300 protein-coding genes, 4 pseudogenes and 1 riboswitch (1 of these 305 running past the window's edge) are annotated in these 350,339 nt (G+C 74.5%); of the genes and pseudogenes, 162 read left to right on the top strand and 142 right to left on the bottom strand.

What is annotated here, in order from left to right:
- Positions 1–145: 145 nt before the first annotated feature.
- A complete protein-coding gene (locus tag ACIQUR_RS23010) occupies positions 146–1,552 on the bottom strand; it encodes an SH3 domain-containing protein (protein ID WP_403667163.1) in 1,407 nt (468 codons plus the stop codon).
- A 155-nt stretch (positions 1,553–1,707) separates the two neighbouring features.
- Entirely contained in the window at positions 1,708–2,868 is a 1,161-nt protein-coding gene (locus ACIQUR_RS23005) for an FAD-dependent monooxygenase (protein WP_403667160.1), read from the bottom strand.
- Between the two features lie 90 nt (positions 2,869–2,958).
- Between ACIQUR_RS23005 and ACIQUR_RS23000 the strand changes: the two genes are divergently transcribed.
- Positions 2,959–3,603 carry a TetR/AcrR family transcriptional regulator gene (locus ACIQUR_RS23000; protein ID WP_403667157.1) on the top strand — a complete coding sequence of 215 codons (645 nt, stop codon included), beginning with the start codon at positions 2,959–2,961 and terminating at the stop codon, positions 3,601–3,603.
- Positions 3,604–3,631: 28 nt separating this feature from the next.
- On the opposite strand, the gene ACIQUR_RS22995 is transcribed toward ACIQUR_RS23000, so the two are convergent.
- On the bottom strand, positions 3,632–3,943 hold the full coding sequence (locus ACIQUR_RS22995; protein WP_403667154.1) for a DUF6191 domain-containing protein: 312 nt from the start codon (positions 3,941–3,943) through the stop codon (positions 3,632–3,634).
- 426 nt (positions 3,944–4,369) lie between these two features.
- Positions 4,370–5,662: a GNAT family N-acetyltransferase gene (locus ACIQUR_RS22990; protein WP_403667151.1), complete on the bottom strand. Its 1,293-nt coding sequence runs from the start codon at positions 5,660–5,662 to the stop codon at positions 4,370–4,372.
- 221 nt (positions 5,663–5,883) lie between these two features.
- Between ACIQUR_RS22990 and ACIQUR_RS22985 the strand changes: the two genes are divergently transcribed.
- Positions 5,884–6,642 carry a trypsin-like serine peptidase gene (locus tag ACIQUR_RS22985; protein ID WP_403667148.1) on the top strand — a complete coding sequence of 253 codons (759 nt, stop codon included), beginning with the start codon at positions 5,884–5,886 and terminating at the stop codon, positions 6,640–6,642.
- A gap of 448 nt (positions 6,643–7,090) precedes the next feature.
- Here ACIQUR_RS22985 and ACIQUR_RS22980 read toward each other — a convergent pair whose 3' ends face one another.
- The 4 genes from ACIQUR_RS22980 to ACIQUR_RS22965 all read right to left on the bottom strand — a co-directional run bounded on the left by ACIQUR_RS22980 (position 7,091) and on the right by ACIQUR_RS22965 (position 10,453).
- Positions 7,091–7,567 carry an NUDIX hydrolase gene (locus ACIQUR_RS22980; protein WP_403667146.1) on the bottom strand — a complete coding sequence of 159 codons (477 nt, stop codon included), beginning with the start codon at positions 7,565–7,567 and terminating at the stop codon, positions 7,091–7,093.
- A gap of 148 nt (positions 7,568–7,715) precedes the next feature.
- Positions 7,716–9,293: an apolipoprotein N-acyltransferase gene (lnt, locus tag ACIQUR_RS22975; RefSeq protein WP_403667143.1), complete on the bottom strand. Its 1,578-nt coding sequence runs from the start codon at positions 9,291–9,293 to the stop codon at positions 7,716–7,718.
- A gap of 139 nt (positions 9,294–9,432) precedes the next feature.
- Entirely contained in the window at positions 9,433–9,945 is a 513-nt protein-coding gene (locus ACIQUR_RS22970; protein ID WP_403667140.1) for a hypothetical protein, read from the bottom strand.
- Between the two features lie 130 nt (positions 9,946–10,075).
- Positions 10,076–10,453, bottom strand: coding sequence for a VOC family protein (locus ACIQUR_RS22965; protein WP_403667137.1), 378 nt, complete (start codon positions 10,451–10,453; stop codon positions 10,076–10,078).
- 112 nt (positions 10,454–10,565) lie between these two features.
- Here ACIQUR_RS22965 and ACIQUR_RS22960 point away from each other — a divergent pair, with 112 nt between their 5' ends.
- Positions 10,566–11,570, top strand: coding sequence for an ADP-ribosylglycohydrolase family protein (locus ACIQUR_RS22960; RefSeq protein WP_403667134.1), 1,005 nt, complete (start codon positions 10,566–10,568; stop codon positions 11,568–11,570).
- On the opposite strand, the gene ACIQUR_RS22955 is transcribed toward ACIQUR_RS22960, so the two are convergent.
- Positions 11,518–12,309 carry a glutamate racemase gene (locus ACIQUR_RS22955; protein ID WP_403667131.1) on the bottom strand — a complete coding sequence of 264 codons (792 nt, stop codon included), beginning with the start codon at positions 12,307–12,309 and terminating at the stop codon, positions 11,518–11,520. The two genes, ACIQUR_RS22960 and ACIQUR_RS22955, sit on opposite strands and share 53 nt — an antisense overlap.
- Positions 12,310–12,634: 325 nt before the next feature.
- On the opposite strand from ACIQUR_RS22955, the gene ACIQUR_RS22950 reads away from it, so the two are divergent.
- The 5 genes from ACIQUR_RS22950 (at position 12,635) to ACIQUR_RS22930 (ending at position 19,038) form a co-directional block, all read left to right on the top strand.
- Entirely contained in the window at positions 12,635–13,738 is a 1,104-nt protein-coding gene (locus ACIQUR_RS22950) for a glycosyltransferase (protein ID WP_403667249.1), read from the top strand.
- 322 nt (positions 13,739–14,060) lie between these two features.
- Positions 14,061–14,534, top strand: coding sequence for a DUF6643 family protein (locus ACIQUR_RS22945; protein ID WP_403667128.1), 474 nt, complete (start codon positions 14,061–14,063; stop codon positions 14,532–14,534).
- Between the two features lie 81 nt (positions 14,535–14,615).
- Entirely contained in the window at positions 14,616–15,449 is an 834-nt protein-coding gene (locus ACIQUR_RS22940) for an MOSC domain-containing protein (RefSeq protein WP_403667126.1), read from the top strand.
- Between the two features lie 281 nt (positions 15,450–15,730).
- Positions 15,731–16,360, top strand: a complete 630-nt coding sequence (locus tag ACIQUR_RS22935; protein ID WP_403667124.1) for a hypothetical protein — start codon at positions 15,731–15,733, stop codon at positions 16,358–16,360.
- 149 nt (positions 16,361–16,509) lie between these two features.
- Positions 16,510–19,038, top strand: coding sequence for a right-handed parallel beta-helix repeat-containing protein (locus tag ACIQUR_RS22930; protein WP_403667121.1), 2,529 nt, complete (start codon positions 16,510–16,512; stop codon positions 19,036–19,038).
- On the opposite strand, the gene ACIQUR_RS22925 is transcribed toward ACIQUR_RS22930, so the two are convergent.
- Positions 18,998–21,658: a hypothetical protein gene (locus ACIQUR_RS22925; RefSeq protein ID WP_403667118.1), complete on the bottom strand. Its 2,661-nt coding sequence runs from the start codon at positions 21,656–21,658 to the stop codon at positions 18,998–19,000. The two genes, ACIQUR_RS22930 and ACIQUR_RS22925, sit on opposite strands and share 41 nt — an antisense overlap.
- A 60-nt stretch (positions 21,659–21,718) precedes the next feature.
- Here ACIQUR_RS22925 and ACIQUR_RS22920 point away from each other — a divergent pair, with 60 nt between their 5' ends.
- Positions 21,719–22,201: an SRPBCC family protein gene (locus tag ACIQUR_RS22920; protein ID WP_403667115.1), complete on the top strand. Its 483-nt coding sequence runs from the start codon at positions 21,719–21,721 to the stop codon at positions 22,199–22,201.
- Between the two features lie 432 nt (positions 22,202–22,633).
- On the top strand, positions 22,634–25,897 hold the full coding sequence (locus ACIQUR_RS22915) for an ATP-binding protein (protein WP_403667112.1): 3,264 nt from the start codon (positions 22,634–22,636) through the stop codon (positions 25,895–25,897).
- Between the two features lie 17 nt (positions 25,898–25,914).
- Here the strand turns inward: ACIQUR_RS22915 and ACIQUR_RS22910 are convergent, their stop codons facing one another.
- Positions 25,915–27,057: a PLP-dependent cysteine synthase family protein gene (locus ACIQUR_RS22910; protein WP_403667109.1), complete on the bottom strand. Its 1,143-nt coding sequence runs from the start codon at positions 27,055–27,057 to the stop codon at positions 25,915–25,917.
- A gap of 193 nt (positions 27,058–27,250) precedes the next feature.
- Between ACIQUR_RS22910 and ACIQUR_RS22905 the strand changes: the two genes are divergently transcribed.
- Positions 27,251–27,535: a hypothetical protein gene (locus tag ACIQUR_RS22905; protein ID WP_403667106.1), complete on the top strand. Its 285-nt coding sequence runs from the start codon at positions 27,251–27,253 to the stop codon at positions 27,533–27,535.
- A 217-nt stretch (positions 27,536–27,752) separates the two neighbouring features.
- Positions 27,753–28,313 carry an ATP-binding protein gene (locus tag ACIQUR_RS22900; protein WP_403667103.1) on the top strand — a complete coding sequence of 187 codons (561 nt, stop codon included), beginning with the start codon at positions 27,753–27,755 and terminating at the stop codon, positions 28,311–28,313.
- Between the two features lie 19 nt (positions 28,314–28,332).
- Here the strand turns inward: ACIQUR_RS22900 and ACIQUR_RS22895 are convergent, their stop codons facing one another.
- Positions 28,333–29,577, bottom strand: a complete 1,245-nt coding sequence (locus ACIQUR_RS22895; protein WP_403667100.1) for an ROK family protein — start codon at positions 29,575–29,577, stop codon at positions 28,333–28,335.
- 92 nt (positions 29,578–29,669) lie between these two features.
- Here ACIQUR_RS22895 and ACIQUR_RS22890 point away from each other — a divergent pair, with 92 nt between their 5' ends.
- Genes ACIQUR_RS22890 through ACIQUR_RS22880 form a run of 3 tightly spaced genes read left to right on the top strand, consistent with a single transcriptional unit; the run spans position 29,670 to position 31,481 of the window.
- Positions 29,670–30,335, top strand: coding sequence for an alpha-ketoglutarate-dependent dioxygenase AlkB family protein (locus ACIQUR_RS22890; RefSeq protein ID WP_403667098.1), 666 nt, complete (start codon positions 29,670–29,672; stop codon positions 30,333–30,335).
- 24 nt (positions 30,336–30,359) lie between these two features.
- Positions 30,360–31,097 carry a maleylpyruvate isomerase family mycothiol-dependent enzyme gene (locus ACIQUR_RS22885; RefSeq protein ID WP_403667095.1) on the top strand — a complete coding sequence of 246 codons (738 nt, stop codon included), beginning with the start codon at positions 30,360–30,362 and terminating at the stop codon, positions 31,095–31,097.
- A gap of 24 nt (positions 31,098–31,121) precedes the next feature.
- Positions 31,122–31,481, top strand: a complete 360-nt coding sequence (locus tag ACIQUR_RS22880; protein ID WP_403667092.1) for a DUF6332 family protein — start codon at positions 31,122–31,124, stop codon at positions 31,479–31,481.
- Between the two features lie 149 nt (positions 31,482–31,630).
- Here the strand turns inward: ACIQUR_RS22880 and ACIQUR_RS22875 are convergent, their stop codons facing one another.
- Positions 31,631–32,332, bottom strand: coding sequence for a TetR/AcrR family transcriptional regulator (locus ACIQUR_RS22875; RefSeq protein WP_403667089.1), 702 nt, complete (start codon positions 32,330–32,332; stop codon positions 31,631–31,633).
- A gap of 166 nt (positions 32,333–32,498) precedes the next feature.
- On the opposite strand from ACIQUR_RS22875, the gene ACIQUR_RS22870 reads away from it, so the two are divergent.
- Positions 32,499–32,957 carry a nitroreductase family deazaflavin-dependent oxidoreductase gene (locus ACIQUR_RS22870; RefSeq protein WP_403667087.1) on the top strand — a complete coding sequence of 153 codons (459 nt, stop codon included), beginning with the start codon at positions 32,499–32,501 and terminating at the stop codon, positions 32,955–32,957.
- Positions 32,958–32,967: 10 nt separating this feature from the next.
- Here the strand turns inward: ACIQUR_RS22870 and ACIQUR_RS22865 are convergent, their stop codons facing one another.
- Positions 32,968–34,200, bottom strand: coding sequence for a geranylgeranyl reductase family protein (locus ACIQUR_RS22865; protein ID WP_403667246.1), 1,233 nt, complete (start codon positions 34,198–34,200; stop codon positions 32,968–32,970).
- A 440-nt stretch (positions 34,201–34,640) separates the two neighbouring features.
- Here ACIQUR_RS22865 and ACIQUR_RS22860 point away from each other — a divergent pair, with 440 nt between their 5' ends.
- Both ACIQUR_RS22860 and ACIQUR_RS22855 read left to right on the top strand, forming a co-directional pair.
- The gene (locus tag ACIQUR_RS22860) at positions 34,641–36,005 is read left to right on the top strand and encodes a dipeptidase (protein ID WP_403667085.1); all 1,365 of its coding nucleotides are present in this window, start codon (positions 34,641–34,643) and stop codon (positions 36,003–36,005) included.
- A 28-nt stretch (positions 36,006–36,033) separates the two neighbouring features.
- Positions 36,034–36,692, top strand: a pseudogene (locus ACIQUR_RS22855) (MBL fold metallo-hydrolase).
- Positions 36,693–36,730: 38 nt separating this feature from the next.
- Here the strand turns inward: ACIQUR_RS22855 and ACIQUR_RS22850 are convergent.
- Entirely contained in the window at positions 36,731–37,774 is a 1,044-nt protein-coding gene (locus ACIQUR_RS22850; RefSeq protein ID WP_403667082.1) for an NUDIX domain-containing protein, read from the bottom strand.
- A gap of 211 nt (positions 37,775–37,985) precedes the next feature.
- Here ACIQUR_RS22850 and ACIQUR_RS22845 point away from each other — a divergent pair, with 211 nt between their 5' ends.
- Positions 37,986–38,972 carry a LacI family DNA-binding transcriptional regulator gene (locus ACIQUR_RS22845; RefSeq protein ID WP_403667243.1) on the top strand — a complete coding sequence of 329 codons (987 nt, stop codon included), beginning with the start codon at positions 37,986–37,988 and terminating at the stop codon, positions 38,970–38,972.
- Between the two features lie 166 nt (positions 38,973–39,138).
- On the opposite strand, the gene ACIQUR_RS22840 is transcribed toward ACIQUR_RS22845, so the two are convergent.
- From ACIQUR_RS22840 to ACIQUR_RS22815, 6 genes are all read right to left on the bottom strand, one after another.
- Entirely contained in the window at positions 39,139–40,428 is a 1,290-nt protein-coding gene (locus ACIQUR_RS22840; RefSeq protein ID WP_403667080.1) for a DUF6986 family protein, read from the bottom strand.
- 225 nt (positions 40,429–40,653) lie between these two features.
- Positions 40,654–41,616 (bottom strand): electron transfer flavoprotein subunit alpha/FixB family protein, encoded by a 963-nt coding sequence (locus tag ACIQUR_RS22835; RefSeq protein ID WP_403667077.1) that lies wholly within the window; start codon positions 41,614–41,616, stop codon positions 40,654–40,656.
- A gap of 57 nt (positions 41,617–41,673) precedes the next feature.
- Positions 41,674–42,462, bottom strand: a complete 789-nt coding sequence (locus tag ACIQUR_RS22830; protein ID WP_403667075.1) for an electron transfer flavoprotein subunit beta/FixA family protein — start codon at positions 42,460–42,462, stop codon at positions 41,674–41,676.
- A 214-nt stretch (positions 42,463–42,676) separates the two neighbouring features.
- Positions 42,677–43,213: a flavin reductase family protein gene (locus ACIQUR_RS22825; RefSeq protein ID WP_403667072.1), complete on the bottom strand. Its 537-nt coding sequence runs from the start codon at positions 43,211–43,213 to the stop codon at positions 42,677–42,679.
- A gap of 44 nt (positions 43,214–43,257) precedes the next feature.
- Positions 43,258–43,338 (bottom strand): putative leader peptide, encoded by an 81-nt coding sequence (locus tag ACIQUR_RS22820; RefSeq protein ID WP_403667240.1) that lies wholly within the window; start codon positions 43,336–43,338, stop codon positions 43,258–43,260.
- Positions 43,339–43,493: 155 nt separating this feature from the next.
- Complete coding sequence (locus ACIQUR_RS22815) at positions 43,494–43,853, bottom strand: thioredoxin family protein (protein WP_403667237.1); 360 nt, start codon at positions 43,851–43,853, stop codon at positions 43,494–43,496.
- A 237-nt stretch (positions 43,854–44,090) separates the two neighbouring features.
- On the opposite strand from ACIQUR_RS22815, the gene ACIQUR_RS22810 reads away from it, so the two are divergent.
- Complete coding sequence (locus tag ACIQUR_RS22810) at positions 44,091–44,813, top strand: lysophospholipid acyltransferase family protein (protein WP_403667069.1); 723 nt, start codon at positions 44,091–44,093, stop codon at positions 44,811–44,813.
- A 63-nt stretch (positions 44,814–44,876) separates the two neighbouring features.
- On the opposite strand, the gene ACIQUR_RS22805 is transcribed toward ACIQUR_RS22810, so the two are convergent.
- Entirely contained in the window at positions 44,877–45,416 is a 540-nt protein-coding gene (locus tag ACIQUR_RS22805; RefSeq protein WP_403667066.1) for a CGNR zinc finger domain-containing protein, read from the bottom strand.
- A gap of 84 nt (positions 45,417–45,500) precedes the next feature.
- Between ACIQUR_RS22805 and ACIQUR_RS22800 the strand changes: the two genes are divergently transcribed.
- On the top strand, positions 45,501–47,054 hold the full coding sequence (locus ACIQUR_RS22800; RefSeq protein ID WP_403667062.1) for an MFS transporter: 1,554 nt from the start codon (positions 45,501–45,503) through the stop codon (positions 47,052–47,054).
- Positions 47,055–47,175: 121 nt separating this feature from the next.
- Here the strand turns inward: ACIQUR_RS22800 and ACIQUR_RS22795 are convergent, their stop codons facing one another.
- On the bottom strand, positions 47,176–47,817 hold the full coding sequence (locus ACIQUR_RS22795) for a GAP family protein (RefSeq protein WP_403667060.1): 642 nt from the start codon (positions 47,815–47,817) through the stop codon (positions 47,176–47,178).
- A gap of 210 nt (positions 47,818–48,027) precedes the next feature.
- Here ACIQUR_RS22795 and ACIQUR_RS22790 point away from each other — a divergent pair, with 210 nt between their 5' ends.
- Together ACIQUR_RS22790 and ACIQUR_RS22785 are read left to right on the top strand one after the other, a co-directional pair.
- Positions 48,028–48,660, top strand: a complete 633-nt coding sequence (locus tag ACIQUR_RS22790; RefSeq protein WP_403667057.1) for a GNAT family N-acetyltransferase — start codon at positions 48,028–48,030, stop codon at positions 48,658–48,660.
- Positions 48,661–48,758: 98 nt separating this feature from the next.
- Positions 48,759–49,610 (top strand): MBL fold metallo-hydrolase, encoded by an 852-nt coding sequence (locus ACIQUR_RS22785; RefSeq protein ID WP_403667055.1) that lies wholly within the window; start codon positions 48,759–48,761, stop codon positions 49,608–49,610.
- Here the strand turns inward: ACIQUR_RS22785 and ACIQUR_RS22780 are convergent.
- From ACIQUR_RS22780 to ACIQUR_RS22755, 6 genes are all read right to left on the bottom strand, one after another.
- Positions 49,603–50,223: a transglutaminase family protein gene (locus ACIQUR_RS22780; protein ID WP_403667052.1), complete on the bottom strand. Its 621-nt coding sequence runs from the start codon at positions 50,221–50,223 to the stop codon at positions 49,603–49,605. The two genes, ACIQUR_RS22785 and ACIQUR_RS22780, sit on opposite strands and share 8 nt — an antisense overlap.
- An 89-nt stretch (positions 50,224–50,312) precedes the next feature.
- A complete protein-coding gene (locus ACIQUR_RS22775) occupies positions 50,313–51,374 on the bottom strand; it encodes a threonine aldolase family protein (protein WP_399948371.1) in 1,062 nt (353 codons plus the stop codon).
- Positions 51,371–52,129: an SDR family NAD(P)-dependent oxidoreductase gene (locus ACIQUR_RS22770; RefSeq protein ID WP_403667049.1), complete on the bottom strand. Its 759-nt coding sequence runs from the start codon at positions 52,127–52,129 to the stop codon at positions 51,371–51,373. The genes ACIQUR_RS22775 and ACIQUR_RS22770 overlap by 4 nt, the downstream gene beginning before the upstream one ends.
- Before the next feature lie 23 nt (positions 52,130–52,152).
- On the bottom strand, positions 52,153–53,550 hold the full coding sequence (locus tag ACIQUR_RS22765; RefSeq protein WP_403667047.1) for a DUF6421 family protein: 1,398 nt from the start codon (positions 53,548–53,550) through the stop codon (positions 52,153–52,155).
- An 81-nt stretch (positions 53,551–53,631) separates the two neighbouring features.
- Positions 53,632–54,678 carry an alpha/beta hydrolase gene (locus tag ACIQUR_RS22760; RefSeq protein WP_403667045.1) on the bottom strand — a complete coding sequence of 349 codons (1,047 nt, stop codon included), beginning with the start codon at positions 54,676–54,678 and terminating at the stop codon, positions 53,632–53,634.
- A gap of 4 nt (positions 54,679–54,682) precedes the next feature.
- The gene (locus ACIQUR_RS22755) at positions 54,683–55,804 is read right to left on the bottom strand and encodes an LLM class flavin-dependent oxidoreductase (RefSeq protein ID WP_403667042.1); all 1,122 of its coding nucleotides are present in this window, start codon (positions 55,802–55,804) and stop codon (positions 54,683–54,685) included.
- Between the two features lie 67 nt (positions 55,805–55,871).
- On the opposite strand from ACIQUR_RS22755, the gene ACIQUR_RS22750 reads away from it, so the two are divergent.
- Together ACIQUR_RS22750 and ACIQUR_RS22745 are read left to right on the top strand one after the other, a co-directional pair.
- Complete coding sequence (locus ACIQUR_RS22750) at positions 55,872–56,510, top strand: PadR family transcriptional regulator (RefSeq protein ID WP_403667039.1); 639 nt, start codon at positions 55,872–55,874, stop codon at positions 56,508–56,510.
- Positions 56,511–56,692: 182 nt separating this feature from the next.
- Positions 56,693–57,376 (top strand): glycerophosphodiester phosphodiesterase, encoded by a 684-nt coding sequence (locus ACIQUR_RS22745; RefSeq protein WP_403667036.1) that lies wholly within the window; start codon positions 56,693–56,695, stop codon positions 57,374–57,376.
- A 25-nt stretch (positions 57,377–57,401) separates the two neighbouring features.
- Here the strand turns inward: ACIQUR_RS22745 and ACIQUR_RS22740 are convergent, their stop codons facing one another.
- Positions 57,402–57,950: a GNAT family N-acetyltransferase gene (locus ACIQUR_RS22740; RefSeq protein WP_403667033.1), complete on the bottom strand. Its 549-nt coding sequence runs from the start codon at positions 57,948–57,950 to the stop codon at positions 57,402–57,404.
- A 253-nt stretch (positions 57,951–58,203) separates the two neighbouring features.
- On the opposite strand from ACIQUR_RS22740, the gene ACIQUR_RS22735 reads away from it, so the two are divergent.
- From ACIQUR_RS22735 to ACIQUR_RS22720, 4 genes are all read left to right on the top strand, one after another.
- On the top strand, positions 58,204–58,827 hold the full coding sequence (locus ACIQUR_RS22735) for a DUF5134 domain-containing protein (protein ID WP_403667031.1): 624 nt from the start codon (positions 58,204–58,206) through the stop codon (positions 58,825–58,827).
- 92 nt (positions 58,828–58,919) lie between these two features.
- Positions 58,920–59,855, top strand: coding sequence for a M56 family metallopeptidase (locus ACIQUR_RS22730; protein WP_403667028.1), 936 nt, complete (start codon positions 58,920–58,922; stop codon positions 59,853–59,855).
- A 202-nt stretch (positions 59,856–60,057) separates the two neighbouring features.
- Positions 60,058–60,678 (top strand): phosphatase PAP2 family protein, encoded by a 621-nt coding sequence (locus tag ACIQUR_RS22725; RefSeq protein ID WP_403667025.1) that lies wholly within the window; start codon positions 60,058–60,060, stop codon positions 60,676–60,678.
- A gap of 198 nt (positions 60,679–60,876) precedes the next feature.
- Positions 60,877–61,512 carry a TetR/AcrR family transcriptional regulator gene (locus ACIQUR_RS22720; protein ID WP_403667023.1) on the top strand — a complete coding sequence of 212 codons (636 nt, stop codon included), beginning with the start codon at positions 60,877–60,879 and terminating at the stop codon, positions 61,510–61,512.
- Positions 61,513–61,540: 28 nt separating this feature from the next.
- Here the strand turns inward: ACIQUR_RS22720 and ACIQUR_RS22715 are convergent, their stop codons facing one another.
- Complete coding sequence (locus tag ACIQUR_RS22715) at positions 61,541–63,025, bottom strand: LVIVD repeat-containing protein (RefSeq protein ID WP_403667020.1); 1,485 nt, start codon at positions 63,023–63,025, stop codon at positions 61,541–61,543.
- A gap of 189 nt (positions 63,026–63,214) precedes the next feature.
- Between ACIQUR_RS22715 and ACIQUR_RS22710 the strand changes: the two genes are divergently transcribed.
- Both ACIQUR_RS22710 and ACIQUR_RS22705 read left to right on the top strand, forming a co-directional pair.
- Complete coding sequence (locus ACIQUR_RS22710; RefSeq protein WP_403667018.1) at positions 63,215–63,862, top strand: DUF305 domain-containing protein; 648 nt, start codon at positions 63,215–63,217, stop codon at positions 63,860–63,862.
- A gap of 111 nt (positions 63,863–63,973) precedes the next feature.
- The gene (locus ACIQUR_RS22705; RefSeq protein WP_403667015.1) at positions 63,974–65,326 is read left to right on the top strand and encodes an FAD-dependent oxidoreductase; all 1,353 of its coding nucleotides are present in this window, start codon (positions 63,974–63,976) and stop codon (positions 65,324–65,326) included.
- Positions 65,327–65,395: 69 nt separating this feature from the next.
- Here ACIQUR_RS22705 and ACIQUR_RS22700 read toward each other — a convergent pair whose 3' ends face one another.
- Complete coding sequence (locus tag ACIQUR_RS22700) at positions 65,396–65,749, bottom strand: ArsR/SmtB family transcription factor (protein ID WP_403667012.1); 354 nt, start codon at positions 65,747–65,749, stop codon at positions 65,396–65,398.
- 129 nt (positions 65,750–65,878) lie between these two features.
- On the opposite strand from ACIQUR_RS22700, the gene ACIQUR_RS22695 reads away from it, so the two are divergent.
- Complete coding sequence (locus ACIQUR_RS22695; protein ID WP_403667010.1) at positions 65,879–66,955, top strand: NADH:flavin oxidoreductase/NADH oxidase; 1,077 nt, start codon at positions 65,879–65,881, stop codon at positions 66,953–66,955.
- A 43-nt stretch (positions 66,956–66,998) separates the two neighbouring features.
- Here the strand turns inward: ACIQUR_RS22695 and ACIQUR_RS22690 are convergent, their stop codons facing one another.
- Both ACIQUR_RS22690 and ACIQUR_RS22685 read right to left on the bottom strand, forming a co-directional pair.
- Positions 66,999–67,934, bottom strand: a complete 936-nt coding sequence (locus ACIQUR_RS22690; RefSeq protein WP_403667007.1) for a hypothetical protein — start codon at positions 67,932–67,934, stop codon at positions 66,999–67,001.
- 4 nt (positions 67,935–67,938) lie between these two features.
- Entirely contained in the window at positions 67,939–71,556 is a 3,618-nt protein-coding gene (locus tag ACIQUR_RS22685) for a hypothetical protein (RefSeq protein ID WP_403667005.1), read from the bottom strand.
- A 242-nt stretch (positions 71,557–71,798) separates the two neighbouring features.
- Between ACIQUR_RS22685 and ACIQUR_RS22680 the strand changes: the two genes are divergently transcribed.
- Positions 71,799–72,887, top strand: a complete 1,089-nt coding sequence (locus tag ACIQUR_RS22680) for a WD40/YVTN/BNR-like repeat-containing protein (RefSeq protein ID WP_403667002.1) — start codon at positions 71,799–71,801, stop codon at positions 72,885–72,887.
- A gap of 55 nt (positions 72,888–72,942) precedes the next feature.
- Here the strand turns inward: ACIQUR_RS22680 and ACIQUR_RS22675 are convergent, their stop codons facing one another.
- Positions 72,943–73,620: a uracil-DNA glycosylase gene (locus ACIQUR_RS22675; protein ID WP_403666999.1), complete on the bottom strand. Its 678-nt coding sequence runs from the start codon at positions 73,618–73,620 to the stop codon at positions 72,943–72,945.
- 137 nt (positions 73,621–73,757) lie between these two features.
- On the opposite strand from ACIQUR_RS22675, the gene ACIQUR_RS22670 reads away from it, so the two are divergent.
- Positions 73,758–74,684 carry a sirohydrochlorin chelatase gene (locus ACIQUR_RS22670; RefSeq protein ID WP_403666996.1) on the top strand — a complete coding sequence of 309 codons (927 nt, stop codon included), beginning with the start codon at positions 73,758–73,760 and terminating at the stop codon, positions 74,682–74,684.
- A gap of 253 nt (positions 74,685–74,937) precedes the next feature.
- Here ACIQUR_RS22670 and ACIQUR_RS22665 read toward each other — a convergent pair whose 3' ends face one another.
- The 3 genes from ACIQUR_RS22665 to ACIQUR_RS22655 form a co-directional block, all read right to left on the bottom strand.
- On the bottom strand, positions 74,938–76,029 hold the full coding sequence (locus ACIQUR_RS22665; protein WP_403666993.1) for a lactonase family protein: 1,092 nt from the start codon (positions 76,027–76,029) through the stop codon (positions 74,938–74,940).
- 55 nt (positions 76,030–76,084) lie between these two features.
- Positions 76,085–77,218, bottom strand: a complete 1,134-nt coding sequence (locus tag ACIQUR_RS22660; protein ID WP_403666991.1) for a nitric oxide synthase oxygenase — start codon at positions 77,216–77,218, stop codon at positions 76,085–76,087.
- A 208-nt stretch (positions 77,219–77,426) separates the two neighbouring features.
- Positions 77,427–78,929, bottom strand: coding sequence for an FUSC family protein (locus ACIQUR_RS22655; RefSeq protein WP_403667234.1), 1,503 nt, complete (start codon positions 78,927–78,929; stop codon positions 77,427–77,429).
- Between the two features lie 384 nt (positions 78,930–79,313).
- Between ACIQUR_RS22655 and ACIQUR_RS22650 the strand changes: the two genes are divergently transcribed.
- The gene (locus ACIQUR_RS22650) at positions 79,314–80,543 is read left to right on the top strand and encodes a nitrate/nitrite transporter (RefSeq protein ID WP_403666988.1); all 1,230 of its coding nucleotides are present in this window, start codon (positions 79,314–79,316) and stop codon (positions 80,541–80,543) included.
- Between the two features lie 22 nt (positions 80,544–80,565).
- Here ACIQUR_RS22650 and ACIQUR_RS22645 read toward each other — a convergent pair whose 3' ends face one another.
- Positions 80,566–80,946 (bottom strand): VOC family protein, encoded by a 381-nt coding sequence (locus ACIQUR_RS22645; RefSeq protein ID WP_403666985.1) that lies wholly within the window; start codon positions 80,944–80,946, stop codon positions 80,566–80,568.
- A 263-nt stretch (positions 80,947–81,209) separates the two neighbouring features.
- On the opposite strand from ACIQUR_RS22645, the gene ACIQUR_RS22640 reads away from it, so the two are divergent.
- The 3 genes from ACIQUR_RS22640 to ACIQUR_RS22630 are packed head-to-tail and all read left to right on the top strand — an operon-like array spanning position 81,210 to position 84,027.
- Complete coding sequence (locus tag ACIQUR_RS22640; RefSeq protein ID WP_403667232.1) at positions 81,210–82,772, top strand: beta-N-acetylhexosaminidase; 1,563 nt, start codon at positions 81,210–81,212, stop codon at positions 82,770–82,772.
- Between the two features lie 45 nt (positions 82,773–82,817).
- Complete coding sequence (locus ACIQUR_RS22635) at positions 82,818–83,297, top strand: Lrp/AsnC family transcriptional regulator (RefSeq protein ID WP_399948181.1); 480 nt, start codon at positions 82,818–82,820, stop codon at positions 83,295–83,297.
- A 46-nt stretch (positions 83,298–83,343) separates the two neighbouring features.
- Positions 83,344–84,027: an HAD family hydrolase gene (locus ACIQUR_RS22630; RefSeq protein WP_403666982.1), complete on the top strand. Its 684-nt coding sequence runs from the start codon at positions 83,344–83,346 to the stop codon at positions 84,025–84,027.
- Between the two features lie 61 nt (positions 84,028–84,088).
- Here ACIQUR_RS22630 and ACIQUR_RS22625 read toward each other — a convergent pair whose 3' ends face one another.
- Positions 84,089–84,808, bottom strand: a complete 720-nt coding sequence (locus tag ACIQUR_RS22625; RefSeq protein ID WP_403666979.1) for a MerR family transcriptional regulator — start codon at positions 84,806–84,808, stop codon at positions 84,089–84,091.
- Positions 84,809–84,925: 117 nt separating this feature from the next.
- Between ACIQUR_RS22625 and ACIQUR_RS22620 the strand changes: the two genes are divergently transcribed.
- The 3 genes from ACIQUR_RS22620 (at position 84,926) to ACIQUR_RS22610 (ending at position 87,631) form a co-directional block, all read left to right on the top strand.
- Positions 84,926–85,873: a hypothetical protein gene (locus ACIQUR_RS22620; protein WP_403666976.1), complete on the top strand. Its 948-nt coding sequence runs from the start codon at positions 84,926–84,928 to the stop codon at positions 85,871–85,873.
- A gap of 4 nt (positions 85,874–85,877) precedes the next feature.
- On the top strand, positions 85,878–86,864 hold the full coding sequence (locus ACIQUR_RS22615; protein WP_403666973.1) for an NAD-dependent epimerase/dehydratase family protein: 987 nt from the start codon (positions 85,878–85,880) through the stop codon (positions 86,862–86,864).
- A gap of 224 nt (positions 86,865–87,088) precedes the next feature.
- Positions 87,089–87,631 (top strand): DapH/DapD/GlmU-related protein, encoded by a 543-nt coding sequence (locus tag ACIQUR_RS22610; protein ID WP_403666970.1) that lies wholly within the window; start codon positions 87,089–87,091, stop codon positions 87,629–87,631.
- A gap of 85 nt (positions 87,632–87,716) precedes the next feature.
- Here ACIQUR_RS22610 and ACIQUR_RS22605 read toward each other — a convergent pair whose 3' ends face one another.
- Entirely contained in the window at positions 87,717–88,508 is a 792-nt protein-coding gene (locus ACIQUR_RS22605; protein ID WP_403666967.1) for a hypothetical protein, read from the bottom strand.
- A 218-nt stretch (positions 88,509–88,726) separates the two neighbouring features.
- Between ACIQUR_RS22605 and ACIQUR_RS22600 the strand changes: the two genes are divergently transcribed.
- The 3 genes from ACIQUR_RS22600 to ACIQUR_RS22590 are packed head-to-tail and all read left to right on the top strand — an operon-like array spanning position 88,727 to position 89,724.
- Complete coding sequence (locus ACIQUR_RS22600; RefSeq protein WP_403666965.1) at positions 88,727–88,972, top strand: hypothetical protein; 246 nt, start codon at positions 88,727–88,729, stop codon at positions 88,970–88,972.
- A 16-nt stretch (positions 88,973–88,988) separates the two neighbouring features.
- On the top strand, positions 88,989–89,462 hold the full coding sequence (locus tag ACIQUR_RS22595) for a hypothetical protein (protein ID WP_403666962.1): 474 nt from the start codon (positions 88,989–88,991) through the stop codon (positions 89,460–89,462).
- 37 nt (positions 89,463–89,499) lie between these two features.
- The gene (locus ACIQUR_RS22590; protein ID WP_403666959.1) at positions 89,500–89,724 is read left to right on the top strand and encodes a hypothetical protein; all 225 of its coding nucleotides are present in this window, start codon (positions 89,500–89,502) and stop codon (positions 89,722–89,724) included.
- A 66-nt stretch (positions 89,725–89,790) separates the two neighbouring features.
- On the opposite strand, the gene ACIQUR_RS22585 is transcribed toward ACIQUR_RS22590, so the two are convergent.
- The 3 genes from ACIQUR_RS22585 to ACIQUR_RS22575 form a co-directional block, all read right to left on the bottom strand.
- Entirely contained in the window at positions 89,791–90,210 is a 420-nt protein-coding gene (locus ACIQUR_RS22585) for a hypothetical protein (protein ID WP_403666956.1), read from the bottom strand.
- 89 nt (positions 90,211–90,299) lie between these two features.
- Complete coding sequence (locus ACIQUR_RS22580; RefSeq protein WP_403666953.1) at positions 90,300–92,075, bottom strand: hypothetical protein; 1,776 nt, start codon at positions 92,073–92,075, stop codon at positions 90,300–90,302.
- A 165-nt stretch (positions 92,076–92,240) separates the two neighbouring features.
- The gene (locus ACIQUR_RS22575) at positions 92,241–92,810 is read right to left on the bottom strand and encodes a helix-turn-helix domain-containing protein (RefSeq protein WP_403666950.1); all 570 of its coding nucleotides are present in this window, start codon (positions 92,808–92,810) and stop codon (positions 92,241–92,243) included.
- Between the two features lie 153 nt (positions 92,811–92,963).
- Between ACIQUR_RS22575 and ACIQUR_RS22570 the strand changes: the two genes are divergently transcribed.
- The 4 genes from ACIQUR_RS22570 to ACIQUR_RS22555 all read left to right on the top strand — a co-directional run bounded on the left by ACIQUR_RS22570 (position 92,964) and on the right by ACIQUR_RS22555 (position 96,919).
- Positions 92,964–93,725: an ABC transporter permease gene (locus tag ACIQUR_RS22570; RefSeq protein ID WP_403666948.1), complete on the top strand. Its 762-nt coding sequence runs from the start codon at positions 92,964–92,966 to the stop codon at positions 93,723–93,725.
- Positions 93,722–94,447, top strand: a complete 726-nt coding sequence (locus ACIQUR_RS22565) for an ABC transporter ATP-binding protein (RefSeq protein WP_403666945.1) — start codon at positions 93,722–93,724, stop codon at positions 94,445–94,447. Before ACIQUR_RS22570 ends, ACIQUR_RS22565 begins: the two co-directional genes overlap by 4 nt.
- Before the next feature lie 319 nt (positions 94,448–94,766).
- Positions 94,767–95,759 (top strand): ABC transporter substrate-binding protein, encoded by a 993-nt coding sequence (locus tag ACIQUR_RS22560; RefSeq protein ID WP_403666942.1) that lies wholly within the window; start codon positions 94,767–94,769, stop codon positions 95,757–95,759.
- Between the two features lie 50 nt (positions 95,760–95,809).
- The gene (locus tag ACIQUR_RS22555; protein WP_403666939.1) at positions 95,810–96,919 is read left to right on the top strand and encodes an aryl-sulfate sulfotransferase; all 1,110 of its coding nucleotides are present in this window, start codon (positions 95,810–95,812) and stop codon (positions 96,917–96,919) included.
- Here ACIQUR_RS22555 and ACIQUR_RS22550 read toward each other — a convergent pair.
- Positions 96,889–97,863 (bottom strand): tellurite resistance/C4-dicarboxylate transporter family protein, encoded by a 975-nt coding sequence (locus ACIQUR_RS22550; protein WP_403666936.1) that lies wholly within the window; start codon positions 97,861–97,863, stop codon positions 96,889–96,891. The genes ACIQUR_RS22555 and ACIQUR_RS22550 overlap by 31 nt on opposite strands.
- 209 nt (positions 97,864–98,072) lie before the next feature.
- Here ACIQUR_RS22550 and ACIQUR_RS22545 point away from each other — a divergent pair, with 209 nt between their 5' ends.
- The 4 genes from ACIQUR_RS22545 (at position 98,073) to ACIQUR_RS22530 (ending at position 101,538) form a co-directional block, all read left to right on the top strand.
- A complete protein-coding gene (locus ACIQUR_RS22545; RefSeq protein ID WP_403666932.1) occupies positions 98,073–99,044 on the top strand; it encodes a DUF1996 domain-containing protein in 972 nt (323 codons plus the stop codon).
- Positions 99,045–99,100: 56 nt separating this feature from the next.
- Positions 99,101–99,682: a sigma-70 family RNA polymerase sigma factor gene (locus ACIQUR_RS22540; protein ID WP_403666929.1), complete on the top strand. Its 582-nt coding sequence runs from the start codon at positions 99,101–99,103 to the stop codon at positions 99,680–99,682.
- Entirely contained in the window at positions 99,679–100,404 is a 726-nt protein-coding gene (locus tag ACIQUR_RS22535) for an anti-sigma factor family protein (RefSeq protein ID WP_403666927.1), read from the top strand. The genes ACIQUR_RS22540 and ACIQUR_RS22535 overlap by 4 nt, the downstream gene beginning before the upstream one ends.
- A gap of 138 nt (positions 100,405–100,542) precedes the next feature.
- Positions 100,543–101,538: an SCO0930 family lipoprotein gene (locus ACIQUR_RS22530; protein WP_403666924.1), complete on the top strand. Its 996-nt coding sequence runs from the start codon at positions 100,543–100,545 to the stop codon at positions 101,536–101,538.
- On the opposite strand, the gene ACIQUR_RS22525 is transcribed toward ACIQUR_RS22530, so the two are convergent.
- The 6 genes and pseudogenes from ACIQUR_RS22525 to ACIQUR_RS22500 form a co-directional block, all read right to left on the bottom strand.
- The gene (locus ACIQUR_RS22525; RefSeq protein ID WP_403666921.1) at positions 101,510–102,850 is read right to left on the bottom strand and encodes an LLM class flavin-dependent oxidoreductase; all 1,341 of its coding nucleotides are present in this window, start codon (positions 102,848–102,850) and stop codon (positions 101,510–101,512) included. The genes ACIQUR_RS22530 and ACIQUR_RS22525 overlap by 29 nt on opposite strands.
- Before the next feature lie 128 nt (positions 102,851–102,978).
- Positions 102,979–104,025 carry an ABC transporter permease gene (locus tag ACIQUR_RS22520; RefSeq protein ID WP_403666919.1) on the bottom strand — a complete coding sequence of 349 codons (1,047 nt, stop codon included), beginning with the start codon at positions 104,023–104,025 and terminating at the stop codon, positions 102,979–102,981.
- A complete protein-coding gene (locus ACIQUR_RS22515) occupies positions 104,022–104,843 on the bottom strand; it encodes an ABC transporter ATP-binding protein (protein ID WP_403666917.1) in 822 nt (273 codons plus the stop codon). Before ACIQUR_RS22515 ends, ACIQUR_RS22520 begins: the two co-directional genes overlap by 4 nt.
- Positions 104,844–104,846: 3 nt before the next feature.
- A complete protein-coding gene (locus ACIQUR_RS22510) occupies positions 104,847–105,878 on the bottom strand; it encodes an ABC transporter substrate-binding protein (protein ID WP_403666914.1) in 1,032 nt (343 codons plus the stop codon).
- An 86-nt stretch (positions 105,879–105,964) separates the two neighbouring features.
- Positions 105,965–106,518 (bottom strand): annotated as a pseudogene (ssuE, locus tag ACIQUR_RS22505) (NADPH-dependent FMN reductase).
- A gap of 217 nt (positions 106,519–106,735) precedes the next feature.
- Positions 106,736–107,692 carry a TauD/TfdA dioxygenase family protein gene (locus ACIQUR_RS22500; RefSeq protein WP_403666911.1) on the bottom strand — a complete coding sequence of 319 codons (957 nt, stop codon included), beginning with the start codon at positions 107,690–107,692 and terminating at the stop codon, positions 106,736–106,738.
- Between the two features lie 339 nt (positions 107,693–108,031).
- Here ACIQUR_RS22500 and ACIQUR_RS22495 point away from each other — a divergent pair, with 339 nt between their 5' ends.
- Positions 108,032–109,261 carry an ROK family protein gene (locus ACIQUR_RS22495; protein ID WP_403666909.1) on the top strand — a complete coding sequence of 410 codons (1,230 nt, stop codon included), beginning with the start codon at positions 108,032–108,034 and terminating at the stop codon, positions 109,259–109,261.
- A gap of 412 nt (positions 109,262–109,673) precedes the next feature.
- The gene (locus ACIQUR_RS22490) at positions 109,674–110,291 is read left to right on the top strand and encodes a LysE family translocator (protein WP_403666906.1); all 618 of its coding nucleotides are present in this window, start codon (positions 109,674–109,676) and stop codon (positions 110,289–110,291) included.
- 94 nt (positions 110,292–110,385) lie between these two features.
- Here the strand turns inward: ACIQUR_RS22490 and ACIQUR_RS22485 are convergent, their stop codons facing one another.
- Positions 110,386–111,765, bottom strand: a complete 1,380-nt coding sequence (locus tag ACIQUR_RS22485; RefSeq protein WP_403666903.1) for a glutamate decarboxylase — start codon at positions 111,763–111,765, stop codon at positions 110,386–110,388.
- Positions 111,766–111,957: 192 nt separating this feature from the next.
- Between ACIQUR_RS22485 and ACIQUR_RS22480 the strand changes: the two genes are divergently transcribed.
- Positions 111,958–112,518 carry a hypothetical protein gene (locus tag ACIQUR_RS22480; protein ID WP_403666901.1) on the top strand — a complete coding sequence of 187 codons (561 nt, stop codon included), beginning with the start codon at positions 111,958–111,960 and terminating at the stop codon, positions 112,516–112,518.
- A gap of 37 nt (positions 112,519–112,555) precedes the next feature.
- Here the strand turns inward: ACIQUR_RS22480 and ACIQUR_RS22475 are convergent, their stop codons facing one another.
- The 3 genes from ACIQUR_RS22475 to ACIQUR_RS22465 all read right to left on the bottom strand — a co-directional run bounded on the left by ACIQUR_RS22475 (position 112,556) and on the right by ACIQUR_RS22465 (position 115,600).
- Positions 112,556–113,866, bottom strand: a complete 1,311-nt coding sequence (locus tag ACIQUR_RS22475) for a hypothetical protein (protein WP_403666898.1) — start codon at positions 113,864–113,866, stop codon at positions 112,556–112,558.
- Positions 113,867–113,922: 56 nt separating this feature from the next.
- On the bottom strand, positions 113,923–114,342 hold the full coding sequence (locus tag ACIQUR_RS22470) for a secondary thiamine-phosphate synthase enzyme YjbQ (RefSeq protein ID WP_403666895.1): 420 nt from the start codon (positions 114,340–114,342) through the stop codon (positions 113,923–113,925).
- A gap of 79 nt (positions 114,343–114,421) precedes the next feature.
- Positions 114,422–115,600 (bottom strand): class I SAM-dependent methyltransferase, encoded by a 1,179-nt coding sequence (locus tag ACIQUR_RS22465; RefSeq protein ID WP_403666893.1) that lies wholly within the window; start codon positions 115,598–115,600, stop codon positions 114,422–114,424.
- Positions 115,601–115,678: 78 nt separating this feature from the next.
- On the opposite strand from ACIQUR_RS22465, the gene ACIQUR_RS22460 reads away from it, so the two are divergent.
- Both ACIQUR_RS22460 and ACIQUR_RS22455 read left to right on the top strand, forming a co-directional pair.
- Entirely contained in the window at positions 115,679–116,302 is a 624-nt protein-coding gene (locus tag ACIQUR_RS22460; protein ID WP_403666891.1) for a helix-turn-helix domain-containing protein, read from the top strand.
- 7 nt (positions 116,303–116,309) lie between these two features.
- Positions 116,310–117,428 (top strand): NAD(P)-binding domain-containing protein, encoded by a 1,119-nt coding sequence (locus tag ACIQUR_RS22455; RefSeq protein WP_403666888.1) that lies wholly within the window; start codon positions 116,310–116,312, stop codon positions 117,426–117,428.
- A 582-nt stretch (positions 117,429–118,010) separates the two neighbouring features.
- Here the strand turns inward: ACIQUR_RS22455 and mltG are convergent.
- Positions 118,011–118,784 carry an endolytic transglycosylase MltG gene (gene mltG / locus ACIQUR_RS22450; RefSeq protein WP_403667230.1) on the bottom strand — a complete coding sequence of 258 codons (774 nt, stop codon included), beginning with the start codon at positions 118,782–118,784 and terminating at the stop codon, positions 118,011–118,013.
- Positions 118,785–118,985: 201 nt separating this feature from the next.
- Complete coding sequence (locus ACIQUR_RS22445; RefSeq protein ID WP_403666885.1) at positions 118,986–120,833, bottom strand: ABC transporter ATP-binding protein; 1,848 nt, start codon at positions 120,831–120,833, stop codon at positions 118,986–118,988.
- Between the two features lie 339 nt (positions 120,834–121,172).
- Between ACIQUR_RS22445 and ACIQUR_RS22440 the strand changes: the two genes are divergently transcribed.
- The 4 genes from ACIQUR_RS22440 to ACIQUR_RS22425 all read left to right on the top strand — a co-directional run bounded on the left by ACIQUR_RS22440 (position 121,173) and on the right by ACIQUR_RS22425 (position 128,253).
- Positions 121,173–121,589, top strand: a complete 417-nt coding sequence (locus tag ACIQUR_RS22440; RefSeq protein WP_403667227.1) for a MarR family winged helix-turn-helix transcriptional regulator — start codon at positions 121,173–121,175, stop codon at positions 121,587–121,589.
- A 19-nt stretch (positions 121,590–121,608) separates the two neighbouring features.
- Complete coding sequence (locus ACIQUR_RS22435) at positions 121,609–124,548, top strand: FAD-binding and (Fe-S)-binding domain-containing protein (RefSeq protein WP_403666882.1); 2,940 nt, start codon at positions 121,609–121,611, stop codon at positions 124,546–124,548.
- Between the two features lie 79 nt (positions 124,549–124,627).
- Positions 124,628–126,475 (top strand): ABC transporter transmembrane domain-containing protein, encoded by a 1,848-nt coding sequence (locus tag ACIQUR_RS22430; RefSeq protein WP_403666880.1) that lies wholly within the window; start codon positions 124,628–124,630, stop codon positions 126,473–126,475.
- A complete protein-coding gene (locus ACIQUR_RS22425) occupies positions 126,472–128,253 on the top strand; it encodes an ABC transporter ATP-binding protein (RefSeq protein ID WP_403666877.1) in 1,782 nt (593 codons plus the stop codon). The genes ACIQUR_RS22430 and ACIQUR_RS22425 overlap by 4 nt, the downstream gene beginning before the upstream one ends.
- 102 nt (positions 128,254–128,355) lie before the next feature.
- Here ACIQUR_RS22425 and ACIQUR_RS22420 read toward each other — a convergent pair whose 3' ends face one another.
- Entirely contained in the window at positions 128,356–129,579 is a 1,224-nt protein-coding gene (locus ACIQUR_RS22420; protein WP_403666874.1) for a hypothetical protein, read from the bottom strand.
- A 134-nt stretch (positions 129,580–129,713) separates the two neighbouring features.
- Positions 129,714–130,505, bottom strand: a complete 792-nt coding sequence (locus ACIQUR_RS22415) for a metal-dependent hydrolase (protein WP_403666871.1) — start codon at positions 130,503–130,505, stop codon at positions 129,714–129,716.
- Between the two features lie 145 nt (positions 130,506–130,650).
- On the opposite strand from ACIQUR_RS22415, the gene ACIQUR_RS22410 reads away from it, so the two are divergent.
- The 3 genes from ACIQUR_RS22410 to ACIQUR_RS22400 all read left to right on the top strand — a co-directional run bounded on the left by ACIQUR_RS22410 (position 130,651) and on the right by ACIQUR_RS22400 (position 134,537).
- Positions 130,651–133,164: a DEAD/DEAH box helicase gene (locus tag ACIQUR_RS22410; protein WP_403666868.1), complete on the top strand. Its 2,514-nt coding sequence runs from the start codon at positions 130,651–130,653 to the stop codon at positions 133,162–133,164.
- 81 nt (positions 133,165–133,245) lie between these two features.
- The gene (locus ACIQUR_RS22405) at positions 133,246–134,124 is read left to right on the top strand and encodes an acyl-CoA thioesterase (RefSeq protein ID WP_399948093.1); all 879 of its coding nucleotides are present in this window, start codon (positions 133,246–133,248) and stop codon (positions 134,122–134,124) included.
- A gap of 5 nt (positions 134,125–134,129) precedes the next feature.
- Positions 134,130–134,537, top strand: coding sequence for a YchJ family protein (locus ACIQUR_RS22400; RefSeq protein ID WP_403666866.1), 408 nt, complete (start codon positions 134,130–134,132; stop codon positions 134,535–134,537).
- On the opposite strand, the gene ACIQUR_RS22395 is transcribed toward ACIQUR_RS22400, so the two are convergent.
- From ACIQUR_RS22395 to ACIQUR_RS22365, 7 genes are all read right to left on the bottom strand, one after another.
- The gene (locus ACIQUR_RS22395) at positions 134,454–135,392 is read right to left on the bottom strand and encodes a DUF6397 family protein (protein ID WP_403666863.1); all 939 of its coding nucleotides are present in this window, start codon (positions 135,390–135,392) and stop codon (positions 134,454–134,456) included. The genes ACIQUR_RS22400 and ACIQUR_RS22395 overlap by 84 nt on opposite strands.
- Positions 135,393–135,477: 85 nt before the next feature.
- Positions 135,478–135,873, bottom strand: coding sequence for a roadblock/LC7 domain-containing protein (locus ACIQUR_RS22390; RefSeq protein ID WP_399948087.1), 396 nt, complete (start codon positions 135,871–135,873; stop codon positions 135,478–135,480).
- Between the two features lie 349 nt (positions 135,874–136,222).
- The gene (locus ACIQUR_RS22385) at positions 136,223–136,840 is read right to left on the bottom strand and encodes a GTP-binding protein (RefSeq protein ID WP_403666860.1); all 618 of its coding nucleotides are present in this window, start codon (positions 136,838–136,840) and stop codon (positions 136,223–136,225) included.
- A complete protein-coding gene (locus ACIQUR_RS22380) occupies positions 136,840–137,223 on the bottom strand; it encodes a DUF742 domain-containing protein (protein WP_403666858.1) in 384 nt (127 codons plus the stop codon). The genes ACIQUR_RS22385 and ACIQUR_RS22380 overlap by 1 nt, the downstream gene beginning before the upstream one ends.
- 17 nt (positions 137,224–137,240) lie before the next feature.
- Positions 137,241–137,684, bottom strand: coding sequence for a roadblock/LC7 domain-containing protein (locus tag ACIQUR_RS22375; protein ID WP_403666855.1), 444 nt, complete (start codon positions 137,682–137,684; stop codon positions 137,241–137,243).
- Positions 137,681–140,272 (bottom strand): nitrate- and nitrite sensing domain-containing protein, encoded by a 2,592-nt coding sequence (locus tag ACIQUR_RS22370; RefSeq protein WP_403666852.1) that lies wholly within the window; start codon positions 140,270–140,272, stop codon positions 137,681–137,683. Before ACIQUR_RS22370 ends, ACIQUR_RS22375 begins: the two co-directional genes overlap by 4 nt.
- A gap of 136 nt (positions 140,273–140,408) precedes the next feature.
- Positions 140,409–141,185, bottom strand: a complete 777-nt coding sequence (locus ACIQUR_RS22365; protein WP_403666849.1) for an MHYT domain-containing protein — start codon at positions 141,183–141,185, stop codon at positions 140,409–140,411.
- Between the two features lie 159 nt (positions 141,186–141,344).
- Between ACIQUR_RS22365 and ACIQUR_RS22360 the strand changes: the two genes are divergently transcribed.
- A complete protein-coding gene (locus tag ACIQUR_RS22360; protein WP_403666845.1) occupies positions 141,345–141,944 on the top strand; it encodes a class I SAM-dependent methyltransferase in 600 nt (199 codons plus the stop codon).
- On the opposite strand, the gene ACIQUR_RS22355 is transcribed toward ACIQUR_RS22360, so the two are convergent.
- Positions 141,935–142,852 carry an oxygenase MpaB family protein gene (locus ACIQUR_RS22355; protein ID WP_403666842.1) on the bottom strand — a complete coding sequence of 306 codons (918 nt, stop codon included), beginning with the start codon at positions 142,850–142,852 and terminating at the stop codon, positions 141,935–141,937. The two genes, ACIQUR_RS22360 and ACIQUR_RS22355, sit on opposite strands and share 10 nt — an antisense overlap.
- Positions 142,853–143,156: 304 nt before the next feature.
- Here ACIQUR_RS22355 and ACIQUR_RS22350 point away from each other — a divergent pair, with 304 nt between their 5' ends.
- Positions 143,157–144,068: a hypothetical protein gene (locus tag ACIQUR_RS22350; RefSeq protein ID WP_403666839.1), complete on the top strand. Its 912-nt coding sequence runs from the start codon at positions 143,157–143,159 to the stop codon at positions 144,066–144,068.
- Positions 144,069–144,139: 71 nt separating this feature from the next.
- Complete coding sequence (locus ACIQUR_RS22345) at positions 144,140–144,628, top strand: SAM-dependent methyltransferase (protein WP_403666837.1); 489 nt, start codon at positions 144,140–144,142, stop codon at positions 144,626–144,628.
- 47 nt (positions 144,629–144,675) lie between these two features.
- On the opposite strand, the gene ACIQUR_RS22340 is transcribed toward ACIQUR_RS22345, so the two are convergent.
- Positions 144,676–145,218, bottom strand: a complete 543-nt coding sequence (locus ACIQUR_RS22340; RefSeq protein WP_403666834.1) for an MOSC domain-containing protein — start codon at positions 145,216–145,218, stop codon at positions 144,676–144,678.
- A 39-nt stretch (positions 145,219–145,257) separates the two neighbouring features.
- Positions 145,258–145,440, bottom strand: a complete 183-nt coding sequence (locus ACIQUR_RS22335) for a hypothetical protein (protein ID WP_403666833.1) — start codon at positions 145,438–145,440, stop codon at positions 145,258–145,260.
- Between the two features lie 164 nt (positions 145,441–145,604).
- Here ACIQUR_RS22335 and ACIQUR_RS22330 point away from each other — a divergent pair, with 164 nt between their 5' ends.
- Both ACIQUR_RS22330 and ACIQUR_RS22325 read left to right on the top strand, forming a co-directional pair.
- On the top strand, positions 145,605–148,595 hold the full coding sequence (locus ACIQUR_RS22330; RefSeq protein ID WP_403666832.1) for a DEAD/DEAH box helicase: 2,991 nt from the start codon (positions 145,605–145,607) through the stop codon (positions 148,593–148,595).
- On the top strand, positions 148,592–150,028 hold the full coding sequence (locus tag ACIQUR_RS22325; protein WP_403666829.1) for an SWF or SNF family helicase: 1,437 nt from the start codon (positions 148,592–148,594) through the stop codon (positions 150,026–150,028). Before ACIQUR_RS22330 ends, ACIQUR_RS22325 begins: the two co-directional genes overlap by 4 nt.
- Positions 150,029–150,146: 118 nt before the next feature.
- Here ACIQUR_RS22325 and ACIQUR_RS22320 read toward each other — a convergent pair whose 3' ends face one another.
- Both ACIQUR_RS22320 and ACIQUR_RS22315 read right to left on the bottom strand, forming a co-directional pair.
- Entirely contained in the window at positions 150,147–150,845 is a 699-nt protein-coding gene (locus ACIQUR_RS22320) for an alpha/beta fold hydrolase (RefSeq protein ID WP_403666826.1), read from the bottom strand.
- 102 nt (positions 150,846–150,947) lie between these two features.
- Positions 150,948–151,484 (bottom strand): MarR family winged helix-turn-helix transcriptional regulator, encoded by a 537-nt coding sequence (locus tag ACIQUR_RS22315; RefSeq protein WP_403666823.1) that lies wholly within the window; start codon positions 151,482–151,484, stop codon positions 150,948–150,950.
- A gap of 247 nt (positions 151,485–151,731) precedes the next feature.
- Between ACIQUR_RS22315 and ACIQUR_RS22310 the strand changes: the two genes are divergently transcribed.
- Positions 151,732–153,027: a GAF domain-containing protein gene (locus ACIQUR_RS22310; protein WP_403666821.1), complete on the top strand. Its 1,296-nt coding sequence runs from the start codon at positions 151,732–151,734 to the stop codon at positions 153,025–153,027.
- A gap of 55 nt (positions 153,028–153,082) precedes the next feature.
- On the top strand, positions 153,083–154,606 hold the full coding sequence (locus ACIQUR_RS22305; RefSeq protein ID WP_403666818.1) for an aldehyde dehydrogenase family protein: 1,524 nt from the start codon (positions 153,083–153,085) through the stop codon (positions 154,604–154,606).
- Between the two features lie 106 nt (positions 154,607–154,712).
- Here ACIQUR_RS22305 and ACIQUR_RS22300 read toward each other — a convergent pair whose 3' ends face one another.
- Both ACIQUR_RS22300 and ACIQUR_RS22295 read right to left on the bottom strand, forming a co-directional pair.
- Positions 154,713–156,110: a DUF5685 family protein gene (locus ACIQUR_RS22300; RefSeq protein WP_403666815.1), complete on the bottom strand. Its 1,398-nt coding sequence runs from the start codon at positions 156,108–156,110 to the stop codon at positions 154,713–154,715.
- Positions 156,111–156,187: 77 nt separating this feature from the next.
- The gene (locus tag ACIQUR_RS22295; protein WP_403666812.1) at positions 156,188–158,683 is read right to left on the bottom strand and encodes a SpoIIE family protein phosphatase; all 2,496 of its coding nucleotides are present in this window, start codon (positions 158,681–158,683) and stop codon (positions 156,188–156,190) included.
- Between the two features lie 359 nt (positions 158,684–159,042).
- On the opposite strand from ACIQUR_RS22295, the gene ACIQUR_RS22290 reads away from it, so the two are divergent.
- Complete coding sequence (locus ACIQUR_RS22290; RefSeq protein WP_403666810.1) at positions 159,043–159,657, top strand: hypothetical protein; 615 nt, start codon at positions 159,043–159,045, stop codon at positions 159,655–159,657.
- 124 nt (positions 159,658–159,781) lie between these two features.
- On the opposite strand, the gene metE is transcribed toward ACIQUR_RS22290, so the two are convergent.
- Positions 159,782–162,106, bottom strand: a complete 2,325-nt coding sequence (gene metE, locus ACIQUR_RS22285) for a 5-methyltetrahydropteroyltriglutamate--homocysteine S-methyltransferase (protein ID WP_403666808.1) — start codon at positions 162,104–162,106, stop codon at positions 159,782–159,784.
- A 184-nt stretch (positions 162,107–162,290) separates the two neighbouring features.
- Positions 162,291–162,442: riboswitch (cobalamin riboswitch) on the bottom strand.
- Between the two features lie 198 nt (positions 162,443–162,640).
- Here metE and ACIQUR_RS22280 point away from each other — a divergent pair.
- Together ACIQUR_RS22280 and ACIQUR_RS22275 are read left to right on the top strand one after the other, a co-directional pair.
- Positions 162,641–163,576 carry a 5'-nucleotidase gene (locus ACIQUR_RS22280; RefSeq protein WP_403666805.1) on the top strand — a complete coding sequence of 312 codons (936 nt, stop codon included), beginning with the start codon at positions 162,641–162,643 and terminating at the stop codon, positions 163,574–163,576.
- Positions 163,577–163,651: 75 nt separating this feature from the next.
- Positions 163,652–164,059, top strand: coding sequence for an FKBP-type peptidyl-prolyl cis-trans isomerase (locus ACIQUR_RS22275; RefSeq protein WP_403666803.1), 408 nt, complete (start codon positions 163,652–163,654; stop codon positions 164,057–164,059).
- 49 nt (positions 164,060–164,108) lie between these two features.
- On the opposite strand, the gene ACIQUR_RS22270 is transcribed toward ACIQUR_RS22275, so the two are convergent.
- From ACIQUR_RS22270 to ACIQUR_RS22255, 4 genes are all read right to left on the bottom strand, one after another.
- Positions 164,109–165,173, bottom strand: coding sequence for an NAD-dependent epimerase/dehydratase family protein (locus tag ACIQUR_RS22270; protein ID WP_403666800.1), 1,065 nt, complete (start codon positions 165,171–165,173; stop codon positions 164,109–164,111).
- Positions 165,174–165,343: 170 nt separating this feature from the next.
- The gene (locus ACIQUR_RS22265) at positions 165,344–166,432 is read right to left on the bottom strand and encodes an acyltransferase family protein (protein WP_403666797.1); all 1,089 of its coding nucleotides are present in this window, start codon (positions 166,430–166,432) and stop codon (positions 165,344–165,346) included.
- Between the two features lie 338 nt (positions 166,433–166,770).
- A complete protein-coding gene (locus ACIQUR_RS22260; RefSeq protein WP_403667224.1) occupies positions 166,771–168,867 on the bottom strand; it encodes a bifunctional polysaccharide deacetylase/glycosyltransferase family 2 protein in 2,097 nt (698 codons plus the stop codon).
- Positions 168,868–169,047: 180 nt separating this feature from the next.
- Complete coding sequence (locus ACIQUR_RS22255; protein ID WP_403666794.1) at positions 169,048–169,410, bottom strand: hypothetical protein; 363 nt, start codon at positions 169,408–169,410, stop codon at positions 169,048–169,050.
- A 322-nt stretch (positions 169,411–169,732) separates the two neighbouring features.
- Here ACIQUR_RS22255 and ACIQUR_RS22250 point away from each other — a divergent pair, with 322 nt between their 5' ends.
- Positions 169,733–170,671 (top strand): glycoside hydrolase family 16 protein, encoded by a 939-nt coding sequence (locus tag ACIQUR_RS22250; RefSeq protein WP_403666792.1) that lies wholly within the window; start codon positions 169,733–169,735, stop codon positions 170,669–170,671.
- Positions 170,672–170,776: 105 nt separating this feature from the next.
- Here the strand turns inward: ACIQUR_RS22250 and ACIQUR_RS22245 are convergent, their stop codons facing one another.
- The 3 genes and pseudogenes from ACIQUR_RS22245 to ACIQUR_RS22235 all read right to left on the bottom strand — a co-directional run bounded on the left by ACIQUR_RS22245 (position 170,777) and on the right by ACIQUR_RS22235 (position 173,773).
- On the bottom strand, positions 170,777–171,862 hold the full coding sequence (locus tag ACIQUR_RS22245; RefSeq protein WP_403667221.1) for a M20 family metallopeptidase: 1,086 nt from the start codon (positions 171,860–171,862) through the stop codon (positions 170,777–170,779).
- 172 nt (positions 171,863–172,034) lie between these two features.
- Positions 172,035–172,508 (bottom strand): annotated as a pseudogene (locus ACIQUR_RS22240) (universal stress protein); the annotation flags it as partial.
- A 5-nt stretch (positions 172,509–172,513) separates the two neighbouring features.
- Positions 172,514–173,773 carry an SLC13 family permease gene (locus ACIQUR_RS22235; RefSeq protein ID WP_403667218.1) on the bottom strand — a complete coding sequence of 420 codons (1,260 nt, stop codon included), beginning with the start codon at positions 173,771–173,773 and terminating at the stop codon, positions 172,514–172,516.
- Between the two features lie 194 nt (positions 173,774–173,967).
- Here ACIQUR_RS22235 and ACIQUR_RS22230 point away from each other — a divergent pair, with 194 nt between their 5' ends.
- Complete coding sequence (locus ACIQUR_RS22230) at positions 173,968–176,718, top strand: cation-translocating P-type ATPase (protein WP_403666789.1); 2,751 nt, start codon at positions 173,968–173,970, stop codon at positions 176,716–176,718.
- A complete protein-coding gene (locus ACIQUR_RS22225) occupies positions 176,715–178,538 on the top strand; it encodes an alpha/beta hydrolase (protein ID WP_403666786.1) in 1,824 nt (607 codons plus the stop codon). The genes ACIQUR_RS22230 and ACIQUR_RS22225 overlap by 4 nt, the downstream gene beginning before the upstream one ends.
- Positions 178,539–178,568: 30 nt before the next feature.
- Here the strand turns inward: ACIQUR_RS22225 and ACIQUR_RS22220 are convergent, their stop codons facing one another.
- The gene (locus tag ACIQUR_RS22220) at positions 178,569–179,324 is read right to left on the bottom strand and encodes a lysostaphin resistance A-like protein (protein ID WP_403666784.1); all 756 of its coding nucleotides are present in this window, start codon (positions 179,322–179,324) and stop codon (positions 178,569–178,571) included.
- 473 nt (positions 179,325–179,797) lie between these two features.
- On the opposite strand from ACIQUR_RS22220, the gene ACIQUR_RS22215 reads away from it, so the two are divergent.
- The 6 genes from ACIQUR_RS22215 (at position 179,798) to ACIQUR_RS22190 (ending at position 187,749) form a co-directional block, all read left to right on the top strand.
- Positions 179,798–181,333: a xanthine dehydrogenase small subunit gene (locus tag ACIQUR_RS22215; protein ID WP_403666781.1), complete on the top strand. Its 1,536-nt coding sequence runs from the start codon at positions 179,798–179,800 to the stop codon at positions 181,331–181,333.
- The gene (xdhB, locus tag ACIQUR_RS22210; RefSeq protein ID WP_403666779.1) at positions 181,330–183,738 is read left to right on the top strand and encodes a xanthine dehydrogenase molybdopterin binding subunit; all 2,409 of its coding nucleotides are present in this window, start codon (positions 181,330–181,332) and stop codon (positions 183,736–183,738) included. Before ACIQUR_RS22215 ends, xdhB begins: the two co-directional genes overlap by 4 nt.
- Entirely contained in the window at positions 183,731–184,549 is an 819-nt protein-coding gene (gene xdhC / locus ACIQUR_RS22205; RefSeq protein ID WP_403666776.1) for a xanthine dehydrogenase accessory protein XdhC, read from the top strand. The genes xdhB and xdhC overlap by 8 nt, the downstream gene beginning before the upstream one ends.
- Before the next feature lie 177 nt (positions 184,550–184,726).
- Entirely contained in the window at positions 184,727–185,176 is a 450-nt protein-coding gene (locus tag ACIQUR_RS22200; protein ID WP_403666773.1) for a hypothetical protein, read from the top strand.
- Between the two features lie 81 nt (positions 185,177–185,257).
- Positions 185,258–185,962 (top strand): DUF6766 family protein, encoded by a 705-nt coding sequence (locus tag ACIQUR_RS22195; RefSeq protein WP_403666770.1) that lies wholly within the window; start codon positions 185,258–185,260, stop codon positions 185,960–185,962.
- A 368-nt stretch (positions 185,963–186,330) separates the two neighbouring features.
- Complete coding sequence (locus tag ACIQUR_RS22190; protein ID WP_403666767.1) at positions 186,331–187,749, top strand: hypothetical protein; 1,419 nt, start codon at positions 186,331–186,333, stop codon at positions 187,747–187,749.
- Between the two features lie 73 nt (positions 187,750–187,822).
- Here ACIQUR_RS22190 and ACIQUR_RS22185 read toward each other — a convergent pair whose 3' ends face one another.
- Complete coding sequence (locus tag ACIQUR_RS22185) at positions 187,823–189,454, bottom strand: MFS transporter (protein WP_403666764.1); 1,632 nt, start codon at positions 189,452–189,454, stop codon at positions 187,823–187,825.
- Between the two features lie 160 nt (positions 189,455–189,614).
- Here ACIQUR_RS22185 and ACIQUR_RS22180 point away from each other — a divergent pair, with 160 nt between their 5' ends.
- Both ACIQUR_RS22180 and ACIQUR_RS22175 read left to right on the top strand, forming a co-directional pair.
- Positions 189,615–190,088 carry a DUF6325 family protein gene (locus ACIQUR_RS22180; protein ID WP_403666761.1) on the top strand — a complete coding sequence of 158 codons (474 nt, stop codon included), beginning with the start codon at positions 189,615–189,617 and terminating at the stop codon, positions 190,086–190,088.
- 28 nt (positions 190,089–190,116) lie between these two features.
- Positions 190,117–190,416 (top strand): SHOCT domain-containing protein, encoded by a 300-nt coding sequence (locus tag ACIQUR_RS22175; RefSeq protein ID WP_403666759.1) that lies wholly within the window; start codon positions 190,117–190,119, stop codon positions 190,414–190,416.
- A gap of 58 nt (positions 190,417–190,474) precedes the next feature.
- Here the strand turns inward: ACIQUR_RS22175 and ACIQUR_RS22170 are convergent, their stop codons facing one another.
- Positions 190,475–191,314: a class II glutamine amidotransferase gene (locus ACIQUR_RS22170; protein WP_403666756.1), complete on the bottom strand. Its 840-nt coding sequence runs from the start codon at positions 191,312–191,314 to the stop codon at positions 190,475–190,477.
- A gap of 169 nt (positions 191,315–191,483) precedes the next feature.
- On the opposite strand from ACIQUR_RS22170, the gene ACIQUR_RS22165 reads away from it, so the two are divergent.
- Complete coding sequence (locus ACIQUR_RS22165) at positions 191,484–192,962, top strand: glutamate-cysteine ligase family protein (protein WP_403666753.1); 1,479 nt, start codon at positions 191,484–191,486, stop codon at positions 192,960–192,962.
- A gap of 33 nt (positions 192,963–192,995) precedes the next feature.
- Here the strand turns inward: ACIQUR_RS22165 and ACIQUR_RS22160 are convergent, their stop codons facing one another.
- Positions 192,996–194,411: an amidase gene (locus ACIQUR_RS22160; RefSeq protein ID WP_403666750.1), complete on the bottom strand. Its 1,416-nt coding sequence runs from the start codon at positions 194,409–194,411 to the stop codon at positions 192,996–192,998.
- A gap of 209 nt (positions 194,412–194,620) precedes the next feature.
- On the opposite strand from ACIQUR_RS22160, the gene ACIQUR_RS22155 reads away from it, so the two are divergent.
- Positions 194,621–195,175, top strand: coding sequence for a GNAT family N-acetyltransferase (locus ACIQUR_RS22155; RefSeq protein WP_403666747.1), 555 nt, complete (start codon positions 194,621–194,623; stop codon positions 195,173–195,175).
- 114 nt (positions 195,176–195,289) lie between these two features.
- A complete protein-coding gene (locus ACIQUR_RS22150; RefSeq protein WP_403666744.1) occupies positions 195,290–196,498 on the top strand; it encodes an alpha/beta hydrolase family protein in 1,209 nt (402 codons plus the stop codon).
- Positions 196,499–196,585: 87 nt separating this feature from the next.
- Here ACIQUR_RS22150 and ACIQUR_RS22145 read toward each other — a convergent pair whose 3' ends face one another.
- The 3 genes from ACIQUR_RS22145 to ACIQUR_RS22135 form a co-directional block, all read right to left on the bottom strand.
- The gene (locus ACIQUR_RS22145) at positions 196,586–198,028 is read right to left on the bottom strand and encodes an AI-2E family transporter (RefSeq protein WP_403666741.1); all 1,443 of its coding nucleotides are present in this window, start codon (positions 198,026–198,028) and stop codon (positions 196,586–196,588) included.
- Positions 198,029–198,049: 21 nt separating this feature from the next.
- Entirely contained in the window at positions 198,050–198,205 is a 156-nt protein-coding gene (locus ACIQUR_RS22140) for a DUF6131 family protein (protein WP_403666738.1), read from the bottom strand.
- 471 nt (positions 198,206–198,676) lie between these two features.
- Positions 198,677–199,546, bottom strand: a complete 870-nt coding sequence (locus ACIQUR_RS22135; RefSeq protein ID WP_403666736.1) for an N-formylglutamate amidohydrolase — start codon at positions 199,544–199,546, stop codon at positions 198,677–198,679.
- Between the two features lie 129 nt (positions 199,547–199,675).
- Between ACIQUR_RS22135 and ACIQUR_RS22130 the strand changes: the two genes are divergently transcribed.
- From ACIQUR_RS22130 to argG, 6 genes are all read left to right on the top strand, one after another.
- A complete protein-coding gene (locus ACIQUR_RS22130; RefSeq protein WP_403666733.1) occupies positions 199,676–200,119 on the top strand; it encodes a GntR family transcriptional regulator in 444 nt (147 codons plus the stop codon).
- Complete coding sequence (locus tag ACIQUR_RS22125) at positions 200,116–201,069, top strand: ATP-binding cassette domain-containing protein (RefSeq protein ID WP_403666731.1); 954 nt, start codon at positions 200,116–200,118, stop codon at positions 201,067–201,069. Before ACIQUR_RS22130 ends, ACIQUR_RS22125 begins: the two co-directional genes overlap by 4 nt.
- Positions 201,066–202,019, top strand: a complete 954-nt coding sequence (locus tag ACIQUR_RS22120; protein WP_403666729.1) for a transporter — start codon at positions 201,066–201,068, stop codon at positions 202,017–202,019. Before ACIQUR_RS22125 ends, ACIQUR_RS22120 begins: the two co-directional genes overlap by 4 nt.
- 85 nt (positions 202,020–202,104) lie before the next feature.
- Positions 202,105–202,914, top strand: a complete 810-nt coding sequence (locus tag ACIQUR_RS22115; RefSeq protein ID WP_403666727.1) for a class I SAM-dependent methyltransferase — start codon at positions 202,105–202,107, stop codon at positions 202,912–202,914.
- A gap of 470 nt (positions 202,915–203,384) precedes the next feature.
- Positions 203,385–204,677: a glycosyltransferase family 39 protein gene (locus ACIQUR_RS22110; protein ID WP_403666724.1), complete on the top strand. Its 1,293-nt coding sequence runs from the start codon at positions 203,385–203,387 to the stop codon at positions 204,675–204,677.
- 93 nt (positions 204,678–204,770) lie between these two features.
- The gene (argG, locus tag ACIQUR_RS22105; RefSeq protein WP_403666721.1) at positions 204,771–206,225 is read left to right on the top strand and encodes an argininosuccinate synthase; all 1,455 of its coding nucleotides are present in this window, start codon (positions 204,771–204,773) and stop codon (positions 206,223–206,225) included.
- 236 nt (positions 206,226–206,461) lie between these two features.
- Here argG and recQ read toward each other — a convergent pair whose 3' ends face one another.
- From recQ to ACIQUR_RS22065, 8 genes are all read right to left on the bottom strand, one after another.
- Complete coding sequence (recQ, locus tag ACIQUR_RS22100) at positions 206,462–208,516, bottom strand: DNA helicase RecQ (RefSeq protein WP_403666718.1); 2,055 nt, start codon at positions 208,514–208,516, stop codon at positions 206,462–206,464.
- Positions 208,517–208,603: 87 nt separating this feature from the next.
- Positions 208,604–210,007, bottom strand: coding sequence for an aminobutyraldehyde dehydrogenase (locus ACIQUR_RS22095; protein ID WP_403666716.1), 1,404 nt, complete (start codon positions 210,005–210,007; stop codon positions 208,604–208,606).
- Positions 210,000–211,316 carry a flavin monoamine oxidase family protein gene (locus ACIQUR_RS22090; protein ID WP_403666714.1) on the bottom strand — a complete coding sequence of 439 codons (1,317 nt, stop codon included), beginning with the start codon at positions 211,314–211,316 and terminating at the stop codon, positions 210,000–210,002. The genes ACIQUR_RS22095 and ACIQUR_RS22090 overlap by 8 nt, the downstream gene beginning before the upstream one ends.
- A 77-nt stretch (positions 211,317–211,393) precedes the next feature.
- Complete coding sequence (locus tag ACIQUR_RS22085; RefSeq protein WP_403666712.1) at positions 211,394–212,494, bottom strand: ABC transporter ATP-binding protein; 1,101 nt, start codon at positions 212,492–212,494, stop codon at positions 211,394–211,396.
- 5 nt (positions 212,495–212,499) lie between these two features.
- Positions 212,500–213,384 carry an ABC transporter permease gene (locus ACIQUR_RS22080; protein WP_403666710.1) on the bottom strand — a complete coding sequence of 295 codons (885 nt, stop codon included), beginning with the start codon at positions 213,382–213,384 and terminating at the stop codon, positions 212,500–212,502.
- The gene (locus tag ACIQUR_RS22075) at positions 213,381–214,262 is read right to left on the bottom strand and encodes an ABC transporter permease (RefSeq protein ID WP_403666707.1); all 882 of its coding nucleotides are present in this window, start codon (positions 214,260–214,262) and stop codon (positions 213,381–213,383) included. Before ACIQUR_RS22075 ends, ACIQUR_RS22080 begins: the two co-directional genes overlap by 4 nt.
- A gap of 1 nt (position 214,263) precedes the next feature.
- Complete coding sequence (locus ACIQUR_RS22070) at positions 214,264–215,403, bottom strand: spermidine/putrescine ABC transporter substrate-binding protein (protein WP_403666704.1); 1,140 nt, start codon at positions 215,401–215,403, stop codon at positions 214,264–214,266.
- A gap of 88 nt (positions 215,404–215,491) precedes the next feature.
- Positions 215,492–217,000 carry an SRPBCC family protein gene (locus ACIQUR_RS22065; RefSeq protein WP_403666702.1) on the bottom strand — a complete coding sequence of 503 codons (1,509 nt, stop codon included), beginning with the start codon at positions 216,998–217,000 and terminating at the stop codon, positions 215,492–215,494.
- Positions 217,001–217,351: 351 nt separating this feature from the next.
- Here ACIQUR_RS22065 and ACIQUR_RS22060 point away from each other — a divergent pair, with 351 nt between their 5' ends.
- The 7 genes and pseudogenes from ACIQUR_RS22060 (at position 217,352) to ACIQUR_RS22030 (ending at position 225,784) form a co-directional block, all read left to right on the top strand.
- Positions 217,352–217,924 (top strand): hypothetical protein, encoded by a 573-nt coding sequence (locus tag ACIQUR_RS22060; RefSeq protein WP_403666699.1) that lies wholly within the window; start codon positions 217,352–217,354, stop codon positions 217,922–217,924.
- Entirely contained in the window at positions 217,921–219,468 is a 1,548-nt protein-coding gene (locus ACIQUR_RS22055) for an NADH-ubiquinone oxidoreductase-F iron-sulfur binding region domain-containing protein (RefSeq protein WP_403666697.1), read from the top strand. The genes ACIQUR_RS22060 and ACIQUR_RS22055 overlap by 4 nt, the downstream gene beginning before the upstream one ends.
- A gap of 454 nt (positions 219,469–219,922) precedes the next feature.
- A complete protein-coding gene (locus ACIQUR_RS22050) occupies positions 219,923–220,114 on the top strand; it encodes a ferredoxin (RefSeq protein WP_403666695.1) in 192 nt (63 codons plus the stop codon).
- 1 nt (position 220,115) lies between these two features.
- Positions 220,116–222,239, top strand: coding sequence for an acetate--CoA ligase family protein (locus tag ACIQUR_RS22045; protein ID WP_403666692.1), 2,124 nt, complete (start codon positions 220,116–220,118; stop codon positions 222,237–222,239).
- 157 nt (positions 222,240–222,396) lie between these two features.
- Positions 222,397–223,590, top strand: coding sequence for an acyl-CoA dehydrogenase family protein (locus tag ACIQUR_RS22040; RefSeq protein ID WP_403666689.1), 1,194 nt, complete (start codon positions 222,397–222,399; stop codon positions 223,588–223,590).
- 76 nt (positions 223,591–223,666) lie between these two features.
- The gene (locus ACIQUR_RS22035; RefSeq protein ID WP_403666686.1) at positions 223,667–224,839 is read left to right on the top strand and encodes an acyl-CoA dehydrogenase family protein; all 1,173 of its coding nucleotides are present in this window, start codon (positions 223,667–223,669) and stop codon (positions 224,837–224,839) included.
- Between the two features lie 85 nt (positions 224,840–224,924).
- Positions 224,925–225,784 (top strand): annotated as a pseudogene (locus ACIQUR_RS22030) (3-hydroxybutyryl-CoA dehydrogenase).
- A gap of 24 nt (positions 225,785–225,808) precedes the next feature.
- Here the strand turns inward: ACIQUR_RS22030 and ACIQUR_RS22025 are convergent.
- Complete coding sequence (locus ACIQUR_RS22025) at positions 225,809–226,426, bottom strand: hypothetical protein (RefSeq protein WP_403666683.1); 618 nt, start codon at positions 226,424–226,426, stop codon at positions 225,809–225,811.
- Positions 226,427–226,455: 29 nt separating this feature from the next.
- Between ACIQUR_RS22025 and ACIQUR_RS22020 the strand changes: the two genes are divergently transcribed.
- From ACIQUR_RS22020 to ACIQUR_RS22010, 3 genes are all read left to right on the top strand, one after another.
- Positions 226,456–226,614, top strand: coding sequence for an Arc family DNA-binding protein (locus tag ACIQUR_RS22020; protein ID WP_403666681.1), 159 nt, complete (start codon positions 226,456–226,458; stop codon positions 226,612–226,614).
- Positions 226,615–226,698: 84 nt separating this feature from the next.
- Entirely contained in the window at positions 226,699–227,310 is a 612-nt protein-coding gene (locus tag ACIQUR_RS22015; RefSeq protein WP_403666678.1) for a TetR/AcrR family transcriptional regulator, read from the top strand.
- Positions 227,311–227,364: 54 nt separating this feature from the next.
- On the top strand, positions 227,365–227,763 hold the full coding sequence (locus ACIQUR_RS22010) for a DUF4440 domain-containing protein (protein ID WP_403666675.1): 399 nt from the start codon (positions 227,365–227,367) through the stop codon (positions 227,761–227,763).
- A gap of 83 nt (positions 227,764–227,846) precedes the next feature.
- On the opposite strand, the gene ACIQUR_RS22005 is transcribed toward ACIQUR_RS22010, so the two are convergent.
- Complete coding sequence (locus ACIQUR_RS22005; protein WP_403666672.1) at positions 227,847–229,040, bottom strand: MFS transporter; 1,194 nt, start codon at positions 229,038–229,040, stop codon at positions 227,847–227,849.
- 180 nt (positions 229,041–229,220) lie between these two features.
- Here ACIQUR_RS22005 and ACIQUR_RS22000 point away from each other — a divergent pair, with 180 nt between their 5' ends.
- A complete protein-coding gene (locus tag ACIQUR_RS22000) occupies positions 229,221–230,891 on the top strand; it encodes an FAD-dependent monooxygenase (protein WP_403666669.1) in 1,671 nt (556 codons plus the stop codon).
- A gap of 87 nt (positions 230,892–230,978) precedes the next feature.
- On the opposite strand, the gene ACIQUR_RS21995 is transcribed toward ACIQUR_RS22000, so the two are convergent.
- The gene (locus ACIQUR_RS21995; RefSeq protein WP_403666666.1) at positions 230,979–232,424 is read right to left on the bottom strand and encodes a glyceraldehyde-3-phosphate dehydrogenase; all 1,446 of its coding nucleotides are present in this window, start codon (positions 232,422–232,424) and stop codon (positions 230,979–230,981) included.
- Positions 232,425–232,550: 126 nt separating this feature from the next.
- Positions 232,551–234,854 carry an MMPL family transporter gene (locus ACIQUR_RS21990; protein ID WP_403666664.1) on the bottom strand — a complete coding sequence of 768 codons (2,304 nt, stop codon included), beginning with the start codon at positions 234,852–234,854 and terminating at the stop codon, positions 232,551–232,553.
- A 179-nt stretch (positions 234,855–235,033) separates the two neighbouring features.
- On the opposite strand from ACIQUR_RS21990, the gene ACIQUR_RS21985 reads away from it, so the two are divergent.
- Positions 235,034–236,896, top strand: coding sequence for a glycoside hydrolase family 15 protein (locus tag ACIQUR_RS21985; RefSeq protein ID WP_403666662.1), 1,863 nt, complete (start codon positions 235,034–235,036; stop codon positions 236,894–236,896).
- A gap of 131 nt (positions 236,897–237,027) precedes the next feature.
- Here ACIQUR_RS21985 and ACIQUR_RS21980 read toward each other — a convergent pair whose 3' ends face one another.
- Positions 237,028–237,522, bottom strand: a complete 495-nt coding sequence (locus tag ACIQUR_RS21980; RefSeq protein WP_403666659.1) for a hypothetical protein — start codon at positions 237,520–237,522, stop codon at positions 237,028–237,030.
- 335 nt (positions 237,523–237,857) lie between these two features.
- Here ACIQUR_RS21980 and ACIQUR_RS21975 point away from each other — a divergent pair, with 335 nt between their 5' ends.
- Together ACIQUR_RS21975 and ACIQUR_RS21970 are read left to right on the top strand one after the other, a co-directional pair.
- Positions 237,858–239,522, top strand: a complete 1,665-nt coding sequence (locus ACIQUR_RS21975) for a carbohydrate binding domain-containing protein (protein ID WP_403666657.1) — start codon at positions 237,858–237,860, stop codon at positions 239,520–239,522.
- Between the two features lie 104 nt (positions 239,523–239,626).
- Positions 239,627–240,595 carry a serine hydrolase gene (locus ACIQUR_RS21970; RefSeq protein ID WP_403666655.1) on the top strand — a complete coding sequence of 323 codons (969 nt, stop codon included), beginning with the start codon at positions 239,627–239,629 and terminating at the stop codon, positions 240,593–240,595.
- Positions 240,596–240,703: 108 nt separating this feature from the next.
- Here the strand turns inward: ACIQUR_RS21970 and ACIQUR_RS21965 are convergent, their stop codons facing one another.
- Together ACIQUR_RS21965 and ACIQUR_RS21960 are read right to left on the bottom strand one after the other, a co-directional pair.
- A complete protein-coding gene (locus ACIQUR_RS21965; RefSeq protein ID WP_403666652.1) occupies positions 240,704–243,487 on the bottom strand; it encodes a hypothetical protein in 2,784 nt (927 codons plus the stop codon).
- Between the two features lie 222 nt (positions 243,488–243,709).
- Positions 243,710–244,642 carry a GNAT family N-acetyltransferase gene (locus ACIQUR_RS21960; protein ID WP_403666649.1) on the bottom strand — a complete coding sequence of 311 codons (933 nt, stop codon included), beginning with the start codon at positions 244,640–244,642 and terminating at the stop codon, positions 243,710–243,712.
- Positions 244,643–244,939: 297 nt separating this feature from the next.
- Between ACIQUR_RS21960 and ACIQUR_RS21955 the strand changes: the two genes are divergently transcribed.
- From ACIQUR_RS21955 to ACIQUR_RS21935, 5 genes are all read left to right on the top strand, one after another.
- Complete coding sequence (locus ACIQUR_RS21955; protein ID WP_403666646.1) at positions 244,940–247,021, top strand: discoidin domain-containing protein; 2,082 nt, start codon at positions 244,940–244,942, stop codon at positions 247,019–247,021.
- 76 nt (positions 247,022–247,097) lie between these two features.
- Entirely contained in the window at positions 247,098–247,691 is a 594-nt protein-coding gene (locus ACIQUR_RS21950) for a TetR/AcrR family transcriptional regulator (protein WP_403666643.1), read from the top strand.
- 124 nt (positions 247,692–247,815) lie between these two features.
- Entirely contained in the window at positions 247,816–248,016 is a 201-nt protein-coding gene (locus ACIQUR_RS21945) for a DUF5988 family protein (protein ID WP_399947964.1), read from the top strand.
- A gap of 72 nt (positions 248,017–248,088) precedes the next feature.
- The gene (locus ACIQUR_RS21940; RefSeq protein WP_403667215.1) at positions 248,089–250,101 is read left to right on the top strand and encodes a SpoIIE family protein phosphatase; all 2,013 of its coding nucleotides are present in this window, start codon (positions 248,089–248,091) and stop codon (positions 250,099–250,101) included.
- Positions 250,098–252,785: a SpoIIE family protein phosphatase gene (locus ACIQUR_RS21935; protein ID WP_403666640.1), complete on the top strand. Its 2,688-nt coding sequence runs from the start codon at positions 250,098–250,100 to the stop codon at positions 252,783–252,785. The genes ACIQUR_RS21940 and ACIQUR_RS21935 overlap by 4 nt, the downstream gene beginning before the upstream one ends.
- 138 nt (positions 252,786–252,923) lie before the next feature.
- Here the strand turns inward: ACIQUR_RS21935 and ACIQUR_RS21930 are convergent, their stop codons facing one another.
- The 3 genes from ACIQUR_RS21930 to ACIQUR_RS21920 form a co-directional block, all read right to left on the bottom strand.
- Positions 252,924–254,492, bottom strand: a complete 1,569-nt coding sequence (locus ACIQUR_RS21930) for a hypothetical protein (RefSeq protein ID WP_403666637.1) — start codon at positions 254,490–254,492, stop codon at positions 252,924–252,926.
- 166 nt (positions 254,493–254,658) lie between these two features.
- On the bottom strand, positions 254,659–254,853 hold the full coding sequence (locus tag ACIQUR_RS21925) for a hypothetical protein (RefSeq protein ID WP_403666634.1): 195 nt from the start codon (positions 254,851–254,853) through the stop codon (positions 254,659–254,661).
- Between the two features lie 303 nt (positions 254,854–255,156).
- Positions 255,157–258,354, bottom strand: coding sequence for a DNRLRE domain-containing protein (locus tag ACIQUR_RS21920; RefSeq protein WP_403666631.1), 3,198 nt, complete (start codon positions 258,352–258,354; stop codon positions 255,157–255,159).
- 475 nt (positions 258,355–258,829) lie between these two features.
- On the opposite strand from ACIQUR_RS21920, the gene ACIQUR_RS21915 reads away from it, so the two are divergent.
- The 3 genes from ACIQUR_RS21915 to ACIQUR_RS21905 all read left to right on the top strand — a co-directional run bounded on the left by ACIQUR_RS21915 (position 258,830) and on the right by ACIQUR_RS21905 (position 266,401).
- Positions 258,830–265,636 (top strand): ricin-type beta-trefoil lectin domain protein, encoded by a 6,807-nt coding sequence (locus tag ACIQUR_RS21915; protein ID WP_403666629.1) that lies wholly within the window; start codon positions 258,830–258,832, stop codon positions 265,634–265,636.
- 143 nt (positions 265,637–265,779) lie between these two features.
- On the top strand, positions 265,780–266,013 hold the full coding sequence (locus ACIQUR_RS21910; RefSeq protein WP_403666626.1) for a hypothetical protein: 234 nt from the start codon (positions 265,780–265,782) through the stop codon (positions 266,011–266,013).
- 1 nt (position 266,014) lies between these two features.
- A complete protein-coding gene (locus ACIQUR_RS21905; protein WP_403666623.1) occupies positions 266,015–266,401 on the top strand; it encodes a hypothetical protein in 387 nt (128 codons plus the stop codon).
- Between the two features lie 102 nt (positions 266,402–266,503).
- On the opposite strand, the gene ACIQUR_RS21900 is transcribed toward ACIQUR_RS21905, so the two are convergent.
- The 5 genes from ACIQUR_RS21900 to ACIQUR_RS21880 are packed head-to-tail and all read right to left on the bottom strand — an operon-like array spanning position 266,504 to position 271,678.
- Complete coding sequence (locus tag ACIQUR_RS21900; RefSeq protein WP_403666621.1) at positions 266,504–267,238, bottom strand: ABC transporter ATP-binding protein; 735 nt, start codon at positions 267,236–267,238, stop codon at positions 266,504–266,506.
- A complete protein-coding gene (locus ACIQUR_RS21895; RefSeq protein ID WP_403666618.1) occupies positions 267,231–268,274 on the bottom strand; it encodes an ABC transporter ATP-binding protein in 1,044 nt (347 codons plus the stop codon). The genes ACIQUR_RS21900 and ACIQUR_RS21895 overlap by 8 nt, the downstream gene beginning before the upstream one ends.
- The gene (locus tag ACIQUR_RS21890; RefSeq protein WP_403666615.1) at positions 268,271–269,095 is read right to left on the bottom strand and encodes an ABC transporter permease; all 825 of its coding nucleotides are present in this window, start codon (positions 269,093–269,095) and stop codon (positions 268,271–268,273) included. Before ACIQUR_RS21890 ends, ACIQUR_RS21895 begins: the two co-directional genes overlap by 4 nt.
- On the bottom strand, positions 269,088–270,053 hold the full coding sequence (locus ACIQUR_RS21885) for an ABC transporter permease (RefSeq protein ID WP_403666611.1): 966 nt from the start codon (positions 270,051–270,053) through the stop codon (positions 269,088–269,090). The genes ACIQUR_RS21890 and ACIQUR_RS21885 overlap by 8 nt, the downstream gene beginning before the upstream one ends.
- A gap of 23 nt (positions 270,054–270,076) precedes the next feature.
- Positions 270,077–271,678: an ABC transporter substrate-binding protein gene (locus tag ACIQUR_RS21880; protein ID WP_403666608.1), complete on the bottom strand. Its 1,602-nt coding sequence runs from the start codon at positions 271,676–271,678 to the stop codon at positions 270,077–270,079.
- A gap of 158 nt (positions 271,679–271,836) precedes the next feature.
- On the opposite strand from ACIQUR_RS21880, the gene ACIQUR_RS21875 reads away from it, so the two are divergent.
- Both ACIQUR_RS21875 and ACIQUR_RS21870 read left to right on the top strand, forming a co-directional pair.
- The gene (locus ACIQUR_RS21875) at positions 271,837–272,793 is read left to right on the top strand and encodes a fibronectin type III domain-containing protein (RefSeq protein ID WP_403666605.1); all 957 of its coding nucleotides are present in this window, start codon (positions 271,837–271,839) and stop codon (positions 272,791–272,793) included.
- Between the two features lie 159 nt (positions 272,794–272,952).
- A complete protein-coding gene (locus ACIQUR_RS21870; RefSeq protein WP_403666602.1) occupies positions 272,953–274,977 on the top strand; it encodes an ATP-binding protein in 2,025 nt (674 codons plus the stop codon).
- Positions 274,978–275,203: 226 nt separating this feature from the next.
- Here ACIQUR_RS21870 and ACIQUR_RS21865 read toward each other — a convergent pair whose 3' ends face one another.
- On the bottom strand, positions 275,204–275,389 hold the full coding sequence (locus tag ACIQUR_RS21865) for a DUF5999 family protein (RefSeq protein WP_403666600.1): 186 nt from the start codon (positions 275,387–275,389) through the stop codon (positions 275,204–275,206).
- 157 nt (positions 275,390–275,546) lie between these two features.
- On the opposite strand from ACIQUR_RS21865, the gene ACIQUR_RS21860 reads away from it, so the two are divergent.
- Positions 275,547–276,005, top strand: a complete 459-nt coding sequence (locus ACIQUR_RS21860) for an SRPBCC family protein (protein ID WP_403666597.1) — start codon at positions 275,547–275,549, stop codon at positions 276,003–276,005.
- 64 nt (positions 276,006–276,069) lie between these two features.
- Here ACIQUR_RS21860 and ACIQUR_RS21855 read toward each other — a convergent pair whose 3' ends face one another.
- The gene (locus ACIQUR_RS21855) at positions 276,070–277,323 is read right to left on the bottom strand and encodes an acyl-CoA dehydrogenase family protein (protein WP_403666594.1); all 1,254 of its coding nucleotides are present in this window, start codon (positions 277,321–277,323) and stop codon (positions 276,070–276,072) included.
- A gap of 208 nt (positions 277,324–277,531) precedes the next feature.
- Between ACIQUR_RS21855 and ACIQUR_RS21850 the strand changes: the two genes are divergently transcribed.
- On the top strand, positions 277,532–278,185 hold the full coding sequence (locus tag ACIQUR_RS21850) for a TetR family transcriptional regulator (protein ID WP_403666591.1): 654 nt from the start codon (positions 277,532–277,534) through the stop codon (positions 278,183–278,185).
- Positions 278,186–278,194: 9 nt separating this feature from the next.
- Here the strand turns inward: ACIQUR_RS21850 and def are convergent, their stop codons facing one another.
- Positions 278,195–278,737 (bottom strand): peptide deformylase, encoded by a 543-nt coding sequence (def, locus tag ACIQUR_RS21845; RefSeq protein WP_403666587.1) that lies wholly within the window; start codon positions 278,735–278,737, stop codon positions 278,195–278,197.
- A 114-nt stretch (positions 278,738–278,851) separates the two neighbouring features.
- Here def and ACIQUR_RS21840 point away from each other — a divergent pair, with 114 nt between their 5' ends.
- From ACIQUR_RS21840 to ACIQUR_RS21815, 6 genes are all read left to right on the top strand, one after another.
- Complete coding sequence (locus ACIQUR_RS21840; protein WP_403666585.1) at positions 278,852–280,090, top strand: MurT ligase domain-containing protein; 1,239 nt, start codon at positions 278,852–278,854, stop codon at positions 280,088–280,090.
- A 21-nt stretch (positions 280,091–280,111) separates the two neighbouring features.
- A complete protein-coding gene (locus tag ACIQUR_RS21835; protein ID WP_403666582.1) occupies positions 280,112–280,840 on the top strand; it encodes a type 1 glutamine amidotransferase in 729 nt (242 codons plus the stop codon).
- 260 nt (positions 280,841–281,100) lie between these two features.
- Positions 281,101–282,126: a 6-phosphofructokinase gene (locus tag ACIQUR_RS21830; RefSeq protein ID WP_403666579.1), complete on the top strand. Its 1,026-nt coding sequence runs from the start codon at positions 281,101–281,103 to the stop codon at positions 282,124–282,126.
- A 123-nt stretch (positions 282,127–282,249) separates the two neighbouring features.
- A complete protein-coding gene (locus tag ACIQUR_RS21825) occupies positions 282,250–283,209 on the top strand; it encodes a cytochrome c oxidase assembly protein (protein ID WP_403666576.1) in 960 nt (319 codons plus the stop codon).
- An 81-nt stretch (positions 283,210–283,290) separates the two neighbouring features.
- Positions 283,291–283,449, top strand: a complete 159-nt coding sequence (locus ACIQUR_RS21820) for a hypothetical protein (RefSeq protein WP_403666574.1) — start codon at positions 283,291–283,293, stop codon at positions 283,447–283,449.
- A gap of 117 nt (positions 283,450–283,566) precedes the next feature.
- Positions 283,567–284,274 carry a lysophospholipid acyltransferase family protein gene (locus tag ACIQUR_RS21815; protein WP_403666571.1) on the top strand — a complete coding sequence of 236 codons (708 nt, stop codon included), beginning with the start codon at positions 283,567–283,569 and terminating at the stop codon, positions 284,272–284,274.
- 57 nt (positions 284,275–284,331) lie between these two features.
- Here ACIQUR_RS21815 and ACIQUR_RS21810 read toward each other — a convergent pair whose 3' ends face one another.
- The 7 genes from ACIQUR_RS21810 to ACIQUR_RS21780 form a co-directional block, all read right to left on the bottom strand.
- Positions 284,332–285,945, bottom strand: coding sequence for an alpha/beta hydrolase (locus ACIQUR_RS21810; protein WP_403667212.1), 1,614 nt, complete (start codon positions 285,943–285,945; stop codon positions 284,332–284,334).
- A gap of 236 nt (positions 285,946–286,181) precedes the next feature.
- Positions 286,182–286,952, bottom strand: a complete 771-nt coding sequence (locus tag ACIQUR_RS21805) for an urease accessory protein UreD (RefSeq protein ID WP_403666569.1) — start codon at positions 286,950–286,952, stop codon at positions 286,182–286,184.
- Positions 286,949–287,638 (bottom strand): urease accessory protein UreG, encoded by a 690-nt coding sequence (ureG, locus tag ACIQUR_RS21800; RefSeq protein ID WP_403666566.1) that lies wholly within the window; start codon positions 287,636–287,638, stop codon positions 286,949–286,951. Before ureG ends, ACIQUR_RS21805 begins: the two co-directional genes overlap by 4 nt.
- 60 nt (positions 287,639–287,698) lie before the next feature.
- The gene (locus ACIQUR_RS21795) at positions 287,699–288,445 is read right to left on the bottom strand and encodes an urease accessory protein UreF (protein WP_403666563.1); all 747 of its coding nucleotides are present in this window, start codon (positions 288,443–288,445) and stop codon (positions 287,699–287,701) included.
- A 20-nt stretch (positions 288,446–288,465) separates the two neighbouring features.
- Entirely contained in the window at positions 288,466–290,187 is a 1,722-nt protein-coding gene (locus tag ACIQUR_RS21790; protein ID WP_403666560.1) for an urease subunit alpha, read from the bottom strand.
- Positions 290,180–290,491 (bottom strand): urease subunit beta, encoded by a 312-nt coding sequence (locus tag ACIQUR_RS21785; RefSeq protein ID WP_403666558.1) that lies wholly within the window; start codon positions 290,489–290,491, stop codon positions 290,180–290,182. Before ACIQUR_RS21785 ends, ACIQUR_RS21790 begins: the two co-directional genes overlap by 8 nt.
- Positions 290,492–290,499: 8 nt before the next feature.
- Complete coding sequence (locus tag ACIQUR_RS21780; protein ID WP_403666555.1) at positions 290,500–290,802, bottom strand: urease subunit gamma; 303 nt, start codon at positions 290,800–290,802, stop codon at positions 290,500–290,502.
- A gap of 687 nt (positions 290,803–291,489) precedes the next feature.
- Between ACIQUR_RS21780 and ACIQUR_RS21775 the strand changes: the two genes are divergently transcribed.
- Together ACIQUR_RS21775 and ACIQUR_RS21770 are read left to right on the top strand one after the other, a co-directional pair.
- The gene (locus ACIQUR_RS21775) at positions 291,490–291,999 is read left to right on the top strand and encodes a C40 family peptidase (protein WP_403666552.1); all 510 of its coding nucleotides are present in this window, start codon (positions 291,490–291,492) and stop codon (positions 291,997–291,999) included.
- Between the two features lie 91 nt (positions 292,000–292,090).
- Complete coding sequence (locus ACIQUR_RS21770; protein WP_403666549.1) at positions 292,091–292,483, top strand: VOC family protein; 393 nt, start codon at positions 292,091–292,093, stop codon at positions 292,481–292,483.
- 107 nt (positions 292,484–292,590) lie between these two features.
- On the opposite strand, the gene ACIQUR_RS21765 is transcribed toward ACIQUR_RS21770, so the two are convergent.
- On the bottom strand, positions 292,591–293,043 hold the full coding sequence (locus tag ACIQUR_RS21765) for an ATP-binding protein (RefSeq protein ID WP_403666547.1): 453 nt from the start codon (positions 293,041–293,043) through the stop codon (positions 292,591–292,593).
- A 226-nt stretch (positions 293,044–293,269) separates the two neighbouring features.
- On the opposite strand from ACIQUR_RS21765, the gene ACIQUR_RS21760 reads away from it, so the two are divergent.
- Both ACIQUR_RS21760 and ACIQUR_RS21755 read left to right on the top strand, forming a co-directional pair.
- A complete protein-coding gene (locus ACIQUR_RS21760) occupies positions 293,270–294,133 on the top strand; it encodes a helix-turn-helix domain-containing protein (RefSeq protein WP_403666544.1) in 864 nt (287 codons plus the stop codon).
- A gap of 14 nt (positions 294,134–294,147) precedes the next feature.
- Positions 294,148–294,378: a DUF397 domain-containing protein gene (locus ACIQUR_RS21755; RefSeq protein WP_403666541.1), complete on the top strand. Its 231-nt coding sequence runs from the start codon at positions 294,148–294,150 to the stop codon at positions 294,376–294,378.
- Positions 294,379–294,405: 27 nt separating this feature from the next.
- On the opposite strand, the gene ACIQUR_RS21750 is transcribed toward ACIQUR_RS21755, so the two are convergent.
- Positions 294,406–295,596: an 8-amino-7-oxononanoate synthase gene (locus ACIQUR_RS21750; RefSeq protein WP_403666539.1), complete on the bottom strand. Its 1,191-nt coding sequence runs from the start codon at positions 295,594–295,596 to the stop codon at positions 294,406–294,408.
- Between the two features lie 148 nt (positions 295,597–295,744).
- On the opposite strand from ACIQUR_RS21750, the gene bioB reads away from it, so the two are divergent.
- From bioB to mug, 12 genes are all read left to right on the top strand, one after another.
- On the top strand, positions 295,745–296,998 hold the full coding sequence (bioB, locus tag ACIQUR_RS21745; protein ID WP_403666536.1) for a biotin synthase BioB: 1,254 nt from the start codon (positions 295,745–295,747) through the stop codon (positions 296,996–296,998).
- Positions 296,991–298,295: an adenosylmethionine--8-amino-7-oxononanoate transaminase gene (locus ACIQUR_RS21740; RefSeq protein ID WP_403666533.1), complete on the top strand. Its 1,305-nt coding sequence runs from the start codon at positions 296,991–296,993 to the stop codon at positions 298,293–298,295. The genes bioB and ACIQUR_RS21740 overlap by 8 nt, the downstream gene beginning before the upstream one ends.
- Before the next feature lies 1 nt (position 298,296).
- On the top strand, positions 298,297–299,013 hold the full coding sequence (bioD, locus tag ACIQUR_RS21735) for a dethiobiotin synthase (protein ID WP_403666531.1): 717 nt from the start codon (positions 298,297–298,299) through the stop codon (positions 299,011–299,013).
- Between the two features lie 226 nt (positions 299,014–299,239).
- Positions 299,240–299,911 carry a class I SAM-dependent methyltransferase gene (locus ACIQUR_RS21730; RefSeq protein ID WP_403666528.1) on the top strand — a complete coding sequence of 224 codons (672 nt, stop codon included), beginning with the start codon at positions 299,240–299,242 and terminating at the stop codon, positions 299,909–299,911.
- Between the two features lie 4 nt (positions 299,912–299,915).
- A complete protein-coding gene (locus ACIQUR_RS21725; protein ID WP_403666525.1) occupies positions 299,916–300,740 on the top strand; it encodes an ABC transporter ATP-binding protein in 825 nt (274 codons plus the stop codon).
- A gap of 3 nt (positions 300,741–300,743) precedes the next feature.
- Positions 300,744–303,308: an FtsX-like permease family protein gene (locus ACIQUR_RS21720; protein WP_403666522.1), complete on the top strand. Its 2,565-nt coding sequence runs from the start codon at positions 300,744–300,746 to the stop codon at positions 303,306–303,308.
- 75 nt (positions 303,309–303,383) lie between these two features.
- The gene (locus ACIQUR_RS21715) at positions 303,384–303,809 is read left to right on the top strand and encodes a GNAT family N-acetyltransferase (RefSeq protein ID WP_403666520.1); all 426 of its coding nucleotides are present in this window, start codon (positions 303,384–303,386) and stop codon (positions 303,807–303,809) included.
- Between the two features lie 152 nt (positions 303,810–303,961).
- Complete coding sequence (locus ACIQUR_RS21710; RefSeq protein WP_403666517.1) at positions 303,962–305,311, top strand: hemolysin family protein; 1,350 nt, start codon at positions 303,962–303,964, stop codon at positions 305,309–305,311.
- Positions 305,308–306,327 (top strand): hemolysin family protein, encoded by a 1,020-nt coding sequence (locus ACIQUR_RS21705; protein WP_403666514.1) that lies wholly within the window; start codon positions 305,308–305,310, stop codon positions 306,325–306,327. Before ACIQUR_RS21710 ends, ACIQUR_RS21705 begins: the two co-directional genes overlap by 4 nt.
- An 84-nt stretch (positions 306,328–306,411) precedes the next feature.
- Positions 306,412–307,191, top strand: a complete 780-nt coding sequence (locus ACIQUR_RS21700) for an SGNH/GDSL hydrolase family protein (protein ID WP_403666510.1) — start codon at positions 306,412–306,414, stop codon at positions 307,189–307,191.
- Between the two features lie 138 nt (positions 307,192–307,329).
- Positions 307,330–308,763: an adenylosuccinate lyase gene (gene purB / locus ACIQUR_RS21695; RefSeq protein ID WP_403666507.1), complete on the top strand. Its 1,434-nt coding sequence runs from the start codon at positions 307,330–307,332 to the stop codon at positions 308,761–308,763.
- The gene (gene mug, locus ACIQUR_RS21690; protein ID WP_403667209.1) at positions 308,760–309,308 is read left to right on the top strand and encodes a G/U mismatch-specific DNA glycosylase; all 549 of its coding nucleotides are present in this window, start codon (positions 308,760–308,762) and stop codon (positions 309,306–309,308) included. Before purB ends, mug begins: the two co-directional genes overlap by 4 nt.
- 43 nt (positions 309,309–309,351) lie before the next feature.
- On the opposite strand, the gene ACIQUR_RS21685 is transcribed toward mug, so the two are convergent.
- Genes ACIQUR_RS21685 through ACIQUR_RS21675 form a run of 3 tightly spaced genes read right to left on the bottom strand, consistent with a single transcriptional unit; the run spans position 309,352 to position 311,521 of the window.
- A complete protein-coding gene (locus tag ACIQUR_RS21685) occupies positions 309,352–309,789 on the bottom strand; it encodes a hypothetical protein (RefSeq protein ID WP_403666505.1) in 438 nt (145 codons plus the stop codon).
- Between the two features lie 40 nt (positions 309,790–309,829).
- Positions 309,830–310,582 (bottom strand): ABC transporter permease subunit, encoded by a 753-nt coding sequence (locus ACIQUR_RS21680; protein ID WP_403666503.1) that lies wholly within the window; start codon positions 310,580–310,582, stop codon positions 309,830–309,832.
- Positions 310,583–310,585: 3 nt separating this feature from the next.
- Entirely contained in the window at positions 310,586–311,521 is a 936-nt protein-coding gene (locus tag ACIQUR_RS21675) for an ABC transporter ATP-binding protein (RefSeq protein WP_403666500.1), read from the bottom strand.
- Between the two features lie 108 nt (positions 311,522–311,629).
- On the opposite strand from ACIQUR_RS21675, the gene ACIQUR_RS21670 reads away from it, so the two are divergent.
- The 6 genes from ACIQUR_RS21670 (at position 311,630) to ACIQUR_RS21645 (ending at position 317,075) form a co-directional block, all read left to right on the top strand.
- Positions 311,630–312,808: a sensor histidine kinase gene (locus ACIQUR_RS21670; protein WP_403666498.1), complete on the top strand. Its 1,179-nt coding sequence runs from the start codon at positions 311,630–311,632 to the stop codon at positions 312,806–312,808.
- A gap of 4 nt (positions 312,809–312,812) precedes the next feature.
- Entirely contained in the window at positions 312,813–313,463 is a 651-nt protein-coding gene (locus ACIQUR_RS21665) for a response regulator (protein WP_399947872.1), read from the top strand.
- Positions 313,464–313,562: 99 nt separating this feature from the next.
- Positions 313,563–314,717, top strand: coding sequence for an ROK family transcriptional regulator (locus ACIQUR_RS21660; protein ID WP_403666494.1), 1,155 nt, complete (start codon positions 313,563–313,565; stop codon positions 314,715–314,717).
- A 129-nt stretch (positions 314,718–314,846) separates the two neighbouring features.
- On the top strand, positions 314,847–315,899 hold the full coding sequence (locus ACIQUR_RS21655; protein ID WP_403666491.1) for an aldo/keto reductase: 1,053 nt from the start codon (positions 314,847–314,849) through the stop codon (positions 315,897–315,899).
- A 223-nt stretch (positions 315,900–316,122) separates the two neighbouring features.
- On the top strand, positions 316,123–316,719 hold the full coding sequence (locus ACIQUR_RS21650) for an RNA polymerase sigma factor (protein WP_403666490.1): 597 nt from the start codon (positions 316,123–316,125) through the stop codon (positions 316,717–316,719).
- Positions 316,716–317,075 (top strand): hypothetical protein, encoded by a 360-nt coding sequence (locus ACIQUR_RS21645; RefSeq protein ID WP_403666487.1) that lies wholly within the window; start codon positions 316,716–316,718, stop codon positions 317,073–317,075. The genes ACIQUR_RS21650 and ACIQUR_RS21645 overlap by 4 nt, the downstream gene beginning before the upstream one ends.
- Before the next feature lie 276 nt (positions 317,076–317,351).
- Here ACIQUR_RS21645 and ACIQUR_RS21640 read toward each other — a convergent pair whose 3' ends face one another.
- A complete protein-coding gene (locus ACIQUR_RS21640; protein WP_403666485.1) occupies positions 317,352–318,113 on the bottom strand; it encodes a GntR family transcriptional regulator in 762 nt (253 codons plus the stop codon).
- Positions 318,114–318,525: 412 nt separating this feature from the next.
- Here ACIQUR_RS21640 and ACIQUR_RS21635 point away from each other — a divergent pair, with 412 nt between their 5' ends.
- The 4 genes from ACIQUR_RS21635 (at position 318,526) to ACIQUR_RS21620 (ending at position 324,800) form a co-directional block, all read left to right on the top strand.
- Entirely contained in the window at positions 318,526–319,401 is an 876-nt protein-coding gene (locus tag ACIQUR_RS21635) for an alpha/beta fold hydrolase (protein WP_403666483.1), read from the top strand.
- 126 nt (positions 319,402–319,527) lie between these two features.
- Positions 319,528–321,159 (top strand): alkaline phosphatase D family protein, encoded by a 1,632-nt coding sequence (locus ACIQUR_RS21630; protein WP_403666480.1) that lies wholly within the window; start codon positions 319,528–319,530, stop codon positions 321,157–321,159.
- A gap of 212 nt (positions 321,160–321,371) precedes the next feature.
- The gene (locus tag ACIQUR_RS21625; RefSeq protein ID WP_403666477.1) at positions 321,372–322,790 is read left to right on the top strand and encodes a GNAT family N-acetyltransferase; all 1,419 of its coding nucleotides are present in this window, start codon (positions 321,372–321,374) and stop codon (positions 322,788–322,790) included.
- A 312-nt stretch (positions 322,791–323,102) separates the two neighbouring features.
- A complete protein-coding gene (locus tag ACIQUR_RS21620) occupies positions 323,103–324,800 on the top strand; it encodes a DUF885 domain-containing protein (protein WP_403666474.1) in 1,698 nt (565 codons plus the stop codon).
- Between the two features lie 137 nt (positions 324,801–324,937).
- Here ACIQUR_RS21620 and ACIQUR_RS21615 read toward each other — a convergent pair whose 3' ends face one another.
- On the bottom strand, positions 324,938–325,441 hold the full coding sequence (locus tag ACIQUR_RS21615) for a rhodanese-like domain-containing protein (protein WP_403666471.1): 504 nt from the start codon (positions 325,439–325,441) through the stop codon (positions 324,938–324,940).
- 94 nt (positions 325,442–325,535) lie between these two features.
- Between ACIQUR_RS21615 and ACIQUR_RS21610 the strand changes: the two genes are divergently transcribed.
- Positions 325,536–325,982, top strand: coding sequence for an Lrp/AsnC family transcriptional regulator (locus tag ACIQUR_RS21610; protein ID WP_403666469.1), 447 nt, complete (start codon positions 325,536–325,538; stop codon positions 325,980–325,982).
- A gap of 59 nt (positions 325,983–326,041) precedes the next feature.
- Here the strand turns inward: ACIQUR_RS21610 and ACIQUR_RS21605 are convergent, their stop codons facing one another.
- Together ACIQUR_RS21605 and ACIQUR_RS21600 are read right to left on the bottom strand one after the other, a co-directional pair.
- Complete coding sequence (locus tag ACIQUR_RS21605) at positions 326,042–329,056, bottom strand: AAA family ATPase (protein ID WP_403666466.1); 3,015 nt, start codon at positions 329,054–329,056, stop codon at positions 326,042–326,044.
- Entirely contained in the window at positions 329,053–330,219 is a 1,167-nt protein-coding gene (locus ACIQUR_RS21600) for an exonuclease SbcCD subunit D (protein WP_403666463.1), read from the bottom strand. Before ACIQUR_RS21600 ends, ACIQUR_RS21605 begins: the two co-directional genes overlap by 4 nt.
- A 124-nt stretch (positions 330,220–330,343) precedes the next feature.
- On the opposite strand from ACIQUR_RS21600, the gene ACIQUR_RS21595 reads away from it, so the two are divergent.
- Both ACIQUR_RS21595 and ACIQUR_RS21590 read left to right on the top strand, forming a co-directional pair.
- Positions 330,344–331,366, top strand: a complete 1,023-nt coding sequence (locus tag ACIQUR_RS21595) for an enoyl-CoA hydratase/isomerase family protein (RefSeq protein ID WP_403666460.1) — start codon at positions 330,344–330,346, stop codon at positions 331,364–331,366.
- 262 nt (positions 331,367–331,628) lie between these two features.
- Positions 331,629–332,858, top strand: coding sequence for a vanadium-dependent haloperoxidase (locus ACIQUR_RS21590; RefSeq protein WP_403666458.1), 1,230 nt, complete (start codon positions 331,629–331,631; stop codon positions 332,856–332,858).
- 26 nt (positions 332,859–332,884) lie between these two features.
- Here ACIQUR_RS21590 and ACIQUR_RS21585 read toward each other — a convergent pair whose 3' ends face one another.
- Positions 332,885–333,514 (bottom strand): YigZ family protein, encoded by a 630-nt coding sequence (locus tag ACIQUR_RS21585; RefSeq protein ID WP_403666455.1) that lies wholly within the window; start codon positions 333,512–333,514, stop codon positions 332,885–332,887.
- Positions 333,515–333,624: 110 nt separating this feature from the next.
- Between ACIQUR_RS21585 and ACIQUR_RS21580 the strand changes: the two genes are divergently transcribed.
- Complete coding sequence (locus tag ACIQUR_RS21580; protein ID WP_403666452.1) at positions 333,625–334,032, top strand: CoA-binding protein; 408 nt, start codon at positions 333,625–333,627, stop codon at positions 334,030–334,032.
- A gap of 21 nt (positions 334,033–334,053) precedes the next feature.
- Here ACIQUR_RS21580 and ACIQUR_RS21575 read toward each other — a convergent pair whose 3' ends face one another.
- Entirely contained in the window at positions 334,054–334,626 is a 573-nt protein-coding gene (locus ACIQUR_RS21575) for a helix-turn-helix domain-containing protein (RefSeq protein WP_403667206.1), read from the bottom strand.
- 109 nt (positions 334,627–334,735) lie between these two features.
- Here ACIQUR_RS21575 and ACIQUR_RS21570 point away from each other — a divergent pair, with 109 nt between their 5' ends.
- Entirely contained in the window at positions 334,736–335,602 is an 867-nt protein-coding gene (locus ACIQUR_RS21570; RefSeq protein ID WP_403666449.1) for an EamA family transporter, read from the top strand.
- 34 nt (positions 335,603–335,636) lie between these two features.
- Here ACIQUR_RS21570 and ACIQUR_RS21565 read toward each other — a convergent pair whose 3' ends face one another.
- From ACIQUR_RS21565 to ACIQUR_RS21550, 4 genes are all read right to left on the bottom strand, one after another.
- Complete coding sequence (locus ACIQUR_RS21565; protein WP_403666446.1) at positions 335,637–336,389, bottom strand: acyltransferase; 753 nt, start codon at positions 336,387–336,389, stop codon at positions 335,637–335,639.
- Positions 336,390–336,468: 79 nt separating this feature from the next.
- Positions 336,469–337,002, bottom strand: a complete 534-nt coding sequence (locus ACIQUR_RS21560) for a gamma carbonic anhydrase family protein (protein WP_403666443.1) — start codon at positions 337,000–337,002, stop codon at positions 336,469–336,471.
- Positions 337,003–337,085: 83 nt separating this feature from the next.
- The gene (locus ACIQUR_RS21555; RefSeq protein WP_403666441.1) at positions 337,086–337,748 is read right to left on the bottom strand and encodes a DedA family protein; all 663 of its coding nucleotides are present in this window, start codon (positions 337,746–337,748) and stop codon (positions 337,086–337,088) included.
- 77 nt (positions 337,749–337,825) lie between these two features.
- On the bottom strand, positions 337,826–340,372 hold the full coding sequence (locus ACIQUR_RS21550; protein WP_403666438.1) for a beta-glucosidase: 2,547 nt from the start codon (positions 340,370–340,372) through the stop codon (positions 337,826–337,828).
- Positions 340,373–340,608: 236 nt separating this feature from the next.
- Between ACIQUR_RS21550 and ACIQUR_RS21545 the strand changes: the two genes are divergently transcribed.
- Positions 340,609–341,103, top strand: coding sequence for an NUDIX domain-containing protein (locus ACIQUR_RS21545; RefSeq protein ID WP_403666436.1), 495 nt, complete (start codon positions 340,609–340,611; stop codon positions 341,101–341,103).
- Between the two features lie 59 nt (positions 341,104–341,162).
- Here ACIQUR_RS21545 and ACIQUR_RS21540 read toward each other — a convergent pair whose 3' ends face one another.
- Positions 341,163–341,615, bottom strand: a complete 453-nt coding sequence (locus ACIQUR_RS21540; RefSeq protein WP_399957048.1) for a DUF4442 domain-containing protein — start codon at positions 341,613–341,615, stop codon at positions 341,163–341,165.
- A 96-nt stretch (positions 341,616–341,711) separates the two neighbouring features.
- Between ACIQUR_RS21540 and ACIQUR_RS21535 the strand changes: the two genes are divergently transcribed.
- Entirely contained in the window at positions 341,712–342,884 is a 1,173-nt protein-coding gene (locus tag ACIQUR_RS21535; RefSeq protein ID WP_403666433.1) for a hypothetical protein, read from the top strand.
- Positions 342,881–344,167 carry an MFS transporter gene (locus ACIQUR_RS21530; RefSeq protein ID WP_403666430.1) on the top strand — a complete coding sequence of 429 codons (1,287 nt, stop codon included), beginning with the start codon at positions 342,881–342,883 and terminating at the stop codon, positions 344,165–344,167. The genes ACIQUR_RS21535 and ACIQUR_RS21530 overlap by 4 nt, the downstream gene beginning before the upstream one ends.
- Here the strand turns inward: ACIQUR_RS21530 and ACIQUR_RS21525 are convergent.
- The 5 genes from ACIQUR_RS21525 to ACIQUR_RS21505 all read right to left on the bottom strand — a co-directional run bounded on the left by ACIQUR_RS21525 (position 344,129) and on the right by ACIQUR_RS21505 (position 348,847).
- Positions 344,129–344,911, bottom strand: a complete 783-nt coding sequence (locus tag ACIQUR_RS21525; protein WP_403666427.1) for a spermidine synthase — start codon at positions 344,909–344,911, stop codon at positions 344,129–344,131. The two genes, ACIQUR_RS21530 and ACIQUR_RS21525, sit on opposite strands and share 39 nt — an antisense overlap.
- A gap of 473 nt (positions 344,912–345,384) precedes the next feature.
- On the bottom strand, positions 345,385–346,239 hold the full coding sequence (locus ACIQUR_RS21520; protein WP_403666424.1) for a patatin-like phospholipase family protein: 855 nt from the start codon (positions 346,237–346,239) through the stop codon (positions 345,385–345,387).
- Between the two features lie 111 nt (positions 346,240–346,350).
- The gene (tuf, locus tag ACIQUR_RS21515; protein WP_403666421.1) at positions 346,351–347,532 is read right to left on the bottom strand and encodes an elongation factor Tu; all 1,182 of its coding nucleotides are present in this window, start codon (positions 347,530–347,532) and stop codon (positions 346,351–346,353) included.
- 153 nt (positions 347,533–347,685) lie between these two features.
- Entirely contained in the window at positions 347,686–347,850 is a 165-nt protein-coding gene (locus ACIQUR_RS21510) for a hypothetical protein (protein ID WP_403666419.1), read from the bottom strand.
- Positions 347,851–348,067: 217 nt separating this feature from the next.
- The gene (locus tag ACIQUR_RS21505; protein WP_403667203.1) at positions 348,068–348,847 is read right to left on the bottom strand and encodes a DNA alkylation repair protein; all 780 of its coding nucleotides are present in this window, start codon (positions 348,845–348,847) and stop codon (positions 348,068–348,070) included.
- 205 nt (positions 348,848–349,052) lie between these two features.
- Here ACIQUR_RS21505 and ACIQUR_RS21500 point away from each other — a divergent pair, with 205 nt between their 5' ends.
- The gene (locus tag ACIQUR_RS21500; protein WP_403666416.1) at positions 349,053–349,766 is read left to right on the top strand and encodes a TVP38/TMEM64 family protein; all 714 of its coding nucleotides are present in this window, start codon (positions 349,053–349,055) and stop codon (positions 349,764–349,766) included.
- Between the two features lie 95 nt (positions 349,767–349,861).
- Positions 349,862–350,339 carry the 5' portion of an undecaprenyl-diphosphate phosphatase gene (locus ACIQUR_RS21495; protein WP_403666413.1) on the top strand. 395 nt of this gene lie beyond the right edge of the window, so 478 of the gene's 873 nt are visible here — the first part of the coding sequence; the start codon lies at positions 349,862–349,864; its stop codon lies off the right edge, out of view.

Below are 350,339 nucleotides of genomic sequence, written 5' to 3'. Positions count from 1 at the left end.
CGGGGGGGGGGGGGCGCGGGGGGGGCGCACGCCGGACCCCGGCCCGGGGGCGGGTGTGGGCTCAGCCCGGGGCGGGGGGGGGGGGGGGGGCGGGGGGGGCCGGCCCGGGGGCGCGGGGGGGCGCCCCGGGGCCGGGTGCGGGGACTCAGCAGACGGGGATGCTGTTGAGGTTCTCCGCGTACCGGGCCGAGATCCAGCCACGGCCGTCGGCGAGCTTGTACCAGACCTTGTTGCCGTCCACGCTCTGACCGTTCTTGGTCTTGCACTGGACGCCGACCGTCGTGCCGTTGGCGATCCGCCCGTTCTTGGCGTGGGCGGTGCTCGGGCCGGAGCGGATGTTCAGCGAGCCGTCGGAGGACACGATCCGGGCCGAGAGCTTGTTGGTCTTGGGCGTCTTGCCCTTGTCCTTGCCCTTGTGGTCCTTGCCCTTGCCGTGCTTGCCCTTGCACTTGCAGTCGCCCTTGGGGCCCTGCGGACCGGGCTTGCCCTGCGGACCCGCCGGACCCGGCCTGCCCTGCGGACCGGGCTTGCCCTGCGGACCCGCCGGACCCGGCCTGCCCTGCGGACCGGGCTTGCCGTTGTCGCCCTTGGGGCCCTGCGCTCCGGTCTCGCCCTTCGGCCCGGCCGGACCCTGCGGACCCGCCGGGCCCTGAGGACCGGCCGGACCCTGCGGACCACCCGCCGGACCCGACGGACCCTGCGGCCCCTGCGGGCCGGCCGGGCCGGCGGGACCCTGCGGACCCTGGACGCCGGTCTCGCCCTTCGGCCCCGCCGGGCCCTGCGGACCGGCCGGTCCGGCCGGACCCTGCGGACCACCCGCGGGACCCTGCGGCCCCTGCGGACCGGCCGGGCCCTGCGGACCCTGGGGTCCACCGGGACCCTGGGGGCCGGCCGGACCCTGGTCGCCCTTGTCACCCTTGTCGCCCTTGGGGCCCTGCGGTCCGGGCGGGCCGGGCTTGCCCTTCTCCCCGTGCTTGCCGTGCTTGCCGTCCTTGCCCGGCTTGCCGTGCTCGCCCTTGTCACCCTTCTCGCCCTTGTCACCCTTGTCGCCCTTCGGCCCCTCGGGGCCGGTGACCGGGGTGGCGACCGCGTACGGCACCTCGTCGCCGGAGTCGACGGACCACTGCCCGCCGTCGAGCGTCGTACCCTCCGGGGCGTCCGCGTCGACCTTCACCGCCACCGCGAGGCGGGTCTGCTCGCGCTCGGGGAACACGAACCCGGCACGGGTGACCGCGTTGCAGAGGAGCTGGCGGAGGTCCGCCGAGCGGTCGCACGGCACCGCCGCGCGCTGCCCGCCCCAGGTGATGCCCGACTCGGGGAAGGTCACGTGCTCGGGGGCGATGAGCCGGAAGGAGGAGCTGTACGCGGGGTCGGCCCCGTTCGAGGCCACGATGACGACCCGGCCGGTCTTGCCCGGGGCGATCGAGGGCACGTAGGGCTGGGAGAAGCGGATGTTCTCGGAATCGGCGAGGGCCGGCGCGGCCGGCAGCAGACACGTCGCGGTCACGGCCGCGACGACCAGCGCGGCGGACGTGGAGCGGGCAGCAGACAAGAGCGTTCCTCTGCGTGCGTGAGGGAAACCGGCGCGCAGCCGTCTGGCGCGGTCGGCCGGTTGGGCGGGAAGCCACCCCTAGTTAAGGACGCCGGGTTCCGCAACTCACGCGCGGCACGGGTGTGATCACTCGGAAGCCGCAGCGGGACCGCCGGTCAGGCGAAGGTGACCCCGGTGAACAGGTCGTCGAGCGCGCGCCGTGCCACGCGTACGGGCGTCACGCGCACCAGCAGGTCGCGGGCGGCGGCCGCCACCGGGTGGGTGAGCTGCACGGCCCGGCCGGCACGCCGGGCGCGCAGGGCGATGGCGTTGGTGCGCCGGTGGCGGGCCCTGGTGTACGCGGCCAGCGCGGCCGGCACGTCGGAGTGCGCGGCGCCGTCGCCGACCAGCCGGGCGAGCACCACGGCGTCCTCGATGGCCTGGCAGCCGCCCTGGCCGAGGTTGGGGGTCATGGCGTGGGCGGCGTCGCCGAGCCAGGCCAGCCGTCCCTCGTGGAAGCGGGGCAGCGGTGCGGCCAGGTCGTACAGGTCGTGGTGGAGCACCTTCGCCGGGTCGATCCGGTCCAGGAGGGCGGGAATCGGGTCGTGCCAGGTGCCGAAGCGGCGGAGCAGTTCGGCGCGGTGGTCGGCGTACGCCCTGCCCTCGGGGGCGAGCGCCGTGCCGTACACGTACACCTGGCCGTCGGCGAGCGGGACGACGCCGAACCGCTCTCCGCGGCCCCAGGTCTCGGCGACGGCCAGGCCGGGCAGGCCGGTGCCGGGCACGACGGTCCGCCAGGCGGCCTCACCGCTGTGGCGGAGCCCCGGGTGACCGGGGAAGTGCCGGCGGCGCAGCGCGCTGTGGATGCCGTCGGCGGCCAGGACCAGGTCGGCGGGGAGGTCCCCCTCCGCGGTGCGGACCAGGGGCTGTGCGGTGCCGGTCCCGGCGACCTCGGTGACTGCGGCGCCGAACCGGACGGTGCCGGCGGGCAGGGCTCCGGCCAGGGCCTCGGCGAGGGCGGGACGGTGCACGGCGAGGGGCGCGCAGCCGTAGCGGGCGGTGAGCGCGGCGGAGTCGCCGCGGTTCAGCCAGCGGCCGTCGGGGCGCCGGATGCCCAGGTCGGCGACCGCCGCCTCGCCGGCCCAGTCCGCGGCCGGCGCGCCGATGGCCTCCAGGGCGCGCAGGCCGTTGGGGGCGAGGACGATGCCGGCCCCGGCGGCGGAGAGCTCCGCCGCCCGCTCCAGGACGGTGACCCGCCAGCCCCTGCGGGACAGGGCCACCGCGGCCGTCAGCCCCCCGATGCCCGCTCCCGCCACCACCGCGTGCCGCTGGGTCATGGCCGTTCCTCTCTCGTTCCACGGATGCCCGCCGGATCCTCTACATCCGTAGAGGCCGTTGCCGTCACTCTACAGCTGTAGAGTGACGGCATGTCCAGCACTCCCGCCCGGGGCTCCGCCGACGGCCCCGCCCCCGCCGCCCGGTCGGGCACCGACCGCCGCACGCTCATCGCCGACGCCGCGATCGCCACGGTGGCGGCCGCGGGGCTGCGGGGGCTGACGCACCGCGCGGTGGACACCGCCGCGGGGCTGCCGGCCGGGAGCACCTCGTACTACTTCAGGACGCGGACGGCACTGCTGGGCGCCTGCTTCGAGCGGCTGGCGGAGCTGGACCTCTCGGACTTCGACGCCCGGGACGGCGCACCGTCCCCGCCCGTGCCGACGGGGCCGGCGGAGGCCGCCGACCTGATGGCGGACGTGCTGCACCGGTGGCTGACGACGGGCCGCGAACGGCAGCTGGCCCGCTACGAGCTGAGCCTGGAGGCGGCCCGGAACCCGGAGCTGGGGGCGCGGCTCCACGAGGCGGGCCGGGGCGCGCGGGACGGCGCGGCGGCGCTGCTGGCCGCGCTGGGCGCGGAGCGGCCGCGGGAGGCGGCGGAGGCGCTGGTCGCGTGGACGGACGGGGTGCTGTACGACCGGCTGGCCGGCGCCCTGGCCCACACCCGCCCGGCCCCCACCCGGGAGGAACTGCGGGCGCTGGCGGACGTGATGGTACGGGCGGCCCTGACGGTCTGAGGGGACCTACCGCGCGAGGGGCCGGGGGTCAGGCCCGCGGGAGGCGGATGACGGCCGTGCCGCCGTCGAGGTCGACCCGGGTGCGGGGCGGAGCGCCGTCCTCTTCGTCGTCGCGCATCAGCAACGCGCTCTGACGTTCCCTGAGTTCATTCTGCTTGCCCGGCGAGAAGCCGGCGTGCAGCTGCTCGAAGCCGGTGGACGCCACCTGCCCCTGCCGCCCGTTCCACCGCCAGGGCAGCAGCCCGGCGCGGCCGGCGCGCACGAGCGCCAGGTCCAGGAAGGCCATGGCGGTGAGCAGCACGGCGAGCCCCGGCAGCGTCATGAAGACGACGAACCCCATCCCGCTCCTCCACCCGTGTCCCGGCCCCGGCGGCACGCCCACGCGGCACGCCCCGGACCGACCGTAACCCATACCCCGGGGCGGCTGGCAGGGCTGCGGGCTCGTCCTTTCGGCCGGGGCGCTCTGCCCGGACGACCGAGGCGGCAAGCAAGCCCCCGCTGGTTGACTCGAAGACGCACGGGACGCCGGCCCGTCCCGCGGAACACCTCCTTCCGCGGGCTGCCGGAACCGTCCCGTGGGCACCACGCGTGCCGCGTTCCAGCCGGCGACACACCCCCAACGGAACGCGGCCGTTCCGCGCGCACCACGCGCGGAAGGCCCGCAGTGCTTTGGGGAGTGCTGCGGGCCACAACGGGTCGTCGCCGCACCCACGCCCGCGAGTCGGGGCCTCCTCCTCAGGAGCGGGCGTGGGCGGTGATGTCCCGCTCAGAACCGCGCGTGGGCGGTGATGTCCGCCTCGAACTCCCCCGTCATGGCAGGGGTCACCGTCGGCCGGCACTGCGCCACGGCCGCCAGGTAGTCCTCGGTGCTCGCGCCGGGCGGCGGCAGCAGCGCGCCGGAGCGGCTCCCGACCGCCTCCAGGTCCCGCTCGAACGACACCTGCGCCGCGATCCGCGCCGCGTGCTCGATGTCCGCGGGCGTGAACAGCTCCGTCTCCGCCACCAGCGCCGCCACGTCGACGTCCGGCCGCCCGGCCGTGTAGCGGGACCAGATCGCGGCCCGCGCCCCGGCGTCCGGGGTGCCGATCGGGATCAGGTAGTCGAAGCGGCCCGGCCGCAGGAACGCCGGGTCCAGCGAGCGGATGGAGTTGGTGGCGCACACCAGCAGCCGCTCGTCGCCCTCGCGGAAGCCCGGGATGAGCTTGAGCAGCTCGTTCGTCACCCCGTGCATGCCGCCCGGCTGGACCGGCTCGGTGCGCACCGGGGCGATCTCCTCGACCTCGTCGATGAAGACCAGCACCCGCTCCAGCTCGGCGACCCGGGCGAACGCGTCGCGCAGGGCGGTCGCCAGGTTGCCCTCGTCGGCCAGCCGGGACGGGAAGAGCTCGACGAAGGGCCAGCCGAGCCGGGAGGCGATGGCGCGGGCGAAGGTGGTCTTGCCGGTGCCGGGCGGGCCGAAGAGCGTGATCGCGCGGGGCGGCCGTACGCCGTGCTGGGCGGCCCGCTCGGGCTCGGCCAGGGGCAGGACGACCCGGCGCTCGATGAGGTCCTTCTCCTTCTCCATCCCGGCGACCCCGGTCCACAGGTCGTTCGGCAGGAAGCGGCCCCCGAGGTCGTCGAGGAGTCCCGCGGCGGGCCCGTGCAGGGGTTCGGTCTTCTCGAAGTACGCGACCGCCGGCTGCCGGGTGTAGCCGGCGTTGAGCAGGCCCTCGCCGAGCAGGTCCTCCTCGGGCAGGACGTACGCGATCCGGCCCACCCGGGCGGCGATCAGGCGCCGCTCCAGCTCGACGAGGAGGGCGCTGGCCAGGCCCCGGCCGCGCCAGCCGGAGTTGATGGCGATCCGCATCACCCAGGCACGCTCCCCCGCCACGCAGGCGAGGGCGGCACCGATGGGGACGCCCTGGTGGACGGCGACGACGGCGGGCTGCCGGTCGGTCAGCGCGCTGATGCACTCGGCGAGCGAGAAGACGGACTCCTGCCCGAGCTCGGCCGTGGTGTCGATGAGATGGACCACCGCGGCGAGATCGCTCTCGCGGTAGTCGTGGATCAGCCAGTTCACCGGTACCGCCCCTCGTTCGTGCTCCTGCGGCGAGGCTAGGCGGGCGCGGGCGGCGGGCTCGTCCGACAGGTTGCACAAAGCGGAGCCGGGCATCCCGCCGTCGCGTCGATAGACGCGGGGGCAGTCCGTACGGCCGGCCGGCCGAATTCACAGCCGATTCTCATGGAATACCAGCCTCCGGTCATAGCCTTCCGGCGCAGGCTCGGGGCATGATCCGCCGCATGCTCCTCCGTCAGGCCGGGCACGCCCGCACCGCCGTGCGCGTGCTCGCGGCGATGACCCCGCTCGTCGCGCTGCTCACCACGGGAGGTGCCGCGCACGGCACGCACCTCCCGCCGGGCACGACCGTGCGGGCGGCGGCGACGGAGGCCGGCGACCGGGTCGGCGCCCTGTTCACCGGAGGCCTCGACGGCGGCCACTTCTGCACGGCGTCGGTGGTGCGCAGCGCCGACCGGAACCTGATCGCCACCGCCGCGCACTGCCTGGGCGGGGACGTGGCCGACACCGTCTTCGTGCCCGGCTACCGCGAGGGCGAGGCGCCGTACGGGGTCTGGCGGCTGACCGCGGCGTACGTGGCCGACAGCTGGACCGAGGAAGAGGACCCGGACGCGGACGTGGCGTTCGCGACCGTGGCCCCGCTCGACGGCCGGCAGGTCGAGGAGGTGCTGGGCGGCTTCCCGGTCGCCCCCGAGCAGCCGGGCGACGTGGCGGTCACGGTGATCGGCTACCCGCGCACGGACGCGGTGCCGCTGCGCTGCACCAACACGACCACGCTGTTCGGCGACACCCAGCGGCGCGTCGAGTGCCCCGACTACAGCGGCGGCACCAGCGGCAGCCCCTGGCTGACCGCACGGGGCGCCCTGGCGGGCGTCCTGGGCGGGTACGAGGGAGGCGGGACCGTGCCGGACGTCTCGTACAGCGCCGTCCTGGGCGAGACCGCCCGCGCCCTGTACCGCGAAGCGGCGATGCCGGGCGGGTAAGCGGCGCCCCGGTGCCTCCAGCCCCCACCGGGACGAGGCCCACGCCTGGTACTCCGCACCCCGCACCCCACTCCCCCGCACAACCCTTGGCCGCCCAGGTGGGTCGTGTGGTGTGTGGGGAAGGTGCTTGACGCGTCGTGGCAGGCTGGTCCGGAGGCAGGCCCGGGCCGGGGGTGGCCGAAGGCCAGGGCGAAGCCCCAAAGCCCCAGGGGTGGGCCTGCCGTAGGGCCTGCAGGCCACGACGGGTCAAGCACCGAGGGGACCCACACACCACACGACCCACCCCCCGAAGCTCCGGCGACCGGCAGCACCCCGAAGCGGGCTCAGGCGACCGGCACCCGCAGCCCGCCGCCCCGCCAACCCCCGCAACCCCCGAACCCCTGAACCCCCGCAACCCCCGAACCCCTGAACCCCCGCAACCCCCGAACTCCCGAACCCCCCGCACCCCTCACATCCCGGCGGGCTCGAACCAGGTCGGCTCGTCCTTGACCGCTCGGTGGATGCGGTCCAGCGCGAACTGCTCCAGCGGCGGCAGCCCGTCCACCTCGAACCAGCCCACCTCCAGCGACTCGTCGTCGTTGACCCGCGCCTCGCCGCCGACCGCGCGGCAGCGGAAGGTGATGTCCATGTACTGGCACTCGTCGCCGTTGGCGTACGTGACCGGCTGGAGCCCCTGGACGAGCACCACGCGCTCGGCGACGCAGCGTACGGCGGTCTCCTCGTACACCTCGCGCACGGCGGTCTCGGCGGGCTGCTCGCCCGGCTCCGCGATGCCGCCGATCACCGACCAGCCCCCGGTGTCCGCGCGGCGCCCGAGCAGCACGCGGCCCTCGTCGTCGAAGACGACCGCCGTGACGCCCGGCAGGAACAGCAGCTGGTGGCCGGCGGAGGCCCGGATCCGGCGGATGAACTCAGGGGTGCTCATCCTCCGACCCTAACGGCGCGCGCGGCCACTCAGGCGGCACGCCGCCGGCGGGACCACTCAGACGGTACGCCGCCGACACACCCGCTCACACAGCACGCCACCGACACAGCCACCCAGACGGCAAGCCGCCGGCACTCCCGCTCGGACCTCAGACGGTACGCCCGCGGCCCCGTACCGCCAGGGTGAGCGCGCCACCCAGGCCGCCGGCCGCCAGGGCGAGCAGCGCGTACTCGGGCCAGGCTCCGAGCCGGGTGGCGGGCGTCTGCGTGGAGCGGAGCGGCACCTCCGCGACGAGCGCGGCCGGCGTGAACATCTCGGTCCGCTCCGCCACCGTGCCGTCCGGGCGGATCACCGCGCTGACGCCGCTCGTCACGGGCACGAGCACGGCCCGGCCGTGCTCCACCGCCCGCACCCGGGACATCGCCAGCTGCTGGTAGGTCATCTCGGTGCGGCCGAACGTCGCGTTGTTGCTGGGCACCGAGATCAGCTGGGCCCCGGCCCGCACGGTGTCGCGGACCGCGTCGTCGAAGGCGGCCTCGTAGCAGGTCACCAGGCCCACCCGGGAGCCCGACATGGTGAACACGCCGGGCACCTTGCCGGGCCCGAAGTCACGGCGCACCCGGTCCACGTCGGAGCTGAAGAGGCGGGCGACGCCGCGCATCGGGATGTACTCGCCGAAGGGCTGGATGTGCCGCTTGTCGTACGTGGCCGTGGGGCCGTGCACCGGGTCCCAGAGGATCTGGGTGTTGCGCAGCGGACCGGTGGCCGGGGCCAGCACCGAGCCGATGGAGACGGGCACGCCGACTGCCTTCACCGCGTCGTCGATCACGGCGTAGGCGTCGGCCTCGGCGTAGGGGTCGAGGTCGGAGGAGTTCTCCGGCCAGAGCACGAAGTCGGGGCGCGGCTCCCGGCCCGCCTTGACGTCCTCGGCGAGTTGCACGGTGCGGCGGGCGTGGTTGTCGAGCACGGCCCGCCGCTGGGAGTTGAAGTCCAGGCCGGCGCGGGGCACGTTGCCCTGGATGACGGCGGCGGTGGCCGTGCCGTCCTCCGGGGCGTCGTCGACGAGCGGGCGGGCGGCCAGGGCGCCGGTCACCGGGACCAGTACGGTCAGGGCCGCGACCAGCGGCCTGCGCCGCCCCTCGCGCAGCTGGCGCAGGACGGCGTACAGCCCGAAGCCGCACAGGGCGACGGCGAAGCCGAGCAGCGGGGTGCCGCCGACCGCGGCCAGCGGGAGGAAGACACCGTCCGCCTGGCCGAAGGCGATCTTGCCCCAGGGGAAGCCGCCGAAGGGCGCCCGGGCGCGTACGGCCTCGGCGGCGACCCACACCGCGGCGGCCCAGACGGGCCACAGCGGGAGGCGGGTGACGACGGCGATGCCGAGGCAGCCGAGGGCCAGGATCAGCGCCTCCGCCAGGGCCAGGGCCAGCCACGGGACCGGGCCGACCTCCTCGCCGGTCCACACCAGCAGGGGCAGCATGAAGCCGAGCCCGGCGGCCAGGCCCAGGCCGAAGCCGGCCCGGGGGCGGCGCCGGTACAGGCAGTGGCCCAGAAGGGCGAAGGCGGGCAGCGCCAGCCACCAGAGGGGCCGGGGCGGGAAGCTCAGGTAGAGCAGCGCTCCGGACGCGGCGGCCAGCCCCGTGTCGATCAGCCAGGCGCCGCGGCGGCGGGCGCCGGAGGGCGCGGCGGGGGCCGGCGCGGTGTCGGTGGTGCGGGTGGCGCTGCTCATTGCCGGAGTGTACGACGCCCGCCTGAGGGACGGGGCCGGCCCCCCGGCCCGGGGCGGAGCGGCGGGGCCGGGCCCCCGGCGCGAAGCGGAGACAACACGTCCGGCCCCCGGCCCGGGGCGGAGGGGACGCGTCCGGGGGTCAGCCGGGGGTGTGGAGGCGGGAGCGGATGATCCGTACCGCGGTCTCGGCGTCGTCCACGGTGACGGTGAAGAGCCGGCCGTCGCCCAGTCTCAGGACGACGCCCTCGCCGCGGCGGACCACGACGGCGGTGCCCTTCTCGGGGCGCCAGCGGTAGCCCCAGCCGCCCCACTGGCGTGGGGTGACGCGGGGCGCGAACTCCGCGGACGTGATCTCGGCGAGGCGGATGCGGCGGCGCGGTACGCCGATGTGGCCGCAGCGCACCTCCAGGCCCTCGTCGTCGACGGTGACGGCGACGTGGACGAAGGCCAGCGTGCCGCCGAGGATGAGCAGCCCGGCGGCCACGCAGCCGACGACGGACATGACGAGCGGGGCGAGGCCGCTGGTCCAGGCGGATTCGACGGCCAGCTCGATGCCGAGGGCCAGGAAGGCGGCCCCGGCCGCGGCGAGCAGCCACTGCACGCGGTTGGTCGCGCGGCCGGTCCACAGCGGCCCGGTGGGGTGGTCCCTCATGGTGGCAGCGTACTCACGTTCCGCACACCCGGCAGTGGCCACGCGGCCGTCCGTGGCTCGCGGCCGTCCGATGCCCCGCCCTGGCGGTCCGTGGCCCCGCCCCGGCCGTCCCTGGCCCCGCCCCCGCCGCTCAGCCCGCCGCGGTGCGGGGCGTGGTCTGCTGCACGGCCCAGCGGTTGCCGTCGGGGTCGGCGAAGTAGACGAAGGAGCCCCAGGCCTGGTCGTCGATCGGGCTGACGTCGATCCCCCGGGCGGTCAGGTCGGCGTGCGCGGCCTCGATGTCCGCGACGACCACCTGCATGTTGTCGAGGGAGCCCGGGGCCATCCCCGTGAGCCCCTTGCCGACCGCGATGGAACAGGCCGATCCGGGCGGGGTGAGCTGGACGAAACGGACGTCGTCGCTCACGGTGTGGTCGTGGTCGGTCCGGAAGCCGACCTGTTCGTAGAAGGCCTTGGCCCGGTCCACATCGCTGACGGGCACGGCCACGAGCTCCAGCTTGATGTCCATGGGGGCCATCATGCGCCGTCCGTCCCCGCTCGGCCCCCCGTACCCGGATTCCGGCCGCCACCCGGGGTACGGTGCGACGGACCCCCGCGCGCGGGGTCGGGGGAGGGACACGATGGCGGTGCCGGAACGGTCGGACCGGGCCGCGGGAGCGGTACTGGGCTCAGCGGTGGGCGACGCGCTGGGCGCGCCCTTCGAGTTCGGGCCGCCGGGGGTGCTGGCGGCGGGCGCCCCGGAAATGGCCGCGGGCGGCGGCTGGGAGCCCGGCGAGGCGACGGACGACACCCAGATGGCCGTGCTGGTCGGCGAATCACTGCTGGAACGCGGCGGGCTCGACCTGCCCGACGTCTTCGCCCGCTTCCAGCGCTGGGCGTCGGGCGAGCCCAAGGACATCGGGCTCCAGACCGAGGACGTCCTGACGAACGGCGCGCCGTGGGACCTGGCCGCGGCCCTGCACTTCCAGGTGAACCTGCGCGCCGCGGGCAACGGCTCGCTGATGCGCGCCGCGACCTCGGCCGTGTACTTCGCGGCGGCGGGGCGCGGGGCCACGATGGACGCGGCCCGGCGGATCGCGGCCCTCACCCACGGGGACCGGGCCGCCTGGGAGGGCACGGCGATCCTGCACGAGCTGGTGCGGCTCGCGCTCGGCGGGGCGGACCCGCTGGCCGCGCTGCCCGAGGTGCTGGCCCAGGTCCACCCGGCCCACCGTGTGCGGTACGCGGTGGTACTGGCCCCGGACTGGCACCCGGAGCTGGCCACGGAGTTCAACGGGGCGGTCTGGCCGTGCCTGGGTTCGGCGGTGTGGGCCCTGCGCACCACCGGGGACTTCGCCTCGGCGGTCCGTGCGGCCGTGGACGTGGGCGGGGACACGGACACGGTCGCCGCGGTGACCGGCACGCTGGCCGGGGCGGTGTACGGGTCGGGGGCCGTGCCCGAACAGTGGAGCCGTGCCCTGCACGTCCCGCTGCCGGGCTGGCCGGGGCGGGTGCTGCGGGCCGCGGACGTGGCGGGGCTCGGGAGGCGGCTGGATGAGGCGGGCGCGGGGCCGGGCCCGGGTCCGGGTCCGGTCAGGCGGTGCGGGCCGGCTGGGGGGTCAGGAAGCGGCCTTCCGCGTACGTGAGGGCTTCCGCCGGGAGGCCGGACGGACGGGAGCTGAGCAGGACCGTCAGCGTGCCGGTCGGCGGGGCCTCCGGGTCGGCCTGGATGCCGAGGCGGCGCAGGGCCTGGGTGGCCACCGCGTCGGCGGAGCCGTGGAAGGTGAGCGGCGCGCCACCGGTACGGGGGCGCAGGGCGTCCCGTACGGCGTCCTCGACCAGCTCGTAGTGGGTACAGCCGAGGACCACGTCCGTGACGTCGGCCGGGGTCAGCGCCGCCGCCGCGGCGACGGTGCGGGCGACGGCCTCCTCGTCGGCCCACTGGACCGCGTCGGCGAGGCCGGGGCAGGGCACCTCGGTCACGTCGACCCCCGCGGCGAAGTCGCGGATGAGGGCCCGCTGGTAGGGGCTGCCGGTGGTGGCGGGGGTGGCCCAGATGGCGACCTTGCCGCCGCGGGCGGCGGCCGGCTTGATCGCCGGTACGGTGCCGATGACCGGGATGGCGGGCTCCAGCGCGGCGCGGAGGGCCGGCAGCGCGTGGACCGTGGCGGTGTTGCAGCCCACGATCAGCGCTTCCGGTGCGTGGGCGGCGGCGGCCCGGGCCACCTGGAGGGCGCGCTCCGTGAGGTCCTCGGGGGTACGGGGCCCCCAGGGCATGCCGTCCGGGTCGGACGAGAGGACCAGATCCGCGTCGGGCCGCAGCCGGCGTACGGCGGCGGCGGCCGGCAGCAGGCCGATTCCGGAGTCCATGAGCGCGATCTTCACCCGGTCACTTTAATGGACGGTGTCCTCCGTCCCGTGTCGACGGCCCGGTCCCGCACGAGGCCCGCCCGGGGCCGGCGCAAGGCCCCAACCGGGCCCGCCCCGGTCCTGCCCGACGCCTGCCCGGTCCCGCACGACGCCCGCCCCGGACCGGCACGACGCCCGCCCCGGACCGGCACGACGCCCGCCCGGCGCTCGCGCGCGGCGGGACGGCCTGTCCTGCGGTGCGGTCGGGGTGCGGTGCGGCAGACTGCGGCGGGTGAGCGTCCTCTCCGTGACCGCGCTGCTCTCCCTGGCCGCCTGGGTGTGGCTGCTGCTGTGCCAGGGGATGTTCTGGCGCACGGACGTCCGGCTGCCGCCGCGCAGCGATCCCGCGCGCTGGCCGTCCGTCGCGGTGGTCGTGCCCGCCCGCGACGAGGCCGCCGTGCTGCCGGAGAGCCTGCCGTCGCTCCTCGCCCAGTGCTATCCGGGCGAGGCCGAGGTGGTGCTGGTGGACGACGGGAGCACGGACGGTACGGGTTCCCTCGCCCGGCAGCTCGCGGAGCGCGCCCCGGGGCTGCCGCTCACCGTCACCTCCCCCGGCGAGCCGGAGCCGGGCTGGACGGGCAAGCTGTGGGCCCTGCGCCACGGCATCGCGCTGGTGGGGAGCCGTCCGGCGGGCGCGCCCGAGTACCTGCTGCTCACCGACGCCGACATCGCGCACGAGCCGGACAGCCTGCGGCAGCTGGTGGCGGCCGCCGTCTCCGCCGACCTCGACCTGGTCTCCCAGATGGCCCGGCTGCGGGTGGCCACCGCCTGGGAGCGCCTCGTCGTCCCGGCGTTCGTCTACTTCTTCGCCCAGCTCTACCCGTTCCGCCGGATCAACCGCCCGGGCGCCCGGACCGCGGCGGCGGCCGGCGGCTGCGTGCTGCTGCGGACGGAGGCGGCCGTGCGCGCCGGGGTGCCGGACGCGATCCGGCAGGCCGTCATCGACGACGTGTCCCTCGCCCGTGCGGTGAAGCGCGGCGGCGGGCGGATCTGGCTGGGGCTCGCGGAGCGGGTGGACAGCGTGCGCCCGTACCCGGCCCTGGGCGATCTGTGGCGGATGGTCTCGCGCAGCGCGTACGCGCAGCTCCGCCACAGTCCGCTGCTGCTGGCCGGTACGGTCGCCGGGCTGGCGGTGGTCTACCTGGTGCCGCCGGTCGCGGCGGTGGCCGGGCTGCTCACCGGGGACGCGGCGGCCGCGTACGCCGGCGGCCTGGCCTGGCTGCTGATGGCCGGCACCTACGTGCCGATGCTCCGGTACTACCGCCGGTCCCCCGGGCTGGCCCCGCTGCTGCCCTTCACGGCCCTGCTGTACCTGGGGATGACGGTCGACTCCGCCGTGCAGCACTACCGCGGCCGGGGGGCCGCGTGGAAGGGGCGGACCTACCCGCGGCCGAGCGACGCCTGAGCCGGGCCGCCCGGAGGCGCCGGCGCGCGCCGGGGGGGCTCGCGCCCCTTCGCCCGCCCCTGCGCGATGACGGGTCGGTGAAGAACCGGTGACGCGTGGCCCGGCCACGTACATCACCGACGGCGACCCCGATTTGACAATCTGTCAAAATCATGTCCCGAACAGGGGGTACGAGATCGGACAGAAGGGTCCGCAGGTGACGAATCGAGCCCCCGCGCAGGGCGTGAACGGCGTGCTGGTTACCAGCGGATATGCAGGTCAGAGCGGTGTTCCCGGCGTCAGCCTATGGACCGGGTGAACCAGTGGGCTTAACTTATGTCCCATGACCTCCCCCCGCGCCTCTTACGGCGGCGGTTACTACTCCGCGCCGTCCTTCCCGGACACCCCCATCTACGACTCCCTCGTCGCAGAGCGGGGCACTCCCCAGATCGCTCCGATCCGGGTTCCCGCCGCCTACGACCAGCCGAGCAGCAGCAGTTACCTGCCCGCGCTGCCCTCGGCCCTGCCGGCGCTCCCGGCCGCCCCGTCCGCCCACCAGGGCACCGGCGGGTACGGCTACCCCTACCAGCAGCAGGCTCCGCAGCCGGTGCCGCTCCAGCACGCCCCGGCCCCCTACATCCCGCAGCAGGCGCCGGCGCCCCGTGCCTACGCCCCGCAGCAGCCGCCCCGCCCGGTGGCCACCACGGGGTACGAGGCGATGCGTCCCGCGGCGCCCCGCCCGATGCAGGCCCCGGTGCCCGCGCAGGGTGCGTACGAGGACCCGTACGGGCGCCCGTACCAGTCGCGCGGCTACTAGACCGTCCCGCGCGGAACGACGGTCGAGGGTCATACGCGGGGTGCGGTCCTGCCGGGCACGACCACCTGGCAGGATGCACCCATGCCCAACGATTCGGTCATGAAGGTCCAGGCGCTGCACGTCCATCCCGTCAAATCGGTTGCGGGGACTGCCCCCGACGAGGTGGCCGTGGAGCCCTGGGGCCTGTCCGGGGACCGACGGTGGGCCCTGATCGACGACGACGCCAAGGTCATCACCCAACGCGAGCAGCCGCGGCTGGCGTTGGCGCACGCGACGCCGCTGGGGGGCGGCGGATTCAGCGTGTCGGCACCCGGCCGCGGGACGCTCGCGGTCGAGGTGCCGGAAGCGGACGGCGTGACGCCCTTCACGCTCTTCGGCAAGAAGGTCGAGGGCGTGCTCGGCCCCGCCGCGGCCCATGCCTGGTTCAGCGACCACCTCGGCGTGCCCGCCCGGCTGGTGCACCTCGACGAACCGTCCCACCGGCGGCCGGTGGACCCCGAGTTCGCCCTGCCCGGCGAGACGGTCAGCCTCGCGGACGGCTACCCGCTGCTGATCGCGACGCTCGCCTCGCTGGAGGCGCTGAACGAGCTGATAGCCGCCGGCGACCGGCCCGAGGAGGGCCCGCTGCCGATGGACCGCTTCCGTCCCAACGTCGTGGTCTCCGGCGCCGAGCCGTGGGCCGAGGACTCCTGGGGCCGCCTCACCATCGGCGACACCGAGTTCCGGGTGGCCAGGAACTGCGGACGGTGCGTGGTCACCACCACCGACCAGCGGACGGCCGAGCGCGGCAAGGAGCCGCTGCGCACCCTGGGCCGGCACCGCCGCGACGGCAAGCGGCTGATCTTCGGCCAGCTGCTGGTCCCGGTCACGCTGGGCACGCTGCGCGTGGGCGACGAGGTACGGGTGACGGGCTAGCGCCCTCCGGGCTCCGGGCGGGCCTGCCCGCCTGCATGTCTGCCCGGCTTCACCCACCCGTTCAGCCGCCCCGCCCGGCCGCCCGGCCGGGGCGGGTTCCGTACCGCCCGCCGGGCCCCGTCCGCTCCCGTCCCGCCCGTCCGGGCTTCCCGTGCCGCGGCGGGAACCCCGTGGCCCGCGGGGACGTTGGGACCCGTGACGTGCCGCCCGCCCGGCCCGGATGCGCGAGCGCCCGGGGTGCGGGAGGCTGGGACGACGGAGGGCGAAGGGGGTGCTGGACCGTGCGGACCGCAATGGGCGTCTGGCGCTGGCGGCACAATCCGCTGCGCAGGACGACCGACCTGATCGAGGCCTGGGTCGCGCTCGCCGCCCTCGCCTGCTTCTTCCTCCTCGTGCCCGCCGTGGGCACCCTGGCCGGCACCCGCGTGGACGACGTGCTCCAGCAGGCCGTGCGCCGGCAGCACGCGGAACGCACGCTGATCAACGCGGTGGTGACCGCGGGCAGCTCCGCCGCCGGCGCCGCCACCTCCGGCCGCGCGGCGGACTCCGCCGACCCCGGCGCCCGGCGCCACGCCCCCGCCGACCCGCACGTGGTCGCCTCCTGGACCGGCCCCGACGGCAGCCACCACACCGGCACCGTCGCGACCGGCACGAGCGTGCCCGGACCCGGGCAGGCGGTGCCCGTCTGGACGGACGACCGGGGCCGCCTCGTCGGCCGCCCGCTCGACACCACGACCGCCGCGACGCACTCCGCGCTGGCCGGCCTCGCGGCCGCGGCGACGGCGGCCGCACTGATCGCCACCGTGCGGCGGCTGATCGTACGCAGGCTCACGCACCGGCGGTACGCGCGCCTGGACCGGGCGTGGGCCGCCGCGGGGCCCGACTGGGGCCGGACGGACGCAGGCGGCTGACCTGTCAACTCCCCGGCCCCGCGCGCGCTACCGTGGACCGGCCGACGTGTTCGCGCGGGCGGACGGGACGCGGGTGAACACCGCGGCGGTCCCGCCGCCCAGGGCGCGCACGGCATCGAACGACAACCAGGTGGGGGCACAGCATCGCCATGGCACAGGGCACGGTCCAGGTCACGCACGGCGGTACCTCTCGGTGGCGGCGCCGCACCGGTGAGTACCCGACTCTGGCCGCGGCCCTCGACGCCGCGGGCGACGGCGACGTCCTGACCGTCGCACCCGGCACGTACCGGGAGAACCTGGTGCTGCGCCACGCCGTCACCCTGCGCGGGCCCGAAGGGGCGGTCGGCTCGGTGCGGATCGCGCCCGTGGACGGGGTCGCGCTCACCATCCGGGCCTCCGCGGTCGTCCAGGACCTGCGCCTGGAGGGCCAGGACACGGCGGCACCCGCCCTGCTGGTCGAGGACGGCGCGCCGGAGCTGACGGACCTGCGGGTGACGACCAGGTCGGCGGCCGGCATCGAGGTGCGGGGCGGTGCCCGCCCGGTGGCACGCCGCTGCACGGTCGAGAACCCGGCCGGTGTGGGGATCGCCGTACTCGACGGCGGGGGCGGGGTGTTCGAGGACTGCGAGGTGGTCTCCGCCGGCCAGGCCGGGGTCTCCGTGCGCGGGGGCCGGCCGCGCCTGGAGCGCGTCCGGGTGCACCACGCCGCCGGTGCGGGCCTGAGCGTGACCGGCGACGGCTCGGCGCTGGAGGCGCTGGGCTGCGAGGTGTACGAGATCAAGGGCACCGGCGTCCAGGTCGCCGCCCGCGCGACGGCCCGGCTCACCGACTGCTCGGTGCACCGGACCACCGGGGACGGGGTCACCCTGGACACGGACGCGGTGCTGGCGCTGGCCGGGTGCGACATCCACGACGTGCCCGAGAACGCGGTGGACCTGCGCTCGCGCTCGGTCCTCACGCTCAGCCGCACCACCGTGCGCCGCTTCGGCCGCAACGGCCTGTCGGTGTGGGACCCGGGCACCCGGGCCGACGCCGAGCACTGCGAGATCCACGACAGCACGGGCGACTACCCCGCGGTGTGGATCAGCGACGGGGCCACCGCCTCGCTCACCTCCTGCCGGGTGCACGACGTGCCGGACGCCGTGTTCGTCCTGGACCGCGGCTCGCGCGCGGACGTGGTGGACAGCGACCTGTGGCAGGTGCGCAACACCGCCGTCTCGGTCAGCGACGGCGCCACCGCCCAGCTCGACGACTGCCGGATCCGGGAGGCCACCACCGGCGCCTGGTTCCGCGACCACGGCAGCGGCGGCACCCTCGCCGGCTGCACCGTCGACACCGTGCAGACCGGCGTCATCGTCACGAAGGGCGCCGACCCGGCGGTCGAGCGGTGCACCGTCACCTCCCCCGCCGAGGCCGGCTTCTACGTGTCCGCCGGGGGCCGGGGCACCTTCCACGCCTGCAGGGTCACGGACAGCGGCGGCTTCGGCTTCCACGTGCTCGACGGCTGCCGCACCCTGCTCACCCGGTGCCGTACGGAGCGCTGCGGACGCGGCGGCTACGAGTTCGCGGAGGAGGGGCCCCGGGCCGAGGAGTGCACCAGCGACGAGAGCGGGCTGCGGACGGGCGGCGCGGCGGGGGTGGCCGGGGTCTCCGGGGTGACCGGCGTGACCGGGGCCGCTGGAGGGGCCGGTGCGGCTGGGATCGCGGGGTCCGGGACCTCCGGGGCCTCCGGGGTCTCCGGGGTCTCCGGGGTCGAGCGGACCGCGGGGCCGGGCGGTGCCGTGCGGGCGCCGGCCGCGCGGGCCGTCGTACCGGAGGCCGTGGCCGGCGTACCCGCGCCGCGGGCCGAGCCGGCCGGGCCCGCGGGCCGCGGCTCCGGCGAGGTGCTGGGCGCGCTGGACGCCCTGGTGGGGCTGGACAGCGTCAAGAAGGAGGTGCGCGCGCTCACCGACATGATCGAGGTGGGCCGGCGCCGGCAGCAGGCCGGGCTGAAGGCCGCCTCGGTCCGCCGCCACCTCGTCTTCACCGGCTCCCCCGGCACGGGCAAGACCACCGTGGCCCGCCTGTACGGGGAGATCCTGGCCTCGCTCGGGGTGCTGGAGCGCGGACACCTGGTGGAGGTGTCCCGGGTGGACCTGGTCGGCGAGCACATCGGCTCGACGGCGATCCGTACCCAGGAGGCCTTCGACCGGGCCCGCGGCGGGGTGCTCTTCATCGACGAGGCGTACGCGCTGGCGCCGGAGGACTCCGGGCGGGACTTCGGCCGCGAGGCCATCGACACGCTGGTGAAGCTGATGGAGGACCACCGCGACGAGGTGGTGGTGATCGTCGCCGGGTACACGGCGGAGATGGAGCGGTTCCTGACGGTCAACCCCGGTGTGGCGTCGCGTTTCTCACGGACCATCACCTTCGGTGACTACGAGCCCGCGGAGCTGCTCCGGATCGTGGAGCAGCAGGCCGACGAGCACGAGTACCGGCTCGGCGGCGGCACACCGGAGGCGCTGCTCGGCTACTTCACCCGGCTGCCGAAGGGGCCGGCCTTCGGCAACGGGCGGACCGCCCGGCAGACGTTCGAGGCGATGGTGGAGCGGCACGCCGGGCGGGTGGCGCAGCTGGCCGAGCCGAGCACCGACGAGCTCACCCTGCTCTTCCCGGAGGATCTGCCGGGGGCTCCGTGAGGGGTTCCCTGGCCGTGGGCACGGTGCCGGGCGGAGTCGTGGACACGGTGACGACGAGCGCGGCCGGCACGGCCACGGTGGCGGTGCCGTCGGCCGGGGCGGGCGGGACCGGGCCGATCCGGGCGAGCAGCGCGTCGCGTTCGGCGGCGAAGACGGGGTCGGCCTGGTAGTCGGAGTGGCCCAGGAGCGGTGCGGGGAGCGGGTGGTCCGCCGTACGCCCGTACGCCAGCGGGTCCTTGAGCGGCCCCCGGTCCACGCGTTCGGGCCCCGATGCCTCGTATCCGACCGGGCCGCCGATGGGGTCGGTGGCCCGCCAGAGGTTGCGCCAGCGGCCGATCGCGCCGTGCAGGTCGGTGAGGGGGCCGGGGCCGAAGTGGGCGGGGAACCAGCGCCCGTACAGCCTGCGCAGCGGTGACCCGTACGTGAGGAGGGCGACCCGGTCCCGGACGGCGGGCGGCAGCTGCCAGACGGCGGCGGCCGCGAGGACGCTGCCCTGCGAGTGCCCGGAGACCACCAGGCGGCCCCCGGCCTCCCGGGTGCGGTCGGTCCACGCGGTCATCCGCCAGACCAGGTCGGGGACGGCGCGCTCGGCGTAGCAGGGCGGGGCGAAGGGGTGCGCGGCACGCGGCCAGAAGGTCCCGACGTCCCAGAGGATGCCGATGGTGCGGCGGGCGGAGGCGTCGCGGTACGCGCGGCGGCCCCAGGTGACGAAGAGCAGGAAACCGAAGCCGATCAGCCAGGAGCCGAGCGCCTGCGCCCCCTCGACGGCGGCCGCGAGCGGCGGGTACGCGCCCTGGGCGGCCTCCCCCGGCACCGCTCGGCTGAGCCAGGCCCCGGCGAGGGCCGCGGCGCCCAGCACGAGGGTGACGCCGGAGACGGCGGCGATGAACCACGGCGTCGTGTCGGTGAGCGAGGCGGCGGCCCGGGCTCCGGCGATGGCCCTGCTGCGGGCGGTGTCGGGGCGTTCGCCGGGGTACTCGGCGGCGACGGTGGCGGCCAGCCGGCGGCGCAGGAGCGCGCCGCGGGCGCCGAACCAGCAGGCGAGGAGGAGCAGGACGAGGAGGAGCGGCGGCAGCACGGCGGCCTGCCAGGAGAGCAGGACGGGCGGTCCGGGGAGCGGGGCGCCGGGGGCGCCCGGGGTGGCGCCGCCGTCGAGCCAGTCGGCGACGCGCTGGGCGACGCCGCCGGACATCACCCCGCCGAGCGCGCAGGCGAGCATGGCCACGGCGGGTCCGCCGAGGCCGCGCAGGGCGGACCCGGGGACGGGGTGGCGGCGGTGCAGCCGGTGGGCGACGCAGGCGAGGGCGAGGACGAGCAGGCCCTGGGCGAGCATCAGCAGGCCGAAGGTGAGGTCGCCCGGCAGCCGGCCGTGCGACCGCCAGCCGGGCCGGGACCAGGCCGCATAGCCGAGGCCGAGGACCAGCAGGGCCACCGCGCAGCCGGGCAGCAGGGAGATCACGGCGCGGTCGAGGCGCTCGTCGGCGTGGCCCTCGGCACGGCCCCTGCGGCAGACCACCGCGACCACGACGAGGGCGCCGAGCGCGACCAGCGCCTCCAGGACGGTGCCGGCCACGGCCAGGGGCAGCTCCCCGCGGGCGCGGTCGTGGCGGGCGGCGGCGCCGGTGACGGCCGCGGCGACGGTGAGGAGGCCGGCGGCGGTGTGCGCGGCGCGCAGCCGGGCGACGAGGCGGCGGCCGAACCAGAACCCGGGGCGGGCGAGGGCGGGGCGGTCCGCCGGGGACGGGGGTGCGGGTCGGGGTCGGGGTGGGGCCGTGGCGGGGGCCCTGCCTCCGGGGGACGGCTCGTGGCGGGGCTCGTGGCCGGGTACGTGGCCAGGCTCGTGGCGGGGCTCGCGGCCGGGCTCGCGGCCGGGCTCGTGGTCCGGCGGGCGCTGGGACTCGTACGCGCTCCAGGTCCGGTTGGAGAGGTACCACAGCAGGCCGGTCAGGGCGGCGGGCACGAGGGCGCCGAGGGCCACCCGGCGGCCGGGCTGGGACCACCAGCCGTGCCCTTCGGCGGCGAGGGGGCCGAGCCAGGAGTGTTCCGAGGCGCAGGCGGCGGTTCCCGCGCACTGCCAGGCGAGCAGGTCGAGGGCCACCTCGCAGGCGGCCGCGACCAGCAGCACGGTGAGGGTGAGGGCGACCAGGCGGACCAGGACGCCGTACGTCCGGACCGCGCGGCCGCCGCCGGGCGTCCCGGGGCGGGCCCAGTGCGCCAGGTTGACCACCATGAACGGCACGAGGAGCAGCCAGAGGGCGCGGGCGCCGTTGCCGGAGGTGAGCCGGGACCAGACGTACGCCTCGGTCACCGGGCGGCCGGCGTGGCGCTCGGGGTGGTCCTCGGCATCGGCGTCCTCGGCACGGCGGAACACGGCGGCGGTGGCGTCGCCGGTGACCCGGACCGTGCGCGGGTCGGCGAGCAGGCCCTCGGGGTCGGCGCCGCCGACGCCGTGCACGAGCAGTTCGAGCGAGGGGCTGGCGGGGCCGGCGGGGCGGGCGGGTTCCTGGGGCACGGCGGCGCCTCCTGTTCCGGCGCGGTCGGGGCGGTGGTCCCGTGTGGTGGGGGGGACCAGGATCCCGGTCCGGTCCGGTGATGCCCGCTTCCGGGGGCGCGCAGACATCTGACGCTCCGACAGCTAGGGTGCGGGCGAACCGTTTCTCTTTCCTGGGGTGTGGGACTCATGGCACGCAGACTGCGGCCCGTCGGGGTCGACTTCATCGAGACCGCGCCGGTGCGGCTGGTCTTCTCGGCCGGAACGGCCGCCCCGCCCGAGGCGGTGTACCGCGCGCTGGCAGAGGACGTGACGGGCTGGCCCCGCTGGTTCCGGGCGGTGACGCTGGCCCGGCCGACCCACGGCGGGGCGGGCCGGGAGGTCCGCCTGATGGGCGGCGTCCGCTTCCAGGAGACGATCATGGCCGCCGACCCCGAACTCCGGTACGCGTACCGGGTGGACGAGACGAACGTGCCCGGCGTGCACGCCCTGCTGGAGGAGTGGCGGTTGGCCCCCGAGGGTGCGGGCACCCGGGTCCAGTGGACCTTCGCCGCGGCGGGCCCGACCCCGTTCCGCCTCGCCCTCACCGCCGCCCGTCCGGGACTCGGCCACAGCTTCCGCGACGCCCTCCGCACCCTGGACCGCCGCCTCACCGCGTCCCCGACGCCGTAACCCCTGCCGCTCCGCGCCGCCTGCCCGCGGGCTCGGTCGTCCCCGCCCTGCCACGCGGTCACGCGGGCCTCGTTCCCCTCCGCGTCGGCGGGCACCAGGAACGCGGGGCGCGGGCCTCGGACACCGGCCGGCTCCCTGCGGCCGGCACGGCGGCGATCCGCCGGGGTGCCACGTCCTGGGCCACGTCGTGTGGCAACTCGGCTCATATGCCTGCGCGTCGGGCCTCCGCTGACGCAGGATGTCCGGTGTCAGGTGCGAGGGGGGCCGCGCGCGGTCCCGGGGGCGTGGGGGCGTGTTGGTGGGACAGCTCGCAACGATGACCCGTGGCGGCACGGGAGCCGTGGGCCGGCCGGACCGGGGCGGCGCGGCGGACCGGGGCGGCGCGGCGGACCGGGGTCCGGGAGCGGGTCGCCGCGCCCGGTGCGGCGGGAAGTGCGTCTGAGCCGCGTGGCCGCCCGTCGCGAGGGGTTCATCGTCAAGGTGCGCCACGGCGCCACCGGCGCCGCCGTCGGCGTCGGCTTCGTCGTGGGCGAGAAGCACATCGTGACCTGTGCCCACGTCGTCAACGTGGCGCTCGACCGCCCCAAGGCGCACCCGTCCCGGCCCGCCGAAGAGGCCCGGGTCCAGGTCGAGTTCGTCCTGCTCGGCGACGCCGAGGGCGCACCGCTGCGCAACTGCCGGGTCGCCGCGTGGGACCCGCCGCCCGGCGAGCACGGTCCCGGCCGCGACGTGGCCGGCCTGGTGCTGGTCGGCGGGGACACGCTGCCCGTCGGCGCGGGCCCGGCCCGGCTGGTCGACGCCCGGGGCGGCCTGGACGGCGCGGGCGTCGCCGTCTTCGGCTACCCCGGCAACCCGCCCCGCACCCTCAACGGCGCGTGGAGCCACCACGTCCTCCGCGGCGCCGTCGGCGGGGGCCTCGTACAGCTCGACACCGCCGGCGAGTCGGCGCTGCGCGCCCAGCCCGGCTACAGCGGCTCGCCCGCGATCACCACGGACCGGTGGGGCGACGCGGTCATCGGGATGCTGGCCGTCGCCGGCCGCGGCGGCGAGTTCGAGGACGCGTACGCCGTGCCCGCGTCCGAGGTCGCCGCGGTCTGGCCCGAGGTGCTGGAACGGAGCGTGCTGCCGCCCTGCCCGTACCGCGGGCTCCAGGCCTTCACCGCGGCCGACGCCCGCGACGGGGTGTTCGTCGGCCGCGAGCGGGAGGTCGAACGGCTCAGGGAGATGGTCAAGAGCCAGCCGTTCATCCTGGTCACCGGCCCTTCCGGGGTCGGCAAGTCCTCGCTGGTCGCGGCCGGACTCCAGCCCGCGCTGGCGGCCGACGGGTGGTCGGTGGCGGCCTTCCGGCCGGGCCCGGCGCCGTACGAGGCGGTCGCGCGCGCCCTCCTCGAACTCGAGGACCCCGGCGGCGACCACTCGCTGGAGCGGCTCGACCGCCGCACCCGCACGCTCAAGGAAGAGGGTTTCTGGCCGGTCGCCACCCGCATCGCCGTGCTGACCGGCCGCCGGCTGGCCCTGATCGGCGACCAGTTCGAGGAGGTGCTGAGCGGCGGCGGGCCGGAGCGGCGCGCGGCCTTCCTGGAGCGCATGCTGCCCCACCCGGACACCCTGGAGGACTCGCCCGTACGTCTGGTCTGCACCCTCCGCGCCGACTTCCTGCCCGACCTGCTGGAGCTGCCCGCCGTCGGCCCGCGCCTCCAGGACCGGCAGCTGAACGTCTCGCCGCTGGACGAGGCGGCGCTCACCCGGGTGATCGTGGAGCCGGCGGAGCTGGCCGGGGTGGCGTACAGCCCCGGCGTGGCCGAGGCCATCGCGGCGGAGGCGACCAAGGCGCCGGGCAGCCTGCCGCTGCTGGAGTTCGCGCTGACCGAACTGTGGCCGATGCAGCAGGACCGGCGGATCACCTTCGACGGATACCACGCGCTCGGCGGGGTCTCGGGCGCCCTCAACCGGCATGCGGAGAAGGCCTACCAGTTCCTGGGCCGACAGCTGGACGAGGCCCGGATCCGCCGGGTGCTGCTGGCGATGGTACGGGCCCGGGGCGGGTCCAGAAGCGCGGTGCGCGTGACCGCCCTGAGGGAGCACATCGACCGCGACTGGCACATCGCCCGGTTGCTCGCCGAGCCCGACCGCCGACTCGTGGTCCTCGGCACCACCGGCCCCGACACCGCCGAGATCGCCCACGAGGCCCTGATCCGCGAGTGGGGCAGGCTGGCCGAATGGGTCGACGAGGACGCCGACTTCCAGCAATGGCTCACCGTGATGGAGGAGCGGGCGGCCGAAGGCGACATGCTCTCCGCCACCCGCGTCCAGGAGGCCATGCGCTGGCTGGGCGAGCGGGGACCGGACGTCCCGGCGGCCGTCGCCGAGTTCGTCGACCGCAGCGCGACGGCCATCCTCATGCAGCAGCGCACCGAGGTCGAGCTGACCAAGTCCCAGGAGATGGCCGAGCAGTTGCGCGAGCGGTCCGCGATGCTGGAGGAGCACCTGGAGCTGCTGTCCGTCTCCATCCGGGACAAGAGCGACTTCCTGACCACGATGTCGCACGAGCTGCGCAGCCCGCTCAGCTCCCTGCTGATGTACGCGCGGCTGCTGGAGGACAACCCCGAACAGAACCTCACCGACCGCCAGGTGGGCTACGCCCGGGAGATCCACACGGCCGGCTCCGGGCTGCTCTCACTGCTCAACGACATCCTCGACTTCTCCCACGCCGAGACGGGACAGCTGGAGATCGTGCCCGGACCGGTTCCGCTGCTCCAGGTCGCGGACCACCTGGAAGCCCTGTACCTGCCGTCCGCCCAGGCCGCGGGGCTGGACTTCGCGGTCCGGATCGCCCCCGCGCTGCCGGAGACGCTGATCGCGGACGAGCGGCGTCTGCTCCAGATCCTGCGCAGCCTCCTGGCCAACGCCATACGGTTCACCGAGCACGGATCGGTACGGCTCGACGCGTACCCGGCGGGCCCCGAGGTGCCACAACCAGTGCGGGAGCGGCTCGCGGAGGGCGGCGGGGACGGCGACACCGAGCTGATCGCCTTCGCGGTGACCGACACCGGGGTCGGCATCCCGGACGGCAGGCTCCAGCTGGTGTTCGAGGCCTTCCAGCAGGCGTCGCCGGGCCCTTCGCACGCGCCCTCCGGTTCGGGGCTCGGCCTCGCGGTCAGCCGGGAGATCGCGCGGCTGATGGGCGGCGAGATCCACGCGGCGAGCGAGAAGGGCCGGGGTTCGGTGTTCACCCTCTACCTGCCGTTGGTGCCGGGCGGGCCGGCGGCGGGCGCGGAGACCCGTACCGAGGAGGAGGCGCCCGGGGCGGGCGACGACGGGATCTCCGGGGAGCGGGTACTGGTCGTCGGCGCCGACACGCAGCGGGTGCCCGCGCTCATCGACCACCTGGAACGGCACGGCCTGACGGCGCGGTGGGCGGTGGACGGGCCGGAGGCTCGGGACACGCTGGCGCAGGACGACCGGATCTCACTGGTGCTGTGGATGCCGGCGGACGACGGCACGAAGCCCTGGCGCGAGACCGTCAGGATCGTCCGGCTCATGGGGTCGACCCGGACCCCCGTACTCGTCGTCTCGCCCGTCCCGTCCTCCGGGGGCGACTGGACGGCGTTGGAGGCCGCTGCCGCCGGGCAGCGGCCGGAGGGCCCGCTGCTGTCGGAGGTGCGCCGCCTCCTCGGGCGGCCGGAGCCGGCCTGAGGGGCGGGCCCGCCCCCTCAGGCGGTCGGTTCGCGCCAGACGCCCGTCGTCAGCAGCGTGTCGATGGTCTCCGCGTACGGCGCGAGGTCCAGGCCCTGACCGGCCACCCAGGCGTCCGAGTAGTACTTGTCCAGGTAGCGGTCGCCCGGGTCGCAGAGCAGCGTGACCACGCTGCCCCGGCGGCCCTCGGCAACCATCTCCGAGACGATCCGCAGCGCGCTCCACAGGCCGGTGCCCGTCGAGCCGCCCGCCTTGCGGCCGATGACCTGCTCCAGGGCGCGGCAGGCGGCCACGCTCGCCGCGTCCGGCACCTTCATCATCCGGTCGATCGCGCCCGGTACGAAGCTCGGCTCCATGCGCGGCCGGCCGATGCCCTCGATCCGGGAGCCGCAGTCGCTGTGCGCGAGCGGGTCGTTGTGGGTCCAGCCGTCGAAGAAGCAGGAGTTCTCCGGGTCGGGCACGCAGATGCGGGTGTCGTACTGCATGTAGTGCACGTACCGGGCGATGGTCGCCGAGGTGCCGCCGGTGCCCGCGGTCGCGACGATCCAGGCCGGCTCCGGGAAGCGTTCCAGGCGGAGTTGCTGGAACATCGACTCGGCGATGTTGTTGTTGCCGCGCCAGTCGGTGGCCCGCTCGGCGTAGGTGAACTGGTCCATGTAGTGGCCGCCGGTCTCCGCGGCCAGGGAGGCGGACTCGTCGTACATCTTCATCGGGTCGTCGACGAAGTGGCACCGGCCGCCGTGGAATTCGATCAGCCGGCACTTCTCCGGGCTGGTCGTGCGCGGCATCACCGCGATGAACGGGACGCCGATCAGCTTGGCGAAGTACGCCTCGGACACGGCGGTCGAGCCGCTGGAGGCCTCGATGACCGGACGGCCCGGCCGGATCCAGCCGTTGCACAGGGCGTACAGGAAGAGCGAGCGGGCCAGCCGGTGCTTGAGCGAGCCGGTCGGGTGGGTCGACTCGTCCTTCAGGTACAGGTCGATCCCCCACTCCTCGGGGAGCGGGAAGCGCAGCAGGTGGGTGTCGGCGGAGCGGTTGGCGTCGGCCTGGACCTTGCGGACGGCCTCCTTGAGCCACGCCCGGTAGTCGGCGTCGCTGCGGTCCACGTCCACGGTCGCGCGAGGGGTGCTGACCCCGGGCCGTCCGGTCGTACTCATGTGCCCTGCTCCTCCGTTTGTTCGGTCCCCCTGCTTCGCAATGTACCTCTCCCACCTGCGCAAACGCTTACTTTGGGGATCCATCGGGATCGCTTTGGGTACGGCCGGACGGGGTTCGGAAGAGGACTGTCCGCCCCCTGGTGCCCGAGCCCGGACGGGGGCAGACTGCCTGTGTCGAAGGGGGAGACCGACCATGGGAGAACCCGAGTTCACCGCGACCGGTGTGCGGATCGAGCGGTGGCCGCGCGCCCTGACCCGGGCCGGCAAGGTGCTCATCCGCGACGGCCGGCTGCAGTTGCTGACCAGCCGGGACCGTGAGATCGACAGCGCGCCGCTCGGCGCCGTGAGCGCCGCGCGCTCGTGGCTGCCGGGGCGGGGCGACGCGGTGGCGCGCGTCAACGGCAGGCGGTACCGGCTGCGGATGCCCGCGGGCCGGTTCGTGGAGGCCGTGCGCCGGGCCCGGGCCGCCCGCGGCTGACCGTACCGCCGGTGGGCCGGCGTCGCGCCGCGGCCGCCCGCGAGTTGCGGGGGCGGCGGGGGTGGGTGACGCTGGACGGGTGTCACTCAGGGTGCACTCTCGGTGACAACGCGGTACGGGCGGACGCCCGCGCCGCGCGCCGGACCCGCTGGGCCGTCAGCACGTGCTGGATCGCATCGCCGTCCTCTTCCGGACCTCATTTCGGGGAGTCGCAGCCGTGATCAGTCATCGAAGCAGGCACTGCACGGTGGAGCTCCAGGCTCTGCCGGCACGCATAGGCCAGGTGCGCAGAATCGTTTCTGCACAACTGCGCTACTGGCAGCTGGACCCGTTGATCGAGCGTGCCGCGCTCGGCGTCACGGAGCTGCTGAGCAACGTCCACCGGCACGCCGAGCCGGACAAGACGTGCACCGTCGAGATCGAGCTCCGCTTGGAGCGGCTGACCGTCTCGGTGCACGACGGCGACCCCCGTCTCCCGGTGGTGCGCGCCGCCGACCCGCTGGAGACGTGCGGGCGCGGGCTGGCGCTGGTGGAGGCGGTCAGCGAGAGCTGGGGCGCCCGGCCGCTGGACGGTACGGCCGACGGCCGCTCCGGCAAGGTGGTCTGGTTCACCCTCCCCGCCGCCGAGCAGGCCCCCGTACCGCTGCGCCCGGTCCGCATCCTGCGCCCGGTGCCGCTGGGGGTCCCGCTGCTGGACCTGCCGGTCCGGACCACCGCCCCCGCCGCCGCGCCCGCGGCGCTGCCGGTGCCGGCCGAGCCGGTGACCGTGGGCGGCTAGGTCACGCCGCGGCGGCCGGCTAGACCGGCGCGCCCAGGGTGCCCAGGGGGTCGTCGAGGACCGGCTGCCAGGCCAGTTCCGCGGCGCCGACCAGGCTGTTGTGGTCCAGGGTGCAGGGCAGGATCGGGACGCCGCCGCTGCGGCCCCACAGGCTGCGGTCGGCGACCACCGCGCGCAGCCGTTCCGGGTCGGCGTTCAGCAGTTCCCGGTGCAGGCCGCCGAGGATGATGCGGTCCGGATTGAGGATGTTGACCAGCCCGGCGAGGCCCAGGCCCAGGCGGTCGATCAGCTCCTCGGTGGCGTTCCGCACCGCCGGGTCGGCGTACTCGTCCCGGAGCAGCTCCCTGGCCTGCTGGAGCAGGGAGACCTCCGGGCCGGGGGTCCGGCCGGCCGCCGTGAGGAAGGCCAGCGGGTCGGCCTCCACGTCCAGGCAGCCGCGCCCGCCGCAGTGGCAGGCCCGTCCCTCGGGGTTCACGGTCAGGTGGCCGACCTCCAGGGCCAGGCCGGAACTGCCGGAGTGCAGGCGGCCGTCCAGGACGAGGGCGCCGCCGACGCCGCGGTGCCCGGTGGCCACGCACAGCAGGTGCTGGGCGCTGCGCCCCGCGCCGTGCCGGTGCTCGGCGAGGGCGGCGAGGTTGACGTCGTTGCCGGTGAGGACCGGGCCCTCGATGCCGGCGGCCCGTACGCACCGGGTGAAGATCTCCCGTACCGGGGCGCCGGCCTGCCAGGCCAGGTGCAGCGGGTTGAGGGCCGTGCCCTCGGGCTCGGCGACGGCGGACGGCACGGCCAGGCCCGCGCCGACGCAGCGGCGGCCGCTCTTGGCGAGCAGCGCGGCGCCCGCGTCCACGACCGCCCCCAGCACCTGGGCCGGGTCCTCGGACACCGTGATGCAGCCCGGCGCGGTGTCGACGATGCGGCCGCCGAGGCCGACCAGGGCGGCACGGAAGCCGTCGGGGTGGACCTGGGCGGCGAGCGCCACGGGGCCGTTCTCGTCCACGGAGAGCCGGTGCGAGGGGCGGCCCTGGGAGCCGCCGGCGACGCCGGGCCGGGAGTCGACGCGGATCAGGCCGAGGGCCTCCAGCTCGGCGGCCACGGCGCCCGCGGTGGCCCGGGTGACGCCCAGCTCCGCGGTGAGCACGGCCCGCGTGGGGGCGCGTCCGGTGTGGACGAGCTCCAGGGCGGGCCCGAGGGCGCCGCGCCCCCTCTCCAGCTTGGTACGCGTGGACACGTCTCCCGCTCGCCGCCCGTCCGCTTCGCCGTTCATGACGCCGATCCTCGCATGATCCACGGCCCGGGTCGGCACCCGCTCCGTTCGGCGGCCGCCCGTACTACCGTCGTCGGTGGAGGTGTGGCTGGATGTCGGCGCTGTTTCCCCGGCCGCGGCTGACGCCCGCCCCGGGCGCGGTCCACGTGCCGGGCTGGCTGGACGAGGAGCGGCAGCGGGAGCTGGTCGCGGCGTGCCGGGAGTGGGCCCGCGGCCCGGTCCCGATGCGGCACACCCGGCTGCCCGGGGGCGGGGTGATGTCGGTGCGTACGGTCTGCGTGGGCTGGCACTGGCTCCCGTACCGGTACTCCCGCACGGCGGACGACGTGAACGGCGCGCGGGTGGCCGCCTTCCCCGGCTGGCTGGCGGAGCTGGGGCGCGAGGCGCTGCGGGACGCGTACGAGGACCCGGCGGCCGGGGACGGGTACGACCCGGACACGGCGCTGGTGAACTTCTACGACGGGGCCGCCCGGATGGGCATGCACCAGGACAAGGACGAGCGGTCGTCGGCGCCGGTGGTCTCGCTGAGCGTGGGCGACACGTGCGTGTTCCGGTTCGGCAACCCGGAGGGGCGCGGGCGCCCGTACACGGACGTCGAGCTGTCCTCGGGCGACCTGTTCGTCTTCGGCGGCCCCTCGCGCTTCGCCTACCACGGGGTGGTGCGGGTGCTGCCGGGCACGGGCGACCCGTCGGTGACCGGGATGGCCTGCGGGCGGATCAACGTGACGCTGCGCATGACGGGGCTGGCGGGCGGGTGAGGCCGGGATGGCAGACTCGGGCGCATGGAGATCGCTGAGCACATCAAGCACCTTGAGCGGGACGGGCGTTCGCTCGCCGACGCCGCCGAGCGGGCCGGCACCGGCGCCCCCGTCCCCACCTGTCCTGAGTGGCAGGTCGCCGACCTGCTGCGGCACACGGGTGCCGTGCACCGGTGGGCGGCGCGGATCGTGTCCGAGCCGGTGCGGCAGCCGCTGCGGACGGAGGAGGCCCCGGAGCTGTCGGGCGCGGAGCTGATCGCGTGGTTCCGCGAGGGTCACGCTCGGCTGGTGGAGGTGCTGTCCGCGGCCCCCGCGGACCTGGAGTGCTGGGCCTTCCTGGAGGGCGACGCGCCGCTGGCATTCTGGGCGCGGCGGCAGGCGCACGAGACCGCGATCCACCGCATGGACGCGGAGTCGGCGCTGGGCGAGGCGTTCTCGCCGGCCGGGGCCGCGCTGGCCGAGGACGGGGTGGACGAGCTGCTGACGCGCTTCCACGTGCGGCCGTGGTCGCGGGTGCGGACGGAGGGCGCGCCGCGGGTGCTGCGGGTCCGGGCCACGGACACGGGCGCGGTGTGGACGGCCACGGTGTCGTCCGGTCCGCTGGCGGTGACGCGTACGGACGAGGGCCCGGCCGACTGCGAACTCGCGGCCCCTGCCGAGTGGTTGTACCCGGCCCTGTGGAACCGGCTGCCGCTGGAGGAGGCCGTGGTCACCGGCGACGCGTCACTGGCGCGGTTGTGGGTGGAGACCGCCGTGATCTGACGTCCGGCTGCGACACTGGACGGCATGGAGCACCAGGGGGCGGCGGGGCAGGGGCCGGAGTGGGGTCCCGAGGGTGCGGAGCGGTATCCCGCACCGGGGTCCGGGCAGGGCCGCAGGCGGACGCAGGCGGACCGGGACGCGATCACGGTGGAGATCGGGTACGCGCTCTTCAGCGGCGTCTTCGCCGCTGCGCTGGTCTTCGGCGCGGTGGCGGGCCCCGCGTTCTTCTTCGCGCTGCCGGAGTGGGCGGAGCGCGCCCTGCCGCTCGCGGGCGGAACCCTGGCCGCGGCCGTCTTCGTCCTGCGGATCACGCACGTGCTGTGGCGGTTCGGCCGGCGCGGGCCGGACCGGGCCGGCTCGGACGGCACCGCGGCGGACGGCTGACACGGCCCGCGGTCGTGCCGGGCGCCCCGGGGCGTCCGCCTGTGCCGCCGCTGCCACGCCGGCCGGCCCGTGAGAGACCGTCACCCTGCCCGGTCCGTCCCCGACGGAAATGCCGTCCACGACCGTGCCGGTGCCGGGGTCGACGACCGTCAGGCGCCGGGGGCGGGGAGCAGGCCCACCGAGTCGGCCAGGCGGCGGACCGCGTGGGCGAAGAAGGTGTCCCGGTCCTCCACCACGCGGTTGAACTGGCCGAAGAGTTCGAAGGAGACCAGGCCGACGAGCTGGGCCCAGGCCGCGACCAGTGCGGCGACCACCTCCGGCGGCAGGCCCTCGGCGAAGTCCGCGGTCATCCGGTCCGCCTCGGGGCGCAGGGCGGCGGGCAGCGGGGGCAGGGCCAGGCCCCGGGTGCCGTGGGCCTCCCTCAGGATGGCGATCATCGCGTTGCCCACCCGGGAGGCGGGGGCGACGGTGTCCTGGGGCGCCTCGTAGCCGGGTACGGGCGAGCCGTAGATCAGGGCGTACTCGTGCGGGTGCGCCAGCGCCCAGTCGCGTACCGCCGCGCAGACCCGGACCCAGCGCTCGACCGGGTCCGCCCCGGCGGAGCCGGCGGCCGCGGCCTCCGCGGCGGCGCCCACGGCGTCGTACGCGTCCACGATCAGTGCCGTGAGCAGGTCGTCCCGGCTGGGGAAGTACCGGTACAGGGCCGACGAGACCATGCCCAGTTCGCGGGCGACCGCGCGCAGGGAGAGTTTCGCGGCGCCCTCGGCCGCGAGCTGCCCGCGCGCCTCGTCCTTGATCGCGGCGGTGAGTTCGATGCGGGCCCGTTCCCTGACCCCTCGCGCTGTGCTCATACGGGCAGTCTGCCATGCGCGAGAGCAGTGCTCAACGAAACGTACGGCGTTCTCGAAGGAGACCCCCGATCACTTCAGAGAGCAGTGCTCTTGCTTCCGCGCACCGATGCGTGCACACTGATCTCAAGCGAGAGCACCGCTCTCCAAACTGGCCAGGGAGGCCCCGATGAGCGCTCAGCCTCAGCCGTACTACGTGCCCGCCCGGGGCCTGGAGGCCCGCCTCAACCGCCTGATCGGCCGGCTCGCCCGGCTCGGCCTCAGCCTGGCCGGCACCGCCGAGCTCAGCGTCCGCGGCCGGGTCTCCGGCAAGCTCCAGCGCATCCCCGTCAACCCCCACACCCACGAGGGCGTGAAGTACCTCGTCTCCGCCCGCGGCCACTCGCAGTGGGTGCGCAACATGCGGGCCGCGGGCGGCGGCGAACTGCGGGTCGGCCGCAGGGTCCGCCCCTTCACGGCCGTCGAGGTCCCCCCGGCCGAGCGCCCGGCGGTGCTCCGCAGCTACCTCCGGCGCTGGGGCTGGGAGGTCGACCGGTTCTTCCAGGGGGTGACCGCCGGGTCCACCGACGAGGAGCTCCTCGCGGCCGCCGGCGACCACCCCGTCTTCCGCATCACGGTGTCGGACTGACCCGCCGCCCCTACTCCGGCAGCTTCTCCTGCTTCCGGTCCTGCTCCTGCTCCTGCTTCTCCTGCTGCGTCTGCTGCCGGCGGTCCAGCGCGTGCAGCGCCTTCCGCGCCAGCGGGTACGTACGGACCATCTCGCCCAGCGACGTCGAGCCGCGGGTGATCCGCGCGAACGCCCGCCACGCGGGCCGGAAGCCGGTGATGGCCGCGTGCAGCAGCCCCGGCCGCGACTCGAAGACGGCCAGCATCCGCCGCCCCACCGCCATCTCCACGCCGAGCCCGGCCTTGACCGCGAAGGCGTAGTTGAGCGCCTGGCGGCGGGCGTCGACGGCGTCCTGCGACTCCGCGATCCGCACCGCCCACTCCCCCGCCAGCCGGCCCGAACGCAGCGCGAAGGAAATGCCCTCGCGCGTCCACGGCTCCAGCAGGCCCGCCGCGTCACCGGCCACCAGCACCCGCCCACGCGACAGCGGGGAATCGTCCGCACGGCAGCGCGTCAGGTGCCCGGACGAGATCTCGGGCTCGAAACCGGCGAGCCCCAGCCGGGCGACGAAGTCCTCCAGGTACCGCTTGGTGGCGGCGCCGTCGCCCCGCGCCGAGATCACGCCGACCGTGAGGGTGTCGCCCTTGGGGAAGACCCAGCCGTAACTGCCCGGCAGCGGACCCCAGTCGATCAGCACCCGGCCCTTCCAGTCCTCGGCCACCGTCGGCGGCACCGGGATCTCCGCCTCCAGGCCCAGGTCCACCTGCACGGTCTTGACGCCCACGTGGGCGCCGATCCGGCTGGCGCTGCCATCCGCGCCGACCACCGACCGGGCCAGCACGATCTCGCCGTCGGCGAGGTGCACGGCGACGGTGCGGCGGTCCGGTACGTCGGGACCGTGCTGCTCCACCCGGGCCACCGCGCACCCGGTGCGCACCTGGGCGCCGGCCTTCTCGGCGGCGGCCACCAGGCCGGCGTCGAACTCGGGTCGGTTGACCAGTCCGAAGAGCATGTGCCGGGAGCGGCGGGTACGGGTCAGCTTCCCGTTCAGCGAGAACGTCACCGCGTTGACGCGGTCCTTGAAGGGCAGCACGAAGCCGGGCGGCAGCGCGTCGCGCGAGGGCCCGATGATGCCGCCGCCGCAGGTCTTGTAGCGCGGCAGCTCGGCCTTCTCCAGCAGCAGCACCCGCCGTCCGGCCGCCGCAGCGGCGTGCGCCGCCGAGGCGCCGGCCGGGCCGGCCCCGACGACCACCACGTCCCACACCTCGCGGCCCCCCTCCGGCGCACCCGCGTCCGGGACGGCCGCATCGGCCGGGTTGGTCTCCCCGGCAGGCTCGGCAGGGTTGGTCTCCCCGGCAGGGCCCGCGTCCCCGGCGCCCGCCTCGGCCGCCTCCGGGTCCGCGTCCGCGATCCCGTCCCCGGCTCCGGGGCGCTCCACTCCCGGTCCGCCCGCTCCCGGACCCCCCGTACCCGGGGCCTCCGCCCCCGGACTCCCCGCGCCCGAACCCTCCGCGTCCACGTGCTCCGCGCCGCCGTTGTCCCCGTGCTCGCTGCTCACGATGTGTTGCTGCTCCCGATCCCTGAGGTTGCTCCGGTGCCGAGGGAATCCTACGGCGGGGCTGGTCCGAGCCCCTCTGTGGGAAGATCGGCTGTGCCCATCCGGCATACACGAACTACAACGTCGCACCCACGAGGAGCGTGCCCATGCCGTCCCATCCGATCGCCGAGACCGTCGCCTCCCTGATGCCGCGCGCGCAGCGGGAGCTGGCGGAGCTGGTGAGGTTCCAGTCGGTGGCGGACTGGGCGCAGTTCCCGAAGAGCGAGAGCGAGGGCGCCGCGAACTGGGTCGCGGACGCGCTGCGCGCCGAGGGCTTCGAGGACGTCGCGCTGCTGGACACCCCGGACGGCACCCAGTCCGTGTACGGCCACCTGCCCGGCCCCGAGGGCGCGCCGACGGTGCTGCTGTACGCGCACTACGACGTGCAGCCGCCGCTGGACGACGCGGCCTGGATCTCGCCGGCCTTCGAGCTGACCGAGCGCGACGGCCGCTGGTACGGCCGCGGTGCCGCGGACTGCAAGGGCGGGTTCATCATGCACCTGCTGGCGCTGCGGGCGCTGAAGGCCAACGGCGGCGTGCCGGTGGGCGTGAAGGTGATCGTCGAGGGCTCGGAGGAGCAGGGCACCGGCGGCCTCCAGATGTACGCCGAGGCGCACCCGGAACTGCTGGCCTCGGACGCGATCGTGATCGGCGACGCGGGCAACTTCCGCCTGGGCCTGCCGACCGTGACGGCCACGCTGCGCGGCATGACGCTGGTGCGCGTGCAGGTGGACACGCTGGAGGGCAACCTGCACTCCGGCATGTTCGGCGGTGCCGCGCCGGACGCGCTGGCCGCGCTGATCCGCGTCCTGGACTCGCTGCGCGCCGAGGACGGTTCGACCACGGTGGACGGGCTGGACGCGGCGGGCGTCTGGGAGGGCCTGCAGTACCCGGAGGGCGACTTCCGTGCCGACGCGAAGGTGCTGGACGGCGTGGACCTCATCGGTGACGGCTCGGTCTCCGACCGGCTGTGGGCGCGGCCCGCGGTGACGGTGCTGGGCATCGACTGCCCGCCGGTCGTCGGCGCGACGCCGTCGGTGCACGCGAGCGCCCGTGCGCTGATCAGCCTGCGGGTGCCGCCGGGCATGGACACCGGCGCGGCGAACAAGCTGCTGATGGCCCACCTGGAGGCCCGTACGCCGTGGAACGCGCGGGTGCAGGTGGAGCAGGTCGGCTCCGGCCAGGCGTTCCAGGCGGACACGGCGAGCCCGGCGTACGCGTCGATGGCCGAGGCGCTGCGGGCGGCGTACCCGGGCCAGGAGATGCAGGCGGCGGGCATGGGCGGATCGATTCCGCTGTGCAACACCCTGCAGAACCTGTACCCGGAGGCCGAGATCCTGCTGATCGGCCTGAGCGAGCCGGAGGCGCAGATCCACGCGGTCAACGAGAGCGTCTCGCCGGAGGAGCTGGAGCGGCTGTCGGTGGCCGAGGCCCTGTTCCTGGTGAACTACGCGGAGTCGAAGAAGGCCTGAACCCGCCGCGCCGGGGCGGGCCGCCACCGTGCGGAGTTCGTTCCCGGTCGGCCAGGCGTACCTGTGGCGCGACGGGACCGACCTCACCCTGATCGACTCCCCGGCAACGTCACGTCGGCGGCGGAGATCGAGGAGGGGATACGTTCCCTCGGCCTGGATCCCGCCGGCCTGCGGCGCATCGTGCTGACCCACTGCCACCGCGACCACGTCGGCTCGGCCGGCGAGCTGGCCGGGCGGTACGGCGCGGAGGTGGTGGCCCACCGGCTGGAGGCTCCGGTGAGGGGCGAGCGGCCGGTGCCGGAGCCGGTGCTGCTCGACTGGGAGGTGCCGCTGTACGCGCACGGGCTGTCGGTGCCGGAGGCGCCGCCCACGCCGGTGCACCGGGAGGTGGAGGACGGCGCGGAGCTGGGCTTCGGCGACGGCGCGTACGCCGTCCACTCCCCCGGGCACACCGACGGCAGCATCGGCGTCCATCTCCCGCGGCACGGGGTGCTGTTCACCGGCGACTCGGTGGCGGGTGTGGGGCGGGTGATGCTCGGGGTGTTCAACACGGACCGGGAGCGGGCGCTGGCCTCGTTCCGCGGGCTGGCCGCGCTGGCTCCGGACACGGTGTGCTTCGGCCACGGTGACCCGGTGACGGGAGGGGCCGCCCTCGCGCTGGGGGAGGCGGCGGAGGCCGCGGTGTAGCGGGCGGCGGGCCCGGGCCGCGCGGGCGGGCGGGCCGGTCAGCCGACCGGGACGCCCGCCTCCAGGTTGAGCACGGTGGCGCGCTCGCGGGCGCGCAGGGCCCAGCGCAGCCGGTCGAAACGGTTCTGCGGGAGCAGCCCGGCCGCTTCGCTCTCGGTGACGAACCGCCAGGCGCGCAGCTCCGGGCCGGGCAGCCGTACCGCGCGGGCCTGTTCGGCCGGGAGGCGGCCCCCGTCGAAGAGCATGCGCAGGCCGCCGTAGGCCGGGGGCCGCGGCGGCTCCCAGTCGACGACCAGCAGCCGGGGCGGCCGGTCGAGGGTGATGCCGACCTCCTCGGCGACCTCCCGGATGCCGGCGCGGGCCGGGGCCTCGCCCGGCTCGACGATCCCGCCGGGGAACTCCCAGCCCGGCTTGTACGTGGGGTCGACCAGCAGCACGCGGTCCTGGTCGTCGAAGAGCAGCACCCCGGCGGCGACGGTCTCGCCGGTCGGTTCGGGGGTCTGGACGATCTCGCAGCAGCCGGAGGTGCCGCCGCGGACGGCGGCGGCGATGGTCTCGGCCGTCTCGCGGGGGCTCAGCGTGCTGTTGTCGACGGCGTGGGCGTCGGCGCGGAGCCAGCCCCCGAGCGCCTCGCGGTAGGCCGGGATGTGGTCGTACGCCCACTGGCGGATGCGGAGTTGCCGGTCGGCGTCGGGGACCTCCGGATCGTCCCGGTGGGCGATCCGCTCCCGAAGGATCGTTTCCTCTGGGGTGAGCAGGAAGTGCCGGACCTCGATCCGGCGGGCGGCGAGGCCGCCGAAGATCTCGTCGCGGTACTCCTGGCGCAGCAGGGTCATCGGGACGACGAGGGTGCCGCCCACCTCGGCGAGCACGGCCGCGGCGCCGTCGACGACCAGCCGCCGCCAGATGGCCAGGTCCTGGTAGTCCGTCACCTCGTCGAGGTGTTTGGGCGGCAGCAGGTGTTTCAGGACACCGCCGATCACCTCGGGGTCGTACAGGGTGCTGTCCGGGAGCAGCCCGGTCAGTTCGCGGGCGGTGCTGGTCTTCCCGGCGCTGAACGTGCCGTTGATCCAGACGATCACGAGTCCCCCTCATCCGAAGCCCCCTGTGGCTTGCCCGCAACACCCTGTCACGGAAACCCGGGACCGGGCCGGGGCTCACGGCACCGACGGTATCCGGGCACGCGCGGGGCGTGTCGGCCGGGCACTATCCTCGAAGATCGGCGCCAGTATCGACCGGAGGACGCGCGTGCCCCAGAACCCTCAGGACTCCCGCTACGGGAACCGGCCGACGATGAAGGACGTCGCGGCCCGGGCCGGGGTCGGGCTCAAGACCGTCTCGCGGGTGGTCAACGAGGAGCCGGGGGTCACCCAGGACACCGAGCGGCGGGTCCGGGAGGCCATCGAGGAGCTGGGCTTCCGGCGCAACGACAGCGCCCGGGTGCTGCGCAAAGGGCGGACCGCCACGGTGGGCCTGGTCCTGGAGGACCTGGCGGACCCGTTCTACGGGCCGCTGAACCGCGCGGTGGAGGAGGTGGCCCGGGCCCACGGCGCGCTGCTCATCAACGGGTCCAGCGCCGAGGACCCCGACCGGGAGCGGGAGTTGGCGCTGGCGCTGTGCGCGCGCCGGGTGGACGGGCTGGTGGTGATCCCGGCCGGGGACGACCACCGGTACCTGGAGCCGGAGATGCGGGCCGGGGTGGCGACGGTGTTCGTGGACCGGCCGGCGGGCCGGATCGACGCGGACGTGGTGCTGTCGGACAGCTTCGGCGGCGCCCGGGACGGTGTGGCCCACCTGATCGCGCACGGCCACCGGAGGATCGGGTTCGTCGGCGACCAGCCGCACATCCACACCGCCCAGGAGCGGTTGCGGGGGTACCGGGCGGCGATGGCGGACGCCGGGCTGCCGGTGCCGGCGGGGCTGGTGGCGCTGGGTCCGACCGATCCGCGGACGGTGACGGAGGCGGCCCGCGCCATGCTGGCCGGAACGCAGCCGGTCACCGCCCTGTTCGCGGGCAACAACCGGGTGACCGTGACGCTGGTTCGGGTCCTGGCGGGCCTGGACCGGGCCGTGGCGCTGGTGGGCTTCGACGACTTCGAGCTGGCCGACCTGCTGCGCCCGGGCGTGACGGTGGTGGCCCAGGATCCGGCGGCCCTGGGCCGGGTGGCGACCGACCGCCTCTTCCGCCGCCTCGCCGGCACCCGCCTCCCGGTGGAACGCATCGAACTCCCGACCCGCCTCGTCCCCCGCGGCTCGGGCGAACTCCCGCCGGCCGCCTGATCGCCGACCGTCCGGGCACGTGCCGGCGGGGCGGGCCGTGCGCCGGCGGGCGTGCCCTTGCGCGGGCCGGCGCGGACCGACCGTACGACGGCGGGGCCGGGCGGTGTTCGTGCACCGCCCGGCCCCGCCGGGTTCCGGGTGTCCCGGGCGGGCCCCGGGCGGAGGGCTACTTCAGGGTGGCCGAGCGGCGCGGGATGGCGAAGGCGTCCAGTTCCGCGCGGGTCAGGCCGGTGCGGGCGGTGACCTCGTCGGCGCCGACGGCGCCGCAGTCCAGGCCGCGGACCAGGTAGCCGGCGAGGGCCTTGGCGGTGGCCGGCTCGTCCATCACGTCGCCCTCGATCTTCGCGACGTACGCCTTGAGGCGCGCGGCGGCGGCGTCGAGGCCCTCGCGGTAGAAGGCGAAGACGGCGGCGTAGCGGGTGGGGAGGTGGCCCGGGTGCATGTCCCAGCCCTGGTAGTAGGCGCGGGCCAGGGCGCGGCGGGTCAGGCCGTAGTGCAGCTTCCAGGCCTCGTGGACGTGCTCGGTGGTGCCGATGGGCAGCACGTTGGTCGAGCCGTCGGAGACGCGTACGCCGGTGCCGGCGGCCGCCACCTGCATGATGGCCTTCGCGTGGTCGGCGGCCGGGTGGTCGCTGGACTGGTAGGCGGCGGAGACGCCGACGCAGGCGCTGTAGTCGAAGGTGCCGTAGTGCAGGCCGGTGGCGCGGCCCTTGGCGGCGTCGATCATGCGGGCGACGGTGGCGGTGCCGTCGGAGGCCAGGATGGACTGGCTGGTCTCGATCTGGATCTCGAAGCCGATGCGGCCCGGCCGCAGGCCGCGGGCGGTCTCGAAGGCCTCCAGCAGCTCGACGAAGGCGGAGACCTGCTCGGCGTAGGTGACCTTGGGGAGGGTGAGCACCAGGCCCTCGGGGAGGCCGCCGTGCTCCAGCAGGCCGGAGAGGAAGACGTCGGTGGTGCGGATGCCGCGGTCCCGGACGTTGGACTCCATGCACTTCATGCGGATGCCCATGTACGGGGCGTTGGTGCCGTTCGCGAAGGCCTCGGACACCAGGCGGGCGGCGCGGGCCGCGGCCTGGTCCTCCTCCTCGTCGGAGCGGACGCCGAAGCCGTCCTCGAAGTCCACGCGGAGGTCCTCGATGGGCTCGCGCAGGAGCTTGGCCCGGACGCGCTCGTAGACCGGGCCGGCGAGTTCGTCGGAGATGCCGAGGACGCGTGCGAAGGTGGAGGCGTCCGGGGCGTGCTCGTCGAGGGCGGCGAGGGCCTGGTCGCCCCAGGAGCGGATGGTGTCGGCGGTGAAGACGTCGCCGGGTACGTAGACGGTGTGGATGGGCTGGCGGGTGCCGGGGTCCCCGGGGTAGCGGCGCGCGAGCTCCGCGTCCACCGGCGCGAGCGAGGCGCTGACGCGCTCGCTGACCGCGCCTGCGAGGCTCGTTGCCACCTTCTCCTGCTGACCCATCCTACACACTCCTATTTTCCGCTTCACGGAAGCATTGATCCGCATAGCAGAATTTAGTCAGGGCGTTCCGCTCCGTCAATGCTTGCCCCCGGGTGGTCCGGGCGTACCGCGCAAAAGCCGCGGGGCCGCGCGGTGATGTTCACCACGCGGCCCCGGGGCTCAGCGTCTGCGCAGGTCAGGCGGCGCAGGTCAGGCAGGTCGCGCAGCTCGGCGCGAGCCGGCGGATCAGCCCTTGCGGGACTGGATCTCGTCGGTCAGCTGCGGGACGACCTGGAAGAGGTCGCCGACCACGCCGTAGTCGACGAGGTCGAAGATCGGGGCCTCGGCGTCCTTGTTGATGGCCACGATGGTCTTCGAGGTCTGCATGCCGGCGCGGTGCTGGATGGCACCGGAGATGCCGGACGCGATGTACAGCTGCGGCGAGACGGACTTGCCGGTCTGGCCGACCTGGTTGGAGTGCGGGTACCAGCCGGCGTCGACGGCGGCGCGGGAGGCGCCGACGGCGGCACCGAGCGAGTCGGCCAGCGCCTCGATGACCGAGAAGTTCTCGGCACCGTTGACGCCGCGGCCGCCGGAGACCACGATCGCGGCCTCGGTCAGCTCGGGGCGGCCGGTGGACTCGCGCGGGGTGCGGGAGACGACCTTGGTGCCGGTGGCCAGGGCGCCGAAGGAGACGGCGAGCGCCTCGACGGTGCCGGCGGCCGGGGCGGCCTCGACCGGAGCCGAGTTCGGCTTGACGGTGATGACCGGGGTGCCCTTGGAGACCCGGGACTTGGTGGTGAAGGACGCGGCGAACGCGGACTGCGTGGCGACCGGACCCTCGTCACCCGCCTCCAGGTCGACGGCGTCGGTGATGATGCCGGAGCCGATGCGGACCGCGAGGCGGGCCGCGATCTCCTTGCCCTCGGCGGAGGACGGGACGAGCACGGCGGCCGGGGAGACGGCCTCGTACGCGGCCTGGAGCGCGTCGACCTTCGGGACGACGAGGTAGTCGGCGAACTCGGGGGCGTCGGCGGTCAGGACCTTGACGGCACCGTGCTCGGCCAGGGCCGGGGCGGTGGCCTCGGCGCCGGCACCCAGCGCGACGGCGACGGGCTCGCCGATGCGGCGGGCAAGCGTCAGCAGCTCGAGGGTGGGCTTGCGGACGGCACCGTCCACGTGGTCGACGTAGACGAGAACTTCAGCCATGGGACTGCTCTCCTGCGATTGCGAAGTATGAGGGGGCGGTTGGGGTGACCGAAGTCCTTAGATGAACTTCTGGCCCGCGAGGAACTCCGCGAGCTGCTTGCCGCCCTCGCCCTCGTCCTTGACGATCGTGCCGGCGGTGCGCGCCGGACGCTGGGCCGCCGAGTCGACCGCGGTCCAGGAGCCCTCGAGGCCGACCTCGTCCGCCTCGATCTCCAGGTCGGACAGGTCCCAGGACTCGACCGGCTTCTTCTTCGCGGCCATGATGCCCTTGAAGGACGGGTAGCGGGCCTCGCCCGACTGGTCCGTCACGGAGACGAGCGCCGGGAGGGAGGCCTCCAGCTGCTCGCTCGCGGCGTCGCCGTCGCGGCGGCCGGTGACGGTGCCGTCCTCGACCTTGACCTCGGAGAGCAGGGTGACCTGCGGGACGCCCAGGCGCTCGGCCAGGATCGCCGGGAGGACGCCCATGGTGCCGTCGGTGGAGGCCATGCCGGTGACGACCAGGTCGTAGCCGGCCTTCTCGATCGCCTTGGCGAGCACCAGCGAGGTGCCCATGACGTCGGTGCCGTGCAGGTCGTCGTCCTCGACGTGGACGGCCTTGTCGGCACCCATCGACAGCGCCTTGCGGAGCGCGTCCTTGGCGTCCTCGGGGCCGACCGTCAGGACGGTGATCTCCACGTCGTCGTCGGACTCCTCGGAGATCTGCAGCGCCTGCTCGACGGCGTACTCGTCGAGCTCCGACAGCAGGCCGTCGACGTCGTCGCGGTCGACGGTCAGGTCATCGGCGAAGTGCCGGTCGCCGGTGGCGTCGGGCACGTACTTCACACAGACAACGATCCTCAAGCTCACGCCGGCTCTCCTACTGCATCGTCTTTTCTGGCTGCTGCCCTGTGCAGGCAGCATAGGCGCCTTACTGGGCGGATCCCGGTCGGGGCGGCCCGCGCTCCGATCGAAATGTTACTCGTCAGTACACCCTGGCTTCCACCAGGAAGCAAGCTCACCGAACTGTGACCTTGCCAACGCCGCCCGGCACCCCGGAAAACCGGCCCTGTGCTGGGACGACTCAGTCGCGCAGGCCGTTGAAACGGCCCTGGTGGTACAGCAGCGGACGGCCCTCCCCCGCCGGGTCGCCCGCGACGACCTCGGCGAGTACGACCCGGTGCGCGCCGGCCGGCACCCGGGCCACCACCCGGCACACCAGCCAGGCCAGCACCCCGTCGAGCAGCGGCACGCCCTCCGGTCCGGTGCGCCAGGCCGTGCCCGGACCGAACCGGTCGGCTCCGCTCGTGGCGAAGGTGGCGGCCAGCTCGCGCTGGTGCTCGCCGAGTATGTGGACGCCGACGTGACCGGCCCCGGCTATCGCCGGCCAGCTGGAGGAGCCGGTCCCGACCGAGAAGGAGAGGAGGGGCGGCTCGGCGGCCACGGAGCTGAGCGAGGTGGCCGTGAAGCCGAACGGGCGCTCCCCGTCGGCCGCCGTGATCACCGCGACGCCGGCGGCGTGCCGGCGGAAGACGGAGCGCAGCAGCTCGGGCGAGCCGGGCAGGCCGGCGTCGGCGGCCGGGCCGCCTGCGGTGGTGGCGAGTACGGACGGAGCGGTCATGGCGGGGTCCTTCTGCTGGTGGCGGCGAGCGGGTCCGGGGGCGTTCAGCGGCCCGGACAGCAGGCGCTCGCGTACCGGCGCAGGTCGATGTGGACCCGTCGGTGGAGAAGGAGTTCTGGCCGCATGCGGTCAGCCTGTCGATCGTTGGCAGGTGCAGTCAAGCCGCTTCGGCGAGATGCGAGCGGCGTCACGGAGCGTCCAGGAGTGAGCACCGGTTTCCCGTACGAACGTACGAGCGTTCGCCGGGCGGAGCGGCCGGCCGCGCGGGGGTGCGGGCGGGTCAGAGGACGGCGCCCAGCGCGGCGATGACGTCGGCCTTGCGCGGCATCCCCGCGGCCCGCCGCACCTCGGCCCCGGACGCGTCGAGGACCAGTACGGTCGGCGTCCTGGCGATCCCCAGCTCGCGGACCAGCGGGAGGCGCGCCTCGGCGTCGATCTCGACGTGGGCGACGCCGGGGACCAGGCCGGCGACCTCGGCGAGGATCCGCCGGGTGGCCCGGCAGGGCTGGCAGAAGGCACTGGAGAATTGCACGAGCGTGGCGCGTTCGCCCGGCTCCGCGCCGAGTTCGGCCGCTCCCAGCCGTCGCGCACCGTCCGCGGTCGTCGCGTCCACGCGCACCGTGCTCCTTCGCTCGTTCAGGGGCCGTGAGGGCCTTCCGCAGGGACGATTGTCCCCCGTTCCGTACGGTGGGGTCAGCGCGCCCGGTGACCGCGTGATTCCCGGCAGGTTTCGCAGCGTGACGAGAATCTCGCCGACCGGGGGCGTCTGGACTGGTCAGCGGCGCTCCCATGGGGCACGATCCCCTTGCCGGTACCTACGCTGGCGTAACTTCCCGCCGGGAGCACCGCCCCAGGCAGAAAGAGGGGTCTCCCCACGATGGCAGAGCTGGTCTACCCCCCGGTGATCGGTGCGGCGCACACCCTGTTCCGCGCGCTGGACATCCGGATCGACATGAAGGGCACCGAGAACATCCCGCGCAAGGGCGGTGCGGTGCTGGTGTCGAACCACATCGGTTATCTGGACTTCATCTTCACCGGGCTGACCGCACGTCCGTCGAAGCGGCTGGTGCGCTTCATGGCGAAGGAGTCGGTGTTCCGGCACAAGGTGTCCGGGCCGCTGATGCGGGCGATGAAGCACATCCCGGTGGACCGCAAGCAGGGCGAGGCGGCGTACCAGCAGGCCCTCGCGGCGCTGCGGTCCGGCGAGATCATCGGGGTCTTCCCCGAGGCGACGATCTCGCAGTCGTTCACGCTGAAGAGCTTCAAGTCCGGTGCCGTGCGCATGGCGCAGGAGGCCGGCGTGCCGGTGATCCCGGTGGCGCTGTGGGGCACGCAGCGGCTGTGGACCAAGGGCCGCCCCAAGGACCTGAAGCGCAGTCACATCCCGGTGACGATGCGGGTGGGCGAGCCGATGGAGGCGCCCACGGACCAGTTCGCGGGCGCGCTGACGCGCCGCCTGCGCGAGCGCGTGCAGGAGCTGCTGGACGCCGCGCAGCGGGCGTACCCGGTGCGTCCGGCGGACGCGCAGGGCGCCTGGTGGCTCCCGGCCCACCTGGGCGGCTCCGCGCCCACGCCGGCCGAGGTGCGCGAGGCGGGCTGACGGTCCCGCCGGGCGGACCTCCCGGCCGGAGCCGGGATGCCCGGCAGCACGAACGTACGCGGCTCACTGCCCGGCGCGCAGGCGCCGGCGGTGGGCCGCGACGCGTTCCCGGGAGGCGCAGGCGGCGGAGCAGTAGCGGCGGGCGCTGCCCGGGCCGGTGCCGAGGAAGTACGCGCCGCACCGGGCGGCCGCGCAGGCGCCCCAGGCGACCCGGCCGTACGCGGTGAGGACCGAGGCGAGCGCGAGTGCGCCGGCGGCGAGGAACCAGTCGCCCCACCCCGCGTCCTCGCGGTCCGCGTGCAGGTGCCAGGCGTGGCCGTCGTGGCGGGTGAGGCGGGGGCGGGCCCCGCACGCCGCGAAGAGGGCGTTGAGGGCCGCCGCGGCGCGGTCCGCGTCCGTCTCGGCGAGGACGTCGCCCATCCTGCGGGCGGCGGCCCGGAGTTCGGCCGCGTCGGCCGCCGAGAAGGCCTCGGGCGTCAGGTCGTCGGCGCGCTCGCCGTGCCGGGCGAGGAGCGCGGCGAGTGCCTCACGGGAGGCGTCCGGTCTGACGCGGACCTCGTTGGCGAGGTCGACGAGGCGCTGGGCGGGGTCGAATCCCTTCACACCGCCGAGTGTAATGTCTTGTTGTATCAAGGCGTTACGCCGGCGGGGAGCCGGGGGCGCCGCCGGCGCGGGGAGGGGATGCGGATGCGCGGTCCTGCGGTGCTGAGGGGGTATCTGGCGACGGCGCTGGCCGCCCGGTTCGCGGGCGAGGGGGTCGGGCTGGCGCTGGTGCTGCTGGCGGTGGAGCGCACGGGCGGGGCGGCACACGGTGCGTTCGTGCTCACCGCGTGGACCGCGCCGCACGCGCTGGCCGCGCCGCTGGCCGGAGCGGTGGCCGCCCGGGCCCGGCGGCCGCGGCTCTTCTACACCGGGGCGCTGGTGGGCTTCGGGTCGGCGCTCGCGGGGCTGGCGCTGCTGGTCGGGCGGGCTCCGGCCGCGGTGGTGGCCGCGGTGGCGGTGGCGGGCGGGGCGTGCGGGCCCGTGGTGACCGGGGCGCTGTCGAGCCTGGTGGCGCGGCTGATCCCGGCGGGCCCGGTGCGGGACCGGGCGTACGCGTGGGACGCGGCGACGTACAACGCGGCCTCGGTCACGGCTCCGGCGGTGGTCGGGGCGCTGGCCGCCGCCCGCTCGGGCGCGTGGTCGATGGCGGCCCTGGCGTCCGCCGCCGCCGTGGGCGCGGCCCTGGCGGCCCTCCTGCCGTACGGCCGCCGGGACGGCGCGGGCCCGTCGGCGGCGCAGGGTACGGGGACCCCGGCCGCATCCCGGACGGCAGACGTGGCCACGTCCCCGACGACCGCCGAACCGGGCGAGGCCGGCGGGCCGGGCGGCGCCGGCAGCTCGGCGGACACCGCCGGCGACGTGAACGGGCCGGTCCGGTCGGACGGACCCGCTCGGGCGGGAGGACGGCGCGCAGCTCGCCACCCCGGAGAACCCGGCCACCCCGGCGGACCCGGAAGCCCCGTCGGGCGGGGCGGCGCGGACGCGTCGGGGAGTCCGGACGGGCCGGCAGGCGGGCCGGGCGAGCAGAAGGGCCGGGGCGGGGTCGTGGGCGCGGGGGTGGGCGCGATCTGGCGGGTGCGGGAGCTGCGGGCCATCACGTCCGCCACCTCGGTGGCCTTCCTCGGGCTGGGGGCGCTGACCACCACCGCGGTGCTGCTCGCCGGCCGGCTGGGCGGCGGCAGCGGCTCCGGCAGCGTGCTCATGACCGCGTTCGCGGTGGGCGCCCTGGCGGGTGCGCTGGGGCTGACCCGCCTGTCGCTGCCCGCGGGGCGGCTGGCGGAGTACGCCATGACCGGCACCGGTCTGGCGCTGGTGGCCGCGTCGTGGGCGCCGTCGGTGCCGGTGGCGGCCGCCCTGTTCGCGGTGGCGGGCGTGTGCGACGGGCCGCTGCTGGCCGCGACCCTGCGGATCCGGGCCGACCACGCCCCGGAGGGGACCCGGGAGCAGGTGTTCACCCTCGGTGCCGGCCTGAAGATGACCGCGGCCTCGGCGGGCGCCGCCGCCGTGGGCTTCGGCGCGGCGCTTCCCCCGGCCCGGCTGCTGGCGGTGATCGGCGCGGTGCAGCTGGCGGCCGCCGCCCTCCACCGGACCCTCGCCCGCACCCCCGCCCCACCGGCCGGTTCCGCCCCCGCCCTCCGGCCCGCGCCCGCGAGCCCCGCGACGCCACGGGCCGTCCCGGGGCCGCAGGACCGGCCTTAGGCCCTGTCTCTCGGATCACGCCGGGCTCGCGGGGCGTGATTCGAAAGACAGGGCCTTGGCCGGGCGAGCCCGGCGTGCTCCGGAGGCAGGGCCTGGACCGGCCGCCCCGCCTCCCGGACCCTCACACCAGCGCGAGGATGCCGCCGGCGGTCAGCCAGAGTCCGGCCAGCAGCGAGAGGGTGACGACCAGCTGTTCCTGGTGCTGTTCGAGCCAGGTCCGCAGCGCGCTGAGCCGGGTCCGCGCGGCGGCCGGCGCCCAGACGGTGTACAGCTCCATGGCCAGGAGGCTGAGCGTGGCCAGCACGCAGTAGCCGGTCAGGGCGAGCCAGTCGGAGACGGAGGAGAGGTCCGCGTTGACCACCGTGGCGGCGCCGGCGGCGACCAGGCCCCACGGCTGGAGCAGCCAGGCGAGCGCTGCGGCGGTGCCCAGGGAGGCCCGGTCGATCCGGGCGGCCCAGCGCGGTGGTCCGTGCGGGCGGGGCGGCCTCCGGAGCCGGTAGCCGCCGAACAGCACCAGGCCCACCCCGATCGCCAGCTTGGCGGCGTCCGCCGCGGTCGACGGCGTGCTGTGGCGCTCGGGCGGCGTCCCGCCGGTCAGCAGCAGCACGCAGGCGATCACCACGACCAGGTTGGCCAGCCAGGACAGCAGGAAGGCGAGACCCTTGTGCACGCCGCGGGCCGACGTGAGCAGCAGCATGCAGGCGCTGTTGTGCAGCGGTCCGAAGGTGATGGCCGTGCCGATCACGACCAGATCGACGACCATCGGCACAGCAGCTCCCTGGGATCGAGGCCGGCACGGTACGCATCCCGACTCTGCGGCCGACTCTCCGGCGGGTCAAGCGGACCACGCCGACGCCACGAACGCCTCGGCCCCGTCGGCGGCACCGGGCGGGCGCGGGGGTCAGGACAGCCGCCGGCCCCCTTATGTAACATCCCACTTCCAGGCTCGGCCATTACTCGGAGGGGTGTCCGGATGTGGGACGCAGCGCGCTCGTGGGTGGAGGGGTGGGCCGTCTCGCGGCGGACGCCGAAGCCGGTGGACAGGCCGTGGGGGCTGAGCATCCGGGTCGGGCAGCCGGCCCAGCCGGTACGCCACGTGCTGCTGGACACCGACGCGGAGACCGCCCGGGGGCTGGTCGACTCGGTCACCGAACCGGCCACCTGGATCAAGGCGTTCCTGGCACCGGACGTGATGCGGCCCTGGTTCCCGCCCGCCTGGGAGCCGACGGACCCCGGCTTCCTGATGGCCGCCGACCTGCGCCCGGCCGCCGCGCACGCGCCCGACGGCTACACGGCCACCACCGAGACCGCCGACGGCGTCACGCGCGTGCGGGTGCTGGCCGCCGACGGGACGCTCGCCGCGAGCGGCCGTATCGGCCTCACGGCCGGCGCCTGCGTCTTCGACCAGATCGTCACGGAGCGGGCACACCGGCGCCGCGGCCTGGGAACACTGGTGATGGGCACCCTCACCAACGCGGCCGCCGAGCACGGCGCGACCACCGCCACCCTCGGCGCCACCGTCCAGGACCGGGCCCTCTACGAAACCCTCGGCTGGCGGACCCTGGCCCCCCTGACCGGCTTCGTCCGCCGGCCCTCCGTCCCGTGACCCGCACGCGGCGCGGCTTGCGCGTTTGACGGGGGGTCGGGGTGGGGCTGGACTGGACTCACGGGTGTTTGCCGCGAGTCCGGTCTAGGAGGGCGGCCATGACGACCCTGGAGAGTTTCGACCTTCTGCAGCCTTACAAGATCGCCGAGGAGACGTTCGTCATCCCATGGGCCCTGGAGGCCCCGCCGGTCGGCCACTTCCCGATGAACTCGATGGTGATCCGGGGCAGTGAACCGGTCCTGGTGGACACCGGGGCGCCCGCGGTGCGCTCCCAGTGGCTGGAGGCGGCCTGGTCCGTCGTGGATCCCCTGGACGTACGGTGGATCTTCCTCACCCACGACGACCGCGACCACGCCGGCAACCTCCTGGCGGTCCTCGCGGAGTGCCCGAACGCGACCCTGCTGACCACGTGGTTCTCCATCGGCCGGATGGCCGAGGAGTGGGAGACCCCGGTCAACCGCTGCCGCTTCATGACCGACGGCGACACCATCGACGCGGGCGACCGCACGCTGGTCGCCAAGCGGCCGCCGCTGTACGACAACCCCACGACCCGCGCCCTCTTCGACACGAAGTCCCGCGTGCTGTGGGCCGTGGACACCTTCGCCACGAACGTGGCGTCCCCCATGGCCGAGACCGCGGCGATGTCGCCCGACGAGTTCCGCGACGGGCAGTTCTTCGGCGGAACCCTGGTCTCCCCCTGGACCGCCCTGGTGGACCAGCAGAAGTTCGGGGCGGTCGTCGGCGACTTCCAGCGGCTGGACCCCGAGGTCGTCGCCGGCTGCCACTGCCCGGTCATCCGGGGAGCCCGGATCCCCGAGGCCTACGACCTGCTCCGCCGGCTGCCGGAGGTGCCGCCGTGGACGGAGTTCACCCAGGCCGACCTGGACCGGTGGATGGCGCTCGCCGAGAGCTCGGTCCCGCCGGAGCAGCCCCGGCCGTCCGCTACGTGACCGCCGCGCCCCGGTCCAGCGAGGCCGGCAGCAGGCGCCGGAGGTGGGTGCGGTCCGTCGCCTGCCGGAGGGCCGTCAGCACCGGCGCCGGGGCGGTGGCGTGGAGCTCGGGGTAGTCGGCCTCGCCGAGGTGCGGGCGGACCGGGAAGGCCAGGCGCTCCTCGGTCAGGCTGAAGCGGGCGTCCAGGCCCGGTGCGTTGCCGCGGGGGTCCTGGCGGGCCCAGCGGGTGCGTCCCGGCAGCCGGAGGGCGACCAGCCCGTGTACGACCGGGCCGGAGCCGTCGTCCTCCGTCAAACGCTGGTAGCACAGGGCGGTGGGGAGGCCCCGGTGCCGCAGCAGGGCCGCGAGGGCGATGGACTTCGCGTAGCAGATCCCGGTTCGGTGGGCGAGGACGTCGGAGGCGCGCCAGGTGACCCGGAGGTCTCCGCTGTCGGCGGAGTGCGGAATGGCGTCGCGGACGAAGTCGAAGGCCGCTTCCGCGTATGAGTATGCGTCACCGGTACCGGCCCAGAGGGCGGCCGAGGTGTCGCGTACCAGCGGGTGCTGGTGGTCGATCGCCTCGTCGGCCGCCACGTACGCCTTGATGTCCGGGTTGAGCTGGATGAGTTCCATGGGCGCGAGCATAGGTACGCCCCACACCGGTGATCAATACATTTCCGGTGCGGGGCATATCTATTCAAGCCTTGGGGTGACGGCTCGCGTCAGCGGGCCATCTCCTCCTTGAGCGCCTGGAGGAAGCCGTCGACGTCCTCCTCCGTGGTGTCGAAGCCGCACATCCAGCGGACGTGGCCGGCGGCCTCGTCCCAGAAGTAGAAGCGGTAACGCTTCTGCAGGCGACGGGTGACCTCGTGCGGCAGCTTCGCGAAGACCGCGTTGGCCTGTACCGGGTAGAGGATCTCCACCCCGTCGACCTGGCGGACGCCGGCGGCCAGCCGCTGGGCCATCTCGTTGCCGTGGCGGGCGTTGCGCAGCCACAGGTCCTTGGCGAGCAGCGCCTCCAGCTGGACGGAGACGAACCGCATCTTGGACGCCAGCTGCATCGACATCTTGCGGATGTGCTTCATCTGCCGGACGGAGTCCGGGTTGAGCACGACCACCGCCTCGCCGAAGAGCATGCCGTTCTTCGTGCCGCCGTACGACAGCACGTCGACGCCCACCGTGTTGGTGAACGTGCGCATCGGCACGTCGAGCGAGGCCGCGGCGTTGGCTATCCGCGCCCCGTCCAGGTGGACCTTCATCCCGAGGGAGTGGGCGTGGTCGCAGATGGCCTTGATCTCGTCCGGCGTGTAGACCGTGCCCAGCTCGGTGTTCTGGGTGATCGACACGACCTGCGGCATCGCCCGGTGCTCGTCCTCGAAGCCCCAGGCCTCCTGGTCGATCAGCTCGGGGGTGAGCTTGCCGTCCGGGGTGGGGACGGCCAGCAGCTTGATGCCGGCCATCCGCTCCGGAGCGCCGCCCTCGTCCACGTTGATGTGGGCGGTCTTGGCGCAGATCACCGCACCCCAGCGGTCGGTCATCGCCTGGAGGGCGACGACGTTGGCGCCCGTGCCGTTGAAGACCGGGAACGCCTCGGCGTAGGGGCCGAAGTGGCTGCGGATGACCTTCTGCAGGTGCTCGGTGTACTCGTCCTCGCCGTAGGAGACCTGGTGGCCCCCGTTGGCGAGGGCTATCGCCTCGAGGACCTCCGGGTGTGCTCCCGCGTAGTTGTCGCTGGCGAAACCTCGCACCGCCGGATCATGGTGCCGGCGGGCGTCGGTCCTCAGGGTTGCGGGGTGAGCCACAGACGCTGTCCGTTCACTTCCGAGGCGGGCCGGTCCCAGACGCCGACAACGGCCTCAGCCAGTTCCTTGACGTCCGTGAAGCCCGCGAACTTCGCATTGGGGCGCTCGGCGCGCATGGCGTCGTGCACCAGTGCCTTGATGACCATGATCGCAGCAGCGGCACCCGGGCCGTCCTCGCCCCCCGCCTTGCGGAAGGAGTCGGCCATCGCCAGGGTCCACGCCTCGGCCGCGGCCTTGCCCGCGTTGTACGCGGCGTTGTTGGCCACCGGCTTGTGCGCGCCGACCTGGCTGACCAGGACGTAGCGGCCCTTGTCGCTGCGCAGCAGGCCGTCGTGGAAGGCCATCGAGGTGTGCTGGACGGTGCGGATCAGGAGCTTCTCCAGGAAGTTCCAGTCCTCGGGGTCCGACTCGGTGAACGAGTTGGCGCCGCGCCAGCCGCCGACGAGGTGGATCAGGCCGTCGATCCGCCCGAACTCCTTCTCGGTGCGGGCGGCCCACTCGCGGGTGGCCTCCAGGTCCAGCAGGTCCACGGTGTCGCCGATGACGGTGGCGCCGCCGTGCGCGTAGCGCGCCGCGTCGACGGCCTCCGCCAGGCGGGCCGGGTCGGCGTCCGACGCCACCACGGTGGCGCCCGCCTCGGCGAGCCTGAGCAGCGCCGCCCGGCCGGCGGGTCCGGCGGCACCGGCCACCGCGATCACCGCTCCGGCGAGGGAGCCGTTGTTGCCGTTGCCGTCCATCCCAGCCTCCTCCGCGCGAGCGCTCATGCGGCGGCCCGCTCGGCGCTCTGCGCCGTGATGCCCTTGGTCGAGGCGATCACGTCCTTGAGCTTCTTCGAGAGCGCCTCAAAGAACATGCTGAGCGGAAACTCGTCGGGAAGCACGTCGTCCACGAGCTTCCGCGGCGGCTGCGTCAGGTCGAGCGCGTCGGGGCCCTTGGCCCACTTGGAGCCCGGGTGCGGGGCGAGGTAGGTGGAGACCAGCTCGTACGCCTTGAACCAGTGGACCAGCTTCGGGCGGTCGATGCCGTCGCGGTAGAGCTTCTCGATCTCGGCGCAGAGCTGGTTGGTGATCTGCGGGGCGCGCTGCCAGTCGATCTTCAGCTTGTTGTCGGTCCAGCGGATCACGTCGTGCTGGTGCAGGTACGCGAAGAGCAGCTGGCCGCCGAGACCGTCGTAGTTGCGGTTGCGGTCACCGGAGAGCGGGAAGCGGAACATCCGGTCGAACAGGACGGCGTACTGGACGTCCCGGCCGTGCTCGTTGCCCTCGGCCTCCAGCTTCACGGCCTCCTTGAAGGCGGTGAGGTCGCAGCGCAGCTCCTCCAGGCCGTACATCCAGAACGGCTGGCGCTGCTTGATCATGAAGGGGTCGAACGGCAGGTCGCCGTGGCTGTGGGTGCGGTCGTGGACCATGTCCCACAGGACGAAGGCCTTCTCGCAGCGGTCCTGGTCGCCCAGCATCGACGCGATGTCGGCCGGCAGCTCCAGGCCGAGGGTGTCGACGGCCGCCTCGGTGACGCGGCGGAAGCGGGCGGCCTCGCGGTCGCAGAAGATGCCGCCCCAGCTGAAGCGCTCGGGGGCCTCGCGGACGGCGATGGTCTCGGGGAAGAGCACCGCGGAGTTCGTGTCGTAGCCCGCGGTGAAGTCCTGGAAGGTGATGCCGAGGAAGAGCGGGTTGTCGTAGCGCGTGCGCTCCAGCTCGGCCAGCCACTCGGGCCACACCATGGTGAGGGCGACGGCCTCCAGGTTGCGGTCCGGGTTGCCGTTCTGCGTGTACATCGGGAAGACCACGAGGTGCTGCAGGCCGTCGGCGCGCTCGGCGGCCGGCTGGAAGGCCAGCAGGGAGTCGAGGAAGTCCGGCACCCCGAAGCCGCCCGCGACCCACTTGCGCAGGTCGGAGACGAGCGCCCGGTGGTAGTCGGCGGTGTGCGGCAGCAGCGGCGAGATCTCCTCGACGGCGCCGATCACGCGGTCCACCGTGGCCTCGGCGGTGGCGCGGCTGGGGGCGCCCTCCGCCTCGAAGTCGATCGAGCCGTCCTTGGACTGCCAAGGGCGGATCTCTTCCACGGCGGCCTTGAGCACGGGCCATGCGGGGTGGTCCACCACCCGCATACCGGCGGTTATCACGCCACCGCCCGCACCCTGCACAAGAGTTTCCGTCATGTCACTTCCTCCACAGGAGAACCTCACGTCAATGCAGCGTATGCATATGAGGCTCTTCCGCTCAAGAGGAGGATCAATAAATTATCCTGCGCCACCCCCCGCTCCGGTGAAATTCTTCCCGTCGGCCACCGTCCCGGCGATGGCTTCGCCGATGCGGTCGAGGGCTGCCCGGGCCTCGGGAAGGACCCCGGCCAGGGCGAGGAAGCCGTGGAACATCCCCGGGTACGCGTCCTCCGTGGCCGGCGTCCCGGCCGCGCGCAGGGCCCGTACGTACGCCGCCCCGTCGTCCCGCAGCGGATCACAGCCGGCGGTGACCACGTGGGCGGGCGGCAGCCCCTCGGTTCCGGCCACGAGCGGGGAGGCGAGGGGGTGGCCGCCGTCCCCGCCGGGCCCGAGGTACTGCTCCCAGAACCAGCGCACGTGGGCGGCGGTGAGGAAGTAGCCCGTCGCGTTCCGCTCGTACGAGCCCCCGCGCCCGGCGGCGTCCAGCACCGGGTAGGCGAGCACCTGCAGCGCCACCCGGGGCCCGCCGCGCTCCCGGGCGAGCAGCAGGGAGGCCGCGGCCAGGTTCCCCCCGGCACTGTCCCCGGCGACGACCAGGGCGTCCGGGTGGCCGCCCAGCGAGCCGAGCCGGCGGCCCGCCCAGCACAGGGCGGCGTGGGCGTCGTGCACGGCCGCGGGGAACCGGTGCTCGGGCGCGCGGCGGTAGCCCACCGAGACGACCACCGCACCGGAGGCCCGGCACAGCTCGCGGACGGTGGTGTCGTGGCTGTCCAGGTCGCACAGCACCCAGCCCCCGCCGTGGCAGAACACCACGGTCGGCCGGGGGCCGGGCCACCGCACGGGGTCGGGGCGGTAGATCCGTACCGGCAGGGGCGGCCTGTCCGGGCCGGGGCCCGGGATCAGGGCGTCCCGGACGGAGCCGACCGCCGGGGGGACGGCGGGCGGACGGGGCGCGGCGGCCAGGATCCGGCGGGCCTCGGCGGCGTCGGTGACGGTGCCGCCGAGGTCGGGGAAGGCGGCGGTGAGCGCGTCGGCACAGGCCCGGGCAAGCGGGGACAGGCGGTCGTCACCGGCCGGGCCCGTACCGGCGGCCGGGCCCGTGGCGGTCTCCTCGTGGTCCTGCACGCGCTCACGCGCCCCGGAAGTGCGGGATGACCTTCTCGCCCCACTGCCGGAGCGTCTCCAGGCACGCCTCCTGCGGCACGGTGCCCATCTGGACCAGGCACATGATCTCGTCGGCGCCCGCGTCCCTGAGCCGCTCGACGTACGCGATGGCGTCGTCGGCGCTGCCGTAGGCGTGGTCGGCGTTGAAGGTGGCCGTGGAGGTCGGGCGCACCGGGATGTCCAGCTCGTGCAGCCGGGCCACCACCTGCTCGGCGGCCCTGCGCATCTCCGCGGCCTCGTCGCTCCCCTCGACCACCGCCTCGTCGGGGACGCCCGCCCCGCCGTACCAGTGCCCGATCGCCTGGGCGAAGAAGCGCTGCCCGCGGATGCCGATCCGGCGGGCCTCCGCCGGGTCGTCCAGCACGATGGTCGGACAGAGCACGGAGAAGTGGTCGTTGACGACGGTGGAGACCGTGCGCGAGCCGTCCCGGGCCGCGAGCGCCCCGTCGTACACGGCCCGCATGGCGGCGATGGACTCGGGACCCGCGAAGCCCATCACCAGTGCCCCGACGCCCAGTTCGGCGGCCTGCACCAGGGTGTCGTTGCGGCTGCACGCGAGGAAGAGCGGCGGGTGGGGGGTCTGGCGCGGCCGCGGGAGGATCGGGTGCGGATCGATGTCGATCAGCTCGCCGTGGTACTCCAGCTCCTCCTCCTGCCAGGCCCGGCCGATGATCCGCAGGGCCTCCTCGACCTCCTGGGCGGTGCGTTCCCGGTCGACGCCGCACAGCGAGGTCTCCTGCTCGGTGCCGCCGCGTCCCGCGCCCAGGTCGAGCCGTCCGCCGGAGAGCAGGTCGAGCATCGCGGCGCGTTCGGCGACCCGTACGGGGTGGTTGAAGTTGAACGGCATGCAGACCACGCCGTGGCCGATGCGGATGGTGCTGGTCTTCGCGGCCACCCAGGTGAGGAACACCTCCGGGGCCGACAGGTGGGCGTACCACTTGAGGGAGTGGTGCTCGACGGCCCAGATCCGGTCGAATCCCATCCGCTCGGCGAGCACGGCCTGTTCCACGCAGTCGCGGATGACCTGGTGCTCACGCTCGACCGTCGGATCGGCCAGCTGCGCTTCGAAGATGACGGAGAATTTCACGGCGCCCTCCAGGGGGTTGCGTCCCGTGCCCGGCCTTACTTCAATTCGCCATATGACTAGTAGTCAGATGCGAAGGAAGCAAGACCCGGGACGCCCCGAACTGCCGCCGACCGCCTGGGCCGTGCTCGGCCTGCTGTCCTTCCCGGGCGAGCGGACCGGGTACGAGCTGAAGAAGTGGGCGGACTCCTCGCTGCGCTTCTTCTACTGGTCCCCGGCGATCAGCCAGATCTACGCCGAGCTGCGCCGCCTGGAGGGGCTCGGGTACGCGGCCTCCGAGCGCTCGGGGCCCGAGGAGCCGCGGACCAAGCGCCGGTACGCCATCACGCCCGAGGGCCGTGCGGCGCTGGCGGAATGGGCCGCGGACACCGCGGAGGCCGGCCCCCCGGTGCTCAAGCACGGGGTGCTGCTGCGGGTGTGGCTCGGCCATCTGGCCGATCCGGCGCGGCTGCGCGCGATGGTCGAGGAGCACGTCGGGCGGACCCGGGAGGGGCTGGCGGAGGTGCGCGAGGCGCGCGCCCGGGCGGCCGGCGCCTCCGAATGGGCCTTTCCGGAGCTGGCGCTGCGCTGGAGCGAGCGTCAGCATCTGGCCGAACTGGAGCTGGCCGAGGCCCTGCTGGCCGATCTCGACGGCCTGGGCGCGGCGGGGCGTACGGGCCGGGCGGCCGTCCCGCGTCAAGGCGGCGGGGACGCGCCCACGCCCGGGTGACGCGGCGGGGGCCCGGCGTGGTCCGGCGGACGGAAGGGGGCAGGCGGGTACTGGCCAAAGGGCATGGGAACGGTGCGTGCACGGACGGTCTCAACCCGCGCACGGCCCATTACGCTGCCTCCTTACCGCGCGGGCGGTCAGGGCCGCGCGCGGGAGCCGCCGTCGACGGAAGCGAGAGAACCTTGACTTTCCTCACCATCGGTCACCGCGGGGTCATGGGCGCCGAACCCGAGAACACCCTCCGGTCGTTCGTCCGCGCCGAACGCTCGGGCATGGACCTCGTCCAACTGGATCTGCAGCTGAGCAAGGACGGTGCCCTCGTCGTCATGCACGACGCCGAGGTGGACCGCACCACGGACGGCTCCGGCGCCGTCGTCGACCTGACCCTCGCCGAGCTGCGGGAGCTCGACGCCGGCCAGGGCGAACGCGTCCCGGTCTTCGAGGAGGTGCTGGACGCGGTCCGCGCGCCGCTCCTGGCCGAGATCGGGGACCTCCCCGTGGCCGAGGCGCTGGCCGAGGTGATGCTGCGGCGCGACCTGACCTCGCGGGTGGAGGTGTCGTCCTTCCACGACGCGGTCCTCGGGGAGATGGCCCGGCTGGTGCCGGGCGTACGCCTCACCCTCACCGCGATCCGGTACGGCGAGGACATCGTGGACCGGGCCCTGGCGGCCGGTGCCGAGACCGTCGCGCTGAACATCCGCCGGCTGACGCTGGAGACCGTGGAGTCGGCGCACGCGGCGGGCCTGCGGGTGGTCGGCTGGACGGTGAACACCCAGGAGCAGCTGCGGCTGGTGCGCGCCCTCGAACTCGACGGCGCGGTGACCGACTTCCCCGAGATCCGGCTCACCGGCCGGTTCACGGCCTAGCCGGGGGGCCGCTCGGCGGTCCCGGTCAGAGGGCCTTCACGAGCAGCTCGAACTCCAGGTCGTCACGCTGGGGGATGCCGAAGCGCTCGTCCCCGTACGGGAAGGGGCTGGTCTTCCCGGTGCGCCGGTAACCCCGGCGCTCGTACCAGGCGATCAGCTCCTCGCGGGCGGAGATGACGGTCATCTGCATCTCCCCCACCCCCCAGGCGTCCCGCACCCGGCGCTCGGCCTCGGCGATGATCAGCTTGCCGAGGCCCGCGCCCTGCAGTTCGGGGCGCACCGCGAACATGCCGAAGTAGGCGCTGTCCCCGCGGTGTTCCAGCTGGCAGCAGGCGATGATCCGGCCCTCGCGCTCGACGACGAGCAGCGTGCTGTCGGTGGCGTCCACGATCGCCCGGACGCCCTCGGGATCGGTGCGCTGGCCCTCCAGGATGTCGGCCTCGGTGGTCCAGCCGGCCCGGCTGGCGTCCCCGCGGTAGGCCGACTCGACCAGGGCCACCAGGTCCGCCACGTCGGCGGGGACCGCGTCCCGGAAGGTGGGGGCGGCCTCGGTGCGGGTGGCGCTGGCGTCCATGGTGGATCTCCGTTCGCGTGCGGTGGTGCCGGGCTCCGTGCAGCCTAACCCGGTGGCGTGGCAGGCCGGACGGGGCCATCCGGCCGTTCCCGCCCGCCCCTCCGGTCCCTCCTGTCCGTCCCGCCCCTCTCCCGCCCCTTCTCACTCCCCGGCGCTCCCGCGCGCCCGCGTGCGCCCCCGGCCGGAGGGGCATCCCTCTCCTTGTGGATCGGGTGTCTCGTACGACACCGCCGACCGGGGAGGGGGCCGCGCCGTGCACGGGACGACCACGACCGCCTGGCTGCTCGTGCTGCTGTGCGCGGCGAGCGGCGGCTACTGCCTGCTGCGGCTGCGCACCGGGGCCGCAGAGGAGCGTGCGGGGGCCGGGGCGGAGGCCTTGATGGCCTTCGGCATGGCGGCGATGGCGGTGCCCGCGGCGGCCCTGTGGTCCACGGAGTGGAGCCGGCTGCTGCTGGGCGGGGTGTTCCTGGGCGCGGGCGCGTGGGCCCTGTGGGGGCTGCGCCGCCCGGACTGCCGGCGGAGCCACCACGTGCACCACGCGGTGGGATCGCTGGCGATGGTGTACATGGTCGCGGCGATGGCGGCGGTGCCCGGAGCCGGCGGCGCCCACCACGCGGTGCCGGGGGCGGGCGGGGTGCCGCTGCTCACCGGCGTACTGCTCCTCTATTACGCGGGGTACGTGCTGCGCGGCGGGGTGCGGCTGCTGCCGGTGGCCGCGCAGGGCGGGGCGGGCACGGGCCCGGCCGCCGGTGCGGGCGGGGGCGCGGGGAGCGGGCCCGCGGCGGGCCGGGCGTCGGGAGCGGCGCGGGGCGAGGTCGTGGAGGCCTGCCGACTGGCCATGGGAATCGGGATGTTCGCGATGCTGGTGGGCCTGTGAGGGCCTGCCCGCCGGTACGGGCGGCGTGGCGTCCGTCACTTGGGGGCCGCGGCCATACCCGGGGGTAGGGTCCCGCTCATAGGCTGACGGACATGATGGTCCCCGCCGTTCTCCTCGTGCTCGGCGTCCTGACCGCTCTCGTCGCTCCCCGGCTGCTGGCCCGCGCCGACTGGACCGATCGCGAACCGGTGGTGGCGCTCTGGGTGTGGCAGTGCGTCGTGGCCGCGGTGCTGCTGTGCTTCGGACTGTCGATGGTGCTGAGCGCGGCCGCCGCGTGGCAGGCGGTGCGCGGCCGGGTGTTCGCCGTCGCGCCGCACGGAGTGGTGGACGCCTACGCGCTGGGCGCGGGCGGCCCGTGGGCCGCCGGTACGGCGCTGCTGCTGGCCCTGGGCGGGCTGTGGACCGGTGCGATGCTCGCCGTCGAGGTGCTGCGGGCCCGGGCCAGGCGGCGGGCGCGACGCGCCGAACTGCTGGTCCGGGCGCCGCTGCTGCCCGGCGAGGAGGCGGGCGCGGGGCGCCTGGTGGTGCTGGAGGCCCCGCGGCCCGAGGCGTGGTGGCTGCCGGGTGCGGCCCCGCAGCTGGTGGTGACCACGACGGCGCTGAACCGGCTCAAGGGGCGCCAGCTGGACGCCGTACTGGCGCACGAGCAGGGCCACGCGGCGGCGCGGCACGACTGGCTGCTGCACTGCGGGCAGGCGCTGGCCGGCGGGTTCCCGCAGGTCCCGGTGTTCGCGGCGTTCCGTGCCGAGATACACCGGCTGGTCGAGCTGGCGGCGGACGACGTCGCCTCGCGGCGGTACGGGCGGCTGACGATCGCGCTGGCGCTGGTCGAACTCAACGAGGACAAGGGCGTCTTCGGGCCCTGCCCGACGCCGCAGGCGCACGTGCCCCAGCGGGTGAACCGGCTGCTGTCCGCCGCGCCCCGGCTCACCGCCCTGCACCGTCTGCGGCTCACCGCGGCCGCGGCGCTGGTGCCGGTGGTGCCGCTGCTGGTCGCGTTCGTGCCGGGACTCACCGCGCTGGGGTAGCCGGGCGGGCGTTCCGCCGCTCCCCCGCCGCCGACCGCTTCCCGTGTCGCGGCGGCCGCCTCGCGTCCGCTGGGTCTGCCGCCGCCCGCCCGCGGCCTGCCCCTCCCGGTGGCCCGCCCGTCGCTCCTCCGCCCCTCCTGATCCGGTCGCGTGTCCCGCCGGTGCCGCCCCCGGCGCTCCGGATGGGCCAGGATGTGGAGGCATGCGCGTGTTCCTGCGGACGGGTCTGGCGGTTCTCGGTCTCGCGGTGCTGCTGACGGTCCTGGTGGCCGTCCGCTGGCGGCCGTTGGTCTCCTTCGACGTGCGGCTGGCCGGTGCCCTGCACCGGCACGCCGTCGCGCACCCCGGCTTCACCCGGGTGAACCGGGTGCTCAGCGACTGGCTGTGGGACCCCTGGACCATGCGCCTGCTCGCCGCCGCGGCCGTGCTGTGGCTGCTGCGGCGCGGCGCCCGCCGGCGGGCGCTGTACTTGGCCGCGGTCACCCTGCTCGCCGCCGGGGTCCAGCACGCGCTGAAGGCGCTGGTCGGCCGGGCCCGGCCGCGCTGGCCCGACCCGGTGGCCTCGGCGGAGTTCGCCGCGTACCCGTCCGGGCACGCGATGACGGCGGCGGTGGTGTGCGGGCTGCTGCTGTGGGCCCTGGGGCGGCCCCCGTGGGCGGTGGTGCTCGCGGCGGTGTCCGTGCTGGGCGTCGGGTTCACCAGGGTCTACCTGGGCGTCCACTGGCCGTCCGACGTGCTGGGCGGCTGGCTGCTGGGCGCGGCCCTGGTCTGCCTGGCGGCTGCCGCGTACGAGCGCCCGCCCGCCCGGCGGACGGGGCCCTGACCTGCGGCCGGGGCGGGCGCGTGGCCGCTGTTTCGTGGGCCGCGCGTGCGGGGGCGGGAGGCTCTCCGGCGCCGGTTCTGGACGATCCCCCGCGTCGCCCAGAACCGGCCCCCGCCCACGGCACAGGGCACCGGCAAGTGCCCCGGCGTGGTGTGCGCTGAGTATATTGGCTGCGAGCCAGTCAACGCAGGAGTAAGCATGTCCCCGCGCAGCCCGTCGGTCAATGAAGAGTTGCGCAGACGTTCCCGCGAGCGGCTGCTGCAGGCGACGGTCGAGCTCGTGGCCGAACGCGGGTACGAGGCGACGACGCTCGCCGACATCGCCGACCGGGCCGGCGCGGCGCGCGGCCTGGTCTCGTACTACTTCCCGGGGAAGCGGCAGCTGCTGCAGTCCGCGGTGCACCGGCTGATGCACCGGACGCTGTCGGCGGCGCTGGAGCGGGAGCCCCGCACCGAGGACGGGCGGGAGCTGCTGGCCCGGGCGATCGACGCGATCCTCGGTCTGGCCCTGGACCAGCCGGTGCTGATGCGCACGCACATGGCCGGGATCCTGTCGGCCGACGGTTTCGTGCGGTGCCCCGAGCAGCAGCGGCTCGCCGAGCTGCTGCGGGGGACGGTGGCGGCGTACGGCTCGCCCGCCGTGGACAGCGACTACCCGCTGCTGCGCGCCCTGCTGATGGGGGCGGTGTTCGCCGTGCTGCTGCCGGGGGCTCCGATGCCGGTGGAGCGGCTGCGGGCGGAGCTGTTCCAGCGGTACGGGCTGGAGTGGGAGCGGGGGGTGCCCCCGGGGCCGGAACCGGCCGGTGGCACCCCCCTGCGCGGCGCGGCGGACTGATCCGGTCCGCGGGCGCCCCGCCTCGGCGTCAGTACTGGTACTGCGGCTGGGTCTGGACGTTGAGGCGGTCCAGCCAGATGTCCGCGGCGGGCTCGGTGAGCTCGTCGTTGATCTTCAGGACGTCGAAGCCCTTGGCGATGTCGTTCGAGTAGATGTGGCCGTTGTAGTAGTACGCGGACCAGGAGCCGCCGGTGGTGATGGCGGTGGTGGAGAGGGGGCCGCGCTCGAACCAGCCGATCTCGCGCGGGTTCGCGGAGTCGGTGAAGTCCCAGATGGAGACGCCGCCCTGGTACCAGGCCTGGACCATGATGTCGCGGCCGGGCACCGGGATCAGCGAGCCGTTGTGGGCGACGCAGTTCTCGGTGTCCGCCTGGTGGCGGGCGATCTTGAAGTAGCTGCGGAACACCAGCTTGCGGGCGTCGCCCTTGCCGGTGATGTCGTAGATGCCGTCGGCGCCGCGGGTGGGGCCGGTGGCCGCGTTGCAGGTGGCACCCACGCCGCCGCCCAGCTCGTCGGTGAAGACGACCTTGTCGGCGCGCTCGTTGAACGTGGCGGAGTGCCAGAACGCGAAGTTGACGTTGTCCTGGACCCGGTCGATCACCTTCGGCTGCTCGGGCTTGCTGATGTCGAAGAGGATGCCGTCACCCATGCAGGCACCGGCGGCGAGCTTCTTCGAGGGCAGCACGGTGATGTCGTGGCAGCCGGTGGTCTTGGAGACGCCGGGGTTGGTGGGCGCGCCCGGGTTGCCGCCGTCCGGGAACAGCACGGGGAAGGCCACGACCCTGGCCTGGGTGGGCGCCTGCTTGGGGACCTTGATGACGGAGATGCCGTCGTGCGGGGGCTGGCAGTCCGGGAACGCCTCGTTGGGCGAGTACGAGGAGACGTAGACGTAGATGTCGCGGCCGGTGGGCACCAGGGTGTGCGTGTGCGAGCCGCAGTTGGTCTCGACGGACTTGATGTAGCGGGGGTTCTTCTTGTCCTTGATGTCGAAGATCTTGATGCCCTCCCACGAGGACTTCTCCGACGCGGGCTGCGAGACGCTGTTGCAGGAGTCGTCGCTGCGGGAGGAGTCCGTGGAGAGGAAGAGCAGGTCGCCCTGGACCGAGATGTCGTTCTGGCCGCCGGGGCACAGCACCTGGCTGACGACCTTGGGCGCGTGCGGGCGGCTGACGTCGTAGATGACGAAGCCGTCGTAGTTGCCGGCGTACGCGTACTTGCCCTGGAAGGCCAGGTCGCTGTTCGTGCCCTTGAGCTGGTCCTTGGGCAGGTTGACGAGGTGCTCGACGTTGTCGCTGTGGACGATCTCGTCCTGGCCGGGTATCTCCCCGCTCGCGATGGCCGCGCGGGCCGCGGCGGCGGCCTCCCGGGAGACCGGCTCCCTGGCGGGCGCGTCCCCCGGGTCGGGGGTGGCGGCCGCGGGGCCGGCCACCAGGAACGTGGCCAGGAGTCCGGCCGCCGCTGCGGCCACACCCAGCCGTCTGCGCCTCGGTCGGTCGAGGTGCAACGAGGTCACTGCTTCCTCCCTGGATTCCGCTGTTGCAGAGATGGGAACGGAACACGGACCCCGGCAGTATGTTCCTTATCATGCCCATGGCAACAGATGGCGCATGACAGTGTTTACACGAGTGATGCACGAGTGACGTACGAGAGACGCACGACCGGACCAGGCTCGTAGTGACGCCGACTCGCCCAGGAGGAAGCTGTGCTGATCCACCCTCACGTCCGCCTCGGGTTGGCGGCGGCGGTGCTGGCCCTGGCCCTGACGGCCTGTGACGCGGCCGGCGGGGACGGGCCCGCCGAGGGGAAGGGCGCCGGAGCGGTGGTCGTCGCCCCGGGGAAGCCCGGTGAGCCGAACCGAAAGCTCACGGCGGAGGAGGCCGCCAAGGCCCGGCCCGACGACTCGCCCAACGCGGCCGACTTCGCCTACGTCCAGGGGATGATCGAGCACCACCGGCAGGCCCTGGTGATGAGCGCGCTGGCGCCGGAACGCGCCTCCGCCCCCGGCGTCAAGCGGCTCGCGGAGCGGATCTCCGCCGCCCAGCAGCCCGAGATCGGCGCGATGCAGGGATGGCTGGCCGCCCACCCGGCCGGACGGCCCGCCGGGGGCCACCACGCGCACGGCGGCATGCCCGGCATGGCCACGCCCGAGCAGCTCGCCGGGCTGCGGGCGGCGCGCGGGGCCGACTTCGACCGCCGGTTCCTGGAGTTGATGATCGCGCACCACAGCGGTGCCCTCACCATGGCCGGCGAGGCCCTCCAGGGCGGGAACAACGTGACGGTCGAGGAGATGGCGACGGAAGTGATCGCCCAGCAGAGCGCCGAGATCAACCGGATGCGGGCGATGGGCTGAGGCCCGTCCGGACGCGCCGGGGGCGGGGATCAGCCGGATGCGGGCGCACGGGCTGACGCGCCCCCGGCCCGGTGGCATGCTGAAGGCACCCCTGCGGGAAGGAGCGCCGCCGTGCTTCGTGTCGCTGTCGTCGGTTCGGGCCCGAGCGGGGTCTACACGGCACAGACGCTCGTACAGCAGCGGGACGTGCCGGACGTCCGGGTCGACGTACTGGACCGGCTGCCCTGCCCGTACGGACTGGTCAGGTACGGCGTGGCCCCCGACCACGAGAAGATCAAGTCCCTGCAGGGCAGCCTGCGCACGGTGCTGGAGGACGAGCGGATCCGCTTCCTCGGGAACGTCGAGGTCGGAGGAGCCGAGCTGACCCCCGGGCGGCTGCTGGGGATGTACCACGCGGTGGTGTACTGCGTCGGCGCGGCGCGGGACCGGCACCTGGAGATCCCCGGCGAGGAGCTGCCCGGTTCCTACGCGGCGACCGACTTCGTGTCCTGGTACAGCGCCCATCCCGATGCCGCGGACGACGGCTTCGGGCTGGGGGCGGTGCGGTCGGCGGTGGTGATCGGCGCCGGCAACGTCGCGGTGGACGTGACGCGCATCCTGGCCCGGGGCGAGGCGGAGCTGCGGATCACGGACATGCCCCAGCCGGCTCTCGGCGAGCTGGCCCGGAGCGGGGTGCGCGAGGTGGCCATGGTGGCCCGCCGGGGGCCGTCCCAGGGGAAGTTCACCACCAAGGAGCTGCGGGAGCTGGGCACGCTGCCCGGGGTGGACACCGTGGTCGACGCGGCGGAGCTGGCGCTGGACCCGGACTACGCCGACCCCGGCGCCCTGCCCGCGGCGAACCGGCGGAACGTGGAGGTGCTGCGGGGGTGGGCCGAGGCGTCTCCCGGGGGCGGGTCGCGCCGGGTCGCCCTCCGGTTCTACCTGCGGCCGGTGGAGGTGCTGGCCGGGTCCGACGGGCGGGTGGCGGGGGTGCGCTTCGAGCGGACGCTGCCCGACGGGCGGGGCGGGGTGCGGGGCACCGGCACGTACGAGGAGATCGAGGCCCAGCTCGTGCTGCGGTCGGTCGGGTACCGGGGGCGGGAGCTGCCCGGGCTGCCCTTCGACGCCCGCACCGGGACGGTGCCGCACGCGGCGGGACGGGTGCTGCGGGAGGGCGCGCCCTCGCCCGGCGAGTACGTGGCCGGCTGGATCAAGCGGGGGCCGACCGGGGTGATCGGCACCAACCGGCCCTGCGCCAAGGAGACGGCGGGCTCGCTGTTGGCGGACGCGGCGGAGCTGGCCCTGCGGGAGGTCACGGGCGATCCGCTGGACGCGCTGCGCGCGGCCGGTCTGCGGCCCGTGGAGTGGCGGGGGTGGCTGGCGATCGAGCGGGCGGAGGAGGACCTCGGGCGCTCGCTGGGACGGCGGTCGGTGAAGATTCCCGATTGGGGCGGATTGTTGGGGGCCGCCGCCGAGGGGCGGTGACGGGCCCGTCGTGCGCGTCCCCGGAGCTGCGGGTGGTGCGCGCGTCCGCCGGCCGCGGGTTCTCCGGGATCAGCCGCCCAGGCGGGCGGCCTCGGCCTCGGCGGCCTTGAGGACCGTGCTCAGGAGGCCCGGGAAGAGGGCGTCCAGGTCCTCCTCGCGCAGGGTGTTGAGCTTCGCGGTGCCGCGGTACTGCTGGCAGATCACGCCGCTCTCGCGGAGGACGCGGAAGTGGTGCGTGCTCGTCGACTTCGTGACGGGCAGGGCGAAGGCCGAGCAGGCGAGTTCGTCGTTCGCCTCGGCCAGTCTGCGGACCACGAGCAGTCGCATCGGGTCGGACAGGGCGTGCAGGACCGCGTCGAGGCGGATGTCCGCCCGTCCGGGGTGGGCCAGCGCGCGGCCGGGGGTCGTCTCGGTCTCGGTCACGCGTCCCATGGTACGAGAACCGTCGTAGTTGGGGAGATCGCAGGGCTGGTAGTCCGATGGATGCCGTAGTACGGTGAACCTCGTAGTACGGTGATCCACGTACCAGTCGTGTGAAACGGAGCTGCCCCCATGAGTGCCCTCTTCGAGCCCCTCACCCTGCGGTCCCTGACCTTCCCCCACCGTGCCTGGATGGCGCCCATGTGCCAGTACTCGGCCGCGCCCGAGGGGCCGCTCGCGGGTGTCGCGACCGACTGGCACTTCGCCCACTACGCCGCCCGGGCCGCCGGCGGCACCGCCCTGGTGATCCAGGAGGCCACCGCCGTGTCGCCGGAGGGCCGGATCTCCCCGTACGACCTCGGCCTCTGGAACGACACCCAGGCCGAGGCGCTGCGGAGGATCACCGGGTTCGTGGACGCCCAGGGCGGAATTCCGGGGGTGCAGCTCGCGCATGCCGGGCGGAAGGCCTCGACCGAGCGGCCCTGGAAGGGCGGGGCGCCGGTCGGTCCGGAGGCGCACGGCTGGCGGCCGAGCGCGCCGAGCCCGGTGGCCTTCGCCGAGGGGCACCCCGTGCCGCACGAACTGACGGCCGATGAGATCCGGGAGGTCGTGGGGCAGTTCGGTGCCGCCGCGCGGCGGGCGCTGGCCGCGGGCTTCAAGGTCGTCGAGGTGCACGGGGCGCACGGCTACCTGATCGGCGAGTTCCTCTCGCCCCACAGCAACCACCGCACCGACGGGTACGGCGGTTCCTTCGAGAACCGGGTGCGCTTCGCCCTGGAGGTCGTGGACGCGGTCCGGGCCGAGTGGCCCGAGGACCTGCCGGTGCTGTTCCGGATCTCGGCCACCGACTGGCTGGAGGAGGGCGGCTGGACCGGCGACGACACGGTCCGCTTCGCCGCACTGCTCAAGGAGCACGGTGTCGACCTGCTCGACGTCTCCACCGGCGGGAACGCCGCGGGGGTGCGGATCCCCGTGGCCCCCGGCTACCAGGTGCCCTTCGCGGCCCGGGTGCGTGCCGAGACCGGCCTGCCGGTGGCCGCCGTGGGTCTGATCACCGACCCGGCCCAGGCCGAGAAGATCGTCGCCAACGGGGAGGCGGACGCCGTCCTGCTCGGCCGCGAGCTGCTGCGCGACCCCTACTGGGCGCGCCGGGCCGCCCGCGAGCTGGGGGCGGAGATCCGTACGCCGGGTCAGTACGCACGCGCCTGACGCGTGGCCCGGCCACCCCTGCGCGGGGTGACCGGGGTGGTGGTCAGTCGTCCGGTTCCATGCGGCTCCAGTGGCGGACGATGGCGTCGAGCAGGGTGGTCCTGTCCTGGTCCGGGTTGAGCGCGTACAGCACCTGGCCCAGCCGGAGGGCGGCGGCCACCCGCTCGCCCGGTTTCAGCTCCAGCTTGGCCATCACCTGGCTCGCGGTGACGGGCAGCACCCGGCCCGTCTCCGCCAGCAGGGCGTGCTCCATGTGCCGCTGGGTCACCGTCTCGATGTCCGAGCGCGCCGAGGCGACGGACAGGGTGCGGTCCCAGCGGGGACGGTGGCGCTCCCTCACCTCCCTGAGCAGTTCCAGGTTCTTCACGCCCAGGTCGCCGGCGGCCCGCTCCAGGTGCTGCCGGTAGTCGATGAGGACCCCCGACCGGCCGAGCCTGGTCTTCCAGTGTTCGAGGAGCGCCTCGGCGTCCACGTCCTGCTCGATGGCCCGGGCGACCTCGATGGCCACGCCGAGGTACGCGACGGCCGCCTCCAGCAGGGTCTCCAGGCACAGGCCCCAGCCCGCGCCGCTGGGCACCCGGGAGCCGCAGGCCCGCAGGAACCAGGCGTAGCAGTCCTCCTGGATCTCCCGGTCCCGGGGCACCGCGGGGTCCAGGTTGTGCGCGAAGCGGGTCCGCAGCTTCTGCAGGTCCGACTGGAACACCTGGGCCGCCTCGACGCCCACCCCGACCCGGTTCGCCTGGTCCAGCAGGAAGGTGAAGCTGACCGCCCACGCCTCGTGCAGCCAGGAGCTGAGCCAGATGGTCGAGGTGAGGAACCCGTGCTGGGCGTCGTCCAGCACGGGCCGCGGCGCGGTCACCGGGTCGCCGACGGGCAGGGCCGTCAGCGCCTGGCACAGGTTCTGGAGCTCCTGACCGCGCAGGTCGAGCCGGGACACCATCGCGACCGGGGCCTCGGCCTTCGCCGGCTCGGTGGCCACGCGGCTACCCCTTTTCCGGGTGCGGGAACGGCGTGCCGGGCGCGCGGGAGCCCCCTGCCGGCCTGCCGGGCTCCGGCTCGGAGGCGGGTCCCGGGATGAGCCCGGAGACCAGGTGCGGCGGGAGCTTGTAGTGCGGCCGCCGGGCCGGTTCCAGTATCGCGCCGCGCAGGTTGAAGGTGACGAAGGCCTCCGGCAGGGCCAGCCCCCGGGCCGGCTCGGCGATCCCGAAGTCGTGCGGCTGGAAGGGGATCTCGCGGGCCAGCTCCTCGACCCAGCACATGCCCTTGCGCTGGTCCGGGTCCACCCGGCGGACCGTCGGGTGGAACCTGCGGGGGTGGCCCTCGGTGTCGCTGGCCACGTACATGGTCACGATGCGGCGGCGGAACTGGTGCGACTGGCGCTCGGCCTTGCGGAAGGCGTCGAACGCGGAGCCCAGCTGGCCCAGGTGGAAGTGGGCCAGCGCCCGCATGAACTCCACCCGCAGGTTGGACAGGTCGTCCAGGGCCTGGAGCTTGCCGGCCAGCTCCAGGCACTCGTGCCAGTCCTGGCGGCCCAGCGGGAGGGTCAGCCGCTCGCCCTCCATGAAGCGGTGGCCGGTCTTGGCCATCCAGAAGAGGTCCACCAGCAGCCGCAGGCAGCGGCGGTCGTCGATGGTGCCGGCCTTGGACTGGAGGTGGGCGAAGGCCACCCGGATGCCCTCCGGGTCGGGGTCGTTGCGCACCAGGCCGCTGACCCGCAGGGCGTAGAGGTAGGCCGCGAGGGGCTCGTCGTGCTCGGCCAGCTCGCGGAGCTTCTCGTCGGCGATGCGCTCCTCGTTCGCGACGGCCGCGATGTCGGAGAAGCGGGCGTTGTACTTGGCCTCCTGCTTCGGGCTGAGGTCGCCCACCTCGATGAGCAGCAGCCGGGACAGGCACTCGGCCAGCAGCTCGTCCAGCTCCCGCGGCGGCAGGGCCTCCCGCTTGACGATCTCCAGGGTCACCCAGCAGACGACGTCGACCGGGTAGTACTTGTCGGCCGAGATGCCCATGGACTCGGAGGTGATCCGCAGGACGCGCTTGAGCAGCGCCCGCATCCGGTCGACCGGCATGGGGTCGGGCGCCTTGCCGTCCGGGCCGCTGCGCAGCAGCTCGTAGATCTGTGCGCCGACGACGCTGGCCTGTTCCACCATCAGGTTGGCGCGTACCCCGGAGCGGCTGGAGAACGGTCCGCCGGCCAGCGCGTTCTCGACCACGTCCTCGGCCCGGCGCAGCACGTCGGTGCGCTTCTCCGCGTCGGCGATCTTCTTGGTCTGCGCGTACTTGACCCACTCGCGGCACAGGTTGGTCTCCAGCAGCGCCAGCCTCGGGTTGGACACGATGGCGGCGCCGTTGGCCCGGGCGAACGCGTCGGCGATGCGGAGGAAGTGGGGGGCGTAGCGCTCCTCCTGCTCCCCCTGCGGGCCTATCCGGTTCAGCAGGTCGACGGCGAACTGCACCTCGCTGCCGCCGCCCGTGGTCGAGTCGGGGCGCACCTCGGCGAGGGCCTCGGCGATGGCCTCGATCTCCGACTCGTCGCTGGTCCGCTCCGCCTTGACGAGGATCTCGGCCTCGAGTTCGTTGCGTGCGGACAGCGCGTAGTTGCCGTTGCGGTCCTCCAGCCAGCGGATCAGGTCGATCTTGCCGAGGAGCTGCGGCAGGTTGCGCACGCCGTCGCGGCCGACCACGCGCAGGGCCAGCTCCAGCGGGATGGCCTGGCCGTGCCGGGAGACCACGAGGACGATGTTGACCAGCCGCTCGTAGGGGCCGCGGTACGAGGAGCCCTCGCCGTCCTCCCCCATCTCGCGGAGGGTCTCCTCCAGGTTGTCCACCAGGCCGGCCTTGTGGAGCGCGGCGGCCATCGCGGTGGGCGGCACGTACTCGCCCGAGGTGCGGACCTCGGCGGCGAGGGCGCTCTCGGCGTGCCGGAGCTCCAGCACCAGTCCCCCGCTGACCGGGCCCCGGGTCTCCGGCAGCAGGCGGTAGAGGGCGGAGAGGAAGGTCCGGTCCTTCTGGATCACGGACCAGTCGGCGGCCGGGATGATGATCCCGAGGGAGCCCAGGTGCGCCGTGAAGCGGACCATCTCCTCCTTGTCCTCCAGGACGGCGGGGGCCCGGACGATGTGCCGCTTGTCGTCGGACTTGCTCACCCGGCGCCGCTGCGCGGGGGCCTTGGCGGCGCGCTTCCTGGCCTGGGCCTTCGCCTTGTGCTGGAGGTCGTCGTCCTCGGCGGTGCTGTAGCAGCTGCCGACCACGACGGCGCGGCGGCCGCGGGAGTCGAGGTACTTGGCCAGCCGGAAGTACTCGTCCGCGTCGACCATGCCGTCCCAGACGATCAGGGTGCTGGCGTTGGTGATCCGCTCCGCCCACTCGCAGAACGGGTCGATGGCGTCGTACGAGGGGCGGTTGGCCCGGCGCGGGATGTGCAGGACGGCGTGCTGCTTCTGCTTGCCGATGGCGTACGCGAGCGAGGCGAGGGCGATGGTCTTGCCGGTGCCGGTCTGGCCGACCAGGAGCAGCGGGCGCTCCAGCAGGCCGCGGCCCGACAGGGCGCCGTCGACGCGTTTGCGCAGCTCGCCCTCGTAGTCGCGGCGGAACGGCAGCCCGGCGGCGACGGCGGACCAGATGGAGGAGGACTCGCTGGCGCCGAGGAACTCCCGGAAGCGGGCGTAGCGCAGTTCCGGGGACTGGCTGGCGGGCGGGGTGAGCAGGTCGGCGTCGATGGGCTGGCCGAAGGAGGAGACGGCGTTCCAGATGTCGCGGGGGACCTCGTGGAGGCCGACGCCCTGCTCGGAGATCAGCTCCAGCTGGTGGCCGCCTGAGTCGAAGCGCAGCCGGTCCGAGAGGGCGCCGCGCTCCTTGGCCTCCTGGACGTAGCTGGCGAAGTCCTCCTCGTGCGGGACCAGGACGCCGGACTCGACGGCGGCCGCGACGTACTCGTCCTCCAGCTCGATCTCGGTGGCGGAGAACAGGTGCGCCTGGCCCTGGCCGAGGCGGCTGAGCATGCCGTAGAGGTCCTCGGGACCGAACCAGTCGTCGGTGCTCCACGCCTCGATGATCAGCACGCCGCGCGGGGTGATCAGCTCGTCGGGCAGGCGCTGGGCGAGGGACCTGGCCTCGGAGCGGCGGGCGCCCAGCTCGATCCGGTTGGTGGGCGGCTGGCTCTCCGGCGGCTGGTCGGCGCCGCCGAACAGCAGGACGGCCTGGACCTGGGTGCGGCTGCGCGGCGCGGCCGGGCGGAACTGCGAGGACACGACCGGCTGGACGGTGCGCGACTCGTTGCGCAGGGCCCGGACGAAGAGGGAGTCGACGGCGGTGCTGAACACGCCGTTCCACGGCAGGTCGGCGACGACCTTGAGCCAGGCCGGCTCGGCGAGTTTCGCGGCGGAGCCGGCGAGGGCGGTCAGCACCGCCTGACGGCGCGGGGCCGGGACGCGGAGAAGCGAGGTGTAGAGGTCCTCGGCGTCCGTGCCGCCCCTCGCGGCTCTGGAGACCGACGGGGCGAGGGGGTCGACCCCGCTCTCCAGGAGGAGGTACTTCTGCCCCAGGAAGAGGAAGCAGGGACCCTGTTCGAGGCGGCCGATCAGATCGTCGTGCTGGGCTGTCATCACACTCCTCGCGGCGGATGCTGGCCCGACTCAGCCTAGGAGACGGGGGGTTGGGCGGGGGACGGTTTGCCCCGACTGGTGACAGGGGTGCACCCGGGGGCACCGGGGGCGGCGGGCTGGTACCGGGGGCGCGGGGTGCGCACCGCCGTGTCGGGGGGCCGTTGTCAGTGGGCGGGTGCAGAGTGGGCAGGGGCCGGGCCCGAGCCGCGGGACCGGAGACCGTACGTCCGGAGGTGTCGGGCATGACCGACGTACTGCTCGCCGTGGGCACGCGGAAGGGCCTCTTCCTCGGCCGCGGGAGGAAGGGCCGCTGGGAGTTCACCGGGCCGCACTTCAACGCGGAGGCCGTGTACTCGGTGGCCGTCGACCGGCGCGGTGCGGTGCCGCGGCTGCTGGTGGGCGGGGACAGCTCGCACTGGGGCCCCTCGGTGTTCCACTCCGACGACCTGGGCGCCACCTGGACCGAACCGGCCCGGCCGGCCGTGCGGTTCCCGAAGGACACCGGGGCGTCCCTGGAGCGGGTCTGGCAGCTGCGCCCGGCCGGACCGGCCGAGCCGGGGGTGGTGTACGCGGGCACGGAGCCGGCCGCGCTGTTCCGCTCGGAGGACGGCGGCGAGAGCTTCGAGCTGGTCCGCTCGCTGTGGGAACACCCGACGCGGTCCACGTGGGTGCCGGGCGGCGGCGGGGAGGGCCTGCACACCGTGCTGACCGACCCGCGCGACCCGGGCGCGCTGACGGTGGCGGTCTCGACGGCCGGGGTGTTCCGGTCGCGGGACGGCGGCCGCAGCTGGGACCCGTCCAACACCGGGATCTCGGCGGTCTTCCTGCCGGACCCGGATCCGGAGTTCGGCCAGTGCGTCCACAAGATCGACCGGGACGCCGCGGACCCCGACCGCCTGTACCTCCAGAACCACTGGGGCGTGTACCGCAGCGACGACGGGGGCGCGCACTGGACGGACATCGGCGGCGGGCTGCCCTCGGACTTCGGCTTCGCGGTCGCCGCCCATCCGCACCGCGCGGACACGGCGTACGTCTTCCCGCTGAACGCGGACGCCGACCGCGTCCCGGCGGGCCGGCGCTGCCGGGTCTTCCGCACCACGGACGCGGGGGCCACCTGGGAGCCGCTCTCGGCCGGCCTGCCGTCCGGGGACCACTACGGCACGGTGCTGCGCGACGCGCTCTGCACGGACGACGCGGACCCCGCGGGCGTCTACTTCGGCAACCGGAACGGCGAGTTGTACGCCTCGGCCGACGACGGCGACACCTGGCGCCTCCTCGCCTCCCACCTCCCGGACGTCCTCTGCGTCCGCGCGGCGGTCCTGGAACCCTGAGCGCCGGCGCCCCGGCGCGGCCGGGGCGCCCGCGCGGGGCGCCCCCGGGGATCCGCTACGGGAGGGACCAGTCGACCGGTTGGGCGCCCTGGCGGGTGAGGAGGTCGTTGGTGCGGCTGAAGGGGCGGGAGCCGAAGAAGCCGCGGTCCGCGGACATGGGCGACGGGTGGGCCGACTCGATGGCCGGGAGGTCGCCGAGGTGGGGGCGGAGGTTGCGGGCGTCGCGGCCCCAGAGCACGGACACCATGGGGGTGCCGCGGGCGACCAGGGCGCGGATGGCCTGTTCCGTCACCTCTTCCCAGCCCTTGCCGCGGTGGGCGCCGGGCTGGCGGGGCGCGGTGGTGAGGGCCCTGTTGAGCAGCAGCACGCCCTGGCGGGTCCAGGGCGTGAGGTCGCCGTTGGAGGGTCTGGGGAGGCCGAGGTCGGTGTGGAGTTCCCGGAAGATGTTCTCCAGGCTGCCCGGCAGCCTCCGCACGTCGGGCGCGACCGCGAAGCTGTGCCCGATGGCGTGGCCGGGGGTCGGGTAGGGATCCTGCCCCACGATGAGGACGCGCACCTCGTGGAAGGGCTGCTGGAAGGCCCGCAGGATGTGGGGGCCGGCCGGGAGGTAGGTGCGTCCGGCGGCGACCTCGGCGCGCAGGAAGTCGCCCATCGCCGCGATCCGGCCGGCCACGGGGCCGAGCGCCTCCGCCCAGCCCTGCTCGACGAGTTCGTTCAACGGTTGTGCTGCCACGAGCGATCACTCTACTGGCGCACAGGACGGCCCCGGACGCCGGAGATTGTACCTTCAGCAGATAAATACGGACAGATGCCGCCCGACTGGGACCCTCCCGAACAGCAGGTCCGGGAAAACCAGTAGCATGCGGCCGCATGAGCTCCCCCACTGGGCCTGGTGGCCTGCCCGTACGAATGCCGCGACCCCGCCAGACCGGACGGCACCGTCGTCCCGAGCCCGCGGTGGCGCCCGAGGGCGCGCCGTCGCTGGTGCTCGCCGTGCCCGGCGCCCCCTCGGCCGCGACGCGGTCCCTGGCGGAGGAGACCCTCAGCATCGCCCGCTCGGAGCTGCCCGGCCTCGACGCCCGCATCGGCTACCTCGACGGCGATGACGCCGAGGGTTCCGAGTTCCCGACCCTGCAGGCCGTGCTGGGCGCGGTCGAGGCCGAGCGCGAGGCCCGCGCCGAGTTCGCCCGTGCCGCCGGCCAGGAGGTGCCGAAGCAGGACGGGCCGTCCTCCGTGGTGGTCCCGCTGCTGGCGGGCCCGGACAGCGCGCTGCTGCGCCGGATCCGTCAGGCGCTGATGGACAGCTCCGCGCCGGCCGAGCTGGCCGACGTGCTCGGCCCGCACCCGCTGTTGGCCGAGGCCCTGCACGTGCGCCTGTCGGAGGCGGGCCTGGCCCGCGCCGACCGCGCCCGGCTGTTCACCGTGGCCACGGCGGCCGACGGCATCATCCTGGGCACCGTCGGCGGCGAGGAGGCCGTGCAGGCCGCCGGGATCACCGGCATGCTGCTCGCCGCCCGCCTCGCGGTGCCGGTCATGGCGGCCGCCCTGGACCAGGAGGGTTCGGTGGCCTCGGTCGCCGACCAGCTGCGCGGCTCCGGCTCGGTGCAGCTGGCGCTGGCCCCGTACCTGATCGGCCCGGAGGCCGCCGAGGGCCTGCTGGACACCGCCTGCAAGGAGGCCGACTGCGCCACCGCCGAGCCCCTGGGCGCCTACCCGGCGCTGGGCAAGCTCGCGGTGGCCCAGTACGCGGCGGCGCTGGGCATCCCCCAGCCGGCGCAGGGCGCCCCGGTGCGCTGACCCGTCCGTACGTCCGCAGGGCCCCCTCCCGGCACGGGAGGGGGCCCTGCGGCGCTTCCGGCGCCCCTGGGCCGGAAAAGGGCCAGGGCGGGGGCGGCAGGCCCTCCAGGGGCCGGACAGCCGGCCCAGGGGGCGGGCGGTCCGGCCGAGCCGTGAGCCCGTCCCGGGGGCGGTCAGCCCGTCCGGGACCCCCGAGCCCGTCACGGGCGCGGCCGGCCCTGGCCGGACCCGGTCGGCCCGTCCGAGGGCCGCGTCAGCCGAAGACGACGCAGCTGGCCGCCGGCACGTCCACGCTGCCCGCGCGGCGCGGCAGCCCGGTCTCCCGGTCCACGTCGAACCAGGTCACGTCGCCGGAGCGCTCGTTGGCCGCGTACAGGCGCCGCCCCACCGGGTCGAGGGCGAGGTCGCGGGGCCACACCCCGCCGCAGTCCACGCTCGCCGTGAGCGCGGCGCCCGCCCCGTCCCCGTCGAGGGCGAGCACGGCGACGGTGTCGTGACCCCGGACGGCGGCCCACAGGAAGCGGCCGTCGGGGTCCGCGACGAGGGCGGAGGGGTAGCCGCGTACGTACTCGGACGCCTCCTCGGGGGCGACCGGGACCTCCCCGAGGGGCTCGGCGGCGCCCTTCTCCGGGTCCCAGCGGCAGACGGTCAGGGTGGGGGCCAGCTCGTTCAGGACGTACAGGTGCCGGCCGCCGGGGTGGAAGGCGAGGTGCCGGGGGCCGCTTCCGGATCGCAGGGCGGTCTCGGCGTGCGGGCGGGGCGGGAGGGGCGGCCGGGCCGGGTCGTCGGCGGGGTCGAGCGCGAGGACGCGCAGGGAGTCCGTACCGAGGTCGACGCAGACCGCCCAGCGGCCGCCGGGGTCGGGCAGCACCTGGTGCGCGTGGGGGCCGGTCTGCCGGTCGGGGTCGGGGCCGCTGCCGCGGTGACCGAGGACGGCGGGCGGGCCGGTGAGGCCGCCGTCGGGGGTGCGGCGCAGGGCGCCGACGCCGCCGGAGGTGTAGTGGGCGGTGAGCAGCCAGGGTCCGGCGACGCTGAGGTGGGTGGGTCCGGCGCCGCCGACCGGCTGGGGGTCGCCGAGCGGGTACGGGCCCTCCGCGCCCAGCGTGAAGGCCGCGGCGGTGCCGTGCTCGCCCTCGCTGACCGCGTAGAGGACCGGCGCGTCGGGGGCGAGCGCGAGGTAGGAGGGGTCGGCGAGGACGCCGGTCGCGCCGAGGAGCGTCAGCTTCCCGGTCGCCGGGTCGACGGCCGCGGTGGTGATGCCGCGGCCGCCCGCCGAGGTGAAGGAGCCGATGTGGGCGCGGCGGCCGCCGTCGCCCGCGCCGTGCCGTCCGGTGTCCTCGTTCACGGTGGTGCCCTTCCGGTCGCCGTGGGTCCCGTCCCGGCCGACCGTAGCAGAAGGTCTAGACCAAGTCGGTGCCCTGGGCCCGGGCTTGGGCCTCCGGGCTCTGCACGTAGGCCGGGCTGCTCTCGGTGGTGTCGTACGTGCGGTGGAAGACGGGGGTGGCGGAGCCCGAGATCGGCGGGACGATCCAGGACCAGTCCGCGCCCACGGTGCGGCCCTTCTGCTCCTCGCGGTCGAGGTGGGTCAGGAAGCGGCGGGACTCGGTGTGGTGGTCGGTGATGGTCACCCCGTCGCGGTCGAAGGAGTGCAGCACGGCCCGGTTCAGCTCGACCAGGGAGCGGTCCTTCCACAGGGTGCGGTCGCTGGAGGTGTCCAGCCCGAGTCTGCGGGCGACGGTCGGGAGCAGGTTGTAGCGGTCGGTGTCGCCGAGGTTGCGGGCGCCGATCTCGGTGCCCATGTACCAGCCGTTGAAGGGGGCGGCGGAGTAGCGCACGCCGCCGATCTCCAGGCACATGTTGGAGATCGCGGGGACCGCGTGCCAGCGCAGGCCCAGGTCCCGCCAGTGGTCGCCCTCGGGGTGTTCGATGGGCACTTCGAGGACGGCGTCCGGGGGGAGTTCGAACCACCGGGGCTTGTCGTCGCAGCCCTGGACCACCAGGGGCAGGACGTCGAACGGGGTGCCGGGGCCTCCGGGCCAGCCGAGCCGCCTGACCCCTTCGGTGAAGCCGCGGTTGCGCGGGTCGCCCTGCATGCCGTGCTCGGGGCCGTAGCCCGCGTAGCGGATGAGCTGTTCGTTCCAGATGACCGGACCCGGCCGGTCCGGGGTGTCCGGCGCGAAGACGGTGATCGTGGGCCGCACCCGGCCGTCGTTGGTGGCCTCCCTCAGGTGCTCGGCGCACTGGGCCGCGATGTCGTCGGCGCCGGTGAGGTCGCGGTGGTCGCGCACCCGCAGCGAGTTCCAGTAGAGCCGGCCTATGCAGCGGTTGCTGTTGCGCCAGGCGACGCGGGCACCGTGGACCAGCTCCTGCGGGGTGTGGCGGTAGGTGCCGGTCTCCTCGATCTCCTTCCACACGACGGCGAGCCGGTCGTACGGATCGCCGGCCTCCGGGTTCTCCCGGTGGTGGAGCCGGATGAACTCCTTGGCCGCCGTCCACACATGAGCGGCCGTCGAGCGCAGCTGCAGTATTTCCATTCCGGGCGGTTACCCCCTTACCGGCCAGATCCACCCTGTACATGCCGGATGAATGTGCTGTGAACAAGTACCCGTTGTACATGCCGCAGGTCAGAGAGTGACAGAGGGCGCGCCCGGATCGGTGAATATCCTCCACCCGTTCGAGGGATCACCCGCAGAGGAATGCCAGAACACGCCCGCCGGATGGGGCGGGCGTGGTAATGGAGCGTCAGGAACGTACGAGCGACGCGCGGGGCGCGGTGCGCAGCGGGGCGTCGAGTTCGGCCAGCAGCCGTTCCAGGCCGTGCAGATGGGCCAGCGCCGGCTCGGCCGCGGGCGCCGCCGGGCGGTGCTCGCGTACGGTGCCGCCGGCCGCGCCGGAACCGGTCCCGGGCACGGTGAGCGCCTCGACCGCGGCCTCGACGCGCCAGCAGGCGGCGGCCAGCCGGGCGTCGTGCCCGGCGTCCGGGTCGGCGGCCACGGCCGCGAGCCCGCGCACCTCCCGGGCGCACTCGTCGAGCAGCGCGATCACGGCGCGCGCCCGGGCCTTGCGGGCGCGGTACGGGCTGAGCGGGTGGACCAGCGGCGCCAGGGACATCCGCACCCGGCCGAGCAGCAGCTCCAGTTCGGCGGCGTGCGGGGCGGGGTCGGCGGTGGGCGAGCCGGCCAGGCGGGCGGCGGCCTCGGCGGTGGCCGCGTGGACGGAGCGCAGCGCGCGCTGGATCCAGGCGTCGTTGGTGGCGTGGGTGGTGACCGGCAGCACGAGGACCACCGCGAGGGCGGCGCACACCGCGCCCACGGCGGTCTCGGCGAGCCGGAGCACGAGCAGGGCCGGGTCGAGGACGCCGAGCAGGCCGTACAGCAGTCCGGCCATCACCGTGACGGCGAGCATCATCCAGCTGTAGGAGACCGGCGCGGTGTAGAAGATCCCGAAGACGCAGAGGGCGACCAGGACGACGGTGGGTGCGGCGGCGCCGTGCAGGGGGATCGCGACGAGCATGCCGACGGCGATCCCGATCACGGTGCCCAGCACCCGGCGGAAGCCGCGGACCAGGGTCTCGCCCCGCGAGGCCGTGTTGACGAAGATCCACCAGGCGGTGCCCACGGCCCAGTACCAGCGGTCCTCGGAGAGGCCCTGGCCGATGGAGAGGGCGACGGCGCAGGCGGCGGTGGCCTGGAAGGCCTGCCGGGTGGTGGTGCGCGCCAGGCCCCGGCCGGGCAGCGGCGGCGGCACGGCGGCGGGCGGGGTGCGGCGCTCGATGGGCCAGAGCACGAAGCGGACCAGGGCTGCGGCGGCCAGGGCCAGGCCCACCGCGGCGTACAGCTCGGGCAGTTGGCCGGGGACCGCGTGCAGGAACTGCGTGATGAAGAAGTTCATGAACGCGAAGATCCCGAGCGCGTGCCCGCGCGGCCCCCAGCGGCGGGCGTAGACCCCGCAGAAGACGACGGCCACGAAGGCCGCGTCGCGGGCCGTCGGGACCCCGTGGAGGGTGGTCGCCAGGGCCAGGACGGGGAAGCCGGCGGCCGGCAGGAGCGCGGTGGTCCAGGCCTGGGCGCGCACGGTGGCGTCGGTGACGGTGAAGAGGGCGAGCAGGGCCGCCAGGCCGCCGGTGATGGAGGCGGTGAGCGAGAGGCCGGCCAGTTCGGCGACGGCGACGGCGAGGCCCACGCCGACGACGGCGCGGGACGAGTTCCTCAGCCTGAGGTGCCCCGGGTCAGGAGCCACGAACATCCTCTTCACGGCGGTGGGCCGCCCCCCTTGTCGTGCTCGACGCCGCGCCTGGGCCTCCCGGGGGTGGTGGGGACCGCGGACACGACGAAGGCACCGCGGTCCGGTCCGGCCTCGTTGCCGGTCCGGCGCTGCGGCGCCGTAAGTACATGGATGCTGCACAGATAAACACCTCAAAGGTGTCTGGCTCAACTGGCTGCCCGACGATTGGGCCATTGGCCCAGTCGTACGCGTCCGAGCTGGGCCAGCGGGCTGCCAACGGCCCAGGTGCGGGCGGCAGTGGTGCCGGGAGGGTGACCGGGAACATCGTGCAGGGGCCACGGACCCCGTAGCCCGATCGGCTCAGTTCCGCGCGACCGGCGGGCCCGGGACGCCTTGACTGGCGGGATGGAGGCCACCTCGACAGCGCCGCCGTCCGGCGCGGCGTACCGCAACCTGGTCCTGGCCACGGTCGGCTTCACCCTGACCTTCTGGGCGTGGGACCTGATCGCCCCGCTGGCCGGGGACTACCAGGACCGGCTCGGGCTGAGCTCCTTCGAGCAGTCGCTGCTCGTGGCGGTGCCGGTGCTGGTCGGGTCGCTCGGGCGGATCCCGGTCGGCGCGCTGACCGACCGCTACGGGGCCCGGCTGATGTTCCCGCTGGTCTCCGCGCTGACCATCGTGCCGGTGCTGCTGCTGGTCGTCGTGCGGGACAGCTATCCCCTGATGCTCGTGGTGGGGTTCTTCCTGGGGCTGGGCGGCACGACGTTCGCCATCGGGATCCCGCTGGTGAACTCCTGGTTCCCGCCCGCCCGGCGCGGCTTCGCGCTCGGCGTGTTCGGCATGGGCATGGGCGGGGTGGCCCTGTCGGGATACCTCACCCCGCGGCTGGCGAAGCACGGCTACGCCCTGCCGTTCACCGTGGTGGCCGTCGCGCTCGCCGGGTACGCCGTCCTCGCGGCGCTGCTGCTGCGCGACCGTCCGGACCGGCCCGTGCCGACCGCCTCCCTCGCGGAGCGGCTGGGCGCGGCGGGGCGGCTGCGGGTCACGTGGGAGCTGGCCGCGCTGTACGCGATCGGCTTCGGCGGCATCGTCGCCTTCGGCGTGTACCTGCCGACCTACCTGAAGACCTGGTACGGGCTGTCGGCCACCGACGCCGGCACCAAGGCCGCAGGCTTCGCCCTGGTCACCGTGGTGTTCCGGCCGGTCGGCGGCTGGCTGTCGGACCGGATCCACCCTGCCCGGGTCACCGCGGGGGCGCTGGGCCTGGTGGCGCTGCTCGCGATCGTCCAGGCCTTCGACCCGCCGCTGGACCCGGGCGGCACGATCGCGCTGCTCTGCATGGCGGCCGGCCTGGGCACCGCCAGCGGCAGCGTCTTCGCGCTCGTCTCCCAGGTGACCCCGCAGCCGCAGGTGGGCAGCGTGACGGGCATCGTGGGCGCCACGGGCGGCCTCGGCGGCTTCGTGCCGCCGCTGGTGATGGGCGCGATCCACAGCGCGAAGGACTCGTACTCGATCGGCTTCATGCTGCTGTCCGACCTGGCGCTCGCCGGCGCCGTCTACGCGTACGTCCGGATGCGCACCGTCCGCCCGGCGGACGCGGAGGAGCCGGTACGGGCGGTGCGGTCCCCGGTCTGAGGCGACCGGCGTCGGGGCGGGGTCAGGGGCCGGTGAGCACGGACAGCACGTTGCCCGCGGGGTCCTCGAACCACGCGATGGCGTGCCCGCTCTCCTCGTCCCGGGCGATGCCCTTCTCGTCCTGGTCGAAGCCCTCGTACCGCTGGATGACGATGCCGCGCGCGACCAGCTCGTCGACGGCCCGCTCGATGTCCTCCACCGGGAAGTTGAGGACGGTGAAGCTCGCCGGCGTGTGGTTCTCCTTGGGATAGAGGAAGACCCGTGCGCCGCTGCCGAGGTGGAGGGCGAGCGTGCCCATCTCGTCGTCGGTGACCTTCAGTCCGAGCGTCTCGCCGTAGAACCTGCGGGCCGCCTCGACGCTGTCGACCGAGAACCCGCTGAACGCCTTGCTCTCTCCCAGCATGACGGTGCTGCCTCCGTTCCTCGCGGCCACGTCCGCGCACGCCCCCGGCCCGTCGTCTCCATCGTCTCCCCGGGGCGAGGGGGGCACAAAGGGAGGGCGGGGGCCGTGCGGTCGGGTGGGTGTCCCGGTGGGTTCTGACGGAGAATGGCGCCTGGAGCTGTCGGCCGCGGCCGGTTCCGCGGCCGCCGCCCGGACCACGGACGTGCACCCCTTCGGAGGGAACGCCAGTGAGACAGCACAGGACCGTCCTCCTCACCCGCCTGATGGCCGCCCTGCTCCTCGTCCTCGGGGCCGGCACGGCGTCGGCCGCCGCCGCACCCGCACCCGCCGCACCGGCCGCGCCCGTGCCGCTGGGGCGGGTGGTGCCGGTGCCGGTCTCGGTGGTGCCCGGCGGCAGCCCGTACACGCTCGGCGACGCGACGGTCATCCGGGTGGACGCGGGCTCGCCGGCGGCCCAGCGGGTCGGCGAGTGGCTGGCGGCCCTGCTGCGGCCGTCGACCGGCCTCGCGCTGCCGGTGGTCGCCGGCGCCGGGACGGACGGCATCCAGCTCCGGCTGGGCGCGGCCGACGAAGGGCTGGGCACCGAGGGGTACCGGCTGGTCAGCGGTCCCGGCACGGTCGCCGTGACGGCGAACGCGCCCGCCGGCCTCTTCCACGGGGCGCAGACCCTGCGGCAGCTGCTGCCGCCGTCCGTCGAGGAGCGCACCCGGCAGTCCGGCCCCTGGCAGGTCGCCGGCGGCACGGTCCGGGACTTCCCGCGCTACCCGTACCGCGGCGCGATGCTGGACGTGGCCCGGCACTTCTTCACCGTGGACCAGGTCAAGCGGTACGTGGACCAGCTCGCCCTCTACAAGATCAACACCCTGCACCTGCACCTGAGCGACGACCAGGGCTGGCGCATCGTGGTGGACTCCTGGCCGCGGCTGGCGACCTACGGCGGCTCGACCGAGGTGGGCGGCGGGCCCGGCGGCCACTTCAGCAAGGCCGACTACCGGGAGATCGTCGCGTACGCGGCCTCCCGCCACATGGAGGTCGTGCCGGAGATCGACACCCCCGGGCACACGACCGCGGCGCTGGCCTCGTACGCCCAGCTGAACTGCAACGGCGTCGCCCCGCCGATCTACACCGGCACCCAGGTCGGCTTCAGCTCGCTGTGCGTGCCGAAGGCGGTCACGTACAGCTTCCTGGACGACGTGCTGCGGGAGCTGGCCGCGCTGACGCCGGGCCGGTACCTGCACATCGGCGGGGACGAGGCGCAGTCGACCACGGCGGCGGACTACGCCGCCTTCATGGGCAGGGCGCAGCCGCTGGTGACGAAGCGCGGCAAGACGGTGATGGCCTGGCACCAGATCACCGAGGCGCGGCCGGTGGCGGGCGCGGTGGCCCAGTACTGGGGCATGGGCGGCACGGAAGCGAAGCTGGTGGCGGCGGCGCGGGCCGGGACGCGGGTGGTGATGTCGCCGGCGAACCACGCGTACCTCGACATGAAGTACAAGGCCGGCGCACCGTTCGGCACCGAATGGGCCGGGTACGTCGAGGTCGACAAGTCGTACGCCTGGGACCCGGCCACGCTGGTGGGGCAGCTGCCCGCTTCGGCCGTGCTCGGCGTGGAGGCCCCGCTGTGGTCGGAGACGATCGACACCAGCGACGAGATCGAGTACCTGGCCTTCCCGAGGCTGCCGGGCATCGCGGAGATCGGCTGGTCCCCGGCGTCCACGCACGACTGGAGCACCTACCGGACGCGGCTGGCGGCCCAGGGCCCCCGGTGGGACGCGATGGGGATCGACTACTACCGGTCGCCGGTGGTGCCCTGGCCCGCGGGGTAGGGTGCCGAGGCGTTTTCGATCTTCTGCAGAGAGGCCGGGCGGACCATGGCGGTCGACGAGCTGGACACCCGGATCCTGCGGCTGCTCATCGAGCAGCCGCGGACCAGCGTGCGCGAGTACGCGCGGATCCTGGGGATCGCCCGGGGCACCCTCCAGGCACGGCTCGACCGCCTGGAGCGCACCGGGGTCGTCACCGGCACCGGCCCGGTCCTCTCCCCCGCGGCGCTCGGGCACCCGGTGCTGGCCTTCGTCCACATCGAGGTCACGCAGGGGCACCTGGACGAGGTGGGCGACGCCCTGGCCGCCGTACCCGAGATCATCGAGGCGCATTCGATCACCGGTGGCGGGGACCTGCTGACCCGGGTGGCGGCCCGGGACAACGCCCACCTGGAGGACGTGATCCAGCGCCTGATCAGGCTTCCCGGGGTGGTGCGGACCCGGACGGAGGTGGCGTTGCGGGAGCGGGTGCCGCACCGGCTGCTGCCGCTGGTGGAGTCCGTGGGCAGGGCGGCCCGCAAACCCTGACATCCTTAAGGGGACAGGAATAGAACCGGCAGAACGGGCACAGCGGATGATTTCCGTCATATTCGATCTCGACGGCACCCTCGTGGACAGCGAGCCGAACTACTACGAGTCGGGGCGGCGGACGCTGGCACGGCACGGGGTCGAGGGCTTCGGCTGGGAGGAGCACGCGGCCTTCATCGGGATCGGGACCCGGGAGACCCTGGAGATCCTCCGGGAACGGTACGGGCTCCCGGTGCCGGTGGACCGGCTGCTGGCCGAGCAGAACGCCGCCTACCTGGAGCTGGCGCGGACGGCCACCGAGGCGTACCCGGAGATGCGGAAGTTCGTCGAGCGGCTGCACGCGGAGGGCGTGCCGATGGCGGTGGCCTCCGGCTCGTCGCGGGAGGCCATCGACGCCGTGCTGGCCGGGACGGGGCTGGCACCGCTGCTCCCCGTGGTGGTCTCCGCCGAGGAGGTCGGGCGGGGCAAGCCGGAGCCGGACGTGTTCCTGGAGGCGGCCCGGCGGCTGGGCGCGGCCCCGGGCGACTGCGTGGTGATGGAGGACGCGGCGCCGGGCGCGCGGGCGGCCCACGCGGCCGGCATGGCGTGCGTGGCGGTCCCGTACGTGGCCGGGACGGCCGGCGACCCGGCGTTCGCCACGGCGGGGCTGCTGTTCCCGGGCGGCCAGGCGGAGTTCACGGCCGAGGCGGCGTACGCGTGGCTGCGGGAGCGGGCGGCGGAGCGGGGGTGACCCCGGCCCGGGGCGCGGCGCGGGGCACGTCCGGCCGCGCCGCGCCGCCGCCCGCCGGGGCTCACGGTTCCGCCCGCTCCGGTGCCGCCGGCTCCGGTGCCGCCGGTCCAGGCGCCGCCGCGCCAGGTGCCGCCGCCTCCGCGCCCACCGCCTCCGTGCCGTACCTGCGGGCCGAGGCGTCGACCTGGGCGAGGCGGCGCAGGGAGGCCAGCAGCGAGTCGCCGAGCACGGTGCCGACCACCACCCGCTCCACGAGGTCCTCGCGCTCCACGCGCCGCGCGACGTAGGCGAGGTCGGCCGCCGCGACCCCCTCGGCCGCGGCCGCCAGGTCGTCGAGCCAGTCCAGGTAGTCCTCGTGCCCCACGGCCATGAACGAGGCGACGGTCGCCGTGAGCGCCTCGGTCCAGCGGTGGTCCGGCGGCACCTGCCAGCCACGCCGGGCGATGAGGTCGCGTACCGCCGCCCGGGCCTCGTCCAGGTGCTCACGGCCCGACCCCTCCGCGATCACGGGGGCTACGGTGCGGGCCGCGTCGCCGAGCATGTCGTGCACCGGGCGGCCGCTGTCGGCCACGGCGTCGACCACCTGCCGGACCGCAGCCACCGACAGTCCCCCGGCCTCGATCAGCGCCCGGATCAGGCGCAGCCGGCGCACGTGCGCCTCGCCGTACCGGGCCTGGTTCGGGCTGGTCAGCTCACCCGGGGGCAGCAGTCCCTCCCGTACGTAGAACTTGATCGTCGGTACCGGGATGCCCGTGGTCCGGCTGAGTTCACCGATGCGCAACGCGCCGTCTCCCTCGAAATCGCTTGCCCTGACCGACCCCATCATAGATAGTGGCGCTATCAGATAGTGGCCAGTGCCACTATCCATAATTTCACCGGGGGAAATGGGGGAACCGCCATGCCTCGTCTGACCGGATGGCACCGTCCGCTGCTCTTCTTCACCGCCGCGATGGGCGTGCTCGCCGCGGTCTGCGCCGTCGGACTCGTGGTGGACGACCGGGTGCTCGTGGGCGCCCCGATCTGGCACAAGCCGCTGAAGTTCTCGATCTCGTTCGTGCTCTACGCGCCGACCCTCGCCTGGATGCACTCGCTGCTCACCCGCGGCCGCCGGACCAGCTGGTGGGCGGGCACGGTCATCGCGGCCGCCGGGGTCGTCGAGATGGCCGTGATCGTGGGGCAGGTGGTGCGCGGCAAGCGCAGCCACTTCAACCAGGAGACCGCCCTCGACTCGATGCTGTTCCAGATCATGGGCAACACGATCGTGGTGCTGTGGCTGGCCGCGCTGCTGCTCGCGGTCCTGCTCTTCCGCCAGCCGCTCGCAGACCGGGCCACCGCGTGGGCGATCCGGCTCGGGTCGGTCGTCGGGCTGGCGGGTCTCGCGGCCGGCTTCCTGATGGTGCGGCCGACGCCCGAGCAACTGGCCGTGGAGGACAGCCCGGCGATCGGGGCGCACAGCGTGGGCGTGCCCGACGGCGGCCCGCACCTGCCCGTCACCGGCTGGGCCGCCACCGGCGGCGACCTGCGGGTGGCCCACTTCGTCGGCATGCACGCCCTCCAGGTCCTGCCGCTGCTGGCCCTGGTCCTGCTGTACGCCGCCACGCGCGTCCCGCGGCTGCGCGACGCCGCGGTCCGGCTGCGGCTGGTGTGGGTCGGTGCCGCCGGCTGGACCGGGCTGTTCGTGCTGGTCGCCTGGCAGGCGCTGCGCGGGCAGGCGCTGACCCGGCCGGACGGGCTCACACTGGCCGCGGCCGGGGTGCTGGCCGCGGGTGTGGCGGCCGGGAGCCTCGTCGCGCTTACGCGGTCGGCGAAGCCGTCTCGCGTGTCGGCGCCGGAGGTGGTGGGCTGACGCCATGGAGATCCTGATTCTGGGCGGTACCGCCTGGCTGGGGCGGGAGTTGGCGCGGCAGGCGGTGGCCGGTGGGCACCGGGTGGCCTGCCTGGCGCGCGGGGAGAGCGGTCCGGTGGCGGAGGGCGCCGAGCTGGTCACCGCGGACCGGAGCGCCCCGGGGGCCTACGCGGCGCTCGCGGGCCGGGAGTTCGACGCGGTCTTCGAGGTGTCCTGGCAGCCGGGGTTCGTCCGGGAGGCGCTGGACGCGCTCGCGGACCGGGCCCGACACTGGACGTACGTCTCCTCGGTGAGCGCGTACGCCGACCACGGGCTGGTCGGCGCCGACGAGTCCACCCCGCTGCTGCCGGCCACCGGGCGGGCGGAGGCGGACCGGGAGGAGTACGGCGAGGCCAAGGTGGCCTGCGAGGAGCTGAGCGCGGCCGCGGCCGGGGACCGGCTGCTGGTCGCCCGGGCCGGACTGATCGGCGGCCCCGGCGACCACAGCGGCCGCTCCGGCTACTGGGTGGGGCGGGCGGCGCGGGACCCCGGGGGGCCGCTGCTGGTGCCGGCCGTGCGGGACGTGCCGACGCAGGTGGTCGACGTACGGGACCTGGCGGCCTGGCTGCTGGCCTCGGCGGCGGCCGGGCGCACCGGGACCTTCGACGCGGTGGGGCCGGTGCTGTCCTTCGAGGAGTGGCTGGCGCTGAGCCGGGAGGTGGGCGGGCACACGGGCCCGCTGGTCCCGGCGGACCGGGACTGGCTGGTGGAGCGGGGCGTGGGGTGGTTCATGGGCGAGGAGTCCCTCGCCATGTGGGCGGCCGAGCCGGGCTGGGAGGGCTGGGCGGCCCGCACCGGCGCGGCGGCCCGGGCCGCCGGGCTGGTGCACCGCTCCCGGTCCGAACTGCTGGCGGACACCCTGGCGTGGGAACGCGCCGAGGGCCTCGCGCGCCCGCGCCGCGCGGGCCTCTCCCCGGCCCGCGAACGCGAACTCCTGGCGGAACTGGGGTAGCCCGCGGTGCCCGGCCGCACCGGGCGTTGCCCGACGAGGGCGTGGCCCCTCGCGGCGCCCGCACCAGCCGCCGGCGGGCGACCGCGTAACCGCACGAGGCGTCGGGCCGCACCAGCGTGCCGGCACACGCCGCGTGGCCGCGCACGAGACGCCGGGCCGCACGAGGGGCGGAGGGCGGCCGGGTCGCGCTTGCCGCGGGGCGGGCCGGCGGGGAGGATCGCGGCATGTCCAGCGACCGCCTCATGCGCATCCACAGCCCCGAGTTCCAGGCCATGGCCGACCGCGTGCTGGAGGTCACCGCGCTCACCTCGCGCCTGAACGTGCTGCCCTTCGAGGACGAGGCGGGGAAGGCGGAGCTGTTCGAGCGGATCCTCGGCAGGCCGCTGCCGCCGAGGGTGACGATCCACCCGCCCTTCTACACGGACCACGGCCTCCACCTCGACCTGGCCGAGCGGGTGTTCATCAACCAGAACTGCACGTTCCTGGACTACGCGGGCATCCGGCTCGGCGAGCGCGTGATGGTCGGCCCGAAGGTCACCTTCATCACCAGCGGCCACCCGGTCGATCCCGGGGAGCGGCGCCTGTACCTCACCGGGGCGCCCATCGACGTCGCGGAGAACGTGTGGATCGGCGCCGGTGCCACGATCCTGCCCGGCGTCAGCATCGGCCGGGACGCGGTGGTCGCCGCCGGCGCGGTGGTGGCCGACGACGTCCCCCCGGCCACCCTCGTCACCGGCACCAAGGCCTCGGTGCAGCGCAGTTGGTGACGCCCGGCGGGCGCCGAGCACGGCGGAGCCGCCGCCCGGGCGGCCCGCCCTGTGCCCTGCGGGGCACGGGTCCGGTGCGCGGACGCTAGCCGGCCGGAAGCGCGCGCCTGCGGCGGGGGCGCCCGTGGTGGCGGCCGCGACGGAAGCGGAAGCGGCCGGCGGCGAGGGCGGCGGCGGTCTCCGGGTGGCGGGCCTCCAGTTCCACGAGGGCCGGGTGCGGGCCCTGGGCGGCCAGGCGCTCGGCGAGCCGGTCGCGGCCCTCGTTCTCCCTGCGGAGCCCGTCGTCCTGGACGAGCCAGACGAACTGGGCCGCCAGGGCCACCCCGGTGAGGGCCGCCGCGACCCACTCCACCGCTCCCCGCGGCACCCGGTCGAACAGCACGACGATCCCCAGCACCATCTGCAGGACGACCGCCGCGGCGCCGAGGACGACCAGGCAGCAGGACCGGTGCTCCGGCTCGGGGTCCGGGAGGCGGGCCCGGCAGGCGGCCAGGAACGCGTCGCGGGCCGGGCCGAAGTCGGGGTCGTTGGCGAGCACGTTGCCGAGCGGGGCGGGGGCGGTGCGGCGGCGCAGGGCGGCGAGCAGCGCGTCCGGCAGGGGGTGCCCCGCGCCACGGTCGGGGTCGGCACCGGCGGGGGTGGGGGCGATGTTGCCCCGGCGGGTGACGCTCACCAGTCCGTCCAGGACCAGCCGCGCCGCGGCGGCCTGGACGTCGTCCTGGGGCCACCACCGGCCGTGGACCGCGTGGTACGGGTCCACGGCGCGCGCGGCCCACCATTCCGTCAGCCGCCGCTCCCGCCGGCGGTGCAGCGCGAGCCGGGCGTGCAGCAGCGCGGCGACGGCGGCCAGGAAGAGGGCGAAGACGAGGCGGTTCATCGCACGAGCGTACGACCGGCCGGTGGCGGCGCCGCGGGTGGGCCAGGGCAACTGGTGTCCACGGCCGTGGACTTGGGGCGAGCCGGGCGGCCCGTACGCCGGTGAACTGCCGCAGCCGACTGCCGGTCCGGGCGGCGGGGCGGACGTACGGTGCTCGGGTCACGGCGGGGCGGGCCCGGGCGGCCTCCCCCGCACCCCTCGCATCCGGAAGAGGACCGATGAATCAGAAGCGACTGGCGGCCGGAGGGGCCGCGGCCGTCATTGCGGCCGGTCTGGCCCTCACGGTGGTCGGCGCGGCCAACGCCGAACCCGCCGCGCGCCCCGAGCGCATCACGTCCGTGCAGCAGCTGCACGAGAGCCTCCGGCAGGCGGTCGAGCAGGAGCGGCCCCAGGCCCTGGCCGGCACCATCGGCGGCACCACGGGCCGCCTGGAGAACGTCACCGACACGACCGCCGGCAGCTGACATGGAGGTGCGCACCGTGGCAACCGACGAAGCGGCACCGACCTGGTGCCCGAGCGGCGCGGCGCACGCGCCCGAGTCCGTCGTCCTCGGCGTGCGGTCGGGACACGACGGCCAGGTGACCTACCTCGCCGAGCCCGTGCCGGCGGCCGAGGTGCTGCCCTCGGTGCCCGAGGGCATCGAGCCGCGGCGCGTCCTGCGGTTCGCCTCGCACTGCGTCTCCCACTGCGTGAACCGGCGCGGCGACGACTGCACCCTGATCGAGCGGGTGCTGACGCTGCCGGTGCGGGAGGAGACGCGTGCGGTGCCGCGGTGCCACCTCCGTACGCAGTGCCAGTGGTGGCGGCAGGAGGGCGTGGACGCCTGCCACCGCTGCCCGGCCGTGGCGACGAAGAACTACACGGACGACGAACTGGCCACCCTCGTCGCGGACCCGAGCACGACGCCGGAACAGCTGGCGGAGTGGATCGCGGCCGCGGAGCAACCCGTATGACCGGTAGGACCCCTACACCCCGACCCCAGGAGGCTCCATGAAGCACACCCGGCTCACGGCGCGCGGCGCCGCGGCGGCCATCGCCGCCGGTCTCGCGCTGACCGCCCTCGGCAGCACCACCGCCGCGGCCGCGCCGAAGCCGACCCGCATCAGCTCCGCGGAGGAGCTGCACCGCAGCCTCCGGGAGGCCATCGCCCTGGAACTCCCCCGGACGGGCGGCACGCTCAACACCGACCCCATCGGAAAGGAAGTGAACGCCTGACGGCCGGTGGCGGCGGGCGGCGGTCCCCGGTCCCGTCCGGTCCGGGTCCCGCCGCCCGCGCCGTGGTCAGCCGCCGCCCAGCAGACCGGTGATCGCCCCCGCGAAGGCCCCGGCGGCAGCCTGCAGGACGGTGCCCGCGGCCAGCGCCGAGAGGGCCGCGGCCAGGGAACGCAGCGGACCGGGCGCGGGATCGGGTACGCCGAGCTGCTCGCCGGCCTCGTCGGCGAGGGCCCGCAGCGCCGCCGCGTTGGGCAGCTCCGCACCCTGCGCGTCCAGGGCGGCCCGCACCTCCGCGAGGCGCTCCCGCACCTCCGCGAGCGTGACGGTGCCGGGCACGGGGCCGGCGTACTGGGTGACGTGGGCGACGTCGCGGCCCACCACGTTCTGCACGGGCCCGGAGTTGTGCCCGCCGATGCTCACTCCCGCGCCGTGCGGCGCGGGCGGCGGCTGCGGGCCGGCGGTCTCCCCCGCGGGGCGTACGGTCACGGCGTCCTCCTCACGGGGCGTACGGTCACGGCGTCCTCCTCGTACGGTGGCGGGTCAACGGCTCCTCCTCCTCGGTCCGGCGGGCATCCTCACTGCTGGCTGACGCCGGCGGCGGCCTGGCCCGCGGCGACGGCCTGGATCGGCGCGGTGTTGTCCCCGAACACCTGGATGGCGTTGATCACGGTGGCCACCTGCTTCTCGTAGAGCGTCGTGTCGACCCCGCGCTCCTTGAGGAACTCGGCGACCGTGCGGAACGCGCAGGTCTCCATCAGGACCACGTGCCGGGTCGCGTCGTCGCTCTGGTGCATGTCGAGGATCTCCTCGAACGAGTACCGGTCGCGCAGGCTGACCGGGTCCTTCTCCTCCCGCCGCCGCGAGCGCGGCCCCTTGCCCGCCGCCCGCCGCCACAGGGCTCCGGTACGGGCCGCCGTGTCCAGCACGGCCTGGGCGGCGAGCCAGCCCGCCAGCCTCGGGCCGCGCAGCCGCAGCGGGTTGGCCAGCACCAGGAACTCGTTGTAGAGCGGGGTCATCACGTGGGGCCTGAGGGTGAGCCGCAGGTCGCCCGCCTCCAGCGCGCAGTGCACGAAGGTCGTCACCACCACCTGCCCCGACCAGCTCACGGTCTGCGCGCGGAGGTAGATCCGCTCGGGGTGGCTGGTCGGTGAACGGCGTCCCTGGCCGCGGGGGTCGGGCACCCCGCGCGCGGGCTTGCGGATGTGCAGCAGCCAGAGCGGGGCCTGGAGCGCGACCACCCGGTCCATGGTGAAGCCGGGCAGCGGGTCGGTGATCTCCGCCTCGCCGCGGCCGAGTTGGCGCAGCGACTCCCCGAGGTGGTCCAGCAGCTCCTCCTCGGTGAAGGGCGTGACCTGCGCGCCCTTCTCCTTGGGACGCAGCGGGATCGCGAAGTGCGCGGCGTGCCAGGTCTCGCGCCCGGCGCCGATGAAGCGCTGGGTGGCCTCGTCGTACGGCAGCCAGGCGTCGTCCGCCTCGGCGAGCCGGGCGATCTTCCGGGCGGCCAGGACGCCGGCCCAGGGCCGGGGCACCGGGGTGCCGCGCCCGTGCTGGAGGGCGGCCAGGGAGCGGAGCACCACCAGCCGGTCGACGAGGCAGACGGCGGTCATCGCCCCGAGGTACGCGAGGGGCAGCCAGATCATCCAGCCGACGGTGCCGGGCCGCGCGCCGGCCGTGTCGTTGGCGGCCAGGATCCAGGGCACCACCAGCACGGCGAGCGGGAAGAAGCCGACCCCGCGCGTGGTCCGGGCGAAGCCGAGACTGAGCAGGACGGCGCCGCCCCACAGGAGGGCCGCCTCGGGACGCAGCCAGGCCAGGAACAGCAGGGCCGCCAGGACCGCCGCGCGCCGCAGGCGGCGCAGCCGCCGGGCCCGGACGCTGTGGGCGACCACGGAGGGCAGGTCGAAGCCGTACGAGGGCACGGCCCTGACCGGCCCGTTCAGGACGTGGTCGACGACCCACTGGGCCGCGGCCTCGCCCAGCGGCGGGCAGTCGTCGCTGCCCTCCAGGAGGATGCGCCGGCGGTGGCTGCGCCGCGGTCTGCGCTCCTGCGCGCCGCGTCCGCGGGCCCTCCGCCAGGCGCGCTTGAGGTCGCCGATGCGGTTGGGGCGGGCGTACACCGACTGGCAGAGCAGGCGGGTGACGTCGGATGCCTCGGGATCGGGCGGACCGGCTGCCGGGTCGGGATCCGGGGCTCCGGCGGCGAGGGCCGGAGGTCCGTCGGCCGCCTGCTGCGCCGGCAGGTCCGGTGCTCCGGGCGGCAGATCCGCCGGTCCGGGCGGCACGTCCGGAGGTCCGGGCGGCACCTCCTGGGCCGTTGCGGCCGGCGGCTCCGCCGCGTCGACCGGTGCCACAACCCCGTTGCCAGACGCTTCAGTTGTAGCCGGGTCCGGCTCAACTGACCTTGTCACACGTTCCGTTGCGCCCGTAGGCAGCTGTTCCTGTGCCATGGCTCCCCCCGTTCGGCCGTGGCGGGCCATTGTCACGGGGATCGGCACCGCACGCCAGGGGGGAACCGGTCAGCCGGCCGCGATGACCAGAAGCGTACGGGCCGCGTGCTCGGAGGCCAGCCGGCAGCGGTGCGGCACGTCGCCCCGGTGGTGGGCGCTCTGACCGGCCCGCAGGGTCAGCGGCTCCTCCCCCTCGACCTCCAGCACGACCGCGCCCTCCAGCACGTACAGGAAGTCCTCGCCCGGGTGCTCGAACCAGCCGCGCTCGCCCTGTCCGGGCTCGAAGTGGTGCTCGTACGCCTCCATCAGCCCGCTGCGCCCGCCGGGGATCAGGACGCGCGCCACCTGCCCGGCGGCCTCCGCCACCCGGATCACCTGCGGGTCGGACTCGTGGCTCACCGTGCCCGGACGCGCCGGGGGGCGCAGGAAGGTGCCGGGCGCCACGTCCAGGGCCTCGGCGATCCGGTAGATCGAGCCGAGGCTCGGGCTGGTGAGGCCGCGTTCGAGCTGGCTGAGGAAGGGCTGCGAGAGGCCGGACCGGGCGGCGAGCTCCGCCATGGCGACACCGCGCCGCTTGCGGCAGTCGCGGATCACCTGGCCCACCGACAGCGCTTCGGGCGTGGGTTCGGGTCGGGACACGCAGGTGAACGTACCCCATGGGGCCGGAAGGGCTGTCGGGCGGCGATCACCGGTCCGGCAGGTTTCGCACTGCCGCAACACTTCCTTCATAAGTCTCGTCAATTATTGATCCTGCTTATAGCCGCCGAAGAGCGCCGATGAGGAGTGCCACCCGTGTCCGTCCCCGATCTCCGCCGCCTGCTGCCCCCGCTGGGGGCCGCGGCGGCCGTCCTGGCCCCGTGGTCGGCCCTGGCCTGGTCCGGGGCCGTGGCGCCGGGGCTGCTGCCCGGCCCTGCCGAAACGTTCCGCGCCCTGGCCGAGTCCGCCCGCGGCGGCACCCTCGCCGAGGACCTGTCCGCGAGCCTGGCACGGGCCGGGCAGGGGTTCGCGCTCGGTGCCGTCGCGGGGAGCGTGCTCGGGTTCGCCACCGGGTACCTGCCGCGCCTGTCGGCCCTCGTCACCCCGCTGGTGTCCTTCCTCCGCCCGATCCCCGCGATCGCGCTCGTGCCGCTGGCCACCGCGTGGTTCGGGATCGGCGAGGACGCGAAGCGGCTGCTCATCGCGTACGCCGTGCTGCTGGCGGTCTGGCTGTACGTGCACGACGGCGTCTCCCGCGTGCCGGTCAGCCACCTGCGGGCGGCACGCTCGCTCGGGGCGCCGCTGCACCGCCGGTTCGCCGAGGTGCTGCTGCCCGCGGCGGCTCCCTCGCTGCTGGCCGCGCTGCGGTACGGGGCATCCGTGGCGCTGCTCGCGCTGGTGGCGGCCGAACTGGGCGGGGCCGAGAGCGGGCTGGCGTACCGGCTCCAGGTGGACGGCCAGTTCCTGCGGGTGGACCGGGTGTTCGCCGGCCTGCTGGTCCTCGGGCTGGTCGGCGTGGCGGTGGACCTGGTCCTCGCCGCGGCCGGCCGCCGGATCGTCCGCTGGGAGGCGTCGTGAGCCTCGGGGTACGACTGGAGGGCGTGTCCGTCGGCTTCGGCCGGGGCGGGCGCGGGGCGCCGGTGGTGGCGGGAGTGGACGCCGAGTTCGCCGAGGGGTCGTTCACCGCCCTGCTCGGGCCCAGCGGCTGCGGGAAGTCCACCCTGCTGAACGCGGTGGCGGGGTTCGTACGGCCCACCGCGGGCGGCGTCACCGTCGGCGGGGCACCCGTCACCGGGCCGGGACCGGACCGGGGCGTGGTCTTCCAGCAGTACGCGCTGTTCCCGTGGCTGAGCGCCCGCGGGAACGTCGAGTTCGCCCTCAAACGCCTCGGGCTGCCCCGCTCCGAGCGGCGGCGCCGGGCCCTCGACGCGCTGGCCGAGGTCGGGCTGGCGGAGGGCGCGGAGAAGCGGCCGGGCGAGCTGTCCGGCGGCATGCAGCAGCGGGTCGCGCTGGCCCGGGCGCTGGCCGCCGAACCCGAAGTGCTGCTGATGGACGAGCCGTTCGGTGCGCTGGACCCGCTGACCCGGGGCCGGATGCAGGAACTGCTGACCGGCCTGTGGCGGCGGGCCGGCACCACGGTGCTGTTCGTCACGCACGATCTCGACGAGGCCCTCGCCTTGGCCCAGCGGGTGCTGGTGCTGGGCGGCTCCCCGGGCCGTGTCCTGGCCGACCACCCGGTACCGGCGGGCGGCCCGGACCCCGGGCTCCGCGCCCGCGTGGCGGCGCACCTGGGCGCCTGACCGCACGCGCGGGGCGCCTCCCCTCCCGGGTCCACCCGCACGCCGATACCGCGCCCGGGCCCGGATCCCGGAGCCGGGCCCCCGGCCCGCCGGCAGGACACACGCCACTCGCCCGGTCGGCGCCGGCCGGACCGGTCAGGCGCGGCCGATCCGTGCCCGGCCGGCCGCCAACCCCGTCACCAGCCGACGGACCCCCGGCCGCCCACCCAGGCGGCCCCGGCCGGCCGCCCGGGCCGGCCGCCCGCCCGGGGCTCCGGCTCCGTCCGGCCCCGTCCCTTCCGTCTTCCCCCGCATCCCCCTACTCCCCAAGGAGCTCCCCGTGTTCAGACGCCGTGCCCTCGTCGGGCTGCTGGCCGCCGTCCTGCTCGCACCCCTCAACGCCGCCTGCTCCGACGGGGGCTCCGGCGGGGCCGCGGGTCCCGCCGTGACCGTGGCGGCCAGTGACCACCTCGGCGGCGCGCCCGTGTACGTCGCCCAGGAGCGCCGGCACTGGGCCGCCGAGGGACTGCGGGCCGACGTGCGGACCCTCCCGACCGGGCGGGACGCGCTGAACGCCGTGCTGGGCGGCCAGGCCGCCTACGGCGTGGTCGGCGACCTGCCCGCCGTCACCGCCGCGCTCGGCGGCCGGGACATCCGCGTGGTGGCCGAGCTGTCCACGTTCACCGACTGGCGGCTGCTCACCCGCACCGACCGGGGCGTCACCGGCTTCGACCGGCTGCGCGGCAAGCGGATCGGCGTACCGCGCGGCACCAACGTCGAGTACGCCCTCTCCCGGATGCTCACCGCCGGACGGCTCACGGCCGCCGACGTCACGCTCGTGAACCTCGCCCCGAACCAGGTGCCCGCCGCCCTGGCCCGCGGGGACGTCGACGCCGGGGTCACCTTCCCGAGCTTCTACGACGCCACGCGCACCGCCCTCGGCGACCGGCACGCCGAGCTCCGCTTCACCGGCTACACCGCCCGCACCCTCCTGGTGTCCGGCCCCGGCGCGGAGGCCGCCCGGACCACCGCCCTGCTGCGCGCCCTGCTGCGGGCACAGGGGGAGCTGGCCGCGGACCCGGTGGGCGCGCGGAAGGCCGTACTCGCCCAGGCGAAGGGGGCCCTGCAGCCGGCGTACGCCGCGGCCTTCCAGCCCCGCTACGCCTACCGCGCCGCGCTCTCCCCCGCCCTGCTGCGCCAGCTGCACGAGGAGGGCGTCTGGGCCAAGTCCGCACAGGGCCTGCCCGGTTCCGCCGACGAGGCAGCGCTGCGGAAGCTGCTGGACCCCGCGCCGCTGAAGGCCGCCGACCCGGCCGCCGTCACCCTCCCCTGAACCACCCACCCCGTTCCCCACGCCATCCGTTCCCCCAAGGAGCCACACCCGTGACCGTCGACCAGAACACCCTCCGCCGCCGCGGCCTCGGCCTGCGCGCGCACGACCCGGCCCGCAGCTTCGGCGGGTACACCCTCTACACGCCCATCGCCGGCCCCGGGGAGGTGCACCTGGTCGACATCGAGGGCCGCACCGCCCACACCTGGCGGCTGCCCCACCCGCCCGGCCGCCACGGCCGGCTGCTGCCGAACGGCAACCTCTTCTACCAGGGCAAGGACACCTCGGGCCCGAGCCTCTTCCCGATCTGGGACGTCTACCACGGCGGCATCCTCCAGGAGGTCGCGCCGGACGGCACGGTGCTGCGCGAGGTCCGCCACCCGTACCACCACCACGACGCCTCGGTGCTGCGCAACGGCAACCTGCTGATCCTCGCCGTCGAACCGCTCTCCCCCGCCGACGCGGCCCGCATCCGCGGCGGTATCCCGGGCTCCACGGCTCCGGACGGCCGGATCTGGGGCGACGTCGTGTACGAGCTGACCTGGGACGGCGAGATCGTCTGGCGGTGGGCCGCGATCGAGCACCTGGACCCCGAGGAGACCCCGCTCAACCCGCACTTCGCCCGCGAGCACTGGCCCATGGCCAACACCGTCAACGAACTCGCGGACGGGGGCGTGGTGGTCGGCTTCCGCAGCGCCTCGACGACGGTGGCCGTCGACCGCGCCGGCGGCTCCGTCCGCTGGCGCATCGGCCCCGACGTCCTCGCCCAGCAGCACTACCCGCACGAGCTGCCCGGCGGGAACGTGCTGGTCTTCGACAACGGCACGTACCGGGACACCACCTCGGTGCCCTACTCCCGGGTGCTGGAGCTCGACCCGGTCAGCGGGGCGGAGGTCTGGGCGTACGAGGACAACCCGCCGCAGAACTTCTACAGCCCCTACATGTCCAGCGCGCAGCGGCTGCCCAACGGCAACACCTTCGTCGCCGAGGGCTCCTTCGGCCGGCTGTTCGAGGTGACGCCCGACGGGGACGTGGTGTGGGAGTTCGTGGTCCCCGAGTTCGGCGCCTTCGGGCAGGGCGTGGGCCTGGAGTCCTCGCGGGGCGCGCAGAACGCCGTCTTCCGCGCCTACCGCTACGCGGCCGGGGAGATCCCCTGGCTCTGATTCCGGCGGCGCACGGAGAGCACCAGCCCGCCCGCGGTCACCACCCAGAAGCCGAGGGCGATCCACAGCAGCACCCGGCCGGTGCTCTCCAGCCAGTCCACGCCGGTGGCCGCGGCCGTGGACAGGCAGGCCACCGAGGTCATCCCGAGGGGGAAGACGGTGGACCAGCGGCGGATGTCGTAGGCGGGGCGCGGCCAGCGGGCCTCGGCGAACAGCAGCACCACGTACCAGGCGAGGTCGAGTCCGACCAGGACGAGGGTGGCGGTGCGCAGCACGTCGTGCGCGGTGCCGGTGAAGACGGGCGAGGCGGTCAGCTTCGAGCCCGCGAGCGCCGAGATCGCGAGCGCGCCGCCGGCCACCCACTGGTCGCCGAGGCCCTCGCGGACCTGCCGGAAGTCGAAGCGGGCCAGCGCCTCGCCGTAGAGCACCAGGCCGAGGAGGAAGCAGGCGAGGGCGGCCCGGGCGAGCCATTCCCCGTGTCCGGCGAGGGAGAGGGTGCCGGCGAGCACGGCGAGGGCCTGGGTGGCGACGCAGGTGAGGAAAGCGGCGCCGGGCATGCCGCGGTGCCAGTGCCTGATCACGGAGACGAGGAGGAAGGGCCAGACCAGGGTGGCCAGGGCCAGCAGCCCGTACGCGAGGCCCGGCCAGTCGTACAGGCTCGCCCGCACCCCGAGGACCGCGGTGGCGGCGACGGCGGTGAGGGCGGGCGGGGTGTCCGCCTCGGAGCGCCAGCGGCGCCGGTCCTCGAACAGCCGGGAGACGAACTCGCCGGCCAGCAGCACCCAGGCGACGCCCGCGAGGGCGAAGGCGACCAGCGAGAGCGGCTCGTAGCCGGTGAGGTGGAGGCCGACCGAGATGATTCCGGTGGCCATGACGAAGGCTCCCGCGGCCGGCGGGAGGTCGGTCCACCAGTGCGGGGGCGGCTGCTGCTCACGTTCGCGCATCCTCCCAGCGGAACCCGGCGGGGGCCGTGCCGCCATCCGGGTGGTCCACCCGGGGGCACCGGCGGCTCCGCGGCCGCCGGCCCGGCGTCGGGCGTACCTGCCTCCGGCAAGCGCCGGATGGCGGGTTTCCGCTGCTCACGGTCCGGATCCGCGTCTCATCGGCCGGACGAGGTTGACGCGCCCGGCCGGCACCGGGGACGGTGACCGCCATGGGGATGGAACGCGGGGTCACGGCGGTGCTGGCGTGCCTGGTCCTGGGCGGGTGCCTGAGCGCCGCGGGAGCGCCCGCGGCCGGGCGCGGAGAGGTGCCCGCCGCGCCGCTGGACGCGCCGGTGGCGCCGGGCCCGGACGCCTCGACGGGCCGGGTGGTGGCCGACTGCGGGCGCAACGAGGAGGAGCACTACAACGAGGACAACCTGGTCGTCTCGCCGGGCGTGCGGGCCGGCGCGCACCACACCCACGCCTACGTCGGCAACCTGTCCACCAGCGCGGCGTCCACCGACGCGACCCTGGCGGCGGCCGGCACCAGCTGCCGGGACGGGGACCGCTCCACGTACTACTGGCCGGTGCTGCGGCGTACCGACCGGCCCGGCCGGGAGGCGTACGAGCGGGCCGCCGGCCACCACGGCAACGCGGGCCGGATCCTGCGCGAGGCCGCCGTCACCGTGGAGTTCCGCGGCAACCCGGTGAGCAAGGTGGTGGCGATGCCGCGGTTCCTGCGCGGGATCACCGGCGACGCGGTCGCGCACACCGCCGCCGACGCCTCCCGGGTACGGGCCGCCTGGGGCTGCGCGAGCCTGCCCGGCCTGGCCACCGTCCGGTACCCGCGCTGCCCCGGCGGCGACCGGATCACCCGCACGCTGGTCTTCCCCAGCTGCTGGAACGGGCTGGACACCGCGGCCCCCGACCACCGGTCCCACCTCACCTTCCCGACCGGCAACGGGGCGTGCGCGCCGGGCACCTTCCCGGTGCCCGCCCTGCGGCTCTCCCTCGTGTACGGGCCCGTCCCGCCGGGGACGCCCCTCGCGCTGGACTCCTTCCCCGAGCAGCGGCACAGCCCGCGGACCGACCACGCCATGTTCGTGAACGTGATGGGCCCGGCGGCGATGGACCGGGTGGTGGACTGCATCAACACCGGCCGTACCTGCCGCGGGTCCGCGGATTCCTCCGGATCCGGGTGAACCGGAGGCGCTCCCCGCGCGTGTTCCGCACGTAACCGAGCGAGGGAGAAGGTGAGATGGCCGGACCACTGCGGCCCCGCGCGCGGCGGGGCTCCGCCGACGAGGCGCTGATCAGGTCGCTGTACGAGGAGCACGGCAACGCGCTGCTGGCGTACGCGACGCGCCTGACAAACGACCGGGCCGCGGCCGAGGACGTGGTGCAGGAGACCTTCATCCGGGCCTGGCGGCACGCCGAGGCCATGGTCAACGGAAAGGGATCGGTCCGCGGCTGGCTGCTCACCGTGACCCGGAACATCGTCATCGACCGGACCCGGGCGCGGAACGTCAGGCCCCGGGAGGTGTCGGGCTCCCCGTCCACGCATCCCGTCGAGGACGACCACGCCGACTCGGTGGTCGACACGATGGCGGTGCTGGCGGCGATGGACCACCTGTCACCGGAACACCGCGCGGTGCTCCAGGAGTTGTACTACCGGCAGCGCAGCGTCGCGGAGGCTGCCGATTCCCTCGGCATCCCGGCGGGCACCGTCAAGTCCCGTTCGCACTACGCCCTGCGCGCCCTGCGCGAGGCGTTCACGGCAGAGCACACACCCAGCAGGCCCACCCGTCGGCCCGCCGGACTCCAGGAGGTGGTGGCATGAACCGGCAGCAGTACCAGAACGGGCACGTGAACGAACAGCTCGGCCCGTACGTCCTCGGCGTGCTGGACGACGCGGAGGCCGGCGCGGTCGAGGAGCACCTGGCCTCCTGCACGGACTGCGCGGCGGAGGTCGCGGCGTTCCGGGAACTGGAGGAGGCGCTCGGCGAGGTGCCGCCCGAGGCGTTCCTGGAGGGGCCGCCCCCGGACGGGGACCTGTTGCTCCAGCGGACCCTGCGGCAGGTACGGGGAGAGGTGGCGCGGGCCCGGCGGACGCGGTGGGCGCTGACCGGGGTGGCCGCCGCGGCCTCCCTGGCGGCGGTGTTCTGGCTGGGCACGCAGGCCTCCGACGGGGCCCGGGACGTCGCCGTGCCCCCGACCGCTCCCACGGCGACCGCGCCGGTGCCGCCCGCGGGGACGCGGCTGGCCACGGCCACCGATCCCGGTACCGGGGCACGGATGACCGTACGGGTCGTGCCGGCGGTGAAGTGGGTGCGGGTCAACGCGGCCGTCACCGGTGTGCCGCCGGGTGAGCGGTGCCGGATCGTGGTCGTGGCGCGTGACGGTACGCGGACCACGGCGGGCGGCTGGGTGGTCGGTACGGCCGCCCACGGCGAGGGCAAGGGCGTGATGCTCGACGGCTCGGCCGCGACGGACCCGGCGGACGTGGTGGCGGTGGCCGTGGAGAACGAGGCGGGGAGGCGGTTCGTGACCGTGCCGCTGTGACCCCGTCCGGGTGCCCGCGGTGTGCCTTCCGGTGCGGCGGTCAGAAAATCCCGTGATCCGTTGAACCCCCTCCCGGGGGCCGGCGTGTGGTTGATGAGTGACCAGAACACAACGAACCACAGGATCACGGGAGTTCTCATGACGAACCGGCGCAAGCTCACCCTGGCCGTGGCCGCCTCGGCCCTGCTGATCGGCGGCGCGACGGCCTGCGGCACCGAGCGGACCACGCCCGTGGGAGCCGGTGCCCAGGCCCCGGCGAAGGCGGCCGGTGCCGCCGGCGGGTACGGGGACGGCGGGTACGGCGACGGGGCCTACGGCTCCGCGGGCGGCGGCGGTGGTGCCGGGACCGCCTCCGGCCCGCTCGCCGTCCGCCAGGACGCCAAGCTCGGCACCCTGGTGGCCGACTCGGCCGGATTCACCCTCTACCGCTTCGACAAGGACACCGCCTCCCCCTCCCGCTCCAACTGCGCGGGCGCCTGCGCCACCGCCTGGCCCCCGGTGCCCGCCGGCTCCACCCTGCCGGGTGCGGTCCCGAAGGGGGCCGTGGGCTCCGTGGACCGGGCGGACGGCACGAAGCAGCTGACCATCGGCGGCTGGCCGGTGTACCGCTTCGCCAAGGACACCGCGCCGGGCCAGACCAACGGGCAGGGCGTCGGCGGCACCTGGTTTGCCGTCACCCCCGAGGGCAAGAAGGCCGGACAGGCCGGCGCCGGAGAGGGCGGGACCGCCGGGCAGGGCGGCGCAGGACAGGGCGGCGCGGTGGGCGGGGGTTCCGCCGCGCTGCCCGCCCTCTCCACCCTCGAGGACCCGAAGCTCGGGGCCGTCCTGCGGGACGGGAAGGGCCGTACGCTCTACCGCTTCACCAAGGACACCGCCTGGCCGATGAAGTCCAACTGCCAGGGCGCCTGCCTGGAGAAGTGGAAGCCCGCCAAGCCCGTCGACGTGAACGACGTCAAGGGCGTGGACCCCAAGCTGCTGTCCGTCTACACCCGCGCCGACGGCGGCAAGCAGCTGGCCATCGACTGCTGGCCGCTGTACTGGTTCACCGGCGACACCGCGCCCGGCCAGGTCAACGGCCAGGGCGTCGGCGGCACCTGGTTCGCGGTCACGCCGCAGGGGAAGCTGGCGAAGTGACCGCCAGCCGGTTGGCGGGGCGGGCGAGCCCGTAGTGCTCCCGCAGCGTCCGGCCGGTGTACTCCGTACGGAACAGCTCACGGGCCTGGAGCAGGGGCACCACCTCGTCCACGAAGACCTCCAGGCCCCCGGGCAGGTACGGCGGCATGATGTTGAAGCCGTCCGCCGCGCCCGCCCGGAACCACTCCTCGATCTCGTCGGCGATGTGCTCGGGGGTGCCCGCGACCACGCGGTGCCCCCGGCCGCCGCCGAGCCGCGCGATCAGTTCGCGCAGGGTGAGCCCGTCGCGCCGGGCCAGTTCGGCGACCAGCGTGAAGCGGCTCTTGTTGCCGTTGATGTCCTTCTCCTCCGGCAGCTCGGGGAGGGGACCGTCCAGCGGCAGCCCGGTGAGGTCGGTGCCGAGCATCCCGGACAGCTGGGCCAGCCCGTACTCCGGGACCTGGAGGTCGGTGAGCTCCTGCTCCAGGGCGCGCGCCTCGGCCTCCGTGGATCCGATGACCGGGGCGATGCCCGGGAGGATCAGCAGCTGGTCGTCGGTCCTGCCGTACCGGGGCAGCCGGGACCTGAGGTCCTTGGCGAAGGCCTGGGCGTCGGCCAGGGTCTGCTGGGCGGTGAAGACGGCCTCCGCGTACTGGGCGGCGAACTCCTTGCCGTCCTCGGAGGAGCCGGCCTGCACGAGCAGCGGGTAACCCTGGGGCGGCCGGGGCACGTTGAGGGCCCCCTGGACCGAGAAGTGCTCGCCCTTGTGCCCGATGGCGCGGACCTTGTCGGTGTCGGCGTACACGCCGCGCTCCCGGTCGACGAGGATCGCGTCGTCCTCCCAGCTGTCCCACAGCTTGGTGGTCACGTCGACGAACTCGCGGGCCCTGGAGTAGCGGACGGCGTGGTCGAGGTGCTCCTCGCGGTTGAAGTTGCGGGCCTCGTCGACGGAGCCGGAGGTGACGATGTTCCAGCCGGCCCGGCCGCCGCTGAGGTGGTCGAGCGAGGCGAACTTGCGGGCCGTGTGGTACGGCTCGTTGAAGGTGGTGGAGACCGTGGCGATCAGGCCGACGTGCTCGGTGACGGCGGCCAGGGCGGAGAGCAGGGTGAGGGGCTCGAAGCCGCCGAGCGCGTTGTGGCGGACCTTGCCCCAGAGGGCGACGCCGTCGGCCAGGAAGACCGAGTCGAGCAGCCCGCGTTCGGCGGTGCGGGCGAGTTCCTGGAAGTAGCGCAGGTCGGTGACGCGTTCGGGCTGGGTGCGCGGGTGGCGCCAGGCGGCGTCGTGGTGTCCCGCGTTCATCAGGAAGGCGTTGAGGTGGAGCTGTCGGGGCATGCCGGCCGTCCTCGGGTGGTGGGTGGGGTGGGGTGGAGGTGACGTGGGAGCGCGCGGTGGTACGCGGGCCCGGTGCGCGGTGGTACGCGGGCCCGGTGCGCGGTGGTCCGCGGGCCCGGTGCGCGGGCTCAGGCGGTGAGCGGGACGCGCCACGCGGTCAGGCGGCGCTCGATGGTGACGAGGACCTGGTTGAAGCCCAGGCCGATGGCGGAGATGGTGATGATCCCGGCGTACATCTGCGGGATGGCGAAGTTGAACTGCGAGGCGTTGACGAGGTAGCCGAGGCCGGCCTTGGCGCCGATCATCTCGGCGGCGACCAGCACCAGGATGGACACCGCCCCGGCCAGCCGGACGCCGGTGAACACGGCCGGCACGGAGGAGGGCAGGATCACCTTGGCGAACAGCTGGTGGGTGGGCAGGTCCATCGACCGGGCCAGCTTGACCAGGGTCGGGTCCGCGGTGCGCACGGCGCTGATGGTGTTCAGCAGCACGGGCCAGGTGCAGGCGTAGACGACGATGGAGATCTTCGAGGTCTCGCCGATGCCGAGGAGCAGCACGAAGACGGGCAGCAGGGCGAGCGCCGCGGTGTTGCGGAACACCTCCAGCAGCGGGTTGAGCAGGTCGGCGACCGGCCGGTACCAGCCGATCAGCAGCCCGAGGGGTACGGCGATGCCGACGGCGATGCCGAAGCCGGCCAGCGAACGGACGAGGCTGGCGCGGGTGTTCTCGGCCAGCTGACCGTCGGCGGCCAGCCCCCACCAGGCCTGGGCCACCTCGCTGAAGGGCGGCAGGAAGGTCCGGTCCACCAGGCCCAGGCGCGGGGCGGCCTCCCAGAGCAGCAGCAGCGCGAGGACCGCGGCCGACTTCAGGGCGGCGTTCCGCAGGGTGGTGAGGACGCGGCGGGTGCGGGACGGGCGGCGGTGCGGCGCCGCGGCGGGCGGGGTCGGGGGCTGGGTCGCGGGAACCGCCTCGGTGGTGGCGGCCGGTGCCGTGTCGAGGTCGGCGGCAGCGGTGTGGTCGGCCGCGGCCGCTGTCGTCCCGGCGGCGGTGTCGTCGGTGGCCGTCCCGTCGCCGGTTCCGGTGGCGGTCCCGGTGGCGGTTCCGGTGGCGGTCCCGGTGGCGGTCCCGGTGGCGGTCTCGTCGGTGGTCTTCGCGGGGTTCAGGGTCTGGCTCATGCGGCCACTGCCTCCTTCTCCAGCTGCTGGGCGCGGGCGACCTCGTCGTGGAGCAGTTCCCAGATCCGCCGGCGATGGGCGGCGAACTCCGGGCTGGAGCGCACGTCCTCGGTGGTGTCCCGGGAGCCGAAGGAGACCGGGACGACCTCCTTGACCCGGCCGGGCCGGGAGGTCAGGACGGCGACCCGCTGGCCGAGGTGGACGGCCTCGTCGATGCTGTGGGTGATGAACACGATGGTCTTGCCGGTGCGCTCCCAGATGCGCAGCAGCTCGTCCTGGAGCGACTCGCGGGTCTGCGCGTCGAGCGCGGCGAACGGCTCGTCCATCAGCAGGACGTCGGGGTCGTAGGCGAGGCTGCGGGCGATCGCGACGCGCTGGCGCATGCCGCCGGACAGCTCGTGCGGGTGCCGGTCCTCGAAGCCGGAGAGGCCGACGAGTTCGAGGTGGGCGCGGGCGCGTCCGGCACGTTCGCGACGCGGTACGCCGGTGGCCTCCAGGCCGAAGGACACGTTGCCGAGCGCGGTGCGCCAGGGCAGCAGGGCGTACTGCTGGAAGACGATGCCGCGGTCGAGGCCGGGGCCCGTGACGGGCTTGCCGTCGAGCAGCACCCGGCCGGCGGAGGGCCGGGTGAGTCCGCCGAGGAGGTCGAGGAGGGTGGACTTGCCGCAGCCGCTGGGGCCGACGACCACGGTGAACTCGCCGGGAGCGATGGAGAGGTCGATGCCGTCCAGGGCGGTGAACTCGGGGCCGCCGCCCTTCACGGGGAAGGTCTTGGTCACCCCTTCGAAGACGATCTTCGGGGTGGTGGAGGAGGTCATGGCTCAGCCCGCCTTGCCGTAGGCGTTGTAGTCGTTGGTGTAGAGGTCGCGGGCGGTGAACTTGCCCTGGGGGACGTCACCGCGCTTGCCGAGCCAGTCGATCCACAGCTGGAAGGCCTTGTCGTCGATGCGGCCGCCGGTCTCGGCGACGCCGTACGAGCGCCAGAACTTCAGCGCCGCCGGGTCCTCGTTGCGGCCGCGCTTGCGGACGATCTCCGTCATCCGGGCCACCACCTGGTCGCGCGGGGTAGTGCGGGACCACTCGATGGCCTTCGCGACGCCGGTGACGAAGGTGCGGGCGGTGTCCGGGTTGGCCTTCAGGAACCGGTCGGTCATCACGTACGTGCCGGCGCTGAACGCCCCGAGCAGCTGGAAGTCCGTGAACAGGGGCCGGATGCCGCCCGTGGCCAGGGCCTTGTCGCGCAGGATGCCGCCGAGCACGCCGACCTGGATCTGCCGCTGCCGCAGCGACTGCTCGGTGTTGACGGGCGGCACCACCAGGGCCTCGACCTTGTCGATCTCGGCGCGGCTGAGGCCGTTGCGCTCCAGGTAGATCTCCAGCATGGCCTCGGAGTGGGCGCCGAGGGTGTTCATGCCGACCTTCTTGCCGATCAGGTCGCGCGGGGTGCGGATGGGGCTGTCCTCCCGCACGTAGAAGCCGCTGTACGCGTACTGGTCGGAGCCGTAATAGCTGATGACGGCCTTGACGGGGGCGCCCTGGGCGGCGAGCTTGACCACGGCGCCGTTGAAGGCGCCGCCGAAGTCGGTCTGGCCGGTCGCGGCGGACTGGATGTCCTGGGGGCCGCTGATCGTGTTGCCGACCCATTCGAGCTTGACGTCGCCCAGATAGCCCAGGTCCTCGGCGAGTTCGGGGAGCGTGACGGCGCCGGCCGCGCCCTGGTAGCGCAGGGTGCGGGTCTGGCTGCCCTTGCCGCCGCTGCCGCCCGCTTCGGCCCGGCCGCAGCTGACCGCGGCCGCCGAGATGCCGAGCAGGGCGAGGAACTGGCGCCGGTTCGGGGCCGTGGCGAGATGCATGTGCGTGGTCCTTCGGGGAGGAGTGGCTGGCGGGGTGTGACGGGCCGTGCGGTGGGACGGGTGGGGCAGGAGGGGCAGGGGCAGCGTCAGAGCGCCGCGCCGGCGAGTGCGGGCCGGGACGGGAGGGCCTCGACGAAGTCGTCGACGGCCTGGCCGAGGCCCACCGCGGCCTCCGGCCGGAGCCGGACCCCGCCGGGCAGGCGCTCGATGTGCGAGTCGAGCAGGAAGCGGCCGGCGACGACGTGGCGGGCGCCGAGGGCGGACAGCACGGGCCGCAGCGCGTAGTCGATGGCCAGGACGTGGGCCAGGGAGCCGCCGGTGACCAGGGCAGGACGGTCTTGCCGTGCAGGGCGTCCTGCGGGAGCAGGTCGAGGAAGACCTTGAGGAGACCGGAGTAGGAGGCCTTGTAGACCGGGGTGGCGACGATCAGGCCGTCCGCGGCGGCCACCGCCTCCACCGCCCGCTTGATCGCCTCGCCGTCGGTGCGGGCCGCGAGGAGCTCGTCCGCCGGCAGGTGGCGCAGGGGCAGGTGGGCGGCCGGGAAGCCGCCGAGCGAGAGGCGGTCGACGACGTGGTCGGCGACCAGGGCGGTGCGGGAGGCGGCCGACGGGCTGGCGGACAGGGCGAGCAGCTGGGACACGGGGGCTCCTCTGGTACGGGCCGGGGTCGGGCGGTGTCGGGTCAGGGCGCGCGGGCGCCGTGGGCGGGGACGGGGCGGGAGGCCGGGGCGGGTGCCGCGGACGGGTGCCCGGGACGGGTGCCCGGGCGGGCCCCGGTCGGGTGCCCCGGGCGGTGCCCCGGGCGGGCGCCGGTGGTGGTGCGGCGCCCGCCCGGGTGCGGGCGGTCCCGCGCCGGGGTCAGGCGGCCGGGGCGGCGTCGCCCGCGGTGGAGGCGCCGGAGGCGACCCCGAAGGCCGGGGCGGGCACGGTCTCGGGCTCCAGCAGCCGGGAGGGCTCGCCGTCGGTGCCGACCGGCAGGTCGCCGTCGATGGTCACGCGGCGCAGGGTGCGCTCGTGGGATCCGGAGTCGTCGACGCCGTAGTGCTGGGTGGCGCGGTTGTCCCAGATCGCGACGTCGCCCTCCTGCCACGACCAGCGCACGGTGTTCTCCGGGCGCTCGATGTGGGCCTGGAACACGTCGAGCAGCGCGCGGGAGTCCTTGGCGGTGAGGCCGTCGATGCGGTCCACGAAGTTGCCCAGCAGCAGGGTGCGCTCGCCGGTCTCCGGGTGCACGCGGACGACCGGGTGCTCGGTCCGGTAGGTGGTGGAGCTGAACACCTCGCGGAACTGGCGCAGCAGTTCCGGGGCCGCCTCCGGGTCCAGCGCGGCGTAGTCGTAGGCGTTGGTGTGCACGGCGCGCAGGCCCTCGGCGAGGGTGCGCAGCGGGGCGGGCAGGTGGGCGTAGGCGGTGGCCGTGTTGGCCCACAGCGTGTCGCCGCCGTAGGGCGGGATCGTGACGGCCCGCAGGATGGAGAAGGCCGGGTAGGCGGGGACGAAGGTGACGTCGGTGTGCCACTGGTTGGCGCGGCCGCCGTAGCGGGACTCGATGCCGAGGGAGTAACGCCCGTCGGCGGAGGGGACGGTGGGGTGTGCGACGGGCGTGCCGAGGAGGCGGGCGAACGCCTCGTGCCCCTCCTCGTCGAGGTGGTCCTGTCCCCGGAAGAAGACGACCTTGTGGTCGAGGAGGGCGGCGCGGATCGCGGCGACGGTTCCGTCGTCGAGGTCACCGCCGAGCTTGACGCCCTCGATCAGGGCGCCGATGCGGCCGCCGATCTTGGTGACGGTGGTGGTGTCCGAGGTCGTGACAGCGGTCATGGGGAGGCTCCTTCTGATTTCTTTTCGCAGCGGAAGGAATGGGTGGTTGACTTCACCCGTGCGGACGGAGGAGGAGGAAGTGGCCGGAACCGGCGTGGCCTTGGCCGGGAGCGTGGCAGCGGCGCGGGAGGCGGTCAAGGGCCTTCCCGGGGCGGCGGGAGGCCGCGCGACGCCCCGTACCCGTCGGTCGGACGGAATCCGGCCAACCTGCTCTGACCTGGGCTTTCCACCCTGGATGCGGCCGGTTTCCGACGCCCGTACGGCCGGTGCCCGAACTCGTGCGGGCCGTCCGGGATTTCACGCCGCCGCAATGGCGCGCAACATGACGGGAGGAAATCCGTGACACTCACCGGAACCGGACGGGGTCCGCGCAGGACCGGCGACGGGCGCCGCGAGGCCAACGCGGCGGCCGTGCTGCGCACCGTGCTCGACGGCGGCCCGGTCGCCCGCGGCGCCATCGCCCGCCTCTCGGGGCTGAGCCCGGCGGCGGTCTCCCGTCAGTCCACCGAACTGCTCAGACTGGGCCTGCTGCGCGAACTCCCGGGCCTGGCCTCGGCCGGGGCCGGGCGCCCCCAGGTGCCGCTGGACCTGCACACCGGTGAGACCGCGGGACCGGTGGCCGGAGCCCTGCACATCGGGGTGCCCGGCTCCACCCTGGGCGTGGTCGACCTGCGGGGGCGGGTGCTCGCCCGGCACACCCTCCGGCACGACGGCCTCGGCACGGACGAGATCCCGGTCCGGGCGGCGGGCGCGCTGCGGGAGCTGCTGGCGGGGTGCGCGGGCGGCCGGCCGGTGCTCGGGGTGGGCGCCGCGATCGGGCGCTGGGTGCGGCCGGCCGAGGGGGTGGTGGTCCGGCACGACGCGCTCGGCTGGTACGACCGCCCGCTCGCCGCCGAGCTGGCCGGCCGGCTGGAGCTGCCGGTGCGGCTGGACAACCACGCCCGGGCGGTGGCCCAGTCGGAGATCCTGTTCGGCCGCCCGGAGGCCCGGCGCAGCCTGGTGCACCTGTTCGTCGGGAACGTGGTGGACGCCGCCTTCGGCATCGCCGGGGTGATCCACCAGGGGCCGGGCGCGGGTGCCGGCGACGTGGCCCACCTGCCGGTGCCGGGATCGCGCACGCCGTGCGCGTGCGGGCGTGCGGGCTGCCTGGGCGCCACCGCGTCGGACACCGCCGTGGCCGCGGAGGCGGTGCGGCGCGGCATCCTCCCGCGGCCGGACGCCACGGCGCTGACGGCCGCCGCGGCCGACGGGCACGCGGAGGCCAGGGAGCTGCTGCGCGAGCGGGCCCGGGCGGTGGGGCGCGCCCTGGCGCTGCTGATCGACGTGGTCAACCCGGATCTGGCCGTCGTCACGGAGCAGGCGTGCCTGGCCGATCCGGAGTACCTGGAGGAGGTCCGCGAGCAGGCACTGGCGCACTCCCGGGTGTGCGGCGACCCGGAGCGCATCGTCACCCCGCACGCGGGTCCCGACGTACTGGCGGTGGCGTCCGCGACGGTCCTCCTGCACCCCCTGTTCGCCGACCCGGCCGGCTACGCCCTGCCGACCGCCCCGCCCCTGCCACCGTGCTGACCGCCCCCACGAGCCGGCCCCGCCGACGACACCACCCCGCGGACCGCTGCCGTGCGCCCGGTTCCGCCGGTCGTACCGCCCTGCCTCCCGCTGCCGTGGGGCCGGCCGTAAGGCCGGCGCACCCCGTCGGCCGCTGCCCGTCCGGCCGGGCAACTCGCTGGACCGGGCGGGCCGGCGTGACCGAGCCTGGGCGCATGACCGAAACCGGCTCCCTCGGGGCACCGCCCGGCCCCTCCTCCGCACCGCCCGGCACCTTCCCGGCGCTGCCCGGCCCCTTGGCGGCAAGGCCCGGCACGCTCTCGGCGCTGTCCGGCCCCTTCTCCGCACCGCCAGGCGCATCCGCGGCGCTGCCCCGTGTCCTTTCCGCAGCGTTCTGCCGGGGCGGCGCGTTCGGGCGCGGGGCGGCGCGGTGATGGGCGGGCAGCTGCTGGTGGCGGCCGGGGTGCTGGCCCTGCTGACCGTGGTGCCCGGGCCCGACCTGGCGCTGGTCACGCGTCAGGCCGTCGGCTCGGGTCCCGGTGACGCGCTGCGCACCGTGGGCGGCGTCGCGGCCGGCCTGCTGGTGTGGGGCGCGCTCACGGTGGCGGGCCTCGCGGCGCTGCTGGCCGCCTCGGCGGGGGCGGCCCTGGTGGTACGGGTGCTGGGCGCCGCGTACTTGGTGGTGCTCGGCATCGGGGCGCTGCGGCGGGGCGGTCGGTCCGCGGGCGCCGGCCAGGACGCCGCCCCCGCGGTGCGGGGCAATCCCTGGCGTACCGGGCTGGTGGGCAACCTCCTCAACCCGAAGATCGCGGTGTTCTACACGGGCCTGCTGCCCGCGCTGGCCCCCGCGGGCCTGCCGCCGTCCGCCGGGATGGCGCTGCTCGTGACGCTGCACGCCGGGCTCACGGTGGCCTGGCTGGGCGGGTACGTGCTCCTGCTGTCCCGCGCCCGGGCCCAGCTGTCCCGCCCCGCGGTCCGGCGCGCGCTGGACCGCCTCACGGGGGTGGTGCTCATCGCGTTCGGGCTGCGGCTGGCGGCGACGGCCCACTGACGCGGCGGGGCTCGGGCACGGGGCACGCGGCGTACGGCGAAGGCCCGGGCCGTCGCCGCGCGACGACCCGGGCCGGGAACCCGCCACCCACCCCTCAGTGGTGGAAGCTCGGCTGCGCCGGCGGGACGCCCCCCGCGGCCGCGGTCAGCCGCTCCACCGCGGCGCCCAGGTCCGCCGCGAGCAGGGCCACCTTGTCGCGGCTGATGCCGTGCCGGATCAGGACGCGCTGGATCACCGTCTCCTCCCGGGCCGGCGGCAGCGGGTACGAGGGGACCTGCCAGCCGCGCAGCCGCAGCTGGTCGCTCAGCTCGTACAGGGTGAACGGCGCGTTCGCGTCGGCCAGCGTCCACGACACCGCCGGCAGCCCGCCCCGGCCGTCGTACAGCAGCCGGAAGGGGCCCATGCCGGCCACCGCCTCGCCGAGCGCCCGCGCGCTGGCCGCGGCCGCCTCGTACACGGCCCGGTATCCCTCGCGGCCGAGCCGCAGCATGACGTAGTACTGGGCGATCACCGAGCCGCCGGGGCGGGAGAAGTTGAGGGCGAAGGTCGGCATGTCGCCGCCGAGGTAGCTGACCTTGAAGACCAGCTCGTCCGGCAGGTGCTCGGCCGAGCGCCACACGATCCAGCCGACGCCGAGCGGCGCCATGCCGTACTTGTGCCCCGAGGCGTTGATCGACACGACCCGGGGCACCCGGAAGTCCCAGGGCAGGTCGGGCTGGAGGAACGGCGCGACGAAACCGCCGCTGGCCGCGTCCACGTGCACCGGCACGTCCAGGCCCGTCTCCGCCTGGATCGCGTCGAGTTCGGCGGCGATGGCCTCGACCGGCTCGTAGTCGCAGGTGTACGTGACGCCCAGGATCGCGACCACGCCGATGGTGTTCTCGTCGACGTACTCGCGCAGCTGGTGCGGCTGCAGTCCGGTGGCGTCGGGCTCCAGCGGCACCTGGCGCAGCTCGACGTCGAAGTAGGTGGCGAACTTCTCCCAGCACACCTGGACCGGCCCGCACACCAGGTTCGGCCGGTCCGTCGGCTTGCCCTCGGCCTCGCGGCGGGCGCGCCAGCGCCACTTCAGGGCGAGGCCGCCGAGCATGGCCGCCTCGCTGGAGCCGGTGGTGGAACAGCCCATGGTGCTGGTGCCCTCGGGAGCGTGCCAGAGGTCGGCCAGGATGTGCACGCAACGGGACTCGATCTCCGCGGTCTGCGGGTACTCGTCCTTGTCGATCATGTTCTTGTTGAGGCACGCGTCCATGAGCGCGTGCACCTCGGGCTCGCTCCAGGTGGTGCAGAAGGTCGCCAGGTTCTGCGCCGCGTTCCCGTCCAGGGCGAGTTCGTCCTCGATGAGGGCGCGGATGATCCGGGGGTCGGCGGTGCCGTCGGGCATGCTCAGCTTGGGCAGGGCCGCGCGGCTGATCGGGGTCGCGTAGATGTCAGCGAACGCGGCGGTCGCGTCCCGCTTCGTCTCGTGCAAGGCCATGGCGGCTCCTCCGCTCGGTCGGCATCCACCGGACCGATGCTGGCCCACCGGCCCGCCACCCGCCCGCCCGATGAGCCGTACGGATGAACGCGCGGCCCGCGGCGCGCCTCGGAGCGCAGAACGCCACAAAACCCCCGATCATCACACGAACCACCCACGCGCGGCCCGCACGTCCACCCGCCCGGAGCCACGATGCCCCTGCACCACCCCCCGGCCCCCACCGGCACCACCGTCCGCCCGCCCGCACCCGATGCCGCCCGTGCCCCCGGCCCGACGCTGGAGGACCGGCTCGCCCTGGCCGACGCGACGATGACCGCCCGGCTGGCCGAGGCCGCGGTCGCCTACGAGGTCAACACGGCACACCTCGCCACCGAGCCGCTCGACCTGGCCGACGTCGTCACGCTCCCCCTCGCACCGCCACCGCCGCCCGACTCCCCGGCGGAGACGCACCCGACCCCCGTCGCCGCACTCCTCCAGCGCGCCCACCACCGCCTGGCCACCCGCGGCTGGTGCACCGGCCGCCTGGTCGACGAGGACGGCGCGCGCTGCCTCCTCGGCGCCCTGCGCGCCGAGGCCCACGGCGACCCCCGCCTGGAGGGCGACGCCGCCGACGTCCTGCTGGACACCATCCGCCGCACCTTCGGCGCCGACGTCCCCTCGGTCCCGCACTTCAACGACGCCTTCGGCTCCCCCACCATCCCGCTCCGCCTCCTCACCCGGGCAATCACCACAGCCACCACCCGCGGCCTGTAGCCGTGGCCGGGGTTGCCGGATGTCCGGGGGCGCCGGCCTAGGCAGGCAGCGCGGGGAGTACCACCACCGATCCGTCCTCGTCCCGGGCGATCTCGATGGCCACGTCCGTCGCGCGGCCGTGAGGCGTGACGCCGTCGCCCAGCCGGTGGATCCGGTGGGCCGCCTTCATGAGACGGTCGACCTCGCCGGTCGTGAAGACGGGGAACAGGCCGTTCGGGCGCACCAGTTCCAGGGTCGACAGATGCACGAGGACGCCGGCGATGCCCGATTCCAGCTCGTCGAGGCGCTGCTGATCCCGCTTGAGCGCGCGGGTGAAGTTCTCGAAGGGGTTGCCGGGTTCGCCCTGGGCGTGCTCGACGGCCTGCAGGACGACCACCCGCCTCTTCAGCGCGATGGCCAGCGAGGCGAGTTCGAGGTGCGTGCGGAACGAGCCGCCCTGCTCGTCGACGCCCGGGAACGACTTGGTCAGCGTACCGAGTTCGACGGTCCCGCCCTCCGGCAGTGCGTCCAGCGCGCTCTGCCATCCGGCGAGTCGGCGGTCGGCCTTGCCCAGGGCCGTGTTGATGGCGTGCACCGCGGAGTCCAGTCCCAGTGAGACACCGGGGGTGCCCTGGTCGAGCAGGATGGCGGTGGCCTTGTCGATGGCGTCGCGGCAGCCGTCGAGTTCGCTGTGCTCGTCGTCGAGCTTGTCCGCCTGGAGTTGTTCCAGGAGTTCCGTGATGCGCTGGACCGACTGCCGGCGCTGGTGGTCGGCGTGCGCGCTGACCCCGACCGCCACGGCCATGAGCACGAGCGGAGCGGCAACGGTGAGCGCGGTTCCGCCCGCGGCCGCGACACCGGCGGTCGCACCGGCACCGCCGGCCGTGCCCGCGGCCGCCGCCCCTCCGAGCGGTACGAACTTCGCCTTCGCGGCGATCTTGCCCGTCGAGCCCACGAGGTCGCCGTAGAAGCCGCCGGCCGCCCCCTTCGGGACCATCGGCCGGACGAGGCCCTGCCCCAACCGGGCCGCGACCTTGGCCGGGACCACCATCCGATACAGGCCCTCGCCCGAGCCGGTCGCCCTGGCCGCGGTGAGGGAGGTCCTCGCTGACTGCGTGACGAACTGCGAGAGGTGCTGCGCCAGGGGACTCGCGGCGTCGAGTGCGATGCCACGGCGGCGGTCGAGCCCGTCCGGCAGCGGATGCCTCTCGAGTGTGACGACCGGCTCGTCGGCCAGAACGGCCAGCACTCCGCGCAGTTCGGCCAGGCGCTCGGCCGTCATCGACTCACCGGCGGTCAGCCCCGGCATCCGGACGTCGGCGGTCGCCAGCGTCCACACGGGCACGGTGGCCTTGCGGTCGTCGGTCATGGTCCCCCCTCGGTTCTCCGGCAGGAGCCTACGCCCGACACCGGACGCCGGGGCGCTCAGCCCAGGAAGCTCAGGCGGACCTCGCGGTCGGGGTTGTCCTTGTTGGTGTCCACCAGGCAGACGGACTGCCAGGTGCCCAGGGAGAGGCGGCCGTTGACGACCGGGAGGGTGGCGTGGGGCGGGACCAGGGCCGGGAGGACGTGGTCGCGGCCGTGGCCCGGTGAGCCGTGCCGGTGCTGCCAGCGGTCGTCGGCCGGGAGGAGGTGGTGGAGGGCGGTGAGCAGGTCGTCGTCGCTGCCCGCGCCGGTTTCGATGACCGCGATGCCGGCGGTGGCGTGCGGGACGAAGACGTTGAGCAGGCCGTCCCGGCCCGCCGCGGCGCCCGAGAGGAACTCCGCGCAGGCTTCGGTCAGGTCGGTGACGGTCTCGGTGCGGCCGGTGGGGATCCGGAGGACGTGCGTCGTGAAGGGTGACATGGCTTCATCCTCGTCCATCCGCGGGCCGTTCCCGGGGCGCGCGGGGCCGGGGCGCGGCGCCCCGGCCCCGCGGCCGGCGTCAGGCCGCCGGGCGGCGGCCGGTGTGGACCGTGACGGCCGAGAGGAGGAAGGCGTCGGGGCGCTTCAGGAGGCCGTCCGGGGACTCCGGGTCGAGCAGGAGGTCGAGGGTCTTGCGGTCGTCCACGGCCAGCGAGTCGCCCCGCGTGTCCCGGATGCGGGTCAGCTGTGCGTGCAGGAAGGCGCGGGCCGGTGCCTCCAGCGGGGCCGGGAGGTCGAGGAGGAGGGTGAAGCTGCCGGTGTCGGTGAGGCCGGCGCGGGCCAGCATCGCCGGCCAGTCCTCCACCAGGGCGGTGCTGCCGGGGAGTTCGCTGCGCATCTCCTCGAACCAGTCCTCCTGGGCCGCGTCGAGCCGGGCCTGGAGGCCGGGGCGGCCGGTGCCGATGTCACGCGGGAGGAAGCGGACCGGCAGGCCGCCCTCCGCGACGGCGAGCAGGCCGCCCGGGCGCAGTACGGCGGCCAGCGCGTCCAGCGCGCGCTGCTGGTCGCCGACGTGGTGGACGGCCTTGCTGCTCCAGACCAGGTCGGCCGCGCCGGCGCCGTCCGCGCCGGGCCCCTCGCTGCCGGTGGCCAGGCCGTCGGGCAGTTCGGCCCGGCGTACGGCGACCCGGCCGCCCAGGCCGAGCCGCTCCGCGCGGGCGAGGGCGCGGTCGAGGAGGGCGGGGGTCGGGTCCACGGCGACCGCCTCCGCCGCCGGGAAGGCCTCGGCGAGTACGGAGGTCATCACGCCGGGCCCGCTGCCGACGTCGAGGACGCGGCGGACGTCGTGGGCCGGGCCGAGGAGTTCCCCGAGCCGTGCCGCGACGTCCCGCAGGACGGGGAGCTGGACCTCGGCGTTCTGCTCCAGGTGGTCCGCGAGGTCGGCCCAGTCGAGGTCGGTGCTGCCGTGGGAGTGGGCGCCGTGGGAGTGGGCGCCGTGGGAGTGGCCGTGGCCGCCGTGGCCGTGGCCGCCCCGGCCGCCGTGGGAGTCGTCGGCGGGGGTGTGGGTGCTGTGGGAGGCGCCGCCGGACGTTTGGGTGCCGTGGGAGTGGTCGCCGGAGGTGTGGGTGCCGGAGCTGTGACCGCCCGAGGTGTGGCTGCCGTGGGAGGCGCCGCCGGGCGTGTGGCTGGCGTGGGAGGCGCCGCCGGAGGTGTGGGGGTGGGCGTCGGGTGCCGGGGTGGGGTCCTGGTGAGGGCTCATGCTCCGGAGCGTGCACCCGGGGCCCGGTACCGGCAAAGTTCTGTTGCCGTTTCCGGGACGAGGGAGTGGAATGCCCGCATGGACGAACCCACTCCCGGCCGGCCCGCGCCGTACCGGGCGGTCCTCGACGAGGTCGCCCCGCGGCTGCGCCGCCTGCGCGACCGGCACGGCCTGACCCTGGCCGCGCTGTCCGAGGCGACCGGCATCTCGAAGAGCACGCTGTCCCGGCTGGAGTCGGGGCAGCGCCGGCCGAGCCTGGAGCTGCTGCTGCCGCTCGCCCAGGCGTACCAGGTGCCGCTGGACGACCTGGTGGGCGCGCCGGAGGTCGGGGACCCGCGGGTGCGCATGTCGCCGCGCGCGATGCCGCACGGCGGCACCGCCGTGCCGCTGACCCGCAGCGCGAGCCCGCTCCAGGCGTACAAGCTGGTGATCCCGGACCGGGGCAGCGAGCCGGACCTGCGCACGCACGAGGGGTACGAGTGGCTGTACGTGCTGGACGGGCGGCTGCGGCTGGTCCTCGCGGAGCACGACCTGGTGCTGGGGGCGGGTGAGGCGGCCGAGTTCGACACCCGGCTCCCGCACTGGTTCGGCAGCGCGGACGGCCGGCCGGTCGAGGTGCTGAGCCTCTTCGGCAAGCAGGGCGAGCGGATGCACGTACGGGCGCGGCCGCGCCGGGAAGATCCGGGAGCAGCCCGAAGTTAGTGGAAACGTGAACGACTTTGCGGCAGACCCCGTACGCACCGGCCCCGGCGCGGTCCGCGAGGTGGAGGTGGCCGTCGTCGGCGCCGGCCAGGCCGGGCTGTCCGGCGCGTACCACCTGCGCCGCGCCGGGCTGGAGCCCGGCCGGGACTTCGTCGTCCTGGACCACTCGCCCCGGCCGGGCGGCGCCTGGCAGTTCCGCTGGCCCACCCTCACGTACGGGAAGGTCCACGGCATGCACGCGCTGCCGGGCATGGAGCTGGAGGGGGCGGATCCCGAGCGGCCGTCCGCCGAGGTCATCGGCGACTACTTCGCCGCGTACGAGGAGGCCTTCGGCCTCGGCGTGCTGCGGCCGGTGGACGTGTCGGCGGTGCGGGAGGGCGACGGCGGACGGCTGCGGGTGGAGAGTTCGGCCGGGGTGTTCTCGGCACGGGCGCTGATCAACGCCACCGGCACCTGGGACCGGCCGTTCTGGCCGCGCTACCCCGGCCAGGAGCTGTTCCGCGGCCGCCAGCTGCACACGGCCGGCTATCCGGGTCCGGCGGCCTTCGCGGGCGCCCGCGTGATCGTGGTCGGCGGGGGCACCTCGGGCGTCCAGCACCTGCTGGAGATCGCCGAGGTCGCGGCGGAGACGACCTGGGTGACCCGGCGGCCGCCGGTGTTCCGGGAGGGCCCCTTCGGCGAGGCGGAGGGCCGGGCGGCGGTCGCGCTGGTGGACCGGCGGGTGCGGCAGGGGCTGCCCCCGCAGTCGGTGGTCAGCGTGACCGGCCTGCCGCTGAACGACGCGGTGCGCCGGGGCCGGGACGCCGGGGTGCTGGACCGGCGTCCGATGTTCGAGCGCCTCACGGAGAACGGAGCGGTCTGGGCCGACGGGACGCGCGTGGACGCGGACGTGATCCTCTGGGCCACCGGCTTCCGCGCCGCCGTCGACCACCTGGCCCCGCTGCGGCTGCGCGAACCGGGCGGCGGCATCCGCGTCGAGGGCACCCGGGCGGTCCGCGACGAGCGGGTGCACCTGGTCGGCTACGGACCTTCGGCGAGCACCATCGGCGCCAACCGCGCCGGCGCGGCCGCGGTCCGCGACATCCGCCGCCTGCTGACCCGCGCACAGCACCCGGTACCGGCCTGAGCCGATGCCCCTGACCGGGCGCGGGCCGGACGAGCCCCGGCCCGCAGCCGCGGCGGTCGCCGAAGTCCGCCACCTGCGCGCCGGTGCGGGGCACCCGGCCCCGGCCCGAGCAGGGCACCTGGGCTGCGCCCGGGTCATCCCGGGAACGAGGACCGGCGGACCCGCACCCGGCGCCCCCGCGCCGCCGGGCGGGCCCTCCCCCGGCCGCGGCCCGACGGCTGAACGGAATCCCGGCGACGCGCGGGGACCCAGGCGGGACGGGGTGGGGACTCGGCGGGGGCGCGGCTCCCCTCCGGGGACGCCGGACGACGGGACCCGCCCCCCGCTCCGGCCGACGAACCGCCTGCCCGCCCGTTCGGGCCGGGGGTGGACCGAATGCCGGGGCAGAAGCCCCCACGCCGGCGGGCGGGTCTGCCGCAGGGCCTGCCGCTCGCCCGCCGGTGCGGCGCGTCGCGGGTCGCGGGCCGGGACGCGACGGGGGCCACGGCGTCCGGTGGCGGACCGGGACCGGACGCCGCGCCGGCCGGCGTCGGCCGGCGTCGGCCGCCGGGCGACGGCCCCGATCGGCACGTGCCGGCCGGCTCAGTCCCCCGTGCCCCGCCCCGCCGCGCGGCGTTCCGCGTTGAAGGCCGCCACGTGCTCGCGGTGTTCCTCGTAGGTGGTGCTGAAGCGGGTGTCGCCCGGGCGGACCGTGACGAAGAACAGCCAGTCACCGGCGGCCGGGGACACCGCCGCGCGCAGGGCCGCGAGGCCCGGGTTGCCGATCGGGGTGGGTGGGAGGCCCTGGCGGCGGTAGGTGTTGAAGGGGCTGTCGAGGCGGGTGTCGGCCAGGCTGACGTCGAGGGTGTGCCGGTCCAGCGCGTAGTTGAGCGTGGAGTCCATCTGGAGCGGCATCGAACGCGCCAGCCGGTTGTGGATCACCCGCGCCACCCGCGGCCGGTCGGCCGGGGCGTCGGCCTCCGCCTCGATCACGCTGGCGAGGGTCGCGACCTGGTACGGGGTCATCCCCTGGGCCCGGGCCGCGGCCGCGATCCCGGCGTCGGCCAGCCGCGCCCCGGCCGTGTCGACCATGTACCGGAGGAGCCCTTCCGGCGTGGTCGCCGAGGTGACCGGATAGGTCGCCGGGAACAGGAACCCCTCGGGGTTGCCCTTGGCCTCCGGCGGCAGGGCGAGCCCCGCGCGCGGCACGGCGGCCCGGGTGGTGCCGGGCGCAAGACCGAGGGCCCGGTCCACGGCGGCGTACACCTGCGGGGCGCGCCAGCCCTCCGGGACGAGCAGCCGGCGCGGCTCCTCGGGCGGCGCGTCGCCGCCGGTCAGCCGGGGTACGAGCACCAGGCAGCCGGTGCCCGCGAGCATGGCCAGGAACAGCAGCAGCCGGCCACGCCGGGTCAGCCGGGGGCGTCGGCGCGGGGGCCGGCCGGAGCCGCCGGCGCGCCAGGACGATTCGGACGACCCGGCGGGCCCGAGCGGGCCGGCGGGCCCGAGGGAGCCGAGCGTTCCGGGGCGGGAGCGGCCGGGGCGGAAGCGGCCGGGGCGGGAGCGGCGCATGCGGGCACGCTAACCCGCCGACCCCTCCATTTCCGGCATTGCGGGCGCCAGCTCCGCGTCCCGGCGGACCAGGGCCGCGTACCGGCCGTCGGCGGCCAGCAGCTCCCGGTGGGTGCCGCGCTCGGCGATGCGCCCGGAGTCCAGGACCACGATCTGGTCGGCGTCGCGCACCGTGGAGAGGCGGTGGGCGATGGTGATGGTGGTGCGGCCGCGCGAGAGGGCGTCGATGGCCGTCTGGACGGCGTGTTCGGTCCGGGTGTCGAGGGCGCTGGTGGCCTCGTCGAGGATCAGCACCGGCGGGTCGCGCAGGATGGTGCGGGCGATGGCCAGGCGCTGCTTCTCGCCGCCGGAGAAGCGGTAGCCCCGCTCGCCGACCAGGGTGTCGTACCCGTCGGGCAGGCCGGCGATGTGGTCGTGGATCTGCGCGGCCCGCGCGGCCTCCTCGATCTCCTCGTCGGTGGCGTCCGGCTTGGCGAAGCGCAGGTTCTCGGCGACGGAGGCGTGGAAGAGGTACGTCTCCTGGGAGACCACGCCGACCGAGCGGGCGAGGGAGTCGAAGTCCAGGTCGCGCACGTCCACCCCGTCGAGGGTGACCCGGCCGCCCGTGACGTCGTACAGGCGCGGCACAAGGTAGCTGAGGGTGCTCTTGCCGGAGCCGGTGGGGCCGACGACGGCCAGCGAGCCGCCGGCGGGGACGGTGATGTCCAGGCCGGTGAGGGTGGGGCCCTGCTGGGGGTCGTAGGCGAAGTCGACGTCCTCGAAGCGCACCTCGCCCTTGGCGGTCTCCAGGCGGACGGGCTCGGGGCGCTCGGTGATGTCCACCGGCAGGTCGAGGTACTCGAAGATCCTCGCGAACAGGGCGAGGGAGGTCTGCATCTGCACGCCCGTGGACAGCAGGCTCACGGCGGGCCGGAAGAGGCCCTGCTGGAGGGTGACGAAGGCGACCAGGGTGCCGACGGAGAGCGAGGGGGCACCGGACTGGAGCGCCATGCCGGCGGCCCAGTAGATCAGGGCGGGCATGGCGGCCATCACGATGCCGATGGTCGACATGCGCCAGCGGCCGGCCATGCTGGAGCGGACCTCCAGGGAGACCAGCCGCTCGGACTCCTCCGCGAAGGACCGGGTGAGCGAGTCGGCGCGGCCCATGGTGCGGCCGAGCAGGATGCCGCTGACCGAGAGGGACTCGGTGACGGTGGCGGCCATGGCGGCCATCTGCTTCTGGCGCTGGGTGGTGATCTTCTTGCGCTCGCGGCCGACCCGGCGGCTGATCCAGACGAAGACCGGCAGCAGGAGCAGCGAGACGAGCGTGAGCCGCCAGTCGAGCGCGAGCATGGCGACGACCGAGGCGACCACCGCGGTCAGGTTGGAGACCAGCGAGGTGGCGGTGGAGGTGACGGTGGCCTGCATGCCGCCGATGTCGTTGGCGATGCGGGACTGCACCTCGCCGGTGCGGGTCCGGGTGAAGAAGGCGAGCGGCATCCGCTGCAGCTGCGCGTAGACGGCGGTGCGCAGGTCGTGCATCACGCGCTGGCCGACCGTGGTCGAGATCAGGGTCTGGAGCACGCCGAAGACGCTGGTGACGACGGCGGTGGCGATCATCCCGAGGGCGAGCAGGCTGAGCAGCCCGGTGCGGCCCTCGGGGATGGCGGTGTCGAGGATCTCGCGCAGCAGGAACGGGGAGGCCACCGAGACCAGCGAGGACGCGGCGACGAGCAGGCCGACCAGCGCGAGCCGGCCGCGGTACGGGCGGAACAGGCGCAGGATGCGGCGCAGCTCGCGGGGCTGCTCGGCCGGGTCGGGGCGGCTGGGATCGAGGGGGCGGGACGCGGGGGTCCAGTCGGGTCCGTGCGGGTGCATGGGCTCCTTCAGGAGGTGCGGCGACGATGCCAATGGGGAGCGTAGCTCATTGTTACCTATACTCACAATGAACCTGGTCCTGATAGTGTTCCCGGCATGAGCAGCACGGCGCCCGCCGCCCCTCCCGAGCCCGAGTCCGAGCCCGAGGCGCAGCCCGAGCCCGAGGCGCAGCCCGAGCCCGAGGCGCAGCCCGAGCCCGAGGCGCAGCCCGAGCCCGGGTCGCAGCCCGACCCCGGGTCAGAGTCCGGACCCGAGCCGCAGCCCGGACCCGGCCCCGACCGCGCCACCGGTCCCGGCCCCGACGCCGGTCCGGACCCCGTCTCCCCCGACGCCGACGGCCTGCTGGCCGAGCAGCTGCTGCGGGTCACCCGCCGGCTCCACCGCATCCAGAAGCGCCATCTGGAGCCGCTCGGCATCACCCCGGCCCAGTCCCGGCTGCTGCGCACCGTGGCCCACTGGGACGCGCCGCCCCGGATGGCCGATCTGGCGGCCCGCCTGGAGGTCGTCCCGCGCGCGGTGACCAGCCTGGTCGACGGCCTGGAGGCGGCCGGCTGCGTACGCCGCGCCCCCGACCCCGTCAACCGCCGGGTGGTCCGCGTGGAGCTCACCGACACCGGCCGCGCCACGCTGCGGCGGCTGCGCAACGCGCGGCGGGAGGCGGCAGAGGAGATCCTGGCTCCATTGACCGCCGGCCAGCGCGAGGTGCTCGGCGGTCTGCTGACCGCTCTGGCCGAGGGGCCCGAGCCGCGCTGCTGAGAAGGCGAGGGGTCGCACCATGCCGCTGCTGGAGCCGAAGCCCGGGGCGCTGAGGCCCCGTACGATCACCGGCCCCTCGCCCGACCGGGTGCCCGAGCGGATGGCCCACGGCACCCCCGAACGGCTGCGCGACGACCTGACCGCGCTGCTGGGCGCCGACAAGGTGCTGTGGAAGGTCTCCGACCTGGTCCGGTACGCCTCCGACGCCTCGCCCTACCGGTTCGTGCCGCAGGTCGTGGTCGTCGCCGAGGACGTGGACGACGTGTCCGCCGTCCTCTCCTACGCCCACGGCCGGGGCCGCGAGGTGGTCTTCCGGGCCGCCGGCACCTCGCTCAACGGCCAGGCCCAGGGCGAGGACATCCTGGTCGACGTGCGCCGCCACTGGTCGGGCGTCGAGGTGCTGGAGGAGGGCCGCCGCGCCCGGATCCGGCCGGGCACCACGGTGGCACGGGCCAACGCCGCGCTCGCCCGGTACGGCCGGGTGCTGGGCCCGGACCCCGCGAGCGCCATCGCCTGCACCCTCGGCGGGGTGGTGGCGAACAACGCCTCCGGCATGACCGCGGGGACGACCAGGAACGCGTACCGCACCCTCTCCTCGCTCACCTTCGTGCTGCCGGGCGGCACGGTGGTGGACACCGCCGACCCGCTCGCCGACGAGGAGCTGGCCCGCGCCGAACCGGCCCTGTGCGCCGGGCTGATGGAGATCAAGCGGGAGATCGAGGCCGACCCGGAGCTGGTGGCCCGCATCCGCGCCAAGTACGAGATCAAGAACACCAACGGCTACCGGCTGGACGCCTACCTCGACGGCACCACCCCGGTGGAGATCCTGCGCGGGCTGATGGTCGGCTCGGAGGGCACCTTCGGCTTCATCTCCGAGACCGTCTTCGACACCCTGCCGCTCGACCGGCTGCTCAGCACCGCCCTGCTGTTCTTCCCGTCGCTGCCCGCCGCCGCGGCCGCGGTCCCGGCGTTCAACGCGGCCGGGGCCCTGGCCGTCGAGCTGATGGACGGCAACACGCTGCGCGCCTCGGTGTCGGTCGCGGGCGTGCCCGCGGACTGGGCCGGGCTGCCCAGGGACACCACCGCGCTGCTCGTGGAGTTCCGCGCCCCCGACGAGGCCGGTCGGGCGGAGTACGAGCGGCGGGCGGCCGAGGTGCTGGCGGGGCTGGAACTGGTCGCGCCGGTCGCCTCGGTGACCAACGCCTTCACCCGCGACCCGGCCGTCATCGCCGGCCACTGGAAGGCCCGCAAGGCGTTCGTCACGGCCGTCGGCGGCGCCCGCCCCACCGGCACCACCCTGATCACCGAGGACTTCGCCGTCCCGCCCGCCCGGCTGGCCGAGGCCTGCCAGGCGCTGCTCGCGCTCCAGGCCGAGCACGGCTTCGACGCCGCCGTCGCGGGCCACGCCGCCCACGGCAACCTGCACTTCCTGCTGGCCTTCGACGCCGCGAAGCCCGCGGACGTCGAGCGGTACGCGGCCTTCATGGACGCCTTCTGCCGCCTCACCGTCGAGCGCTTCGACGGCTCCCTCAAGGCCGAACACGCCACCGGCCGCAACATCGCCCCCTTCCTGGAACTGGAATGGGGCCCGCGCGCCACCGCACTCATGTGGCGCACCAAGCGGGTCATCGACCCCGACGGGGTGCTGGCCCCGCGCATCGTGCTGGACCGCGACCCGGACGCGCACCTGCGGGGCCTGAAGACCATCCCGGAGGTGGAGGCCGTCGGCGACCCGTGCATCGAGTGCGGGTTCTGCGAACCGACCTGCCCCAGCCGGGACCTGACGACCACTCCGCGGCAGCGCATCGTGCTGCGCCGCGAGATGATGCGGCAGAGTCCCGGCTCCCCGGTGCTCGACGGGCTGCTCGGGGACTACGGGTACGACGCGGTCGACACCTGTGCCGGCGACTCCACCTGCGGCCTGGCCTGCCCCGTCGGCATCGACACCGGCGCCCTGATGAAGGAGTTCCGGCACCGCCGGCACACCCCCCGCGAGGAACGCGCCGCGGAGCTGGCGGCCCGCGGCTTCGGGGCCGTCGAGCACACCGCCCGGCTGGCCGTCGCCGCCGCCGACGCCGTCACCCGCCGGGTCGGCGACGCCCCGCTGCGCGCCATGACCGGCGCCGCCCGCAAGGCCGTACGCCCCGACCTCGTCCCGGAGTGGCTGCCGCAGATCCCCGGCGCCGCCGCCCGCGCCCTGCCGCCCTCGGCCCCCCGCGCCCGGGCCGCGGCCGTCTACTACCCGGCGTGCGTCAACCGGATCTTCGGCGGGCCGGACGACGCGGCGGACGCCTCGCTCGCCGAGGCCGTGGTCGCCGTGTCGGCGCGGGCCGGGAAGCCCGTGTGGATCCCGGAGGACGTGACCGGCACCTGCTGCGCCACCATCTGGCACTCCAAGGGCTACCGGGCGGGCACCGAGCTGATGGCCAACAGGATCGTGGAGGCCGCCTGGGGCTGGACCGCCGGCGGGCGGCTGCCGCTGGTCGTGGACGCCTCCTCCTGCACCCTGGGCATCGCCCACGAGGTGGTGCCGTACCTGACGGACGACAACCGGGCCCTGCACGCCGAACTCACCGTCGTGGACTCGGTGGTGTGGGCCGCCGAGGAGCTGCTGCCGCACCTGACCGTGCTGCGCCGGGCCGGCTCCGCGGTGCTGCACCCCACCTGCTCGATGCGGCACCTGGGCGACGAGGCGCACCTCGCGGCCGTGGCGCGGGCCTGCGCGGAGGATGTGGTGGTGCCGGACGACCTGGGCTGCTGCGCCTTCGCCGGCGACCGGGGGATGCTGCACCCGGAGCTGACCGCGGCGGCCACCGCGCGGGAGGCGGCCGAGGTGCAGGCCCGCCCCTACGACCTGCACCTGTCGGCCAACCGGATGTGCGAGGTCGGCATGGACCGGGCCACCGGCCGCTCGTACCGCTCGGTGCTCCTGGAACTGGAGCGGGCCACCCGCCCCTGACGCGGAAAATCGATTGCCCCGGTGCCTCCGGGAAGGCGAACCTTGCACGGTTTGGACCACTCACCGTGTCTGGGGCGTCATGCAGATCAGCGACCTTCCGTATCCGGATCCCGGAGAACCCGACGCACGGTCAGGCCCCCGGTTCCTGCTGTGGCTGGGCCGCAACCAGCTCGGCGGCCAGCTCAGGAGCTTCGCCTGGGGCGTCCTGCACTTCTGCGGCGTCGCCGGCCTGCCGTTCGCGGTCGGCCTCGGCGTCGAGGCGGTCGTCGACCGCGACGGCGGGCGGCTCGCCCGGGTGGGCCTGCTGCTCCTGGTGTTCGGCGTGGCGATCTCGCTCGGCGACACCATGCTGCACCGCACCGCGGTCACCAACTGGATCACCGCCGCGGCCCGGGTGCAGCAGCTGCTGGCCCGCAAGACCGCGGAGCTGGGCTCGGCGCTGACCCGCCGGGTCGCCGCGGGCGAGGTGGTGGCGGTGTCCACGGGCGACGTGGAGAAGATCGGCTGGTTCGTCGAGGCGGTCTCCCGGTTCCTGGCCGCCGTGTTCTCGATCGTGGTGATCGTCGTCGGACTGCTCGTGTACGCGCCGGCGCTCGGCGTGGTCGTGGCCGTCGGCGTTCCGGTGCTGGCCCTGGCCGTGCTGCCGCTGCTGCCGCACGCCACCAAGCGGGCGGACGCGCAGCGCGAGAAGGCCGGAAAGGCCACCGAACTGGCCTCCGACACCGTCGCGGGACTGCGCGTGCTGCGCGGGATCGGCGGCGAGGAACTCTTCCTGGGCCGGTACCGCGAGGCCTCGCAGGCGGTCCGCCGGGCGGCCGTGCGCAGCGCCCGGATGTGGGCGCTGATCTCGGCGGTCCAGGTGCTGCTGCCGGGTCTGCTGCTGCTGGCCGTCGTCTGGTACGGGGCCACGCTGGCCCTTGAGGGGAGGATCGCGGTCGGTGAACTCGTCGCGGTCTTCAGCGCGGTGGCGCTGATGCTGTACCCGCTGCGGCACTTCGAGGAGATCGCGATGGCGTACTCCTTCTCCCGGCCGTCCGCGAAACGGGCGGCCCGGGTGCTGACGCTCACGCGCACCGAGGGCGAGTCGCCCGCGACCGCGGCCGGGTCCGCGAACGCGCCGGAGCCGCCGCAGGGCGGGGACCTCTACGACCCGGAATCGGGCGTCCTGGCCCCGGAGGGGCTGCTGACCGCCGTGGTGTGCGGCGACCCCGACCTCGCCGGGCGGCTGGCGGAGCGGCTGGGCGGGCATCCCGCCGGGGCCGCGGAGGGACCGTCGGTGCTGCTGGGCGGGGTGGCGCTGGGCGACCTGCCGCTGGAGACGGCGCGGGAGCTGGTGCTGGTGCAGGACAAGGACCCGGTGCTGCTGTCCGGGACGCTGCGCGAGCTGTTCGACGTACCGGCCTCCGGGCAGGTGGCGGCGGACGAGGCGCTGACGGCGGCGCAGTGCGGGGACGTGCTCGACGCGCTGCTCCAGTCGGCGCCCGAGGGGGTGACCGACCCGATGGACGCGCGGATCACCGAACGCGGCCGGTCCCTGTCCGGCGGGCAGCGGCAGCGGCTGGCCCTGGCGCGTTCGCTGGTGACCGACCCGGCCGTGCTGGTGCTGGACGAGCCGACCTCCGCGGTCGACTCGCACACCGAGGCGCGGATCGCGGAGGGCGTCGCCGCGCTGCGGGCGGGCCGCACCACCGTGGTGCTGGCCTCCTCGCCGCTGCTGCTGGACCGCGCGGACCGGGTGGTCCTGGTCCACGAGGGGCAGGCGGCGGCGGTGGGCAGCCACAAGGAGCTGCTGGCCCGCGACCGCCGGTACCGGGCCGTGGTGACCCGCGAGACCGACGAGGAGCGGGGTGCGGCGGAGCCCGACGCCCTGTCCGCGCTGGACGTCGGCGGACTGGAAGAACTCTCCGAGATCGAGGAGTCGGCATGATCGGCGTGGCGCCACCGGAGTACGACCCGGCGGCCCCGGAATCGGCCGCGACGCTGCCGGTGGGCACTCCGGCGACGGTACGCGCGTACGTGGGCGGGCTGCTGCGGCGGCACCGCCGCGCGTTCGTGACGCTGGTGACGGTGAACGCCGTCGCCGTGGTCGCCTCGCTGGTCGGCCCGTACCTGCTGGGCCGGGTGGTGGACGACCTGGCGGCCGGTGCCCGGGAGCTCCATCTGGGGCGCGTGGGGCTGCTGTTCGCGGCCGCGCTGGCGGTCCAGACGGTGTTCACCCGCATCGTGCGGCTGCGCGGCGCGATGCTCGGCGAGGAGATGCTGGCCGACCTGCGCGAGGACTTCCTGGTGCGGTCGGTCGGGCTGCCGCCGGGCGTGCTGGAGCGGGCCGGCACGGGCGACCTGCTCTCCCGGATCACCACGGACATCGACCGGCTGGCCAACGCGATGCGCGAGGCCGTGCCGCAGCTGTCCATCGGCGTGGTGTGGGCCGGGCTGCTGTACGGGGCGCTCGCGGTGACCGCGCCGCCGCTGGCGCTGGCGGCGCTGGTGGCCTTGCCGGTGCTGGTGATCGGCTGCCGCTGGTACTTCCGGCGGGCCCCCTCGGCGTACCGCTCGGAGGCGGCCGGGTACGCGGCGGTGGCGGCGGTGCTCGCCGAGACCGTGGACGCCGGGCGCACGGTGGAGGCGCACCGGCTGGGCCGCGGGCGGATCGAGCTGTCGGAGCGGCGGATCAAGGAGTGGACGGCCTGGGAGCGGTACACCCTGTTCCTGCGGTCCGTGCTGTTCCCGGTCATCAACGTCACGTACGTGACCATCCTGGCCGCGGTGCTGCTGATCGGCGGGTGGTGCGTGCTCCAGGGCTGGATGACGGTCGGCCAGCTGACCACGGGCGCGCTGCTGGCGCAGATGATGGTCGATCCGATCGGCCTGATCCTGCGCTGGTACGACGAGCTCCAGATCGCCCAGGTGTCGATCGCCCGGCTGGTCGGCGTGCGGGACATCGAGCCCGACGCGGGCGACCCGGACACGGTTCCGGCGGGCCGCGAGGTGCGGGCGGACGGGGTGCGGTTCGGTTACCGCGAGGGCGTCGACGTGCTGCACGACGTGTCCATGGCGGTGCCGCCGGGCACGCGGATGGCGCTGGTCGGTCCCTCGGGTGCGGGCAAGTCGACGCTGGGCCGGCTGCTGGCCGGCATCTACGGGCCGCGCGCGGGCGAGGTGACGCTCGGCGGGGCGCGGCTGGCGGAGATGCCCGCGGAGCGGGTGCGGGAGCACGTGGCGCTGGTCAACCAGGAGCACCACGTCTTCGTCGGCACGCTGCGGGACAACCTGCGGCTGGCCAGGACGGGTGCGGAGGACGCGGAGTTGTGGGCGGCGCTGGGTGCCGTCGACGCGGAGGACTGGGCGCGGGCGCTGGAGCAGGGCCTCGACACCGAGGTGGGCTCCGGGGGCAGCGCGCTGACCCCGGCGCAGGCGCAGCAGATCGCGCTGGCGCGGCTGGTGCTGGCCGATCCGCACACGCTGGTGCTGGACGAGGCGACGTCGCTGCTGGATCCGCGGGCGGCCCGGCACCTGGAGCGGTCCCTGGCGCGGGTGCTGGACGGGCGGACGGTCGTGGCGATCGCGCACCGGCTGCACACCGCGCACGACGCGGACGTGATCGCGGTCGTCGAGGGCGGCCGGATCAGCGAGCTGGGCAGCCATGACGAGCTGGTGGCGGCGGACGGCGCGTACGCGGCGCTGTGGCGGTCCTGGCACGGGTGAGGCGCCGGGTGCGTGCCCGGTCCCGGCCGGGGTGGCGGCGGGCTCCTGCCCTCGGGCGGGGGCCCGCCGCCGTCGTGCGGGGAGGGTGCGGACCTGCGGTGACTACGAGCCGCTGGGCGGCAGGGTCGCCTGCTTCGAGGCGCAGGTCCAGATGACCGGGTGCATGACGTCGGCGGCGTCCACCGCGAAGCCGCCGACCTGGTCGTGGTCGGTGACGGTGAAGGCGCCGGCGTGGGCGGTCGGGGTGGCGGCCAGCCGGGGCAGGCCGAGGAGCGGGCCGCTGCCCTTCCAGTAGGTGGCCTGGTACGGCGGGGCGGTCTCCGGCGGCCACGGGCCGACGATGGTGGAGTCGGAGGCGGTGCCGACGCTGACGTTCGTGGTCGGGCTGATGTCCTCGAAGGTGCTCTGCGTGCGGTCGCCGAGGCCGGGCGCGTGGGTGACGGCCGTGTACGGCGGCAGCCAGTGGGCGCCGTTGGTCAGCAGGGTGTGCGTGAAGCCGTGGGTGCCGGCGATGCGGCCGGACTCGTCGATGTCGCGCGGCTCGTACGTGCTGTACGTGTCGCCGGGGTGGACGTCCGGGAGCTCGGTGGGCGGGGTGGCCGGGTCGGCGGCCCAGAGCAGGCCGGCGGCGTAGCCCTCGTCGCCGACCAGGCCGAAGCCGTCGCCGACGATCCGGCCGGCGTTGTCGATGCCGCTGACCCCTTCGAGGCGGGTCATGTGCGGGGGCAGGGGCAGTTCGCGGCGGAGGCTGCCGCCGGACCACTCCAGGCCGGTCATGCCGCCGGCCGTACGGCGGTAGCCGACCGCCCGGCCCCGGTCGTTGACGTCGGTGGCGTGGGTGCCGCCGGGCAGGATGCCGACGGCCGGGGCGCCGGGGACGTAGCGGAAGGCGAGCGGGGCCAGGCCGGGGCCGGCGACGGAACCGACCATCAGGCCCCAGCGGTTGACCGCCTCCACGACGCCGGTGGTGTAGCCGGACGGCAGCGGGACGGCGTGCACGGCGGTGCCCGTCCAGTAGACCGGGCGGTTCTGCGAGCGGCCCACGGAGAGGCCGAGCGGGCCGATGCCGCGGACCTCGGTGGTGGCCATCCAGGGGCGCGGGTCCTCGCCGGGGCCCGGCAGGGAGGCGAGCACCCGGATCGCCGGGGTGCAGCCGGTGCCGGTGAGCGTGTCCGCGGTACCGCCGGCGGCCCGCGCCGCGCTCTGGTGCTCCGCCGTCCGGCCCGCGGCGGCGTGTGCCGGTGCCGCGAGCGCCAGTGCGGCGAGTACGGTCCCCGCGGCCGCCGCGCCGATCGCTCTCCGGGTCGTGCCCTTGCCCGTGCGCATGCCGTGTCCCCCCAGTCATGTGCGAGCCGACGGACCTGACGGCTCGTCGGCAGACATCATGTACGCCTCACGTCCGGATGCCCACCCCGCCACGCACGGCCGTGGCACGGCTGTTACGGGCCGCCCGGACGCGCCTAGATGACGTTCAGGGCCGCCGCCCCGCCCACGCCGCCGAGGAGCATGAACACCGGCATGAGCACCTTCAGCTCCACCCAGCTGCCGGCCCGGAAGCGCATCGCCTTCGGCGGGCCGACGGGGTACCAGCGCTTGCCGGCGATCGGGATCGGCCACAGCACGGGGCAGCCGGAGACGGTCAGCGCGTCGCCCAGGTCGTGGACCAGGGCGCCCAGCACGATCGGCAGGCCCAGCCACAGGTACTCCTGGCCGGGGCCGGTGAACAGCCAGTCCGCCCCGTTGCCCGGCTGGTCCAGCACGCCGGCGAGGATCCAGGCGCTGGTCGCGCCGAGCAGCCAGACCAGCACGTCGCTGGACATCCGGGCGGCCCGCCAGAGCAGGCCCTCCACCGCGAGGACGAGGTGGACGAAGAGGATCGCGAGGACGCCCCAGCGGTCGCCGGTGACGGCGACGACGGAGGCGCCGCCGCCGATCAGCACCGCCCACAGCCACGTGTGGGTCAGCGTCCGGTGGCCCCCGGAGCGCCGCGGGTCGCGCGGCGTGCGGGTGGCCTTGTAGACGGCGTACGAGATCTTGTCGACCACCTCGCACAGGCCCCGGGAGAGCGGGCCGAACGCGCGCGAGATGGTGGCGGACTTGTGGTCCAGGTCGGGGGCGAGCGCCGCCCCGGCGCAGATCAGCGCCCCGACGACCAGCACCGGCCACGGCATGGGGTGGCCCGCGGCCGCTGCCGCCGCTCCCACCCCCAGCCAGGCCGCTGCCCCGGAAAGTGAGTGTGCCGGACCCATCATGCTCGTCCCCGCCCCAGTGGTGTGGTGTGTTCTGGCCCCGTTGACGGCGTCGCGCGGGCCCGGTCGACGGCACAGCGTAGCGTTGACGATCTTCGTTGGGCCCTCCGGTTCCCTCTTCGGGGGAGAAGCCAGGCAAGATGGGGGCGTGACCCTCATTGATCAGCTGCCGCCCACCGCCGACCCCGATGCCCTCTTCGAGGCCTTCTCCACGTGGGCCGAGGACCAGGGCATCTCCCTGTACCCGGCTCAGGAAGAAGCGCTGATCGAGGTCGTCTCGGGCGCGAACGTCATCCTCTCCACCCCCACCGGCTCCGGTAAGAGCCTGGTCGCGGCCGGCGCGCACTTCACCGCCCTGGCCCAGGACAAGGTCACCTTCTACACAGCGCCGATCAAGGCCCTGGTGTCGGAGAAGTTCTTCGACCTGTGCAAGCTGTTCGGCACCGAGAACGTCGGCATGCTGACCGGCGACGCCTCCGTGAACGCGGACGCGCCCGTCATCTGCTGTACCGCCGAGGTGCTGGCCTCCATCGCCCTGCGCGACGGCAAGGACGCCGACATCGGCCAGGTCGTGATGGACGAGTTCCACTTCTACGCGGAGCCCGACCGCGGCTGGGCCTGGCAGATCCCGCTCCTGGAACTCCCCCAGGCGCAGTTCATCCTCATGTCGGCCACCCTCGGAGACGTGTCCCGCTTCGAGGAGGACCTGACCCGGCGCACCGGGCGGCCCACCTCCGTGGTCCGGTCCGCGACCCGGCCCGTGCCCCTGTCGTACGAGTACGTCACCACCCCCATCACAGACACCCTGACCGAGCTGCTGGAGACCAAGCAGGCGCCGGTCTACATCGTCCACTTCACCCAGGCCCAGGCGGTCGAGCGGGCGCAGTCGCTGATGAGCATCAACATGTGCTCCCGCGAGGAGAAGGACCGGATCGCCGAGCTGATCGGCAGCTTCCGCTTCACCACCAAGTTCGGCCAGAACCTCTCCCGCTACGTCCGCCACGGCATCGGCGTCCACCACGCTGGCATGCTGCCCAAGTACCGGCGCCTGGTGGAGAAGCTCGCCCAGGCCGGCCTGCTGAAGGTCATCTGCGGCACCGACACCCTCGGCGTGGGCGTCAACGTGCCCATCCGGACCGTGCTGTTCACCGCCCTCACCAAGTACGACGGCAACCGGGTGCGGACGCTGCGCGCCCGCGAGTTCCACCAGATCGCGGGCCGCGCCGGCCGGGCCGGCTTCGACACCGCGGGCTTCGTCGTCGCCCAGGCCCCCGAGCACGTGATCGAGAACGAGAAGGCCCTCGCCAAGGCCGGGGACGACCCGAAGAAGCGCCGCAAGGTGGTCCGCAAGAAGGCCCCCGAGGGCTTCGTCGGCTGGACCGAGAACACCTTCGAGAAGCTCATCGCCTCCGAGCCCGAGCCGCTCACCTCCCGCTTCAAGGTCACCAACATCATGCTGCTCTCGGTGATCGCCCGGCCCGGCAACGCCTTCGAGGCGATGCGCCGCCTGCTGGAGGACAACCACGAGCCGCGCAAGAACCAGCTGCGCCACATCCGCCGCGCCATCGCGATCTACCGCTCGCTGCTGGACGGCGGGGTCGTCGAGCAGCTCGACACCCCCGACGCCGAGGGCCGCACCATCCGTCTGACGGTCGACCTCCAGCAGGACTTCGCCCTCAACCAGCCCCTGTCGACCTTCGCGCTCGCCTCCTTCGACCTGCTCGACCCGGAATCGCCCTCCTACGCCCTGGACATGGTCTCGGTGGTGGAGTCCACCCTCGACGACCCGCGCCAGATCCTCGCCGCCCAGCAGAACAAGGCCCGGGGCGAGGCCGTCGGCGCCATGAAGGCGGACGGCGTCGAGTACGAGGAGCGGATGGAGCGCCTCCAGGACATCTCCTACCCCAAGCCCCTCGAAGAGCTCCTCGTGCACGCCTACGACGTGTACCGCAAGAGCCACCCGTGGGTGGGCGACCACCCCGTCTCGCCCAAGTCCGTGATCCGCGACATGTACGAACGGGCGCTCTCCTTCACCGAGTTCACCTCCTTCTACGAACTGGCCCGCACCGAGGGCATCGTGCTGCGCTACCTCGCGAGCGCGTACAAGGCGCTGGACCACACCATCCCGGACGACCTCAAGTCCGAGGACCTGGAGGACCTCATCGCCTGGCTGGGCGAGATGGTCCGCCAGGTCGACTCCAGCCTGCTCGACGAGTGGGAGCAGCTCGCCAACCCGGAGCTGGAGACGGCCGAGGAGGCCCAGGAGAAGGCCGACCAGGTCAAGCCGGTCACCGCCAACGCCCGCGCCTTCCGGGTCCTGGTCCGCAACGCCATGTTCCGCCGCGTGGAGCTGGCGGCCCTCGACGACGTCGACGAGCTGGGCCGGATGGACGGGGAGTCCGGCTGGGACGCCGACGCCTGGGGCGAGGCGATGGACGCGTACTGGGACGAGTACGACGACCTGGGCACCGGCCCCGACGCCCGCGGCCCGAAGCTCCTCATGATCGAGGAGGACCCGGCGCACGGTCTGTGGCGCGTCCGCCAGACCTTCGCCGACCCCAACGGCGACCATGACTGGGGCATCAGCGCCGAGGTCGACCTCGCGGCCTCCGACGAGGAGGGCCGGGCCGTGCTCCGGGTCACCTCCGTCGGCCAGCTCTGACGCACGGCGCCCCGACCGCCCGCCCCGCCCGCGCGCGGGAAAGCACGTCCGCCGGAACCCGACCGCAGTGGAGGCCCCCTGATGACCAGCCCCGCCGAAAGACTCGTGGACCTGCTCGACCTGGAGCAGATCGAGGTCAACATCTTCCGCGGCCGCAGCCCGCAGGAATCCCTCCAGCGGGTCTTCGGCGGGCAGGTCGCGGGCCAGGCCCTGGTGGCGGCCGGCCGCACCACCGAGGGGGACCGCCCGGTCCACTCGCTGCACGCGTACTTCCTGCGCCCGGGCATCCCGGGCGTGCCGATCGTGTACCAGGTGGAGCGGGTGCGCGACGGCCGCTCCTTCACGACCCGGCGGGTCACCGCCGTCCAGCAGGGCCGCACGATCTTCAACCTCACCGCCTCCTTCCACCAGCCGGAGGAGGGCAGCATCGAGCACCAGCTGCCCCCGCGGCACCTCGTCCCGCCGGACACCCTCCCCAACCTCGCGGACGAGATCCGCGAGCACCTCGGCACGCTGCCCGAGGCGCTGGAACGGATGGCCCGCCGCCAGCCCTTCGACATCCGGTACGTGGACCGGCTCCGCTGGACCTCCGAGGAGGTCAAGGACGCCGACCCGCGCAGCGCCGTCTGGATGCGCGCCGTCGGACCGCTGGGCGACGACCCGCTGGTGCACACCTGCGCGCTGACCTACGCCAGCGACATGACCCTCCTCGACGCCGTGCGCATCCCCGTGGAACCCCTCTGGGGCCCCCGCGGCTTCGACATGGCCTCGCTGGACCACGCCATGTGGTTCCACCGTCCCTTCCGGGCCGACGAGTGGTTCCTGTACGACCAGGAGTCCCCCATCGCCCACGGCGGCCGGGGTCTGGCCCGCGGCCGGATCTACGACGTCGAGGGACGCCTCCTGGTCTCCGTGGTCCAGGAGGGCCTCTTCCGTCCCTACGCCTCCCTGAAGGGCTGACCCGCGTGCCCACGCCGCCCCCGACCGCCCCCTGCCCCTGCGGGCTGCCCGCCGACTACGCGAACTGCTGCGGCCGCTACCACTCCGGTGCCCAGCAGGCGCCCACCGCCGAGCTGCTGATGCGCTCGCGCTTCAGCGCCTTCGCCGTCGGCGACGTGCCGTACCTGCTCCGGTCCTGGCACCCCTCGACCCGCCCGCCCCGGCTCGACCTCGACCCGGAGCAGCAGTGGGTGCGGCTGGAGATCCTGGGCTCGGAGCGCGGCGCCCTCTTCGACACCGAGGGCTCCGTCGAGTTCCGGGCGCACTACCGCGAGGGCGGCCACACCGGCTCACTCCACGAGAACAGCTCCTTCGCCCGCGAGCGCGGCGCCTGGGTCTACGTGGGGCCGCTCTCCCCCGTCGTCTTCGACTGACCCCGGGGGCGCACCGCACCCCGCCCCGGCCCCCGCCCCGGATCTCGCCTCGGCCAGGGCCAGTTCCAGACTGGCCCGGTACCAGAGCACCTCGTCCGGCTGGTCCGCCCGCAGCAGCGGGGCCGCCACCGCGGCGGCCGCCGGCGCGTACGGGTGCCCGAACGGCGGCGGGGGTGCGAGGCCGGCCAGCACGGTCCGCTCCCCCGCGTCCGGCACCACCGCGGCCAGCTCCCCTTCCGCCAGCACCGAGGCGATGACGGCGGCCCGCTCCCAGGGATCCGCGGTACGTCTCAGCCGGAGCCCGGTGTACCGCCCCCGCCAGTTGCGGGCCCGTACGTCCGCCCCCGCACCGAGCCGCTCGCGGTCCGCCGGCGGCAGCGGGCCGGCCAGCAGCTCCGGCCGCCGCTCCCCGAACTCCCGCAGCTCCCGGGCGAGGTAGAGCCAGACCAGGGCGCGGTACCGGTTCACGCGGTACCCGGCCGGGGTGACGTAACCGCAGCGGGCGAGGGAGCGCAGCCGCTCCGTGCCCGTGCCCAGCAGGGCGGCGCCGGAGACGGTGCCCACGGTGCGCACCCGCTCGCGGAGCGCCTCGGGGAAGCCCTCCCGGCACCTGATCCGGTCGAGCTCGGTGCGGCTGAACCGCTCCGGGCCGGCGTCCGGCCGTAACAGCCCCATCTCCCGGGCCGTTTCGAACTCGGCGCGCCGCAGCCCCAGCTCCTCGGCCGCCCTGGCGAACCCCACGGTCCGCGGCGGACCTCCGGCCCGACCCGTCCGCGTACCCCGGCGCGGGCCGGGGACGGTCGCGTCCGGCCGGGATCCCGCCGTCCGCGCGGCGGCATGCTGCATCGTGCTCATGTCGGTCTCCTCCACGAGTCGTTGACCACTCTGTGTGAAGACCGTAACTCAGCGCGACGACATCCGCTCGGGCCTGTGGACAACCTCAGTCGACGCGGCTGCGCTCCTCCACGCCCAGGTGCTCACCGACCCGGTTGACCAGCAGTGTCATCTCGTACGCCACCTGACCGATGTCGGCCTCCGCCGCGCTCAGCACGCACAGGCTGCTGCCCGGCCCCGCGGCCATCACGAAGAGCGTCCCCTCGTCGTACTCGACCATCGTCTGCCGCACCTGTCCGGCCCTGAAGTGCATCCCGGACCCCTTGGCCAGGCTCTGGAGGCCGGCCGACACCGCGGCCAGGTGCTCCGCGTCGGCCCGCTCCAGCCCGCTGCTCGCCCCGGTGACCAGTCCGTCGTTGGACAGCACGATCGCGTGCCGCACCTGGTCCACCCTGCGCATCAGATCGTCAAGCAACCAGTCGAGCTGCCTGTCCAGCGCCATGTCGTCGCCCTCCCCGTTCGCGCGGTCGCCCCCGTCCCCGCGTACCTGTCCCGCCAGCCAACCCCACCAGCGGCTTTCGGGCAAGGCGCAGGCCCGGTCGGCGGTGAGAATGACCAAAGAGGAATGGCGGGCGGTCGGGTCCCGGGCGCGGGCCGGATCCGGCCCGCCGGGCGTTCCCGCAGACGGGAGGCGCTCGCACCGCCCCGATCCGGCGCCCCGACGGCGCCCCGGGACCCGGCTCCGGCCGTCCCGCCGGCGCTGTCAAGAGCGCCGTTCAGGCCCGCGGACGCGCCCGCGCACGCCGTACCGGCCCGGCAGGACGCACCCCTCGGGCCCGGTCGAGCGCCCCTCAGCCCTGCCCCGGCGGCGTACCGACCGACTCCAGCAGCCGCGCCGTGTGCACCCGCCCCGCGTACTCGACCAGCCTGATCAGCACTTCCTTCCCCGAGTCCTTGTCCCGCGCGTCGCACAGCACCACCGGCGTCCCCTGGTCCAGGTCCAGCGCGCGGGCCACGTCGTGCGTCCCGTAACGCCGCGCCCCCACGAAGCAGTTGACCGCCACCACGAAGGGGATGTGCCGGTGCTCGAAGTAGTCCACGGCCGGGAAGCAGTCCTCCAGCCGCCGCGTGTCCGCCAGCACCACCGCGCCCAGCGCCCCCTGCGACAGCTCGTCCCACAGGAACCAGAAGCGGTCCTGCCCCGGCGTCCCGAACAGGTACAGCGACAGCCCGGACCGGATGGTGATCCGGCCGAAGTCCATGGCCACGGTCGTGGTCCGCTTCTGGTCGACGCCCCCGGTGTCGTCGACCAGCTCGCCGGCCTCGCTGAGGAGCTCCTCGGTGCGCAGCGGGCGTATCTCGCTCACCGCGCCGACCAGGGTGGTCTTGCCCACCCCGAAGCCCCCCGCCACCAGTATCTTCAGCGCGAGGGCGGTCGGATCCCCGGCCGAGCCGTCGGCATGTCCCATCACAGCGCTCGCAATCCCTCGATGACTTCACGCAGAATCCGCTCGTCCGGCAGCTGTGCCGGGGGTACGGGGCGGCTCACGCGGACGTGGCCCGCCTCCAGGAGGTCCCCGAGCAGTACGCGCACCACGCCGACCGGCAGGTCCGCCTCCGCCGCGAGTTCCGCGACGGACTGGGTCTCGTCGCGGCAGAGGCCCAGCAGGGCCCGGTGTTCGGGGCCGAGGAGCGACTCGGCCACCGCGTCCAGCCCTTCGGGGTCGACGACGACCAGTGCGATCAGGTCGAAGCGCACCCCGCTGGGCCCCGGCTTCGTGCGCCCGCCGGTCATCGCGTACGGACGTACGAGCGGACCCGCGTCGGCGTCGTACCAGCGTCCACCCGTCATCTGCCCGGCCCGTCCCGTCAGCCCGCGGCCGGCGGCCGCGCCGCGGACCGCGGGGGTGTGTAGAGGTGCTCGCCGACCCGCTTGACCAGCCGGGCCATCTCGTAGGCGATGAGCCCGATGTCGGCGGACGCGGCGCTCAGCACGGCGAGGCACGAGCCGTCGCCCGCCGCGGCGACGAAGAGGAAGCCGTCGTCCATCTCGACCATGGTCTGGCGCACTCCGCCGGTGCGGAAGTGGCGGCCCGCGCCCTTGGCGAGGCTGTGGAACCCGGAGGCCACGGCGGCCAGGTGCTCGGCGTCCTCGCGGCTGAGCGCGCTGGAGGCGCCCACGGCCAGTCCGTCGTTGGACAGCACCACGGCGTGCCGGACCTCGCGGACCCGCGCCACCATGTCGTCCAGCAGCCAGTCGAGTTCGCCGGACCGGCGGCCCGTGTCCCTGTCGGGTCTGTGGTGTTCGATCACGACTGGTCTCCTTCGGTGGCTGCGTTCTCGGCGTCGTCGGTGCCCCGGGCCCAGCCGGCGCGGTAGGCGGCCATCCGGTCACGGGCCTCCTCGGGCGTACGGCCCGGGGGGTCCTCGGGGGCGCGGGAACCTGCGGCGGGGGCGGGTGCCGGGGCCTCGCGCAGCTGCGGGACGAGGCTGGCCTGGCGTACCCGGCGGGGCAGTTCGGTGACCCCGGCCGGAGGGGGACCGGCCGGGGACGGCCGCGGGGGCGCGGTCTGCGGGGAGGTGCCGGGCGCGGAGTCGCGTACGCCGGCCCCCGTGGCGCCCCGCGGGCGCAGCGCCGCCACCGGCGCCGGGGGCTGCTCCTCCCCGGCCGGAGCGGTGGGCTCGGGGTGGCTCCGCTCCACGGGTGCGGAGCCGGGCCGGCCGGCGGGCGCGTGGCGGGCCTCGACCGGGCGGGCGCCGCGTACGGAGATCAGCGGCTCGGGCTCCTCGTCGCGGGGCCGGCCGCCGGGGCGCTCGTCCTCGCCGATGGTCATGGCGCCCTGGAGCAGCGCGGTCGGGAGCAGGACCACGGCCGTGGTGCCACCGTACGGTGACATGCGCAGGTGCACCTTCACCTGGTGCCGGGCGGCCAGCCGGCTCACCACGAAGAGTCCGAGCCGGTCGCTGTCGAAGAGGTCCAGGGCCTCGGACTGCTCGATCCGGCGGTTGGCGTCGGCGAGGGTCTCGGGGCCCATGCCCAGGCCGCGGTCCTCGACCTCCAGGACGTAGCCGTTGCCGACGGGCTCCCCGCTCACCCGGACCTTGGTGTGCGGCGGGGAGAACGTGGCGGCGTTCTCGATGAGTTCGGCCAGCAGGTGGGTCAGGTCGGCGACGGCCGCGCCGACGACGGAGGCCTCCGCGAGCTGCCGGACCTCGATCCGCGGGTAGTCCTCGATCTCGGAGACGGCGGCGCGTACGACGTTGGTGAGCGCCACCGGCATCCGCCAGGCCCGGCCGGGCGCGGCCCCGGAGAGGATGATCAGGCTCTCGGCGTGCCGGCGCATGCGCGTGGTGAGGTGGTCGAGGCGGAAGAGGTCGCCGAGTTCGCCGGGGTCGTCGGCGCGGCGCTCCATGGAGTCGAGCAGGCTGAGCTGGCGGTGGACGAGGACCTGGCTGCGGCGCGCGAGGTTGACGAAGACCCCGGAGACACCGCTGGCCAGCTCGGCGCGTTCGACGGCGGCGCTGAGCGCGGCCCGGTGGACGGTGGAGAGCGCCTCGCCGACCTGTGCGATCTCGTCCTCGGCCGGGTGTCCGGGCGGCGCCTCGGCGGTGACGTCGATGTCCTGTCCGGCGCGCAGCCGGTCCATGGCCCAGGGGAGCTTGCGGTGGGCGATCTCCAGGGCGCCGTTGCGCAGGGAGACCAGCTCCACGACCAGGCCGCGGCCGATCCGGACCGAGATCACGAGCGAGGCGGCGACGGCGGCGAGGCCGAAGAGGACGGCGGCACCGGCCGCGCTGACGAGTCCGCCGTAGAGGGGGTCGGTCCGGTGGGCGGTGCCGGTGTGACCGGCAGCCTCGGCCTCGCGCATGGCGTCGGCCACGGCGCCGTGGCCGGCTTCCCAGTCGGCGGGCACGGTGCGGACGGGCTGCTTGCCGGGGGCGGCGAGGGCGCCGGTGAGCTTGTTCTCCGCCAGGGTCAGGACGGTGTACGCGGCGGACCTGGTGGTGGCCCGCCAGTCGGTGCGGACGGCCGCGGGCAGGTCGGGGGCGACCGCGGCGAGGAGGGTGCGGCGGCTCGCGACGGTGCCGGTGAAGCGGCGGAGCGTCTCGGGGGTGAGCGTGCCCTTGGCGTCGCGCTGGGCGAGCAGGGCGTCCTCGCGGGAGAGCAGTTCGGCGGCCCGGGCGAAGTCGAGCAGGACCCGGGCGTCGGTGCCGCGTGCGCCGTCCTGGCTGCCGGCGAGCGCGCCGCCGACGGCGAAGGCGCCGTCGATCACGCGGGTGTAGGTGTCGAAGGCCGCGGCCGGTGTGGCCTTGGGGGCGCCGGTGTCCGAGCGGGCGGCCGCCAGGGCCCCGGCGTCGCGGACGAAGGCGCGGAGGCGGGCGGCGACCTGCGGGGGGTGGTCGCCGGCGTCGGCGACGGTGTTCCGGTCGCCGAGCCGGAGCACGGCCAGGGCGGCATCGGTGCGCCTGCCCTGGGTTTCGAGGGCGGCGGCGCGGTCCGGGCCGGGCGCGGCGGCGTTGCGTACGGCGGCGATACGTTCCGCCTGGAGTTCGGTGACGGCCTTCGCCAGGGGGGTGCGGATCTGGGTGTCCACCCGCTGGAGGCGGCTCAGGCGGGCCACGTCCTGGGCGGTGCTGACGGTGGCGAAGGCCCAGAGGGCGAGCAGGGAGACCACGGGCACCATCAGGAGCGAGACGATCTTGGCTCGTACGGTGCGGGGGCGCAGGCCGAGGCGTCGGCCCTCGGGGGCGGCGGCCGGGACGGGGTGGGGGTCCGGGAGCGGGTGGCGGTCCGCGGGGTGTTCCTCGGCCGGGGGGCCCGCGTGCGCGCGGCGGCCGCGCGCCGGGGGCGCGGGCAGGGCGGGCGCTGCTGCGTCCGGGGTCCTGCGGGGTGTGCGCATGAGCTCCTCGTTCCGGATGACGGTGCGGCGGCGGGTCGGGGGCGGGCGGGTGGATGAGTGGTTCGGGCGCGGGGGGCGCGATTCCGGGGGGGGCGGTCCCGGCGGGCGGGCGGTGCGGGCGCGAGGCGGTCCGGGGTCAGTGGGCGGGGGCCCCGGCACCGAGCCGCTGGGCCGAGGCGGAGGCGGCGCGTTCGTCGGCGGTCGGGGAGAGCGCGACGAAGGCGGAGGTGAGGAAGAGGTACGAGCCGAGGCCGACGGCGAGGGGGAAGATGAACTGCATCGCGGTGGCGCCGGGGAGCGCCGCGTCGGAGGGGGCCACGGCGACCGAGACGGCCGTCATCCCCGTGTAGTGCATGCTGCTGACCGCGGCGCCCATGACCAGGGAGGCGACGGCGACGGCCACCGGTGACTTGATGTTGAGGGCGGCCCAGAGCGCGGCGGTCGCGGCGACGACGGCGATGGCGACGGAGATGCCGACGGTGAGGGGGTCGTATGAAATGTCACCGTGCAATCGCAGTGCGGCCATGCCGAGGTAGTGCATGCTCGCGACGCCGAGGCCGGTGGTGAGGCCGCCGAGGACGAGGGCCCGGCCGCGGTCCTTGCCGTAGCCCACGGCGAACACCCCGGCGCCGACCACCGCCATGGCGACGAGCAGGCTGAGGATGGTCAGCGGCACGTTGTAGTGGATCTCGGTGCCGGTGACGCTGAAGCCGAGCATCGCGACGAAGTGCATGGTCCAGATGCCGGTGCCGATGGCGGAGGCCGCGGTGAGGAGCCAGTTGCGCCGGGAGCGTCCGGTCGTGCCGAGCGCGCGGACGGTGCAGCGCAGCCCGAGGGCGGCGCCGATGGAGGCCATCACGTATGACAGCACGGGTGTCAGCCAGCCGAAGGCCGCGTGGTCCAGGTGTCCCATGGCCCCGGGACGCTAGTCCGGGTGAGGGCGCGAACAAGGGGCGCATTTCGAAAGCTGCTGGAATATGACAGAGATACGTTCTCGTTCGATCACACCGGGTGTCATGGTGCACACGGAATGTATGGCGGACTCCGCGCTCCCGTGGGGGATCATGGGCGCATGAGCGACGACCACACACACGTCCAGGAGTTCTTCGGCGCCCGGGCGGCCGCCTGGGACACCAAGTTCCCCGACGACGCACCCGCCTTCGAGGCCGCGGTGGCGGAGTTCGGCCTGCGGCCGGGCGACCGCGTCCTCGACGCCGGCTGCGGCACCGGGCGCGCCCTGACCCCGTTGCGCCGGGCCGTGGGCCCGTCAGGCACCGTCGTCGGCGCCGACCTCACGCCCGAGATGCTCGCCCGGGCGGTCGCCGCCGGGCGCGACGGCGCCGGCGCGCTGCTGTGCGCGGACGTGGCCCGCCTGCCGCTGCGGGACGGCTGCCTCGACGCGGTCTTCGCCGCCGGGCTCATCGCCCATCTGCCCGAACCTGCCCGGAATCTGCGGGAGTTGGCCCGCGTCGTGCGGTCCGGCGGCCGGCTGGCGCTGTTCCACCCGATCGGCCGCGCGGCCCTGGCCGCCCGCCACGGCCGCCAGCTGACGCCGGACGACCTCCGGGCCGAGGCCAACCTCGGCCCGCTGCTCGCCGGTTCGGGCTGGCGGATGGTGTCGTACGCCGACGAGGACGCCCGCTTCCTGGCCCTGGCGGTACGTCAGGACTGACGGCCGGCGTCCTCGGCCATGGCCTCCCGCAGCTCGTGCGGCACGGGACAGCCGCGGACGCCGGGCACCGGGAAGGTGCCGAGGGCGGACACCTCGTAACCGTTCGGGTAGCCCTTGATCTCCGGGTTCTGGCGGGCGTAGTGCGGGGTCCGGCGCGGCGGCATCAGGCGGACGGCGCGGCCGCGCAGCCGCAGGGCGCCCCGGACCAGGGCGCGGACCGCCGGGCGCGGGGGCTCGTACCGGAAGGCCGCCAGCAGCGGCTCGTCGAGCAGGGCGAGGCTGGCCGCCTTCAGCGCGGGCGCGAGCGGGGCCGGGTACCAGGACGCCATCAGGCCGAGGGTGGCGTCGGAGACCTTCCGGCCGCCCTCGTCCCAGCCGAAGTGCTCCTCCTCGTAGGCGTCGAGGACGGCCTCGAACTCCTCGAAGGTGGCGGGGATGTCCCGGATGCCCATGTGACGCCCCAGTGTGGCGTAGTACCGCGCCGCGGCGCGCGTCTCGTGCCCGGTCAGGGGGCGCCAGCCGTAGACGTCCAGCCAGCGCTTGGGGATCACGACGAAGGTGCACAGGACGTAGCGCATGTCGTCGTTGGAGATGTCGTAGCTGCGGTGCATCCGGTTGATGCGGCGGATGGCGGTGCGGCCCTGCTCGCTGTCGAAGCCGTGCTCGACGACCGCGTCGAGGAGCAGCGCGGTGTCGTCGTACCGCTTCTGCGGGCGCCCGGTGAACTCGGCGGTCTCGGCGAGCAGCCGTCCGATGCCGGGGACCGCGTACGTGCGGTACAGGGCGAGCTCCAGGGCCCGGGTGAAGTCCCACGGGAACTCGTAGGTGGCGGTCAGCCGGTAGATCGTGAGGAAGTCCTTCTCGGGGTCGAGCCGGAGGATCTCCTTGAGCCGGTCGTAACGCTTCACCTGGTTCCCCTTCAGTCGCGGAACCCCAACTCTACGTGCGGGAACGTGCTTTGGGAGACGGATATCCGGCCGGTGCGCGGCGGCCGCCGGGGGCCTCGGGCGGGGTGGCGCGGGGGTGCCGCCCGAGGCGCCCGGGGCGGACGGCGCGGGGCGGCCGGGCGACCCCGGGGCGGGTGGCCCGGGCGGGCGGGACGGTCCGCCGCGGGACGGCCACCGGGCGGCGGAAATGATCTTTGGCGGGCTCTCGACGTGTGGGTTACTCACTGGTTAGGGTGCGCCGACGAACATCCGATGGGGAGGGCACGTGGCCGGTACGGACGAGGACGAGGGCGCTGTGACGGCGGGGGACGCCGCCGGGCAGGACGCCGGCGGCTCGCTCTTCGTGCTGTCCGCGGTGCTGCTCACACCGGCACGGTTCCCCGGCGTCCTCGGCGACGACTACCCCGAGGCGTGCGCGCTGCTCGGCCTGACCCCGTCCGAGGAGGGGTACGGGATGGTGCTCGGCCAGGACGAGGAGGGCGCCCGCTGGACCGTGATCGTCGACGACGTGTCGCTGGTGGCGGTGGCCATCGCGTCCTGGGACTGCGGCATGGAGTACGACCTGTCGCCCGACGAGCGGACCATCGTGGCCTCCCTCGGGGGCTGGCCGATCGACCTCGCCGTGGCCGCGCCCGGCCTGCCCGAGCCGCACGATCCCGAGCAGGGTGCCGACGGGACCCTGCGGGTGCCGCTCGCGCCGCCGGCCGGGGGTGTGTGGGGGCCCGCGCAGCGGCGGATGGGCGCCGACGAGATCGGGGCCCGGTGGGGTGAGTGGCGCGAGCAGTTCGACGTGCCGGGGGACGACGAGTCCGACGGTCCCGAGGAGGGCGACGGAACGGCCGACGCCGCGGGCGAGGGCGGGGAGAGCGCCGGGGCGGCCCGCGACGGTGCCGCCGGCGGGCGGTACGGGCACGAGGGGGTGCGGCGGGTGCTGGACGAGGCGCGGGCGTACGTCGACGCGCCTCCGCCGCCGGGCCGGATCAGGTCGTCGTTCGTGTCGGACGAGGCGCGGATGCTGCGGGTGGACGGTCCCGGCTGGTCGATGGTGGCCCGTACCGACGACATCGCCTTCGTGCTGCTGGACGAGGAGCCCGGTGGTGTGATCCCGATCGGGCGCGGGCCCGAACTCCCCGGGCTGCTGGCCTCGTTGGACGAGATCGCGGTCCGGCCTTCCTGAGGGGCCACGGCCCCTGGGGGGTTCTGTCCTGCGTTTACGATCACGTGTGACATGTCGGCGTGACATGTGACATGGCGCGATCGGGAGGTACGGGCGTGACCCAGGTGCACTGCGAGCCCATCGGTACGGTGACCGGCGGACGGACCGAGGTCGTGGACGACGACTGGGGCCGCGAGACGGCGGTGATCCGCCTGGACCCGGACCGGTTCGGGCCCGAGGCGCTGTTCGGCCTGGCGGACTTCTCCCACATCGAGGTGGTCTACCACTTCGACCGGGTCGCCGAGGACCGGATCGAGACCGGTGCACGCCACCCGCGCGGCAACCGGGACTGGCCGCTGGTCGGCATCTTCGCCCAGCGCGGCAAGAACCGCCCCAACCGGCTGGCCGTCTCCCGCTGCAGCGTCCTGAAGGTCGAGGGTCTGGACGTGCACGTGGCCGGCCTCGACGCGGTCGACGGCACCCCCGTCCTGGACATCAAGCCCTGGATGGGCGAGTTCGGCCCGCGCGGCGAGGTGCGCCAGGCCGAGTGGTCCGCCGAGCTGATGCGCGACTACTACTGAGGTCGCCGCCGGGCAGCCGGGGCCGTGTGCGCAGCCCCGGCACCGCGTCAGACGCGTTCCAGCGGGACGTGCTCGCCCTCCGGCGCCTCGACGGTGATGGTGTCGCCGGGACGGACCACGCCGCCGCGGCGCACCACGCCCATCACGCCCGCCTTGCGCACGACAGCCCCCGACTCGTCCCGCCCGACGACCTGCTTGAGCAGCCCGTCCTGGAAGTTGTCGATCTGGAGGCACGGGTTCCGCAGGCCGGTGACCTCCACCACCGCGTCCTCCCCCAGGTGCAGCAGCGTGCCGCGCGAGAGCCCGAGCAGGTCGATGCCCTCGGTGGTGACGTTCTCGCCGAGCTGTCCGGCGGCCACCTCGAAGCCCGCCCCGGCGACCTCCTCGAACAGCTCCCGGTGGATCAGGTGCACCTGCCGGAGGTTCGGCTGAGTGGGGTCCTGCGCCACCCGCGAGCGGTGCTTGACCGTCACCCCGCAGTGCACGTCGCCTTCGACGCCCAGTCCGGTGAGCAGCGTGATGCTGTCCCGGTTCGGCTTGGTGAACGAGTACACGTCGTTCCTGCTGACCGCCGTGATGGTTGCGCCCATCCTCAGTCCTTCCCCCTCGTGTCCGGCCGGTTCCCGGCCTCAGCGTCCGAGCCGCTTGCGTCCCACGCCCCGTACCCGGCGCCGCTGCGCGTCGTCGAGCAGCAGGTACGCGGCGGCCGGCACGCCGATCAGGACGAGCAGGCCCGCCCAGAAACCGACGGCCCAGAACAGTACGATCGCCGCCACCACTCCGGCGGCGGCCACCTTCCCGCGGTTCGACATCCCGAACGCCTCCTTCCGGCCTCGTGCTCTCTCAACGCTCCGCGCCACGGCGCCGTTCCCACGACGCGGAAGTGACCCGGGTCACGGCGCGGCCGCTCCCGTCGGGGCGTCCGGCGGAGTACCCTCGGCCGCCCCGACCCCCAGTAGTCAAATTTGAGGATTGCGTGCTCCCAGAGATCTCCGACCTCGCCCGCTGCCACGCCGTCTTCCTGCCCGGATCGCCCGCCCGCACCGGCAGGTTCGCCTTCTGGCACCCCGGTCCCGACCCCGACGCGACGGCCGGCACGGCGCCCCAGGACGCCTTCCCCGCGGCCCTCCCGTCCGGCACCGACGAGGTACTCGCCACCGTGGCGCCCGGTACGGCCGGTGATCCCGCGCCGCGCCTCGTCCGGACGACCGCGCGCCTGGTCTCCGTACGGGACGCCCTGCCCCTGCTGACCCGGGCGCGCGCCGCCGCGCGCGACGAGCCCGCCCTGGCCGGGACGGCCGCCGCGTTCTGGGGCGCGGCGGTACTCCAGGCCCTCCACCTCACCGCGCGAGGACTGCTGCTGCCCGGTCTGACCGAGGACGGCCACGACGCGTGGCGGGCGGGGCCGCTCGGCACCGAGGACCACCGGAGGGTCCGTGAACTGGCGGCCGCCATGCCGCCCTCCGCCCACTGCGTCGCGCTGCCGGGACCGGGCCCGCTGCGGCTGCCCGATCCCGAGGCGCTGGTACGGGCCTTCCTCGACGCGGTGGCCGACACGCTGCCGCGCTCCCCCGCCGCCGGGACCGCCGCGGGCGGGCCGGCCTTCGCCGCCCTCCCGCCGCTCCGGCCGGGCGGGCCGGAACTCCGAGCCTGGGCCGCCGATGTGGCCGCCGGTCACGACGCGGGGGTGCGGATCTCGCTGCGCGTGGAGCTGACCGGGCTGCCGGACCCCGCCGGGGCCGGGGAGCCGGGCGGGCCGGACCTGTCGGGTGCCGTGTTCCGTGTCGTACTGCAATTGCACAGCCTCGGCGACGCCTCCGTGGTGGCCGACGCCGCCGACGTGTGGCGCGGCACCGGCGCCGCCGCCCGGTCCTTCTCGCCGCGGGCCCGGCTGGACGCGCTGCTCGCGCTGCGCCGGGCCGCGCTGCTCTGGTCGCCGCTGACCCCGATGCTGTCCGCCGCCGTGCCGGACGCGGTCGAACTGGCCGACGAGGAGGTCGCGGAGCTGCTGGGCGAGGCGTCCCGTGCGCTGGCCACCGACGGCGTGGACGTGCACTGGCCCCGGCAGCTGGCGCGCCGGCTGACCGCGCGGGCGGTGGTCGGCCCGCCGGACGAGCCCGGCGCGCACGGGCCGTCCGGCGGGACCGGACCGTACGGACCGGCGCACGTGTCGGGCGACGCCTCCCTGCTCTCGCCGGACGCGCTGCTCGCCTTCGACTGGTCGTTCGCGCTGGGCGACCGGCCGCTGTCCCGCGCCGAACTGGACCGGCTGGCCGAGGCGGGCCGGCCGCTGGTGCGGCTGCGCGACCGGTGGGTGCTGGTCGACCCCGAGGAGGCCCGGCGCGCCCGGCGGCGCCAGGACCGGAAGCTGCCCGTGGTGGACGCGCTGGCCGCCGTACTGACCGGCACGGCGGAGGTGGACGGCGAGCGGTTCGACGTCACCGCGACCGGCCCCCTGGAGCGCCTCCGGCAGCGGCTGGCCGACCCCGAGCGCCGCGACGAGCCGCACGGCGCGGGCGATCCCGTCCCGCCCGTGCCCCAACCGCCGGGGCTGAACGCCGTGTTGCGCGACTACCAGCTCCGCGGGCTGGACTGGCTGGCCCGGATGACGGCGCTCGGCCTCGGCGGCTGCCTGGCGGACGACATGGGTCTGGGCAAGACCGTGACCCTGATCGCGCTGCACCTGCACCGCCAGGGTGATCCCGCGACCGCGGGCCCCACCCTGGTCGTCTGCCCGGCCTCGCTGCTGGGCAACTGGGAGCGGGAGGTCCGGAAGTTCGCTCCCGGCACCCCGGTGCGGCGCTTCCACGGCGGTGCCCGGAGTCTGGCCGGCCCGGCCGACGGCGAGATCGTGCTGACCACGTACGGGACGATGCGCCTCGACGCGCCCGCGCTCGCCGCCGTCCCCTGGGGCCTGGTCGTCGCGGACGAGGCGCAGCACGTGAAGAACCCGGCCTCGGGCACGGCGCGGGCCCTGCGGACGATCGGCGGGAAGGCGCGGGTGGCGCTGACCGGCACCCCGGTCGAGAACAACCTGTCGGAGCTGTGGGCCGTACTGGACTGGACGACGCCCGGGCTGCTGGGGCGGCTGGGCACGTTCCGTTCGCGGTACGCGGCGGCGGTCGAGGGCGGGGCCGATCCCCTCGCGGCGCAGCGGCTGGCCGCGCTGGTGCGGCCGTTCCTGCTGCGGCGCCGGAAGTCCGATCCGGGCATCGCGCCCGAGCTGCCGCCGAAGACGGAGACCGACCACGCGGTGTCCCTGACGGCCGAACAGGCGGGCCTGTACGAGGCGGTGGTGCGGGAGACGCTCGCGGAGATCGCGGCCGCGGACGGGCTGGCGCGGCGCGGTCTGGTGGTGAAGCTGCTGACCTCGCTGAAGCAGATCTGCAATCACCCGGCGCAGTACCTGAAGGAGGAGCGGCCCCGGGTGCCGGGCCGCTCGGGGAAGCTGGAGCTGCTGGACGAACTGCTGGACACGGTCCTCGCGGAGGGCGGTTCGGTGCTGGTGTTCACGCAGTACGTGGCGATGGCCCGGATCATCGAGCGGCACCTGGCGGCGCGCGGCGTGGCGGCGCAGCTGCTGCACGGGGGTACGCCGGTGCGGCGGCGGGAGGAGCTGGTGGACCGGTTCCAGTCGGGTGGGGTGCCGGTGTTCCTGCTGTCGTTGCGGGCCGCGGGCACGGGGCTGAACCTCACGCGGGCCGGCCATGTGGTGCACTACGACCGCTGGTGGAACCCGGCGGTGGAGGCGCAGGCGACGGACCGCGCGTACCGCATCGGGCAGACGCAGCCGGTCCAGGTGCACCGGCTGGTGGCGGAGGGCACGGTCGAGGACCGGATCGCCGCGCTGCTGGAGCGGAAGAAGGCGCTGGCCGACGCGGTGCTGGCGGGCGGCGAGACCGCGCTGACCGAACTGACCGACGCGGAACTGGCGGAGCTGGTGGAGCTGCGGGGAGGCATGCGGTGACGGGGACCGGTACGGGTGCGGGTGCGGGTTCGGTTTCGGGGTACGGGGCTGCGGGCGGGGACGGGCGGGAGCTGACGTTCCCGGCGCTGCCGCCGGCCGCTCACGGGCGGGGGTTCGCGGACACGTGGTGGGGCCGGGCCTGGCTGCGGGCGCTGGAGCACAGCGCGCTCGACGGCGCGCAGGTCAAGCTCGGGCGGCGGGTGGCGCGGGCCGGCGGGGTGGGGGCGGTCTCGGTGCGTCCCGGGAGGCTGACGGCCGTGGTCACGGACGGGGACGGGGAGGCGTACCGCACCGATGTGCTGGTGCGGTGTTTCGACGCGGGTGACTGGGACCGGCTGCTGGCGGTCGCGGCCGCCGAGTCGGGGCACATCGCGGCGCTGCTGGACCGGGTGGTGCCGCCGGAGCTGGTGCAGGACGCGGATGCCGCCGGGGTGGAACTCCTGCCGGGCATCGGTGACTTGGAGCCCGCGTGTGAGTGCGGGGAGTGGGACCACTGTGCGCACAGCGTGGCCCTGTGCCACGAGGTGGCGCGGCTGCTGGACCATGATCCGTTCGTGCTGCTGCTGTTGCGGGGGCGCGGGGAGGGCGAGGTGCTGGACGGGTTGCAGGTGCGGGCGGCAGGGGTGGCCGGGGCGGGCGCGGGGGCCGGTGTCGGGGCCGGGGCCGGTGCCGGCTCCGGGGCCGGTGCGCTGGGCGGCGTCGGCGGTGGTGCGGACGGGGCGGGCGCCGCGGGAGGCGGGGACGGGGTGGAGGGGGAAGAGGGGGTGGACGCGGCCGAGGCGTTCGCCACCGCCGCGATCCTGTTGGCGCCGTTGCCGGAGCTGCCGGACGTGCCGGGGGTGCCGGGGGTGCCGCCGTCACTGGACACGGAGCGGGAGCCGGGGGGCGGGGTGGACGTGGACGCGCTGGAGTTCCTGGCCGAGTCCGCGGCCCGGGTGGCCCACCGGATGCTGGCCGAGGCGGTGGCGCCGGGCCATGAAGTCCGTGGGTACGAGGCTTCGCTGACGCCGGATCAGGATGCGGTGCGGCTTGCCGCCGACGCCGCCGACCTGCGGGTGCTGGGACGGCTGGCGGCCGGTACGGGGCGCGACCGGCGTGGGCTGGCGCTGGCGGTGCGGGCCTGGCGGTACGGGGGTGCCGCGGCGCTGGAGGTGCTGGAGGAGGAGTGGGATCCGGGGCGGGAGGACCGGGCGCGGATGCGGGCGGCGCTGGCGGCGGCCTGGGAGGAGGGCGAGGGCCCGGTGCTGCGCGGGGTGCGGAACCGGTGGACCGTACGGGATTCCGGTGCGCAGCTGCGTTACGGGCGCGACGGGCGCTGGTGGCCCTTCCGCGAGGAGGCCGGCCGGTGGGTGCCCGCGGGTGCGGGCGAGCCGGACCCGGCCGCGGCCCTGTCGGTACTGGAGCCGGGTGATCCGGACCCGGGCGACTCGTAGCCGGCCGGACCGGTACGGGGCAGCGCCTTGCCGACGGCCCCGTGCAGCGGCGGGGCGGCCCGGGGATCCGTGGTGCCGCGGCGTCGTCACCCGACGCGGCGGCCGCGCGCCGGCGGGGTCAGCGCGTCGCGGCCTCCAGGAGGAGGCGGGACAGTTCGTGCGGCTGGGAGAGCATCGGCCAGTGGCCGGTGTCGAGTTCGGCCAGGCGCCAGGTGTCGTGCTGGAGGAGCGCGGTCACGTCGGGGCCCGGTTCGGCGCCGTCCAGCAGGCATTTCACGTACAGGGCGGGCAGTTCGCCGAGCGGGTGGTCGAGTACGGCCGGTTCGGTGAGGGTCGCGCCGGGGTGCGGGGTGGCACCGGCGACGATGCGCTCGACCTGCGCGTCGGTGAGGCCCTGGCCGGCGTACTCGGCCGCGGACGGTGGCGGCCAGAAGCCGTCGTGGGCCGCGAGGGCGGCCTCCACCGCGGCGCGGCCGTCGGGCCAGGCGGAGAGGAACGACTCGCCGTGGACGGGGACGTTGGAGTCGACGAAGACGACCCGGGTGAGGCGGTCGCCGATGCGCTCGGCGGCCTGGCCGACGGGGATGCCCGAGTAGCTGTGCCCCACCAGCACCACGTCGCGCAGGTCCGCGCCGACGACGGCGTCGACGACGTCCTGGACGTGGGTGGCCTGTCCGGCGGGGGTGCCGCGGCGCTCGGCCAGCCCGGTCAGGGTCAGCGGGTGTGCGCCGTGGCCGGCCGCGCGGAGGTCGCGTACGACGGCGTCCCAGGCCCAGGCCCCGAGCCAGGCGCCCGGCACGAGTACGAATTCGCTCATGGCCGCCACGCTAGCCGCGGGCACTGACAACGGGCCGTCCGCTGCGGGCGGCCGCGCCGGAGCCGCTGACGGCACGCGGCCGCGGCTGCGCCGCGCGCCGGGTCACAGCCGGTCGGCGGCGGTGGTCCGGCGACGCGGGCCGGCCGCCTCGCGGATCTCCTCGGTGGCCGCGTGGAAGGCGGGGGCGGCGCGGCTGAAGTAGTCGAAGAGCAGGTCGAGTTCGTCGGCGGAGTAGGTGTCGAGGAGTTCGGCGATGCGGCGCCTGGCCGGGGAGACGACGTCGTCCACGCCGGTGAGCGCGTACGGCACGGGTTCGACGAGCACCTTGCGGCGGTCCCCGGGATCGGTGGTGCGGCGTACGTAGCCGGCCCGCTGGAGGCGGTCGATGAGGCGGGTGGTGGCGCCGGTGGTGAGCCCGGTCCGGGCGGAGAGTTCGCCGGAGGTGAGCGGTCCCTCGCGGGTGAGGTGGCTGAGGGCGAACCATTCGGAGGGCTGGAGTCCGGCGGCTTCGGCGCCGGCCATTCCGTGCAGGCCGACGGCGTCGACGTACTGGCGGAAGACGGCGCGCCGGTCCTCCGGGCGCCGGTCTTCCGCGCCCCGGTCGTCCGGGCGCCCGTCGTCTGGCGCGGTGCCGGGCATGGTTCCCCCTGGGTGCCTCGCGGTGTCTGCGGGGTGGCGTCGTGGTGGCGCGGCCCGTCGGCAACCCTAGCCAAGGCCGCGGTGGGGCGCCCGTCCGGCGTGCGGTGCCAATCGGCCGTATCGGCGCGGCGGGACCGGGAGTCGGTGGCCGACGCGCTCCTTGCCGGGGCCGGGGGCCGGTACGACGATGGGGGGCGCCGGAGGGCTCGCGGCGGCGCGGGCGGGGCACCCGAGGGCGGGAGGCGTGTTGAGTGATCCGTGGGTGGCGTTGCCGGCCGGTGCCGATCCGGCGCGGCGGTCGCGTGAACTGCGGCGGGCGCACGCCGTGTTCACCACGGAGGGGCGGTTGGGGCCGCCGGTGCGGACGGTGGTGGCCGAATCGTGGCGGCGGTGCGCGCGGGCCCGGGTGAGCCCGGAGTGCGCGGCGCGGGTGGAGCTGCCGGACGCGGAGCTGGCGGCGTACCGGGAGCAGCATTTGCTGGCGCGGGTGATGCCGGTGGTGCGGGAGTTGGTGGGGGCGTTCGCGTCGGACGGGGAGCACCTCCTCGCGGTGTGCGACGCGGGCGGGCGGCTGATGTGGGTGGAGGGGCACGCGGCGACGCGGCGGCGGGCGGACGGGCTGGGGTTCGTGCCGGGGGCGCGATGGGCGGAGTCGGCGATGGGGACGAACGCGCCGGGGACGGCGATGGCGCTGGACCGTCCGGTGCAGGTGTTCGGTGCGGAGCACTTCAGCAGGCGGGTGCATCCGTGGACGTGTGCGGCGGCGCCGTTGCACGATCCGCGGAGCGGGCGGCTGCTGGGGGCGGTGGACATCACGGGCGGGGACGGGCTGGCGCATCCGCATTCGCTGGCGTTCGTGCAGGCGGTGGCGCGGGCGGCGGAGTCGCAGCTGGCGCTGCTGGCGCCGGAGCCCGCGGCGGCGGCGGACGGGCTGCGGGTCCTGGGGCGGGACGAGGCGGTGTTCGCGCGGGACGGGCGGCGGGTGCGGCTGGGGCGGCGGCACAGCGAGATCCTGCTGTTGCTGGCCTGCCGTCCGGAGGGGGTGACGGGGGACGAGCTGCTGGTGGGACTGTACGAGGATGAAACGGTGTCACCTGTGACATTGCGCGTTGAAATGTCGCGGCTGCGGGCTCTGCTGGGGCCGGGCGTCCTGCTGTCCCGGCCCTACCGGCTGGCGTCCCCGGTGACGACGGACCACGCGTTCGTGGCGGAGCAGCTGGCGCTGGGCGCGGTGTCCGCCGCCCTGTCGGCGTACGCCGGTCCCCTGCTGCCGTCCTCGACGGCTCCGGAGGTCGTCCGGCTGCGGCGCCGGCTCGCGGACCGGCTGCGGGCGGCGCTGATCGCGCGGGGCGACGCGGGGCTGCTCGGCGACTGGGCGTACAGCCCGTGGGGCGAGGGGGACCCGGAGATCTGGCGGGCCCTCGCGCACGCCCTGCCGGCCGACCGCCGGGGCCCGGCCCTGGCCCGGGCGCGGGCGCTGGACGCCGAACTGGGCCTGTGCGCCGTCTCCCGGGCAACGTCCGCGCAACGTACCGGCTCCTAGCCTCGCGGCGAGCGCCCGTCACCGCGGACGGGCGCCTCTTCGGGAGGAGTCAGGGATGACCCGTTACGCAGCGCCCGGCACCGAGGGCTCGCTCGTCGAGTACGCGCCCCGCTACGACCACTGGATCGGCGGCGCGTACGTACCGCCCGCGCGCGGCGGGTACTTCGAGAACCCCTCCCCGGTCAACGGCCGGCCGTTCACGGAGGTCGCCCGGGGCACGGCCGAGGACGTGGAGCGGGCGCTGGACGCCGCGCACGCCGCGGCGCCGGCCTGGGGCCGCACCCCGGCGGCGGAGCGTTCGGCGGTCCTGCTGCGCATCGCCGACCGCATGGAGCAGAACCTCGAACGCCTCGCGGTCGCCGAGACGTGGGAGAACGGCAAGCCGGTGCGCGAGACCCTGGCGGCCGACATCCCCCTCGCGATCGACCACTTCCGCTACTTCGCGGGCGCGCTGCGCGCGCAGGAGGGTGCGCTGAGCGAGGTGGACGACGACACGGTCGCGTACCACTTCCACGAGCCGCTGGGCGTGGTGGCCCAGATCATCCCCTGGAACTTCCCGATCCTGATGGCGGTGTGGAAGCTGGCGCCGGCGCTGGCCGCCGGGAACGCGGTGGTCCTGAAGCCGGCCGAGCAGACCCCGGCGTCCGTGCACTTCTGGATGGGGCTGGTCGCCGACCTGCTGCCGCCGGGCGTCGTCAACATCGTCAACGGCTTCGGCGAGGAGGCGGGCAAGCCGCTGGCGACGAGCCCGCGGGTCGCGAAGATCGCGTTCACCGGTGAGACGTCCACCGGCCGTCTGATCATGCAGTACGCGGCGGAGCACCTGAAGCCCGTCACGCTGGAGCTGGGCGGCAAGAGCCCGAACATCTTCTTCGACGACGTCTGGGCGGTGGACGACGACCTGCGCGACAAGGCCCTGGAGGGCTTCACGATGTTCGCGCTGAACCAGGGCGAGGTGTGTACGTGCCCCTCGCGCGCCCTGATCGGGCGCGGCCGGTACGGGGACTTCCTGGACGCCGCCGTGGCGCGTACCGAACTCATCACGCCCGGGCACCCGCTGGACACGGACACCATGATCGGCGCCCAGGCCTCCGACGACCAGCTGAAGAAGATCCTCTCGTACCTGGAGATCGGGCAGCGGGAGGGCGCGAAGATCCTGACGGGTGGTCAGCGGATCGAGTACGACGGCGAGCTCGCGGGCGGCTACTACGTCCAGCCGACCATCTTCGAGGGGGACAACCGCATGCGGGTCTTCCAGGAGGAGATCTTCGGGCCGGTGGTCTCGGTGACGTCGTTCCGGGACTTCGAGGACGCGATCCGGATCGCGAACGACACGTCGTACGGCCTGGGGGCGGGCGTCTGGACCCGCGACATCAACACGGCGTACCGCGCGGGCCGCGCGATCCAGGCGGGCCGCGTCTGGACGAACTGCTACCACGCCTACCCGGCCCACGCGGCCTTCGGCGGCTACAAGCAGTCCGGCATCGGCCGGGAGACCCACAAGATGATGCTGGACCACTACCAGCAGACGAAGAACGTCCTGGTCTCGTACTCGCCCAAGAAGCTCGGCTTCTTCTAGGAGTGGCCGCGGGGGTGCGGGCGCCCGGGCCGGCCGCCTGGGGGCACCCTCGGGTCTTCCGCACCCGGTTCCCCGGTGGGGCCGGGTGCGGTCGGGCCGTGCTCGGTCAGTCGCAGCAGTCGCAGCAGCACTTGCAGGGGTTGCAGCAGCCGCCGCCACCGCCGCAGCCGTCGCCCGAACCGCCGCCGGAACCGCCGGAACCGCCGTGGCCGCCGTGGCCGCCGCCCGAACCGCCGGAGAAGCCGCCCGAGTTGCCTCCGCCGTGGCCGCCGTGGCCGCCGAACCAGCCGTCGCCGCCGGAATCGCTGCCGCGGGAGCCGTTCCGGCCCGGACCGCCGCTGCCGCCGCCGAAGTCCCAGGGTTCTCCCTCGTCGGCGTTGCAGCGGCAGCAGCCGAAGCACAACGTGCAGTGGGCGCACAGCTGCCGCCACTGGCCGCACCGCCGGCACTGCCCCTCCGGCGGACGGCCCGACGCCATCGGCGCGCCCTCCGGGGCCACGCCCGCGAGCGACCCGACACCGCAGGCCGCGCCGGTGGGTATGCCGGCGCCGGTGCCGGTCTCCGCGGGCGTTCCCGTCGCCGTACGGCGTCCCAGCCAGGGAAGCATGCGCAGGCCGCGCGACTGCGGGCGGTGCCGGTGGTGACGGTGCCGGGGGTCGAAGACGCGGTCGACGGCGCGCTCCAGCTCGCCGCCCAGCAGGGCCCGTACCAGGCGGCCGTCGACGAACACGGCGTCGGACAGGGCGAGTCGGATGCCGTGGACGGCGTCGTCGCAGAGCCGGCGCACCTCGGTGAGGTCCGCGCCGGTGACGGCGATCGGGTTCCACGCGCCTGACGTCTCGTCGGCCGCCAGGTCCTCCACGGCGTCCAGCAGGTGCGCCAGCCGGCCGAACAGCCGGCCGGCCTCCGCCAGCGGTGCGGCGTTGCCCGGGCGGTCGGTGAGCACCGCGGTGTGCGCGAAGGCGGCCGCGGTCGCCGTCTCCGTGGGCTCGGTGACCGTCAGCAGCGAGCCGCCGGGGCCGGTGGACCGTTCGATCTCCGGCTGGCGCTCGACCGCCCCGATCAGCACGGCGGTGTCGAAGCCGAGCCGTACGCCGCCCTCGGCGCCCGCCCGGTCCCAGCCGTGGGCGATCCGGCGGGCCGCCAGCGCCACCGGCCGGCGCGCCACCAGGCCGTCGCCGTCGGCCACGTGGTCGCGTATCTTCGCCGCGGCCAGCACCAGGGACACCGTGGCCGCCAGCCGCGCGCCCTCGCCCTGTGCCACGTCCGCCGACCGCATGCCGCGCAGCGGGCACGGGCCGGCACCGCGCCGCCAGTCGCCGGTGCGCTCCGACTGCGCCTCGGTCAGCACCGAGACGATCAGGCCGTCGTAGTTGGTGGCCACCCGCGCGAACTGTCCGTACTCGCTGCGCAGTGCGAGGCACAGCCCGCACAGGTGCGCCATCCACTCGGTACGCAGGCCTTCGCCCAGGCGATGACGGCAGGGCCTGATGATTCCGAACACCGAACTTCTCCCCCGTAAGAACACAGCCACGACGGCGTGACGTCAGCCGCACGTGACAGCAACACGCGGCCGACATCCTAGATGGTTCCCTCCGGTTGCCCGCCGGGCGGCGGAGCGGTGCGGGACCAGGGGATCTCGGCCCAGACCTGTTTGCCGCCGCTGAGCGGCACCGAGCCCCAGGACGCCGTCATCGCCTCGACGATGAGCAGCCCCCGGCCGCCGGTCGACTCCCAGCTCACCGACACCGGTTTGACGGGGCTGCGGGGCGACGCGTCGCTCACGGCGATCCGCAGCCGGTCCGCCGAGAGGGTCAGGTCCATGCCCACCTCGCCCTGGGTGTGCGCGATGGCGTTGGTGACCAGCTCGGACACGACCAGCAGGGCCGCGTCGAGTTCGTCCGCCGCTCCCCAGGAGCGGAGGGTGCGCGCGGCGAAGCGGCGGGCGTGCAGGACCGCGTCGGGCAGCCGCCACACCTTCCAGTGGCTGCGCAGCGGCCGGTCCCGTGTGCCGTCGTAGCGCAGCAGGAGCAGCGCCACGTCGTCGTCGCGCCGGCCGGCGGCGACGAGCAGTTCGTCGGCGACGGCTCCGGCGTCGACCGGGCCGGCCACGGCGAGCACGTCGCGCACCCGCCGCATGCCCTCCTCCAGCGGCATCCGGGCGGACTCGACCAGGCCGTCGGTCAGCAGCACCAGCAGGGTTCCGGGGAGCAGGCCCGCTTCGGTCATGGGGAACTCGGCTTCCGCGAGCACGCCCAGCGGGGGCCCGCCCTCGACCACCAGTTCCTCGGTGATGCCGTCGGGGTGGCGGAGCAGCGGCGGCAGGTGGCCGGCCCGTACGACCTTGGCGATGCCCTCCTCCATGTCCAGGTCCACGTACCCGCAGGTGGCGAAGAGGTCGGTCTCCATGCCGACGAGCAGCCGGTTGGCCCGGGCGACCACCACGTCGGCGGGGTGGCCCTCCACCGCGTACGCCCTGACCGCCGTGCGCATCTGGCCCATGATGGTGGCCGCCGCGGCGCTGTGGCCCTGTACGTCCCCGATGACGAAGGCGACGTGGCCGCCGCCGAGCGGGATGACGTCGTACCAGTCGCCGCCGACCTCGAGTCCGGCCGTCGCGGGGAGGTAGCGGGCGACGGCGACCCCGCCGGGGAGTTCGGGGAGTTTGCGGGGCAGCAGGCTGCGCTGGAGCATGGTGGCGAGTTCGTGGCCGGCGTCCAGGGCGTGGGCGCGTACCAGGGCCTGGCCCACCAGGCCCGCGGTCGCGGTCAGCAGCGACCGCTCTTCCGGTCCGAAGCGGTGTTCGGCGTCCCACCCCACCAGGCACGCGCCCACGGTCCTGCCCTCGGCGGCCAGCGGCAGCACGGCGAGACCGCCGGGTCCCACGCCCAGCAGGCCGCGTTCGAGGGCGGCGCCGGGGGGCCACAGGCTGAGGTGTCCCCCGCGCAGCGCGCTCTGCAGGGTGGGCAGGTCGCCGAGCGGCAGGTCGGGCCACTCGGAGCGCCATTCCGAGCGCCAGGCCTCGGGCCAGGCGTCGGGTTCGGGCGGGTCGAGGCAGGTGATGACGAGCCGTTCCGGTTCCAGTTCGCCGATGGCGACGCGGGCGGCGCCGAGGGGTTCGCGCAGGGCGGCGACCGCGAGCCGGCTGACTTCCCGGATGGTCGCCGCACCCGCCAGGGTGGCGGACAGCCGTTGGACGAGGGAGACCTCGTCGGCGCTGGGCCGCAGGTACGTGGCGTCGGCGACCACGCCCAGGACGCGGCGCGGTGTGCCGTCGGGGTCCGCCTCGACGCGGCAGCGCAGGCCCAGCCAGCGCAGCTCGCCGTTGGGGCGGTGGACGCGGAAGGCCAGCTGCTGTCCGTCGGGGGCCGGCCGGTCCGGCTCGACGATCGCCATGAGGGCGGGCATGTCGTCGGGGACGGCGCGGGCGAGCAGGGTTTCCACCTTTCCGTCGAACTCCTCGGGGGACAGGCCGAGCAGCTCCAGGACGTGGGCGTGGGCCTCCATGCGGCCGGTGCTCAGTTCGACGATGAACGCGCCGCCCTGGTGCGGCACCAGGGACTGGGCGAGGTGCGCCTGGGGGGCCTTGCGTCCGGCGGAGCGGGCGGCGACGGATTCGAGTCCGGCGGCCACCTGGTCGGCGTAGAGCTCCAGGAGGCTGCGGCGGTCGGGGCTGAAGCCGCCCCGGACCTCGCCGGCGACGACGAGGCACCCGAGCTCCTGGTCGCCGTGGCCGAGGGGCAGCGCGCCGAGGGAGATCCCGGACGGCGGGTCGGGGTCGGGGGCGGGGTCGGCGTCGGGGTCGGGGTCGGGGTCACCTTCGCGGATCCGGGCGGGGCCCTGGTGGGGGTCGGCGGTGAACGGGGCGGGTTCCCCGGGGGCCAGCCACAGGGCGCGGCCGTCGCGGAAGGCGTGGGCGGCGGGCGAGCGGCCGGCCACGGCGAGGACGGCGGGCAGTGCGTGGAGGAGGCCCCGGTTGCCGGTCAGCTCGGCCAGATGGAGTTCCCTGCCCTGGTCGGCGACCACGTAGACAGCGGCGAGCTCGGCGCCGCAGAACGCAAAGCCACGACTGGTCACCGTCCGCGTCGCCTCCTCCGGGGGTTGCGCCGGCCGCCTCCCCTCCATGCTGTCGCGCCCGGGACCGTCCGGGCGAGTCGGGCCGCGGCCGGGGCCCTGAGCTGCTGCGGCGTGCGGCGCCCGGCTGATCGGCGTGGCCTGCTTGACCGGCCGGGCGGGCGCCTCCAGAGTCGGAATCCGGTCCTGGGCGACCGGCACCCCGCGTGACTTCACCCCCCGTGACTCCGCACCCGACCGTAAGGGCCGCCATCGTGACCGGACGCACCCCTGAGCCGACCCGGAGCCCGGGACCGGGCGAATCCTCGGGCGTACCCCGGGGCGGACCCCCGGGCGAGCCCCTGGGCGAGCCCCGATGGCCGATGGCGGCGGCCGTCGTCACCGCGATGGTGCTGACCGTCCTGCTCCCCGACGACCTCCGGCTGGCGCCCCGCTGGGTTCTCCCCGCCGTCGAGGGGCTGCTCCTGCTGGCGCTCATCGCCGGCGACCCGGGCCGGATCGACCGGCGGTCGGCCGCCCTGCGCACGCTGTCGATCGCCCTCGTGGGGGTGCTGGCGCTCAGCGCCGTCTGGTCGACGGTCCAGCTGGTCGACGACATCCTGCACGGCGGCCAGGAGACCAGCTCCGCCGTCAGCCTGCTGCAGACCGGCGGCACGGTGTGGACCGGTACGGTCCTCGCGTTCTCCCTGCTGTACTTCGAACTCGACGGCGGCGGGCCGGCCGCCCGCGCCCACCGCCTGCCCGGCGCGCCCGCGCTCGCCTTCCCCCAGCAGGTCGACCCGCGGCTGGGCAGCGCCGACTGGCGCCCGTACTTCATCGACTACCTCTACCTCGGGCTCACCAACGCCACCGCGTTCAGCCCCACCGACGTCATGCCGCTCGCCCCCTGGGCGAAGATCGCCATGGGCATCCAGTCGCTGGTCTCCCTGCTGATCCTCGGTCTCGTGGTCGCCCGTGCCGTCAACGTCCTCGCCTGACGCCTGACGCCTGACGGAACGGCCCGGGGCTGTGCGGACTCCTGGTCGGGGCCGTCGCCCGTCCGCCACGCCCGGGGACCCGGGGCCGGGCGCGGTGGACGGCCGGCCCCGGGAGCCTCTCGGGTCAGGCGTCGTCGCCGGTGAGGCCCGCGCGGACCTCGCGGGCGGCGGCCACCAGGTTCTCCAGGGAGGCGCGGGTCTCGGCCCAGCCGCGGGTCTTCAGTCCGCAGTCGGGGTTGACCCACAGCCGCCCGGCCGGGATGGCGTCGAGGCCGGTGCGCAGCAGGCCGGCCGCTTCCCGGGTGCCGGGGACGCGCGGGGAGTGGATGTCCCAGATGCCGGGGCCGGCTTCGCGCGGGTAGCCGTGGGCGGCGAGTTCGCGGGCGACCTGCATGTGCGAGCGGGCGGCTTCGAGGCTGATGACGTCGGCGTCGAGGTCGTCGATGGCGGCGACGACGTCGCCGAACTCGGCGTAGCACATGTGCGTGTGGATCTGGGTGTCCGGCCGGACCCCGCTGGTGGTGAGCCGGAAGGCCTCGGTGGCCCAGGCCAGGTAGCCGGCGTGGTCGGCGGTGCGCAGGGGGAGGGTCTCGCGCAGGGCGGGCTCGTCGACCTGGATGACCCGGACACCCGCGCTCTCCAGGTCGGCGACCTCGTCGCGCAGGGCGAGCGCGACCTGGCGTGCGGTGTCGCCGAGGGGCTGGTCGTCGCGTACGAAGGACCAGGCGAGCATGGTGACGGGGCCGGTCAGCATTCCCTTGACCGGCTTGGCCGTCAGGGACTGGGCGTACGAGGTCCAGCGGACGGTCATCGGCTCGGGGCGGGAGATGTCGCCCGCCAGGACCGGGGGGCGCACGTAGCGGGTGCCGTAGGACTGGACCCAGCCGTGCTGCGTGGCGAGGTAGCCGGTGAGCTGCTCGGCGAAGTACTGGACCATGTCGTTGCGTTCGGGTTCTCCGTGCACCAGGACGTCGAGGCCGGTCTTCTCCTGGAAGGAGATCACCTCCTCGATCTCGCCCTTGATGCGCGCCTCGTAGCCGGCGGTGTCGATGCGTCCGGCCCGCAGGTCGGCACGGGCCGCCCGGAGCTCGTCGGTCTGCGGGAAGGATCCGATCGTGGTGGTCGGCAGCAGTGGCAGACGCAGGTGGGCGCGCTGGGCGGCGGCACGTTCGGGGTAGGGCTGGGAGCGCTGCCGGTCGGCCTCCGTGACGGCCGCCGCGCGGGCGCGGACGGCGGGGTCGTGGGTGAGGGGGGACGCGGCCCGGGAGGCCAGGACGGCGCGGTTGGCGGACAGTTCGCCCGCCACCGATGCGGTGCCGGAGGTGAGTCCCCTGGCCAGGGTGGCGATCTCGGCGGCCTTCTGCCGGGCGAAGGCCAGCCAGCGCCGGATCTGCGGGTCGGCGTCCTTCTCGGCGGCGGCGTCGAGCGGGACGTGCAGGAGGGAGCAGGAGGCTGCCACGTCGACCCGGTCGGCGAGGCCGAGCAGGGTGCCGAGGGTGGTCAGGGACTTCCCCAGGTCGTCGACCCAGATGTTGCGGCCGTTCACGACCCCTGCGACCAGCCGCTTTCCGGGCAGTCCGCCGACGGCCGCGAGGTCGTCGAGGTTGGCGGCGGCCGGGCCGGTGAAGTCGAGCGCCAGTCCCTCCACGGGTGCCTTGGCCAGGACGGGCAGGGCCTCGCCGAGCCGGTCGAAGTAGGACGCGACGAGCAGCCTGGGCCGGTCGGTGAGGGCGCCGAGTTCGCGGTAGGCGCGGGCGGCCGCGTTGAGTTCGGCCGGGGTGCGGTCCTGGACGAGGGCGGGCTCGTCCAGTTGCACCCACTCGGCGCCGGCGGCGCGGAGGGCGGTGAGGACCTCCGCGTACACGGGCAGGAGCCGGTCGAGCAGGGTCAGCGGCCGGAAGTCGGCTGCCGCGCCGGGTGCGGGCTTGGCGAGCAGCAGGTAGGTGACGGGGCCGACGAGGACGGGACGGGCGGTGTGGCCGAGGGTGAGGGCCTCGCGGAGCTCGGCGACCTGCTTGGCGGGGTCGGCGGTGAAGACGGTGTCCGGGCCGAGTTCGGGGACCAGGTAGTGGTAGTTGGTGTCGAACCACTTGGTCATCTCCAGCGGCGGCACGTCCTGGGTCCCGCGTGCCATGGCGAAGTAGCCGCCGAGGGTGTCGGCGGCGACGGCGGCCCGGTGGCGTGCGGGGATCGCGCCGACCATGACGGTGGTGTCCAGGACGTGGTCGTAGTACGAGAAGTCGCCCGTGGGCACTTCGGTGATGCCGGCGGAGGCGAGCTGCTGCCAGTTGGCGCTGCGCAGGTCCGCGGCGGTGGTGCGGAGTGCGTCGGCGGTGACGCGGCCCTTCCAGTAGCCCTCGATCGCCTTCTTGAGCTCACGGTTCGGGCCCTGGCGGGGGTAGCCGTGGACGGTGGCGCCTGCTGCCGCGGCTGCGGACTTGGTGGTCACGGAGATCTCCTTCGCGAGATGAATCCCTGAGATCCCGATGGGCCCCGGAGGCGCGAAGGGGTACGAGGAGCGGACGGCCACGACCCGCGCGGCACGCGCGGTCGACCGTCTGCTGTGTACGCCGACCCGCCCACGAGGTCACCGGGACATCCGCGCACGGCTCGGGCCGGCACGGGCAACGGGCAGGTCTTCGGACTCGCGGGCACGCCGGCCTCCGAAGAGGCGGGCACCTACTGGCCGTCGCTTCCCAGGACCTCGCGGTCCCAGTGCGTATGACGGCGGTCGTTCCCGCTCACCGCTGCGGGGCAGTCCCGGATTCCCACCGGGTTCCCTCTTGCGACGCATCCCGCCTGGCGGACGGGGCGAACCAGCTGCACCGGCCAGCGTATGCCGGACGCCTGCCGGGTGACGACCCCCGTCCGGCATGCGGACGCGTGCCAGGGCCGCCGCCCCGGCGGGGGGGGTACGCGTTTTCGGCCGGCTCGAACGGGTGATAACCCCCTCGGTGTTGCACGTGTGCCGGCGGGGGGCGTGATGAAGTACGACCTGTCCGACCGCCTCGTCGTGGGGATCGCCTCCAGTGCCCTGTTCGACCTCACCGAGTGCGACGCGGTGTTCCGGGAGCGGGGTGAGGACGCGTACCGGGCCTGCCAGGAGGCCCATGCGGACGACGTCCTGGGCAAGGGCGTGGCCTTCCCCTTCGTGCGGCGCCTGCTGTCGCTGAACGACCTCGCGGATCCGTCCGATCCGCTGGTCGAGGTCATCATCCTGTCGCGCAACGACCCCGACACCGGGCTGCGGGTGATGCGTTCCATCGCGGCGCACGGTCTGCCCATCAGCCGGGCGGTCTTCCGGCAGGGCCGGCCGTCGCACCGGTTCATGCCGGCCCTGAACATGTCGTTGTTCCTGTCGGCCGACGGTGCCGACGTCCGTGCGGCGATGGCCGACGGGCTGCCGGCGGGGCACGTGCTCAGGACGGAGCGGGTCGACGACGACGCCGACCGGGAGCTGCGGATCGCCTTCGACTTCGACGGCGTCCTGGCGGACGACTCCTCCGAGCGGATCTACCAGTCGGCGGGCATCGACGAGTTCCGCGCGCACGAGGTGCTCAACGCGACCACCCCGCACGACCCGGGCCCCCTGCGGGAGTTCCTCGCGGGCGTCAACCGGATCCAGCGCCGCGAGGAGGAGGAGCGGCGCGCGGTCCCGGCGTACCGGCCCCGGCTGCGGGTGTCCCTGGTCACCGCGCGGGACGCCCCCGCGCACGAACGGGCGGTGCGGAGCCTGAGGCAGTGGGGACTCCGGGTGAACGACGCCTTCTTCCTCGGCGGCGTCGACAAGGCGGCCGTGATGCGCGCGCTCGACCCGCACATCTTCTTCGACGACCAGGTCGCGCACCTGAACGGCACGGCGCCGGCCACCCCGAGCGTCCACGTGCCGTTCGGCATCGTGAACGCGCCGGTACCGTGATCATCCGGGGCACGGGGTGTCCGGGTGTCCGCCCGGTCCGTGCCGGGACTGTCGACGGCGAGTGATGGGGCTGCAATGGGTGCGCTGGAGAAGCCGGAGGTCGTGGTTCCGGAGGGTGCGGCTCCGGCCGAGCTGACCGTCCGGGACCTGGTCGTCGGGGACGGGCCCGAGGTGAAGCCGGGCATGGTGGTCAAGGTCCACTACGTCGGGGTGACCTTCGAGACCGGGCAGGAGTTCGACGCCTCCTGGGACCGGGGCGAGCCGTTCAAGTTCGCGCTGGGCAGCGGCCGGGTCATCAAGGGCTGGGACCGGGGGGTGAAGGGGATGCGGGTCGGCGGCCGGCGCGAGATCGTCGTTCCGCCGCGGCTCGGCTACGGGAACCAGTCGCCCTCACCGCTGATCCCGGCCGGCTCGACGCTGGTGTTCGTGGTGGACCTGGTCGACTCGTACTCGGGCACGGGCGGGTGGAGCAGCGGCGCGTGAGGCCCGCTCCGCCGGCCGGCTGCGCGGGCCGCGCGGCCGTGCTCCGGGCTCACGCCGCGCGGCGCCCGGTCCAGGCGTGGTGGTGGTCGACAAGGGTCTCCTGCCAGGGGCGGTAGGTGATGCCGAGTTCCTCGGTGCTCCTGCGGTTGTCGACCGCGAACCTGATCCCGAGGTGCTTGCGGATGTAGTCCTGCGTGAGGCCGAAGGCCGGTCCCAGGAGCCGTACCGGCCAGTGCGGCAGGCCCCACCGGGGCAGGCGTGGGTCCCTGGGGCGCACGGCCAGCAGGGCCCGGGCCATCTCGCGGAACGACACCATCTCCGGCCGGGCCAGGATGTACCGGCCGTGCGCGCCGGGCTGCTCGGCGGCGGCGATGTGGGCCGCGGCCACGTCCCTGACGTCCACGACGGTGAAGGAGAAGTCGGGTGCGCCGTAGCAGAACCAGCCCTTGAACAGCTCGTCCACGAGGAAGAGGCTGCCGGATGCCGAGGCGGGGGTGAGCGAGGGCCCGAGGACCAGGCCGGGGTTGACGGACACCATGCGCCAGCGGTCCTGGGCGCGCGCCGCCTCCCACGCGGTCTGCTCGGCGGCGGTCTTGGCGTAGTGGTACGGGTTGTTCTCGACGGTGCTGGTGGTGTTGACGTAGCGCTCGGAGAGCGTGCGGCCGTCCATGTCCAGGACGTCGGCGTAGTCCCCGAAGATCGCGCCGACGGTGGAGGTGAAGACGAGGCGCTCGACCGTGGGGGTCCGCTCGATGCCGGCCAGGACGTTGCGGGTGCCGGTCAGCGCCGGCTCCACCACGTCCTTCAGGGCGTCCTTGATCTGTTCGGGCATCAGGAAGGGCGAGGCGACGTGGAAGACGACCCGGCACCCGTCCATCGCCCGGTCGAAGGAGCCCGCCACCATCAGGTCCGCCTCGAACAGCTCCAGCCGGCCGGGGAAGCGGCCGGCCATCTCGTGCAGGGGGCGCACCTTCGCGGCGTCCCGCAGCGACCGGACCGTGGCGTGGACGCGGTAGCCGCGCTCCAGCAGCGCCTGGACCAGATGGCTGCCGACGAAGCCGGTGCCGCCGGTCACCAGCACCGGGCCCCCGGCCGTGCCCCGCGTGCCGTCCATGCCCCCACCGTCCCTCGGCCGCGCCCGCACGCCTGCCGCGCGGGTCGCCGGAGCCTACGCCCGGGGGCCGCCCGGCACCAGGGGTACGGGGTGCCGGGGGGCGGGTGCGGGGGTGCCGGGGGTGCGGGTGCGGGGGTGCCGGGCGTCGGGTACGGGGTGCCTGCGCCCCGTCAGCCGGCTGCGCGGCGTCTGCCGCGTTGGCGGCGCGGGTACGGCAGGAGGCGGGGCGGCCGCCTGGCGGCCACGTCCTCGATCCAGCCGAAGGTCAGCACGAGCAGCCCGGCCAGCGGCACGGCCACCAGCAGCGTGAACCACTGGCTGGCCAGCAGCCACCGGAAGTGCTCGTAGACGAAGGGGACGCTCCACAGGGGGTCGATCAGCGGGATGGCCGCCACGAGCGCGGTCTGGTGCCAGAGGTAGACGCTGACGGCGCGCGCGTTCAGGAAGGTGATCAGGCCGTTCCAGCGTTCCAGCGGGCCGGGCCAACGCTCCCAGTACGGGCTGATGTGGAGCAGGAGGGCGACGAAGCCGAGGGACCACAGCGACTGGGCGATCGGCCAGGCCTCGATGTCGGTCGGCACGGTCGGGTCGACCGGCCGGGTCTGGAGGTACCAGAAGCCGGCCACCATCACGAGCGGCGCGACGGACGGCAGCACGTACTGCGGGATCTTCTTGAGCAGACCCTCCTGGTGCGCCATGCCGAGGATCCAGCAGGAGCCGAACATCGCGAAGTCGCTCGCGGTCTCCCAGACCCGGTAGTAGACGAACTCCTGGTCGGGGAAGAAGGTGTGCATCACGACCGTCAGGGCCAGCGGCGTGCACAGCGTCACCCACGGGAGCCGTCGCAGGGCCCGGAGCAGCAGCGGGGAGAACAGGACGTACCAGAGGTAGGCGCGGAGGTACCAGAGCGGTACGACGATCTGCGCGGCCCACGTCGGCTCCACCAGGTGGAAGCCGGTCAGGCCGTCCGCGTACGGCGGGGTGCTCAGCGGCAGGACCCAGAAGGACAGCTTGGCCCACCACCAGGTGGGGTGGCCCTCGGAGTCGGGGCCCCAGCCGTCGAGGATCTGGAGGGTGATCAGGATGGCGCCGAACAGCCACATCGGGGGCAGCAGGCGGCGCAGCCGGCCGCGGATCACGCCGAGGGCGGGGCGGCTGAGGGAGCGGGCCATCAGGGAGCCGGCGAGGGCGAACATCACGCCCATCGACGGGAAGACCAGGGGCAGCCAGGCCCAGCCGAAGTTGTGGTAAAGCACCACGCGGCCGAGTGCCAGGGCACGGAGGAGGTCCAGGTAGCGGTCACGGCCGCGGGCGGGCAGGGGCCGCGCCCCGGGTGCCTCCGGTGCGTCGGCCGCCCCGGGAGTGCCGGGAGTGCCGGGCGTACCGGGAGCGCCCCGCCACGGTCCGGATCCCGCTTCGGCCGCGGGCGCGGAGGCGGGAGCGGGCGCGGAGGCGGGAGCGGGCGCGGGCGACGGCCAAGGCTCGGGCCACCCCTCGTACGCCGTCTGCCGGGTCGGGGCCTCCGGCTGCGGTCGCGGTACGGGCGGAACCCTGAGCCTGAGGGTGTCCTGGTTGCGTCCGGAGTGCTGGGGTGCGGTCACGGTCGGGCCTCCACCGGTGCGGCGGCGACCTCGCCGGTGCGCCGGAGCTTCTGCCAGCGCAGGCGGCCGCCGGTCATCGCCGTGATCGCGGACTGCAGCAGGACGACGTACATCAGCTGCCGGTAGACCATCTGCTGGATCGGCAGGCTGATCAGGTGCCAGGGCTTCTCGCGGTCGAGCCGGAAGGCGTACCAGGACAGCGCGCCCTGGAGCAGGATGAAGCCGCCCCAGCTGAGGAGGGTGAGCTCGGCGTCCCCGAAGAACACGCCGTACAGCAGGAACAGGTCGACCAGCGGTGCCAGCAGCGGGGCGACCACGCCGAAGAGCACGATGAGCGGCAGTCCGAGCCGTCCGAAGCGGCGGGCCGGCCCGTCGGAGGTCACCGCGCGGCGGTGCTTCCACATCGCCTGCATGCTGCCGTAGCTCCAGCGGTACCGCTGGGACCAGAGCTGCTGGAGGCTGGCGGGTGCCTCGGTCCAGGCCCGGGCGTGCTCGGCGTAGACGATCCGCCAGCCTTCGCAGAGCACCGCGATGGTGATGTCGGTGTCCTCGGCGAGGGTGTCGTCGCTCATGCCGCCGGCCTGCCGGAGGGCTTCCTTGCGGAAGGCGCCGACCGCGCCGGGGATGGTGGGGATGACGCCCAGCATGTCGTACATCCGGCGGTCCAGGTTGTGGCCGAGGACGTACTCGATGTGCTGCCAGGCGCCGATGAGGCTGTCGCGGTTGCCGACCTTGGCGTTGCCCGCGACCGCGCCGATGGCCGGGTCTCCGAAGGGCTGGATCAGCTCGCGGACGGTGGACGGTTCGAAGACGGTGTCGCCGTCCATCATCACGATGATGTCGTACGAGGCGGCCGCGATGCCGGCGTTGAGCGCGCTGGACTTGCCGCCGTTGGTCTTGCGGATCAGCCGGACGAAGGGCAGGGCCATGGCCTCGACGATGTCGGCGGTGCCGTCCGTGGAGCCGTCGTCGATGACGATCACCTCGATCGGGTGGTCGCCGGCGGCGAGGGAGTTGAGGGTGTTGGCTATGCACTCGCGCTCGTTGTACGCGGGTACGAGCACGGTGACGGGCCGGGTGACGGGCGGGCCCCAGGCGTCGCGGCGCTTGGCGCGGCGGGCGTGGACCGGTGCGAGGACCAGCATCAGCGCGAACCGGCCGAAGTTGAGGAAGCCGACCACGGCCAGCAGCCCGACCAGCACGGGCAGGGTGAGCACGGCGAACTGGGTGGCCCAGAGGTAGCCCTTGCCCGCCCACAGCTGGAAGCCCTGCACCGGCACGGTGGCGCTGGAGGCGCCGAGCGCGTCGGAGATGGTGGTGAAGCGGTAGCCCTGCGCCTGGAGCCGGTCGATGATCTGGCCGAGCGCGGTGAGGGTCTGGGTGCGGTCGCCGCCCGCGTCGTGGAGCAGGATCAGCGCACCCGCGCCCGGCCGGGTGGGCATCGCGGCCTTGACGATCTTCTCGACGCCGGGGCGCTTCCAGTCGTCGGTGTCGCGGTCGACGAACGCGGTGAGGTAGCCGCGGGCGCCGACGTACTTGATCACCGGGTAGTTCCAGTCGTCCAGCGCCGTGGCGTCGGAGGAGTACGGCGGGCGGAACAGGGCGCTGTGCACGCCGGCCACGCCGGCGAGGGCCAGCTGCGTCTGGGCGAGCTCCCAGCTGATCCGGGCGTGGGACTGGTAGACGAGGTCGGGGTGGGTGAAGGTGTGCACGCCGAGTTCGTGGCCGCCGGCGACGATCTGCCGGATGAGGTCGGGCTCGCGGGTGGTCATGGCGCCGGTGACGAAGAAGTCCGCGCGGACGCCGCGGTCCGCGAGGATCTTGAGGATCTTCGGGGTCCACTTCGGCGAGGGGCCGTCGTCGAAGCTCAGTACGGCGGTGCGGTCGGGGATCCGGTAGCTCACGGGGTGCTCGTTGCGGCTGCCGCGCGCGTCGATGACCGGGCCGCCCTTGAGCAGGTTGTGCGGAACGCTGAACTTGTCGACCGAGATGGCGATCCGGTCGTCGTGGAACGCCTCGTTGGTGGCGAGGCCGCGCAGGACGAGCAGCGCGAGCAGGCAGGCCAGCAGGGACAGCGGCATGAAGAAGCGCAGCGGTGGCGCGGCCAGTCGGCGCGGCCTCAGCAGGGACTGCCGGCGGCGCTGGTGGCGGGACAATGACGCTCCTGGAGATGGGTGGTGCGGGCGATCGGTGGTGCGGGGGCCGGCGGGGTGCCGGGGGTGGAGGTCGTCGTCCCGGGGGTGGTCGGACCGTCGTGCTCCGGGCTTCGTGGGTCAGGAGGAGGCGGACGGATGCGAGGACGCGGACCGCGACGGCGACGCGGACGGCGCTGACGGGCGGGTGCGCGCCGGCGACGGCAGGGGTGTGGCCGGGGCGGGGGCCCAGGTGGGCTGCTCCGGGACGCCCATCGCGGGGGCGTCGGCCTGTACGCCGACCAGGCTGCTGCCCATGGCGACCGCCAGGACCGCGCCGATCAGGGAGACGGGCCAGCCGAAGCCCCGTAGCAGGCGGCCGCGGGTGCCCGACTGGTCGACGAACACGGGCGCGGGAGCGGGTTCCTCGGGGCCCGGCCCCGGGGTGTCGGGCTGTGCCTGGTACGCCGATCCGCGTTCGAAGAAATTGAAATCTTGGCGCACCTTGCGAGGGCCTTTCAGTGCAGGGTACGTGGACCGCGGGATCGCAGGGCGAACGCTAGTGCACCGGCCGGATTCGACTTGGACCCGTTGTCTGGATTTGGCGCGATCTGCCCGGCCGTCGTAATCGGATCGAAATGCCGAATTCTCGTACCGGAGGGTAGTTCCGCTCGCGCACGGGAGGGTGGCGGCGAATACCTCCCGGACCCTTAAGATGACGCCTCACGTGACCGCGATCATCGGATCCGCGATCATCTCCCCGCTATTCGATCTTTATGAAAAACGGGCGTGTTCGGAAACCGCCTCTGCGCCCCAAGGAGCCCGTGTGAGCCTGCCCCGCCGCACCTCTCGCCGCCGCGCGTGGAGCGCGCTCGCGCTGCCCGCCCTGCTGTGCGTGCTCGCCGCGTGCTCCGGCGCCCCGGGCGGTGACGACGCCGCCGCGCCGGCCCCGAGCACCCCGCCGACCCCGGCCGGACCGCCCGGAACGATGTTCGACGACTTCCACTACGACGGCGCCGACGACCCGGCCTTCGCCGCCAACGGCTGGGAGGTGCGCACGGGCGGGGGCGGCCCGGGCATCAAGGACACCTGGTCCGGCGGGGCCGGCTTCCCCGCGGACCCGACGGCCCAGGGCGGCCGCGTCCTGCGGCTGCGCGCCTCCACCGACGGCACCGCCGGGGGCACGAGCCAGGTCGAGGTGCAGAGCACCGGCCGGAACCTCTTCACCGGGACCTTCGCCGCCCGCGTGCACTTCAGCGACGCGCCGACGAGCGGCCGCGACGGCGACCACGTCGTCCAGACCTTCTTCCCGATCTCGCCCGCGGACTCCTCGGCGAACTACAGCGAACTGGACTGCGAGTACCTGCCGAACGGCGGCTGGGGCTCGGTGGGGCCGCAGCTCGACAACGTCAGCTGGTACAAGGCCGATCCGCCGGACCGCGTCAGCCACACCCTGAGGAAGCGCCTCCGGGGCTGGCACATCCTGATGATCACCGCCATGGACGGCAAGGTCACCTACTCCCTGGACGGGAAGGACCTGTTCACCAGCTCCGGCAAGTACGTGCCGCGCGAGAAGATGGACGTCCATTTCAGCAGCTGGTTCATCGACCTCCCGTTCACCGGCGGCCCGCGCACCTGGGACATGAAGGTCAACTGGTTCTACTACAAGGCCGACGAGGCGGTTTCCCACGCGGAAATCAAGAACACGGTGAACGCCTTCTACTCCGCGGGCACCCACCACATCAACACCCTCCCGAAGTCCTGAACCCCCAAGATCCCTTTTCGCTCTCGTTCAACTTCCCCCGATAAAAGGCCAGAAGACGCACCGTCATTCACCACCCCGATCCATTTACGCATCGTCAGGTCCGGTCTATTGCAGGGCTCCGACGAGGTGGGCCAGGAGGCGGGATCTGGGGGGCATCGTGGCGGTGAGGACGTGTTCGTGGTCGGCGTGGGCGCCGTCGCCCACGGCGCCCAGGCCGTCGAGGGTGGGGCAGCCGACGCCGGCGGTGTAGTTGCCGTCGGAGCCGCCGCCGACCGCGGCGGCGTGGCCCAGCGGAGCCATGCCCAGGCGGGCGGCGATGTCCTCGGCCAGGGCGAAGAGCTTTTCGGAGGCGGTGGTTTCCAGGGGCGGGCGGTTCGGGCCGCCGGTGATGCGCAGGCTCGCCCGCGGGTCGTGCGGGCGCAGGGCGCGGATCAGGCGGTCGGTGGTGTCCTGGGCGGCGGCGCCGGGGACGCGTACGTCCACGCTGAGGTCGGCGCGGGCGGGGACGGTGTTGGCCGTGCTGCCGGCCGAGGCGAGCGTCGGGGTGACCGTCGTCCCAGGTCCGGTGTGCTCGTTCACCGTGTCGGCGATCTGCCGCAACGCCAGGATCTGGTGGGCGAGTTCGGTGGCGGCGTTGATGCCCTTCTCGGGTTCCAGGCCGGCGTGCGCGGCCCGGCCGAGGACCGTGACCCCGTAGAAGGAGACGCCCTTGCGGCTCGTCTTGAGCGCTCCGCCCGGTCCGGACGGCTCCAGCACGAAGGCCGCCGCGCACTGCCTCGCCAGGTCCTCGACGAGGTGGCGGGAGGTGCCCGAGCCGACCTCCTCGTCGCCGGTGACCAGGACGCACACCCCGTCGAGCGAGGGCAGGGAGGCCAGGGCGTGGAACATCTGGACCAGGCCGGCCTTCATGTCGAAGACGCCGGGGCCGCGGGCCACGCCGTCCTCCACCGACCACGGGTGGGTGGTGAGCGAGCCGATCGGCCAGACGGTGTCGTGGTGGCCCACCAGCAGGACGCGGGGCGGGCCGAAGGTCCACCGGACGTGGGTGACGCCGTCGACCACGAGCGTGTGGGGCTGCCCGCCGAGGAGCCGGGTGCCCTGTTCGGCGACGACGTGCGCGCTGCGGGCCACCGCGGTGTGGTCCGCGGAGTACGACTCGCAGGTCACCAGTTCTTCGAGGTCGGCGAGCATGGCGTCGAGCCGGGGCAGGGCGGGGACGGACACGTGGTCCGCCCACGGGTGGTGGGGTCCTCGGTCAGTCGGCACGGCGGGTCCTCCGGGTCGGGATGACCTCCACGCTAGGGCCTGACCGGCCGATCGGGGGCGGAGCCGGGCCGCGGCGGACGGGCGCGGGGTCCGGTCAGACCAGCAGGACCGGGCACGGGGCGTGGTCGAGGACGTGCCGGGCGGCCGGGCCGATGCCGTGCGGCCCGGGGTGGGTGCGGTCGCCGTCGCGGGCCAGGACAAGCAGACCGGCCGCCTCGGCCTCGGCGAGCACCTCGCGTTCGACGCGGCCGGTGCGTTCGCGGCGCGTACAGGGGCGGCCCAGGCGGGCGGCCGCGTCGCCCAGGAGCCGCTCCGCCGCGGCGGTGGCGAGGCGTTCCATACGGGTGCCCGGATCACTCCCCCAGCCCCCGGCCGGGCGGTCCTCCGGCGGGCGGTCCTCCGGCGGGTGGCCCCGGCCCAGCAGGCCGGCGAAGGCACCGTGCGCGGCGCCCGGTACGCCGGCCGGGGTGACGTGCAGCAGGACGATCGCGGCGTCCGCCGGGGCGTGGGCGCGGGCGGCGTCCACACAGGCGGGCCAGGTGCCCTCGGCGATCCAGACCACCACGCGCACGGGCGTCAGCCTCCTCCGATGACGGCCAGCGAGACCCACAGTGCGGGCACCGCCGCGGCCAGGGCGGCCGGCACCGCGTACAGGCCGAGCCGGGTGAACTCCTTCAGTTCCACCTCACTGTCGTGCGCGTGGACGATGCGGCGCCACAGGAGGGTCGCCAGGGAGCCCGCGTAGGTGAGGTTGGGGCCGATGTTGACGCCCAGCAGGACGGCGAGGACGGCTCCGGGCCCCAGTGGGGCCGTCAGCGGGAGCAGGACCAGGACCGCCGGCAGGTTGTTGATCACGTTGGCGAGTACGGCGGCCAGCGCGGCCAGCGCGAACAGTTCGGGCAGCCCCGTGCCGTCCGGGACCACCCGCCCCAGCACGTCGTCGAGCCCGTTGTCGACCACGGCCCGCACCACGATCCCCAGCGCCAGGACGAAGGCCAGGAACGGCACGGAGGCGGCGCCCAGCAGGGCCCGCGGGGTGGTGCGCCGCCGCACCAGGGCGCGTACGGCGAGGGCCGTCGCGCCGGCCAGGGCGGCCCACGCCGGGTCGACGCCGACCGCCGAGGTCAGGACGAAGCCGGCCAGCGTGCAGCCCACGGTGACGAGGGCGAACAGCGGCAGCGGCGGCGGTTCGACGGCGGCGGGCGCCTCCGCCCCGGCGTCGAGGTCGGCGGCGAAGAAGCGGCGGAAGACCAGGTACTCGACGCCGATGGCGGCCGCCCACGGCAGGGCCATCAGGGCGGCGAACCGGGTGAAGCTCAGGCCGCTGGCCGCGAAGGCCAGCAGGTTGGTCAGGTTGGAGACCGGCAGCAGCAGGGACGCCGTGTTCGACAGGTGGGTGCAGGCGTACACGTGCGGTTTGGGACGGGCGCCGATCCGGGCGGCGGTGGCGAACACCACCGGGGTGAGCAGCACCACCGTGGCGTCGAGGCTCAGCACCGCCGTGATCGCCGACGCGGCCAGGAACACCTGGGCCAGCAGCCGGCGCGGCCGGGCCGCGGCCGTACGCGCCATCCACGCCCCGCACGCCTGGAACAGCCCCTCGTCGTCGCAGAGCTTGGCGAGGACCAGTACGGCGGCGAGGAAGCCGGTCACCGGTCCGAGGCGCTCGGCCTCGGCCAGCGCCTCGTCGGCGGAGACGGCGCCGGTGACGACGAGCAGGGCGGCGGCCGGGACCGCGGTCACGGCCTCGGGCCAGCCGAAGGGCCGGACGACGGCGCAGACCAGGACGAGGACGAGCAGGGCCGCGGACAGCGCCTCCGCGAGCTGGGTGTTCAGGGTGGGGTCCTTCCGCGTCTCGGCGGCCGGTCCGCCTGTGCTCCGTCACCCCGCACGGTACCCGGCGCCCCGCCGCTCCACCGCGCTGACCTGGTGCGGGTCCCGCCGTGGGCGCGGCGGGGCCGCCCCGCTCCGGCAGGCGAAGTCGGGCGGGCGCGCCGACAATGAACAGGCCACGGATCGGAGGCGGGACCATGACGGAACGGTCTGTTGCCCTGGGAGGGGCGCACGGGGCCGCGGGGGACGACTGGTACGCGCGGACGCCCGCCGAGGTCCTCGGCGCGTTCGGTGTCGATCCCGGGGCCGGCCTGTCGGCGGACCGGGCCGCGGAACTGCTGAGGGCGCACGGTCCGAACGCGCTCCCCGCGGAGCGGCGGGTCCCGGCCTGGCGCCGCTTCCTCGCCCAGTACCGCAGCTACATGCAACTGGTGCTCGTGGCGGCCGCGATCGTCTCGCTGCTCATCCAGGAGTGGACGACGGCGGTCCTGCTCGTCGTCCTGACGCTGCTGAACGCGGTCGTGGGCCTGCGTCAGGAGGGCAAGGCGGAGAGCGCGATGAACGCGCTCCAGTCGATGCTCAAGGCCACGGCGAGGGTCCGCAGGCAGGGCGTGGAGGCCGAGATCCCGGCCGAGCAGCTGGTCGTCGGCGACATCGTGCTGATCTCGGCCGGGGACCAGGTGGGCGCGGACGGCCGGATCGTCGAGGCCAGTGCCCTGCAGATCGACGAGTCGGCGCTCACCGGCGAGAGCGTGCCCGCCGCCAAGGACACCGGCGCGCTGGCCGGTCCGCTGCCGACGCCCGGGGACCGCACCAACATGGCGTTCATGAACACGCCGGTCACGCACGGCAGCGGCGTGCTGGTCGTCACCGCGACCGGTGCCGACACCGAACTCGGCAAGATCTCCGGGATGCTGGCGGCCACCGAGAAGGAGGTGCCGCCGCTCACCCGGGAGCTCAACACCCTGACGCTGTGGATCACCGCGGCGGCCGGCCTGACCATGATCGTGATGTTCGCCCTGGGGCGGCAGCGGGACCAGGCGTGGGACGCGCTGTTCGTCAGCGCCGTGTCGCTGGCGATCGCGGCGATCCCCGAGGCGCTGCCGACCGTGACCCAGGCGATCCTGTCCGTCGGCAGCCTCAACCTGGCCGAGCGGAACGCGATCGTGAAGGAGCTGCCGTCGGTCGAGACGCTGGCCTTCACCTCGGCCATCAACTCCGACAAGACGGGCACCCTGACGATGAACCAGGTGACCGTCGTCGAGGTGGTGACGCCCACCGACCGGTACACGGTCTCCGGCACGGGCTACGGGCTGGAGGGCCGGGTCCACCACGCGGCGGGGACCGCGGCCGGCGTGGAGGAGGCGGTCCTGCCGTACCTCGTCACCAACGACGCCAAGCTGGTGGACGGCGTGCCGGTGGGCGACCCCACCGAGGCGGCGCTCCTGGTCCTCGGGCACAAGGCCGGCCTGGACGCCGACGCCACCAGGGAGCGCCTCCCCCGGCTCGCCACGCTGCCGTTCGACCCGGGCTACAAGCTGATGGCCACCTTCCACTCCGCGGCGGGCGCCGACGGCCGGGAGGTCGTCCGGTGCTTCGTGAAGGGCGCGGTCCCGGCGGTGACGGCACGGGCGGCGACCGCCCTGGCGGCCGGGGAGACCGTCCCGTGGGACGCGGCCCTGGCCGAGCGGGCCGACGCGCAGACGGAGCGGATGGGCGGCGAGGGCCGCCGGGTGATGGCCGCCGCCACCCGGGACCTCGACCCGGCCGCGTTCGACCCGGCGGGCGACCTGCTCGGATACGTCACCGACCTGCGGGTGACCAGCCTCGTCGGCATGGTCGACCCGCCCCGCGAGGAGGCGAAGGACGCCGTGGCGGGCGCCCAGGCGGCACACATCCGGGTCCGGATGGTCACCGGGGACGACGTCACCACCGGCGCGGCCATCGCCCGTCAGCTCGGGATCCCCGGCGAGGCGGTCCTGGGCGCCGAGTTCGCCGCGATGAGCGAGGAGGAGCAGCTCGCCCGGATCGACGGCATCGGCGTGGTGGGGCGCGTCGCGCCGGAGCACAAGGTGATGCTCGCCGAGACGCTGAAGAAGAAGGGCGAGGTCGTGGCGATGACCGGGGACGGCGTCAACGACGCCCCGGCCATCAAGGCCGCTGACATCGGGATCGCCATGGGCAGCGGCACGGACGTCGCGAAGAACGCGGGCCGCATGATCCTGTCCGACGACAACTTCGCGACCATCGTGTACGCCGTGCGGCAGGGCCGCAGGATCTACGACAACCTCACCAAGTACATCCGCTTCGTCCTGCTCCTGCTGGTGACGTTCGTGCTCACCTTCCTCGGCGCCACCGTCTTCGACATCGCGGCCGGCGAGCCCTTCACGCCGCCGCAGGTGCTGTGGATCCACTTCGTGGTGAACGCGTCCTTCGGCTTCGCGCTCGGCTTCGACCGGGAGAGCCCCGGGCTGATGCGCCGCAGACCGCGCCCCCGCGGGGAGTCGGTGCTCACCCGTCCGGTCCTGGTCACGGTGGGCCTCGCCGGGCTCGCGGTCACCATCCTGCTGCTGGGGCTCGTGAAGCTCGGCGAGGAGCTGTTCGACGGGGTGGGGACCGGCCAGTCCATCGCGTTCACGGCGTTCTCGCTCTGCCTGATCGTGGCGGCGTTCGAGTGCCGAAGCGAGACGGAGTCGGTGCTGACCCCCGCCACCTTCGACAGCCGGCAGATGAACTGGGTGGCGCTGGCCCAGCTGGCGCTCGCCGTGCTGGTGACGCAGCTGGACGGCTTCCGGAACCTGCTCGGGACGACCAGGATCGACGCCCGGCAGTTCGGCTGGGCCGTGCTCGCCGCGCTGGTGCTGCTGGTGCTGTGGGAGCTGGGCAAGTGGCTGGCCAGGCGGGCCGGGCAGGCCGGGCGGGCCGGGCGGGCCGGGGGGACACGATGATCGCCGACCGGCCGAAGCCTCCCGACGAGCCGGAGCCTCCGGAGGAACCCGCGCGCCCGGGCGGACCGGCGCGTCCCGAAGAGCGTCCCCCGGAGCGTCGCGAAGAGCGTCCCCATGAGCGTCCCGGAGAGCGGACGCGCCCCGGAGGACCGGCGCCCGCCGGGGAGGCCGCGCCCTCGCCCTCCCGGAGGCGCCGCCGGTGGACCAGCCTCACGCTGCCCGGCTGCTGGGGCGCCCTGCTGCTGGCCTGCCTGTCGTTCACCCCCTCGCTGCTCCCCCGCGGCGGCGTCCTCCAGGGCCTGATCTGCGGCATCAGCGGGGCCATCGGGTACGGGCTGGGCGTCGTCGCCGCGTACGTGTGGCGCGCGTTCGCCGACCGGGAGGCGCGGCCCGCCTCGCACCGGTCGTGGCAGGTCCTGGTCGTCACCGCCGTCGTGCTGTTCGGGCTCGCCTTCGGGTTCGGCCAGTACTGGCAGCGGGAGATCCGCACGCTCATGGGCGTCACCGACTTCAGCGTCCCGGCCGCCGTCGCCTGCCCGTTCATCGCCCTGCTGGTCTTCTGGCTGCTGCTGTGCGCGGGACGCGGGCTCCGGCGCGCGTACCACGGGGTCGTCGGCCTCCTCGGGCGCTGGATCGGTCCGAAGGCCACCCGGGTGGTCGGCTGGCTCGTGGTGGCGGGTCTGGCCTGGTCCGTGTTCAGCGGCGTGCTGCTCGGCGGCTTCGTCAACGCCGCCAACGAGGCCTTCTCGCTGCGCGACACCGAGACGCCGGAGGGCGTGCACCAGCCCACCTCCACCCTGCGCTCCGGCGGCCCCGGCTCGCTCATCCCGTGGGACACGCTGGGCCGCCAGGGCCGGGCCTTCACCGGCAGCGGCCCGACCGCCGCGGACATCAGCGCGTTCACGCACCGCACGGCCCGCGAGCCCGTACGCGCCTACGCCGGCCTGGACACGGCGGGCAGCGCGGAGGACCGGGCGGAGCGGGCCGTCGCCGACCTCCGGCGGGCGGGCGGCTTCGACCGGGCGAACCTGCTGGTCATGACCACCACCGGGAGCGGCTGGGTCGACCCGGCGGCGGTGGACACGTTCGAGTACCTGGGCGGCGGCGACGCGGCCACCGTCGCGATGCAGTACTCGTACCTGCCGTCGTGGCTGTCGTACCTCGTGGACCAGTCCAAGGCGCGCGAGGCCGGCCGCGAGCTCTTCGACGCGGTGTACGACGTCTGGTCCGGGCTGCCCCAGGACGCGCGGCCGCGGCTGTTCGTGGCGGGCGAGAGCCTCGGCTCGTTCGGCGGCGAGACGGCCTTCAGCGGCGAGTACGACCTGCGCAACCGCACCGCCGGCACCCTCTTCGCCGGACCGCCCAACTTCAACGTCCTGTTCCGGGAGTTCAGCGACCACCGCGAGCCCGGCAGCCCCGAGATCGAGCCCGTCTACAAGGAGGGGCGGACCGTACGCTTCACGGACGGGCCGGCGTCCGGGATCCCGCCCGCGGACCGGCCGTGGGACGGCAGCCGGGTGCTGTACCTGATGCACCCGTCCGACCCGATCGTCTGGTGGAGCCCCGACCTGCTGCTCTCCGAACCCGACTGGATCGGGGAGGCGCCGGGCGGCGACGTGCTCGAAGCGATGGTGTGGATCCCGTTCGTGACGTTCTGGCAGGTCACCGCCGACCTGCCGTTCTCCACCGGGGTGCCGGACGGCCACGGGCACACGTACAAGGCCGAGTACGTCGACGGCTGGAACGCCGTCATGCGGCCCACCGGGTTCACGCCCCAGGACCTGGACCGGCTGAGGGAACTGGTCCGGCCCCAGGACTGAGCGGTGCCGGCCGGCCCCCCTCGGGGGCGGTCAGCGCAGTACGAAGCCGAAGAGGTAGCCGAGCGCGTTGACCGCCCAGTGCAGCCCCATCGGCGCCAGCAGACTGCCGCTGCGGCGCCGCAGTTCACAGAAAAGGACACCCGCGGCGGCCGTGAACAGCACCGCCCCCGCGACCGCGAGCCCGGCCCCCGGCGCCGAGTCGCCGAACACCGAGTTCAGCGCGGGCTTCGCGGTCGACAGGCGCAGCGACGGCAGTACGTGCCACAGCCCGAACAGCACGCTCGACACGGCCGTCGCCCACCCGGCGCCCCGCGCCCGGCCGACCAGCCCGTACAGCACCCCGCGGAACGCGGTCTCCTCCAGCAGGACGGTGCCGAGGGGGACCAGCACGAGTACGCGGAGCGTCAGTTGGCCCGCGTCCATGTCCGCGTAGCGCCGGTCCTCGAACAGCGTCCGGGTGGCCGGCAGCAGGGCCCCGGCCAGGTAGACGGCGCCGACCAGGCCGATCAGCGCCAGCGCCCAGCGGGCACCGCGGCCCAGCGTGCCGGGCGCCAGGCCCGCGTCGGCGAGGGTGCCGCCGGCCAGGAAGAGCACGCCGAGCAGCAGGACGGCCGCGACGACGGACGTCAGCAGGGCGGCCGCACCGGACCACTGGTGGATGAGGACGTTGGCGGCGGCGAGCACGGCCACGGTGAGCGCGACCGCCGGCCAGGTGCCGAGGGGGCCGGGCCACCGGCCGCGCGGGCGGGCGTCCGGGGTGCCGTGGTCCGGATCGCGGGAAGGCACTGCGGAGTCCGTCCTTCCGTCGCCGGCGGTTCGTCTCGGCCCTCCCCGGCCTCCACGCTACCCGCCGGCCCCCCGCCGCGCCCGGCGCCGTGGCCCGGCGGGGCTTGACCTGCGGACCTGCCGCGACGTAGCTTCGGGCGCACTGGTTCGTGAGGTGACGGAAGGGGGCGGCGTCGGATGCCGGTCGTCTTCCCTGCGCCCCGCCCCGCTCACGAGACCGCCTGGACTCCGGGCCGTGTAGCGCACGGCTGCTGAGCAGTCCCCCCTTTCCCGGTGTGCCCGATCGCGGGCCCCGGCCCTTTCGTGTTCTCTGTTTTCCCTGAATTCTCCTGATTCCTCTCACCCGGCCGCGGCACGCGCCGTTGCGTGCCGAGCGCGCGCCGGGTTCTCGAGCTGCGCCACCCGAAACAGAAGGCTGCTGCCATGGCGACCAGAACGAACAGTACGAACGCCCACCGAGAAGAGGTCGTGCGATGACCGCGGCGCGGATCACGGTCAACGGGGCGCAGGCCCCCCTCGCCCCCGCCGCTCCCCACACCACGCTGCTGGACTTCCTGCGCGAGCGCGGCCTGACCGGCGCCAAGGAGGGCTGCGCGGAGGGCGAGTGCGGCGCCTGCTCGGTGCTGGTGGCCCGGCCGGGTGTGGACAGGCCCACGGACTGGGTGGCGGTCAACGCCTGCCTGGTCCCGGCCGCGGCGCTCGACGGCCAGGAGGTCGTCACCTCGGAGGGCCTGGCCACGGGAGGTGCGGACGGTACGCCGCCCACGCTGCACCCGGTGCAGGAGGAGCTGGCCGTGCGCGGCGGCTCCCAATGCGGTTACTGCACGCCGGGGTTCGTGTGCAGCATGGCCGCGGAGTTCTACCGGCCCGGCCGCTGCGCCCACGCCGGGCCCGCCGCCGGTACGGATCCGGCGGGCGGCACGGACGCGGCGGGCGGCACGGACGCGGCCGGCAGCCCGGACCCCGCCCGCGGTACGGATCACGAGCACGGCCCCAACGGCTTCGACCTGCACGCGCTGAGCGGCAACCTGTGCCGCTGCACCGGCTACCGGCCCATCCGCGACGCCGCGTTCGCCGTCGGCGAGCCCGCCGAGGACGACCCACTGGCCCGGCGCCGCGAGCAGGCGCCGCCGGCACCGGCCGCCACCGCGTACACCGCGGACGGCAGCACGTTCCTGCGTCCCACCACCCTCCCGGAGGCGCTGCGCGTGCTGGCCGAGCGTCCCGAGGCCGTGGTGGTCGCGGGCAGCACCGACTGGGGCGTGGAGGTGAACATCCGCTCCCGGCGGGCCGGTTGTGCGGTCGCCGTCGACCGGCTGGCCGAACTGCGGGAACTGCGCTTCGCGTCCGGACACGTCGAGATCGGCGCGGCGTTGACGCTCACCGAGCTCGAACGCCGTCTGGACGGGCGCATCCCCCTGCTGGCGCAGTTGTTCCCCCAGTTCGCGTCCCGGCTGATCCGCAACAGCGCCACCCTGGGCGGCAACCTCGGCACCGGCTCGCCCATCGGCGACGCCCCGCCGGCGCTGCTCGCGCTGGACGCGTCGCTGGTGCTGGCCGGCGCCGACGGCGAGCGCGAGGTGCCGCTCGGCGACTACTTCACCGGCTACCGGCAGAGCGTACGCCGGCCCGGTGAGCTGATCCGCGCCGTGCGGATTCCGCTGCCGCTCGCCCCGGTGACCGCGTTCCACAAGATCGCGAAGCGGCGTTTCGACGACATCTCCAGCGTGGCCGTCGCGTTCGCCCTGGACATCGAGGACGGGACCGTCCGCAGGGCCCGCGTCGGCCTCGGCGGCGTCGCCGCCACCCCCCTCCGCGCCCTGGCCGCCGAGGCGGCCCTGGAGGGCCGGCCGTGGTCGGCGGAGACCGTCGGCGCCGCGGCCGAGGTGCTGCGCACCGAGGGCACCCCGATGGACGACCACCGGGCCAGCGCGGGCTACCGCTCCGCGATGCTCGGCCAGAGCCTGTTGAAGCTGTACGCGCAGACCACCGAGGCGGTGACGTCATGAGCCGACTGTCCGAGCGTCCCGAGAAGCCCGTCGTGGGCGTGTCGATGCCGCACGAGAGCGCGCACCTGCACGTGACCGGCGCGGCGCTCTACACGGACGACCTGGTGCACCGCACGAAGGACGTGCTGCACGCCTACCCGGTGCAGGTCATGAAGGCCCACGGCCGGATCACCGCGCTGCGCACCGCGCCCGCGCTCGCCGTGCCCGGCGTGGTCCGGGTGCTGACCGGGGCCGACGTGCCGGGCGTCAACGACGCCGGCATGAAGCACGACGAGCCGCTCTTCCCCGACGAGGTCATGTTCCACGGCCACGCGGTCGCCTGGGTGCTGGGCGAGACGCTGGAGGCGGCGCGGCTCGGCGCGGAGGCCGTCGAGGTGGAGCTCGACGAGCGGCCCTCCGTGCTCACCCTGCCGGACGCGATCGCCGCGGGCAGCTTCCACGGCGCCCGGCCCGTGATGGAGTCCGGCGACGTGGCGGCCGGCTTCGCCGACTCGGCGCACGTGTTCACCGGCGAGTTCCTCTTCTCCGACCAGGAGCACTTCTACCTGGAGACGCACGCGGCACTCGCCCTGATCGACGAGAACGGGCAGGTGTTCGTCCAGAGCAGCACCCAGCACCCCTCCGAGACCCAGGAGATCGTGGCGCACGTACTGGGCCTGCACAGCCACGAGGTGACGGTGCAGTGCCTGCGCATGGGCGGCGGGTTCGGCGGCAAGGAGATGCAGCCGCACGGCTTCGCGGCCGTCGCCGCGCTCGGCGCCCGGCTGACCGGCCGGCCGGTCCGGGTACGGCTCAACCGCACCCAGGACCTGACCATGTCCGGCAAGCGCCACGGCTTCCACGCCGCGTGGCGGATCGGCTTCGACGCCGAGGGCCGCATCCAGGCCCTGGACGCCACCCTGACCGCGGACGGCGGCTGGAGCCTGGACCTGTCGGAGCCGGTGGTGGCCCGCGCGCTGTGCCACATCGACAACACGTACTGGATCCCGAACGCCCGCGTCACGGGGCGCATCGCCCGGACCAACAAGGTCTCGAACACCGCCTTCCGCGGGTTCGGCGGACCCCAGGGCATGCTGGTCATCGAGGACGTCCTGGGCCGGTGCGCGCCGCTGCTCGGCCTGGACCCGATGGAGCTGCGGGAGCGTAACTTCTACCGGCCGGGGCAGGGCCAGACCACCCCGTACGGGCAGCCGGTCACCCAGGCCGAGCGGATCTCCGTCGTCTGGGACCAGGTGCGCGAGGACGCCGGGCTCGCCGACCGGCAGCGCGAGATCGCGGCCTTCAACGCCGCGCACCCGCACACCAAGCGGGCACTCGCGGTCACCGGCATCAAGTTCGGCATCTCCTTCAACCTCACCGCCTTCAACCAGGGCGGGGCGCTGGTGCTGATCTACAAGGACGGCTCGGTCCTGATCAACCACGGCGGCACCGAGATGGGCCAGGGCCTGCACACGAAGATGCTGCAGGTGGCCGCGACCACGCTGGGCATCCCGCTGCACAAGGTGCGGCTGGCCCCGACCCGGACCGACAAGGTGCCCAACACCTCGGCCACCGCGGCCAGCGCGGGCACCGACCTGAACGGCGCGGCGGTGAAGAACGCCTGCGAGCAGCTGCTGGAGCGGCTGCTGCGGGTGGCCGGCACCCAGCTCGGCGCCAACGCCTCCGACGTGCGGATCACCGAGGGCGTCGCGCGCGTCCTGGGCGGCGACCGGGAGCTGGCCTGGGACGACCTGGTGCGCACCGCGTACTTCCAGCGGGTCCAGCTGTCGGCGGCCGGCTTCTACCGGACGGAAGGGCTGCACTGGGACGCCAAGGCCTTCCGGGGCTCCCCGTTCAAGTACTTCGCGTACGGCGCCGCCGCCGCCGAGGTGGAGGTGGACGGGTTCACCGGGGCGTACCGCATCCGGCGGGTGGACATCGTGCACGACGTGGGCGACAGCCTGTCGCCGATGATCGACGTCGGGCAGGTCGAGGGCGGCTTCGTGCAGGGGGCGGGCTGGCTGACGCTGGAGGACCTGCGCTGGGACACCGGGGACGGACCGAACCGGGGCCGGCTGCTGACCCAGGCGGCCAGCACGTACAAGCTGCCCAGCTTCTCCGAGATGCCCGAGGAGTTCCACGTACGGCTGCTGCAGAACGCCACCGAGGAGGGCGCCGTCTACGGCTCGAAGGCGGTGGGCGAGCCCCCGCTGATGCTGGCGTTCTCGGTGCGGGAGGCGCTGCGGCAGGCCGCCGCCGCGTTCGGGCCCGAGGGGGTCTGCGTCGAGCTCGCCTCCCCCGCGACGCCCGAGGCGGTGTACTGGGCGGTCGAGGCGGCCCGCGCCGGCGGTGCGCGCGGCGACGGCGACGCCCCGGGCGACGGCGCGGGGACGCGCACGGACACCGGCGCCCTGAGCCATGCCTGACACCACCTGGGTGGCCTCGGTCGCGCGGTTGCGGGCGCGCCGGGAACCCGGCGTGCTCGCGACCGTCGCGACCGTGCGCGGCCACGCACCCCGCAAGGCGGGGGCCAAGCTCGTCGTCGGCCGGACCGGCACCTGGGGTTCGATCGGTGGCGGCAACATCGAGGCCGTCGTGATCGACCGGGCCCGGGTCCTGCTCGGCACGCCGGGGGCGGAGCCGGAGCTGCTGGACTTCGCCCTGAACGACAAGGTCACCGGCCCGCACGGCGTGCAGTGCTGCGGCGGCGCCGTCGGCGTGCTGCTCGAACCGCTGCCGACGGTCCCGGCGGTGGCGGTGTTCGGCGTCGGGCACGTGGGGCTGGAGCTGGCCCGCATCCTGGCCCGCCACGACCTCGACCTGCACCTGGTCGACTCGCGGCCGGACATGCTCGCGGAGGAACGGCTGGGCGTGCTCGCGGACGCGGTGGCGCAGGTCCGGGTGCACCACACCCCGCTGCTCCCGGAGGAGGTGCTGGAGCAGCTGCCGGCCGGCACGCACGTCCTGATCATGACGCACGACCACGCGGAGGACGCCGCGCTCTGCGACGCCGCCCTGCGCACGGAGGGCCTCGGCTCGGTCGGACTGATCGGCTCGGCCGCCAAGTGGGCGCGGTTCCGGCAGCGGCTGGCCACCGAGGGCGGCCACGCCGCCGAGGCGATCGACCGGATCAGGACCCCGATCGGGATCGCCGGGATCACCGGCAAGGAACCCGCCACCATCGCGGTGAGCGTCGCGGCGGACCTGCTGCGCCGCTTCGAGGAGGACCGCCCCTAGGCCGTGCTCGCCTGTTCGGGCGACCCCGCCGGACCGGGTCCTCGGGGTCCGGCCGGGTGGGGCCGGGTGGGGCCGGCGGGTGGAATTGCGGCGCGGTGGGGCTGGGGCGGGCGGTCCGCGGGAACACTCCGGCGAACGCCGGCGGGCCGCCGCCGGCACCCGGCCGAGGAGCAGCCGATGGACACCACAGCGGGGGCGCCGCCGCCCCCGGCCGCGTCCCGCCCACGCCGCCTCGGGCCCGTGCTGGGCTGCGCGGCGGCGGCCGTGCTGCTGGCCGGGTGCGGGGCGCCCGCCTCCCGGCAGAACGCGGCGCGGGAGGCCGGCGCCGCCTTCGAGCGCGCCCTGGCCGCCGGTGACCACGCCGCCGCCTGCGCGCTGCTCGCCCCGGTCACGCGGACCCGGCTGGAGGAGCAGGAGGAGCGGCCCTGCGCCGCCGCCCTGGGCGACCAGGACCTGCCGCGTGGCGGTGCGGTGCACGGCACCGAGGTGTACGGGCGCCAGGCGCTGCTGCGGCTGACGGCGGACACGCTGTTCCTCTCGCAGTTCCGGGGCGGCTGGAAGGTGGTGGCCGCGGGGTGCGAGCCGCGCCCCGACCTCCCGTACCGGTGCACGGTGGAAGGGGCCTGAGGTGCGCGCACTGTTCGTCGCCTGCCTGGTCGTGGTCGTGGGCGGGCTCGGCTACTTCATCGCCATCGGGGTGATGCACCGGTGAGCCGCGCGGACGGCGGCCGCGGCCGGCGGCACGGTTTCTGGCGCGACAACAGCCTGACCCTGGTGTTCGGTTCCGCGTTCCTGGTGGTCCTGGCCGGGCAGGCGCTGGCCGGGCACGCCGAGTTCAACGAGGCGCTCGCCGTGGACGGGCTCCAACGGCTCAGCCTCGGCGAGTACCTGATGTCCTCGGACTTCGCCGTGGACGTGAGCGAGAACTGGCAGTCGGAGTTCCTCCAGTTCTTCCTCTACATCTTCGGCACGGTGTGGCTGCTCCAGCGGGGCTCGCCGGAGTCGAAGGAGCTGCACAAGGCGGGGCCGGAGAGCGAGCGGGAGCAGCGCATGGGCCCGCACGCCCGGCCGGAGTCGCCGCGCTGGGCGGGCCGCGGCGGCTGGCGCCAGGCGCTGTACGCGCACTCGCTCGGCACCGTCATGGCCTGCCTGTTCCTGCTCTCGTGGCTGGCGCAGTCCATCGCGGGCGTCGCGGCGTACGACGAGCAGCAGCTGCGGCAGCTGGAGGAGCCGGTCGGCTGGGGCGCGTACCTGGCCTCGGCGGACTTCTGGAACCGCTCGCTGCAGAACTGGCAGTCCGAACTGCTCGCGGTCGCGGCGATGGCGATCCTCTCCGTCTACCTGCGGCAGCGCGGCTCCCCGGAGTCCAAGCCGGTGGGCGCGGCCCACGCGGCCACGGGCGTCGAGGGCTGAACCGGCGGCCGGACCCCGGGCCCGGCCCCGCCCGGCGGGGGGCCGCCGGGCCAAGGACGGACGGGCAGCCTTTTCCGCCCGTCCCGGTGGTCCGGCGGCCCTCCGCCGGGCCGGGTCACGCCGCCCCGGCGGCCCGGCCGGGTCGGGGTTCGCGCGGCGTACGGCGCGTCGCCGGCCTGCGGCGGCGGTGCCCGCCCCCGTGACCTGCGGTTGCCCGCTGCCGCGGCCGCCATGCCCGGCGTGCGTGACGGGCCGCCGTCATCCGGTCGGCCGCGCACCGCGTGCCGCCCCGGCGCGGCGGCGGCAGGCTGTGGGGCACGTGGGCCGCCCCCGCGGCTCCCGTGCCCCGACGCCGTAGGAGGTCAGCCGTGCAGGGTCAGGGTGAGGAAGGCGCGGGTGAGATCGCCGCTCTCCGGGCCAGGATCGCGGCCCTGGAGGCCGAGCAGGCGACCGCGCAGCGGCCACCGCGCGAGCACCACCGGATGCGGGCGCTGCTGTCCACGCTGCTGATCGTCATCGGCTGTGTCCTGGCCCCCCTGGGCATCGTCGCCGCCTGGACCTCCCAGATCGTGGGGAACACCGACCGGTACGTCTCCACGGTCGCGCCGCTCGCCTCCGACCCGGACGTCCAGGAGGCCGTGGCGAACCGGGTCACCAACGCGGTGAAGGAACGGCTCGACCTCGCCACGCTGCTCACGGACGCGGCCCCCGAGGACCGGCCGCTGCTGGAGAAGGCGCTGGGCAAGCTGGGCGGCTCGCTGGAGGACGCGGTCGCCAGCTTCGTGAAGGAGAAGGCGCGGGACGTCGTCGCGTCGGACGCCTTCGAGAACATCTGGACCAACGCCAACCGCACCATCCACACCTCCGTGGTCCGCGCCCTGACCGGCAGCGGCGACGGCGCCGTGGAGATCAAGAACGACACGGTGACGGTGGACCTGGCGCCGGTGGTCGAGCAGGTCAAACAGCGCCTGGTGGACTCCGGGATGAACGTCGCGGCGAAGATCCCCGAGATCCACACCGACTTCACCGTGGTGCAGTCCGAGGACATCGGCCGGGTCAAGACCGGCTTCCGGCTGCTGGAGCTCGCCGGGGTCTGGCTGCCGGTCGTGGCCGTGCTGCTGGTCGTCGCCGGCATCCTGACCTCCGTCCACCGCCGGCGCACCCTGGTCGCGGGGGCGCTGGGCCTCGCGTTCGCCGCCCTCGTCCTGGGCGTCGTGCTGACCGTCTTCCGCACCGTGTACCTGAACGCGCTGCCGGACACGGTGTCCCAGCCGGCCGCCGGCTCGGTGTACGACGCCTTGATCCGCCTGCTGCGCACGACGATCCGCATGGTCGTCGTCCTCGGCGTCGTGGTGGCCCTCGCGGCCTGGCTCTCCGGCCCCGGCCGGTACGCGACGGCGGTCCGCTCGGTGTGGCACTCCGGCATCACCTCGACCCGGGCCGCCGCCGACCGCCTGGGGCTGCGCACCGGCCCGGTGGGCCCGTTCGTCCGGCGGCACCGCACCTGGATCACCTGGGGCCTGGTGGCGGTGGCCGCCCTGGTCTACATCCTGTGGTCCTACCCGACGGGCTGGGTGGTCGTGGGGCTCGCGCTGGCCCTGCTCTTCGCGCTCGCGGTGGCGGAGTTCCTCGCCGCGGACACCCACCCCGACCCGGCGGACCAGCCGGCCGACCGGCTCACGCCGGGACCGCCGGGACCGTCCAGCCCGACCGGCTCATCCGGCCCGACCGGCCCGACCGGCCCGTCCGGCTCAGCCGGCCCGTCCGGCCCGCCCGGCTCGTCCTGACCGCACGGTCTCCGGCGCCCCGTCCCGGCCCGGCGCCCACGGCGCCGCCGTCCGGGCGGGGCGCCGGCGTGCGTCAGGCCGGGGCGTCCCCGGCCGCCCGCACCGCGCCGGGCTGGGCCCCGGGGATCCGCTGGGTGAAGAAGAGGGAGAGCAGCGCGGCGAAGGCGAGGATGCCGAGCGCCGCCTTGAGCCCTTCGATGCGGGCGCTGTCGTTGGCCTCCAGCGCGGCCTCCGTCACGGCCGGGTCCGTGCCGGCCGCGTCGAGCGCGTCCTCCAGTTGCGCGTCGGAGAGGAAGGGGGCGCTGCCGGCGAGGCTGGTGTGCGCCTGGGTCTTCACCCCGGCCGGGACCGCGGGGTTCTGGTCGATGCTGGCGAGGAAGGACGAGGCCAGCACCGCGACCATGATCGAGCCGGCGAGGGCGGTGCCGATCGAGGCGCCGAGGTTGGTGACGGTGTTCTGGACGCCGCCGACCTCGGCGCTCTGCTCGTCCGGTACGGCGGAGACGGTGACGGCGCCGAGCTGGGAGGCGAGCGCGCCGATCCCGAGGCCGATCAGGAGCATCGGGACGGTGACGACCTCCGGGCCGGAGTCCGGGTCGAGCAGGGCCATCAGGACGACGGCGCCGACGAGCATCACCAGGATGCCGAACCGCACGACGCGCCGGGGCGACGCGCGCGGCAGGAACCGCGGGATCCCGACCGCGGCGGCCAGCAGCGTCAGGGAGAGCGGCAGGATCAGCGCGCCCGTGTGGAGGGCGGAGAGGCCGAGCGCCACGGACAGGTAGAGGGGGACGACGAAGAAGACGCCCATCTGGACGAGGTACTGGAAGAGGAAAATGGTGAGGCCGCCGGTGAGCTGCCGGTTCTCCAGCAGGCCGGGGTCGACCAGCGGCTCCGCCCCGCGCTTCACCAGGCGTGCCTCCCAGCGGAAGAACACCCAGACCAGCAGCACGCCGCCGAGCATCAGCCAGACGACGGGCGAGAGGGTGAACCAGGCGGGGCCCCCGGGCTTGGGCCGGAACCAGCCCCATTCGCTGGTGCGCAGCAGGGCGAAGACGAAGAGCCCGATGCCGGCGGCGGACAGGACCGCGCCCGGTACGTCGACGCGCGGGCGGTGGTCCGCCGGGGCGTCCGCGAAACGGCGGGCGAGCACCAGGATGACGAGCACCAGGACCGACTCCCCCGCGAACACCCAGCGCCAGGAGAAGAAGGTGGTGGCCAGGCCGCCGATGAGCGGGCCCACCGCGATGGCCACCGCGGCCGCGGCGGCGACCAGGCCGTAGGCGGCGGGGCGCTGCTCCTTGCCGAAGTTCGAGGCGACGAGCGCCACGATGGCCGGCATGATCAGCGCCGCGCCCACGCCCTCCAGGAACGACCAGCCCACCAGCAGGACGGTCAGGTTGGGGGCGAGGGAGGTGAGCAGGGATCCGCAGCCGTAGACGACGCAGCCGATCATGAAGGCGCGCCGGCGGCCGATGAGGGCGCCGACCTTGCCCCCGCTGATCATGAGCATCGCCATGACGAGGGTGTACGCGGTGATCGCGCCCTGCATGCCGCTCACCGTGGTGCCGACGTCCTCCGCGACGGTGGCGATGGAAACGTTCATCACCGAGCTGTCGAGGGCCATCAGGAACTGACCGGTCGCCAGCGTCAGCAGGACGACCCTCGCGCCCCCCGCCGTGCCGGCCGCATCCGCCTGTGTCATGGCCGCAGACTGTCACGGAAGCGGATGAATCGGACGGATGCTCGCCGGTGGGTTCATCAGACCGGAGGTGGCCTGCGGGGGCGCGGTTCCGGACGTGCGAGCGCCGGGGGCACATGCTGGAATGAAATGACATTTCACCCCATACCGACAGGAGCTGCGCATGAGCAGCGAGGCCGAGACCGCGCCGGGCTTCGGTGACATCGAGGAACTGGGCCCGGTCGACTACGTGGTGGTCGAGTTCCCCGGCAACCGGATGACGGGTGAGGGACTCCCGATCCTCGTCGACCTCGTCGACCGCGGGATCATCCGCATCTTCGACTTCGTCTTCATCCGCAAGGACCTGGACGGCACCGTGACCGCGGTCGAGCTCCAGGACCTGGGCGGCGAGGTCGACCTGTCCGTGTTCGAGGGCGCTTCGTCGGGCCTGCTGGACCAGGGCGACCTGGACGAGGCCGGCAGCGCCCTGGAACCCGGCAACTCGGCCGGGATCATCGTGTACGAGAACACCTGGGCGGCACCGTTCGCCCGTGCCCTGCGGCGCGGCGGGGCGCAGCTCGTCGCGGCCGGACGGATCCCCGTCCAGGCGCTGCTGGCGTCGCTCGACGCCCTGGAAGAGATCTACGACGGGGAGTGAACCCCGGCCCGGCCTGGAGATGAGGATCATGCCCGGACTTCTTCGCGGCGTCGCCCGTACCGCCGTCGTCGCCGGCACCGCCACCGCGGTGTCCAACCGTGTGAGCCGCCGTCAGGCCGGCCGCTGGGCCCGGCAGGAGGAGGAGCAGCAGGCGTACCAGCAGCAGGCCTACCAGCCTCCGCCTCCGCCCCCGGCCCCGGCGCCGCCGGCCGCCGCCGACGAGATGTCGGCCAAGATCGACCAGCTCAAGGAGCTGGGCGCCCTCAAGGAGCAGGGCGTGCTGACCGAGGAGGAGTTCGCCGAGCAGAAGCGGCGCCTGCTGGGCTAGCGGGGCGGCGCGCCGACGGCCCCCGCGACGTGCGGGGGCCGTCGCGCTGCCCACCGTGTCACGGGGACTCGGGCCAGAACGGGAAGTAGTCCGCCTCGCCCTCCCCCGTCGGGCAGATGATGTAGCTGCTCTCCGGCAGCTCGTTCCAGGCGCCGGGCAGGTCGCCCAGCGGTTCCGAGACGACCAGCCGGGTGGTGTCGGAGAGACGCAGGAAGGCCAGGTTCGGGTGGAGCTGGCGGATCTCGTCGGCCCTGCTGCTGTAGAAGAGGGAGCGGGAGCGGCCCTGGGTGGAGTAGCGGAAGGCCCACAGCCGCTCGCCGTCCGAGACCGCGACGGTCATCTGGAGGGGCGACTCCACGCCGTGCTCCTTGCCCAGCCGCTCCACGAAGCCCGCCATCCGGGCCACCGCGCCGGGCACGTCCTGGTCCAGGCCGAAGGTCACCGCGAGGTAGAACATCACCTCGGAGTCCGTGGAGCCCTCGATGGAGGCGAAGAGGGCCGGGTCCACGGCCATGCACAGGTCGCGCCGCAGCCGGTGGAAGTCGGTGATCGCGCCGTTGTGCATCCACAGCCAGCGCCCGTGCCGGAACGGGTGGCAGTTGGTCTGCTGCACCGCCGTGCCGGTCGAGGCCCGGACGTGGGCGAAGAACAGCGGCGAGCGCACGTGCGCGGCGATCTCCCGCAGGTTGCGGTTGTTCCAGGCGGGCCCGATGTCCCGGACGACGCCGGGTTCGGCGTCGCCGTTCGCCCCGTACCAGCCGACGCCGAAGCCGTCGCCGTTGGTGGTCTCCACGCCCAGCTTCGAGTGCAGGCTCTGGTCGATCAGGGAGTGGTCCGGCTTGTACAGGACGTCGTCCAGCAGGACGGGGGCACCGGCGTAGGCCAGCCAGCGGCACATGGCGCGTCCTTTCTCTCGTACGCGCCCGGCGCACGCATCCGGACGCGCGTTCTTCGAGCGTAGTCCAGGACGCCGCGTGCGCCACGGGCGGCGCGGCGGGCGACGTGCGACGCTGGAGGGAGAACGCCGACGAGTGCCCGGGCCCGGCCCGGGGGACTCGGGAGGTCCGATGGGACGGGATGTCCCGGCGCTGGTGTTCACGCGGGAGGACCGGCGCCGCTACCGCAACAAGACGCAGTCCTGCCTCGACGCCCTCGCGCGCATGCTGCGCGAGTCCCGCTTCGACAACGAGCGGCCGCAGGTCGGGCTGGAGATCGAGCTGAACCTGGTGGACGGCACCGGTGAGGCGGCCATGCGGAACGCGGACGTGCTCTCCGCGATCGCCGATCCGGCCTGGGCGACCGAGCTGGGCCAGTTCAACCTGGAGATCAACATTCCGCCGCGGCGGCTGACCGAGGGCGGCCCGGACGCCTGGGAGCGGGAGATCCGGGACGCGCTGAACCACGCCGAGGAACGGGCCGCCGGGGTCGGCGCGCACCTGCTGATGATCGGGATCCTGCCGACGCTGCGGCTGTCGGACGTGGGCGAGCACGCGCTCTCCGAGAACCCGCGCTACCACCTGCTCAACGAGCAGGTCTTCGCGGCCCGCGGCGAGGACCTGCGGCTCGCGCTGGACGGGATCGAGCGGCTGCGCGCGTACGCCGACACGATCACCCCGGAGGCGGCGTGCACCAGTACGCAGTTCCACCTCCAGGTCGCGCCGGAGGAGTTCGCCGCGTACTGGAACGCGGCGCAGGCCATCGCCGGTGTGCAGGTGGCACTGGCGGCGAACTCGCCGTTCCTGTTCGGCAAGGAGCTGTGGCGCGAGACCCGCATCCCGCTGTTCGAGCAGGCCACGGACACCCGCCCGGAGGAGATCAAGGTCCAGGGCGTGCGGCCCCGGGTGTGGTTCGGGGAGCGCTGGATCACCAGCGTGTTCGACCTCTTCGAGGAGAACCAGCGCTACTTCCCCGCGCTGCTGCCGCTGTGCGAGGACGAGGACCCGCACGAGATGCTGGAGGCGGGGGACGTCCCCGAGCTGGCGGAGCTGACGCTGCACAACGGCACGGTGTACCGCTGGAACCGGCCGGTGTACGCCGTCGCGCACGGCAAGCCGCACCTGCGGGTGGAGAACCGGGTGCTGCCGGCCGGCCCGACGGTCGCCGACACCCTCGCCAACGGCGCCTTCTACTACGGGCTGACCCGCGCGCTCGTGGAGGAGGAGCGCCCGGTGTGGTCCCGGATGTCCTTCGCGGCCGCCGAGGACAACCTGCACGCGGCCGCCCGGCACGGCATGGACGCGGCCCTGTACTGGCCGGGCATGGGCGAGGTGCCCCCGGCCGAACTCGTGCTGCGCCGGCTGCTGCCCCTGGCGCACCGGGGGCTGGCGGCGGCGGGCATGGACGACGCCTGGCGGGAGCCGCTGCTGGGCGTGATCGAGCAGCGCTGTGTGACCGGGCGCAACGGGGCGACCTGGCAGGCGGAGATGTTCCACCACCTGGACGACACGCTGCACCGCGACCGGCACGAGGCACTGCGCCGGATGACCTGCCAGTACATGGAGTTCATGCACCTCAACGCCCCGGTGCACACCTGGCCGGTGGACTGACCGCGGTGCCCGGCGGCCCGTGGCCGGGCCGGCTCACGCGTCCTGGATGCGCCGGAACGGGCGGTCCGCCTCCAGGGCGAACGCGACCTCCAGCAGCAGGCGTTCGCTGCCGGGCCGGCCGGAGAACATGACCCCCACGGGCAGCCCGTCCTCGGTCGCCCGCGCGGCCGGCACCGACACCGACGGCGTGCCGACGACGTTGTTGAGCGGGGTGAAGGCCACGTAGGCGAGGATCCGCTCGACCAGCTCCCGGTACGGGACGTCCGGGCTGAGGCGCCCGATCGCGGGGGTGGTGTGCGCGAGGACGGGCGAGAGCACGAGGTCGATCCCGCGGAACGCCGCCGCGTACGCCTCCTTGGTGCGCCTGAGCCGGCGCAGCACGCCCGGGGTGCCGCGCCAGTGTCCCAGGTACTCCTCGCGGAGCCCCCGGCTGAGCCCGTCCATGCGGTGCCGGTCGAAGTCCGGGCCGAAGGTGCGGCCGGTGGCGCCGATGAGGAAGGAGAGCAGTCCCCAGTAGGTGAGGAAGTCGTCGGTGAAGCGGGGGTCGACGGTCACCTCGACGGGCTGCACGCGGTGGCCCAGCGCCTCCAGTCGGGCCGCGGTCTCCGTGACGGCCGCCCGGGTGGTGGCGTCGGCGTCGACCCCGTTCGGCGAGTCGACGAGGAAGCCGATGCGCAGCGGCCGGTCGGAGGGGCCCTCGACCAGGCCCACCGGCGGCAGCTTCGGGTTGCGCCAGTGGGCCTCGGCGGCGGCCAGCCAGGCCGCGGAGTCCCGTACGGAGCGGCTGACGATCCCGTCGGAGACGATGTCCAGCGGGAGTTGGCGGCTCTGGGCGTTGCGCACGACGCGGCCCCGGGTCGGCTTGAGCCCGACGAGGCCGCAGCAGGCGGCGGGTATCCGTATCGAGCCGCCGCCGTCGTTGGCGTGCGCGATCGGCACGGCTCCGGCGGCGACGAGGGCGGCGCTGCCGCCGGAGGAGCCGCCCGCGGAGTGGCCGGTGTGCCAGGGGTTGCGTACGGGCTCCGCGCCCTCGTACTCCGTGGTCGGGCTGAAGCCGAACTCGGGCAGCCGGGTCTTGCCGAGCACCGTGACGCCGCTGCTCAGGAGCTGCCGGGCGAAGGGGGCGTGCCGGCGCGCGGTCCGCGGGGTGAAGGCGGCACTGCCGTGGCCCGTGGGCAGGCCCCGGTAGTCGGTGTTGTCCTTGACGAAGGTCGGTACGCCGGCGAAGGCACCGGCCGTCCCGCCCGCGGGCTCCGGGGTGTCGGCGTACACCTGGACGGCGCGCAGCCGCGCGTCGACGGCCCGTACCCGCTCCGCCGCGTCCCGGGCGGCCTCGGCGGCGCCGACCTCGCCGCGCCGGATCGCCGCCGCGAGCCCGACGGCGTCGTGCTCCCCCAGCGCGTCGTCCCTGAAGGCGTGCACCGTGGGCCGTTCCTCGAAACTCGTCACCGCTACCTCAGCACCTCGGGCGTGTGGATGGTCGCCGCCATCATTGCCTACCGTCGGGTAACACGCGAGGCTTCCGCGGGATCCTGGACGGAATCCCCGGGGCCGGCCTTGGCCGCACGCGGGTGCCGGGGCGCGCCGGCCGGTGGGGCGCGCCGGCCGCCGCCGCGCGCGGGACCCGCACCGCGCGGCTGCCGGGGTACCGTCGTCCCGTGACGATCACCTACCGCGTGGCGCGCCCCGGGGACGCCGGCCCCATCGAGGCCCTGGACGGCTCCTTCACCACCGATGCCGTCCTGGACGTGGTCGTCACGTCCGACGGCTTCGGCATCCGCGAGCGCGCCGTGGACCCGCCGGTGCGCAAGGTCTTCCCGCCCGAGGAGCACGACGAGCAGTCGCCGGGCGCGGACGTGGCCGCCGACGAGCGGACCGTGGTCGCCCTCGACGGCGGCGAGGACGGGCGGGTGTGCGGCTTCGTGGCGGTCCGGTACGCGCCCTGGAACCGGCGGCTGACCGTCGAGGACATCGAGGTCGCCCCGGAACACCGCGGCCGCGGCATCGGCCGGGCCCTCATGGAGCACGCGGCGGAGTTCGGGCGGGAGCGGGGGGCCGAGCACCTGTGGCTGGAGGTCTCCAGCGTCAACGTCCCCGCGGTGCGGGCCTACCGGCGCCTGGGCTTCGCCTTCTGCGGGCTCGACACCCATCTGTACGACGGCACCCCGGCGGCGGGCGAGACCGCGCTGTACATGAGCCGCCCCTGCGGCTGACCGGGAGGGAACGGGGTGCGACTTCAGGAGGATGCGCGGCCCCTCCGCGCGGGGGACATGCGGTAGTTCCCGGAGTTGACGATCCGTCCGTTTCCGCCGCATAGCTTCGTGGTCATGAACCGACGCCACGCGGCTGCCGCCGCCGCACTCCTCGCCTTAATCCTGCCGCTGCCGATCGCCGCCTCCGCGGCCGCCGCTCCCGTCCCGGTGACGGCCTCCGCGTCCGCCTCGGCGCCGGCCGGCGCAACCGCCGCCGCCACCGGGCCGCGGGCGACGGCCCGGATCGAACTCCCCCGGCCCACCGGCCGGTTCGCCGTGGGCCAGGAGACCCTGCACCTGGCCGACCGCACCCGTACCGACCCGTGGGCCGGCAGCGGGCCGCGCGAGCTGATGGTCACCATGCGGTACCCGGCCGTACGGGGCACCGGCGGGCCGGTGCGGTACCTCACCCACGAGGAGGCCCGGCTGCTGCTGGCCGCCCGGGAGCTGGACGAGGTGGTGCCGGCCGAGACCCTCGCCGGTACGGTCGCCCACGCGCGGGAGGGGGCGCGCGCCCTCCCCGGCCGCCACCCCCTGGTCGTCCTGTCCCCCGGCTTCACCGTGCACCGCGCCACGCTGACCTCCCTGGCCGAGGAACTCGCCTCCCGGGGCTACGTCGTGGCCTCGGTGGACCACGCGTACGAGAGCGTCGGCACCGCCTTCCCGGGGGGCCGGGTGCTGGAATGCCTGGCGTGCACCCGGGTCGGCGAGGATCCCTCGGGCTACCGGGCCGTCAGCGACGGCCGGGCCCGCGACGTGTCGTTCCTCCTGGACCGCCTGACCGGCCGGCACCCGGCCTGGGGCAAGTCCCACCTGATCGACCGCGGGCGGATCGCGATGGCCGGGCACTCGATCGGCGGGGCGGGCACGGCCGCGGCCATGGCCGCCGACCCGCGGATCCGCGCCGGGGTCGACATGGACGGCACCCTGTTCACCCCGGTGCCGGAGAAGGGGCTGGGCGGCCGCCCGTTCATGCTGCTCGCCGCCGCCGACGGGGCTCCGGGCGGGGAGGCCAGCTGGGACCGGGACTGGCCGCGCCTCGACGGCTGGAAGCGCTGGATCAGCTTCAAGGGCGCGGACCACTTCACGTTCACCGACGTCCCGTCCATCGGCGACCAGCTGGGGCTGCCGGACCTGGAGTCCCCGCTGTCCGGGGCCCGTTCGGTGCAGCTGACCCGCGCGTTCGTCGGTGCCTTCATGGACCGCCACCTCAAGGGCGTCCCGCAGCCGCTGCTGCGCGGCCCGTCCGCCGAGGCCCCCGAGGCGGTCTTCCACCGGCCGTGACGGGCTCCCGGCGCGGGTCCCTCCGCCCCGGCCACGGGTGACGTGTCACGGACCCGGCGTCACGGACCCCGGGTCACGGACCACGGGTCACGGTGGTGACTCCGCCGGGGGCGGGTCCGGCCCCGGCCGCCGGCCGGGGGCCGGCCGGCGGGGCGCCGGGCCGTCGGGTTCCGGGGCTCCGTGCCCCGGCGACCCGGGCCGCGGCGGTCCGGGCTCCGGTGGGCCGGGCGGTGCCGGCCCGGGCTCCGACGCCTCCGGAGGCGGTGGCGCGTACCCCGGCGCGGCGGGGGCGGCCGGATCCGCGGCCGCCGGATCCGCGGCCGCGGCCGTGCGCCGGAGCTGGCCGACCACGGTCTTCAGCACCGCGACCAGCGGGACGGCCACCACCGCACCGCCGATCCCCGCGACCGTGCCGCCCGCGGAGACGGCCAGGACGACGCCCAGCGGATGCACCCGGACGGCCCGGCCGAGGATGAACGGCTGCAGGACGTGGCCCTCGATCTGCTGGACGAGCAGCACGACCATCAGCACCATCGCGGCGGCGAACAGCCCTTCCGTGACGAGGGCGACGACCACCGCGAGGGCCCCCGAGACCACGGCGCCCACCAGGGGGATGAACGAGAAGAGGAAGATGAAGACGCCGAGGGGCACGGCCAGCGGCACCCCGAGGAAGTACACCCCGAGCCCGATGAACACCGCGTCGACCAGGGCCACGATCACGGTTCCGCGGACGTAGCCGGTCAGCGTCGCCCAGGCGGCCGGTCCGCAGTCGGCCACGGCGGGCCGGGCGGCGGCCGGTACGGCGATGAGGCTCCAGCGCCAGATGCGCGGCCCGTCGTACAGCAGGAACAGGGTCGAGAAGATCGCCAGGAGGATGCCGGTGAGCACCTCCACGAGCACCGTGACGCCCTGCAGGCCGCGGGAGGCGATCCCGCCGCCGGAGGCCAGGCCGTCGCTCAGGCTGTCGGCGACGGAGTTGATCTGCTTCTCCGTGACGTGCAGCGGGCTGCGCAGCAGCCACTGCTTCAGCTCTTCGACGCCCTCGCGGACCCGTGCGGTGAGCACGTCCGCGTTGTCCATGACCTGCCAGACCACGAACCAGCCGGCCAGGCCGAGGAGTACGAAGCCGCAGAGCGCCGTCAGCGCGGTCGCCGGGCCGCGCGGCAGACCGTGCCGGTGCAGCCGGGCCCCGGTCGGCTGGAGCAGGGCCGTGACGAGGAGCGCCACGGCGAAGGCGAGCACCACGATGCGCAGCGCCGAGACCACGCGGAACAGCACCCAGAGGCCGCCCGCGATGACCAGGAGCCGCCAGGCCGCCTCGGCGGCCACCCGCAGCCCCCAGGGGATGGCCTCCGACGGCGGGATGCGGGACGGCGGTCCGGCCCGGGCCCGGGCGGCTCCGGCCGCGGTGACGGGTCCCCCGTCCACGGCACCGGCGCCGTCACCGTCGGCCGTGCGCAGGCGCGCCCGGAGGGCGGCGGCCGTGGGGCCCAGCCGCCCTCGCCAGCGGTGGTCGTCCGTGCCGGTCATGGCCGCCGGGCCGGTGCCGGGTCACCAGTAGTGGTTCCGGCCGCCCACCGCGTGGCCCATGGAGCCCATGATCCAGAGGATGGCGCCGAGGACGAGCAGGATGATGCCGATCGTCCAGAGGATGGAGATGCCCAGCGCCCAGCCGAGCACCAGCAGGATGAGACCGAGGATGATCATTTCTGTTCTCCACTCCGGGGCGGCGGGCGCTGCCGGGCGGACACCCGGACGGGCCCCGGCCCCTCTCGCAGAGCCGCTGCTACCCGCTTCCGGCCCCGGCATGCGGGTGGCGTCGCCCGCTCCCGGGGCCACCGCCTGGCCCCTGTCCCGGATCAGGGCCTAGTCGGGCGGCTCGGGTACGGGCTCCTCCGCGGGCCCCGGGCCCGGCGGGGGTTCGCCGGGCGGGCCCGACGGGGGCGCGGGCCGCGGGTCGTGCGGCACCGGATCGGGCTCGGAGGGGACGGGTTCGGGCCCCTCGGGTTCCGGCTCGGTCGCTTGCGTCACCGTTCCTTCACTCCTCTCGCTCACTCCTGCGGCGCGCCGCGCCGCCGGAGCGGCACGCCGGCCGGGCGACCCGCGCGTGTCGCCGGGTCGCCGGTGTTCGTTCCGTCGGCGCGCGGCTGCCCGGGGACCGCGGGGGTATGCCCCGCGCTACGGGTGGAGGCGGTCGACGAGCGCGGCCAGGGCCTTCGCCAGGGCGTCGGCTCCCGGTCCGGCAGGCCCACCCGGCCGCGACTGGTAGAGGTCCCGGCGGATCTCCACCATCAGGGCGCCCACCCGGTCGTCCCGGCCGTAGTACCGCAGCGGCACGTACGTGCCGGCGAAGGGGCTGTCCAGGCCGGTGCCGCCGAATCCGGCGAACGCCTCCTCGGCCGCGGCGAGCAGCCCGGCCGGCGTGTGGAAGGCGTCCGTGCCCAGGCAGACCGGCGGCCGCGCGCCGTCGCCGTGCAGCTCGTACGGGAGGGCCCGCGCGGGATACGAGTGGACGTCGACGACCAGGGCCCGCCCGGTGGCGGCCAGCCGCTCCTCGACGGCACGGGTCATGGCCTCCGCGTACGGGTGGAAGTAGCGGTCGAGCAGCGGCCCGTCGTCGAAGCCCTCCGGGCGCAGCGGTTCGCGGTGGGTGGTGCGGGTGTACACCGCGCCCATGCCCACGGACCGCATCTCCTCGCGGTCGTCGGGGAACCGCTCGGGGTCGACGACCAGCCGGGACAGCCGGTTCACGAACCGCCAGGGCGTGACGGCGCAGGCGGCCGCGGCCCGTGCGGCGATCAGGTCGGTGTGGGCGTCGGTGATGTGGTCCAGTTCCCGCTCCAGCGCCCGGTCGTCCAGCACGATGCCGGCACGCACGGCCGCCGGTACGGCCCGGGAGGCGTGCGGCACGTGGAGGATCACCGGCGACGCGGCCGCGCCGGGCAGCAGGGCGAAGGACTCCCGGCCGGACGCCGGCCCGGACCCGGACGCGGAGGCCGACTCGGACTCGGGCCCGGGCAGGGGCAGGGACTCGGGCACGTGGCTCATCTGCGGTTCCTCGGTCTTCCTCGGTGTGGCGGACGGGAGTTGCCGGGTCGGCCCCCATCCTCGCGCGCCGGGCCGTTTGACAGGAACGCCACCCAAGATCCATGCTTTCACTACTCAATTAGTGAAAGCATGGAAGGTGACGTGGTCGAGTACCAGATCGACCGGTCGAGCGGCGTCCCGGCGTACGTGCAGATCGTCCGGCAGACCGAGCAGGCCCTGCGCATGGGCACGCTCCAGGTCGGCGACAGGCTGCCCACCGCCAAGGAGGTCGTCGAGGCCACCGCGATCAACCCCAACACGGTGCTCAAGGCCTACCGCGAGCTGGAGCGGGAGGGGCTGGTCGAGGCCCGGCGCGGCCTCGGCACCTTCGTGCGCCGCTCGCTGGCGCGTCCCGCCACGGCGGCGGACTCCCCGCTCCGTGCGGAGCTCGCCGCCTGGATGGCGCGCGCCCGTGCGGCGGGCCTGGAGCGCGCCGACGTCCTCGCGCTGATCACCGCCGCCGTCGAGGAGATGGACGCGGGCGGACCCGTACCACCCCCGGAAGTCCGGGACGACACAGAGGAGAACGCATGACCGGGCCCACCGAGCCCGCCGCCCTGAGCGCCACGGGCCTCGGCCACCGGTACCGGGCACGCGCCGGCTGGGCGCTGGAGGACTGCACCTTCACGGTCCCGCGGGGCCGCGTCACCGCCCTCGTGGGCCGCAACGGCGCCGGCAAGAGCACCCTGCTGCACCTGGCCGCCGGCCTGCTCCGTCCGACGACGGGCCGGGTACGGGTCCTCGGCGCGGCGCCCGGCACGCCCGAGGCCCGCGCCCGGGTCTCGCTCCTCACCCAGGAGAAGCCGCTCTACCCCCGCTTCACGGTGGCCGACACCCTGCGCATGGGCGCCCGGCTCAACCGCGTCTGGGACCGCGAGGCGGCCGAACGGACCGTCCGCGAGGGGAACATCGCCCTCGACGCACGGGTGGGGGAGCTGTCCCCCGGCCGCCGCGCCCGGGTGGCCCTCGCCCTGGCCCTCGGCAAGCGGCCCGACCTGCTGCTGCTCGACGAGCCGCTGTCCAACCTCGACCCGCTGGTCCGCGGCGAGATCATGGCCACGCTGATGGCCGAGGCCGCCGAGCACGGCACCAGCATCGTGATGTCCTCCCACGTGCTGTCCGAGCTGGAGCAGACCTGCGACTGGGTCGTCCTGCTCCGCGAGGGCCGCATGGCGCTGAGCGAGGACACCGACGAACTGCGCACCGGCCACGTCCTGCTGACCGGGCACCGGGACGGCGCCCCGGACCTGGCCGGGCACACGGTGGTGCACGCGCGCACCAACGGCCGGCAGCTCACCGCCCTGGTCCGCCTCGCCGGCGAGCTCGCCGGCGACTGGCAGGTACGGCGCCCCAGCCTGGAGGACGTACTGATCGGACACCTCCGCACCGAACCCGAAGAGAACGAAGTGAAACACCCGACCGACCCGGCCCACCCGACCCAGCCGACCGCCCCCACCCACCGGAACCACGAGGACGCGGCGTGAAGGGCTCCCTCTGGCTGGCCTGGCGCCAGCAGCGCGCACTGGTGCTGAGCGGCGCGGCCCTGCTGGCCGTCGCCCTGACGGTCGCGGTGGTCTCGCGCGCCGGCATGGTGTCCGACCTGGCCAGCGGCAGGTTCGACCACTGCGAGACCGGGCCCCTGCACTGCAGCGGCGCCGACGGCCTACCGCTGCTGCTCGACATCGGGCCCCTCCAGCTGCTGGGCTTCCTCAACATCGCGCTGCCCACCCTCATCGGCATGTTCTGGGGTGCCCCGCTGCTCGGCCGCGACCGCGAACTCGGCACCCACCGCATGGTGCTGGCCCAGGGCATCGGCCGCGCCCAGTGGTTCACCGGCCGCTTCGCCCTCGCCGCCCTCGGCAGCGTGGCCGTCTCCGGGCTGCTGGCGCTGCTGTTCACCTGGTGGTGGGAGCCCGCGGCCGACCGCAGCTACGGGATGTTCTGGTACGACACGGCGTCCCTCAGCGGTTCCGGCCCGCGTACCGTCGCCGCCGCCCTCTTCGGCCTCTCCGTCGGCACCCTGGCCGGGCTGCTGGTGCGCCGGGTGATGTCCGGCATGGCAGTGACCCTCGTGGTCACCGTCGCCGTCACCGGGCTGATGGAACTGGCCCACCGGGCCCGCGTGTTCGTCCCGCCGCACAGCTACGTGAGCGCGGGCTCCGCGCCCAAGCCGCTCATGGAGGACAAGTGGTCGACGGGCAACTACGGCCTGATCACCGCCTCCGGACGCCGTGACGACGTCATGAACTGCGCCTTCCCCTCCGGCCCGGAGCTCACCGACTGCATGACCCGGCACGGCTACGTGTCCCGCTTCTACGAGGCCAACCCGTCCGGCGACTACTGGGCCTTCCAGTGGACCGACACGGCGCTCCTCGGCGGGCTGGCCGCAGTCCTCGTCGTCGCGACGGTCCTGCTGCTGCGCCGCCGCGTCTGAACCCCGCCCGCCAGGGCGCCCCTCTCCTTTCCCTTTCACTCCCTCTTTTCCTTCATCACGTACCGAGCAAGGAGGTCGCTTCGGCATGCCCGAAAACGCCAAGTCCCCCAAGAAGCTGAACAACAACCGCGCCGCCCTGACCCACAAGGTGGGCTACGCGCTGCGCAACCCCGGCCGCGTCGCCCCGTACCTGCGCCGCGCCACCCGCGACGCCTGGCTGCGCCGCCAGTACCCCGACCACGTGGCGTACTACCGCGCCGTGATGGCCTCCGACACCCGGCGCAACCCCGAGGCCGCGGTCGGCAGCCAGACCCACGACCGGTGGCTGGCGCTCGGCCGGATGCAGTTCGACTACCTGGTGGAGCACGGCCTGCGGCCCGAGCACCGGATGCTCGACATCGGCTGCGGGAACCTGCGCGGCGGCTGGCGGTTCATCGGCCACCTCGACACCGGCCACTACTACGGCATCGACATCTCGCCCGACATCCTCATAGCCGCCAAGCGGACGCTGAGGGACCGCGGGCTCCAGGCGAAGCTGCCGCACCTGACCATCACCGACGACCTCACCCTGGACTTCCTGCCCGACCGCCACTTCGACGTGGTCCACGCGCACAGCGTGTTCTCGCACTCCCCGCTGCCGGTGATCGACGAATGCCTCGCGCACGTCGGGCGCATCCTGACCGACACCGGGTTCTTCGACTTCACCTTCGACCGCACGGAGGGCACCGAACACCAGGTGCTGCGGGAGGACTTCTACTACCGCACGGAGACGCTGCTCGCCCTCGCGGCCAAGCACGGGCTGCACGCCCGCTTCATGGACGACTGGGAGACGCGGCCGCACGGCCAGTCCAAGATCCGGGTGAGCCGTTCGCCGCTGGCGCCGGCCGCCGCCTGACGCACCGCCCGGAGCCCGCCATGCCGCCTCCGCCCACGGGACCGCCCGGCCTCCTGCCGGCCCGCCCCGCCCCCGCACCGCACCGGCCCCCGGCCGGCCCCCACCGGCCCGATCCGCCCGGTCCGCCCGGTCCAACGGGTCCGCACAGTCCGCCCGATCCGCCGGGCCCGCCCGGACCGGCCGCCCGGTCCGCGCCGCCGCCCGCGCCCCCGCCGGCGCCGCAACCCCCGCCTCCGCCTCCGCCCCCGCCCCCGCCCGGGGCCCGTGCCGCGGATCCGCCCTCCGACCGCACCACCGGACAACCGGCCCACCCCTCCTCCCCCTCTCCCTCCCTCCGCACCGTCCGCGCCCTCCCCGCCGCCCTGGCCCTGGCCCTCGGCCTGTGGGGCATCACCCGGCAGGACTCGCTCTGGCGCGACGAGGCCGCCACCTGGCAGGTCGCCCGGCGCAGCCTGCCCGAGCTGTGGCGGATGCTGGACCAGGTGGACCTGGTCCACGGCCTCTACTACGCCTTCGTCCACGCCGTCTTCGCCGTCTTCGGCGAAGGCCTGGTCGCCCTCCGCCTGCCCTCCGTCCTGGCGGTCGCCGCCGCGGCCGCGCTCCTGGCCGACGTCGGGGCCCGGCTCGCCGGCCCGCGGGCCGGACTGGCCGCCGGCCTCGCCCTCGCGCTGCTGCCGCCGGTCCAGCGGTACGCGCAGGAGGGCCGCCCGTACGCCCTGGTGACGGCCGCGGCCGCACTCGCGACCTGGCTGCTGGTGGCCGGGATCCGGCGGCCGCGGGCCCGCACCTGGTGCGCGTACGCCGCGGCGGTCCTGGCCGGCGCGCTGCTCAACTGGTTCTCGCTGCTGGTCCTGTGTGCGCACGCCTGCACGCTGCTGCTCGTCCGCGCGCCCCGCGCCGTGCGGCGCGGATGGGCGTACGCGGCGGGCGCGGCGGTGCTCGGCGCGCTGCCGCTGATCTGCGCCAGCCGCAGCCAGGCGGGACAGGTGGCGTGGATCCGTCCGGCCGGCGCCGGGACCGTCGCGCTGGTGGCCGGGTCGGTGCTGCTCGCGGGCGGCTGCGCCCTGCTGCGCGGTGCCCGGTACGGCGGGGCGCCACCGGCCGGGCCCGGCGGGCGGGTGGGCCCGGCGGCCGTGGCGGTCCCCCTGTGTGCCGTGCCGCAGGTGGTGCTGCTCGCGGTCTCGCTGACCGTGCAGCCGCTGTTCGTCGACCGGTACGTGCTGTTCGCCGCGCTGGGCCTCGCCCTGGCGCTCGGCGTGCTGGTCACCGCGCTCGGCGCCCGGCTCGGGGCACGGCCGGGAGCCTTCACGGCCGGGGTCGCCGCGCTGGTCTTCCTCGCGCTGCTGCCGGTCGAGCACCGGCTGCGGACGGCCGGGGGCCGGGTGGACGACGTGCGCGGGGCCGCCGCACTGGTGGCCTCGGCGCGGGGACCGGGCGGTGCCGGGGTGGTGTTCGTGCCGGCCGCGCGCCGGGACACCGCGCTGGTCACACCGGCCGCGTTCCGGGGGCTGCGGGACCTGGCGCTCGTACGCACTCCCGCCGCGTCCGGCACGCTGCACGGCGTGGAGGCCGGGCCCGGGGCGATCGCCGGCGCGCTGCTGCGGGAGCGCCGCGTGGTGCTGGTCGACGACGCGGGGGCCGGCGCGCCCGCCAACGCGCGCGACCGGGCCAAGCGGCGGGTGCTGGCCGGGGCCTTCGTGGCGGTCCGGTCGGAGGTGTCGGGCGGCCGGCGGGTCACCGTGTACGAGCGGAAGGAGCGCTGAGGGGGGCGGCTCGACCCGGTGCGGCGAGGGGCGGTGAGGGAGGCCACCCGAAGGGGTGTTGCATGATCATGCGATACCTTGCATACTCTTCCTATGTCCAAGGTCCTCACCTCCCTCCCCGCCGGCGAGCGCGTCGGCATCGCCTTCTCCGGCGGCCTCGACACGTCGGTCGCCGTCGCGTGGATGCGCGACAAGGGCGCCGTTCCGTGCACCTACACCGCCGACATCGGCCAGTACGACGAGCCCGACATCGCCTCGGTGCCCGGCCGCGCCAAGACCTACGGCGCCGAGATCGCGCGTCTGGTCGACTGCCGCGCCGCGCTCGTCGAGGAGGGCCTTGCCGCGCTCACCTGCGGCGCGTTCCACATCCGCTCGGGCGGCCGCGCGTACTTCAACACCACGCCCCTGGGCCGCGCCGTCACCGGCACCCTGCTGGTCCGGGCGATGCTGGAGGACGACGTACAGATCTGGGGCGACGGCTCGACCTTCAAGGGCAACGACATCGAGCGGTTCTACCGCTACGGCCTGCTGGCCAACCCGCACCTGCGGATCTACAAGCCGTGGCTCGACGCGGACTTCGTGACCGAGCTCGGCGGCCGCAAGGAGATGTCCGAGTGGCTGCTGGCCCACGGGCTGCCCTACCGGGACAGCACCGAGAAGGCCTACTCCACCGACGCCAACATCTGGGGCGCCACGCACGAGGCGAAGACCCTCGAGCACCTGGACACCGGCATCGAGACCGTCGACCCGATCATGGGCGTGCGGTTCTGGGACCCGTCGGTCGAGATCGCCGCCGAGGACGTGACCATCGGCTTCGACCAGGGCCGGCCGGTGACGATCAACGGCAAGGAGTTCGCCACCGCGGTCGACCTGGTGATGGAGGCCAACGCGATCGGCGGCCGCCACGGCCTGGGCATGTCCGACCAGATCGAGAACCGGATCATCGAGGCCAAGAGCCGCGGCATCTACGAGGCCCCGGGCATGGCCCTGCTGCACGCCGCGTACGAGCGCCTCGTCAACGCGATCCACAACGAGGACACCCTCGCGCAGTACCACAACGAGGGCCGCCGCCTCGGCCGGCTCATGTACGAGGGCCGCTGGCTGGACCCGCAGGCGCTGATGATCCGCGAGTCCCTCCAGCGCTGGGTCGGCGCGGCGGTCACCGGCGAGGTGACCCTGCGGCTGCGGCGCGGCGAGGACTACTCGATCCTCGACACCACGGGCCCGGCCTTCAGCTACCACCCGGACAAGCTGTCCATGGAGCGCACCGAGGACTCGGCCTTCGGCCCGGTCGACCGGATCGGCCAGCTCACCATGCGGAACCTGGACATCGCCGACTCCCGCGCCAAGCTGGAGCAGTACGCCGGCCTGGGCCTGATCGGCACCGGCAGCCCGACCATCGGCGCCTCCCAGGCCGCCGCGACCGGGCTGATCGGCACCATGCCGGAGCTGCCCGAGGGCGGCGCCGAGGCCATCGCCTCGCGCGGCGAGGTCTCGGAGGAGGACCAGATGCTGGACCGGGCCGCGATGGAGTTCGGCACGGACTGACGCTCCCCCGCAGCCGGGACCGTGGGAACGGGCCGGCCCGGCGCCCTCGTGGGCGCCGGGCCGGCCCGTTCCGCGTTGCGGGTCCGCGGTGTGCGGGCCCACGCCGTCGCCCTGCAGCGCGGCCACCTCGAAGGCCACGAGCCCTTGGTGTCCCGGTCCGGCCGCGCCCGCAGCGCGCGGGGACCGCGGGCCGCCCGCCCGGGTGACGCGGGCGGGCGTGCCCTCCGCCGTCCCCCCTACTGCCAGTCGTCCCAGGCCGGGTCCGGCTCCTCCGGGTCGAACGGCGGCTCGTCGTCGAACGGCTCCGGGGGCTCGGCGACGGCCGCGGAGGCCGCACCGGCGCCGGCGGTACGGGCGCCCCGGGCGGGCCCGGCGGGGCGCGCGGACGCCGGCGCGGACGCGGCGCCGGGTGCGGCGGTGGCCGGGGTGTCCGGGCTGCCCGCGCGGTGCTCGGCCAGCGCGTCGAGGACGCCCTCGCCGTACTTCTCCAGCTTGGCCTCGCCGACGCCGCCGACGCCGGCGAGTTCCTCGACCGTGGCCGGCTGCAGGGTGGCGATCTCCCGCAGGGTGGCGTCGTGGAAGACCACGTACGCCGGTACGCCCTGCTCGCGTGCGGTCGCGGCCCGCCACGCGCGCAGCGCCTCGAAGACCGGCACGGCGGCGGCCGGCAGGTCGACCGGCACCCGGGCGCCCTTCCCGGAGCGCGTGCCGGACTCCTTGCGGGCCGCGGCGACGGCCTTCTCCTTGCGCATCGGCACGGGCCGCCTGCCCCCGAGCACCTCGCCGCTGGCGTCGGTCAGGACGAGCGTGCCGTAGTCGCCCTCGACCGCCAGCAGTCCCTGGGCCAGCAGCTGGCGCACGACGCCCCGCCACTCCGCCGTGCCGAGGTCGGCGCCGACGCCGAACACGGACAGCTGGTCGTGGTCGAACTGGATGACCTTGGCGGTCTTCTTGCCCTGGAGGATGTCGATGATCTGGCCGGCCCCGAACTTCTGGCGCCGCTCCCGCGCCAGCCGCCACACCGTGGACAGCAGCTTCTGGGCGGCGACGGTGCCGTCCCAGGACTCGGCCGGGGTCAGGCAGGTGTCGCAGTTGCCGCAGGGCTCGCCCGCCTGCCCGAAGTAGGCGAGCAGCCGCACCCGCCGGCAGTCGACGGTCTCGCACAGCGCGAGCATCGCCTCCAGGTGCAGGGCCAGCGACCGGCGGTGCTGGTCGTCGCCCTCGGAGGTGTCGATGAGCTTGCGCTGCTGGACCACGTCCTGGAGGCCGTACGCCAGCCAGGCGGTGGCCGGCTCGCCGTCGCGGCCGGCGCGGCCGGTCTCCTGGTAGTAGCCCTCCACCGACTTGGGCAGGTCGAGGTGGGCCACGAAGCGGACGTCCGGCTTGTCGATGCCCATGCCGAAGGCGATGGTCGCCACGACCACCACGCCGTCCTCCCGCAGGAAGCGCGCCTGGTTCGCGGCGCGCGTGCGGGCGTCCATGCCGGCGTGGTACGGCACGGCGTCGATGCCGTGCTCGGCCAGCGAGGCCGCGGTCTTCTCGACCGAGGAGCGGGAGAGGCAGTAGACGACTCCGGCGTCGCCCGCGTGCTCGGTCCTGATCAGCTCCAGCAGCTGCTTGAGCGGGTTGTTCTTCGGGACGATGCGGTACTGGATGTTGGGCCGGTCGAAGCTGGCGACGAAGTGCCGCGCGTCCTCCAGGCCCAGCCGCGCCGCGATCTCGGCGTGCGTGGCCTCGGTGGCGGTCGCGGTCAGCGCGATCCGCGGGACCTTGGGCCAGCGCTCGTGGAGCATCGACAGGGCGAGGTAGTCCGGGCGGAAGTCGTGGCCCCACTGGGCCACGCAGTGCGCCTCGTCGATGGCGAAGAGCGAGACCTTGCCGCGGTCGAGGAGCCGCTGGGTGCCCTCCGTGCGCAGCCGCTCGGGCGCCAGGTACAGCAGGTCCAGCTCGTCGGCGAGGAAGGCCTGCTCGACGGCCTGCCGCTCGTACGGGTCCTGGGTGGAGTTGAGGAAGCCGGCCCGCACCCCGAGGGCGGTGAGCGCGTCCACCTGGTCCTGCATGAGCGCGATCAGCGGGGAGATCACGATGCCGGTGCCCTCTCTGACCAGCGCCGGGATCTGGTAGCACAGGGACTTCCCGCCGCCGGTCGGCATCAGGACCAGGGCGTCGCCGCCGCCGACGACCTGCTCGATGATCTCCTGCTGCTCGCCGCGGAAGGAGCTGTAGCCGAAGACGCGGTGGAGCACGTCGAGCGCCGGGGAGACATCGGGGGACACGTCGGAGAGGGCCATTCGGGAAGCCTATCGGCAGCGGCCGACACCGATGGCCCGCGAGCCGGAGCCTGTGGACGACTCCGGCCCGCCTCTGACCCCGCGGGGTCAGAGCATCACGTGCTTGGGGTGGGTGTAGTCCAGCAGGCCGGCCATCGAGAGGTCGCTCCCGTAGCCGGACTGCCGGGTGCCGCCGTGGGGCATCTCCGAGACCGTGGTGCCGTGGGTGTTGACCCAGACGATCCCGGTGCGCAGGGCCCGGGTGGCCCGCATGGCCCGGTCGTGGTCCCTGGTCCAGACGCTCGCGGCCAGGCCGAAGCGGACGTCGTCGGCCAGCCGGAGGGCCTCCTCCTCGGTGGCGAAGGGCTGCACCGTGACGACGGGGGCGAACGTCTCCTCCCGGACCAGTTCGTCGTCCTGGCGGACCCCGGCCACGACGGTGGCCTGGTGGAAGAAGCCGGGGCGCGGGAGGGTCCGGCCGCCGGTGACGATCCGGGCGTGCGCGGGGAGCCGGTCCAGCAGGCCCCGGGTGGCGGCGAGCCGGGCGGCGCTGTTCAGCGGGCCGAAGGCCGCGTCCCGGTACGGGGGTGCCGCCGCGGCGGCGGCGAAGGCCGCGAGGAAGTCGTCGTACACCCGCTCGTGGACCAGCAGCCGGGACGGCGCGGTGCAGTCCTGGCCGGCGTTGTAGTACGCGACCTCGGCCAGGGCGGCCGCGGTGGCGGCGACGTCCACGTCGTCGTGGACGAGGACCGGGGCGTTGCCGCCGAGCTCCAGGTGGAGCCGCTTCAGGCCGCCGGCCGCCGCCGCGGCGATCTGCCGGCCCGCGCGTACGCTCCCGGTGACCGCGATCAGGGCCACGTCCGGGTGCTCGACGAGCGCCCGGCCGGTGTCGCGGCCCCCGCACACCACGTTGAGGACGCCCGGCGGCAGGTGCTCCGCGGCCAGGGCGGCGAGCAGCGCGGCGGAGGAGGGGGTGGTGTCCGCGGGCTTGAGCACGGTGGTGTTCCCGGCGGCGAGGGCCGGCGCGATCTTCCAGGCGGCCATCATCAGCGGATAGTTCCAGGGGGTGATCTGGGCGCACACGCCGACGGGCTCGCGCCGCAGCAGCGAGGTGCGGCCCTCGGTGTACTCGGCCGCGGCGGCACCCGGCAGGTTCCGTGCGGCGCCGGCGAAGAAGCGGAAGGTGTCGGCGATGGCGGGGAGTTCGTCGGCGAGGAAGCGCTCGGGCGGTTTGCCGGTGTCGCGGCTCTCGGCCGCCGTCAGTTCGCCGGCGTGGTCCTCGACCGCGTCGGCGAGGGCGAGGAGGGCGCGCTGCCGGGTGGCCGGCGTGGTCGCCGCCCAGTGCGGGAAGGCCGCGGCGGCGGCCGCGCAGGCCGCGTCGGTGTCGGCCCGGCCGGAGCGGGGGGCGCGGCCGTGGACCCGGCCGGTCGCGGGGTCGACCAGGTCCGAGGTCTCGCCGGAGGCGGCGGGCCGGCCGGTGCCTCCGATGTGGTTCTCCAGGGTGTCAGCCACGGGCCAGTGCCTCCTTCGCGGCGGCGCGGCCGGTGCGGACCGCGCCTTCCATGTAGCCGGCCACCCACTGGTCGGACCCGCAGACGTAGAAGGGCGGCTCGTGGGTGCCGTGCCGGGGTCCCACGGCGAGGACGTCGCCGGGCGTCCAGTGGGTGACGTACCCCTGGGTCCAGGGGTCGGTGCCCCACAGGCGGAGGTACGCGGCGAGCGGCCGGTGCGCCTCGTCGCCGTAGAGGCGGGCCACCTCGGCCAGCAGTCCGGCGGTGCGCAGGGCGGGCGGCGTGCCGAGCAGCACGCCGTACCGCTCGGGCGGCACGAGGGCGGAGAGGACGCCCTCGCTCTGCGGCCAGGTGCTGCCGAGCACGCCCTCGGACTCGGAGAGGCCGCTGAGGCCGCGGCGCCGCCAGAAGGGTTCCGCGTAGGCGGCGGCGAACTTGGCCGCGACCGCGTGGCGCTGGCGGTGCAGGGAGCCGAGGCGCTCGTCGGAGACTCCCGTGACGGCGACCGAGCGGAGGGGGCCGACGGGCAGGGCGCTGACGACGGCGCCGGCGGTGAGGGTCTCGCCGTCGGCGAGGCGTACGGTGCAGCCGCCCGGGCGGCGGACGGCGACGGCGGCGACCGGGGCGCCCGTGCGGATCCGGCCGGTGAGCCCCTCGGCCATCCGCAGGGCGACGGTGGCGGAGCCCTCGGCCACCCGCAGGCCCTCCCACGCCTCGTACGCGTAGTGGCCGTCGCCGGGCACGGCGGCGTGCTTGCGGAGGGCGGCGAGGAGGGAGGTGCGCTCGTACGAGCCGTCGGCGAGGGCGAGCTGTCCGATCTCCCAGAGGCGTACGACGGCGGGGCCGGCCCCCTCGGAGCGCAGCCAGTCGCCGACGGACAGGCGGTCGAGGGCCGCGGCGTCGGGGTGGGACCACGGGTCGTCGGGGTCGACGGTCGCGGCGAGCGCGGTGAAGGCGGCGGTGGCCTTGCGGTGGGCGGCGTCGTCCCCGGGGCCGAACCAGTGGGGCGGGTCGCCGGCGGAGACGCCCTCGGGGGTGGCGCGGGCGAGGGCGCCGGGCTCGGCGACGTAGCTGGGGACCAGGGTGAGGCCGAGTTCGGCGACGAGGCCGGTGTACGCGGTGTGGGCGCGGCCGGCCACCTCGCCGCCGAGCTGCACGAGGCGGCCGTCGGGGAGCCGGGTCTGCTCGACGCGGCCGCCGACCCGGTCGCGGGCTTCGACGACGAGGACGTCGGCTCCGCCGGCGGCCAGGTCACGGGCCGCGGCCAGGCCGGCCAGGCCGGCGCCGAGCACGATGACGTCGTGGTTCACGGGGGTGTTCCTCCGGTCGGCGCCGGTGCGGCGGCGCGGGGCAGGGGTCCGGGGCGGCCCGGCTGTCCGGGGGCGGATCAGGAGGCCGGGCGGTCCAGGACCAGGCAGTGCTCCGGCTTCCAGGCGATCTCGACCTGCTCGCCGCCGCTCCAGCGGTCCTCCATGCGCGAGCGCACGGTGTTCTGCTCCAGGACCGAGACCGTGACGCCGGGGGCGAGTTCGATGAGGTAGGTGGTGGTCGGGCCGGAGTAGACGGTCTCCCGGACCACCCCGCCGGCCTTGGCCATGCCCGGTTCGAAGTCGGAGAGCCAGATCTTCTCGGGGCGGATCGAGAGGCAGACGGGGCTGTCGTCGGGGACGTCGGGGCGGGGGCCGACGGGCAGGGCGGGGCCGCCCGCGTCAAGCAGCACCTGGCCGGCCCGGTAGGTGCCGGGGACCAGGTTCGACGTACCCATGAAGGAGGCCACGAAGCCGCTGGTGGGGCGCTCGTACACGTCCTCCGGCGTGCCGCACTGCTCGACGCGGCCCTCGTTCATGACGGCGAGGCGGTCGGACATGGTGAGGGCCTCGTCCTGGTCGTGGGTGACGAAGACGAAGGTGATGCCGACCTCGCGCTGGATCTGCTTGAGCTCGACCTGCATCTGGCGGCGCAGCTTGAGGTCGAGGGCGGCGAGCGGCTCGTCGAGGAGCAGCACCTGCGGGCGGTTGACCAGGGCGCGGGCGAGCGCGACGCGCTGCCGCTGGCCGCCGGAGAGGGTGGCCGGCTTGCGGTCGGCGAGGCCGCCGAGCTGCACGAGGTCGAGCATCTCGGCGACGCGCCGGCGGATCTCGGCGCGGGCGACGCCCTTGCGCTTGAGCCCGAAGGCCACGTTGTCGGCCAGCGAGAGGTGGTCGAAGAGGGCGTAGCTCTGGAAGACGGTGTTGACGTCGCGCTTGTTGGGCGGCAGGCCGGTGACGTCCTCGCCGCCGAGGAGCACGCTGCCCTCGGTGGGGTCGGCGAAGCCGCCGGTCATGCGGAGCAGGGTGGTCTTGCCGCAGCCGGAGGGGCCGAGGAGGGAGAAGAACTCGCCGGGGGCGACGTCGAGGCTGACGCCGCGGACCGCGTAGGCGTCGCCGGCGGCTCCGGCGTACCGCTTGGAGACCTGGTCGAGACGGACTGCGGGGTGCGGGTGCTGCATGGGTGTCACTTCCCGGAGAGCAGGTCGAGGCCGCCGCGGCGGCCGAAGAGGCGCGGGATGGCGAGCGCCAGGGCGATGAGCGCGATGGACCCGGCGAGCATGAGGGTGCCGACGGCGTTGATGGTGGGCTGTACGCCGAACCTGATCGCCGAGTAGATGCGGACGGACAGCGGCTGGGGGTCGACGCCGGTGGTGAAGTAGGCCAGCACGAAGTCGTCGAAGACCAGGGCGAAGATCAGCACCGCGGACGCCAGGATGCTGGGGAACAGGGCGGGCAGGGTGACCAGGCGCAGTGCCTGCCGCCGGGTGGCGCCGAGGTCCATGGCGGCCTCTTCGACCTCGGGGTTGAGGGCGGCGATGCGCGAGCGCAGGATCACCGTCACGTACGAGATGGAGAAGGTGATCTCGGCGAGCATGACGGTGGTGGTGGAAAGGGTGATGCCCAGGCCCTTGAAGAGCAGCATGGCGGCCACGCCGGTGACGATCTCGGGGGTGATCAGCGGTACGAGCATCACCAGGCCGGCGAAGGAGCCGAGCCGGCCGCGGCCGCGGACCAGGCCGAGGGCGAGGGCGACGCCGAGGACGATCGAGCCGGCCATGGCGACGAGGGAGACCTCCAGGCTCATGCCGACCGACTCGACCAGCACGTCGTCGTGGAGGAAGGCGGAGTACCAGCGGAGGCTGAAGTCCTTGAAGACGGTGAGGGACTTCTGCGAGTTGAAGGAGAAGAGGACGACGACGCCGATGGGCAGGTAGAGGAGGGCGAAGAAGAGGACGGTGACGGCGAGGGCGAACCGGGGCCGTCGCTCGGCCCCGCGCCGGCGGCGGGCGGTGGGGGCGGCCGCGCGGGTCCGCGTACCGGCCGGCGGGCGGGTGGCGGCGAGGGTCATCGGGCCGCCTCCGCCTCGTCCTTGCGGGTGCGCCGGAGGTAGCCGAGCATCCCGAGGAACAGCACGGCCATCAGCAGCATGGTGAGGGCCGAGCCGAGGGGCCAGTTCTGGCCCTGGAAGAACTTGTCCTGGATCAGGTTGCCGATCATGATCTGGTCGGGGCCTCCCATGAGCTGGGCGCTGACGAAGTCGCCCATGGCGGGCAGGAAGACGAGGACGCAGCCGGCCGCGGCCCCCTGCCGGGTGGCGGGCACGGTCACGAAGAGGAACGTGCGCAGGGGTCCGCCGTAGAGGTCGCGGCCGGCCTCGATGAGCGAGGTGTCCATCCGCTCCAGGGCCGCGTACAGCGGGATGACCATGAACACCACGAAGCCGTAGACGAGTCCGGCCACGACGCCGGGACCGGTCTGGAGGATCTTCGTGCCGTGGTCGGCGAGGCCGAGGCCGCGCAGCGCCCGCAGCAGCGGTCCGTCGTCGGACAGGACCACGGACCAGCCGTACATCCTGACCAGGTAGTTGGCGAAGAACGGTACGACGATCGCGGCGATCAGCAGGTTCTTGTACCGGCCGCCGCACATCGCGATGGCGTACGCGACCGGGTAGGCGACGGCGAGGCACACGAGGCAGGTGACCAGCGCGTAGCCGAGGGAGCGGAGCAGGACGGTGCGGTAGGCCGGGTCGGCGAGGGCGGCGATGCTGGACGTGTCCAGGCCGAACCGGGGGTTGCCCAGCGGGTCGGTGGTGCCGAAGGCGAGGGTGGCGACGAGCAGCAGCGACACCACGAGGAAGCCGGTCATCCAGAGGGTGCCGGGGAGCATGAGCCAGGTCCACAGCCGGGACCCCGCCGCGGCGGGCCCGGGACGGTCGCGTCGTGGCATGTCAGCCGGCCTTCACTTCGGTCCAGGCGGCGTCGCGGGCGCGTTCGCCCGCGGCGGTGGCGTTGCGGTAGTAGAGGTCGTCCTTGAGGTCGCCGGCGCTGACCTGGCACTGCGGGAAGGGCTCCACGAGGGCGCTGTAGGTGTCCTCGGTGCCGCGCACCGGCATCGGGTAGCCGATGTACTCGATGTTCTTCTTCACGTTCTCCGGGCGGAGCATGTAGTCGATGAAGAGCATCGCCGTGCCGGGGTGCTGCGCGTTGGCGGGGATCGCGTAGCAGTCGGAGTTGACGGGGGCGCCCTCCCGGGCGACCTCGAAGCCGAAGACGTTCGGGTCCTCGGCCTGGGCGAGCATGGCGGCCATGTCGCCGCTCCACGCCTGGGTCATGTCCGCGTTGCCGTTGAGCAGGTTGTTGTAGCTGTCGCTGGAGAAGCCGCGCAGCCGGGGGCGGAGCCCGCGCAGCGTCTCGGTGATCGTCTTGAGGTCGTCGGGGTCCTCGGTGCTGACGTCGAGGCCGTGTTTGAGGGCGCCGAGGCCGAGCACCTCGTCGCGGTCGTCGAGGACGAAGACCCTGCCCTTGGCGCGGGCGTTCCACAGGTCCTGCCAGGAGCCGGTGAGGTCGCCGAGGCGGTCCTTGCGCCAGCCGATGCCGGTCTTGTACATCGTGAAGGGGACGGTGTGGGCGGACTTCGCGTCGTACCAGGGGTCGGCGAAGTACGCGTAACCGCCGAAGACCGCCTCGGCGTTCCTGAGCCGGGAGTGGTCGAGGGCGCGGAGCCGGCCGCCGGCGGTGAGGCGCTGGGCCCACTTGGCGGTGGGGAAGATGATGTCGTAGCGGTTGCCGGCGTTGAGCTTGGCGGCCATGCCCTCCATGGAGTCGTAGTTCGACTGGATGACCTTGACGCCGTACTCCTTCGAGAAGCCCTCGAAGACGGCCGGGTCGACGAAGTCGGCCCAGTTGAAGTAGACCAGGTCGCCGTCGACCTTGACGTCGATCGGCTCTTCGCCGGACTCCCCGGGCTCCGGGTCGGGTCCGGCGGAGAATCCGCAGCCGGCCGCGCCGAGTCCGAGGGCGGCGGTGGTGCCGGCGACACCGGCGCGGAGGAGGGAGCGGCGGGACAGTGGTCGTGCCTCGGGGGACATGGGGGTCCTCTCCGTAGGGCCGCCGGGGGACGGCGGGGGTGGTGAACTGCGCCTCGGCGCACGGGGGTTGCCTGTCCGGTTCCGCGGGTCAGCGCTCCGCGGGGCCCGGGCCGGCGGCTTCGGGGGCGGCGGTGTCGGCGTGGGCGGCGGTGCCGTGGGCGGCCGCACCCAGGCCCGCGTCATCGGTGTCCGCGGCGCCGTGGGCGGCCGCTTCGCGTTCGGCCGCCCGGAGGTCGGCGCGGATCCGGGAGGCGAACCAGCCGACCGCCGACTCGCGGCGGGACAGCGGACCCGGCTCGAACCCGGGTGTGGAGAGGCCCTGCTGGACGCGGGCGACCAGTTCGGCGTCCTCGTCGTTGGTGATCCAGCCGATGTGGATGTTCAGCCGTCGGGCGAGGCGGGTGCGCAGGCTCGTGCCGCGCCGGGTGTAGAACGCCCCGGGCACGGCCACCCGGTCCACGGCCGTCGGGATGGCGGTCCAGGCCAGCACGTGGTCCGGGTAGAAGTCGATGAGCGTGTTGGGGTAGATCACCGAGTACCGCCAGACCCGGCGGTCGGCCTCGGCCAGGCCCGGCATGGGGGCGGCGATGCGCTGGTACAGGCGCTCGGCCCAGTTGGAGGACGGCTTCTCCCGCAGCGGGGAGGCGAACAGGGCGTACGCCTCCTCGGTACGGCAGCTGTAGCGCTGGTAGTCCAGCAGCCGCATCAGCCCGGGGTGGGCGACCGGCACGTGGTAGCCCTCCAGGTAGTTGTCGACGGCCACCTTCCAGTTGGCCTCCTGCACCTCGGCACCGGCCAGGTCGTGGATGCGGCTGCGGCCGATCGGCACGAGGTCGGCGCCGGCGTAGTGGCCGACCTCCTCGGCGAGGCCGGCGCACTGCTCGGCCAGGGGGACCGCGTCCGGGTCGAGGTTGACGAAGACGAAGCCGAGGAAGGACTCGACGCGGGCCGGGAAGAGGCCCAGCCGGGGCTTGTCGAGGCAGGGGATCTGCCGGGCCTCGGGGGCACCGACCAGACTCCCGTCGAGCCGGTAGGTCCAGCCGTGGTACGGGCAGCGGATCGCCTTGCCGGCCGGCTCCGGCGCGGTGACCAGGCGGGTTCCGCGGTGGCGGCAGACGTTGAGGTGGGCGGCGAGGCCGCCGTCCTCGGTGCGGACGACGAGGACCTCGCGGTCCGCGACGGTGGCGGCGAGCCGGGCGCCGGGGCCCGGCAGGTCGGACTCGTGGCAGACCAGCTGCCAGGACTTGGCGAAGACGTGCCGGGTTTCGGCGGCCGCCGTGCCGGGGTCGGTGTAGTAGCGGGCCGGGAGCGCGGGGCCGGGGTCGTCACGGGCCCCGGGCGGGGGCCCGGGGCGGTCGGGGGCGGCGGGGGCCGGGCGCTCCTCGGCAGGGGCCGGGCGATCCGCGGCGGGTGCGGAGGCGGGTGGAACCGGGGGCGGGTCCGCGGCGGGAGCGGAACCGGGTGTGGCCGGGGGCCGGTCCGCGGCGGGAGCGGAGCCGGGTGTGGCCGGGGGCCGGTCCGCCGTGGGGGGTGCTGCCGTGCCCGGGGTGTCGTCACCGGGCTCGTGGAGTGGTGTTTCTGGCGCTCTGGACTGCATCGGGTGACTCCTCCATGCCGTCCGTACGGCGATCGGGTGTCGAGGCGTGCCAGGGGGGCGGGGCAGCACTCGGGCCGGGGCCGCGTGGTTGCTGACCGATTGGACAGTCAGATTGCTGGCTGATTTCCGCCGGGTCAAGACTTGTACGCTGACCGATCGGTCAGCTAGCGTGAAACAGGTCACTGACCGATCGGTCAGTAAGCGTGATGCGTTTCGCCGCGTACGTGTTTCCACCGCGTACGCGCTGCTCCAGGGCCGTATACGGCCCGGCTTCGCCCCCTCCCTCCCGAACCCCTCCGCCGCCACGGCCGTCCCGGCCGTGGCGGCGGACCCACCCTCCCGGAGGCACGCATGAGCGGTCGTCGGCGTCTGGACTGGCTCGGTCTCACCCCCGAACCGGAGCGGGAACTCCCCGCGGCGGTCGCCGCGCTGCGCGCCTCGCTCCCCCACCCGCCCACGGGCACGGCCGGCGGTGTTGGTGCTGGTGTCAGTGCCGGGGTTGGTGCCGGTGCCGGTGCCGCAACGGGTGCCATCGCCACCTCGGCGGCTGCGGCCGGCCCGGACCCCGCCGCCACGGCTGGGACCGGCGCAGGCTCCGCCGCCACGGCGGGCCTGGCCGTGCTCGTCGCCGCCGAGCGGCGGCGCGTCGAGCGCCTGGTCCTGCGCGGCGGCCGGCACGACTGGCTGCGCTACCTCGCCGAAGTCACCGGCCTGGTCACGGCCGTGGCCGCCGGCACCCGCCCCGGCGAGCGCTCCGGCGAGCGCTCCGCCGCCCTGCTCGCCGCCGAGGTGGTCCTCGACCACCACCGCATGCTCATCGGCCTCCCCGGCCCGGGGTACGGCCGCACCGCCCGGGACCGCACCGCGCTCGAAGAGGCGGTACGGGCCCTGCGCACCACCACCCGCACCGGAGACCCCCGATGACCGTGATCCGGCACCTGACGGTCCCGCCGTCCGCCGGCGTGCTGGGCCCCGCGCCCGGTACGGCGGAGAGCGCCGAGGCGTACGTCGCCGCCGGCGGCTACGCCGGCACCACCGCCCCGGACGTGCTGCTGGACCACCTCGACGCGGCCGGGCTGCGCGGCCGCGGCGGGGCCGGCTTCCCCGCCGCCGTCAAGCTCCGCGCCGTACGCGACCGGGGCCGTGCGGACGGCGGGGCCAGGCCGGTCGTGGTGGCCAACGGCGAGGAGGGCGAGCCCGGTTCGGTCAAGGACCGGTGGCTGCTGCGGGCCCGCCCGCACCTGGTGCTCGACGGCCTCGCGCTGGCCGCGGCGGTCACCGGGGCCGGCCGCGGCTACGTGTACCTCTCCGACCCGGAGGCCGCCGCCCGCGTCCGCGGTGCGCTCGCCGAGCGGCCGCCTGCGCTGCCGGTGGAGGTGGTCGAGACCGGGCACGCGTACGTGGCCGGCGAGGAGAGCGCGGTGGTCCGCAGGATCGACGGCGGTCCCGCCCTCCCCCGCGCGAAGCCGCCGCGCCCCTTCGAGCGGGGCGTGGGCGGCGCGCCGACGCTCGTGTCCAACGTCGAGACACTGGCCCGGATCGCCCTCACCGCGGCCCGCCCCGACCTGCGGCTGCGCATCGCGCGCAGCACTCTGGTGACGCTGTCCGGCGGCCCCGGCACACCGCTGCTCACCGAAGTCCCGTACGGCACGCCCCTGCACGTCCTGGCGGACGCCGTCGGGGTGCCGGATGCGGCGGGGGCGCTGATGGGCGGCCTGTTCGGCGGGCTCGTCGACGCCCGCGCCCTCACCCTCCCGCTCGAACCGGACGCGCTGGCCGCCGCGGGCACGGCGCTGGGCTGCGGCGCGGTGCGGTTCCTCGCGGGCGGCGAGTGCCCGGTGTCGGCCGCGGCCGACGCGGGCGGGTACCTCGCGGCCGAGAGCTCGCGGCAGTGCGGGGTGTGCGTGTCCGGCACGGCCGCGATCGCGGGGTCCCTGGCCGGCCTCGCCGCGGGCACGGCCGCCGCGGACACCGCCGCCCACCTGGAACGCTGGTCCGCGGGCCTGCGGGGCCGGGGGGCGTGCGCCCTCCTGGACGCGGCCGCTGCCCTGGCGGGCAGCCTCCTCCGTGCCTTCCCGACCGCGGTGCGGTCCCACCTCAGCACCCCGTGCGACGCCTGCACCGGGGCGGACCCGACCCACCGGTTGACGGTCCCGGTGCCGCCGGTCACGGACCTGCCGGGCGTCGCCGGTCCCCCCGGGCGGCCGCTCGCCGGACCGGCACCGGCGGACTCCGGCCGGCTCGTCCTCGCCGTACCGGGGAACCCGGGCCGGCCCGGCCCGGCCGCCGGGGCCACCCGCCCCGCCGTCCCGTCGGCGCATCCCGTCGCCGGGACGTACCGGCCTGCGGGCCCGGCACCGGCCGCCGCCGACGGGCGGGCCACGGGACAGGAGTCCTCGCCGCCGGGCGGGGGGCCGGTGGAGGTCGGACGAACCCGCCCTCGGCCAGCCCCGATCCCCGACCCGTAGGAGGAGGGGCCCTTCCGGTCCGGCCCAGACCGCCACCTGCGCGGCACCGGACGAGAACCGGCCCCGGACTCACCCCGGACCACAACCCGCCCCACGCAACCGAACCGACCCCGTCCATCGAGCCCCGTCACGGACCACCCAGCCGCCCTGCGCCGCTCCCCCGACACCCGCACGCCGACCGACAAGCCGTCCCCGCCGGCCCGGCCCTGCACCCCGGCACGGAGCCGGCAAGGCCGCAAGGCTCCTGCGCCGCGCCCGTCTCCCGGCCCGCCCGGCGTTCGAGGCGACGGGGGCCGGGGCGGAGCCCCGGTGAGCGGGAGAGGGGCGGGGCGGGGAGGGGACCCGCTCCGCGCAGCGGCCACCCCGCGCACCCGCAGTCCGCACCGGCCCCCGCAACAGCAGCACTGCCGACACCGGCCCCGAGGGCCGTCGTACCACCCGAAAGGACATCCCCGTGAAACTCCTGCTGGACGCCACCCTCTGTCAGGGATACGGGGTGTGCCAGGAGCACGCCCCCGAGATGGTCGAGCTCGACGAGTGGGGCTACGCCAGGATCGTCGTCGTCGACGTGCCCGCCGGCGGCGAGACCGCGGCGCGCGCCTGTGCCGAGAGCTGCCCCAACTCCGCGCTCCGCGTGGAGGGATGACATGGGACGCGACCTCACCGCCCTCTTCGACCCCGCCTCCGTCGCCGTCGTCGGCGCCAGCGACGACCCCGCCAAGTACGGCCACGCCGTCGCCGCGCAGGCACTCCGCGCCCCCGGCCGCCGGCCCGTACACCTGGTGAACCGGCGCGGCGGCACCGTACTGGGCCGCACCGCGGCCACCTCCCTCGCCGAGATCGGCGAGCCCGTCGAGCTGGTGGTCGTCTCCGTGCCGGCGGCCGGCTTCGAGGCCGCCGTCGACGACGCCCTGGCCTGCGGTGCGCGGGCCGTCGTCGCCATCACCGCCGGGTTCGCGGAGGCCGGCGCGGCCGGCCTGGCCCGGCAGCGGGCCGTCGCCGAGCGGGTACGCGCCGCCGGGGCCGTCCTCGTCGGCCCCAACTGCCTCGGCATCGCGGACAACACCACCGAGCTGTACCTCGCCTCGGACCGCTTCGCGCCCGGCGGTGTCGCCCTGCTCAGCCAGAGCGGCAACCTGGCTCTCGAACTCCAGCTCCGCTGCGCCCCGCACGGCCTCGGCTTCTCCCGCTTCGTCTCGCTCGGCAACCAGGCCGACGTCACCCTCGTCGACCTGGTCGAGGACTGCGCGCGCCACGAGCCGACGGCCGCCATCGCCGTGTACGCCGAGGACTTCGGCGACGGCAGGGCCTTCGCCCGGGCCGCCGCGGCGGCCGGCAAGCCGGTCGTGCTGCTCACCGCCGGCCGCGGCAGCGCCTCCGCCCGCAGTGCCCAGTCGCACACCGGCGCCCTGACCTCGTCCGCCGACGTGGTGGCGGCCGCCTGCCGCGACGCGGGGGTGGAGCTGGTGCGGACCCCGCGGGAGATGACCGTCGTACTGGCCGCCCTGGCGCACGGCACGGGCGGCACGCGGAGCGGGCCGTCCCCGGCCGGGCCGGGACGGCGGACCGCCGTGTTCACCGACGGCGGCGGGCACGGTGTGATCGCCGCCGACGCCGCCGAGGACGCCGGGCTCACCGTGCCCGAACTCTCCGCCCCCACCCAGGACCGGCTCCGCTCGGTGCTCTGGGAGCAGTCCGCGGTCGGCAACCCGGTCGACCTGGCGGGCATGGGCGAGCAGCGCCCCCTCTCGTACGCCGACACCGTCGCCGGACTGCTCGGCGCGGACGAGGTCGACGCCGTGCTGATGACCGGCTACTTCGGGGGGTACGCCGCCTCCGACGGCGGTCTGGGCGGCGGCGGCCAGACCGGCGGGTCGGTGCTCGCCGAGGGCGAGACCCGGGCCGCGAAGGAGATTGTCGGGCACCTCACGGCGGCTCGGAAGCCCCTGGTCGTGCAGTCCATGTACCCGGCGTCGCCGAGCTGCCGGGTGCTGGCCGAGGCGGGCGTGCCGGTGTTCTCCGCCACGGAGGACGCCGCCCGCGCGCTGGCCGCGCTGACCGGCCGGGCTGCCGCCGGCCCCTCGGGGATCCCGGCACTGCCGCCCGCCGCGCCGCCGCTGCGGGACCCCGGCTACCACGGGGTGCGGGCGCTGCTGGCCGCCGCCGGGGTGCCGTTCCCGGCCGCCCGGGAGGTCAACGACGAGGCCGGGCTGCTGGCTGCTGCGGCCGAGTTCGGGGGCCCGTACGTACTGAAGGCCCTGCACGTCCTGCACAAGTCCGACGCCGGCGGCGTGGCCCTGCGCCTGGACGGCCGGGACGCGCTGCTGGCCGCGTACCGCGAGATGCACGCGCGGCTCGGCGCGCCCGCGTACTCGGTGGAGGCCATGGCCGACCTGACCGACGGCATCGAGCTGATCGTGGGGGTGAACCGGGACCCCCGGTTCGGCCCGGTGGCCCTGGTCGGCCTTGGCGGCGTGCTGACCGAGACGCTGCGGGACGTGGCCTTCGCGCTGGCGCCCGTACCGGCCGCGCGCGCCGCAGACCTGCTGCGGGGTCTGCGGACGGCGCCGCTGCTGGCGGGTGTCCGCGGCCGGCCCGGCGTCGACGTGGCCGCCGCGGCCGAGGTGATCGAACGGATCACCACCGTGGCCGCCGAGCACCCGGAGATCGCCGAACTCGAGGTCAACCCGCTGCTGGTGCGCCCCGACGGGGCCCTGGCCCTGGACGCCCGGGCCGTCCTGGCCCTGGACGCCCGGGCCGTCCTGGCCTGACCGGCGCACCGCGCCACCCGGCCCGCCGGCCGAAGCCCGGAGACCAGGGCCAGGGCCGCGAGCCCGGTCCCCGCGGCCCCACGGCCCCGCGGCCACCACGGCCACCACCGGCCATCCCACACCCGCCCAGCCCGCACCCCCCTCCCGGAGGACGACCATGGACTTCCGCTACACCCCCGAGCAGGCCGCGCTCAAGGCCCGCGCCGCCGGCTACGCACGCCTCCTGATGCAGTACGAGGACCAGTCCGAGGAGGCCGGCGGCCCGCTCCCCGCCGACACGGTCCGCGAGCTCACCCACGCCGCGATCGACGCCGGCGTGTACGCGATCAACATGCCGGCCGAGTGGGGCGGCGCCGGGCTGTCCCTGCTGGACCAGGTCATCGTCGAGGAGGAGTTCGGCAAGGTCACCAACTGCCTCTGGGACATTCCCTGGCGGCCCGCGAACGTCCTCGCGTACGGCACCGGGGCCCAGCGGGAGAAGTACCTCCTGCCCGTGATCCGCGGCGAGCGGTTCGACGCCTTCGCGGTCACCGAGCCGGGCGCCGGCTCCGACCCCGGATCGGGTACCAGCACGGCGGTCCGTACCGAGGGCGGCTGGCTGCTGAGCGGCGAGAAGTGGTTCGTGACCTGCGGGGACATCGCGGACTTCCTGCTGGTGCAGGCGGATGCGGGTCCGGAGGCGGCCCCCACCCTGTTCTTCGTGGACAAGGCGGCGCCGGGGGTCGAGATGACCCGGGTCCCGCGCTTCATGCACTCCGCCGTCAACGGGCACCCGGAGTTCGTCTTCACCGACGTCTTCGTCCCCGACGAGGACGTGCTCGGCGGCGTCGGCCACGGCTACGAACTCACCAAGGAGTGGTTCACCGACGAGCGGCTGATGATCGCGGCCCGCACGGTCGGCGCCGCCGAGCGCGCCCTGGAGCTGGCCCGCGACTGGGCCGTGGAGCGCCGCCAGTTCGGCTCGCCCCTCGCCGACTTCCAGCTGATCCAGGGCATGCTCGCCGACTGCGCCGTCGACATCGCCGTGAACCGCGCCTACACCCACCAGGTCGCCTGGGAGGCCGACCAGCCGGGCACCGACCGCAAGACCCTGCACGCCAAGGCCTCGACCGCGAAGCTCGCGGCGAGCGAGGCCGCGGGACGGGTCATCGACCGGTGCGTGCAGATCTTCGGCGGGCGCGGGTACGACCGCTCGTACCCGGTCGAGCGCATGTACCGCGAGCTGCGCGTGGACCGCATCTGGGAGGGCACCTCCGAGATCCAGCGGCTGATCATCGCCAACGAAATGATCAAGCGCGGCACCCGCGCCCTGGCCTTCCCCGCCTCCTCGCCCGGGCACCCGGGCGTCTGACCCGCCGGCCCGCCGGCCCCCTGACCGGCCCCGCAACCACCCCCACGCCACCCGTCCGAGAAACACGAGGAGCGACATGGACTTCCGCCTCACCCCGCGCCAGGAGGAGCTCAAGGCCTCGGCCCGCGCCCTGACCGACTTCATCACCAAGTACGAGCTCGACTGCGAGGAGAACAACGGCCTCCCGCCGGCCGCCCACACCGAGATCCGCGACGCCGTCCTGGAAAGCGGCCTCCAGGCGGTCAACATGCCCGCCGAGTGGGGCGGCGCCGGGCTCACCATCCTGGAGCAGGTGGTCGTCCAGGCCGAGCTGGGGCGGCTCACCGGAGCGCTCTGGGACATGGTCTGGCGGCCGGCCAACGCCCTGTCCTTCTGCACGCCCGAGCAGCGCGCGCGCTACCTCGTCCCGGTGATCCACGGGCGCCGCCGCGACTGCTACGCGGTCAGCGAGCCGGAGGCGGGCTCCGACCCGCAGGCGGTCAGGACCACGGCGACCCGGACCGACGGCGGCTGGCTGCTGAACGGCGAGAAGTGGTTCGTGACCGTCGGCGACCACGCGGACTTCATGATCGTGCTGGCCGCGGCCGGCGAGGAGCGGGCCCCGACCCTGTTCCTCGTCGACAAGGACACGCCGGGCGTCGAGATGACCCGGGTGCCCCGCTGGATGCACACCTTCGTCTACGAGCACCCCGAGTTCACGTTCACCGACGTGCGGGTGGGCGACGACGCCGTCCTCGGCGGGATCGGCAACGGCTACGACATCACCCGCTCCTGGTTCACCGAGGAGCGCCTGATGATCGCCGCGCGGACCATCGGCGCCGCCGAGCGGGCCCTGGAGCTGGCCCGCGACTGGGCCGTGGAGCGCCGCCAGTTCGGCTCCCGCATCGCCGATTTCCAGCTGATCCAGGGCATGCTCGCGGACAGTGCCGTCGACATCGCCGTGAACCGCGCCTACACCCACCAGGTCGCCTGGGAGGTCGACGCGGGCGTCGCCGACCGCAAGACCCTGCACGCCAAGGCGGCCATGGCCAAGCTCGCCGCGAGCGAGGCGTCGGGGCGCGTGGTCGACCGGTGCCTGCAGATCTTCGGCGGGCGCGGGTACGACCGGTCGTACGCCGTCGAGCGGCTCTACCGGGAGCTGCGGGTGGACCGCATCTGGGAGGGCACCTCGGAGATCCAGCGCCTGATCGTCGCCGGCGAGCTCGTGAAGCGGGGCACCGGCGTCCTGCACATGCCCGGCTCCGTGTGAGGGGCGCGGGGGCCGGGCGCCGGGTGCCGCGCGCGGCCGCCGGTCCGTCCGCACCACGGGTACGCGAGGAAGGAGGAGGAGTCCGATGACCGATGTCGAACGCGTCGGGGTCGTGGGGTGCGGGCTGATGGGTCCGGCATCGCCGAGGTCTGCGCGCGGGCGGGCCTGGAGGTCGTGGTGGTGGAGACGGGCACGGCGGCCGCCGCGGCCGGGCTGGCGCGGATCACCCGCTCGCTGGCCCGGGCCGAGGGCGCCGGGAAGCTCACCGCCGACGGGCGGGCGGCCGCGGCCGCCCGGATCACGGTCAGCACCGAGATGGAGCGGCTGGCCGACCGGGACCTGGTGGTCGAGGCGGTGGCCGAGGACGAGCGGGCGAAGACCGAGGTGTTCGCCCGGATCGACGCGGTGGTGGAGCGGCGGGACGCGGTCCTGGCGACCAACACCTCCTCGCTCCCGGTGATCCGGCTGGCCGCCGCCACCTCGCGGCCCGACCGGGTGATCGGCCTGCACTTCTTCAACCCCGTCCCGGTGCTGCCGCTCGTGGAGCTGGTGCCGTCGCTGCTCACCGGCGACGAAACGCTGCGGCGGACCCGGGAGTTCGCCTCCGGGGTGCTGGGCAAGCGGGTGATCCGCGCCCAGGACCGCGCGGGGTTCGTGGTGAACGCCCTGCTCGTGCCGTACCTGCTGGCGGCGGTGCGGATGGCCGAGTCGGGCACCGCCTCGGCCGAGGACATCGACCAGGGCATGGTCCTGGGCTGCGCGCATCCGCTCGGGCCGCTGGCCCTGGCCGACCTGATCGGCCTGGACACGGTGCAGGCCATCGCCCGCTCGATGTACGCCGAGTACCGCGAGCCGCTGTACGCGCCGCCCCCGCTGCTGGCGCGGATGGTGGACGCGGGCCTGCTGGGCCGCAAGACGGGGCGCGGGTTCCACACGTACCCCTGAACCGGCGTGCCCGGACGGAGGGAGTCAGGGCGCGGGATGCGCGAGGATGGTGGACAGGCGGGCCCGGCAGCCGGGCCCGCCCATACCGCGGGCGCCCCACGTGGTGCAGGTGTAGGTACGTTTCGAAAGAGGAAGTGCGTGCTTGGTTCTCGCTCCGCACGCCGTGTCGGGCCGGTTCTTCGGGGTGTGGCGGCGCGCCATCATCCTCTGGTAGCGGGCCGGTTTCGCGGCAGCCGTCTTCCCGTGCCGGGCGTGCGGGAGGTCATGGGCGTCGGACGTGGTGGTCGCGGTCTCCTTGACGCCCCGGTCGACACCGATGACCTCCTTCAAGGCCTTGGCGCGGGACTTGGCGAAGTCCCGGATGGTCTGCTGCTGCGGCACCGAACTGCCCTCACGCAGCCAGGCCATGACGGCACGGGCCTCAGTCGGCATCTTGTCGAGCTGCGCGGGGCCGCACGTCGTCTTCTCGGCAGCGCCCCTGTTCAGGCCGTGGACCTTGCGGGACATGGCCACGCACTCGTTCCACACCCACCGACAGCGCGCCCACTCGGCTTCCAGGCCGGCGCGTGCGGCCGACGACACACGAAGCCGGTAGGCGTACCGGGCGTGCCCGGCATCCTCCCTCGTTTGCAGTGTCGCCATGGTGTCATTCTGGCACTAGAGTTGAAGGTATGAATCATGAATCACGCATCACGCTCCGCCTCCCCGCCGACCTCCACACATGGCTCGTCACCCAGGCGAAAGCCGCCCACCGGTCACTCAACTCCGAGATCGTCCACCGCCTGGAGGTCGAGCGCGCCACCGTCGAGGCGGACGCCGAATCGCCCTGACGGCGATTCACCTTTTCCCGCCCTGCTCCGCAGGAGTCCGATTCCTCCCCGGCCCCAAGGCCGGGGCATCCGCGGAGGGACCCGGTGACCAAGGCCGAGCGCGCACTCGAGACGCGGGAGCGGATCCTGAAGGCCGCGTGCGAAGTGATCGCGGAGATCGGGTTCGAGAACATCAGCATGCGCAAGGTCGCCGAGCACGCGGGCGTCTCGAAGGCCCTGCTGCACTACCACTTCGACACCAGGGAGAAGCTGTTCGCCGAGGCGATGACCCACTCGTTCGCCCAGACCGGCACGGACACCGAGGACGAGGCCGCCGGCCTGCCCGCGGCCGTGCTGCTGGCGCGGATCCTGCGCAGCATGCTGCCGACGGACGAGGAGCTGCGCCAGGACTGGAAGCTGTGGCAGGAGCTGTGGGTGCGGGCGCAGCGGGACCGGACGGCCCGTCACCTCGCCGTCGACCTCTACGACCAGCTGCACTCCTGGGTCACGGGCGCGGTCGAACGCGGCATCGCCTCGGGCGAGTTCAGGCAGTGTGACGTGGCCGCCCTGGGCACCCTGGTGCTGGCGCTCTGCGACGGGCTGGGCATCCGCGTGATGCTGGACGACCCGCGGGTGGACCTGGCCACGGCCCGGTCGACCGTCTGGGCGACCATCGCCCCCTTCCTCGGCGTGGCCCCGGAGTTCCCGGAGCTCTGAGCGCCGGCGGACGGACCCGACTCGGCGGGTGTCCACCGGTGTTAGGGTCGCGCCATGTCCAAGGCCGAGATAGACGCAGTGACCGCCGAGTTCTACGGCGCTTTCGACACCCGGGGCGGGAAGCCCGCCGACCTGGCGCGGATCCGGCGGCTGGTCGTCCCGGGCGGGGTGATCGTCAAGACCGGCCCCGACTTCACCGTCTACTCGGTGGAGGAGTTCATCGAGCCGCGCGAACGGCTGCTGGCCGGTGACCGGCTGGCCGAGTTCGCGGAGTGGGAGACCTCCGAGCGTACGGAGATCGCGGGCGACATCGCCTCGCGGTTCGGCACGTACGGCAAGTCCGGGGTCCTGGACGGGGAGCCCTTCGAGGGCGGCGGCAGCAAGACCATCCAGTTCGTCCGCACCCCGGACGGCTGGCGGATCGCCGCGTTCTCCTGGTACGACGCGCCGTAGCCGGGACCGGGCCGGCCCGCGACCGTTGCGCACGGCCCCTCACGGGCCCGGCCGGTGACGGACACCGGCCCGGAGCCCGGCCCTCAGGTGCGGGCGGCCCCCACCGGCCGGCGCAGCAGGTACACGGCCGCGCCGGTGACGAGCACGGACATGCAGGTGATGAAGACCAGGCCGGCTCCCTCCAGCCCCATCGGGTCGGCCAGCAGACCGACGCCGATCACCGGCACCGAGATGCCGGCGTAGGCCACCACGAACAGCGTGGAGATCACGGCGGCGCGCTCGTGCTCCGGTGACGCCCCCGCCACCGCGACCAGGGCCGCGCGGAAGGACAGCCCCTGCCCGGCCCCGCCGACCACGGCGCTGGCGACCACCAGCGGCAGCAGGTCCCAGCGCAGCGCCCCCGCCAGCAGTACCAGCCCGCCCAGCAGCGCCGCGCAGCCCAGCGGCAGCGCCCGGCGCACGCCGACCCGGCCGACCGCCAGCTGCCCGGCGGTGGAGGCGAAGAAGGCCAGCGCCACGACCAGGCCGCTGACGGCGCGGTTGTGCACGTCCAGGGACTGGGCCAGGAAGGCGGGGCTGACCGAGGTGAACACCCCGAACAGCGCGAAGCCGACGAACGAGGCGGTGGCCGCGGGCGCGAACACCGCACGCACCTGGGCCGGCAGCCCCGGCTTCTGCGGCCGGACGGTGGCGAGCGGGCGCCGCTCCCGCACCGTCTCGGGCAGCCGCAGCAGGATTCCGGCGGAGACGGCGACCAAGACGAGGTGTACGACGAAGGGGAGCTGGAGCGGCCGGGCGGCGTACTGGGCCAGCAGCCCGGCCAGCAGCGGCCCGCAGCCCAGGCCGCCCATGTTGCTGGCCGTGGCGACGAAGGTGGCCCGCTCGGACCGGCCCGGGGGCGCGAGTTCGAGGACGTACGCCGTGGCCGCCCCGGTGAACAGGCCGGCTGACAGGCCCGACAGCAGCCGGCCCGCGTAGAGCCAGCCGAGGCCCGTGGCGGCGAGGAAGCAGAGCGCGCTGGCGGCCGCGCAGCCGAGGCCCATCAGCAGCACCGGTCGGCGGCCGACGGCGTCCGAGGCGTTGCCGGCCAGCAGGAGCACGCCGATCACCCCGAAGGCGTACACGGCGTAGACGACGGTCACGATCAGCTCGGAGAACCCGAACTTCTCCTGGTAGAGGCCGTACAGCGGGGTCGGCAGGGTGGTGCCGGCCATGCACACCAGGAACACGGCGCCGGCGAGCAGGCAGTCGCGCCATCCGGTGCGGTCACGGTCCATGGGCCGACGGTAGACGCTCCGGGCGGGGCCCGCAGGGCAGCCGACCGGACCGGCCGGGGGACGGCCCGCCGGGACGGCCGGGGGATGCCGCCCGGGACGGCCGGGATGGCCGGGGCCCCGCGGCCGGGGGATCCTGGGCGGGCATCCGTTCGCCGGGGGGCCTCACGGCAGGAGACGACCGTGCCACGCTCCGACAGCTTCGCCGAGCCGGACGTCCTGGTCGTCGGCGCGGGACCGGTGGGCCTGACCGCGGCGGTGGAGCTGCGGCGGCGCGGGGTGCGGTGCCGGCTGGTGGACCGGCTGCCGGCCCGGCTGGGGTACGCCAAGGCGGTGGGCGTCCAGCCGCGCACCCTGGAGGTCTGGGACCGGATGGGCTGCGTGCGGGAGGTCCTGGAGGCCGCGGTGCGGCTGCGCGGCCATCTGGTGTACGTGAACGGCGAGGAGCGGGAGCGGGCCGAGCTGCGGCTGCCGCCGGAGGTGCCGTACGGCTTCGCGGCGCTCCCCCAGTACGAGACCGAGCGGCTCCTGGAGGAGTACCTGGAGCGGCTGGGCGGCCGGATCGAGCGGGGCACCGCGCTGGAGTCCTTCCGGCAGGACGCCGACGGGGTGACCAGCGTGCTGGAGGGCGGGCCCGACGGCCCCGAGGAGGTGCGCTCGCGGTTCCTGGTGGGCTGCGACGGGGCGCACTCGCTGGTCCGCAAGGGGCTGGGGCTGAGCTTCGAGGGCGGCGCCTTCCCGGAGGGGTTCATGCTCGGCGACGTCCGCGTGGACTGGGACCTGCCGCCCGGGTACGCCCTCCGCTCGCTGCATCGGGACGCGTCGGGCGCGGTGGACGACATGCTGGTCGGGGTGCCGCTGCCCGGCGGCCGGTACCGGCTGTCGATGATGGTGCCGCCCGCCCTGGCGGCCGGGGAGGGCGACGCCGGTGGCGAGGGGGACGCGGGCGGGGACGGGGTGGTGCACGGGCTCCGGGGCGAGAGCGGCCGGCTGCCCACTCTGGCGGACCTCCAGTCGGTGGTGGACCGGCTGTCGCCGCGTCCGGCCGCCCTCTCGGACCTGCGCTGGTCCTCGGTGTTCCGGATCAGCCACCGGATCGTGGACCGGTACGGGAGCGGCCGGGTGTTCGTGGCGGGCGACGCGGCGCACATCCACCCGCCGACGGGCGGGCAGGGCATGAACACCGGGATCCAGGACGCGTACAACCTGGTCTGGAAGCTCGCGCTGGCCGTCGGGGGCGACGCGCACCCGGCGCTGACCGCCAGCTACGACGCGGAGCGCCGGCCGGTCGGCGAGGAGGTGGTGGGACGTACGGTCCGCAACGCGCGGCAGCAGGAGCAGGGGGCGCCGGACGATCCCGCGGCGGGGCTGCTGCGGGAGGCGCAGCTGCTGGTGGGCTACCGGGACGGGCCGCTCACGCTGCCCTCGGCGGACGGTGGGCCGGGCCCGCGTCCCGGCGACCGGGCACCGGACTGCGCGGGGCTGACGACGGGCCTGGCGGCGTTCCCGCTGCGGCTGTACGACGTGCTGCGCGGCCGGGAGCACGTCCTGCTGGTGTACGCGGACGGGCCGGACGCCGGGGCGGTGCTGGACCGGTTCGCGGCGGAGACGGCGGCGCTGGCGGACGGCCGGCTGGAGCTGTGCGGGGTGCTGGGCGCGGACGCGGGCCCGTACGGGGGCGGCCGGCTGCCGGTGTACCGGGACGCGGAGGGCGCCTTCGCCCGGCTGTACGGCGCCGACGGCCGGCCCACGGCGTTCGCGGTGCGGCCGGACGGCTACCTGGGGGCCCGGATCTCCCCGCCGGCACCCGGGCCGCTGGCGGACTACCTGGCGACGGTGTTCGCGCCGCGGTGACCGGGGGCGGGTGCAAGGAGAAGGGCCCCCACCCGGTTCGTGCCGGGTGGGGGCCCTCGTCCGGGGGGCGGATCGGACCGCCGTGGGTCAGACCGCCGGAGCCGGGAAGGTCGGGTACTCAACCCCGGAGACGTGCTGGACGACCCGGATGACCTGGCACGAGTAGCCGAACTCGTTGTCGTACCAGAGGTAGAGGATCGCGTTGTCGCCGTCCACCTTGGTCGCGCCGGCGTCGATGATCGAGGCGTGGCGCGAGCCGACGAAGTCCATGGAGACGGCGTCGGGGGCGGTGGTGAAGTCGATCTGGCGCTTCAGCGGCGAGTGCAGCGAGACGTCGCGGAGGTGGTCGAGGACCTCTTCGCGGGTGGTCTCGCGGCCCAGGCGCAGGCTCAGGATGGCGATCGAGACGTCCGGAACGGGGACGCGGATCGAGCTGCCGGTGATCGGGGCCTTGAGGTCCGGCAGGGCCTTGGCCACGGCGGAGGCGGCACCGGTCTCGGTGATGACCATGTTGAGCGGCGCGGAGCGGCCGCGGCGGTCGGCCTTGTGGTAGTTGTCCAGCAGGTTCTGGTCGTTCGTGAACGAGTGGACGGTCTCCACGTGACCGCGCAGCACGCCGTACTCGTCGTCCATGGCCTTCAGCGGCGGGACGATGGCGTTGGTGGTGCAGGAGGCGCAGGACAGGATGCGCTCGTCCGGCTTGACGGTGTCGTGGTTGACGCCGTGGACGATGTTCGGGACGTCGCCCTTGCCGGGGGCCGTCAGGACGACCTTGTCGATGCCCGGGCGCAGGTGCTTGGAGAGGCCCTCACGGTCGCGCCACTTGCCCGTGTTGTCGATGAGGATGGCGTCCTTGATGCCGTACGCCGTGTAGTCGACCTCGGAGGGGTCGTTGGCGTAGATCACCTTGATCGCGTTGCCGTTGGCGACGATCGTGCTGTTCGCCTCGTCGACGGTGATGGTGCCCTGGAACTGGCCGTGGATCGAGTCGCGGCGCAGCAGCGAGGCGCGCTTGACCAGGTCCTGGCTGCCGCCGCCGCGGACGACGATGGCGCGCAGGCGCAGGCCCTTGCCGGAGCCGGCCTTCTCGATGAGCAGGCGGGCGACCAGGCGGCCGATGCGGCCGAAGCCGTACAGGACGACGTCGCGGCCCTCGCCGCGCTCCAGCTTGTTCTCACCCATGGCGCCGGCGACGGCCTGGGCGGTGAACTCCTCGACCGAGAGGCCGCGGTCGTCCGCCTTGTAGTTGGCGGCCAGCATGCCGAGGTCGATCTGGGACGGGCCCAGGTCGAGCGCGGTCAGTGCCTGCAGGAACGGCATGGTCTCGGTGACCGAGAGCTCCTCGCCGTCGATCTGCCGGGCGAACCGGTGGGTCTTCAGGATGCTGACCACCGACTTGTTCACCAAGGAGCGGCTGTGGAGGAGGACGTTGACGTCCCGCTCGCGGTGCAGCTTCCCGATGATCGGGATCATCGATTCCGCGATCTCCTCGCGGTTCATCCAGTTGGTGAACGAGTCATCGTTGACAGTCACAGGCGTATCTTTCGAGCTAGGCAGCGCTCATATGCTAACCCCTCCGATATTTGATCGATCAGGGGGGGTGGGAGAGGTTTTCCTCACTCGCCCCGCGGGCCGGGCCGGCCCCGGGGCCCGCGGCGGTCAGCGGGCGGCGGGCGGCGGAGGGCCGCCGGCCGGGACCGACTGCGCCTCGTCCTGTTCCAGGGCGTGCTCGCCCTCGGTGTCGAGGTGCGGCAGGATCCGGTCCAGCCAGGCCGGGGTCCACCAGGCGTGCTTGCCGAGCAGGGTCATCACGGCGGGCACCAGCAGCAGCCGGACCACGGTGGCGTCGATCAGGACGCTGGCGGCCAGGCCGAGGCCGAGCATCTTGACGACGATGTTGTCCGAGACGATGAACGCCGCGAACACGCTCACCATGATCAGCGCGGCGCAGGTGATGACCCGGGCGGTGATCTCCAGGGCGTGGGCCACGCTGGCCTTGGGATCCCCGGTGCGCAGCCAGGCCTCGCGGACCCGGGAGAGCAGGAAGATCTCGTAGTCCATGCTCAGGCCGAAGACGATGGCGAACATCATCATCGGTACGTAGCTCTCGATGGGGACCTTGCCGGAGACCCCGAGGGCCGGTCCGCCCCAGCCCCACTGGAACACGGCGACGACCACGCCGTACGAGGCGGCGATGGAGAGCACGTTGAGCACGGCCGCCTTGAGGGCGACCAGCAGGCCCCGGAAGACGATCAGGATGACCAGGAACGCCAGGCCCACCACCACCGCGATGATCAGCGGCAGCCGGCTGGAGACGATCTCCAGGAAGTCGACCTGGGCCGCCGTGGTTCCGGTGACGTAGGTCTTGGCGTCGGTGCCGGCGACCGCGCCCGGCAGCACGTCGTTCACCAGGTGCTCGGTGAGGTCGGTGGTCTTCTCGTCCTGCGGGGAGGCCACGGAGTAGGCGGTGCCGATGAGCACGTCGCCGTCCGTGGTGGGTCTCAGGGGGGTGATGGAGGCCGCGTCGGGCACGTTGGTCAGCGCCTGCTGGAGTTGGGTGCCCAGGGCTGCCCGGTCGCCGGCGGGCACGTTCGTCTGGTCGACGACCACGGTCAGGGGCCCGTTGGCGCCGGGCCCGAAGGCGGTGGAGATGAGGTCGTAGGCGCGCCGGTCGGTGAAGGACTTGGGGTCCGCGCCGTCGCCGATGTGGCCGAGCTGGATGAACAGCAGGGGGAAGGCGAGGACCAGCAGTACGACCACGCCGCTGACCAGGAACCACCAGGGCCGCCGCTCGACCTTCTGCGCGTAGGTGTGCCAGGTGCCGTGCGCGGGTGCGCCGGGTTCGGCGTCGGTCTCGGCGACCGGCTTGCGCACGTGCCACTTGTCGATCCGCCGGCCGACCAGGCCCAGCATGGCGGGGACCAGGGTGAGGGCGGCGATGACGGCGGTGACCACCGTGAAGGCGGCGGCCAGGCCGAGTTTGCCGATGAAGGTCACTCCGGAGACCCACAGGCCGGACAGCGCGATGATGACGGTGCAGCCGGAGACCAGGACGGCCCGGCCGCTGGTGGTGGTCGCCAGGCCCGCGGAGTCGGCGGGATCGTGTCCGTTCATCAGGTTCTGGCGGTGACGGGTGATCAGGAACAGGGCGTAGTCGATGCCGACGCCGAGTCCGATCATCGTGGCCAGGGTGGGTGACACGGTGCCGAAGGTGAACGCCGCTGCCACCAGGCCCAGCAGGGCCAGTCCGCAGATCGCGCCGATCAGGGCGGTGACGAGGGGCATCACGGCGCCGATGATGCTGCCGAAGCCGATCAGCAGCACCACGATCGCGACGGCGAAGCCGATCGCCTCGCTGGTCCGGTCGTCGGGCTCGGGCCGGGCCAACTCGCCCAGCGGGCCGCCGTACTCGACGGTGACGCCGGCGTCGCGCAGCGGCTGCACGGCCGCGTCGACCTTCGGGAGGTAGTCGTCGCCGAGGGTCGACGGCGGCACGCTGAACCGGATGGTGATGTACGCGGTCTTGCCGTCCGTGGACAGCGGGCCGGTGTTGGGCACGTCGGCGGGGGTGGCGGGCGGCGTGGTGCCCGGAGGGGGCAGCGGGTTCTGGGCGGCGAGCACGTCGGGCAGCTTCTGCAGGCCGGCGACGACCGAGTTGACGGTGGCGGCGTCCTGGGTGAGCGGCTTCGAGGGGTCGTTGAGGACGATCTGGGCGCCGTACCCGCCCGCCGCCGGCTCGTGCTCCTGGAGCACGGTGAGGCCCTCCGCGGACTGGACGCCCGGGAGGGAGAAGTTGTCGGAGTACTCGCCGCCGAAGGCACGGTCGAGCGCCTGGAGCCCGCCGACCGCGACGAGCCACGCGACGATGACGATGACGAAGTGCCGGGCACACCAGTGCCCGAGCCGGTAGAGGGCGCTCTTCCTGGGCGGCCGGTTCCCCTTGTCGACTGCTGCAGCGTTCATGGTGTCGCCGTCTCCGATGGGGGCGTCCCCGAGCCGCGCGGGCGGTGCCCCACGGGGGGCGCGACCCACGAGACCATGGTGCTCCGCGGGTCCCCGGTCGGCATCTCGGCGGGCGCCGGGTTGCCCGTACGCACCCCCTCCGGCCTGCGGGTACGGCGGGTCTCCCCGATAGTGGTGCCATGGAGCGCTACCCGCTCATCGCGGACCACGGACTGGTGGGGGACCTGCAGACCGCCGCGCTCGTCTCCGACGAGGGCGTGGTCGACTGGTTCGCGGCGCCCCGGTTCGACTCCCCCGGTGTCTTCTCCGCGCTGCTGGACCACGACCGCGGCGGCTGGTTCAGCCTGTCCGTGGATTCGCCGGACGTCCGGACGAAGCAGCTGTACTACCCGGACACCGCGATCCTGGTCACCCGTTTCATGTCGCCGGACGGCGTGGGCGAACTGCTCGACTGGATGCCGCCCGACCGCACCGGGCGGCCGACGGACCGGCACGGCATCAAGCGCGTGGTGCGGTGCATGCGCGGGACGGTGCGGTTCACGCTGGAGTGCCGGCCGCGGTTCGACTTCGGGCGGGCCAGGCACGAGCTGGAGCTGGACGGCCGGACGGCGTCCTTCCGGGCGTCGGGCATGTCGGCCTTCCTCCAGTCGAACATCCCCCTGGAACGCGACGGCGCGCACGACGTGCGGGGCAGCCTGACGCTCGGTGAGGGCGAGCAGGCGGGTGCCTCGTTCACGGTGTGCGGCCCGGACGAGGCCGCGCCGCCGCTGCCGGACCTGGAGGCGGTCGAGGCGGAGCTGTGGGAGACCGTCGACTTCTGGCAGAACTGGGTGCGCACCACGCGGTACCGGGGGCGCTGGCCGGACATGGTGCACCGGTCGGCGATCACGCTGAAGCTGCTGACCTACCTGCCCACCGGAGCGCCGATCGCTGCGGCCACCCTGGGCCTGCCCGAGCTGGTCGGCGGGGAGCGGAACTGGGACTACCGCTACACCTGGATCCGGGACGGCTCCCTGTCCGTACGGGCCCTGCTGGACCTGGGCTTCGTGGAGGAGGCGGCCGCCTTCACCTCCTGGCTCACCGAACGGGTCGGCGAGCACAGGGGGCGTCCCACGGCCGGCACCCAGCCGCTGCAGATCATGTACCGGGTGGACGGCGACCCCTGGCTGCCGGAGGAGACGCTGGACCACTTCGAGGGGTACCGGGGCTCGTTCCCCGTACGCGTGGGCAACGCGGCGGTGGACCAGGTGCAGCTCGACATCTACGGGGAGGCGCTGTACGCGCTGGCACAGGGCCGGGGGCTGGACACCCAGCCGACGTACCGGGGCTGGCAGGCCCTGTCCTCGATGCTGGACTGGCTGGCGGGGGCCTGGGACAACCGCGACGAGGGCATCTGGGAGACGCGGGGCGGCCCGCAGGACTTCACGTACAGCCGGGTGATGTCGTGGGTGGCCTTCGACCGGGGGCTGCGGCTGGCCGAGGAGTTCGGGCGGCCGGCCGCCCGGGACGTCTGGCGGGGCGAACGCGACCGGATCTTCGAGCAGATCATGACCCGCGGGTGGAGCGAGCGGCGCGGCGCGCTCGTGCAGCACTTCGGCGGCGACGTGCTCGACGCCTCCCTGCTGCTGATCCCACGGGTCGGGCTGCTCAACCCGACCGACCCGGTCTGGCTGAGCACCCTGGACGCCATCGACCGGGACCTGGTGAAGGACAACCTGGTGTACCGGTACGACCCGAGCGCCTCACCGGACGGACTGCGGGGCGCGGAGGGCACGTTCAGCCTGTGCACCTTCCTGTACGTGGACGCGCTGGCGCGGGCCGGGCGGGTGCGGCGGGCGCGCTTCTCCTTCGAGAAGATGCTGACGTACGCCAACCACGTGGGCCTGTTCTCCGAGGAGATCGGGCCGAGCGGCGAGCAACTGGGCAACTTCCCGCAGGCGTTCACGCACCTGTCGCTGATCATGGCGGCGAACACCCTCGACGACGCGCTGGACCGGATCGCCGAGCGCCCGGGCAGCCCGGGACGGCCCGCGACGCGGTGAGCCCGCGGGGCGCGGTGGGCCCACGCGGTGAACCCGCGGGGCGCGGTGGGCCCACGCGGTGGGCCCCCGGGGCGCGGTGGGCCCCCGGGGCGCGGTGGGCCCCCGGGGCGCGGTGGGGCCGTCCGCCCCGCTCAGGCCCAGCGGCTCGGCGGGCCGTGTTCGGCGTGCAGCGGCAGCGGGTGGCGGCCGGCGGCGAGGATCGTGACGCCGGGCCCGGCGTCGAGCAGGTTCTGGAGCCAGACCAGCGCGTCGGGCGTGAGGAACTCACTGCCGTCCAGGGCCACCAGCACGTCCTGTTCGGCGAGCGGCGGGGTCCGCCAGGCGGTGCGCGGGCCCTGGCCGGCCGCGGCCGGGCGGCGGCCCCGGGCGGCGAGGGTCCTGGCCAGGTCCTCGGCGCCGGTCGGCCGGACCAGGCACACGTGGACCACCCCGTCGAGGTAGTTCGAGCGCAGGCGTTCCGCCGCCTCGCGCACCATCAGGCCGGCCGCCGGCCGCGCGTGCCGGGTGACCGACACGACCCGGCCCCGCCGCACCGAGACCAGCAGCCCCGCCAGTTCCGCGGCCCGCCCCGGCGGGCCGTTCCGTTCCCGTCCGCGGCCACAGGCCACGGCCACCCTTCCCCTCATCGGCACGCCCCCGCACACCCGTTCACCCGTGCTGAAGCAGGGCTGGTTCCAGCCATGTCCGGATCAGTATGGGCGGCACGCCGCCAGGGGGGAACACCCCGCGCCGCGGCGCGGCGCCCGGCCACCCGGTGTTCACCGCTCCGCAACACGACGGGAATTGGTCCAGACCTATTGACCGCCGTGGATGCGGACGGTTAGGTTCCCGGGGACGGGACACGGCCGTTTCCCCCCTCAACTCCCGCTGCCCGCACGGCAGTACGGCCGCCCCGGGCCGCCCTCACCCGCGCCCCTCGCCCGTCTTCCGCGCACCTCCCTTCCCCTCTGGAGGCCCTCCCTTGCGTACCCGCACCCGCCTGGCCTGCGGCATCGGCGCCACCCTGTTCGGCGCGGCCGCCGTGCTCAGCGCCCCCGGCGCCGCCTTCGGCGCCAACGCCCTCGGCAACGGCGACTTCGAGACCGGCTCCCTCGGCCCCTGGTCGTGCAGCGGCGGCCTCGGCTCCGTCGTCTCCTCACCCGTCCACGGCGGCGGCAAGGCCCTGGCCGGCGCCGCGACCGCCTCCGACAACGCCAAGTGCGTCCAGACCGTGGCCGTCCGGCCCAACACCGCCTACACCCTCTCCGGCTGGGTCCGCGGCAGCTACGCCTACCTCGGCGTCACCGGCGGCGCCTCCACCTGGACCAGCTCGCCCGGCGCCTACGCGAAGCTCAGCGTCTCCTTCACCACCGGTGCCGCCCAGACCAGCGCCGAGGTGTACGTCAACGGCTGGTACGGGCAGGGCACCTACCACGCCGACGACATCGTCCTGGACGGCCCCGGCGGCGGCGACACCACCCCGCCCACCGCGCCCGGCGGACTCGCCACCACCGGCAGGACCTCCTCCAGCGTCTCGCTGGCCTGGACCGCCGCCACCGACGACACCGGCGTCACCGGGTACGACGTGTACCAGGGCGGCACCCTGGCCGCGACCACCGCCGGCACCTCCGCCACCGTGACCGGACTGGCCGCGAACACCGCGTACACCTTCACCGTCCGCGCCCGGGACCTGGCGGGCAACACCTCCCCGGCCTCCGGCGCGCTCACGGTGACCACCGACACCGGCCCCACGCAGCCGGCCGGCTTCAAGCAGGCCGCGCCCTACCTCTACCTCGGCTGGGGCAACCCGCCGAGCGCGACCACCGTGATGAACGCGACCGGCGTGAAGTGGTTCACCATGGCCTTCATCCTCTCCTCCGGCGGCTGCAACCCCGCCTGGGACGGCCAGCGGCCGCTGACCGGCGGCGTCGACCAGAGCACCATCGCCGCGATCCGGGCGGCCGGGGGCGACATCGTGCCGTCCGTCGGCGGCTGGCAGGGCAACAAGCTCGGCCCGAACTGCGCCACGCCCGAGGCGCTGGCCGGCGCGTACCAGAAGGTGATCGACGCGTACGGGCTGAAGGCGATCGACGTGGACATCGAGAACACGGACGAGTTCGAGAACGCCGCGGTGCAGGACCGGATCCTCGGCGCCCTGAAGATCGTCAAGCGGAACAACCCGGGCCTGCGGACCATCCTCACCTTCGGCACGAGCACCACCGGCCCGACCTCGTGGGGCAACCGTCTGATCGAGCAGGCGAAGGCGCTCGACGCCGGCATCGACGTGTTCACGATCATGCCGTTCGACTTCGGCAACGCCTCCACCGACATGTACGCGAGCACGGTGAGCGCCACCGAGGGGCTGAAGGCCAAGCTGCGGTCCGTCTTCGGATGGGACGACGCCACCGCCTACGCCCACATCGGCATCTCCGGGATGAACGGCATCAGCGACACCGGCGAGACCACCACGCTCCAGAACTGGACCGCGATCCGCGACTGGGCGAACTCCCGCCACCTCGCCCGGCTGGCCTTCTGGTCGGTCAACCGGGACCGCGGCTGCCCCGGCGGCGGCCTCCAGGAGACCTGCTCGGGCATCGCGCAGAGCGACTGGCAGTTCACGGCGATCACCGCAGGCTTCACCGGCTGAACATATTTTCATTTTTAGTGCAACCATCGGGGCCCCCGGCGCGTCATGTCGAGCGGGTGCGCGGGGAGCGCGCCCGCTCGACCAAGGGGATGGGAAGCCACCACATGAACCACCGGATGTCCCTGCGCGCCCGCGGCCTGTCCGCGGGCCTGGCGGCCGGGGTCCTCGTACCGCTCGTGGCCACCGCCACGCCCGCGGCCGCCGCGGGCCCGGCCGCCGCGCCGCGCACCGCGCCGGCGGTCACCGCCGCCGCCACGCCGCAGGTCGCCTGCACCTCCGCGAAGGCCGGTCTGGCCGCCAAGCTCCAGCGTGACATCACCGCCGCCCTGGCCAACCGCAAGGGCACCGTCGCCATCGGCGTGTACGACCGGACCACGAAGACCAGCTGCCGGCTGCGCTCCACCACGGCCTTCGACTCCGCCAGCGTCGTCAAGGTCACCGTCCTGGCGACCCTGCTCTGGGACGCGAAGAAGCAGAACCGCTACCTCACCCAGCGCGAGGTGGACCTCACCCGCGCCATGATCACCCAGTCGGACAACAACGCGACCACCGCGCTGTGGCGGCAGCTGGGCATGACCAAGATCAAGGGCTTCCTCGCGGCCGCGGACATGACCCGGACCGTGCCGGGCGCCGACGGCTACTGGGGCCTCACGCAGATCAACGTCGGCGACGAGCAGAAGCTCCTCTCGCTGCTGACCCGCAAGAACACCGTGCTCAGCGACAACGCCCGGGCCTACGCCCTGAAGCTGATGAACCAGGTGGTCGCCTCGCAGCGCTGGGGCACCCCGGCCGGCGCCCCCTCCACCGTGAAGGTGCACGTCAAGAACGGCTGGCTGCCGCGTGCCACGCACGGCTGGCGGGTGCACAGCGTCGGCGCCTTCCAGGGCGGCGGGCACGACTACTACATGACGGTGCTCACCCAGGACAACGCGACCATGGACTACGGCGTGGCCACCATCCAGGCCGTCGCCCGCGCCGTCCACCGCGACCTCGTCCCGAGCACCACGTTCCTGCAGCGCTACGAGCCGACCACGCGCCCGGCGGAGGTCGTACCGCCGCTGCCGGCCGGCTGACCGCGCCGGGGGCCGCGACCGGCGGCACCCCCGAACGCACCGGGACACCGGCCCCCGCGGGGGTCGGTGTCCCTTTTTCGTGCGTGCGGGTCGGTACCTGCGCCCGCGTTACGAGGCGTTCCGGACCGTGCCGGTGACCTCGGGCCCCGGCTGCGGCATCCAGTCGGCGTCGTACGTGCGCAGCTGCGCCCGCAGGAACTCCTTCGGCTCGGTCAGCCGGTCCTTCACGGTGGGCACGGTGACCAGCGTGGAGAGCTTGCCCGCCGGGATGTGGACGTACAGGGCGGGCTGCTCGAAGGCCTGGGACAGCGGACGCGCCGGGTCCGGCACGTGGCCCATCCACTCCTCCAGCCAGCGCCGGTCGACGTCGGCGGTGGACAGCTCGGCCCCGCCGGTCACGGGCAGCAGCGCGAACTCGCCCATGATGTCGGCGTCGGCCTTCTCGGAGAGGGAGACGCGCCAGGTGAGCGCCTGGCCCTCGGTGACGTCGTCGTCGACCGCGGTGACCCTGACCTTCGGCATCGGGTCGTCGTTCTTGGCGGTCACGCCGCCGCGGTGGGCGCCCACCACGGCTCCGCGCACGGCCTTGACGAAGATGTCCTGGTTCGTGTCGCGGCCGAAGCGGGTGTTGCCGGTGACCGAGAAGGGCACGTCGATGTCGTTGCGGCCCGGGCGGACGGTGACGAGCTTCGAGGTGACCTTGTCCCCCTCGGCGTTGGGCACGAACAGCCGCACGCGGGCGGTGCCCTGGCCGGTGACGCTGACGGGCACGCGGTACGTCTTGGTGCCGGAGTCGCCCTCCTTGACCTCCAGGCGGCCGACGTCGAGGCGGACCAGCTTCTCCGCGCGCACGGCCGGGGTGCCGGGGCGCCAGCCCCAGGCGTCCATGAGCCAGGCCTTTCCGGCGCGGCTGCGCGGGGTCAGCTCCAGGGTGGCGACCTTGGTGAGGTCGAGGCCGGCGCGGGTGGCGGCGGTCAGCGGTACGCGCAGCTCACGCGCCCAGTAGGAGGCGGTGCGCTCGGTGCCGGGCAGCCCGTCCGCGCGGACCTGGCCGAGCTTCGCGCGGCGGCCGGAGGCGTCGGTGACGGACACGTCGACCAGGGTGCCGGTGGTGTTCGGCGGCACGATCAGGCGCAGCGCCAGGGACTCGGAGCCCTTGAGGGAGACCGGGGCGGCGGGGCGGAGCACGGCCGCCGTGCCGGGGGCGGTCCAGCGCAGCGCGACCGCGTCGCGGCCGGGCTCGGGAGAGGCCTCCCAGCCGGCGAAGTGCGGGGACTGGCCGCCGGACTCGCCGGGCAGGCAGGTCCTGGCGGGGTCGCGGCTGATCTGGGCGCAGATGCGGGCGCCGGTGCCGGAGACCTTCACGGTGGATCCGGGCAGGACCGCGGTGGTGCGGTTGCCGCCGACGGCGTGGGTCAGGACGCGGGCCGGGTCGGCCGAGGGGGCGCGCCGGCCGGTGCCGTCGAGCAGCGGGCGGACCCGGTCGTCGCCGGCCACGAACAGGCGGGCCGCGGCGGCGATGTACGTGGCGCCGGCGGCCTGCTGCTGCGTGGCGGTCAGGCGGGTCTTCTTGCCGACGCCGCAGACCGGGTCGGGGGTGTCGCCGGGCCAGAAGTCGTCCTCGGAGGGCGCCTTGGACTGGCCGGGGGTCCACTCGGAGTTGAAGAAGTTGTGGTTCGCGCCGACCACGTAGACCGAGCTGTGCAGGGCGGCGCCGCGGCTCAGGCCGCGGGTGCCGTCGGCGTAGATCTGGCCCTGGAGGTCGGAGACGTCGCCGTCGCAGCCCGGCAGGATGGTCGCGGACGGCACGTCCGGGACCGGGTTCTGGCCGAAGATCGTGGGGCCGATCAGCACGTTGCCGCGGATCTTCCAGCGCACCGGGCCGCGGTAGCCGTCGCGGTCGGCGGGGGCGGTGTACAGGCTGTCGAGCGCGGCGCGGTTGACGCCCTCGCCGCCGCGGGAGTGGCCGACCAGCATGACGCGGTCGAGGTCGGCGGGCGCGACGTCGCGGACGGCCTTGGGGGCCTCGGAGCGCTTCGCGGCCCACTCGGCCCAGCGGGCCAGGTGCAGGCGCACCAGGGAGGAGCGGGCCTGGGCGCCGCCGTCCTCCGCGTTCCAGTCCTGGCCGTTGATGCCGTTGGCCGCGATGGAGAGGGTGGTGTAGCCCTGCGAGGCGAGGAGCTTCTGGGCGCCGAGGTAGCCGCGGTGGCTGGGCACCGGCTGGGTGCCCGGCTTGCAGGGCCAGTCGCCGGTCTGCTGGCCGCCGCCGTAGCAGGTGTAGTGGCGGCCGTGCAGGAAGAGGGCGAGCGGGCGGGTGCCGGGGGCGTTCACCGGGCCCACCACGACGGCGCGCATCTCGACGGGCGCGGCGAAGCCGGGCAGCTTCACGGACTTCAGGGCGTACTCGCCGGTGGCGGTGCGGTACGAGCCGGGCTTGCCGGGGTCGACGGCGTTGGCCGGCAGGGCGGTACCGGGCAGGCCCGCGGCCGGCGCGTCGTCCGGCGTACGGGTCTCGCGGGCGCCCGCGGCGTCCAGGCGGCGGCCGGCGGCGAGCACCCGCAGGTCCTGGCCGTCGCCGACGCGCGCGCCGGCGAGCGGAAGGCTGAAGCTGCGGCCGTCGGGGCCCGGCGCGGGTACGCCGAGGAGCCGGTCCCCCGCGTGGAACTCGACACGGGCGTCGCCCATGGGCACGCGCCGGTCGGCGGTCCACACCAGTTGCCGGCCGGCCCCCGTGCCGGTGATCCGCCAGCCCTCGGGGAGGCTGCCGTCGGCCGCTCCCCCGCGGCCCTCGGAGGCGGCGGCCGAGGGCTGCGCGTACGCGAGCCCCGGCGTCGCCGCTGCCAGCGCGAGTACCGCCGCGGCGGCGGTCACCACGCGTGTGACACGTATCAAGGTGGTCATCCTCATCGTCGGTGTGCTCGGGGCGTCCCGGTGGTCCTCCGGAACCTCCCTCGCCCCCCGAGGACGGCAAGTCGGCGGCCGGGGTTGCCTCGTGGCGCCAGGTCTTTGCCAATTCCGCTCACCAGACGATCAGTTACCTGTCATATCCAGACAAGACGACTCATTTCCGCCACTGCACGGTGACGGATGGGGCTGCTGGTCCGGACGGGGTGGTCAGAGGCCGCGTACGAACTCCAGCCGGTCCGCGAAGTTCTCGTACCCGGCGGCCCGGAAGGCCCGGGCCATCGCACCGTTGGCCGCGTCGCAGTCGCCGCGGATCTCCGTGGCGCCCTGGGCCGCCAGGACCCGGGTGCCGCGCACCACCGCGGCGGTGGCGTATCCCCGGCCGCGGTGGGCAGGTGCGACCCCGACGAACCCGATCACGGGCACGGCCGGGTTCTCGGCGGGCAGGCTGAGGACGGCCGGGGTGCCGTCGGGCGCGTACCCGATCTCCCACCAGCCGGGTTCGTGGCGGAGTTCGGCGGTGTCGTCGAAGAGCCTCCGGGCCGCGCCGGCGAGCCCGTGCTCGGCGACGTCCGCGGCCAGGCGCGCGTCGGCGGTGTCGGCGAGCAACTCCTCCAGTACCGCGAGGAACGGCCCGGGCCCGAGTTCGGCCAGCGAGCGGAAGGTCAGCCGGGGGTCGTCGGCGGGCAGCTCCGCCGGGACCGCCAGCCGGAAGCGGCGGCCGTCGCGCACGGGCACGAAGCCGGCGGCGCGCAGCAGTCCGCCGCGGCGCTCGGGGTCCCGCTGGAACTGCGGCGCCTGCGCGGGCGAGTCCACGACGTGTTCCAGGTCGGCCGCACCGAGCTCCCGGGCGAGGCCGGCGGCCGCGTCCAGCAGGGCGGTGCCGGTCTCGGGCTCGTCCTCGGGCGCCTCGAACAGGACGACGGCGAGCGGGACTTCCTCCCCGGGGAGGGTCCACAGGACCACACTGCCGGCCGGGCGGCCGTCGGGACCCTCCGCGACCAGGCACCACTCGGGCCGGGTACACCCGGCGTCGAGGAGGCCGGCGAGGTACGCGCGGGTGGCCGCGTTGCGCTCGGGGTCGCCGGGATGCTCGACGAGCGCGGGGAGTTCTTCGGGGCGGGCGGTGCGCAGGAGGGGCACGGAGGTCCTTTTGCGTCAGGGGGCGGGCCGGGCGGTGCCCCGCGAACCTAACCGGCCGCGGCCACCGGGTCCAGGTGTTTTCGGACAGCGCGCGGACACGTCCTCGCGGCGGACCGGCGGACCGCCCGGGGCCCGTGGGGCGGCTGCCTCGACTCCTGTTGGAGGAAATGACGATCCATCAGGTCAAGCGTCCCGGACCCTTGACTTGTTACTCACCGGTCGGGATTCTCTCAGCACGATTTATCGGTACATGACAATCGGCCAATCCGGACACCCCACACCCCCTGAGGTCTCGCCATGACCCGAACCCCCTCCGGCGGGCGCCGCCGCCCCCTGGCGGTGCTCTCGCTGCTCCTCGCCGCCATGGCGATGGTGCTGGGCCCCGCGCCCGGCTCCGTCGCCGACCCCGGCTCCGCGGCCGACCCCGGCTGGTGGAACCCGACCGCCCGGCCCGCCCCCGACTCCCAGATCAACGTCTCCGGTGAGCCGTTCAAGGGCACCAACGACAAGGGGGAGATCCGCGGCTTCGTCGACGCGCACGTCCACCTCATGTCGAACGAGGCCTTCGGCGGACGGCTCATCTGCGGCAAGCCCTTCTCGGACGACGGCATCGCCGACGCCCTCAAGGACTGTCCCGAGCACTACCCCGACGGCACCCTCGCGGTGTTCGACTTCATCACCAAGGGCGGCGACGGCAAGCACGACCCCGACGGCTGGCCCACCTTCAAGGACTGGCCGGCCCACGACTCGCTGACCCACGAGCAGACGTACTACGCCTGGGTGGAGCGCGCCTGGCGCGGCGGCCAGCGCGTCCTCGTCAACGACCTGGTCACCAACGGCGTGATCTGCTCGGTCTACTTCTTCAAGGACCGCAGCTGCGACGAGATGACCTCGATCCGGCTCCAGGCCCGCAAGACGTACGACATGCAGGCCTACGTCGACAAGATGTACGGCGGCCCGGGCAAGGGCTGGTTCCGCATCGTCACCGACAGCGCCCAGGCGCGCGAGGTCATCGCGCAGGGCAAGCTCGCCGTCGTGCTCGGCGTGGAGACCTCGGAGCCCTTCGGCTGCAAGCAGATCCTCGACATCGCCCAGTGCGGCAGGGACGACATCGACCGCGGCCTGGACGAGCTGTACCAGCTGGGCGTGCGCAGCATGTTCCTCTGCCACAAGTTCGACAACGCCCTGTGCGGGGTCCGCTTCGACTCCGGTGCCCTCGGCACCGCCATCAACGTGGGCCAGTTCCTGTCCACCGGCACCTTCTGGAAGACCGAGAAGTGCGCCGGCCCCCAGCACGACAACCCGATCGGGCTCGGCGCGGCACCGGCGGCGGAGCAGAAGCTCCCCGAGGGCGTCGCGGTCCCCTCGTACGCGGCGGACGCCCAGTGCAACACCCGGGGACTCACGGAACTCGGCGAGTACGCCGTGCGCGGCATGATGAAGCGCAAGATGATGCTCGAACTCGACCACATGAGCGTCAAGGCCGCGGGCCGCGCCTTCGACATCATGGAGTCCGAGTCGTACCCGGGCGCCATCTCCTCGCACAGCTGGATGGACAGCAGCTGGACCGAGCGCCTCTACAAGCTCGGCGGGTTCGCCGCCCAGTACATGAACGGCGCCGAGGGCTTCAGCGCCGAGGCGAAGGCCAAGGACGCGCTGCGCGACAAATACGGCGTGGGCTACGGCTACGGCACCGACATGAACGGCGTCGGCGGCTGGCCCGGCCCGCGGGGGGCCGGCACCCCGAACCCGGTGAAGTACCCGTTCCGCAGCACCGACGGCGGCTCCGTGATCGACAAGGTGACCACCGGGCAGCGCACCTGGGACCTCAACACCGACGGGGCCTCCCACTACGGCCTGGTCCCCGACTGGATCGAGGACGTCCGGCTCGTCGGCGGCCAGGACGTGGTCGACGACCTCTTCCGCGGGGCCGAGTCCTACCTCACCACCTGGGGCGCGTCGGAGAAGCACAAGGCGGGCGTCAACCTCGCCGCCGGCCGGCCCGCCGCGGCCTCCTCCACCGAGTGGTGGAACCCCTTCGTCAGCTACGCGCCCGGCCGGGCCCTCGACGGCGACACCGGCACCCGGTGGGCCAGCGAGTGGAGCGACGGCCAGTGGTTCCAGGTCGACCTCGGCTCCACCGGCCTGGTCAAGCGGGTGACCCTCGACTGGGAGCGGGCGTACGGCAGGGCGTACCGCATCGAGCTGTCCACCGACGGTTCGCACTGGACCACCGTGTGGTCCACGTCCGACGGTGACGGCGGCCTCGACACGGCGCGCTTCGCGGCCACTCCGGCCCGCTACCTGCGGGTGCAGGGCGTGCAGCGCGGCACGGGCTGGGGCTACTCCCTCTACGAGGTCGGGGCCTACAGCGCCTGATCCCGGTCCGGCACCGGACGGCACGGCACGACACGGCACGACAGCACCGAGAACGGCACGGAAGCAAGGAGCCCAGATGACACGCCTGCCCTCGGCGGAGCGGCGACGCCAGCTGACCGAGGCGGCCATCCGCGCGATGACCCGGGACGGGGTCGCCAGGACCACCACCCGGTCCATCGCCGCCGAGGCGGGCGTGTCGCTGAGCGTCTTCCACTACTGCTTCGACTCCAAGCAGGCCCTGCTGGAAGCCGTCATCCAGACCATCACCGAGCACTCCGTCTCCCGCGTGCGGGAGGCGCTGCGGCCCCGGGCCACCCTCCAGGAGACCGTGCGCGCCGGCTTCCAGGCGTACTGGGACCACGTGGCCGCCCACCCCGGCGAGCACATGCTCACCTACGAGCTCACGCAGTACGCCCTGCGCCAGCCGGGCTTCGAGGAGCTGGCCAGGCGCCAGCACGAGCTGTACCGCGACACCTTCGCCGAGCTGATCGAGCAGCTCCGGGGCGTGATGGGCTTCGAACTCCGGGTGCCCGTGCCCGTACTCGCCCGCTACCTCGCCGCCATGACCGACGGACTGACCCTGAACTACCTGGTCCTCGGCGACGCGGAGGCCGTGGCCGACCTGCTCGACATGATCACCTCGCACATCGCCGGCCTGGTGCGGGTCTGACGGCGCCGGCCGGTGCGAGCGCCCCCGCCGGTGCGAGCCCGCCGCACGGTGTCCCGGCCCCGGACGGCGCCCGTCCGGTCCACCCCGGCATGCGCCGGGCGCCCCGTCCGGGAAGACTGGGAACATGACGAGCAAGGCATGGCTGGAGGGCGGACCGGCGGACCTCTCCCAGCGGGTCGTCCCGGTCACCCCGCCCGGCCAGGAACTGAAGATCCCGCACCGCGGCGGGTACGAGCACTTCAGGATCACGGTGCGCCACGAGGACACCCCGGAGGGCCGCCTGCCGGTGTACGAGTGGTGGGAACGCACCGAGCTCCCCGGATGACGGGCCACTGATTCCATCGGGCGACACCCTCCCGGCGGAGGGAGTGCACGGGTGACAGCCGAATCGGAGCCCATGGGGCTGCTCGACGTACTCGGTGTGGCGGCGGTGGTGCTCGACGCCGACGGCCGCATCGTGTTCTGGAGTCCGCAGGCGGACGAGCTCTTCGGCTACACGGCCGCGGAGGCGCTCGGCCGGTACGCGGCCCAGGTCCTCGTCCACGAACGCCACCTGGACCTGGTCGTCCGGCTCTTCTCCGAGGTCATCAGCAGCGGTGACAGCTGGGCCGGCGCCTTCCCCATACGGCACAAGGACGGCAGCACCCGCCTCGTGGAGTTCCGCAACATGCGGCTCACGGACGGGATGGGCGACGTGTACGCGCTCGGCATCGCCGCCGACCACGCCACCGTCCAGCGCGTCGAGACCGACCTCGCCCTGTCCGAGCGGCTCGTCTCCCAGTCCCCGATCGGCCTGGCCCTCATGGACACCGACCTGCGGTACGTGCTGGTCAACCCGGCGCTGGAACGCATCAACGGCATCCCGGCCGCCCAGCACATCGGCCGCCGGGTCCGCGACACGCTGCCCTTCCTCGACATCGACCGGGTCGAGCGGGCGCTGCGCCACGTGCTGGACACGGGCACGCCGCTGCTCGACCAGGAGGCCGTGGGCGCCCTCCCGGGCGACCCCGGCACCGAGCACGCCTGGTCGGTCTCGTTCTACCGGCTGGAGGGTGCGCAGGGCCGGGTCCTCGGCGTGGCCATCTCGGTGGTCGACGTCACCGAACGCCACCGGGCCTCGCGGGAGGCCGACCGGGCCCGCCGCCGGCTGGCCCTGATCGCGGACGCGTCGGCCAAGGTGGGCACGACGCTGGAGGTCCGCCGCACCGCCGACGAGCTGGCGGAGGTCACGGTCCCCGAGCTGGCCGACATCACGACCGTGGACGTGCTGGACTCCGTGCTGTCCCTGCGCCGCCTCGGCACCGCGGACAGCGGTCCGGAGCTGTTCCGGGCCCTCGCGGTGAAGGCCGCCTATCCCACGGAGGCGCTGCTGGCCCCCGACCGGACGGGCGAGCTCGCCATGTACGGCGCCGACCGCATCGTCACCCGCTGCGTGCACACCGCCCGGCCGGTCCTCGTGCCGCGGGCCGGACCCGAGGACCTCGCCAGGATCGCCCGCAACGCCGAGGCCGCCGAGCTGCTGGAGCGGGCGGGCGTGCACTCGTACCTGGCGGTGCCGCTGATCGCGCGCGGCGAGGTGCTGGGCACGCTCGGCCTGATCCGGGCCCGCAACCCGCTGCCCTTCGACGACGACGACGTGGTGCTGGCCTCCGAGCTGGCCTCGCGGGCCGCCGTCAGCATCGACAACGCCCGCTGGTACCAGAGCGTGCGCAACTCCGCCGTCACCCTCCAGCGCAGCCTGCTGCCCGGCAGCCCGCCGCCCCAGGCCGGCCTGGAGATCGCCTCGCGCTACCGTCCCGCGTACGCCTCCAGCGAGGTGGGCGGCGACTGGTACGACGTGATCCGGCTGGCCGACGACAAGACCGCCCTGGTGGTCGGCGACGTCATGGGCAGCGGCATCGACGCGGCCGCCACCATGGGCCGGCTGCGCACGGCCACCTGCGCCTTCGCCGACCTCGACCTGGAACCCTCGCAGGTCCTGCACCACCTCGACCGGATCACCACGGGCCTGGAGCACTACATCGCCACCTGCCTGTACGCCGTACACGACCCGCACTCCGCGACCTGCCTCATCGCCAACGCCGGGCACCTGCCGCCCGCCCTGGTCCCCGCCGACGGGCCGGCCCGGCTGGTGGCCGTGCCCAGCGGCGCGCCCCTGGGCGTCGGCGGCGTGCCCTTCGAGACCGTCACCGTGCCCTTCTCCCCCGGCGACCTGCTGGTGCTGTACACGGACGGGCTGGTGGAGACCCGCCACGACGCGATCGACGAGCGGATGGACGCCCTCGTCGCCCTGCTGGACGGGGCCCAGCACCGGCCCCTGGAGGAGACCTGCGACCTGCTCCTCGACGCGCTGCGGCAGGCCGACGACCTGGACGACGTGGCCCTGCTGATCGCCCGGAGCCTGCCGTGACGCCCGGGCCGAAGCCGCGCAGCGTCGCCGGGCAGGTCTTCGCCCTCCAGGCGCTGATCGTGGTGCTGCTGGTCGCGGTCGGCGCGCTCGCGCTCGTCCTGCAGGCCAGGTACGACAGCCAGCGCGACGCCCGCAACCGCACGCTCGCGGTGGCCGAGGCCTTCGCGCGGGCCCCCGGAGTGGCCGCCGCCCTCCTCGCGCCCGACCCGACCGCCCTGCTCCAGCCGCGCGCGGAGGCCGTGCGCCGCGCGTCCGGCGTGGACTTCGTCGCCGTGATGGGCGTCGACGGGACCCGCTACACCGACTCCAGACCCGAGCTGATCGGGCAGCGCGCCGCCGACGTCACCCGCGCGGCGGCCGGGGAGTCCTTCACCGAGGTCTTCACCGGCGAGCCGAGCGACGCGGTGCGGGCGGTGGTCCCGGTGCGGAACGAGCGGGGCACGGTGGTCGGGCTGGTCGGCACGGGCATAGAGGTGCGCAACGTGGCGGAGGTGGTGGAGGGCCAGCTGCCGCTGCTGCTGGGCGCCGCCGCGGGCGCCCTGGTCCTGGCCACCGCGGGGGCCGCGCTGGTCAGCCGGCGGCTGCTGCGGCAGACCCGCGGCCTGGGGCCCGTCGAGATGGCCCGGATGAGCGAGCACCACGAGGCGGTGCTGCACGCCGTGCGCGAGGGCGTGCTGATCATCGGCCCGGACCGGCGCCTGCTGCTGGCCAACGACGAGGCGCGGCGACTGCTGGACCTGCCGCCGGACGCCGAGCAGAAGCACGTGGGCGAGCTGGGCCTGGCCCCGGGCACGGTGGAGCTGCTGGAGTCGGGGCGGGCGGCCACGGACGAGGTGCACCTGGCCGGGGACCGGCTGCTGGCGGTGAACGTCCGGCCCACCACGACCCAGGGCCGGGACTCGGGCTCGGTGATGACCCTGCGCGACACGACGGAGCTGGCGGCGCTCACCGGGCGGGCCGAGGTGGCCGGCGGGCGGCTCCAGCTGCTGTACGAGGCGGGTGTGGGGATCGGGACCACGCTGGACGTGGTGCGGACCTCCGAGGAGCTGTCGGAGGTGGCGGTGCCGCGGTTCGCCGAATTCGTCACGGTGGAGCTGCTGGACCCGGTGCTGAACGGGGACGAGCCCTCGGGCTCGTACAGCGAGATGCGCCGCACCGCGCTGCACGGCGTCCGCTCGGACCAGCCGCTGCAGCCCGTGGGCGACCTGATCAGGTTCGTCTCGCCGCGCACGCCGATGGCCCAGGCCCTGGACGGCGGGCACGCGGTGCTGGAGGCGGACCTGAAGGCGGCGCACGGCTGGCGCGAGCACGACCCGGAGGGCGCCGAGGACGCGCTGCAGTACGGCATCACCTCGCTGATCGCGGCCCCGCTCCAGGCCCGGGGCGTGGTGCTGGGGCTGGTGAACTTCTGGCGGACGGACGCGTCCGAGCCCTTCGGCCCGGAGGACCTGTCCTTCGCGGAGGAGCTGGCCGCAAGGGCCGCCGTGTCGATCGACAACGCCCGCCGCTACACGCGGGAGCACACGATGGCGGTGACGCTCCAGCGCAGCCTGCTGCCGCGGGTGCTGCCCGAGCAGAACGCCGTGGACGTGGCCTACCGTTACCTGCCGGCCCAGTCCGGGGTGGGCGGCGACTGGTTCGACGTGATCCCGCTGCCCGGGGCGCGGGTGGCGCTGGTCGTGGGCGACGTGGTGGGGCACGGGCTGCACGCGGCGGCCACCATGGGCCGGCTGCGGACCGCGGTGCACAACTTCTCCACCCTGGACCTGCCGCCCGACGAGCTGCTGGGGCACCTGGACGAGCTGGTCGCCAGGATCGACCAGGACGAGACCCGGGACGGGGTCAGCATCACGGGTGCGACCTGCCTGTACGCGGTCTACGACCCCTCCACCGGGCACTGCGTGATGGCCCGCGCCGGGCACCCGGGTCCGGCGGTGGTCGCCCCGGACGGCGCGGTGGACTTCCCGGAGGTGCCGCCGGGGCTGCCCCTGGGGCTGGGCGGCATGCCGTACGAGTCGGCCGCCATGACGCTGCCCGAGGCCAGCAGCCTGGTGCTGTTCACCGACGGGCTGCTGGAGGACCGCGAGCGGGACCTGGAGAGCGGGCTCGCCCTGCTGCGTGCCTCGCTGGCCCATCCGGGCCGCTCCCCCGAGCAGACCTGTGCGGACGTGCTGCACTCGCTGCTGCCGCAGGAGCCGACCGACGACATCGCGCTGCTGGTGGCGCGGACCCGGCGGCTGGAGGCGGAGCAGGTCGCGGAGTGGTCCGTGCCGTCCGACCCGGCGGCCGTGGGCACGGTGCGGAACGCGGGGGCGCGGCAGCTGGCCGAGTGGGGCCTGGAGGAGATCGCGTTCACCACCGAGCTGATCCTGAGCGAGCTGGTGACCAACGCGATCAGGTACGGCGGCGAGCCGATCCGGGTGCGGCTGCTGCGGGACCGCTCGCTGGTGTGCGAGGTGTCGGACAGCAGCAGCACCTCCCCGCACCTGCGGTACGCGGCCACGACGGACGAGGGCGGGCGGGGCCTGTTCCTGGTGGCGCAGTTCGCGGAGCGCTGGGGTACGCGCTACACGCAGCGCGGGAAGGTGATCTGGGCGGAGCTGCCGCTGACCGGGGCGGCGCAGGGCCCCGGCGCGGCGGGACCGGAACCGGACCTGGACGCCTTCGAGGGTCTGGCCTGGTGAGTGCCCCGGGCGGGCTCACAGGCCGAGGCGGCCGAGGCGGTCCGGTGCCCGGAGGTGGAGCACGCCCGCGCCGAGGTGGTGCTCACCTGTGACGCGGGGCGTGCGGCCGGGGGGACGGCCCGGAGGTGCCGGCGGGGGTCAGGAGGTGTCGCGCACGGCGAGGATGCCGTTGAAGACGCCGACGTAGGCGGTGCCGTCGGGGCCCAGGGTGATGGGGGCCCAGTTGTTGTCGTAGGCGGGGCCGGTGCCGGTCAGCCGCCGCCAGCGGCGCTCACCGGTGCGGAAGTCGACGGCGGTCAGGTACCAGGCGTCGATGCCCCAGACGTTGGGCTCCTTCTCGTAGAAGTAGAGCAGTCCGTTGGCGGTGGAGAGCTTGGGCACGGTGGACGGGGAGCGGACGGCGCTCTGCCAGACGGTGTCGCAGCCGCTGCCGTCGGGGCGGACGTCGATGCGGGTGGCGCCGCCGACGACGCTCTTGCCGAGGAGCAGGCTGGTGGGGTTCTCGTAGCCGTAGTTGTTCTCGACGACGAGGCTGTTGCCCCAGCTGATCAGGGAGTTGTCCGTGGTGGAGGCGCCGGGGCCGAAGACCGGCACCTTGCAGACCAGCCGCCCGCCGGCCGGGACGTCCACGGCGCGCCGGTAGACCAGGACGTTCATCCGGTCGTCGGCGTTGTCGGTGATGGCGACGTAGCCGTCGCCGAAGAGGTCCGGTGTGGTGCCCGAACCCTGGTTCACGGAGCCGGGCTTGGTCCCGGTGCCGCGGTCGTAGGTCTCGCGCCACTGCACCTTCGGGGTGCCGTCGGGGGTGGTGGTGAAGCTGTAGAGGGCGTGGTCGGTGACGATCGAGACGCCGTCCGGGCCCACCGAGAAGGAGTTCTGGATCTCTTCGCCGGCCAGCCGGACGGAGCGGACGGCGGAGGTGGCGGGGTCGACGGTGCCGACCCGGCCCTGGCGGGTGACCCACCAGATGCGGCCGTCCCAGTCGGGCATCACGGAGGTGACCGGGTCACAGGTGCCGCCGGGCCACAGGTTGGTCCAGCTGACGCAGTCGTGCGGGACGACCGGGGTGAGGTCCCAGTCGTCCTCGACGGTGAACTTCCAGCTTCCGTCGGGGTCCTGGGAGTGGCCCAGGCGCAGGATGTGCTGGCGGGAGTCGGCGAGGACGGCCCGGTCCTGGTCGTCCAGGTAGAAGTAGGCGCCTCCCGAGGTGTCCTTGAAGATCTTGGAGAAGTCGAGGCTGGTGACGGCCTCGACGGTGGAGGAACGCTGCGGGAGCCGGTACTCGGCCAGCGTGGCGAGGGTCCCCGGGTCCAGCAGCTTCACCCGGAACCCGGCGAAGGTGCCGCAGACGGTGACCAGGCGGCCGCCCGAGTCGAAGGTGGCGGTGGCGCACTCGCCGCCCAGGGCGGCGATCTTCTCGCTGCGCACCTCCGGGTTCCTGCCGAGGGGCCCGGACCACGGGTAGGTGGCGCTGCCCGCGGCGTCGGCGTGCATGCCACTGCGCCCGTTGGGGGCCAGGTGGGGGTGGCGCGGCGGGCCTTCGCCGGGCAGCGGGGCTGCCGTCGCGGGTGCGCCGTCGTAGTGGCTGACCAGGCGGTGGCCGGGTGCCTTGGGTATCTCCTCGGCCTGGGCCGGGTACAGCCCGGACCCGGCCGTGGCCAGCATCAGGGCCGGGAGCACGGCGCAGTTCAGCGCTCTTCGGAACATCCGGTCGGTTCCTCCTCGCGTGCGTACGGGATCGCGCCGCCGCCCGACGCTAGAACTCGTTGCCTGAGGAATCCATAGGGGCGCCGGATGATTCACGGACCCGCAACAGTTGATCAACAGTGCGTCAACAAGGCGCCCTCATACCGGCGTTGACCGTCACCGCCGGTCAGGGACGGAGGCTCCCGACGACGCCGGCGGTGGCGGTCAGGCCGTCGTGGATGGTGGGCGCGATGCTGCTGCTCGCCAGGTAGAACCCCAGGAGCAGGCAGACCAGCGCGTGCGAGAACTTCAGCCCGCCGCTGCGCAGGAAGATCACCGCGAGGATGAGGAGCAGCAGTACGACGGAGATGGAAACGGCCATCACAACCTCCTACGCCGCACGGCCGGTCCGGCTGCGGCATTCGGGCGCCATGGTGGCGCAGCCGGGCGGCCTGACGGGTGACCGACGTGTCCGCCGCACGGGTGGTTGACCGTCCGTGACGGCACGTCAGCCGGGCGGGGCAGCCGCCCCGTCCGCAGCAGCGCCGCGCACTGCGGCCGACCACGCCCCAGCCCCAGGGAGCACCGTTCCTCCCCGTGATCGGCAACGCCGTACGCCCGGCCGGAAATTCCGCGGCCGGGCGTACGGTGTGGGCGATCGCTCAGGCGATGCCCCTGGGAACGGTCAGCCGATCCCCTTGAAGGTGTTCCAGGCGTCCTCGTCGGCACCGGACGGCCAGTCGTGGGTGGCGGACCCGCCCTTGTAGAGGAGCTGCACCCCGTCCTTGCGCACCACCCAGAAGTCGGGGATCCCGTCGCCGGTGGCGTCAGGAGTCCCATGGATCATCGGGAACTCGACCCGACCCCAGCCGGTTCCGCCGTACGTGTAGTCCTTGGCGTCCAACGCCGCCCCCGCCGTGGCCAGGGAGGCCAAGTCCACGCCGCCGTTCGTGCCGGGCTTGCCCTTGCGCAGGGCAAGCCCTCGGTTCGGGTCGACGTCGTCGCGGAACAGCAGGTCGGGGATCTTGTCGCCGGAGACGTCGCGGACACCGATGATGTCCCGCCTGGTCCAGCCGGTCGCCGACATCAGACGGGCCTCGGCGAAGACGCCGCCGCTGTAGCCGCTGAAGGCCCAGAAGGCGTCGCCGGCGCGGGCGAAGGCGTCGGGCATGCCGTCTCCCGTGACGTCCTCGGTGACCACCAGCTGAGTCAGCGTCGCCGGGTCAGGGGCGCCCGTCGGCAGCAGGATCTCCATCCGCTGGGCCACCTCGAAGCGGCCGTTGCCGTCGCCCGGGTAGACGTACAGCTTGCCGTCGGGCATCCGCGCGACCAGGTCGGTCAGGCCGTCGCCGGGGAACCAGTCAGTGGCATGACTGATCAGTGCGGCCTTGCCGGAGGCATCCTGCCAGTACCCGTCGGCCACCGGCTTGCCGTCGTCGAGGGCACCGGGCAACCAAGCGTCCGTGTCGCCGACCGCGTCACCCGCGTACGTGCGCAGGTTGCCCTTGGCGTCGATGCCGAGGATGTCGGGCAGTCCGTCACCGGTGACGTCGCCGGGCTTGTCCTGGCCGGGCCGCGGGCGCACGTAGAAGAGGTACGTGGTGGGAGCCGAGACGTTGCCGGCCTTGCTGACCGTTCGGACGTACAGGACGTTCGGACCTGCCGTGTCGACCTTCAGTTTGATCGATGCGAGGTCGGCGCTCCAAGGCGAGGTCTTCTGGTCGTACAGCGGGCGGTTCAGGCTCCACTGGTACTCCCGGATGTCCTCGGCCTTGGTGCCGTTGCCGAGGAACTCCACCCACTGGTTGTCGGTGCCGGCCGGCTCCAGGCTCCACTCGGAGCCGTCGGGCCCGGGCTGGGGGAAGTGGACCGAGCGGACGGCCGGGCTGGCGGGCGCCGTGTGGTCCACGGTGAAGGTGCACCAGCCGCCGCCCCCGGAGTCCAGCGGACCGCTGCCCGGGGACATCCAGCCGTCGTAGTCGAAGGCCCGCGCCAGCCAGTAGTAGGTCCGGCCGGAGGCGAATTTGTCCCAGGTGACCCGGTGGGTGACCCTACCGTCGCTGTTGACCGGCAGGTTGACCGTCGGGGTCGGGTGGCTGCCGTCGGAGCCCCAGATCTCGATCTGGATCTCCTTGAGATTGCCGTCCGGGTCGCTGCCCTTGACCTGGAACTCCACATCGGTCTTGCCGATGCTGGTGACCGGGGCCTGGGTGAGGCAGGCGCCACCGGGACTGGTGGTCATGTTCGCCGCGACCGGCACGTCGGGACGGCGGTTGTAGGTGATCTCCAGGTACGGCGCGGTCTCGCCGTTGGCCATGAACTTCTTCCAGTAGTACGGGTCCGACTCACTCGCGGCCCGGAAGCCGAGCGAGACAGCGCCCCACCGGTTGTTGGCGGCCTCCTGGATCAGGTCCTTGACCACCGGCGCCACCCAGTTGTCCGGGCAGGTGCTGTTGTAGCCGTACCCGGCGCTCTCAGAGGCGACCTTCTTGCCCCACCAGCCGGAGGTGTTGTTCCAGGTGTTCGTGGAACTCACCCAGGGAGTGCTGTAGATGTCCATGGCCCTCGACCCACAGGACCATGAATACGTCTGGAGTGCGCGCACACGGGCATCAGAAATTCCGGCACCGTGGAGAGTGCTGCCGAAGTCGAAATTGAAAATCGCTCGGGACGTGCCTCCAGTGGTGGACTCATATCCGACGCGGGCCTCGTTCGTGCCGCCCGCATTGAAGTTCTGGCCGTTCCAGAAACTCGAGTCCCCAGCGGTTTTGTACAGGTGGGCCCAGCCGCTCTTGTGGCCCTTGAAAGACGGGTCGACAAATACCGGGTATTTGGTGTCGGGTGCGTTGAGGAGCTTCTCGTCGGCCTTCAAGGACAAGGTCCCGGAGGTCAGCTTCGCCTTGGCGACGGCCAGATGCGCCCCTTCCGCACCGGCGAGTCCGGCCAGCCCCAGTGAGGGATGCTTTCCCGCCACTGCGCTGGGGGCCAGGGCGGGCTTGCCGTCGGTGGTGGCGACTCGGCCGGAGGAGTCCCACATGAGCGGCGAGGGGGCGCCGGCCACCTCCTTGCCCTTTGCGTCGCGGGCGCTGACCGCCCCCGACTTCGGATCCAGGCGGAATGTCAGACCGGGCCCGGCCAGCCGGTAGTTCAAGCTCTTCAGCAGTGGATCGGCGGAAGCCTTGCGGTCCTTCACCACCAGGAGATGAGAATATCCGCCGTCCTGAGCGGTCATCAGCAGGTCGATTCCGGGGCGAACGTTCTCGTACAGCGCACGCGGGCCGTCGATCACCGGCGCGGGCAGTTCACCCGGCCAGCTGACGACGACCTCGCGTCCGCCCGTGTTCAGGCGGACCAGCTCGGTCCACAGCGGCGCGGCAGGACCAGAGGTCAGGGCACGACGGTTCGCCACGCGGGCGGGCCGGTCCGAAGCGCGGCTTCCGGCGCTGAAGACCAGGCCGCCGTTGACCGCCTTGGGGGCGAATCCGCCCTTCACCGGCCGCAGATCGGTATCAATGGCGCGCCATTGGCCATCGACCTTGGCCCGGACGGGCTGGCTGTGGACGTTGGCCTTGAGCCGTCCGTCGGGCTGCGCCCACACCGTCCGACTCTCGGTGCGATCCGCAACCACCTCGACCGGCTTCCCGGTCTGCTTCGCCAGTCGAAGCGCGTTCCGGGCCGCGACTGGTCCCTGCCCGACCTGCTTCTTCGTCTCCGACTCCGGCTGCCGGCGCTCCGGCGAGGACAGTTGCACGCCAACCGGCACGGCGACGGCGACGGCGAGCAGCGCCGCGAGCGCTCCAACTGCCCTGCGGCGGCGGGTCGCGTCGCGACGACCGGCCGGGTCGCCGGAACTGTCCGGGGTGGCCGGATCTGATGGGCTCACGCCCACAGAATCGCGGGTTGCCATGGTTTTTCGTCTCCCCCCAGGCGCACGAGGGTGCCCCCTTGGTGCTTGGTGTTGGCCATGCGCAGTGGCCTCAGGCGATCGGCCTGGTTCCGGCCTGCCTTCACGCAGAAATGTGCGAGGTGAGCATGGACCATCCGGCCGGGTTCGTCATCTCCCGATCGGTCAACGGACCAGCAGGCAAGCGTCGTTGCATCCCCTATGCCCGAATATGCATCCGGCGCTCCGTGATCATGATCACATAGGGCAACAAGGTGTGGCGTTACGCATTTCACCGCCCCACAATCATCGAGTAATTTGTCAGTTCCCTGCCATCTCTGTGCCTTGGGCCGGTGGCAGTGGCTTGGGGGGTCACATGTCGCCGTTCTCGGCGCGTAATTTCCGCCTGCCCGGAAACAGGAAAGCCAGACAATCGCGCAGCCGGATGGTCAGGCGTACCGGCGTCACGGTTACCGTGGCGCTTGTCGTCTCCTTGCTGCCGATCGAGGCGTGGGCAGCGTCACCGGGCGACCGCAGCGGGCTGCAGTTGCCCGGCCTTCAGGAAGACCTGAGGGCGAAGTTGGACCAGGTCGCCGCAGCGAAGCTGGAGGGTTGGGCCGGCGTACCTGCCCAGCCGCCGGTCGAGTACGAGCCGTCCAAGGTCACGCCGCCGTCGGGCGGGTCGGCCGAGGTCGCACTGACCACGGCCACCGGCGACCAACTCGTGCCCGTGGGCTCTCTGCCCGTGGCCATCGGCAAGGCCACGCCGACCGAGGAGAACCCGGCACCGCCCGCCCCGACCGGCACCTGGTCCGTGGCGGTCGAAGCGCGCACCGCCACCGAGGCGGCCGGTGTGGACGGCGCGCTCATCACGGTCACCGCGCCGGCCGAGAGCGCCGCGCCCGTGGACGTCCAGCTCGACTACCAGAAGTTCGAGGACCTCTACGGCACCGAGTGGTCCTCCCGCCTGGAGCTCAAGCAGCTCCCGGAGTGCTTCCTGACCACGCCGGAACTTCCCGAGTGCTCCGTCGCCCAGGAAGTACCCAGCACCAACGACCCGGCCACCGGCACCGTCCGTGCGACCGTGGACCCGCAGGCCACCCCGGCCGCCGGCATGACCACCATGGCGGGCGGCGGCGGCACGACCGTACTGGCCGCGACCGACTCCGCCTCCGGCGCCGGCGGCACCTACAAGGCCACCCCGCTCTCCCCCTCCGGCAGCTGGTCGGCGGGCGGCAGCAGCGGTGCCATGAGCTGGTCCTACCCGCTGACCCTGCCGGCTCCGCCGGCCGGGCCCGCGCCGAAGGTCACCTTCACGTACTCCTCGCAGGCCGTGGACGGCAAGACCTCCGTCGCCAACAGCCAGGCCTCCTGGATCGGTGACGGCTGGGACTACGAGCCCGGCTACATCGAGCGCCGCTACCGCTCCTGCGACGAGGACCGCAAGACCACCCCGAACGCGCCCAACAACAACGGCACCGCCGACAAGAAGAAGAGCGACCTCTGCTGGGCGGGCGACAACGTCGTGATGTCCTTCGGCGGCGCCACCACCGACCTGGTCAAGGACGCCACCACCGGCGCCTGGGTCCCCGCCAACGACGACGGCTCCAAGGTCGAGCGCAAGACCGACACCACCGTCGCCAACGGCGCCAAGGACGGCGAGTACTGGGTCCTCACCACCCGCGACGGAACCCGCTACCACTTCGGCCGCCACGACGTGGACGGCGCGGGCACCCGCACCGTGACCGACTCGGTGTTCACCGTGCCGGTCTTCGGCAACCACCCGGGCGAGCCCTGCTACCAGAGCGCGTACGCCTCCTCCTCCTGCCGCCAGGGCTGGCGCTGGAACCTCGACTACGTCGAGGACGTCCACGGCAACGCCATGGTCGTGGACTGGAAGCGCGAAGAGAACCGCTACGCCAAGAACGAGAAGTTCAAGGAGAAGGACCGCGCCCAGGTCGGCTACGTCCGTGGCGGCTACCCGGCCCAGATCTCCTACGGCCTGCGTGCCGGGAACCTCTCCGCTGCCCCGTCCGCGAAAGTCGAGTTCTCCGTCGCCGAACGCTGCATCGAAGAGGGCGGCGTCAAGTGCGGTGACACCCAGTTCGAGTCCAAGAACTACGGCGACAAGCAAGCCTGGTGGGACACCCCGACCACGCTGCACTGCAAGTGGGACGCAGAGAACTGCTACAACTCCTCGCCGACCTTCTGGACCCGCAAGCGTCTGACGGCCGTCACCACCTGGGCCCAGCGCACCCCCGGCAGCACCGAGCTGTCAAAGGTGGACAGCTGGGGCCTGACCCAGTCCTTCCCCAAGCAGCGCACCGACACCCACCCACCGCTGTGGCTGGAGTCCGTCCGCCGCACCGGCTACACCACCAAGGACGCGAGCGGCAACCAGACCGGCGTGCCGCTGCCTCCGGTCACCTTCCTGGCCAACCAGAAGGACATGCCCAACCGCGTCGCCAAGAGCAGCACCGACGCCACCCCCGACTTCGACCGGCTGCGAGTGGAGACCATCCGCAACGAAACCGGCGGCGAGGTCTTCGTCGACTACTCCGACCCCTGCCCGGTGGGCACCACCCACCCCAAGCCGGAAGAGAACACCACCCGCTGCTTCCCCGTGCACTGGTCACCCGACAGCGCCTTGGAGAAGCCCCCGCTTGAGTGGTTCAACAAGTACGTGGTCGACGCCGTCGTCGAGAAGGACCGAGTCGCCCGGCAGCCCGACGTCGTCACCTCCTACACCTACGAGGGCCCTGCTGCCTGGGCCAAGGACAGCGACGAGTTCTCCAAGCCCGAACTGCGCACCTACGGCCAGTGGCGGGGCTACGCGTCCGTCGTCGTCCGCAAGGGCGCCACGGCCGACACCGGTCGCGCCGACGCCACCGTGCAGTCCCAGACACGCACCCGCTACTTCCGCGGTATGTCCGGGGACGCGGGCCGCGCGCAGATCATGGTGAAGGACTCCACCGGCACCGAGACCCTCGGCGAAGACCTGGCCCAGTACGCGGGCCTCACCGCCGAGACCATCACGTACACCAAGGCCGGCGGGGAGATCGACAGCCGGGTCCTGAGCTGGCCTCGCAGCCGCAAGACGGCCTCGCGCCCGCGCGACGGCACCACCGCCCTGGAGGCGTACCGAAACGACACCGCCCGCACCGACAAGATCGAGGCGATCAGCGGCGGCCGCAGCCGGATCGTCCGCACCGAGGACACCTTCGACGGCACCTACGACCTCGCCGTCACCTCGCAGACGGGGGTCCACACCTCGGACGGCTCCGGTGGCTGGACCGTGACGGACCAGCGGTGTGACACCACAACGTACGTCCACAACACCGCGAAGCACATCATCGGCCTGCCCCAGCGGGAGCGGACCACCACCGGCACCTGCGCGCAGGCGGCCACCGGCACCGTCGTCACGGACACCCGGACCTCCTACGACGCGCCGAACGCCTTCGGCACCGCCCCCGTGGCGGGTCTGGCGGCCCAGGTGGACGGCACCGACGCGGCCGGCACCGGTTGGATCACCCAGTCGAAGATCGAGTACGACTCCCTCGGCCGCAAGACCAAGGTCACCGACGCCGCGGGCAACGCCACCGGCTACGCCTACAGCCCGGCCACCGGCCCGGCCTTCAGCACCACCACCACCAACGCCCTCGGCCACACTTCCACCACCAAGGTGGACCCGGGCCGCGGCAGCGCCGTCGAGGTCATCGACGCCAACGCCCGGAAGTCCACCAGTCGTTACGACGCCTTCGGCCGCGTGACCGACGTGTGGACCTCCTCGCAGAACCCGGCGTCCGACAAGCCGATGCACACCTTCCAGTACCAGATCGCCGAGCACCAGACGCCGACCGTCGTCACCGGTGAGCTGCGCGACAACGGCACGTACGAGACGTCCGTCACGATTTACGACGGACTGCTGCGCCCGCGCCAGGTCCAGAAGGAGGCCGCCGGCGGCGGCCGGATCGTCACCGACACCTTCTACAACCAGAACGGCACGATCCGACAGACCAACAACGACTACTACGCCGAGGGCGAGCCGGGCACGAAGATCTTCGTCCCGGAGACCGTCTTCCACGTGCCCAACTCCGCCAAGACCTCCTACGACGGCCTCGACCGTCCGCTGCAGGTGACCACGCTGTTCGCGGACGAGCCGAAGCACTCCACCGTCCAGGTCTACGACGGCGAGTCCACCCTCACCCGCACCGGCATGTCCGCCGACGGCACCACCCCGCTCAAGGGCAGCCGGGCCACCAAGAAGTGGACCGACGCCCTCGACCGGACCACGCTGATCCGCAACTACACCGCCACCGACCTCACCACCTGGGGCGACAACACCTACACCTACGACCCGCGCGGCAACCTGGCCAGGGTCACCGACCCCGCGGGCAACGTCTGGACCAACACCTACGACTCCCGCGGCCGGCCCACCGCCTCCACCGACCCCGATACCGGGTCCGCCGCCTTCGGCTACGACGACCTCGACCGTCGGGTCTGGGTCCAGGACTCCGCCGGACGCAAGACCTTCACGACCTACGACAAGCTCGGGCGCAAGACCTCCGAGGTCGAGGACGAGCCGAACGGCACCCTGTCGGCCAGCTGGACCTACGACACGCTGCCCGGGGCCAAGGGCCACCCCGTCGCCGCCACCCGCCACACCGGCGGCACGGCCGTGACCACTGAGGTCACCGGCTACGACGCCGAGTACCGCCCCACCGGCCGGAAGATCACCGTCCCCGACACCGCGGCCACCAAGGGCCTGGCGGGCACATACACCTACGGCACCAGCTACACCCGCACGGGCAACGTCCAGTCCTCCACGGTCCCCGCGACGCCCGGCGGCCTGGCTGCCGAGCGCCTGGTCAACCGCTTCGACGCCGACGACCGCCAGATCACCATGTCCGGTCTGGCCTGGTACACCGCGGGTACGGTCTACAACCCGTTCGGCGAGGTCCTGCGCACTGCGTCCGGCAGCGCCCCGAACCGGGTGTGGACCACCAACCTGTACGACCCGAACACCGGCCGTGTAACGGACACCTTCTCCGACCGTGAGACCGCCCCGAACCGCATCGCGCAGCTCTCCTACGGCTACGACACGGTCGGCAACGTCACCTCCATCACCGAGAACCGCCCGGGCGGCTGGACCGATCGCCAGTGCTTCCAGTTCGACGCGATGGGCCAGCTGACAGAGGCGTGGACCGGCAAGACCGACCAGTGCGCCGGTCCGACGCTCAACGACGTCACCGCCGGACCCGACGGTGACGGCTACTGGCAGTCCTACCGCTTCGACAAGATCGGCAACCGGACGAAGCTGGTCCAGCACGACCTGACGAACTCCGCACTGGACGACGAGACGACCTACTCCTACGGGATCCCGATCCCGGGTGGGCCCCAGCCGCCGATCAAGACGCAGCCGCACGCGCTGGCCACGGCCGAGACCACGGTCCGCACCGCGAATTCGACCACGACCACGCAGTCCTCCTACACCTACGACAGCCTCGGCAACACCACCAAGCGCACCATCGGCAACGACACCCAGACCCTGACCTGGGACCGACACAACAAGCTGAGCTCGGCCACCTCCGCGGGCGTCGGCTCCGTCGCCATCACCGGCCTGGCCGGGAAGTGTCTCGACGTCGAGTCGGGCCGCAGCGCCGACGGCACCGCCGTCCAGCTGTGGGGCTGCAACGAGTCCAAGGCCCAGCAGTGGCGCCTGACCGGCGGCACCGTCCGAGCCCTGGGCAAGTGCCTCTCCAACGAGTCCGGCGCCCTGCGCATAGCCACCTGTGACGGCAACCCCAAGCAGAAGTTCGAGTACCGCGCCGCGGACAAGACCCTGCGCCACACCGCCACCGACAGCTGCGTGGACGTGCCCGGCGGCAACAGCGCCGACGGCACCGACCTGATCCTCTACGCCTGTGCCGGCGGCCCGAACCAGCAGTGGGGCTACACCGACGGCTCCTCGTACCTGTACGACGCCGAGGGCAACCGGCTGATCTCGGAGAACGGCTCCAGCCGCACCCTGCACCTGGGTGAGGCGGAAGTCACGGTGGACAAGGCCGGACAGGCTCTGAGCGCCGTGCGCTACTACGCGAGCCCGGGCGCCCCGGTGACCGTGCGGTTCGTCCGCGGCTCCTCGAACACCCTGAGCGTGCTGCTGTCGGATCACCACAACACGGCCACCACCATGGTCGCCGCGGCGACGGGCCAGGCCCTGACCCGTCGCAAGTTCGACCCGTACGGCAACCAGCGCGGCGCCTTCGGCGACAACTGGCGCGGGAACCGGACCTTCCTGGGCACCGGTACCGAGGACTCTGCCACGGGCCTGACGCACATCGGGGCCCGCGAGTACGAGCCCGCAACCGGCCGGTTCATCACCGTGGACCCGCTCATCGACGACAGCGACCCGCTGCAGATGAACGGTTACACCTACGCCAACGCCAACCCCGTCGCCAACTGGGATCCGGATGGCATGGCCCTGGCCGAGTGCGCGAGCGGCATGTACAAGTGCCGCAACGGCACCCAGCCGTACGACTACGGCAACCGCTACGAGACCGAGGTCCGGGCGGCGGGCGGCACCGTCTCCCAGGACTACCTGAACCGCAAGGCCGCCGAGAACCGGGCCTGCCGCCACGACCCCGACTGCCGTTCCGGCCGGACCTACTCCTCCGGTTCCTCCTACACCCCGCCCGCGAAGAAGCCCGAAAAGAAGAAGGGCTTCTGGCAGAGCGTGGCCTCCGGTGACGTCCGAGGCGCCGTTCAGGCGAAGTGGGACGGTGCCAAGGACGAGTGGAAGAAGATGCAGACCTGGGAGTACTGGCGCCACAAGGGCGTGGACAAGGTGATCACCGCCTTGGCCGTGGCCGGAACGGCCTTGTGCATCGCCTCGGCGGTCTGCGGAATGGGCCTGTTCGTGGTGGGTGCCTCGGCCCTGTTCGTCGCGGGTCTCGGCGCGCACATCGCAGTGGCCTCCGAGGAAGAGCGCAAGAAGGGCGGCGCCCAGTTCCTCCAGCGGACGGCGATGTCCGAGGTCAAGGGCATCGCCCTCGGCGCCACCTGGGGCCGCGGGATCGGCGGTGCCCTGTGGAAGGGCGGCGGCAGCAAGGTCGGCTTGGTGGAGAAGCTCGGTTGGCACCCGCGAACCACCGGCTACTTCGCCGGCGGCAACCCGATCGCCCACTCTGCCGGCAGGGGCGCGTCCCTGATCAGGGACACGAAGAGGATCTTCACCGAGCGCTGGCCCCGCGCCATGAGCATCGGACGGCGCCTCTTCTAGCCTCATCGCCGCCCGTATCATCTGACCGGCGGGGTCTTACAGGCCCCGCCGGCACAGGAGGAACCATGGACCGCAGCGCCTGTGGAACGCGCGCACACATCCATCTCGACAAGCCTCTCGAGGGGGAGCCTGAGGGCGTCCGCGTGACGGTCCCGGCCGTTCTGGGGGCCGAGTGGCTCTTCCTGGTGTTCTGGTTGGCCCTGGCCCTCGGGGTGTTCGCCCTCGGCGGCGGGCCGGTCGGCGGCGGGATCGTGGTGGGGCTGTTCGTCCTCCTGTGGGGCGGGGTGACCGCCCGGCTCGTCCATCGGGGGCACACGCCCCGGTGCGCGGCCATCAGCTCCCTCGCCTCCATCACACGCCTCACCGAAGGGTTCTGATATGTCCGGCTTCTGGGAGCTGGTGTTCCTTGCTGCCGTCGCGGTATGTGTGGGAACGACCGCCCGGCTGGTCTCCGCGCGCCGCGCCGAGCGGCGGGCCGGAGCGGGGGACCGCGCGGCAGTCCCCTGCCGGATCGCCTGGTACCGGCAGGACCGCAAGGGACTGTCCCGGTACGGGAAGGTGACCGTCACCCCCGAGGGGCTCCGGTTCAAGAACCCGCTGCGTGGGCCGCGGACCATCGCCCCCGGCGGGGCGGCCTCGCAGCGCAGTAGCATGCGGCCCGGCTTCGCGCTCCTGGACTACCGCACCCCTCAGGGGGAACGGATGGAGATCCTGGTCGGCGAGGGCGACCTGGCCCTGCTGCGCCGATGGCTGCGTGCCGCCTGACTCTCTCCCTGAACCCAGGCGACTGTTCCTGAGTCGGCTCAGGCAGAGTTCACGAGATCCCGCCCGATCTGATTGACCGGGCGGGATCTCGGCGTTCCGGATCTATTCGAGGTGCCGTTCCCGCCGACGTGTGCCCTCGGCGTCCGTGTCCTCCCAGGCGGCCGCCGCGGCGGGTGCCGCCGCCCCGGTGAGGCCGGACCAGTCGGCCGTCCGGTCGCACCAGCGCTCCAGCAGCACCCCGTCGTGCCCGACGGCGAGCAGTCCGGCACCGGTCTCGGCCCGGTACTCCTCGACGACGCCGACCAGCGCGGCCGTGGTGGACGCGTCGAGCATGGCGGTCATCTCGTCGCAGACCAGCCAGCGCGGTCGGAGCACCAGGGCCCGGGCGAGGCAGGCCCGTTGCAGCTGGCCGTCGCTGACCTCGTGCGGCCGGCGGGCCAGCAGGTCGGCGCCCAGGCCGACCCGGTGGCTCAACCGGTCCACGGCGTGGGCCACTTCGGAGCGCCGGCCGGTGGCGCGCAGCGGTTCGGCGATCAGGTCGCGCAGCCGGAGGCGGGGGTCGGCGGCGAGCCGGGGCTGCTGGAAGACCACGCCGACGGCGGTGCGCTGCTCGCGCGGCGCCCGGTGCCGCCAGGCGGTGACGGGCGTGCCGTCCAGCACGAGGGTGCCGCGGTCGGGCCGGTGCAGCAGGGCGGCGACGCGGGCGAGGGTGGACTTGCCGCAGCCACTGGGTCCGCGCAGCCCCAGGGACTCGCCGGGGGCGAGCGTGAGGCTGACGTCCCGCACCACGGGGGCGTGGCGCACGTATCCGGCGGTGATGTTCCTCAGCTCAAGCACGGTCTGCCTCAGGCGCGGTGGTGGGCGGGGCGGGCTGGAGGGGGTGGTGGCAGGCCACGCCGTCGGTGAGGGCCGGGCGTTCGGCGCAGGCCGGCCCCGCGGCCGGGCAGCGGGCCGCGAAGGCGCAGCCGGGCGGCAGGGCGCCGAGCTCGGGCGGGGTGCCGGGGATGGGCGTGAAGGAACGCTCGGGGAGGGCCTCCAGCAGGCCCCGGGCGTACGGGTGGCGGGGACCGGGGTCGCCGAAGAAGGCTTCGGCGGGGGCGAGTTCGACGATCCGGCCCGCGTACATCACGGCGACGGTGTCGGCGATGCGCCGGGCGGCCGCCAGGTCGTGGGTGATCATGAGCAGGGCGCGGTCCGCCTGCCTGGTGTGGGCGCGCAGTTCGTCCACGGTGCGCTCGACCAGTTCGCGGTCGAGGCCGGTGGTGGGCTCGTCGGCCAGCAGCAGGGGCGCGTCGCCGACGAGGGCGAGGGCGGTGGCGGCGCGCTGGGCGAGGCCGCCGGAGAGTTCGTGGGGGTGCCGGTCGAGGTGGCTCGCGGGGAAGGCGGCGCGGGCCGCCGCGGTCTCGGTGGCCCCGGCCAGGGCGGCCCGGGGCGTGCGGGTGAGGGCGCGGACGGTCTCGCGGAGCTGGGAGCGGACGGTGCGTACGGGGGTGAGGTGGGCGGCCGGGCTCTGGGGTACGAGTCCGACGCGCCGGCCGCGTACCGTCCGGGCGAGGGTGCGCTCGTCCGCGTCGAGCAGGTCCAGGCCGTCGGCGAGGCGGGCGGACCCGGTCGCCAGGGCGTTGCCCGGGAGCAGCCCGAGGAGTGCGGAGGCGAGGACGGACTTGCCGCAGCCGCTCTCGCCGACCAGGGCCAGGCACTCGCCGGGGGCGAGGGTGAAGCGGGCGTCGGAGACGGCCGCGACCTCCGCGCCGCCGCGCATCCGGAAGCGGACCGAGAGGCCCTCGACGCGGAGGACGGGCGGCGGGGCGGCGGGGCGGAGCGGGGTGTCCGGGCGCCCGGTCGGGTCCGGGGGTGCGATGTGGTCGGTCACAGGGTGAGCTCCGAGCGGCGCCGCGGGTTCAGCCGGGTGCGCCAGGCCGCCGCCAGCGAGGCGATGGCCAGGGTCGGGACGATCAGGAACAGGCCCGGGAAGAGCGTGGGCCACCAGTCGCCGGCGAGCAGGGAACCGCGCGCGGTCTGCACGAGGTTGCCGAGGCTGGCCTGGTGCGCGGGCAGGCCCAGGCCGAGGAAGGAGAGGGCCGATTCGTGCCACATGGCGTGCGGCACCATCAGCACGGCGGCGAGCCCGGCCTGCGGCAGGACCCCGGGCACCAGGTGGCGCAGGGCCACGCGCAGCCGGGAGGCGCCGCCCGAGACGGCGGCGTCGACGAAGGGGCGGGACCGCAGCGAGAGCACCTCGGCGCGGACGATCCGGGCGGTCGAGAGCCAGTGGGTGAGCGCGACGGACACCACCACGGGCCAGACCCCGGGCCGGAAGAGGGCCACGACGAAGATGCCCAGCAGCAGGTGCGGGACGGACGCGAAGGTGTCCACCACCCGCATCACGACCCGGTCGAACCAGCCGCCCAGGGCGCCCGCCGCCGCGCCGACGGCGGTGCCGATCACCGTGGCGACCAGGGCCGCGACCACGCCGACCAGCAGCGAGACCCGCAGCCCGTAGACGCAGCGCAGCAGCAGGTCGCGGCCCAGTTCGTCGGTGCCGAACGGATGGGCCGGGGAGGGCGGCAGGAGCTTCGCGGCGAGGTCGACGGCCTGCTGGTCCAGCCGGGCCAGCGGGGGCACCAGCAGCACGGCGAGCACGGCCAGGACGACGATGCCGGCGGAGAGGCGGACGCGGCCGCGGCTACCCATCGAAGCCCACCCTCGGGTCGGCCAGCCCGTACAGCAGGTCGGAGAGCAGGTTGCCCAGCAGCACCGCGGCGGTGGCGAGCACGGTGAGCGCGGCCAGCAGCGGGAAGTCCACGGCGACGGCGGCCTGCACGGTGGCGGCGGCGATGCCGGGCCAGCTGAACACGGTCTCGACGAGCAGCGCGCCGGTGATCAGCTCCGGCACCCGGGAGCCGATCAGCGTGAGGACGGGCAGCATCCCGGAGCGCAGGGCGTGCCGGAGGAGGACGGTGCGCTCGGCGAGTCCGCGGGCCCGGGCGCCGCGTACGGGGTCCTCGGCGAGGGCGTCGGCGACGCCCTGGCGCACGTACAGGAAGAACCAGGGCAGCTGGGAGAGGCCGAGGACCAGCGCGGGCAGTACGAGGTGGGTCCCCACCTGGCCGGCGGTGACGGTGTCGCTGCCCGCGTCGGTGAGCCCGCCGGCCGGGAGCACGCCGAGCCGGACGGCGAAGAACCACACGGCGAGCAGGCCCAGCCAGAAGGCGGGGGCGGCTTCGAGGGTGTACGCGGCGGCCGAGACGGCCCGGTCGAGGAGGCGGCCGGGGCGGCGGGCGGCGAGCACGCCGAGGCCGGTGCCGAGGGTCACCGCGAACAGGAAGGCGGTGGCGGCGAGGAGGGCGGACCAGCCGAGGCGTTCGGTGATGACGTCGGCCACGGGCTGGCGCATCACGGCGGAGGCCCCGAGGTCGCCGGTGAGGGCGGAGGTGAGCCAGTCCCACCAGCGGGCGACGAGGGGCTGGTCGGCGCCGAGGTTGGCGCGCAGCTGGTCGAGGTTCTCCGTGGAGGCGGTGAGGCCGGCGGTGCCGGCGTACGCCTTGACGGGGTCGAAGGGGGAGGCCGCCGCGGCGGCGAAGACGCCGAAGGTGACGACGAGGAGGACGGGGGCGGCGGACAGTGCCCGCCGCCCCGTCATCCGTGCCATCGGCCCCCAGGGGAGGCGGAGGGTCACGGGGCGGGCTTCCAGCTCTCGATGTTCCACCAGGGACCGGAGGCCAGGCCGTGGTCGTGCGGTTCGACCTGGGTGGTCAGCTTCCCCCAGCGGTCGCCCATCACGTAGAGGTGGTCGATGTGGGTGAGGAAGGTGTAGCCCGGGTTCTTGACGAGTTCGCGCTGGACGGTGTCGTACGCGGCCTTGCGGGTGGCGTGGTCGCCGCTGCGGCGCCCCTGCTCCAGGGCCTTGTCGACGGCCGGGTTGGCGTACCAGGCCATGTTGTTGAAGCCCTGGCCCGCGGCGGCGGAGTCGAGCAGCAGGTACTGGTCGAAGTCGGGGTCGGCGGGCGAGCCGCCGCCGGCGAGGACGGCCTCCTGCTTCATCCGGGGCTCGATGGCCTCCCAGGTGCCTGCCTCGGTCTTGATCTCGATGCCGATCTTCTTGGCGTCGGAGGCGTAGGCGAGGGCGTGCTCCTGGCGGAGCTTGTCGCCGGAGAGGTACCAGAGGGGGAAGGAGGCACGGACGCCGTCCCTGGTGCGGATGCCGTCGGGGCCGGGCTTCCAGCCGGCGGCGTCGAGGATCCGCCGCGCCGTGGCCGGGTCGTGGGGGCGCTCGGTGCCGGCGGCGAACCAGGGGCTGTCGGTGGGGACCGGACCGTAGGCGGGCTTGCCGGCGCCTTCGAGGATCCGGTCGACCATCACCTTGCGGTCGACGGCGAGGTCGAGGGCCCGGCGCACCGCGGTGTCGCCGGTCACCGCGTGGTGCGAGGGCAGCGTGACGTTGCGGTAGTCGAAGGACTTGGCCGCGTACGTGGTCCGGCCCCGCTCGCCGGCGAAGCCCTTGGCGAGGTTGGGCGGCAGGATGGCGCCGTCGAGTTCGCCCGCGCGCAGCCGGGTGGCGCGCACGTCGTCGTCCTTGATGACGGCCATGGTGAACTTCTTGACGGCCGGTTCGCCGCCCCAGTAGCCGGGGTTGGCCTTGAAGCTCAGCTTCTCGCCCTTGGACCAGGCGGTGAGCACGTACGGTCCGGTGCCGACGGGCCGGGTGGTGAACGCGCCGGTGTTGACGTCCTGGCGGCCGGCGACGTGCTCGGGGGCGATGGGGAGCACGGTCCGCTCGGCGAACGGCGCGTAGGGGTACTTGAGGGTGAAGACGACGGTGTCGTCGCCCTTGGCCTCGACCCGGGCCAGGGCGTCGAGTTCGCTGCGCGAGGGGTTGTTGGTCTTGGGGTCGAGGATGGTCCGGTAGGTGAAGACCACGTCCTTGGCGGTGAAGGGCCGGCCGTCGCTGAACTTCACGCCCTGCCGCAGCCGGTAGGTGTACGTGAGGCCGTCCGGGGACACCTCGGGCAGGGCGGCCGCCAGGGCGGGCCGGAGCGCCATGCCGGCGTCGTGCGTGAGCAGTCCGTCGAAGATCTTCGAGTTGCCGTCCTTGCCGTAGCCGAGGAGCGGGCTGAGGGTCTCCGGTTCGTTGGCGATGCCGACGACGACGGAGTCGGCCGCCCGGTCCCCCGCCGCGGCTCCCCCTCCGCCGGGCGCGGAACACGCCGCCGCGCTCGCGATGAGTGCGGCGGCCAGCGTGGTGGTGGCCAGTCCCCGTGCCGTTCGGGCGGTCATCCGGTGCACATCCCTGCTCTACTGAAGATCAAAAGTTATTGCGACTTGATCGCAATAAGAGGTTATCAACCCGCATCCTTGAGCCGCGCCCGGCCCCTGTGTCATACATGTCTAGACCTTTACGTCCAGACTCTCGCCCGCCCGGGGAAGGAGGGGCCGTGCGACGAGCCGCCGCCCCGGCCGTGTTGCTCTGCTGCCTGCTGGCCGCCTGCGGGGGGCCGGACCGGGACACCGAGCCCCCGCCCGCGCCCGCCGGCCTGACCGCCGAGTCGGGCAGCGCCACCTCCGCCCACGTGATGTGGGAGGCAGCCGCACCGGCCGACGGCGTCACCCGCTACCAGCTGTTCCGCGACGGCGCCCTGCTCCGTGAACTCCCGGCCGGCAAAAGGATGGTGGACGTCGAAGGGCTGGCCCCCGGCACCACCTACGCCTTCGCCGTACGGGCCGCCGACGCGGCCGGCAACCTCTCCCCCCTCACCGCCTCCGCCCGGGTCACCACCGCCGCCGGCACGAAGGACACCCGGCCCCCGGCCGCCCCGGCCCGCCTCTCCGCCCGCCCCGAGGGCGCCCGCGCGGCCGTGCTGTCCTGGCCGCGGGCCACCGACGACACCGGCGTCACCGCGTACGACGTCTACCAGGGCGGCGTACGCATCCACACCGTCCCCGCCCGCGAGACCACCACCCGCCTCACCGGCCTGCGCCCCGCCACCGCCTACCGCTTCACGGTCCGCGCCCGCGACGCGGCCGACAACTCCTCCCCCGACAGCCCGGCCGCACCCCTGACCACCGCCGAGGCCCCCGACACCGGCGGCACCGCCCCGACGGAGTTCGCGGTCACCGCGGCACCGGGCACCGTGGAGCTGTCCTGGACCGCCCCCGAGACCGGCGAACCCGTCACCGCGTACCAGCTGTACGTCAACGGCCGGGCCACCACCGTCCTGCAGTTCGGCGCCGAGGCCGTGCCCGCCGGCCGGGTGGTGCACCGCCTGTCCGCCACCGAACCGGGCGGCACGGTGTGGACGCTCAAGCTCCGGGCCCGGCTGCCCGACGGCACCTGGGGTGGGTTCTCCGAGGAGCGGAACGTCACCCTGGTCCCGTCCACGGCAACCCCGTAGGCCAACCCCGTAAGCCAACCCCGTAGGCGAAACGCGTGAGCCAAACCCGTAGGCCAGGCGCCAATCAGGGTCCGATCCGCGCACCCGGTTGGTGACTATTCGATCAACAATGATCAATAGGGCTTGTCCGACCGGCCCTCTGGGACAGAATCTGACGCCGTGCTGGGGAACGTGCCGTCGGAGACGGCGAGCTTTGTGGGGCGTCGGGACGAACTCGAAAGGCTGGGGGGCCTGCTGCGGGACCGTCGGCTGATCACGCTGACGGGGGTCGGCGGCGTCGGGAAGTCACGGCTGGCGCTGCGTGCCGTGCGCGACGCCCGCGGCGCCTACCCGGACGGCGTCTGGTGGGTGGAGCTCTCCCCGCTGCGCGACCCCGGCCTGCTGTCGGCCACCGTCGCCCACGCCTTCGGACTCACCGAGCACTCCGGCCGCACCCCCGACGAGGACCTCTGCGCCTGGCTCGCCGACAAGCGGCTGCTGCTGGTGCTCGACACCTGCGAGCACGTCGTGGAGGCCTGCCGCCACCTCGTCGGCGAACTCCTCCAGGCCGCACCGGGGCTCACCGTGGTGGCCACCAGCCGCCAGCCGCTGGGGTGTTACGGCGAGACCGTGAACGAGGTGCGCCCGCTGCCGGTGGAGGGCGCGGACAGCGACGCCCTCACCCTCTTCCGGCACCGCGCCCTCGCCGCCACCCCGCAGGCCGGCCACGCCTTCGCCGACGCCGGCCGCACCGCCACCGCGGCCGAGGTCTGCCGCCGGCTCGACGGCATCCCGCTCGCCCTCGAACTCGCGGGCGCCCGGCTGCGGTTGTGGACCCTGGAGCAGATGGCGGAGCGCCTGGAGGCCCGCTTCGAGGTGCTCTCCGACACCGGCGCCGCGCACCTCCCCCGCCACCAGACCATGCGCACCGCCATCGGCTGGAGCCACGAGCTGTGCGAGCCGCTGGAGCGGCTGCTGTGGGCCCGGCTCTCGGTCTTCGCCGGTGACTTCGACCTGGCCGCCGCCCGCGCCGTCTGCTCCGGCGGCCCGCTCCCCGCCGCCCGGATCGAGGGCCTGCTCGCCGGGCTGGCCGGCAAGTCGGTGGTGCGCCGTACCGTCGAGGGCGCCCGCGAGCGGTACCGGATGCTCGACACCATCCGCGAGTACGGCCGCCAGTGGCTCGCCGAGCTCGGCGAGGAGCACACCGTCGCCGACCGCCACGCCCACTGGTACGCGGCCCTGTCCCGGCAGGCCGACGCGGGCTGGCTCGGTCCCGAGCAGCTGGACTGGTACCGGCGGATCAGCGCGGACCACATGGAGCTGCGCACCGCGCTGGAGCACCTGCTGGGCACGGACCCCGCCACCGCCCTGGAGATGGCCGGGCACCTGTGGTTCTTCTGGTTCTGCTGCGGACACCTGGGCGAGGGGCGCGCCTTCCTGGAGCGGGCGCTGGCCCTCGTCCCCGCGGAGGGGCGGGCGTACGTCCAGGGGCTGTGGGCGGTCGGGCTGACCGCACTCCTCCAGGGCGACCTGGTGAGCAGCCTGTCCTGGGGCGAGGACTGCCTGCGGGCGGCCGCCGTGCTGGGGGACGCCGAGGCGCGGCTGCGGGCCGCTTACCTGGTGGGGGTCTCGGTGCTGATGCCGGGGGATCCGGCGGGGGCGCTGGAGTTCACGAGTGGGCGGGCACGGGCGGCGCACGCGGGTCCCGCCGACGGGGCGGGGACGCTGCTGTGCCGGCTCGCCGCCTCGTACGCGCTGTGCGGCCTGGGCCGCTTCGAGGAGGCCACGGCGGAGGCCACCGGGCTGCGGGAGGCCTGCGAGCGGATGGGCGACCGCTGGCTGCGGGCGTTCGCGGACTACATCCTCGCGGTCGCCGCGCTCAGCCTGGACCGGCCGGGCGAGGCCGCACGGCACGTGCGGGCCGCGCTGTCCGGCAAGCGGCTGCTGCACGACAGCTTCGGCATCGCCATCGGCCTGGACCTGCTGGCGGCGGCCGTGGCGGCGGAGGGCGACGGGGAGCTGGCGGCGCGGCTGCTGGGCACCGGGCACGCGTGGTGGCGGGTGGTCGGCCGGCCGCAGATGGGCTCACCGTCCCTGCGGGCGGTGCGGGACGCGGGCGAGCGGCAGGCGCGCGAGGCGATCGGGGACGAGGCGTACGAACGGGCGTTCCGCGGCGGCGCGGAGACGCTGCCGCACACCGGCTGAGGCCGGGGCCCCGGCGGGCGGCCGGGGTCCTGGGGCGTTGCGTCCCCCGCCGGGCGGGCGGGGGACTCCGGGCTCCCGTCAGTACGGGAGGGGTCTGCCCGACGGTGTGCGCAGGTCCAGGTCTCGGGGCGCGGGCTTGGGGGCGGGTTTGCGTATCTGGGTCTGGCGCATGGGATCTCCCTCTCGGCACAGACGGGGGTCTTGGGATGGGCGGGCGTCGGCCGGCTCAGACGAGGACCGGACGGCGCGGCTGTACCGCGCGGCCGTCGGGGAGCTGTTCTCCGGTGTCGTCGAAGAGGACGACGCCGTTGCAGAGCAGGCTCCAGCCCTGTTCCGGATGGAAGGCCACGGTGCGGGCCGCGTCGCGGTCGGCGCTGTCGGCACTCGGACAGGGTGGCTGGTGGTTACACATGGCGCACCTCCTCGCTCTGTGGCGGCGGAGGGCCGGGTGGTCAGTGCGGGCCTGGCCGCCATCCACGGTGGCGAGGAGTATTACTGATCAGCGGTGCCGGACGGAACCCGTATTCGACGTTCGTCTCACGGACCGGATGGAGTTTTACGATCGGTTCATGTCTCTTATCCGGATTGTGCGCACCGCCCCCGTGCCGCCCGCCGAGGCGTGGCTGCGGGTCACCGACTGGCCACGCCACGCTGCGCAGATGCCCTTCACACGGATCGTGAGGGAGACGGCGCCGCCCACGCGGGAGGGCACGGTGTTCACCGCGCGCACCGGGGTGGGCCGGCTGGCGCTCGACGACCCGATGGAGGTGGTCGGCTGGGTGCCGCCGGCGGACGGGACGGCGGGGCGCTGCCGGCTGGTGAAGCGCGGGCGCGTGGTGCTGGGCTGGGCGGAGATCGAGGTGCGGCCGGCCGGGGACGGGAGCGGGGGCGCCGAGGTGGTGTGGCTGGAGGAGGTACGGCTGCGGGGCGTCCCGCGGTTGCTGGACGCCCCGGTGGCCCTGGCCGGCCGGGCGCTCTTCGGCAGGGCCCTCGACCGCCTGCTGGACGGCACGGGTCCGACACCCTGACCGACCGGGTGCCCGGGGCGCAGCCCCGAGGGGTCCGCCCCGCCCACGACCGCCCCGCGCCGCGCTAGCGGATCGGCATGCCGGAGAGGGTGCGGGCGATGACCAGGCGCTGGATCTCGCTGGTGCCCTCGAAGATGGTGTAGATCGCGCTGTCCCGGTGCATGCGCTCCACCGGGTACTCGCGGGTGTAGCCGTTGCCCCCGAGGATCTGGACCGCCTGTGCGGTGACCTTCTTGGCGACCTCGCTCGCGAAGAGCTTGGACATCGAGCCCTCGGCGGAGGTGAACGGCCTGCCGGCGGTCGCCATCCAGGAGGCGCGCCACACCAGGAGGCGGGCGGCGTCGATCTGGGTGCGCATGTCGGCGAGCTGGAAGGCGACGCCCTGGTTGTCGATGATCGGGCGGCCGAACTGGGTTCGGTTCATGGCGTAGTCGAGGGCGACCTCGTACGCGGCCCGGGCGGTGCCGACGGCCATGGCGCCCACGGCGGGGCGGGAGGCCTCGAAGGTGGCCATGGCGGCGTTCTTCACCCTCCCCCGGCTACCGCTGGAAGATGCCCCCACGCCATCGGCCCTGGCGCGCTCGCGGGCCCGGGCGAGGCGCTCGTCGAGCTTCTCCTTGCCGCCGAGCAGGCAGGAGCCGGGGACGCGGACGTCCTCCAGGACGACCTCGGCGGTGTGGGAGGCGCGGATGCCGTGCTTCTTGAACTTCTGGCCCTGGGAGAGGCCGGGGGTGCCGGGCGGGACGATGAAGGAGGCGTGACCCTTGGTGCCCAGCTCGGGGTCGACGACCGCGACGACGATGTGGACGTTGGCGATGCCGCCGTTGGTGGCCCAGGTCTTGGTGCCGTTGAGCACCCACTCGTCCTTGGCCTGGTCGTAGACGGCGCGGGTGCGCATGGAGCCGACGTCGGAGCCGGCGTCGGGCTCGGAGGAGCAGAAGGCGGCCACCTTGACGTCGTCGGGGGTGCCGTACATCTGCGGGATCCAGGTGCCGATCTGCTCCTCGGTGCCGTTGGCGACGACGCCGATGGCGGCGAGGCCGGTGCCGACGATCGACAGCGCGATGCCCGCGTCGCCCCAGAAGAGCTCCTCCATGGCCATCGGGATGCCGAGGCCGGTGGGGTCGAAGAACTGCTGCGCGTAGAAGTCGAGGGAGTAGATGCCGACCTTGGCGGCCTCCTGGATCACCGGCCAGGGGGTCTCCTCGCGCTCGTCCCACTCGGCGGCGGCGGGGCGGATCACGTCGGCGGCGAAGCCGTGGAGCCAGTCGCGTACCTCCTTCTGGTCGTCGTTGAGCTCCATGGTGAACTCCGCCATGTCCCCTCCTGGCTGTACGCTCGAACCGGGCCGTGCCCTTACTTCCGGTAACCGCGCGGCGACAAGGCTTGTTACCTGCGGTAACAGCAGTCTGTTACTCGCCAGTAGGGCCTGTCAACCACCGTCGCCGATTCGGCTCCGGAGGCGGTCCTGGTGTTACGTTGCGCCTGCGTCACGCAATTCGTACGGGCGGGGAGATACACGCGTCATGGAGACCACCCAGCAGGCCGAACAGGCCGACCACCAGGCGGCGGCCGAGCGCAGGCGTCGGGAGCTGCTCGAAGCGGCCGACCGCGTCGTGCTGCGGGAGGGCCCCAAGGCCTCCATGAACGCCATCGCCGCCGAGGCGGGCATCACCAAGCCCATCCTCTACCGGCACTTCGGCGACAAGGCGGGGCTGTACCAGGCCCTCGCCGTCCGGCACACCGACGCCCTGCTGGACTCGCTGCGGGCCGCGCTGGACGCACCGACCGAGCGGCGCCGCCGGGTCGAGGCCACCCTCGACACGTACCTGGCCGCCATCGAGGCGCGCCCGCAGGTCTACCGCTTCCTGATGCACCCGGCCGAGGACTCGCACGCGGGCGAGCGCGGCTTCGACGTGGGCCTGCACTCCGCTCCCCTGCTGCGGCGGCTCGGCGAGGAGCTGGCCCAGGTCGTCGCGGAGCGGGTGGACCTCGGCCCCGGCGGCGAGCAGCTGGCGCGCATCTGGGGCCACGGCATCGTGGGCATGATGCACGCGGCCGGCGACTGGTGGCTCGGCGAGCGCCCGTGCGGCCGCGCGGAGCTGGTCTCGGGCCTCACCGACCTGCTGTGGGGCCGGCTGTCCACGGCCGGCAACCGGGCGGACGGCCCGGGCTTCTGAGCCGGCGGCTCAGGCGCGGCCCCAGGGCGCCCGGGCGATCTGCCGGCGCAGCCGCCGGGCCCGGAAGCCGGTGACGCGGTCCGCGTACACCGTGCCGTCGAGGTGGTCGCACTCGTGCTGCAGGCAGCGGGCGAAGAACCCGGTGCCCGCGACGCGGACCGGCCGGCCGTCGGTGGTGACCCCCTCGACGACGGCGTGGTCGAAGCGGACCGTCCCGGCCTCCAGGCCGGGCAGGGACAGGCAGCCCTCCGGGCCGCGCAGCTCGATCCCGCCCGTCTCGACCAGCCGGGGGTTGACGACGTGCCCCACGTGCCGGACATCATCGTCGTCGGGGCAGTCGTAGACGAACACCCGCTGGGGGACGCCGATCTGATTGGCCGCGAGTCCCACGCCCTGGTGGGCGTACATCGTGGCGAACATGTCCTCGACCAGCCGGTCGAGGGCGGGGCCGAACTCGGTGACCTCCGCGCACGCGGAGTGGAGCACCGGATCGCCCAGCAGGCTCATGGTGCGGACGAGACCGGAAGTGCCGGGGATCGGGCGCTGTCGCATGGCCGTAAGGGTACGTCGGGCGAATATATGAGGGATCCACAAGGGCGCCTGGTCGGGGCCCTGGCCGGATCTGGATAGGCTGAGCCCGGACCGACGCAAGGAGGAGCAGGGACGATGGCAGGCAACACGGAGCCGCTTTCGCCGCGGGCCAAGCTGGCCGTGACGGCGGGCAAGGCCGCGGCGGCGGTGTCGCGGGCCGCGGGGCGGGGCAGCGGATCGGTGATCGGAGGCAGGGTCGCGCTCAAGCTCGACCCCGATCTGCTGGGACGGCTCGCGCAGCACCTCGACGTCGTCCTCGTCTCGGCGACGAACGGCAAGACCACGACGACCCGGCTGATCGCGGAGGCCCTGCGGGCCAGCGGCCCGGTCGTCTCCAACGCGCTCGGCGCGAACATGCCCGCGGGCATCACCTCCGCCCTGGCGGGCGGCTCGGACGCCAAGTACGGCGTCATCGAGGTCGACGAGAAGTACCTGGCCGGCGTGGCCAAGGACACCACTCCCAAGGCGATCGCGCTGCTGAACCTCTCGCGCGACCAGCTCGACCGCGCCGCCGAGACCCGGATGCTGGCGGAGAAGTGGCGCGAGGGCCTGTCCGGCACCAAGGCCGTGGTCGTGGCGAACGCCGACGACCCGCTGATCGTGTGGGCCGCCTCCTCCTCCCCCAACGTGGTGTGGGTGGCCGCCGGCCAGGAGTGGAAGGACGACGCCTGGTCGTGCCCCTCCTGCGGCGGCGTGATGCAGCGCCCGGGCGACGACTGGTTCTGCGGCGAGTGCGGCTTCCGCCGCCCGACCCCGAGCTGGGCCCTCAGCGGCGACCACGTGCTCGACCCGCACGGCAGCGCCTGGCCCATCCACCTCCAGCTGCCCGGCCGCGCGAACAAGTCGAACGCCGCCACCTCGGCCGCCGTCGCCGCCGTCTTCGGCGTCCCGCCGCAGGTCGCGCTGGAGCGCATGTACCAGGTGCAGGCCGTGGCCGGCCGCTACGACGTGGTCGAGTTCCTGGGCCGGCAGGTGCGCCTGCTGCTCGCGAAGAACCCGGCGGGCTGGCTCGAAACGTTTTCCCTCATCGACCCGCCGCCGACTCCGGTGGTCCTCTCGGTGAACGCGCGCGGCGCCGACGGCACCGACACCTCCTGGCTGTGGGACGTCGACTACGGGCGCCTGGCCGGCCACCCGATCTTCGTGATCGGCGACCGCAAGCTGGACCTCGCGGTGCGCCTGGAGGTCGCGGGCGTGGACTTCCGGGTCTGCGAGACCCTCGACGAGGCCGTGCAGCTCGCGCCGCCCGGGCAGATCGAGCTCATCGCGAACTACACCGCCTTCCAGGACGTCCGCCGCCGCGTCGGCAACTAGCACCCTCAAGGACACATGAGCATGAGCGACAACAGCCTGCGTCTGGTGTGGGTCTACCCGGACCTGCTCAGCACGTACGGAGACCAGGGCAACGCCCTCGTCGTCGAGCGCCGCGCCCGCCAGCGGGGCCTGGACGTCCAGCGCCTCGACGTGCGCAGCGACCAGCCGGTGCCCACCTCCGGTGACATCTACCTGATCGGCGGCGGCGAGGACCGGCCCCAGCGGCTGGCCGCCGAGCGGCTGCTGCGCGACGGCGGCCTCCAGCGCGCGGTGTCCAACGGCGCGATCGTCTTCTCGGTGTGCGCCGGGTACCAGATCCTGGGCCAGGAGTTCGTCAACGACCAGGGCCGGCGCCAGGAGGGCCTGGGCCTGCTCGACGTGGTGACGGTGCGCGGCGAGGGCGAGCGGTGCGTCGGCGACGTCCTCGCGGACATCGACCCGAACCTGAACCTCCCGCAGCTGACCGGCTTCGAGAACCACCAGGGCGTCACGCACCTCGGCCCGACCGCCCGCCCGTTCGCCCGGGTCCGCCTGGGCCGGGGCAACGGCACCGGGGACGGCACCGAGGGCGCGTACAACGACACCGTCTTCGGCACGTACATGCACGGCCCCGTGATGGCCCGCAACCCGCAGATCGCGGACCTGCTGCTGAAGCTGGCCCTCGACGTGAACGCCCTGCCGCCGGTCGACGACCGCTGGTACGAGGCGCTGCGCGCCGAGCGCATCGCGGCGGCCACGCAGCCCGCCTGACCTGCCGGGCGGTCCGCCCGGACCGCGACGCGGCCCGACGGCCGGGACACCTCCAGGAGGCGTCCCGGCCGTCGGTCATTTCGCCCCAATTCGGATGCTCTTCTGGGCACCTCCACGCTCGTCGGAGTTTCCTCCAAATACACCTGACCGGAATCTGGAGCATGGTTCAGTCCAGCGCCGATCCGCTTGTAGGGTGGCGGTAGTTCCAACCGGACGACGTGGTCCGGTCGTCGGCCCACGTTGCAAAGGTTCTTCCTGCCATGCGCATTGGTGTGCTCACTTCCGGCGGCGACTGCCCCGGTCTGAACGCCGTCATCCGCTCCGTCGTCCACCGCGCCGTCGTCGACCACGGCGACGAGGTCATCGGCTTCCACGACGGGTGGAAGGGCCTGCTGGAGGGCGACCACCGCAAGCTCGACCTGGACGCGGTCGCCGGCATCCTGGCCCGCGGCGGCACCATCCTCGGCTCCTCCCGGGTGCAGCCCGCGCACCTGCGCGACGGCGTGGAGCGGGCCCGCGGGCACGTCGCGGACCTCGGCCTCGACGCCATCATCCCGATCGGCGGCGAGGGCACCCTCAAGGCGGCGAACCTGCTCTCGCAGGCCGGCCTGCCCATCGTCGGCGTGCCGAAGACCATCGACAACGACATCTCCTCGACCGACGTCACCTTCGGCTTCGACACCGCCGTGGGCGTGGCCACCGAGGCGCTCGACCGCCTCAAGACCACCGCCGAGTCGCACCAGCGGGTGATGGTCGTCGAGGTGATGGGCCGCCACACCGGCTGGATCGCCCTGCACTCGGGCATGGCCGCCGGCGCCCACGCCATCGTCGTGCCGGAGCGTCCCTTCGACATCGAGGAGCTCACGAAGATCGTCGGTGAGCGCTTCTCCGCCGGGAAGCGGTTCGCGATCGTCGTCGTCGCCGAGGGCGCCAAGCCGCTGGAGGGCACGATGGAGTTCGCCTCGGGCGGTACGGACATCTACGGCCACGAGCGCTTCGCGGGCATCGGCAACATCCTCGCCGTCGAGCTGGAGCGCCGCCTGGGCAAGGAGGCGCGGCCGGTCATCCTGGGCCACGTGCAGCGCGGCGGCACGCCCACCGCGTACGACCGGGTGCTCGCCACCCGCTTCGGCTGGCACGCGGTGGAGGCCGCCCACCGCGGCGAGTTCGGCATGCTGACCGCGCTGCGCGGCACCGAGATCGAGATGGTGCCGCTGGCGGACGCGACGGCCTCGCTGAAGACCGTCCCGGCCGAACGGTACGCCGAGGCGCAGAACGTACTGTGATGTGATCAACCCGTACAGACCCGCCCCCGGCCGCTCCGGCGTCCGGGGGCGGGTCTAGTGTGGTGGGGCACCACAGGCACCACCACGCGGGCCCCACGAGGGCCCACCTCCAGGAGTGAACACATGGACCACAGCGGGCACGGCATGGACGGCATGACCATGGACCTCCCGCCGTTCACCCTGGGGCGGGGGCTGGAGTTCTCCTCCGACCCCTTCTTCCTGGTCGCCTGCCTGCTGGGGCTCGGCCTCTACGGGTGGGGCGTGCTCCGGCTGCGCCGCCGCGGGGACGCCTGGCCGGCCGGCCGCACCGTCGCGTGGGCGGCCGGCGTGCTGAGCGTGGCGCTGGTGATGAACACCATGCTGAACGACTACGGCATGGTGATGTTCAGCGTCCACATGGTGCAGCACATGGTCATCTCGATGCTGTCGCCGATCCTGCTGCTGCTGGGCGCGCCGATGACGCTGGCGCTGCGGGCGCTGCCGCCGGCCGGGCGGGGCCGCAGGGGTCCGCGCGAGCTGCTGCTGATGCTGCTGCACAGCCGGTACATGCGGGTGATCACCCACCCGGTGTTCACGATCCCGATGTTCATCGCCTCGCTGTACGGCCTGTACTTCACGCCGCTGTTCGACTTCCTGATGGGCAGCAAGGCCGGGCACATCGCGATGATGGTGCACTTCCTGATGGTGGGCCTGGTGTTCTTCTGGCCGATCATGGGCGTGGACCCGGGCCCGCACCGCCCGGGCTACATCATGCGGATGCTGGAGCTGTTCGCCGGCATGCCGTTCCACGCCTTCTTCGGCATCGCGCTGATGATGGCGAGCGAGCCGATGGTCGGCACGTACGCGAACCCGCCGGCCTCCCTGGGCATCGACGCCCTGTCCGACCAGACGGCGGCCGGCGGCATCGCCTGGGCGTTCAGCGAGATCCCCTCGGTGCTGGTGCTGATCGCGCTGATCTTCCAGTGGTACCGCTCGGAGCAGCGCCAGGCCAAGCGGGCCGACCGCGCCGCCGACCGGGACGGCGACAAGGAGCTGGAGGCGTACAACGCGTACCTGGCCTCGCTCCAGACGCGCGGCCGCTGACCGCTCCCGGGGACCCGGCGGGACGAGCCGGCCGGGCCGCGCCGGTAGCGCATCCGGCGGTCCAGGCCCCACGATGGTGGTATGTCCGGATCCTTGAAGGCGATGGCCGTGCTCCTCGTGGGGGCCCTCGTGGTGATCTCCGCCTACTCGGCCACCATCGGCAGCAACGGGTGGCTCTGGTTCGCGTGGATCGTCCTGGCCCTCCTGACGGCGGGCGTGGCCGCCTCGCGCAGCGCCTGACCCGCCGCCCCCGCCCCGGCCGGCCACCGGGTGGTGCCACCCCGTGTCGCCGGGTGCTTACCCTGCGCGGTCCCCGCTCTTAGAGTGGTCGCTTCCGGGCCGTTAGGGGGCTACCGCGTGTTCTACCACCTGCTCAAGCACGTCCTGCTGGGGCCGCTGCTGCGGCTGCTGTTCCGTCCGCGCATCGAGGGACTGGAGAACATTCCGGAGGAGGGTGCGGCGATCGTGGCGGGCAACCACCTGTCGTTCTCCGACCACTTCCTGATGCCCGCGATCCTCAAGCGCCGGATCACCTTCCTGGCCAAGGCCGAGTACTTCACGGGCCCCGGGGTCAAGGGCCGGCTGACGGCGGCGTTCTTCCGCAGCGCGGGGCAGATCCCGGTGGACCGGTCGGGCAAGGAGGCCGGGCAGGCCGCGATCCGCGAGGGGCTCGGGGTGCTGGCCAAGGGCGAGTTGCTGGGGATCTACCCCGAGGGCACCCGCTCGCACGACGGGCGGCTGTACAAGGGGAAGGTCGGGGTGGCCGCGATGGCCCTCACGGCGGGGGTGCCGGTGGTCCCGTGCGCGATGGTCGGCACCTTCGAGATCCAGCCGCCCGGCCAGGTCGTGCCGCGGATCCGGCGGGTCACCATCCGGTTCGGGGAGCCGCTGGACTTCTCCCGCTACGCCGGGATGGAAGGCGAGAAGGCGGTGCTGCGGGCGGTCACCGACGAGATCATGTACGCGATCCTCGGCCTGTCGGGGCAGGAATACGTCGACCGGTACGCGACCGTCGTCAAGGCCGAGGCCGAGGAGGCGAAGAAGGCCCAGCGCAGGTCGCGCTGAGCCTTCCTCACGTATCACGGGCCGCCGGGCGTCCGGTCCGGACGCCCGGGTCCGGTGTTAGCGGACGGCCGGCAGGTCGGCGCCGGCCAGGGCCTTGGCCTCGGCGCGGGCCTTGGCGGCGGAGGGCACCACCGGAGCGGCGTGCGGGGCGCAGGTCACGTCGCGCACGTCGATCTTGCCGTTGAGCAGGTAGTCGTCCACGCGGCTGTTGATGCAGGGGTTCACCAGACCGGTGACACCGTGCGAGCCGGCACCCTTCTCGGTGATCAGGCGCGAGCCGGCGAGGCGCTTGTGCAGCTCGACGGCACCCTCGTACGGGGTGGCCGCGTCACGGGTGGCCTGGACGATCAGGACGGCGGGGAGACCGCTGTTGACCTTCACCTCGACCGGGGTGGACTGCTTGGCACCCCAGGTGGCGCAGGGGAGGTTCATCCAGGCGTTCGCCCAGGTCATGAACGGGTAGTCCTTGTGGAGCTTGGTGTTGTCGCGGTTCCAGACGCTCCAGGCGGTGGGCCACTTGGCGTCGGCGCACTCGACGGCGGTGTAGACGGCGTTGCCGTTCTCCGCGGCCTTGTTGCCGGCGATGTCCGTCATGTCCGCGGCGGCCGCGTCGATGAGGCCCTGCTTGTTGCCCGCCACGTAGTCGGCCCAGGTCTGGGCGACCGGCACCCAGGCGGAGTCGTAGTACGGGGCGCTCTGGAAGAAGCCGATCAGCTCGGCCGGACCGACCTTGCCGCCGAGCGGGGCCTTCTTGGCCTCGGCGCGGAGCTTCAGCCACTGGGCCTCGACCTTGGCGGAGGTGTCGCCGAGGTGGAAGGTGGCGTCGTTCTTCGCGACCCACTTCTTCCAGTCGTTCCAGCGCATCTGGAAGGCGACGTCCTGGTCCAGGTTGGCCTGGTACCAGATCTTCTCCTTCGACGGGTTCACGACGCTGTCGACGATCATGCGGCGCACGTGCGTCGGGAACAGCTCCGCGTAGACGGCGCCGATGTAGGTGCCGTACGAGACGCCGAGGAAGTTGAGCTTCTTCTCGCCGAGGGCGGCGCGGATCACGTCGATGTCGCGCGCGGTGTTCGGCGTGGTCATGTGCGGCAGCATCCAGCCGCTGCGCTCCTTGCAGCCGTCCGCGTACTCGGCGGCGAGCTTGCGCTGGGCGCGCTTGTCGGCCTCGGTGTCCGGGACCGGGTCCATCTTCGGGCCCTTGACGAACTCCTGCGGGTCGATGCAGGAGATCGGGGTGGAGTGGCCCACACCGCGCGGGTCGAAGCCCACGAAGTCGTACGCCTTCGAGGTGTTCACCCACAGCGGGGCCTTGGTGGTCACCCGGCGCGGGAAGCGCATGCCGGAACCGCCGGGGCCGCCGGGGTTGTAGAGGAGGGCGCCCTGGCGCTCGGCCTTGGTGCCGGTGTTGCCGATGCGGTCGACGGCGAGCTCGATCTGCTTGCCGTACGGCTTGGTGTAGTCCAGCGGGACCTTGACGAAGCCGCACTGGATCGGGGCCTCGAAGCCCCAGTCGGCCGGACAGGCCTTCCAGTCGATGCCCTTGCGGGCGGCGCGGGCGGCGGCGATCGCCGTGCCACGCGCCGCGGAGGTGGTCGTTCCGCTCTGGGTCTGGGTGTCGGCCGCGGCCGACGGTGCCACGAAGGCACCCGCGATGAGCGTGCCCGCCATCAGAGTGCCCGCGCTGCCGAGCACCGCTGTGCGTATCACGTGTAAGTCCCCCTGCGTCATGTGCGACCGTTTTGTGGCCGTCTTGTGTCTGACTGCAGATGGATCCTGTCGTCTGTGAGGTCCCCGGCAACAGGGTGGCGGGCCGTTCTTTACCAACCCGATAACCGGACCGACGTGTACCGCTGAGCGGTACGGCAGTTGACGCCCCCGGCCCGGCAGGCGTCGGCGGTCCTGCGTCAGCCGGCGTACGTGCGGCAGGCCTCGTCCAGCAGCCGCCGCAGCCGCAGCCCGTCCGCGGCCAGCACGGTGACCAGCACCGCGGGCCCGGCGAGCGGGGTGACGGCGGCGGACTCGCCGAGCAGGGCCGGCGCGGGCGGAGCGGTGGCGAACTCGGGCCGCACGACGAGCAGCTGCCCCAGTGCCCGGTGCCCGCCGAGGACCGCGGGGCCGTCCCAGCCGCCGGGGGCGCCCGGCCCGCAGGACAGTTCCTGGTCCAGCAGCGGCCGGCCGCCCAGCGTGGCCGTGAGCCTGCCGGTGAGCAGCCCGGACGGCTCACCCGCACGGCCCAGTACCTGCTCCTCGCGCAGCAGCAGGCGCGCGGTGGGGGCCAGTTCGGCGCGGGTGGTGGCGTACAGCCGGCTGCCGCGCACGGAGACCAGGGGCTCGGGGAGCCACTGGAGCGCCGCCCCGTCGGCCACCTCCAGGCGCACGTCGTAGCGGGCGGGCGCACCGGTGCGGCCGGGGAGGGCGAGGGTGGCCGCGGCGGACGTGACGGTGAGGTCGGCGCCCGGGCCGACGGTGGCCTCGACCGCGAGGTGGTCGCCGCCCAGCGGGGCGCTCATGGCGCCGACCAGGGTGACGCGGGCGCCGGTGCCGGCGGAGCGGGTGCGGCGGAGCGCCAGGGGGCCCTCACCGTGGAGTTCGGGCAGCGCGGTGCCGCCGCGCCCGTCGGCGGTCGCGGTGATCCGGGCGGTGGCGCGGATGCCGGGGGCGGCGGGCGCGGTCATGCGGCGAGGGCGGTCCAGGCGGCCAGCCGCTCCCGTACCCAGGCCGCGACGGGGGCCACGCCGTCCTCGGCGGCCAGCGAGGTGAAGGCCACCGGGAGTTCACCTCGCTGGGCCCGGGCGTCCTCGGCCATCCGGCCGAGGTCGGAGCCGACGTGCGGGGCGAGGTCGGTCTTGTTGACCACGAGGAGGTCGGAGGTGGTGACGCCGGGCCCGCCCTTGCGCGGGATGTCGTCCCCGCCCGCCACGTCGATCACGAAGATCTGCGCGTCGACCAGGCCCTTGGAGAAGGTGGCCGTGAGGTTGTCCCCGCCGGACTCCACCAGCACCAGGTCCAGCGGGCCGACCGCGTCCTCCAGGTCCTCCACCGCCTCCAGGTTGGCGGAGATGTCGTCGCGGATGGCGGTGTGCGGGCAGGCTCCCGTCTCCACGGCGGCGATCCGCTCGGGCGGCAGCACGGCGGCGCGCAGCAGGAAGTCGGCGTCCTCGCGCGTGTAGATGTCGTTGGTGACCACCGCGAGGGAGAACTCCTCGCGCAGCGCCCGGCAGAGGGCGGCGACGGTGGCGGTCTTGCCCGAACCGACCGGGCCGCCCAGCCCGATGCGCAGGGCGCGGCGCCGGCCGTCGCGCACAGGCGGGGCGCTGTGGGTGTGGCGCGGGGGGTAGGTCTCGGCGTGGTCCAGGTGCATGGGTGCTCCAGGTCGGGTGGGGCGGGTGGCGGGGGTGCCGGCCGGGGGACGGCGGTGCGGTCAGGAGGCGAACAGCCGTACCGGCCAGGCGGCGTGGGCCTGCGCGCCGATCTCCAGCAGGGGCGAGGACGCGGCCGGCAGTGCGCCGGTGCCGGCGTCGCGGGCGTGGAGGGCGGCGGCCGTGGCGCGTTCGGCGACCTCGTCGAGTACGGGGGTGAGCCGGGCCAGGACGGCGGTGGCCTCGAACGGGTCGAGGCCGAGCAGCCGTACGGTCGCGGTGGCCGGTCCGCCGGTGCTCTCGTACGCGGCCACGTGGGCGGCGTCGAGCGGGCCGAGCCCGGCGGCGTGGGCGGCCAGTCCCAGGGCCACCGGCTGGTGGGCGCCCCGGGGGTACGCGGCCGCCAGCGCCTCCAGTCCCGGGTCACCGGGCCAGACGGTCCGGGCGGCCCGGGTGAGCTGCCGGCCCAGGCGGCGGGCGGTGGCCCGGAGGGCGGGCGCGGGGGTACGGGCGTCCGCCGCGGCGTCGAGCTCCGCGGGGTCGGTCCCCAGCGCGGCGGCGGCCGCGAGGGCGGCGGCGACGAGCCCCGCGGTGTGGAGCCGGCCCCGGCAGAAGTCCTCCAGGGTGGCGGCGTCCCGGATCCGTCCTGCCGTGACCGCTGCCTCGGCGCCCCCGGAGTGGGCGTGGCCGCCCGCCGGGAACCGCCCGTCCGCGAGCAGCAGGAGGGCGGCCCGGCCGCCCGCGGGTGCGGTCGGCAGGGGCTCGGGCGGGGGCGCGGCGGCGGACCGGGCCGTGGCGGTGGTCGTCATTCGGGTCGGCGCCTTCCCGTTCAGAAGAGGAAGTACCGCTGGGCCATGGGCAGTTCGCGGGCCGGAGCCGGCTCCACGGCCTCGCCGTCGATCGTCACCGTGAAGGTGTCGGGATCGACCTCCACCCGTGGCCGGGCGTCGTTCTCCCGCATGTCCGCCTTGGTCACGGCGCGGGTGCTGTCGATGGCCACGAACTCCTTGCCCAGCCCCAGGCGTTCGGGCAGCCCGTCGGCCAGCGCCGCCGGAGCGGTGAAGTTGACGGAGTTGCGGGCCGGGGCCCGCCCGTGACCGCCGAACATGGGCCGCGGCAGCACGGGTTGCGGGGTGGGGATCGAGGCGTTGGCGTCGCCCATCTGCGCGTAGGCGATCTGGCCGCCCTTGATCACCAGCTGGGGGCGGACGCCGAAGAACGCGGGCTCCCAGAGCACCAGGTCGGCGAGCTTGCCGGTCTCGACCGAGCCGATCTCGCGGGCCAGGCCCTGGGCGACGGCCGGGTTGATCGTGTACTTCGCGACGTAGCGGCGGGCCCGGTGGTTGTCGGCCCGGCCGTCTCCGGGCAGGGCGCCGCGGCGGCGCTTCATCACGTGCGCGGTCTGCCAGGTCCGCAGGACCACCTCGCCGACCCGGCCCATGGCCTGGGAGTCGGAGGAGATGATCGAGATGGCGCCGAGGTCGTGCAGCACGTCCTCCGCGGCGATGGTCGAGGGCCGGATGCGGGACTCGGCGAAGGCGAGGTCCTCGGGTACCGCGGGGTTCAGGTGGTGGCAGACCATCAGCATGTCGAGGTGTTCCTCGACGGTGTTGACGGTGTGCGGCCGGGTCGGGTTGGTCGAGCTCGGCAGCACGTTGGCCTCGGACACCACGGTGATGATGTCGGGCGCGTGCCCGCCGCCCGCACCCTCGGTGTGGTACGCGTGGATGGTCCGGCCGGCGATGGCGGCGAGGGTGTCGCCGACGAAGCCCGCCTCGTTGAGGGTGTCGGTGTGCACGGCCAGCTGCGCGCCGGTCTCCTCGCACACGCCCAGGCAGGCGTCGATGACCGCGGGCGTGGCCCCCCAGTCCTCGTGGATCTTGAACCCGAGCGCGCCGCCGCGCAGTTGCGCGTGCATGGCCTCGCGGGAGGTGGTGTTCCCCTTGCCGAGCAGGCCTATGTTGACCGGGTGGGCGTCGAGGGCGGCGAACATCCGGGCCAGGTGCCAGGACCCCGGTGTGACGGTGGTGGCCTTGGTGCCCTCGGCGGGGCCGGTGCCGCCGCCGACGAGGGTGGTGATGCCGGAGGCGAGCGCCTCGTCGAGGATGGTCGGCGAGATGAAGTGGACGTGCGCGTCGATGGCGCCGGCCGTGAGGATCCTGCCGTTGCCAGAGATGATCTCGGTCTCGGGGCCGATGACCAGGGCCGGGTCCACGCCGTCCATGGTGTCGGGGTTGCCGGCCTTCCCGATGCCGGTGATCCGGCCGTCGCGCACACCGACGTCCGCCTTCACGACGCCCCAGTGGTCGAGGATGACGGCGCCGGTGATCACGGTGTCGGGCGCGCCCTCGGCGCGGGTGGTCCTGGCCTGGCCCATCGACTCGCGGATCACCTTGCCGCCGCCGAACACCGCCTCGTCGCCCGCGCGGCCGGGGCCGCCGCAGCGGTCCTCCTCGATCTCGACGAGCAGGTCGGTGTCGGCGAGCCGGATGCGGTCGCCGGTGGTGGGGCCGTAGAGGTCGGCGTAGGTCTGCCGGGTCAGTTCAGCCATCGAGGGGTCCCCCCGTCTCGCCGCGCAGCCCGGGTACGGTGCGCAGTCCGGCCAGCGGTACGAGCTCCACCTCGACCGGGATGCCGGGCTCGAAGCGCACGGCGGTGCCCGCCGCGACGTTCAGCCGCAGTCCGCGCGCCGCGGCACGGTCGAAGCCGAGGCCGGGGTTGGCCTCGGCGAAGTGGTAGTGGGAGCCGACCTGGACGGGCCGGTCCGCGGTGTTGAGCACGGTGAGCCGGGTGACCGGGCGGCCCGCGTTGAGGGGCACGGGGCCCTCTCCCAGGAGGATTTCGCCGGGGATCACGGTGCTCCTCAGACGATGGGGTCGTGGACGGTGACGAGCTTGGTCCCGTCCGGGAAGGTCGCCTCCACCTGGACGTCGTGGAGCATCTCCGGGATGCCCTCCATCACGTCCTCGCGGGCGAGGACCTTGCGGCCGGAGGCCATCAGCTCGGCCACCGTCCTGCCGTCCCGGGCGCCTTCGAGGATGTGGCTGGTGATCAGGGCGATGGCCTCGGGGTGGTTCAGCAGCAGCCCGCGGGCCCTGCGGCGCTCCGCCACGTCGGCCGCGACGTGGATGAGGAGCCTTTCCTGCTCGTGCGGCGTCAGTTGCACGGTGCCACCTCACTGTCGTCCTGGCGAGTCACAACCGGCCTCGAACGTTAGGGCGCGCGCTTTACCGTCGCGTTAATTCACGTTTCCGGCGGTGGCTCGGTTCGGGATGTCCGGCGATTCGGATGCCCTTCCGTATACGGCACTTGCGCGGGCTCACCGTACGCACCCGGACACGGTGCGTGACGTCCGTTGGGCGTAACCGCGCCGCCACGGCTCCCCGTTCGGAGTAACGCCCTCGTGTCGTACCCGTACGGCGGGACCGGCCGGAGCGGTCGCGGCCGTCGGCGCAGGTCCGGACCCGTTTCGCCCGTCCGGGCGGGACGGGCGCCCGGGGCCGAAATCCCATTCGGGGCACACGTGATGAGCGTCACATAAGGGTGACTTAACGCGTAATTCGGACACTTGGTGGGCCAGGATCCGGGGGACGACAAGCCCCCGCCACCGCGGCGGGGCGGCCCGGGCGGACGCCGAGTCCTGCCGCCTCACCCGGGTGACTGGTCGACAGGAGTGCACCGGCAGGAGTGGAGGACCCAGGCAGTGCGGAGCGGCGGGCCACCGGCCCGTCCGTTCCTCGGGGTGAAGCCGCCCCGGCCCTTCCCGCACGGGAGGGACCGGTGCGGCCGGGCGAACTTCGCAGGTCCGAACCCGACAGGTCATCCTTCACAGGCGGCTGACGAAGGGTTGCGCATGTCCGCGCTGAACACGAACGTCCCGTACGGGAACGTGCTGGAAAAAAACGTTCCGTCGATGCTGTCCCGGGCCGGGGTCACCTCGGCCCTCACCCTGGCCGTCCTCGGGGGCACCCTCCTCGCCCCCGGCGCCGCTCCCGAGGCCCGGGCCGCGGCGTCGCCCGCCGTGAAGGCCCTCCGGGTGGCGGCGTCCAAGAAGGGCTCCCCGTACCTGTGGGGCGCCACGGGTCCGCACCGCTTCGACTGCTCGGGGCTCACGCTCTACTCGTACAAGCGCGCAGGCAAGTCGCTGCCCCGCACCGCGGCCCAGCAGTACAACCGCACCACGCGCGTCTCGGCCGGCTCCCGGCAACCCGGCGACCTGGTCTTCTTCCACTCCGGGGGCAGCGTCTACCACGTGGGCATCTACGCCGGCGACGGCCGGATCTGGCACTCCCCCAAGACCGGTTCGACGGTCCGTCTGGAGGGGATCTGGACCAGCAGCGTCACGTACGGCCGGGTGCGCTGACCCGCCGGGAATTCGGCTGCGCGGCTCCCGGTGCGCGGTTAGGTTGACGCCGCGGCGGCACCCCGCCGCGGCGTCAGCACAAGGGAGACCCGTGTCCTACCTCAATCCCGTCCGGCACATCACCTTCGATTCCCACGACCCCTACCTGGTGGCCGGGTTCTGGGCCGCGCTGACCGGCGCGTCGGTCCATCCGGACGACGAGCCGGGTGACGACGAGGTGCTCGTGGACCCGGGCGTGCCCGGGGTGCCGGGGCTGCTCTTCATCCGCGTCCCCGACGCCAAGACGGTCAAGAACCGCGTCCACCTGGACATCCAGCCGCCCGTCGGCACCCGGGACGAGGAGGTCGAGCGGCTCATCGGGCTCGGCGCGCGGGTGGTCGACGACCGGCGGAAGCCGGACGGCACGGGCTGGGTCGTGATGGCGGACCCGGAGGGCAACGAGTTCTGCGTGGAACGCGGCGCGGCCGAGCGCGGCCTCGCCTGAGGCACGGCCCGCGGCGTGCCCGTCTCCGGTCGGGGCGGGGCGGGTGCGTCGGCTCGGGCGGAACGGACGGGCGGCACGGGCGGTGGGAGCCGGCGGCCGGCGCGCGCTCAGCGGGGCCGGTCGGCGCCCGCCGGCCGGGCCGCCGCCCGCCACGGCAGCGCGATCCACACGGTCTTGCCGCCGTCCTCGGTCGGGCTGACCGACAGCCGGCCCCCCGCTTCGGCGGTGAGCCAGCGGATGATCACCATGCCGCGGCCGTTGTCCTGCTGGACGGCGGCCGGCAGCCGCCTGGGCCAGCGCGGATGGCTGTCCGTGACACCGATCCGCAGCTGCTCGTCGCGCTCCAGGCGCAGCTCGACCGTGAAGACGGGGGACTGGCCGAAGGTGTGCTGCACGGCGTTGGTGGCGAGTTCGGAGACCATCAGGCGGACGGAGTCGGCCTGCTCGTCCTCCGCGGGCAGCCCCCATTCGGACAGCACGTCCGCGACGTACCTCCGCGCCGTGGCCACCGACGCGGGATCGCTCGGCAGAGTGACGGATGCTTCCAGGTGGTCTGCCATGGCGACGCTGTCCCTTTCCCACCGGGGCCGGACTCCGACTTGGCGCGGATGACCTCGAGGACGGCTCCGGATCTGTGCTTCGCGCCAGACTGCCACTCCGGGTGCCGCCGGTGCTGGCGTTCCACCAAGATATGCATATATCTGTCGCTCAAAGCGGTGAACTCTGCTACGGAAGACCGTATTTGGGCGCAAGACCGGCGGGTGCGCCGGGTGGAAGGAGTCCGGCATGCAGCACGGTCCCGCGGTTCGCCGACGCAAGCTGGGTGAGGAGCTGCGGGCGCTGCGCGACCGGACCGGGCTCACCAGCGGTGAGACGGCCCGGATGCTCGGCTGGCACCAGTCGAAGATCAGCCGGATCGAGACGGGCCGCAGTGGCGTGAAACCCGAGGACGTCCGGCTGCTGCTGGACGCATACGGGGTCGCCGACGCCCAGGAGCGGGCGCTGCTGGAGGCTCTGGCCGCCTCGGCGGGCGACACGGGGCGGGGCCGACAGTGGTGGCACGAGTACCGGGGGCTGCTGCCGCAGGAGTACCGGGACTTCATCAGCCTGGAGGCCGGCGCGAGCGCGGCCCGCACCGTGGAGCTGTCGGTGGTGCCGGGGCTGCTCCAGACCGCCGCGTACGCGCGGGCCGTGACCCGGGCCGCGCTCGGAGGGCTGCCCGAGCCCAAGGTGGACGCGCTGGTCGACGTACGGCTGGCGCGGCAGACGGTGCTGCGGGCGGATCCGCCCCTGGAGCTGAGCGCGGTGCTCGACGAGGCGGTGCTGCGACGGCAGATCGGCGGGCCGGTGGTGATGGCGGAGCAGCTGCGGCACCTCGTGGCGGTGGCCCGGCTGCCCCAAGTGCGGCTCCAAGTACTGCCGTTCAGCGTGGGGGGTCATCTCGGCCTCACGGGGCCTTTCGTCATCTTCTCATTTCCGAACATTGCTGATCTGGATGTGGTTGTTCTCGACCATTTGACGAGTAGCCTCTATCTGGAGCGGAAAGAAGACCTCGAGGCGTACAGCGCCGCCTTCCGCACCATCCAGGCGCACGCCCTCCCGCCCCAGGACTCGTCGGACCTCATCAGCGCGATCGCTGACGGCGCGTAAGGAGGCACAGCCCCATGTCCGCAACCCCCTCTCCCCCGAGCGGACTCAGGAACAGCGCGAACTGGCGGCGCAGCAGCTACAGCACCGGCATGAACAACTGCGTCGAGACCGCCGGCCCCGCCGGCGGCGTACTGGCCGTACGCGACTCCAAGCGGGCCGGAGGACCCGCACTGCACTTCACCGCGACGGCCTGGCAGGGCTTCCTGTCGTACGTACGGGCGGACCCGCCCGGCTCCGGGAGCTGACCCCCGCTCCCCCGGAACCGGCAGGTCTCAGTCCGCGGTCGGCGCGGTCCGCAGGATCGTGCCGACCGCCTGCGTGATCTGGGCCTCCGTCAGGTCGGCCCGGGCGGTCAGCCGCAGCCGCGAGATGCCGTCCGGCACCGACGGCGGCCGGAAGCAGCCCACCGCCAGCCCCGCCTCGCGGCAGTCCGCCGCCCAGCGCAGCGCTGCCGTCGGCGAGGGCGCCCGCACCGAGACCACGGCCGCGTCGGGCCGGGCCGCGGTGAGCCCCGCCCCGGTGAGCCTGCCGTACAGCTCCGCCGCCACCTCGCGGGCCCGCGCGGCCCGCTCCGGCTCCCGGCGCAGCAGCCGCAGGCTGCCGAGCGCCGCGCCCACGGCCGCGGGAGCGAGCCCGGTGTCGAAGATGAAGGTCCTGGCGGTGTTGACCAGGTGCTCGATGACCCTGGCCGGGCCGAGGACCGCGCCGCCCTGGCTGCCCAGCGACTTCGACAGGGTCAGCGTGGCGACGATCCCGTCGGCTCCCGCCAGGCCGGCCGCGGCGAGCGCACCCCGGCCGCCCTCGCCCAGCACCCCGAGGCCGTGCGCGTCGTCGACGACCAGGGCGGCACCGTGGTCGCGGCAGACCTCGGCATGGGCGGCGAGCGGGGCCGCGTCCCCGTCCACGGAGAAGACGGAGTCCGTGACCACCATGGCCCGGCCGCCGAAGGCCTCCAGGGTCTTGCGGACCGCCTCCGGGTCGGAGTGCGGGACCACCGCGGTCCCCGCGCGCGAGAGGCGGCAGCCGTCGACGATCGAGGCGTGGTTGCCCGCGTCGGAGACGACCAGGGTGTCCCGGGCGCTCAGCGCGGTGACGGCGGCGAGGTTGGCGGCGTAACCGGAGGACAGCACCAGCGCGGCCTCGAAGCCGCAGAACTCGGCCAGCTCCCGCTCGAGCTCCGCATGAAGCTCGGTCGTGCCGGTGACGAGGCGCGATCCGGTGGCCCCGGCTCCCCAGCGGCGGGCGGCCGCGGCGGCCGCCCCGGTGGTCTCCGGGTGGTGGGCCAGACCGAGGTAGTCGTTGCTCGCGAGGTCCAGCAGATCCGACTCCGCGGGCCGGGGGCGCAGGGTCCGGACGAGTCCGGCCTGCTCACGGGCGCGGGCCGCCTCGTCGATCCAGGCGAACACGTCCGCCGGCGCGGGGACGGGGTGCGGCGGAACGGGCGGCGGTGCGTCCTGCGTCATCGGCTCAGTCCTCGCGATTTGTCGGCTGTCCACAGACCCTAACGGGCACTGATCGTGACCGAGGTGTGGCGATACACACACCCCGAAGCCGCCATGTTGTCCGATCTCTCCTTGGCCGAGGGCGGTCCCGTAAGCCAGGATCACCGTCATGGACCTGCTGAACACCCTGGTGGACAAGGGGCTGCGGCGTGAGCTGCCGACCCGCGAAGAGGCGCTCGCCGTGCTGGCGACTTCCGACGACGAACTGCTCGACGTGGTGGCCGCGGCCGGCAAGGTGCGCCGCCAGTGGTTCGGCCGCCGGGTCAAGCTGAACTACCTCGTCAACCTGAAGTCCGGGCTGTGCCCCGAGGACTGCTCGTACTGCTCGCAGCGGCTCGGCTCGAAGGCCGACATCCTCAAGTACACGTGGCTGAAGCCCGAGGAGGCCTCCAAGGCCGCCGCCGCGGGCGTGGCGGGCGGCGCCAAGCGCGTCTGCCTGGTGGCCAGCGGCCGCGGCCCGACGGACCGCGACGTGGACCGGGTGTCCAAGACCATCGAGGCGATCAAGCAGGAGAACGAGGGCATCGAGGTCTGCGCGTGCCTCGGCCTGCTCGCCGACGGCCAGGCCGAGCGGCTGCGCGAGGCCGGGGCCGACGCGTACAACCACAACCTCAACACCTCCGAGGCCACGTACGGGCAGATCACCAAGACCCACACGTACGCCGACCGGGTGGACACCGTGCAGAAGGCGCACGCCGCCGGCCTGTCGGCCTGCTCGGGCCTGATCGCGGGCATGGGCGAGAGCGACGAGGACCTGGTCGACGTCGTCTACGCGCTGCGCGAGCTGGACTCGGACTCGGTGCCGGTCAACTTCCTGATCCCCTTCGAGGGCACCCCGCTGGCCAAGGAGTGGAACCTCACCCCGCAGCGCTGTCTGCGGATCCTGGCGATGGTCCGCTTCGTCTGCCCCGACGTGGAGGTCCGGATCGCGGGCGGCCGCGAGGTGCACCTGCGCTCGATGCAGCCGCTCGCGCTGCACATCGCCAACTCGATCTTCCTGGGCGACTACCTCACCAGTGAGGGCCAGGCCGGCCAGGCCGACCTCGACATGATCGCGGACGCCGGTTTCGAGGTCGAGGGCGCCGGTGAGACCACCCTCCCGAAGCACCGCTCCGAGGTCACGGCCGGCGGCGGCTGCGGCTCCCACGCGGGCGGCGCCTCGCTGTGCGGTTCCCAGGCCGGCGCGGGCTGCGGTTCCGGCTGCGGCGGGTGCGGTGCGCACGAGGAGCCGGCCGCGCGGGCCGACGTACCGGCGGAAGCCGCCGCGGCCGCGCCGGAGCAGGCCGAGCCGGGCGAGGTGCGGCCCGAGCTGGTCGCCGTACGCCGTCGCGGTGCGGGAACGGACCTCGCGCCGAATGCCTGATCCGCTCTCCGCCGCCGACCTGCTCGCGCTCGACCGGCAGCACGTCTGGCACCCGTACGGTCCGATGCCCGGACGGCAGGAGCCCCTGGTGGTCTCCTCGGCGTCCGGGGTCCGGCTGCGGCTGGCCGAGCCGGCCGAGGGCCGGGACGAGCTGGTCGACGGGATGTCCTCCTGGTGGTCCGCCGTCCACGGCTACAACCACCCGGTGCTGAACGAGGCCGTGCGCGGGCAGCTGGACCGGATGAGCCACGTGATGTTCGGCGGGCTCACGCACGAGCCCGCCGTCCGGCTCGCCGCCCGGCTGGTCGAGCTCACCCCCGAGGGTCTGGAGCACGTCTTCCTGTCCGACTCCGGGTCGGTCTCGGTCGAGGTCGCGATCAAGATGTGCCTCCAGCACTGGCGCTCGGTGGGCCGGCCGGGCAAGACCCGGCTGCTCACCTGGCGGGGCGGCTACCACGGCGACACCTGGCAGCCGATGGCCGTCTGCGACCCGGACGGCGGCATGCACGAGCTGTGGTCGGGTGCGCTGCCGCGCCAGGTGTTCGCGGACGCGCCGCCGGCCGGCTTCGACGCCGAGCCGGACCCGGCGTACGTCGCCCACCTGCGCGAGCTGGTGGCGGCGCACGCGGACGAGCTGGCCGCGGTGATCGTGGAGCCGGTGGTGCAGGGCGCGGGCGGCATGCGCTTCCACTCCCCCGGGTACCTGCGGGTGCTGCGCGAGCTGTGCGACGAGTACGAGGTCCTGCTGGTCCTGGACGAGATCGCGACCGGCTTCGGGCGCACCGGGGCGCTGTTCGCCGCGGACCACGCGGGGATCACCCCCGACGTGATGTGCGTGGGCAAGGCGCTGACGGGCGGTTACCTCTCGATGGCCGCCACGCTGTGCACGGCACGGGTGGCGGACGGGATCTCGCGCGGCGAGGTGCCGGTGCTGGCGCACGGGCCCACCTTCATGGGCAACCCGCTGGCCGCCTCGGTGGCGCTGGCCTCGATCGACCTGCTGCTCGGCCAGGACTGGGCCGGGGAGGTCAAGCGGATCGAGGCGGGCCTGCGGGAAGGGCTGGCCGGGGCCGCGGCGCTGCCCGGGGTCGAGGACGTCCGGGTGCTGGGTGCCATCGGCGTGGTGCAGCTGGACCACGAGGTGGACATGGCCGCGGCCACCCGGGCCGCGGTGCGGGAGGGCGTCTGGCTGCGTCCCTTCCGGGACCTGATCTACACGATGCCGCCGTACGTGTCCTCGGACGAGGACGTGGCGCGGATCGGCCGCGCGGTGTGCGCGGCGGCGCGGGAAGGCTGAGATGAGCGTGCTCGTCGTGTCCGGTACGGGCACGGAGATCGGCAAGACGGTGGTGACCTCGGCGATCGCGGCCGCCGCCCTGGCGGCCGGACGGTCGGTGGCGGTGCTCAAGCCCGCCCAGACCGGGGTGGCGCCGGACGAGGCCGGGGACGTCGCCGAGGCGGCCCGGCTCGCGGGGCGGCTGACCGGCCTCGAACTGGCCCGCTACCCGGAGCCGTTGGCGCCGGACACCGCCGCGCGCCGGGCCGGCCTGCCGTACGTCTCCCCCGAGGACGTGGCCGAGGCGGCCGGGAAGCTGGCCGCGGAGCACGACCTGGTGCTGGTGGAGGGCGCGGGCGGGCTGTTCGTGCGCTTCGACGGCGCGGGGCGCACGCTCGCCGACGCGGCCCGGCTGCTGGACGCGCCGGTCCTGGTGGTGGTCCCGGCCGGGCTGGGGACGCTCAACTCCGCCTTCATGACCAGCGAGGCCATGGCCTCGCGGGGGCTGGCACACGCGGGGCTGGTGATCGGCAGCTGGCCGGACGCGCCGGGGCTGGCCGAGCGGTGCAACCTGGCCGACCTCCCGACGGTCTCCCGCGCCCCGCTGGTGGGTGCGGTGCCGGAGGGCGCCGGCCGGCTGGAACCGGCCGGGTTCCGGGCGGCCGCTCCCGGGTGGCTGGCGCCGGAGCTGGGCGGTACCTGGGACGCCGGGCGGTTCCTGGCGAGCTGGCCGGCGTAACGGCGGGCCCCGCGCAGGGCTGGGGAGGGCTCGGGGCGGGCCCGCGTCCGGCGGCTTCGGCTGCGCGGCGGGTGGCCCGTACCCCCGGGTCCGGCCGCCCGGCGGGCCCCGCGGACCGCGGCGGGTGGCGGCCGGTTTCCCGCCGCGCCCCGCGGCGTGCGGGCTTGCCCGGCGGTGGCGGGGGGAGACTGTGGGTACGCCACCGCTCGCGTGAGGAGGCCCCACCATGCCGCTGCGCCGCACCCGCGTACCGCAGGATCCCGTGCACCACCCGCTGTTCGCGCGCTTCTACGCCCGGATGAGCGTCCAGGCCGACACCCGGGCCGGCGTGGCGGAGCTGCGCGAGGAACTGCTCCACGGGCTGAGCGGGCGGGTGATCGAGATCGGCGCGGGCAACGGCCGCAACTTCTCGCACTACCCGCGGGCCGTCTCCGAGGTGGTGGCCGTCGAGCCGGAGCGCACGCTGCGCCGGCTGGCGGTGCGCACCGCGCTGCGGGCCGACGTGCCGGTGGACGTGGTGCCCGGGGTGGCGGAGGCCCTGCCGGTCAAGAGCGAGGCCTTCGACGGTGCCGTGGCGTCCCTGGTGCTCTGTTCGGTACGGGACCTGGCCCGCTCCCTGGCCGAGGTCCACCGGGTGCTGCGGCCGGGGGGCGAGCTGCGGTTCTTCGAGCACGGGCTGGCGCCGGGCCCGAACATGGCGGCGTTCCAGCGGGTGCTGGACCGCACGGTGTGGCCCCGGCTGTGCGGGGGCTGCCACACCGCGCGCGACCCGCTGGCCGCGATCGAGGCCGCCGGCTTCCGGATCGTGCGGCAGCGGAGCCTGCGCATCCCGGAGCGGGGGCCGGCCTTCCCCGACTCGTACTGCGTGATCGGGTCCGCCCGACGCTCGCCGGTGTAGGCGGATGACGGAACGGGGAGCGGCGGCGCGGGCCAGGGACCTGACGAAGGCGTACGGGTCGGGCGAGACCGCCGTGGTCGCGCTGGACGCGGTCGACGTGGACATCGAGCGGGGCCGGTTCACCGCGGTGATGGGGCCGAGCGGCTCGGGCAAGTCGACGCTGATGCACTGCCTGGCCGGGCTCGACTCGGTGTCGGGGGGCCGGGTGTGGCTGGGCGACACGGAGATCACCGGGCTGAAGGACCGGGCGCTGACCCGGCTGCGGCGGGACCGGATCGGGTTCATGTTCCAGTCCTTCAACCTGCTGCCCACCCTGACCGCGGCGGAGAACATCACGCTGCCGATGGACATCGCCGGCCGGAAGCCCGACCGCGAGTGGCTGGACCGGGTGGTCGACACGCTGGGGCTGCGCGGGCGGCTGGGGCACCGGCCGAGCCAGCTGTCGGGCGGTCAGCAGCAGCGGGTGGCCTGCGCGCGGGCGCTCGCCTCACGGCCGGAGCTGATCTTCGCCGACGAGCCGACGGGCAACCTGGACTCGCGGGCGGGCGCCGAGGTGCTGGCGTTCCTGCGCGAGGCGGTCGACTCGCTGGAGCAGACGGTGGTGATGGTGACGCACGACCCGGTGGCGGCCGGGTACGCGGACCTGGTGCTGTTCCTGGCGGACGGGCGGATCGTGGACCGGCTGGCGGAGCCGACGGCCGCGTCGGTGCTGGAGCGGATGCGGCGGCTGCCGGAGCATCCGGGAACGGACGCGGGTTCCGCGGCGCCGGCCCCGGCCGGCTCCCCGCCGGTGCCGGAGGGGTCCGGCCCGTACGACGGTGAGGACTGAGGCGTGCTCAAGGCGACCCTGCGCAGCTTCCTCGCCCACCGCGGACGGCTGCTGCTGTCGGCGCTGGCGGTGCTGCTCTCGGTCGCGTTCGTCACCGGCAGCCTGATCTTCTCGGACACGGTGACGCGTACCTTCGACCGGCTGTTCGCCTCGACCGCCGCCGACGTGACGGTGGCTCCGCTGGAGGACCTCACCGAGCGGATGCCGTCCGGCGCCGTCCGCACCCTGCCCGCCTCACTCGCGACGGAGGTCGCGGCCGTGCCGGGCGTCGCGGCGGTGCACGTGGACGCGGCGGCGCGCAACGCCACGGTGGTCGACTCCCGGCGGGAGACCGTGGGCCCGACGAACGGCGCGCCCACGATCGTCTCGAACTGGTCGCCGCGCGAGCACATGGCGGTGGAGCTGACCGCCGGCCGGGCGCCGCACGGCCCGGGCGAGGCGCTGCTGGACCGCACCACGGCGGACAGGGGGAAGGTGCGGATCGGGGACCGGCTGACCGTGCTCGCCGGGCCCGGTTCGTTCCCGGTCCGGGTGACCGGCATCGTGACCTTCACGACCACCAACCCCGGTGCCGCGCTGGTGTTCCTGGACACCCCGACCGCCCAGGTGCGGCTGCTCGGCGGTCCCGGCCGGGCCTCCTCGCTGTCGGTGGACGCGGCGCCCGGGGTGCCGGACGGGGAGCTGAAGGCGCGGGTCGCGGCGGCCGTCGGCCCCGGGTACGAGCTGCGGACCGCCGACGAGCAGGCGAAGAACGCCGCCCAGCGGCTGGGCGGGTTCCTCGACGTGATCAAGTACGTGATGCTGGGCTTCGCCGGGGTCGCGGTGCTGGTCGGGATCTTCCTGATCGTCAACACCTTCTCGATGCTGATCGCGCAGCGCACCCGGGAGCTGGGCCTGCTGCGGGCGCTGGGCGCGGACCGGCGGCAGGTGCGGCGGTCGGTGCTCGCGGAGGCGCTGCTGCTGGGGCTGGTGGGCTCGACCCTGGGGCTGGCCACCGGCATCGGGCTGGCGGCGGGGCTGATCGCGCTGCTCGGGCTGGCCGGGGTGAACCTGAGCGCCGCGGAGATGGCGGTGACCGCGGCCGTGCCGGTCTCGGCGTACGTGGTGGGGCTCGGGGTGACGGTGGTGGCGGCGTACCTGCCGGCCCGGCGGGCCGCCGCGGTCTCGCCGATGGCCGCGCTGTCGGATGCCGAGGTGGCGGGCGTGGGGCGGCCCCTGCGGGTGCGCGGGCTGGTGGCCCTGGTGGTGGGGGCGGCCGGTGCGGCGGCGCTGGCCGGGTGCGCGGTCGCCGAGCCGACGGGGCGGGCCGCGTCGCTGCTGGGGCTGGGGATCGCGCTGACGCTGGTGGCCATGGTGGTGGGCGGGCCGCTGCTGGTGCGGCCGGTGATCCGGGTGCTGGGCGGGGCGTTCCCGCGGGTGTTCGGGCCGGTCGGGCGGCTGGGGCAGCGCAACGCCCTGCGCAACCCGCGGCGTACCGGGGCGACGGCCTCGGCACTGATGGTGGGGCTGGCGCTGGTGGGCGGGCTGTCGGTGGCCAGTGCCTCGATGGCCGCCTCCTTCGACCGGCAGATCGACCGGACGCTGGGCGCGGACTTCGTGCTGCAGGGCGCCAACTTCGGCCCCTTCCCCCAGGAGGTCACCGACGCGGTCCGGCGGGTGGACGGGGTCGGCCTGGTGGTGCGGCAGCGGTTCACCGCGCTGCGGGTGACGCTGCCCGACGGCGCGCGGGTGGAGACCACGGCCTCCGGGTACGACCCGCGGCTGGACGACGTGGCGCACGTGCCGTACCTCTCGGGGTCGACCGCAGCGGCGCTGGCCGACGGCGCGGTGGGTATGGACGAGGAGTTCGCGCGGGAGCACGGGGTGCGGACCGGGGCGGTGCTGCCGGCGCTCTTCCCGGGCGGGCGCACGGCCTCGCTGCGGGTGGCGGCGCTCACCGATCTGGACGCGCCCCGGGGGCCCGGGATGGCGGGCGGGCTCTTCCTGGGGATGGCCACGCTGGAGCGGTACGCGCCGGGGGCGCAGGACGCCGCCCTGTACGTGAACGCGGCGGAGGGGGTGCCCCCGGACGTGCTGCGGGGGCGGCTGGAGGCGGCGCTCGACGCCTACCCGCAGGTGCAGGTGCGGGACCAGGCGGACTACAAGGAGCTGATCCGGGGCCAGATCTCGGTGCTGCTGCGGCTGGTGTACGGGCTGCTGGCACTGGCGATCGTCATCGCCGTGCTGGGGGTGGTGAACACCCTGGCCCTGTCGGTGGTGGAGCGCACCCGGGAGATCGGACTGCTGCGGGCGATCGGGCTGTCCCGGCGGCAGCTGCGGCGGATGATCCACCTGGAGTCGGTGGTGATCGCCGTGTTCGGCGCGGTGCTGGGGCTCGGACTGGGGCTGGTGTGGGGACTGGCGGCGCAGCGGGTGCTGGCCTTGGAGGGGATGACGGCGCTGGCGGTGCCGTGGCCGGTGATGGTGGCGGTGCTGGTGGGCTCCGTCGTGGTCGGGCTTGCGGCGGCGGTGCTGCCGGCGCTGCGGGCGGCGCGGATGAACGTACTGGCGGCCATCGCACACGAGTGACGGCCGCCCCCGGGCGGCTGCCCGCATGGTGGAAACCTGTGGCACCCGCCGGCGGGCGGGTGGTGGGATGCCGCCATGGATGATCTTCACATCAGGCCGGCGGGTGCCGGCGACCTCGCGGCCGTCCTCGCCTTCTGGGCCTCGTCCGCCGAGGGCACCAGCATCAGTGACGACATCGCGGGCGTGACGCGGCTGGTCGAGCGGGACCCCGGGGCTCTGCTCCTCGCGGAGCGGGACGGCCGGCTCGTCGGGACGGTGATCGCGGGCTTCGACGGGTGGCGCTGCCACCTCTACCGCCTGGCGGTGGACCCGGGGCACCGGCGGCAGGGCATCGGGACCGCGCTGCTGGCGGCCGCGGAGGAGCGGTTCACCGCGCTCGGCGGGCGGCGCGGCGACGCGATGGTGCTGGACCGGAACGAGCGGGCGCACCACGCGTGGCGGGCCGCCGGGTACGGGCCGGAGGAGCAGTGGACGCGCTGGGTGAAGCCCCTGCCCGCCTGAGCCGCTTTGCCTGTCCTTTACTATGGGGTGACCGTACGAAGGACCACCCCGGCATTCGAAAGGTGTGAGCGTCCGCCCATGGGCGAGCCTCCCAGTACCCGACATCGCGCGATACCCCTCCTCCTGGCTGATCATGGGACGGAGGTGAACCGATGACCGAAGTGCTTCTGCTCGCCGTGGCGCTGCTGCTCTGCGTCGCCTGCGGCGCCTTCGTGGCCGCGGAGTTCTCGCTGACCACGGTCGAGCGCAGTGAGCTCGAGCGGGCGGTCGAGCGCGGCGACCGCGGGGCCGCGAGCGCGCTCAAGGCGGTGCGCAGCCTCACCTTCCAGCTCTCCGGCGCCCAGCTCGGCATCACCGTCACCAACCTGGTCATCGGCATGCTGTCCGAGCCGTCGATCGCCAAGCTGCTGAGCGGCCCCTTCGAGGACATGGGCCTCTCGGAGACCACGGCCTCCTCGGTGGCGCTGGTGCTCGGCACCGCCCTGTCGACCGTGGTGCTGATGGTCGTGGGCGAGCTGGTGCCCAAGAACTGGGCGATCTCCTCGCCGCTGAACGTGGCCCGGCACGTGGCCACGCCCCAGCGGGTCTTCAGCGCGGCCTTCAAGCCGCTGATCGGGCACCTCAACTCCACCGCGAACCGCGTGGTACGGCGCTTCGGCATGGAGCCGGCCGAGGAGCTGGCCTCCGCGCGCACCCCGCAGGAGCTGGTGGCACTGGCGCGGCACTCCGCGAAGGAGGGCGCGCTGGAGAAGGACACGGCCGAGCTGTTCGTGCGGACGCTGAACCTGGCCGACCTGACCGCGGAGAACGTGATGACCCCGCGCGTGCAGGTGACGGCGCTCGACGTGCAGACCACCGCGGAGGACGTGGCGAACGCCACCATGGCCACCGGCCTGTCGCGGTTCCCCGTGTACCGGGGCAGCCTCGACACGGTGGTCGGCACGGTGCACATCAAGGACGTGCTGGCGCTGCCCGCCGAGCAGCGGCACCGGTACCCGGTGTCCCAGCTGCTGCGCGAGCCGCTGCTGGTGCCCGAGTCGCTGACCGTGGACCGGCTGCTGGACCGGCTGTCCGGCCGGCAGACGATGGCCGTGGTGATCGACGAGTACGGCGGCACGGCCGGCGTGGCCACCCTGGAGGACATCGTGGAGGAGGTCGTCGGCGAGGTCCGCGACGAGCACGACCCGCACGAGACCCCCGACCTGGCCCCGGCCGGCACCGACGCCAACGGCCGCAGGCTGTACTCGGCCGACGGCGCGGCCCGCACCGACCAGCTGGAGCGCATCGGTCTCCGGGCCCCCGAGGGACCGTACGAGACGCTGGCCGGGCTGATAGCCACCGTGCTGGGCCGGATCCCGGCCGTGGGCGACAGCCTGGAGATGGACGGCTGGAAGGTGGACGTGGTGGACGCCAGCGGCAGGCGGGCGGCGCGCGTGCTGCTGCACGCCCCGGTCGCCGGCTCCGCCGGCGAGGGCGAGCGAGGGACGGGGACGGACCGATGACCGCGGTGCAGCTGCTGATCGGCTTCCTGACGCTGGTCGTGAACGCCTTCTTCGTCGGCGCCGAGTTCGCCCTGATCTCGGTGCGGCGCAGCCAGATCGAGCCCTACGCCGAGCGCGGCGACCGGCGTGCGCACAGCGTGCTGTGGGGCCTGGAGCACGTGTCGGCCCTGATGGCGGCCGCGCAGCTCGGCATCACGCTCTGCACCCTGGTGCTGGGTGTCGTCGCCGAGCCGGCCATCGAGCACCTGCTGACGCCGGTGTTCGACTTCTTCGGGGTGCCGGACGGGCTGACGCACGCGATCTCCTTCGTCGTCGCCCTGGCCCTGGCCACCTACCTGCACATGCTCTTCGGCGAGATGGTGCCGAAGAACATGGCGCTGGCGGAGCCGGTGCGCACCGCGCTGCTGCTCGGTCCGCCGCTGGTGACCCTGACCCGGGCGCTGAGGCCGGTGATCTTCGCGATCAACGCCTTCGCCAACGCGCTGCTCAAGCTGCTGCGGGTGGAGACGAAGGACGAGGTCTCCGCGACCTTCTCCGACGACGAGCTGGCCCGGATCGTGAAGGACTCCAGCGAGGCCGGACTGATCGACGGCCGGGCCAGCGAGCGCCTGCACGACGCGCTGGAGCTGGGCCGGCGCCCGGTGACCGACGTGGTGCTGCCCGAGGAGCGGGTGGTGACCGCACACGAGGGGATCACCCCCGCGGAGCTGGAGCGGCTGTCCGCCTCCAGCGGGTACTCCCGCTTCCCGGTGATCGACGACCAGCGCCGGATCCTCGGGTACCTGCACGTCAAGGACGCGCTGGACGCCGCGGAGCGGGACCGGGCCTTCCCCGCCCAGGCGCTGCGGCCGATCGCCCAGGTGCGGTCGGACACCCCGCTGGACGACGTGCTGACCGCCATGCGGCGCAGCCGGACCCACCTGGCGGCCGTGCTCGGCGCCGACGGGGCCCTCACGGGCCTGGTCACCATGGAGGACGTGCTGCGGGAGCTGTTCGGCAACGCCCCGGCCGCCTGAGCCCGCGCCCCCGGAGCCCGGGGACCCCTCGGGGTCCGGGTTTCGGGGGCGCCGGACCGAACCGCGCGGTAACATCGCACCGCCATGGAAATGAATGCCTCGTACACCAGTTTCGTCGCCCTCGGAGACTCCTTCACGGAGGGGATGTCCGACCGGCTGCCGGACGGGACGTACCGGGGCTGGGCCGATCTGCTGGCGGCGCGGCTGGCCGCCCGCGAACCGGACTTCCGGTACGCGAACCTCGCCGTGCGCGGGAAGCTCATCGGCCAGATCGTCGAGGAGCAGGTGGATGCCGCCGCCGCGATGCGGGCCGACGTCGTCACCCTGGTGGGCGGGCTGAACGACACGCTCCGGCCCAAGTGCGACATGGGCCGGGTCAAGGGCCTCCTGGAGGAGGCCGTCGGGAAGCTCGCCCCCTCCTGCGACCGCCTGGTGCTGATGCGCTCCCCCGGCCGCAACGGTCCGGTGATGGAGCGCTTCCGGCCCCGCATGGAGGAGCTGTTCGCCTTCATCGCGGAGCTGTCGGCGCGCTACGGCACGCTCGTGGTCGACCTGTACGGGGCACCCGCGCTCGGCGACCCGCGCCTGTGGGACGTGGACCGGCTCCACCTGACCTCCGAGGGCCACCGGCGGGTGGCCGAGGCGGTCTGGCAGACCCTGGGGCTGCCCCCGGAGGAGGACTGGCGCACCGAGCTGCCGCCCTCCCTGCCGCCGGGCTGGGCCGCGCGCCGCGCCGCCGACGCGCGCTTCGCCCGCGAGCACCTGCTGCCCTGGATCGGAAGGCGGCTCAGCGGCCGCTCCTCGGGCGACGGGCTGCCGCCCAAGCGCCCCGACCTGCTGCCGTACGACGCCCGGCACCGCTAGGGCGGCGACACCGGGACCCGCGCGGCCCGCGGCGGCGGAGGCCCGGCTTCCGGTGCGTGCGGGGTGCACCCTCTCGTAGCAAGCCACAACCGGGGGCGGGGCGCTGGCCTGCGCGAACCGACAGTAGAATCCGTTTACGTGACAGCCAAGCCCCGCATCCCCAATGTCCTGGCCGGCCGCTACGCCTCCGCGGAGCTCGCCGTCCTGTGGTCCCCCGAGTACAAGGTGACGCTGGAGCGTCGGCTGTGGCTCGCCGTGCTGCGTGCGCAGAAGGACCTCGGTATCGAGGTGCCGGACGCGGCCCTCGCCGATTACGAGCGCGTCCTGGAGCAGGTCGACCTCGCCTCCATCGCCGAGCGCGAGAAGGTCACCCGCCACGACGTGAAGGCCCGCATCGAGGAGTTCAACGCCCTCGCCGGCCACGAGCACGTCCACAAGGGCATGACCTCGCGCGACCTCACCGAGAACGTCGAGCAGCTCCAGATCCGCCTCTCCCTCGAACTGGTCCGCGACCGCACCGTGGCCGTGCTGACCCGCCTGGGCAAGCTGGCCGGCGAGCACGCCGAGCTCGTGATGGCGGGCCGCTCCCACAACGTCGCCGCGCAGGCCACCACCCTCGGCAAGCGCTTCGCCACCGCGGCGGACGAGCTGCTGGTCGCCTACGCCCGCCTCGAGGACCTCCTCGGCCGGTACCCGCTGCGCGGCATCAAGGGCCCCGTCGGCACCGCACAGGACATGCTGGACCTCCTCGGCGGCGACACCGCCAAGCTCGCCGAGCTGGAGCAGCGCATCGCCGCTCACCTGGGCTTCGGTCACGCCTTCACCTCCGTGGGCCAGGTCTACCCCCGCTCCCTCGACTACGACGTGGTCACCGCGCTGGTGCAGCTGGCCGCCGCCCCGTCCTCGATCGCGAAGACGATCCGGCTGATGGCCGGCCACGAGCTGGTGACCGAGGGCTTCAAGCCGGGCCAGGTCGGCTCGTCGGCGATGCCGCACAAGATGAACACCCGCTCCTGCGAGCGCGTCAACGGCTTCATGATCATCCTGCGCGGTTACGCCTCGATGACCGGCGAGCTCGCGGGCGACCAGTGGAACGAGGGCGACGTCTCCTGCTCCGTGGTCCGCCGCGTGGCCCTGCCCGACGCGTTCTTCGCGCTGGACGGCCTGATGGAGACCTTCCTCACGGTGCTCGACGAGTTCGGCGCCTTCCCCGCCGTCGTGGCCCGCGAGCTGGACCGCTACCTCCCCTTCCTGGCCACCACCAAGGTCCTGATGGGCGCGGTGCGGGCCGGTGTCGGCCGCGAGGTCGCGCACGAGGTCATCAAGGAGCACGCCGTGGCCTCCGCGCTGGCGATGCGCGAGCAGGGCGCCGAGCGCAACGAGCTGCTGGACAAGCTCGCCGCGGACGAGCGCATCCCGCTGGACCGCGCCCAGCTGGACGCCCTGATGGCCGACAAGCTGTCCTTCACCGGTGCCGCCGGCGACCAGGTCGCCACCGTGGTCTCCCGCATCGAGGAGATCGCCAAGCAGCACCCGGAGGCAGCCGCCTACGCGCCGGGGTCGATCCTCTGACCCCCGAAGAGCTGGCCGCCGCCCGTGACCGCGTCCTCCCGGACGTGGTCGCGGGCGGTCTGCGCGTGCTGTTCTGCGGCATCAACCCAGGCCTGCTCTCGGCCGCCACCGGCCACCACTTCGCCCGCCCGGGCAACCGCTTCTGGCCGGTGCTCCACCTGTCGGGCTTCACCCCCCGCCGCCTCGCCCCCGCCGAGCAGGACGAACTGCTCACCTACCGGCTGGGCATCACCAACGTCGTGGCCCGGGCCACCGCGCGGGCCGACGAGCTGAGCGCCGAGGAGTTCCGCGAGGGCGGACGGATCCTGACCGCCAAGGTGGAGGAGCTCCGCCCCCAGTGGCTGGCGGTCGTCGGCGTCACCGCCTACCGCACGGCCTTCGGCGAGCGCCGCGCGCAGATCGGCCCGCAGGAGCGCACCATCGGCTCCACCCGCATCTGGGCCCTGCCCAACCCCAGCGGCCTCAACGCCCACTGGACCGCGGAGTCCATGGCGGAGGAGTACGCCCGCCTCCGCGCGGCCGCGGAGACCGAGCCCCTCGCCTGACCGGCCCCCTGGATTTCCCCCTTGGCCGGCGGTCTCCCCGCCGCTACGGCAGGTCCACCTCGGTGACCGCCGCGACCAGGAGCCACGGCTGGTCCTCCCCCCAACGCGCCGCGCACACGACGATCCAGCGTTCCTCCACCCACCAGAGGTGGACGTGGTCGGTGAGCCCGCACAGCTCGGACCAGGGTTCCGGCATGTCCCCGGTCAGGACCATCCGGTCCAGTCTCGCGCCCAGGCCCACCTGCTGCGGGTCCCCCCAGCGCGTACTCAGGGCCGCCACGAGTGCCCCGTACTCCGCCGCGACCTGTTCGTCGCGGCCCGCCCGCAGCGCGGCGTCCTCGTCCGCCTCCCAGCGGGCTTCGCCCAGCTCGGCGAGGTGGTACCCCGGCCCGCTCCGGATGCCGTCCTCCCGTCCCGCACCGGCCGGGAAGGCGAGCCTCCGCATCCGGTCGATGGTCTCCAGCTGATGTGCCGTGGTCATACCGTCAGTAAAGCTGCCCCCACTGACAACTGGCCCGGCGTCAGGCGTCCCTGCGGCGCACGGCCAGCCACCCGGCGGCCAACGCGGCCCCGGCCCACAGGGCCGTGACGGCGACTCCGCTCCACGGACCGAGACCGCCCGCCGTGTCCTGGTGCAGCACCGCCTGCCCGGCCCGGTCGGGGAGGTACCGGGCGACTCCGCCCACCGTGTCCCCGACGACGAACGAGACGATCAGCACGAAGGGTATGAGGAGGCCCAGCACCGCGCCCCCGCTGCGCAGCAGCGCGGCGAGCCCGGCCGCGAACAGCGCCATCAGGGCGAGGTAGCAGCCGCTGCCGAACACCGCCCGCGGAACGCCCGGGTCGCCGAGCCCCAGCGCCGCCGACCCCATGAAGGCCTGCCCCGCGAGGAACGAGACGAGTCCCGCGGCCCATCCCACGACCAGTGCGAGCGCCCCGATCACGGTGACCTTGCCGAGGAAGAACCGGGTGCGGTCCGGCACCGCGCTCAGGGACACGCGCAAGGCCCCCTGGTGATACTCCCCCGCGACGGCGGTGGCACCGAAGGCGATGGCCGCTATCTGCCCGAAGTTGAGCCCGAAGAAGGCGCCTGCCAGGCGGTCGGATCCGAGTGCGTCCGCTCCCTCCTCACCGGCGGTGGCGCCGGCCAGGACACTGATGGCGACCGCGGCCGGCACGATGCCCAGCAGGCACCACACCACGGCGCGGACGGAGCGTATCTTGATCCACTCCGAGTGCAGGACCGGACGGACGGCAGGGTTCGCGGTGCTCATGGATCAGACCTCCTGGGTGGAACGGGCGGGGGACGACGAGGCGAACCGGGTCTCCGTGGCGGTGAGGTCGAGATACGCCTGCTCCAGGGAGGCCCGCTCGTCGGCGAGTTCGAGGACGCCGATCCCCTCTCGGGCGGCCAGGGCGCCGAGTTCCTCGGCACGTATCCCCTCCACCGACCAGCGCCCCTCTCCGGCGGCGGTCAGCGGGTGGCCCTCGCGCCGCAGGACCGCGCGGAGCCGCTCCGGATCGGTGGTGCGGACGCGGGCCCGGGGCGCGCTGCGGGCGTCGATGAACTCCCTCATCGGCATGTCGGCGAGCAGCCGCCCACGGCCCAGCACGACGAGGTGGCCGGCCATGGCGGCGGTCTCGGACATGAGGTGGCTGGAGACCAGCACCGTGCGGCCCTCCCGGGCCAGCCGGCGCGTCAGCTCGCGCATCCATACGATCCCCTCGGGATCGAGGCCGTTCGTCGGCTCGTCCAGCATCAGCACGCCCGGGTCGCCGAGGAGTGCCGCGGCCATTCCGAGGCGCTGGCGCATGCCGAGTGAGAAGGTCCGGATCCGGTGGCGGGCGACCGGGGCGATGCCGGTCTCCTCCATCACCTCGGCCACGCGCCGGACCGGCAGGCGGTTGCTGACGGCGAGCGCGAGGAGGTGGTCCCGTGCGGTGCGCGCACCGTGCGCGGCCTGGGCGTCGAGCAACGCGCCGACCTCGCGCAGCGGCTCGGCGAACGAGGTGTACGGGCGCCCGCCGATGGTGGCGGTCCCCGAGGTGGGGCGGTCCAGCCCGAGGACCAGGCGCATGGTGGTGGACTTGCCGGCGCCGTTGGGACCGAGGAATCCGGTGACGGTCCCCGGGCGCACCGTGAAGGTGAGGTGGTCCACGGCGCGGGTGGCGCCGTAGGCCTTGGTCAGGTCTCGGATGTCGATGCTGTTCATGGCTTCAGCGTGGCCGCCGCCGCCCGCCCCGCTCCTCCCCCGCACGGGGGGATCGTCTCCCCCGCACGGGGGAGACGGAGTGGATCACCGCCCTGGCACGATGACGGCATGTCCCGATTCCTCCGTGCGCCGCTGCGGCCGGTCACCTACACCCGGTGGCTGCACCTGTGGGTGCCCGTACTCGTCGTCGCCGTCTGGCTGTTCGTGTTCCCGGAGTGGCCGTGGGGACCCGCGGTGTGGATCTGGGTGCTGGGGTTCGTGCCGTGGGTGCGGAGCGCCGAGGGTCTGCAGGCGCAGTTCCTGCTGACGCCCGAGGACCGCGGGCGCCGGGACGGACCGATATCCACGACACCGGCCGTGACCTGGCCCGACCGGTGGCGGACGGTGCTGTGGCTGGAACTGCGTCTGGCGTTGGGCGCCGTCGCCTCGCTCTCCACTGCCTGGCTGCCCTTCACGACCGTCGACCTGGTGGTGCGGACGGTGGGCGGTCCGGTCGCGGACGAGACGCTGCTGCCGGTGGAGATGCCCCGCTGGCTGGCGGCCGTGCTGGTCCCGGTGCCACTGCTGGTCCTCCTCGCCCTCATGATACTGCTCGGCGAGCTGGTCACCGCGCTCGCCCGGCGGCTGCTCGGCCCTTCCGCCGCGGAGCGCCTCACGGCCCTGGAGGAGCGCACCGAGCAGCTGCTGGAACGCACGCGGATCGCGCGGGAGCTGCACGACTCGATCGGTCACGCGCTGACCGTGGCGGTCGTCCAGGCGGGGGCGGCCCGCGCGGCCGGCAGCCCCGAGTTCACCGACCGGGCGCTGGAGGCGATCGAGGAGACCGGGCGCGCGGCGCTGGAGGACCTGGAGCGGGTGCTGGTGGTGCTGCGGGAGTCCGGCACGAAGCCCTCGCAGGCACCGACGCTGGCCGAGGCGGACCGGCTCCTGGAGTCCGCCCGCGGATCGGGGTCGCCGGTGGTCGCGCAGTTGTCGGGGCCGCTGGACCGGCTGCCGGGGCCGGTGACCCGGGAGGCGTACCGGATCCTCCAGGAGTCGCTCACCAACGTGCTGCGGCACTGCGGGCCGGTCCCGGTCCGGGTGAGGATCGAAATGACGGAGAAGGAACTGGAGTTGGAGGTGACGAATCCGATGCCGGAGACGACGGGAGCCCTCCCGGCGGGGAGCGGGAGCGGACTGCGCGGACTGCGCGAGCGCGCCGCGCTGCTGGGCGGGGTGGCGGACACCGGGCCGCACTCGGGCGAGTGGCGGGTGCGCGCACGGCTTCCGCTGGAGCGCATACCCTGACCCGATGCCGGTCACCGTACTCCTCGTCGACGACGAGCCCCTGGTGCGCGCGGGGTTGCGCGCGGTCCTGGACGCCCAGCCCGACATCGAGGTGGTCGGCGAGGCCGCCGACGGCGCGGCCGTGGTCCCGCTCGTGCGGTCACTGCGGCCGGACGTGGTGGCCATGGACGTGCGGATGCCGCTGCTGGACGGCATCGAGGCGACCCGGGCCGTGCTGCGCTCGGTGGACGCCCCGCCGAAGATCCTCGTCGTCACGACGTTCGAGAACGACGAGTACGTCTACCAGGCGCTGCGGGCCGGTGCGGACGGGTTCCTGCTGAAGCGGGCCCGCCCCTCGGAGATCGTGCACGCGGTGCGGCTCGTCGCGGAGGGCGAGTCCCTGCTGTTCCCGGCCGCGGTCAGGTCGCTGGCCGCCGAGTACGGCAACCGGGCGGCCCGGGAGGCGCTGGCCGCGGCCGCGCTCACCGAGCGGGAGGAGGCGGTGCTGAGGCTGATGGCGCGGGGGCTGTCGAACGCGGAGATCGCCGGCCGGCTGTTCGTCGGGGCGGAGACGGTGAAGTCGCACGTCAGCGCCATCCTCGCCAAGCTGGGGGCGCGGGACCGCACGCAGGCGGTCATCGCCGCGTACGAGTCGGGCTTCGTGGCACCCGCGTGACGGGTGCCCGGAGAGCCGGGGGACCCCCTCGTCCTCGCCCGGGCGGAGGCGGCGCAGTACGATCCGCCTGAACAGGTGCACGAGCTGGGAGGACACACGTTGGGGCAGCTGACCGGCGGGGATCCCTCTCTGCTCAGGCGGATCAACTCCGCCGTCGTGCTGCGCGCGCTGCGCGCGGCGGGGGCACCCACGCTCACCGACCTCACCCGCGTGACCGGGCTGTCCCGGCCCACGGTCGAGGGTGTCGTGGACGGGCTGATGTCGACCGGGCTCGTCGTCGAGGCGGAGGCCGAGGAGGGGGCGCGCCGCCAGGGGCGTCCCGCGCGGCGCTTCCGCTTCCGTGCCGAGGCGGGGCACCTGCTGGGCATCGAGATCGGCTCCCACCGGGTGGCCGCGCTGTTGTCCGGGCTGGACGGCCGGGTGATCGGCGCCGGGACCAAGGACGTCTCGGAGGCCGCCTCGGCCGACGAGCGGCTGGAGAAGGTCCGGGCCTGCGTGGCGGACCTGCTGCGCCGGGCCGGGGTGCCGCGGGACTCGCTGCGCGCCGTCGGCGTGGGCAGCCCGGGCATCGTGGAGGCGGACGGCACCGTGCGCCTGGGCACCGCGCTGCCCGGCTGGACGGGCCTGCCGCTGGGCGACCGGCTGCGGCGTTCCTTCCGCTGCCCGGTCCAGGTGGAGAACGACGCGAACGCGGCGGCGGTCGCCGAGCACTGGAAGGGCGCGGCCAAGGACGTGGACGACATCGTCTTCGTCATGGCCGGCCTGAGTCCGGGCGCGGGGTCGCTGATCGGCGGGCGGCTGCACCGTGGCTTCGGCGGGGCCGCCGGCGAGATCGGCGCCCTGCACCTGCTGGGCCGGGACGTGACGCCGGAGCGACTGCTGTCGACCACCGGCGAGCCGCTGCACCCGCTGGACGAACAGGCCGTGGCCGAGGTGTTCGCCAAGGCCAGGCGGGGTGACGAGCGCGCCGTGGCGGCGGTGGACCGCTTCATCCAGCGGCTGGTGCACGACGTGGCCGCGCTGGTGCTGGCCATCGATCCCGAGCTGGTCGTGGTCGGCGGCTGGGCGGCCGGTCTGGACGGCGTACTGGACCCGCTGCGCGCGGAGCTGTCCCGGTACTGCCTGCGCCCGCCCCGAGTGGCCCTGTCGATGCTCGGCGAGGCGGCGGTGGCCACCGGCGCCCTCCGGCTGGCCCTCGACCAGGTGGAGGAAGAGCTCTTCGCCATCGAGAAGACGGTGACGTCCCGCCGCTAGCGCCTTTCGCCGGTCGGGTCGGGGGATGGCTTCCGGTTCGGCCCGGGCGCGGGCCTGGCCGTGGCTTGCCCTGCAGTGGGCTCCAGCCCGTAGCGTCGGGGGCACGACCTGGCTGGAGGGGAACGATACGTGCGGTACACACTGTTCGGCAGGACCGGTCTGCGGGTGAGCGAGCTGTGCCTCGGCACCATGACCGTCGGCGACGCCGGGGACGGGGGCGTGGACCGGGAGACCACCTCGCGGATCCTCGACACCTACGCAGACGCGGGCGGCAACTTCCTGGACACGGCCGACATCTATGCCGGCGGCGGCTCAGAGCGGGTGCTGGGCGAGCTGCTCCAGGGGCGGCGCGACACCTTCGTACTGGCCACCAAGTACACCTGCGCGACCCGCGACGGCGACGTCAACGCCGCCGGCAACCACCGCAAGAACCTGGTGCGTTCGGTCGAGGCGAGCCTGGACCGGCTGCGCACCGACCACGTCGACGTGCTGTGGGTGCACGCCCGCGACAACCTCACGCCGGTCGACGAGGTGATGCGGGCCCTGGACGACCTGGTCAGGTCCGGCAAGGTGCTCTACGTCGGGGTCTCGGACTGGCCGGCCTGGGAGATCGCCCAGGCGAACACCCTGGCGGAGCTGCGGGGCTGGACGGCCTTCGCGGGATCGCAGCTCCGGTACAACCTGCTGGAGCGCACCCCGGAGCGTGAACTCCTGCCCCAGGCGCGGGCGTTCGACCTCGCGGTGCTGGCCTGGGCCCCGCTGGCCGGCGGCCGGCTGACCGGCAAGTACCGCCGGGGCGAGGGCGGGCGGCTGGATGCCTGGGAGGTCACGGCGACCCCGAGGGAGGAGGCGGTCGTCACGGCGGTCCTGGAGGTCGCCGAGCAGGGCGGCTGGACGCCGGCCCAGGTGGCGCTGGCCTGGCTGCGGGGCCGGCCGGGCAACGTTGTCCCGATCATCGCCGCCACGAAGGAGCACCAGCTCGCCGACAACCTCGGCAGCCTGGAGGTCCGGCTGGACGCGGACGCCGTCGCCCTCCTCGACGGGGCGAGCGCCGTACCGCTCGGCTTCCCCCACGACTTCCTCGCCGATCCGGCCGTGGTCCGCACCGTCTACGGCGACCGCTGGCAGCGCATCGAGGACCGCCGCTCCACCCACCGCCGCACGCCGACGGAGATCCGCTAGCGCAGCGCCGCCCGCGGGCCCGGCCCCGTGCGGAACGCCGGACCCGCGGACCGGGGTGAATCCTTTTGCGTCCGGCGGGTCTCCTGTAGGTGTGCGGACGACCGCGTCCGCCCCGCACCCCACCGGGAGGATCCCATGACCACCACCGTCGTCATCGTCGCCGCGGCCGCCGTGCTGCTGTGCGCGTGCACCGTCACGCTGCTGCGCCGCCGGGGGCGTCGGCGTGGCTGACCACACCTGGCCCGGCGCCACCCTGGTCGCCTCGGCGCAGCGCGGCGACGTCGAGGCGCTCAGCGCGCTGGTGTACGGGTCCCACCCGCACGTCCAGCGGTTCGCGCACTCGCTGTGCGCCACGCCGCAGGACGCCGAGGACGCCGCGCAGGAGGCGCTGATCATCCTCTACCGGAAGATCGGCATGCTGCGCGCCTCCGGTGCGCTGGCGTCGTGGATGTTCCGTATCGTCCGCAACGAGTGCCTGCGGCGCACCCGCGGTGTGCTCCAGCGCCTGCCGGCGGCCGTCCCCGGCGGCAGCGGGGAGCCGGACGCCTTCGAGGCAGCGGCCGGCGCCGCCCGGTCCGCCGAGGAGGACGTGCTGCTGCGCCTGGAGGCCGAACGCGTGGCGGCCGCCGTCGCCGGGCTCCCGGACGACCAGCGGCAGGTGCTGGTCATGCGGGACATCCAGGGGCTGCCCGGACGGGCCGTCGCCGACCGGCTGGGGCTCAGCACGGCCGCGATGAAGTCACGCCTGCACCGGGCCCGTTCGGCGGTGCGCCAGGCACTGGACGAGGACCCGGCCGCGACGGGGAGGAACCCACGATGACGCCTGACCCGACCACGACCACCGCACCGCCCGCATCCGCACCCCGCGTCGCCGGGCCCGCCGCCACACCCGTCCGCGTCGGCGACGGCGGACCGGCCCGGGGCGGTTTCGCCAGCGCCAGCGTGCCGCGCCACCTGGCCCGGGGCGCCCTCGGTTTCGGCGCGCTCGCCGGCTCCCTGGCCCTGCTGCCCGTCGTGGGCGTGGCGAGCCTGCTGCTCGCCCCGGTCGGCCTGGTCGCCCTGCGGGGCTGTCCGATGTGCTGGGCCATCGGCCTGGCGGAGACGGTCTCGGCCGGCCGCCTGCGCCGCTCCTGCACGGAGGGAAGGTGCGAACTGACCCGCGCGGGGCGGCACTAGGCCCTGTCCTCGGAGGGGTCGGGCGGGCCCGGCTCCGAGCCGAGGGGCGCGGCGCGGGCCCGCGCGGTCGGGCCGTGCCCCTCGGTCGGCTCGGTCCGGCCCCGGGAGCCGGGCACTCGTGATCGTGGAGCTCCGGGAGGACCCCGGAGGGGGAGGACCCGTCGCCCGGCCGGCCGTGACCACCGCCGGCACCTGCGCCGGGCACCGGACGGCACGGCCACGGACACGGCTCCGCCCCGGTCGCCGCTCGCGGCGCCGGGGCGGTGCGGCGTTCCGTCAGGAGGCCTGGCGGGAGGTGTCCGGGTGGATCTCCACGCCACCCGCCGCGCCGAAGGTGAGGCGGCAGGTGTCCGCGCGGTAGGTCGCGACGGAGACGGCAGCGGTGCCCTCGCTCGTGAAGTAGCGGGTGGTCACCAGCAGCACCGGCGAGCCGGGCAGGCGGTCCAGTTCCTTCGCGTCGTCGGCGCGGGCCGAGCCCAGCTCCACCGAGCGGTCCTGGCCGTCGAGTTCGAGGCGGCGCAGCTCCCGCAGCACCGCGCGCGCCCGGGCCGGTCCGGCCGGGGCGTCTATCCCGGAGAGGCCGGGCACCGAGGCTGCGGGCACGTACAGCAGCTCGGCCGCGACCGGCTGGCCCTGCGTGACGCGGATGCGGCGGACGGTGTGGACGCGGGTCCCGGCGTCGACGCCGAGCAGCCGGGCGACCGCGGCGGCCGGCGCGGCCTCCACGGAGTCCACGGGCTGCCAGCCCTCGCCCGCGTCGCCGGGCCAGTCGTGGCGGGCTCCGTCCACGGCGACGCCCACGCGCGGCGGGGCGACGGTGGTGCCGACGCCGCGGCGGCGCTGAAGACGGCCCTCCAGCTCCAGCTGCTCCAGGGCCTGCCGGAGCGTGGCCCTGGCCACGCCGAAGCGGGCCGCCAGCTCACGCTCGTTCGGGAGCACCTCGCCGACGGCGAAGTCCTGATCGAGCGCCTCGCTGAGCACGGTCTTGAGGTGCCAGTACTTCGGCTCCGGCACCGTTTCGAGCTGCGTGGTCCCCACCCTGACTCCTCCTGCTATCGCTGTCTTCCAGCGGCAGTTCCGCGCCTTTGTTTATTAAAGGTTCCTGCACTATCCCTGCGACCATAGGGGCGCGCCACCCTTTGGTCAAGACCAATCCTCATACCTTTGCCGGGCACACCGGGCATACGTATCAGGCCGTTCACAGGATGTTCTTGCGGAGTGCAAAGTCCGCGAATCGGCCTCGACCAGGTGCCGAGGGGGACCCACCCGGCCCGTGGTTACGGGCGCACAGCCGTTGCGGGAACCGGCGGCGGCCGCTGCCTGGCCGGATTTCACGGCGTGTTCCCCAAGATCGGGCCCGCACCCCTTGAACCGCCCCCTACCGGGCGGTAATCATCTGCTGACGCCGCGTCTCACAACGGCGCGTCCCCCGCCTTCGACGAGGAGCAGCATGACCGCCACGGTCTCCTTCCCGCTCGACACACCGGCCGGCCCCCGCGAGGCCACCGTCGCCTACGAGCGCCGCGGCGCGGGCGAGCCCCTCCTGCTCCTCCACGGCATCGGCCACCACCTCCAGGCCTGGCACCCCGTGCTGGACATCCTGGCCACCGAGCACGAGGTGGTCGCCGTGGACCTGCCCGGCTTCGGCGCCTCCCCGGCGCTGCCGGACGGGGTCCCGTACGGGCTCGGCAGCGTCGTACCGGCCCTCGGCTCGCTCTGCGCGACCCTCGGCCTGGACCGCCCCCACGTGGCGGGCAACTCCCTCGGCGGCCTGCTGGCCCTGGAGATGGCCCGCGCGGGACTGGTCCGCTCCGTCACCGCCCTCTCCCCCGCCGGCTTCTGGTCCGAGGCCGAACGCCGCTACGCCTTCTCCACCCTCCGGGCCATGCGCGCGGGCGCCCGCGTGCTCCCCCGGCCCGCGCTGGACCGCCTCTCCCGCACCGCCGCCGGCCGTGCCGCCCTGACCAGCACCATCTACGCCCGGCCGGGCCGCCGCTCCCCCGAGGCCGTGGTCGCCGAGACCCTGGCCCTGCGCGAGGCGCCCGGCTTCGCCGAGACCCTGGCGGCGGGCGAGGGCGTCCTGGTGACCGAGGACGTGCCCGGCCTGCCGGTGACCATCGCCTGGGGCACGCGGGACCGGCTGCTGCTGCGCCGCCAGGGGGTGCGGGCCAAGCGGACCCTGCCGGGCGCTCGGCTGGTCCGGCTGCCCGGCTGCGGACACGTGCCGATGAACGACGACCCGGCGCTGGTCGCCCGCGTCATCCTCGACACCGCGCGCGAGGCCTCGGCCGTGGCCGGCGGTCCGGCCCGGACCGCGACTGTCTGACGGCTGTTCACCGGCGGTTCGCGCGGCGGACGTCGGGGCCCGGTGTGCCGTCGGCACACTGGTCCGGCCCCCGCCCGGCCACCCCGCGGCGGGGGTCCCCCATGGTCCCCGCCCGGAGGCGCACCGATGACGCAGCCCAGTCCCGACCGCCGTTCCCTGGTACGCGGTTCCCTCGCCGCGACCGCCGCGCTGGCCCTGCCGGCCGTACCGCTCGCGGCACCGGCGGAGGCGGCCGCCGGCAGGGCGCCGGCGGAGGCCGCCGCCCGTACGGCGCCGGCCGTCCCCGCCCTGGCCCTGTCCGGCCGCCCGCAGGCCCTGTGGGGCGTCCAGTCCGGCGAGGTCACCGCGCACTCCGCGCTGGTCTGGGTCCGCTCGGACCGTCCCGCCCGGATGCTCGTGGAGACCTCGCCGAGCGAAACGTTCCGCTACGGCACGCGCCGCTGGTACGGGCCCCTGCTCGGCCCGGCCACGGACCACACCGGCGTCACCGCCCTGCACGGGCTGCCCGCGGGCACCCGGATCCACTACCGGGTGCTGCTCGCCGACCCCGCCGACCCCCGCCGCACCTCGGAGCCGGTGGCCGGCAGCTTCCGCACCGCGCCCGTGCTGCGCCGCACCGGCGTGCGCTTCCTCTGGTCAGGCGACCTGGCCGGCCAGGGCTGGGGCATCAACCCCGACCGCGGCGGGCACCGGGTCTTCGACGAGATGCGGGCCCTGGACCCGGACTTCTTCCTCTTCAGCGGCGACACCGTCTACGCCGACGGCCCCCTCCAGGCCACCGCCGTCCAGCGCGACGGCCGCGTCTGGCGCAACCTCACCACCCCCGAGAAGTCGAAGGTCGCGGAGACCCTGGACGAGTTCCGCGGCACCTTCCGCTACAACCTGCTCGACGAGCCGTACCGGCGCTTCCAGGCCCAGGTGCCGGTCATCGCCCAGTGGGACGACCACGAGGTGCGCAACAACTGGTACCCGGGCCAGCTCCTGGACGACCCCCGCTACACCGTCAAGGACGTCGACATACTGGCCGCCCGCGCCCGGCAGGCCTTCGGCGAGTACTTCCCCCTCGCCGCGCCCGCGCCGCGCGCCCAGGGCCGGATGTACCGGGTGGTCCGCCACGGCCCGCTGCTGGACGTGTTCGTCCTCGACATGCGCACGCACCGCAACCCCAACTCCCCGGGACGCCAGGACAACGACCCGGTCGGCATCCTCGGCGCAGGCCAACTGGGCTGGCTCAAGCGGGAGCTGTCGCGCTCGCGGGCCGTGTGGAAGGTCATCGCCGCCGACATGCCCCTGGGCATCGTCGTGCCCGACGGCGCCGCCGACTTCGAGGCCGTCGCCCAGGGCGACCCGGGTGCGCCCCTCGGGCGGGAGCTCCAGATCGCCGAACTCCTGCGTCACATCAAGCACGAGCGCATCACCGGCACCGTCTGGCTCACGGCGGACGTGCACTACACCGCAGCACAGCGGTACGCGCCGGAGCGGGCCGCCTTCGGCGACTTCGCGCCCTTCTGGGAGTTCGTCTCGGGCCCGATCGGCGCCGGCGCCTTCCCCGCCGGCCGGCTCGACCGGACCTTCGGCCCCGAGCAGGTGTACGTGCACGCGCCGGCGGTCCCGAACCTGTCGCCGGACGAGGCTCCCCCGCACTACGGCGAGGTGGTGATCGACGGGGACTGCGGCGAGCTGACCGTCCGGCTGCGCCAGGAGGGCGGTGCGGTCCTCTTCAGCCGGGTGCTCACGCCGGGGCGCGTGGGGCAGTAGGGTGGCGGAGTGCCGGCCGGGCGCGGATCCGCGACGCCCCGGCCCCGGCACGCCGGCCCTCGGCCCCCCGCACCGGGCCTCGCGCCCCACCCCCGGGCCCGTACTCCGGAAGGCCCCCACGAAAACAGGACGAAACCGGCCAGATCCAGCTTTTACCAGCCGGTCACAGTACGTTCGTGATCACGCAACACCCCGGGGCCAGAGTGGTGTGCATGACTGACCGCACCCCTGCCGAAGCCCAGCACGCCCACCGCCACCACTGGCGCCGTGACGTGGTCGAACTCGCCGCGCTGTTCACGGCCGTGGCCGTGGCCGACGCCCTCGCCAACCTCGTGGTGCACGGCCCGGAAGGGCCCTACCTCCTGGTGGCCTCGGCGGTCGCCCTGCTCATCACGGCCGGATTCCACACCTGGTGGGCGCGGCGGCACAGCCATGCGCCGCCCCGCCCGCCGGCACCGGCCTCCGCCGCCCCCGGATCCGGTGCCGCACCCCGCCGTCAGGCGCCTGCGCCCGCCTCGGGCACCCTGTGGCGGATGCGGACGACCGTACGGGACGAGCCGGGCAGCCTCGCGGCCCTGTGCACGGCCCTGGCCCGCCACGGCGTCGACATCCTCTCGCTCCAGACCCACCCGCTCGCCGAGGGCGGCACCGTCGACGAGTTCCTGCTGCGCGCGCCCCAGGAACTGCCCGCCGCGGAACTGACCCGGACCGCGGCCCTGGCCGGCGGCCACAGCACCTGGACCGAGCGGGCCGACGCCCACGACCTGGTCGACGCGCCGACCCGGATCCTCGGACTGGCCACCCGCACCGCCCTCGACGCCGCCGAACTGCCCCTCGCGCTCCGCCAGCTGCTCGGCCGGTGCACGATCCACTCGATCCCCGCGACCACCCTCTCCGGCCGGCCGAACGCGGCCGCCGACGCACCCGTCGAGGGCGTCCTGGAGGCCACGGTGATGCGGCTGCGCGACCCGTCGGGCGGCGCCATCACCATCGAGCGCCCCTACCTGCCCTTCACGCCCACCGAGTTCGCCCGGGCCCGTGCGCTGGTCGAGCTCGACGCCCGGCTCGGCCCGCGCGTACCGCGCAGCCAGGACGTGCTCACCCTGCCGGAGGGCAACGAGATCACGGTCCGCCGCGCGGACACCTCCGACCTGGCCGCCGCCCGCGCGATGCACGACCGCTGCTCGCCCCGCACGCTGGCCCTGCGCTACCACGGCCCGGTCAACGACGCCGACCGCTACCTCGACCACCTGCTGAGCCCGCGCTTCGGCCGCACCCTGGCCGTGCAGACCGCCTCGGGCCGGCTGGTCGCGCTCGGCCACCTCCTCTGGGACGGCGACGAGACCGAGGTCGCGCTGCTCATCGAGGACGACTGGCAGCGCCGCGGCATCGGCTCCGAACTGCTGCGCCGGCTGCTCGCGATGGCCGTCGAGGCCGGCTGCGACAGCGTGTACGCCGTCACCCAGTCCTCCAACACCGCGATGGTGGCCGCCATGCGGGGTCTGGGCCTCCCCCTCGACTACCAGATCGAGGAGGGCACCCTGGTGATCACCGCCCGCCTGGACGCGACTCCGGTACGCTCCCGCCTCGCCTACGACGTGCCGCAGGACCGGCCGACCCACCAGCGCTGACGGCGGCACGGACTCGGATCCGGACGATCTTCGCCAGCCCTCCGGATCCGCCCCCGCCGCAGGTCCCGGCCCGCACCGTGCCCCCGGCCCCGCCCCGCGGGACCGGGGGCACGCCCGTCACCAGCCGGTACGGGCGCGCGCCCCCCACGCGCCGCCCCCGCGCGCCGGAGCACCCCGCCGGCCCCCACCCCCCGGCCACCCGGCGGAATCCGGCCGCCGGCAGGTCAGAGCGCCCCTCCCGCCCCCCGCGCGACAGGCGGCCGGGGCGAAACGGTGGTGACGCGGGGCCCTTCTTCGTACGAAGATGTCCGCATGTCAGACACCCTCAACGGCACCCTGCTGCCCCGCCAGGTCGCGGACGCGTACGTCGACGACCTCATCGCCCTCGACCCGCTCACCGGCACCTACCTGGGTGTCGCCGAGAGCTCGCGCAAGCTCCCGGACTTCTCCCCCGCGGGCCGCGAGGCCGTCGCCGAGCTGGCGCGCACCACGCTGCGCAGGCTCGACGCCGCCGAGCAGCTGCCGGGCGCGGACACCGACGCCGAACGTCGCTGCGCGCGCCTGCTGCGCGAGCGACTGACCGCCGAACTCGCCGTGCACGAGGCCGACGAGGACCTGCGCGCCGTCTCCAACATCCACTCGCCGGCCCACGCGGTGCGCGAGGTGTTCACGATCACCCCCGCCGAGACCGAGGAGGACTGGTCCGCGATCGCGGAGCGGCTGCGGGCCGTCCCGGCCGCCTTCGAGGGCTACCGCTCCTGCCTCGAACTCGGCCTTCAGCGCGGGCTGTACGGCGCCCCGCGCCCGACCGCCACCTTCGTCGGCCAGCTCAGCGCCTGGGCCGGACAGGGCGAGAAGGGCGAGCCCGCCTTCTTCACGGACTTCGCCGCGGGCGGGCCGGAGGCGCTGCGCGCCGAGCTGGACGAGGCCGCGGCCACCGCCACCGCGGCGGTGGTCGCCCTGCGCGACTGGATGCGCGACGTGTACGCCCCGGCCGTCGAGGGCCGCGCCGAGACGGTGGGCCGCGAGCGCTACGCCCGCTGGGCGCGCTACTTCAACGGCACCGACCTCGACCTGGACGAGGCGTACGCGTACGGCTGGGCCGAGTACCACCGCCTGCACGCCGAGATGAAGGCCGAGGCGGCGAAGATCCTGCCCGGGGCCACCCCGTGGGAGGCGCTGAAGCACCTCGACGAGCACGGCACGCACATCGAGGGCGTCGACGAGGTCCAGGCCTGGCTGCAGGGCCTGATGGACGAGGCGATCGACGCGCTGGACGGCACGCACTTCGAACTCGCCGAGCGGGTGCGGAAGGTGGAGTCGCGGATCGCGCCCCCCGGCGGCGCCGCGGCCCCGTACTACACCGGCCCGTCCGAGGACTTCTCCCGGCCCGGCCGCACCTGGCTGCCCACCATGGGCGCCACCCGCTTCCCGGTGTACGACCTGGTGTCGACCTGGTACCACGAGGGCGTCCCCGGCCACCACCTGCAGATCGCGCAGTGGACGCACGTGGCGGACCAGCTCTCCCGCTACCAGGCCACCATCGGCATGGTCAGCGCCAACGCGGAGGGCTGGGCGCTGTACGCCGAGCGCCTGATGGACGAGCTGGGCTTCCTGAAGGACGCCGAGCAGCGCCTGGGCTACCTGGACTGCCAGATGATGCGCGCCTGCCGGGTGATCGTGGACATCGGCATGCACCTGGGCCTGGAGATCCCGGCCGACTCGTCGTTCCACCCGGGCGAGCGGTGGACCCCCGACCTCGCGCAGGAGTTCTTCGGGCTGCACAGCGGCCGCCCGGCGGACTTCGTCGAGAGCGAGCTGACCCGCTACCTCTCGATGCCGGGCCAGGCCATCGGGTACAAGCTCGGCGAGCGCGCCTGGCTGCTGGGCCGGGACAACGCCCGCAAGGCGCACGGCGACGCGTTCGACGCCAAGGCGTGGCACATGGCGGCCCTGTCGCAGGGCTCGCTGGGCCTGGACGACCTGGTGGACGAGCTGTCGAAGCTCTGACCCGGGGCGCGCGGAGACCGCGCACCCGACGGACGCACGCACGCGTGGCGTGCGCGAACGGCCGCCCGTCCCCTGCCGGGGGCGGGCGGCCGTTCGCGTGCGGGGCGGCCCGGGGGCCGTCGGCGTCCGGGGGGCGGTCAGCAGCCGCAGTCGTCCGAGTCGGTGGGCGCGGTCAGCGGGTCGGCCTCGGCGCGCTGCTCGCGGCCCTGCCAGGTCTCGACCTCGAAGCCCTCGCGGATCCAGTACTCGATGCCGCCGAGCATCTCCTTGACCTGGTAGCCGAGTTCGGCGAGGGCGAGGGCGGCGCGGGTGCCGCCGTTGCAGCCGGGTCCCCAGCAGTACGTCACCACGGGCACGTTCTTGTCGAGGAGGTCCTCGGCCTGCTCGGGGATCAGCGCGGTCGGCAGGTGGACGGCGCCGGGCACGTGGGCCTGGTCCCACGCGGCGGTGGACCGCGAGTCGACCAGCACGAAGCCCGGGTCCCCGCCCTGCTTGAGCACGGCCGCGACGTCGGAGACGTCGGCGTGGAAGGCGAGGCTGGCACCGAAGTAGGCGGCCGCCGCGGCCGGGGAGGCCGGGGGGACGCGGAGGACGGGGTTGGCCGGTGCGGGGGCCTGGGCGGTGTTCGTCTGCGTGGTCATGGCAATGAATCTACGGTTTGTTGATCATCCGTGGAAGCGGGATTCCCCGGCAGTTGCGTTGCCCCGCCGGGGAATCCCCTGCTATTCCTGGCCCATGACCAGCTATTCACCGGACGCCACCGACTGGCGCATCCTGGAGGCCCTCCAGAAGGACGGCCGAGCCAGCTTCGCCGACCTCGCCCGCGCCGTCTCGATGTCCGCGAGCGCGGTCACCGAGCGGGTGCGCAGGCTGGAGGAGGCCGGGGTGATCACGGGCTACACGGCCGTGGTCGACCAGGAGAAGCTCGGGCTGCCGATCCTCGCGTACACGCGGCTGCGCTACCCGCACGGCAACTACAAGCCCTTCCACGACCTGCTCCAGACCACGCCCGAGATCCTGGAGGCGCACCACGTCACGGGCGACGACTGCTTCGTGCTGAAGGTCGCGGCCCGCTCGATGGGGCACCTGGAGGAGATCTCCGGGAAGGTGTCGTCGCTGGGCTCGGTGACCACCAGCGTCGTGTACTCCTCGCCGCTGCCCCGTCGGGCGCTGGGCCGCTGACCGGCGGGGCCGGCGGCGGTCCCGCAGCCGGCCGCCTGCCCGGCGCCGCGTGCGCCGGCTCAGTGGCCGGTGCCGCCCGTGTGGTGCCGTACGGCCGAGCCGCCGCGCTGCTTGACCACCTCCAGCTGGGCCTGGACGCGGGTGCGCAGGTCGGCGACGTGGCTGACGATCCCGACGCTGCGGTCGCGTTCGCGCAGCGAGTCCAGCACGTCGAGCACCTCGTCGAGCGCCTGGTCGTCCAGGCTGCCGAAGCCCTCGTCGATGAAGAGGGTGTCCAGGCGCACGCCGCCCGCCTCGTCGGTGACCACGTCCGCCAGCCCGAGCGCCAGGGCGAGGGAGGCGAAGAAGGTCTCGCCGCCGGAGAGGGTGGCGGTGTCGCGGGTGCTGCCGGTCCAGGCGTCCACGACGTGCAGCCCCAGCCCGGACTTCGCGCCGCGGCCGGCCCGCGCGTCGGAGTGGACCAGGGTGTAGCGGCCGCCGGACATCGCGAGGAGGCGTACGGTCGCGGCGGCGGCGACCTGTTCCAGGCGGGCCGCCAGTACGTACGACTCCAGGCGCATCCGGCGTTCGTTGTCGGCCGAGGTGCCCGCGGTGAGCCCGGCCATCCGGGCCACCCGGCCGTACTCCTCGCGGAGCGGTCCGAGCGCCCGCAGCTCCGTCTCCGCCTGGCGGGACAGCCGGTCGAGCTCCGCGCACCGGACGCGGGCGGCGTCGGCGGCGGAGCCCGCGGTACGCAGCCGGGCCGCGGCGGTCGCGGCCGCCGCCTCCGCGGCGTCGGGCCGGGCGGGCGGCAGGGCCGCCGCCGCGACGGCGTCGGCCTCGGCGAGCCGGTCGGCGAGGGCGGCCCGCTCGGCGGCCCAGGCGTCGAGGCGGTGCTGGAGTGCGCGGCGCTCGGGTTCGGCGAGCCGGGCCGCCGCGGCGGCCTCGGTGGTGTCGAAGCCCGCGGCGAAGGCGGCGTCGGCCAGGGCCGCGTCGGCCTCCTTCAGCCGGCGTGCCGCGCCCTCGGCGTCGGCCGCGGCCCGGCCTGCGTCGGTGACCAGCCCGATGCGGCGCTCCAGCAGCCCGGCCTGGGCGGCGACGCTGGGGGCGTCACCGCGCACCCGGGCCAACTCGGTCTCCAGGGCGGCCTGTTCCCGCTCCAGGCCGTCGCGGCGGGAGCCGGCGGCGGCCAGGGCGGTCTCCGCCTCGCGGCGGATCTCCAGCCGGCGGGCCTGCTCGCGTTCGGCCCGGGCGAGGGCCTCCGCGGCCGCGTGCAGCCCCACCGCCCCGGCCCGGGCGCGGGCGTGCTCGGCCGTCAGCTGTTCGGCGCGCTCGCGGAGTTCGGCGGTGGTGGCCGCACCGGCGGCGGCCGCCGCCTCGTCGCGGGCCTGCTCCACGACCGCGAGGGTGCGCTCGGCGGCGGCCCGGTCGGCGTCCAGCCGCTCGAAGCGGGTCCGGGCGGCGTCCTCGGCGGCCCGGTCCACGTGCCCGGCCGCGGGCCTGGCCGGGCGGGGGTGCTCGGGGGACCCGCAGACCGTGCAGGGTTCGCCGTCGGCGAGGGCGGCGGCCAGCTCGGCGGCGATGCCGGCCAGCCGGGCCTCCTTCAGCTCCAGCCAGTGCTCGCGTGCGGCGCCGGCGGTCTCGCGTACGGAGAGCAGTGCCGCGGCCGCGCGCTCGGCCTCGCGGGCGCGCTCGTCGCGGCGGCGGGCGGTCTCCAGCTGCTGCCGGGCGGGTTCGAGCCGGCCGGCGAGCGACTCGGCCCGGGTGGCGGCCTGCTGGGCGGCGTCGACGTCCTGCTGGAGCGCGGTGCGCCGGGCGTCCCAGTCGGCCAGCCAGGCGGCGGCCTCGTGGAGCCGTTCCTCGGCGGCGCGGGTCTCCCGGTCGAGGGCGGCGCGCTCGCGCGTGATCTCCGCGCTGCGGGCCTCGTCCCGGCGGGCCGCGCCCAGGGCGCCCAGCTCCTCGCGCAGCCGCCGCTCGACGGCGGCGAGCTGCTCGGCCCCGGCCTCGGCCAGCGCGGGCGGCAGCTGGGCCCGGCAGCGCGCGTCGGCGGCCCGGGCCGCGCGGTGCGCGGCCTCGGCGGTGGCCCTGAGTTCGAGGGCCGGGGTGACGCGGTCCGCGCGTGCCGCACGGTCCAGGCGGGCCCGTACCCGGTCGCGCTCGGGCGCCTCCGCGGCCAGGGCCTCGGAGCGGCGCAGGGCCTCGGCGTGGCGGCGCTGGAGGCGGTCGAGTTCGCGGGCGTCCTCCAGGGCGAGGCGGCTCGCGTGGTGGGCGCTCTCGGCGGCGGTGAGGGCGTACTCGGCGACGGTCAGCCGCTCCCGGGCGCTCACCCGGGCGACGGCGGCCCAGGCGCGTACCTCCTCGGCCAGCCCGGGGTCGCCGGGCGACAGCTGCGGCAGCGGCCAGGCGCGCAGGTCGGCGGTGTCGCCGGCGGCCTGGGCCAGCCGGTGCGCGACGGCCAGCACGCGCTCGTCCCCCTCGCGCACCCGGGTCTCGGCGGCCCGGCGCCGGTCCCCGAGGCGGGCCTCGACGGCGGCGAACCGGCGGGTGTCGAAGAGGCGGCCGAGCAGGCGGCCGCGGGCCTCGGCGTCGGCGCGCAGGAAGCGCGCGAACTCGCCCTGCGGGAGCAGCACCACCTGGCAGAACTGCTCGCGGCTCATGCCGAGCAGGACCTCGATCTCCTCGCCGATCTCCTGGTGGGAGCGGCTGAGGGCGCTCCAGCCGTCGGCGGCGGTGTACTCGCGCAGCCAGCTCTGGGCCTTGTCGCGGGTGGTGCCGGTGCCGCGCTTCTTGGGGCGGTCCTGCTCGGGGCGCCGGGTGATCTCCAGGCGCCGTCCGCCGACGGTGAGTTCGAGGGTGACCTCGGTGGGCGTGCCGGGGTCGGCGTGGTCGCTGCGGAGGGTGGTGCCGGGGGCCTGCCGGGGGCCGGGCACGGATCCGTAGAGGGCGTAGCAGACGGCGTCCAGGACGGAGGTCTTGCCGGCTCCGGTGGGGCCGTGGAGGAGGAAGATCCCGGCCGCGGAGAGCGCGTCGAAGTCGATCTCCTGGGGGGTCGCGAACGGCCCGAAGGCGGTGACGGTGAGCCGGTGGAGCCTCATCGGGCCGTCTCCCGCAGGGTGTCGTCGGTGCGTACGTCGTCGAAGGCCTGGCGCAGCACGGCCTGTTCGGCGGGGTCCGCGCCGCTGCCGCCGCGCACGTGGGCGACGAAGTCCTCGGCGATCTCCTGGTCGCTGCGGCCCTTCAGGCGCTGGGCGTACGAGGCTCCGGTGCCGGTCTCGCCGCCCTCGGGGTCGAAGAGGAGGCTGAGCGTGCCGGGGAAGCGGGCGGCGAGGCGGGCCATGGGCTCGGCGGGGCGGACGGGGTCGGTGAGGGTGGCCTCGACCCAGGCGTCCTCGTGGGGCGTGAGCGCGGGGTCGTCGAGCAGGTCGTCGAGGCGGCCGCGGATCCGGGCGAGGGGGCGGGGCACGGGGGTGTCGAGGCGCTCGGCGGCCAGCTCGCCGGCGGGCCCGAGGTCGACCAGCCACATGGACTTCCGGTGCTGGGCCTCGGAGAAGGAGTAGGCGAGCGGGGAGCCGGAGTAGCGGACCCGCTCGGTGATGGTCTGGCAGCCGTGCAGGTGGCCGAGGGCCGCGTAGTCCACCCCGTCGAAGACCTCGGCGGGGACGGCCGCCACCCCGCCGACGGTGATGTCGCGTTCGCTGTCGCTGGCGAGGCCTCCGGTGACGAAGGCGTGGGCGAGGACCACCGAGCGGGTGCCGGGGTCGCGGCCGGCGAGGTCGGCGCGGACCCGGTCCATGGCGGCGGTCAGCACGGCCTCGTGGCCGGCCCGGTCGGTGCCGAACTCGTCCTTGACCAGGGCGGGTTCGAGGTAGGGCAGGCCGTAGAGGCAGACGTCGCCGTGGTCGTCGGCGAGGACCACGGGCTCGGCGCAGCCGGCCGGGTCGGTGCGCAGGTGGATGCCGGCCCGGCCGATCAGGCCGGCACCGACGCCGAGGCGGCGGGCGGAGTCGTGGTTGCCGGAGATCATCACGGTGGGCACGCCGAGGTCCGCGAGGCGGTGCAGGGCGCGGTCGTACAGGGCGACGGCGGCCAGCGGGGGGACGGCCCGGTCGTACACGTCGCCGGCCACGAGCACGGCGTCCACCGCGTGCTCCCGGACGGTGGCGACGAGGTGGTCGACGAAGGCGGCCTGGGCGTCGAGCAGGTTGACGCGGTGGAAGCTCCGGCCGAGGTGCCAGTCGGAGGTGTGCAGAAGTCTCACTCGTCCGCTCCGAGCTGCCGCCGCCGCACGTCCGCCTCCGCCTGACTCATCCGCCGTCTCTCCTGTTGGCCCCCACCACGCTAACGGACCGGGGCCCCTCGGCCGGCCTCGTATGCTCGGCCCCATGTCTGTACTGGTCCGGAAAATCGGCAAAGCGGGACGAATCACCCTTGACCGGCCGAAGGCGCTCAACGCCCTGACCCACGAGATGGTGGTGGCGGTCACCGCCGCGCTCGACGCGTGGGAGGGCGACCCCGAGGTCCGCGCGGTGGTCCTCGACGGCGCCGGTGAGCGGGGGCTGTGCGCGGGCGGCGACATCCGGGCCATCCGGGAGTCGGCCCTCGGGGACGGCGCCTGGGCCCGGTCCTTCTGGCGCGACGAGTACCGGCTGAACGCGCGCATCGCCCGGCTCGCCGTGCCGTGGGTCGCGCTGATGGACGGCATCGTGATGGGCGGCGGCGTCGGGCTGTCCGCCCACGGCAGCGTGCGGGTGGTCACGGAGCGCTCGCGGGTGGCCATGCCGGAGGTGGGCATCGGCTTCGTGCCGGACGTCGGCGGCACGTACCTGCTGGGCCGGGCGCCCGGCGAGCTGGGCACGCACCTGGCGCTGACCGCCGACGCGATGGGGCCGGGCGACGCGCTGCTGTGCGGCTTCGCGGACCTGTACGTGCCGTCGGCCGACCTGGGCGGGCTCGCGGACGCGGTGTCCGCCGAGGGCGCGGAGGCGGTACGGGACTTCGCGCGTCCGGCGCCGGACGCGGCGCTGGCGGAGCACCGGGGCTGGATCGACGCGTGCTACGCGGCGGACACGGTGGAGGAGATCGTGGACCGGCTCCAGGGGTACGGCGAGCCGGCGGCGAAGGAGGCCGCGGAGCGGATCCTGAGCCACTCCCCCACCGCGCTGAAGGTCACCCTGGCCGCGCTGCGCCGGGCGCGGTCGCTGGGCTCCCTGGAGGAGGCGCTGGAGCAGGAGTGGGGGGTCTCGCTCGCCGCCCTCGCCTCCGCGGACCTTCCCGAGGGGGTGCGGGCACAGGTGGTGGACAAGGACCGGAGCCCCCGCTGGACGCCGGCGACCCTCCGGGAGGTCACCCCGGCCGAGGTGGCCCGCCACTTCGCGAAGCCGTCCGAACGCCTGACGCTGCGCTGAGCACCGGGGGCGCCGGCAGTACGGCTCCCCCGCGGTGCGGCCCCCTCCCCACCTCCCCCCCTCACCGAAGCACCCCCGCGGCGCGGCGCGCAGCGCCCCGGGGAGCGGGGGGAGGGCGGGGTTGTCGGGGGTGGTGTGTCGCCCGCGTGACGCCCGTATGGCAATCGCGTCATGGCCCGTTCCCGGCACTTGTCCCGCCCCGCACCCCCTGGTTGGCTTCCGGGCGTCACAAGATCGCCACCCACCGTCACCGGGAGTGCCCGTGAAGAGGTCCGCCCTGCTCGCCCTCGGCTCCGCCCTGCTCATGGCCGTGGCCGCCGTGCCCGCCCAGGCCACCGCGCCCGCGAAGGACCGCGGGAACGTGGTGGGCGAGTGGTACGACGTCACCGCGCAGACCGTGGACGCCGCCGCGGCACCCACCCAGATCACCAACAGCCGTACCTGGGCCATCAGCTGGATCGCCGCCGCCCGCGCCACCCGCGAGGCCCCCCGCGGCCCCGGCCGCACCGCGTTCCAGGACGCCGCCGTCGCCTCGGCCGTCCACGACTCCCTGGTCGCGCTCGCGCCCACCCGCAGGGCGGAGCTCGACGCCGCCCTCGCGGCCACCCTGCGCCGGGTGCCCGACGGTTCCGCGGAGCGCCGGGGCGTCGCCGCCGGGGCCCGCCAGGCCAAGGCCGTGCTGGCCTCCCGTACCGGCGACGGCCTCGACCCGGCCTCGGTGAACGCGCCGTTCACCGTGCCCGCCGCCGCTCCCGGCGTCTGGCAGCCCACCCCGAACGGCTACGCGCCCGCCGTGCAGTACGGCAACCGCGTGGCCCGGCCCTTCCTCCTGGACAGCCCCCGGCAGTTCCGCATCGGCCCGCCGCCGGCGCTCGGCTCGGCCCGCTACCTCGCCGACCTCGCCGAGGTCCGCGCCTACGGCGCCGCCGACAGCACCGCCCGCACCGCCCGGCAGACCGAGACCGCCACCTTCTGGTACGGGGGCTCGCTCGCCCTCTACACCGAGCCGCTGCGCGTGGCGCTGTCCCGGTCCGGGGCGTCCACCGCCGAGCGCGCGGCCTTCGTCGGCCTGTTCCACGCCGCGCTGGTCGACACCCAGATCGCCACGTCGGACAGCAAGTACACGTACCTGCGCTGGCGCCCCGTCACCGCCATCCGCACCGGCTCCGTCGCCCAGGACCCGGCGTGGTCCCCGCTGCACAACACCCCGGCGCACCCGGACTACCCGAGCGGCCACGGCACGTACGCCGGAGCCGCCGAGGTCCTGCTGACCTCCCTCGCGGGGGCGCGCACCGCGCCGTACACGCTGACCAGCCCGACGGCCCCGGGGGTCACCCGCACGTACACCGGCTGGCGGCAGCTGACCCGGGAGAACGTGGACGCGCGCGTCTGGTCCGGCATCCACTCCCGGACCGCCGACGAGGCCGGCGTGCGGCTGGGCGCGGACGTGGCCGGGTACGCGCTGCGCCACGCACACCGCCTGTTCCGCTGACGCGGGGCGCGGCCTCGCGGGGAGGCCTACGCGTCGCCGTAGGCCTCCCCGCCCAGTTCGAAGCCGGCGGTCCCGGCGGTGGTGTCCGCGAGCCAGGCCCTGAAGGACTCGACGTCGCCCTCCGGGAGGCCGATCTCGATGGCGACGGCCTCCCCGTACCGCACGTCCAGCACGGCGCGGCCGGTGGCCCGGAGGTCGTTCTGGGTCTTGCCGGCCCGCTGGTGGTCCACGGTCACGGTGGCGAGCCGGTAGCGCCGGCGGGTCAGGGTGCCGAGGGCGTCGAGGGCCTCGCCGACGACCCCGCCGTACGCGCGGATCAGGCCGCCCGCGCCGAGCTTGACCCCGCCGTAGTAGCGGGTGACCACGGCCACCGCGTACCGCACCTCGCGCCGCATCAGCATCTGGAGCATCGGCACGCCGGCGGTGCCGCCGGGTTCGCCGTCGTCGCTGGCCTTCTGCACCGCGGCGTCGGCGCCGATCACGTAGGCGAAGCAGTTGTGCGTGGCGGTCGGGTGCTCCCTGCGGATGCGCGCGACGAAGTCCTGCGCCTCCTGCTCTGTGGCGGCGGGCGCCAGGGAGCAGATGAAGCGCGAGCGGTTGATCTCGGACTCGTGCACGCCCTCGCGGGCCACCGTCACGTACTGGTCTGCCTTCACCCACCCACCCTAAGCGACCGGGAATCCCCGAGGTCGTCGCCGGTGTTGACCCCGGTTGCGGGCCGGGTTCCCCCGGCCCCGCGTGCGCAGAGGGACGAAGGAGACACGGCGTGTACGCAGACCGGGCGACCATCCGCAGGATCCTGACGGAGCTGGGAGACACCTGGGCCGTGGTGGGCCTGTCCGCCAACCAGGACCGCGCGGCCTACGGCGTGGCGCGGGTGCTCCAGCGGTACGGCAAGCGGATCGTCCCGGTGCACCCGAAGGCCGAGACCGTGCACGGCGAGCGGGGCTACCCGTCGCTGGAAGCCGTCCCGTTCAAGATCGACGTGGTGGACGTGTTCGTCAACAGCGCGCTGGCCGGACCGGTGGCCGACCAGGCCGCGGCGGCCGGCGCGGAGGCCGTCTGGTTCCAGCTGGGCGTGGTCGACGAGGCGGCGTACCACCGCACCCGCGCCTCCGGCCTGCACATGGTCATGGACCGCTGCCCCGCCATCGAGATCCCCGCCCTCGGCTGAGGGACGTCGGCCGGCCGGGGGTCAGCCCACCGGCGGGATGGAGACCGCGAGGGTCATCTCGGCGGTCTCCGCGCCCCGGTTGTGGTAGCCGTGGGGCACGTTCGCCTCGAAGGTGGCGGCCGAGCCCGCGGGCAGCGCGACGTCCTCGCCGTCCACCACCAGCGTGAGTTCCCCCGCGGTGACGTGCAGCATCTCGACCGTGCCGGCCGGGTGGGGGTCGGAGTCGGCGCCCTCGCCCGGCTCCAGGCGGTACGCCCACAGCTCCAGCGGGCCGCGCCGGTCGTCGCCGGTGAGCATCGCGGCGGAACTGCCGCCCGGCGCCGACCACATCCGCACGCCCTCCCCCGGGAGCACGACCTGCACCCGCGGCCCCCGGTCGTGGTCGAGGAGCGTGGTGATGCTGACGCCGAGGGCGTCGGCGAGCTTGACCGTGGTGCCCACGCTGGGATTCGTACGGGCCTGCTCGATCTGGATGATCATCCCTCGGCTGACGCCGGACCGGGCGGCCAGGGCGTCCAGGGTGAACTGGCGCTCCACCCGCCACTTCTTGAGGTTGCGGGCGAGCGCCTGGGTGAGCTCTTCGAGGTCCGTCACGGTTCCGTCCGGCATCCGATCGTCAATATTTTGTATGGCAGGGTTCAATGGAGTGAACTAGTCTGCGCTGTACCCCACCGTTCACCGCACTGTACTGCGAGGCCCTGCCATGACCACCCTGCTCGCCCTGGCCACCGCCCTGCTCTGGGGCTTCGCCGACTTCGGGGGCGGGCTGCTCACCCGGCGCCTGCCGGCGCTCACGGTGGTCGTGGTCTCGCAGGTGATCGCGGTCGCGGTGCTCGGCACCGTGGTGGTGGCGACGGGCGCGTGGACCGAGGCGGGCCCGCAGCTCTGGTTCGCGGTGGCCGCCGGTCTGGTGGGACCGGTCGCGATGATCGCCTTCTACCAGGCCCTGGCCCTGGGCCCGATGGGCGTGGTGTCGCCGCTGGGCTCGCTCGGCGTGGTGGTTCCGGTGGGCGTGGGCCTGGCCGTGGGCGAACGCCCCGGACTGGCGCAGGTGGCCGGCATCGCGGTGGCCGTCGTCGGCATCGTGCTGGCCGGCGGTCCCGAGCTGCGGGGCGCTCCGGTCCAGCGCAAGGCCGTGCTGCTCACGCTGCTGGCGGCCTTCGGCTTCGGCGCCGTGATGGCCCTGATCGCGGAGGCGTCGACGACCGTGACGGGCCTGTTCCTCGCCCTCTTCGTGCAGCGCGTGACCAATGTGGCCGCCGGCGGTACGGCGCTGTGGTTCTCGGCGCGGCGCGGCAACCCGGTGCTGCCGGCGGGGACCGGTCCCGGCGTGCTGCGGGCGGCGCTGCCGGCGCTGGCGTTCGTCGGACTGGCCGACGTGGCCGCGAACGGCACGTACGCGCTGGCCGCGCAGCACGGACCGGTGACGGTGGCCGCCGTGCTCGCCTCGCTCTACCCGGTGGTGACGGCGCTGGCCGCGCGCGGGGTGCTCAAGGAACGGCTGCGCACGGTACAGGCGGCCGGGGCCGGGCTGGCCCTCGCCGGAACGGTCCTGCTGGCCGCCGGCTGAGCCGCCCCGGCACCGGGCGGTGACCCGGCGCCCGTCAGCCCTCCAGCGCGCCCAGCAGTCCGGCCCGTTCCGCCTCCGCGAGGGCCCGCAGCTGCTCCGGCGTCACCCCGTCCGGGATCGGCACCGGGGCGGGGGTGCGCAGCGGGGGCTGCCAGCCGGTGCCGGGCAGCCAGCGGCGTACGACCTTGGCCGGCGCCCCGGCCACCACGGCGTGGTCGGGCACCTCACCGCGTACGACGGCACCCGCGGCCACCACCACGTTCCGGCCCAGCCGTGCGCCGGGCAGGATCACCGCGCCGGTGCCGAGCCAGCAGCCGGGGCCGATCTCGACCGGCTCGCTGCGCGGCCACTGCCTGCCGACCGGCTCGTCCGGGTCGTCGTAGCTGTGGTTGGTGGACGTGATGTACACGCCGGGTCCGCAGAAGGTGTCCCTGCCGACGGTGATCCTCGCGTCGGCGATCACGTGGCTGCCCCGGCCCAGCACGACGCCGTCGGCGAGCTCCAGGACGGGGTCGGTGCCCAGGTCGAGGCCGGGCATCATGCCGGCGGTCAGGGTCACCTGCTCGGCGATGATGCAGTGGTCCCCGAGGTGGATCCAGCGTTCGCCGAAGACGGTGCCCTGCGGGAAGGCGAGGCGGGTGTTCGGCCCGATGGCGCCGAAGCGCAGCCGCCCGGGGTGCTCCGCGGTGACGGCCCCGGCCCGCTGCATCCAGGCCCAGGCCGCGTGGGCGGCGCGGGACGCGGCCCGCCGCCGCCAGGATGAGAACGTGTTTCTGTTCTTCGGCACCCGGACACGGTAATGGCCGCCGGCCCGGGCGGCCGGGCCGACGGCCTGTGATCTTCACCCCACCGGCGGGGCGGGCCGGTCAGCCGGCCAGCGCCTCGCGGTGGGCCTTGACCAGGTCCTGGTACATCCGGGCGTTCAGCCTGATGCCCTCGCGCTCCTCGTCCGTCAGCTCCCGCCTGACCTTGGCGGGCACCCCGGCGACGAGCGAGCCGGGCGGCACGACCATGCCCTGCGGCACGAGCGCCTGCGCGGCGACCAGCGAACCGGCGCCGATGACCGCGCCGTTCAGGACCGTGGAGCCCATGCCGATCAGCACGTCGTCCTCCACGGTGCAGCCGTGCAGGATCGCGTTGTGGCCGACGGAGACGCGCTCGCCGACGGTCACCGGGAAGCCGGGGTCCACGTGGACGGTGCAGTTGTCCTGGATGTTGCTGTCGGCGCCGATCACGATCGGCCCGCAGTCGGCGCGCAGCACACCGTGGTACCAGACGCTGGCGCCGGCGCCCAGGGTGACCTCGCCGATCACGACGGACGTGGGCGCGGTGAACGCCTCCGGGTGCACCTGCGGCTCCTTGCCGCCCACGCCGTGCACGAGTGCCTGCTGCTCCGCCATCGCCTTCTCCTTGCCGTACCGCTGGTTCTCGTCTCGCGCCCACGTGCACGGTAGGCGATGGGCGCCGGGCGGTGTCCGGCGGGTCAGTCCGTGGCGGGGGCGACCTGCGCGGGCGCGGCCGTCGCCTCGGCCTCGACGCGCGCCGCCGCCTTCTTCGCGCGGTTCTTCAGCACGAGCATCGAGGTGACGCCGATGAGCACCGCGGCCACCAGCCCGAGCCACGAGAAGCGCTTGAGCCAGGCCTCGGCCACGACCCCGACGTAGTAGATGACGGCCGTGGTGCCGCCGGCCCAGAGGATCCCGCCGAAGACGTTGGCGACGAGGAACTTCCAGTACGGCATCTGCAGCACGCCGGCGAGCGGACCGGCGAAGATCCGCAGCAGGGCGACGAAGCGGCCGAAGAACACGGCCCACATGCCCCACTTCTCGAAGGACCGCTCGGCCATGGCGATGTTCTGCTCGCCGAAGTGCTTGGGGAACCGCTTGCCGAGCCGGGCCAGCAGCGGCCGGCCGCCCTTGCGGCCGATGGCGTAGCCGATCGAGTCGCCGATGATCGCGCCCGCGGTGGCGCAGATGCCCAGGACCAGCGGGTCGACCTCGCCGTGCTGCGAGGCGAGCAGGGCCGAGCTGACCAGGATGATCTCGCCGGGCAGCGGGATGCCGAGCGACTCCAGCCCGATCACCAGGCCGACCAGCAGGTAGATGCTGACCGCCGGTACGGTCTCGAGCCATTCCTGGATGTGCACCCGTACGTCCTCGCTTCCCTGGGTCCCTCGCCCGCGTGCGCGCCCCCGGCGGCACAGTCCGCGAGCCTACCCGCTCCTCACCCGGTGGCGGCCGCCCGCCGGACCACGGCCGCACCGCGCAGCGGCAGGTCGCGCGAGGACCGCCCGGCCCACACCTCGCGCCGTCCGGTGCCCAGGACCCAGGCGTGCGCGGCCGGGTCCCAGGAGGACAGGGTGCGGGCGTCGACGGCGACCGAGACGCGGCGGGACCTGCCGGGGTCGAGGGTGAGGCGGGCGTACCCGGCGAGCGCCCGGACCGGCTGGTCGAGGCGGAGGTCGGGCGAGGGGCCGAGGTAGACCTGGGCCACCTCGGTGCCGCGGCGGGTGCCGGTGTTGCGGACGGTGAACTCGACCGCGAGGCCCTCCCCGCGCTGCCGGACGGCGAGCTTCTCGTAGCCGAAGGAGGTGTACGAGAGCCCGTGCCCGAACGCGAAGAGCGGGGCCACCCGCTGCGCGTCGTACCACCGGTGCCCCACGTGGATGCCCTCGGTGTACTCCTGGCGGCCCGCGACGCCGGGGTAGCGCAGCGGGTCCCCGGCGACCGGGTGGAGGTGCTCGGCCGCGGGGAAGGTCTGGGTGAGCCGGCCGCCCGGGTCCTCGTCCCCGAACAGCACGGCGGCCGTGGCCGCGGCGCCCTCCTGGCCCGGGTAGTACATCTGGAGCACGGCGCCCGTGCGGTCCAGCCAGGGCATCGTGGTGCTGGAGGACGTGTTGAGCACCACGGTGGTGCGGGGGTTGGCCGCGGTGACGGCCTCGATCAGGCGCTGCTGGGCGCCGGGCAGCGCGAGGGAGGTGCGGTCGCGGCCCTCGGTGGCGTCCTCGTAGGCGAAGAGCACGCAGCTGTGCGCGGCACCGGCGGTGCGCACGGCCTCGGCGAGGTCCGCCTCGCGGGTGGCCCGGGTGCTGTGGCGGAGCCGGAAGCGCTGGCCGGCCGGTCCGCCCTCGGCGGAGACGGCGAGCGTGTGGGTGCCCTTGGCCAGGCGGAGGGTGCGGCGGCGTACGGTGCGGCCGTCGGGCGCGGTGCCGAGCAGGCCGCCGGCGAAGAACTCGGCCACGCCCTGCTGGACGGGGAACAGCTCCTCGCCGTCGAGCTTCACGCTGGGCCGGCGGCCGGTGTAGTGGACGTACAGGGTCCATTCGTCGTCGGCGGGCAGCGTGAACCTGCCCTGGTGGGTCCAGGTGCGCCCGGCCGCCACCGCCCGGTCGTCGAGGTCGGCGGCCGGCGTGAGCGCGTTGCCGGGGAGCGGGCGGCCGTACAGGTCCTCGCCCAGGGCGTGGCGCACCTGCGCGCCCTTGCCCGCGCGCCGGCGCAGGGCGTCGAGCGGGCTCTCGGCACGGTCGGGCACCACGTGGGCGCTGCCGCCGCCGCTGACGAAGGGGTGCTGTCCGGTGGGCCCGATGACGGCCAGGGAGCGGGTGGCGGGACCGGTGAGCGGCAGGGTGCCGCGTTCGTTGCGCAGCAGTACGGCTCCGGCGACGGCCACCCGGCGGGCGGTGCGGGCACCGGCGGCCGGGTCGCGTACGGGCCGGGCCGGCGGGGCGCCGTCGAGCAGCCCGAACCGGTCCAGGGTGGCGAGCAGCCGGCTCACCGCGCGGTCGACGTGGCCGACCGGCACCGTGCCGGCGGTGACGGCCTGCTTGAGCGCGGCGCCGAAGTGGCGGCCGCCGGGCATCTCCATGTCGAGCCCGGCGGTGAGGGCCGCGGCCGTGCTGTGGGTGGCGTCCCAGTCGGACATCACCCAGCCGTCGAACCCCCAGCGGCCGCGCAGCAGTTCGTCGAGGAGCGGCTTGCTCTCGCAGGCGTGGACGCCGTTGACCTTGTTGTAGGCGCCCATCACGGAGCCGCAGCCGGCGCCGACGGCGGCCTCGAAGCCGCGCAGTTCGGTCTCGTGCATCACCTGCTCGCCCGCGACCACGTCGACGGACGTGCGGCCCTGCTCCTGGTTGTTGAGGGCGTAGTGCTTGACCGTGGCGATCAGGCCCTCGTCCTGGATGCCGCGGATCACCTCCCCGACCAGGTCGGCGGTGAGCTTGGGGTCCTCGGCGAAGGTCTCGAAGTTCCGTCCGGCGTACGGGGTGCGGATCAGGTTCACCATGGGCGAGAGGAGCACGTCCTGCCCCAGGGCGCGCCCCTCGCGGCCGATGACCCGGCCGTACTCGCGGGCCAGCGCGGGGTCGAAGGCCGAGGCGAGCAGCACGGGTGCGGGCAGGGCGGTGGCGGGCGCGGCCACGCGCACGCCGGCCGGGCCGTCGGCGAGGCGGAGCGGCGGGATGCCGAGCCGGGGCACACCGGGGACGTACCCGGCCTGGCCCAGGGAGGCGGGGTCGCGGTCGCCGTGCAGGAGCCCCACCTTCTCGTCGAGGGTGAGGCGTTCGAGGAGGGCCTGGACGCGGGCCGCGCTGCCGGGCCTGGCGGGCCTGGCGGGCCGGGCGGGGGCCTCGGCGGCGAGGCGGGCGGCGGTGGCGGGCTGCGCGCCGGTACGGGCGCCCGCCCCCGGAGTCACCGTGCACCCGGCGCCGCCGGCGGCCACGGCGGCGGCGCCGAGCAGGCGCATCGCGGTACGGCGGGACACGTGCTCGCTCATGGGCGGTCACTCCTGGGGGTGGCGGCACCGGCTGGGTGCGGGCGGCCCCGCGCCGGAACCGCCCGCGCGTGCCACTCTGCGCCGCGCGCCCCGTACGGCCGGGCCCGGCACCCCGGCGCGGCGCCCGGGATTAACCCGACTGCCCGTACGCCGGGCCCCTCCCCGCCCCCGCGCGGAAGGGCGGACGGCGCGGGCTCCCCGGCGTGTCGGCGTGCGCCGGCTGGTAGACGGGTGGCATGACCTCCACCTGGCTGCCGCCCGAGCAGTACATCGAGACGATCGCCCGCGCCTCCTCTTACGCCTGTCTGTTCTTCACCGACACCCGGGACCGGCCCGTGCAGCTGCGCGCCGTGTACAACGAGGGCCAGTGGCAGTGGCCGGGCGGGAACATGGACCCGGGCGAGACGCCCTGGGAGTGCGCGGTGCGGGAGTGCCTGGAGGAGACGGGGATCGTCTTCGAGGGGGCGCCGGTGCTGCGCGGCGTGACGTTCGGCGGCCCGGACGGCGACTGGCCGGCGAACAAGATCGGCTTCGTCTTCGACGGCGGCTCCCTGACGGACGGACAGCTCGACGCGATCGTCCTGGACCCGTCGGAGCACTCGGAGTTCCGGGTGCACACGCTGGAGGAGTGGCGGAGCCTGATGACGCCCGAGGCCTTCGTGCGCCTGGGCGCGGTCGCCGAGGCCCGCCGCACCGGCACGGTCGCGTACCTGGAACACCCGCGGGGCTGACCCCGGGACACGTGGACGGCGGGCCCCGTGGGGACCCGCCGTCGTCGCGCGGTGTGCGGTTACGCGTTGGGGCGCAGCGTCCAGATCACGGTCATCTCGCCCGTGACGGCCTCGTCCTCGCGCTGGATGCTGATGGTCACCGGGAACTCGGGGCGGCCGCCCGCGTCGAGCTCGGCGACGACCTCGGCGGCCGGGCGGCCCAGGGTCGCGGTGGCGGTCACGGCGCCCTTGGCGACCTTCTTGTAGCCGATCTCGGCACTCACGGCGAGCGGCACGGCGCGGGAGAGCTGGTCACCGAAGGCGGCGATGACGATGGCTCCGCTGGCCGACTCGGCCAGCGTGAACATCGCGCCGGCGTGCGGGCCCGCGATGTGGTTGTGGTAGTCGGGCTGGTCCGGCAGGCGCAGCACGGCGCGCTCCGGGGTGGTCTCCAGGAACTCCAGGTTCAGCGTCCGGACCATCGGCACGGTGGCCGCCAGCAGTTCGCCTACGTTCATCTGATCAGCGCTCATGGGCCAGGATGTTACCCGCGAGTAGGCAGCGTTGGCCAGACCTTGGGGCGGGGGCGGCCGTAGCCCGTGTCACCCGCCACCTCTATGGTTACGGCCATGTGGCCAGGACAGCAGCCGCCCGGGGGCGAGCAGAACCCGCAGGACGCGAATCAGAACCCGTACCAGCAGCCCGCGCAGCCGGGGCAGCCGGGACAACCGCCGAACCCCTACCAGCAGCCCGCCGGTGAGGGTGGTTACGGCTACCCCCAGCAGCCGCCCACGGCACCGCAGCAGGGCGGGTACGGCTACCCGCAGCAGCCTCCGGCCGCACCCCAGGAGGGGTACGGCTACCCGCAGCAGCCCCCGGCCCCGCCGCAGGAGGGGTACGGCTACCCCCAGCAGGGCGGCTTCGGCCAGCCGGGCCCGTACGCGCAGCAGCCGCCGACCGCCGAGCAGTGGGCGTACCAGCAGCCGTACGACCCGTACGGCCAGGAGCCCTCGGACGGCCGCAGGAAGACCACGATGATCGCGATCATCGCGACCTCCGTGGTGGTCGTGGCCGCCGCCGTCATGGGCGCCTACGTCCTGACGCGGGACGACGGCAAGAAGGACGAGGCCGACGGCAAGCCGTCCGCCAAGCCCTCCGCGTCCGCCCCGGCCTCCGCGAGCGCCAACCCCAGGGGCGGCGGCGACCTCAAGCCGACCATCCCCGGGTGGAAGGTGGTCGTGAACCCGAAGTACGGCACCGCCTTCGACGTTCCGCCGGAGTGGAAGGTCGAGACGCCGGACACCTACATCGGGTTCGCCGACGAGAAGAAGGACACCGGCCAGCCGATCATCAGCATGTCCGCGCCCGCCTCCCTCAAGGAGCAGTGGTGCATCGTCGACTCCGACAAGGACGGCGACGAGGAGGACTACAGCCTGGCCGGCTCCGGCACCAAGGGCGGCCAGGGCGCGAAGGACACCGCCGAGGCCGCGCGCAACGAGGCCGGCAACTGGGTGTGGGCGGCGTACGCGCAGACCGAGCCCAAGGGCACCGTCAAGGTGACCAAGGCCAAGCCGTACACCACCAAGTCGGGCCTGAAGGGCCACTACGCCACGGCCACCGCCAACGGCGTGAAGAAGGAGCACAAGTGCTCCACGGACGGCAAGTCCATCGCCTTCAGCTTCAAGAACGCCAAGGGTGACTTCTCCAGCTGGGTGCTCTACGCGCCCAACAACGTGAAGGACGAGATCCCGCACGCCACGGTCAAGAAGATCATGAGCACCGTGCGGCTCACGAACGGATGACGTTCCGGCGTCCGGCCCGCCCCTCGTGGGCGGGCCGCAACTACACCCTGCTGACGGCCGCCGCGGTGGTCACGAACCTGGGGAGCCACGGCGCCCTGATCGCGGCGGCCTTCGCCGTGCTCCAGTCCGGGGGCTCCGGCGGGGACGTCGGCCTGGTCGCCGCCGCCCGCACGCTCCCGCTCGTGCTCTTCCTGCTGGTGGGCGGGGCGCTGGCGGACCGGATCCCGCGGCACCGGGTGATGGTCGCGGCCAACGCCCTCAACTGCCTCTCGCAGGCGGTGTTCGCCGTCCTCGTCCTGACGGGCGAGGCGCGGCTGTGGCAGATGATGCTGCTGTCCGCCCTAGGCGGCACGGGGCAGGCGTTCTTCAACCCCGCCGCCGAGGGCATGCTGCTGTCCACCGTCTCCGGCGAGCAGGCCAACCGCGCCTTCGCGCTCTTCCGGATGTCGATGAACGGCGCGGGCATCGGCGGCGCCGCGCTCGGCGGCGCGATGATCGCCGCCCTCGGCCCCGGCTGGGTGCTCGCGGTCGACGCGGCGGCCTTCGCGGTCGCGGGCGCGATGCGGGCCTTCCTCGACGTCAGCCACGTGCCGGAGCGGGAGCCGGGCGGCGGCCTGCTGTCCGACCTGCGGGAGGGCTGGCAGGAGTTCATCACCCGGCCCTGGCTGTGGAGCATCGTGCTCCAGTTCTCCGTCGTGGTGGCCGTGGTCGGCGCGGCCGAGTCCGTGTACGGGCCGCTCGTCGCCCGGGACGAGCTCGGCGGCGCGGGCCCGTGGGGGCTCGCCCTGGGCGCCTTCGGGGTGGGCACCATCGCGGGTGCGGTGCTGATGATGCGGTGGAAGCCGCGCCGGCTGCTGCTGGTGGGCACGCTGTGCGTGTTCCCGCTGGCGCTGCCCTCGGCGGCGCTGGCCGTACCGGTGCCGGCCTGGGCGCTGTGCGCGGTGATGTTCGTCAGCGGCACGGCGATCGAGGTGTTCGGCGTCTCCTGGATGGCGACGATGCACCAGGAGATACCGGAGGAGAAGTTCTCCCGGGTCTCCGCCTACGACTGGTTCGGCTCCGTGTCGATGCTGCCGCTGGCCACCGCGCTGGCCGGGCCGGTGGAGTCCCTGGTGGGCCGGACGGCCGCGCTGTGGGGCTGCGCCGGGCTCGTGGTGGCGGTGACGGCGGCGGTGCTGCTGGTGCCGGACGTGCGCCGGATGACGCGGCGGCCGGCCGGGGTGAAGGCCGGGGGCGCCGCCGGGTCAGCCGATGCGGAAAGCCCCGTCGGGCGGCTGGGGTGACGGCACGGCGTCCGCGTCCCGCACGGGCGGGGCGCCGGCGGTCAGCCGGCTGAGCGCCTCGCCGTCCTCGACGCGGGCGGGGAAGGCGTCGGCGGCGCAGCGGCGGGCCAGCGCGGCGAGGTCCGGCTCCCGGTGGCCGGCCAGCAGCACGGCGTTGCCGAAGCGGCGGCCGCGCAGCACCGCGGGCTCGGCGACCAGCGCCACGTGCGGGAAGACGGCGGTGAAGTTGGCCAGCTGGGAGCGGAGGAAGCCGAAGGGCGCGCCGTCCGCGAGGTTGGCGGCGTAGACGCCGCCGGGGCGCAGTACGCGGGCCGCCTGGCGGGCGTACTCCAGGGAGGTCAGCTGGGCGGGCACCCGCGAACCGCCGAACACGTCGGCGACGATCACGTCCGCGGCGGCGCCGGGGGCGTCCTCGATCCAGGCTCGGGCGTCCCGTACGAGGACCTCGGCGCCGTCGAAGGGCAGGTGCTCCCGGACCAGTTCGACCAGTCCCCGGTCGAACTCGACGACCAGCTGCCGCGAACCGGGCCGGGTGTGGGCCACGTAGCGGGGCAGGGTCAGGGCACCGCCGCCGAGGTGGACGACGTCCAGCGGGTCGCCCTCGGGGGCGGCGACGTCGAGTACGTGGCCCAGCCGGCGGGCGTACTCGAACTCCAGGTGGCCGGGGTCGTCCAGATCGACGTACGACTGCGGCGCCCCGTCCAGGGTGAGCAGCCACCCCCGCTCCCGGTCGACATCGGGCATCAGCTTCGCCCACCCACTGTCCACACCCCGCATCACGGGCACCGCATCACCGTCCACCCCACCATTCTCCCCACCCCCACGACCCCCGGGAACCCCGACCCCAGCCACCCCGCCCCGAGGCCGAGCGGTGGCCCGGAGCTCGGGGGACGCACTCCCACCGGTTCGCGGCGCAGCCCCGTGCGGGGGCCGCGGGCGCAGCCCTGCGAGGTCCGGGATGCCGCCCCGTGCGGGTGCGGCCCGCGGTACCACGAGGGCCCGGGGGCGCAGCCCCGTGGGGGCCCGGGCGCAGCCCCGCGGGGGACCGGGGCGCAGCTCCGGTGAGCGGGAGAAGGGTGGGGAGGGGAGCGCCCCGCAGGGCGGCCGCCCGCACCCGCGGGGCCCGCACCGACGCGGCACCGGCACGGTCGCGAGCCGGCACCCGGCACCCGGCACCGCCGGAGCGGGCGCGGGCGCGGGCGGACGCCCCGTAAGGCCTACCCCCAGAGCGCCGCGGCCTCGGCGGCCAGCGTCACGGCCTGCGCCAGCCCCGCTTCGGCGGCCGGCCGCCGACGGGCCGGGTCCAGTACGTTCCGCCCGAAGGCCCTCCTGGCCTCCCGCGACGGCGAGACCAGCAGCACCGACGAGCCCCCGGCCCGCAGCCCGTCCGCCAGCGACCGCGCCGAGGCCAGCACCCCCGCACCGCCGGGCATCGGCGCGAGGATCACCACGCGCCGGTACCCGGTGGCCAGGTCGGCGTTGGTGCCCGACCGCATCCCCCCGTCGATCCAGCGCCGCCCCCCGATGGTCACCGGCGGCCACACCCCCGGCACCGCACAGCTCGCGCCCACCGCCTCCAGCAGCGTGGCCCCGCTGTCCCGCCCGAAGGCCCGGAACTCCCCCGTGACCGCGTCCACCGCCGTCACCAGCAGCTCCGGCAGCCCCGGCCCGTCCGGCCACTCCCGCGAGACCAGCCGCCCGGCCAGCACCTCGCGGCGCACCTCCTCCGGCTCGGTCTCGGCGGCCAGCGCCATCGCACCCAGCCGCGCCCCGTAGGCCTGCGCGTCCTTGGCCCGCAGCATGGCGCCCGCGTACCGGGCCAGCAGCCCCGGGCCCAGCCGGGCGGCCCGCTCACCCGAGGCGTCGCCGGTCTGGCGCTCGTACAGCTCCCGCGGGGTCAGCAGTCCGGAGGCCAGCTGCGCGCCGACGACCGACCCGGCGGACGTACCGACCACCAGGTCCGCGTCGAAGAGGTTCACGCCCGCCTCGGCCAGCCCGTACAGGATCCCGGCCTCCCAGCCGATCCCGGTCAGGCCGCCCCCGCCGAGCACCAGTGCCGTGTCGCCGCCCATGGCCCCCACACCCCATCGTGTCGCCGCGGATCCCGCGGTTCCCCGCGTCCGCGGGTGGACGGCAGTCTGGCGCACGCCGGACCGCCGCCCCCACACCGGGGCCGGGAAGGATCAGCCCAGGGACGTCACCGTCCCCGCGCCGACCGTCCGCCCGCCCTCGCGGATCGCGAAGCCGAGCCCCGCCTCCAGCGGCACGTCACGCCCGAGCTCCACGGTCATCGTGACCGTCTCGCCGGGGCGGGCCGTCCCCGCCGCGCCCAGGTCCACGTTCCCCACCACGTCCGCGGTGCGGATGTAGAACTGCGGCCGGTAGCCGCTGGACAGCGCCGTCCGGCGGCCGCCCTCCCGCGCGGAGAGGACGTACACCTGCGCGGTGAACCGCCGGCTCGGCGTCACGCTGCCCGGGGCCGCGACCACGTCGCCGCGCCGCACCCCGTTCCGCGGGACGCCGCGCAGCAGCAGGGCCACGTTGTCGCCCGCCTCCGCGGACTCCATCGGCTTGCCGAAGGTCTCCAGGCCGGTGACCACGGTCTCGGCCGCCTCGTCGGCGCCCGCGCCGAGCAGGGACACCCGGTCGCCGACCCGCACCGTGCCGCGCTCCACGGCGCCGGTGACGACGGTGCCGCGCCCGGTGATGGTCAGCACGTTCTCGACCGGCAGCAGGAACGGGGCGTCCGTGTACCGCACCGGCATCGGCACGTACGTGTCCACCGCGTCCAGCAGCGCCTCGACGGCCGCCGTCCACTGCGGGTCGCCCTCCAGCGCGCGGAGCCCGGAGACCCGTACCACCGGCAGCGAGTCGCCGCCGTAGCCGTGCGCGGTGAGCAGCTCGCGGACCTCCAGCTCGACCAGGTCGGTCAGCTCGGGGTCGCCCGCGTCGGCCTTGTTCAGGGCGACCACGATGTGGTTCACCCCGACCTGGCGGGCGAGGAGCACGTGCTCGGCGGTCTGCGGCATGACCCCGTCGGCGGCGGACACGACGAGGATCGCGCCGTCGAGCTGCGCGGCCCCGGTCACCATGTTCTTGACGTAGTCGGCGTGCCCGGGCATGTCGACGTGGGCGTAGTGGCGGGTGTCGGTCTCGTACTCGACGTGCGTGAGGTTGATGGTGATGCCGCGACGGGCCTCCTCAGGGGCCCGGTCGATGCGCTCGAACGGCACGAAGGCGGCGCCCCCGCGCTCGGCGAGGACCTTGGTGATGGCGGCGGTCAGGGTGGTCTTGCCGTGGTCGACGTGACCCATCGTGCCGATGTTGAGGTGGGGCTTGCTGCGGACGTACGCCGTCTTGGGCATGGTTCCTTCCCGGAACTGGGACGTGGGACCGCGGCCGGCGCCCGGGCGCGCGCCGGGGGCGCGCGGACCGTCGGGCGGTACCGCGGAGGAGCGGGGACCCCGGGGCCGGACCGACCCTCCCCCTGCGGGGTCCGCCGGAATGTCCGGGAAGGGTCAGCGTCGGGCGCCGTCGAAGTGCCGGGCTGCGGGGGCGGCGACGGCCGCCGCGGCCGTCGCCGGGACCGACGTCGCGGCCGCCGGGGCCCGGTCGGCGAGGAGGGCAGCCTTCGGCGCGTCCGCGTGGGCGGACGTCGCATCGGGGAAGGCGTGCCGGAACATGTCCCCGATCCTGCCGTGCGGCGCCCGCCGGGTCGAATGCTTTTCCGTCAGGAGCCGTCCGCTGCCCGCGCGTTCGCGGCACTCCGGTCCGGGGCGGCGCCCCGCCGGCCCGGCGTTCGCCGGGGCGGCGCCCATCGGTTCGGTGCCCCTCGGTTCGGTGCCCGCCGCTTCGGTGCCCCTCGGTTCGGCTCCCGCGGGCACTCCCGGCCGGACGCGCTCAGAGGTTCTTCAGGGCCTCGCGCACCGAGAGCGGCGCCAGCCGGTCGCGCGCCCCGGCGACGAACTCCCGTACCGCGTCCGGGTCCGTCTTGGCGTACTCGCGCAGGCTCCAGCCGATGGCCTTGCGGACGAAGAAGTCGGGGTGGCCGGCCTGGCGCAGGCAGTAGCCGAAGAGCCGGCCGGTGTCCGTGGCCTCCTTGAAGCGGAGCTGGTGCAGCAGGGCGGTGCGCACCAGCCACAGGTCCGCGTCCCCGCTCCAGTCGTCCATCACGGCCGCGAGGGCGGGGTCGGCGGCGACCAGCGGCCCGACGGTGTGGGCGGCCAGCAGGTCGACGGTGTCCCACCAGGGGACGGTGACGAGGAGCCGCCGCACCACCGGCAGCAGGTCCGAGGAGCAGCGGCCGACGTGGCGGCGCAGGTAGTCGACGGCGAAGTAGTGGTACTCCCGCTCGGGCAGCGCCCAGCAGCGCAGGGCGATCGCCTTGCAGTCGGCCTCGGCGGGGCGGGGCAGCCCGGCCAGGACGGCGCGCGACAGCTCGCGGCGGCGCGGGGTGGGGATGCCGAGGAAGGGGGCCACGCCCTTCATGTACGCGGCTGCGGCCGCCGCCCGTACGGGGTCGGCGGCGGGCCCGTACGCGGCCGTCAGCCGCTCCAGCACGGCGTCGGCCAGCACGCTCGGCGGGGGCGTGACCGCACCGGCGGTGCCGTCGTCCACGGCGCCCCCGCCCGCGGCACCCCGACCGGTCGTGCCCTCGCCCGCGGCACCCCGGTCCGTCATGTTCTCGCCCGCCGCACCCCGGCCCGCTGCGGCGGCGGCCTCCGTGCACCGGCCCGCTGCGGCGGCGGCCTTCGTGCCCGGGCCGGCCGGAGTCCGCTCCGCCGCCCTTCGGTCCGCCGCCCCGCCGTCCGTCCGTCCCGTGTCCTTCGGCCGCATGAGGCACAGATTACGGCGGTCCGACGGGTACGTCGGTTACTCTCCCCGGATGTCCGCCCCCGCCGCCGCTCCGGCCGCCCGCCCGGGCCTGCCCGCCCGCTGCGCCCGCGCGCTGCTCGCGCCCCGCGCCCGGCTGGCCCTCCTCGTCGTCCTGCTGGTCACCGCGGGCCTCTGCGTACTCCGCTGGGAACCCCAGCGCCTGCTCTCCGAGGGCTGGCCCCCGTCCCAGGTCACCGGCGCCGGCGCGGTGCTGCTGTTCGCCGTGGGCTACGGCGTGTGCACGGCCGCGTTCGTGCCCCGGCCGCTGCTGAACCTGGCGGCGGGCGCTCTGTTCGGGGCCGGGTTCGGGCTCGCCGCGGCGGTCGCCGGCACCGTGCTCGGCGCCGGCATCGCGTTCGGCCTCGGCCGTGCGCTGGGCCAGGAGGCGCTGCGGCCGCTGGTGCGGGGACGCTGGCTGAAGGCGGCGGACGGGCAGCTGAGCCGGCACGGCTTCCGGTCGGTGCTGGCCGTGCGCATCTTCCCGGGGGTGCCCTTCGCGGCGGCCAACTACTGCGCGGCGGTGAGCCGGTGCGGCTGGCTGCCGTTCCTCCTCGCGACCGCGCTCGGCACGGTGCCCAACACCGCCGCGTACGTGATCGCGGGCAGCAGCGCCTCCTCCCCCACCTCCCCGGTGTTCCTGGGCGCGACGGGGTTCATCACCGTCTCCGGCCTCGGGGCGGCCGCGGTGGCCTGGCGCAAACGTCACCGGCTGACGGCCGCTTGACCCTTCGGGGTACCCCTGTGGTCGGACGTCCCCCGTACGGGCCCTAGCATCGGACGCGAACTGCCCGACGATCACAAGGACGAGCGCACCCCGACATGAGCTGGTTCGAATCCCTAATCCTCGGTCTCGTCCAAGGGCTCACGGAGTTCCTGCCCATCTCCTCCAGCGGCCACCTGCGGCTGACGGCGGCCTTCGCCGGCTGGGAGGACCCGGGCGCGGCCTTCACCGCCATCACCCAGATCGGTACCGAGGCCGCCGTCCTGATCTACTTCCGCAAGGACATCATGCGGATCGTGGGGGCCTGGTTCCGCTCCCTGACGGACCGGTCGATGCGCTCGGACCACGACGCGCAGATGGGCTGGCTGGTGATCGTGGGTTCGATCCCGATCGGCGTGCTGGGCGTGACGCTGAAGGACCACATCGAGGGACCCTTCCGCGACCTGCGGCTGATCGCGACCACGCTGATCGTGATGGGCATCGTGCTGGGAATCGCGGACCGGCTCGCGGCCCGCGACGAAGTGGGCGGCAGGCACCGTGCGATCCGGGAGCGCAAGACGCTCAAGGAGCTGGGCG

This window comes from Streptomyces sp. NPDC101132 (genome assembly GCF_044759225.1).
In the GTDB taxonomy this organism is placed as follows: Bacteria; Actinomycetota; Actinomycetes; order Streptomycetales; family Streptomycetaceae; genus Streptomyces.
Note: the sequence above shows the minus strand (reverse complement) of the source record. Positions and strands in the feature narration are given on the sequence as shown.

Bases quoted from the DNA above. Each gene is read 5' to 3' on its own strand.
- ACIQUR_RS22345 (WP_403666837.1), top strand. From the start codon at position 144,140: ATGGCGCGATCGGGAGGTACGGGCGTGACCCAGGTGCACTGCGAGCCC.
- ACIQUR_RS22645 (WP_403666985.1), bottom strand. From the start codon at position 80,946: ATGCTGGGAGAGAGCAAGGCGTTCAGCGGGTTCTCGGTCGACAGCGTC.
- ACIQUR_RS21510 (WP_403666419.1), bottom strand. From the start codon at position 347,850: ATGTTCCGGCACGCCTTCCCCGATGCGACGTCCGCCCACGCGGACGCG.
- ACIQUR_RS22080 (WP_403666710.1), bottom strand. From the start codon at position 213,384: ATGACCCTCGCCGCCACCCGCCCGCCGGCCGGTACGCGGACCCGCGCG.
- ACIQUR_RS21775 (WP_403666552.1), top strand. From the start codon at position 291,490: ATGTCCGCGCTGAACACGAACGTCCCGTACGGGAACGTGCTGGAAAAA.
- ACIQUR_RS22930 (WP_403667121.1), top strand. From the start codon at position 16,510: ATGGCACAGGGCACGGTCCAGGTCACGCACGGCGGTACCTCTCGGTGG.
- def (WP_403666587.1), bottom strand. From the start codon at position 278,737: ATGCGACAGCGCCCGATCCCCGGCACTTCCGGTCTCGTCCGCACCATG.
- lnt (WP_403667143.1), bottom strand. From the start codon at position 9,293: ATGAGCAGCGCCACCCGCACCACCGACACCGCGCCGGCCCCCGCCGCG.
- ACIQUR_RS22620 (WP_403666976.1), top strand. From the start codon at position 84,926: ATGCCTCGTCTGACCGGATGGCACCGTCCGCTGCTCTTCTTCACCGCC.
- ACIQUR_RS22305 (WP_403666818.1), top strand. From the start codon at position 153,083: ATGACCCGTTACGCAGCGCCCGGCACCGAGGGCTCGCTCGTCGAGTAC.
- ACIQUR_RS22750 (WP_403667039.1), top strand. From the start codon at position 55,872: ATGCGAAGGAAGCAAGACCCGGGACGCCCCGAACTGCCGCCGACCGCC.
- ACIQUR_RS22005 (WP_403666672.1), bottom strand. From the start codon at position 229,040: ATGGACCGTGACCGCACCGGATGGCGCGACTGCCTGCTCGCCGGCGCC.
- ACIQUR_RS22940 (WP_403667126.1), top strand. From the start codon at position 14,616: ATGCCCAACGATTCGGTCATGAAGGTCCAGGCGCTGCACGTCCATCCC.
- ACIQUR_RS21950 (WP_403666643.1), top strand. From the start codon at position 247,098: ATGACACGCCTGCCCTCGGCGGAGCGGCGACGCCAGCTGACCGAGGCG.
- ACIQUR_RS22370 (WP_403666852.1), bottom strand. From the start codon at position 140,272: ATGCGCACACCCCGCAGGACCCCGGACGCAGCAGCGCCCGCCCTGCCC.
- ACIQUR_RS22035 (WP_403666686.1), top strand. From the start codon at position 223,667: ATGGACTTCCGCCTCACCCCGCGCCAGGAGGAGCTCAAGGCCTCGGCC.
- ACIQUR_RS22650 (WP_403666988.1), top strand. From the start codon at position 79,314: ATGGAGGCCACCTCGACAGCGCCGCCGTCCGGCGCGGCGTACCGCAAC.
- ACIQUR_RS22885 (WP_403667095.1), top strand. From the start codon at position 30,360: ATGGAGATCGCTGAGCACATCAAGCACCTTGAGCGGGACGGGCGTTCG.
- ACIQUR_RS22230 (WP_403666789.1), top strand. From the start codon at position 173,968: ATGACGGAACGGTCTGTTGCCCTGGGAGGGGCGCACGGGGCCGCGGGG.
- ACIQUR_RS22380 (WP_403666858.1), bottom strand. From the start codon at position 137,223: ATGACGGGTGGACGCTGGTACGACGCCGACGCGGGTCCGCTCGTACGT.
- ACIQUR_RS21545 (WP_403666436.1), top strand. From the start codon at position 340,609: ATGACCTCCACCTGGCTGCCGCCCGAGCAGTACATCGAGACGATCGCC.
- ACIQUR_RS22500 (WP_403666911.1), bottom strand. From the start codon at position 107,692: ATGACCGCTGTCACGACCTCGGACACCACCACCGTCACCAAGATCGGC.
- ACIQUR_RS22040 (WP_403666689.1), top strand. From the start codon at position 222,397: ATGGACTTCCGCTACACCCCCGAGCAGGCCGCGCTCAAGGCCCGCGCC.
- ACIQUR_RS22335 (WP_403666833.1), bottom strand. From the start codon at position 145,440: ATGTCGAACCGCGGGAAGGTGGCCGCCGCCGGAGTGGTGGCGGCGATC.
- ACIQUR_RS22025 (WP_403666683.1), bottom strand. From the start codon at position 226,426: ATGGCGACACTGCAAACGAGGGAGGATGCCGGGCACGCCCGGTACGCC.
- ACIQUR_RS22115 (WP_403666727.1), top strand. From the start codon at position 202,105: ATGCCCGAAAACGCCAAGTCCCCCAAGAAGCTGAACAACAACCGCGCC.
- xdhB (WP_403666779.1), top strand. From the start codon at position 181,330: ATGAGCCGACTGTCCGAGCGTCCCGAGAAGCCCGTCGTGGGCGTGTCG.
- ACIQUR_RS22165 (WP_403666753.1), top strand. From the start codon at position 191,484: ATGGGACGGGATGTCCCGGCGCTGGTGTTCACGCGGGAGGACCGGCGC.
- ACIQUR_RS21765 (WP_403666547.1), bottom strand. From the start codon at position 293,043: ATGGCAGACCACCTGGAAGCATCCGTCACTCTGCCGAGCGATCCCGCG.
- ACIQUR_RS21675 (WP_403666500.1), bottom strand. From the start codon at position 311,521: ATGAACAGCATCGACATCCGAGACCTGACCAAGGCCTACGGCGCCACC.
- ACIQUR_RS22435 (WP_403666882.1), top strand. From the start codon at position 121,609: ATGCCGCTGCTGGAGCCGAAGCCCGGGGCGCTGAGGCCCCGTACGATC.
- ACIQUR_RS22385 (WP_403666860.1), bottom strand. From the start codon at position 136,840: ATGGGACATGCCGACGGCTCGGCCGGGGATCCGACCGCCCTCGCGCTG.
- ACIQUR_RS21885 (WP_403666611.1), bottom strand. From the start codon at position 270,053: ATGGCACGGATGACGGGGCGGCGGGCACTGTCCGCCGCCCCCGTCCTC.
- ACIQUR_RS22980 (WP_403667146.1), bottom strand. From the start codon at position 7,567: ATGAGCACCCCTGAGTTCATCCGCCGGATCCGGGCCTCCGCCGGCCAC.
- ACIQUR_RS21945 (WP_399947964.1), top strand. From the start codon at position 247,816: ATGACGAGCAAGGCATGGCTGGAGGGCGGACCGGCGGACCTCTCCCAG.
- ACIQUR_RS22740 (WP_403667033.1), bottom strand. From the start codon at position 57,950: ATGGACGCCAGCGCCACCCGCACCGAGGCCGCCCCCACCTTCCGGGAC.
- ACIQUR_RS22045 (WP_403666692.1), top strand. From the start codon at position 220,116: ATGGGACGCGACCTCACCGCCCTCTTCGACCCCGCCTCCGTCGCCGTC.
- ACIQUR_RS22695 (WP_403667010.1), top strand. From the start codon at position 65,879: ATGAGTGCCCTCTTCGAGCCCCTCACCCTGCGGTCCCTGACCTTCCCC.
- ACIQUR_RS22405 (WP_399948093.1), top strand. From the start codon at position 133,246: ATGACCAGCCCCGCCGAAAGACTCGTGGACCTGCTCGACCTGGAGCAG.
- ACIQUR_RS21685 (WP_403666505.1), bottom strand. From the start codon at position 309,789: ATGACCACGGCACATCAGCTGGAGACCATCGACCGGATGCGGAGGCTC.
- ACIQUR_RS22670 (WP_403666996.1), top strand. From the start codon at position 73,758: ATGAGCTCCCCCACTGGGCCTGGTGGCCTGCCCGTACGAATGCCGCGA.
- ACIQUR_RS21665 (WP_399947872.1), top strand. From the start codon at position 312,813: ATGCCGGTCACCGTACTCCTCGTCGACGACGAGCCCCTGGTGCGCGCG.
- ACIQUR_RS21990 (WP_403666664.1), bottom strand. From the start codon at position 234,854: ATGAACGCTGCAGCAGTCGACAAGGGGAACCGGCCGCCCAGGAAGAGC.
- ACIQUR_RS22055 (WP_403666697.1), top strand. From the start codon at position 217,921: ATGACCGTGATCCGGCACCTGACGGTCCCGCCGTCCGCCGGCGTGCTG.
- ACIQUR_RS22490 (WP_403666906.1), top strand. From the start codon at position 109,674: ATGGGCGGGCAGCTGCTGGTGGCGGCCGGGGTGCTGGCCCTGCTGACC.
- ACIQUR_RS21855 (WP_403666594.1), bottom strand. From the start codon at position 277,323: ATGGCGGAGTTCACCATGGAGCTCAACGACGACCAGAAGGAGGTACGC.
- ACIQUR_RS22660 (WP_403666991.1), bottom strand. From the start codon at position 77,218: ATGGAAATACTGCAGCTGCGCTCGACGGCCGCTCATGTGTGGACGGCG.
- ACIQUR_RS21595 (WP_403666460.1), top strand. From the start codon at position 330,344: ATGTCTGTACTGGTCCGGAAAATCGGCAAAGCGGGACGAATCACCCTT.
- ACIQUR_RS21715 (WP_403666520.1), top strand. From the start codon at position 303,384: ATGGATGATCTTCACATCAGGCCGGCGGGTGCCGGCGACCTCGCGGCC.
- ACIQUR_RS22655 (WP_403667234.1), bottom strand. From the start codon at position 78,929: ATGTTCGTGGCTCCTGACCCGGGGCACCTCAGGCTGAGGAACTCGTCC.
- ACIQUR_RS22470 (WP_403666895.1), bottom strand. From the start codon at position 114,342: ATGTCACCCTTCACGACGCACGTCCTCCGGATCCCCACCGGCCGCACC.
- ACIQUR_RS22535 (WP_403666927.1), top strand. From the start codon at position 99,679: ATGAACCGGCAGCAGTACCAGAACGGGCACGTGAACGAACAGCTCGGC.
- ACIQUR_RS22835 (WP_403667077.1), bottom strand. From the start codon at position 41,616: ATGGCTGAAGTTCTCGTCTACGTCGACCACGTGGACGGTGCCGTCCGC.
- ACIQUR_RS21500 (WP_403666416.1), top strand. From the start codon at position 349,053: ATGTCCGCCCCCGCCGCCGCTCCGGCCGCCCGCCCGGGCCTGCCCGCC.
- ACIQUR_RS22615 (WP_403666973.1), top strand. From the start codon at position 85,878: ATGGAGATCCTGATTCTGGGCGGTACCGCCTGGCTGGGGCGGGAGTTG.
- ACIQUR_RS22845 (WP_403667243.1), top strand. From the start codon at position 37,986: ATGAAGGACGTCGCGGCCCGGGCCGGGGTCGGGCTCAAGACCGTCTCG.
- ACIQUR_RS21955 (WP_403666646.1), top strand. From the start codon at position 244,940: ATGACCCGAACCCCCTCCGGCGGGCGCCGCCGCCCCCTGGCGGTGCTC.
- ACIQUR_RS22485 (WP_403666903.1), bottom strand. From the start codon at position 111,765: ATGGCCTTGCACGAGACGAAGCGGGACGCGACCGCCGCGTTCGCTGAC.
- ACIQUR_RS21610 (WP_403666469.1), top strand. From the start codon at position 325,536: ATGACCAGCTATTCACCGGACGCCACCGACTGGCGCATCCTGGAGGCC.
- ACIQUR_RS22445 (WP_403666885.1), bottom strand. From the start codon at position 120,833: ATGCACCCGCACGGACCCGACTGGACCCCCGCGTCCCGCCCCCTCGAT.
- ACIQUR_RS22730 (WP_403667028.1), top strand. From the start codon at position 58,920: ATGATGGTCCCCGCCGTTCTCCTCGTGCTCGGCGTCCTGACCGCTCTC.
- ACIQUR_RS21880 (WP_403666608.1), bottom strand. From the start codon at position 271,678: ATGACCGCCCGAACGGCACGGGGACTGGCCACCACCACGCTGGCCGCC.
- ACIQUR_RS22475 (WP_403666898.1), bottom strand. From the start codon at position 113,866: ATGACCGACGACCGCAAGGCCACCGTGCCCGTGTGGACGCTGGCGACC.
- ACIQUR_RS22600 (WP_403666965.1), top strand. From the start codon at position 88,727: ATGAATCAGAAGCGACTGGCGGCCGGAGGGGCCGCGGCCGTCATTGCG.
- ureG (WP_403666566.1), bottom strand. From the start codon at position 287,638: ATGCACCTGGACCACGCCGAGACCTACCCCCCGCGCCACACCCACAGC.
- ACIQUR_RS21560 (WP_403666443.1), bottom strand. From the start codon at position 337,002: ATGGCGGAGCAGCAGGCACTCGTGCACGGCGTGGGCGGCAAGGAGCCG.
- ACIQUR_RS22185 (WP_403666764.1), bottom strand. From the start codon at position 189,454: ATGACACAGGCGGATGCGGCCGGCACGGCGGGGGGCGCGAGGGTCGTC.
- ACIQUR_RS22315 (WP_403666823.1), bottom strand. From the start codon at position 151,484: ATGCCCGGCACCGCGCCAGACGACGGGCGCCCGGACGACCGGGGCGCG.
- ACIQUR_RS22515 (WP_403666917.1), bottom strand. From the start codon at position 104,843: ATGACCTCCTCCACCACCCCGAAGATCGTCTTCGAAGGGGTGACCAAG.
- ACIQUR_RS22065 (WP_403666702.1), bottom strand. From the start codon at position 217,000: ATGCAGTCCAGAGCGCCAGAAACACCACTCCACGAGCCCGGTGACGAC.
- ACIQUR_RS22910 (WP_403667109.1), bottom strand. From the start codon at position 27,057: ATGAGTACGACCGGACGGCCCGGGGTCAGCACCCCTCGCGCGACCGTG.
- ACIQUR_RS21795 (WP_403666563.1), bottom strand. From the start codon at position 288,445: ATGACGACCACCGCCACGGCCCGGTCCGCCGCCGCGCCCCCGCCCGAG.
- ACIQUR_RS22785 (WP_403667055.1), top strand. From the start codon at position 48,759: ATGACGACCCTGGAGAGTTTCGACCTTCTGCAGCCTTACAAGATCGCC.
- ACIQUR_RS22810 (WP_403667069.1), top strand. From the start codon at position 44,091: ATGGCAGAGCTGGTCTACCCCCCGGTGATCGGTGCGGCGCACACCCTG.
- ACIQUR_RS22720 (WP_403667023.1), top strand. From the start codon at position 60,877: ATGTCCCCGCGCAGCCCGTCGGTCAATGAAGAGTTGCGCAGACGTTCC.
- ACIQUR_RS22110 (WP_403666724.1), top strand. From the start codon at position 203,385: ATGCTGGACCAGGTGGACCTGGTCCACGGCCTCTACTACGCCTTCGTC.
- ACIQUR_RS21850 (WP_403666591.1), top strand. From the start codon at position 277,532: ATGGAGACCACCCAGCAGGCCGAACAGGCCGACCACCAGGCGGCGGCC.
- ACIQUR_RS22420 (WP_403666874.1), bottom strand. From the start codon at position 129,579: ATGCGCACGGGCAAGGGCACGACCCGGAGAGCGATCGGCGCGGCGGCC.
- ACIQUR_RS22130 (WP_403666733.1), top strand. From the start codon at position 199,676: ATGGAAGGTGACGTGGTCGAGTACCAGATCGACCGGTCGAGCGGCGTC.
- ACIQUR_RS22790 (WP_403667057.1), top strand. From the start codon at position 48,028: ATGTGGGACGCAGCGCGCTCGTGGGTGGAGGGGTGGGCCGTCTCGCGG.
- ACIQUR_RS22215 (WP_403666781.1), top strand. From the start codon at position 179,798: ATGACCGCGGCGCGGATCACGGTCAACGGGGCGCAGGCCCCCCTCGCC.
- ACIQUR_RS22480 (WP_403666901.1), top strand. From the start codon at position 111,958: ATGCCCCTGCACCACCCCCCGGCCCCCACCGGCACCACCGTCCGCCCG.
- ACIQUR_RS22795 (WP_403667060.1), bottom strand. From the start codon at position 47,817: ATGGTCGTCGATCTGGTCGTGATCGGCACGGCCATCACCTTCGGACCG.
- ACIQUR_RS22530 (WP_403666924.1), top strand. From the start codon at position 100,543: ATGACGAACCGGCGCAAGCTCACCCTGGCCGTGGCCGCCTCGGCCCTG.
- ACIQUR_RS22085 (WP_403666712.1), bottom strand. From the start codon at position 212,494: ATGCAGCACCCGCACCCCGCAGTCCGTCTCGACCAGGTCTCCAAGCGG.
- ACIQUR_RS22200 (WP_403666773.1), top strand. From the start codon at position 184,727: ATGGACACCACAGCGGGGGCGCCGCCGCCCCCGGCCGCGTCCCGCCCA.
- ACIQUR_RS22060 (WP_403666699.1), top strand. From the start codon at position 217,352: ATGAGCGGTCGTCGGCGTCTGGACTGGCTCGGTCTCACCCCCGAACCG.
- ACIQUR_RS22175 (WP_403666759.1), top strand. From the start codon at position 190,117: ATGCCCGGACTTCTTCGCGGCGTCGCCCGTACCGCCGTCGTCGCCGGC.
- ACIQUR_RS22685 (WP_403667005.1), bottom strand. From the start codon at position 71,556: ATGACAGCCCAGCACGACGATCTGATCGGCCGCCTCGAACAGGGTCCC.
- ACIQUR_RS22920 (WP_403667115.1), top strand. From the start codon at position 21,719: ATGGCACGCAGACTGCGGCCCGTCGGGGTCGACTTCATCGAGACCGCG.
- ACIQUR_RS22020 (WP_403666681.1), top strand. From the start codon at position 226,456: ATGAATCATGAATCACGCATCACGCTCCGCCTCCCCGCCGACCTCCAC.
- ACIQUR_RS22800 (WP_403667062.1), top strand. From the start codon at position 45,501: ATGCGCGGTCCTGCGGTGCTGAGGGGGTATCTGGCGACGGCGCTGGCC.
- ACIQUR_RS22820 (WP_403667240.1), bottom strand. From the start codon at position 43,338: ATGCGGCCAGAACTCCTTCTCCACCGACGGGTCCACATCGACCTGCGC.
- ACIQUR_RS21725 (WP_403666525.1), top strand. From the start codon at position 299,916: ATGACGGAACGGGGAGCGGCGGCGCGGGCCAGGGACCTGACGAAGGCG.
- ACIQUR_RS22140 (WP_403666738.1), bottom strand. From the start codon at position 198,205: ATGATCATCCTCGGTCTCATCCTGCTGGTGCTCGGCTGGGCGCTGGGC.
- ACIQUR_RS21840 (WP_403666585.1), top strand. From the start codon at position 278,852: ATGGCAGGCAACACGGAGCCGCTTTCGCCGCGGGCCAAGCTGGCCGTG.
- ACIQUR_RS22680 (WP_403667002.1), top strand. From the start codon at position 71,799: ATGACCGACGTACTGCTCGCCGTGGGCACGCGGAAGGGCCTCTTCCTC.
- ACIQUR_RS21825 (WP_403666576.1), top strand. From the start codon at position 282,250: ATGGACCACAGCGGGCACGGCATGGACGGCATGACCATGGACCTCCCG.
- ACIQUR_RS22770 (WP_403667049.1), bottom strand. From the start codon at position 52,129: ATGGACGGCAACGGCAACAACGGCTCCCTCGCCGGAGCGGTGATCGCG.
- ACIQUR_RS22525 (WP_403666921.1), bottom strand. From the start codon at position 102,850: ATGCCCCGACAGCTCCACCTCAACGCCTTCCTGATGAACGCGGGACAC.
- ACIQUR_RS22520 (WP_403666919.1), bottom strand. From the start codon at position 104,025: ATGAGCCAGACCCTGAACCCCGCGAAGACCACCGACGAGACCGCCACC.
- ACIQUR_RS22125 (WP_403666731.1), top strand. From the start codon at position 200,116: ATGACCGGGCCCACCGAGCCCGCCGCCCTGAGCGCCACGGGCCTCGGC.
- ACIQUR_RS22275 (WP_403666803.1), top strand. From the start codon at position 163,652: ATGGGTGCGCTGGAGAAGCCGGAGGTCGTGGTTCCGGAGGGTGCGGCT.
- ACIQUR_RS21830 (WP_403666579.1), top strand. From the start codon at position 281,101: ATGCGCATTGGTGTGCTCACTTCCGGCGGCGACTGCCCCGGTCTGAAC.
- ACIQUR_RS22465 (WP_403666893.1), bottom strand. From the start codon at position 115,600: ATGAGCCCTCACCAGGACCCCACCCCGGCACCCGACGCCCACCCCCAC.
- bioB (WP_403666536.1), top strand. From the start codon at position 295,745: ATGGACCTGCTGAACACCCTGGTGGACAAGGGGCTGCGGCGTGAGCTG.
- ACIQUR_RS21805 (WP_403666569.1), bottom strand. From the start codon at position 286,952: ATGACCGCGCCCGCCGCCCCCGGCATCCGCGCCACCGCCCGGATCACC.
- ACIQUR_RS22840 (WP_403667080.1), bottom strand. From the start codon at position 40,428: ATGGGTCAGCAGGAGAAGGTGGCAACGAGCCTCGCAGGCGCGGTCAGC.
- ACIQUR_RS22860 (WP_403667085.1), top strand. From the start codon at position 34,641: ATGCCGTCCCATCCGATCGCCGAGACCGTCGCCTCCCTGATGCCGCGC.
- ACIQUR_RS22460 (WP_403666891.1), top strand. From the start codon at position 115,679: ATGGACGAACCCACTCCCGGCCGGCCCGCGCCGTACCGGGCGGTCCTC.
- argG (WP_403666721.1), top strand. From the start codon at position 204,771: ATGTCCAAGGTCCTCACCTCCCTCCCCGCCGGCGAGCGCGTCGGCATC.
- ACIQUR_RS22985 (WP_403667148.1), top strand. From the start codon at position 5,884: ATGCTCCTCCGTCAGGCCGGGCACGCCCGCACCGCCGTGCGCGTGCTC.
- ACIQUR_RS22970 (WP_403667140.1), bottom strand. From the start codon at position 9,945: ATGAGGGACCACCCCACCGGGCCGCTGTGGACCGGCCGCGCGACCAAC.
- ACIQUR_RS22510 (WP_403666914.1), bottom strand. From the start codon at position 105,878: ATGCATCTCGCCACGGCCCCGAACCGGCGCCAGTTCCTCGCCCTGCTC.
- ACIQUR_RS22360 (WP_403666845.1), top strand. From the start codon at position 141,345: ATGAGCGACGACCACACACACGTCCAGGAGTTCTTCGGCGCCCGGGCG.
- ACIQUR_RS21535 (WP_403666433.1), top strand. From the start codon at position 341,712: ATGTGGCCAGGACAGCAGCCGCCCGGGGGCGAGCAGAACCCGCAGGAC.
- ACIQUR_RS22150 (WP_403666744.1), top strand. From the start codon at position 195,290: ATGAACCGACGCCACGCGGCTGCCGCCGCCGCACTCCTCGCCTTAATC.
- ACIQUR_RS21970 (WP_403666655.1), top strand. From the start codon at position 239,627: ATGAACCACCGGATGTCCCTGCGCGCCCGCGGCCTGTCCGCGGGCCTG.
- ACIQUR_RS21630 (WP_403666480.1), top strand. From the start codon at position 319,528: ATGACGCAGCCCAGTCCCGACCGCCGTTCCCTGGTACGCGGTTCCCTC.
- ACIQUR_RS21680 (WP_403666503.1), bottom strand. From the start codon at position 310,582: ATGAGCACCGCGAACCCTGCCGTCCGTCCGGTCCTGCACTCGGAGTGG.
- ACIQUR_RS22635 (WP_399948181.1), top strand. From the start codon at position 82,818: ATGGCGGTCGACGAGCTGGACACCCGGATCCTGCGGCTGCTCATCGAG.
- ACIQUR_RS23000 (WP_403667157.1), top strand. From the start codon at position 2,959: ATGTCCAGCACTCCCGCCCGGGGCTCCGCCGACGGCCCCGCCCCCGCC.
- ACIQUR_RS22415 (WP_403666871.1), bottom strand. From the start codon at position 130,505: ATGATGGGTCCGGCACACTCACTTTCCGGGGCAGCGGCCTGGCTGGGG.
- ACIQUR_RS21755 (WP_403666541.1), top strand. From the start codon at position 294,148: ATGTCCGCAACCCCCTCTCCCCCGAGCGGACTCAGGAACAGCGCGAAC.
- ACIQUR_RS22180 (WP_403666761.1), top strand. From the start codon at position 189,615: ATGAGCAGCGAGGCCGAGACCGCGCCGGGCTTCGGTGACATCGAGGAA.
- ACIQUR_RS21635 (WP_403666483.1), top strand. From the start codon at position 318,526: ATGACCGCCACGGTCTCCTTCCCGCTCGACACACCGGCCGGCCCCCGC.
- recQ (WP_403666718.1), bottom strand. From the start codon at position 208,516: ATGGCCCTCTCCGACGTGTCCCCCGATGTCTCCCCGGCGCTCGACGTG.
- ACIQUR_RS22765 (WP_403667047.1), bottom strand. From the start codon at position 53,550: ATGACGGAAACTCTTGTGCAGGGTGCGGGCGGTGGCGTGATAACCGCC.
- ACIQUR_RS22070 (WP_403666704.1), bottom strand. From the start codon at position 215,403: ATGTCCCCCGAGGCACGACCACTGTCCCGCCGCTCCCTCCTCCGCGCC.
- ACIQUR_RS21730 (WP_403666528.1), top strand. From the start codon at position 299,240: ATGCCGCTGCGCCGCACCCGCGTACCGCAGGATCCCGTGCACCACCCG.
- ACIQUR_RS21980 (WP_403666659.1), bottom strand. From the start codon at position 237,522: ATGAGGGGAAGGGTGGCCGTGGCCTGTGGCCGCGGACGGGAACGGAAC.
- ACIQUR_RS22395 (WP_403666863.1), bottom strand. From the start codon at position 135,392: ATGAGCACGATGCAGCATGCCGCCGCGCGGACGGCGGGATCCCGGCCG.
- ACIQUR_RS21860 (WP_403666597.1), top strand. From the start codon at position 275,547: ATGTCTCTTATCCGGATTGTGCGCACCGCCCCCGTGCCGCCCGCCGAG.
- ACIQUR_RS22875 (WP_403667089.1), bottom strand. From the start codon at position 32,332: ATGAGCACAGCGCGAGGGGTCAGGGAACGGGCCCGCATCGAACTCACC.
- ACIQUR_RS21905 (WP_403666623.1), top strand. From the start codon at position 266,015: ATGTCCGGCTTCTGGGAGCTGGTGTTCCTTGCTGCCGTCGCGGTATGT.
- tuf (WP_403666421.1), bottom strand. From the start codon at position 347,532: ATGCCCAAGACGGCGTACGTCCGCAGCAAGCCCCACCTCAACATCGGC.
- ACIQUR_RS21700 (WP_403666510.1), top strand. From the start codon at position 306,412: ATGGAAATGAATGCCTCGTACACCAGTTTCGTCGCCCTCGGAGACTCC.
- ACIQUR_RS22780 (WP_403667052.1), bottom strand. From the start codon at position 50,223: ATGGAACTCATCCAGCTCAACCCGGACATCAAGGCGTACGTGGCGGCC.
- ACIQUR_RS21890 (WP_403666615.1), bottom strand. From the start codon at position 269,095: ATGGGTAGCCGCGGCCGCGTCCGCCTCTCCGCCGGCATCGTCGTCCTG.
- ACIQUR_RS22430 (WP_403666880.1), top strand. From the start codon at position 124,628: ATGCAGATCAGCGACCTTCCGTATCCGGATCCCGGAGAACCCGACGCA.
- ACIQUR_RS22965 (WP_403667137.1), bottom strand. From the start codon at position 10,453: ATGGACATCAAGCTGGAGCTCGTGGCCGTGCCCGTCAGCGATGTGGAC.
- ACIQUR_RS22280 (WP_403666805.1), top strand. From the start codon at position 162,641: ATGAAGTACGACCTGTCCGACCGCCTCGTCGTGGGGATCGCCTCCAGT.
- ACIQUR_RS21985 (WP_403666662.1), top strand. From the start codon at position 235,034: ATGGAGCGCTACCCGCTCATCGCGGACCACGGACTGGTGGGGGACCTG.
- ACIQUR_RS22610 (WP_403666970.1), top strand. From the start codon at position 87,089: ATGTCCAGCGACCGCCTCATGCGCATCCACAGCCCCGAGTTCCAGGCC.
- ACIQUR_RS21865 (WP_403666600.1), bottom strand. From the start codon at position 275,389: ATGTGTAACCACCAGCCACCCTGTCCGAGTGCCGACAGCGCCGACCGC.
- ACIQUR_RS22010 (WP_403666675.1), top strand. From the start codon at position 227,365: ATGTCCAAGGCCGAGATAGACGCAGTGACCGCCGAGTTCTACGGCGCT.
- ACIQUR_RS21540 (WP_399957048.1), bottom strand. From the start codon at position 341,615: ATGAGCGCTGATCAGATGAACGTAGGCGAACTGCTGGCGGCCACCGTG.
- ACIQUR_RS22725 (WP_403667025.1), top strand. From the start codon at position 60,058: ATGCGCGTGTTCCTGCGGACGGGTCTGGCGGTTCTCGGTCTCGCGGTG.
- ACIQUR_RS21620 (WP_403666474.1), top strand. From the start codon at position 323,103: ATGTCAGACACCCTCAACGGCACCCTGCTGCCCCGCCAGGTCGCGGAC.
- ACIQUR_RS21790 (WP_403666560.1), bottom strand. From the start codon at position 290,187: ATGGCTGAACTGACCCGGCAGACCTACGCCGACCTCTACGGCCCCACC.
- ACIQUR_RS22340 (WP_403666834.1), bottom strand. From the start codon at position 145,218: ATGGGCGCAACCATCACGGCGGTCAGCAGGAACGACGTGTACTCGTTC.
- ACIQUR_RS22365 (WP_403666849.1), bottom strand. From the start codon at position 141,185: ATGGGACACCTGGACCACGCGGCCTTCGGCTGGCTGACACCCGTGCTG.
- ACIQUR_RS22320 (WP_403666826.1), bottom strand. From the start codon at position 150,845: ATGAGCGAATTCGTACTCGTGCCGGGCGCCTGGCTCGGGGCCTGGGCC.
- ACIQUR_RS21520 (WP_403666424.1), bottom strand. From the start codon at position 346,239: ATGGGCGGCGACACGGCACTGGTGCTCGGCGGGGGCGGCCTGACCGGG.
- ACIQUR_RS22640 (WP_403667232.1), top strand. From the start codon at position 81,210: ATGGCCGCCCTGCTCCTCGTCCTCGGGGCCGGCACGGCGTCGGCCGCC.
- ACIQUR_RS21670 (WP_403666498.1), top strand. From the start codon at position 311,630: ATGTCCCGATTCCTCCGTGCGCCGCTGCGGCCGGTCACCTACACCCGG.
- ACIQUR_RS21605 (WP_403666466.1), bottom strand. From the start codon at position 329,056: ATGAGGCTCCACCGGCTCACCGTCACCGCCTTCGGGCCGTTCGCGACC.
- ACIQUR_RS22550 (WP_403666936.1), bottom strand. From the start codon at position 97,863: ATGCGCGAACGTGAGCAGCAGCCGCCCCCGCACTGGTGGACCGACCTC.
- ACIQUR_RS21925 (WP_403666634.1), bottom strand. From the start codon at position 254,853: ATGGCCGTTTCCATCTCCGTCGTACTGCTGCTCCTCATCCTCGCGGTG.
- ACIQUR_RS22925 (WP_403667118.1), bottom strand. From the start codon at position 21,658: ATGTCTGCGCGCCCCCGGAAGCGGGCATCACCGGACCGGACCGGGATC.
- ACIQUR_RS22895 (WP_403667100.1), bottom strand. From the start codon at position 29,577: ATGAACGGCGAAGCGGACGGGCGGCGAGCGGGAGACGTGTCCACGCGT.
- ACIQUR_RS21625 (WP_403666477.1), top strand. From the start codon at position 321,372: ATGACTGACCGCACCCCTGCCGAAGCCCAGCACGCCCACCGCCACCAC.
- ACIQUR_RS21645 (WP_403666487.1), top strand. From the start codon at position 316,716: ATGACGCCTGACCCGACCACGACCACCGCACCGCCCGCATCCGCACCC.
- ACIQUR_RS21525 (WP_403666427.1), bottom strand. From the start codon at position 344,911: ATGCCCGATGTCGACCGGGAGCGGGGGTGGCTGCTCACCCTGGACGGG.
- ACIQUR_RS22290 (WP_403666810.1), top strand. From the start codon at position 159,043: ATGGCGGCGGCCGTCGTCACCGCGATGGTGCTGACCGTCCTGCTCCCC.
- ACIQUR_RS21550 (WP_403666438.1), bottom strand. From the start codon at position 340,372: ATGAGCGAGCACGTGTCCCGCCGTACCGCGATGCGCCTGCTCGGCGCC.
- ACIQUR_RS22890 (WP_403667098.1), top strand. From the start codon at position 29,670: ATGTCGGCGCTGTTTCCCCGGCCGCGGCTGACGCCCGCCCCGGGCGCG.
- ACIQUR_RS22145 (WP_403666741.1), bottom strand. From the start codon at position 198,028: ATGACCGGCACGGACGACCACCGCTGGCGAGGGCGGCTGGGCCCCACG.
- ACIQUR_RS22540 (WP_403666929.1), top strand. From the start codon at position 99,101: ATGGCCGGACCACTGCGGCCCCGCGCGCGGCGGGGCTCCGCCGACGAG.
- ACIQUR_RS21820 (WP_403666574.1), top strand. From the start codon at position 283,291: ATGTCCGGATCCTTGAAGGCGATGGCCGTGCTCCTCGTGGGGGCCCTC.
- ACIQUR_RS22950 (WP_403667249.1), top strand. From the start codon at position 12,635: ATGTTCTGGCGCACGGACGTCCGGCTGCCGCCGCGCAGCGATCCCGCG.
- xdhC (WP_403666776.1), top strand. From the start codon at position 183,731: ATGCCTGACACCACCTGGGTGGCCTCGGTCGCGCGGTTGCGGGCGCGC.
- ACIQUR_RS22945 (WP_403667128.1), top strand. From the start codon at position 14,061: ATGACCTCCCCCCGCGCCTCTTACGGCGGCGGTTACTACTCCGCGCCG.
- ACIQUR_RS22075 (WP_403666707.1), bottom strand. From the start codon at position 214,262: ATGCCACGACGCGACCGTCCCGGGCCCGCCGCGGCGGGGTCCCGGCTG.
- ACIQUR_RS22605 (WP_403666967.1), bottom strand. From the start codon at position 88,508: ATGAACCGCCTCGTCTTCGCCCTCTTCCTGGCCGCCGTCGCCGCGCTG.
- ACIQUR_RS21835 (WP_403666582.1), top strand. From the start codon at position 280,112: ATGAGCGACAACAGCCTGCGTCTGGTGTGGGTCTACCCGGACCTGCTC.
- ACIQUR_RS21940 (WP_403667215.1), top strand. From the start codon at position 248,089: ATGGGGCTGCTCGACGTACTCGGTGTGGCGGCGGTGGTGCTCGACGCC.
- ACIQUR_RS22590 (WP_403666959.1), top strand. From the start codon at position 89,500: ATGAAGCACACCCGGCTCACGGCGCGCGGCGCCGCGGCGGCCATCGCC.
- ACIQUR_RS21750 (WP_403666539.1), bottom strand. From the start codon at position 295,596: ATGACGCAGGACGCACCGCCGCCCGTTCCGCCGCACCCCGTCCCCGCG.
- ACIQUR_RS21530 (WP_403666430.1), top strand. From the start codon at position 342,881: ATGACGTTCCGGCGTCCGGCCCGCCCCTCGTGGGCGGGCCGCAACTAC.
- ACIQUR_RS22960 (WP_403667134.1), top strand. From the start codon at position 10,566: ATGGCGGTGCCGGAACGGTCGGACCGGGCCGCGGGAGCGGTACTGGGC.
- ACIQUR_RS22225 (WP_403666786.1), top strand. From the start codon at position 176,715: ATGATCGCCGACCGGCCGAAGCCTCCCGACGAGCCGGAGCCTCCGGAG.
- ACIQUR_RS22870 (WP_403667087.1), top strand. From the start codon at position 32,499: ATGAGCGCTCAGCCTCAGCCGTACTACGTGCCCGCCCGGGGCCTGGAG.
- ACIQUR_RS21760 (WP_403666544.1), top strand. From the start codon at position 293,270: ATGCAGCACGGTCCCGCGGTTCGCCGACGCAAGCTGGGTGAGGAGCTG.
- ACIQUR_RS22630 (WP_403666982.1), top strand. From the start codon at position 83,344: ATGATTTCCGTCATATTCGATCTCGACGGCACCCTCGTGGACAGCGAG.
- ACIQUR_RS22135 (WP_403666736.1), bottom strand. From the start codon at position 199,546: ATGAGCCACGTGCCCGAGTCCCTGCCCCTGCCCGGGCCCGAGTCCGAG.
- ACIQUR_RS21930 (WP_403666637.1), bottom strand. From the start codon at position 254,492: ATGTTCCGAAGAGCGCTGAACTGCGCCGTGCTCCCGGCCCTGATGCTG.
- ACIQUR_RS22245 (WP_403667221.1), bottom strand. From the start codon at position 171,862: ATGCTCGCCGACCTCGAAGAACTGGTGACCTGCGAGTCGTACTCCGCG.
- ACIQUR_RS21740 (WP_403666533.1), top strand. From the start codon at position 296,991: ATGCCTGATCCGCTCTCCGCCGCCGACCTGCTCGCGCTCGACCGGCAG.
- ACIQUR_RS22825 (WP_403667072.1), bottom strand. From the start codon at position 43,213: ATGACCGCTCCGTCCGTACTCGCCACCACCGCAGGCGGCCCGGCCGCC.
- ACIQUR_RS21570 (WP_403666449.1), top strand. From the start codon at position 334,736: ATGACCACCCTGCTCGCCCTGGCCACCGCCCTGCTCTGGGGCTTCGCC.
- ACIQUR_RS21705 (WP_403666514.1), top strand. From the start codon at position 305,308: ATGACCGCGGTGCAGCTGCTGATCGGCTTCCTGACGCTGGTCGTGAAC.
- ACIQUR_RS22170 (WP_403666756.1), bottom strand. From the start codon at position 191,314: ATGTGCCGCTGGCTGGCCTACGCCGGTGCCCCCGTCCTGCTGGACGAC.
- ACIQUR_RS22270 (WP_403666800.1), bottom strand. From the start codon at position 165,173: ATGGACGGCACGCGGGGCACGGCCGGGGGCCCGGTGCTGGTGACCGGC.
- mltG (WP_403667230.1), bottom strand. From the start codon at position 118,784: ATGCTCGCGGGCACCGGCTGCCTGGTGCTCGTACCCCGGCTGACCGGC.
- ACIQUR_RS21710 (WP_403666517.1), top strand. From the start codon at position 303,962: ATGACCGAAGTGCTTCTGCTCGCCGTGGCGCTGCTGCTCTGCGTCGCC.
- ACIQUR_RS23005 (WP_403667160.1), bottom strand. From the start codon at position 2,868: ATGACCCAGCGGCACGCGGTGGTGGCGGGAGCGGGCATCGGGGGGCTG.
- ACIQUR_RS21615 (WP_403666471.1), bottom strand. From the start codon at position 325,441: ATGACCACGCAGACGAACACCGCCCAGGCCCCCGCACCGGCCAACCCC.
- ACIQUR_RS22545 (WP_403666932.1), top strand. From the start codon at position 98,073: ATGGGGATGGAACGCGGGGTCACGGCGGTGCTGGCGTGCCTGGTCCTG.
- ACIQUR_RS22390 (WP_399948087.1), bottom strand. From the start codon at position 135,873: ATGGCGCTGGACAGGCAGCTCGACTGGTTGCTTGACGATCTGATGCGC.
- ACIQUR_RS22995 (WP_403667154.1), bottom strand. From the start codon at position 3,943: ATGGGGTTCGTCGTCTTCATGACGCTGCCGGGGCTCGCCGTGCTGCTC.
- ACIQUR_RS22880 (WP_403667092.1), top strand. From the start codon at position 31,122: ATGGAGCACCAGGGGGCGGCGGGGCAGGGGCCGGAGTGGGGTCCCGAG.
- ACIQUR_RS21505 (WP_403667203.1), bottom strand. From the start codon at position 348,847: ATGACGGACCGGGGTGCCGCGGGCGAGGGCACGACCGGTCGGGGTGCC.
- ACIQUR_RS22425 (WP_403666877.1), top strand. From the start codon at position 126,472: ATGATCGGCGTGGCGCCACCGGAGTACGACCCGGCGGCCCCGGAATCG.
- ACIQUR_RS22905 (WP_403667106.1), top strand. From the start codon at position 27,251: ATGGGAGAACCCGAGTTCACCGCGACCGGTGTGCGGATCGAGCGGTGG.
- bioD (WP_403666531.1), top strand. From the start codon at position 298,297: ATGAGCGTGCTCGTCGTGTCCGGTACGGGCACGGAGATCGGCAAGACG.
- ACIQUR_RS21810 (WP_403667212.1), bottom strand. From the start codon at position 285,945: ATGGCGGGCACGCTCATCGCGGGTGCCTTCGTGGCACCGTCGGCCGCG.